A 460,224-nucleotide genomic window follows, 5' to 3' on the forward strand; every position below is an offset into this window, starting at 1 on the left:
ACGGCACGGTCTCCTTCGACGGCGAACGCGTCCGCCTGGAGTGGAACTGGATCACCGACGACGGGAAGGCGTCCGGCGGCCCGCGCGAGATCCCGCTGTCCGACATCCGCGGCGTGGAGTGGCTGCCGGGCATCGGCCTGGAGAACGGCTATCTGCGCTTCGCCGTCCAGGGCTCGCCCCACCGGACCCCGGCCGAGCACGACCCCAACGCCGTCAAACTCTTCGGCTTCAAGAAGGACGGGCTGATGGCCCTGGTGGGCGCCGCGGTGGTGGCCCGCCTCCCGCACCCGTCCGCCCAGCAGCCGCTGCCGGCCCTCCTCCCCGCGCCGGAGCCGTCGCCCGCCCGGGAGCCGGACCTCGTCAAGCGGCCGGCCCCGGCCGACGACGACCACGACACCCTGCTGCGCCGGCTGCGCGAGCTGGGTGAGCTGCACCACTCCGGAGTCCTCACCGATGAGGAGTTCGCCACCGCGAAGCAGGCGATTCTCCAGCGTTTCTGACCAAATCCCCTCCTCCTTCCCTCAAGGCTTGCCCGAATTCGGGCAGGATTCTTGCGGAAGACGGCTTCCACCCCTCAGTATCGACGGGTGCTCGAACGCCGTACGTCTCATGACGACCTGGTTGACCACCTGGTGCGCAGCACGCCGCTCCAGCGCGGCGAGGCCGCCCGGGTGGTCCTGGACGTCCTGGCGTACTTCGACGAGACGGCCGAGGAGTTCGTCCGCCGCCGCCACCGCGAACTGCAGGCGGGCGGCCTGACCAACGCCGAGATCTTCGCCAGGATCTCGGCCGAGCTGCCGCACCGCGCGGTGGCACCGCCCGAACTCTCCCTGCGCCAGCTCCGCCGCATCGTCTACGGCTGAGCGGGCCGGCCGCGCCGGGACCACGGCGCAAGGGCGGCTCCTGCCGCCACCGGGCATCCATGAACTTTCTGTACGGGAGGCACATCACCATGTGTGGAATCGTCGGTTACATCGGCAAGCGCGATGTCGCCCCGCTGCTGCTGGAAGGGCTCCAGCGCCTGGAGTACCGCGGTTACGACTCCGCCGGCATCGCCCTGCACGCGAGCGGCAAGACCGGCGGTCTGAAGACCGCGAAGGCCAAGGGCCGCGTCCGCGAGCTGGAGTCCCGCCTCCCCAAGCGCTTCAACGGCACCACCGGCATCGCCCACACCCGCTGGGCCACCCACGGCGCGCCCAACGACATCAACGCGCACCCGCACATGGACGGCGCCGAGACCGTCGCGGTCGTCCACAACGGCATCATCGACAACGCCTCCGAGCTGCGCGCCCGGCTGACGGCCGAGGGCATCGCCTTCGTCTCCGACACCGACACCGAGGTCCTCGCCCACCTCATCGGCCGCTCCCAGGCCGCCACCCTGGAGGAGAAGGTCCGCGAGGCCCTCCGGCACATCGAGGGCACCTACGGCATCGCCGTACTGCACGCCGACTTCCCGGACCGCATCGTCGTCGCCCGCAACGGCTCCCCGGTCGTGCTGGGCATCGGTGAGAAGGAGATGTTCGTCTCCTCCGACGTCGCCGCCCTGGTCAGCCACACCCGCCAGGTCGTGACCCTGGACGACGGCGAGATGGCCACGCTGAAGGCCGACGACTACCGCACGTACACCACCGAGGGCTCCTCCACCTCGTCCCAGCCGACCACCGTGGAGTGGGAGGCCGAGTCGTACGACATGGGCGGCCACGACACGTACATGCACAAGGAGATCCACGAGCAGGCCGACGCCGTGGACCGCGCCCTGCGCGGCCGCATCGACGACCGCTTCTCCACCGTGCACCTGGGCGGCCTCAACCTGGACGCCCGTGACGCCCGCGCGGTGCGCCGGGTGAAGATCCTGGGCTGCGGCACCTCGTACCACGCCGGCCAGATCGGCGCCCAGATGATCGAGGAGCTGGCCCGGATCCCCGCCGACGCCGAGCCCGCCTCCGAGTTCCGCTACCGCAACCCGGTCGTGGACCCCGACACCCTCTACATCGCGGTGTCGCAGTCCGGCGAGACCTACGACGTGCTGGCCGCCGTCCAGGAGCTCAAGCGCAAGGGCGCCCGCGTCCTGGGCCTGGTGAACGTGGTCGGCTCCGCGATCGCCCGGGAGACCGACGGCGGCATCTACGTCCACGCCGGCCCCGAGGTCTGTGTCGTCTCCACCAAGTGCTTCACCAACATGGTGGTCTCCTTCGGCCTGCTCGCCCTGCACCTCGGCCGCACCCGGGACCTGTCGGTCGCCGACGGCAAGCGGATCATCGAGGGCCTGCGCAAGCTGCCCGCGCAGATCGAGGAGATCCTCGCGGGCGAGGAGCAGATCGAGAAGCTGTCCAAGGAGTACGCGGACGCCAAGTCGATGATGTTCATCGGCCGCGTCCGGGGCTACCCGGTGGCCCGCGAGGCCTCGCTGAAGCTCAAGGAGGTCTCGTACATCCACGCCGAGGCCTACCCGGCCTCCGAGCTCAAGCACGGCCCCCTGGCGCTGATCGAGCCCGCGATGCCGACCGTGGCGATCGTCCCGGACGACGACCTGCTGGAGAAGAACCGCGCCGCGCTCGAGGAGATCAAGGCCCGCAGCGGCCGCATCCTCGCCGTCGCGCACCAGGAGCAGGAGAAGGCCGACCACACCATCGTCGTGCCGAAGAACGAGGACGAGCTGGACCCGATCCTGATGGGCATCCCGCTCCAGCTGTTCGCCTACTACACCGCCAAGGCGATGGGCCGCGACATCGACAAGCCGCGCAACCTCGCGAAGTCCGTGACGGTCGAGTAGTCCTCGGCTCCCCGACCCGCCGCGAGCCCTCGGCCCGACCTGTCCTCGGGCCGAGTCCGAAGGGACGGATCTCCCCGCGCGTGCCACCGAACGCGCGGGGAGACCGCCTCTCCGGTGCCGGCGTCACCCTCACGCCGGCGGTGATGCCACCGGTCACGGGAACCGTCACCTCCCGCCCGGCAGCAGGGTCTGCCGGTGTAGTACCCGGGGGAGAGGCGCCATGCACTCCTACGCATGAGTAGATTGCACGGGGCATCGGCCCCGGACCGCCGCACCGCCCTTACGGGCGGCGGCAGTTGATACCGCGTGGGAAACGTCCCTGCTACGGGATGACGACGACGGGCCGCTGCGCCCGGCGCGCCAGCCGCCCCGCGACCGAGCCGAAGATCCGGCCGACGATGCCATGGGTGGAGCCGACCACGATCGCGTCGGCCGCGTACTCGCGCCCGACCTCTTCCAGTTCGTGGCAGATGTCGCCACCGCGCTCGACGAGGATCCAGGGCACCTCGGAGAGGTGGTCGGCACAGGCCAGCTCCAGCCCCAGCACCTCGGTGCGGTGGTCCGGGACGTCCACGAAGACCGGCGGCTCACAGCCCGCCCAGACGGTCGTCGGCAGCCGGTTGGCCACATGAACGATGATCAGCCCCGAGCCGGAGCGCCGGGCCATGCCGATTGCATACGCAAGCGCTCGCTCGCTCGACGTGGAGCCGTCGAAGCCCACCACGACACCGTGCTGGAACGCCGGATCGCAGGAATGACGTGTTTCTTCCGCCGCTTCGGGAAGCGCCGTCTGATCGGCGATCCGCTTGCGGTCCGCGGGTTCGGAGAATTCGTGACCGGCCATCGGTGTCTCGGCGAAGGGAGTCCTCGTACGGAGGGGCGATCGGTGGGCTGGCTTGCGGGTCGCGCCGTGTGCCGCACCGGGGCGGGTGGCGTCAGAACGGCGACAAAAATCCGTCCGGGATTCATCTTTTCAAGGACTTACCCCCCAGGGTAAGGCCCGGCACGACGGGCGCCCAGGGTCCGGTCGTCCCCGGCGGCCGGAAGGAGCCGGCCGACGCCGGACGGCCCCCGGACCCGGCGGATCCCCGGCGGACGGTGCTCGGCACTCGGTGTCCCCCTCGACGGGCGTGACGGCTGACGGGTGAGCGTTCCCCGGAGCATGCACGAGGGCCGCCCGGAGCGCAATGCCCCCTTGGCCCCTACCCCTGCCCACTCCCCCAGTGACCCACACGCCCGGCCGGCGTTGTACTACCGCCAGCAGCCGCCGCCAGGGAGCCGCTCCGTGCCCGGAACCCGTGATGACGCCCACGACGACGACACCGAGAGGGAATCGCCCGATCCGGTGAGCGACGTGGTCCGCTGGGCGGCGTTCAGCTGCGCCCTGGTGCCCGTTGTGCTGCTGATGTGCGGTCAGTCCCTCGGCGGCGCCGCGGGCAGCGCGGCCGGCCTGGTGGCGGTCACCTGCGCCTGCCGGGCCCTGCTGCGCCGGTCCGAGCGCGCGGCCGGGCGCGCCGTCCGCACCGGACGGCTCGCGGGCGGGCCCGCCGAACAGTCCGTCCCGCACCGGGGCCGGCACGGCCGTACGGGGAGCGGTACGCACCGCGGCTCCCGGCACGCGGGCACCAGTACGCCCCTCGACTGATTTTTTGTACGACGACACCCGTATGTTTTCGGCCAACTTCAGGCCGAAGGCCCTCGCTTGGCCTGACCAGCCCCCAACAGCCGGGCGACCAGCAAGGAAAGGACCGCTGAGGGCGGTTGCACCCTACGGGGATTGGGCAGTGGCGAGAGGCGTACTTTTCACCGGGGCCTGCAAGTGCAACGCTTCGTGATCGAACGCTTCGCGCCAAGTTGTCATGTCGACATAGAGCCGGGTGGTGAACTGGTCACCGCGACTACATCCGACACAGTAGATTCGATCTTGGCCATGACCGGCGGGGGAACCGTTCAGGACCGAGGGGAAACGTGCAGGACCGAGAGGACTCGACCGCCGAGGGGGGCTTAGCGCCATGAGCCAGGACTCCACGACCGTACCGGAGACCGTGCGCAAGCTCTCCGGACGCCGCCGCCGGGAGATCGTTGCCGTATTGCTGTTCAGCGGCGGCCCGATCTTCGAAAGCTCCATTCCGCTCTCCGTATTCGGGATCGACCGGCAGGACGCCGGAGTTCCCCGCTACCGCCTGCTGGTCTGCGCAGGCGAAGATGTGCCATTGCGAACAACCGGCGGTCTGGAACTGACCGCCCCGTACGGCCTGGAGGCCCTCTCCAGGGCCGGCACCGTCGTCGTACCGGCCTGGCGGTCCATCACCCAGCCACCGCCACCGGCCGCCCTCGACGCACTGCGCCGGGCCCACGAGGAGGGAGCCCGCATCGTCGGGCTGTGCACCGGTGCCTTCGTACTGGCAGCCGCGGGACTGCTCGACGGCAGACCCGCCACGACCCATTGGATGTACGCGCCGACGCTCGCCAAGCGCTACCCCTCGGTCCATGTGGACCCCAGGGAGCTCTTCGTGGACGACGGTGACGTCCTGACCTCGGCGGGCACCGCCGCGGGCATCGACCTGTGCCTGCACATCGTCCGCACCGACCACGGCGCCGACGCGGCGGGGGCCCTGGCCCGCCGGCTCGTCGTGCCCCCGCGCCGCAGCGGCGGGCAGGAGCGCTACCTCGACCGTTCTTTACCCGAGGAGATCGGCGCCGACCCGCTCGCCGAGGTCGTCGCCTGGGCACTGGAGCACCTCCACGAGCAGTTCGACGTGGAGACCCTGGCCGCCCGCGCCTATATGAGCCGGCGCACCTTCGACCGCAGATTCCGCTCGCTCACCGGCAGCGCACCGCTCCAGTGGCTGATCACCCAGCGGGTGCTCCAGGCCCAGCGGCTGCTGGAGACCTCCGACTACTCCGTGGACGAGGTCGCCGGGCGCTGCGGTTTCCGTTCGCCCGTCGCCCTGCGCGGCCACTTCCGCCGGCAACTGGGGTCCTCCCCGGCCGCCTACCGGGCGGCCTACCGGGCACGGCGGCCGCAGGGCGGGCCCGACGGCCGGCCGGACCGGCCCGAGCGGGCGGACCGTACGGAGCGGGGCGAGCGCTTCCCGGGGGCGGAGCCGGTCGAGCCCCGGTCCGGGGAGGCAGCGGTCATGGGCATGAGACGGAGCGCCCTGGCCGCCGCGCACGCCGTCACCGGCGCACCGCTCGGCGGTGACCGGCACCACGGGCACGGTGGACACACCGGGCACGGGGTACCGGTCGGCCACGGCATCGGCCACGGGCCGAGCGCCGTGGAACCGGGCAAACCGGAATCCGATCTCTACAGCCCTCACCTGCCCGGCCAGCGGGAACGCCCCGTAGGGTGAGTTCCATGAACGATCGCATGGTGTGGATCGACTGCGAGATGACCGGGCTCTCGCTGTCGTCCGACGCGCTCATCGAGGTGGCCGCCCTGGTCACCGACTCGGAGCTGAACATCCTCGGCGACGGTGTGGACATCGTCGTCCGCCCGCCCGCCGAGGCCCTCACCACCATGCCCGAGGTGGTGCGCCAGATGCACACGGCCTCCGGGCTGCTCGCCGAGCTGGACGGCGGGACGACGCTCGAGGAAGCGGAGCGGCAGGTCCTGGCGTACATCCGCGAGTACGTCCCGGAGCCGGGCAAGGCCCCGCTGTGCGGAAACTCGGTCAGCACCGACCGCGGTTTCCTCCTGCGGGACATGCCGGAGCTGGAGGCGCACATGCACTACCGCATCGTCGACGTCTCGTCGGTGAAGGAGCTGTCCCGCCGCTGGTACCCGAGGGCGTACTTCGCCAGCCCGAAGAAGAGCGGCAACCACCGGGCGCTCGCCGACATCCGTGAGTCGATCGCCGAGCTCCGCTACTACCGGGAGGCGATCTTCGTCCCGCAGCCCGGCCCGGACTCCGACACGGCGAAGGGGATCGCGGCGAAGCACGTCCTGCCTGTTCAGGGTTAGTGACGTAGCTCGCTCCCGGTTCGGCGAAAGCCGGGAGCGAGCACCCCTCCGGACCCTGTACACTTTTTCTCGGCCGGTGGGAAACACGGAAACAAACGCCGGACGTGGTGGGTATAGCTCAGCTGGTAGAGCACCTGGTTGTGGTCCAGGATGTCGCGGGTTCGAGTCCCGTTACTCACCCTGATCGACCCGAGGGCCCGGTCTGCGGAAGCAGACCGGGCCCTCGGCGTTGTGCCCGCCCTCTCCCCCTCCGCGCACCCCGACGCTCCGGGCCGCGCCTCCGGGCGCCCCGCCGCCGTCACGCAGTGCGTCCTTGACACTCCGCCAGGTTCCGGCAGAGTTTCCCGCACAGATCCGGAACGGCCCGCGCCGCACCCCCTCATGCCCGGCTCCGCCCGGTATGCAACCCAACGCCACATATGTGACGGGCGATTGGCCGGAGCGATGTGCCCGGGCACCTGGAGGACGCCATGCACAGCAGCGCGCACGGCCGGCGGCCGCGCCGGAGGGCGGCGGCCCGCGCCGCTGCCGCCGTGCTCGCCGCCGTACTCACCGTCGCGCTCGCCGCCGGGGCGCTCACCGGCTGCTCCGCTGAGGGGGACGACGGGCGGACCACGCTCTCGGTGGGCACCTTCGGGGTCTTCGGCTTCAAACAGGCCGGGCTCTACGCCGAGTACGAGCGGCTGCACCCGGACATCCGGATCAGGGAAAGCGTGATCGAGCGCAACGACACCTACTACCCCCAGTTCCTCACCCACCTGGTGACCGGCGGCGGACTGGCCGACGTCCAGGCCGTCGAGGTCGGCAACGTCCACGACCTGGCGCGGGACCTGGGCGACCGGCTCACCGACCTGTCCCGCGCGCCCGGCGTGCGCGCGGGCACCTGGCTCCCGTGGAAGTGGGCCCAGGCCACCGCCCCCGACGGCAGGACCGTCGGACTCGGCACGGACATCGGGCCGATCGCTGTCTGCTACCGCAAGGACCTCTTCCGGCGCGCCGGGCTGCCCACCGAACGGGCGGCCGTCGGCCGGCTCTGGGCCGGCGACTGGCGGAAGTACCTCGCCGTCGGCCGGGCCTACCGGGACCACGCCCCCGAGGGCACCGTCTTCACCGACTCGGCCGCCGGGATCTACAACGCCGCCATCCACGGCTACCCCGAGCGCTACTACGACCGCGCCGGACGGCCGCTGTACACCGGCGGACCGGCCGTCCGCGCCGCCTGGGACCTCGCCGTGCAGGCGGCCCGCGAGGGGCTGACCGCGCGGCTCAAGCAGTTCGAGAAGCCCTGGGACCAGGCGTACGCCAATGGGCGCTTCGCCGCCGTCGCCTGCCCGCCGTGGATGCTCGGCTACATCAAGGAGAAGGCCGGCGACGCGGGCCGCGGCCTCTGGGACGTGGCCGCCGCGCCCCGGCCCGCCAGCTGGGGCGGCTCCTTCCTCACCGTGCCCAGGGCGGCCCGGCACCGGGCCGCCGCCGTGGCCCTCGCCGCCTGGCTGACCGCGCCCGAGCAGCAGGCCCGGCTCTTCGAGCGGCAGGCCAGCTTCCCCTCCACCCCCGCCTCGTACGCCATGCCGCAGCTCCGGGGCGCCCGCAACGCCTACTTCGGCGACGCCCCCGTCGCGGAGATCTTCGCCGCGGCGGCCCGGCGGGCCCCCACCCTGGTGACCGGGGACCGGGAGCAGCAGATCGGGACCGCGTTCACCGACGTCGGCATCCCCCAGGTCGAACAGCAGGGCCGGGCGCCGGCGGCGGCCTGGGCGGCGACGCAGCAGGAGATCGAGAACGCGGTGGACGAATGACGGCCGCGCCCGCGACGACGGAACTCCCGCCCGGCCCCGCGGACCCCGGACCCGGGGAGCGCCCCGGCACGGCGGACCGGCGCACCGCCCGGCGCAGCCGCCGCTACCGCTGGGACGTGCGCTACAGCCCCTACGCCTTCGTGGCCCCGTTCTTCCTCTTCTTCGCGGCATTCGGGATCTTCCCCCTCCTGTGGACCGGCTGGGCCTCGCTGCACCGGATGGAGCTCACCGCCCCCGGCCGGGCCCGATGGGCCGGACTGCACAACTATCTGCGGCTGCTGGACGACGCGTTCTTCTGGAACGCCCTGGGCAACACCGCGGTCATCGGCGCCCTGTCGACCGTGCCCCAGCTGCTGATGGCCCTGGGGCTGGCGCACCTGCTGCACCACCGGCTGCGCGCCGCGACCTTCTGGCGGGTCGCGCTGCTCGCCCCCTACGCCACCTCGATCGCCGCGGCCACGCTGGTCTTCGTCCTCCTCTACGGGCGGGACTACGGCATGGTCAACTGGGCGCTGGGGCTGGCCGGGGCCGGGCCGGTGGACTGGCAGAACGGCACCTGGGCGGCGCGGGCCGCCGTCTCGTCGATCGTGATCTGGCGGTGGACGGGCTACAACGCGCTGATCTACCTGGCCGCCATGCAGGCGGTGCCGGATGAGCTGTACGAGTCGGCGGCGCTGGACGGGGCGTCGCGCCTCGCGCAGTTCCGGCATGTGACCGTGCCGGCGCTGCGGCCGACGATCCTCTTCACCGTCGTCGTCTCCACGATCGGGGCGACCCAGCTCTTCGGCGAACCGCTGCTGTTCGGCGGGGCGGGCGGGCAGAAGGGCGGGGCCTCGCACCAGTTCCAGACCCTGGGGCTGTATCTGTACGAACAGGGCTGGTTCAGCTTCCACTTGGGGCGCGCCTCGGCGGTGGCCTGGACCATGTTCGTGATCCTGCTGCTGGTCGCCGGGGCCGGCGGGCTCGTCGCCCGCCGGCTGCGCGAGGACGGGTGAGGAGCCGCCATGGGCACACGAGGAGGCGTGCGGAAAGGCAGGCGGGGACGGGCGGCCGGACGGCAGCTGCACGCCGGGCCCGCCACCTACGCGGTACTGGGGCTCTTCACCGCGGGCTCGCTGCTGCCCCTGCTGTGGACGGCCGTCGCCGCCTCGCGCGACAACACCCGGCTGGCGCACACCCCGCCGCCCCTCTGGTTCGGCCCGCACCTCGTCCGCAATCTGGGCATCGCCTGGGGCGAGGCCCGGCTGGGGCTCGCGGTGCTGAACACCGTGCTGGTGGCCGGGAGCGTCGCACTGGGCACCGTGCTCTTCTGCACCGTCGCCGGCTTCGCCTTCGCCAAGCTGCGCTTCCGGTTCAGGAACGTCCTGCTGGCGGCGGTGATCGGCACGATGATGGTGCCCCCGCAGCTCTCCGTCGTCCCCCTCTTCATGACCATGGCCCGGCTGGGGTGGACCGACCGGCTGCAGACCGTCGTCCTGCCCACGCTGGTCAGCGCGTTCGGCGTCTTCTTCATGCGGCAGTACCTGGCGGAGGCGCTGCCCACCGAGCTGATCGAGGCCGCCCGGACGGACGGGGCGAGCAGCCTGCGGATCGTGCGGCACGTGGTGCTGCCGGTGGCCCGGCCGGCGATGGCCGTGCTGGGGATGCTCTCCTTCGTCCAGGCGTGGAACGACTTCTTCTGGCCGGTGATCGCGCTGACCCAGGACAACCCCACCGTGCAGGTCGCGCTCACCGGGCTCGGGCGCGGCTACGTGCCCGACCAGGCCGTCGTCATGGCGGGGGCGCTGCTGGGGACGCTGCCCCTGCTGCTCGTGCTCGCCCTCTTCGGCCGCCACATCGTGGGCGGCATCATGCGCGGCGCGGTCAAGGGCTGACCGCCGTGCCTCTCCTGTCACTCGGCCCTCCCCTCGTCCATGGAGTGCTCCCATGCCCCTGACCTCCTTCCCGCCCGGCTTCGTCTGGGGCGCCGCCACCGCCGCCTACCAGGTGGAGGGAGCGGCGCACGTCGGCGACCGCACCCCTTCCATCTGGGACACCTTCTGCCGGACCCCCGGCAAGGTGCAGGGCGGCGACACCGGTGAGATCGCGACCGACCACTACCACCGGTTCCGCGAGGACGTCCGGCTGATGTCCGGACTCGGCCTCGGCGCCTACCGCTTCTCCGTCTCCTGGCCGCGCGTCCAGCCGACCGGGCGGGGCCCCGCATCGCAGCGCGGCCTCGACTTCTACCGGCGGCTCGTCGACGACCTCCTCGCCCACGGCATCCGGCCCGTACTGACCCTCTACCACTGGGACCTCCCCCAGGAGCTGGAGTCGGCCGGCGGCTGGCCCGGGCGCGGGACGGCGCAGCGCTTCGCCGACTACGCGCACCTGGTCGGGGAGGCGCTGGGCGACCGCGTCGGCTCCTGGACCACCCTCAACGAGCCCTGGTGCAGCGCCTTCCTGGGCTACGCGGCCGGGGTGCACGCCCCCGGGCGCACCGACGACGCGGACGCCCTGCGCGCGGCCCACCACCTCAATCTGGCGCACGGGCTGGGGGCACAGGCGCTGCGGGCCGTCCTGCCCCGGTCGGCGCGTATCTCCGTCGTCCTCAACCCCAACGACGTGCGGGCGCTGACTCCTTCGGCGGCCGACGCGGACGCGCGGCGGCGCATCGACGCGCTGTCCACCCGTATCTTCACGGGGCCCATGCTGCGCGGCGCGTACCCCGACGACCTGCTCACGGACACGGCCGGGATCACCGACTGGTCGTTCGTGCGCGACGGCGATCTGGACGTCATCAAGCACCCCCTCGACTGGCTGGGCATCAACTACTACACGCCGTCAGTGGTATCAGCCGCCACTGACAACCGCCCCTCACCTGGGCCTTCCGCCTATCCGGGGGCGCAGGGCGTCGCGTTCCACCAACCGCCGGGCGCCCGGACGGCGATGGACTGGACCGTCGATCCGTCCGGTCTGTACGAGCTGTTGATGCGCTTCGCGCGCGAGGCGCCCGGGCTGCCGCTCGCCGTGTCGGAGAACGGGGCGGCGTACGACGACAGGCCGGACGGGCAGGGAGCGGTGCACGACCCCGAGCGCGTCGCCTATCTGCGCGGCCATCTGGACGCGGTGCTGCGGGCGTTGGGGGACGGGGCGGATGTGTGGGGGTATTTCGTGTGGTCGCTGCTGGACAACTTCGAGTGGGCGTACGGGTACAGCAAGCGGTTCGGGATCGTGTACGTGGACTACGGGACGCTGGCGCGTACACCGAAGTCGAGTGCGCGGTGGTACCGGGATGTGGTGCGGACGGGGCGGCTGCCGATGGCGGGGCCGGGGCGGGGGCCGTCCGTCAGTGGAACACCGACGGCGGCGGCTCCGGTGAAGGGCGCGCGTCCGCGTCCGTCACCACAGCCGCCCCGCCCGTGAAGTCGTCCAGTTCGCGGCCGTGTTGGACGCGTCCCTGGTGCGGGTCCGTCGCGCAGCGGCGGGTCAGTTCGGCGACCGGCAGCGGGCGGTCCGCGGCGAGGAGCACCGCATTGCCGAACCGCTTCCCCCGCAGCACCGCCGGGTCGGCCGTCAGGCAGAGCTCCGGGAAGACCGTCCGCACGGTGGCGATCTGGGCCTTCACATGGGCGAGCGGGGGGCCGTCCGCGAGATTGGCCGCGTAGAAGCCGCCGGGCCGGAGCACCCGCCGCACCTCGCCGGCGAATTCGACGCTGGTCAGATGGGCCGGCGTCCGGGCGCCGGAGAAGACGTCGGCGATGATCAGGTCCGCCCAGTCGTCGGGCGTCCTGGCCAGGACCGCCCGGGCGTCCCCGCCGCGCACCCTGATCCGCCAGGCGGGATCGAGCGGCAGCTCACGGCGTACGAACTCGACGAGCGGCGCGTCGATCTCGACGACCTGCTGGACCGACCGCGGCCGGGTGGCGCCGACATAGCGGGCCAGGGTAAACGCGCCCCCGCCGAGATGGAGCACCTGGACCGGCTTCCCGGGCGGAGCGACCAGGTCCGCGATGTGGCCGAGCCGGCGCTGGTAGGAGAACTCCAGGTGGGTCGGGTCGTCGAGGTCGACATGGGACTGGGGCGCCCGGTCGATCAGCAGCGTCCGGCCGCGCGGCCGGTCGGGGTCCGGCTCCAGCTCCGCCACCCCGCCCGCCACCTGCGCGGTGACCGGCTCCGCGGCGCGCCCGCGCCCTGACCTCTGCTTTCCTCGTGCCACACGGAAATTATCGCCGCACAGAAATCATCGGCGCACGGAGCGCCGCCTCAGCGGCAGCGGTCGACGGCCTCGATCGTGCGGGCCGCCTCGCCGAGCGCCGCCCGGAGCACGACCGGATCGGTGGCCTCGGAGAAGGCGGCCTCCGGGGCGACCAGCCAGCCCGTGCCCGTGACAGGGGTCTCGTGCCGGCCGGCGCGGGCGCCCCGGCCGTACGCCTGGGTGCAGGCGCTGCCGGGCAGGTCCCAGGCCGCGGCGGTGCCGGCCGGGACGAGGAAGCCGAGGGTGTGGCAGTCCCCGTCGTGCAGCACGGGACCGACGCCGTCGCGCAGCCGGAGGATGTCCACCGCCTCCAGGCCCTGCCGGGCGGGCACGGTCACCAGGTCGCAGGGGGTGCTCTCGCCCGACGCCGCCCGGGACGGGCGCGGGACGGGGCCGTGTCCGTGCCGCGGCTGGTCGGGACGCGGCTGGTGAAGGGCCGCCACCGGCCGTGGGCCGACGATGTTCACTCCGGCTTCCGCCAAGGGAAACGCCTCCTCCGCACGTTTCGCTGCACCTGTCGCCGCCGCATCGTCCCCCGTCGGCGAGCGCTCGCTCATACGGTTCAACTCCCCTGCCCCGTCAACGGCTACGGCGCCACGCCGTCACAAAGGATGGCAGTTCATGGCGGATGGCGAGTGGGATATCCGTTTTGTAGGCAAACCGGACGTACTGGATTCCCCATAGCCGGTACGGTCGTCTCCGCCGCACGGCAGCACCACCGTCCGCCCCGGCACCCGGCGGGGCGGCAGTCGCCAGGAGAGGGCCAGGCCATGGCGTCGCCCCACGCGTCCCCGTCACCTCGTCCACCCCGACCCAACACGGCCTTCCGCACGCTGCGCGGGCAGCGTTCACCCGGGGAGTTCGCGGCCCTGGTACGCCGGGCGGCACGGGAGATCGGCGAGCAGGTCTCCTGCGACGCGCGCTACATCGGGCGCGTCGAGTCCGGCGAGATCCGCTGCCCCAACTACGCCTACGAGCGAGTCTTCCGGCATATGTTCCCCGGCCGGGAACCCGCGGACATGGGCTTCCTGCCCAGGGCGGCCGTACGGGGACGGGGGGCGCACAAGAGAGACGGTGCGCCGTCTGCACACATCGAGAGCCCCGCCGACGGCCGCACCTCCGGCGCCGACGGCACCAGCGACGAGGAGAGCGACGTGTTGCGTCGCGCGTTCATGACGGGCGGCACGGCCGCGGTGGCCGCCGTGTCCCTGGCGGGCGTCGCCGACGCCCGGCCCCGGCGGCACGCCGGCGAGGCGGAGGCCGCCGCGGTGGAGCAGGCCGTCCGGCGCATCCGGCTGCTCGACGACCGGCACGGCGCCGACGCGCTCTACCGGCGCGCGGCCCGGCCCCTGCGGGCGGCCTACGACCTGCTCGACGCGGAGACGCGGCGGCGGTCGGTCGCCGACCGGCTGCACACCGGCGCGGGCGAACTGGCGATCTCGGTCGGCTGGCTGGCGCACGACTCGGGGCGGTTCTCGGACGCGCGCTCGCACTACGCGGAGGCGCTCGCGACGGCGCGGCTCGCGGGGGATCCGGCGCTGGAGGCACACGCGTTCTGCAACACCGCGTTCCTGGCGCGGGACGCGGGGCGGCCGCGGGAGGCCGTACGGGCCGCGCAGGCCGCCCAGCAGGCGGGCCGCCGACTCGGCTCGGCACGGCTGATGTCCCTGCTGTCCCTCCGCGAGGCCGGCGGCTGGTCCCGGCTCGACGACCGCGCGGCGTGCGAGGCGGCGCTGCTGCGGGCGCGGTCGCTCTTCGACCGGGGCGTGAGCGACGCGGATCCCGAGTGGATGACGTTCTTCGGCGAGGCGGAGCTGGAGGGGCTGGAGGCACAGTGCTGGTCCGCGCTCGGCGACCGGGCGCGGGCGGTGGCGCACGGGGAGCGGGCCGTGGCGCTGGCGGATCCGCACTTCGCGCGGAACATCGCGCTGTACACGGCGCAGTTGGCGGACGACCTGGCGCAGGGCGGGGCGCCGGAGGCGGCTGCCGCCGCCGGGGGGCGGGTTCTGGAGTTGCTGGGGCAGGTGCAGTCGACTCGGATTCGGGGGATGCTCGGGTCTACTGTGCGGAGCCTTCGTCCGCATGGGGGGGATTCTTTTGTTGCGTCGTTTCTGACGCGGCATCAGCGGCTGCGGGCGTCGGCGTAGGGGGGGTCTGCCCCCGGCCCGCCCTTTCACCGTTTCTTCCGGGGGCTCCGCCCCCTCGGCCCGGCACCGCGCTGCCGCGCGGTGGGCGGGGCTGCGCCCCCTGCCCCCTGCTTCCGGGGCTCCGCCCCGGACCCCGTTTGTCGCGGCTCCGCCGCTCGTCCTCAAACGCCGGACAGGCTGGATGGCGCGCCCCCGCCTGAAATCTCACGCTTGAAATCCGGCCCGGGCGCGGAAATCAGCCCGGGCGCACACTTCAGCCCGTCCGGCGCTTGAGGACTGGGGGTGCCCCCTCTGGGGGAGCCCGCAGGGCGCTTCGGGGGGGCCAGGGGCGCAGCCCCGGTCAGGGCCCAACGGGCGCAACCCGAGCGGGGTCCAGGGGGCGTAGCCCCCGGTGGGGCGCAGGGGCGAAGCCCCGCCCACCCGCGCGAAGCGCGGGCCCGGCCTCCGCGCGCGGCAGCGCGCCAGCGGGGTCCCGCAGGGGCGCAGCCCCCTGCGAAAACGGATTAGGGCGGGGCGGGGAGCAACCCCCTACCCCAAATGCCCCGTATCGTTCCACCGCTCGATCGCCGGCTCCCCATACGCCCACCCCAGCACCGAAAGCGACGTCGGCTCCAGACGGACGCGCGCCGCGAAGGCGACGTCGTAGCCGAGCCAGCGGGCGGCGATCACGCGCAGGATGTGGCCGTGGGCGAAGACCAGGACGTCGCGGTCGGCCGAGCGGGCCCAGGTGACGACCTCGTCGGCCCGTGCCCCGACCTGGGCCAGGGTCTCGCCGCCGGGGACGCCGTCGCGCCAGATCAGCCAGCCGGGGCGCTGTGCCTTGATCTCGGCGGGGGTCATGCCCTCGTAGTCGCCGTAGTCGAACTCCATCAGCGCGTCCCAGTCGGCCGCCCGCTCGCCGAAGCCGGCGAGTTCGCAGGTCTCCTTGGCGCGGACGAGGGGGCTGGTGCGGACCTCGACGCCGGGCAGCGCGTCCCAGGGGGCGCGGTGCAGCCGCTCGCCGAGGAGCTTCGCGCCGCGCCGGCCCTCGTCGAGGAGCGGGATGTCCGTGCGGCCGGTGTGCTTGCCGGACAGTGACCACTCGGTCTGTCCGTGCCGGGCCAGCAGGATGCGCGGTGCCATGGGGAGGTCCCCTTCGGAAATCTCGGTGACTTCTGCCACAAATGCGGAGCGATGACTGGATCCATCATCACTCACTCGCGCCACAAGCATCCCGGCCCTCCCGGGCAACCCAGGCCCTCGGACAGGCGTCTTTGTGCCCATGCCCCTCGCACGCGAGGCGAACCGGGAGCGACCCGGACGTTTCCGTGAAGCCACGGGGCGGTGTGCGCCGCATGTGGCGTACACCGTACGGTTGCATGCGCGCTTGTTGGCCGCCTGAACACATGGAGAGCGTCCGGATGTACCGCACCGCACCACTCGGTAAGCGGCCGCGCTGGTGGACCGAACTGCCGCTGATCGCCGTCGTCTACGCGGTGTACTCGGCGGGTCGTCTGCTCGTGCGGGGGGACGTGTCAACGGCGGTCGATCACGGTCTGTCCATACTCGACCTCGAAAAGCGATTTCGAATAAATTTCGAGCACCCGCTCAACCGGCTGTTCACGGACCACGCCATCCTCGGCGTCCCCGCCGACTTCGCGTACGCGTCCCTGCACTACGTCCTCACCCCGGCCGTCCTGATCTGGATCTTCCGGCGCCGCTCCGAGCACTACCGCAAGGTCCGGACCTGGCTGATGATCTCGACCCTCATCGGCCTCATCGGCTTCACCCTGCTGCCCACCTGTCCGCCCCGGCTGCTGGACGACGTGTACGGCTTCACCGACACGATGCGGCAGTACTCCTCGTACGGCTGGTGGGGCGGCGACGCGAGCGCCCCGCGCGGGCTCGGCGGGCTCACCAACCAGTACGCGGCCATGCCCAGCCTGCACGTCGGCTGGGCCCTGTGGTGCGGCGCCGTCCTCTGGCGGTACGGCCGCAGCGCCTGGACCAAGGTCGCCGGCGTCGCGTACCCGCTCGCGATCACCCTGGTGGTGATGGGCACCGCCAACCACTACTTCCTGGACGCCGTCGCCGGCACCGCCGTCATGGGCGCCGGCCTGCTGCTCACCAAGCCCGCGCTGCGGCTCGCCGGGCGGATCCGCGCCCGGTTCGCCCGGACCGCCGAGGACCGGGCCGCCACAGGCCGGCCCGCCACGGACCGGATCCCCGACGGCGCGGCAGCGGGAGAAACCCCCGGGGCCCCCGCGAATGTCGGTGGCGGATGCGAGACTTCGGCACGTACTGCGCTGTCGCGCACGGCAGCGTCGGAGACACAGCCCGAGGCGGACGCCCGTGACCTCTTCGCTCCGGAAAACCCGGCCGACATCCCCCGGCAGACCGCCCGGGGCACCGACGGCGCTGCGGCAGCGGCTCGCTGAGCTGCGCGGCCCCGGCGTCGCGCCGCGGCCGCTCGACGCCCGCGCCCTGGCGGCCCTGGCCGCCAACCCCGGCTGCCGCCGCCGGGCCCTGCTGGACGGCGCCGGGGTCGACAAGGGCGCGCTGGCCGAGGCGCTCGGCGCCCCCGCCGCCTTCGGCCGGTCCCAGTTCGCCTTCGCCCGCGGCAACGCCTTCGAGGCCCGGGTCAAGGCCGACGGCGGCGCGGAGCTGGTCCGGCTGCTCCACCGGGAGCTGGGCGAGGGGCCGCCGCCCGAGCCGGGCTCCGTCGACGCCCCCGACCTGACCGCCACCGGCCCCGAGGGCCGTACGGCACGCACCGCGCTGGCCCTGCGCGAGGCCTCCGCCGCCGGCCGCTGGGCGGTGCTCGACCACCCCATGCTGGCGCTGACCGTCGCCGGCGCCCCCGCCCACCTGGAGCCGGACGCGGTCGTCGTCCACCCCGACGGCAGCTGGACCGTGGTGGAGATCAAGTCCTTCGCCCTGATCGACGGCGCGGCGGACGCCGCCAAGACCGGGGCCGCCGCCCGGCAGGCCGCCGTCTATCTGCTCGCCCTGGAGGCCCTGGCCGGGCGGCTGCCCGACCCCCCGCCCGGCGGCCGGGTGCGCCACCGGGCCCTGCTCGTCTGTCCCGAGAACTTCTCCAACCTCCCCGCCGCCGCCCTCCTCGACCTGCGCAAGCAGCGCGCCACCACCCGCCGCCAGCTGGACCGGCTCACCCGGATCGAGGAGATCGCCGCCACCCTCCCGGCCGGGGCCTGCTTCGACCCGGCGCGGCCGGCGGACGGGCTGGCCGCCGCCGTCGAGGCGGTCGGCGCCGCCTACGCGCCGGAGTGCCTGGCCTCCTGCGAGCTGGCCTTCCACTGCCGGGCCCGGGCCCGCGAGGCCGGTGACGTGCGGCATCTGGGCCGCGCCGTCCGCTCCGGGCTGGGCGGGCTGTCCACGGTGGACGGGGCACTGGCCGCGAGCCGGGGCACCGCGGAGACCGACGACCCCGCCGTCACCGCCCTGCGCCGTGCCGCCGCCCTGCGCGCCGAGGCCCTGGTGGCGCCATGTCGCTGATCGACACCCTCGCCCGGCTGGAGGCCGTCCGCACCGGCCGCGCCCAGCCCGTCGCCACCGTCCGCCACCGCCATCTGTCCGCCCGGCCCCTGGTCCTCGTCCCGCTGACCACCGCCGGCGAGACCGGCGCCCCGCTCGGCGCCCTCGTCGGCACCGACCGGGCGGCGCCCCGGCTGCTGACGGTGGCCCAGCCGCGCGACCGCGCCCTGCGGTTCGCGTTCCTGGCGGAGCTCGCCGAGGTCGTCCTCCCGTACATCGAGGAGTACGCCGACGACACCGTCCCCGAGGAGCGCAAGGAGACCGACCCCGAGACCGGCCGGCGCACGACCGTCGAGGCCGAGCTGTGCGCCGACGCCCCTCAGCTGCTGGTGCCGAGCCCGGCCGGCGTCGAGTACGTCCGGCTGCTCGGCCGGTCCATGCGCTTCCGGCGCACCGCCGAGCAGGACCCGGAGGCCGCCTGGCCCGCCCCGCCGCGCGTCCCGCTGCTCGGCCGCTGGCTCACGCACTACGGGGAGCGCGCCCGCGTCCCCGGCGCGGCCCTGCTGCTGTCCATGACGGAGCTGCTCGGCCGGCACTGGGCCACCGGCCAGAGCCGGCTGGAGGACCAGCACCTGGGCGCCCTCCTCTCCTGGATCGACCCGCCGGCCGGGACGGACGGGGCCGCCGCGGCCCTGGCCGCCGAGCTGACGCGCGACGCCGAGGGCCTGCTCGTCCACCCGCCCGCCGGCCCCGCCACGGACCCCGCCTTCGACAACAGGCGGCTGGCCCCGGCCGTCGCCCGCTACGACGCCGCGCGGGCCGCCGTCCTCGCTGCGGCCGGTTTCCAGGAGGGCAGCCGCGGCCACGACGCCCTCCGCCGCGCCGACGCGGAGCTCCGCTCGCTCCTGGCGTCCCAGCTGCGCCCCACCTGGGACGCGATGTGGCGGGGCGTCGACCTGCTGCGGGAGCTCCCGGAGGCGGCCGGGGCCGCCGAGCGCTGGAAGCGCGACCGCTGGTCGTACACCGGCCACCGCGACCGGGTGCGCGCCGGCGAGCCCCCGCAGCCCCGGCGGGACGACGCGGTCGCCGCCGCCCGCAAGCTGGCGGCGCGCGAGACGGCGCAGGCCCGGCTGGACGCGCGGGAGGCGCTGGACGACCCGCTGGTGATGGCCGGACGGCGGCTGTCCGGCGAGGCGTTCGCCGGCGAGGTCGCCGACGTGGTCATGGAGTTCTCGGAGGCGAAGGTCCCCCGGCCGCGGCCGCTGGTCACGGTCCGGACGGAGGACGTGCCGCTGCTGGAGGAGGGCGCGCGGGTGCACCGGGCGCTGGCGGACGGCCGGACGCAGTCGGCCGAGTTCGTGGCCCCCGGTCCGGACGGTCCGGTCCTCCGGCTGGTGACGGGCATGGGCCGCGGCAAGGTCCCCGACCCGGGGTCGGTGCCCGGGCCCGGCGACCGCGTCTGCTGGACCCTGTTCGACCACACGCCCCGGGGCGGCCCCGAGCTGCCCGACCCCGAGCGGACGCCGTGGACCCACGGCGGTCCGCCGGGCTCCCCGGCCGACGAGCCCGACCCGGTGACCCCGGAGGACCTGCTGTGAAAGCCGTGCACCACGAGGCGGCGGTGCCCGCGCCGCGTTCCGACGCCTTCGACCCGTCCGCCGCGGCCGCCGCCGCGACGGAGGCCATCCTGCGCGACACCCTCGGCGGGGAGCACCGGGGCGTCGTCGTCGACTCGCCGCCCGGCGCCGGCAAGTCGACGCTGGTCGTGCGCGCCGCCCGGGAGCTGGCCCGGGCCGGCCGGCCGCTGATGGTCGTCGCCCAGACCAACGCCCAGGTGGACGACCTGGTGCTGCGGCTGGCCGCGGCCGACGGCGAGCTGCCCGTCGGCCGGCTGCACAGCAGCGACCCGCAGCCGTACGACCCGGCGCTGGACGCCCTGGACCAGGTGGTGACCTCGACGAAGGCCGACGGGCTGGCCGGGCTGCCCGTCGTCGTCTCCACCGCCGCCAAGTGGGCGCACACCAGGGTGGACGCGCCGTGGGGGCACGCGATCGTCGACGAGGCGTACCAGATGCGGTCGGACGCGCTGCTGGCCGTGGCGGGGCTCTTCGAGCGGGCGCTGTTCGTGGGCGACCCCGGGCAGCTGGACCCCTTCAGCGTCGTGGGCGCCGACGGGGCGGCGCAGTGGGCGGGCCTGTCGTACGACCCGTCGGCCAGCGCCGTCAGCACGCTCCTCGCCCACAACCCCGGGCTCCCGCAGCACCGGCTGCCCGTCTCCTGGCGGCTCCCGGCCTCCGCGGCGCGGCTGGTCTCCGACGCGTTCTACCCCTATACGCGCTTCCGCAGCGGCACCGGCCCCGGCGACCGGCTGCTGGCCTTCGGCGTCCGTCCGGACGGCTCGGCGGTGGACCGGGTGCTGGACGAGGCGGCCGCGTCCGGATGGGGCCTGCTGGAGCTGCCCGAGCGCCTCACGCCGCGGACGGATCCGGAGGCGGTGGCGGCGGTGGCGCTGGTCGTGCGCCGGATGCTCGACCGGGGCGGGGCCGTCACCAGCTTCCCGGAGGAGCCGGTGCCGCTGACCGCCGGCCGGATCGCCGTCGGCACCGCCCACCGCGACCAGGCCGCGGCCGTCCGCGCGGCGCTCGCCGGGCAGGGCGTCTCCGGGGTCACGGTGGACACGGCGAACCGGCTGCAGGGCCGGGAGTTCGACGTCACGGTGGTGCTCCACCCGCTGTCCGGCCGCCCGGACGCGACCGCCTTCCACCTGGAGACGGGCCGCCTCTGCGTCCTGGCCTCCCGGCACCGGCACGCGTGCGTGGTGGTGTGCCGGGCGGGGGTGGACCGCCTGCTGGACGAGCATCCGTCGACGGAGCCGGTGCGGTTGGGGGTGGCGGTGCGGTTTCCGGACGGGTGGGAGGCGAATCATGCGGTGCTGGCGCATTTGGCGGAGCATCGGGTGCGTTGGCGCTCGTGAGGGGGTTTGCCCCCGACCCTCCCCCAGAGGAGGCACCCCCATTTCGCCGTTTCCCGCAGGGGCTGCGCCCCTGCGTCACCCCGCCGCGCTCCGCGCGGTGGCGGGGCTTCGCCCCCGCACCCCACCGGGGGCTCCGCCCCCTGGCCCCCCCGAAGCGCCCTCCGGGCTCCCCCGGAGAGGCACCCCCGTCCTCAAACGCCGGACGGGCTGAACAGCCCCCGGCCCCCTTGCGCCCGGCGCGACAATGGAGGGCGGTGCAGACGATCCTGGAGGTATGTACATGTGCGAGTGCGAGCCGAAACAGGCTCCCGGCCCCGGCGGCAGCGACGGTGGTGCCCCCGCCCCGCGCCGTCTGAAGCCCGCGCCGCTGCTCTTCGAGCCGCCGGAGTCCGTCGCGGAGGCCGAGCACTTCTTCGACCTCGAATCGATCGAGGACCCGCGCGAACTGCTGGCCCGCTCGACCGAGCTGGCGCTCGCCTTCCGCGCCGCGGCCGACCGCGCGGTCGAGTTCCAGGCCGTGGCCGCGGCCCAGCTCGCCGACCCCCGGCGGTTCGACCGGCTGCCCACGGCCGCCATCGCCGAGCAGGCCGAGTGGAGCGAGGACTACACCAGGAAGATGGTGGAATTCGGCCGGGAGCTGCTGCGCGGCAGCAGAGCGGGGAGCTGACGGCCCCGTCGCCCCGGTCCCGTACGGCCCATGACTCGACTCATGGGCCGTTGGCATATGCGGGCTCAACCTAGCGCACCCCTCCCCGCCCTGTCCCGAATTCCCGCAACTGCCGCCACCCGCCGCCACGTTGGTGCGGATCATGGGACATGGACACCAGGCCGTACGCCCCGCGCCCCACCCGCGCCCCGCACCCCGCCGTCCGGGTCTCCCCCGCAGGCTCCGACTGGCTCGCCTCCGCGAGCCCGTTCCCCCGCAGCGTGCTGGCCCTATGGACGGACAACCCCCGCGCCCCGCTGGTCCTCCCGTGCGGCACGGCCTTCGACGTGATCGGCGTCCCCTCGCTGTTCGGCCGCCGGATGCTCGACCGGCTGTGGTCGCAGGGCCCCGGCTCCGGGCCGGTGGCCGCGCAGCACGGCCGGCTGCTGCTGTTCGCCGCCCCGGGCACGGCCCAGCGGCTGCCCGCGCTGCTGGGCTGGGAGGAGTGGGGCGACGCGGTCCCACCGCTGCTGTGCCTGGGGACGGGCGACGCCGTGACCGTCCCGGCGCCCCTGCCGCCCGACGGGACCGAGCCGGTCCTGCCGTCCTCCCGCTGGGTGGTCGCCCCCGACGTGCGCCGTCCCTGGCTGCCGGGGCCCGACATCCTGCTCTGGTCCTGCGTCCGTACCGCCCGTTCCGGTCTCAAACATGCGGATTTTCTTTCCACCGGATCAGGGTGCTAGAGTCTTCTCTGTCAGCAGGCGCCGCTAGCTCAGTTGGTTAGAGCAGCTGACTCTTAATCAGCGGGTCCGGGGTTCGAGTCCCTGGCGGCGCACAGACAGAGAAGGTCCTCTCACTTCGGTGGGAGGACCTTCTTGTTTCCCCTCCTTCACTCCTTGCTCATCCGCACCGTCCACGCCCCGCCCGGCGCCCGCCCCTGGACCGTCACCCGCACCCCGTCCGGCTCCACGGTCAGGGACTCGCCCACGCCCAGCGGGGCGTCCGCGAGCGGCGGGTAGACGGCCTCGCCCGGGCACGCCTGGGTGCCGGGATGCCCGTCCAGCACCTGTACGGGCCCGCCGCCGGACGGCGTCTCGCTGTTCACCCGGTAGACGAGCACCCCTTCCGCGCAGGTGGCGGCGTCGTTGCCGGACGCGACGCGCACCTCGGCGACGATCGCGCTGGCCCGCCCGGTGCGGGCCACCAGCAGCCGGGCCCGCTGTTCCTGCCCCGCCCGCATCGGCGCCTCCAGCGGCAGCAGGGCGTGCAGGCCGCTGCCCCGGGAGGTGACGCAGTCCACCTGCCGGGCGTCGAGCCAGCCCAGCTTCCACTTGTGCCAGCCGAAGGGGTCGGAGGCGAGCCCGAACTGGCTGCCCATGAGGTCCCAGTCGCCGACGTGGGTGTCCCAGTCGCCCTTGCCCTCGGAGGGCCGGTGGTAAAGGTCGGGCAGGTCCAGCACATGGCCGGTCTCGTGGGCGAGGACGTTGCGGTCCGGCGGGTGGTGCTCGAAGACGGTGACGACGCGGCGCAGCTCGGCTCCGTCCACCTCCAGCGGCCGGTCGAGGTTGACGACCTTGGTCGCGTCGGAGTCCACCCCGGGGGCGTCGGGGTCGGCGACGAGGTAGACGAGGCCGTAGCGGCCGAAGTCCACGCCGCCATGCGCCGCGGCGATGGCGTCGCGCAGATAGGAGGTGCGCAGTTCGCCGTCCCAGTCGCGCTGTATCCGGTAGGCGGTGGAGGGCCGGGGCATCCGGAACCAGCGGTTCACCGGATGGGCGCGGACGGTGAACCGCCCGTAGGAAGCCCGCTCGAAGAACCGCGCGGTGCCGGGGAAGTGGTCGGCCGCCAACTGGGCGGGGGTGGTGACCGGCCGGGAGTCCGGGAAGGAGAGGAAGACCATGACCGCGTCCAGCCGGCCGAGGGCGCGCGGGTAGGAGGAGTTCCAGCTGTCGATCCCCTCGGAGTGGTGGGCCTCGCTGCGCGGGAGCGCGCAGGGCCCGCCGGGGCCGGCCGCCTGGGCGGGGCCCGCCACCAGCGTCGCGGCGATGGCGCACAGCGAGGTCAGCACCGCGCCCAGGCGGCGCAGACGCGGCCGTTCCACCCCTGTGGGTGTCTGCGGACGCACCACGTCGACCTCCCGGGACGGAATCGGGACACCGCATTCAGCCTCGGGTGGTTTATATGCTTATGCCCTGTTCCGATCCTCCGGTCGAGTGACGGGGCCGACTTCTGGGTACATCACCCTCAGTCACGGACGGTCAATCGAGATGCCATCACGGAGCACGCCCATACGGCCCGGGCCACCGGCGGCCACGGGCGTGCAGAAACGGTCGAGCAGCGGCCGGATCCGAGGTCACGGCCCCGGGCCGGGTCCGGCCGCCGGAGCGGCCCCCGCACGAGCCCTGCCGGCGCCATCATGCGCGGTACGGGATGCCCCGACAGGCGGCCAAATGCCGTCATTTCGAGCACGCCTACGGAACTGCAGCGGTACTGCACCGGAACGGAACGCCGCACGGACAGTGCGGAACGATTGCCACGCGGGAGCGAGCGGTGAGCGGAACCCTCGACGGCCAGGGCGGCGCGCCGGGTGCGACGGTGCCCGTCGTCACAGAACGCAACGTCACGCAACGTAACGTCAACGCAGACGATTTCCGTGCTGCCTTCCGGGCCGCGCACCTCGGCATGGCCGTCGTCGGCCCCGACGGTCTGGTGCGCGTCGCCAACGACGCCCTCGGCGCCCTGCTGGGCACCGACCCGGCCCGGCTCCAGGACTGTCCCGCGGCCGAGTTCACCGGGCTGCGCGAGGACTCCCGGACCTGGAACGCCTACCGGGACGTGCTGCTCGGCCGCCGGGCGCGCCTCAACTGCACGCGCCGGCTGCGCCGTCCGGACGGGCGCTCGATCTGGGCCGAGGTGACCATGACCCCGCTGCCCGGCGGCCGCGACGCCCTGCTGTCGGTGGCGGACATCAGCGAACGGCGCGACCTACGGGCCAGATTGCGGCATCTGCGGATGCACGACCCCGTGACCCGGCTGCCCAACCGCAGCCTGTTCTTCGAACGGCTGGCGGCGGCGCTCGCCGCCGCGGACGGCCGCGGCCGGATCGGGCTGTGCTATCTGGACCTCGACGGCTTCAAGGCCGTCAACGACACCCTCGGCCACCGGGCCGGGGACCGGCTGCTGTGCGCGGTGGCGCGCCGGCTGCGGGAGTGCGCGGCCGCGGGCGGCCATCTGGTGGCCCGGCTCGGCGGCGACGAATTCGCCCTGCTCGTCGAGGAGTCGGCCGGCACCGAGCAGCTCGTCGCGCTCGCGGCCGCCGTCCAGGCCGCGGTCCAGCGGCCGTTCGAGGTGGACGGCCAGCGGCTGTCCGTCTCGGCCAGCATCGGCGTCGTCGAACGCCCGGCGGCCGGTACGCACGCGACCGAGCTGATGCAAGCCGCGGACACCACGCTGTACTGGGCCAAGGCGGACGGGAAGGCGCGCTGGGCGCTCTTCGACCCGGAGCGCAACGCGCACCGGATGACCCGGCAGGCGCTCTCCAGCACCCTGCGCCCGGCCGTCGAGCGCGGCGAGTTCGTCCTGCAGTACCAGCCGCTGGTGGGGCTGGTCGACGGGGTCGTGCGCGGGGTCGAGGCGCTGGTCCGCTGGCGCCACCCGCAGTTCGGGACGCTGGCGCCGAATCGGTTCATCGGGCTGGCCGAGGAGACGGGCGCGATCGTGCCGCTGGGCCGCTGGGTCCTGGAGACGGCCTGCCGCCAGGCGCGCCGCTGGCAGCTGGACCGGCCGGACGAACCGCTCGTGGTGAGCGTGAACGTCGCGGTCCGCCAGGTCTGGGACTCCGACCTGGTCGCGGACGTGGCCGCGATCCTCGACGGGACGGGGCTGCCGGCGCGGCTCCTGCAACTGGAGCTCACGGAGTCGGCGGTGATGGGATCGGCGGGGCGTCCCCTCCAACAACTGCGCCGGCTCAACGACATGGGCGTCGCGATCGCCATCGACGACTTCGGGACCGGCTATTCGAACCTGGCCTACCTGAGCAGACTCCCCGTCTCCACGCTGAAGTTGGACGGATCCTTCGTCCACGGCTTCCGTACGGACGTCCACCCGAACCCGGCCGACGAGACGATCGTCGAGGCACTGGTGCAACTCGCCCACCGGCTGGGGCTGACGGTCACGGCGGAGTGCGTGGAGAGCGCGGAACAGGCGGAACGGCTGGGGCGGATCGGGTGCGACACGGGGCAGGGGTGGTTCTACTCGCGACCGGTGGGGGCGGAGCGGATCTCCGCACTGCTGGGAGTGGGGGCGGGGGTGTAAGGGGCGCGTCCCGGAGCTCTGCCCACCGCGCCGCGCACGGTGGGCAGGGAGCGCCCCTCCTACATCCCGTACGCGTCCGCCTACATCCCGTACGCGTCCGCGATCAGCTCGAAGCTCCGCACCTTCGCCTCCGCCCCGTGCGCATTCGCCGTGATCATCAGCTCGTCCACCCCCGTCCGCGCGACCAGCGCGTCCAGCCCCGCCCGGACCTCGTCCGCCGTCCCGTGCACCACGTTCCCCAGCCAGTCCTGCACGAACTCCCGCTCGTATGCGCTCCATTCGTACGCCTCCGCCTCCTCCGGCGTCGGGACCAGCCCCGGGCGGCCGGCGCGCAGGCGGAGCATGGACAGGGCGCCGGTCATCACCTGGCGCCGCGCCTGCGCCGCGTCGTCCGCCGCCAGCGCCTGGACGCCGATCTTCGCGTAGGGGCGGTCGAGCACCGCGGAGGGCCGGAAGGAGGAGCGGTAGAGCTCCAGGGCCGGCAGGGTGTTCACCGCCGAGAAGTGGTGGGCGAAGGAGAACGGCAGGCCGAGGGCCCCGGCCAACTGGGCGCTGAAGCCGGACGAGCCGAGCAGCCAGACCGCCGGCCGGTCGGCGCGCTGCACGCCGCCCGGCACCCGCCCCTGGACCGGGCCGGGGACGGCGTGGATCCGGGCGTAGGGATGGCCGTCGGGGAAGTCGTCGTCCAGGAAGCGGGTCAGCTCGGCGAGTTGCCGCGGGAAGTCGTCCGCCCCCTCCCCCGGCCGGTCGGTGCGGCGCAGCGCGGCCGCGGTCGCGCCGTCGGTGCCGGGCGCGCGCCCGAGGCCGAGGTCGATGCGCCCGGGGGCCAGCGCCTCCAGCGTGCCGAACTGCTCGGCGATCACCAGTGGCGCGTGGTTGGGCAGCATCACCCCGCCCGAGCCGAGCCGGATGCGGTCGGTGTGCGCGGCGAGGTGGGCGAGGATCACGGCCGGCGAGGAACTGGCGACGCCGGGCATGGAGTGGTGCTCGGCGACCCAGAAGCGGCGGTAGCCGCGCCGGTCGGCGAGGCGGGCCAGTTCGACGGTGGTGGCCAGCGCCTGCCCGGCGGTCCGGCCGCTGCCGACGGTGGCCAGGTCCAGCACGGACAGCGGCACCGGGGCCTGTCCATGGGTCGTCGTTCCGTACTGCGCTTCGGCCACGGTGGCCCGCCTCCCTGCTCGCCTGTCGCACACGCTTGTCCCGACGTCTGTCGCAACACCCGTCGCAGCGCCTGTCGACGGAGGCAAACCGGAGACACTCTCCGCTTTATTCCCGCACACCTCCCGCCGGGCCCCCGGACGCCCGGGACGCCACCCCATGCGGTCGGCATATGCCCCTGACCAGCGCCACAGAACAGAGCCACCCACTCCGCGCCGATTCTCGCCAACAGCCTCTCCGGAGGGCCCCCTTCGCCCCTATCGTGAGAAGCGGAACACCCGCGCAACCAGCCAAGGGGAGACCGTGGCGCTCAAGCCCGAGCCGATCACACCGTTCCACTCGGTACAGCAGGCCCTGCGCGTCCTGGAGGCGGTCACCAGGCACGTCGGCGGAGTCAGCGAGGCCCAGCTCGCCCGCGAGACCGCCCTGCCCGCCGGCCGACTGGCACCGCTGCTGTCGATGCTCCACCGCGAGCACTACGTGACCCGCGTGGGCGACGGCGCGTACGCCGCGGGTCCCGGGCTCGACCTGCTGATCTCCGGTGCCGGGCGCGAGACCGCGCTGACGCACCGGCTCCAGGACTCGCTCTCCCGGCTGCGCGACACCATCGGCGCCGCGGTCTATCTGAGCAGCTATGTCGACGGCGAGGTCCGGATCACCCAGTACGCGGACGGGCCGTGCACGCCCCGGGTCCACGAATGGGTCGACTTCCGCACCGCCGCGCACGCCAGCGCGGTCGGCAAGTGCCTGCTCACCCAGCTCGCCCACGACGACCGGCGCGACCACCTCTCGCGCCACCGGACCGCCCGCTTCACCTCGAAGACGATCACCGACGAGCGGACACTGCTGACCCGGCTCGCCGCCCAGCCCGTCACCGTGCCCGTCCTCGACCTCCAGGAGTACGCGGTGGGCACGGTCTGCGCCGCCGTCCCGATCACCGCCGGGAAACGCGTGGGCTCGCTCGCCCTCTCCCTCCCGCTCGCCCATGCCCACCGGCTGCGCCGGGCGGCGGAGGAGCTGAACCGGCACGCGGCCCCGATGCTGCTCTCGCTGGCCCTCCACTGAGAGAGGGCGGAGGAAGGGCGGGAAAGGCCCGGAATTCCGGGGCCGGAGGGGCCTCCGGGGCGGGTGGTGCGGAGCACCCCTCAGGACCGGGTAGTATTTACTCCGTCAGCAGGCGCCGCTAGCTCAGTTGGTTAGAGCAGCTGACTCTTAATCAGCGGGTCCGGGGTTCGAGTCCCTGGCGGCGCACAGACAAGAAGAAGGCCCCTCACCTCGGTGAGGGGCCTTCTTCGTCACACGGATCAAGCGCAGATCAAGCACGGATCGCACAGGGAGGAGCAGCCGGTGTCCCAGCGCCGCCGCACAACGGCAGTCTGCCTGCTGCTGCTCCTCATGGCCGTCTTCGCCCCGGGCCTCGCGGCCACCGTGACCTCCTCGTCCGTCTCCCCCGCCCCCGCGGCGAAGCCCCTGGGGGACCACCGCCCGGTCAGCACGTACGCCGTGCCGCATGCCGACGCCCGCGACAGCGGCGGCGGCAGCTGCCGGCCGCTCGACGTCCCCCTCAAGGGCGCCGACGCGGTCGTCGTGCACGGCGGCCACATCGACCCGCTCACCGCGGCCGGCACCGCCCGCTCACCGCTGCCCCGGGCGCCCCACCAGCGACTCGGCGTCCCCCGGGCCCCGCCCGCGACCGTCGCAGGCGCCGCCGAGCTCCTCCCCGTCCTGCGGATCTAGACCCGCCCCGCACGGCCCGCGCCGGGCCGCGCTTCGGCATGTCCGGATTCCGTACGACCCAGGAGCCTCGCCTCTCATGTCCAGCAGCAAGTCCCCCAATTCCCCCGCGTCCCCCACCACGAAGAAGCCCGCCGCGCAGAAGCTCGCCGCACAGCGGGCCGCCGCGAAGAAGGCCGCCGAGAAGAAGGCCAAGGCCGCCCGCTCCCGCCGGGTCGCCGCGGCCGGCGCCGTCGTCGCCCTGATCGTGGCGGTCGTCGCCGTCGGCATCGCCGTCGCCAAGGGCTCCGGCGGCGGCAGCCACAAGCCGTCCGCGTCCTCCTCCGCGGATCCGCAGCAGGCCCTCTACGACCAGGTCGAGCGGACCACCAGCCGCCGCGCCAAGGACGACCCGATGGCCGTCGGCAAGCCGGACGCCCCGGTCGTGCTGGTGGAGTACGCCGACTACCAGTGCTCGTTCTGCGGCAAGTTCACGCGCGAGAGCCAGCCGGAACTGATCAAGAAGTATGTCGACGAGGGCGTCCTGAGGATCGAGTTCCGCAACTTCCCGATCTTCGGCGAGCCCTCGGTGCGCGCCGCCCGCGCCTCCTGGGCGGCCGGACAGCAGGGCCGCTTCTGGCAGTTCCACGACGAGCTCTACGCCAAGACCCGCAAGGGCGACGCCCTCGCCGAGGACAAGCTGGTGGACATGGCCCGCACGGCAGGCGTCCGCGACCTCGACCGCTTCCGCTCCGACCTGAACGGCTCCGCCGCCGCCGACGCCGTCAAGAAGGACCAGGAGGAGGGCTACAAGATCGGTGTGTCCAGCACCCCGTCCTTCCTCGTCGGCGGCCGGCCCGTCGCGGGCGCCCAGCCGATGAAGGAGTTCGAGGCCGCCATCGCGCAGGCGAAGGCCGCCGCCGAGGCCGCGAAGGCCGGCAAGTGACCGACATCGGCTACCTCGCCGCCTTCCTCGGCGGCGTCCTCGCCCTGGTCAGCCCGTGCAGCGCGCTGCTGCTCCCGGCGTTCTTCGCGTACTCGCTGGCGAGCCCCGGCCGGCTGCTGGCCCGCACCGGCGTCTTCTACCTGGGGCTCGCGACCACGCTCGTCCCGCTGGGCGCGGCCTCCACGGCCGCCAGCCGGCTCTTCAACGGCCACCGCGACGCGCTGGTCACCGCGGGCGGCTGGATCGTCATCGTCCTGGGCGCCGCCCAGATCCTCGGGCTCGGCTTCGCCTCGAAGAAGGCCCAGGCCGCGGCCGGGCGGATCACCCCGACCACGGCCGCGTCCACCTTCCTGCTGGGCTGTGTGTACGGACTGGCCGGCTTCTGCGCGGGGCCCATCCTCGGCTCGGTGCTGGCGATGACCGCGATGCGGGGCGAGGTGGCGAGCGGGGCCGCGATGCTCGCCGTCTACGCGCTGGGCATGGCGCTGCCGCTGTTCGTCCTCGCCCTGTTCTGGGACCGCTTCGGGCTCGGCCGCCGGCGCTGGCTGCGGGGCCGCGAACTGCGCGTCGGACGGCTGAGGCTGCACACCACCTCCCTGGTCTCCGGGCTGTTCTTCATCGGGATCGGCGTCCTGTTCCTGCTCTACGACGGCACGACCGGGCTGCCCGGCCTGCTGGACGCGGACCAGGAGGCGGGCCTGGAGGAGACCGCCTCCCGGCTGGGCAACGCCGTGCCCGACTACGTCCTGCTGGCCGTCGCCGCCCTCGCGGTGGCCGGCGTGCTGGCGCGCATCGCGCTGCGCCGACCGCCGGCCGAGGACGCGGACGAGGACGCCGCTCAGGAGGAGGAGAGCCGCACGTCCGAGCAGGCGTAGAACGCGTTCCCGGTGTCGGCGATCGTCCAGACCGCCAGGATCAGCCGCCTGCCGGTCCGGTCGGCGGGGACCGTGCCCTGGTGGGTGACCGTGGCGTCCGGGGTCCGGCCGTCGTAGGGCACGGTCAGGAACGGCTGCGGATCCAGGTCGGCCCGGGTGAGCGGGCGGGTGGGGTCGTAGTGGTCGTTGGTGAGGTAGTAGCTGAAGTCGGTGGTCGCATGCCGGGCCGTCAGCCGCCAGCGGAAGGTGGTGGACCGGCCCGCCGTGAGGTCCGTGGCGGGCCACTGGCCGCCGCGCGGGTCGTCGAGCTCGGCGAAGCGGCCGTTGCCGCCCGCACAGAGGGTGCCGTCGGCGGGCCCGCCGCCGGGGAAGCCCTTCGGGCCCTCGACGCTCTGCGGCTCCCACTGGATCTCGCCGCAGTCCCGCACTGTGCCGTTCGCGCAGAACTGCTGGCGGCTGGTGGGGGCGTCGGTGTAGCCGTGCGCCCCTGCGCTGCCGGTGGAGAGCAGGGAGACGCAGGCGACACCGAGGCCGACGATCACCGCACCGGTCCTTCCGCGCATGCTTCGCTTCTTCCTGGGCATGCCTCGCTCCTGAACGTGGGGGGTTCGGTGAGCTGGTGGTGGGGGGAGCCGGTACGACGGGCCACCGCGTGCGGGACCCGCCGCATACCGGGCCATGCGGTCCAGACCAATACGGAGGCTAGTACCGGCAAATAGTCATGTCCAGGCCAAAGTTGACGACGGTTCGGCCGCCGTTCACCGGGACGCCGCACCGTCGGAACCGGCCACGATCCCGAACTCCGGCCCGCCGTCCGGCGCGCGCCGCACCGCACGCCCGCCCGGCAGCCGCACCCGCCCGTACAGGTTCGGGCTGTACCGCGAGAACGTCGAGATCCGCACCTTCGTCCCCGGCCGCGCCGCCTCCAGGTACCGGCCGCCGCCCAGATAGATCGCCACGTGGTGCACCCCGGAGGCCCGCCCGTCGGACGACCAGAAGACCAGATCGCCCCGGCGCAGGGCGCTGCGCGGTATCCGCGCGGTCGCCCGGTACTGATCGGCGGCGATGCGCGGCAGCCGCGCGCCCGCGCGGCGGTACGCCTCCTGTACGAGCCCGGAGCAGTCCCAGCGGTGCGGCCCGTGCCCCCCGAGCGCGTATGGATCACCGATGTGCGCCACGGCGTACGCGACGGCGGCCTCCAGCCCCCCGCGCCCCCCGGCCCCCTCGGCGTCCCCTTCCCCGAGGGCCTCGGGAAGCCCCTCCTCCGGACCGGACGCCGCTTCCGCCTCCGCGTCCGTTTCCGGGAGGGCCGTCTCCCCGGCCGGGGCGGGCGCGCCTTCCTCCGGGGCCGCCACGGGATCCGGATAGCCCTCCGGCGACGGGTCCGACGGGCCCGGCAAACCCGATGGATCCGACGGATCCGGCGACCCCTGGGCCGCCGGGACCGCCACGACGGGATCCTGCGGGTCCCCGGCCCAGGCGCCCGCCGGACCGGATCCGGCGATGACGGCCGCGCCCACCGCCGCGACGAGGGCCCCGCGCACGGCACCCCGGCGGGCGCCCCCCTCATCCCCCTTGTCGTCACTCTCCGCAGACCCCCCGGGCCGCGCGCGGCCGCCGGATATCGCGTCGCTCACCGGTGTCCGCTCCCTTCCACCGCCGTCCGCACCGGCCCGCGCACACTCCGGCGGGCGCCCTCGGTCGTCCGCGGCACCGCTCGGCACAGCGTCTCAGCGGTACGCGCGCCCCGCACTCCGCCGCCCGCCCCGATCGGCCCCGCCCGCCCCGACCAGCAGGGAAAGAGGCCGGGCCGGGGTGTACTCCGCCAGGGTGGTCGGAAGCACCCCCAGGAGTGAGGTAGAGTTTTCTCTGTCAGCAGGCGCCGCTAGCTCAGTTGGTTAGAGCAGCTGACTCTTAATCAGCGGGTCCGGGGTTCGAGTCCCTGGCGGCGCACGACAACCGAGAGGCTCCTCACGCACAGTGAGGGGCCTCTCGGCGTTGACCAAGGCTTTCATGTGCTGGCCAAGCGGATGCCGGCAGGGCATGGTCTCCCAATGGCCAGTGACCTCCTGGAGCGGATCAAGCAGATCGTCATCGACCGTCGGCTGCCGCCGGGGGCACCCCTGCCCACCGAGCGGGAACTGACGGAACTGCTGGGGACGGGGCGCACCTGTGTACGCGAGGCGCTCAAGGCGCTCCAGGCGCTGGGCGTCGTCGAGATCCGGCACGGCTTCGGCACCTATGTGGGCCCGATGACCCTGGCCCCGGTCACCGAGGGCCTCGTCTTCCGCACCGTGGCCGGCCACCGGCGCGGCGAGGACAGCCTGCTCCAGCTGCTGGAGCTGCGGGAGGCGGTGGAGACCGGGCTGGCGTGGCGGCTGGCCGGGCGGATGGCGGAGCCGGACCTGGCAGAGCTCGACGCGATCGTCGCCCGGATGGAGGACGAGGCGCTGACCGGCCCCGTCCGGGCGGAGACCGACCGCGCCTTCCACGCCGCCTTCTGTCGGGGGCTGGACAATCCGCTGATCGGCGCGGTGCCCGAGGCGTTCTGGAACGCCTTCCACCGGCTGCGCGACGGGGTGCGGGACGGGGCCGGGGCACCCCCGGACCCCCGGACGGTCTGCGCCCGGCACCGGGCCATCGTCGCGGCCGTACGGGCGGGTGACGCGGTACGAACAGAAGAGGCCATCCGCGATCACTTCTGCGACATTCGTACGCGTCTCCGAAAGGCGTACCGCTTTGCCCGGTAAACAGCTTGTTTCGGCCTTGCGATCATGACACGGGGTCCGAGATCCTGATCCCACAGCTGTCTTCCAACCCCACCGCCGTCGCGGGGAGTTGGCGGCGCCGGAGGGAGCCGGCGCCGGGACGGCCGCACGTCCGGACCAGGGGCTTCGGCCGAGGGGGCCGCCGGGCCCGCGCACCAGCACACCACGCGGCCGCGCCGCGTGCGGGGGGAATGACCATGCGGGGGGAATGACTCATGACGTCCACGCCTGCCGACGCCCGGCGGACGACTCCTTACGATCCCGCGGTGGGCGACCCCGCGGTCACCACCCGGCTGCGCATCCCGGCCCCGCCGGCGCCGGAGGACGCACGGCGCAGACCCGCGCCGCGCCCCGCCCCGGCGGAGAGACCGCCCCGGACCGCACACCAGCGCTACGACTACGAGCACTACAGCCGGCTGGCCGGCCCGCTCACCCAGCCGGGCCCCGGCCCGTACCGGGTGCGCTACCGCAGCCTGCTGGCCGACGAGCCGCACCGCGTCCAGGCCGCCCTGCTGCTGGGCCTGGCCCCCGTCGTCTCCGTCGTCCTCCTGGTCTGGCTGCTCCAGCCGGCCCACTGGACGCACCGGGACCACGCGACGACGCTGATGCGGATCCTCGACGCGATCATGCTGGCGTCCATCGCCCTGATCGAGATCTTCCGCACGCTGAACGTCGTCTCCAACGCGCACGCCACCCTGGTCGCCCGCGACCCGATACCGGTCGTTCCGGAGACCGGCACCCGGGTCGCCTTCCTCACCTCGTTCGTCCCCGGCAAGGAGCCGATCGGGATGGTCACCCGCACCCTGGAGGCGGCGGTCCGGGTGCGCCACCGCGGCCCGGTGCACGTCTGGCTCCTCGACGAGGGCGACGACCCCGAGGTCAAGGAGGTCTGCCGCCGTCTGGGCGTGCACCACTTCTCCCGCAAGGGCGTCGAGAAGTGGAACAGGCCGAAGGGCCCGCACCGCGCGAGGACCAAGCACGGCAACTACAACGCCTGGCTCGACGCCCACGGCGACGACTACGACTTCTTCGCCTCCGTGGACACCGACCATGTGCCGCTTCCCAACTTCCTGGAGCGCATGCTCGGTTACTTCCGTGACCCGGATGTCTCCTTCGTCGTTGGACCTCAGGTGTACGGGAACTACGACGCGGCCGTGACCAAGGCCGCAGAGAGCCAGCAGTTCCTCTTCCATGCCCTCATCCAGCGCGCCGGCAACCGCTACGGCTCGCCCATGTTCGTCGGCACCAACAACGCCGTGCGCATCAGCGCCCTCAAGGGCATCGGCGGGCTCTACGACTCCATCACGGAGGACATGGCCACCGGCTTCGAGCTGCACCGCCACCGCAACCCGGCCACGGGCCGCAAGTGGCGCTCCGTCTACACACCCGACGTCCTCGCGGTCGGAGAGGGCCCGAACGCATGGACGGACTTCTTCACCCAACAGCTGCGCTGGTCCCGCGGCACCTACGAGACGATCATCAAGCAGTACTGGAAGGGCCCCTTCACCCTGCGGCCCGGCCCCTTCCTCAACTACACCCTGATGGTCGTCTACTACCCGATCACCGCGGTCAACTGGATGCTCGGAGCCGTGAGTTGCGCCCTCTTCCTGGGGCTCGGCGCGGCCGGCATCACGATCGACTCCCAGGTGTGGATGATGCTCTACAGCGACGCCGCGGCCCTCCAGATCGGCCTCTACATCTGGAACCGCCGGCACAACGTCTCCCCCCACGAGCCCGAGGGCTCCGGCGGGGTGGCCGGGATGGCGATGTCCGCGCTCTCCGCGCCGATCTACGCCCGCTCGCTGTTGGACGCCGTACTGCGCCGCAAGAGCCGGTTCGTGGTGACCCCCAAGGGCGACTCGGCCAGCCCGGACACCCTGTTCGGCACCTTCCGCATCCACCTCTTCTTCCTGCTGATCTTCGGCGGTTCGCTGGTGGCCTCGTTCTTCCTCGGCCACGCCCACGCCGCGATGCGCACCTGGGCGGCGCTGGCCGTCGTGATCACGGTCGCGCCCATCGTCGCCTGGTGGTGGACCGTGCGCCACGGCAAACGGCCCGAGGGAGCCCAGACATGAGACTCCGGACCACAGGACTCCGGAACCGCCTGCTCACCCGCCGCACCCGCCGCACCGCGGTGGGTGCGGCGGTCGTGCTCGTTCTGGCGGGCATGAACGGGCCGGCGATCTGGGGCTACGCCTCCGGCCAGTACCACGACTACAAGATCAACCAGCCGGGGTACAAGGCGAAGAACGGCCACTGGGACGTCGTCGACGTCCCCGACGAGTACCGGATCAACACGATCCACGCCGCCCTCCTGCACACCGGCAAGGTGCTCCTGGTCGCCGGCTCCGGGAACAACGCGGCCAACTTCAAGGCGAAGTCCTTCCGCACGGTCCTGTGGGACCCGAAGGAGAACACCTTCAAGAACGTCCCCACCCCCAAGGACCTCTTCTGCGCCGGCCACTCCCAGCTGCCGGACGGCAGGCTCCTGGTCGCCGGCGGCACCCAGCGGTACGAGAAGCTGGGGGGCGACGTCACCAAGGCCGGCGGCCTGATGGTCGTCCACAACGAGAACCCCGACAAGCCGATGACCTTCCCCTCCGGCACGGTCTTCACCGGCAGGGCGACCGGCAAGTCCTTCGAGTCCAAGGACGCCGTGCTCGTCCCGCGCGCCAAGAAGGACCAGGACAAGGACGGCAAGGTCAAAGTCACCGTCAGCACGGCCCGGGTCTACGTCGAGGCCCTGGAGAAGGGCGAGAAGTACGCCACCGGCCTCACCGACAACTACCGCATCGACGGCCTCAAGGGCGACGACTCCCGGAACTTCTATGGCATCGCCAACAAGCTGTCCTTCGACAAGAAGGACTTCCAAGGGATCAAGGACTCCTTCGAGTTCGACCCGGTCGCCGAGCGCTACGTCACCGTCGACCCGATGAACGAGGCCCGGTGGTACCCGACGCTCACCACCCTCCAGGACGGCAAGGTCCTCTCCGTCTCCGGCCTCGACGAGATCGGCCAGGTCGTCCCCGGCAAGAACGAGATCTACGACCCGAAGACCAAGAAGTGGAGCTACCTCCCGAAGGAGCGCTTCTTCCCCACCTACCCCGCCCTCTTCCTCACCGACAAGGGCAAGATCTTCTACACCGGCTCCAACGCGGGGTACGGGCCCGCCGACAAGGGCCGCGACCCCGGCGTCTGGGACCTGGGGAACAACTCCTTCATCCCCGTCCCCGGCATCAGCGACCCGGACATCCTGGAGACCTCGATGTCCGTGCTGCTGCCCCCCGCCCAGGACCAGCGGTACATGGTCCTCGGCGGCGGCGGGGTCGGCGAGGACAAGAAGTCCACCGCCCGGACCCGGATCGTGGACCTGCACATGGACCGCCCGCGCTTCAAGGACGGCCCCGACCTGTACGCCAAGGCCCGCTACCCCAGCAGCGTCATCCTCCCCGACGACACGGTCCTCACCACCAACGGATCCGGCGACTACCGGGGGCGCAGCAACTCCAACATCCTCAAGGCCGAGGTCTACGACCCGCGCACCAACTCCTCGCACGCGGTGGCCGATCCGCTGGTCGGCCGCAACTACCACTCGGGGGCGCTGCTGCTGCCGGACGGCCGGGTGATGACCTTCGGCTCCGACTCCCTCTTCCGGGACAAGGACAACACCATGCCCGGCGTCTTCCAGCAGCAGATCGACCTCTACACCCCGCCGTACCTCTTCCGCGACGGCCGCCCCGAGATCAAGGGCACGGAGCCGCAGGTGGTCAAGCTGGGCGGCAAGGCGACGTACCGGGTCGCGTCCGCGCGGCCGGTCGCGAAGGCGCGGCTGATCCGGCCGGGGTCGTTCACCCATGTGACCAACATCGAACAGCGGTCGATCGCACTGGAGATGACGCGGAACGGGAGCTCTTCGGTGACGGTCACCCTGCCGAAGGATCCCTCGCTGGTGCCGCCGGGTTGGTACATGCTGACCGTCGTGGACGATCAGGACACGCCGGCGGAGGCGGTGTGGGTGAAGGTGCCGGTGGTGGAGAAGTAGGGGGTTTTGCCCCCGGCCCGCCCTTTCGCCGTTTCCCGCAGGGGCTGCGCCCCTGCGCCACCCTGCTCGCGCTGCCGCGCGGTGGGCGGGGCTCCGCCCCTGCGCCCCAGCGGGGGCTGCGCCCCCTGGCCCCCGAAGCGCCCTCCGGGCGCTGTCCTCAAGCGCCGGACGGGCTGAATTGCGCGCTCGCGCGGAATACCGGCCCGGGCGCGCAATTCAGCCCGTCCGGCGCTTGAGGACGAGCGGCGGAGCCGCGACAAACGGGGTCCGGGGCGGAGCCCCGGAAGCAGGGGTGCAGGGGGCGCAGCCCCCGCCGGGGCGCAGGGGCGGAGCCCCGCCCACCGCGCGAAGCGCGGTACCGGGCCCGGGGCTTGCCCCGGAAGAAACGGTGAAAGGGCGGGACCGGGGCAACCTCAAGACCGCGCGTTCCGCGCCAGCTCCAGCGCGTACGTCTCCCACCACTCCCCCGCATCGGGCCCCCCCTTGCACGCCCCGTCCGACTCCCCCGGCCGCTTGATCCACAGGTAGGCGTCGGCCAGCCGGTCACCGGTGTGGGTGGTGGGGGGATCACCCAGCGCCCGGCCGGCCGGGTTGCACCATGCCTTCTCGTGGTCGCCGCCGGAGCCGGAGGACAGCGGCCCGTTCCCGTTCCGGCTGGTGTCGATGACGAAGTGCTTGTCGCCGACGAGGGCGGACAGCGCCCGCCCGTACTCCTTGCTGTCCTGCGTCGTCTGGAAGTTGGAGACGTTGAGGGCGAAGCCGTCGGCCCGGTCGATGCCGGCCCGCCGCAGCGGCTCGGCCATCCGGGCCGCGGGGGTGATCCAGTTGGGGTTCCCGGCGTCGAGGTAGACCTTCGTCCGCGGCAGCGCCTTCAGCTTGCGGACGGCCTCCTTCAGCAGCGCGTACCGCTCCTCGTGGAACTGCTGTGGCGTACAGCCGTCCTCCATGTGCGGCAGCGCGTCCGGCTCCAGGATCACGGTGGCGCTGCGGTCGCCGATGCCGGCGGCGGCGCGGTCGAGCCAGGCGCGGTAGGAGTCCCCGTCGGAGGCGCCGCCCTGCGAGTACTGGCCGCAGTCGCGGTGCGGGATGTTGTAGAGGACGAGCAGCGCGTCGCGGTCGGCCCGGGCGGCGGCCTCGGTGAAGCCGCGGGTCTGGCTCTCCGGGTCGTCCACGCCGATCCACTCGGCGACGGGCTGCTGGGCGATTCTCCCGATGAGGGCGGCGTCCTGCTCCTTGCCTGCCTTGCGCAGCTCGGTGACCTGCCGGGCGGCGGTCCCGTCCGGGTTCACCCAGTACGGGGACTGGGTCCGGGGGAGCTGGGAGGGGGAGGCGACGGCGGGCCGCGGGGATCCGGCGGAGGACGCCGGGGAATCGTCGGAGGAGGAGCAGCCGGCCAGGAGCACCAGGGCCCCTGCGGTGACCGCCCGGACGAGGGCCGCGCGGGCCCGACGGGCGTGGCCGGTGTGACTGCCGTACATCCACTCCCCCTTGGGGTGTACCTCCGGGGGCGTCTTCGGCCCCTCGGGACAACGACCGGTCGCCCCCATGCTGGCACAGCCGGGTCCGCGGCCGGGGCCGGTCATCTCATGACACGACATCGGATCGCTCTGAAGGAGCACCACAGGCGCAGTGCGCGGGGTCTTCACGCCGGTCCCGTTCCGGTCAGGTAGGCCGAGACGACCACGTTGGCGTTGTACTGGCGGCGGGCCCGGTCGTAGTCGCCGCCGCAGGTGATCAGGCGGAGTTCGGCCCGGCCCGCGGTGTGCGGCCCGTAGACCCGGCCGGCGTCGAAGTGGTCCTTGCCGAAGACGGTGACGTCGTCGACGGTGAACTCGGCGGTGGAGCCGTCGGCCCGGGCGACGCTGACGGTCTCGCCGGGTCTGAGGCTGCCGAGCTCGTAGAAGACCGCCGGTGCGCGGTCGGTGTCCACGTGGCCGACGAGGACGGCCGCGCCGGGGCTGCCGGGCTGCGGGCCGCCCCGGTACCAGGCGACGGTTCCGGGACGGTCGTACGGCGGTGGTTCCACCGCGCCCTCGCGGGTCAGGCCGCGGCCCTCGATCGGGGCCCTGAGGCCCATGGCCCGGATGGCCAGGCGCTGCGGCGGCGCCCCGGGCAGCGGGGCGAGCGGCGGCGGCAGCGCGCGGACGGGCGGGCGGCCCGCGGCGGCGATGTCGCCGGTGGCGGGCCAGGAGCCGGGGGACACCTCGGTGACCTCGCGTCCCCACAGCCACAGGGCGCACAGCAGGGCCGCCCAGGCCACGCCCGTCAGCAGGCGGCCGCGGCCGCTGGCGCGTACGTCGTCGGACACGGGACGCCGCTCACCGGCGTCCGGGCTCGGTGCGGCGGCGGTACCAGATCAGGGCGCCGGCGATCACGACACCGGCGCCGCCGAGGACGAGCCCGGGGGTGCCGGGCGTACTCGCGACGGCGGACGGCGCGGTGCCGCCGCCGCCCGCCGGTACGGGGGCGACGGGCAGGCCGTGCTCGTGGTCGTGTTCCTGGCCGTGCTCGTGGTCGTGCTCGTGTTCCCGCCCGGTGAGGGCGGCGTGGCCGTCCCGGCCGTCGGGCACCGCGTCGGGCACGACGGTCAGCACGCCCTCGGCGACCGACTCGCGGCCGTCGCAGTTGACGCGGACGGGGTATGTGCCGGCGGACGTCGTGGAGCGGACAGTGGCCTCGGCGAAGTGGCCGGTGGTGTCGCGGGCGAGCCGGGCATCGGTCACGAACGCCTCCGAGACGGCCGTGGCGCGATCGCCGGTACAGCCGGAGACGCGCACCTGCACGTCGGCTCCGGGCCTGCTGGTGACGGGAACGAGCTCCACCGTCCGGGCCGTCGGGGGATCGTCGAGGGCATGGACAGGGGCGGCACCGACGGCGACCGCCGTCAGCGCACCGCAGAGTGCGGAGCGGACTGAAACCATGGTGAACCTCCTGACACCTCAGAGGTTCACCCGGCGGGGACGTGCGGCGCATCCGCTCCGTCCGCCCGTTACTCCAATCGGTGACGGACCGGATGCGCGTGCCGTCCGTACGGGTCACACCAGGTCGACGAGGTCCGCGATGGAGTCGACGACCCTGGACGGGCGGAAGGGGAAGCGGTCGATCTCGTCGGGCCGGGTCAGCCCGGTGAGCACCAGGAAGGTCTCCATGCCCGCCTCCAGCCCGGCGAGGACGTCGGTGTCCATCCGGTCGCCGATCATGGCGCTGGTCTCCGAGTGGGCGCCGATCATGTTGAGTCCGGAGCGCATCATCAGCGGGTTCGGCTTGCCGACGAAGTAGGGCTCGCGTCCGGTCGCCTTGGTGATCAGGGCGGCGACCGAGCCGGTGGCGGGCAGGGCGCCCTCGGCGGACGGGCCGGTCTCGTCGGGGTTGGTGGCGATGAACCGGGCGCCGTTGTTGATCAGCCGGATGGCCTTGGTGAGCGCCTCGAAGGAGTAGGTCCGCGTCTCGCCCAGGACGACGTAGTCGGGGTCGGCGTCGGTGAGGACGTAGCCGACGTCGTGCAGCGCGGTGGTGAGCCCGGCCTCGCCGATGACGTACGCGGTGCCGCCGGGGCGCTGGTCGTCCAGGAACTGGGCGGTGGCCAGGGCCGAGGTCCAGATGTTGGCGGCGGGGACGTCCAGGCCGATCCGCTGCAGGCGGGCGTGCAGGTCGCGCGCGGTGTAGATGGAGTTGTTGGTCAGCACGAGGAAGGGCCGGCCGGACTCGCGGAGCTTCTTGACGAAGGCGTCCGCCCCGGGCACCGGAATGCCTTCGTGCATCAGCACACCGTCCATGTCGGTGAGCCAGGATTCGATGGGCTTGCGCTCTGCCACGTGCGGAACTCCTGCCGTGCTGTGCCCCGGACGGTGTCTTCGGGGACCGGGGACATCGAAATGAACCGGGACGGCAGGGCTCGCCCGCCGCCCCGGCACCTCACAGCCTAGTCAGCTTCCGGTGGCGCTCTTCCAGGCGTCGACGTACGAGGTGAGGTTGCGGTCGATGTCCGCCCAGTCCGGGTGGAACACCTCGGTCCCCTGCATGATGTCCGTGAGGGCCTTCGCGTTCTTGTCGGTCGCCCTCACGTCCGTACGGACCGTGAAGCCGCCGGCCACCGAGGAGACCTGCTGCTGTACCTCGGCGGAGAGCAAGTGGTCGAGGAGTCTGCGGGCGTTGTCGGCGTGCGGCGCGCTCTTGACCAGCCCGGCCGCGTAGGGCAGGGCGAACGTGCTGGGCTTCCTGCCGTCGGCCGCGGGGAAGAAGATCCCCTGGTTCGGCATGGACGCCATGTCGGCGAAGTTCATCTGGACGTCGCCGTTGGCCACCAGGAGTTCGCCCTTGTCGGTGCGCGGGGCGAGCTGGCCGGTGGAGGAGGACGGGCCGACGTTGTTCTTCTGGAGCTTCTTCAGATACTCCATCGCGGCGTCCTTGCCGCCGAAGTCCTGCATCGCCTTGATCAGGACGGCCGTTCCGTCGCCCGCGACGCCGGGGGTGGAGTACTGGAGCCTGCCCTTGAAGCGGTCGTCCAGCAGGTCGTTCCAGGTCTTCGGCGGGGACTTCAGCTCCTTCGTGTTGTAGATGAAGCAGAAGTAGTTGTTGACGACGGAGGTCCACTTGCCGTGCGGGTCCTTGTCGCCGGAGGCGACCTTGTCCCAGTCCTTGGGCCGGTACTCCGCCAACAGGCCTTTCCCGTCGGCCTGCTGGATGAACGGCGGCAGGGTGACGACCACGTCCGCCTTGGTGTTGCTCCGCTCCCGGGCCAGGCGCTGCACCACCTCGCCGGAGCCGCCCTCGACGTACTTGACCTTGATGCCGGTCCTCTTCTCGAAGTCGCGGAAGACGCGGTCGTAGAAGCCGGACCCGTTCTCGGACTTGAGGCCGTCGGCGCTGTAGACGGTGACCTCCTTCGCATCGGATCCGCCGGTGGTGCCGCAGGCGGTGAGCGGGGCGAGGAGAGCGGCGGCGAGCAGCGCGACGCCTCCGGTGCGGATGCGGGACATGACGGGGGGAACTCCTCGGTGAAAGCGGCGGACTTCAGCGGGCGGACTTCAGCGGTACGAGGCGCGGGTGCGCACCCGGGAGACGGCGAGCAGCACCAGCAGCGTCGCGGTCATCAGGACGACGGCGAGGGCCGCGCCCGCGAAGAGGGCGCCGCGGTCGGTGGCGCCGAAGATCTTGACCGGCAGCGGCAGCCAGTCGGGCGGGTAGAGCATCATCGTGGCGCTCAACTCGCCCATGGACAGGGCGAAGCAGAGCCCGCCCGCGGCGCCGAGGGAGGGCAGCAGCAGCGGGAGGCGCACCCGCCGCAGCACGTACGCGGGGGACGCGCCCAGGCTCGCGGCGGCCTGTTCGTACGCGGGGTCGAGGCGGGCCAGCGCGGCCGTGACCGACTGGTGGGCGAAGGCCGTCACCAGGACGGCGTGGGCGACGACCACGATCTGCGGCGTGCCGTTGAGCGGCAGGGGCGGCCGGGAGAAGGCGACGAGCAGGGACAGCCCGACGACGACCGACGGGACGGCCACGGGCAGCATGAACAGGCCGTCCACCAGCCGTCGTCCGCGCGGGCCGAGCCGGGCGGCGGCCAGCGCGGACCACGTCCCCGCGACGAGGGCGAGGACGCTCGCGGCGAGGGCGGTGAGCAGGCTCGTGGCCAGGGCCTCCGGGGCGTCGCCGTGGACGACGTCGCGGTAGTGGGCGAGCGTCGCACCGGAGGGGAAGGCTCCGCTCCAGGAGGTGGCGAACGAGGCCGCGACGATCACCAGGAACGGGAGCGCGAACACGGGCAGGAAGAGGACGAGGAACGCGGCGTGGACCAGGCGGCGGGCGGTGCGGCTATGCACGAGCACGGCGGAGTCCTCCTCTGGTCAGGACGGTTCTGTAGAGGGCGTAGAGTCCGCCCGACAGCGCGATGTTGACCACCGCGACGACACAGGCGGCGATCCAGTCGCCGTCGAGGATCGCCCTGCTGTAGATCAGCACCGGCAGCGTGGTGACGTCCTTCGCGCCGGTGAACAGCACGATCCCGAACTCGTTCAGGCACATCACCAGCACCAGCGACCCGCCCGCGGCGAGCACGGGCAGCGCCTCGGGCAGGATCACCCGCCGCACGATCCGCGGCGCCTTCGCCCCGAGCGACGCGGCCACCTCCAACTGGGCCGTCTCCAGCTGCGAGAACGCGGCGAGCAGCGGCCGCATCACGAACGGCGTGAAGTAGGTGACCTCGGCGAGCAGGACGCCCCACCGGGTGTGCAGGAAGTCGAACGGGCCGGACGCGTCGCCGGTGACGTCCGTCCAGAGGCCGTTGGCCATGCCGGCCCGGCCGTAGACGAAGAGCAGCGCGAGCGTGATGAGGAAGGAGGGGAAGGAGAGGAAGACGTCGACGAACCGCCCGACCGCCCGGCCTCCCGGGAAGGGCACGAACGCGATCACGAGCGCGAGCACGAAGCCGAGGACCAGGGCCCCGGCGGTGGCGCCGACGGCGATGAGGACGGTGTTGCCGAGGGCGTCCCGGAAGGCGTCCTGCGCGAAGACCTGCCCGTACGCGGCGGTGGTCGTCCCTCCGTCGCCGCCGAGGGACTCCCGGACGACGAGGCCGAGCGGATAGAGGAAGAACAGTCCGAGGACGGCGACCGGGGGCAGGGCCAGGGCCCAGGGCACAAGGGACCCCGCCCCACGACGGCTACGCATGGCCCGCCCCCGCCGGCAGCAGCACCGCGTCCTCCGGCGCGAAGTGCAGCGTCACCGGCGCACCGGGCGCCGGCGGCTCGCGCAGTTCGAGCACGTCCGCGCACACGCGGTGGCCGGACACCTCCGCGTACACCCGGTGCGTCGCGCCCCGCCACTGCACCTCGGACACCGTGCCGCGCAGCGCGTTCGGTCCGTCGCCGAGACCGACCATGTGCGGGCGGACGCACAGCGTCGCCGCTCCGCCGGGAAGGCCGCCCGGTACGCCGGGTACGCCTGGTACACCCGGTACGGACAGGGGCGTGCCCGCGAAGGAGACGCCGCCCCCGTCGGCCACCGTCACCGGCAGCAGGTTCGCGCTGCCCACGAACGACGCCGTGAACTCCGTGCGCGGACTGCGGTAGAGCTCCCGCGGCGTGCCGCAGTCGCGCAGCCGCGCGCGGTCCATGACCGCGATGCGGTCGGCCAGTGTCAGGGCCTCGGCCTGGTCGTGGGTGACGTACAGCATGGAGACGGCGGGCAGTTCGCGGTGCAGCCGGGCGAGTTCGGCGAGCATGTCGGAGCGCAGGCGCGCGTCCAGCGCGGAGAGCGGCTCGTCCAGGAGCAGCACCCCCGGCCGGATCGCCAGCGCCCGCGCGATCGCGACGCGCTGCTGCTGCCCGCCCGACAGCTCGCGCGGGTAGCGCCGGGCGTAGGCGGACATGCCGGTCATCTCCAGCGCCTCGGCGACCCGTTCGGCGACCGTCGCCCGCGGGGTGCGGCGGGCCTTCAGCCCGAACGCCACGTTGGCGTCGACCCGCAGGTGGGGGAAGAGCGCGTACTGCTGGACGACCATCCCCACGCCCCGCCGGTGCGGCGCGAGCCCGGTGACGTCGCGGCCGTCGATGAACACCCGCCCGGAGGACGGCCGGACGAAGCCGGCGACGGCCCGCAGGGCGGTGGTCTTGCCGGAGCCGGAGGGTCCGAGGAGGGCGACGACCTCGCCGGGTTCGACGGTGAGGTCGAGGGAGTCGAGGACGGTGGTGCCGTCGTAGGCGACGGAGACGGAGTCGAAGCGTATGCCGGTCACGGTCCGGCCTCGTACGCGGCGATGGCGTCCGGGAGTTGGGCGACGGAGTCCAGCACCACCGTCGCGCCCGCCGCGCGCAGCGCCTCCGCGCCGTGCGCCCCGGTCAGGACACCGGCCACGACCGGGGCCCCGGACCGCCGCCCGCTGACCATGTCGTACGACGTGTCGCCCACGACCGCGATGCCGCCGACGCCGTCCGCGGCGTGCGTGCGCAGCAGGGCGGTGAGGGCCATGTCGGGGTACGGCCGCCCGCGGCCGCCCGCGTCGGCGGGGCACAGGGCGAGGTCGACGAGGCCGTCGTCCCAGCCGAGGGCGGCGAGGATCGCGTCCTGGGTGACACGGGCGAAACCGGTGGTGAGGGCCACGGTCCGGCCCTCGCCGCGCAGCCGCTCGATCGCCTCCCGCGCGCCGGGCAGGGGGGCGCAGTGACCGGCGTCGACCAGCCGTGCGTAGGCCGCCTCGAAGGCGGCGTTGGCGCGCCGGGCCAGGGCCTCGTCGCCGCCGCTCAGATGGCGGAAGACGGAGATCTTGGATTCGCCCATCGTGGCGCGGACGTAGGCGAGTTGCTCCTCGTACGCCGCCGTGCCCAGCGTTTCTGCCGCCGCCTCGGCGAAGGCCCGCTCGACGAGTCCGTCGTCGGCGACGGTCGTCCCGGCCATGTCGAGGACGACCAGCTTGATGCTCTCCATGCGTCGCCTCACCATCCCAGCGCGTCGGCGGTCGCCTCGGCGATGGCCGGGGAACAGGTCATGCCGCGCCCGCCGGGCCCGGTCACCAGCCAGACGCCCTCGCGCACCCGCTCGCGGTGCACGACCTTCCCGGCCTCCAGGCACTGCGCGTACACCCCGGCCCAGCGGCGCCGGACGGGCGGCAGCCGGCGGCCGAGGATCGACTCGGCGACGGTCGTCAGATGGGCGTACGGGTCCTCGTCCACGTCGAAGGCGAACGGGATCCCGTACTCGTGGGTGTCGCCGATCGTCAGCCCGCCGTCGGCCCGTTGGACCATCAGCAGCTGCATCCTGTGCTCGGCGGCGACGGGCGGCTGCGGCCGGGCGGCGGCGAGGGCGTCCAGCTCCGGGGAGCGGTAGGCGGGGTAGTAGCGGAAGCTGTCGGCGTCCGCTACGGAGGTCGGCAGCGGCTCGTCCAGTGGCGCTGTCTGCATCATCTGCAACCGGACGCGCCGTATGGGGAGTTGCGGCGCCAGCTCGCGGACGAGGCCGCCGAGCCAGGCGCCGGTGCACAGGACGACGGCGTCGCCGGTGTGGACGTCGCCGTGGTCGTCGCGGACGGCGTGCTCGCCGACGACGTCACGGACCTCGCGTCCGCCGAGGAAGGTGTAGCGGCCGGAGGCGGCCAGCGCCTCGCGCAACGCCCGCTGGGCGACGCGGGGTTCGACGGCGGCGTCGCGGCCGCACCACAGGGCGCCGAGGAGCTCGCCGCGCAGCGCGGGGTTGCGGCGGCGGGTCTCCTCGGCGTCGAGGAGCTCGTAGCCGCGCGCGGCCGCGTCCGGGCGGGCGGCCGCGGCGCGGGCGACGGCCAGCTCGGCCTCGTCGGTGACGACCGTCAGCGATCCGTTGGCACGGAACCCGAGGCCCGGGACGCGGGCGCCGATCCCCTCCCACAGCTCTCTGGCCCGGAGGGCGGTTTCCAGCTCCTCCCCGGCGGCCCGGCCGCCGACCCAGACGAGGCCGAAGTTGCGCACGGAGGCGCCCCGCGCCTCGGCCTCGCGCTCGATGTGCACGACCTCGTGGCCGCGTTGGACTGCGTGCCAGGCGTGCAGGGTTCCCAGCACGCCGGCTCCGACGACGATGACTCGCATGTCCGGAACGCTCCTCGGGGCAGATGACGGCGCGGGGGACGGCCGACTACCACGTGGTGAACCGCCCCCCAAACTTGGACTAGACCCGTTACGTTTCCGTTACCTACCCCCGGAGGTGTGCGGTAAACGAGAACCGGTCCCCGCGGTAGAGCGAGCGCACCCGCTCCAGCGGCCTGCCGTCCGTGTCCCGCGACACCCGGTGGATCAGCAGCATCGGCAGCGCCGGGGGCGTCCCGACGAGCAGCGCCTCGCGCGGCGTGGCGAGCACGGTCTCCAGCCGCTCGTCCGCGTCGCCGAACTGGACGCCGAGCCGCTCGCGGAGATAGCCGTAGAAGGACGAGTCGGGCTCGAACTCCTCGTCCAGCCGCGGTACTCGGGCCACCGCGACGTAGGTGCTCTCCAGCCCGACCCGCTCGTCGTCCGCGAGCAGCACCCGCTCCATGTGCCAGACGGGCTCCCCGGCCCGCGCCCCCACGTCGGGCGCGAGCGCCTCCGGACACGGGAAGCGGTCGAGCCCGATCAGCGAACGGCCCGGCCGGCGGCCCTGACGGCGCACGCCCTCGGTGTAACTGGCCAGCGCCAGCGGCTGCTCCAGCTTGGGCCCGGCGACAACGGTCCCCCGCCCCATCCGTTGCAGCCGCCCCTCCAGCAGCAGTTCGCGCAGGGCCTGACGGACGGTCTCGCGCGCGACGCCGAAGCGGACGGCGAGATCCCGCTCGGTGGGCAGGAGCCCGCCCTGGCCGAGCTCGTCGAGGAGGGCGGTGATGTGCGTCTTGACCGCGTAGTACTTGGGCACCCGGCCGTGCTCGGGAACGCCGTCGCGGTGGGGGGCGCCGGGGGTGCTGTACGAGTGATCCACGGGGCGATCCTCGCAGGGGCGGTGCGGGTCGGTGGGGGTCGGGGGCGGGGCGGGACGGGGTCTTCCGGGGCTGCATTATTTACGGCCGTGCGGGCCCTACGAATGGGTGCCGTTGTCCATGGCCGCAAATAACGCGTCACGCCCTCTCCAGACCCCGTCCCGCCCCGCCCCCTTCGGCCGTCCGCCAAATCAGCCCGTCTGGGGGTTGCCCCCTCCGGGGAGTTTGAGGACAGCACCCGAAGGGTGCTTCGGGGTCAGGGGCGCAGCCCCAAACCAGCCCGTCCGGCGTTTGAGGACACCCGCGCGGAGCGCAAAGAAACGGTGAAAGGGCGGGCCAGGGGCAAATCCCCCTCCCACCTCAACGCCGCATCCGCCGCGCCCACAACACCAGCCCCACCCCACCCCCCACACACCCGAGGGCAAGCAGGACGACCAGCACGGGATCCACGGCCCGCGAACCGGCCCCCGTGTCGGCGAGAACCGGCGGACCGGGCTGCTGCCCGTCCGGCAGGCTCGCCCGCGGAGTCGGCCCCGGGGTGGCGGGCGGCACCGCCGCCGACCCGACGGTGAACGTGTAGTCCTCCGACTCCCCCACCCACGCCCCATCCGCCCCCCGCCGCTGCACCGCCGCCACATTGGCGGTGACGGGCCCCTCGGGCGCCCCGTCGGCGAACCCCAGGCGCACCGGCACGACAACCGTCCGGTGCGCGGGAACATCGAAACCACGGAACTCCGGCGAAGGCGAACGCCCTTCAAAAACACCGACGTTCTCCGCCTCCTCCGTCCGCTCGAAGCGCACCGGCCGCCAGCGCGCGCCCTCACGGTCGTAGAACTCCATCCGGACATCCTGCGGCCGGAGCGCGCGGGCCTGGTCGGACAGGACAACGACGGGGTGCACGGCCCGGCACCCGGTGCCGGTGTCGTTGCGCAGGTCCAGCTCCCAGGCGGGGGCGTCGGCGCCGCGCTCGTAGACGGCCGGGCCGCCGCTCAGCCGTGAGACGACCGGGAAGTCCCGGCTGCCCGGGTCGCCGCACCCCGGCCGGTCACCGGCGGAGGCGGAGGCAGGACCGAACCCGACGGCACAGACGGCGAACGCACCGACGACGGTGATCCGCAGCGCACGGGACAGCAGCATCGTGGAACCTTTGCGGGTCGGGACACCGGCCGGGACACCGGTTCGCGGAAATCCGCTTCGCCGGGAACATCCCCGTCCCGCCGCCGGAGCGCGGCGGACACGACGGGAAGTCCCCCGGCCGGCCGCCGGATTCCGCCCATTGGGCGGAACCCCGGCTCAGGCGCACAGGGCGTAAAGGGTGACCGTGCGTCCTCCCTGGGTCCCGGGGAGCGGAGCGGTGGTCACCGCCCACCCCTTCCGGTCCGCCGTCGGGTGCGTGCTCCGCATGTAGTACTTGCCGGGCGGGCTGATCTGCGCCCCGCCGCTGTGCACATGCTCACGGCCCGGGCAGTAGATCGTGTGGGTGGCGGTCCGGGCCGTGGGAACCGTGAACGTCCGGCTGATGCCGTGCTGGACGGCGTCGGCCGGGGAGGGGGTGAGGAGGACGAGCAGCACGGCGGCGGGCACGGCGACCAGAGCGGATCTCATGGCGGTTCTTCTTCGCGAAAGGTGCATCACGCCAGGAACAACGCGTTTTCCCGGCAACAGTGCGGAATGGCGCAATCCGTTCCCTCGGACGAGTGAGAGCCCGCCCGGACTCCCCGGCTCCGTTACGCCTCCCCCGGTGTGCCAGAGTGGCAGTCATGGACGGCACCCCAGGCACCCCAGGCACCCCAGGCCCCCCTGGCACTTCCGGCACTCCCCTCCGCGTGGGCCTCATCGGCTACGGCACCGCGGGCTCGTTCTTCCACGCCCCGCTGATCGCCGCCACCGCGGACCTCGCCCTCGACACGGTCGTCACCGCCAACCCCGACCGGCAGCACCAGGTCCGCACCGAGCACCCGGGGGCCCGGACCGCCGCCACCGCGGACGAGCTCTTCGCCCGCGCCGACGCCGGTGAACTCGACCTGGTCGTCGTCGCCTCCCCCAACCGCACGCACGTCCCGCTCGCCCGCCGCGCGCTGGAGTCCGGACTGCCGGTCGTCGTCGACAAGCCGCTCGCGGCGACCGCTGCCGAGGCGGAGGAGCTGGCCGCGCTCGCCGACGAACGCGGGCTGCTGCTGAGCCCGTTCCAGAACCGCCGCTGGGACGGCGACTTCCGCACCGTCCGGAAGCTGGCCGAGGACGGGACCCTCGGCCGCGTCCTGCGCTTCGAGTCCCGCTTCGAGCGCTGGCGTCCGCACCTCAAGGGCGGCTGGCGCGAGTCCGGCGACCCCGCCGAGGTCGGCGGGATCCTCTACGACCTGGGCAGCCACCTGGTCGACCAGGCCCTCGCCCTCTTCGGCCCCGCCGAGACCGTCTACGCCGAGGCGGACGCGCGCCGCCCGGGCGCCGAGGCGGACGACGACACCTTCATCGCCCTCGGGCACGCGAACGGCGTCCGCTCCCATCTCTGGATGAGCGCCGTCACCTCCCAACTCGGCCCGCGCTTCCGGGTGCTGGGCAGCGACGCGGGCTACGTCAAATACGGCCTCGACCCCCAGGAGGCCGCCCTCCGCGAGGGCCTGCGCCCGGGAGAGGGCCCCTGGGGCACCGAACCGCAGCCCGCCTGGGGCCGCCTCGGCGCGGGCGAGTCCCCGCTGACCGGCGGCGGCGAACCGGTGCCCACGCTGCCCGGCGACTACCCCGCGTACTACGCGGCCATCGCCCGCGCCCTGCGTGACGGCGGGCAGCCGCCGGTCACGGCGGCGGAGGCGGCGGCGACCTTGCGGGTGCTGGAGGCTGCGAAGCGGTCGGCGGCGGAGGGACGGACCATAGTTCTGTGAGCGGCGCGGTCGTCACCGTCGAGACGATGGACGGCGCCGGTGCCACGGCGGCCGAGGACGCCTTCCGGCTCGTCTACGCCGAGGCGTTCGCCGAGCCGCCGTACGGGGAGGGCGAAGCCGAAGTCGCCCTGACCTTCCGCCGGTTCAGGACGGAGGCCCGCCGCCCCGGCTTCCGCGCCGCGCTCGCACGGACCGCCTCCGGCGAACCGGTCGGGATGGCCCTGGGCCGCCCTCTCGACGCGGAGATCCTCTGGTACGGCCTGCTGCCGGCGGGCGCCGTACCGCTGCCGGGCACGTTCGCCCTGCTGGAGCTCGCGGTCCGCGCGCCCTGGCGCGGGCGCGGCATCGCCCGTCGGCTGCACGACGCGCTCCTCGCCGGCTCCGGAGCGGAGCGCTGTGTGCTCACCGTCGACCGCGAGGCGGCGCCCGCACGAGCGGCGTACCGCTCGTGGGGCTACCGCGAACTCGCCGAGGGGGAGCGGGATCTCGCGATGCTGCTCGGGATCAGGCGAACGGATTGCACACCGGGACGCCCGCCCAGGTGACGTAGACGTACAGCTCGCCCTTGCGCGTGGTGCAGAAGGAGACGACCTTCGAGCCCAGGTCCGTCAGCGCGGCGACGAGCATGGTGGCCGGGAGCAGGCTGCCCAGGGACGCGAGGGTGACCACGCTCGTCACGACCTGGACGAGGTCCTTGGTGATGTCCACCCCGGCCTGGACCTTGCCGGTGACGAACGGATCCAGGTGGATCAGCAGCCCGAACCAGGTCACCTTGACGCTGATGCCCTGCGTCAGCTGGGTCTCCGCGCTGCGCGGAGCGATCGCCGTGGCGGCATCGACGACCACGCCCTCGCTGTCCTTGCTGACGGCGAGGCCCTTGCCGACGAGCGCGTCGAGACGTTCGGTGGCGGTCCTGACCGCGTCGATGGCCTTCTGGCCGATGCCCGCGGCCTGGGCGCCCTTGGCGTCGAGGCTGTAGCTGCCGTTGGCGTAACTCACGAAGGGCGCAAGAGCCTTGCGCTCGGCGTCGGTCAGCCAGCCGACGCTCGCCGTGTCCTTGGAGCCCTTGGAGTCCTTGGATATCTGCACTACCTGCGGCGTGGCGGCCGGTGCGTCGCTCGCGGCGTAGGCCGGCAGGACGGTCGCGGACAGGATGGCTATGGCCGTGCTCAGGCCGAGGCCGGTTCTCAGGAGGGTGGACGGACGCATGGCGGCACTCCTGGGGTGGGGGGGTAGCGGCCCCAAGACTTCGTCTTGCGACCCTTATCCGGAAGCTATGGCTCCGGATTGACATACGGCAACGTGATGCGGCTCACAGTTCGACGACGACTCGGCGCAGGACCTGCCGGGCCTCGCCCACCAGACGTTCGAGGGTGACCGGGGAACCGCTGTAGGACAGCAGCCGCAGGGCGTCGATCCGCACCCGGTCGGCACCGCCGACATCCGCCGGCACGCCGGCGAAGAGCTCATACGTCTGACATGAACCGAGCGCCCGCTCGGCCTCCACGAGCAGTGCCCGGCCGCCGTGCGGCTGTTGCTGCCGGACTGCAAGCACGATCAGGATGCGGACGAGGGCATCCCCCGTCACCGGAGGAATCCCCCAAGTCCCGTACCGGGCCGACCGTTCACGGAAGTAGCGCCCGTCGGCGAGACCCCGTTCCCGGCCGATGACGACGTCGGCGATCCTGACGCACTCGCCCCAACCGTCGTCCTTCGCATCCATGCCCGCTATTCTGCCGGGTCAGGCAGCCGTCCAGCCGAACTCGGCATCGCTGCGCCCCCAGCGACTGATGTGCCGCACGGTCCGCGAGATCACGATCGCGGCGGCGCGGTCGGCGCGGATGCGGTCGTGCAGCGGACGTTTCACGACCGGCGGCAACTCCCTCGGCCGCAGGGCGCCGTAGTCCGTGAAGCGGCGGGTCCCGCATGTGCGGCAGCGGTTCTCGCCCCGGTCCGAGTCCCAACCGTCCATGTGGCGGCACTGGTTCATCATGACGTCCCCTTGTCCTTGCGCAGACAGTGCTCCATCACCCAGTGGGTGAGGGCTTCGGCAGTGGCGTTCCTGGATACGCGAAGGTCGTCGCCGGATGCGGCGAGGCGCCGCGCGGCTTCGAGCTCGGCGCACCGCTCGCACCCGGTCTGATACGGGCGGAGCCCGGCCTCGTTGCGCTCCTCGCGCGAGGCCAACCGCAGGACGTCCGGCGGCACTTCCCATTCGAGCCCGCCGCCGGGTCTGCGTACCTGCACGCGGTCACCGGTGTTTCCGATGACCTGTACGAGCCGGTTCTCCCGTACATCGACCACGAACACCCCGCTTCTGTACATGCCTTCACAATGGACCATCCCGGAAAGGGATTTCAAACTCCAATGCGCAGAGCTGCATTTTGCAGGTCTACGGGTTCAGGTGGCGCCCGGCACGGAAGTCCGGAAAGATCGGCGCACAGTCCGGGAACAGGGGGCCTTGTGGGCACGCAGGCACAACGCACCGCGCGGCGACGCAGGTTGGGTGCGGCACTCCGCGCCGCGCGGGAGGCGGCCGGCGTCACGATGACGGGGGCGGCGAGCGCCGTCCACTGCGACAACACCAAGATCAGCAGGATCGAGACGGGTCGGCACCGCATCACACGGCTGGAGCTGAACACTCTGTTCGACCTGTACCGGATCGATGACTCCGCCCTGCGGAAGCAACTGGTGGCCCTGGCGTCGGAGGGAAACCAACGGAGTTGGTGGCGTCGGCACAGCGCGATGATTTCGCCCGGCCTCTCCGAAGTGCTCGTCCTGGAGTCGGACGCGGCCCGGATCACGGCCTTCCACACGCAAGTGGTTCCCGGGCTCCTGCAAACCCGCGACTACGCCAGAGTTCTCATCGACGGACTCACCGCACAATTGGCGCACGAAGAAGTCGAATTCTATGTGGACCTCCGGATGGAACGGCAGAGGATCTTCGCGTGCGGCGATCCGCCCCTGCAATATCTGGCCCTCATCCCGGAAGCGGTGCTGCACCAGCGATACGGTGGCGCCGAGGTACTGGCCTCACAACTGCGGCACTTGGCAGCGGTGAACAGGCCACCGCACATGACAATCCGGGTGATCCCCTTCACCCAGACTGCCTTCACCGACACCTGCGGATCCTTCACTCTCTTTTCCTATCCCGACCCTCTGGACCTCGATGTCGTACTGGTCGAATCCCTGGACGGCTCCTTGTGCTTGCAGGAGGATGACTCCGTCGCCAAGTACATGAAGGCGATCGACGGTCTCCGGGCATCGGCGCTCTCGACGCAGCAATCCGTCGAGCTGATCACATCCATGGCTGATGAACTCGAGCGTGGGTAGGGAAGGGCACTCACCGTGTCACAGTGGCGCAAGTCCTCGTACAGCAATGACACGGGAGGCGCCTGTGTCGAAACACTCCACACGGCCGACGGCCGAATAGCCATACGGGACAGCAAATCCCGTGCCAGAGGCGCCTGCCTCGTCCCCCCGTCCGCCTGGACGGCCTTCACCACCGCCCTGGCGGGTTACGAAGGGGTGCAGCCCCTGCGGAATCGGTGAAGCGCGAACCACCGCCGCCCCGGCGGCGGGTACACCGTCCGGGGCGGCGAGCTCGGAGCTCCGGCCTACTCGCCGAGCCCCACAACGCGCCCGTCCTTGGGCCTGCCGTTCTCGAAGGCGGACGGATCGTGCTTGGGCGTGCGGAGATCGAGCTTGTCCAGGACCTTGGCGGCGTCCTTGCTCGGGAACATCTTCGATTTCGCGAAGAAGTCCCGCAGGTCCTCACCCGCGATGACGCTGGTCATCAGGATGAGGTTGTCCTGGGCGCCTCGCGGGTGCTTGGGCTTGTCCCTGCCGGCCAGATCATTGACCTTGGGCCAGAAGTCCGGGCCGTAGGCGAGCCTGAGCTGGTCGAACATGACGGCCCGCTGCACGTCCACCGAGGACGGGTCCGCCTTGCGGAGGCCGGCCAGCGTCCGGCTGAGCTTCGAAGTGATGCCGGCGGTGAACCCTCCGCCGAGGCTGAAGTGCCGCTCGACGGCGGTGGCATAGAGGCTCGCGGTGGCCTCGCCGAGCCCGTCGCCGCCCAGGGGCGCGAGCTGACGGTGACGGCCCAACTCCTTCCAGACCTCCCAAGTCCGCTTGTCGTGCGACGAGCTGATCGGGCCAAGGCGTTGGGCAAGCTTGCCCGGGGAGAGGAGGACGTCGGCGTAGGCGGGATCGAAGGCCACCTGTCCGTCCGTGGCCCCCGTCTTCTGGCTGTCCAGGGTGATGTGCTGGACCAGCGGGCTGGGCCGGGTCTTCCCGTCCCCGACGTTGTTGACGGCGTCCTGGACGCGGGTGATCGTCTCGTAGGACTCCATCAGCCGCTTCTGGTCCTGGTCGCGGTACTTCAGCGCCGTGGCCCGGTCCACCGTCAGGACGGTCCGCTCGCTGACGTACTCGACCCACGGGACGTTGGTGGGCCTGTCGAGCATCTTGCGGAACTCCTCGTTGCTCGTCCTGCCGAGCACGAAGCGCGGGGCCTCCGCTATTCCGAGGGTTTCCAAGGTGATCGAGGCGGACGAGCCTCCCTCGACGGAGAGGTAGAGCATGCCGCCGGGCCCGTCGCGAAGGATGTTGCTGCCCGGCTCCAGGGTGATGACGCGCTGCTCGCCCCCGTCCCCCTTGGCGCCCGGGACGCCGATGTGCAGCTTCACCTTTCCGGCCCGGCTCTCCGGAGTGTCGTCGATGATGACGGCCGACCGCTTCTGCGGCGGCAGGTACAGGCCGGTGCTCTGCGCACTGCTCAGTTTCAGCGTGGACTTCAGCCGCTGCTGCTCCGCGCCCGGTGACGGCTTGGCGGGCAGCTTCGCCGTCAGGCCTATGGGGGTGAAGAAGGCGCCGGGCTTGAGCTGCCGTGCGCCACGGCGCTGCTCGGCGGCCGCGCCGGCGGGGTCGCCGTCCTGGGCGGTCACCGGCGCGGCCACGGCCTCCGCCGTAGTGGCCGCCGTCGTGCCCACCACGGCCGCGAGGACCGTGGCCGCGATGAACGCGGTCCTTCTGCCGACGGTCGTCCGGCGCCGGTGCTTGGGCGAATTATCACGCGTCACGTGGAAGTTTCCCTTCCCTGCCTCGCGATGGCGAGGTCTGCGAATCTCTTGTCGCGGCAGCGTTCTCCGGCGGCCCTGGGGAGCGAACCGCTCCGTCATTTCCGGCGAAAACCGCCTCAATCGATTCCAACACGCTGCCAGGGAAGGGTTTGTGGACCGGAGCACTCCTTACGTAGACCTTTGTGCTGCTTCCCCGAAGCGGGGGTTACCCCTCCACCCGCGACCGGTACAGCACCCCCAGCGCCAGCCCCGACCCCAGCAGCACCAGCCCCCCGCCCACGGCCATGTTCCCGTCCATCGGCGGACCGCTGTGCCGCGGGACGCCGTCGTCGGACGAGCGGACCGCCGTCAGCGGCGCGACGGTGATCGGGTAGCGGGCGCGGGCCGACGGGTCCGTCGGGAGGGCCGTGGGGGCGGCAGCCGCCCAATCGGTGTCGGAGCCGGCCGGGGCGCCGCCGACGCACGCCCCCGGCGCACCCGCCGCGCATCGCGCCGCGGCGGCGCGGTCGTCGGGCGAGCCGGAGGCGGTGAAGGCGCAGAGCAGCAGCGCGCCGCTGACCGCCGTCACCAGGACCGTCGCGGTCGCGGCCAGGGTCGCCCTGGCCGTGGGGCGGGCCCTGAGCCGGGCCCGGCGAATACTGTGCCGCATGTCCGAAAATAAGCACACGGGAACCGACCCCCTCGGGCAGCACACGCGCCCGTTCCCCCGAACGCACCGGATCACCGTCGTGCGGGCTCCCGGCTACCCGTCCTTGAACTGCTGACGCTGGCCGCCCAGACCGTCGATCTCGAGTTCGACGACGTCGCCGGGGCGGAGGTAGGGCTTGGGCTCGGGTCTGCCGAGGGCCACACCCGCCGGGGTGCCGGTGTTGATGACATCTCCAGGGTAGAGCGTCATGAACTGGCTGATATAGCGCACGAGATGAGCGACGGGAAAGATCTGGTCGGCGGTGCTCGCGTGCTGCACCGTCTCGCCGTTGACCCGGGTGCGGATGGCGAGCGCCTGGGGGTCGGGGATCTCGTCGGCGGTGACGAGCCAGGGGCCGAGGGGGTTGAACGTCTCGCAGTTCTTGCCCTTGTCCCACTGGCCACCGCGTTCGAGCTGGTACGCGCGTTCGGACACATCGTTGCTGATGGTGTAGCCGGCGACGCAGGCGAGGGCCTCCTCGTCGGTCTCCAGCCGACGCGCGGTGCGGCCGAGGACGACGGCGAGCTCGGCCTCCCAGTCGGTCTTGCGACTGCCGGGCGGGATGAGCACGGTGTCCTCGGGGCCGACGACCGTGTCCGGGGCCTTGAGGAAGAGGGCGGGTTCGGCGGGGGTGCGGGCGCCCAGTTCCGCCACGTGGCCGTGGTAGTTGAGGCCCACGCAGACGATCTTGCCGATGCGGGCGACCGGCGGGCCGGTGCGCAGGCCCGCCGGGTCGAGCCGGGGCAGGATGCGCGCACCGACGGCGGCCCGGACGCGGTCGAGGACGGACGCGTCGCCGAAGAGGGCGCCGTCCACGTCGGGGACAAGGGAGGAGAGGTCGCGCAGGACGCCCTCCTCGTCCAGCAGTGCCGGGCGTTCCGCCCCCGCCGGGCCGACTCGGAGCAGCTTCATCGGTACAACCACCCTCCGGAAAGTCGGCGCAACTGATTGATCGTCCAAGAACCCGGGGGTGATCGGCAAGAGCCGTTTCGGTCTATGGACGGCGTCCGGCCGGTGCCCGGAACGGTCAGGACAGGGCCGAAACCCGCTCGCCTTCCCGGAGTTCGGCCGGAGTGCGGTGGAGGTACGCGCGTTCCACCGCCGACCACAGGGTCGTCGTCACCACGTACAGCCCTGCCGCGAGCGGCACGACCGCGACCGTGATCAGCGTGGCGAAGGACATCAACGGGGCGATCCGGGCCACCGCCGCCAGGCCCGGCAGCTGCTGCCCGCCGTCCGCGGGCGGCGCGGCGGCCGCCGCCTTGCGGGTGCGCCGGTACGTCCAGGTGGCGACCGCCGCGACGATCGCGAACAGACCGAGGTAGACGAGGCCGTGGGCACCCAGCGGGCCGCCGGATCCGAGCGCATCGGCCCAGCGGCCGCCGAGCGGGGCGCCGAGCAGGGTGTGGTCGAGCAGGTCGCCGCCGGATCCGGTGGAGAACAGGTGGTACATCACATAGAAGACGGGCAGTTGGGCGAGCGTGGGCAGACAGCCCGCCACGGGGGACACCCCCGCCTTCTTGTAGAGCTCGGCCGTCGCGCGCTGCAGCTTCTCGGGGTTCTTCCCGTGCTTGCGCCGCAGTTCGGCCATCTGCGGCGCAAGGGCGGACCTGGCCCGCTCGCCCCGGGCGGCGGACCGGGCGAGGGGATGCAGGGCGAGGCGTACGCACAGGGTGAGGACCACGATCGCGGCAGCCGTCGCCGAGGCGCCGAAGACGGGGTCGAGTGCGTCGGCCAGGTAGGAGAGAAGTGCGCCAAGGGGTGCGAAAAGGGACATGGTTGAGCCCTCCACGGGGTCTCGTCGTGCCGGAATCCGGAATGCGGTATCGGCGTGACGAGCCGCGAGGCAGCTCGATGGGGAGAAGGAGAGCGCCTACGCGGCCGTCGGGAGGGGGCGGCCGGGCGCCCGGGGCCGACGGCGGCCCCGCCCGTCGGGATCGCGCTGGGCGAGGAAGGCGGTGCGCAGCTCCCGGTCGCGTATCGCGGTGCGTATGCGCGTCGGGGGGAGCGGGCCCGTGCGGACGGCGGTGGAGAGCGCGGCGCACAGCGTCAGCGCCGCTCCCATGGCCGCCGTCGAGGCGACGGCGACCGCGCCGGCGAGCAGGCTCGGCATGCCGCTCTGGACGAGCAGCAGTTCGGTGAGGACGGCGAGGAGCACGGCGATGTGCGTCCGCAGGACGTTGTTGACCATGCTCCCCTCCCCACACTCGTTCGTTCAGTCGTTCCCGATACTAGACGGCACCACTGACAGCCGTCTCCTCCGGGTGCGGATCATTGGCCAACACCTCGGCGTCCGGCCGGTCGTCCACCGGCTTCGGGCCCAGCAGGGACACCGCGAGCGCGACCACGAGGTTCACTCCGAGGGCCAGCGCGCCCGCGTTCACGCCCCACACCGGGTCGTGCTCGGTGAAGACCAGTGCGCAGACGAGTGCGCCGCCGACGACGAGACCGCTCAACGCGCCCCATAGCGTCAACTTCCGCCACACCAGGCCCAGAAGGATCATGGGGACGAGCTGGGCCATGCCCTCGTAGGAGATGAGGGAGAGCCGGACGAGCGTGTTGGGGGCGGCGTACGTCAGGGCGAGGGCCAGGGCGCCCGCCGCCACGACCACGGTCTGCGCGGCGAACCGCTGCCGCCGGGGACGGCCGTCCAGCGCGGGGACGAGGCCGAGCACGCTCTTGCCCCACATCGTGCCGATGACCAGCATGAACACGGCCATGGGGACGATGGACGAGAGCGCCGCCGCCACGCCCACGAGGCCGACCAGCCACGCCGGGAGCGAGTCCACGACCAGCTTGAACAGGGCCAGGTTGGAGCCCGCGCCGGTCAGCCCGGGGACGACGAAGAGCGCGGCCAGGCCCAGCAGCATGGGCACGAACAGCAGCACGTTGTAGACCGGCAGCAGCACCGCGTTGCGCCGCAGGGCGTCGGCGCTGCGCGCGCCGAGGTAACCGGCCACGGTGGTCGGGAAGATGACGACGGTGAGCGAGTTGAGGAAGCTCGTGGTCGCGAACCAAGTGCCGCCCAGGCCGCTGCCGCCGTGTCCGCTGAGGGTGAGCCACTGCGGCTTCTCGGCCACCAGCCGGTCGAGGAAGGGGCCGTAGCCGTCGAAGTAGTGCGCGGGGATGTAGATCGCGAGGAACGCGAGCGTGCCGATGACGAGCACGTCCTTGAGGACCGAGACCCAGGCGCTGCCGCGCAGCCCGCTGACCACGACGAAGGCCGTGGTGACCGCGAAGGCGATGAAATAGGCCCAGTTGAGGCTGATCGCGCCGTAGGAGATGGTCGAGACGACGACCCCCATGCCGGTGATCTGGAGCTGGATGTAGGGCAGCAGGCAGACCGTGGCGAGGACCGCGACGAGGGCGCCGAGCCAGGGGCGGTTGTAGCGGTGGGCGACCATGTCGGTGATCGAGACGAGGCCGTGCTCGCGGGCGTACGACCAGAGGGTCGGGCCGACGACGTAGCCGATCGCATAGCCGCAGGAGAGGTAGGCGATGACGTAGAGGACGGGGGCGCCGAAGTTGTAGCCCCAGCCGGCCGCGCCGAGGTAGCTGAAGCTGGTGTAGCCCTCGCCGGCCATCAGCACCCAGATCATCACCGTGCCGAGGCTGCGTCCGCCCACCGACCACTCGGTGATGCCGCCGCCGGCGCCCCGGCCCCGGACGGCGAGGAGGCCGAGGGCGACGGTCAGGAGCATGAATGCGGCGAAGACGGCGGTCGCGACGGTGGAGTTCGCGCTCATGCGCGGCCTCGCTTGCGGTCCGCCCGGCGGGTCATCAGGACGGCCACGGGGGTGAGGAGGGTGGCCAGCAGGAACCAGAAGAAGAGGAAGGGGAGGCCGAGGACGGTCGGGTGGACGCGGTCCGTCAGGGGGAGGGCTCCGAGGTAGAGCACGTAGGGGGCCAGGAGCCAGAGGAGGGCGGGACGTTTCAGCACGGGGGCAACCATAGGTTGCCGGGGTTGGGGGTTTGTCTCTCCCCGCCCCGCCCTTTCACCGTTTCTTCCGGGGCTCCGCCCCGGGGCCTGCTGTCCTCAAGCGCCGGACAGGCCGGTTTGCCTCATGCCCCCACCAAGCGCGACGCCGTGTAGATCAGCAACCCCGCCAACGCGCCCACCACCGTGCCGTTGATCCGGATGAACTGCAGGTCCCGGCCGATGTGGGCCTCGATCTTCCGCGACGTCTGCTCCGCGTCCCAGCCCGCCACCGTCTCGGTGATCAGGGACGTGATCTCGTCCCGGTACGTCGTCACCACGTGCACGGCCGCGTCCTCCAGCCAGCCGTCCACCTTCGCCCGCAGCTTCTCGTCCGAGGACATCCGGGCACCCAGCGAGAGGATCGCGGCCCGGGCGCGGATGCGCAGTTCGCTGCGTTCGTCCTCGGCGGCGGCCACCACCATCGCGCGGACGGAGGCCCAGGCCGAGGCGATCAGGTCCTGGACCTCGCCACGGCCCAGGACCTCCGACTTCAGGTGTTCCACGCGGGCGCGGGTGTCGGGGTCGGACTGGAGGTCGCGGGCGAAGTCCACGAGGAAACGGTCCACCGCGCCGCGCGCCGGGTGGTCGGGCATGTCGCGCATCTCGGTGACGAAGCGCAGCAGCTCCTTGTAGACGCGCTCGCCGACCTTGCGGTCCACGAAGCGCGGGGTCCAGCCGGGGGCGCCGCCGGAGACCGCCTGCATCACCGAGTCCCCGTGCGTGATCAGCCAGTCGTGGGCCCGGACGCACACCAGGTCCACCACCTTGCGGTGGCCGCCGTCGGTGACGATCCGGTCCAGCATCCGGCCCAGGCCCGGCGCGACCTCCTGTGCGTCCGCGCGACGGGTGATCGCCTCGCCGACCACGGCCTGGACGTCCGCGTCGCGCAGCACCCGCAGGGCGCCGCGCAGCGCGGTCGCCAGCTCGGCCGTCACCCGGTCGGCGTGCTCGGGCTCCGCCAGCCAGGCGCCGAGGCGGGAACCGATGCCGACGGTGCGCAGCCGGCGCCGTACGACATCGCCGGAGAGGAAGTTCTCCCCGACGAACTCGCCGAGGCTCTGGCCCAGCTGGTCCTTCTTGGTCGGGATGATCGCCGTGTGCGGGATGGGCAGGCCCATCGGCCGGCGGAAGAGCGCGGTGACCGCGAACCAGTCGGCGAGCGCGCCGACCATGCCCGCCTCGGCGGCGGCCGCCACATAGCCCGCCCAGGCGCCCGCGCCGGCCGACTGCGCCCATTTGGCGAGGGCGTAGACGAGGGCGACGGCGAGGAGGAGCCCGGTGGCGATGGCCTTCATCCGGCGTACGCCGCGGCGCTTGAGCTCGTCCGCCTCGCTGTAGGTGAAGCCGGTCGCGGCGTCGTTCTGGGGCTGCCTCATCCGTACCACCCGTCCACGCTGTCCCCTCTCCTCGGGAAAGCCCATTGTCTCCGCGGGTCCCTCACGGACGACTCGGGGAACGTCCCTGAGGTTCCCCCCGTCTTGCCCGGTGCCCCCTCCGGGGCCCCCGGCCGCCCGGACCTTCCCGGGCGCCTCGTGGGATCATGAAACCCGGTGATCGTTCCGCGCCTTCCGTCCCAGGAGACTTCCGCGATGACCCGTACCCCGTCGTCCCGCGCCACCGCGCTCGCCGTGGTCGCCGCGCTGGTCGCCGTCGTGACGCTGGTCTCCGCCGCGATCTTCCTCGGGGCGGCGGGCGGGCGCGGCGGGCGCGGCGGGGAGGACGGGACGCCCGCGGCCGTCCGGACGGAGGCGGCGACGCCGGCCGCCACCGGCACCTGGACCGGCACCTGGGCCGCCGCGCCGGCCGCGGCCGAGCCGCACACCGCGGGGGCCGGGCTGGCCGGTACATCCATCCGCAACGTCGTCCACACCAGCGTCGGCGGCACCGGGGCCCGCGTCCAGCTCTCCAACCTCTTCGGCAACCGGCCGCTGCACCTCGGGCACGCCTCGATCGCCGTCTCGGCCGGGCCGCGCACGGCCGCCGCGGTACCCGGCTCCATGCGCCGGCTGACCTTCGGCGGACGGGCCTCCGCGGTCGTGCCCGCCGGGCAGGCCGTCGTCAGCGATCCGGTGCCGCTGCCCGTCGCCCCCGCGTCCGACCTGCTGGTCACGGTGTACTCGGCCGTTCCGTCCGGTCCGGTGACGCTGCACCCGCACGCCCGGCAGTTGTCCTGGCTCGCCCGGGGGGACCGGACCGAGGACGCCGGCGGGGCTCCGTACACCACCCGGACCGCGTACTGGCGGTACGTCACCGCCGTCGACGTCTGGGGCACCCGGGCGGCCGGCTCGGTCGTCGCGATCGGCGACTCCATCACGGACGGGGTCACCTCGACCGTCGGCGCCGACCAGCGGTGGACCGACCACCTCGCGGCCCGCCTGCGCACGGAGCACGGCGCCCCGCGCTACGGGGTCCTCAACGAGGGCATCAGCGGCAACCGCATCCTCCTGAGCAACCGGGGCCGGGCCCCGGCCAACAACCCCAGCGCGCTGGACCGCTTCGACCGCGACGTGCTGGGCCGCACGGGCGTACGGGCCGTCGTGATCGAGCTCGGCGTCAACGACATCCTGCGGCGGCCGCAGCAGCTCGACCCGCGGCGGATCGTCGCCGGGCTGCAGCAGCTGGTGGCCCGGGCGCACGAGCGCGGCCTGGTCGCCGTCGGCTCCACGCTGACGCCGTTCGGCGGGCACCTCGGGGCCGTGCCCCGGCAGGAGACGGTGCGGCTGGCGGTGAACGCGGAGATCCGGGCCGGGCGGGTGTTCGACTCGGTCGTGGACTTCGACCGGGTGCTGCGCGATCCGGCGGATCCGCAGCGGCTGCTGCCGGCGTACGACAGCGGGGACCGGCTGCATCCGAACGATGCGGGGTATCGGCGGATGGCGGGGGCGGTGGATGTGGGGGTACTGGGGCGTGGGGGCGCGGCGTCCGGCTTGTGAGTTCGCCCCCGGCCCGCCCTTTCACCGTTTCCCGCCGCGCTCCGCGCGGGGGCAACGCGGCTGCGCCGCATTGCGGGGCCGAGGGGCGAAGCCCCGGGAGAAACGGTGAAAGGGCGGGGTGGGGGAACTAACCCTCGCCTTCACCACCGGCCCGGCGGACCACCTCCACCCCGCCCCAGAACGCCAGCCCCGTCACCCGTACCCGTACCGCCGGCGCATCCGGCGCCCCCGCCCCCGCCCCCTTCGAGTCGAAGCCGCCCATGATCCCGACGCCGTCCACCCGGACGTCCAGGCCGGGCGGCACGACGACCTGGATGCCGCCCATGATCGCGACGCAGCGGATCGTCACCTCGCCGTCCTCGAACGACGCCTCGCGCAGATCGATCTGCCCGCCGCCCCAGAACGCGAAGCCCGTGAAGCGGCGCGGCACCGTCCACCGGCCGTGGCGCCGGAAGCCGCCCATGACGGCCACTCCGAGGGAGGAGGTCGGGCGGCCGCCGACACGGGCGTCGACGGCCGGGGCGGGGGCGGGGGCCGACGGCGTCGGCAGGTCCCGGACCAGCGGCTCCAGTTCGCCGCGCGTCCGCGCCTTGTACGCCGCGTCCAGCCGCTCCCCGAACTCCTCCAGGTCCAGGCGGCCGTCGGCGACGGCCGTGCGCAGCACCTCGGCGACGCGTTCGCGCTCCGCGTCCGACACCCGCATCTCGGGAAGTTCACTCGACATGGTCATCAGAGTAGAGCCCCTATATCCCTGAACGGCCCTCGTACAGCCGGGCGATGACCTGCTCGATGTCCGGCTCCCGCACCGAGAGGTCCACCAGCGGGTACCGTTCGGCGACGGCCGCCACCACCGGCGCCGCCGACCGTGCGGCGGGGAAGGCCAGCCACTGCCTCGGCCCCTCCACGCGCACCACCCGCGCCCCGGGCACATCCGTTATCGGTGGCGACTCCCGTTCCAGGTCCACCACGAGCATCCGTTCGCTCTCCCCCACCGTGTGCAGCCCGTCCAACGCGCCGTCGTAGACGAGCCGTCCGTGGTCGATGACCATCACCCGGCGGCACAGTTGCTCGATGTCCGTCAGGTCGTGCGTGGTGAGGAGCACGGTCGTGCCCCGCTCGGCGTTGACGTCGCGCAGGAAGCCGCGCACCTTCGCCTTGCTCACCACGTCCAGGCCGATCGTCGGTTCGTCGAGGTAGAGGACCTCGGGGTCATGGAGCAGGGCCGCCGCGATGTCGCCGCGCATGCGCTGCCCGAGCGAGAGCTGGCGGACGGGGACGTCCAACAGCTTTTCCAGGTCCAGGAGTTCGATGCAGCGGTCGAGGTTGGCGCGGTAACGGGCCTCGGGGATCCGGTACATGCGGCGCACCAGGCCGTACGAGTCGCGCAGCGGCAGGTCCCACCACAGGGTCGTGCGCTGGCCGAAGACGACGCCGATGCGCCGGGCGAGGCGCGTGCGGTCGCGGGACGGGTCGATGCCGGCGACGCGCAGCCGGCCCCGGCTGGGGACCAGGATGCCGGTGAGCATCTTGATCGTCGTGGACTTGCCCGCGCCGTTGGGGCCGATGTAACCGACCATCTCACCGCGCGGCACCCGGAAGCTGATGCCGTCGACGGCGCGCACCTCGCGCCGCTCCCGGCGCAGCAGCCCCGCCCGCCGCCGCACCTCGAACACCTTCTCCACATCGGTGAGTTCGATCAGCTCCATGTCATCGTCCGCCTCAACTTCCCGTGCTCCGATAGCTCCTGAGTCCCGCCCGCCACGCCAGCCCCGAGAGCCCGAGCAGCAGCAGGGCGACCACCGGTCCGCAGAACGCCACCCACCCGGGCAGGTGCAGCGGGTCGTCGCGGCCCAGCAGCCACAGCGCGGGCAGCCAGTTGACGAAGGCGAGGGGGACGACGAAGGTGGCCCCGCGCACCAGTTCCTTCGCGAACACCGTCGGCGGGTACTGCAGCAGCGTGCAGCCGCCGAACGTGAAGGAGTTCGCCACCTCGGACGCGTCGGCCGCCCAGAACTGGAAGGCCGCGCCCGCCAGAAAGACCGCCGCGAAGATCGCCGCCCCCGTCACCACCATCACCACCGCGAACACCACCCGCCACGGCGTCCACACCACGTCCACCCCCGCCACGCCCCACCCCAGCACCACCGCGCCCTGGCAGATCCGCCCGATCCGGCGCAGCGCGAAGCGGTCCGCCGCCACCTGGACGAGCACCGGCACCGGACGGACGAGGAACTGGTCGAACGTGCCGTCGCGCACCCGCCGCCCGACCCGGTCCGCGTTGCCCAGCAGCAGATCGGCCAGGCCGAAGGAGGTGCAGGTCGTCCCGTACAGCAGCGCGACCTCCGGGAGGGTGAACCCGCCCAGCGCGTCGATGTGCGAGAACATCAGCAGGATGGCGACGAAGTCCAGGGCGCTCACGGCGAAGTTGCCCAGCGCCGTCAGGGCGAAGGAGAGCCGGTACGCCATCGTCGAGCGCACCCACATCCCGGCGATCAGACCGTACGAACGAAGGGCGTGCGCCCACCGCTCAGCCACCCTGGACCACCACCTTCCGCGTCGCCCTCGCCTGCATCAGCCGCCCCAGGGCCAGCAGCAGCACCGCCCACCCCGCCTGGAAGGCCAGCGCGCCCGCCGCTCCCCACCCGGCGTGCCGGCCGAGCAGCACGTCCACCGGCACCTGGAGCATCGCCGCCCACGGCAGCGCCCGGGCCACCGCGCCGAAGAGCCCGGGAAAGACGTTCAGCGGCAGCAGCGAGCCGGAGAAGAACAGGCACAGCAGCTGGCTGACCATGGCCACGCCCGCCCCGTCCAGCAGCCAGAACGCGCACAGCCCCACCAGGTAGTGCACCGCGAAGCCGACGACGACCGCCAGCAGCACCGCGCACAGGAACAGCAGCCAGCGCAAGGGATCGGCGGGCAGCGCGAGTTCGAAGCAGAGCGCGCCCGCGAGCAGCGGCACCACTCCCCTGCCCAGCAGTTGGAAGCCCGCCCGGCCCAGGTCCGCCGCCAGCCACCACAGCTGGAGGTCGGCCGGGCGGTAGAGGTCGACGGCGATGTCCCCGTTGCGGACGCGCTCCTGCAACTCCTCCTGGAAACCGCCCCCGAGCAGCGAGACCGTCGCCAGCAGCGCCTGGCTGACCCAGACGAACGTCAGGGCCTGCGCCCGGTCGTAGCCGCCCAGGTGCGGGCGTTCGTGCCACAACGCGATGAACGTATAGGCGAGGACGAAGCCGAAGACCGTATTGGTGAAGACGCCGGCGGCGGTCGCGATCCGGTACGTCGCGTACCGGCGGAAACCGCTCACCGCGACCGCGGCGTACAGCCGCATCCCGTCCCCCTTCGGCTCGTTGAACCTGGTTAGTCCGCCGCCCGGCCGGGCCGTCACCCGAAACGCAGGAGCGTAGCCGTACGTCCCAGCCCGGAGCCACGCATTTGTCACCCCCCGGTGTGGTCGGCCTCATCCGAACGGCCCCACCGCACCGCACGGGGTGCGCTGGACCCCTCCGGCCGGGACACGTGATGCGACAGTGCTTACGGGGCGCGCACGGCAGCACTGCTTTGGCAGCACTGCCCCGGGCACACGGACCGCCTGACACGACACGACACCGCTGCGCCGCGGCCAACCCCGGCAACGGGCCGAGGAGTTCCAGGAAAGATGAGCGACGAGCACTCACAACAACGGCCCCGTGACCGGGCTGCCGGCCCGCCGCCGGCCTGGGCGCCCAGAGGCGAGGCCGCCCGTCCCCGCAAGCGCACCGGCTGGCGCCGGCTGCTGCCCACCTGGCGCATGGTGCTCGGGGCGTTCGTCCTGGTCGTGCTCCTCGTCGCGGGCGGCCTCATCGCGGGGTACACCCTCGTCAACATCCCGGCGGCCAACAAGGCCGCGACCGCGGAGAGCAATGTCTTCCTCTACGCGGACGGGAGCCAGCTGGCCCGCGACGGCGAGGTCAACCGGGAGAGCGTCCCCCTCAGCCGCATCCCCAGGAACGTCCAGCACGCGGTGCTCGCCGCCGAGGACCGGGACTTCTACTCGGAATCGGCCGTCAACCCCGAGGCGATGGTCCGCGCGGCGTGGAACACCGTCACCGGCAAGGGCAAGCAGTCCGGCTCCACGATCACCCAGCAGTATGTGAAGAACTACTACCTCGGCCAGGAACAGACCATCAGCCGCAAGGTGAAGGAGTTCTTCATCGCCATCAAGCTGGACCGCGAGTCCAGCAAGGACGACATCCTCGAGGGCTACCTCAACACCAGCTACTTCGGCCGCAACGCCTATGGGATCCAGGCCGCGTCCCAGGCGTACTACGGCAAGGACTCCGACAAGATCGACACCGCGCAGGGCGCGTACCTGGCGACCCTGCTGAACGCGCCGAGCGCGTACGACGTCGGGGCGCACCCCGAGAACAAGCCGCGGGCCATGGCCCGCTGGAACTACGTCCTCGACGGCATGGTCAAGAAGGGCTGGCTCGGCGCCGCCGAGCGCGCCTCGCTCAAGTTCCCCGCGCCCGGCAAGTCCAGGCCGCGGCTGGGCATGTCGGGCCAGCGCGGCTACCTCGTCGAGGCGGTCAAGGACTACCTCACCAACAACAAGATCATCGACGAGCAGACGCTGGCCGCCGGCGGCTACCGGATCACCACCACCATCGACCGCAAGAAGCAGGACGCCTTCGTCCAGGCCGTGAAGTCCGAGCTGATGGACGAGCTCAGCGACTCCCGGAAGGTCGACTCCTACGTCCGGGCCGGCGGCGCCTCCGTCGAACCCCGGACGGGGAAGGTCGTCGCCCTCTACGGCGGCATCGACTACACCAAGCAGTACGTCAACAACGCCACCCGCCGCGACTACCAGGTCGGCTCGACCTTCAAGCCGTTCGTCTTCACCTCGGCGGTGCAGCACGGCTCCACGACGCAGTCGGGCCGCCCGATCACCCCCAACACGATCTACGACGGCACCGACAAGCGGCAGGTCATCGGGCCCGACGGGCCCGTCGGCTACAACCCGTCCAACGAGGACGACCGCAGCTACGGTCCGATCACCGTCACCAAGGCGACGGACCTGTCGGTCAACGCCGTGTACGCGCAGATGGCCCAGGACGTCGGGCCCGCCAAGGTCAAGGCCACGGCCGTCTCCCTCGGCGTCCCCGAGAAGACCCCCGACCTGACCGCCTCCCCGTCCATCGCGCTCGGCCCCGCCACCGCCAGCGTCCTGGACATGGCCCAGGCGTACGCCACGCTCGCCAACCACGGCCGGCACGGGCCCTACACGCTCGTCGAGAAGGCCAGCAAGGGCGGCGAGAGCCTCCAGCTGCCGAACCTCGACGAGAAGAAGCAGGCCGTGCCCCGGGACGCGGCGGACACCACCACATCCATCCTGCAGAGCGTCGTCGACAGCCCCGGCGGGACGGGCGCCGCCGCCCGCAACTCCGGGCGGCCGTCGGCCGGCAAGACGGGCACGGCGGAGGAGGACAAGGCCGCGTGGTTCGCCGGCTACACCCCCGATCTGGCGACCGTGGTGGCCGTCATGGGGCAGGACTCCGACAGCGGCGAGCAGAAGTCGCTCTACGGGGCGACGGGGCTGCCGCGCATCAACGGCGGCGGCTATCCGGCGCGGATCTGGGCCGAGTACACGGCGGGCGCGCTGCGGGGGGCGCCGGCGCGGGACTTCGACCTGGAGCTGGAGCAGGGGGCCGGGAGTCCGCCGCCGGAGGTGCCCTCGTCGTCGGCGCCGCCGCCGGTCACGTCCGCGCCGCCGACGACGTCCGCGCCGCCGCGGCGCCCCCCGACGTCGTCGTTCGCCCCGCCGCCCGGGCCGCCGACGGGCCCCCCGGCCCCGCCGACCGGCCCGCCCACGGGCCCACCATCGCTCCCGATCATCACCCTCGGGCCGAATCCCGGGGGGCGGGACGGGCGGGGCGGGGAGCATCACGATCTGCTCGGGTACGACTACTAGGGCCGTGGGCCGGGGGTTTCCTGCCCCCGGCCCGCCCTTTCACCGTTTCTTCCGGGGCTCCGCCCCGGGGCCCGGCACCGCGGCTTCGCCGCGGTGGGCGGGGCTCCGCCCCTGCGCCCCGGCGGGGGCTGCGCCCCCTGCACCCCTGCTTCCGGGGCTCCGCCCCTGGCCCCGTTACCTTTTTCGTGGCCCCGCAACGGGGTTCCCGGCCTCTGGTCCCGGCATGACTTGCAGCCCCTGTCGATCATGATCGAAAAGGTGGTGTCACCGGGTACCGGAGGCATTGGCAGACCGCTGATTAGGGGCACGAGCGCCGATCCTGTTCCGGGTGAGGCAGTCTCTTCGTAACGTGGATGCCGGCACGCTGATGCCGCAGGTGAGGCCGGGGAGGGCGCGACCGCTGTGGAGAGTGCACGTGATCGACACGGGTGACATCGACGTCTACCTGGGCCTGGACGTGGGCAAGGGCGAGCACCATGCCACCGCCCTGACTCCGGTGGGCAAGCGGGTCTTCGACAAGCGGCTGCCCAACACCGAGCCGAAACTGCGTGAGGTGTTCGCCAAGCTCCAGGCCAAGCACGGCACTGTGCTGGTGGTGGTCGACCAGCCGGCTTCGATCGGAGCTCTGCCGCTGGCGGTGGCCCGTGACATGGGCTGCAGCGTCGCCTACTTGCCCGGCCTGACGATGCGACGGATCGCCGATCTGTACGCCGGTGAGGCCAAGACCGATGCCCGGGACGCGGCGATCATCGCCGATGCCGCGCGGACGATGCCGCACACGCTGCGAAACCTGGCGCCGTCCGACGAGACCATTGCCGAGCTGGAGATGATCGTCGGCTTCGACGACGACCTGGCTACCGAGTCCACGCGGATCAAGAACCGTCTGCGTGGCCTGCTCACCCAGATCCACCCGTCGTTGGAGCGGGTCCTCGGTCCCAGGCTGGATCATCCCGCCGTCCTGACACTCCTCGAACGTCACGGATCCCCGGCCCAGTTGAGGAAAGCCGGGCGACGCCGACTGGTGACCCTGCTCAGACCCAAGGCCCCGCGGCTGGCCGAGCGCCTGGTCGAGGACGTCTTCGACGCCCTCGACGAGCAGAGCGTCGTCGTGCCCGGCACCGACGCAGCCTCGCTGATCGTCCCCAGCCTCGCCGGCTCACTCACCTCCGTGCTCGACCAGCGCAAACTCCTCGCCGCCCGCATCGAGGAACTGCTGGAGGCCCACCCTCTTTCCCCGGTCCTGACCTCCATGCCCGGCATCGGGGTCAGGACCGGAGCCCGCATCCTCATCGACGTCGGCGACGCCAGCGCTTTCCCCACGGCCGGCCACCTGGCCGCCTACGCCGGACTGGCACCCGTGACCAGGAGCTCCGGCTCCTCCATACGCGGCGAGCATCCCTCCCGACGAGGCAACAAACAGCTCAAACGAGCCTTCTACCTCGCTGCGTTCGCATCGCTGTCCCAGCCCGAATCACGCACCTACTACGACAAGAAGCGACGGCAGGGAAAGCACCACGTCGCCGCCCTCGTCTGCCTCGCCCGGCGGCGCATCGACGTGCTCTTCGCCATGCTCCGCGACGGCACCTTCTACGCGCCCCCTACCGCCATCGCCGCTTGACGAAAACCATAGGGGCACCTTTTCGGGCTCCGCCCCGGACCCCGTTGTCGCGGCTCCGCCGCTCGTCCTCAAGCGCCGGACGGGCTGAATTCAGCCCGTCCGGCGCTTGAGGACTCCGCCCGAAGGGCGGACGGGGTCCGGGGTCTCCCCGGAAGAAACGGTGAAAGGGCGGGACCGGGGCACACACCAGCCCATCCGGCACCTGAGGACAGCGCCCGCAGGGCGGCGATCGGGGGTCCAGGGGGCGAAGCCCCGCCCACCCACGCGAAGCGCGGGCCCGGCCCTCGCGCGCGGCAGCGCGCACGCGGGTTACGAAGGGGCGCAGCCCCTGCGTGGGGGCACCCCCTCTGAGGGAGGCGAAAGGGCGGGGCGGGGAGCAAACCCCCTAATGCCCCGACGTCGCCTTCAGGCCCACCACCGCCACCAGCAACAACACCACAAAAAAGATCCGCGCCGCCGTCGCCGGCTCACCCAGCACGCACATGCCCAGCACCGCCGCCCCGGCAGCCCCGATGCCGACCCACACGCCGTACGCCGTACCGATCGGCAGCGACCGGGCCGCCTGCGACAGCAGGATCATGCTGGCCACGATGCCCGCGACCGTGAACACGCTCGGCCACAGCCGTGTGAAGCCCTCGGTGTATTTCATCCCGATCGACCAGCCGACCTCGAGCAGACCGGCGACGATCAACAGAACCCATGCCATGACGGAAGGCACCTCCGGAAGTGATTCGCTTCAGGGGTGCGTCGTCTTGTCATGACCCGGTACGGCGCGTCTCGTCGGGATGGATCCAGGCTACAGGTACAGGACTACGGGTACAGGGCTACAGGTACAGGCCCGTCGAGTCCTCCGCGCCCTCCAGCCGCTCCGCGGCCACCGCGTGCAGGTCGCGCTCGCGCATCAGCACGTAGGCCACGCCCCGCACCTCCACCTCGGCGCGGTCCTCCGGGTCGTAGAGGACCCGGTCGCCGGGCTCGACGGTGCGCACGCTCTGCCCGACCGCCACGACCTCGGCCCAGGCGAGCCGGCGGCCCACCGCCGCCGTCGCCGGAATGACGATGCCGCCGGTGGAGCGGCGCTCGCCCTCGGGAATGTCGGTCCGCACCAGCACCCGGTCGTGGAGCATCCGGATGGGCAGCTTGTCGTGGGTCGTGTTCGTACTCACGCCACGACGTTACCCGGCCGGGCGGGTCCGTGGCGCCGCAGGTGCCGGGACGGGGCCCGGCGGGCCCGCTACGCCTTGTTGCGCTTGGAGGAGACCGTCAGCAGACCCAGCACGCCCACGGCCACCATCGCCGCGGGAACGATCCGCTCCAGCCGGGGCACGCCCTCGTCCGTCACGAACTGCGACCGCACATCGGCGATCATCCGATTCGCGAACGCACAGGCCCGGCCCGCGGTGTGGTCCACCTTCGAGGCCACTTTCGCCTTCGCGTCACCGATGATCGTGCTCGGATGCATCCGCACCCCGATCTCGTCCAGCGTCGTGGCGAGCTCGCTGCGCCTGCGGGCGATGTCCGCCTCGATCTGCGCAGGGGTCCTGGCTTCCGGCACCGCGCTGCCTCCGTCGTCTCATCAGAGTGATTTACGAGTGATGACAACAGTCTGTCAGCTCCCCCGGCCGGACGCCCCACGGCACCCCCGCCCGACGCCCCGGCCAGGCCCTGTCGTCGGACTCCCGCCCGCCCTCCGGGCGGACAACGGGGGTCCGACGACAGGGCCTAGGCTCGGGCCCGGCACCACGCGCACCAGCGACCACCCTGAGGAGAGCCATGAGCACGCGTCTGTCGCCCGGCGACACCGCCCCCGACTTCACCCTCCCCGACGCCGACGGCCGGCCGGTCTCCCTCGCCGGCCACAAGGGCCGCAAGGTCATCGTCTACTTCTACCCCGCCGCCCTGACCCCCGGCTGCACCAAGCAGGCCTGCGACTTCACCGACAACCTCGACTTCCTCGCCGGGCACGGCTACGACGTGATCGGCGTCTCCCCGGACAAGCCCGAGAAGCTCGCGAAGTTCCGCGAGAAGGAGGAGCTGAAGGTCACCCTCGTCGGCGACCCCGAGAAGAAGGTCCTGGAGGCGTACGGCGCCTTCGGCGAGAAGAAGCTCTACGGCAAGACCGTCACCGGCGTCATCCGCTCCACGGTGATCGTCGACGAGGAGGGCAAGGTCGAGCGCGCCCTCTACAACGTCAAGGCCACCGGGCACGTCGCGAAGATCATCAAGGACCTGGGGCTCTGACGGCCCGCGGCTGTGCGCCGTCCCCGGCCGCCGGCCCGTCCTCGGCCTCCGGCAGGTCGAGGACGGCCTGCGCGCCGCCGCCCTCGGCGGAGCCGAACTCCAGCCGCGCGCCCAGCACCGCCGCCTGGCCCACCGCGATCGTCAGCCCCAGCCCGTGGCCCGTGCCGCGCTCCGGCGCGGCCGTGCGGAACCGCCGCGGGCCCTGGCTCACCAGCTCCGGCGGATAGCCCGAGCCGTGGTCGCGGACCACGATCCGGGTGCCCTCCACCCGCACCTCGATCGGCGGCTTCCCGTGCTTGGCCGCGTTCGCCAGGACGTTCACCAGGATCCGTTCCACCCGGCGGGCGTCCGTCGTCACGATCCGGCCCTCGCCGACGACCTCCACGGCAACGTCCTGCACCCCGCGCTGGCCGCGCGCCCGCTTGACGATCCCGCGCACCAGCGACGGCAGTTCCACCGCGTCCAGTTGCGCGCTCTCCACCCCGGCGTCCAGCCGGGACACCTCCAGCAGGTCCTCCACCAGCGCCCGCAGCGTCTGCGCCCGCTCCTGCACCATCTCCACCGCCCGCGGGTGCGGCAGCAGCTCCGCCGACGCCACCAGGCCCGCCACCGGCGTCCGCAGCTCGTGCGCCACGTCCGCGGTGAACTCGCGCTCCGCCTCCACCCGGGCCGCCAGCGCCGTCGCCATCGCCCGCACCGAGTGCTCCAGCTCCGCCACTTCGTCCCGGCCGCGGCCCGGACCCGGCGCGGAACCGCCCGGAACCGGCGTCTCCCCCGCCGCGATCCGCCGCGCCTCGGCCGCGCTGTGCCGCAGCCGCCGCGACAGCCCCTGCGCCACGAACCACCCCACGACCGCCATCAGTCCTACCGTCGCCGCGCCCGCCACCAGCAGCGCCCAGTCCAGCGCCCGCTGCAGCGGGTCGCGCTTGGGGTACGGCGCCTGGATCGACAGCACCTTGCCGGCGCCGACCCCCGTCGCCGCCCACACCCGCGGGTCGCTGCCCCCGCTGATGTACGTCCCCGAACGCCCCTGGCCGACCGCCTTCGCCAGCGGCGCCGGCAGCTTGGCGTCGTCCAGCTGTGCGCCCAGCGACAGCTGGCCCTCCCGCTGGTACAGCTGCAGCGCCGAACTCAGCTGGCCGTCCTGCTGCGCCCGGGCCTGCTGTTCCCGTTCCAGGCCGGAGATGTGGTGGACGGCCAGTCCCAGCACCACGACGGCCAGCGCGGTGACGGAGGAGATCGCGAGCGCGATCCGGCCGCGGATACCCATGCCCATCACGCGATCGAGTACGTCTCCGTCGTCTTCCCGGCCGGGGTCAGGCCGGTGTACGCCACCTCCAGGGAGGTGAACGCCGTCATCCCGTCCACGGTCCGCGGCGCGGAGAGCGTCAGCCGGGCCGGGAACGAGGTGCGCGCCGAGCCGTTGGCCCCGCTCGACACCTGCACGACGCCGTACCCCTCGGCACGGTCCGTGGAGTATTCGTCCCACTCGATGTCGCTGGCGACCGTGGCACCGGTGGCACAGGTCAGCGTGATGATCTTCGGCTGCTGCAGCGGCTCGCCGTATCCGCAGTCGCGCACGCCCGGCAGCTCGCTCGGCCCGCTCTCCCCGCCGAACGCCGCGGCCGCCGACCGGTCGCCCTGCTCCGTCCGGTCCTTCTGCGCCTTCGCCGTCTTCGGGGCGTCGGACACCGCGCTCGCCCGGTCCATCCCGCGCCCCACCCACACACCCGCGAGCGTCAGCACCGCCACCCCTGTGAAGATCACCAGAAGGGTGCGCACGCTGGCCCGCCGACGACGGGGTACGGCACGGTCGGTCATCGGGCTCTCTTCCTCGGGGTCGCGGCGCGTTGTCCTCCGCTGTGAGGGACGGGTAAACGAGCGGGCGCGTTCCATCAAGCGGACACGCGGTTGGCGAGCGGGGTCCCCGTGTGACACGTCGCACACGTCAGGAGCCGTGCTCCGCTCATGAGTTCACCCGCTGCCCGGTACGGGGGCGGCCCGCCGGCGGACGGCCGATCGCCCGGCGGATGCGGCGCCGGTCCGTACAACTCCTCCCGGAAACCTCCCACTTCGCCCGGGCACCCACCGGCCGGCCGCCCCGGGTGTCACGGCCGTCGCCCGCCCGCTACGATGGCGACCACCGGGCGGCCGTGCCGGAATTGGCCAGACGGGCTGGGTTTAGGTCCCAGTGGGCTTCTGCCCGTGTGGGTTCGAGTCCCACCGGCCGTACGATCCGAAGGCCCGCTTCCTGGTCGCCAGGAGCGGGCCTTCGTCGTGCCGGTGCCTCGGGGAGTGTCCCGGGGCGCTCAGCCCAGCAACTCCCGCACCACCGGCACCAATCCCCGGAACGCTTCCCCCCTGTGGCTGATCGCGTTCTTCTCCTCCGCCGTCAGCTCCGCGCAGGTGCGCTCCTCGCCCAGCGGCTGGAGGACCGGGTCGTAGCCGAAGCCGCCGGTGCCGGCGGGGGCGCGGCGGAGGGTGCCGCGGAGGCGGCCCTCGACGACGCGCTCCGTGCCGTCGGGGAGGGCCAGGGCCGCGGCGCAGAAGAAGTGGGCCCCGCGGTGCTCGTCCGCGATGTCGGAGAGCTGGGCCAGCAGCAGCTCCAGGTTGGCGCGGTCGTCGCCGTGCCGGCCGGACCAGCGGGCCGAGAAGATGCCGGGCGCACCGCCCAGGACGTCCACGCACAGGCCGGAGTCGTCGGCGACGGCCGGCAGGCCGGTGGCCCGGGCGAGGGCGTGGGCCTTGAGGAGCGCGTTCTCGGCGAAGGTGACGCCGGTCTCCTTGACGTCCGGGATCTCGGGGTAGGCGTCGGTGCCGACGAGCTCGATGTCGAGCGCGGCGTCCGTGAGGATCTGCCGCAGCTCGACGATCTTTCCGGGGTTGCGGGTGGCGAGGATCAGGCGGTTCATGGGACCCGATTATTCACGGGCGGCTCAACGGGCCGCCGTGCACGCCTCGGTCAGGGAACCGGCCGCCTTGGTGAGGGCGCTCACGTCGGGGCGTTCGCCGTCGCCGATGCTGTCCTGGATGTCGTCCACGGCGGCGGTGAGTTCGCCGGTCGCGTCCTTGACGTCGGAACCGCCCTGGTCGTCGGTCTGCTTCGTGACCTTGCCCAGGTCCCGGTTGATCCTGTCGATGAACTCCTGGGCCGCCTGGGGGTCCTTGGAGTCGTCGCGGAGCGCGCCGCGGAGGTCCTCGACGTCGCCACTGAGGTCCTTGGCGAGGGAGGCGCAGTCCACCGCCTTCTTCGCCTGGGAACAGCCGGACACTGCGGGTATCGCGAGGACGGCGGCGAGTGCCGCGGCGGCGGCGGTGCGGTGGCGGCGCGAGGCCATGGGACGGTTCCCCTCCGGTGGGCTTCGTTGCCCCTGTGGTTCATGGGGTACGGGCTGCCTGCCGTACCCCATGAATGGTAGCTACAGCGTCCGCTCCAGGGCGTCGCGCTGGGCCTCGGTCAGCCCGGCGCAGCCCTTGACGGCGAGGTCGAGGAGGGAGTCGAGCTCGGCGCGGTCGAAGGGCTGGGCCTCGGCGGTGCCCTGGACCTCGACGAAGCGGCCGTCGCCGGTGCAGACGACGTTCATGTCGGTCTCGGCGCGGACGTCCTCCTCGTAGCAGAGGTCGAGGAGGGGGACGCCGTCGACGATGCCGACGCTGACGGCGGCGACGGTGCCGGTGAGCGGGTGGCGGCCGTGCTTGACGAGCTTCTTCCCCTGGGCCCAGGCGACGGCGTCGGCGAGGGCCACATAGGCGCCGGTGATGGCGGCGGTGCGGGTGCCGCCGTCGGCCTGGAGGACGTCGCAGTCGAGGACGATGGTGTTCTCGCCGAGGGCCTTGTAGTCGATGACGGCGCGCAGGGAGCGGCCGATCAGGCGGGAGATCTCATGGGTGCGGCCGCCGATCTTGCCGCGGACGGACTCGCGGTCGCCACGGGTGTTGGTGGCGCGCGGCAGCATCGAATACTCGGCGGTGACCCAGCCCTCGCCGGTGCCCTTGCGCCAGCGGGGCACGCCCTCGGTGACGCTGGCGGTGCAGAAGACCTTGGTGTCGCCGAAGGAGACGAGGACGGAGCCCTCGGCGTGCTTGCTCCAGCCGCGCTGGATGGTCACGGGGCGGAGCTGGTCGGGCGTGCGGCCGTCGATGCGAGACATGCCACTGAGCCTATAGGCAAGCCGAAGGGCCCCGTTCCGGTCAGCGGGAGGCTTCCGGCGCGGGGCCCTTCGGCAGGAGCTCAGTGGCTCACATCATGTCCTCGATCTCGGCGGCGATCGGGTCGGCGTCGGTGCCGATGACGACCTGGATCGCGGTGCCCATCTTCACGACACCGTGGGCGCCGGCGGCCTTGAGCGCGGCCTCGTCGACCAGGTCGGGGTCGGCGACCTCGGTGCGGAGACGGGTGATGCAGCCCTCGATCTCCTCGATGTTGTCGAGTCCGCCGAGGCCGGCGACGATCTTCTCAGCCTTGCTGGCCATGTGCACTCCTGTTGTCTCGGCCCTCGGCGGTCCCGCCGACCGGCTTTCACACGGTAAACCACGTTCAGAGCAATTACGTGGGCGTATGTCCGTCATCTGGCGAATGATGGCGGCCACCGGGCCCTGTGCTCCGGGAGGAGCGCATCGCACCCCTAAGTGGTCTACACCAGTATGCCAGCCGGGAGGACGGACATGAGCGCGGAGGCCGCGGCGGGACGGCAGCGCAAGCCATGGCAGGGGCTCCTGCAGGGCCTGCAGAAGATGGGCCGCAGCCTCCAGCTGCCGATCGCGGTCCTCCCGGCCGCCGGGATCCTCAACCGGCTGGGGCAGCCGGACGTCTTCGGCAAGGACGGCCTGGGCTGGACGGACGTGGCGAAGGTCTTCGCCGGTGCGGGCGGCGCGCTGCTGGACTCCTCGCTCGGGCTGCCGCTGCTGTTCTGCGTGGGCGTGGCCATCGGCATGGCGAAGAAGGCGGACGGCTCGACGGCGCTCGCCGCGGTGGTGGCCTTCCTCGTCTACTTCTCCGTCCTCCACCAGTTCCCCGAGGACTGCCCGCACACGGCGAAGTTCTCCGGCGCCGGGCTGTGGAGCGGGGTGTGCGTGACCGGGACGGGCGCGGCGTCGCTCGCGACCTTCCAGAACCCCGGCGTCTTCGGCGGCATCGTGATCGGCCTGCTGACCGCCTGGTTCTGGGTGCGCTTCCACCGGGTGCGGCTGGTGGACTGGCTGGGCTTCTTCAACGGCCGCCGGCTCGTCCCGATCATGATGTCGTTCGTGGCGCTGGTCTTCGCCGTGGCCTGCCTCTTCGTCTGGCCGCCGGTCGGCGACGGGCTGACGAGCTTCAGCCGGTGGCTGACCGACCTGGGGCCGACGGGCTCGGGCATCTTCGGCGTGGCCAACCGGGGGCTGCTGGTGGTGGGCCTGCACCAGTTCCTGAACACCTTCATGTGGTTCCAGTTCGGCTCGTTCACCATGCCGGACGGGACGGTGGTGCACGGCGACATCAACCGCTTCCTGGCGGGCGACCCGACGGCCGGGCAGTTCACCTCGGGCTTCTTCCCCATCATGATGTTCGCCCTGCCCGCGGCGGCGCTGGCGATCGCGCACACGGCCCGGCCGGAGAACCGGCGGATGGTCGGGGGAATGATGCTGTCGGTGGCCCTGACGTCCTTCGTGACGGGTGTGACCGAGCCCATCGAGTACTCCTTCCTCTTCATCGCCCCCGTGCTGTACGCGCTGCACGCGCTGCTGACCGGGGTGTCGATGGCGGTGACATGGGGGCTCGGCGTGCACGACGGATTCAGCTTCTCCGCGGGACTGATCGACTACGTGATCAACTGGGGCCTGGCGACCCGTCCCTGGCTGATCATTCCCATCGGCTTCGCGTTCGCGATCGTTTATTACGCGGTGTTCCGCTTCGCGATCGCCAAGTTCGACCTTCCGACACCCGGACGTGAACCGGAGGACGTCGCACGGGAGATGGAGCGCGAGAAGATCGAGTAGCCGGCCGGGCGATCGGCCGTGAGTCGCCCCACAGTCCTCGTAGGTCGCTCGTGTGTCACAGGCCACCGCCGTTGACGGATTCCTTTATGCCCGCTTCATCTGCTACAACAGGTCTAAACCACTAGTGGTGTAGACCAAATTAGCGGGCCATCTCCCCCTCGATCCCCCGATCTCCGAGTGCCCGCCTCACCTGGAGGAATCCGATGAGTACGGCTAGCGAAGCCGGGGCGAAAAAGGGCTTCGGCAAAAGCGCGATGGCAGTGGCCCAGCGTATCGGCCGCAGCCTCATGCTGCCGGTCGCGGTGCTCCCCGCCGCCGCGCTGATGGTCCGCCTCGGCCAGGACGACATGCTGGGCAAGCAGTCGTTCCCGCATTTCCTTAACAAGATCGCCCAGTTCATGTCGGCCGGTGGCGGCGCCATCCTCGACAACATGGCCCTGCTGTTCGCCGTGGGTGTGGCGATCGGCTTCGCCAAGAAGTCGGACGGCTCCACCGCGCTCGCGGCCGTGGCCGGTTACCTGGTCTTCCAGAAGGTGCTCGGCACCTTCACCGACAGCAGCCTCCCGAAGAAGGAGGCGGTGGTCGACCACAAGGTCGCCATGGTGGAACAGGCGGTCGACGCCAAGGTCCTCGGCGGCATCGTGATCGGCCTCGTGGTCGCGCTGCTCTACCAGCGCTTCTACCGCACCAAGCTGCCCGACTGGGCGGGCTTCTTCGGCGGCCGCCGCCTGGTGCCGATCCTGTCCTCCTTCGCCGGTCTGCTCATCGGCGTCGTCTTCGGCTACATCTGGCCGGTGCTCGGCTCGGGTCTGCACAACTTCGGCGAGTGGCTGGTCGGCTCCGGCGCCGTCGGCGCGGGCATCTTCGGTGTCGCCAACCGCGGTCTGATCCCGATCGGCATGCACCACCTGCTGAACTCGTTCCCGTGGTTCCAGGCCGGTTCGTACGACGGCCCCAAGGGCACCGTCAACGGCGACATCGCCCGCTTCCTCGCCGGCGACCCGAACGCCGGCCAGTTCATGACCGGCTTCTTCCCGATCATGATGTTCGCGCTGCCGGCCGCGTGCCTGGCGATCGTGCACTGCGCCCGTCCGGAGAACCGCAAGGTCGTCGGCGGCATGATGTTCTCGCTCGCGCTCACCGCGTTCGTCACGGGTGTGACCGAGCCGATCGAGTTCACGTTCATGTTCGTCGCGCCGGTGCTGTACGCGATCCACGCGGTGCTGACCGGTGTCTCGATGGCCCTGACCTGGGCGCTGGGCATGAAGGACGGCTTCGGCTTCTCCGCCGGTGCGATCGACTTCTTCCTGAACCTGGGCATCGCGAGCAAGCCGTGGCTGCTGGTGCTGGTGGGTCTGTGCTTTGCCGCGGTCTACTACGTGGTCTTCCGCTTCGCGATCACCAAGTTCAACCTGATGACGCCCGGCCGGGAGGTGGACCCGGAGTTCGCGGAGGCGGCCAAGCAGGTCGCCGCGACGGAGAAGAAGGCCGCGGCCTCCTCCTCGTCCTCCTCGGCCGCGCCGAAGGACAAGGCGCCCGCGCAGCGCAAGGGTGGTGGGGGCGGCAAGGACAAGTCCGCCTCCGCGAAGGCGAAGGCCTGATCCTTTCGCGCTCATGCGCACCGAACCCCCGGGGCCGTTGGCCGGTCCCGGAGGTTTGTCTTTGCCCCTCCCGGCGGCCGGGGCGCGGCAACGCGGCTGCGCCGCGTTCGTCCTCAGGCGCCGGACAGGCTGGTTGTGCCCCTCCCCGCCCTTTCACCGTTTCTTCCGGGGCTCCGCCCCTCGGCCCCGCAATGCGGCTGCGCCGCATTGTCCTCAAGCGCCGGACGGGCTGGATTCGCGCCCGGGCCGGAATCCAAAGCCCGGGCGCGCACTTCAGCCCGTCCGGGGGTTGCCCCCTCCGGGGAGCTTGAGGACTGGGGGTGCCCCCTCTGGGGGAGCCCGCAGGGCGCTTCGGGGGGCCAGAGGCGCAGCCCCGGTCAGGGCCCGACGGGCACAACCGAGCAGGGGCCCCGCGGGCACAACCCGAGCAGGGGCTCCGCGGGCACAACCGAGCAGGGGCCCAGCAGGCGCAACCGAGCAGGGGCTCCGCGGGCGCAACCCGAGCGGGGGCCAGGGGGCGCAGCCCCCGGTGGGGCGCAGCCCCCGGTGGGGCGCAGGGGCGAAGCCCCGCCACCCGCGCGACAGCGCGGAACCGCCCCCACCGCGCGAAGCGCGGCCCCCGCGCGCGGCAGCGCGCCAGCGGGGTGACGCAGGGGCGGCAGCCCCTGCGAAAACGGATTAGGGCGGGACCGGGGCACAAACCCCCTACACCTCGTACACCGCACCCGCATGCGCCAACTCCGCCGGCCCGTCATACACCGACCGCGCATCGCGCAGGTTCGTCAACGGGTCCGTCCACGGCGGGATATGGGTCAGGACCAGCCGGCCGGCCCGTGCCCCCGCCGCGATCTGGCCGGCCTCCAGGCCGTTCAGGTGCAGATCGGGAATGTCTTCCTTCCCGTATGTGAAGGACGCCTCGCACAGCAGCAGGTCCGCGTCCTTGGACAGCGCGTTGATCGCCTCGCAGGGGCCCGTGTCGCCGGAGTAGACGACCGCCGAACCGCCGTGCTCCACCCGGAAGGCGAACGCCTCGACGGGGTGGTTGACGCGGTCGGTGAAGACCGTGAACGGGCCGAGGGAGAAGGAGCCGGGTTCCAGCGTGCGGAAGTCGAAGACCTCGCTCATGCACGCCTCGTGCGGTACGTCCCCGTACGCGGTGAGGAGGCGCTCCTCCGTGCCCACGGGCCCGTACACGGGGATCGCGCCGGCCCGGCCGCCCTCGTGCCGGTAGTAACGGGCGACGAAGTAGCCGCACATGTCGATGCAGTGGTCGGGGTGCAGATGCGACAGCAGTACGGCGTCGAGGTCGTAGAGCCCGATGTGGCGCTGCAGCTCGCCGAGGGCCCCGTTGCCCATGTCGAGCAGCAGCCGGTAGCCGTCGGCCTCCACGAGGTAGCTCGAGCAGGCCGATTCCGTGGACGGGAACGACCCCGCGCATCCGACGACGGTGAGCTTCATACGGGCCTGAACCTCCGTGGGCCGGTGCGGGGCCCGCTGCGGGGCCGTGCGGTGCGTCCGAGGGTAAGGCGGGAAGCGAGCGCCCGCTCCTCGGTGGGGTGGGTGTGTGGCTGGAATCACCAGGACAATCACCGGGACAGCGGACGGAAGCGCGCAGGGCCCCGCCCGCGCCCCGTGAGGGGGCGGGCGGGGCCCTGCGCGCAGAGACCGCCGCGGCCGCTACAGCGGCCGGTGCTTCTCGGCGCGGTCGAGGGTGTCCATGAAGCGCCGGAAGCGCTCCGCGGACTCCTCGCTGCCGGCCGTCACCGTGAACTCCTCGGGCGACATGAAGGCCGCCAGCCGTTCACGCGTCTCAGGGGCGAGCGCATCCCATGCAGCCCGATCCAGCCGTGACTGCGCCGCAGCTTCCGCACTGCCAGTTTCCATTGTTGAGTTGCCTCATGTCCGAAGATCCACATGCTGGACAGTTCATGTGCGTCTCCCACGGGATGATGTCAGCCGGCCGCCAACATCGGTAGAGGCGGCCTCCGAAGGCCTCACAACGGCTCTCCCGGCGCCTTCAGGCCCAGAGCTGGCCGTGCAGGGCCTCGACGGCCGCCTCGGTGGTCGGCGCGGTGTACACGCCGGTGGACAGGTACTTCCAGCCGCCGTCGGCGACGACGAAGGCGATGTCGGCGCGCTCCCCGGCCCGTACCGCCTTGCGGGCGACGCCGAGGGCCGCGTGCAGGACGGCGCCGGTGGAGACGCCCGCGAAGATGCCCTCCTCGGTGAGGAGTTCACGGGTGCGGCGGACGGCGTCCTCGGAGCCGACGGAGAAGCGGGTGGTGAGGACCTTCTCGTCGTAGAGCTCGGGGACGAAGCCCTCGTCGAGGTTGCGCAGGCCGTAGACGAGGTCGTCGTAGCGGGGCTCGGCGGCGACGATCCGGACGTCCGGCACGTGCTCGCGCAGATAGCGGCCGACGCCCATCAGGGTGCCGGTGGTGCCGAGTCCGGCGACGAAGTGGGTGATCTCCGGGAGGTCGGCGAGGATCTCGGGGCCGGTGGTGGCGTAGTGGGCACCGGCGTTGTCGGGGTTGCCGTACTGGTAGAGCATCACCCAGTCGGGATGCTCCGCGGCCAGCTCCTTGGCCACGCGCACGGCCGTGTTGGAGCCCCCGGCGGCGGGCGAGGAGATGATCTCCGCGCCCCACATGGCGAGCAGCTGCCGCCGCTCCTCGCTGGTGTTCTCCGGCATGACGCAGACGATGCGGTAGCCCTTGAGGCGGGCGGCCATGGCCAGGGAGATACCGGTGTTGCCCGAGGTCGGTTCCAGGATGGTGCAGCCCGGGGTCAGCCGGCCGTCCCGCTCGGCCTGTTCGATCATGTGCAGGGCGGGACGGTCCTTGACGGAGCCGGTCGGGTTGCGGTCCTCCAGCTTGGCCCAGATCCGGACCTCCGGGGAGGGGGACAGCCGGGGCAGGCGTACCAGCGGGGTGTTGCCGACCGCGGCCAGGGGGCTGTCGTAACGCATCCGGGCTCAGGCCTCCCGCCCGTCGCCCGCCGCCACCCCGAGCGGACGGGGCTCCGCCCCGGCAGCACCCCCGGCGACGGCGGGGAGGATGGTGACGCTGTCGCCGTCGCCCAGCTCGGTGCCGATGCCGGAGAGGAAGCGGACGTCCTCGTCGTTCAGGTAGACGTTGACGAAGCGGCGCAGCTCGCCCTTCTCGTCCACGAGCCGCTCGCGGATGCCCGTGTGCCGGGTCTCCAGGTCCTTGAAGAGCTCGTCGAGCGTGGCGCCACCGCCCTCGACGGCCTTCTGCCCGTCGGTGTACGTGCGCAGGATGGTCGGGATGCGGACCTCGATGGCCATGGGTCGGGCTCCTCGTGAAAGGGGTTCTCTGCGGGACAACCTCGGGCGCATGCTATCGATTCCCTGTACAGCACCCGTAAGTTCGTCTCGGACGCCGGTCAGTACGCCTCCACGATCCGGACCTCCTCCTCGGTGATCTCGCCGTCCACGATCCGGAAGGACCGGAACTGGAACGGCCCCGCGCCGTCCGCGTCCGCCGTCGAGACCAGGACGTAGTGGGCGCCGGGCTCGTTGGCGTAGGAGACGTCGGTGCGCGAGGGGTACGCCTCGGTGGCGGTGTGCGAGTGGTAGATGACGACCGGTTCCTCGTCGCGGTCGTCCATCTCGCGGTAGAGCTTCAGCAGGTCGGTGGAGTCGAACTCGTAGAACGTGGGCGACCGGGCCGCGTTGAGCATCGGGATGAAGCGCTCCGGCCGGTCGCTGCCCGCGGGGCCGGCGACCACCCCGCACGCCTCGTCGGGGTGGTCGGCGCGGGCGTGCGCGACGATCCGGTCGTGGAGGTCCTGGGTGAGCGTCAGCATGCGGTCAGCTTAATTCCGGGCACTGACAGCGGGGTTGGGCGGGTGCCGGACGGAAGCCGGAAAAGAGGCCGGGAAAAGGGCGGGCCCGCCGCGCACCGGGGGGGGAGGTGCGGGCGGGCCCTGGGGTCCGGCGACTGCCGGGGTCAGGCGGCCTGTTCGACCTTCTCGGTGGTCACGGCCGAGTAGTCCTTGCGCGCGAAGGCCTGCGGGTTGCGGGACTTGAGCACGAAGTACGAGACGACCATGACCGCCGCCCAGGCCGGCGCGCAGTACAGCGAGACGCGCGAGTCCTTGTCGATGCCCATCAGCACGATGACCATGCCGATGAAGGCGAGGGCGAAGAGGCTGGTCCAGGGCGCTCCGGGCGCCTTGAACTCGGACTGCGGCAGCTCGCCCCGGTCGGCCTTGCGGCGGTAGCGGAGCTGGGCGAGGAGGATCATGATCCAGGCCCACATGCCGGAGATGGTGGCGAAGGAGACGACGTACTCGAACGCCTTGCCCGGCCACTGGTAGTTGATCCAGACGCCGACGAGCATGAACGCGGCCGAGACCGTGGTGCCGCGCAGCGGCAGGCCGCGGGCGGACAGGACGCCGAAGAACTTCGGGCCCTGGCCGTTGAGCGCCAGGTCGCGGAGCATGCGGCCGGTGGAGTACATGCCGGAGTTGCAGGAGGACAGCGCCGCGGTGAGCACCACGAAGTTGACGATGCCGGCGCCGGCCGGCAGGCCGATCTTGGCGAACGCCTCGACGAACGGGCTGACGCCCGGCTCGAAGACGGTCCAGCTGACCACGGACAGGATGATGATGAGCGCGCCCAGGTAGAAGACGGCGATGCGCCACGGCACGGTGTTGATGGCCTTGGGCAGGGTCTTCTTGGGGTCGGTCGCCTCGCCCGCGGTGACGCCGACGAGTTCGACGGCGAGGAAGGCGAACATGACGATCTGCAGCGTCATCAGGGTGCCGCCGATGCCCTTGGGGAAGAATCCGCCGTCGGACCAGAGCAGCGAGAAGGAGGCGGTGTCACCGGCGTCGGAGAAGCCGAGGGTGATCACGCCGATGCCGATCAGGATCATGCCGATGATGGCGGTGACCTTGACCATGGAGAACCAGAACTCCAGCTCGCCGAAGAGCTTTACGGAGATCAGGTTGGCGAGGTAGAGGACGGCGGTGAAGGCCAGTGCGGAGACCCATTGCGGAATCGACTTGTCCCAGTACTGCACGTACTTGGCCGCCGCGGTGACCTCGGTGATTCCGGTGACGACCCAGAAGAGCCAGTACGTCCAGCCGGTCACATAGCCCCAGAAGGGACCGAGGAATTCACGTGCGTAATCGGAGAACGAGCCCGAGACCGGGCGGTACATGAGGAGCTCGCCGAGCGCCCGCATGATGAAAAAGATGACGAGACCGGCTATCGCATAGGCCAGGATGAGGCTCGGTCCGGCCTTGGATATCGCCGTTCCCGCACCGAGGAAGAGCCCGGTGCCGATGGCGCCACCAATGGCGATCATCTGAATCTGCCGGTTACCCAGTCCCCGCTGGTAACCCTCGGAAGCTTCCTGATCGCTTCCCTTGTTGTCCCGCTCCCCGGCTTCGCCGGCGACGCGGTCCGCGACCTGCTCAGAGGTCATGGTGGAACGCCTTTCTCCATACCGATCCGGATTGTTCCGGACCGGGTTCCGATCCCCCCGGATGGAGTCCTGCACGTGCCGACGGTCGGTCGGCCATAGCGCTCCCGCTCCACGACATGGGTGGCGTCGATGGATGCAGGTCGTGAAGATTTATCACGAGTAACACGTAGATCGCCAGTTCGAATGTGCCCCAGGACACACGGAAAGCACCGCCAAAGCGGGACAAACCTAATAACCAAGGGCCAGGGCCGCCACTCGGTAATGCGATCGTTATCCGGACGCGAGCGTTCGCACAGCGGACTACAGGCAGTGGACTACCAGCAGCGGACTACAACCGGAAGTAAGAATTCCGGATCAGCGCGGCCCAAGGGTCTCGATCAAGGTCTCCTGGAGACCGCCGAGCCAGAGGTAGGCCATCACCATCGGCTTGCGCGGATCGTCGTCCGGCAGCCGGAAGAGGGCCTCGCTCCCGTCCTCGTCCTCGATCTCCAGCCGGGCGCCGATCGTCAGCCGCAGGTCGTTGAGCGTGCCCAGCCACTGCCGGGAGCCCTCGGGGCCGAGCCGGAGCACAGCGCCGCGGTCCCCGGCCGGGGTCAGCCCGTCCAGCGAGCGGACGACGGCGATCCCGTCCTCGCGCTTGCGGGCGCGCAGGTCGTTCTCGGTGAAGCGGCGGAACTCGGACGCGTAGGCCCGCGCCTGCTCGTCCTGCTCCTCGCCCGGCACACCGTAGGCGTCCGGGAAGAGCCGGGCCAGGGCCGGGTCGGACGGCGGCTCGCTGGGGCCCTCGGCGAACAGCCGCGCCAGCGGGTCGTCCCCCGCGGGCCCGTCCTCCGGACCGATCAGCTCCAGGAGCTGCACGGCGAGGCTGCGCAGGATGGAGATCTCCAGCTCGTCCAGGGCGATGGCGGCCCCGCCGCCGGGCAGCGGCTCGAAGTGCCCGGCCATCAGCGGTCCTGCGAGAGGGTCGCCCAGAGCCCGTACCCGTGCATCGCCTGCACGTCGCGCTCCATCTCCTCGCGCGTGCCGCTGGAGACGGTGGCGCGGCCCTTGTGGTGGACGTCGAGCATCAGCTTGCGGGCCTTGTCCTTGGAGTAGCCGAAGTACGCCTGGAAGACGTAGGTGACATAGCTCATCAGATTCACGGGGTCGTTGTGCACGAGGGTGACCCAGGGGACGTCGGGCTCGGTCACGGCGAAGGGGGACCCGCCCGTCTCCGGACGCTCGATCTCGACAGGTGCCACACTCACGCCGGCTCCACACCTCGCTTCTCCGCCGCCCCGCGGCGGACCGCCCACTGCCTCCCATGCTGCCACCTCGCCGGTCCGCACGCACAAACGGCCCCCGGAAATCGTCACTCTGACGAGTATTGGCGGTAGCATCCGGGGGTACCCAGAACGGAAATGCGAGGTAGGGCCAAGTGAACGCTGCGGACCTGGGACTGCCGGTGGCTGTGCCGTCGACGGCCCTCTTCACCGACCGGTACGAACTCACCATGGTGCAGGCCGCCCTCCGCTCCGGGACCGCCGACCGGCGCTCGGTCTTCGAGGTCTTCACCCGCCGGCTCCCCGAGGGGCGGCGCTACGGCGTGGTCGGCGGCATCGGCCGCGTCCTGGACGCCGTGGAGAACTTCCGCTTCGACCCGGCCGTGCTCCAGTTCCTCGGCCGGTACGGGATCGTGGACGAACCCACCCTCGCCTGGCTCGCCGACTACCGCTTCCGCGGCGACATCTGGGGCTACCCCGAGGGCGAGGTCTACTTCCCCGGATCGCCCATCATGCGGGTCGAGGGCACCTTCGCCGAGGCGGTGCTGCTGGAGACGGTGATCCTCTCGATCCTCAACCACGACTCCGCCGTCGCGGCCGCGGCCTCCCGGATGGCGGTCGCGGCCGGCGACCGGCCGCTGATCGAGATGGGCGCCCGCCGCACCCACGAGCTGGCGGCCGTCGCCGCGGCCCGCGCCGCCTACGTCGGCGGCTTCGCCTCCACCTCCGACCTCGCCGCCGGCTTCCGCTACAACATCCCGACCGTCGGCACCAGTGCGCACGCCTTCACGCTGTTGCACGACAGCGAACGCGACGCCTTCCGCGCCCAGGTCGCCTCACTGGGCGGCGGGACGACGCTGCTCGTCGACACCTACGACGTGCAGGAGGCCGTGAAGATGGCGGTGGAGGTCGCCGGGCCGGAGCTCGGCGCCGTCCGCATCGACTCCGGCGACCTGCTGCTGCTCGCCCACCGGGTGCGCCAGCAGCTCGACGACCTGGGCGCACGGGACACGAAGATCGTGGTCACCAGCGACCTGGACGAGTACGCGATCGCCTCGCTGGCCGCCGCGCCCGTGGACGCCTACGGGGTGGGCACCCAGCTGGTGACCGGCAGCGGCCACCCCACCTGCTCGATGGTCTACAAGCTGGTCGCGCGGGCCGACGGGGACGGCGCGGACGCGCCGCTGCGGCCCGTCGCCAAGAAGTCGATGGGCGGCAAGATGTCGATAGGCGGCCGCAAGTGGGCCGCGCGGCGGCCGGACGCCGACGGCGTAGCCGAGGCCGAGGTCGTCGGCACCGGCGAGGTGCCGGCGGAGCTCGCGGACCGGCAGCTGCTGGTCGAGCTGGTCCGGGGCGGCAGGGTCGTCGGCCGCGAGCCGCTCGACGCGGCGCGCGAGAGGCATATCGCGGCCCGCTCGGTCCTGCCGCTCTCCGCGACGCAGCTCTCCAGGGGGGAGCCTGTACTGCCCACGGAGTACCTCTGACCGCCCCCTGTGCTCCTCCTCCCAACGCCCCAGGGGACTCACTACCCTCGGTCACAGAGAGCCGATTCCGACTGTTCGGCACCGTCGGCCGAGAGCCCTTTCGCAAAGGATCGAGCGCCATGAACCGTGCACTGATCATCGTCGACGTGCAGAACGACTTCTGCGAGGGCGGCGCCCTCGCCGTGACCGGCGGCGCCGACGTGGCGGCGGCCATAACCGACCTGGTCGGCGAGGCCACGGCCGGGTACGCGCACATCGTCGCCTCCCGCGACATGCACATCGACCCCGGCGACCACTTCTCCGACCGCCCCGACTACGTGGACTCCTGGCCGGTGCACTGCGTCGCCGGCACGGAGGGCAGCGGCTTCCACCCCAACCTCGCCCCCGCCCTCGCCTCCGGCGCGATCGGCGCCGTCTTCGACAAGGGCGCCTACGCGGCGGGCTACAGCGCCTTCCAGGGCTCCGACGAGAACGGGACGTCCCTGGAGGACTGGCTCCACGCGCGCGACGTCGACGAGGTGGACGTCGTCGGCATCGCCACCGACCACTGCGTCCGGGCGACGGCCGTGGACGCGCGCCGCCTCGGCTTCACGACGACGGTCCTGCTGGACCTGACGGCCGGGGTGGCGCGGGAGACGGTGGAGGCGGCGCTGGAGGAGATGCGGCGGGCGGGCGTGAAGCTGGCGGGCTCACCGGTGGTCGCGGCGGCCTAGCCGCCGGAGCCCGGCGCCGGGGCGAAAGGGCGGGGAGCGATCCCTACGCCGCCCTCCCGCCCCGCCGCAGCAGACTCGCTATCGGATGCCACGACTCCGTCTCGTCCTCCGGCCTCGCCCGCCACACCAGCCCCTCCGGGTGGTACAGCGCCGCACTGACCTCGTCCGGCGACGGCGGCTCGCTGTTCCCGCGCAGGTACACCGCCCGGAGCCCCAGGTTCCGGACGCGCGTCAGCGCCCGCGCCCGGTTGGCCGCGTGCACCAGGACCCGTACCCGCCCCCCGGGCCGCGCCGCTCCGTCGCCGGGCGGACTCGGAAGGGACAGCGCGACGACCACGCTGCCGTCCGGGAGCTTGACGAAACCACCGCCTGCCATCGGCTACCACCCTCCGCCGGAGTACTCGGTGTCAATAAGAGGACACCACGGGACGCATCCAACCGCGATCCCCGGCCCCTCGCCAGGGGATTCCAGAAAAAGGCAGATGACCTGCGGAAACACGGAACGGTGAGCGGATGATCGACATCCGGTCGCACCCCCGGAGGCCCCCCGGGCCGAGCCGCCCCGCATCCCCGTGTCAATAGCGCGGGCGCACCCGTCCACGCCCCGCGACCCCCGTGCGACCTCACCGCCCGTCAAGGGTGCGCTTATCAGCGGTTCCCCTCGGGCAGACAGGACCGTAGAGTCTTTTTGCGGTACGTACGTGTCGGCTCTCCACCCCACCATCCCCCCGAGGACGGATCCCGTCATGCCGCGTCCGACGTCAGCACAGATCGCCTACGGCTCGGCCACCGTTGTCCTGTCGACCCTCGTCATGCTCCTGTTGACGGGGACGAGTTCGGTCACCGGGGTCGCCGTCATCGCCCTGGGCGCCCTCGCGCTCGGGCTCGTCGCCGCGGCCGCCGTGCCCGTCTCCCGCAGGAGTCCGCGGACGGTGGCCGGAAGCCCCCGCCTCCCGCGGCAGCGCGCGGGGTCCGCGCCCGCCCGGGTGGGCGAGCACTCACTGCACGGCTGAGACCACGACCGTCTTCGCCGCCTTGTCGTGGATGCACTGCTGGTACGGCTTGTCCCAGGTGCACCAGAGCACATTGATCAGCCAGAAGATGAAGCCGCAGCAGGGCACGATCCACGGCAGGCAGTAGACCGCGGCCCGCACCCAGCCGGGCCCGTTCTGCGGCACGGCGCCGTTCTCCAGCATGCCGACGCGGATCTGCAGGGCCATCTTGCCGACGGTCTGGCCGCGGGACGACAGCATCAGCCCCTCGTAGACGAAGTAGACGATCGCGACGAGGACGGTGAGGCCGGTGTTCTTGGTGTTGTCCCGGTAGGGGTCCCAGTGGTTCCAGGTGAAGGCCGAGTAGACCAGGCCGACCGGGATCGAGACGAGCAGGAAGTCGATGACCCGGGCGACGAGCCGTCGGAAGCGGTTGGCGAGCGGCGGCATGCCCGCCAGCGGGTCCGTCGCCCCGCCCGGACCGCCGTAGGGGCTGCCGGGTCCGCCGGGCGGCGGAGGGCCCCCGGTGTCGTACGGGCCGCCGGGGCCGGGACCGCCGCCGTACGCCCCGCCGGGATAGGGCCCGCCGGCCGGCGGGCCGTTGCCGGGGGCGTGTCCGTACGGCGGGAGGTCGCCCGGCGGCTTCTGGCGGAACGGGTCGTCGTCCTGCGGCTGGTCCGTGCTCATGGCCCGAGTAGAACCCGGCGGCCGGGGCGCCGCATCCGCCCGTATGCCGTTCGAGTTGCCCGCGCCCGCGCCCGCGGTCGGGCCCCGGCCCGCGGTCAGGCCTTGCCGGAGGCGACGAACGTCCGCGCCGCCTTGTCATGCCAGCACTGCCGCCAGGGACGGTCGAACAGACACCACAGCACGCCCAGCAGCCCCACCGCGAGGAGCCCGGGCAGGCTGTACACCAGCCAGCGGCGCAGGACGGCGCCGAACGACGCGGTGTCGTGCGACTCGATGTCCAGGACGCGCACCCCGCACAGCTTCTTGCCCAGCGTGCGGCCCCACTTGGCGGTCGGCAGCACCTCGTAGAGCACCCCGGCGACCAGCAGCGCCGCCACCACGATCGCGAGATACGTGCCGGTGGTGCCGTCGAGGAGCCAGACGGTCACGGTCTCGCCGGAGCGCTTGGCGCGGTCGACCTTCTCGTCGATGTGCTCGACGGAGCTGTTCCACAGCGGCACGGCGAGGGCGGCGAGGGCGCCGCCGAGGACGGCCGTGTCGACCAGCCGCGCGGCCAGCCGCCGGCCCAGGCCCGCGGGGCGGCCCTCCCGGCGCGCGGCCCGGAGGAAGGGGTCCTCCGTCGGCGGCTTCCAGGGCGCGGGCACCCCGGGCTCGCGGACGGCGGGCGGTGCGGGCGCGGTCTGCTGCACGGGCGTTGTCTGCTGCACGGGCAGGGGATGCGCCGCCGGCCGCGGCTGGAGCTGCCCCTGGGGCTGCATCCGGGGCTGGGCCTGGGGCTGCTGCTGGACCGGCAGCTGCGGCGGGGACCAGGCGGCCGGCGGCCCGTGCTGCTGCGCGGGGACCGGCTGCCGGGTCTCCTCCGGCCAGGGGCGCGGCGGTTGGGCCGAGGAGAGCGCCGACGGCCCGTGATGGACCTGCGGCGCGGCGGAGCCCGGTACGGACCTGCGGCCGCCGAGGTCCATCGTGCCCTCGCGGACGGGCGCGACGGGGGCGGCGGGGGCCGCGGGCTCCGCCGCGCGGGGGTCGGGCCACGCCGTGGGCTCGCGGCGCGCGGGCAGCTGCTCCTCGTCGAAGAACACCGGCCCCGTCTCGTCCCGCCCCTGACCGGCCGTCGGGCCGCCTCCGGCGGGACCCGGGGACGGCGGCACGGGTGCGGCGAGGGCGGGCAGCGGCGCGGCGGGCAGGCCGGGCGGCGGCCCCGGCATCGGCTCGCCCTCGGCGGGGGCGGGCCGGCTGGTGCCGGGGACCCAGGCCGTGCCGCTCCAGTAGCGGATATAGCCGGGGATGGACGGGTCCGGGTAGAAGCCTCGGCTGGGGCTGCCGTCGGCGGATCCCGGGATGGGTGCGCTCATGGTCTCCGGTGTCCCGTATCTGTTCGGCCGTGCTGGGATGTCAGGCAGTCTGCCGCACTGGCGTGGTGTCCTGTGTACCGCTCCGGGTCCGGTGCTCGCGACTGCGGGCGCACGTCCATGTGACCTCTATGCGCAAAAGACAACCTGGGGCGGGGTCAACAGGTCTACCAGACGGCCTCCCTCGCGTGGACGTTTACACCGACGGGACCACTCACACGTGCGACCGGGAGGCGCCGCGGTGCGAAGTCGCGTCATGACGCCGGGCCGGTGCGCTCTGTCCGGGTGCGGGCCCGGTCGCGAGGTCCGCGCAGCGGGCAGAGGAACGAAAGGCGCACTTCATGCATGCCGTGGTGGAACGAGACCTGGAGATGGACCTGGTGCTGGAGCCGGGGCGCAGCATTCCGGTGCCGGCGCGGCTGAGCTACCGGGCCGACGACCCGTATGCGGTGCGGATCGCCTTCCATGTGACGTCGGAGGCGCCGGTCAACTGGACGTTCGCGCGCGAGCTGTTGACCGAGGGGGTGCACCGGGCCTGCGGCGCCGGGGACGTACGGGTGTGGCCCGGCTCGTCCGGCGGGCGGACGGTGGTGTGCGTGGCGCTGTCGTCGCCGGACGGCGAGGCGCTGCTGGAGGCACCGGCCCGGGCGGTGCGCGCGTGGCTGGAGAGCACGCTGAGGCTGGTGGAGCGGGGTGCGGAGGGGAGGTGGCTGGCGCTGGACGAGGCGCTGCGGGAGTTGCTGGGGGCGTGATTCCGCGGTGCCGCGCGTGGGGCCGCCGCCCCGGCCCGGGACGACGGCCCCGCCCTCACAGCACCTTGCCGGGGTTCAGCAGCCCCAGGGGGTCGAAGACCGCCTTGACCCCCCGCTGCATCTCCATCGCCACCGGCCCCGCCTCCCTCGCCAGCCAGTCCTTCTTCAGCAGCCCCACCCCGTGCTCCCCGGTGATCGTCCCGCCGAGCTCCAGTCCCAGGGCCATGATCTCGTCGAAGGACTCCCGGGCCCGGCGCGCCTCGTCCTCGTCGGCGGGGTCGAAGCAGACGACGGGATGGGTGTTGCCGTCGCCCGCGTGGGCGCAGACGCCGATGGTCAGGCCGTGCTTGTCGGCGATGGCGGCGGTGCCGTCGAGCATCTCGGCGAGGCGGGAGCGGGGCACGCACACGTCGTCGATCATCGTGGCGGGGCGCAGGGCCTCCAGCGCGGGCAGCGACATCCGCCGTGCGTGCAGCAGGAGTTCGGACTCGGCCGGGGAGTCGGCCGGGACGACCTCGGTGGCCCCCGCCGCGGTGCACAGCTCGCCGACGGCGGCCAGGTGCGGGGCGGGGTCGGGGGTGTCGAAGGCCGCCAGGAGCAGCGCCTCCGTCGACTCCGGAAGCCCCATGCCCGTCAGGGCGTTGACGGCGCGCAGCGTCGTGCGGTCCATCAGCTCCAGGAGCGACGGGGCATGGCCGCCCGCCATGATCCGGCGGACCGCCTCGCAGGCCGCCGCCGCGGACGGGAACTCGGCCGCCAGGGCCAGCTGTTGGGGCGGGGCGGGCTTCAGCGCGAGGACGGCCCGCACGACGACGCCGAGACTGCCCTCCGAGCCGACGAACAGCCGCGTCAGGTCGTAGCCCGCCACGCCCTTGGCGGTACGGCGGCCGGTCGTCAGCAGCCGGCCGTCGGCGAGGACGACGTCCAGGCCGAGGACGTACTCGGCCGTCACACCGTACTTGACGCAGCACAGGCCACCGGAGGCGGTGCCGATGTTGCCGCCGATGGTGCACTGCTCCCAACTGGACGGATCCGGCGGGTAGTAGAGGCCCTGCTCGGCGACGGCGCGGGAGAGGACCGCGTTGACCACGCCGGGTTCGACGACGGCGATGCGCTCGGCCGGGTCGATCTCCAGGATCCGGTCCATCTTGACCAGGGAGAGGACGATGCACCCGTCCGTGGCGTTGGCCGCCCCCGAGAGCCCGGTACGGGCGCCCTGCGGCACGACCGGGACGCGCAGCGCGGTGGCGGTGCGCATGACGTGCTGGACCTGCTCCGTCGTCCGGGGCAGGACGACGACGGCGGGCGCGCCGGCTGCGCAGAAGCTCGCCATGTCGTTGGCGTAGGAGGCGGTGATGTCCGGGTCGGTGAGGATCGCGGTGGCGGGGAGTCCTTCGTGGAGGAGCTGGATCAAGTCGCCCATGTGTTCACGATGCCACTGGGGTCTGTCCGGGGGGTAGATCGCCCCCGGCCCGCCCTTTCACCGTTTCTTCCGGGGGCTCCGCCCCCTCGGCCCGGCACCGCGCTGCCGCGCGGTGGGCGGGGCTCCGCCCCCGCGCCCCGGCGGGGGCTGCGCCCCCTGCGCCCCCGCTTCCGGGGCTCCGCCCCTGGCCCCCTTTTGTCGCGGCTCCGCCGCTCGTCCTCAAACGCCGGACGGGCTGGAGTGCGCGCCCCCGCCTGAAACCTCACGCCGGAAATCCTTACGTGGGAAATCCGGCCCGGGCGCACACTTCAGCCCGTCCGGCGCTTGAGGACTCCGCCCGAAGGGCGGACGGGGTCCGGGGTCTCCCCGGAAGAAACGGCGAAAGGGCGGGGCGGGGAGCAACCCCCTTACAAATTCCCCCGCTTCTCCTGCTCCCTCTCAATCGCCTCGAACAGCGCCTTGAAATTCCCCTTCCCGAACCCCATCGACCCATGCCGCTCGATCATCTCGAAGAAGACCGTCGGCCGGTCCTGCACCGGCTTCGTGAAGATCTGGAGCAGATAGCCGTCCTCGTCCCGGTCCACCAGGATCTTGAGTTCCCGCAGCGTCTCCACGGGCACGCGCGTCTCGCCCGCCCATTCGCCGAGGGTGTCGTAGTAGGAGTCGGGCGTGTCCAGGAACTGGACGCCCGCCGCCTTCATCTGACGCACCGTCGCGACGATGTCGTTCGTCGCCAGCGCGATGTGCTGCAGGCCCGGCCCGCCGTAGAACTCCAGGTATTCGTCGATCTGCGACTTCTTCTTCGCGATGGCCGGCTCGTTGAGCGGGAACTTCACCTTTCGCGTGCCGTCCGCGACGACCTTCGACATCAGTGCGGAGTATTCGGTGGCGATGTCGTCGCCCACGAACTCCTTCATGTTGGTGAAGCCCATGACCTTGTTGTAGAAGCCCACCCACTCGTCCATCTTGCCGAGTTCGACGTTGCCCACACAGTGGTCGATGGCCTGGAAGTTCCGCTGGGCGAGCGGGGCGACGAGCGGTTCGGCGGCGACGAAACCGGGCAGGTACGGGCCGCTGTAGGCGGAGCGTTCGACGAGCGTGTGCCGGGTCTTGCCGTATGTGGCGATGGAGGCGAGGACGACGGTGCCGTGCTCGTCCTTCAGCTCGTACGGCTCCTCGAGACCCCGCGCGCCGTGCTCCACCGCGTAGGCGTACGCGGCCCGCGCGTCCGGCACCTCGATCGCCAGGTCCACGGCGCCGTCGCCGTGTTCGGCCACGTGCTCCGCCAGGAAGCGGCCGCGCTCGCTGGTGGCCTTGATGACGGTGGTGAGGACGAACCGGGCGCCGCCGGACTCCAGGACGTAACTCGCCGTCTCCCGGCTGCCGTTCTCCGGTCCGGAGTAGGCGACCAGCTTCATGCCGAAGGCGGTCGAGTAGTAGTGCGCCGCCTGCTTGGCGTTGCCCACGGCGAAGACCACCGCGTCCATCCCCTTGACCGGGAAGGGGTCGGCCTGCCGAGCGGTGTCAAAGGTGTGATCTGTGGTCTGCGTCATGCGCGCAGCGTCTCGCCGATCCACAAGGTGCGCAATAGTTTGCGTATTGGATGGGCAATCTGCACAGCAGACAGCCGGTAACGCCGGGCGATCTGTACAGGATGACCACGAGGGGATGATCATGGCGATCGATCGTTTGGACGGCCGGCTCATCGAACTGCTCGCGCGGGAGCCGCGCATCGGCGTCCTGGAGGCCTCCCGCCGCCTCGGCGTGGCCCGCGGCACGGCGCAGGCGCGGCTGGACCGGCTCCAGTCGGAGGGCGTCATCCGCGGCTTCGGCCCGGACGTCGACCCCGCGGCGCTGGGCTACCCGGTGACCGCCTTCGCCACCCTGGAGATCCGGCAGGGGCAGGGCGCGGACGTCCGCACCCATCTGGCGGGCGTCCCGGAGGTGCTGGAGCTGCACACGATCACCGGGCACGGGGACATGCTGTGCCGGCTGGTGGCCCGCTCCAACGCGGATCTCCAGCGGGTGATCGACAAGGTGGTGGGGATCGAGGGGATCGTGCGGGCGTCGACGGCGATCGTGATGGAGAACGCGGTGCCGTTGCGGATCATCCCGCTGGTGCGGGAGGCGGCGGGCGGGGAGGAGTGAGCCTCGGCCCCGTCGCCGCCCCGCGCGTCAGCAGCCCCGCGCGTCAGCAGCCCGGCACGTCAGCAGCTCGGCACCCGCCCGCCGGACGACAGCGCCTTCAGCGACTCGACCGCGTCCCGCAGATCCGTCACCGGAACCAGCCGCATCCCCTTCGGCAGCTCCGCCTCCGCCTCCGCGCACTGCTTCTTCGGCACGAGGAAGACGCCCGCCCCGTCCCGGCCCTCCGCCTGCACCTTCAGCGGGACGCCGCCGACCGGGCCCACCGACCCGTCCGGCTCGATCGTGCCCGTGCCGCCGATCGTCCGGCCACCGGTCAGGTCACCGCCCCGCCCGTCGCCGTCGATCTTGTCCACGATGCCGAGGGCGAACATCAGGCCCGCGCTCGGGCCGCCGATGTCGGCGAGCCGCAGCGTGACCTTGACGTCCTTCGGCGAGCGGTGGAGGTAGTCCAGGGCGGCCCGCGTCGCGGACTCCTGCGACTTGGTCATCTCCGCCACGTTGCGCTCCTCCGTCTCCTTGTCGGACTTGCCCGGCGGGAAGACGGAGTCGCGCGGCATCACCGCCCGGTCCGTACGGAACCAGTCGCCCGCCACGTCGGCCAGGCCGACCTCCGCCCGCGGCCCGGTCGCGATGATCGAGGACATCCGCAGCTGCCCGCTCGTGCGACGGCTCTCCACCCCGCTCACCGAGATCACCGGTTTGCCCTGGTGATCGCCGAGCACATTGACCGTGGACCCGGGCCGGGCGATGGAGAACGGCAGGGGCGCGAAGGCCGCCGTGCCGAGCAGGGCCAGGACGGGCACGGCGCAGACGGCGGCGATCCGGGTCCGGGGGGACCAGGCGGACGGGGGGAGGAAACGCATGGTGCGAATCTAGTTCACCGCCCGTCCCCCGGCCCGGCCGCCCTCGCCCCAGCGCGTCACCCCCGCGCAACCCCCCGCACGGGATCCCGCACGGACCCCGCCGCGTCACCTGAGCGCGTCCGCCACCTCCTTGGCCGCCTCGACGACCCGCGGGCCGACCCGGTGCGGAACGGCGTCGGTGAGCATCACCACGCCCACGCTGCCCTCGATCCCGCTCACCCCGAGCAGCGGGGCCGCGGCCCCGCTCGCCCCGGCCTCCAGTTCGCCATGGGTGAGCGAGTAGCCCGGATTGTCGACGTCGCCCGCGCGGGCGGCGAGTATGGCGCGGCCGGCCGCGCCCCGGTCCAGCGGGTGCCGGAACCCGGCGCGGTAGGCCACGTGGTAGTCCGTCCAGGTCGGTTCGACGACGGCGACGGCGAGGGCCTCCGCCCCGTCGACGAGCGTCAGATGGGCGGTGGCCCCCACGTCCTCGGCCAGCGCCCGCAGCGCGGGCAGGGCGGCCTCCCGCACCAGCGGGTGCACCTGCCGGCCGAGCCGCAGCACCCCCAGGCCCACCCGGGCCCGGCCGCCGATGTCCCGCCGGACGAGCGCGTGCTGCTCCAGCGTGGCGAGCAGCCGGTAGACCACGGTCCGGTTGACGCCGAGCCGGGCGGCCAGCTCGGTGACGGTCAGTCCGTGGTCGGTGTCGGCCAGCAGTTTCAGGACACGCAGTCCTCTGTCGAGCGTCTGCGAAGTCTCCGCGGTCACGACGCCCCCTCCTCCGATGAAAGGCGGGCTCTCGTCGTGGTGGGGTCGCGCCTCCGGTCCCGTCCGGCAGCGCGTGAGGAGAGGCCGCCGGGTCGCTTGACGCATTGCGCACTCGGGGCGCAGGCGTTCGCTGGACGCACGCGCCCTCGGACGCGTACAACCGGCCGCGCTCCGCGGCGGCGCTGCCACGGGGCGTGTGCGTGACCGGCACGCTAGCGAGCCGGTCCGCTCAGCGGAAGAGTCTGCCCACAATCCGGGCATCCCGCAGGGGAATCGGGGAATACCTGATCAACTCCCTTGCGGGCGTCGCCATACGCGATCGTCACTGCACGCGGGCATCACTGCATGCGCGTGGCCCACTCCCGCAGCTTCTTGATCCGTTCGCTCAGCTGCCCGGCCGTCGCCTCCGCGCTCGGCGGGCCGCCGCAGGTGCGCCGCAGCTCGGTGTGGATCACGCCGTGCGGCTTGCCGCTCTGGTGCGCGTACGCGCCGACCAGCGTGTTGAGCTCCTTGCGCAGCTGCAGCAGCTCCTTGTGCGTCACCACCGGCCGCCGCTCGGCCGGGATCTCCAGCAGGTCCGCCTCGTCGTCCGGCTTCCGCCGGCTGTGCGCGATCTGCCGCGCCTGGCGCTTCTGCAGCAGCAGTTGGACCTGCTCGGGCTCCAACAGGCCGGGGATACCGAGGTAGTCCTGCTCCTCCTCGCTGCCCGGGTGGGCCTGCATGCCGAACTCGGCGCCGTTGTACATGACCCGGTCGAAGACCGCGTCGGACTCCAGCGCCTCGAACGGCAGCATGTCCTGCTCGCCGGTGTCCTCGTCCTGCTGCTTGTTGGCCTCGTCCATCTCCTTCTCGGACTCGGCGTAGGGGTCCTCCTCCCCCTCCTTCTTCGGCCGGTCGAGGACGTGGTCGCGCTCGACCTCCATCTCGTTGGCGAAGGTCAGCAGCGTCGGGATGGTCGGCACGAAGACGGACGCCGTCTCGCCGCGGCGCCGCGACCGCACAAAGCGGCCGACGGCCTGGGCGAAGAACAGCGGCGTGGAGATCGTCGTCGCGTAGACCCCGACCGCGAGCCGGGGCACGTCCACGCCCTCGGACACCATGCGGACGGCGACCATCCAGCGCGAGTCGCCGTGCGAGAACTCGTCGATGCGGTCGGACGCGCCCGAGTCGTCGGAGAGGACGACGGTGGGGCCCTCGCCGGTGATCTCCCGGATCAGCTTGGCGTAGGCGCGCGCGGAGTCCTGGTCGGAGGCGATGACGAGCGCGCCGGCGTCCGGGATGGACTTGCGCACCTCGGTCAGCCGCTGGTCGGCGGCGCGCAGCACATTGGGCATCCAGTCGCCGCGCGGGTCCAGCGCGGTGCGCCAGGCCTGGCTGACCGCGTCCTTGGTCATCGGCTCGCCGAGCCGGGCCTCCAGCTCGTCGCCCGCCTTGGTGCGCCAGCGCATGTTGCCGCTGTAGGAGAGGAATATCACCGGGCGGACGACGCCGTCGGCGAGCGCGTTGCCGTAGCCGTAGGTGTAGTCGGCGGAGGACTTCCGGATCCCGTCGTTCCCCTCCTCGTAGGTGACGAACGGGATGGGGTTGGTGTCCGAGCGGAACGGCGTACCGGTCAGACAGAGGCGGCGGGTGGCCGGCTCGAACGCCTCCATGCAGGCCTCGCCCCAGGAGCGGGAGTCGCCGGCGTGGTGGATCTCGTCCAGGATGACGAGCGTCTTGCGCTGCTCGCAGCGGTTGCGGTGCAGCATCGGGCGGACGCCGACACCGGCGTAGGTGACGGCGACGCCGTGGTACTCGCGGCCCAGCGGGCCCGCGCTGTACTCCGGGTCGAGCTTGATCCCGACGCGGGCGGCGGCCTCGGCCCACTGCTTCTTCAGGTGCTCGGTCGGCGCGACCACGGTCACCTGCTGGACGACGTGGTGGTGCAGCAGCCAGGACGCGAGGGTGAGCGCGAACGTGGTCTTCCCGGCGCCGGGGGTGGCGACGGCGAGGAAGTCACGGGGCTGGGTCTGGACGTACCGGTCCATGGCGCCCTGCTGCCAGGCGCGCAGCTTGTTGGCGGTACCCCAGGGGGCCCGGCCGGGGAAGGCGGGCGAGAGGTGATGGTTGGCTGTGGTGGTAGTCACGGTCTCCGTCGGGGTGGTCGGGGGCCTTGAGGAAACACAACCGCGACAGCCTACCCAAGGTGCGGGCGGAGGGAGTCCGGCCCCGCTGCGGAAGGGGCGAAAGGGGCGGGTGACGGGACCGGAGTCCCGTCACCCGCCCTGTCGGTATCGGTATCGGTATCGGTGGACGTACGGCCCGTCCGGGGAGGACAGCGCGAGCCGCAGTCGTCGGGTTCGGGAGACGGGATCATGCCGGGCGCACCCGGTCCTTCGTCCCGCGCTCCTTCGTCCCCCGCTCCTTCGGCCGCAGCCGGGTCGCGACCGCCGCGCCCGCCACGGCCACCGCCGCCATCGCGACGTAGACGGCCGCGAACGCGGAGTGCGGAGCCGCGGCGTCCGACGCCCCGTGGGCCCCCTCGCCGGCGGTCCCGCCGCCGAACGCGCCGAAGAGCACGCCCGCGACGCCGACCAGCACGATGTTGCCGAGGGCCTCGGACACCTGGAGGGCGGCCGAGCTGACGCCCTCCTCCCCCGCCGGGGAGAGCTCCAGCGCGAGCACGGTGCTGCTGGAGACGTTCAGCCCGATCCCGTAGCCGGCGACGACCCACGAGGCGGCGACCAGCCACACCGGCGCCCCGTCGAGCAGCACCAGCGGCACCACCGCGATGGAGACGGCCATCAGCACCAGGCCGAGGCACATCAGCCGCTGCCGGTATGGCTCCAGCCGGGACCGGCTCTGGGTGTAGGCGCCGAGGCTCCAGGTGAGGCCGCCGCCGGTGAGGGAGAGCCCGGCGGTCGTCGCGGACATGCCGCGCTCGCTCACCAGCATCAGCGGGATGAAGCTCTCGGAGGCGAGGAAGGCGCCCACCGTGATGCCCCGCAGCAGCACCACGGACGGCAGTCCGCGCAGGGCGCGGAACGTCCCCCTCGGCAGCAGCCGGACGATGGACGGGGCGAGCAGCGCGAGACCCGCGACCGCCGGCACCAGGGCGAGCCACTCGCGGCCCTGGCCCGCGTACTGGAGCAGCCCGGCGCCGACGGCGACGGCCAGCGCGAGCGCCGCCCGACGGCGGTCGGGGGCGCCCCCGGCCTCCGGACGCGGCAGCTTCCGCAGCGCGGGCAGCATGACCGCGAGCGGCAGCAGGATCAGGACCGGGATCGCCAGGAACACCCAGCGCCAGCCGAGCTGTTCGGCCACGGATCCGGCGATCACGGGACCGACCAGGACGGGCACCACCCAGGCGGCCGAGAACGCCGCCAGGATCTTGGCCCGCAGGCGCTCGGGGTAGGCGCGCCCCACGACGACGTAGAGCGACACCACGACGAACCCGCCGCCCAGGCCCTGCACCGCCCGGGACGCCACGAGCATCCACATCTGCTGGGCGGAGCCGGCGAGCACCAGACCGGCGCCGAAGGTGGCGATGCCGGTGAAGAGCGGGCCCAGCGGCCCGGAGCGGTCGCTCCACTGCCCGGCGACGGACATGGAGAACAGACTGGCCGTGAAGTAGGCGGAGAAGGCGAAGGCGTACAGCCCGACGCCGCCCAGGGCGCGGGCCGCGAAGGGCATGGCGGTCGTGATCGCGCTCGCCTCGAACGCGATCAGCGAGACGACGGAGATGATGCCGAGGGTCAGGGCGCGGTAGCGGCTCCCGAGGACGCCACCGGCCTCCCCCGGTGGCGTGGTGGCGGCCCCTGGGGCCGCGGATATGGAGTCAGTACTGGTCATGGTGGCGAGCCTAGAAAGAGGGCGTTTCCGGCGCTTCTGTCCAGAGAAGGGACCGTCCTCGTCCGTTCGCCCTACCTCCGAAGTCACAGCCCACCGGCCACACCAGTCACAACAGACACACCGTCCGTCACGCCGCCCATCTCGCCGTCCGTCACGCCGTCGTCACCAGCACCCCCGCGTACGACACCCCCGCGATCACCGCCCACGCCCCCAGCCCGAGCGCCGCGACCCGGCCGCCCGTGCGGACCAGCGAGGGCAGGTGGACCGCGCTCCCCAGCCCGAACAGCGCGGCCGCGAGCAGCAGTTCCTGGACGCGCTGCGCCCCGTCCAGCACGGTACCGGGCAGCGCTCCGGTGCTGCGCAGGGCCACCATGGCCAGGAAGCCGACGACGAACAGCGGCACGACCGGCGGCCGTTTCGCCCCCCGCCCGGTGCCCGCCGTCCGCCGACGCCGTATCGCCACCGCCACCCCCGCCACCAGCGGCGCCAGTAGCGCCACCCGCATCAGCTTCACCAGGACCGCCTCGCCGAGCGCCGTCGGCCCGGCCGTCTGCGCGGCCGCCACGACCTGGCCGACGTCGTGCACGCCCGCCCCCACCCAGCGGCCGAACTGCGAGTCGTCCAGCCCGAGCGGGTGGTGCAGCAGCGGCAGGACGGCGATCGCCAGCGTGCCGCAGAGCGTCACCAGCGCCACGGACGTCGCCGTGTCCTCCTCGTCGCTGCCGGAGACCTCGCCGACCGCCCCGATCGCGGACGCCCCGCAGATCGCGTAGCCGGTCGCGATCAGCAGCGGCTGGTCGCCGCGCAGCCCGAGCCGGCGGCCGAGCCAGAGCGTCCCGGAGAAGGTCGCGGCGACGGTCACCAGCACCATCGCCACAGTCGCCCAGCCGATCCCGAGCACGTCGCCCAGGCTCAGCCGCAGCCCCAGCAGCACCACGCCGAGGCGCATCAGCCGCTTCCCGGCGAGGGTGAGCCCCGCGCGTCCGGCACCGCGCACCAGCTCCCGGACGCCGGGCAGATGCGCCGCGCCGATGCCGAGCACGACCGCCGCGGTGAGCAGCGGGACGGCGGGGACGAGCCCGTGGACCGCCCAGGCCAGGGCGACCCCGGCGGCCACCATGGCCAGGCCGGGGAGCCGGCCGGGCGGCGCGGCCCCCGGGGTCGCGCGGGCCCGGTCCTCGACCAGCACCACCGCCGTCTCCCCCCTCACAGCTCGTCGGCCGGCAGCCGGTAGACGCGCCGCACGCTGGTGCCGAGCCGCGAGACGTCGGCGCCGTAGACGTGGATCGAGACCGCCGCGGACGAGGACGCGTTGCGCACCCGGTGGATGTCGCCGGGCGGCGCGAAGCCGCAGACCTCGCCCTGCCGGTTGGCCACGTCCTCGACGGCCACCAGCCGGGCGCTCGGCCCGTCGGGGACCAGCCGGTAGCGGCGCTCGCTCTCCGTCCCCTCGTGCACACCCGTCACGCACCACGCCACGTGGTCGTGGATCGGCGTCCCCTGCCCCGGCAGCCAGACCAGCGCCACGACCGAGAAGCCGCCGTCCGGTTCCGCGTGCAGGACGTGCTGGCGGTAGTGGTCCGGGTCGCCGGCGCGCTGCTCGTCGGTGAGGAGGTCGGGCGCGCCGAGGTGGCCGGCGAGCAGCTCGCCGACGAGGTAGGCGGTCGTGTCGGGCGGCAGGCCGCGGTCCACCGCCTCCCTGATGCCGTCGACGAGGGCGCGGAGCCGGGCGGTGACCGGGGGCGCGGCGGGGGCTGTCGTGGGCGTCGTCATAGGGGCAGCGTCGAGCCGGGGAACGATCACGTCCAACGACAGTTCGTTGGCCGGTCGCCAACTGCCGCTTATGGTTTGTTCGAACAGCCGCCGGTACGCCGCCTCGCCGCCGCCTTGAGCTCGTCCAGCACGAGGGCGGTGGCCGGTACGCGGAGGTGGTCGCGGAGCACGTACGCCGAGACCTGGCGGCTGGACGCCGGGTCGAGCGGGCGGCCGGTGATCCGGTCGTGGCGCAGGAACGACAGCACCAGCCCCGGCATCATCGCCACCCCCAGCCCCTCCGCGACGAGCGACTGCACGACCAGGATGTCGTCCGTGGTGAACGCTATGTCGGGCGCGAAACCGACCTGGGTGCACTCGTGCAGGAAGTTGGTGCGGCAGCGCAGACAGCCCGCGATCCAGCGCTCCTCGGCGAGGTCGGCCAGGGCCACGGCACGGCGGCGGGCCAGCGGGTGCCCGGCCGGCATCAGCACCGTCAGCTGGTCCTCCAGCAGCGGTATCTCCACCAATTCGTCCGGCACTTCGTCGTGCAGCCCGGGGTAGGTGAAGGCGAGCGCGATGTCGAACTCGCCGCGCTCCAGCCTGCGCAGCGACTCCGGGGGCTCCCCCTCCAGCAGTTCGACCCGCACCCCCGGGTGGTCGGCCGCGAGCCGGGCCAGCGCCTCGGGGACGAGGGTGGCGCCCGCGCTGGGGAACGCGCACATCCGCACCCGGCCGGAGCGCAGCCGCGTCAGCGAACTCATCTGCTGCTGGGCCACGCTGAGCGTGTCGAGGATCGTCTCGGCGTGCCGGGCGAGCGCCTCCCCCGCCTCGGTCAGCCGCATCCGCCGCCCCACCCGCGTGAACAGCGGTGTCCCGACGGCCCGTTCGAGGGCCTTCATCTGCTGGGTGATCGCGGGCTGGGTGTATCCGAGCGCCCGGGCGGCCGCGGAGTACGAACCGGCCGCCACCACCGCGTGGAACGTCTTGATGTGCCGCGAGTCGAACACACCGGAATCATAAGCGGATTTTGGGGCAGGCGGGAGTTCCTTGATGGGTTGCTTCTGGATCATCCACCACTTAAGGCATGGTTGACATATGCCACATAACGCACCACCCGCCCCCTTGCGCTACCCCTCCTACGACGGCGCGGAGCTGGCCTACCGCGTCCTGGAGGCACGCGAGCCCGACGTCGGCCGCCCACCCGTGATCTGCCTCGCCGGCGGCCCCGGACGCGACGCCGCCTACCTCGGCGACCTGGGCGGCCTCGACGCCCGCCACACCCTCGTCGTCCCCGACTCCCGTGGCACCGGCGCCTCCCCGCCCGCCCCCGACCCCTCCGGCTACGCCTTCCCCGCCCTGGCCGAGGACGTCGAATCCCTCCGCGCCCACCTCGGCCTCGACCGCTTCGCGCTCCTCGCCCACGACGCCGCCTGCGCCACGGCCCAGGCGTACGCCGCGCTCTACCCGCACCGCCTCGCGCACCTCGTCCTCGTCACCCCGGGCTCCCGCCTCCAGGGCGAACTCCCCGGCGACGCCGAGGAGATCTTCGAGTCCCGCGCGGACGAGGAGTGGTGGGTGGACGCGTACGTCGCCGCCCACTCCCTCCCCGACACCCGCGACTTCGCCGAGGCCCGCGCCCTCCTCCGCCGCGCGGCCCCCCTCGCGTACGCCCGCTGGGACGCCCCGCAGCAGGCCCACGCCGCCGCCCAGGACCACCAGCTCCACCCCGTCCCCCGCATCGCCTTCTGGCAGGGCGTCGACGACGCCGCCCGCACCGCCGTCCTCGACCGCCTCCGCGCCGTGACCTGCCCCGTCCTCGTCGTCACGGGCGACCGCGACGCGGTCACCGGCATGCGCGCCGGCGAACTCGTCGCGGCCTCCTTCCCCCGGGCCGCGCTCCGGCCGCTGTACGGGGTCGGCCACTACCCATGGGTGGACGAGCCGGAGATGTTCCGCCCGGTGGTGGAGGAGTTCCTGGCGTCCCGGTCCTCATGAGCCCCATGAACGGGGCATGTCGGTCATGTGGCGGCACCCCGCGCCCTGTTGATCGAGGTCGGGGCCCCGCCCTAATGTCTTGAGGGACAGCACAACTTGGCCGTGTGCCCGAGTGGTTGAGGGGCTCGCCTGCAAAGCGAGTTACGCCGGTTCGATTCCGGTCACGGCCTCTGCGTCTGAGTACCCGTACTCAGCTCCGGACGCGTAGGCGCGCGGATGCCCCGCTTCGCACCCGCCGCCTAGCGTGACGATCATGACAGCAGCCCGCTACGACAACGCCGCCGCCAACTGCCTCAAGGCCATCGGCGGCCTGGTGCTCTGGCTCTTCGCCGGGGCGACGTTCCTCTTCGCGCCGTTGGCGGTGATGGCGAGCGACCCCTGCGGCCAGGGCGACACCCAGCTCATCTGCACCACGACCGGGCAGCAGCTGGTGGCGTACGTCCCCCTCGGCACGGCCCTGCTGGCCGCACCGCTGGGCACCTGGGGGCTCGCCTCACGGCGGGAACTGGCCCGGTACGCATGGGTACTGGCGATGGTCATGCTGATGGCCGCGTGGATGGTGGTCGACGCGATCGCGGGCTCGCACCCCTAGCCGGTCGGTCGGCCGATGGCCCTACGAGGACGGCGTGGGCAACCAGCCCGGGATGTGCACGACCGGCGCACCGTGCTCCAAGGCTGCGGTCAGCACCTGCCGGTAGGCGATCAACTGCGGGTGCCTGCGCCGCTGTTGGGTCACCGCCCCCGAGAGGAGCAGAACGGGGATCGAGACCACCAGCAGCACGGCGGCCCCGGCCAGCATCAGAGCCCCTCCCCCGTCAGCGGCCGGGAGCAGCAGCACGAGTCCGCCCAGGAACCCCACCAGAGACAGCCACGTCGACGGTCCGTAGCGCACCCGGTGCGCGCCCAGCACACCCCGCACCACATCGTCGTCGAAATAGTCGACGCCGCTCCGCCGCCCGATGTCCTCGACGGCCGCCGCCAGCCGGGGATCGGCCGCCAGGGCGGCCCCGTTCACCGGCAGCACTCCTCCGTACCCGGCCAAGCCGCCCCCTTTCCTCACACCCGCGTACAGGGTGTGATCACTCGGACCATCAGTCGCCGCTGCCCGGCCACGATCGTCACGCCCGCCCGGTACCCCTCGGCATTGCGCGCCGCCGACAGCAGACTCGCGTCCGCGACGTCCTCGAACGACACCCAGCCGCCGGCCTCGAACCACGCCCCCAGCCGCATCAGCGCCTCCGGCAGCGCCGTGTCCCGCACCCGGTCGACGTACCACTGATGCCCCACGGCACAGGGCGTCTCCGTGAACCCCCACGGCACGCACTCCGGACACACCACGGACACGACGTCGTCCGTCCGCCCCACCCTCCGCCGGAGCGCCAGCGCGTCGAGGATCCGGCTGGAGTGGGCGTACAGCTCGCGGACCAGGGCGGCATCGGGAGCCACCTGCGGTACGGCGACGACGTCCAGACACCCGGACGCCGAACGATCCGCTTCCGAGGCATCGACGAAGCCCACCGTCATCCCGCCCTCACGCGCTCACATAGAAACATCCAATCGATGCACAGGTTAGCGAATGAGGAACAATCAGAACCCCTCGGCCGGATTGCCCATAAAGGGGTGACCAGGTTCCGGATAGCCCTGGCCCCCGTCCCCGAGCTGAGCATCCGGACGAGGCATCAGATGAGTAGCCGGACTCATGCCTGCCGTGCTGCGGCTGACGGACGATTCCGTACGTGACCGGACGAACAAAAATCCTCGCCCTCATCTTCTCGACCACAGCGGTGGTCGGCGCCGCCGCCCTGATAGCGGGTGTCGCGGTGTTCGCCCGGTGGGCCAAGTCGATGTGGGAGGGCGACCCCTACCCGGTGGCCCGTCCGGCAGCCACCGCCGAGCGGCTGGACGGACACACGCAGTCCGTCTACGACGCCCTCGGTCTGCCGCGGGCCCGGCTGGACGACGACCGGCCCGGCCGCGGCATGGAAGCCGGAGGCTCCGCATGCCCACGCCAGGGCCTGCGCCACCTGCCCGAGAACCTGCGCGACACCCCGCCGGCCGAGCCCGGCGTCGTGGACGTACGCGAGGAGTGGGCCCTCAAGGGCGTCCCCCGCGCCGAGGCGGAACCGGCGCTCGAGCGAGTGCGACACCATCTGACGCGGCAGGGCTGGAAGGTCATGAGGTTCGACGACTCGACGCCCGGCCACGAACTCTGGCTCCACCTCAAGCACCCGCGCACCGGCGACACCATCAGGGTCGCGACGAACTCGGAGGACCGCCTGTCGGTCTCCGCCTACGCCGAGTGCGCGAGATACCCCTCGGACACGGAGCGGGACTACTACGGCGCCCTACGCCTGCCACCCCAGCAGGCCCCCGCCCAGCTCCGTCGCACTCACAGCCCGGCATAACACCGCGCCGCCTCCCGCGAGAACACGACCCACATCCTGTTCCCGGCCAACGGCCCCCGCGCGTTCTCCAGCCCGCAGATCCCCCTGCACGCCGCCACGACCTCGTCCAGCGTCGTCAACGCCAGGCGCCGAAGCCCGAGGCAGACCCGGCCGTGGCCGCCGGCATGCGCCGGATGCTTGTCGAAGACGGTCAGCCGGAGCACCCCGTACCGCCACCTCAGAGATACGTCCGTCTCCCGGTTGACGTTGAACAGATGGCAGTTCCCGAGGAGTTCGGCCACCGCGAAGGTCCCGAGCTCCGCCATGTCGGACAGCCCGTGCTCGTCGAGCAGTTGACGCACGAGGCGACGGGCGAGGGAGAGCGCATACGGACTCCCGGGAAGCCCGAAGGAGTAGTTGAGGTCGGCCAGGGTCGGCGCACCCGGCACCGCCGGCGGCCCGCCCGGGAGGCAGGCGGATACGGCGTCACTGAGCATGCGTGATCACTCCAAGCACGTGGGGGGGATTGGGGTCATCGCACGCAACCGCCGGTGGCTCGCCTCCCTGGACGCGGGCACACCCCTCCCAGGGAGGACGGGCATGCTCACGCGGTGCTCTTCCGACTCGCTGTGCGTGAGTGAAGCGGCACCGAAGGTAGCGCACACCGGGTGGACGGTTCTACCGAACAGGAGAACCGTTCTACGCGATGGATCTCATGCAGCTACAGCGGCAGACTGTCCGCGGCTACGAGGAGAGGTGACATGCCACCACGCAACGCCCCCACGGTCCGTCAGCGGCGCCTCGGCACCGAGCTGCGCAAGATTCGAGAGGCCGCTGGTATCTCCACCCAGCAAGCTGCCGCGCTCATCGGCGTCAATCGGACTCGGATCCCCAACATCGAGTCCGGCAGCTTCGCGATCAGTCCAGAGCGGGTGCGCACCCTTGCCCAGCACTACGGCTGTGGTGACGGGAAGTTGATCGACGCCCTCGCCGACATGGCCCGGGATCGAGACAGCCGCTGGTGGGAGTCGTATCGCAACAACCTGCCGACTGGCTTCCTCGACGTCACCGAACTCGAGTACCACGCCACGGCGTTCCGAATGTTCCTCATGGTGCACCTGCCGGGCCTTCTTCAGACGGCCGAGCACGCGCAGGCGGTCTTCGAGGCATCTCTCGCCTCTCTCCCCAAGAAGGAGGTCGAACTCCGCGCCGGACACCGCATGCGACGGCAGGAGATCCTCACTCTCCGGGACGACCCACCCCCGTTCACCGCGATCATCCACGAGGCAGCCCTACACATGCAGTTCGGCGGACCGAACGTCGCCAGGGCTCAGTTGAACCACTTGCTCCGCATGAGCGAGCGGAGCAATATCAGCATCCGGGCCATCCCCTTCGACACTCAGGGCTTCGCCGGCTCCGGCCAGTCCATCTGTTACGCGTACGGGCCGGTCCGCCAGCTCGACACGGTCCAGTTGGACAGCTTTCACGGCCCCGTCTTCGTCGACTCGGAAACGGAGTTGAGGAGGTACCGCGACTTGCTCGACAACGCGGAAGCCCGGTCCCTCACACCGGAGCAGACTCGCACACTCATCGAAACGATTGCCCACCAACTACGAACGGACACCCATGCCTGAGACGCAGTGGCAGGAACCTATTTGCGGCGGGGACGGAGGCAACTCCTGCCTTCAAATAGGCCAAGCGCCGGATGGAACGCCTATCCTCCGCGAAACAGACCGCCCTCACGAGGTAGTCACCACGACTCGTGAAGGCTTACGGAACTTGGTCGAGGCCGCCAAGAGAGGTGAACTTGACCATTTGATCTGATCACTTGACGCCCGGCCTCACAGGCTACGCACGAGCTTGGCTGCCTCGGCGACCGGGAGCAACGGATACCTCTTCTTCAGTTCGTGGACAGCTTCGGCGACCCCCTCACAGTCGCGGATTCGCCTCAAGGGCAGCACATCCACAGACTGCCTCAGCTCGTCAAACGACGTGAAGGTTCGCACATACCAATCACGCTGCTTCCGACGCGCTGCATAGAGCTCACCGAACGCGGGGCACAGGACAACCAACACAAGAAGCAGGAAGATCAAAACCTGATCGAACGAGCCTGTCCCGTTCATGGTCAAAATCAAACCGAACGCTCCGATGGCTACACCCCAGAGCGCAACCCGCAGACCGTACATAAAGAACCGACCCTCTCTCCATGAGCCGCAGGAATCACCTCTGATGAGGTAAGTGTCCGGACAGCGGCCGCCGGCGCAAAGGCTCCTCCCCCGGCTCCTGGCCATGAGAGATCATTGTTTCTCCTGCTTCACCCCGCCCGGGATCAGGCATGGCGAATCTATTCCGATACCCATCTCGCCAAACCCCTTCCCGGACGCCGCAGACTCCACCGAGATAAAGAAACCCTCCTTCTTCGGTCGCGCCTCCACAATCATGCTGACGTTGGGCGACTCGTAACGTCGAAACGTCGTGACGTCGTACCCGTCGCGCTCAAACATCTTCCGAACTTTTTCACCGGCCTCGTTGTGCCTTTCCTGGGGCAAGTCCACCCAGGCCGTGTAGAGAAGTTTGTACCTCGAATCTGTTGCAGACTCGCCGTCTCTCCCAATACACCCGACGTATCTGACATCTGGATTTCTAGAGTTGACACGGACTCCCATAACATCGGCAACATGCTCAGTGAAGCGCCGGGCCCAGTCTTTCGCCTCCGATCTGTCCATTCTGGGCAACGGATCGTTCTTCCCCTTTTCCTTCGAATCAGACACACAACCCCCCAGGAGGCCGACGACTACAGACAACGTCACGAAGCGCAACGTGAAACTTCTCAAAGGCCCGTGGACAGGCGCGACAGTTCCGGGCCTCACTTGACTCCTTGGGGTACATGAGGGAACGGCATGTCATAGCCAGGCCGGCCAAACGGAGCGGGCTCATATCCTGTAGTCGTAGGCGCCTGGCTCCCAGTGATGATCCTCCCCTGATTGACCAGGGATTCACTAGGAGTTTTCGAATCGGCCCAATCCCAGTACCCACTGTGCCCACTTGTGTCCACTCGAATCCGCTGAGCTCCAAAGGTGCTTGTCGCAGGATCGATACCCAGCGTCTTGTCAGCAGCCCTCTTGATTCCGTCATCATCCGCGGTACCGATGTATACGTGCCTGGGGTCCACGTGCAAATCCCGAGCATGCTCGACAGTCAGCCCCGGGCTCCCGAGAGCGATAATGTTGTCAGCCTCCAGCCCGCGACCCCCGGCAGCCCCTGCACCCATGGTTGTTGAGCCGTAACTGTGACCGATCACTGTCAGGCGACCGTGTCGCTCCCCCTGAGCCGCACGAGTTCCAGCTGTGAACTCGCGCAGCGCTTCTCCACCATCCTCGGCTCTCGAAGTCCCGGCCACGCCGAGGTCTACTCGGGAGTCGGACACCTTGACCTGCGGCGCCTCGTAGTCGAGCCATGAAATGACGGCTGTGCTGTCGTTTGGTCTCAGCTTCATTGCCACACGCTGCAACCCGCTAATGCGATCCACCTGGCCAGGAATGCTTTCCAAGTTCGTGTTGGTTCCAGGAACAAGCACGGCTGTGTTGGCCGCCGTGTCTGGATTTCCCATGGCGATGATGGCTCGTCCGTCGCCTCGCGGGTCAACCTTAAGCAAGTAGAGCCTCTGCTCTGCTGGGACACCGTCAGCCGAATCCAACTTGCTCTTCAAGGCCTGAAGTCCTGCCTGTTGCTTGTTGAACTCGTCGGGGTTGATGGCATGGTCGGGCCGCGCCGGATTCAGCATCTGGTCGAGCAGCAGCCTGTTCGCACTGTCACGCACCGCACTCGGTAGACCGTTCATGGCGCCCACCTTCTCGGGGTACATCGCGATGAACAGCTGCTGCTGATCCTGGTCGAGCCCCTTCCACCAGGCAGCGTTCTCCTTGACGTCATGACCCCTAGGCCAGCCGAAGGGGCCCACACCGAGATCCTTGGCGATGCCCTTCGCCGCCTTCGCAGACTGCCCGAGCGCGTCTTCCTTGTGCAAGCCTTGGGGGTCGAACTCCGTGATCGCCTTGCGTCCCTCTTCGCTCGCCTGCTCCGCGTCCTTGAGCGCCTGGTTGATGCTGTCCTGGTACTTCTGCATACCCACCGCGTATTTCGCGAACAAGGCCGGCTGATCCGGATCGTGCTGCGCGTCGAGCAGCCAGGTCGGCATCTTGACCTGACCGGTCCCGTCATCGACCACGTAGTGCTCCTGCTCAGCGCTACGAACGGCATTACGCAGATCGGTCTGCGCCTGCGTCATCCGGATGCGGACGGTTTCCAGAACCTTCGCGATGAGGAGCGCGTCCACATGCGCCGCTTCCATCTGGCCTTGCAGGATGCCCAGGACCTCCTTGCCCGCTTTCGCCGCTTCCCCCTCCCACCCGCTCTCAAGTGGACCGGTCACCTGCTGGCGGTGGAACGTGTGAGCAGAGGCCAGCTTGTCGCCCAGGGTCCTCCAAGAGGACGCCGCGGATTCCAGAGGGGCGGTGTTCAGGTTGAACAGGCGCTGGAACAAGCTACTCATCTCTCGTACCCCTTCAGGAACGAGTCGTAGATCCTGCTGTCCGTCCACTGCTGGCCGTTCGCCGTGTCTGTGAGGAGTTCCCCGCTCCTGCCGATGCGTGTCCGCATCCCTTCGAGCGCGGTGTCCCACTCGCTGGCGGCATACTCCAGCGCGGTCCCGAACGACCAGTCGCGAAGGCCCTCGGCGGCATCCTTCATGCCCTTTACGGCCTTGGACACATGAGGCGCCAGGTCGCGTCCGACCTGCCCGGATGCCCCACCACTCGCCCGTAACTCCTTGAACGGCACGGCTAGTTTGTCCGACAACAGTTACCACCTATCGCGAACTCGTATCAGACGGGGCCAGAAGCTGCCCCGCTTGCCCACCCACTTGTATATCGCGATCACCGATGTCGCGCATGAGTACGCGTACTTATGCACGATCCCGAGCATATCGGCCCGTACGCAGGATAGTTCGAATGATCATCCATGCGCGTCAGGACAGTGCGGCGAAGGCCCTATCTCCCCCCTGACAGTGCAGCCACCGAAGTGCGATATCGGGTAGTTTGACCCTGCAGGAAGATATGCCCAACCGGTCCCCCGGCCAAAGCACCCGCAACTCAAGCCAAGCTACGCTGCACTTGCCTGGTGGCGGATGCGGAACGCTTGCATGGACGACGAAGCGACACAGTCCTCGTCGTACCTACCGCGCCACGGGGACAACATCAGTCAGCTGCTGGCAACGAGCATCACAGCTTGAAGACCACTCCATGCCAGACCCACCCTGCCTCAAGGGCCGTGCCCCGCATGGGCTTCTTCATCGCCCGTGAATCGAAGGCGAACGTCTCACCCGTTGCGGACACATGAGGCTGTGCAAGCGTAGCCATGAGGTCAACGAGAGTCCGAGTTGTACGAACCGTACGGGGGCGGAGGCGGGCCGAAGGCCGTTGCACGGTTACGTCGGCGACGAGCGACGGTGAAGGGAATAGTGATGGCTGCTGCTAGTACGGCGAAAGCACCGACGGCAGCGCCGATCCAGGCGGACGGGGTGTTGTCCTCACTCGCCTTCTCCGGGGCGGCTTCCGGCTTTTGGCCAGCCTGTTTTTGGGCCTCGGGCCGCTTACTCTCCGAAGACTTCGGGAGCGAGGTGCCGAGAAGGGGGTTCACCTCGGCAGGCCCGGGATCACCCGGGCTCTTGAGGGCGATGCGAGGCCGGACGACGCCGTAGCCGAGGGTGTCATTCCGCTTCTCGCCGCTCTTGGGGCCGCCGGCCGTGTTGATGAGGACGCGGAGGACCTGGTTTGCGGTCCAGTTGGGGTGGGCGGACCAGAGGAGGGCGGCGGAGGCGGAGGCGAGGGCGGAGGCGTCGCTGGTGCCGTGGCTGCGGCGGATGCCGGTGCCTTGCCTGGTCGTGGTGTACATGTCGTCGCCCGGCGCGGCCAGGACCACCTGCCTTCCGCGCTGGGATTCGGCGGTCACCCTCGCGTTCCTGTCGATCGCCCCTACGCCTACTACTCCCTTATGGGCGGCCGGATATTCGGCCGGGTTGCCCTTCTGCCCCTCGTTGCCAGCGCTCGCGAAGACCAACTTGCCCTTGGCAGCCGCGTAGTCGAGTGCCTGCGCTTGTTCCTTGCTCTCAAACGCATACCCAATTGACACGTTGATGATCTTGGCATTGGAGTCCGCTGCGAATCGGATGGCACGAACCAGGCTACGGTCCGAGCCGATCGGATCATCGACTCGTACGGGAAGAATCTTGGCACCTGGAGCGAGCCCCTTCGCCCCGGTACCACCAAGTCCCTTGCCAGTACCGGCGATCAACACCGCCATGGCGGTTCCATGCCCGGGAACGTCCTCCGGAGCAGCGGACTCGGAGAAGTCCTTTTCCGGAAGTACCTGTCCCTGGAGATCCGGGAGATCGGCATCCACCCTGGAATCGAGCACGGCCACAGTGACGCCGGCGCCGTCGCTTGTCCGCCACATTTCTTCGGCATGCATCCCCTCGAGATGCCACTGCCGTTCCCTGACCGTGTCGGCATGAGCGGACGTCGCGGTGGATGCCAGAAGGAAGAGGGCCGCGGCGCAGTGCAGCGCAACCGATCGTGCGTTACGTGCAAGGTGGGTACCTCTGCGCATGAACTGCCCTCTTCCTTCCAGGAGTCAGCCGATGACGGGGGGCACGTTTCGCTGCCCGTCATGGGACGACCATGACTCTTCGTCCTCGACCAGGTAGTCGGGGCGCTTGCCTCGGGAGGCGTCCCGCTTCCGGTCTCCCGGGTTGCGGACCAGGCCCGTGCCACCCTGTGTAAAGGCACGGCCGCCATTCGGTGTGCTGCCACCGACGACACCGCCGGCCTCTGAGGCCAGGCGGCGACCGCCGGCTCCGACGCCGCGCCCGCCACCAGCGGACGAGCCTGGCATGCCGCCAAAGCCTGGTCCGGCCATGCCGGGGCGTCCTTGGGTTCCTTGGGCCGGTTCGGCTCCGATGACCGTACCCCGAGGCGTCTGGAGCGGCGCCGGGCTCGTCCCACGTACAGTCGGCTGACCACCGATGACGTCGCTTGTCGGGATCCGAGGAACGCCGGTCGAGGGCAGCCCCACACGTCCTGTGCCCGGGCCGTTCCCCGGGACCCCGGGAACACGCCGAGTGCCAGTAGAGCCCGGCCCGGTCGGGCCGGTTCCGACAGGGCCGCTTCTTCCCTCCGGCTTGGGCGACGGCGGCACTCGGCCCGGCCCCTGAGGGGTCACCGGGGGGACCCTGGGAATGTGCGGGGCAGGCACATGCGGGCGGCCGACCGGTGGCGGCACGGACGGGCCACTCGGCGACGGGGTGGTCGGCGGCCCGCCGTTCGGTGTAGCAGGAACGTTCGGTATCGACGGCACAGTTTTCACGCCACCGTCCGACCTGGTCGACGAGTCGGTCGAAGGTTCGGAGCGATCACCGTGGGGCGGGGAGACCACGCCGGTGGACGTGTCGCCGCCACCGGACGACCCGGTGCCGTTGCCATGAGTCCCCTGCACACCAGAGTTGCCCGTCCCGCCGTCGCCACCTCCGGCTGCACCGGTCGATCCGTAGCCCCCTCCGCCACCTGCCGATCCTCCCGAACCCGAACCGCCGGGGAGCGACACGTACTCGAAGCCGTCCTTCGACTGCTTCGGCAACATTGCCGTCGGCATCGGCGGGAAATTCGGCCGCGCAGCCTTCGTCAGATCCGTCCCATGCGCGTTGTACGACGACTCCAGCGCCCCCATCGCCCGCGCCGCCGCGTCATGGGCCTCCTTCAGCTGCTTGGCCGCCAGATTGGCCTGCAACGGGGTCGGGCCGGCGTTGAGCATGGGGCCACTGCTCGGCTGGAGGCTGAAGTTGGGGGTGGGGTCAGCACCGGCGCTCGGCTTCAGGGTGCTGAGGTCGGGGATGCCCGAGGCGCTCGGCTTCGGGTTGCTCGCGTTGAACGAGTCCAGCGTCGCCTTCGCCCCCGCCGGATACTTCGGCATCGTCGTCTTCGCCTGCTGGAGCGCGACCGACGCCTCGTGCAGCGCTGCGCCCGCCGCCTGGCTGTAGTCGCCCAGCCGCGTCGTCGCGTTGGCCATGTCCGCGCCCCAGGTGTGGAAGGCGTCGGCGCCCTGGCCCTCCCACTCCAGGCCGGCCATGTGGTCCTTGAGGTCCCCGCCGATCTTCTTGATCGTCCCGGCGGCCTTCTTCAGTTTGTCGGCGACCGCGTCGACCTTCTCCGGACTGGCCTGCTCGATCATCTTCAGGAGCTGCTGGTGCGGGAACTGATGGAAGTCCGTGCACTGCGAGGCGAATTGGCCGCGCGGGTCGGCGGCCGGGCCGTGGCCCTGTGTCGAATCGGTCATGACCAGTGGTGTCCCTTCCCGTCCGGATTTCCTGCCCTGCGTCGCCGCTTCACCATCACATCTCCCCCTCGCCATGCGTTCCGCCCGACTTCTCGGGGGCGGGGTTCACCTGGTCGCGCCCCGCGCTCTTCGCGTTCGGGTCCTGCTTGGGGTCGTAGTACTTGGCGAGTTCGCGCTGGACCGCCCACATCTTGTCGCGGTGGTCCAGGTCCGTCCCCTGGTAGTCGTTGTGCGCGCCCTGCACCGCGAGGCTCAGCGCCTCGATCTGGTCGGACAGCAGTTTCGACAGATTCGCCAGGTCCTCGTGCACCGCGTTGTACATGCCGTACAGCGCCCCGGCCGCCACGAAGTCCTGCCCGAAATGACCCTTGTCGATCTTTTCGGCAGCCAGATTCGCGTGTGCGGCCTCGGAGCCCCCGAGTTCCGTCAGCGCTTCGTCGACGCGGTTCTTGAAGCCCTTGAGCGCTTCCACCTCGACGCGCATTTTGTCCGCAGCGGATTGCCCAGCCACGTACAAACTCACCCCCCACTCAACCCCGTGAGCCCTGCAATGAACCTCCTTAGCCTACCGACAGGTATTCAGTGGTGCATCGCGCATTAACTCAACTCACATGAGTATCAGGATGGATGGCGCTACAGCCCCGCCCCCACCGCCGCCTGCGGCCGGATCGGCAGGCGGTTGACCGGGCGGCCCGTCGCCGCCCGTACCGCCGAGGCCACCGCCGCCGGGGACGTGACGACCGGGACCGCGCTGATCGCCTTCGCGCCGAAGGGGGCGACCACGTCCCGCTCCTCCACCAGCTTGACGATGCGGATGTCGGGGGCGTCCAGCGACGTGGGGAGGGCGTAGCCCGCGAAGTCGGGGCGGCGGACGTGGCCGGCGTTGGTGCGGAGGTTCTCCGTCAGGGCCGCGCCCACGCCCTGGGTGATGCCGGCCTCGATGCGGGCGTGCGCCTGGGCGGGGTTGAGGACGCGGCCGACGTCCTGGGCGACGGCCATTTCGACGACGCGGACGGAGCCCAGTTCGACGTCCACGTCGACGACGGCCCGTACCGCGCAGAAGGCCATGCCGACGAAGGCGTCGCCCTGGCCGGTCTCGTCGAGGGGCTCGGTCGGGTGGGGGCGGCACTGGGCCGTGGCCCAGAGCTCCTTGCCGTCGAGGGCCTCGGCGACCGTGGTGCTGAGGACGCCGTCGTAGGAGGTGATGCGGCCGTCGGCGATCGTCAGGAGCTCCGTGGACATGCCGAACTGGGCGGCCAGGGGCTGGAGCAGCTGCGTACGGACCATGCGCGCGGCGCGCTCGACCGCTCCGCCCGAGACCCAGGTGTGGCGGCCGTGGGCCGCGGGGCCGCAGGGCGGCTGGTCGGTGTCGATGGGGGCGACGTGGACGTCGGTGATGCCCAGGACCTCCTGGACGATCTGCCGGGCGAGGGTCGAGAAGCCCTGGCCCGTCTCGACGGCCGCACAGATGACCGTGGCGACGGAGCCGCTCACCTTGACCGTGGCGGTGGAGACCTCGTCGGCGCCCTCGGCGCCCAGCATGTGGACCATGCCGACGCCGTAGCCGACGCCGCGGCGGACGGCGGACGGTTCGCCGGCGCCTTCGGGGCCGCCGGGGAGCCAGTCCTCCTCCTCGGGCGACGAGGACGGCAGCGGGAAGTCGCGGACGGCGGCGAGGAGTTCGGCCACCGGGGCCGGGCAGGTGACCGTCTGGCCGGTGGGGAGGATGTCCCCCGTCGCCATGATGTTGCGCATACGGAGGTCGGCCGGGTCGAGGCCGAGCCTGGCCGCGAGCTTGTCCATCTGGCCCTCGTAGGCGGCGCAGACCTGCATCGCGCCCTCGCCGCGGACGTGACCGGAGGGCGGGTTGTTGGTGCGTACGGCCCAGCCCTCGACGAAGGCGTGCGGGACGACGTACGGGCCGCAGGCGAAGGCGACGGCGGCGGCGAGCGCGTCCCCCGAGGAGTCGGCGTAGGCGCCCGCGTCCATCAGGATCTGGGCCTCGACCTTCACCAACTTGCCCTCCGCGTCCGCGTGGTGGCGGTAGCGCAGCAACGTCGGGTGGCGGTGGGCGTGGCTGAGGAAGGACTCCTCGCGGGTGGCCGCGAGCTTGACCGGGTGGCCGGTGCGCAGGGCCAGCAGGCCGAGCGGGAGCTGGACGCCGGAGTCCTCGCGGTCGCCCATGGCGCCGGGCACACCGGTGACGACGATCTTGACGCGCTCGGGTTCGAGGGCGAACGCGGCGGCGGCCAGGTCGCGGTCGGCGTGCGGGTCCGTGGAGGCGGTGTAGATCTCGACGCCGCCGTCGGGGCGGGGCACGGCGAGGGCGGCCTCGGCGCCGATGGGCGCGGGGTCCTGGCGGCCGATGCGGTAGAGGCCCTCGACGACGACCTCGCCGGTGATCCCGGGGTCGCCGAAGCTCAGCGGGATGTGCCGGATGAGGTTGCCGTCGGGGTGCAACGGCTCGGCGGAGAAGGCCTGTTCGGGGTCGGTGACGGGCTCCAGCACCTCGTACTCGACGGCGATGGCGGCGGCGGCGAGGCGGGCCGTGTCGGGGTGGTCGGCGGCGACCGCGGCGATGGGCTCGCCGTGGTGGCGGACGACGTCGGAGGCGAAGACCGGCCGGTCGGCGACGCGGCGGCCGTGGGCGGCGTCGCCGGGGACGTCGGTGTGGGTGACGACGGCGTGGACGCCGGGCATCGCGGCGGCCGTGCGGGTGTCGATGGAGAGGATGCGGGCGTGCGGGTGCGGGGAGCGCAGCACCGCGGCCCACAGCAGGCCCTCGGCCCACAGGTCCGCGGCGTACGGGAAGGTGCCCTGCGTCTTGGCGTCCGCGTCGGCCGCGGGCACGGAGGCGCCGATGCCCTGCGGGGGTCCGTCGGGCGCCGCGGGGGGCGCGGCGACGGAGGAGACGGCCAGCGAGCCGAGCACGCCGGTCACGTCGTCCGGTCCGCCGGATCCGGCCGTCCCGGCGCTGCCGCCCATGCCGCCCGTCATGCCGTCGCCTTTCCGCCGCCGCCGTGCTGCGGGCCCGCCTGGTGCGGGATGCGTCCCGTCGCCGCGTCCGGTCCGTCGCCGGAGCCGGACTGCTGTGCCTGTGCTTCCTCCAGGGCCGCGGCGGCCTCGGCGCGCTCGTCGGCGACCTTGCGGACGGCGTCGAGCACGCCGCGGTAGCCGGAGCAGCGGCAGAGGTTGCCGCAGATGGCCTGGCGGGTCTCCCGTTCGGTGGGGGCGTGGTTGCCCTCCAGGAGGTCGTGGACCGTCATCGCGAGGCCGGGCACGCAGAAGCCGCACTGCACCGCGCCGCACTCGGCGAGGGCGCGCTGGACGTCCGAGGGCCGGCCGCCCGCGGCGAGCCCTTCGACCGTGCGGATCTCGGAGCCGGCCGTGGTGGCGGCCGGGACGAGGCAGGAGGCGACGAGCCGGCCGTCCACCTGGACGGAGCAGGCGCCGCACTCGCCCTGCGAGCAGCCGTCCTTGGCGCCCGCGAGGCCGAGGCGCTCGCGCAGGACGTAGAGCAGGGACTCGCCGATCCAGGCGTCGCTGACGGGCCGGTCGGCGCCGTTGACGCGCAGGACGTACGAGGCGCAGGGGTGCTCGGTGGCCGGGGCCGGGGGCGGGAACTCCTCCTCGGGGAGGGGCAGGCCCTCGTCGGCGGAGGGCTCGTCCGAGGGGCGTCCGGCCTCGGGGTCCTCGGGGGCGAGGTCGGGGTCGGAGTCGGGGTCCGCGGAGGGCTCGGGGGCGTCGGCCTCGGCCGCCGCGGGGGCCGGAACGGACGGCTCCGGGGCGGACGGGGGCGGCGCGGGGGCCGCGGCGGGCGGCGCCACCGGGTCCTGGGCGTACGGGAGTTGGGGGTGCGGGAGTTGGGGGTGCGGGGCCGGGGTGTGCGACCCGTCCGGGGTCTGCGCGGGCGGCTCGTGCGCAGCCTGCGCGGGCGGCTCCGGACGTACCGGTTCCGGGGCGGACGGGGCCTCGGCCGCCGCGGGCACGGACGCCTCGGCCGACGGTTCGTCCACCGCGTGCCGGACGGCGGCCCCGGCGTGCGGCGTTGCCCCGGGGGCGCCCGGAGCGCCGCTCACGACCTCCCATGCGCCACCGGCCGGGGTGTCGCCCGTACCGGTGACGCCCACGGTGGACGGCTGCGTCAACCCGCCGACCGCGTACGCGTTCGCCGTGTACTCCTCCGGTCCCTCGGGCGTGTCGCCCTGAACGGGCGGGACCGAGGGGACGGGCGATGCCGGAGGGCCGGATGGGGCGTGCGGGACGGAAGGTGCGGCGGCCTCCGGTGCCGGGGACGGCATGTCCCACTGGCCTGTCCGCACCGCCGGCCCGTCGTCCACGGGACGGTGCCAGACACCGGCGCCGGTGTCCCCGAGTGCCGGGGCCGGCCACGGTGCCGTGGAGTGCGGGTCGGGATCCTGGCCGACGGGCGCGGGAGCGGACGCGGGCATGGCCGCGGGCGCGGCCGCGGCGGCGCGCTCGTGCAGCGCGTACTCGCCGGAGTCCTCCACCGGGTCGTCCCCGGCGGCCGGGACGGACCACTGGCCGGTGGAGGTGTCGCCCAGGGCATCCGGGAACGGCACCGGCCATTCCGCGGTGTCGTTCAACTGCCCGGCGTGACCGGACTGTCCGGCGTGACCCGACTGAGCGGCGTGACCGGACTGATCAGCGTGACCGGCGTGACCGGCATGCCCCGTGTGGCCGACGTGACCGGCCTGCTGTCCCGCGGCCGGAGGCGCGTACGCGTCGGCCGTCATGGCCCATTCCCCGGAGTTGCCCGAGACGTACGGGCCGGTCGGCCAGTCGTCGACCGGGGCCTCGGCCCGGCCGTCCGCCGGCCCGGCGGACTGCTGCGGGACGGGCGCCGGGGCCTGCGGCGGAACGGCCTGATGGCGGGGCGGCGCGGACTGCTGCGGGACGGAGTGCTGGTGAACGGACTGCGGGGGAACGGACTGCTGCGGGGCGGCCGGTGCCGCCGGGTACGGGGGCACCGCGTCCCAGGACCCGGCCGTGGGCGGCGCGTAGCCCGTGCCGGGGGCGGCCAGCGGCGCCCAGCCGTTGCCGCCGCCCGCGTTCGGGTGCGCCAGCAGCTCGGGCGGGAGCTGCACGAACGACGTGCCCTCGGGGTCGATGTCCACGCCGCGGGGCATGGGCTGCCAGCCGCCCTCGCCGGGCGTCCGGGCGTGTCGCTTCTGATCGTCACTCACGCGAGTGCCCTCCCCAGTGCTCGGCGGGCCAGAGTCGCCACGGTACGCCGCAGATGCAGCACGGCCGGCGGCAGGGTACCGGGCTCACCGCTCTCCGGGGCGGGCACGGGATCGGGGATGCACGCGGCGGCGACGTAGTCGCCGAAGGCGGTGAGCGCCTCGGGGGCCAGCGTGCGCTCGCCGTCCCAGTCGATGAGCGAGGCGACCCAGTGCTCGGCGTCGTAGGGGCGCAGCGGCATCGGCGCGACGGCGCCGACGGCGCAGCGCACCATGCGCCGGGCCGGGTCGAGGACGACGGCCACCGAGGCGGTGGCCCGGCCGGGGCCGGTGCGGCCGGTGGCCTTGAGGAAGGTCTGCGGGGCGTGCAGCAGGGGTACGCGGACGTAGCCGATGAGCTCGCCGGGGTGCAGCAGCTCGATCCCGGCGAGCAGCCGGCCGACCGGGATCTCGCGCCGCCCGCCGCCGGGTCCGGCGATGACGAGGGAGGCTTCCAGGGCGGCGAGGACCGGCAGCGCGTCGCCGGTCGGCGCGGCCGAGGCGATGTTGCCGCCGAGGGTGCCGGCGTTGCGGATCTGCGGCGGGCCGGCGGCGCGGGCGGCCGCGGCGAGGGCCGGGATGAGGGCGGCGAAGTCCGGCCGGCCCATCCGGGCGTGGGTGAGTCCGGCGCCGAGCAGGGCGTGGCCGTCCTGGTACTGCCAGCCGCGGATCTCGCTGATGCGGCCGAGGCCGACGAGCGCGGCGGGCCGCAGCAGTCCCGAGTTGACCGCTGCCATCAGATCGGTGCCGCCCGCGACGGGCACGGCCGCGGGCATGGCGGCCAGCGCCGCCACGGCCTCGTCGAGCGAGCCCGGCAACGTCACCGTGTGCGTTGCTTGCGGTGCGTGCGTGGTCAACCCAGCTGCCCCTTCCCCGGTCGTCCCGGCTGTCCCGGCCGTCCTCCCGCTTGCGTTCCGCCGTACGGTACGTGCTGACGGCCCGGACGTGGCAACTCTGGCACATCTTCCGAGTCCGCCGTCGCGAGGGTCCGCGAACAGCTCTCCGTCCCCGGCAGTCACGGACGTCCCGTCCGGCCCGGGTTCCTCGGGGGCATGGGCGCCGCCTCCGCGTCCCGGGCGCGGCGGGGGCGCCCGCCCGCTTCCCCACTTCGGGGCGTATGGCCATCTTTGGGCGTTCCTTGTACGACTTACGGCGGTGTGTGAAGGTCCACCGTGCCAGGGGCGGGGGGCACGGACCGTCACCTTCCGTCGTGCCTCACACGATCGGGGAAGAGCCCTCGATCGGGCGTCCGAGCACGCCGGGCCGGCGCTGCCAGGGGCGGGGGCCGCCGGGCGGGCGATAGTCCACGCCCAGGGCGTCGAGCCGGGCGTAGTGGGCCCGCATGCGCTGTTCGAAGTGAGCGAAATCGCGCGCTCCGGGTGCGGGGAGCGACGACCAGACGGTCTCGGCGAAGGCGGCAAGGCGCGGGAACGCCTGGTATTCGCGGCGCTGCTGGTCCTCCGTCACCTCGGTCCACAGATTGGCCTGGGCGCCGAGGACGTGCGCGGCCGCGTCGCCGGTGAGCTCCGGGGGGACGGGTTCGAAGCGGTAGACGTCCTCCAGGGTGCGGACGGAGCCGATGGGCACGGGCTCGTCGTCGCCCGGGGCCTGCCGGTGGTCGAGGTAGACATGCTGCTCGGGGCACATGACGACGTCGTGGCCGGCGCGCGCGGCGGCGACCCCGCCCTCGTAGCCGCGCCAGGAGGAGACGACGGCGCCCTCGGCCAGGCTTCCTCCCGGCCGCAGGCCTTCCAGGATCTCGTCCCACCCGACGAGCCGCCGCCCCCGCTCCGCGAGCCACCGGTCGAAGTGCCGGACGAACCAGCTCTGCAGCGCGTCCTCGTCGGCCAGCCCCTCGGCCTTCATCCGCGCCTGCGCCGTGGGGGACGCCCGCCACTGGTCCTTGGGGCACTCGTCGCCGCCGATGTGGATCCAGGGCGAGGGGAAGAGGTCGAGGACTTCGGCGAGCACGTCCTCGTAGAACGCCAGGGTGTTGTCAGTGGGGGCGAGTACGTTCCGACTGACCCCCCAGGTGTCCCAGACGGTCAGGGAGGTGGTGTCGACGACGTCCGTGTTGCCCAGCTCCGGGTAGGCGGCGATGGCGGCCTGCGAGTGCCCGGGCATGTCGATCTCGGGGACGACGGTGATGTGGCGCTCGGCTGCGTAAGCGACGATCTCGCGGATGTCGTCCCGGGTGTAGAAGCCGCCGTGCGGGCGGGGGTCCCAGAGCGGGGAGGCCCGGTGCCCGAGCTTGGTCCGCGCGCGCCAGGCGCCGGTTTCGGTGAGCCGGGGGTGGAGACGGATCTCGACGCGCCAGCCCTGGTCGTCGGTGAGGTGGAGGTGGAGCACGTTGAGCTTGTGCGCCGCCAGCAGGTCGAGCCAGCGCAGGACGCCCTCCTTGGGCGTGAAGTGCCGCGCCACGTCGAGGAGTAGACCGCGCCAGCGGAAGCGGGGGCCGTCCTCGATCGCGACGGCGGGGAGACGCCAGGAGCGTCCGGGGGCGACGGGGGCCCTGCGGAACGCCCCGGGGCCGAGGAGTTGGCGGAGGGTCTGCGCGCCGTGGAGGACGCCGGCCGGGCCGCCGCCGTCGATGCGTACGCCACCGCCGTCGGCGCGGAGCCGGTAGCCCTCGGGGCCGAACTCCCGCTCCACGCCGGGGTCGACGCGCAGGACGAGGCCGTTCCCGCCGGGGGCGTCGGGCAGGGGCAGTCCGGTGGCCGCGCCGAGGGTGGCGCGCAGCAGGCGGCCCGCGCCCCCGGTGCCGGGGCCGGCGTCGATCGTGCTGCGTTCGTCGAGTACGGGGCCGGGGCCGGGGAGCCGTACGAGCCGGCGGGGCGCGGGAACAAGTCCGGTGTCGGTGTCCGTCATGGGGTCAGTCCTTCACCGCGCCGCCCGGTCCGGAGACCAGGCGCCGCTGTACGAGTACGAAGAAGACGAGGACGGGAACGGTCATCAGGGTGGACGCCGCCATGATGCCGCCCCAGTCGTTGCCCTCGTCCTTGAAGAAGACCAGGAGGGCCATCGGCAGCGTCGAGTTCTCGGTGGCGCTGATGAGGAACGACTTCGCGAACAGGAAGTCGTTCCAGGTGGAGATGGAGGAGAAGACGCTCGTCGCGACGAGGCCGGGGAGGACGAGGGGAAAGAGGATCCGCCGGAGGAAGCGGGCGCGGCTCGCGCCGTCGAGATACGCGGCCTCCTCCAGGGCCTCGGGCACGGCCTTGACGAAGCCGCGCAGCATCCAGATCGCGAAGGGGAGGGAGAAGGCGAGGTGCGGGAGGATCAGCGAGCCCAGGGTGTTGAGCCCGATGCCGGGCACGGTGTCGCCGATGTCGCGCAGCAGGAAGAACAGCGGGATGGCCAGCGCCTCGACGGGCACCGTCTGCGCCACGAGGACCATGACCAGGAGCGTGGTGCGCAGCCGGAACCGGACGAGCAGCATCACCACGCCGATCGCCGAGCCGAGGCTGTACTGCGAGGAGGCGAACGCCTTCTGGTGGGCGTAGACGTTGAGCGTGAGGTTCTGCCCGGCGATGCCGCCGCCGTTGGTCATGACGTAGATCTGGGTGAAGACCTTGGAAGTCCCAGATGACGGACTGGAGGGTGACGACGGTCAGGACCGGCCGCAGCATGGGCGCCATGACGTGGCGCCAGGTCCGCCAGGGCGAGGCGCCGTCGAGCGCCGCCGCCTCCAGCACCTCGCCGGGGATGGCCGGGATGCCCGCGTAGACGGTGACCATCACGAACGGGAAGGAGCACCAGACCACTTCGAGGAGGACGAGCGCGAAGGCGCTCCAGCGGTCGTAGGTCCAGGAGTGGCCGTCGAAGCCGGTGAGGCCGAGTCCGGTCAACACCCGGTCCACCGGCCCGGAGTCGGGGTCGAAGAGGAACAGCCACACGGTCGAGCCGGTGACCGCGGGCGTCGCCCACGCGCCGAGCGCGGCGAGCATCAGCGCCAGGCGCGGCAGGGCGCGGACGCGGGTGAGGAGCACGGCGGCGGCGCAGCCGGTGGCGAGGGTGGCGAGGACGCAGGCGGCGGCGAAGGCCAGGGGCACGACGAGCACCTGGCGGAACTGCGGGTCGCCGAACACCTCGCGGTAGTTGGCCAGGCCCCGGAAGGACGTCGGTTCGCCGCCGCTGACCTGGGCCTGGGTGTATTCGAGTACGGAGATCAGGCCGAGCTGGTAGACGCGGTAGAGCAGCAGCCCGCCGAGGAGGGCGAGGGCGGGGGCGAGGTGGAGCCAGGGGGTCCAGGGCCCGGTCGCGCGGGCGGCCGTCATCGGCGGAACGCCTCGTTCATGCGCCGGGCCGCGGCGGCGGTGGCCGCGTCCACGTCCTTCCGCCCGCTGACGATCTCCTGGAACATCGTCGGCAGCACCTGCCCGGCGTCGACGGCCGCCCAGCCCGGCGTGGCGGGGACGGGGACGGTGCCCGCGTCGAGGGTGCGCACGAACGGCTCGGCGAACGGCTCGCGGCGCTCGGCCGCGCGCCGCGCCCCGGCGGAGGCGGGCAGGTAGCCCATGGCGTCGAAGAGCCGGCCCTGGGTGCGCCGGGAGGTCAGGGACCTCATCAGGCCGACGGCGAGGGTGCGGTGCGAACTGCTCCTGAGGACACCGATGTTGTTCCCGCCCGCGAACGCCGGGGCGATGCGCCCCGGTTGGAGGCCGGGCAGCGGCACCACCGCGTACCGCCCCTTCACCGGGCCGCTGTCGACGGCCTTCCGGTTGAAGTCGCCGGCGATGGCCATGGCCGCGCGGCCGGAGGCGAAGGCCTGGACCGTGTCGTTGCCGCCCATCGCGGCGCAGCGGCTCGCGGGGCAGTTGTCGTCGCCGAAGAGAGCGGCCCAGGCCCGTACGCCGGCGCGGGACTTCGCGTCGTCGACGGCCGCGTGCCAGGTGCGCCCCGTGCGCCGGGTGATGTCACCGCCGTGGGCCCAGACGAAGGGCAGGGCGCCGTAGGTGTAGGCGCCGCCGACGGCCGGCCCGTACAGCCGGGGGCGTTCGCGGTGGATCCGCCGTGCGGTGGCGGCGAGTTCGCCGGGGGTGCGGGGCGGGGCGAGGCCCAGGTCGCGGAAGACGTCGGTGCGGTAGTAGAGGGCGCGGACGCCGACGAACAGCGGGGAGCCGTAGAGCTTTCCGTCCACGGTCACGGAGGAGACGGAGGCGTCGTCGGCGCCGGGGCGGCCGGCGAGTTCGGCGGTGACGTCGGCCAGCCCGCCGCCCTTGACGTGGCCGGCGGTATCGGTGTTGCCGTACTCGACGAGGTCGGGGGCGCTCTTCGGGTCGTTGAAGGCAGCCTTGGTCTTCTGGGCGCGGGTATCGACGGGGATGTAGGAGGCGAGGGCGACCAGTGCGACGAGCGTGGCGACGGCGGTTCCCCGGGCGGACGGCGGCATGAGTGATCCCCTCCCGATCGGTGCGCACTCCACCGTTGCGACATGCGCAACACACGTTTCCCTGTGCGCAATTGGGAGGAGGCTAAGCGCGTCCGCCCGGCCTCACAAGGGTTCGCGTCCGGACCGTGACCGGACGAAGCGCTCCGTGCAACGCGGACGGCTCCCCGGGCACGTCACGCGTGCCCGGGGAGCCGTGGAAATCCGGAGGAGGAGCCGAGAGGGGAGGGCCCGAGGGGGGAGGGCTACTTCTTGCCGTCGCCGCCCTTACCGCCCTTGCCGCCCTTGTCGTCGCCGGCGCCCATGCCGTCGAAGATCTCTTTGCACATGGGACAGACCGGGTACTTCTTCGGGTCGCGCCCGGGCACCCAGACCTTGCCGCACAGGGCGACGACCGGGGATCCGGAGAGCGCGCTCTCCATGATCTTGTCCTTCTGGACGTAGTGGGCGTAGCGCTCATGGTCGCCGTCGCCGTGCGACACCTGCGGCGTCGGCTCTACGAGGGTGCCTGTACCTGCCCCGCGCTCGGGCTCAAGAGTGCTCATGGTCCCCAAGGGTACTGGGGAGCGCCACGGTCGGCCGAGGCCCGTCGGCCCGCGCGGCCCGGCCTGTCGCGAGCGCGTGCCCTGCCAGGCCGAGCGCGGCCACCGCGGCGGCGGCCCAGGGCAGCGTGCGGGGCGCCAGTCCGGCGGAGAGGGCCACGCCGCCGACCGCGGACCCGACGGCGCTGCCCAGGTAGAGCGCCGAACCGTTGAGGGCCAGGACCACCGGTCCCCGGTCGGGGCGCAGTTCCAGCAGCCGGTGCTGCTGGGGCACCTGGAGGGCCCAGCCGCCGGCGCCCCAGACCAGCAGGGCCAGGCCCGCCGCGACCGGGTGCGGTGCGAGGACGGGCAGCAGTGCCTCGGCGCCGGCGACGAGCACAAGGACGGTGGTGATCAGGGCGGCCACCCGTCCCGCCCGGTCCATCAGCGGGCCGATCGCCGCGCTCCCCAGAACGCCTCCGAGGCCCCAGGCCCACAGGTAAGGGGTGACGCCGTGGACACCGCCCGTCGCCTCCAGCACGGGTGCGAGATAGGTGTAGAGGCCGAGGCTGGCGACGGCGGCGAGGAAGGAGACGCCGACGACCGGGGCGACGCGGCGGTCCACGACGGCCGCGAGGCGGTCGCGGACGGGCACCTGGGGCTCCGGGGGCATGGGCGGCAGCAGGACGAGCAGCCCGGCCAGGGCGGCCGCGCCCAGGGCCGTGAGCAGCCAGAGCGTCGCCCGCCAGCCGGTGTGCTCGGCCAGCAGGACCCCCAGCGGGACGCCGAGCACCGTACCGGTGCTCATACCGCCCATGACCAGCGCGAGCGCCCGGCCGCGCCGGGCGGCGGGGACCATCGTGGAGGCGGCGGCCGTGGACAGCGCGGCGTAGAGCCCCGCCCCCGCCCCGGCGGCCACCCGGGCCGCGAGGAGGAGCGCGAAGCCGGGAGCGAGCGCGGTGAGTCCGTTCGCCACCGTGAACACCGTGAGGGATCCGATGAGCGCGGCCCGCGGCCTGCGCCCGCCGAGCAGGCTCGCGAAGAGCGGTGCCGAGACGGCGTAGGCGAGGGTGAAGGCGGTCACCAGCTGTCCGGCGAGCGCCACCGTCGTCCCGGTGTCGTCGGCGATGGCGGGCAGCAGCCCGGCCATCACATAAGCGTCCAGCCCCAGGGCGAAGGAGCCCAGGGCCAGCAGCAGAACCTTGCGCACGGCGGTATCCCCCTATGTCCGTGATCCGGCGCCCTTTGCGGGGCCGGTGGCGGGGAGACTAGGCAGCCCGAACGCGCGTCCGGAAATGCCTCGGTGCGGCTATTTATGCTTGGTGCGCATGACCGACCTCAGCGGTGTCGAGCTCCGTCAACTGCGCTGGTTCCTGGCCGTGGTCGAGGAGCGCAGCTTCACCTACGCCGCCGCCCGGCTGGGCATCGGCCAGCCCGCCCTGACCCGCGCGGTCCAGTCGCTGGAGACGGCCCTCGGCGCCCGGCTGCTGGAGCGCACGACCCGCAGGGTCGCGCCCACACCTGCCGGACAGCGCCTCCACGAGGAGCTGACGGTGACCCTCGCCCGCCTCGACGACGCGCTGCGCGCCCCCGGCCGGGACGCCTTGCTGCGGCTGGGCTTCGCCTGGCTGCTGCCGGACCGGGCGGCGTCCCTGGTCGAGGAGTTCAAACGGGCCACCGGCGCGGGCGTCCGGCTGGTGCGGCGGGACGCCGCGCTCGCGGGCCTGGACACCGGCGGGGCGGACGCCGCCGTGCTGCGCGGCGAGGTTCCGGCCGGGATGCGCGGGGTGGTCCTGTGCCGGGAGGAACGGGTGGCCGCCGTCCCCCGCTCGTCACCGCTCGCCCGCCGCCGCGTCCTGGACTGGACGGAGCTGGCGGCGCTGCCGCTGGTCGTCAACACGGTCAGCGGGACGACCGCGCCGGACCTCTGGCCGGAGGGCGCCCGGCCGCGCATGGCCTGCACGGCCGGGAACATCGACGAGTGGGTGGAGTCCGTGGCCGCCGGACACGGCGTCGGCGTCGCCCCGCAGCCGGCCGCCGAGCGCCTGAAGCACCCGGCCGTGCGCTACGTCCGGCTGAAGAACGCCCCGGCCGTGACCGTACGGCTCGTCGTCCCCGCGCGCGGCGCGCACCCGCTGGCCGACCGGTGCGCCGAACTGGCCGGCGTCAGTTGAGGCTGGGGTCGTCCGGGTAGGTGGCGACCATGGCCAGCTCGTTGCGCTGGCGGCGCAGGACCGACCGCCAGAGCCGGGACGGGTCCGGGGACGACACGTCCCCCGGCTCCGACTCCACGACGTACCAGGCGCCCTCGACGAGCTCCTCCTCCAGCTGGCCGGGGCCCCAGCCCGAGTACCCCGCGAAGATCCGCAGCGAGCCGACGGCCGGCCCCAGCAGCTCCGGCGGGGCCTCCAGGTCGACGAGCCCGATGGCGCCGTGCACCCGGCGCCAGCCGATGGGGCCGTCGACGACGGCGGGGACGTCCCCGGCGCGCGCGTGCGGGTCCCCCGGGACGACGGCCACGCCCAGCGCCGAGTCCAGCGAGACCGGCCCGCCCTGGAAGACCACACCCGGCTCGCCGGCCAGGAAGGCCCAGGACGCGAGGATGTCGGCGACGCCGACCGGGGTCGGCCGGTTGAGCACCACACCGAGGGAGCCCTCCTCGTCGTGGTCGAGGAGCAGCACCACCGCGCGGTCGAAGTTCGGGTCGGACAGCGCCGGCGTCGCGACGAGCAGTCGTCCTGTGAGCGAGGACACCTCGGGCATGGCGACATGATCCCGCATTTCCGGGGTCCGCGGGGAGTGGAAGGGCGCACCGGACCGGACGGATCCGTACGCGCCCGCGGAACAGCTAACCGGTAGCGACCACTCCGCATACGGAGCGTGTTGTTGCAAACCCATGACGTACCCGGAGGCCCGGGATGGCGCCGACCGCCCCCTCCGGTCGCATTACCCTTTCTTCTTGCCCACCTGCCCAACTCCAGGAACGCGAGATCCATGACCGGCCCTGACGATGTCCTGCTTGTCCATGGCGGTACCCCGCTCGAGGGCGAGATCCGTGTCCGCGGTGCGAAGAACCTCGTGCCGAAGGCCATGGTCGCCGCGCTGCTCGGCAGCGGCCCCAGCAGGCTGCGCAACGTCCCCGACATCCGGGACGTCCGGGTCGTCCGCGGACTCCTCCAGCTGCACGGCGTGACCGTGCGCCCCGGCGACGAGCCCGGCGAGCTGGTCCTCGACCCCTCGCACGTGGAGAGCGCCAACGTCGCCGACATCGACGCGCACGCCGGCTCCTCGCGCATCCCGATCCTCTTCTGCGGCCCGCTGCTGCACCGCCTCGGCCACGCCTTCATCCCGGGCCTGGGCGGCTGCGACATCGGCGGCCGGCCGATCGACTTCCACTTCGAGGTGCTGCGCCAGTTCGGCGCCACGATCGAGAAGCGGGAGGGCGGCCAGTACCTGGAGGCCCCGCAGCGGCTGCGCGGCACCAAGATCCAGCTGCCGTACCCGTCGGTCGGCGCGACCGAGCAGGTGCTGCTGACGGCCGTGCTGGCCGAGGGCGTCACGGTGCTGTCCAACGCGGCCGTGGAGCCGGAGATCGAGGACCTCATCTGCGTGCTGCAGAAGATGGGCGCGATCATCTCCATGGACACCGACCGGACCATCCGCATCACCGGTGTGGACTCGCTCGGCGGCTACAACCACCGCGCCCTGCCGGACCGCCTGGAGTCCGCCTCCTGGGCCAGCGCGGCGCTCGCCACCAAGGGCAACATCTACGTCCGCGGCGCCAGCCAGCGCGAGATGATGACCTTCCTCAACACCTACCGCAAGGTCGGCGGCGCCTTCGAGATCGACGACCACGGCATCCGCTTCTGGCACCCCGGCGGCGAGCTCAACGCCATAGCGCTGGAGACCGACGTCCACCCCGGCTTCCAGACGGACTGGCAGCAGCCGCTGGTCGTGGCCCTGACCCAGGCGTCGGGCCTGTCCATCGTCCACGAGACGGTCTACGAGTCCCGGCTGGGCTTCACCTCCGCCCTCAACCAGATGGGCGCGCACATCCAGCTCTACCGCGAGTGCCTCGGCGGCTCCGCGTGCCGCTTCGGCCAGCGGAACTTCCTGCACTCGGCGGTCGTCTCCGGCCCGACGAAGCTCCAGGGCGCGGATCTGGTCATCCCCGACCTGCGGGGCGGCTTCTCGTACCTGATCGCCGCGCTGGCGGCGGAGGGCACGTCGCGGGTGCACGGCATCGAGCTGATCAACCGCGGCTACGAGAACTTCATGCAGAAGCTGCGGGACCTGGGCGCGAATGTGGAGCTGCCGCAGGGCGCGTGACGCGCTGCGCTCCGCGGGGAGGGCGGGTTCCGGGGTTTTTCGCCCCGGACCCGCCCTTTCACCGTTTCTCCCGGGACTCCGCCCCTGGCCCCCGTTTGTTGCGGCTCCGCCGCTCGTCCTCAAGCGCCGGACGGGCTGATTTCAGCCCGTCCGGCGCTTGAGGACTCCGCCCGAAGGGCGGACGGGGTCCGGGGTCTCCCCGGAAGAAACGGTGAAAGGGCGGGACCGGGGCACACACCCAGCCCGGCGCGCCAGAGGCATCCTCCGGCCACACCGAGACGAAACGCCTGAGGGCGGCCACCCCCTCCCGGGGGCGGCCGCCCTCAGAGCGGGACCTGCTTACTTGCCCTTGGCGGCTTCCTTGAGCTTGGAGCCCGCGGAGACCTTCACGCTGTAACCGGCAGCGATCTGGATCGGCTCGCCCGTCTGCGGGTTACGGGCAGTGCGAGCGGCACGGTGGGTGCGCTCGAAGGTCAGGAAGCCGGGGATGGTCACCTTCTCGTCACCCTTGGCGACGACCTCACCGACGGTCTCGGCGAGGGCGGCCAGAACGGCGTCGGCGTCCTTGCGGGTCACCTCGGCGCGGTCGGCCAGAGCGGCCACCAGCTCACTGCGGTTCATGTTGTACTCCCGTGTTCTTCTTGCCAATGAGGCGTGAGATCGAAGCCGATGCTGCCAGGGCCCTCGGACAGTCCCCGGACCCGGGTCCGCCACTAGATCCCTCGCGCCCTAGGGGGATGCCCCCCGGACGGAGTCCTCGGGGGAGCATCCTGCCCCCACCAGTGGCGGGAAAGCCAATCCGGCACCCTGGAGAGTCACACGGAAAGCGCCACAGCCTCGGGTGGGGCCGCGTTTCCGCGGCCCGTTCACTGCCCGACACCCTATGGGGGCCGCACGAGCGCCGCGCCACGCGACGCGCCGTCGTCAGGCCGTCGTGGCAGCCGTCACAGCCGCTCCGGCGGCCTTGGCGGCCTCCCGGACCGCGCCGGCGACCGCACCGGCGACCTTCTCGTTGAAGACGCTGGGGATGATGTAGTTCGCGTTGAGCTCGTCCTCGGTGACGACGTCCGCGAGCGCCTCGGCCGCCGCCAGCATCATCTCCGTGTTCACCGTCCGCGACTGCGCGTCCAGCAACCCCCGGAACACCCCCGGGAACACCAGCACATTGTTGATCTGGTTCGGGAAGTCCGAACGCCCCGTCGCCACCACCGACGCCGTCTGACGCGCGATCGCCGGATCCACCTCCGGATCCGGGTTGGCCAGCGCGAACACGATCGCACCCTCCGCCATCGCCGCCACATCCTCGGCACCCAGCACATTCGGCGCCGAAACACCGATGAACACATCGGCCCCCCGCACCGCCTCCTTCAAGGAGCCCGTGATGCCCTCGGGGTTGGTGTTGTCGGCGATCCACCGCAGCGCGGACTGCGGATCGGCCGAGACCAGGTCCTCACGGCCTGCGTGGACGACACCGTGGATGTCGGCGACGACGGCGTGCTTGACACCGGCGGCCAGCAGGAGCTTGAGGATCGCCGTACCGGCCGCGCCCGCACCGGACATGACGACCCGTACGTCACCGATGCCCTTGCCCACCACACGCAGCGCGTTCGTCAGCGCCGCCAGCACCACGATCGCCGTACCGTGCTGGTCGTCGTGGAAGACCGGAATGTCCAGCGCCTCCCGCAGGCGTGCCTCGATCTCGAAGCAGCGCGGGGCGGAGATGTCCTCCAGGTTGATGCCCGCGAACCCCGGCGCGATGGCCTTGACGATCTCCACGATCGCGTCCGCGTCCTGCGTGTCCAGACAGATCGGCCACGCGTCGATGCCCGCGAACCGCTTGAAGAGGGCCGCCTTGCCCTCCATCACCGGCAGCGCCGCCTTCGGCCCGATGTTCCCCAGCCCCAGCACCGCCGAACCATCCGTGACCACCGCCACCGAATTCCGCTTGATCGTCAGACGGCGGGCGTCCTCCGGATTCTCCGCGATCGCCATGCACACACGCGCCACACCAGGGGTGTAGATCATCGACAGATCGTCACGGTTGCGGATCGGATGCTTCGACGCCATCTCGATCTTGCCGCCCAGGTGCATCAGGAACGTACGGTCCGACACCTTCCCGACCGTCACACCCTCGATGCCGCGCAGCTTGTCCACGATCTCGTCGGCGTGCGCCGTCGAGGTCGCGGCGACGGTGACGTCGATCCGCAGCTTCTCGTGACCGGAAGCGGTGACGTCCAGGCCGGTCACGGAACCACCGGACGACTCCACGGCCGTCGTCAGCTGGCTGACCGCGGTACCACCGGCGGGCACCTCCAGTCGGACCGTCATCGAGTACGAGACGCTAGGCGCCGTTGCCATGGCCGCTTCCCTGCTTTCCCTGATCACGATGTGCTGCGCGCGCAACGTCCGCGCGACGTTCGATCGTCCCACCTACCCATCGGTAGACGGTAACCGGCCCAGGGATTGCGGAAGTCCGGTTTCGCGATATGAGAGCCCACCTGGGCAAACGCCCCGCGCAAACACGATGGGCGCCCCTCGTGTCGAGGGGCGCCCATCGGAAAGCCAGCGGCACCGACCCGCCATGCTCGCCTCGCGGCAAGTGGTCGCTCGTAGCGACAAAGGTTGGGCCCGGGGGCTTGGATCGAGCCGGTGCCGTACTCAGGCTAACAAACGCCCCCGGAAAGTCATTCCCGGTAGCGCCCGTTCCGGTCGAACCCGTGGGAGCGCGGCGGCCCGTCAGTCGCGCAGCAGGTCCGGCACGCCGTCCGCGTCCGGCTCGTCCCGCTCCCCCGCCAGCACGGTCAGCCGCTGCGTGGCGCGGGTCAGCGCCACGTAGAGCACCCGCAGGCCGGCCGGGGACTCGTCCGCGATCTCGGCGGGCGTGACCACGATCGTCGCGTCGTACTCCAGGCCCTTGGCCTCCAGGCTGCCCAGCACGACCACGCGGTCGCCCAGCCCGGCCAGCCAGCCGCGCGCCTCGGCACGCCGGCCCATCGGCACGACGACGCCGACCGTGCCCTCCACGTCGTCCAGCAGATGCTCCGCCTCGGCGCGGACCGAGGCGGGCAGGTCGGGGCCGGCGACGGCGAAGCGCGGCTCGACGCCGGTCGAGCGGACCGCGGACGGCGACTCCATCCCGGGCATCGCCAGGGCCAGCACCTTCGAGGCCAGTTCGGCGATCTCGGCCGGGTTGCGGTAGTTGACCGTCAGCCGGAAACGGCGGCGCGGACGGGTGCCCAGCGCCTCGTCCCGGGCGAGGGCCGCCTCGTCGGGGTCGGACCAGGAGGACTGGGCCGGGTCGCCGACCACCGTCCAGGTCGCGTGCCGGCCGCGGCGGCCGACCATGCGCCACTGCATCGGCGTCAGGTCCTGCGCCTCGTCCACGATGACGTGCGCGTAGTCCCGCCGCTCCTGCGCCAGCCGCTCCGCCCGCTCGCGGCGCGACTCGCCGCGCTCGGGCATCAGCTCCTCCAGGCCGGTGAGCTGGTCGAGCGGGTCCGCCTCGCGGGGCTTCCGGGGCTGTGCCGGGGCACCGAGCAGCATCTCCAGCTCGTCGAGCAGCGCCACGTCGTGGACCGACAGCGGGCCCTTGCCCGCGGCGTCGAGACGGCCCAGGGAGCGGGCCAGCAGCCGCGTCTCGCGCGGATTGAGGACCCGGCGCGTCCAGCGCGCCAGCCGGCGCTCGTCGGCCAGCAGCGCCAGCACCTGACGGGGCGTCAACTCCGGCCACCAGGCGGCCAGGAAGGCCAGGAAGTCGTCCTCGGTGGTGATGTCCTCGTCGAACGCGGCACGCGCCTCCGCGGCCAGCTCCGGGTCCGTGTAGCGCCGGGCGCCGCCGGCCTTGGCCCACAGGGCGTCGAGGATCAGCCGGCGGGCGCGCGGGCGCAGCAGGTTGACCGGCGCCGTCCCGCCGAGGGCCGTCTGCCGGATGCGGTGGAGCTCCTCGGCGCCGAGCTCGATCCGGCCGCCGAAGGCGACGACGCGCAGCCGGTCCGGGACGGAGCCGCCGCCGCGCGGGACGTCCAGCGCGCCGCGGACCGCCTTGCGCAGCACCTTGAGCATCCGGGACGAGCCCTTGATCCGGGCCACGGCCGGTTCGTCGTACGTGTCCGCCTCCGCGCCGTCCACCAGCGAGCCCAGCGCCCGGATGGCGACCTGGCCCTCCTCGCCGAGCGACGGCAGCACGCCCTCGGTGTAGGCGACGAGCAGCGGGGTCGGCGAGACGACGAGGATGCCGCCGGCGTAGCGGCGGCGGTCCTGGTAGAGCAGGTACGCGGCGCGGTGCAGCGCGACGGCGGTCTTGCCGGTGCCCGGGCCGCCCTCGACCTCGGTCACCGAGGCGGCGGGGGCGCGGATCACCAGGTCCTGCTCGGCCTGGATCGAAGAAACGATGTCCCTCATGGTGTGACTGCGGGCCTGGCCGAGCGCGGCCATCAGCGCGCCGTCGCCGACCACCGGCAGCGCGGTGCCGTCCAGGGTGGTGCGCAGCTCCGGGCGGAGCAGGTCGTCCTCGACGCCGAGCACCCGGCGGCCCTTGGAGCGGATGACCCGGCGGCGGACGACCCGGCCCGGGGCCACGGGTGTCGCCCGGTAGAAGGGGGCCGCCGCGGGGGCCCGCCAGTCGATCACCAGCGGGGAGTAGTCGGCGTCGAGGACGCCGATACGGCCGATGTGCAGGGTCTCGGCGATCTCGGCCCGCTCGTCGCGCACGGCGTCGTCGGCGGGCTCCACGGAGGTGTACGCACCGTCCGGGCCCCTCTTGCCGTCCTTGCCGAGGAGCAGGTCGATCCGGCCGAACAGGAAGTCCTCGAACTCGCTGTTGAGCCGGTTGAGATGGATCCCGGCGCGGAAGACCTGGGCGTCGCGCTCGGCGAGCGCCCCCGGTGTGCCGACCTGGCCGCGCTTGGCGGCATCGTCCATGAGGAACTCCGCCTCGTGGATCTTCTCCTCGAGGCGCCGGTACACCCGGTCCAGATGGTGCTGTTCGGCACCGATCTCACGGTCGCGGATCCCGTCCGCGGCCTTCTCAGGTTCCGTCGCCACCTGCGCGCTTGTGGCGTTCTGCGCGGCCACCCAGGCCCCCTTCTGTGTGCGTAGGGCAGCCTTCAACCGTACGCGAACAGGGGGACCCCGCGCACCTGTCAGGACATGGGAGGTTTGACACCTTCCTGCCGGTCCTCGCCCCTTGCGTCCTTCCCGCCGAGCGCCCTGCGGCGGTGACGGGCGACGCGCTCGCGATTGCCGCAGACCTCGCTGGAGCACCAACGGCGGCGCCGGCCCCGGGAGGTGTCGAGATAGAGGAGCGTGCAGCTCTCGCCCTCGCACTGGCGCAGCAGGCCGCGCGCGGCCGGGTCGGTGAGCAGCTCGACGGCGTCGCGGGCGACCAGGGCCGCCAGCGCCGCGCAGTCCGGCGGCCCGGCGACGGTGCGGACCAGTCCGCCGTCGCCGTTGCGCACGGCGCGCGGGGCCGGGGGCGCGACGGCGGCGAGGGCGTTGACGCGTTCGAGGTCGGCGTCGGCGGCGCGGCTCTCCGGACCGCCCGCGACCTCCGCGTGCACCACGCGGTGCAACAGGCCGCGGAGCGCCTGGAAGTGGCGCAGCCAGCCGGAGTCCACGCCGTCCAGCGGGGTGCCGGGCGGGACGACGCGGGCGCCCAGCAGCCAGGCGCGCAACCGCTCCGGGGTGGCCAGGCGCTCGTACGGCTCCTCGCCGGGCCGCCCGGCCGCGGCGAACGTGGCCACGAGGTCCAGACAGAGCCGCCCGGAGTCGAAGCGCAGGTCGTGAGGGGCCGCAGCCATGTGCGTGTCACCTTTTCCCTGTGGGATCCCTGTGGGGCTGTGCGCCTCCCCACAGGGTGCCCGGCCGGGCCCTCGGCCGGAAGCCCCGTGACGGTCCAGCCGCGTTTCAGCCGCGCAGGAAGCCGTCCCCGTGCACGGCGATGTGCGCCTCCAGGGCGTTGAGCGCGTCCTGGGTGGCCTGCCCCGTGCCGCTGCCGCGCTGCTCCGCGTAGTACGCGGCGCCGAGCTTTCTCAGGAGCTCACCGCCGGCGCGCTGGGCCTGCACCTCCTCGACCTTCTCCTTGCCCTGCTGCAGCGCCTGCTGGGCCTGCTCCTTGGCCCGGTCCAGAAATCCCGCCATGTCGGCCTCCGTGGGACGGATGGTGCGAGGGGTTCTTTCACCTGGTGGATCAATTGTTGAGCGGGGGGTGGGGCGGCGGCAAGCGGCTCGGGTGTCCTGTGGGTTTGCCCCGGTCCCGCCCTTTCGCCGTTTCCCGGGGCGGGGCCCCGGACCCGAACCGCGCTCCGCGCGGTGGCGGGGCTTCGCCCCCGCGCCCCACCGGGGGCTCCGCCCCTTGGCCCCCGAAGCGCCCTGCGGGCTCCCCCAGAGGGGGCACCCCCAGTCCTCAAACGCCGGACGGGCTGGTTTGGCCCCCGGGCAGGTTCAGTCCTCGGGCCGGATTCCAGGCGGGGGCGCACCATTCCAGCCCGTCCGGCGCTTGAGGACGAGCGGCGGAGCCGCGACAAACGGGGTCCGGGGCGGAGCCCCGGAAGCAGAGGTGCAGGGGCGCAGCCCCCGCCCTACCGCGGCGAAGCCGCGGTGCCGGGCCCGGGGCTTGCCCCGGGGGAAACGGTGAAAGGGCGGGACCGGGGCACACCTCACCGCCCCGCACCCCCCACCCGCCGCCTCCGCCGCACCCACAGCAGCACACCCCCCGCCAGCACCCCGGCGGCCCCCAGCCCCCCCGCCGCAGCCGCGACCACCGTCCCCGCCCCCGATCCGTCCCCGCCGGAAGCGGACACCCCAAGGCCGGAGGAACCGGGGCCGGACGAACCGAGGGCGGACGCGCCAGGAACGGACGGCCCCAGAGCCCCCACAGCCCCCGTCACCACCAAACTCCCCGTCCTCCGCACCCGCCCGTGATGGCTGACCACCGTCACGGGGTACTCCCCCGCCCCCAGCGCCCGCCGGATCCGTGCCGGGCCGAAGTAGCGCGGGTCGTCCCCGTCCCCGGCCCGGCTCTCGTCCCGGCGGAGCGGGACGGGGTGTTCGAAGGCAGGGGACGTGGCGGTGAGCCGGTCTTCCTCGCCGGGGTCGGGCGAGGCGTCGTGCCACAGGACGTTGACCGTGCCGCCGGCCGCCGCGGGCCCGTCCGTACGGGCCCGGCCCGCCCCGCCGGGGCCGGTGAAGAACGCGGGGCCGCGCGTGCGGCCCAGATAGTCGCCGTCCCCGGGACGCGCCGCCCGGACGGCCACCGTCCGCTCCCCCCGCGCGCGCCCGTCCGGACCGGTCAGGACGATCTTGTAGGTGCCCTCCTTGGCGCCCGGCGGCAGCGTCACGGTGCCGGTGAACATCCGGGGGTTGTTCCAGTGGCTGCCCCGGGGGTCGTGGACCAGCCGCACGGGCCCGGGCAGGACCGGCGAGCGGGCCGTGAAGGAGGAGCCCGTCTCACCGGGCCAGAGGTCGTCGAACCACAGGGCGAACCGCTCGCCCGGGCGCAGCACCCCGTCCTCGTCCGACAGCCGGAACGACGGCGGCTTCTGGGGCCGTACCCGGACCAGGTCCCGGGCCACGGTCCGGCCGCCGACCCGGACGGCGAGCGGATACGCGCCGGGACGGGCCGTCATCGCGACGGCGGGACGGCCGTGGTGGCCCTGGGCGCGGCGGTCGTGGTCGTAGGGGGCGAGCGGGACGGGACGGGAGCCGAAGACCGGCGAGTGGACGGTCACCGGCGCACCGGGGCGCACGCCCTGCACGTCCACGTCGACCAGTTCACCGGGACGGTTCTCGAACGCCCCGTTCAGCACCACGTGCACGGCGCTGTCCGCGGACGCGCCCGGTGCCGACGCACCGCCCGTGAGCAGCACCGCACCGGTGAGCGTCACCACTGTGGCGGCCGCACGGATCCCCTTCATGGCGCCACCCCCCTTTGTCCAGTGAAGAGGGCCTTCCCCGGCCCCCGGTTGCCCATGTTTCGGCCAGGAACAGCAAACAGGACAGCTGACAGGAACGGCCGTGGAACGGCGAAGGCCCCACCGCCGGGGGCGGTGGGGCCTTGCCTCACATGGGATGAGTGGAGATGGCGGGAATCGAACCCGCGTCCAACGGTGCGGAATCAGGGCTTCTCCGAGCGCAGTCCGCTGCGATTTTCTCGGCCCCGGAGATCACACGGACAAGTCTCCGACGGGCTCAGTCACTGTTTGATTTCCCACCAGGTCCCGTGACCGGACCTAGTGGTTTAGTCCCCTAGCTGATGCCAGGATCCGGGTCGGGAACAGCCCCGGGCTGACACTTCGCAAGTCGCTACTTAGGCAGCGAGGGCGAAGGAATCGCGCTTGGTGTTGGCGATTATTGGTTGCGACATATGGTTTACGAGATCATTGCCGCTTCCTCGGCTCGCTTCCCCTGCTTCGACATCCGCTGTCGAAACCGATCATCCCCATGTTGATTTTTCAAAGTGCAGCCCCGGGGGGGGCGTGCTACGGACCATGGTACGTGACCCACGGCGGGCGGTGCCAGCGAATTACGACGGCGCCCCCGGCGGGGTCACCGGGCCGCGCGCTCCCGCTGGCGCCGGCGCGCCGCCGCGATCGCGCGGTCCGACTCACGGCGGTCCGTCTTCTCCCGCAGGGTCTGCCGCTTGTCGTACTCCTTCTTGCCCTTGGCGAGCGCGATCTCGACCTTGGCCCGGCCGTCCTTGAAGTACAGCGCGAGCGGCACGATGGTGTGCCCCGTCTCGCCCGACTTGGACTCCAGCTTGTCGATCTCGGCGCGGTGCATCAGCAGCTTGCGCTTGCGGCGCGCGCTGTGGTTCGTCCACGTGCCCTGGGCGTACTCGGGGATGTGCACGTTGTGCAGCCACACCTCGCCGCCGTCGATCTGCACGAAGCCGTCCACCAGCGAGGAACGGCCCTGCCGCAGCGACTTGACCTCGGTGCCGGTCAGCACCATGCCGCACTCGTAGGTCGTCAGGAGGTGGTAGTCGTGCCGTGCCTTCTTGTTCTGGGCGACGAGCTTGCGCCCCGGCTCTTTCTCTTTCTGCTGCTTTCCCATGGTGCGGTCATTCTCGCACTACGACCCCGGTCCCAGGCCACTCAATACTGCCCGGGCCCGGGGCTCGGGATCGCCGTGGACGACCAGGTCGGGGGTGAGGCCGTCGCCCTCGACGGTGCGGCCGGCGGGGGTGCGCCAGTGGCCTACGGTCTGCTCGGCGACCGAGCCGTCGGGCAGCGGGCGGGGCATCTGCACGGAGCCCTTGCCGAAGGTCCGGGAGCCGACGAGGACGGCCCGGCCCCGGTCCTGCAGGGCGCCGGCCAGCAGTTCGCCGGCGCTCATGGTGCCGCCGTCGACCAGGACGACCAGGGGCCGCCGGGTGTCGCCGCCGGAGCGGGCGGACAGGGCCCGCTGGCGGCCGTGGACGTCGTAGGTGGCGACGAGGCCGCCGTCGAGGAAGGCGGACGCGGTGGTGACGGCCTCGGTGACCAGGCCGCCGGCGTTGCCGCGCAGGTCGAGCAGGACGCCCTCGCCCGGCCCGGCCGCCCGTACCGCCTCGCGCACCGCGCGGCCCGTGCCCCGGGTGAAGGAGGCGACCTTGATCCGGGTGCCGGCGGCCGCGCCGTCGCGGAACCGGTCGGAGACGACGCTCCTGGTGCGCAGATGCTCGCGGCGGAGCGTGCGTTCCTGCACCGCGCCCTCCCCGGCCGCCGCGCGCCCCGCGGGGGCCAGGCCCAGCCGCACGGGGGTGCCCGTACCGGACGGACCGCCGCGCAGCCGGGCGACGACGTCGGTGACCGGACGGCCGGTCACCTCCACCCCGTCCACGGTGCGCAGCCGTTCGCCGGGGGCGATCCCCGCCCGGGCCGCGGGTCCGCCCTGTTCGACGCCCTCGACCTCCATCGCCCCGTCGGCGAGGCGGCGTACGGAGAGGCCGACCCCGACGTACTCGCCGTGCAGGGCCCGCTCGAAGCCCTGGTACTCCCGGGCGCTGTAGACGCCGCCCCAGCGGTCGGGGGCGGACACCGCGCCCCGGGGGCGGGCGGCGGACGCGGCGGGCCGCTTGGCGTCCCCCGCCCCGGCGGCGCGCGGCGCGCGGGACGCGGCCGGGAGCCCGTGCCGGGCGTCCGCGCCCCACGATCCGGTGGCGGCCCCGGTGGCCAGCGCCGCGGCGAAGACCAGCGTCAGCACCGCGCCGCGGCGGAGGCGGCGCTGCGGCGCGAACATCGGCGGGCCGGGCATGCGCGAGAGTCTAGGCCACCACCGGCCGCCGTACGGGGAGTTGGCGGGACGGCGGCAGCGGCGCACCGCCCGTACCACCGGTCTCCCGCCGCATCTCCGCTATACCTTCAGGTACTTCCACAGCGCGGCGAAGGCGGCCAGCGCGGGCATCAGCAGCCCGGTCGCGAGGACCAGCGGCAGCTTGGTCAGCACCGCGTCCCAGCCGATGAACTGGATGACGTCGATGTGGGTGGCCAGCAGGTTGTTGACCAGGAACTGCTGTCCGCACACCAGCAGGACGCAGGCAAGGATCCCGCCCAGCAGCCCGGCGACGGCCGCCTCCATGATGAACGGCACCTGGATGTAGAAGCTCGACGCACCCACCAGCCGCATGATCCCGGTCTCCCGGCGCCGGCTGAAGGCCGAGACCCGTACCGTGTTGACGATCAGCAGCAGGGCCACGACGAGCATCAGGAACATCACGCCCAGCGCGCCCCAGTTCATGTACCGGAGGAGGTTGAAGAGGCTCTTGAGGGTGTCCTTCTGGTCCTCGACGGTCTGCACGCCCGGGCGTTTCTGGAACGCGCTGGAGATGACCTCGTACTTGGTGGGGTCCTTGAGCTTGATGCGGAAGGACTCCTGCATCTGGTCGGCCGTCACCACCGTGGCCAGCGGCTGGCTGCCGAACTCCTCCTTGTAGTGCTTGTACGCCTCGTCCGACGTCTCGAAGTGGATGCTCTGGACCAGCGGCATCTTCTCCAGGTCGGCCTTGATCTGCTTCTTCTGCTCGTCGGTGACCGCACCCTTGGCGCAGGAGGAGAAGTTCGCCTTGTCGGTCTTGTTGCAGAGGTAGATCGAGACGTTGGCCTTGTCGTACCAGTAGCCCTTCATCGAGTTGACCTGCTCGTTCATCAGCAGCGAACCGCCGAAGAGGGCCAGCGACAGGGCGACCGACACGATCACCGCGAAGGTCATCGTGAGATTGCGGCGGAGACCGACGCCGATCTCCGACAGAACGAACTGGGCGCGCATGGCGTCCTTTCACTGCCTTTCAGTGCAGGCTTTCAGTGCTGGTAGCCGTAGACGCCGCGCGACTGGTCGCGCACGAGACGGCCCTGGTCGAGCTCGATGACGCGCTTGCGCATCTGGTCCACGATCTGCTGATCGTGAGTGGCCATGATGACGGTCGTGCCGGTCCGGTTGATCCGGTCGAGCAGCTTCATGATGCCGACGGAGGTCTGCGGGTCGAGGTTGCCGGTCGGCTCGTCGGCGATCAGCAGCATCGGGCGGTTGACGAACGCCCGGGCGATGGCCACCCGCTGCTGCTCACCACCGGAGAGCTCCCCGGGCATCCGGCCCTCCTTGCCGCCCAGCCCGACCAGCTCCAGGACCTGGGGGACGGCCTTGCGGATCTCGCCGCGCGGCTTGCCGATGACCTCCAGGGCGAAGGCCACGTTCTCGGCGACCGTCTTGCTGGGCAGCAGCCGGAAGTCCTGGAAGACGGTGCCCAACTGGCGGCGCATCTGCGGCACTTTCCAGTTGGAGAGGCGGGCGAGGTCCTTGCCCAGCACATGCACCTGCCCGTGGCTGGCCCGCTCCTCGCGCAGCAGGAGTCTCAGGAAGGTGGACTTGCCGGAACCGGACGAACCCACCAGGAAGACGAACTCGCCCTTCTCGATCTCGAGCGAGACGTCCCGGAGCGCCGGGCGGTTCTGCTTCGGGTAGGACTTGGAGACGTTGTCGAATCGAATCACGAGTGCACCACGTGCGACCTGGAGAGCGGCACGGAACGCCACGGTCGCGGCGCCCGTCGGTGTGCGTGACCATACGCGAACGACGCGTGTACGCGCAGTCGGCGTCCTGTGTTGACGGGTTTATTACCGCCACCTACGGGGACAAATCGAGGACAATCGGATCCTGGGCGGGGCACCGCGGAATCGATCGGGTCGGCTCCCGGGTACCGGCCGCGCCGAAGGGCGGGAAAGCTGGCACAGTGGTAGGGGGAACCGCTCGGCTCTCTCTCGCGTTGGACGTACCGGAGGAGGAATTCGCATGACATGCGACCGACTGGTGTGCGCCAACTGTGCAGCCCCGGTCAGCGAGGGACGGTGCCCGGTGTGCCGGGCCAGCCGGGAGCGGCTCCAGCAGCAGGAGGGCGTGTTCGCCGGTCTGACACCGGGCGCGCTGGTCGCGCTGCTGGTGGCGCTGGTCGCGGTGGCGGTGCTCGCCCGCGGCTTCGCCGGCTGAACAGCCGCCGAGCGGCGGTCCCGCACGAGACGCGGAAGGCCCGGGGTGCATGGCACCCCGGGCCTTCGTCATGGGCGGACGGTCACCCTGCGCGTGCGACCGCTCACGCCCCACCGCCCTTGATCAGGCAGGGGTGTTGCGGTTGATCACCCGGGGCAGCAGCCGGAAGCCGATGCCGCCCGCGATCATCGTCGCGGCGCCGGCCACGAGGAACTCGGTCTGACCGGCACCGGTCTGGGCCAGCTCCTCCTTCGGCTTGGCCTGCTGCACCGGCTTGACGCCCGCGCCGTCGGCGGTCGTGTTGCAGTTGCCGCTGCCGGTGTCCACCGGGCAGGTGGTGGCGTCGTCCTTGCCGCCGGTGGTGGTGCCGGGGGCGGTGGTGCGGTCGTCGCCGGGGGTGGGCCTGCCGGTCGACGGGGAGGTCGGGTCGGACGTCGGGTTCCCCGTGGGCTCGGACGTGGGGTCCGACGTGGGGTTCCCCGTGGGCTCGTGCGTCGGCTCCTTGGTCGGCTCGCGCGTCGGCTCGTGCGTCGGCTCCTTGGTGGGCTCCTGCGTGGGCTCGTGCGTCGGCGGGACCGTCGGCTCCTGCGTCGGCTCCTTGGTGGGCTCCTGGGTCGGCGGGACCGTCGGCTCCTGCGTCGGCGGCGTGGGCTTCTCCGTCGGCTGCGGAATGCTCGTGGGCTCCTGCGTGGGACCCGTCGTCGGCCCGTCCGGGGCGGCCACGCCTCCGCTCCCATGGACCTTCGCCGTCTTCGACAGCCCGCCCAGCGGGACGTCCACACCGGCGGCCGAGGCCGCACCCGCGGCCGTCAGCGAGGCGCCGGCGGCTATCACCGCACCCGCGGTGATACGCGCCATACGCAGCCGCGTCTTGTTCGTCATATGCCTGCTACCCCCAGTAGCTGGATTCGTCGTTGGGGCAGCCGTGCACCGGGTGGTGGTCCTGGGAGGGTCCGCGAAACGTCAGCGGCGGCCGTACGGCCTGGTGTCGCCCCCCGCCACACGCATCCCAGTGATACGCATGCCGCTCGTCACCCTTGCGAGTTTTCGGGCACACGTCAAGGCGGATCCGGGCCGTACGCCCGGATCCGCCCTGATCCGTCCTACTTTTCCCGCGTCCTACTTTTCCCGCGTCCTACTTTTCCTGCTGCTTGCGCCAGCGGATGCCGGCCTCCAGGAAGCCGTCGATGTCGCCGTCGAGGACCGACTGCGGGTTGCCGACCTCGAACTCCGTGCGCAGGTCCTTGACCATCTGGTACGGGTGCAGGACGTACGAGCGCATCTGGTTGCCCCAGGAGCCGCCGCTGTCGCCCTTGAGCGCGTCCATCTTGGCCTGCTCCTCCTGGCGGCGGCGCTCGAGGAGCTTGGCCTGGAGGACGTTCATCGCGGTCGCCTTGTTCTGGATCTGCGAGCGCTCGTTCTGGCAGGAGACGACGATGCCGGTCGGGAGGTGCGTCAGACGGACCGCCGAGTCGGTGGTGTTGACGCCCTGGCCGCCGGGGCCGGAGGAACGGTAGACGTCCACGCGCAGCTCGGACTCGTCGATCTCGACGTGATCGGTCTGCTCGACGACCGGCAGCACCTCGACGCCCGCGAAGGAGGTCTGGCGGCGGCCCTGGTTGTCGAAGGGCGAGATGCGCACCAGGCGGTGGGTGCCCTGCTCGACGGAGAGGGTGCCGTAGGCGTACGGGACCTGGACGGCGAAGGTGGTCGACTTGATGCCGGCCTCTTCGGCGTACGAGGTCTCGTAGATCTCGGTCTTGTAGCCGTGGCGCTCGGCCCAGCGCAGATACATCCGCTGGAGCCGCTCGGCGAAGTCGGAGGCGTCCACGCCGCCGGCCTCGGCGCGGATGTTGACCAGCGCCTCGCGGGAGTCGTACTCGCCGGACAGGAGGGTGCGGACCTCCATCTCGTCGAGCGCCTTGCGCACGGCGGTGAGCTCGGACTCCGCCTCGGCGAGGGCGTCGGCGTCGTCCTCGGCCTCGGCGAGCTCGAAGAGCACCCCGAGGTCGTCGATGCGGCTGCGCAGCGTCTCGGTCTTGCGCAACTCGGCCTGGAGGTGCGACAGCTGGCTGGTGATCTTCTGCGCCGCTTCGGGGTCGTCCCACAGGGACGGGGCGGCCGCCTGCTCCTCGAGCACGGCGATGTCGGCCCTCATCCTGTCGAGGTCCAGGACGGCCTCGATCGACCCCATGGTCGAGGAGAGGGACTTGAGCTCTTCGGATACATCAACGACTGCCACGCACCCAGCCTAACCGCTGTGCGGGGCGGGACGCCCCGGTCCGGCGTTCACGGGAGCTGCCCCTGGGGCGCGTCCGTGCGGTGGACACCGGGCTTCGCGTCCCCGGATTCATGGCCGGCCGTGGCGTACCAGCCGCCCACGCCCGCCGCCGCGGCCAGTGCCACCGCGGCCGCGCCCAGCTTGATCCGGCGGCGTCTGCGCTCCTCCGCGGTGCGGTGCCGGGCCGAGCCGGCCCGGCGCTCGCCCGCCGCGCGGGGCGCCCGCGCGGTGCCGTGCGCGCCGCCCGCGAGCTCCTCCGGCCCCGGGACGCGCATGCTGGTGTGGGTGTCGCGGCTGGAGTCGAAGGCGGGCGCCGGGACGAGCGGGACCGCGCCGCGGCGGGGCGGCCCGGAGGCCACGGAGGGCGGGGCGGCGTACAGCGCGCCGGGCGCCCGCTCGCCGCCGTCCGCCGGGTCCTCCTCCGCGTCCGGCTCGTCGATGTCGAGCGGCGGCAGCCCGGCCAGCGCGGGCAACAGTTCGCGCAGCCGCGCGCCCAGCTCCGGGGCGCGCAGCCGGGAGGCGGGCGCCTTGGCCAGGCACTGGAGGATCAGCTGCCACAGCTCGTCGGGGATGCCCGGCAGCGGGGCGACGGTCTCGGTGACGTGCCGGCGCAGGACCGCTCCGGGGTGGCCGCCGCCGAACGGGGTGAATCCGGCGAGCAGTTCGTAGAGCACGGTGGCCAGGGCGTAGACATCGACGGACGCCCGGGGCGGCAGGCCCTCGACGATCTCGGGGGCCACGTAGTCGGGGGTGCCGATGACGCTGCGCGGGGCCCCGGCGCGGGCGCGGTCGCGGGCGGGGCGCGGGGAGTCCACGAGGCGGGCGATGCCGAAGTCCGTGAGCAGCGCGGGGTGGGCGCCGCCGGGGCCGAGCGGGCCCTCCATGTCGAGCAGGACGTTCTCCGGCTTCACGTCGCGGTGGACGACGCCGGCGCGGTGCGCGGCGGCCAGGCCGTCGGCGACGTCCGCGACGATGGCGACGGCGGCCTCGGGGGCCAGCCGGCGCTCGTGGTCGAGCCGGGTCCGCAGGTCGGTGCCCCGGACGAGGTCCATGACCAGCGCGAGGTCCGCGCCGTCCACGACCAGGTCGCGGACGCCGACCACCCGGGGGTGGTCGAGGCCGAGGAGGGCCGCCCGCTCCTGGACGAAACGGCCGACGAGCTCCTGGTCGGACGCCAGGTCCTCGCGCAGGAGCTTGATGGCGACCGGGCCCTCGGGCCCCTCGCCCAGCCATACCGTGCCGGCGCTGCCCCGGCCGAGGACCTGGTGGGCGGTGTACCGGCTGCCGATCTTCCGTGCCAAGACTGTTCCCCGACTCCTCAGACATCCCGACAGGTCAGACATCCCGACAGGCGCGTCGCACCGACCCCCGCGCGACCAACCTGCGCGGCTGCCAACCTACGCGGCTGAGGGGATGCTAGGGGCACCGGCCGGTGCCCATCCTCACTTCCGCGGGACAAGCCGCCCGATCCGGTGGGCCGGGGAGCGGCTGCCCGAAGCCCGTGGGCTAGTTGCCCGAACTGTGGCCCGCGATCCAGTCCTTGGCGTTGGTGACCCAGTCCCAGGCGGCGTCCCAGAAGCTCTTGCCGTCGGCGACCCAGTCCTTGAGCGGGGTGAACTCCCACACGGCCCAGGAGCCGATGACCAGGATCACGATCAGGAACAGACAGCCCTTGAGGCAGCCGAGGCCCGGGATGCGCATGGGGTTGGCGCTCCGCTGGCGCGGCGGACGGGGTTCGCGCCGGGGGGCGGGTTCGGGCGTGGGCGGGGCGTACGGCTGCGGCCGGGGCGCCTGCGGCGGCTGCTGGTAGCGCGGCTCCGGCCGGCGCCGGCGCGGGCTCTGCGGCGTGTACGACTGCTGGGGCTGCGGTACGTACTGCTGCTGCTGTGGCGGCTGCTGTTGCGGCGGCTGCGGCGCATAGGGCTGCTGCGACTGCTGCTGGCGGTACGGCTGCTGCTGCGGTGCCTGCGGCGACGCGTACGGCGACTGGGGCTGCTGCGGCTGCTGGGAGTAGCCCTGCTGGGGTGCCGGGCGGCGCGTGGGGCGCCGGCGCAGCGGGTCCTCGCTCGGGTCCAGGTACTGGACCTGCGTCTGGTCGTTGCGGTCGCGGGCCGCGCGCAGCTGGGTCTGCCAGGGGTGCGGGCCGTCGGCCTGCGGCTGCCCGGGGTCCACCGGCGGCATGGCGCGGGTGGGGTCCGCCCCGCCGTAGGAGCCCGCGGGGAGCACCTGGGTCGGGCCGGCACCCTGGCCCGGACCGGCCGGAAGCACCTGGGTGGGGCCCGCGTCGGGGGCCGTGGCGGGCAGGACGCTGGTCGCCGCGTTCGGGTCGTACCCGCCCGGTGCGCCGGCCGTCGGCGGCAGCACCTGGGTGGGGTCCGCGTCACCGAAGCCGCCGGCCGGGGAGCCCTCGCCCGTGCCGGGCACCACGGCCGGCTGCGGGTCCGGGGCGAGCAGCGCGGCGACGCCGAGCGCGGCCTCGGCCTGGGCCGCGCTGGCGTGCACGCCGACGCCGGCGGCGACGACGCGCAGGGCGCGGGCCAGGTTCTCGGCGCTCGGGCGCTCCTCGGGGCGCTTGCTCAGGCAGCGCTCGATGACCGTCCACAGGGGCTCGGGAACGGTGGTGGGGCGGCGCGGGTCGGCGGTGAGGTGCTGGTGCAGCACCTCCAGGGCGGTCGCCCCGGCGAACGGGGGCCGGCCGGTGACCAGCTCGTACAGCAGGATGCCCGCGCCGTAGATGTCCACGGCGGAGGTCTGCGGGCGGCCCTCGGCCGACTCGGGGGCGACATAGGCCGGGGTGCCGACGAACTCGTGGGTGCGGGTGAGGCCCGGGGAGTCGGCGAGGCGCGCGATGCCGAAGTCCGTCAGCATCGGGTGCATCCGCCCGCTGTCGTCCTTGAGCAGGACGTTGGCCGGCTTGAGGTCGCGGTGCACGATGCCGTCCGCGTGGCTGGCCGCCAGCGCGTCGGCGATCTGGGCCGTGAGCAGGGCGGCCGCCACCGGGGTGAACGGGCCGTTCTCGCGCAGGTAGCGGTGCAGGTCCGGGCCGTCGATCAGGTCCATGACCAGGGCGAGCAGGTCGCCCTCGACCACGAGGTCGCGGGTGCGGACGATGTTGGGGTGGGTGAGGCGCAGCAGGACGGAGCGCTCGCGCAGGAAGCGCATCACCACGTCCGCGTCGTTGGCCAGCTCCTCCTTGAGCACCTTGATCGCGACGGTCTCGCCCGGCTGCCCGGTCACGGCGGCCTCGGCTCCCGCCGCCTCCCGCTGGCTCGCCCGCCAGACGGTGCCCGTGGCCCCGCGTCCGAGCGGCTCCTCGAGCAGGTACTTGCTGCCTACCGGCCGCACGTCATGCGCTCCCTGGTGGTGATCCGGACCGTGCTCCCGGTCCCGGTGTCGAATTCTGTGTGACGGCCTCTCCCCGAGCTCGGCCCTCCGCCCACTGTAGTGCTGTCCCGCGAGCCGTCGCCTTGACGCATACGTGGGACTCGGGGGGAAGACGCGTGTTCCGGACGGTTGGTTGCCGCCGGTTGCTGCGGGGATGTCCTGGGGTGATCGACGACCGGGCAGAAAGAGGCCGGGACCGGTCGTCGATGGTCACCCGCCGTACGGGCCCGAAGGGGAAATCCCTCACGATCCGGTCGCCGATCGTTCGCCCCCGGGCGTTTTCGTCTCCTCTTCGACTCCCGTTCGAGCAGGGGGCCGGTCGTTCATGATCACGAATCGGCTCTCGCCGGGCGCGCTGTCGGCGGCAGGTGCGAGGATGCTCGCAACACGGAGCGGTGGGGGCTGCGCGGAGGCCCCGCGCTCCGTGGTGACCTGTACGTGCCGAAGTGCCCGTGCGCGCCGGGGGGCGGTCCTTCTTCCCTCCGGACCAGGGCAGGAAGGGACTGTGGACGCCGATGCAGATCCGGCTGACCGTCCTCGGGCCACCGCTCGGCGGGCACGCCGCGCACGCCTGCGACGTTCTGGTGACCGCTCCCGCGGGCACCGCCCTCGCCGGGGTGGCGAGCGGCCTCGCCGCCGCCCTCGCGGCGGCCGGCGCCGACCTGGGGAGCGGGGCGGTCGTCGTCCACGCCGGGCAGGAGCGGCTGGACGCGCAGCGCTGCGCCCTGGGCGAGCCGCCGCTGATCGACGGCGCGGTGCTCTCGCTGGGCGCCCCCGCCGACCCCGAGCGGCACGCGGGTCCGCCCCTGGCGGGCATCCCCCGGCTGCACGTCGTCTCCGGTCCCGACGCGGGCGGGGTGCACCTGCTGCACGGCGGCGAGGTCCGCGTCGGCCGCTCCTCCTCCGCGGACATCCCGGTCGACGACCCCGACGTCTCCCGCCTCCACTGCGCGGTCACCCTCTCCGACGACGGCCGCGTCACCCTCCACGACCTCGGCTCCACCAACGGCACCACGCTGGACACGACCCCGGTGGACGACCGCCCGGTCCCGTTCCGCCCGGGGTCACTGCTGCGGGCGGGCGAGTCCACGCTGGTCCTGCACGGCCCGGACACCGCGGGCGCGGCCGGGGAGGGCCCGCACCTCCTGCCGACGTCGCCGGACGGGGAGGGCCGCCTGCGGGTGACCCCGCGGGCCGGGGCGGACGGGGATCCTCGGGCGCGATGGGGCGCGGACGGCGGTGGGACCGCCGGGGCGCCCGGTCCGTACGGGGGCGCGGCCCCGAGCGGGCGCACCGGTGCGCCCGGGGGCGCGCCCGGAGACGGATCCGCCGACGGGGGCGGGTCGTCCCCGGCGGCGGCCGGAGGCGTGCCGGACGGCGTCGCTCCCCGGTACGCGACGGGTCACGGCCCGGAGCACTGGGCGCCCGGCGCCCCGGCCGCGGCGGCGGAGCAGCCGCCCTCGGGCGGGGCCGCGGCGCACCACGGCGGGCCTGTCTTCGTCCCGGACGAACCGACCTCCCCCCGGGGCACCCGTGCCCGCGCCGGGGTGCCGGAGGAGGATCCGCGCGGCGTCCCGTCCCGCACCGCCGGACAGGACGGCGCGCCCGCACGCGTGCCCGGGGCGCGGGCCGCCGCACGGCCCCATGCCGGGGATGCCCGTGTCCCCGACGGGCCGGGCGGCCGCCCGGCCGCCCACGGCTCCGTCGTCCCCCCGCGCGACCCCGCGGCCGCCGTGCCCCGCCCCTCCGGCCCGGAGGAACGGACGCCCCCGCGCGGCGTCTCCACCACCGCGCGGCACCCGGGAGCCGACGGCGCCTTCGGCGCGCCCGCCGGCGAGGGGCCCGCGTGGGGCGCCCGGACACCGGTGTACGGGACCGGGGCCGGGGCGGCGGGACCGTACGCGGCGCCGGACGGCCCGGGCGGCGTGGCGACCGCCGGCCCCGGCGGCGCCCCCCAGCGCGCCCCCCAGCAGCGCACCGCGGAGCCGTCGTGGACCGCGGCCCCGGCCCCGGCGGACGTCCCGCACCCGGCGGACACCTCGACCGCCCTGGGCACGGCCCGCATCCACCCCGGCCCCGGCACCCCGGAGGCCCCCCCGGCCGCCGACGGCAAGCGCGCGCGGGGCCGCGGCATAGCGGCCTGGGCGCGCCGCCTCGCCGGCGGCCGCGGCGGGCAGCAGCCGCGGCCCGAGGACGACGGCGGGCAGGGCGTCGTCCCGTCCCCGAGGGAGCCGGCCCCGGTGGAGACCGCCGCGGGGCTGCGCGAGCGCTGGCCCGACCCGGCGGCGGTGCTGCTGACCGTCCTCGGACCGGGGCCGCGGCTGTGGGAGCGGGGCCCGGACCATCCGGACCTGCTCACCGTCCGCCTCGGCACGGCCGACCGCTATGTGCCCGGCCCGCACGGCGGCGAGGGCGCGCTGCTGCCCGCCGTGCCGGTCACCGTCGGCCTGCGGCAGGCGGGTTCGCTGGGCCTGGCCGGTCCGCGGGTCCGGCTGGCCGGCCTGGCCCGTTCCGTCCTGGCCCAACTGGCCGCGCTCCACTCGCCGTCGGTGCTGGAGTATGTGCTGATCGCCGCGGATCCGCTGCGCACCGCGGCGGAGCGGCAGGCGGAGTGGGCGTGGCTGGGCTGGCTCCCCCAGCTGCGTCCGGCCCACGGCCAGGACTGCCGGCTGCTGGTCGCCTACGACCGCGAGCAGGCGGCGGCGCGCACCGCGGAGCTGGTGCGGAGGCTGGACGACGGCCCCCTGGGCCCGAGTTGGCCGACCGCGCCCGAGGAGAAGGTCGCGGCCCTGGCCGAGGCCCACCGCGGGCCGCGCACGGTGGTCGTCGTGGACGGCGACCCGGGCACTCCGGCGCTGCGGGAGTCCCTGGCCCGGCTGGCGGCGCGCGGCGGCGCGGCCGGGATCCATCTGGTCTGCCTCGCGGACGCCCCGTCGACGACGGCGAGTTCACCGGTGTCGGCGGCCCTGGAGACCGCGCGGGCGGCGTCGCCCGCGTTCCCGTACTGCGGGGCGGCGGCCCTGATCGGCGGGGACGTGGCCACGGTTGTCCAGGTCATCGGGAGCGCGCCGCGCGGCGGTGCGGACGCGCCGCCGGGCAGCACGGTCGTCGCGGCCCTCGACGCGGTGTCGGGGGCGTGGGCGGAGCGCTTCGCGCGGGCGCTGGCGCCGCTGCGGGTGGCGGACTCGGCCGAGGGCGACGCCCGTTCGGCGCGGGTCGCGGCGCTGCCCCGTACCGCGCGCCTGCTGGACGAGCTGGGCCTGGCCCGGGCCACCCCGGCCTCGCTGACGGCCCGCTGGGCCTCGGCCACGGATCCGGGCAGCCGCCCGGGCGGCCGGGCCGTCGCCGTCCTGGGCGCGGGCCCGCACGGCCCGCTGTCGGTGGACCTGGCCGCCGACGGGCCGCATCTGCTGGTGGAGGGCGGGGCGGGCAGCGGGAAGACCGAGCTGCTGCGCTCGCTCGCCGCGTCGCTCGCGGCCGCGGACCGCCCGGACCGGCTCTCGCTCGTCCTGGTGGACGGCGCGGCGGCCGAGCGCGGCGAGGGCCTGCGGATGTGCACCGACCTGCCGCACGTCTCGACGTACCTGGCGGCCGCGGACCCGCTGCGGATGCGGGAGTTCGCGCAGGCGCTGGGTTCGGAGCTCAAACGGCGCGCCGAGCTGCTGGGCACGCTGGACTTCACCGCGTGGCACGAGCGGCACTCCCCGCCCCCGGCGCAGGCGGCACCCCCGCGCCGACCGGACGGGACCGGCGCCTCCGGCGACCTGGAGGCGCCCGCCACCGGCACGCTCCAGCTGCGCGCGGCCCGGTCCGGCGCCCCCGCGCACACCGCGGAGAACGCGCTGCCCCGGCTCGTCGTGCTCGTCGACGACCTGGACGCGCTGGTCGCCCCGGCCCTGGGCAGCACCGGCCGGCCGGCGGCCGGTTCGGTGGTGCGGGCCCTGGAGGCCGTCGCCCGGGAGGGCGAGCGGCTGGGCGTCCACCTGGTCGCCGCGTCGGGCCGCCCGGACCGCACGGCGGACACGGCGGTGGCCGAACGGGCCGTGCTGCGCGCCGCGTTGGAGATCGCCCCGCCTGCGGACGACGGCGGGGCCGCGGCCGGTCCCGCGCCGGGGCGCGGCCGGCTGCACCGGGCGGGGGGCGCCGGCCCGGCGACCCCGTTCCAGGCGGGCCGGGTCACCGGCCGGATCCCGCGGACCGCGACGCAGCGTCCGACGGTGGTGCCGCTGGACTGGCAGCGGATGGGCGATCCGCCGACGCGGCGGCCGCTGCGGGAGCTGGGCAACGGCCCGACGGATCTGGCACTGCTCGCGAGCGCGCTGCAGCGGGCGGCCCAGTCGGCGGGCACGGTGGCGGCGCCGCCGTTGCTGTAGGGGGACGCCGGACGGGCTGTTCGGCCCGTCCGGCGCTCCGGGGTGAGCAGCACCCCACCGCACACCCCCACCCCTCCCGTCCCCTCCCCCATCACATCCCGGTCACGATCGCCGAGTTGACATCGACGGCGGTATTGCGAGCGCCACCGCCCCGGCGTAGGACTGTCGCACGGAAGTGCGGTCGTACGGGGGCCGGAGCACGGGGCGAGGCCCCCGCGGCGACCGGGCACGGAAGGGACGGCGATGCGTACGACACCGACGAGGAGCCGCACGGCACGCGGTGCGCTGGCCGCGCTGGCGGCAGGGGCCCTGGCCCTGTCCGCGGCAGCCTGCGGCGGCGACGGCGGCACGAAGGACGGCAAGGGCGACGGCACCCCGGGCGCGTCCGCGCCCACCGGCACCTCCGACGTCATACGCCACACCGTCGCGCTCCCCAAGCTCGGCGGCCAGAAGATCAAGGTGACCGCGGTCTGGACCGGCGCCGAGCAGCGCAGCTTCACCAAGGTCCTCGACGAGTTCTCCAAACGCACCGGCGCGAAGGTGGACTTCGTGCCCAGCGGGGACGACATGTCGGCGTTCGTCGGATCGAAGGTGGCCGGCGGCGACCCGCCGGACGTGGCGCTGCTCCAGCAGCCGGGCGTGTTACGGGAGTTCGCCGGGAAGGGCTGGCTCAAGCCGCTCTCCCCCGAGGCGACGGCCGAGCTGGGCAAGAACTTCTCCAAGGGCTGGCAGCGGCTCGGTTCGGCGGACGGCAAGCAGTACGGCGTCTACTTCAAGGCCAGCAACAAGTCGCTGGTCTGGTACAACACCAAGGTCTTCGACGCGGCCGGGGTCAAGGAGCCCGCGTCCTGGGACGAGTTCCTGCGCACGGCGCAGGCGATCGCCGACTACGGCGTACCGCCGGTCTCGGTCGGCGGCGCGGACGGCTGGACGCTGACCGACTGGTTCGAGAACGTCTACCTCTCGCAGGCCGGCCCGGAGAAGTACGACCGGTTGACCACCCACCAGCTCAAGTGGACGGATCCGTCGGTCAAGGACGCCCTGACCACGCTGGGCAGGCTGTTCGGGAAGAAGGAGCTGCTGGCGGGCGGCAACGACGGCGCGCTGCAGACCCAGTTCCCCACCTCCGTCACCCAGACCTTCGCCGGCGGCGACAAGGCCAAGGCCGCCATGGTCTACGAGGGCGACTTCGCCGCCGCCAACATCACCGCGGCGAAGGCGGGCATCGGCACGGACGCCAAGGTCTTCCCGTTCCCGAAGGTCGGTGCGAAGGCCCCGGTGGTGACGGGCGGCGACGTGGGCGTGGCGCTCAAGGACGGCACGGCGGCGCAGGCCCTGCTGACCTTCCTGGCCTCGCCGGACGCGGCCTCGGTCTGGGCGCACGAGGGCGGCTTCCTCTCCGCCAACCGCAACCTGGACCCGGCCGCGTACCCGGACGACGTCCAGCGCTCCATCGCCAAGGCCCTGGTGGCGGCCGGGGACGACTTCCGCTTCGACATGTCCGACCAGGCGCCCGCGGCGTTCGGCGGCAAGCCGGGCCAGGGCGAGTGGAAGGACCTCCAGGACTTCCTGCGGAACCCGGCGGACGTGGCGGGCACCCAGCGGAAGCTGGAGGCCGACGCGGCCAAGGCGTTCGGCGACTGACGGGCGCGGTCCCATGGCCACCGCGACACCGCAGGCCGCCCGTCCACGGCGCGCCAGGTCCCTGTCGGCCACCCACCCCTGGGTGGCCGCCGCCTTCCTGCTGCCGGCCCTGGCGCTGCTGGGCGCGCTCGTCGTCTACCCGATCGGGTACTCGGTCCACCGCAGCTTCTTCGACGCGTCCGGCCACGGCTTCGTGGGGTTCGACAACTACCACGAGGTGTTCTCCGACGACCGGATCCGCACGGCTCTGAAGAACAACGTCATCTGGGTCGTCGTGGCCCCCGCCCTCGCCACCGTCCTCGGCCTGATCTTCGCCGTGCTGACCGAACGGGTGCGCTGGGGAACGGCGTTCAAGCTGGTCGTCTTCATGCCGATGGCCATCTCGATGCTGGCGGCGGGCATCGTCTTCCGGCTGGTGTACGAGCAGGACCCGGACCGGGGCGTCGCCAACGCCGTGTGGGTGGGCGTCCACGACGCCTTCGCGGCGTCCGCCCCGTACCCGGGTGCGCATCCGCGGCCGGGCGGCGACCTGGCGGCGGACGCGAACGGCGCGTTCACCGCGAGGTCCGTGCTGCGGGCCGGCACCCCGGCGCTGGTGCCCCTGGTGGCGGTGAAGCCCCAGGACGCCGAGGGCGAGCGGGACGCCGTACCGGCGCGGGCCGAGCCGGGGAAGGTCACGGGAACGGTCTGGCTCGACTTCGTGCGCGGCGGCGGGGGCACGCCGGGCCGCGTCGACAAGGGCGAGAAGGCGCTGCCGGGCGTGACGGTCGAGGCGGTGCGCGACGGCCGGACCGTCGCGTCGGCGACGACCGGCCCCGACGGGACGTTCGCCCTGCCGGCCGCGGCCGACGGCGCCCATGTGCGGCTGCCCGCCTCCAACTTCGCCGAGCGGTACCGCGGCGCCGAGTGGCTCGGCCCGACGCTGGTCACCCCGTCCATCATCGGCGCCTACATCTGGATGTGGGCGGGCTTCGCGCTGGTGCTCATCGCGGCGGGCCTGGCGGGCGTGCCGCGCGAACTGCTGGAGGCGGCCCGGGTGGACGGTGCGAGCGAGTGGCAGGTCTTCCGCCGGGTCACGGTGCCGCTGCTGGCCCCGGTGCTCGGGGTCGTGGTCATCACGCTGACGATCAATGTGCTGAAGATCTTCGACCTCGTCTACATCATCGCCCCGGGCTCCAGCCTGCCGGACGCCAACGTCCTGGCGCTCCAGCTGTACCAGTCGTCCTTCGGCACGGCCGTCAACCAGGGGCTGGGCAGCGCCATCGCCGTGCTCCTGCTGCTGCTGGTCCTGCCGGTGGTGATCGTGAACATCCGGCGCATGCGCAAGGAGGGGCGGCGATGACCCCGGTGGACACGATGCCCGCCCCGGAAGGCACGCGGCCGGGCCGGCGGCCGTGGCCCGCCCGGCTGGCGGCCCGGCTGGGCGGCGGGGCGGTACGCCTCTTCCTCGTCGCGGTCGGGCTGTTCTGGCTGATGCCGACGGTCGGACTGCTGCTGTCCTCCCTGCGGGACCGGTCCGACATCGCCTCGTCGGGGTGGTGGCAGGTCTTCGCCCACCCCGGGCAGCTGACGGGATCGAGCTACGACACGCTCTTCCACAACGACAAGGTGATGCACTCGCTGCTCACCACCACCCTGATCACCGTGCCCGCGACGGCGCTGGTGATCCTCGTCGGGGCGTTCGCGGGGTACGCCTTCGCCTGGCTCGAATTCCCGGGCAGGGACTGGTGGTTCATGGGCGTGGTGGGGCTGCTGGTCGTCCCCGTCCAGGTCGCCCTGATCCCGGTGGCGAAGCTGTTCAACACCCTGGGCATCTTCGAGACGACGCCGGGCGTGGTGCTCTTCCACACCGCGTTCGGGCTGCCGTTCGCCATCTTCCTGCTGCGGAACTTCTTCGCGGAGATCCCCCGCGAGCTGCTGGAGGCGGCCCGGCTGGACGGCGCGGGCGAACTGAGGCTGTTCCTGCGGGTGATCCTGCCGCTGGGCGGCCCGGCGATCGCCTCGCTGGGGATCTTCCAGTTCCTGTGGGTGTGGAACGACATGCTGGTCGGGCTGATCTTCGCGGACAGCGGCAACCCGCCGATCACGGTGGCCCTCCAGCAGCAGGTGCGGCAGTTCGGCGACAACGTGGACATCCTCGCGTCGGGCGCCTTCCTCTCCATGATCGTTCCGCTCGCGGTGTTCTTCGCCTTCCAGCGGCAGTTCGTCAGCGGTGTGATGGCGGGGGCGGTGAAGTAGCGGGCGGTGAAGCAGCGGGCGTCGCCGGTGGAGCAGTGGGCACCGGCGCCCGGGTGCGGCACGCGTACCGCGAGACCGCGCCGCCGCGCACGTACACCGACGACTCCTCGCGGCACAGCTCGCCGAGCACGCGCGACTTGGCGTACTCGGCACGCTGGGCCCGGAACCAGCGGCCGCCGACGGTGGTCGTGTCCCACACCACCCAGACCCGGGTGCCCGGGGCCAACCTGCCTATACGGCGGCGCAGTTCGGCCGCGTCGACGTCCTCGCCGTAGAGGGTGCCGGAGGCGGCGGCGGACCGCCGGAGCGTCAGATCGCGCAGGCCGGCGAAAGCGCTCGGGTAGATGAGGGCTATGCGGCGCTCGTGGTGCGGGAGGAACAGCACCGCGTCGCCGGGCCGCGCCGGCCGGCCGACGGCGGCGGCCACCCGGGCGGGCTCGTCGCCCCGGCTCGCGGGGAGCCGCTCGCGCTGCTGGACGGGGAGCTGCCACAGGAAGGACGCCACGACCGCCGCGACCCCGGCCGCCACGGCGACGCCGCGCCAGGGCAGGAACCCCAGCAGCCGCTCCGCCCCGGCGGCGGCGAGCAACGGCACGCCCGCGAGGCTGAAGAGCAAGTAGCGGTCGAGGAACACCGGTGTGCTCTGCGAGGCGGCGTACAGCAGGACGGGCGGGACGAGGGCCAGCGGCAGGGCAACGGCGTGGAGCGGAAGCCGGGGGGCCTCCGGCGGGCCGGTGCGGGGCAGGGGGGCGAGCAGGGCGACGGCGGCCAGCGCCAGGGTGCCGGCCAGGACGGCGCCGCTCGGGCCCGCGAACGCGAGGACCAGCCCCCGGGCCTCCGCGGGACCGGGCGTCCTGATCCAGGAGACCTGCCCGCTCTGCCCCCGGGAGAAGACCGCCAGCGGCGCGACCGCCGCGCAGGCGGCCAGGGCCGCGCACCCCCAGCCGCGCCACGTCCGCCACGGCACGCGCGAGGCCAGCAGCGTCAGGGCGTGCGCGGGCAGCAGCAGGACGGCGAACTCGTGCAGCAGCGCGCCGGCCGCGACCGCCGCCCCGTAACCGGCCCAGCGGGCGGCGGAGCCGTGCTCGGCCGCCCGGACCAGCAGCAGCGTCGCCAGCGCCGCGACCGCCGCGACCAGCGCGTACGACCGGCCCTCCTGCGCGTAGTGGCCGACGAAGGGGTTGACCGCATAGAGCAGGCCCGCCCACAGGCCCACGCGGGGCCGGGCGAGCCGGCTCCCCAGCACCCCGACGAGGGCGGCGGTGCCGGCCGTCGCGGCCACCGAGGGCAGCCGCAGCGCCACCTCGTCGGCCCGTACGGCGAGGACGGCGTGCATCAGCAGGTAGTAGAGGCCGTGCACGACGTCGACGGAACCGAGCAGCCGGAGGATCTCGGGCACCGAGCGGCGGGCCACCTGGAACGTGGCGCCCTCGTCGCGCCACATCGAACCGCGGTCCAGCCCCCACAGCCCCAGGGCCGCCGCCACGGCCGCCGGGACCAGCACGGCCGCCCGCGCCACCGCCCGGCCGCGGCCGCCCGCCGGCGCCGCACCGGCCGCCGGCACCCGCTCCGTCAACGGGACCCGTACAGACGTCCGCCCCATCGCCGCCCCCTCCCGTTCCTCGGCACACCGGGCCCCAGAATGGCCATTTTTGTCGTACTTGCCGGATAAAAATGTGTTCCGTGACAGTGAACGGGAGCGGAACCGTCAGCGTGATCGTCATCGGCTACGACGACGCCGCGCACATCGCGGACGCCGTCCGCTCCGCCCTCGCCCAGGGCCCCGCCGTCGCCGAGGTCGTCGCCGTGGACGACGCCTCCACGGACGGCACGGGCGCCGTCCTCGACCGGCTGGCCGCGCGCCACCCCCGGCTGCGCGTCATCCACCGCCGCGTCAACAGCGGGGGCTGCGGCACGCCCCGCAACGAGGGGCTGCGCGCGGCCCGTTCGCCGTATGTGATGTTCCTCGACAGCGACGACGTGCTCCCCGAGGGCGCCGTGGACGTGCTGCTCGGCGCCGCCCTGCGGCACGGCGTCCCCGTGGCCGCCGGCCTGTGCGTCCGCCGCGAACTCCCCCAGCGGCTCGACACGCACTGGCAGCCCGGCCTCTACCGCGCCGCCGCCCTGCACCCCTCCCCCGAACACCGTCCGGCGCTCCTCCACGACACCCTGTGCGTCAACAAGCTCTACGCGCGCGCCTTCCTCACCGAGCACGCCGTCGCCTTCCCCGAAGGCCGCTATCCCTACGAGGACTTCGTCTTCAGCGCCCGGCTCCTCGCGGCCGGACCGGCCGTCGCGACCGTCCCCGACACCGTCTACGTCTGGCACGTGCGGCGCCGCGCCGCCCGGCCGTCGATCTCGCTCGACCGCGACCGGATCGCCAACTGGCACGCCCGGGTGCGCGCCCACCAGCGCGGCGTGGAGATCTACCGCGCGGCCGGCCGGGACCGGCTGGCCCTCGCGGCCCGCGTCAAGTTCCTCGACCACGACCTGCGCATATACGTCCGCGAACTGCCCCGGCGCGACGCCGTCTACCGGCACGCGTGGTGGCGCGCCGCCCGGGCCTGCCTGGCCGGCTACGGCGAGGCCGAACTCACCGCCGCCCGGGCACCCGCCCGGTGGATCGCCCGGGTGCTGCTCGCCGCACCGGCCCCGCGCGACCTGGACCGGCTCGCCCAGCTCGCCGCGCGGCCCGCGCGGCTGCTGCCGCCCTACGCCGTGGCGTCCGGCGGGCCGGTGTGGGCCGAGGACCTGCCCGCCGCCGTCCTCGACGGCCTGGCCTCGGCGCCCGCCCGGCGCCTGCCCGTCACCGTCGACGCGACGCTGCGCCTGCGGCTCCGGGCCGATCTCACCCTGCACGTCCACGACCTCTACGGCCTCCTCGCCACGGCCCGGCCGCATACGGCCGAGCTCGAACTCCGCCCCCGCGGCGGCACCTCGGCGCTGGTGCTCCGCGCGCCCCTCCACCCCGAGGGCTCCGGCTGGACCGCCCGGCTGCGCTTCGGCCCGGGGCCGCTGGCGTCGCACGGGACCCGGACCTGGGAGGTACGGGTGGGACTGCACTGCGCGCACGGGGGCGTGCTCCGCACGGCCGCGCGACCCGCCGACGCCCTGCCACGCCGCCGCATCCCCGTGCCGAGCCTGCGGCACGGGGTGCTGCTCCTGCGTCCCTATGCGACGGGGGGCGGGGCACTGGCGGTGCGGGTGGTGGTGGGGGTGGGGGGTGTGCTGGTGGCGGTGGCGAGACGGTTGCGGTGGCGTTGTTAGAGAGTGGACGCCCCTGGCCCGCCCTTTCACCGTTTCTTCCGGGGCTGCGCCCCTCGGCCCCGCAATGCGGCTGCGCCGCATTGTCCTCAAGCGCCGGACGGGCTGATTCAGCCCGTCCGGCGCTTGAGGACTGGGGGTACCCCCTCTGGGGAGCCCGCAGGGCGCTTCGGGGGTCCAGGGGGCGGAGCCCCCGGTGGGGTGCAGGGGCGAAGCCCCGCCCACCCGCGCGCGGCAGCGCGTCAACGGGGTGGCGCAGGGGCGCAGCCCCTGCGGGAAACGGCGAAAGGGCGGGACCGGGGCGAATTCCCTGCTCACCGATCCACCTCCTCGAACAGCGCCTCCCAGCGATCCAGCACCACCGGCAACGCCAACGGCGCCACCCGCCCCCGCGCAGCCCGCCCATACCGCCCCCGCACCCCCGCATCCGCCATCAGCCCGCCCAACGCCCGTGCGAACGCCCCCACATCCCCCGGCGGCACCAGCACACCCGTCTCCCCGTCCGCCACCAACTCCCGCACCCCGCCCGACAGATCGAAGGACACGCACGGCACCCCGCAAGCCGACGCCTCGGCGAGGGCCATCGGACGGCCCTCGTACTCACTCGTGAGCGCGAGCAGGGACAGCTCGCGGTAGGCCGCGGCCACGTCCCTCACCGTCCCGCGGAAGCGCACCCGGTGGGCGACGCCGAGCCGCGCCGCCCGCTCGCGCAGCCCCGGCTCCTCCGGCCCGTCGCCGAAGAAGTGCAGCTCCCAGTCGGGGAATTGGGCGCTCGCCACGGCGAACGCGTCGACGAGCCGGTCGAGTCGCTTGACCGGGTCGAGCCGGCCGACGGCCCCGATCCGCCGGGTGTCCAGCGGCGCCGGCGGACCGGCGGCGAACGGCAGGGGGTTGGGCACCACCGCCACATTCGGCAGGCGCAGCCGCCGGAACTCCGCCGCGTCCGGCTCGCTGAGGAAGACGGCCTTCTCCAGCGAGGCGTAATGCCGCAGGATCAGCCGGAGGTTGGCCGAGCAGGCGGCCTGCGCGAAGGACTCGTGGTACTGCCCGACACACTTCAGGTGCGCCCGCTCCACGCCCGTCAGCCAGTCCGCCGCCCAGGGCGAGCCGATCACCACGTATCCGTCGCGCACCGCCGCGAACCGCCGGGCGAGCCGGGCGCGGGCCCGCTCGCCGTCCCGCCGCCCGGCGCGGAGGGCGCGCAGCCGGGCGGGGTGCAGCAGCCCGCCGAGGGAGGGGGCGGCGGCTTCCCGCTCGGGGGCGGCCGGCGAGCGGTGCAGTGTGGCGCGCCGGTAGGCGGGGCGGGCGTGGAAGGCGTGCGGCTCGGGGCTGGGCCGGATGCCGATCAGTTCCACCCGGTGGCCGCGCTCCGCGAAGCCCTGGGCGAGGGTGTGCAGCACGCGCTGGGAACCGCCCACCGAGTCCACGTCGACGCCGACCAGGAAGAGGTTGCGCCGGGTCACCGGGCACCTCCCGCAGAGGACCCCGCGAAGAACAGGTCGACCACGGCCTTGCTGGACGCCCCGGTCTCGTACGGGTTGAACCGGGCCCGGAACCTCTCGTACGGCTCCGCCCACTCCTCCCGCACGGCACCCAGGTCCCGCAGCGCGGCGGCGAGTTCATCTGCGGAGGCGACCAGCGGTCCGGGGGCGATGGCGGGCAGGTCGTAGTAGGTGCCGCGCAGCGAGGAGCGGTAGCGGTCGTAGTCGTCGGCGTGGAACAGGACGGGCCGGCCCAGGTTGACGTAGTCGAACATCACGGACGAGTAGTCGGTGAGCAGCGCGTCCGAGGCGAGGAGCAGGTCGTTGAGGTCGGCGAACTCCCGTCCGTCGCGCACCGCGTGGCCGAGCTCGCGGGGGACGGTGTAGCGCTCGTAGTAGTGCGGGCGGACCACGACCGTCCATGCCCCGCCGGTGCGGCGGACGAGTTCCGCGAGGTCCGCCCGGACCGATGCGCCGCTGCCGCGCGCCCCGTCGCGGAAGGTGGGCGCGTAGAGCAGCACCCGCGTCCCGTCGGGGATCTGGAGCCGCTCGCGGGCGGCGGCGGCGCGCTCGCGCTGGGCGGGCTCGTCCCGGCGGACGAGGACGTCGTTGCGCGGCAGTCCGGTGCGCAGCAGGGCTCCGGTGTACTCGTTGGCGCGGACGAAGGTGCGCTCGAACTCCTCGCTGGGGGCCACGAGCGCGTCCCAGCGGCCGATCAGGGCGCGGTGTCTGCGGCGCCGCCCCGGCCCGGCGAGCCGGAGCTCGGGGACGTCGAAGCCCATGTGCTTGAGCGCCTGGCCGTGCCAGGTCTGGAGGTAACGGGTGCCGGGGCGCTTGGCGAGGTGCGCGGGGAAGCCGTGCGAGTCCACCCAGTAGCGGGCGCGGGCGACGGCGCGGAGGTGCTCCCAGCTGCCGCGCCTGACCAGGGGGACGCCCTCGGGGTAGCCGGCACGGCTGCCGGTGTAGGACCAGACGGCGCGCAACGGGAGGCCGCGGCGCAGGAGTTCCTCGTGGATGTAGCGGGGGCTGTCGGCGTAGCCGCGGCCCTCCAGGGCCTCGAAGACGACCAGGGCGTCGTCGACGGGCAGCCGGTGGAGCTCGTGGCAGGCGAGGGCCTGGGCACCGGGGCCGGTGGCGCGGCGGGCCAGCCGGCGGACGGCGGCCAGATGCGGTGCGAGGGCCTCGGCGCGGGCGCGGGGACCCGTCCGCTCCCACCGGATCTCCAGGCGGCCCGCGCCGCGGTCCTCGCAGCCGACACGGATGTCGTGACCGTCGATCCGGGCGCGGAAACCGGGCGCGCCCGGGGTGGCGAGGAGGGGGTCGGCGCGGTGCAGGCCCAGGCGTTCGAGGACGACGACGGGGTGGCGCCGGCCGCGGAAACCCTGGAGGCCGAGCCGGGTGCGGCCGAGGTCGAGGACGAGGTCGGCGGTGCGCACGGTCGCGTCGTCGGGGGCCGGGTCGTAGCCGAAGGGCACCGTGAGAGGGGCGGTCCGGGCGGTGAGGCGCAGCTCGGCGGCGACGGGTCCGGCGAGCAGCCGTGCCGGGTCGTGGGTGCGCAGGGTGATCCGCAGCCGGGTGCCGTGGGGGGTGACGCGGGTGACCTCGTGCCGCAGCGCGGCGGTGGCGAACGGCTGGTCCGCCATGTGCCAGTCGGTGATGTCCAGTTCGGCGGCGGCGCGGGCGTCCGGGGGCGGGATGGCGCCCCAGTAGGTGCGGCCGGCGTCGCGGACGGTGTGGAGCGGTGCGAGGAGCGGGCGGTCGAGCGTGCGGGCGCAGTCGGCCGCCTCGGCGTGCCGGCCCGCACCCAGCAGGTACTGGCAGATCCGCTGTTCGCGCGGGAGGGCCTCGACGGCGGTCGGGGCGAGGCCGTCCAGGTAGGGCGTGACGGCGGCGGCGAACGCGGCGGCCCAGCCGGGGCCTTGGAAGGGCAGGTCGCCGAGGTGGAGACGCAGGTCGTGGCGGAGGAACGCCGCGTCCTTGGCGGGCCTGAGGGCCGCGTGGCCGTTCTCCTCCAGGAAGGCGTCGGTCAGCCGGGCGACGGCGACGCGGTCCACGACGCTGCGGATGCGGTGGCGGCCCGCGGTGATGGAGCCGGCCCGGGGGTCGAGCCGCCAGGTGTAGACGGGCCAGGGGACGACGGCGAAGCGCTCGGCCAGCGTGTAGGCGCGGGCGCTGAAGTGCTGGTCCTCGTAGTGGAGCCCCTCGGGGAAGCGCAGCCGGTGCCGGGCGAGGAAGGCGGTGCGGTAGAGCTTGTTGGTGGAGAGGTGGTCGAGGAAGTACTCGGGGGCCTCGGCGATGCCCGCCAACACCTTGGATTCCTCGAAGAGATGGGGGTACCACAGGCCGGTGGCGCCGGTGTCCTCGAAGAGCCGGGTGACCGCACCGGCCACCAGGTCGGCACCGGTACGTTCGGCGGTGAGCAGCAGCGATTTGCAGGCGTGGTACGGGAGTTCGTCGTCGCTGTCGAGGAACATCACGTACGGCGCCCGGGCGGCGTCGATGCCCGCGTTGCGCGGGGTGCCGCAGCCGCCGCTGTTGACCGGCAGCCGTAGCGGGCGCACCCGGGGGTCGGCGGCGGCCAGCCGGCGGACGGCGTCCGGGGTGGCGTCGGTGGAGCCGTCGTCCACGATGAGGACTTCGAGGCTGCGCAGCGACTGGTCCAGGACGGACCGCACGGCGCGCGGTAGCCGTTCCGCGTCGTTGTGGACGATCACGACGACACCGACGTCGGGAAGGGGGCGCGCGGCAGGCATGGGTCACCTCGTCTCCGATGCGTTCCGGGGGTCCGGATCACTACTCAGAGAGTAGGGGGCACCACTGACAGTCACCTTCGGGGCGGCCGCCGCCCGCCTCCGCCACACGGCCAGCGCGAGGACGGCGGCGGCACCGGTGAACATCACGATGTCCTTGAAGGCGTGCCGCCGCGACCCACCGAGCTCCGGCCAGGGCACCCCGGCGACCTGCGGGACCAGCGGCATCCAGAACCACACCTGGCGCGCGGCGGCCCCGCGCACCACCACCGACGCGACGAGCGCCGGCAGGATCACCAGGGCGTAGTGCACGAACGACGGCCGGGACACCAGGAACGCCGCGAGCATCAGCAGCGATCCGCACTCCACCAGCCGCAGCGCCTCGTCGCCCCCGGTGCGCCAGCGCGCCCGGGCGAAGCCGAGCACGGCGACGGCGGCGCACGCCCCCAGGACAAACGCCAGATGGTGCGGCACGCCGAGCCGGGGCAGGACGGCGGTCCACGAGGCGTCGTACGGCGCGGCGTAGTCGTCCTGCCCGTGCAGCAGGAACGGCAGCGTCTTGGTGAGGAACAGCTGCGGCCGGGGCATCGCGAGCGCCGCCGCCAGGGAGACCAGCGCGGGCAGGCCCACCGCCCACGCCAGCGCCCGCCACCGGCGGGCGAGCACGAAGAGCAGCAGCAGGGGCACGAGCATCGGCTTGAGGGCGACCGCCGCGCCGACGACCACCCCGGCGGCGCTCCAGCGGCCGCGCAGCGCCAGCAGCAGGGCGGCCGGGAACGCGACGACCGAGGCCGCCGTCCAGTTGCCCAGGTGCACGATGGCCTGGAAGGGCAGGAAGAGCGCGAGGGAGGCGGTGACGGCCGCCGCGAGCCGGCTGTCCGCCCGGACGTCGAAGATCCGCAGGGCGAGCACCACGCCGGCGAGCACGAGCGCGGCGGTGACGAAGGGCACCGCGCGGGTCAGCGTCCGGTCGGCGAACGGCGCCTGGGGCAGCGCCGCGAAGACCGCGCCCGGCAGATAGAGGAAGCGCTTGTCGGCGTAGGGGGAACCGCCGTCGAGCAGGGTGCGGGCGGCCCGGACGACGACCGCGTTGTCCATGCCCGTACGGCGGACGCCCAGCATCCGCCCCGCGCTCAGCAGGTACACCAGCAGCGCGGCGGTGAGCACCGGCCACGGGGCACGGCCGCGCGCCCAGCGCGCGAGCCCGTCCCCCGGCGCCCCGTCCGGCGTCCGCGCTCTGCCGCCCGCCCTCCACACCTTCCTCAACGCTTCTCCACCTCCAGCAGCGCGAACCCCCCGGGTCCGCGGACCGTCCGCCGCAGCGCCGGATCGTCCGGCCGCAGGCCGGGGGCGCCGTCCTTCTGCAGTACCCAGCGCGCCCCGTACCGCCCCAGCAGGCCGAGGCGTTCGGCCCGGGAGGCGGAGGGCGCGAAGTAGCGCCGGGTCGCCTCGCGGCGCGCCCGCTCGTCCGGCAGGAAGACGTCGGGCCAGGCCGGGGCGACGGTGTACGGCCCGTAGGCGGGCAGCATCCGCAGCGCGAAGTAGTCGTTCGTCATCACCGTGGCGCCTCCCGGCAGTTGACGTGCCGCCCAGCCGAACGACGGCCACGGAGCCACGGCCGGGACGTACTGCCGCACGGCCCGGGCAGCGCGCACCGGCAGCGCGTACGCCACCACGCCCGCCTGGGCGCACGCGCCGGTCAGCAGCGCCGCGCCCGTGACCGCGGCGAGGGCCCGGCGGGCCCGGCCGGCGGCCTCCGCCGTGGCGACGGCGAGCGCGAGCTGGGCGGGCAGGAGGACGGCGGGCAGGACGCGGCCCCACGCCCAGTGCCCGCTCCAGCCGCCCGCCGCGAAGACGGCGAGGCCCCCCGCGAAGAGCAGGGCGAGCGGATCGCGCCGGTCGTGGCGCCACCGGGCGACGAGCGCGACGACCCCCGGTGCGAGCAGCCAGAACTTCCCCAGCAGATGGGTGTAGAGCGGCCGGTGGATCGCGTCGAGGCCGTCCGCCCCGGAGAGCGCGAAGAAGGGGTAGTAGGGCCAGGCCCACAGCACCCCGAGCGCCAGGCCGCCCGCCGCCGCCACCTTGGGCCACACCTCGCGACCGCCCCGCGCCAGCACCGCCGCCGCCCCCAACACTGCGACCGCACCTGTGAATTGGTGCACCAGCAGCACCACGGCGAGCAGCAGCCCCAGCGCAAGGAAGGCCACGAATCCCCAGGCGCCCGCGACCGCCCGGCGCAGCAGCGCCCACAGGTGCAGAGCGAGGCCGAGCGCGAGGGTGCTCGGGTAGGCGAGGGTCAGGGCGAGCGAGGTCAGCCCGGGCACCCCGCTCCAGGCGAACAGCCGCGTCCCGTGCAGCAGCAGCACGCACAGCAGGGCGAGCGGCACGGCGGCCGGGCGGCCGGTCAGGGTACGGACGAAGGCCGCGACACCGGTGACGAACAGGACGAGCCCGGCGAGCGCGGCCGGGTGCAGCACCCCGAGCCCGCCGAGGCCCGAGACCCGCGCGGTCAGCGCGAGCAGGACGGTCCACGGCGAGTAGTAGGGGCTGGGGGCGTCGGCCGCCACCAGCGGATGGCCGGGATGCCACAGGTCGGCGCGCAGCCGCTCCACGACCGCGGCGTGCATCCCCAGGTCACCGGCCCAGGGCAGCCGCACGGCCATCGCCAGCAGCAGGGCCGCCGGGAGCAGGGCCGCACCCCACAGCGCCGGGTGCGCGCGGACGGCGCGGGCAATCATGCGTCAGCGGGCCCGGCCGCCGCCCGCGCGCAGGGTTCTGACCCGCAGCCGCCAGGGCACGGCGACCGACTCCAGCTGCACGGCCAGATTCATCTTCGACTCCCCCACGGTGCGGTCCTCGAAGTGGATGGGCACCTCCACGACCGTGAGCCCGGCCCGCAGCGCCCGGTACTTGGTCTCGACCTGGAAGCTGTAGCCCGCGCTGTCGACGGTGTCGAGGTCCAGGGCACGCAGGGCGGCCGCGCTCCAGAGGTTGAAGCCCCCGGTGATGTCGCGCAGCCGGGTGCCGAGGATGGTGCCGGCGTAGGTGTTGGCCCAGCGCGAGAGCAGCCGGCGGTGGGTGCCCCAGGCGGCGGAGAGCGTCCCGCCCGGTACATAGCGGCTGCCGACGACGACGTCCGCGCCGGTGGCCAGGGCGACGCCGAGCAACTCGGCGATCTTGTCGGCCGGGTGGCTGCCGTCGGCGTCCATCTGCAGCACGTACGCCGCGCCGTCCTCGACGGCCCGCGCCATGCCGGCCGCGTAGGCCCGGCCCAGGCCCTCCTTGGCGGTCCGGTGCAGGACGGCCATGCGGGACCGGCCCGGCTCGTTGTACTTCTCGGCCAGCTGCTCGGCGACCCGGCCGGTGCCGTCGGGACTGCCGTCGTCCACGACGAGCAGCCGCAGCCCCTCCAGCGGCAGGGCCATCAGCGCCTCCGCCATCATCGGGAGGTTCTCCGCCTCGTTGTATGTGGGCATCACCACGGTCGTCGCGGTGCGGCCCCACTCGGCGGGCAGGGGGGTCATGACGGTGTGCGGAACGCTCATGGGGCTGTCCTCGTCGCGTAGGGATCGCTCGTCGCGTAGGGGGTCGGCTCGCATGGGGTCGCGGCTCAGGCCGCGGAGAAGCGGATGGCCGCGTCGGGGATCGCGCTGCCGCACCAGACGCGGGCGCCGTCGCGCAGCTCGTTGTCCGCGCCGATGTCGGCCCGGTCCCCGATGACGGCACCGTCGAGCACGGTACGGGGGCCGACCCGCGCCCCGGCGCCGACCATGGACGCGCGCACCCGGGCCCCCTCCTCGATCCGGGCCCCGTCCAGCACGACGCTCCCCTCGACCTCGGCACCGGCCCCGACGCGGGCCCCGGCGCCGACGACCGTGCCGCCGCCGAGCCGCGCCCCGGGCTCGACGTGGGCGCCGGGCAGCACCAGGTGTTCGCCGGGCTCGCCGGGCACGGCCGGGGAGCGGACGATGCCGCGCACCAGGTCGGCGGAGGCCTGGACGAAGGAGGCCGGCCGGCCCAGGTCCAGCCAGTACGAGGCGTCCACCACGCCGTGCAGCAGCGCTCCGGCGGCCAGCAGGCCGGGGAAGGTCTCGCGCTCCACCGAGACCGGCCGGCCGGCCGGGATGGTGTCGATGACCTCGCGGCGGAAGACATAGCAGCCGGCGTTGATCTGGTCCGTGACGATCTCCTCCGGGCGCCGGGGCTTCTCGGTGAAGGCCAGGACGCGGCCGGCGGGATCGGTGGGCACCAGCCCGAACGCCCGGGGGTCGGCGACCCGGGTGAGGTGCAGCGTCACGTCCGCCCGCGCCCGCTCGTGCCGGCGGAGCAGACCGCGGATGTCGAGGCCGGTGAGGATGTCGCCGTTGAAGACCAGCACGCCGTCGCCCGGCCGGGCGTCCAGCGCGTCGGCCGCGCCGCGGATCGCCCCGCCGGTGCCGAGCGGCTCGCGCTCGGTGACGTAGGTCAGCCGCAGGCCGTGGGCCGATCCGTCGCCGAAGTACGGCTCGAAGACCTCCGCGAGGTAGGAGGTCGCCAGGACGACGTGCTCGACACCGGCGGCCCGGGCGCGGGCCAGCTGGTGGGCGAGGAAGGGCACTCCGGCGGCCGGGACCATGGGCTTGGGGGTGTGCAGGGTGAGGGGCCGGAGCCGTGTGCCCTTGCCGCCGACGAGCAGTACCGCCTCTGTCATGCCACCGTCCTCGCGCCTTGTCGTCGCATCGTCGCACTGCGTTAGTTTTCGCGGGAAATTACACTACAATCGGCTGTCTGCGTGCAATGTCCGCTATGCGTGGCGAACGTATCGGGAGATGCCCTTGCGACAGGTGAAGGCAAGAGGAAGTCGTCCGCACAGCCCGTCGGGACTGCTGGCACTCGGCCGGGAATTCGCGAAGTTCGGCACGGTCGGCGGCATCGGGATCTTCGTCAACTTCGGCGTCTTCAACCTCTGCCGGGGGATCACCCGCCTCCCGGTCGTCCGGTGCAGCGTGATCGCCACCGTCGTCGCCATCGCCTTCAACTATCTGGGCCTGCGGTACTTCACCTACCGGGACCGCCGGCGCGGCGCCCCCGGCCGGGAGGTCGCCCTCTTCGCCGCCTTCAGCGCCGCCGGCCTGGTCATCGAGAACGGGGTGCTCTACGTCGCCACCTACGCCTTCGACTGGAACACCCCGTTCCAGAACAACGCCTTCAAGTTCCTGGGCATCGGCACGGCGACCCTGTTCCGCTTCTGGGCCTACCGGGCCTGGGTGTTCCGGACCGGCCCCGGCCGCGGACCACGGCCCGCCCCGTGTCACGACGCACCCGCCGGCCACCCCGGCGACCCCGCCGCATACCGACCCGAGACCACCGCACCTCCACCGTAGGAACCACCGGACCCAGGGCAGCAGGCCCGGGCGGCCGGACCGCCAACACCAGCGGAACCGGCAGGAACCAGAACGTGAAAAAGGGGACGGAAAAAGGGGCGGCCCCGGGGTGTTCACCCCGGGGCCGCCCCTTGTCACCGCTGTCAGGTGTGCGTGCGCAGCAGCGTCCGCATCGTCCGCATGGCCACCGACAGGTTGGCCAGGTCGAACGAGTCCGAGCCGCGGATCTCGTCGAGCGTGGTGCGCGCCCGGGTGAGGATCGGCGCGTTCCTCTCCTCCCACGCCGTGAAGCGCTGCTCCGGCGTCGAGGAGCCGTTGCCCACCGAGAGGATGTCGGCGGTCAGCGCTGCGTGGCAGGCGTACAGGTCCTCGCGGATGGAGGCGCGGGCCATCGACTGCCAGCGGTCGGCGCGCGGCAGCTCGATGATCCGGTCCATCAGCTGGCTGATGTGCAGCCGGTCGCCCAGGTCGTAGTAGACCTCCGCGACGAACAGCGGCTCCTTGCCCGTGCGCTCCGCGATGGCCACGATGTCCAGCGCCGGGAAGACCGACGAGAAGCCGGCCACCCGGACCGCCAGCTCGTCCGGGACCCCGGCGGCGGCCAGCTCGTCGTGGATGGACTTCCACCACTCGAGGTCGTCGCCGCGCAGCAGCTTGGGCAGCTCGGCCCAGACCGTGGCCACGCCGTCGCGGAAGAACCCGATGGTCTCCGCGAGTTCGAGCGGCTGCGGCCGGTTGTTGAGCAGCCAGCGGGTGCCGCGCTCGACCAGGCGCCGCGAGTGCAGCCGCACCTGCGTCTGGATGTCGGCGGCCGTCGTGTTGTCCAGCGCCTCGACCGCGTCCCACACGGCGTTGAGGCCGAAGATCTCGCGGGCGGCCGTGTGCGCCCGGACGATCTCCTCCAGCGACGCCCCGGTCTCCTCCCGCAGACGGTGCAGGAAGGTCGAACCACCGGAGTTGACCGTGTCGTTGACGAGGACGGTCGTCACGATCTCGCGGCGCAGCGCGTGGTGGTCGATCTGCTCGCCGAACGACTGCCGCAGCGCGGTCGGGAAGTAGGCGTAGAGCAGGCGCTGCAGGTACGGGTCGTCCGGCAGCCCGGTGGTGAGCAGCTCCTCGGCCGTGGTGATCTTGATGTAGGCGAGGAGGACCGCGAGCTCCGGCTGGGACAGCCCGCGCCCGGCGGAGAGCCGCTCGCGGATCTGCCGGTCGGTGGGCAGGAACTCCAGCCCGCGGTCCAGGTGGCCCTCGCGGCTGAGGCGGCGCATGATCCGGTGGTGGGCGTGGAGCAGGCTGGGTGCCTGGGCCACGGCGTTGGCCAGGGCGACGTTCTGCGCGTAGTTGTTGCGCAGGACCAGCTCGCCGACCTCGTCGGTCATCTGGGCGAGCAGCTTGTTGCGCTGCTTGACGGTCATGTCGCCGTCGGTCACCAGGGCGTTGAGCAGAATCTTGATGTTCACCTCGTGGTCGGAGGTGTCCACACCGGCGCTGTTGTCGATCGCGTCGGTGTTGATCCTGCCGCCCGACAGGGCGAACTCGATGCGGCCGAGCTGGGTCAGGCCCAGGTTGCCGCCCTCGCCGACGACCTTGACGCGCAGGTCCTGGCCGTCCACCCGGATGGGGTCGTTGGCCTTGTCGCCGACGTCCGCGTGGGACTCGGCGGAGGACTTGACGTAGGTGCCGATGCCGCCGTTCCACAGGAGGTCGACCGGGGCACGCAGGATGGTCTTCATCAGCTCGGCCGGGGTCATCTTGGTGACGCCCGCCTCGATGCCGAGGGCCTCGCGGACGTGCGCGTTGACCGGGATCGACTTGGCCGTGCGCGGGTGGATCCCGCCGCCCTTGGACAGCAGGGTCTTGTCGTAGTCGGCCCACGACGAGCGGGGCAGCTCGAACAGGCGCCGGCGCTCCGCGTAGGAGGTGGCGGCGTCCGGGTTCGGGTCGATGAAGATGTGCCGGTGGTCGAAGGCGGCCACCAGGCGGATGTGCTCGGAGAGCAGCATGCCGTTGCCGAAGACGTCGCCGGACATGTCGCCGACGCCGACGACGGTGAAGTCCTCGGTCTGGGTGTTGTGGCCCAGCTCGCGGAAGTGGCGCTTGACCGACTCCCAGGCGCCGCGGGCGGTGATGCCCATGCCCTTGTGGTCGTAGCCCGCCGAGCCGCCGGAGGCGAACGCGTCGCCCAGCCAGAAGCCGTAGGACTCCGCGACCTCGTTGGCGATGTCGGAGAAGGTCGCGGTGCCCTTGTCGGCGGCGACGACGAGGTAGGTGTCGTCCTCGTCGTGGCGCACGACGTCCTTGGGCGGGACGACCTCGCCGCCGACCATGTTGTCGGTGATGTCGAGCAGACCGGAGATGAAGGTCTTGTACGAGGCGATGCCCTCGGCCAGCCAGGCGTCGCGGTCCACCGACGGGTCCGGCAGCCGCTTGCCCACGAAACCGCCCTTGGCGCCGACGGGCACGATGACGGTGTTCTTCACCATCTGCGCCTTGACCAGGCCCAGGATCTCGGTGCGGAAGTCCTCGCGCCGGTCGGACCAGCGCAGACCGCCGCGGGCGACCTTGCCGAAGCGCAGGTGCACGCCCTCGACGCGCGGGGAGTAGACCCAGATCTCGAAGGCCGGGCGGGGCGCCGGCAGGTCCGGGATGGCCTGCGGGTCCAGCTTGATCGAGAGGTAGTCGTGCGACCGGCCCTCCGCGTCCCGCTGGAAGTGGTTGGTGCGCAGGGTGGCCTTGATGACGGTGAGGAAGGCCCGCAGGATGCGGTCCTCGTCCAGGCTCGCCACCTGGTCCAGGGCGCCGTCCAGCTCCTCCAGCATCCCGTCGATCAGCTCGTTGCCCGCGCGCTGGAGCGTCGGGGACATCCGGGCCTCGAAGAGGTTGACCAGGAGGCGGGTGGTGTGGACGTTGTTGCTGAGGGTGTCCTCCATGTACGACTGGCTGAAGGTCACCCCCGCCTGCCGCAGGTACTTGGCGTAGGCCCGCAGCACCATGGCCTGGCGCCAGTCGAGACCGGCGCGCAGCACCAGCTTGTTGAAGTTGTCGTTCTCCGCGGCGCCGGTCCAGACGGCGGCGAACGCCTCCTGGAAGCGGCCGCGCGCGTCGTCGCCCTCGACGTGCTCGGGCATCCGCAGGCCGAAGTCGTAGACCCAGGCGGTGGTCCGGTCCGAGCAGCGCAGCTCGTACGGGCGCTCGTCGATGACCTCGACGCCCAGGCGGTTGAGCACCGGCAGGACGGCGGAGAGCGAGACGGGGGCGCCCGTGCGGTAGATCTTGAAACGGCGCTCGCCGGGGCCCGCGCCGACCGGCTCGTAGAGGCTGAACTCGAAGTCGCGGTCACCGCCGCCCGTGGTCAGCTTCTCCAGGTGGCCCAGGTCGTTGACGGCGGCGCGGGGGCTGTGGTCGGCCTTGTAGCCCTCGGGGAAGGCGTGCGCGTAGCGGCGCAGCAGCTCGGCGGCGCGCTCCTCGCCGACCTCGGCGGTGAGCGTCTCGGCGAAGCCGTCGGCCCAGGAGCGGGCGGCCTCCACCAGCCGGGCCTCGATGCGCTCCTCGTCGGCCTCGGTGAGGTCGGGCAGGGTGGAGCCGGGCTCGACGCGGACGACGAAGTGCAGCCGGGAGAGGACCGATTCGGTGTTCCAGGCCGTGAAGTCGACGCCGGCGCCGTTCAGCTCCTCCTTGAGGATGTCGATCAGCCGGAGCCGGACGCCGGTGGTGTAGCGGTCGCGCGGCAGGTAGACCAGGGCCGAGTAGTAGCGGCCGTACTCGTCGCGGCGCAGGTACAGCCGCAGCCGGCGGCGCTCCTGGAGGTAGAGCACGCTGGTGGCGATGGCCCGCAGCTGGTCGGCCGGGGTCTGGAAGAGCTCGTCGCGCGGGTAGGTCTCCAGGATCTGGAGCAGGTCGCGCCCGTCGTGGCTGTCGGGCGAGAAGCCGGCGTCGGCCAGGACCTGGGCGACCTTGCGGCGGATGACCGGGACGCGGCGCACCGACTCGGTGTACGCGGCCGAGGAGAACAGGCCCAGGAAGCGGCGCTCGCCGGTCACATTGCCGTCGGCGTCGAACTTCTTGACGCCCACGTAGTCCAGGTAGGACGGGCGGTGCACGGTGGCGCGGCTGTTGGCCTTGGTGAGGACGAGCTGCTTGTGCTCACGGGCCTTGGCACGGGCGTCCGCCGGGAGCCTGCTGAAGGAGGCCGACGCCGGGCGGGCCAGCGGGGCGTGGTTGCCCTCGTGGTGGCCGTGGGCGGTGTGGGCCGGGTCGGAGCGGAGGATGCCCAGTCCGGTGCCGGGGACGGCGGTGAGCGCGTCCTCCTCGCCGCCGTCGGCGGCGGGCACCTTGGTCAGCTCGTACTCGCGGTACCCCAGGAAGGTGAAGTGGTCGGCGGACAGCCAGCGCAGCAGCTCGCGAGCCTCGTCCACCTCGGTGACGGGGAGGTCGGCGGGGGCCGGCTCGTCCGGCAGGCCGTCGGCCAGACGGAGCGCGGCGTCGCGCATCTTCTCCCAGTCCTCGACGGCCTCGCGGACGTCGGACAGGACGCGCAGCAGGTCGGCGGTGATCTGCTTGAGGTCGCCGCGGTCGGTCTCGCGGTCGGTCTCGACGTGGATCCAGGACTCGACGAGGGCGTCGTGCGGCAGGACCGCGTCCTTGCCGGCGCCGTGCGCGTCGCAGTTGGAGCCGAGGACCTCCAGCAGGCGGCCGGTCACGTCGCGGCGGACGACCATCTGCGGGTGGATGACGACGTGGATGCCGCGGTTCTGCCGGGACAGCTCGTTGGTGACGGAGTCCACGAGGAAGGGCATGTCGTCGGTGACGACCTCGACGACGGAGTGGCTGCACGTCCACCCGTTCTCCTCGACCGTGGGGGTGTGCACCCGCACATTGGCGGTGCCCTGCGGCCGGTTCTCAGCGAGACGGTAGTGCGACAGCGCGGCGCCGAAGACGTCGACGGGGTCGCGGCCCGTCAGGTCCTCGGGGGCGGTGTGCAGGTAGTAGCGCTGGAGGTAGGCGGCCAGGGCGTCCCCGGCGAGCCCGCTCTCACCCTCCGCACCGGTCGGTGGCGGTCCCCCGGCCGGGCTGTTCTCGGCGACGCGGGCCGCCCGCACGAGCAACTCGGCCTTGGCTTCGTCCAGCTTGGTCTGCATGTCCTCTGGCTCCTGTCGCGCGCCGTTGCGTGACATCGGTGGTGAAGGCATCACGCCGCGACGCGGAATCTCCGGTCGTCTTCGACGGTATGCCGGGATGAGGGGTGGCCGGAACGTCCTGCGGCAACTGTGGCAGACCTGTGAAGAGAGCCGCCGGTGCCGGACGGGGCCGGTTCCTGATGACAGCGCAGGCCCGGGCGTCGTGGCGTTCCGGGCGCGGCACAGCGGCGTCGTCGCCTCTGGCGGATATCGCGCTGATCACCCGGTAAGGCTATCGCTCTTCCGGGGGAGCTCGTCATGAGGCGATTGTGGCAAAACCCGGCGCGCGACTTTGACGGTCCGGACAGTGCCCGGACCCGTCCGTCCTGCCCGGGCCCTTCCCCGGCCCCTCAGCCCACCAGCCGGTCCGCCGTCTCGACCGCCTCCGCCAGCGTGTCGGCCACCGGCACGCCCGCCGAGGCGAGACTGGCCCGGCTGTGCGACCCGCCGCTGTAGAGCACCGCCTTCGCCCCGGCGTGGGCGGCGGCCAGGGCGTCGTCCAGCGCGTCCCCCACGACCACGATCCGCTCCGGGGATATGCCCTCCAGGGCCGCCAGGTGCCGGACCATCTGCCGGGCCTTGCCCTGGTCGCTCCGGCCGGTGCGGCCGTCCACCCGGACGAAGTGCCGGTCTATGCCATAGGTCCGGACCAGGGGTATCAACTGCTCGTGCGGCGCCAGGGAGCACAACGACTGGGTCCGCCCGGCGGCCAGCCGCTCCTCCAGCAGCTGCCGGGCTCCCTCGGCCAGCGCGGCGTCCACCGCGTGGGCCGCGTAGTGCCGGTGGAACGCCTCGTCCATGGCCAGCCACTCCTCGTCGGAGGGGAGCCGGCCCATGAGGCGTTCGTAGAACCTGGGGACGGGCACGCAGTACAGGTCCCGGTAGCGGTCAAGGGTGATCGGCGGCAGGCCGACCTCCGCGAAGGAACCGTTCGTGGCCGCGAGGACGGCATCGACGTCGTGGAGCAGCGTGCCGTTCCAGTCCCAGACGATGTGGGCGCCGTGCTGAGTCATGCAACGACGGTACCGGGGGCCACCGACAACGCCCGGCCCCGGCTGCCGGACCGGCCCCGGCCTCGCCCTTTCCGCCCGGGCCGGCTAGATCAGGTTGGGGATCTCCTGCACCCCGAACCACATCAGCTCGTGGTCCTCGGCCCCGTCCACCGTGAACCGGGCGTCCTCGTCGCCCTGGTCCGCCGCGCCCAGCGCCGCCGCGGCGGCGGCGACGTCCGCCTCGGCGTCGTCCGCGTCCACGTGCACGGCGGCCGCCTTGGACAGACGCACCGGCCGGGCCAGCCGCACCTCGCCGACCGCGTCCCGGTCCAGGCCCCGGTCCGGGTCCACGGCCACCTCGGCGTCCGGCACGTCGACCGCCACGACCACCCGGCGGCGCGCCGCGGACGGATCGACGGCGAGCCGGCGCAGCGAGCCCAGCGCGGCCCGGCCGAGCGCGGCGTACTCCAGCTCCTCCATGTCGTCGGAGGTGTACCACTCGCGCAGCGCCGGGGTGACGGCGTAGGCGTCGACGGGGGCGGGGCCGAGCTCGCCCGTCCTGTGCGCCTCGGCGAGACCGGGGAGGGTCAGGGGGACGTAGACGCGCATGACCGCCGCTTTCCGGAGTACCTACGGTTGTGCTGCCAGCATACGGGGGCGAGTCCCCCTTCGAAGTGCCGGGAGCACCCGGCCCGGTCGCCGCCCGCTCCCCTGCGCACCGCCATGACCAGCGCCGATCCCGGAGCGACCGCCCTGATAGGTGAACTGCCGGGGGCCGCGGGGAGCCCTTGTCCGGCCGGGCGGCACGCCGGTAGAAGATCCCCCGACCGAAGGGGGCGACGAGCTTGAACAGGACCACCGGACCGGGCCGGAATGCGGGCCACCGGAGCGCACCACCACGGCGGACGGACTCCCGCCGCCCGGGCGGCGGCCCGGCGACCGCCCGGCGGACACGGGCGGGCATCCCGCGCTACTGGTTCGCCGAGCAGCTGCTGCTCACCCTCAGCGGGCAGCGCCCGGTCCACCGCATGATCGGGCACACCCTGCCCGCCGCCTACGACCTGCTCGCCGAACTGGCGCCCCGTGCGCCCCTGCGCCCGGCGGCCCCGGGCGGCCGGACGCCCGTCGTCCACCGCTGCGACGAGTTCCAGCCGCGGCCCGGGGTGATCGAGGCGTACGCGCGGATCGTCTCCGGGGACCGGCTGCAGGCGCTGGCCTTCCGGCTGGAGCAGGGCACCGACCGGCGCTGGCGGTGCTCGGCGGTGGAGCTGGACTGCGCCCGGGCCTGAGCCGTGCCCATCCGGAGCCGTGCCCATCCGGAAAGCGGCCGGGGGCGGGACACCCGATGGTGTCCCGCCCCCGGTTCCCGCGGACTACTTCTTGCGGCGGCGGCCGCCGTTCTTCTGGGCCTTGCGGCGCTCGGCCCGGGTCAGGCCGTCCGCCGACGAGCGGGTGACGGAGTCGTCCTCGAAGTCGCCCTCGATGACACCGCCTTCGCCGTCCACCGTCGGGGCGGAGAAGTGCAGCCGGTCAGGCCGCTGCGGGGCGTCCAGGCCCTTGGCGCGGATCTCCGGACGGGCCGCGGCGGGCACGGCGTCCTCGATCTTCTCCAGGGACGGACCCTCGGCGCCGGGCTGCACCGGCACCTCCTCCAGCTGCTGGTCGACCTGGACCTCCAGGTTGAACAGGTAGCCGACGGACTCCTCCTTGATGCCCTCCATCATCGCGGTGAACATGTCGAAGCCCTCGCGCTGGTACTCGACCAGCGGGTCCTTCTGGGCCATGGCGCGCAGGCCGATGCCCTCCTGGAGGTAGTCCATCTCGTAGAGGTGCTCACGCCACTTGCGGTCCAGCACCGACAGCACCACGCGGCGCTCCAGCTCGCGCATGATGTCGGAGCCCAGCTGCTCCTCGCGCGCCGCGTACTGCTCGAGGATGTCGTCCTTGACGGACTCGGCGATGAACTCGGCGGTCAGGCCCGCACGGTCGCCCGCGGCCTCCTCCAGCTCCTCGATGGTGACCCGCACCGGGTAGAGCTGCTTGAAGGCGCCCCACAGCCGCTCCAGGTCCCACTCCTCCGCGAAGCCCTCGACGGTCTCCGCCTGGATGTAGGCGTCGATGGTGTCGTCCATGAAGTGCTGGATCTGCTCGTGCAGGTCCTCGCCCTCCAGGACGCGCCGGCGCTCGCCGTAGATGACCTCGCGCTGGCGGTTGAGGACCTCGTCGTACTTCAGGACGTTCTTGCGGGTCTCGAAGTTCTGCTGCTCGACCTGCGACTGGGCGGAGGCGATGGCCCGCGTGACCATCTTGTTCTCGATCGGCACGTCGTCGGGGACGTTGGCCATGGCCATCACGCGCTCGACCATCTGCGCCTTGAACAGCCGCATCAGGTCGTCGCCCAGCGACAGGTAGAAGCGGGACTCGCCCGGGTCGCCCTGACGGCCGGAGCGGCCGCGCAGCTGGTTGTCGATACGGCGCGACTCGTGCCGCTCGGTGCCCAGCACATAGAGCCCGCCGAGCGACTTGACCTCCTCGAACTCGGCCTTGACCGCGGCCTCGGCCTTCTCGAGGGCGGCGGGCAGCGCGGCCGCCCACTCGTCGATGTGCTCCTCCGGGTCGAGGCCGCGCTGGCGCAGCTCCGCCTCGGCGAGGTCGTCGGGGTTGCCGCCGAGCTTGATGTCCGTACCGCGGCCGGCCATGTTGGTGGCCACGGTGACGGCGCCCTTGCGGCCGGCCTGGGCGACGATCTGCGCCTCGCGCTCGTGGTGCTTGGCGTTGAGCACCTCGTGCGGGATGCCGCGCTTGGCCAACTGCTGCGAGAGGTACTCGGACTTCTCGACGGAGGTGGTGCCGACCAGGATCGGCTGGCCCTTCTCGTGCTTCTCGGCGATGTCCTCGACGACGGCGTCGAACTTCGCGACCTCGGTGCGGTAGATCAGGTCCGACTGGTCCATGCGCTGCATCGGACGGTTGGTCGGGATCGGCACCACGCCGAGCTTGTAGATCTGGTGGAACTCGGCGGCCTCGGTCATGGCCGTACCGGTCATTCCGGAGAGCTTGTTGTAGAGGCGGAAGAAGTTCTGCAGGGTGATCGTGGCGAGGGTCTGGTTCTCGTCCTTGATGTCCACCCCTTCCTTCGCCTCGATCGCCTGGTGCATGCCCTCGTTGTAGCGGCGGCCGGCGAGGATACGGCCGGTGTGCTCGTCGACAATCATGACTTCGCCGTCCATGACGACGTAGTCCTTGTCCTTCTTGAACAGTTCCTTCGCCTTGATGGCGTTGTTGAGGTAACCGACGAGCGGGGTGTTGACCGACTCGTAGAGGTTGTCGATGCCCAGCCAGTCCTCGACCTTGCCCACACCGGACTCGTGGATGCCGACCGTGCGCTTCTTCTCGTCGACCTCGTAGTCGCCGGTCTCCTCGATGCCCTTCTGCGGGTTGGCCGGCTCGCCCCGCTTGAGCCGCGTGACCAGCTTGGCGAAGTCGCCGTACCACTTGGTGGCCTGGTCCGCCGGGCCCGAGATGATCAGCGGCGTACGGGCCTCGTCGACGAGGATCGAGTCGACCTCGTCCACGACCGCGAAGTTGTGGCCGCGCTGCACCAGCTCGTCCTTCGACCACGCCATGTTGTCGCGCAGGTAGTCGAAGCCGAATTCGTTGTTGGTGCCGTAGGTGATGTCGCAGCCGTACTGCTCGCGGCGCTGGGCCGGAGTCATGTTGGCCAGAATGCAGCCGACCGACAGGCCGAGGAACTTGTGGACCCGGCCCATCATTTCCGAGTCGCGTTCGGCGAGATAGTCGTTGACCGTGATGAGGTGCACGCCGTCGCCGGAGAGCGCGTTCAGGTAAGCGGGGAGGGTGCCCACGAGGGTCTTTCCCTCACCGGTCTTCATCTCCGCCACGTAGCCCAGGTGCAGCGCGGCGCCGCCCATGAGCTGGACGTCGTAGTGGCGCTGGCCGAGCACGCGCTTGGCGGCCTCGCGGACGGTCGCGAACGCCTCCGGGAGCAGGTCGTCGAGGCTCTCGCCGTCGGCGTAGCGCTGCTTGTACTCCTCGGTCAGGGCGCGGAGCTCGGCGTCGGAGAGGTTGACGAAGTCCTCTTCGATGGAATTGACCTGGTCCGCGATGCGGTGCAGCTTGCGCAGGATCTTGCCTTCTCCTGCACGCATGATCTTGCCGAAGACGGACACGTAGGCTGACTCCTTGCCGGTCGGGCCTGGCACTGGCTGTCCCCCGCCACCGGCGGGGAGAGGGTGCGCGGGCACGACGGGGCAGTCCCCGCCGCAACGGCCATCGTAAGCGAGGACCCCACCGCGCCGGGAGGTCCGTCATCCCCGAGGTCGGCTCTCACCCGCACGATGAACGAACGGGGCGCCCGCGGAGTGCCCGCCGGGGGTAACCGGAGGGCGCGGCGTTGCCGCGGACGTGCACCCGGCCGTCGTCCGGGTTGTGACATTCTCTGCGCGCATGGAAGCGATATCCCTCACGACCGGACGTCTGGTGCTGCGTCCCTTACTGCCGTCCGACGCCCCGGCCGTGCACGCCGCGTGCCAGGATCCGGAGATTCCGCGCTACACCCCGGTGCCCTCGCCGTACACGGCCGAACACGCCCGCGCCTTCGTGGAGGACAGCTGTCCGGCGGGCTGGCGGGACGACACCGCGTACACCTTCGGCGTGTTCACCCGGGACGAAGGACGGCTGACCGGGGTGATGGCCCTGATGCGGCTCGCCCTCGACGACCCCGCCCGGCAGGCGGAGATCGGCTACTGGACGGCCAAGGAGCAGCGCGGGCGCGGCTACACCGCCGAGGCGGCCCGTGAGGTCGTCCGGTGGGCCTTCGAGGACCTGGGCGCGGAACGGCTCGAGTGGATCGCCGAGGCGGGGAACAAGGGCTCGCGCGCGGTCGCCCTCGCGTGCGGGTTCCGGATGCAGGGCACCGTGCGCGGCCTGATCGTGCACAACGGGACGCGGCGCGACGCCTGGACGGCGACACTGCTCCCCTCGGACCTGGGCCTGCCCTCGCCGACGCCGTACCTGCCCTGGCCGGGACGCGACTGACCGGGCGTTGTCAGTGGCCGGTCCTAGGGTGGCCGCATGACAACTGCCGCTGCCGCCAAGGGCCCTGGGGCCGCCGTCCACCTCACCGCCGACGAGGCGCGCCGCATGGCGCTGCGCGCCCAGGGCCTGCTCGGGGCCCCCGACCGGCGGGCGGGGGTGCGCGGAGTGCTGCGCCGGCTGGGGGCGGTCCAGCTGGACACGATCTCGGTGCTGGCCCGTTCGCACGAACTGGTGCCGTACGCCCGGCTGGGCGCGGTCGGCCGCACGACGGTGGAGGAGGCGTACTGGGCCGCCGGTCCGCAGCCGGCGCACAGTTTCGAGTACTGGTCGCACGCGGCGTGTGTGCTGCCCATCGAGGAGTGGCCGCTGTTCGCCTTCCGGAGGCGGGCCTTCCGGGCGCGGGGCCACCGCTGGCACGTGATGGCGGAGCCGGAGCGCTCGTGCGCGGCGGTGCGCGAGCGGCTCCGGTCCGACGGGCCGCTGACGGCAACCGAGTTGGGCGGGGCGAAGAACGGCGGTCCGTGGTGGGACTGGTCCGAGACGAAGATCGCCGTCGAGTGGCTGCTGGACACCGGCGAGGTCGTCTGCACCGAACGCCGGGGCTGGAAGCGGGTGTACGACCTGGCGGAGCGCGCGGTGCCCGGCGCCCTCCTCCACGACGACCTGGACGACGCCGCGTGCATACGGCGCCTCGTCGCGCAGGCCGGGGCGGCACTGGGCGTGGCCACCCGGGCGGACCTGGCGGACTACCACCGGCTCAAGGGCGAGCAGGTCGACGCGGTCCTGGCGGAGACGGATCTGGTGCCGGTCGAGGTGGCGGGCTGGTCACGGCCGGCGTGGGCCGACCCTCAGGCGCTGGCCGAGGAATCCACGGCGAAGGGCCGGCGGCACCGCACGGCGCTGCTGTCCCCCTTCGACTCGCTGATCTGGGACCGGCCGCGCACGGAGCGGATCTTCGGCTTCACGCACCGCCTGGAGGCATACGCGCCCAAGGCCAAGCGCGTCCACGGGTACTTCGCGATGCCGCTGCTGGCCGGCGGCCGGCTGGTGGGCCGGGTGGACCCGGCCCGCGAGGGGCGGACGCTGGTGGCCCGGCAGGTCTCGCTCGACGGCGCCGCCGCGGTGCCGCCGATGGCCCGGGCGCTGCGGGAGGCGGCGGAGTGGGTGGGCTGCGACGCGGTGCGCATCGAGCGGTGCGACGACGCGGGCCTGGCGAAGGCGCTGACCAAGGCCGTGGCCTGACCCCTGGGCACCCAGCCGCAGCCCCCGACGGCACCCCACCCTCAGCGGATCTCCAGAATCTTCTCGCGCATCGCATACACGACTGCCTCCATCCTGGAGTGCAACTGCAACTTCTCCAGGATGTTGCGCACATGGTTCTTCACCGTGTTCTCACTGATGAACAACTCCTTGGCGATGTCACGGTTGTTCATGCCCGTGGCGACGAGCTTGAGCACCTCCAGCTCCCGGTCCGTGAGGCGGGGGGCCGGGACCAGCCGCCGCTCGTCGGTGCGCTGGATCATCGACTTGAACTCGGTCAGGAGCTTGGACGCCATGGAGGGGCTGATCTGCGACTGGCCGTCGGCGACCGCCCGGATCGCGGTCGCCACCTCGTCGGTGGAGATCTCCTTGAGGAGGTAACCGGTGGCCCCGGCCTTGATCGCGTCGTAGAGGTCGGCCTCCTCGTCGCTGATCGTCAGCATGATGATCTTGGCGCTGGGGGCCACCTCCTTGATGGAGGTGCAGGCCTCGATGCCACCGCGCCGGGGCATGCGCACATCCATCAGCACGATGTCCGGCAGCAGGTCGGCGGCCTTGTCCACGGCCTCCGCCCCGTCCCCGGCCTCGCCGACGACGAGGATGTCCTCCTCGTGGGCCAGCACGATCTCCAGCCCGCGGCGGAAGAGCGCGTGGTCGTCCACGACCAGCACCCGGATCGGCTCGCCCCGGGAGCCCTCCGCGGCCCGCTCCGCGCAGGCGCCCGCGGCGCTGTCCTCACCCGGCCCGGAGACGGGTCCGAACCTGTCCGCCATCGTTCCTCCCCCTGAAGGCCGTGGCCTCGCGGTTGCACTGTTGCCGGAGCCCCAACCGGTCCCGGCGGACCGGCCGTTGCCGCCCGCCCATGATTCCATGCCGGACGGCGGCCCGGCGCTCCCGCTTGCCGCGTGACGGTGTCCCGGAGACCCGAGGGCCTCCGGGACACCGTCACGGGCGACTTCTCCGCGACCGCGCGCCACCGCGGCGTCCCGCGGTCAACCGCCGCGCCGCGGGCCCGGCTCAGCCGCCGAGCGCGCCTCCCGCGCCGCCGGGCGTCTCCTCGGCGAACGCATCGGTGTTGAGGTGGATGACGCCGTAGTCGTAGGCGTGCCGCCGGTAGACGACACTCGGCGTCTTGTTCTCCGCGTCGACGAACAGGTAGAAGTCGTGACCGACCAACTCCATTTCGTAGAGCGCCTGGTCGAGCGACATCGGGGCGGCGGTGTGGGTCTTCTCGCGGACCACGACGGGGCCCTCGCCCCGGATCTCCAGCGAGCCCATGCGGGTCACCGGCACCTCTCCGGCCGTCTCCTCGGTGACGAGCCGGCCGCTCGCGTCGAGCTCGGCGGCGCCGACGGCGGCCGGAACCTCGCTCGCCGGGATGCGTCCGTTGCCCCGGCGGCTGAGCCGCTTGTCGTGCTGCTTGCGCAGCCGCGCCTCCAGCTTGGCCGTGGCCAGGTCGAGCGCGGCGTAGGGATCTGTCGCGGCGGCTTCCGCCCGGATCACCGGTCCGCGTCCGCGCACGGTGATCTCCACTCGGTCCGAGCGGTCGGCCTGCCTGGGGTTGGGCTCCTTGGACACCTCCACGTCGAGGCTGATCACCTTGCCGTCGAGCTTCTGGATCCTGTCCAGCTTCAGCTTCTCGGCCACGTGCTTGCGAAAGCGCTCGGGCACCTCTGTCTTGCGGCCCTTGACGACGATGTCCACGCAGAACTCCGTTCCCGGATCACTCCGCCGACGATGCGGAGCGCATCCCTCTTGCATCAGACCCCGGGGATACCCGGAGCCACCGACACGGCGGTTTCACCTCCTCCTCCCCCTGCTGCAAGATCTACATCCCACCCGTCTCCAGCTTCTTCGACGGCGCACAAAACACGCCAATCCGGAGATACGAGGCATAGCTCCTGCGATTCCTCACAACCGAACATATCTCGCCCGGAAGCCCGTCGGTACCCCCAACCTCGGCGTACCTCCATTCAGGTGTTCTCCGGCCGTTTCCCTGAAGAACGACGGGCGTTACCGGCGAGTTCCACTTGACATCGGCTTGCCGTCGTCCACCCACGGCGCCCCCGGCCATGCCCTCCCGCCGGCTCCCGGGGCGGCACCGCGACCACCGCCGCACCCACGACCCGGCCGCCCGCCTCCCCCACCGCACGGGCCGCCTCGACCAGGGAGGCACCCGTCGTCATCAGGTCGTCCACGAGGACCACCGGAGCATCCCCGTACCGCCACCGGGCCGCCCCGCCGGCCACCGCCATGGCCCCCGCGACATTGGCGCACCGCCCCGGGGCGTCCAGCCCCACCTGGTCGGCGACGACCCGGCGCTGCCGCAGCACCGCTCCCACGCACACCTCCTCCCCGGCACGCCGCAGCGCCCCGGCCGCCACCACCGCCAGCCGCCGCACCGGATCGTGCCCCCTCCGGACCACCGCCGACCGCGCGGAAGGCACCGGCACGAGCACCAGGGGCCCACTCCCGCCCCTGCCGTCCCGCACCCGGCCCACCGCACCGGACCGCCGTACCGCACCCGCCAGCGCGCCGCCCAGCGCCTCCGCCAGCACCAGGGCACCGCGCTCCTTGTGCGCGAGCAGCACCGACCGCACCGCGTCCGCGTACCACGCCGCCGCGTACACCGGGGGAAGCCCGCCGGGCACCGGATCCGGCCATGCCCTCCGGGGCCGCCCCGTCACCTCCTCGCGGCACTCCTCGCACAGCACGCACCGGTCCTCACCGCACCCCGCGCACTCGGCCGGCAGCACCAGGCCGGCGATCTCCCGCCACCACCCCCGCATGCGGCCACTCTGCCGCCGCGGCAGGCCCGCCGCCACCCCTGTGGATAACTCCGGGTGACCTCTGGCCACAGATCGCGACGGCCGTCCACAGGTCCGCTCCGGGAGGACCGGCCGGACCGGGTCTACCCCGGGTAGACCGGCGCGGAGCCCTTCGCCACAGGCTTCCAGTTGGTGTCCGGCAACAGCCTCACGATGCCGCCGTCCCGCTCGGCGAGCAGCGCCTGCGCCTTGCCCGCCCCCTCCGGCGCCGCCACGCCCCCGACGCCCGTGATGCCCGGCAGCGCCGAAGTGTTGGACAGCGAACCGTCCGTGTCTATGAATTCCACCTGCTGGAGCCCGCCCTGCTCGCTCCCCGCCACCAGCAGCCGGCTCCCGCCGGCCCACGAGACGGCGTCGACGTCTGCCAGCTTCGGCGCGACCGACCTCAGCTCCCGCACCGACAGCCCCGTCCGTCCCCCACTGCCCTGCCGCTCCACCCGACCCAGCCGCAGGACCGACCGGTCGCCATCGGCGACCAGCAGCGCGATCCGCACCCCGTCGGCGGCGACCCGCACCCCGGTGATCCGCTGCCCCTTGGGCCCGTCCACCGGAACCTCCTCGGGAGTCCCCGTTCCCCCGCGCAGCCGCAGCAGCCTCGGACGGTCCGGATCCTGGTCCGCCACCCACAGGTTGCCCGAACCGTCCCAGCTCGGCGTGGTCAGGCCGCCCTTCGGGCCGCCGCGCGCGGTCAGCCGGGCCTCGCCCACCGACGCCCCCGTCTCCAGGTCCACGACGTGCAGTGTCTGTCCGTTCAGGGACACGCCCGCCGCACGGCGCTCCGCCCGGTCCACCGCCACGGACCGCAGCTGCGGCCCGCCGTCCGCGCCGAACGGTCCGGGCACCCGCCGCGGCTCGTCCTCCCCGTCCGCCAGACCGGCCAGCCGGTGCTGCTCGTCGAGGAAGTACTGCCGGTCGGGGCGCCCCGCGGTCTGGTCCGGCCCGTAACCGCGGGCTTCGCCACGATTGAGCGAGCACAGCGTCTCGCCCCCGCTCTGCAGCGTCACCCGGTCGACCCGCGCCGACTCCTGCGCCGTGTAGAAGAGCTGGGCCGCCATCCGCAGGCACTGGTCCTGCCCGGCCCCCTCCGCCTGCTTGCTGAGGCGGACCTTGAGGCTGTTGGAGTCGTCGAGCGACAGCCGCTCGTCCTCCAGCTGCGTCCCCGCCGGGAAGGCCGACGCGGTGACCGGCTCCAGCCAGGTCGTGGGACCGTCGAGCAGCGCCCGCACCGCGGAGGTCACGGTGTCTATGCGCTTGCGCAGGTAGACGGGGTCGGCGACGAGCACGGGCGCGGGACGCGCCTTCCCGCCCACGCCCGGCGCCGGCTCCGTGAAGTAGAACTTGTTGACCGACCGGTAGATGCGCTGGAAGTCCGAGAGACCCACCACCAGACCGGCCGGCAGCGCGTCGATGCGCCACTCGCCGCCCTCGCGCGTGAGGTGGATGCGCTGCCGGTAGGCGCGGGCGTCCGGCCGGTAGGCGTGCTTGGCGTCCACCTGCGCCACCTGCTTGCCGGTCAGCGTGACCGTCAGCTCCGTGTCCCGCTCCCCGCCGCCGGTCTCCACCTGCACCTGCGGGATCGGCTCCGCCAGCACCGTCGTGGAGGCGGTCGGCCGCCACTGCCGCTCGGCCTTCTTCGCCAGATACATCCGGGCGGTGGCGTAGTCCGGGTCGTCGCTCGTCGTCGCCTCCAGGAAGCCCTTGACGAGCTCCAGGGGCTGCTCGTTCTTGCGCGGCGGCACGCCGTAGACCCGCACCTGGGCATCGGCGTCAGCGCGCTGCGCGGAGTCGACGGACTCCACCTCACCGCTGTCCGGCATCGACGCGCAGCCCGCCAGCAGGCCGCCGCACACCGCAGCCGCCAGCAGCGCGACGCCCGGCCGCCGGCGTCGTACGCCGCCGTTCATGCCCTTCACACCCGCCTCCGGTCCTGGCCGCCCGCACTCCTGTCCACCGGCGCGCCGCCCGGCCGGGCCACCACGCGCGCGCCGTTGCCCGGCAGCGCCGCCGGGTCCACGGCCGGCGGGGCCTGCCGCGTCTGCGGAGGTACGGACGCACCGCGACGCGTCGTCGTCAGCGGCACCCCGGCCTCGTTCAGCCCCAGGTTGCGCCGCGAGTCCGCAGGCTCCAGCGGGATCGGCGAACCGCGCAGCGCGTCGCCCGCCGCGCACGGCAGCGTCAGCCGGAACTGGGAACCACCGCCCGGCTCGCCCCACGCCTGCAGCCAGCCGCCGTGCAGCCGCGCGTCCTCCACCGCGATGGAAAGCCCCAGACCGGTGCCACCGGTCGTCCGCGCACGCGCCGGATCGGCCCGCCAGAAGCGGTTGAACACCCGTGTCGCCTCACCCGGTTTGAGCCCCACACCGTAGTCGCGGACGGCCACCGCGACCGCGCCGCCGGCCATCGCCAGCCGCACGACCACGTCCCGCCCGTCCCCGTGCTCCACGGCGTTGACGACGAGGTTGCGCAGCACCCGCTCCACGCGCCGGGAATCCGCCTCCGCGACCACCGGCTCCTCCGCGCCCTCCACGAGCAGCCGGCTGCCCTTGCGCTCCGCCAGTGGCAGCGCGCCCTCGATCACCCGGTTCACCACATCCCGCAGGTCGACCGGCTCCGCCTCCAGCGCGGCCGCGCCCGCGTCGAACCGGCTGATCTCCAGCAGGTCGGCCAGCAGCGACTCGAAACGGTCCAACTGCCCGCACAGCAGCTCCGCCGAGCGCGCCGTGACCGGGTCGAAGCCGTCCCGCGCCTCGTGAATGACCTCCGCCGCCATCCGTACGGTGGTCAGCGGCGTCCGCAGCTCGTGCGACACGTCGGAGACGAACCGCCGCTGCATCCGCGACAGCTCCTCCAACTGCTGGATCTTCACCTGGAGGTTCTGCGCCATCTTGTTGAACGCCTCGCCGAGCCGGGCGATGTCGTCCTCGCCGCTGACCTTCATCCGCTCCTGGAGCACCCCCGCGGCGAGCCGCTCGGAGATGCTGGCGGCCATCCGCACGGGCGTGACGATCTGCCGCACGACCAGCCAGGCGATGGCCCCGAGCAGTACGACGAGGAACACCCCCGCCGTCGCGAGCGTGCCCTTGACCAGGCTCAGCGACTTCTCCTCCTGGGTGAACGGGAAGAGGTAGTAGAGCTGGTACGACCTGCCGTTGACGTCGTAGAGCCGCTTGCCGACGACCAGCGCGGGCTCCCCCTCGTCGGAGCCGTTGCGCTTGATCGAGGTCGGCTCCTCGTAGGCCCCGGACTGGGTCTCCAGCTTGCGGCGCAGATCCTGCGGAATGCTGCGCTCGGGATCGATGTCCCCCGAGGCGCGCGGGCCGCGGGTGCCCACGTGCGACGGGTCCGTTCCCCCCTCGCTGAGCGCCACCACGTGGTAGACGCCCTGGCCGCCGCTGGCGAGTTGCTGGACGAGCCCGGTCAGCCAGGCACCGGGATCCGGATTCCGCCCGCCCGTCTGGGAAGCGTCCTGGCCCCGGCCGTCGGCGCCGATGCCGGCCGCGTCGGCCGCGTCCCGGGCCGCCTTGAACCCGCCCTCCGCCTGGCTCTGCGCGGCGTTGCGCTTGGCCTCCAGCAGGCCGTTGCGCACCTGGCCGATGACAACGAGCCCCAGCAGCAGCACCACGCCCAGCGACATCAGCAGCGTCGTGACGACCACCCGCAGCTGCATATTGCGCCGCCACAGGCGCATCGCGGGCAGCAGCGGACGCCGCACCCAGCGCGCGTACAGCCGCAGCACCGGATGGACCGGCGCGGCGGCGGCACCGTCGGGCAGCAGCCGGCCGGCGCGCCACAGCCGGCGGAAGAGCGATATGCCACCCTCCGCCACGGGCGTCCCCCCTCCGGGGGAGGGACGCCCCGCGCTCCGCCCCGGAGCGGCACCGCGCTCGGTCACGTCAGCTCGGCCCGGCCTTGTAGCCGACGCCGCGCACCGTCACCACGATCTCGGGACGCTCGGGGTCCTTCTCCACCTTCGAGCGCAGCCGCTGCACATGCACATTGACCAGCCGCGTGTCCGCCGCGTGCCGGTAGCCCCACACCTGCTCCAGGAGCACCTCACGGGTGAACACCTGCCAGGGCTTACGGGCCAGGGCCACCAGCAGATCGAACTCCAGCGGCGTCAGGGCGATCGCCTGGCCGTCCCGTTTGACGGAGTGGCCCGCCACGTCGATGACCAGGTCACCGATCGTCAACTGCTCCGGCGCCGGCTCCTCCGACCTGCGCAGACGGGCCCGGATCCGGGCCACCAGCTCCTTCGGCTTGAACGGCTTGACGATGTAGTCGTCCGCACCCGACTCCAGACCGACCACCACGTCGACCGTGTCGCTCTTGGCCGTCAGCATCACGATCGGCACGCCGGATTCGGCACGGATCAGCCGGCACACCTCGATTCCGTCCCGGCCGGGCAGCATCAGATCGAGCAATACAAGATCCGGTTTGGCCTCGCGAAATGCGGCGAGTGCCTTGTCGCCGTCGGCTACAAACGACGGCTCGAAACCTTCACCACGCAGCACGATTCCGAGCATCTCGGCCAGTGCGGTGTCGTCGTCGACGACAAGGACGCGTCCCTTCATATCGACATCATCCCATTACCCGATCGTGACCTGTCACACAGCTCCGCCAGACCACCCTTCGTCACGGGGGAAACAACCCCGTTTTCCGTGACAATCGCGGTCACCAGCTCGGGCGGTGTGATGTCGAACGCAGGGTTGTACGCCTGCACACCGGGCGGCGCCACGGCCACACTCGCAACAGGCGCGCCCCCGGCCTCGGGTGCCGCGGGGAGAGGCCCGGGGAACTCCGTCACCTCGTGCCCGGGCCGCTGCTCCACCTCGATGCCCGTCGCGTCCTCCGTCCCGGGGTCCACGGTCGTGCACGGCGCCACGACGACGAACGGCACGTGGTGGTAGCGGGCCAGCACGGCGAGCGGATAACTGCCCACCTTGTTGGCCACCGCGCCGTCGGCCGCGATCCGGTCGGCCCCGATGAGCACCGCGTCCACCTCGCCCGACGCGAACAGCGAACCCGCCGCGTTGTCGGTCAGCACGGTGTACGCCATCCCGGCGCGCGCCGCCTCGTACGCGGTCAGCCTGGCGCCCTGCAGCAGCGGCCGCGTCTCGTCCACCCACAGGCGCCGCAGCCGCCCCGCCTCGTGGACGGCCCGGGCCACGCCGAACGCCGTGCCCCCCCCGCCGGAGACGAGGGAGCCCGTATTGCAGTGCGTGAGGATCTGATAGGCCCCGCCGGGCAGCAACTCGTCGAGCAGATCGAAGCCATGGCGGGCCATCAGGGAGCTGGCCCGTGCGTCCTCCCGGTGGACCGCGCGCGCCGCGGCGAGGGCCGCCTCCCCCGCCCGCCGGGCATCGGCGCCTGCCTTCAGCGCCGCCCGGTACTCCTCCACGGCCCGGTCGACCCCGAGGGCGAGGTTGACGGCGGTGGGGCGGGCGTGGGCCAGCATCGCGGCGGATTCCTCGACATCGAAGCCCCGCACGGCCGCGAGCGCCACACCGTACGCACCCGCCACACCGAGCAGCGGGGCACCGCGCACCGCCAGCGTCCGTATCGCCTCGACCAGGGCCGGCACATCCGTACAGACCAGCTCGGCCTCCTCGGCGGGCAGCCGGCGCTGGTCCAGCAGGACGATCACAGGGCCTTCGGGTGGCTCCTCCCAGCGCAGAGCGGCGGAGACGGGATAACCGGTGGCGTCCGTGCGGAGCGCGTGCTGATCGGCCATTCACCCAGTCTGCCCCTGGCGGGCCGACTCTTGAAGGCCACCCCGCGCCCTCTCCCTCTTACGAGCCCACGGCGTGCGACGGGCACCGTGACACGATGTTTGTGTAACGGGTTTGCGTCATGGCCCGACGGCCGGAACGGCACGCGGGCCCAGAAGGAGCGACAGAACATGAACGACTCTCCGGGCCCCGGCTCGCCCGGACCCTCCCCCTCCGGCCAGCAGCCTCCCGGCTGGCAGCAGGCCGGCTGGGGCTGGGGCCACCAGCCCTGGGCTCCCCCGCCCCGTGCGCCCCAGCCGGGCGTCATCCCGCTGCGTCCCCTCGGCGTCGGCGAGATCCTCCAGGGCTCGCTCAACACCATGCTCAAGCACTGGCGGACCGTCCTCCCCGTCTCCCTCGGGGTCTCCATCGGCACCCAGGCCGTGGCCACCGTGGTCACCGGCCTGTGGCGCCAGGACAGCGAGGCGCTGGAGAGCATCAGGGACAACGCCAGCCCCCGACGGGTGCTGGAGGCCATGGGCGACAGCATGGGCACCATGGGCGTCACCATGGTGATCGGGCTCATCGGCTCGATCATCGCGGCGACGATGCTGACCGTCGTGGTCAGCCGTGCGGTCCTGGGGCAGTCCGTCACCGCCGGCGAGGCCTGGCGGAGCTCCCGGCCGCAGTTGGCGCGCATGGCGGGCCTGCTCTGCCTCATCCCGCTGCTGATGGTGGGCGTCCTGGCCCTGGGCATGGCCCCTGGCCTGCTGCTCTACGCGGCCGGGGCGGAGCCGGTCGGGGCGGCGCTCGCACTCTTCGGTGTCCTGGCCGGGATGGTGGGCACCATGTGGCTCTGGATTCGCTACTGCCTCGCGGCGCCGGCCCTGGTGCTGGAAAAGCAGGGCGTGATCGCGTCCATGCGACGGAGTGCGAAGTTGGTACGGGGCGCTTGGTGGCGGATATTCGGGATCCAGATCCTGGCGTTGCTGCTTCTTTTTGCGGTAGCCATGATCGTGGAGATACCTGTGGGCATCATTCAATTGATTGCCGCTGGCGATCTTGAATCCGCCGCTTCGTTCAGCTGGACTTCCGCGATCATTACGGGCGTTGGAGCCGTTGTCAGTTCCACTCTCACACTGCCTTTCACGGCCGGTGTGACGGCGCTGATTTACATGGACCAGCGCATTCGCCGGGAGTCCCTGGATGTGGAGCTCATTCGCGCAGCCGGCGAGGCACCGGTCGCCTGAACCGTTCTGCCCGCTCCTTCGGGGGCGGGCAGAAGTCTTCGGGGATCCGGAGCACTTGGGAACCTGTCTTGAAACGCAGAAAAGCCGTAGGTCCCGGATCGTTTCCACGATCCGGGACCTACGGCTTTATCAAATTTAGTTCGGCGGCGTCCTACTCTCCCACACGGTCCCCCATGCAGTACCATCGGCGCTGAAAGGCTTAGCTTCCGGGTTCGGAATGTAACCGGGCGTTTCCCTAACGCTATGACCACCGAAACACTACGAAACATATCAACAACCGGCAATGGTTGTTCGTGGTTTCAGAACCAACACAGTGGACGCGAGCAACTGAGGACAAGCCCTCGGCCTATTAGTACCAGTCAACTCCACCGGTTACCCGGCTTCCATATCTGGCCTATCAACCCAGTCGTCTACTGGGAGCCTTACCCCATCAAGTGGGTGGGAGTCCTCATCTCGAAGCAGGCTTCCCGCTTAGATGCTTTCAGCGGTTATCCCTCCCGAACGTAGCCAACCAGCCATGCCCTTGGCAGAACAACTGGCACACCAGAGGTTCGTCCGTCCCGGTCCTCTCGTACTAGGGACAGCCCTTCTCAAGACTCCTACGCGCACAGCGGATAGGGACCGAACTGTCTCACGACGTTCTAAACCCAGCTCGCGTACCGCTTTAATGGGCGAACAGCCCAACCCTTGGGACCGACTCCAGCCCCAGGATGCGACGAGCCGACATCGAGGTGCCAAACCATCCCGTCGATATGGACTCTTGGGGAAGATCAGCCTGTTATCCCCGGGGTACCTTTTATCCGTTGAGCGACGGCGCTTCCACAAGCCACCGCCGGATCACTAGTCCCGACTTTCGTCCCTGCTCGACCCGTCGGTCTCACAGTCAAGCTCCCTTGTGCACTTACACTCAACACCTGATTGCCAACCAGGCTGAGGGAACCTTTGGGCGCCTCCGTTACCCTTTAGGAGGCAACCGCCCCAGTTAAACTACCCACCAGACACTGTCCCTGATCCGGATCACGGACCCAGGTTAGACATCCAGCACGACCAGAGTGGTATTTCAACGACGACTCCACACACACTGGCGTGCATGCTTCACAGTCTCCCACCTATCCTACACAAGCCGAACCGAACACCAATATCAAGCTATAGTAAAGGTCCCGGGGTCTTTCCGTCCTGCTGCGCGAAACGAGCATCTTTACTCGTAGTGCAATTTCACCGGGCCTATGGTTGAGACAGTCGAGAAGTCGTTACGCCATTCGTGCAGGTCGGAACTTACCCGACAAGGAATTTCGCTACCTTAGGATGGTTATAGTTACCACCGCCGTTTACTGGCGCTTAAGTTCTCAGCTTCGCCCCACCGAAATGGAGCTAACCGGTCCCCTTAACGTTCCAGCACCGGGCAGGCGTCAGTCCGTATACATCGCCTTACGGCTTCGCACGGACCTGTGTTTTTAGTAAACAGTCGCTTCTCGCTGGTCTCTGCGGCCACACCCAGCTCAGAGTGCAAGACTCATCACCGGACATGGCCCCCCTTCTCCCGAAGTTACGGGGGCATTTTGCCGAGTTCCTTAACCATAGTTCACCCGAACGCCTCGGTATTCTCTACCTGACCACCTGAGTCGGTTTAGGGTACGGGCCGCCATGAAACTCGCTAGAGGCTTTTCTCGACAGCATAGGATCATCCACTTCACCACAATCGGCTCGGCATCAGGTCTCAGCCTTAACGTGTGACGGATTTGCCTACCACACGGCCTACACCCTTACCCCGGGACAACCACCGCCCGGGCTGGACTACCTTCCTGCGTCACCCCATCGCTTACCTACTACAAGTCTGGTCCGTCGGCTCCACCACTTCCCTTCACCCGAAGGATCCAGGACGGCTTCACGGACTTAGCATCGCCTGATTCGATATTGGGCGTTTCAAAGCGGGTACCGGAATATCAACCGGTTGTCCATCGACTACGCCTGTCGGCCTCGCCTTAGGTCCCGACTTACCCTGGGCAGATCAGCTTGACCCAGGAACCCTTAGTCAATCGGCGCACACGTTTCCCACGTGTGTATCGCTACTCATGCCTGCATTCTCACTCGTGAACCGTCCACAACTCGCTTCCGCGGCTGCTTCACCCGGCACACGACGCTCCCCTACCCATCCACACACCCGTTAGGGCTGTTGTATGAATGACACGACTTCGGCGGTACGCTTGAGCCCCGCTACATTGTCGGCGCGGAATCACTTGACCAGTGAGCTATTACGCACTCTTTCAAGGGTGGCTGCTTCTAAGCCAACCTCCTGGTTGTCTCTGCGACTCCACATCCTTTCCCACTTAGCGTACGCTTAGGGGCCTTAGTCGATGCTCTGGGCTGTTTCCCTCTCGACCATGGAGCTTATCCCCCACAGTCTCACTGCCGCGCTCTCACTTACCGGCATTCGGAGTTTGGCTAAGGTCAGTAACCCGGTAGGGCCCATCGCCTATCCAGTGCTCTACCTCCGGCAAGAAACACACGACGCTGCACCTAAATGCATTTCGGGGAGAACCAGCTATCACGGAGTTTGATTGGCCTTTCACCCCTAACCACAGGTCATCCCCCAGGTTTTCAACCCTGGTGGGTTCGGTCCTCCACGAAGTCTTACCTCCGCTTCAACCTGCCCATGGCTAGATCACTCCGCTTCGGGTCTTGGGCGCGCTACTGGGTCGCCCTATTCGGACTCGCTTTCGCTACGGCTTCCCCACACGGGTTAACCTCGCAACACACCGCAAACTCGCAGGCTCATTCTTCAAAAGGCACGCAGTCACGACACCGAGTGCAAGCACTCGATGCGACGCTCCCACGGCTTGTAGGCACACGGTTTCAGGTACTATTTCACTCCGCTCCCGCGGTACTTTTCACCATTCCCTCACGGTACTATCCGCTATCGGTCACCAGGGAATATTTAGGCTTAACGGGTGGTCCCGCCAGATTCACACGGGATTTCTCGGGCCCCGTGCTACTTGGGTGTCTCTCAAACGAGCCGCTAATGTTTCAGCTACGGGGGTCTTACCCTCTACGCCGGACCTTTCGCATGTCCTTCGCCTACATCAACGGTTTCTGACTCGTCCAACAGCCGGCAGACTGTTGAAGAGAGATCCCACAACCCCCACGACGCAACCCCTGCCGGGTATCACACGTCGTAGGTTTGGCCTCATCCAGTTTCGCTCGCCACTACTCCCGGAATCACGGTTGTTTTCTCTTCCTGCGGGTACTGAGATGTTTCACTTCCCCGCGTTCCCTCCACACTGCCTATGTGTTCAGCAGCGGGTGACAGCCCATGACGACTGCCGGGTTTCCCCATTCGGACACCCCCGGATCACAGCTCGGTTGACAGCTCCCCGGGGCCTATCGCGGCCTCCCACGTCCTTCATCGGTTCCTGGTGCCAAGGCATCCACCGTGCGCCCTTAAAAACTTGGCCACAGATGCTCGCGTCCACTGTGCAGTTCTCAAACAACGACCAGCCACCCACCACCCCGACACCGAAGCATCGAGTTCACTGGGGCCGGCAGAAGGCAACAAGCTCACGCTCGTACCCTCAGACACCCAACAGCGTGCCCGACACCCTCCACCCAGGACTCACGTTCCACGCCGAAGCAGTACTAATGATCCCTTCCGGAAAGTGCCGAATAGTCAACGTTCCACCCATGAGCAACCGTGCAGAACGTTTGTCTGCAGTCGGCTATGTGCTCCTTAGAAAGGAGGTGATCCAGCCGCACCTTCCGGTACGGCTACCTTGTTACGACTTCGTCCCAATCGCCAGTCCCACCTTCGACGGCTCCCTCCACAAGGGTTGGGCCACCGGCTTCGGGTGTTACCGACTTTCGTGACGTGACGGGCGGTGTGTACAAGGCCCGGGAACGTATTCACCGCAGCAATGCTGATCTGCGATTACTAGCAACTCCAACTTCATGGGGTCGAGTTGCAGACCCCAATCCGAACTGAGACCGGCTTTTTGAGATTCGCTCCACCTCACGGCATCGCAGCTCATTGTACCGGCCATTGTAGCACGTGTGCAGCCCAAGACATAAGGGGCATGATGACTTGACGTCGTCCCCACCTTCCTCCGAGTTGACCCCGGCAGTCTCCTGTGAGTCCCCATCACCCCGAAAGGCATGCTGGCAACACAGAACAAGGGTTGCGCTCGTTGCGGGACTTAACCCAACATCTCACGACACGAGCTGACGACAGCCATGCACCACCTGTACACCGACCACAAGGGGGCGACCATCTCTGGCCGTTTCCGGTGTATGTCAAGCCTTGGTAAGGTTCTTCGCGTTGCGTCGAATTAAGCCACATGCTCCGCTGCTTGTGCGGGCCCCCGTCAATTCCTTTGAGTTTTAGCCTTGCGGCCGTACTCCCCAGGCGGGGCACTTAATGCGTTAGCTGCGGCACGGACGACGTGGAATGTCGCCCACACCTAGTGCCCAACGTTTACGGCGTGGACTACCAGGGTATCTAATCCTGTTCGCTCCCCACGCTTTCGCTCCTCAGCGTCAGTATCGGCCCAGAGATCCGCCTTCGCCACCGGTGTTCCTCCTGATATCTGCGCATTTCACCGCTACACCAGGAATTCCGATCTCCCCTACCGAACTCTAGCCTGCCCGTATCGAATGCAGACCCGGGGTTAAGCCCCGGGCTTTCACATCCGACGCGACAAGCCGCCTACGAGCTCTTTACGCCCAATAATTCCGGACAACGCTTGCGCCCTACGTATTACCGCGGCTGCTGGCACGTAGTTAGCCGGCGCTTCTTCTGCAGGTACCGTCACTTTCGCTTCTTCCCTGCTGAAAGAGGTTTACAACCCGAAGGCCGTCATCCCTCACGCGGCGTCGCTGCATCAGGCTTTCGCCCATTGTGCAATATTCCCCACTGCTGCCTCCCGTAGGAGTCTGGGCCGTGTCTCAGTCCCAGTGTGGCCGGTCGCCCTCTCAGGCCGGCTACCCGTCGTCGCCTTGGTAGGCCATCACCCCACCAACAAGCTGATAGGCCGCGGGCTCATCCTGCACCGCCGGAGCTTTCCACCACCAACCATGCGGTCAGCGGTCGTATCCGGTATTAGACCCCGTTTCCAGGGCTTGTCCCAGAGTGCAGGGCAGATTGCCCACGTGTTACTCACCCGTTCGCCACTAATCCACCACCGAAGCGGCTTCATCGTTCGACTTGCATGTGTTAAGCACGCCGCCAGCGTTCGTCCTGAGCCAGGATCAAACTCTCCGTGAATGTTTACCGGTAATCCGGTGCACACATCACGAGAGCGGAACAGCCAGGCGGAATAAGCCCGGCCGTTCACAGCGTCCTCGCTGTGTTTTTCAAAGGAACCTCATCCCAACCGGCAAAACCAGCCGGGACGGGGTTGTTTTATAGTCTGGCGTTGACTTTTGGCACGCTGTTGAGTTCTCAAGGAACGGACGCTTCCTTCGTACTCACCGAGACTCAGTCTCGGCTTTCCTCCGGGCGCTTCCCTTCGGTGTTTCCAACCTTACCAGATCCGATTTCTCGTTTCCGGCCCCCTGTTGGAGCGGGGTTCGCCTTCTCGCTTTCGCTGTCCGGCGATTTCGACTTTATCAGATTTCGAGCGAACCGATTCACACCGGCTTTTCGATTCCGATAAGGAGTCAAGGTGCTTCGATGTGGAGCAACCGATCGGTCACTGCGCGAAGCCTTGTAGATACTAGCTGCTGATGGCGACTTGGTCCAGTCGTCTCAACCGTTTGAATCTACCTCCCCGGTCGAACCGTGTCAACGATTTTCTCGGGGCGAAGGGAACCCTACCAGGCTCCGCGCCCCCGGCGCACACCCCGCCCCTCAGTCGAAGACCGTCGGCGGGCTCTCCAGGTCCTCCAGCTCGATGCCAGGGGCGGACAGGACCACGTCGCCGGCGAGGTGGACGGTGTGCCGCTCACCCGTGTCGAGGGCGCTGACCTGGTACTCGTCCACGTTCAGCACCCCGTTGTCAGTGGGGTGTGGTGTCCTTCCGACCAAGGCCCAGGACTGGTCGACGGTGAGGGGGGCGAGGACGGGGGCGGTGAAGGCGACCAGGCGGATGCGGGTCGAGGGGCCGCCGGGGGTGAGGCGGAGCAGACGGGCCAGGGCCACGTAGAAGGCGGGGGAAGCGCCGGTGAAACCGTGGGCGGCGACGTTGCCTTCCGTGGCGTGCTCGCCCGACGGGTCCGTGCGGACCCAGGTCACGCCGTCGAGCAGGGCTGCCCGCACCTGCCAGTCGGCGGAGTGGAGCTGGAGGCGGATGGGCCGGCCGAGGGCATCGATCGAGAGATCGGCGGAGGCGGTCCGCTCGCCGGACGGAGCGGTGGTCGTGGAGACGTAGCGCCAGCCGGAGGGGCCGGCGGCGCACTGGAAGTGTTCGTCACCGAGGGGGGTGCGATCGTGCGGATCGTGGAGCGAGTAACGGCCGCGGGGCATGGTGGGTTCCTTGACGCGAACGGGCCAGGCCCCCGCCGCGGGGGCAGGGGCCTGGCCGGCCGGTGGGCTCACCGGCTGCTGACGTTGCTCGTGCCGGTCCTGCCGGCACGGATGCGATCGTCAGTAACGGTAGTGGTCGGGCTTGTACGGGCCCTCGACCTTGACGCCGATGTACGCCGCCTGCTCCGGGCGCAGCGTCGTGAGCTTCACGCCGAGCGCGTCGAGGTGGAGGCGGGCGACCTTCTCGTCCAGGTGCTTCGGCAGCACGTAGACGTCGGTCGGGTAGGACTCGGGCTTCGTGAAGAGCTCGATCTGCGCCAGCGTCTGGTCGGCGAAGGAGTTCGACATCACGAAGGACGGGTGGCCGGTGGCGTTGCCCAGGTTCAGCAGGCGGCCCTCGGAGAGCACGATGAGGACCTTGCCGTCGGGGTAGGTCCAGGTGTGGACCTGCGGCTTGACCTCGTCCTTCACGATGCCGGGGGTCTTCGCGAGGCCGGCCATGTCGATCTCGTTGTCGAAGTGGCCGATGTTGCCGACGATGGCCTGGTGCTTCATCTTGGCCATGTCGGTGGCCATGATGATGTCCTTGTTGCCGGTCGTCGTGATGAAGATGTCGGCGATCTCGACGACGTCGTCCAGGGTGGCGACCTGGTAGCCGTCCATCGCGGCCTGCAGGGCGCAGATGGGGTCGATCTCGGTGACGATCACACGGGCACCCTGGCCGCGGAGCGACTCCGCGCAGCCCTTGCCGACGTCGCCGTAGCCGCAGACGACCGCGACCTTGCCGCCGATCAGGACGTCGGTGGCGCGGTTGATGCCGTCGACGAGCGAGTGGCGGCAGCCGTACTTGTTGTCGAACTTCGACTTGGTCACGGCGTCGTTGACGTTGATCGCCGGGAAGAGCAGCGTGCCGTTGGCCTGCATCTCGTAGAGACGGTGGACACCGGTCGTGGTCTCCTCGGTGACACCGCGGATCTCCGACGCCAGCTGGGTCCACTTCTGCGGGTTCTCACCCAGCGTGCGGTTCAGCAGCGTGAGGATCTGCGCGTACTCCTCGCTGTCCGCCGTGGACGGGTCCGGCGCGGCACCGGCCTTCTCGAACTCGACGCCCTTGTGCACCAGGAGGGTGGCGTCACCGCCGTCGTCCAGGATCATGTTCGGGCCGCCGGTCGGGGAGTCGGACCAGGTCAGGGCCTGCTCCGTGCACCACCAGTACTCCTCCAGCGTCTCGCCCTTCCAGGCGAAGACGGGCACGCCCTGAGGGTTCTCCGGCGTACCGTTCGGGCCCACCGCGATGGCGGCGGCGGCGTGGTCCTGGGTGGAGAAGATGTTGCAGGACGCCCAGCGCACCTTGGCGCCCAGCGCCACCAGCGTCTCGATCAGCACCGCCGTCTGCACCGTCATGTGCAGCGAGCCGGTGATGCGGGCGCCCGCCAGCGGCTGCGTCTCCGCGTACTCCTTGCGGATCGCCATCAGACCGGGCATCTCGTGCTCGGCGAGGGTGATTTCCTTACGGCCGAATGCCGCCAGGGAAAGGTCCGCGACCTTGAAGTCCTGGCCGGTGGAGGTGGTGGTCATACGGGCTGCTCCTCCTGAAGGGCGAGCGAGGGATGGGTACGGCCGTGCGACGGACAGGTCGCGTGCGCGACGGTCTCCATGAGGCTTCCGCTCCCTGAGATTCCCGCGCGTCACACCTGGCCGCAGCGCAGTCCGTCGGAGGCCCTCTCTCCCTCGGCCGGTCCGACGTACGAACCGCCCGACCGCCATCAGCAGCGACGTCTGGCACCGGATCCGAATCTACACCGCACCGTGCGCCGAGCCCCAGCCCCTTCCGGGGCCCGATCCGCGGAGCGAATGGTTCCGGACTGCGCCTGCCGCGCCGACCGGAGCGGGCATCGTCACGCTGCGAGCGTGATACGTAACACAATGCGACTACGGGTGCACCGTCCGGAGGGATCCGGCGGGCGAGGGGGAACGAAGGAGAGGAGGACCCGCGTGACCAGTCCGGCCGTTCCCCCCGAGGGCGCGGGGCCCGATGGGGGTGAAGGTACGAGGGATAACGCCCGGGCCGACGGGCAACGGCTCAAACTGCTCGCCGTCACCGCCTGTCCCACCGGCATCGCCCACACCTATATGGCGGCGGAGAGGCTGACCCAGGCCGCCCGGGCGCTGGGGCATGAGATCAGAGTGGAGACCCAGGGGGCCGTCGGGGCCGAGAACGTCCTCACGGCCCGCGACATCGAGGAGGCCGACGGGATCGTCGTGGCGGCCGACAAGGATGTGGACCTCGGCCGGTTCGACGGCAAGCGGGTGCTGGTCACCGGCGTGACCGAGGGCATCGACCACCCCGAGCGGCTGATCGAGCGGGTGCGTGACGCCCCCGTCCACCGGGCGGGGCGGCCGGGGGGCAGGAGGCGTGGGGGTGCGGTGGTCTACCGGGCGCTGATGACGGGCGTGTCACACATGATCCCGTTCGTCGTCGTCGGCGGACTGCTGATCGCGGTGTCGCTGGCCCTGGGCGGGAGTCCGGGACCGAGCGGTCTGGTGCTGCCCGAGGAATCGGTCTGGAAGCACCTGCACGACATCGGTGCCATCGGTTTCGCGCTGATGCTGCCCGTGCTCTCCGGTTACCTCGCCTACGCCGTGGCCGACAGGTCCGCGCTCGTGCCGGGGATGGTGGGCGGTTGGATCGCCGACCACGGTGCGCTGTACGACTCGCGGTCGGGCGCGGGCTTCATCGGGGCCATCGTCACCGGCTTCCTCGCCGGCTGGCTGGTGCTGGGGATCCGGCGGATCAGGGTTCCGGGGTTCGTCCGGCCGATCATGCCGATCATCGTCATCCCGGTGGCGGCCACCTCGGCGCTGGGGCTGTTCTTCGTCTACGTCCTGGGGCGTCCCGTCTCCTGGATCTTCGAGCATCTGACCGACTGGCTCGGCGGACTGGCCGGAGCGAGCGTGGCGGTGCTCGGGGTGCTCGTGGGGCTGATGATCACGTTCGACATGGGCGGGCCCGTCAACAAGACGGCCTTCCTCTTCGCGGCCGGGCTCATCCCACGGAACCCGGAGGTCATGGGGATGTGCGCGGTCGCGATCCCGGTGCCGCCGCTCGGGCAGGGCCTGGCGACACTGCTGCGGCGCGGGCTGTTCCGGGCGCAGGAGCGGGAGGCGGGGCTGGCGGCGCTGTTCATGGGGTTGTTCGGTCTCACCGAGGGGGCGATCCCCTTCGCCGCGGCGCGGCCCACCCGGGTGATCCCGGCGAACATGCTGGGCGGCGGGGTGGCCGGCGCGATCGCGGGCCTCGGGACGGTGACGGACGGGGTGCCGCACGGAGGGCCGGTGGTGGCGGCGCTGGGGGTGGTGGGCGGTGTGCCGATGTTCCTGATCGCGGTCTCGGTGGGGACGGTGGTGACCGGGCTGACGACCGTCACGTTGATGTCCCTCGGGCGGGAGGCTCCGCGCGCACCCGCCGTCGCGCGCGGGCGGGATCGTCCCTCCACCGCGGTGTCGACGGAGCCGGCCCCGCCGGCAGGACCGGCCGCGGTGTTGTCGGGCCGGCTCAGCGAGCGGACCGTGCGGCCGTGGCTGGCCGCGCGCGACAAGGAGGGGGCGATCCGGGAGCTGGCGGAGCTGCTCGCCGCGGGGGGCGGCGTCACGGACGTCGACGTCCTCGTCTCCGATGTGCTGCGGAGGGAGGAGCGGGGCACTACCGGCTTCGGGGAGGGGGTGGCGATTCCGCACGCCCGGTCCGCCGCGGTGACGGCGCCGGTCGTCGCGTTCGCGCGGTCGGAGGCGGGGGTGGCCTGGGGTTCCCCGGACGACGCGGCGGCACGGTTGCTCTTCCTCATCGCCGTGCCGCGGGGGGCGGCGGCGGACGAGCATCTGCGGATCCTGGCGGCTCTGGCGCGGCGGTTGATGGATCCGGGGTTCCGGCGGCGGTTGACGGGGGCGGTGGGGGTGGGCGCGATCCTGGGGGTGCTGGCGGAGATCGGGTGACGGGCTGTGGGCAGGGTGAGTTTCCCCAACCCCGCCCTTTCACCGTTTCTCAAACGCCGGACGGGCTGGTCTGCGGCCCCGGCCCGCCCGGGGTCGCCGCCGGGTCCGGGCCCGCGGCCGCTGCCGCCTCGCTGTAGACGTCGGGCTCCAGGTAGATGGCCCGGGCGATGGGCACCGCCTCGCGGATGCGGGACTCGGCCGCGTCGATGGCGCGGGCCACCTGGGCCGCCGTGTCGTCGTGGCGCACCGCGATCTTCGCCGCGACGAGCAGTTCCTCAGGGCCCAGATGCAGCGTGCGCATGTGGATGACGCCGGTCACCGTCTCGCCGTCGACGGCCGCCGCCCGGATCCGGGCGACCTGTTCGGGGCCGGCCGCCTCGCCCAGGAGCAGCGACTTCGTCTCGGCGGCCAGGACCAGGGCGATCAGGACGAGGAGGGCGCCGATGCACAGGGTGCCGATGCCGTCCCAGACCCCGTCGCCGGTCGCGATGGTGAGGGTGACGCCGAGCAGCGCGAGGACGAGGCCGACCAGCGCGCCGAAGTCCTCCAGCAGGACCACGGGGAGCTCGGGCGCCTTGGCCGTGCGGATGAACTGGCCCCACGACTGCCGGCCCCGCAGCTCGTTCGACTCCTTGACCGCCGTGCGGAAGGAGAAGCCCTCCGCGACGACGGCGAAGACGAGCACGCCGACCGGCCAGTACCAGTTGTCCAGCTCGTGCGGTTCGCGGATCTTCTCGTAGCCCTCATAGAGCGCGAAGACACCGCCGATGGTGAACAGGACGATGGAGACGAGGAAGCCGTAGATGTAGCGCTCGCGGCCGTAGCCGAAGGGGTGCTCCTCGCTCGCCGCCCGCCGGGCCTTCTTCCCGCCGAGCAGCAGCAGCGCCTGGTTGCCGGAGTCGGCGACCGAGTGCACGCCTTCGGCGAGCATCGACGACGACCCGCTGAACACGAAGGCGACGAACTTCGCCACGGCGATGGCCAGATTGGCCCCCAGCGCGGCGACGATGGCCTTGGTCCCGCCTTGAGCACTCATACGCAGTCGTTGTCCTTTGCTGTTTCTTTGCCGCTTTCGGCGGGCCATTCTCGCAGCAGGGGCAGCGCAAACAAGGGCAGCAAGGACGCGTGAGCGGCGGTCAGACCGCCACGGTGGCGCGGAAGAGGGTGCACGCGCCGTCGAGCACGACGCGCTCCCCGGCCCGGACGAAGGCGGACTCCCCCTGGGCGAGGGAGAGTTCACCACCGTCGTCGCCGCGGAGGAGGGCCGTGCCGTGGGTGCACAGGAGGACCTGCGGAGCACGGGCGTCCAGCGGGTGCGGCGGGGCGCCGACGGGCCGTACGTACCGGGAGAGGCGGAACTCGCCCACCGGCGCCGCGTAGACCTCCTCGCCGTCGGGCCCCGCCTCCGGGCGCAGCACCCCGGGGACGCTCGGCTCGAAGCGGACGACGCGCAGCAGTTCGGGGACGTCGATGTGCTTGGGCGTCAGGCCGCAGCGCAGCACGTTGTCGGAGTTGGCCATGATCTCGACGCCGAGTCCGTCGAGGTAGGCGTGCGGCACCCCGGCGCCGAGGTAGAGCGCCTCGCCGGGCTGGAGCCGTACGTGGTTGAGGAGCATGGCCGCGACGACGCCCGGGTCCCCGGGGTAGTGCCGGGCGACGAAGGCGTAGGCGGCGTAGTCGTCCCGGTGCGGGCCCTCCTGACCGGCCAGCCGCTCGGCGGCGGCGCCGGCCGCGGCGGCGGTCTCCGCCATGGCCTCGCGGTCGGCGGTGAGGACGGCGGTGAGGACCTCGCGCAGGGCGTCGGTCTCCGGGTGGGCGCGCAGCAGGTCGACGTACGGCTTGAGCGAGTCGACGTCGAGGGCGGCGAGCAGGTCCGCGGTGGCGGCCGGGTCGCGGAAGCCGCACAGGCCGTCGAAGGGGGTGAGGGCGCAGAGGAGTTCGGGCTTGTGGTGGGTGTCCTTGTAGTTCCGGTGGGGGGCGTCGAGGGGGATGCCGCGGGCCTCCTCGGCGGCGAACCCGGCGGCGGCGCCGGTCCGGTCGGGGTGCACCTGGAGCGAGAGCGGGGCGGCCGCGGCCAGCAGCTTGAGCAGGAACGGCAGGGTGGGGCCGAACTCGCGGACGGACGCGGCGCCGAGCTCGCCCTGCGGGTCGGCGGCGATGACCTCGGAGAGGGGCCGGGGCCCGTCCCCCCGGTCGACGCGGGACGGGGCGCCGGGGTGGGCGCCGAGCCAGAGCTCGGCCTGCGGCTCACCGGTCACCGGCGTGCCGAGGAGCCCGGGGATCGCGGTGGTGGAGCCCCAGGCGTAGGGGCGCACGGTGTTGGCGAGGCGGTCCATGAGGCGGTTCCTGACGTGTTCGTACGGGTCCGGCCGGCTCGCGCGCCCCGCTAGGGGGTGCCGGCGAGGGCCAGGTAGACGGCGGCGAAGTCGGTGACGGCCAGCAGCTCGGCGGCGGTCTCCAGCGGTGTCCCGTCCTCGGTCGCCTCCAGTTCGCTGATGGGCGTGCCGCGGTGGAGGGCGAGGTCACGGGCGCCGGGGGCCGGTGAGGTGATGGCCGGGGCGCGTTCGCGGAGGAGGACGACCCGGGCGTGCAGCGCCTCCGGTTCGTCCACCCGGTCGCGGAAGAAGTCCTCCGGGTCCGCTCCGGCGGCGAACGCGCCGGAGAGCAGGGTGCCGTGGGCGGTGAGCGCCTCGGGCAGCTCGGCGGCGAGCGCGGGCCGGCCGGCGAGCGCGGCCAGGACGGTGGCGAAGCGCCGGCCCGCCGCGGCGGCGAGGTCGCCCTCGGTCCAGATGAGCGGCAGGGTGTCGGCGAGCTCGGCGGCCAGTGTCTTGGCCGGGTTGCTGTACGTGGCGATCGCCGGGCCGCAGCGCTCGGCCAGCTCGTCGAGCCGGTCGGCGAGCGCGTCGAGCGCACCGGCCGGGGCCTCGAACAGACCGATGCGGTCGGCCAGCACGAGCAGCGGGGTGAGCAGCGACCAGAGGGTGCCGGGGCCGGTCGGCAGGACGTTCTCGCCGTGCTCCGGAACGTCGTCGCCGGCCATCGTGGCCTCGTACGGCGTGCTGGTCAGCGGGATGGCCAGGCCGCGGGCCTGGGCGGCGGCCTCGGCCAGTGGCGAGCCGGCCGGGGTGACGCAGACGACCGAGCAGCCGCGGCGGTAGGCGGCCTCCAGCAGCAGGGCCAGCCCCGGCTCGGTGCCGTCGGGGCTGACGACGAGCAGCAGGTCGAGCGGGCCGGTCCAGCCGGGGAGCGTCCAGCGCAGGGCGCCGGGGGCCGGGGCCACACCGGCCGGGCGGACGGTCGTGACCGGGCAGCTGCCGCCGCACAGGGCGGCCAGCAGGTCGGCGGTGGAACCGGCCGCCGGGCCGGGGCCTGCCACGAGGACGGCGCGCGGGCGGCCGTCCGGCCGCAGGGCTCCGATACCGGCCTCGTCGGCGTTGCGGGCGGCCGTGCGCACGCGGGCGCCGGATTCGGCCGCCCCGCGCAGGAGGCCGTGGACGTCCGCGCGGGACAGGGCGTCGGGGTCGTCCAGCAGTGACTCGTCGAACACCGTTGATCAGTCTCCGATCGCCGTCGGGTACGCGCGGTGGGTCAGGCGGGGCGCCGGGCCTCGTCCACCAGCAGGACGGGGATGCCGTCGCGGACGGGGTACGCCAGGGCGCAGCCGTCGCTCGTGCACACCAGCTCGGCGGTCTCGTCGGAGGCGCCCGCTTCTTCGCGGAGGGGGGCGTGGCACGCCGGGCAGGCGAGGATCTCCAGGAGGCCGGCTTCGAGCGGCATGGGGGTTCCCTTCGGGAGGTGTGCGTCTTCGTGCGGTCGGGCTGTGCGGTCAGCGTACCGCCGGGCCGTGGGGCCACGCGCCGCGTGACCCCACGGGGGTGACGGGCGTCAGGCCCTGACGACGGCCAGCACCTCGTCGCGGACGCGGGCGACCGTCCCGGCGTCGCGGGCCTCCACGTTGAGCCGCAGGAGGGGCTCGGTGTTGGACGCGCGGAGGTTGAACCACCAGTCCGGGGTGGTGACGGTGAGGCCGTCGAGCTCGTCGACGGTGACGTTTTCCCCGCCGGCATAGGCGGCCTTGACCGCGGCCATCCGGCCGGGCTGGTCGGCGACGGTGCTGTTGATCTCGCCGGAGGCCGCGTAGCGGTCGTAGGAGGCGACGAGCTCGGAGAGCGGGCCGGGCTGCTCGCCGAGGGCGGCGAGGACGTGGAGCGCGGCGAGCATGCCGGTGTCGGCGTTCCAGAAGTCGCGGAAGTAGTAGTGGGCGGAGTGCTCGCCGCCGAAGATGGCGCCGGTGCGGGCCATCTCCTGCTTGATGAAGGAGTGCCCCACACGGGTGCGGACGGGCTCGCCGCCGTGCTCGCGGACGACCTCGGGCACCGAGTGGGAGGTGATGAGGTTGTGGATGACGGTGCCGCCGGGGTGCTTGGCGAGCTCGCGGGCGGCGACGAGGGCGGTGATGGCGGACGGGGAGACCGGCTCGCCCCGCTCGTCGACGACGAAGCAGCGGTCCGCGTCGCCGTCGAAGGCCAGGCCGATGTCGGCACCGGTCTCGCGGACCTTGGCCTGGAGGTCGACCAGGTTCTTCGGGTCGAGGGGGTTGGCCTCGTGGTTGGGGAAGGTGCCGTCGAGCTCGAAGTAGAGCGCGACCACGTCGATCGGCAGGCCCTCGAGGACCGTGGGGACGGTGTGCCCGCCCATGCCGTTGCCCGCGTCGACCACGGCCTTCAGCCGGCGGATGCCGGTGAGGTCCACGAGGGAGCGCAGGTGGGCGGCGTAGTCCGCGAGGGTGTCGCGCTGTGTGATCGTGCCCGGCCGGGCGACGGATTCGGGCGCCCCGCCCTCCGTCCAGCCCTCGACGAGGGTGCGGATCTCGTCGAGACCGGTGTCCTGGCCGACGGGCGCGGCGCCGGCGCGGCACATCTTGATGCCGTTGTACTGGGCGGGGTTGTGGCTGGCGGTGAACATGGCGCCCGGCAGGCCCAGGTGACCGCTGGCGAAGTACAGCTGGTCGGTGGAGCAGAGGCCGATCTCGGTGACGTCGGCCCCGCGGGCGGCCGCGCCCCGGGCGAAGGCTCGCGTCAGGCCGGGCGAGGAGGACCGCATGTCGTGCCCGACCACGATCGCGGCGGCGCCCGTCACCTCGACGAAGGCGGCACCGAAGAGCTGGGCGAGCTTCTCGTCCCACTGGTCGGGGACCACACCACGCACGTCGTAGGCCTTCACGAGCTGCGACAGATCGGCCACGGTCAACCCCTCCTGGAGTCCTGGAACAGGGACCCCAACCTACCTGGCGGGACCGACAATCCGGACGGCGGACGGCCGACCCGGCCCGGAACCGGAAGTGGACGGCGTGCGAACAGCGGACGACGGAGCGTCAGGCGGCCGGACGCGCGGCCCACGGGGCGTCAGGAGTCGGGCGAGCGCAGCACCCTGAGATGGCCCCGGCGGGCGACCTCCATCGGGTTGACCTCGCGGGTGCTCGGACCGACGGGCCCGGGGCCCGGGCCCGCGGCGCGCTCCTGCGGATGCGGACGGGCCGCCTCCCGCACGGCGTTGGCCAGTGCTTCGAGGTCGTCACTGCTGGGGCGGGCGGGGCCGGTGTCCACGGCGAGGCGGACGACGTCCCAGCCGCGCGGGGCGGTCAGGCGCTCGGAGTGCTCGGCGCACAGGTCGTAGCAGTGGGGCTCGGCATAGGTGGCGAGCGGACCGAGAACGGCGGTCGAATCGGCGTAGACGTACGTCAGCGTCGCCACGGCCGGGCGGCCGCACGCGGTGCGCGAACAGCGACGTACAGGGCTCACGACGTTGGACGGTACCGCACTCTTGAACGGGCCGCGACGACTCACTCCTGGCTCACCCCTCCTTGTCGTGCCGGAGCGTCCCGTGGACACCGGCCCCGAACCGCCTGGCTGACCTGCACGGGGAGCGATCGGGGCGGGAAGCGCGGCCCTGGGACTCAGTCATCACCTGGCTACCATAGTGTCATTCGGCATGCGGTCACCGGTCTCGTGGGTGGCTTTATCCGATCGCAAGGATGGCCGGAACGCTCATCGGGCGACATCCGATGAGATGCGCGGCTACGGCGCGTGCACGGCCGGGCGGCGGATACCCTCGGGGTGATGGACAGCCCCGTACCGCCACCGGCCGCCGCCGGCGGCGAACCCAGCCCGGCGGGCCCGCGCCCGCGCCACCGCGACCGGCACGGCCGCGGCATGCGCGGCCCGATCGCTCCGCCGCAGGTGCCGCTGTCGGTGAGCCGTGCGGAGGCGTTCGTCGATCTGGTCCACGACTCGGCGGAGCGGCTGGAGCGCCGCTGGCCGCAGCTGGCGTCGGTGGACTTCGCGGTGCGCGAGGTGCCCGTCCCGGGCGAGGACGGCGAGCCCCCCGTGGAGTTCCTCGACAGCGAGTCCGTGCCGCTCGGCCGGTACGTCGCGGCCCACGGCGACCGGCCCGACCGGATCGTGGTCTACCGCCGTCCCGTGGAGATCCGTACCAAGAGCCGCGACGAGCGGGCCCTGCTGGTGCACGAGGTCGTGGTCGAGCAGGTCGCCGAACTGCTGGGGCTGGCCCCCGAGTCGGTCGACCCGCGTTACGGCCAGGACTGAGGCCGCCCGTCAGCGGGTGACGGCCGACAGGTCCTGACGGACCGTCGGGACCTCCACGGTGGAGCGGTCGTCGGGCAGCGGCTGGACGGTGAACGCGGGGACGCCGTCCTTGGGCAGGGTCAGCATCCGGGAGGCGTGCACGGGCCCGCCGGACACCTTCTCCACACCGACCGCCCAGACGCCCTTGCCGCCCTCGGGCTTCGGCGGCTCGACCGTCAGCGTGGTGCCGCCCTTGACGGTGTACGTGCGGGAGGCCGGCGCCCCGCCCTCGCTGCCCGCCGAGGAGACCACCTTGACCTGCGCGTCCTTCTCCGGAGCCGTGAGCGAGAGCGTCGTCCCCTTCTCCCGGGCGTCGGCCACGGTGCCGCGGGTCGTGATCGGCCGGACCGCCGGGATGAACGCGGTCTCCTGTTTGTCCCCCTTGCCCCGGGTCACCCGCAGCCCGGCCGTGAACGGGACGCCGTCCTCGGACGTCAGCAGCAGCGACCCCGGTTCGCCCTTGGTGACGGCACCCAGCTCGGCCGAGGCGGTCATCCCGCTCTTGACGTGCAGCGCCTCATGACCGGCCGGCCGGATGGAGCCGCTGGGCCCGGCCAGCTTCAGCGACAGATCGGCGTCGTCCGAGCCGGGCGCGAAGGCGACGAGCCGTACGGACGTGGCGTCGGCGGGGATGCCCGGGAGCACCGCGCCCGCCCCGGCGTCGGAGGCGGACAGCCAGTCGCCGCCCTGCTTGTCGTCGTTGGACTGGACGGCGGCGCCCACCCGGCCGGACCGGGCGGCCACATGGAGGGTGAGGTCGCCCTCGGTGCCGTCGGACGACTCGGGGAGCGTGGTCAGCAGCACGGGCACGGTGGAGCGCGGCGGGACGGTGACGCCCTCGCCGGTGGGGGCGGCGACGCGGCCGTCCTTGCCGTAGAGCTCCAGGTCGACGACGGCGGCCGTGGTGGCGTCGGGATTGGTCAGATGGACGTAGTCCTGGCGGCCCTTGGCCGTGGCCACGCCCGGGAACCAGAACGAGGTGTCCGGCGCCGTGCAGGTCAGCCCCTGCAGCCCGCGCCCGCTGCCGGCGGCGATCGTGGTGGTCTGCTGCACCGTCCAGCCGGGGGCCAGCGCCCCGTCGGCGGAGCCGATCAGGGCGGGGGCGTCGGAGCGGTCGGTGGTGGCGGTCACCGGCTTGCCGGGCGCCTTCAGGGAGAGGACCGGCTTGGCGCCCTTGTCCCCCTTCTTGGCGTCCGCGGCGGGCAGCAGGTCGGCCGGCTTCGTCTCCCCCCGGCCGCCCCCGGGCGCGTAGGCGGTGTACGTCGTCTCGCCGACCTCCGAGGAGGTGGGCGCCGGGCAGAGCGCGGAGGTGTGCTGGACGGGCATCCGGGCGGTGCCCGTCCGGGGCGCGGCCGTGCCGTCCTGCGACGGCCCGGCGACCACGGCGACGCCGGTGACGGCGGCGAGCGCCGCGGCCGTCGCGAGCAGGGAGAGGGTCGTGCGCTTCACTGCTGCTCGCTCCCGTCGCGGCGGGCCCCGTCGGCCCCGCCGTGCGTCGTGTCGTACGTCGTGTCGTAGGGCTGCGTGCCGTAGCCGTACGGGTCGTACGCACCGCCCGCGTAGGGGTCGGCGGCCTGGTACGAACCGTCGGGGTAGTACGCCTGCTGCGCGTAGCCGTTGTCGTACGCGCCTTCCTGGTACGGCTGTTGCTGCCCGTAGTACGCCTCCCAGCCCTCGGCGGCGGGCGTCTGAGCGTAGGGCTGCTGCGGCACGGCGGCGTACGGATCGGCCGACGGCTGTGCGTAGGGGTCCTCCGGCACCGGGACCGGCTCCGGCGCGGCCTCCGGCACGGCGGCGGGCGCGGCCTCCGCGGCGGCGCGCAGCCGGCGGGCCCGGCGGCCCTCCCCCGCCACCGCCTGCGCGGGCACGGCCGCGGCCGGTGCCGCGGCCTCGGGCAGGTCGTCGTCGACGTGCCGGCGGCGGCCCGGCAGGGCGAGGACGACGAGGACGACGCCGAGCAGCGCCTGGGTCCACACCCAGGCGGTGCGGGTGAACGGGGTCTCGTAGGAGAGCGTCAGCTTCCCCCCGTTCGCCGGGAGTCGGAAGCCCTGGGCCCAGCCGTCGACGGTGGTGCGCTTGAGCTCCTTGCCGTCGAGGGTGGCGTGCCAGCCGGGTGCCGCCTTGTCGGCGAGGCGCAGGACCCGGCCGCCGGACCCCGCGGGCAGGGTGGCGCGGGCCCCGACGGGGCCGGAGGCGACGGGCAGCGGCGCGGCCCCGTCGGCGACGACGGCGACCCGGGAGACCTGGCGGTCCACCCGCCACAGCGCGGTGCGGCCCTCCTGGCTGAGCCGGGTCAGGCCGGGCGTGGCGTCCAGGGAGGCGCCGATCTCCTTGGCCGTGTCGTCGCGGACGAGGACGAAGCCGACGGCGTACCCGCTCAGCCGGGCGGCCTGGTCGGCGCCGGAGCCGGAGGCGAGGTCGGCGACGACGCCGTCGAGCCGGCGGTCGCGGCCGCCGCCCAGGGCCTCGTCGCCCATGCGCACTCCGGAGCCGCGCACCAGCGCGTAGGTGAGGCTGCCGGGCGTACCGCCGAGCACCAGCGTGCGGGCCTGGTCGCGGGTGGTGGCGGCCTCGGCGACGAACGCCGGGACCTGGACCGGGTCCCGCCGCTCCAGCGGGCCGCCCGCGCCGCCGGCCGCCCAGGCGACGGCGGCGACGAGCGGGCCCGCGGCGGCGGCGAGCACGACGAGTCCGGCGACCGGCTGCCGCCAGCCGAAGCTGCGCGCGGCGACCCGCTCGCGGGCGCCCTCGGCCCCGACCGCGGCGGCCGCGAGCAGCGCCAGTCCCTGGACGAGGGTGGCGGGCCCGGCCCAGGCGGAGTGGTTGGCGAGCGCCGCGGCCAGCATCCCGGTGAGGGCCACGGCCCAGGCGGTCAGGACGACGGGCCGCCGGTCGGCGCGGAGCAGCGCGCCGAGCGCGGCCAGCAGGACACCGGCCAGCGCCAGCCCGCCGAAGGTCTTCGCCCCGCCGGGATCGCCCAGGAGCAGCTGCCACGACGCGGTCGTGCCGCCCCCGTACACCGTCCCGGCCTGGTCGAGGAACCGCCCCGGGTGCGCGAACAGCCCGAACGACCAAGGGGCGAGCACCAGTACGGGGGTCAGGGCGAGGGCGAGGAATGCCAGGCCGTGGGCCTTGAGCTGCCTGCCGCGGACGCGCAGGGCCAGGACGCCCAGGCCCAGGGCGACGGCGATCGGCCACACCAGGGGCGTGAAGGCGGTGGTGACGGTGAGCAGGAGGGCGTACGCCCAGACCGCGCGCCAGGTGGGCCGGGCGCCCGCCGAGCGGAAGCCGCCGGCGGAGACGGCCGCGCGCGCCATCAGCGGCAGCAGGACCGCGAGGACCGCCGTGCCCAGCCGGCCCGTCGCGAGCGCTCCGGTGGTGGCGGGCAGGAAGGCGTAGGCGACGCTGCCCCAGGCGCGCAGCAGCCGGGACCCGACGAGCGGCCGGGAGGCGAAGTAGGCGGTCAGCCCGGCCAGCGGGACCGAGCAGACGAGCAGCAGCGTGAGCGTCAGGTTCACCGAGCCGAGCAGCAGCACCGACAGGGCCGCGAGGACGGCGAGGTGGGGCGGGCCGCCGGCGGTGTCGCCGGTGCCGACGGGGTGCCAGCCGTCCGCGAAGCGCGACCACAGCCCCCCGATGCCGTCGGGCGCGGGCAGCAGGGCGCCGCCGGACAGCGCGCCGCCGCCGTAGAGGCCGCGGCAGGCGATCGCGGAGACGAGCAGCAGGAGCGCGAAGAGCACCGGCGCGGGCTTGCGGGCGAGCCGCTTGAGCCGGGCGAACTGCTCGATCTCCAGGTAGTCCGCGTCGTCGCCGCCGGGCCCGGACTCGACGGCGCCGTGCCGGCCTGCCGACGACGAGGCGCTGTCCGGCCGCCCGCCGAACGCGGCCGTCAGCTGCTCGAATGCCGCGCGCAGGCTCGCACCGGGCGGCGGGAAGAGGGGACGCAGCTCCTTGGCGGGGACCTGCGCCCCGGCCCTCCGCTTGCGGGCGGCGAGGACGCGGCCGGGCTTCAGCAGGACGGAGCCGAGGCCGGTGAGTTCGTCGAGGGCGGAGCCCGGCGCCTTGCCGACGAGGTAGCCGAGGACCCTCAGCAGGGTGCCGAGGACGATCCGGAACACGGCGTACGGCAGGGCCGCGCCGCGGGTGTTGGCGAGCAGCGTGTGGACGGCGCCGGCCTTGTCCACCCGGTGCGGCGAGAGCGGCTTGCGGCCCGCGCAGTCCACCGGCCGGCGCTCGCGGGAGGCCGCCTCGGCGTGCCGGAGCACGGCGTCGGGCGCGACGAGGACGCGGTGGCCGGCGGCGTGCGCGCGCCAGCAGAAGTCGACGTCGTCGCGCATCAGCGGCAGCCGGGCGTCGAACCCGCCCAGCGCCTCCCACACGTCGCGGCGCACCAGCATGCCGGCGCTGGAGACGGAGAGCACGGAGCGCACCTGGTCGTGCTGGCCCTGGTCCTGTTCGCGGCGGTCGAGGCCGGTCCAGCGGCGGCCGCCGCGGGCGATGGCGGCGCCGACCTCCAGCAGCTGCCGGCGGTCGTACCAGCTGCGCAGCTTGGGGCCGACGACGGCGGCGTCCTCGGCGTCGGCGACCCTCAGCAGTTCGTGGAGGGCGGCCGGTTCGGGCGCGCAGTCGTCGTGCAGCAGCCACAGCCACTGCACGGGCTCGCCGGTGGCGCCCCGGCCGTCGAAGTCGGAAGGGTCCTCGGCCCAGGTGCGGCTGACGGGGTCCCAGCCGCTGGAGCCGGCGAGGTAGGGCAGGTCGTCGGCGGTGGGCGCCGGGGTGGCGCGCACCGCTTCCTCGACCGCGGTGCCGAAGCCGGCCCGGCGGGCGAGGCGCAGGACGCGGTCGTCGCCGAGCGCGTCGGCGAGCAGCCGGGCCGAGTCGTCGTCGCTGCCGGTGTCGGCGGCGACCGCCCGCTGGACGGGCCGGTCCTGGCCGAGCAGTCCGGCGAGCGCGTCCGGCAGCCAGCGGGCGCCGTCGTGGGCGACGAGCACGGCGGTGACGACGTGCCGGGGGAACGCCGGGGGGTGGGTGAGGTCGAACGCGTGGGTGCTGTGCGCGGACATCGGGGTACGGGCCCTCCGGCCGGTCGGACGGGAGCGGGCTCCCGGCGGGACCGCGGTGTTGGACTGCGGTGGACGGGTGCGGCCCCGGGAGGGGCCGGTGCGTCACGGACGGCATCCCAGACTAGTGGCTGACAACACGGCGGCCCGCCTCCTGAGTGCGGGGCGCGGGAGGCGGACCGTGCGGTACGGACGGGTCTTGGGTGCGGTGCGGGCCGGAAGGGGTCCTGCCCGGTTCACGCCACCGGGTCACGGCGGACCGGTGCGCGGCGCCCGGCCGGACGACGTCGGGTCCGTCCCGGACGGGGATGGTGCGGGAGTGGTGCTCAAGCGCTGTGGGATGGGCGCGCAGCCGGTGCGGGCGGCTGACGCTGCCTCAGAGGCCTTGGGAGGGGCCTCAGACCGCGGCCTTCTTCAGGCGGCGGCGCTCACGCTCGGACAACCCGCCCCAGATGCCGAAGCGTTCGTCGTTGGCGAGAGCGTATTCGAGGCACTCGGAGCGGACTTCGCAGGCGAGGCAGACCTTCTTCGCCTCGCGCGTGGAACCGCCCTTCTCGGGAAAGAAGGACTCGGGATCGGTCTGGGCGCAGAGTGCGCGCTCCTGCCAGCCGAGCTCCTCGTCCGCCTCCTCGACCAGCAGTTGCTGAAACAGCTCGGTCATGTGCGCCCCTCGTCTGTCATTGCGTCCCCGTGATGCTGCCGTGATCAGGTACGGCAGAACGACACGAGTGAAATTACAAGTGCGCCGATCCGGGCCAGTCAAGCCGAGATCTGCTATTGGGCCCCTTATTCACTCTGCGGAACCAAGGCCGAGCGGAAAGTTGCCAAATCGCCACAAGAGTGGACACATCTCCCGCCCGCCACAAGCGTCCCGAGAGTCCCTCGCCATGGAGAGGGACGTCATCCGCGGCGATCCAGTTGCATCGCGGGGGGCGGAGGATGTTTGAGGACCAGGATGCCGGGCGATTGTCCCGCCGCGCGCCCACACAAACCCTTCACCGCACTCCGATACCGGATGAGGTGAAAGATTGGCATCAAAACGGACATCCGGTTGACACCACACGGGTCATGCCGGTCTCCTTGTCTGCATGCTCGCGACCGCACCCGCCCCGTCCGGCCTGACCCGTGCCTACGGGTCGCGCTGTGCCGCGCAGGCGCGCTGTCGCTGTTCCAGCTGTTGATGCCGCAGAGCTCCGGCTGACCCCCTCCCCTTTTTTCTTTCCCCTTCGCCTGCCCGTGTCCGGGCAGGTCGTGGCACCGCCTTCCCGTCTGCCTGCCGCACCGCCGAGGAACCCTCTTTCATGAACAGCGACGTCCAGATCGCCGGCGACCCGCTCGCCCTCCCGCACCTCATGCCCCCGCCGCCCGCGCACCCCTCCACCGTGGCCGGGTTCGCCGGTCTCGCCCGCGCCGTCGCCGCCGACCGCGCCGCCTGGTCCCGCCTCGTCCGCTACGACGCCACCAGCCGCTGGTACCGCCGGCTGCGCACCGGCCCCGGCTACGAGGTGTGGCTGCTCAGCTGGGTGCCCGGCCAGGGCAGCGGGCTGCACGACCACGGCCGCTCCTCCGGGGTGCTCACCGTCCTGCACGGCGAGCTCACGGAGACGCACCGGACGCCGGGGGGCGCGGTCCGGCGCCGCCTCGTCGCCGGCGACCAGCGGGTCTTCGCCCCCGGCCACACCCACGAGGTCGTCAACGACTCCCTGGAGCCGGCCGTCAGCCTGCACGTCTACTTCCCCGGTCTGACGGAGATGCCGTTCCACGACCGGCGCGACGAGGTCTCCCTGCGCAACTCCCCGGCGCCCGCCCGCCAGTACGCGCCCCGGGACTGACATCCCGCCCGCCACCCGACCACCACCCCTCAAGGGCAGCCCTGCGGGCTGACAGACTGATCCGCATGCGCATTGTGGTTCTGGCCGGCGGGATCGGGGGCGCCCGCTTCCTCCGCGGCCTCAAGTCAGCAGTCCCTGAAGCGGACATCACCGTCATCGGGAACACCGGCGACGACATCCACCTCTTCGGGCTCAAGGTCTGCCCCGACCTCGACACGGTGATGTACACGCTCGGCGGCGGCATCCACGAGGAACAGGGGTGGGGCCGGGCCGGTGAAACCTTCGCGGTGAAGGAGGAGTTGGCCGCCTACGGCGTCGGGCCCGAGTGGTTCGGGCTCGGCGACCGGGACTTCGCCACCCATATCGTCCGCACCCAGATGATCTCCGCCGGCTATCCGCTCAGCGCCGTCACCGAGGCGCTGTGCGAACGCTGGCGGCCCGGTGTGCGACTGCTTCCCATGAGCGACGACCGCATCGAGACCCATGTCCTGATCGACGACCCGGACGCCGACGGCGGGCGGAAGGCCGTCCACTTCCAGGAGTACTGGGTGCGGCTGCGCGCCCAGGTGCCGGCCCATGCCGTCGTCCCGGTCGGCGCCGAGCAGGCCAAGCCCGCGCCCGGGGTGCTGGAGGCGATCGCCGACGCCGACGTCATCCTCTTCCCGCCGTCCAACCCGGTCGTCAGCGTGGGCACCGTCCTCGCGGTGCCGGGCATCCGCGAGGCGGTCGCCGGCGCGGCGGCACCGGTCGTCGGCCTCTCGCCGATCGTCGGCGCCGCACCGGTGCGCGGCATGGCCGACAAGGTCCTGGCGGCCGTCGGCGTGGAGTCCACGGCCGGGGCCGTGGCCCGGCACTACGGTGCCGACCTGCTGGACGGCTGGCTGGTGGACACCGTGGACGCGGACGAGACCGCCGGCGTGGAGGCCGCGGGCATACGCTGCCGCGCCGTCCCGCTGATGATGACCGACATCGAGGCGACGGCGCGGATGGCCGCGGAGGCGCTCGCCCTGGCCGAGGAGGTACGCGCGTGATTCCCGCCTACCGGGTGTGGGCCCTGCCCGGCATCCCCGAGGTCCGTCCCGGCGACGACCTCGTCAAGCTCGTCGTGGCGGCCGCCACGGCCGAGGGCACGCCCGGCCTGGCCGACGGCGACGTCCTGGTCGTCACCTCGAAGATCGTCAGCAAGGCGGAGGGACGCGTCGTCGAGGCGGACGACCGCGAGGCCGCGATCGACGCCGAGACCGTCCGGGTGGTGGCCCGGCGCGGCACGCTGCGCATCGTCGAGAACCGGCTCGGCCTCGTCATGGCCGCGGCCGGCGTCGACGCCTCCAACACCCCGGCCGGCACCGTCCTGCTCCTGCCCGAGGACCCCGACGCCTCCGCCCGCGCCCTGCGCGCCGGGCTCCGCGAGGCGCTCGGCGTGGACGTCGGCGTCGTGATCACCGACACGGCCGGCCGGCCCTGGCGCAGCGGTCTGACGGACATGGCGATCGGCGCGGCCGGCGTCCGCGTCCTCGACGACCTGCGCGGCGGGACGGACGCCCACGGCAACCCGCTGAACGCGACGGTCGTCGCGACCGCCGACGAACTGGCCGCCGCCGGCGACCTGGTGAAGGGCAAGGCGGGCGGGCTGCCGGTGGCGGTGGTGCGCGGGCTGCCGCACGTGGTGGACGAGGCGGCGGAGGGCGCCCGGACGCTGGTGCGGGGCGCCGAGTCCGACATGTTCCGGCTGGGGACGTCGGAGGCCGTGCGCGAGGCGTTGTCGCTGCGGCGCACGGTGCGGGAGTTCACGGACGACCCGGTTGACCCGGGTGCGGTGCGGCGCGCGGTCGCCGCCGCGCTGACGGCACCGGCGCCGCACCACACGACGCCGTGGCGGTTCGTCCTGCTGGAGTCCGCGGAGTCCCGGACCCGGCTGCTGGACGCGATGCGGGACGCCTGGATCGCGGACCTGCGCCGGGACGGACGCTCCGAGGCGAGCATCGAACGCCGTGTCCGGCGCGGGGACGTCCTGCGCAACGCGCCGTACCTGGCCGTGCCGTGCCTGGTGATGGACGGCTCCCACGACTACCCGGACGAGCGGCGGGCCGCGGCGGAGCGGGAGATGTTCGTGGTGGCGACGGGGGCCGGGGTGCAGAACTTCCTGGTGGCACTGGCGGGTGAGCGGCTGGGGTCGGCGTGGGTGTCGTCGACGATGTTCTGCCGGGATGTCGTGCGGGAGGTGCTGTCGCTGCCGGAGGACTGGGATCCGATGGGGGCCGTCGCCATCGGGCGGGCTGCTGCGGCGCCGCGGGAGCGGGGGGCGCGGAGCGCGGAGGCGTTCGTGGAGGTGCGGTAGGGGGTTGTTGCCCCGGACCCGCCCTTTCACCGTTTCTTCCGGGGAGACCCCGGGCCCCATTCGCCCTTCGGGCGAAGTCCTCAAGCGCCGGACGGGCTGAAATCAGCCCGTCTGGGGGTTGCCCCCTCCGGGGAGCTTGAGGACACCCGCGCGGAGCGCAAAGAAACGGTGAAAGGGCGGGGCGGGGGCAACAACCCCTACCAACCACGGATGTCGTTGACCGACAACCGCGGCGCCCGCCTCGGCTGCCCCCTGCTCATCAGCAGAATCAACCGGCACGCCCGATGCCGCTGCCCCTCATAGGGGGCGAGCAGCGACAGCATCCCCGCATCGTCCACGCCCCGCGTCTCCGCCAGCGCCCACCCCACCGTCCTCGGCAGGTGCAGGTCGCCGACCGTCACCGCGTCCGCCGCGCCATGGCTGCGCTGCACCGTCTCCGCGGCCGTCCAGGGGCCGATGCCGGGCACGGCGCACAGCAGGGACGCGGCACGCGAGGGGTCCAGTGCGGACGCGGACTCCACACGGGCCGCCAGCCGCGCCGCGCGCACGATCGTCGCCGAGCGCTTGCCGTCGACGCCCGCCCGGTGCCACTCCCAGGAGGGGATCAGGGCCCAGGTCCGCGCGTCGGGCATGACCCGCATGCGCGGCATGCCGACGGGGCCGGGGGCCGGGTCGCCGTGGCGCCGCAGGAGCAGCCGCCACGCGCGGTACGCCTCGTCGGCGGTGACCTTCTGTTCCAGGACGGCGGGGATCAGCGATTCCAGGACCAGGCCGGTGCGGGCCAGCCGCAGGCCCGGGTGGCGGCGGTGCGCCTCGTGCAGCAGCCGGTGCCGGGGGACGAACGCGGTGGGGTCGTCGCCGGCGCCCAGCAGCGCGGGCAGGGTCTCCAGGAGCCAGTCGCCGCCGGGACCCCAGGCCTCGGCGCACACCCGGCCGTCCCGCACCGCGATCCGCACCGTGCCGGGCCCCTGCGGGGTGCGGCCGGCCCGCCAGACCGCCCCGTCGGGGGCGACCTGGTACGCGGGGTCGCCGGGGCCGCGCGCCAGGACGCCGAGGGTGCGCCCCAGGTCGTACGGGCCCGGCGGGGCCCAGGTGCGGGTGGCCATCCGGCCAGGGTAACTCCGGCCGCCGACGGCCCTGCTGGTTCGGACCTGCTGGTTCGGACCTACTGGTCGGACGAGAAGCGCACGGACCCCGCCGGGAGCTCCGCCCCGCACCACACCCGGGCCCCGGCCCGCAGCTCGTTGTCCGCGCCGACGACCGCGCCGTCGCCGACGACCGCGCCGTCCAGTACCGTGCGCGCCCCGATGCGCGCCCCCGCGCCCACCAGCGAGTCGCGGATCCGCGCGCCCGGCTCGACGACGGCCCCGTCGAGGACGGTGCTGCCGTCGATCCGCGCGCCCGCCCCGACCCGGGCGCCCGCGCCGATCACGGTGCCGCCCATGAGCTTGGCGTCGGCGGCGACCTCGGCGGAGTCGAGGACGAGGCGCTCGCCGTGGCGGCCGGGCACCGCCGGCGACGGGGCGCGGCCCAGGACCAGGTCGGCCGAGCCGCGGACGAAGGCCTGCGGGGTGCCGAGGTCGAGCCAGTAGGTGGAGTCGACCATGCCGTGCAGGTGCGCCCCGTCGGCCAGCAGCCCGGGGAAGGTCTCGCGCTCGACGGAGACGGGCCGGCCGGCCGGGATGGTGTCGATGACGGACCGGTTGAAGACGTAGGCACCCGCGTTGATCTGGTCGGTGACGATCTCCTCGGGGGTCTGCGGCTTCTCCAGGAAGGCCGTGACCCGCCCGTCCGGGTCGGTGGGCACCAGCCCGTACGCCCGCGGGTCCTCGACCCGCGTCAGGTGCAGGGAGACGTCCGCGCCCGCCGCCCCGTGGGCGGTGATCAGCCCGCGGATGTCCAGTCCGGTGAGGATGTCCCCGTTGAAGATCAGCACCGGGTCGTCGGGGCCGGAGTGCAGCCGGTGGGCGACGTTGCGGATGGCGCCGCCGGTGCCGAGCGGCTCGACCTCGGTGACGTACTCCAGGTGCAGGCCCAGCGCGGACCCGTCGCCGAAGTACGGCTCGAAGACCTCGGCCAGGTAGGACGTGGCGAGCACGATGTGCTCGATCCCGGCCGCCCGGGCCCTGGCCAGCTGGTGGGTCAGGAAGGGGACCCCGGCCGCCGGGACCATGGGCTTGGGGGTGTTCACCGTGAGCGGGCGCAGCCGGGTCCCCTTGCCGCCGACCAGGAGGATCGCTTCGCGCGACGGGGACGGCTGGTGCGGTTCAGTCAACGGTTCGTCTCTGCTTCCTGGTGGGGCCGGGCCGTGAACGGCGGCCAGTGTATGCAGAACGTACGGTTCCGGCCGCGCCCGGTCAGCGGCCGCGCGTCATCGGCCCTGTGCGCGGGCCGCCTTGGTGCGGACGGTGCCGAGCTTGCCGTAGAGGCGGTCGCCGGGGCACTCGGTGGAGTAGCCGTCCCGGTGGCCGGAGATGACCTTGAGTTTGACCTTCGCCCCCTTCTTGAAGAGGTTCCCGCCGGCGGAGACCAGGGTGGCGGTCCCGCGCGGGTTGGCGTTGTAGAGGCCGAGCTTCCAGGCGGTGAGGGCGGCGATGGCGTTCACCGCGGCGGTGGGCGGGTTGGTCTTGCCGAAGGTGCCGAGGACGGCGATGCCCATGCTGTTGGTGTTGAAACCGAGCGTGTGGGCGCCCTTGACGGGTTTGGCCACGCCGCCCGCCCGGCCCTCGTAGACCGTTCCGCACTTGTCGACGAGGAAGTTGTAGCCGATGTCCCGCCAGCCGCTGCTGACGACGTGATAGCGGTAGATACCGCGGATGACGGAGGCCGACTGCGCGCAGGTGTAGGTGTTGCCGGAGGCCGTGTGGTGGATGAAGGCGGCCTTCACCTTCTTGGTATAGACGAATCCCCGCTCACGGAGCGACTCGTCCGCGCCCCAGCCGGCCCGGGTGACGATGCGCGGGCGGGGCCCGGCGTAGCCGGCGTAGGCGCCGTTGTCGTTGTCCTCGTCCGCGGCGACGTCGTCGTCGAAGACGCTCTCGTCGCCCCGCTGGGGCCCGTCGGCCGGGCGGTCGGGACGATCGGGGCGGTCGGGGCGGTCGGGCCGGTCCTGGCGGTCCGGACCGTAGGGGCGGTCGGGGTGGTCGGGACGGTCAGGTCTGTCGGGACGGTCGTGGCCGTACGGGCGATCGGGACGGTCGGGGCGGTCAGGGCGGTACGGCCAGCCGGGACGGTCCGGGCGGCTGGGACGGCCGGGGCGGTGGGGCCGGTCGGGGTCCGTGTTCCCGGACACCCCGGCGGGGCCGTCATGGGCCTTCCCCTCCCCCGACGCGCTCTCGTCGTCCGCACCCGGCCGGTCCCGGTCGTGATCACGGTCGCGGTCGCGGTCACGACCGCCGGTGCCGCCACCGCTGGTGCCGGGCAGGGCACCGTGGTGCGCGGGGCCCGACGAGCTCACCGTCGCGCCGGGGTCGACGGCCGTGATGGCCTCCACCTCCGCCGTGCTGGGGCGCTTGCCCGAGGCGGGGATCTCGGTGGCGCCCAGCGGGGCCAGCGGGGCGTTGACGGCGGAGCTGTTGCGCTCCTCGTCGTCGGGGGACGGCATGGCCCGGGTGCGGGGCCGGCGGGCGGGGTCGGCGCCCGGGTCGACGAGCTCGATGCGCATGCCCTTGGGGAGCACGGCGGCGGCCGGCTTGCGCCCGCCCGCCGCGACGGGGCGCACCCGCACCTCGACGGCGTCGGAGGCGCCGACCCACAGCGGGGCGGTGGACCCGCGGCGCCCGGCGCGGGCCTCGGCGGTGTCGAGGTCGGGGCGGTCGTGGTCCTGGGCCTGGACGTCCTGCCAGCCGGACCAGGCGCCGCTGTTCATGTTCCGGGTACGGACCTGGGCACGGCCGCGCAGTTCGGCGCCGGCGTTGTCCCAGACGATGCCGACCAGCGAGAACGGCTTGACCTTCTGGGCCCGCAGCCCCTGCGCGGGGGCCGCCTCGGGGCCCCGGGCGGCGCCGGACTGGTCGCTGTCCGCCGACAGGGGCACCAGGGGCAGCGAGTATGTCGCGCCCGGCAGGTCGGGCAGGGCGGGCAGGGCGGCCGGGGCGGGACCCCGCGCGCCCGGGGCCGTGGCCCCATGGGCGGAGGCACCCGGGGCGGCGAGGGAGGGCAGCGCCAGGGTGGTGGCTGCACAGGCGGTGACGGCCGAGGTGACGAGGATTCCACGCATGACAAAGATCCTGGGCATATCACCACAAATCTGTCCATTCGCAAGATGACGGTGCGTCGGCCGGAACAGCCCGTCGGACGCGTCCGTCCGACTGACCGTCACCGGCCCCGCGGCGTACCCTGGCCGCGATGAACGCCACCGACCGCACCCCCGCCGACCTGCTGCGTTCCGCCCTCGCCGCGGACCCGGCCCGCCCTCTCGTGACCTTCTACGACGACGCCACGGGCGAGCGCGTGGAACTGTCCGTGGCCACCTTCGCCAATTGGGTGGCCAAGACCGCCAATCTGCTCCAGGACGACCTCGCCGCCGAGCCCGGCGACCGCCTCGCGCTGCTCCTCCCCGCCCACTGGCAGACCGCCGTCTGGCTGCTCGCCTGCTCCTCCGTCGGCGTCGTCGCCGAGGTGGACGGCGACCCGGGCACGGCCGGTCTCGTCGTCGCCGGTCCGGACCGGCTGGACGAGGCGCGCGCCTGCTCCGGGGAGCGCGTCGCGCTCGCCCTGCGCCCGCTGGGCGGCCGCTTCCCGCAGCCGCCGGAGGGCTTCGCCGACTACGCCGTCGAGGTGCCCGGCCAGGGCGACCGCTTCGCCCCGTACGCCCCGGTGGACCCGGCGGCCCCGGCGCTCTCCGTGGGCGGGCTGGAGCTGACGGGCGCACAGCTCGTGGAGCGGGCCCGCGCGGACGCCGCCGGGCGCGGCCTCGGACCCGGGTCGCGCCTGCTGTCCGGGCTGTCGTACGGCACCTGGGAGGGGCTGTCCGCCGGACTCTTCGCCCCGCTGGCCGCGGGCGCCTCGGTGGTCCTGTGCCGCAACGCCGACCGGCTGTCCGCGGCGGACCTCGACGCCCGGCGGGAGAGCGAGCGCGTCACCGTGACGGCCCTCTGACGCTGCCGGACCGCCGCACCGGGGCGATGATCGACGGGTACGCACCGCCGGAACCGCCCCGGAGGGAGGTCGCGCAGCCGTGGTCCGCTCCTCCCGCACGGGCACGAGACGCCGCAGGCGCCGCTGGCTGCGCGGGATCGCCATCGCCCTGGCCGTGCTCACCGTGGCCGCCGGGGTCACCACCTGGGTGCTGTACGAACGCCTCGACGGGAACATCACCACCGACACCCGCACGGCGGAGGAGCTGGCGCGGTACGAGCGCGAGCGGCCCTCGGCCCTGGTCGCCGGGGCCCAGAACATCCTGATCATCGGCTCCGACACCCGCGGCGGCGCCGGGAACGGCGCGTACGGCACGGACAGCGGCACCCAGCGCTCGGACACCACGATCCTGCTGCACGTGGCCGCCGACCGCCGGAGCGCGACCGCCGTCAGCATGCCCCGCGACCTGATGGCGCACATCCCCAAGTGCCGCAGGCCCGACGGCACGTTCACCAACGAGCGCTTCGCCCAGTTCAACTGGGCCTACGAGTTCGCCGGCGCCGCCTGCACCATCCGCACCCTGGAGAACATCACCCACGTCCGGGTGGACCACCACATCATCGTGGACTTCGCCGGCTTCAAACGGCTGGTGGACGCGGCCGAGGGCGTCGAGGTCTGCCTCCGCAGGCCCGTCGACGACCGCGAGGCGCACCTGCGGCTGCCCGCGGGCCGTCAGATCCTGCACGGCGAGCAGGCCCTGGGCTTCGTCCGGGCCCGCTACGGCATCGGCGACGGCAGCGACACCGAGCGGATGGGACGTCAGCAGGACTTCCTGGGCGCCCTCTTCCAGGAGATGCACAGCGACGGCGTCCTGCTCAACCCCACGCGCCTCTACCCGGTGCTCGACGCGGCGACCAGGTCGCTGACCACCGACGCCGGGCTGGACTCGCTGCGCAAGATGTACGACCTGGTGCGCACCGTGCGCAACATCCCCACCGAGCACGTGCAGTTCCTCACCGTGCCCCGCCACCCCTACCCGTACAACGCGGACCGCGACGAGCTCGTACAGCCGGACGCGGACCAGCTCTTCGAGCTGCTGCGGCACGACCGGCCGGTGTCGGTGACCGCGCGCATCCGCCCGGCGGCGGACGGCAAGTCGGGCCCGGACGGACCGGACGACCCCGACGGCCCGTACAACAGCCCGTACGGTCCGGAGAGCACGCCTCCGTCCAACACCCCCTCACCCACCGCTCCCCCCACCTACGAAGGCACCACCGCCGCCCGCGGCATCTGCGACTGAGCGGCACGGGGGTACGATCTGACTTTTCGTCCCCGCACCTCCCGGGCGAGCGCCATGGTGAAGAGATGGGACGGATTGCCCGGTTGTAAGGGAAGTGCGATTTGTCACCGGCGTCGCGCACCGCTGAACTGGGCGGATAGTGTGAGCGGTCCGGTGCGCACGGCCGGGTGACCGCGCACTGCAAGACGACATGGACCGAGCGCCTCGGGATACAGGCGCCGCGTGGCACCGACGGAGGATTCGAGCGACCGTGGACGCGCAAGGCCGTGGGCAGGCGGACGGTATCGACCCCGCCGACCAGTGGGTCTTCGACCCCAAGACCGGCAGCTATGAGCTGCGCCTGGACCCCTCCGGGCCGTCGGGCCCCTCCTCCGGCTCCCCGTCGGGGCATCCCTCCCCCGGTCCGGGCCGGTCCAATCCCCCCGTCGGCACTTCCGCGGCGCCGAAGGTGCCCGGGCCCGCCGGGCCGGCGCCGTCCCGCGGCAAGGGCAAGTCCCTGCCCGAGCAGCGCGGCGGCGGGCGGCGCGGGGCCAAGGCGGCGGCCGCGGCCACCGCCACGACCGGCCGGCGCAAACCCAAGCCGAAGAAGAGCGCGAAGAAGAAGGTCCTGCTGTGGACCGGCGGCACGCTCGCCTTCCTGCTCGTGGGCGGCTCGATCACGGCGTACATGATCTACGACCACTTCAACAACAACATCGACAAGGTCGACGTGGGCGTCTCCAACGAGGCGGTGCCGGACGGCCCGATGAACATCCTGGTCATCGGCACGGACAAGCGCTCCGGCAAGGGCAACACGGGCTACGGCGACAAGGACAGCGTCGGCCACGCCGACACGACCCTGCTCTTCCACGTCTCCGAGGACCGCAGCAACGCGACGGTGATCTCCATCCCGCGGGACATGATCACCAACATCCCGCAGTGCACCGCCAAGAACGACGACACGACCAAGACCATCCCCGGTTCGAAGGGCGTCCGCTTCAACGAGAGCCTGGGCCAGGAGGACCGCGACCCCGGCTGCACCTGGCGGACCGTCGAGCAGATCACCGGGCTGAAGGTCAGTCACTTCATGATGGCCGACTTCAACGCGGTCAAGGAGATGTCCTCGGCGGTCGGCGGCGTCGAGGTGTGCCTGGGCAAGGACATCAACGACAAGGACTCCCACCTCAAGCTGCCCAAGGGGCGGCACCGGGTCGAGGGCGAGCAGGCCCTGGCGTTCGTCCGCACCCGGCACTCGGTCGGCTTCGGCGGCGACCTCAGCCGGATCGAGCTCCAGCAGCAGTTCCTCAGCTCGATGATCCGGGAGATGAAGTCCTCGGACACGCTGTCCGATCCGGGGAAGCTCTACCACCTGGCCGACGCGGCGACGAAATCGCTCACCGTCGACACCGGCATAGGCTCCATCTCCAAGCTCACCGCGCTGGCGAAGGAACTCAGCAAGGTCAACCTGAAGAACATCACCTTCACCACCCTCCCCGTCCTCGACAACCCGGCCGACGGAAAGATCAAGAAGACCGTCATCCTCGACAAGGCGAAGGCCGATCAGCTGCTCGCCATGGTCCGCGACGACGTCTCCCTCACCGAGGTCAAGCAGAAAGAGCAGGAGGCGAAGGACAAGGAGGACGCGGCGAAGAAGGCGCAGGACGCCAAGCAGGCGGCGCTCCTCAAGGGTCCCAAGGCCGAGCCGGCCAAGGTGCGCGTCAAGGTCTTCAACGGCAGCGGCAAGGTGGGCGCCGCCCAGGAGACCGTCACCTGGATGCAGAACTCCCAGGCCATGGCCCACAGCGCCAACGGAGGCAACGCGCCCGGCAACAAGAAGGCCGCCAAGACCACGCTGGAGTTCGCCCCCAACCAGGCCGACCAGGCACGCCGCCTCGCGGAGGCCATGGGCCTGCCGGCCGACGCGCTCAGGCAGACCGACAAGGACGCGGCCCCGCTCGCGGAGATGACCCTGGTCCTCGGCGCCGACTTCAAGGGCGCGGGCGTCCCCGTCACCGCTCCGAAGGCCCCGAAGAAGGCGCCCGAGGGAATCCAGAAAATCGAGGCCGACGACAAGAACATCTGCGCGAAGTGAATCCGGCGAACGTTCTTGCGCATCTCTCTAACTGGTAACAGAGTCACCGGATACGCGCATCTGCCCATCGGGCCGGACGCACCACTTAAGGGGAGGGCCCGTTGGGGATCGGCAGTGCGCGGGGGGAAGAGAAGACGAAGGCGAAACCCCCCGCCGACGAGGGCGGGACGCGGCCCCGGCGGCGCCGCGGCGTACGAATAGCCCGCTGGACCGCCCTCTGTCTGGCGGTCCTCGTCCTGGCGGTGTCCGCGACGGGCTGGTTCTACTACCGGCATCTCAACCACAACATCCGCAAGAGCAGCCTCAACCTCGGTGACAAGCAGCTCGACCGCAGCGTCCCCAACGCCGCCGGCCAACGCCCCCTCAACATCCTGCTCCTGGGCTCCGACAGCCGCAGCGGCAAGGAGAACCAGGACCTCGGCGGCGCCCGCGAGGACGCCGACCGCCCGGGGCTGGCCGACGTCCAGATGCTGGTCCACGTCTCCGCCGACCGCTCCAACATGTCGGTCGTCAGCGTTCCCCGCGACACCCGGGTGACCATCCCCAAGTGCACCGACCCGGCCGACGGCGGCAAGGTCTACAAGGAGACCAGCAGCCAGATCATCAACACCAGCCTCCAGAACGGCGGTCCGGGCTGCACGGTCGCCACCTGGGAGGAGCTCACCGGCATCCCCGTCGACCACTTCATGATGATCGACTTCGCCGGGGTGGTGAGCATGGCCGACGCCGTGGGCGGCGTCCCGGTCTGCGTCAAGGACAACATCCGCGACACCAAGTCCGGCCTGGAGCTCACCAAGGGCTCGCACACCATCAAGGGCGAGCAGGCCCTGCAGTGGCTGCGCACCCGGCACGGCTTCGAGGACGGCAGCGACATCGGCCGCACCCACGCCCAGCACCTCTATATGAACGCGATGGTCCGTCAGCTCAAGAGCGGCAGCAAGCTCAGCGACCCGGGCCAGCTCACCGACCTCGCCGAGTCGGCCACCAAGGCGCTCACCGTCGACAAGGACCTCGGTTCGGTCAAGAAGCTCTACGACCTCGCCAACGACGTCAAGCGCGTGCCGTCCGGCCGGATCACCATGACCACCATGCCCTGGGCCCAGGACCCCCAGGACCCCGACGCCCATGTGATCCCCAAGCCCGGCGACGCCGACAAGCTCTTCTCGCTCATCCGCAACGACATCGCGCTGGACGGCAAGGACAAGAAGAAGCCCGAGAAGCCGGTCCCCTCCGGCTCGCCCGTGGCCAGGAACAACGTGGCCGTCACCGTCTTCAACGGCACCGGCACCACCGTCCTGCCGCCCGTCGGCGCCCGTGGCTCCGACATCGCCGCGCACCTGGTCAAGCAGGGCTTCGCCAAGGCGACTTCGGACTCCGCCCCCCGGATGCAGGCGGACACCACGATCACCTTCCCGAAGGCGGCGCAGCGGGCGGACGCCCTGGCCGTCGCCAAGGCCATCGGCCTGCCGGAGAGCGCCGTGCGCCTGACGCCGGAGGCGGACGGCATCACGCTGGTGATCGGCGGCGACTGGCGCGCGGGCACGTCCTATCCGAAGGCGGCGGACGCGGCGGAGAAGGACGACGATGCCAAGGACGGGAAGAAGAAGCAGAAGCGCGAGGAGAAGTCCGAGGGGAAGCCCGGGGAGAAGTCGGGGGACAAGCCCGAGGACAACAAGGCCCCGGAGAGCTCCAACCCCCTCAACGGCGACGACAAGTCGGCCTGCATGGAGGTCAATCCGCTCAACAAGTTCTGAACGGAGCGGGCCGCCCCGGCACATGGGGCGGCCCGCCTTGAAGTATTACGCCCTGACGTATTACGCCTTGACGGCGGGCCGGCGGCTGGCGATGACGCGCTTCGCCAGCGAGCGCGGGCTGGTGAGGAAGCCGAAGCCCCACGACATGTGCATCGTCGCCAGCGCCACGGGGATCTGCGCGCGCGCCTTCAGCGGCAGCCCCTTGCCCGCGGGGACCGAACCGGCGACGATCGCCGCCAGATAGCCGCCCGGCACGACCAGCGCCCACGGCGTCACCGCGGCACCCACGACCAGGCCGGCCGCGATGGCGACCACCGCGGTCGGCGGGGCCAGGTAGCGCAGGTTGATCGACCCCTTGTGGAAGCGGGCGACGACGTGCCGCCAACGGCCGTAGTCCTTGTACTGCTTGGCGAGCGCCCGCACGCTCGGCCGGGGCCGGTAGGAGACCTTCAGCTCCGGCGAGAACCAGATCAGCCCGCCCGCCTCACGGATGCGGAAGTTGAGCTCCCAGTCCTGGGCCCTGATGAACTCCTCGTTGTAGCCGCCCTGCTGCTCCAGCGCCTGCCGCCGGAAGACGCCCAGGTAGACGGTCTCGGCCGGGCCCGCCTCGCCACCGGTGTGGAACGCCGCGTTGCCCACGCCGATCTTCGAGGTCATGGCGGCGGCGACGGCGTGCTCCCAGTCGTTCTCGCCCTCGGCGTGCATGATGCCGCCGACGTTCTGCGCCCCGGTCTCGTCCAGCAGCCGCACGGCCGTCTGGATGTAGTCGGGCGAGAGCATGCCGTGACCGTCCACCCGCACCACGACCGGGTGCCGCGACGCCTTGATCGCCGCGTTGAGGGCGGCGGGGGTGCGACCGGTGGGGTTCGGCACAGTGTGCACGCGCGGGTCCTCGCGGACGAGCTCGGCGGCGATCTCGTCCGTGCGGTCCTTGGACGGGCCGAGGGCGATCACCACCTCGAGCTCACCGGCGTAGTCCTGCTCCAGGATGTGCCGCACGGCGGTGCGCAGATGGCGCTCCTCGTTGAGCACCGGCATGATCACGGAAACGGCGGGCGGCTGCTGCTCTGGCATGGTTCCTCGGGGGTACGGGGGTCGGGGTGCACCCCGTGGCGGTCTGCGGGATCGTCGGCCACGTTACCGCGAACGGGGGATGCCCGGCCGCGCCGCCCGGGTGGCGGGCCCCGGACCGACGGCGCGGTGACGCGGACCGTTGATCGTATGGGCCTACGGTGACCGGATCCCCGCCCCCGTGCGTCACGGAGGTCTCCCCGTGTCCGTACCGCCCCGCTCCCCCCGAGCCCGCCACGGCGCCCCGCGCCGGCCCCGCTGGGGACTGCGCCTGGCCACGGCGGTGGCCGTCCTGGTGCTGGTGGTCAGCGGCGCGGGACACACGGTGGTGCACGGCATCGAACGGCGCCTCGGCCGCACCGACCCCTTCGCCGGGCTGCGGGACCGGCCTCGGGCCGGCCTGGGCACCACCCTCCTGGTCGTCGGCACCGACGGCCGCGACGCGATCACCGAGGAGGAGCGTGTCCGCTACCGGCTGGGCGGCGCGCCCTGCCACTGCACCGACACCGTGATGCTGGTGCACCTCTCCGAGGCCCGCGACCGGGTGACCGTGGTCGGCCTCCCCCGCGACTCCTACGCGGTGCTCCCCGAGCACAAGGACCCCTCCGGCGCCGTCCGCCCCGCCCATCCGCAGAAGCTCAACGCCGCCTACGCGGAGGGCGGCCCCCGGCTGACCGTGCGCACCGTCGAGGCGCTGACCGGGGTGCACGTCGACCACTACCTGGAGGTCGACTTCACCGGCTTCATGCGGACCGTGGACCTCCTCGGCGGGGTGCGGGTCTGCACGGCGCAGCCGCTCAGGGACGCCTGGAGCGGGCTCGACCTGCCGGCCGGCACCAGCACGCTGAACGGCGGGCGGGCCCTGCAGTACGTGCGCTCCCGGCACCTGGGCTCCGGCTCCGACCTGGAGCGGATGCAGCGGCAGCAGCGGTTCGTCGCCGCCCTGCTGCAGCGGGTGACGGACAGCGGGGTGCTGCTGGACCCGCCGCTCTTCCACGAACTGGCCGTGACCGTGCTCGGCTCGGTCCGCGCCGACCGCGACCTCGACGGGGGGCAGCTGGTGGAGCTGGGCGGAGCGGCGCGGAACCTGACCCCCGCCACGTCCGAGTTCACCTCGGTCCCGGTCTCCGTCGCCGACTTCCCCGTCCCGGGCGTCGGCTCGACGGTGCGCTGGGACGGGCCCGGTGCCGAGCGGATCTTCCGGGCGCTGCGGGCGGACCGGCCGCTGGCCGTCCGCCCCCAGCGGGCCTCCCACGACGGGAAGGCCGGGCCCCCTCAGCCGCCTCAGCCACCCGGCTTCGTCGAGGTGCCGCCCGGGCGGATCCGCGTCCAGGTCCTCGACGGCAGCGGCCGTGCCGGCCTCGGCGGCACGGCGGGCGCGGCGCTGCGGGCCACCGGTTTCTCCCTCACGGGCGCGCCCGCCGCGGCCCCCGCGCCCCTGCCGCGCACGGAGGTCGCCTTCGATCCGCGCTGGGACCGCTCGGCGCGGACGCTGGCGGCGGCGCTGCCGGGGGCGGTGCTGCGGCCGGTGACCGGGCAGGGGCCGGTGATGCGGGTGACGCTGGGGGCGGACTTCGGCGGGGTCCGGCCGGTACGGGCGGTAACGCCGCGGCCGGCGGACGGCCCGGCCGGGGTGCTCACCGGGGACCGGGCGGTCTGCCCGGGCAGCTAGGTTTGCCCCGGTCCCGCCCTTTCACCGTTTCCTCCGGGGAGACCCCGGACCCCATTCGCCCTTCGGGCGAAGTCCTCAAACGCCGGACGGGCTGAATCAGTCCTCGTAGCCCTCGGCAGCCCGGTTCTGCCGCAGCTCCATGATCGCCCGCCGCCGCGCCAGCCGGTGTGTGCGCCGGATCTGTGCCTCCTGGTAGCGCCGCCGGTCGCGGTCCGTCTCCGGGAGCACCGGGGGCACCGTGCGCGGCTTGCCGTTCTCGTCGACGGCCGCGAAGACGAGATAGGCGCTGCCGACCTGGGTCGCCGGCCGCGACTCGTTCCACCGCTCGGCGAGCACCCGCACGCCGATCTCCATGGAGGACCGGCCGGTCCAGTTCACCTGGGCCTTCACATGGACGAGGTCGCCGACCCGGACGGGCTCCAGGAAGGCCATCTCGTCCATGGACGCCGTCACGGCCGGGCCGCCGGAGTGCCGTCCGGCGACCGCGCCGGCCACGTCGTCCACCAGTTTCATGATCACGCCACCGTGCACGGTGCCCAGCAGATTGGTCTCGTTGCTGGTCATGATGTGGGACAGCGTGGTGCGGGACGCCGAGTTCGGCTTGCCGGGTATCGCGTCCTCACCGGACTCGGCGGTCCGGTCGTGAGTGGTCATGCCCACCACTGTAGGTGGCGGCCGCGGCCGGGGCCGCATGTGTCAGGTCTGCAACAGCCCTGCCCCGGTCTCGTAGCACCCGGCGGGGCACCGGGCGCGGCCGGGCACACTTGCCCTCATGAACCAGTGGCCCGAAGCGCGGAACAACGACCCCCGGAACCCGTACGGGAGCCCCGGCGCCCCCATACGCCCCGCGGGCTCGCCCGCCGCACGGCCGCAGGACGGCTACAACACGGGCCAGGTCTACGGGCGCGGAAGCGGCACCCCGGGGCACGGCACCCCGGGGCCGCGGCCGAAGCGGCCGAACTGGCGCAAGCGGATCACCATAGGCCTGCTCGCCTTCGTCGCGGTGCTGCTCGTGGTCTCCGTCAGCACCTACTTCTGGGCCGACTCCAAGCTGCGGCGCGAGGTGGACCTCGGCAAGGTCGCCGACCGGCCGCCGGCCGGCAAGGGCACCAACTACCTGATCGTCGGCTCCGACAGCCGTGAGGGCCTGTCCGACAAGGACAAGGAGGAGCTGCACACCGGCTCCGCCGACGGCAAGCGCACCGACTCGATGATGATCCTGCACACGGGCGACAACGGCACCACGATGCTCAGCCTGCCCCGTGACTCCTTCGTCACCATCCCCGCGTTCAAGGGCGAGAAGTCCGGCAAGCAGTTCCCCGCCTCGACGCACAAGCTCAACGTCGCGTACGCGGACGGCGGCGCCGAACTGCTCATCCGCACCGTGGAGTTCAACACCGGTCTGCGCATCGACCACTACGCGGAGATCGGCTTCGGCGGGTTCCGCAGCCTGGTCGACTCGCTGGGCGGCGTGGACATGTGCATCGACAAGCCGATCAAGGACCGTGACTCCGGCGCCGACTTCAAGGCCGGCTGCCAGACGCTGGACGGCAAGCAGTCGCTGGCGTTCGTCCGCCAGCGCCACCAGGAGGCCGACCAGGACCTCGGCCGGATGCGCAACCAGCAGAAGTTCCTCAACACCCTGGCCAAGCAGGCCGCTTCGCCCTCCACGATCCTCAACCCGTTCCGGCTCTACCCGGTGATCGGCTCCGGTCTCGACACGCTCATCGTCGACAAGGACATGGAGCTGTGGGACCTGACGTCGATGTTCTGGGCGATGAAGGGCGTCACCGGCGGCGACGGCAAGCAGATGACCGTGCCGATCGGCAACGCCAACCTGCCGACGCGCGGCGACGGCGTGGCCGTCAAGTGGGACCCGGTGAAGTCCAAGCAGCTCTTCGCGCAGCTGAAGAACGACGAGAAGGTCACGGCCCCGTAGCTCAGGCCGCTTCCGGCCCGGCCTCCTCGAAGACCGCGAAGACGCCGCCCTGCGGATCGGAGACGACCGCGATCCGGCCCATCACCATGTCGAAGGGCGGCTGCAGGACCGATCCTCCGGCCCGGACAAGCGCGTCCACCGTGGTGTCGGCGCCGTCCACGGCGAAGTACGTCAGCCAGTGCGGCGGCGTCCCGGGCGGGAGCCGGTCGAGCCCCTGCACCCCGCCCACGGGCTGTCCGCCGACCTTGAGGACGACGTAGCCGGGCACCTCCGGGGAGGGCTCGGCCTCGATGCCGAACGCCGCCGAGTAGAAGGCCGTGGCACCCCCGACATCCGTCGTCGCGAGCTCGTTCCAGGTCAGCGCGCCGGGCTCGTTGACCACCTCGCAGCCGAAGAAGTCGCGCGGCTCCCAGAGGCCGAGGACCGCGTCCGAGGGGTCGGCGACGATGGCCATCCGCCCGAAGGTCAGCACGTCCATCGCGGGCATGACGACCTTGCCCCGGTGGGCGGCCACGGCACCGGCCGCCGCCTCGGCGTCGGCGACGGAGAGGTACGTCGTCCACACCGTGGGCGGCGGGGGCTGCCCGTCCTGCGCCATGGCGGGCCCGATCCCGGCCACCGCCTTGCCGTTGAGGGTGCAGACCGCGTAACCACCGGTCTCCGGCGGCCCTGGCTCGCCCTGCCAGCCGAAGAGGTCCCGGTAGAAGTCGAGCGCCGCCCGCTGGTCGGGCGCCATGAGGTCGACCCAGCAGGGGGTGCCGGGCGCGTAACCGCTGCGTACCTCGGACATGCCTCCAGCCTGGGCCCGGGGGCGGACGCCCGCCACTCGGCGGGACGGGGGCTACGCCTGCGGCCGGCCCATCGCGCGGTATGTCCAGCCCGCCGCCCGCCACGCGGCCGCGTCCAGCGCGTTGCGGCCGTCCAGCAGGTGCGGCTCCGCGACGACCTCCCGGAGCGCGACGGGGTCCAGCGAGCGGAACTCGGCCCACTCGGTCAGGTGCAGAACGACCTGCGCCCCCCGGCACGCCTCCGGCGCGCTGTCCGCGTACGCCAGCGTCGGGAAGACCCGCCGCGCGTTCTCCATCCCCTTGGGGTCGTAGACCGTGACCTGCCCGCCCTGGAGGTGGATCTGACCGGCGACGTTGAGCGCCGGCGAGTCCCGGACGTCGTCCGAGTCCGGCTTGAAGGTCGCGCCCAGCACGGCCACCCGCTGCCCCAGGAAGCTGCCGCCCACCGTCTCCCGCGCCAGCTCCACCATGTGGCCGCGGCGGCGCATGTTGATGGAGTCGACCTCGCGGAGGAAGGTGAGCGCCTGGTCGGCGCCGAGCTCGCCCGCCCGCGCCATGAAGGCGCGGATGTCCTTGGGCAGACAGCCGCCGCCGAAGCCGATCCCGGCGCGCAGGAACTTCTTCCCGATCCGCTCGTCGTGCCCGATGGCCTCCGCCAGCTTGGCCACGTCGCCGTCCGCCGCCTCGCAGACCTCGGCCATGGCGTTGATGAAGGAGATCTTCGTGGCGAGGAAGGAGTTCGCGGCGGTCTTGACCAGCTCGGCGGTCGGGTAGTCGGTGACGACGAACGGCGAGCCCTCGCCGACCGGTGTGGCGTACACCTCGCGCAGCACCTTCTCCGCGCGCTCGCCCCGGACGCCGACGACGATCCGGTCGGGGTGGAGGGTGTCCTCGACGGCGAAGCCCTCGCGCAGGAACTCCGGGTTCCAGGCGAGCTCCACCTCCGCACCGGCCGGGGCGAGTTCGGCGATCATGCGCGCCAGCCGGGCCGCGGAGCCCACCGGCACGGTGGACTTGCCGACGACCAGCGCGGGACGGCGCAGCAGCGGCGCGAGCGAGGCGACGGCGGCGTCGACGTACGACATGTCGCAGGCGTACTCGCCGTGCTTCTGCGGGGTGTTGACGCAGACGAAGTGGACGTCGCCGAACTCGGCGACCTCCTCCCAGGAGGTGGTGAAGCGCAGCCGCCCGCTGGAGCCCTCCAGCCCGGCGACATGCCTGGCCAGCAGCTCCTCCAGCCCCGGCTCGTACATCGGGACCTCGGCGCGGGAGAGCATCTCGATCTTCTCGGGGACCACGTCGAGGCCCAGCACCTCGAAACCGAGCTCGGCCATGGCCGCGGCATGGGTCGCGCCGAGATAGCCGGTGCCGATCACGGTGATCTTGGGGGCCATGCGTGCTCCAGGGACGTACGGAGGTGCCGATTGCGTGGCCCGAGCATAGTCGGGGCCCCGGTTGGGGAGATTCCGGGTGATCGCGTGCTGTCGGCAAGCTCACGTATCCCGGCCCGGAGCGGCGCCCCTACAATCGCGGTTACTAAACGGTAATTAACATGCGCACTTGGGGAGTTTCGCCGTGGCGGGAAACAAGGACTTCGACCTGTACAAGGTGTCCGAGGAGCACGACGAGCTCCGCAAGGTCGTGCGCTCGCTGGCCGAGGCGAAGATCGCGCCGTTCGCCACCGAGGTGGACGAGGAGGGCCGCTTCCCGCAGGAGGCCCTCGACGCGCTGGTCGCCGCCGACCTGCACGCCGTGCACGTCCCGGAGGAGTTCGGCGGCGCCGGCGCCGACGCGCTGGCCACGGTCATCGTGATCGAGGAGGTCGCCCGCGTCTGCGCCTCGTCCTCCCTGATCCCGGCCGTCAACAAGCTCGGCTCGCTGCCCGTCGCCCTCTCCGGCTCGGACGAGCTCAAGAAGCGCTACCTGGGCCCGCTCGCCAAGGGCGACGCGATGTTCTCGTACTGCCTGAGCGAGCCCGACGCCGGCTCGGACGCGGCCGGCATGAAGACCCGCGCCGTGCGCGACGGCGACTTCTACGTGCTCAACGGCGTCAAGCGCTGGATCACCAACGCCGGCGTCAGCGAGTACTACACGGTGATGGCCGTGACCGACCCGGAGAAGCGCTCGAAGGGCATCTCCGCCTTCGTCGTCGAGAAGTCCGACGAGGGCGTCACCTTCGGCGCCCCGGAGAAGAAGCTCGGCATCAAGGGCTCCCCGACCCGCGAGGTCTACCTCGACAACGTCCGCATCCCCGCCGACCGCATGATCGGCGCGGAGGGCACGGGCTTCGCCACCGCGATGAAGACCCTGGACCACACCCGCGTCACCATCGCGGCCCAGGCCGTCGGCATCGCCCAGGGCGCCCTCGACTACGCCAAGCAGTACATCAAGGAGCGCAAGCAGTTCGGCAAGGCGATCGCCGACTTCCAGGGCATCCAGTTCATGATCGCCGACTTGGCGATGAAGCTGGAGGCGGCCCGGCAGCTGACCTACGCGGCGGCCGCGAAGTCCGAGCGCCAGGACGGCGATCTCACCTTCTTCGGCGCGGCGGCCAAGTGCTACGCCTCCGACGCCGCCATGGAGATCACCACCGACGCGGTCCAGCTGCTCGGCGGCTACGGCTACACGCGCGACTACCCGCTGGAGCGGATGATGCGCGACGCGAAGATCACGCAGATTTATGAAGGTACGAACCAGGTCCAGCGCATCGTCATGGCGAGGAACCTGCCGTAGTCCGTTCTTCCCGGAGGTCCGGAACGGCCGCGAGAGAGGCGGCCGTTCCGGACCTCCGGCGTACTACGCCTGCGGGCGGACGAGGGCGAGCAGCCTGAGCACGTGCCCGGCCTCGGCGAGTTGGCCGTCCCGGTCGGGCGCGGGGAGCAGCCAGAACGCCCCCGGGCCTTCCCGCCGCTCCGGGTGGGGCGCGCGGAGGTACCGGATGTGATCGCGTGCCCCCACTGACGTGGTGCCGGATACATGCCACGCCCGGGCCGTACCCGGCCGCACGAGAACGGTGTAGAGGTCCCGGCGGCGGGAGACCACGACGCCGTGACCGATACCGACGCGGCGGAACGCCTCCTCGACCGCGTCGTCGGTTTTGATCCCATTGATGGCGGCCTCGACGACGGTGTCCGGCAGGTGGATGGCGTCGAAGCGCTGCCCGATCTCGATGGCCGGTGTTTGACCAAGCGACCATGCCTCATGGATGAGCCGAGGGTGTACGACGCGGGAGACGAGCCACAGGGCGCCGGGGTGGCGCTGGGTGGGGTGGACGGGGAGCGTCACGGGCGTGCCTCGGGATCCCGGGTGGTGACGGTGCGGTGGGTGGGACGGAACCGTTTGCGGTTCCAGTGGTCGAGCGGGATGCCGCCTCCGACGGAGAACTTCTGACAGATGGCGCAACGCGATCCGGTACAGCGGCTCGCGCCGCATGCCGTCACCGGCGTTCCGGCGGAACAGCCACACCCCTTCACAGGGTTTCACCGGGGCCTCCCGACATGGGGATGCTGCCGTAGCTCGACGTTGCAGTCCGTAGCCTGCGAGAAGTTGCCGGTCTGCCAAGCCTCGGCGCGCTGTCGGACCAGCGCTCCGCAGACATCACATCCGGCTGTGGGCCCGGGATCGTCCATCGCCATCACGGTCGCGAGAAGGTGGACGGGGACGGGCTCGCGAGCGAGAGTCATCCGGCGACCTCCGACACTGCTGCCGCATACCGGATAGCGCCCAGCATTCGGCGGCATCCCGCAAGGTGCGCAACGGCCCCTCGGGGTACGTGTTGACGGGTATTTTGGAGCACTGTCATCAACCTCCATGTGGTTGGTGGCCATGCCCCCGGACGGCTCGCATCCGCCGCGGGGGTCTTCTCCTGAGCCTGACTCTACCGCAACTTAGTACGTCCTGGGACGTCCTATCTCGTACTTGCGCGACCTATGCTGACCAGACCTGGCCTTTTACGCTGCTAGCCATGATCGAGATCGATCGGGAGAGCATCACCCCGATGTACGTGCAGCTGGCGTCCGTCCTACGCGAGCGCATCCGGCGCGGGGAGATCCCGGTTGGCCGCCGCATCCCCTCGCAACACGAGCTGGAGCTGGAGACCGGCGGCGCGGTCAGCCGCCGCACGATCAAGTCCGCCATCGGCGCGCTCGAAGCCGAGGGGATCGTTCGGGGCGTCCAGGGTAAGGGCGTGTTCGTCATCGCGAAGCCTGACGCGGCGGCTCCGTCCGAAGGCGGCATGACTGCCGGCTGAACTGGCAGCGTGGCTTTCAGCCGGCGAATCATGGATCGCGGCGAGCCGCCATACGTAACGGTCGTCCACCTGGATGCCTGTTGACCCAACGCCCACGTGGATTCACCCACGCGCCCCGAACGGACGCGTCCCTTGCCATCCGCAGACGTACGTTCCCGTACGACTACGTACAGGGCTTGACAGCGCAGGAAGCCGTCCAGCCTCGGGCTACGCGACATCGACATCTTCGCGCAGCCCAACCTGCGCATCGCTTGCGGGGCGCAGGTTGGGCCTGAACAGATCCAACACTCCCGTCTGGTCGACAACTTTGAGACTGCCGCCCGCTCACCACTTGTCTGACCACAGAGTCAGCCTGGGATTTGGCAGGCGGGCCACTTCCGTGGAACTCGGTGAGTCTCTCCACCCTGCGGGTGCCGACCCCGGGACCCGCTCAGCGCGGCAGCGGCGTTCGGGCAGCCAGGACGGAGAAGCGCTACCCATGTCCATCTTGGGGATGGCAGTTTGTCCATGTCGACCCAGGCGTCCCGCTCACGGGCCGGTAGTCGTTGCGGGACTTGACGCACCCTTCGCCTGCCTGCCCATACAGGGCCTCACAGAGAACACACAGCGATCAGCTGGTGCCTGTACTTCCGTGAGGGCCCTCGCCTACCCCCTGAACAGGGCGCGACCGTACTCCACTTCACTGTAGGCAGCCAGCCACAGGGAGACCACCACCCGTCAGGACCAGGCGCCAAGACTGTTGAGCACCAGCAGCAATAACGTCAAGGTTGTCCCGAAAACGGCACCACTCCGCGCAACACACGCCGGAAGACCGTCACCGTCGAGCCGCCCCAAGAGTCCGGCCACCATGCCGACGGTGCCCGACATCAGCGCCGCCGTCAAGACAAGCAGCAGCTTCACACTGAACGACAGCTCCACCATGAACCTCCGCGAACCGTAGACGAGTTGAGCAGGTACAGCGTCCGCGCCGGTCGGGAGGTTCGACTAGGATTCCGGACTATCTCAAACTTCTCAGGACTATGCAGGACTACGGGGGCGACATGGGCCGACTCCCGAAGGCACTGGATCCCCGGGACCCGCTTCAGGCCTTCGCCATCGAGCTCAGAGCGTTGAGAGATGCCGCAGGCGCAGCCGGGGGGCAAGCCGCCACCTGTGAGGCCGTGGGCATTAACCGTTCAACGTACTATGCATGGCTGAGTGGAGCGCAACTCCCCACCAGCGACTTACTGGAACTGGTTGTTAGAGCATGGGGTGGCGACAGGGCCCATTGGGCGGAGCGACGACGCCAGACCGAGAGGGCCTTGGCGCAGGACAGGCCTGATTGCGAGTTACCGACACGTGAGACCTCGAATGAAACCGACAGCCCATTAAGCGAAATTGAACGGCTTGAGTTTTCCATACCCTGGACCGAGGCAATAGAATCAGCATGGATGGTTTTGGGCCCCTGCACTTCCGGCCAAAAATTAGAGAGCAGACTAGCGTGCCACATATTCCTTTCCTGCCTTGGGTTACATGGGGAGGAAAAGTGGACGACGCCCATGGGCGCGAAGGTACAGCTTTCTAGAATTCGCGCCGATGTCAAGCGTACTGCGATTGAAGCTGGCTTCTCCGCAACACCTCCAAGCGTCTTAGAGATTACAGATTCCATCTTGGAAGGGTTGATCAGGAACCATTTGATCGGGGTGTCTGGATACGATGTGGCGGCGAACGGAAAGTTAGATCCCATCTTCCAAATCGAGTCATGGCTACTCAAGGCCACTAAGTGGTTACCGGACTCTCCAGAGAGATGCCTGGACCTCATCAGAGAGGCCCGCCTATCCTGACTGGAGGATCATTGGATGCGTAGCCTCGGAGCCTCCTGGCTTTATTGGACGCGCCGGACACACAAATTACGAGAGAAGTATCTCTTGCGAGAGCGCCCAGCCCGGCTCAATTGCGCATCTTCGGTACAGCAATTAGCTGAACCAGAGGACCTCTGCCAGTCAACCCCAGAGCTCCCTTGTCAGCCCTGATAGGCGGGACCGATCCGTTCATCTCACGCCTCGGCCCGCACGACCAATGTCCCTTCGTGCTTGCCGTCCGGCGGATCGATGACGTCTGCCGTGATGTTCGTGAAGCGGGCCGATGCCAACAAGGACGTCCACTCGCGGGGGGAATGGTCCCAACGCGATACTGCACGCGCTTCTCGGAGAGGTTCCCCCGGTTGCGGATCAGGCTGCGGTGGCTTGTGCGAGAAGACGAACACCCCGCCATCGGTCAGGCTCTGTCGCACCAGTGGAAGGAGCGTCGTCGGGTCTGTGAACCAGACAGGGCCGAAGATCGACAGAACGACGTCGAAGCTGTCGGGATGGGTGGCCAGAAACTCCGTTGCCTCTGCCGTCCGGAAGGAGAGGTTGGGGAGGTGGCCCCACCGGCTTACCGCCTTCTCGCGTTGCGTAGGAGCTATGTCGATGCCCACACATTGGGCACCGAGCGTCGAGAGGTGGGCAAGGTTGCAGCCGGTACCGCACCCGAGTTCCAGCACGCGACGCCCCTGAACCTTGCCGATCAGCGACTCGTTGGGGCCGTGGTCGGCGTACTGAGTCCAGTTCAACCACGTGTTGGCTCCAGCGGCGTTGTGGGTCCTGCGTGGCGTTCGGCCAGCCGCGTAGCGTTCCCACGCTGCGGTGACTGCTTCCATGCCGTTCCTTTCACGCGTGATGGCTCCCCCAAGTCGGGGGAGCCATCCGTCTAACAAACCTTGCTGTTACTTCCCGCCGACCGGGCTGTCAGTGCACCCGGCGTGGCACTGGGAGCAGTCAGCCTCATCGGTGTTCCACAGGTCGTGGTCGATGCCGAACCCGGCTGCCTTGATCGCTTGGACGGTCTCCCGCAGTGAAGGAGCCTCACCGCTGTTCTGCTGGGGGAGGTGCGGGACGTGGTGGATGTAGTGTCCGGCGACCGTGTTGCAGAAGGCCGTGTAGTTGATGCTGTCGAGCACGAACGAGTGAACGCCGAAGTCCACGCGCGGGGCCGGGCCCATGTGGACGTCAGGCCGTTCGACGGACGTGACCAGGTAGGCGATCGTCTGGCCGAAGGTGCGTTCCGCCGTCTCATGGTCCATGCCATGGTCACGCATGATCAGCTGTACTTCACGCTCCCAGACCTCGGAGGTGACGCAGGTGCGAGGGTCCCTGAGCTGTACGGCTGTTGCCACCGTGTTCCCTTTCTCTCGATGGAGTGGACAGCCTTGGCTGTCCTCGGGGGTGGTGCGTTGGAACCCGCCCGGCCGGCGGTCGTCAAGCAGATGACCGGGCGGCAGTGCAGGAGGGGCGGGCAGCGGTACCCCGTGGGGTGTTCCTAGGGCTGGCGCCGCTTCGCCGACTCCGCGTGGACCAGGGCATCGATCAGCTTGCGGGCAGTGGGCAGCGGCACGGTCCCCAGGTACAGCGACGGCTCACCGGAGAGGGAGGCGCGGCCCATCATCTGGGGCCACGAGTCCCGCTCTCCGACTTTGATGCCCATCTCCGCCAGCACCCGCGTGAGCATGAACGCGGTGTCGTCGGCCTTCCTCTTGCCCGCCATGAAGGCATCGGCTTGCTGCGCGGCTGCTTCGGTTTCCGTGGTCATGGTGAGGATTGCTCCCACTCTGCTGTCTGTCTGGCCGTGTCACTCAGTCAACGCCCGTATATATGGGGGAACTTGCACAGAGTTTGCACAACGGGTGTGCGGGTCGGCGCGCAGCCTGTGAGCATGGGCGACAGGACCTGTATCCGCGAGGAAGACATGAGCCCATGAGCACTGATCTGGCCCCCGGCGCGAACCTGGCGGTACTCCGGAAGGCACGCGGCCTGTCGCAGGCGCGGCTGGCCGGGAAGGCAAACGTCTCTGTCTCCCTGCTGTCCAAGATCGAGGTGGGGGACCGGGCGCTCACACCTGCGACTGCCGCCGCCCTGGCCGAAGCCTTGGGGCTGTCCATGGCCGAAGTGCAGGGCAAGGTCACCGTGGAGCACGACTCGGAAGCGCATCTGTCGGCGCTGCGGTCGGCCATCAGGGATTACGACCTTCCCGGAAGGCAGAAGGTCAGGGAAGGGGAGATCAGCTCCGCCCTGGAGGCCGCCGGGCAACTCCGGGACGACGTAGAGGTGACCCGTCTTCTGGCCATGCTGCCGAAGCTGCTCAGGGACGCCACGGCGTTCGCGTACACCGCGAACACGGCGGAAGCCTGGGCGGCGCTCACGGACGCCTATGGCACCGCCTATTGGCTGGCTGCACGGCACAGGTGGATGGACATGGCAGAGCTGGCCGTGACACGTCAGCGGTGGGCTGTCGAGCAGCGAAGCAACCCACTGGGTGAGGCCATCGCGGCGCGCGACAGGGCCGGGGCGTACCTGAACGGCGGAGACTTCGAAGGCGGGCTGACCATCGTTGACCGCGCCATCGGCGCCGCTCAGAGGAGCCTGTCAGGGCAGGAACGCGCCTTCGCGGTCGGCCTGCTCAACCTCCGGGGCATGACCTTGGCCGGTCGGCTCAAGGACAAGGAGGAAGGCAAGCGGCAGGCAGAGCGGCACATCACGTCTGCTGCCGAAGCCGCTGAATGGTTCAGCCAGGACTGGAACCGTCATCACATGATCTTTGGCCCCCAGAACATGGCCACGCACGTGCTCGCCACTCGGCTGGACTTGGGCAAGCCCCGTGAGGCACTGAGTGCGGCAGAGGACATTGACGCTGTGCTGGACGGGCTACCGCCCACCCGCATCGCCCCAACGCGGATCAACATGGCACGGGCCCAGCTCGACATCGGCGACCGGGATGGGGCCCTGGAGAACCTGACTACCGCTTGGGACGTGGCACCGCACATGGCGCGCATCCATCCGATGGGGCGGGAGGTCTTCCGAGTGCTGTCGTCCCTTCACCGCCGGAGCAACCCTCAGCTTCTCAGGCTGTCGAAGCTGTCAGGAATCGCGGTCTGACGAGGGCCGACGAATCCCCACCCTGGGGGAATGCTGGGGAGCCCCCCGCTGAAGAGGGCATCCGTGCAGGTCAGAGCCTTACTGCCCGTGAAGCACGCAGATCTACGAGGGCACGAACCAGGTGCAGCGCATCGTGATGGCGCGCAACCTGCCGTAGTTCCTCACTCGGGTCCGGAACGGCCGCTTGCCGCACGGCCGTTCCGGGCCTCGGCGGTGGTGCGTTCTTCGAGGGTGATGTCCACGCCGCGGACGCTGTGACGGTAGACCGGGGAGAAGCCCGCGCGGGCGAGGGCCTGTTCCTGGGACGCGGCGGTGCGGGCAGCGGCCTCGCGGGCGCCGCCGGAGAGATGGTTGCAGTCGATGCGCCAGACCCGGGGCGTGTGGGCCAGGCGCTGTTGCAGGAGGGCCGGGTCGGCGGGCAGGTCGTCCAGGGCGCCGAGCTCGGCGGCCGTCCGGGCCCTGCCCAGGTCGGGGCGGCCCGTGAAGGACTCCTTGAAGGCGGTGGCGATCAGGCCGCACCGGGCACCGCTGAAGAGAACGGCGTCCCCGGGGGCGTCGTGGATGCGCAGGGTCGTGCGCACGGCGCCGGTATCCCACGGGCGGCTGTCCTCCCGGCGTATGGCCAGGTGGGACGAGGCGAGGGGAACGGCCGTCAGGAGCACGAACAGCAGTTGCGCCCGCAGGGGGACGACGGTGAGGGCCGTCGCGAGCAGCAGGGCCAGGGCCGGCAGACAGAAGAGCAGGTAGCGGTAGGCGAACAAGGGGTGGTCGAGCGAGACGACCGCCAGGAGCAGCGGGGGGACGATCGCCCAGGGCACGCCGACGGCGAGGGCCAGGGGCGGGGCCTTGCGGCGGCGCACCACGAGGAGGGTCAGGGCGGCGAGGGCGGTGAGGGTGAGCAGGAGTTTCAGCGGGGTGGGGAGCGTGCCCTGGCCGGGGGTGAGGAGCCAGGTGAAGTAGGCGAACGGGGTTCCGGCGGTGACCGGTGCGGCGTCGCCGACGGCGGAGCTCTGGGCGGAGGCGAGGATCAGCAGCGGGACGACGGCGGCGACGCCCGCGGCCTGGGCCAGGAAGAGGCGCACGACGACGCGGCGGCCGGGGCGCAGGAGAGCCACGGTGACCGCGTGGGCGGCCGGCAGCAGCATTCCCAGCAGGTTGAACCAGCCCAGCAGGGCGATCAGCACGGCGTAGCAGACCAGCCACCGGCCCCGGGCGCGGCCGGCCAGGATCTTCACCAGGGCGCCGGTGGCCAGCACCGCCACCGCCATGACGAAGGCGAACGAGCGGGCCTCCTGCGCGTACCGCGACGCGGTCGGCAGGACGGCCAGAAGCAGCCCCGCGCACAGCCCGAGGCGCGGACCGCCGAGCAGACGCCCCAGCCACGCGAGGCCGCCCGCCGCGACGGCCACCGCCGCCGCGGAGGCCACCCGCGGCCAGAACTCGGTGAGCCCGCCGCATACCTGCCCGACCAGCCACATCAGTACGTAGTGCAGGCCGTGCACCGCGTCGACCTGCCCCAGCAACTCCATCAGCTGCGGCCAGGACCGCCGTGCCACGTCGATGGTGACGATCTCGTCCGTCCATGCGGAGGGGGCCGTGTTCCCCCACACCCCGAGGACGAACGCGACGGCGGGCGGCACCCACCCGGCCACGCGCATCCAGCGGGTACGACCGGCGGACGCACCGGATATGGCAGGCACGGCGGGAGGGGGCGAGGTGGCTGTCACGGTGATGCTTTCGTCGCTGGCGCTCCCGCACCGGGCCGGTGCGGGACGGGCGGCGAACAGCATCGCGTGTGACGCCGAGCAGGATGCGCCCCCACGTTCGTACCAGTATGTCCCATACGGGCTTGGTGCCTGCCCGGACGGTGCTCAGCCGTCCAGCGCGCCGATCGTCGCCACCGACGGCCCCCGCCGGGACCGGACGTCCCGGGAGACGGACTCCGCGTCCCGCAGCACCCGCACCGCGTTCTGCCACGTCAGCTTCGCCAGATCGGTCTCCGACCAGCCCCGGCGCAGCAGTTCCGCGATCAGGTTCGGGTAGCCGGCCACGTCCGCCAGGTCCGCCGGGGTGAACGCCGTCCCGTCGAAGTCGCCGCCGATGCCGATGTGGTCGACGCCCGCCACCTCCCGCATGTGGTCCAGGTGGTCCGCGACGGTCGCCGCCGTCGCGACCGGGCGCGGGCGGGACGCCTCGAAGGCGTGGTGGACGGCCATCGCCTCGGCGGTGGTGTCCAGGTGGTGGAAGCCGTGGGCGCGCAAGTTCTCGTCCGCCGCCAGCGTCCACTCCACCGCCGCCGGCAGGATGAACTTGGGGACGAACGTGGCCATGGCCACGCCCCCGTTGGCGGCCAGCGAGGCCAGCACGTCGTCGGGCACGTTGCGCGGATGGTCGCAGACCGCCCGCGCCGACGAGTGCGAGAAGATCACCGGCGCCTCGCTCACCCGGACCGCGTCCCGCATCGTGTCGGCGGAGACGTGCGAGAGGTCGACGAGCATGCCGAGGCGGTTCATCTCGCGGACGACCTCCTCGCCGAACCGGGTCAGGCCCCCGGCCCGCCGCTCATCGGTCGCGGAGTCCGCCCACGGGATGTTGTCGTTGTGGGTGAGGGTCATATAGCGCACGCCGAGCGCGTACAGCGAACGCAGCGTGGCGAGCGAGCAGTTGATGCTGTGGCCGCCCTCGGCGCCCATCAGGGAGGCGATGCGGCCCTCGGAGCGCGCCGCCTCCATGTCGTCCGCGGTCAGCGCGAGCCGCAGGTCGTCCGTGTAGCGGTCGGTCAACTGCCGGACGATGTCGATCTGTTCCAGCGTGGCGCTGACCGCGTCGTCGCCGGCCATGTCGCTGCGCACGTAGACGGACCAGAACTGGCCGCCCACGCCGCCGGCGCGCATCCGCGGCAGGTCGGTGTGGAGGCCGGCGCCGCTCTGGTCGGTGGCGATGTCGCGCCGGTCCAGGTCGTAGGCGACCTGCTGGCGCAGGGCCCAGGGCAGGTCGTTGTGGCCGTCGACGACGGGGTGCGCGGCGAGGAGTTCGCGGGCGCGGGTCAGCTCGTCCATCGTCACTTCCCGAATCCGAAGCCGGTGGCGCCCTCGACCTTGGCGCGCAGCCGTCGGCCCTTCTCCGTGGCCTGCTCGTTGAGCTCGTCCTGGAAGCGTCGCATCCGGTCGCGGAGTCCGTCGTCGTGGGCGGCGAGCATCCGTACGGCGAGCAGTCCGGCGTTGCGGGCGCCGCCGACGGAGACGGTGGCGACCGGCACCCCGGCGGGCATCTGCACGATGGAGAGCAGGGAGTCCATGCCGTCCAGGTACTTCAGCGGGACCGGTACGCCGATCACCGGCAGGGTGGTGACGGAGGCCAGCATGCCGGGGAGATGGGCGGCGCCGCCCGCCCCCGCGATGATCGCCTTGAGGCCGCGGTCCGCCGCGTCCTCCCCGTAGGCGACCATCTCGCGGGGCATGCGGTGCGCGGAGACGACGTCCACCTCGTACGGGACGTCGAACTCGGCCAGCGCCTGGGCGGCGGCCTCCATGACGGGCCAGTCGGAATCGGAGCCCATCACGATGCCGACAACGGGGGAACTGCTCATTCGGTGATCGTTCCTCGCAGATATCCGGCGGCATGGGCGGCGCGCTCGCGCACCTCCGCCAGGTCGTCGCCGTAGGTGTTGACGTGCCCGACCTTGCGGCCGGGCTTGACGTCCTTGCCGTACATATGGATCTTCAACCCGGGGTCGCGCGCCATGCAATGGAGGTACGCGGAGTACATGTCCGGATAGTCGCCGCCCAACACATTGGCCATCACGGTCCACTTGGCGCGCGGGCGGGGGTCGCCGAGCGGGAGGTCGAGCACGGCCCGGACGTGGTTGGCGAACTGCGAGGTGATCGCGCCGTCCTGGGTCCAGTGCCCGGAGTTGTGCGGGCGCATCGCGAGCTCGTTGACGAGCACCCGTCCGTCGCGGGTCTCGAAGAGTTCGACGGCGAGGTGGCCGACGACCCCGAGCTCCTTGGCGATCCGCAGGGCGAGCTCCTGCGCGTGCGCGGCCAGTTCGCCGGGGAGGTCCGGGGCGGGGGCGATGACCGTGTCGCAGACGCCGTCCACCTGGACGGACTCGACGACCGGGTAGGCGACGGCCTGCCCGTGCGGGGAGCGGACCACATTGGCGGCGAGCTCGCGGGCGAAGTCCACCTTCTCCTCGGCGAGGACGGGCACTCCGGCACGGAAGGGCTCGGCCGCCCCGCGCTCGTCGCGCACGATCCAGACGCCCTTGCCGTCGTAGCCGCCGCGGACGGTCTTGAGGACGACCGGGAAGCCTCCCCCAGCTACCGCTGGGGGTGCCCCCAACTCCTCCGCGAAGCGCCGCACGTCGGCCGGGTCCTCGACGATGCGGTGGCGCGGGCACGGGACGCCGATGGCGTCGAGCTTCGCGCGCATCACGCCCTTGTCCTGGGCGTGCACCAAAGCGTCGGGCCCCGGGCGGACGGGGATCCCGTCGGCCTCCAGGGCCCTGAGGTGTTCGGTCGGAACGTGCTCGTGGTCGAAGGTGATGACATCGCAGCCTTGTGCGAAAGCACGAAGGGTGTCGAGGTCGCGGTAGTCACCGATGACCACCTCACCCGCGACCTGCGCCGCAGAGTCCTGCGGGGTGTCGCTGAGCAGCTTGAACTGGATGCCGAGGGGGATGCCCGCCTCGTGGGTCATGCGCGCGAGCTGGCCGCCGCCGACCATGCCGACTACCGGGAACGTCACGCCCCCAGGGTATCCGTACGCACGACCGGCCCCGGCGGCCCCTTGGACGATCCTCCAGGGGCGGGCCGCGCCGGGGGTTCGCCGGGCGTTCATCCACACCCCGGGCCGCACCGGAACCCGCTCGCTAGCATGGAGCCTTGTCCACCGCCCTGCCCCACGCCCCGACCGCCCATCCATACGGACCCTACGGAGCCTGACGAACTCATGAGTCATCGCCTGAGTCATCGGCGCACAGTGCGTTCCCGGCTGGAGCGGGTGGCCCGCGAAATCGCCAAGTTCGGCGCGGTCGGCGCCATGGGATTCGTGGTCAACCTCATCGTCTTCAACATCTGCCGGCACGGCCTGGACCTCGCGGTGGTCCGCTCCGGCGTGATCGCCACGGCCGTCGCGATCGGCACCAACTATGTGGGCAACCGCTACTGGACCTACCGGCACCGCGACAGGAACCGGCGCAGCCGGGAGATGACGCTGTTCCTGCTCTTCAGCGGCGCGGGCCTGGTCATCGAGAACGGCATCCTGGCGCTGTCCCACTACGGCCTCGGGCTCACCTCGTCGCTCGCGGACAACATCGCGAAGAACGTGGTCGGGCTGGGGATCGGGACGGTGTTCCGCTTCTGGTCGTACCGGACGTGGGTGTTCCGGCGGACGCTGCCGGTGCGGACTGCCGAATCGTTCCTGGCGGACACGGACGCCCCGGCCGAGGTCCCGCGGCAGCGAACGAAGGCGCCTTCGCACTCCCGCTAGGCGCCACCGGCCTCAGTCCTGCTCCCCCTCCATGCTGAGGAACAGGGCGAAGACGGGCGGGCTCTGCTGGAGCAGCTCCAGCCGCCCGCCGTCCGCCTCGGCCAGGTCCCGGGCCACGGCGAGGCCGAGCCCGGTGGAGTTCCGCCCGCTGACCGTGCGCTCGAAGACCCGCGCGCCCAGGTCGGTGGGCACCCCCGGCCCCTCGTCGGAGACCTCGACGACGGCCTGGTTGCCGGTGACGCGGGTGCGCAGGGCGACCGCGCCGTCCCCGTGCGTCAGGGAGTTCTCGATCAGCGTCGCGATCACCTGGGAGACCGCGCCCGGCGTCCCCACCGCGCGCAGGCCCTGCTTGCCGGAGCGGGCCAGGGCCCGGCCGCCGGCCCGGATCGCGGGCCGCCACTCGTCGAGCTGCTGCTGGATGACCTCGTCGAGGTCGAAGGTGACGGCCGAACCGGTCTTCGGGTCACGGGAGTTGGTCAGCAGCCGCTGGACGACGTCGGTGAGCCGCTCGACCTGGGTGAGGGCGATCGTCGCCTCCTCCTTGACCGTGTCCGGGTCGTCGGTGAGCGTGATCTCCTCCAGCCGCATGGACAGCGCGGTCAGCGGGGTGCGCAGCTGGTGCGAGGCGTCGGCCGCCAGCCGGCGCTCGGCGGTGAGCATCCGGGCGATGCGCTCGGCGCTGGCGTCCAGGACGTCCGCGACCCGGTCGAGCTCGGGGACGCCGTAGCGGCGGTGCCGGGGGCGGGGGTCGCCGGAGCCCAGCCGCTCGGCCGTCTCGGCGAGGTCGGTGAGCGGGGCGGTGAGCCGGTTGGCCTGCCGTACGGCCAGGAAGACCGCGGCGATCACGGCCAGCAGCGCCACGGTGAGGATCACCAGCAGCGTCCGCCCGACCTCCTTGCTGACCGTCGCCCGGGACTCCTCGACCCGGACGGTCTCGCCGTGCTCGCCGGTCTCGGTGGAGGAGATCAGACCGCCCTCGGGGCGGCTGCCGATCTCGATGGGCGCCCGGCCGGGGATCTCGACCCGGGCGTACCGGTCGGTGGTGACCTGCTGGCGCAGCACCCCCGACTCCACCCGCTCGCCCCCGGCCAGCCGGCCCTCGACGATGCTCACCAGGCGCACGGCCTCGGACTGCACACTCTCGCGCGCGCTGTTCTCGATCGTGCGGGTCTCGACGATGACGAGCGAGATGCCGAAGACGGCGATCACGACGAGCACGACGGCCAGGGTGGAGTTGATCAGTCGGCGGCGCACGGCGTGCTTCGGTCCCGATTCTCTGGACGGCCAGTTCTTTTCGAGTCGGTTCTTTCCGGGTCAGTTCTTCTCGAACCGGAAGCCGACGCCCCGGACGGTGGCGATGTAGCGCGGGTTGGCCGCGTCGTCGCCGAGCTTCTTGCGCAGCCAGGAGATGTGCATGTCGAGGGTCTTGGTGGACGACCACCAGGTGGTGTCCCAGACCTCGCGCATCAGCTGGTCGCGGGTGACGACCCGGCCGGCGTCCCGGACGAGCACCCGGAGCAGGTCGAACTCCTTCGCCGTCAGCTGGAGTTCCTCCTCGCCCATCCAGGCGCGGTGGGACTCGACGTCGATGCGGACGCCATGGGTGGCGGTGGCCTGCTGGGGGGACTCGGCGGCGCCGCGCCGGAGCAGGGCCCGGACGCGGGCGAGCAGCTCGGCCAGGCGGAAGGGCTTGGTCACATAGTCGTCGGCGCCGGCGTCCAGCCCGACGACGGTGTCCACCTCGTCGGCGCGGGCGGTGAGGACGAGGACGGGGAAGCCATGACCCTCGGTACGCAGCCGGCGGCAGACCTCCAAGCCGTCCATGCCGGGCAACCCGAGATCGAGGACGAGCAGATCGACGTCCCCCTTGATCCCGGCGGCGAGCGCGGCCGGACCGTCCTCACGCACCTCCACCTCGTACCCCTCGCGGCGCAGGGCGCGCGCGAGCGGCTCCGAGATGGACGCGTCATCCTCGGCGAGCAGTACTCGGGTCATGGGGGTGATGGTAGTCCGCTCGGGCGCACGTCAGAGCGCACTCCGGAGCACGGGGGGCAACGGATTGCCGAACCTTCTACCACTCCCGGACCGGGACGAATGGTTCCGCCCGCGACTGTGATCCACGTCTCAACCCCCTCCAAATCGGGGCGTGGTGTGACGTATGGTTACCGGAAGTCTTGGCACCAATGGGGGATCTTCGGCACGACAGCACCGCCGAAGGTCCCCGTTGTGCACGGGCCCGGAACCCGACCGGCGAACCCCCGGTCCCGTTCCTCAGTGAATGACCTGTCGGCCGGGTCCGCCGCGCGAAGGTGCGCGGGGGCGTGGATCCCGGAGAACGGCCGCTCTGCCGGCTCCCCATCGAGGGAGGCGAACCCCAAAGGGCGTGGGGGCGAGCGGTGCCGCGACCGGTGCCGGCCAACCCCCATACGGGCGCGCAGCAGCTCCACGCGCGTCCTCGGAACCCAAGGATCGACCACATGGCGTCCAGCCTGACGAAGGAGTCAACCGCCCGGGACAACACCCCCGTCGCCGGCGGCAAGACCCTCTTCGGCCACCCCATCGGCCTGGCCCCCCTCTTCCTGACCGAGATGTGGGAGCGCTTCTCCTATTACGGAATGCGCGCCCTGCTCGTGCTCTACCTGATCTCCGGTGGCCCGGACGCCAAGTCCGGTAGCCAGGGCGGCGGTCTGGCCATGCCCGAGTCCACGTCGCTGGCCATCTACTCGGTGTACGTGGCGATGGTGTACCTGCTGGCCATGCCCGGCGGCTGGTTCGGCGACCGGGTGTGGGGCCCGCGCAAGACGGTGGCCATCGCGGCCAGCGTGATCATGTGCGGCCACCTGCTGCTCGCGCTGCCCGGCAAGCCCACCTTCTTCGCCGGTCTAGCGCTGGTGGCGATCGGCTCGGGTCTGCTGAAGTCCAACATCTCGACGATGGTCGGCCACCTCTACAACGGCCCGAAGGACCCTCGCCGCGACGGTGGCTTCACGCTCTTCTACATCGGCATCAACCTCGGTGGCCTCGGCGCCCCGCTGGTGATCGGCACCGTCGGCCAGAAGGTCAGCTGGCACCTGGGCTTCACCCTCGCCGCGGTCGGCATGGGCCTGGGCCTGGTGGCGTTCCTCATCGGCACCCGCTGGCTGGACCCCAAGAGCGCCCAGGTCCCGATGCCGCTGACCAAGGAGGAGCGGAACTCCTGGCTGCTGAAGGGCCTGATCTGGCTGGTCATCGCCGCGATCTTCTACGGCGTCGTGGTCGGCACCGGCACCTTCACGATCAACTGGGCCCTGGTCCCGATCGCCCTCATCGGCCTGATCGTCCCGATCTTCGTCCTGGCCCGCATCAAGCGGGACAAGGAGCTGACGTCGGAGGAGCAGACCAAGGTCAGCGGCTACATCTGGTTCTTCGTCGCCGCCGCCGTGTTCTGGGGCATCTTCGACCAGGCCGGTTCGACCATGTCGACCTTCGCCGAGAAGAAGACCACCGACAACGTCTTCGGCATCCACTTCCCGTCCACCTGGTTCCAGTCGATCAACTCCGCCTGGGTCCTGGTCCTCGCCCCGATCTTCGCGGCGATGTGGGTGGCGATGGCGCGCCGCAAGCGCGAGCCCAGCTCCACGGTGAAGTTCTCCGCGGCGATGCTGCTGGCCGGTGCCTCCTTCGTGCTGTTCGCCATCCCCATGGCGATGGCGACGGACGGCAAGACGGTCAGCCCCATGTGGCTGATCACGATCTACATGCTGCAGACCCTCGGTGAACTGTGTCTGTCTCCTGTGGGTCTGTCGCTCACCACGAAGATGGCGCCCCAGAAGTACGCCAGCCAGATGATGGGCGTCTGGTTCCTCGCGGTCACCGCGGGCGACTGCGTGATGACCCTGATGGCGACGGCGGGCATCGACCTCAACAGCTTCGGCGTCATCCTCGGCGAGGCGGCGGTCGCGGCCCTGGCGGGTGTCGCGGTCTGGTCGTCCCGCAAGAAGATCGAGGCCCTGATGGGCGACGTGCGCTGACGCACACGGACGAGAGGGCCCCCGGCGCAATGGCGCGCCGGGGGCCCTCCGGCGCTCTCCGCCGCTTCTGCCGCCCTTGTGGACCGCTCGGGTCCGTTTCCCTCTCCGGGCTACCCCGGGGCCGCCAGCTCCGCCCAGACGGTCTTGCCGACGCCCCCCTCGCGGCGCACGACCCCCCAGTCGAGACAGAGCCGCTGGACGATGAACATCCCATGGCCCCCGGGACGGCCCGCGCGGTGCGGGGTCCGGGGAGCGGGCTCGCCGGCGCCGAGGTCGGAGACCTCCAGGCGCAGCACCTTGGCCCCCCGGGTCACGAGCAGTTCCTCCGGCCCCCCGGCGTGCAGACAGGCGTTGGTGACGAGCTCGGAGACCACGAGCAGGACGTCCTCCGCGGCGGCGCGGTGGTCGGCGGTGAGTGCCGGCAGCCAGCCCCAGTCGACGAGCGCCTGGCGGGTGAAGTCGCGCGACATGGGGACCGCGCCGCCGACGCCGACGAGGTGCAGCCTGCGGGACGGCCCGTCCTGCCCGGAGGGGACGGCCGCCGCGGAACCGTGCGCCTCCGGGCCGGGCTCGCCCGGCGCCGGCCGGGACGGCCGGGTGGTGCTCATCAGCGCTTCACCTCACCGATTGACCGATAGAGAAGTTTGTGGAGAAGGGTCGGCCCGCCCGTGCGGGCGGATCCAGCGGGGCTCCTGCCCGGCCGCGCGCCGCGGACACCTGTGACGCGGCTCGCGTACCCCGGCCGGTGCGGCGGGTTGCTACTCGGCCAGTGCGGCGTCGAGCGTGCCGTGGACCACGAAGACCGCGCCGGCGCCGGTGATCTCGAAGACCCGGGCCACCACGGGGCGCATCGCCGCCAGGTGCACGGCCCCGCCCGCGGCCTCGGCCTTCAGCCGGGCGCCGAGCAGGACGTTGAGTCCGGTGGAGTCGCAGAACTCGAGCTGTGAGCAGTCGACCACGACGCGTGCGTTGGTCTCGGCTGCGCAACTTTCCAGAGGTTCGCGGAGCAGTTCGGCCGTATGGTGATCGAGCTCACCCCGCGGCGTCACGACGGCGCTGGCGCCGTGCCGGCGGACCTCCACCCGTAGTCGGGTCCCGCTCACGACGCCGACACCTTTTCCCTGGTATCTCCGCTTTTCATCGCGTATCCCTCCGTGGTGTGCCCGTGCCGTGCCATGCCCGCTGAGGACAGCGGAAACCCTACGCGTTCCATACGGGCGCCGAAAGTCCAACTTCCGGCATTTACTGCCGAACTTGGACATTTCAGACTTGCCAAGCCGAGGTAAAGGCCGATAGGGCTAGAGGAAGTACATCGACCACCACGGACGGCCCGGAGGCGCCGCACACCGCAGCACGAGCCCATGGCACCGGCGGCCCTACGCCGAGAACGATGGAGGAGACCATGTCACCCCGGCTCGACGAACCGCGTTCCCCCCTGATGTGCAGGACCGCCTCTCCGGAGGCCCCGGAGAGCGCCTCGTCGGCACCCGCACCGCTCCCGCCGCTCCCCGAGATCCCCCCGTACGACGAGGTGGAACCGGTCGACGCGCGGGCCCTGTCCAAGACCCTCTTCGCGCGCCTGGAATCGCTCGAGGAAGGGACGCACGAGTACCAGTACGTGCGCAACACCCTCGTCGAACTCAACCTGGCCCTGGTCAAGTTCGCCGCCTCCCGGTTCCGCACCCGCAGCGAACCGATGGAGGACATCATCCAGGTCGGCACGATCGGCCTCATCAAGGCCATCGACCGGTTCGAGCTCAGCCGCGGCGTCGAGTTCCCGACCTTCGCGATGCCGACCATCATCGGCGAGATCAAGCGCTTCTTCCGCGACACCAGCTGGTCGGTGCGCGTCCCGCGCCGCCTCCAGGAGCTCCGCCTCGCCCTCGCCAAGTCCGGCGACGAGCTCGCCCAGCGCCTGGACCGCTCCCCCACCGTCGGTGAACTCGCCGCCCACCTCGGCATCACCGAGGACGAGGTCGTCGAGGGCATGAGCGCCAGCAACGCGTACACGGCCAGCTCCCTGGACGCGCCCGCCGAGGCGGACGACAGCAGCGGCGACGGCGCCCTCGCCGAGCGCATCGGCTACGAGGACCACGACCTCGAAGGCGTCGAGTACGTCGAATCGTTGAAGCCGCTGATTGCCGAACTCCCGGCGCGCGACCGGAAGATCCTCTCGCTGCGGTTCGTCGCCAACATGACCCAGTCGGAGATCGGCGAGGAGCTCGGCATCTCGCAGATGCATGTGTCCCGTCTGCTGTCGCGGACGCTGGTGCGGCTGCGGCGGGGGCTGCTCGGCGACGAGTGACCCGTAGGGGAGTCCCTCTTCCGATCCCGTCGCCCCGCCGGGCGGCGGGGCCCGGGGGGCGGGGCGGGGCGCGCCCCCGTCCGTCGAACGATGCAGCACCCCCTCCTCCGACGGGCCGACGCAACGCCCCTTCCCCCTTCCTAGGCTGGCGTCACCGCAGCATTCCGGAAGGGGAAACCGTGATGAGCCGTGCCTCGGGGCAACTCGCCGAAGGAGTCGTCACCTTCGCCGTCGGAGCGGCGCTCAAGCTGTACGCCGCCGACGTCGACATCCCGGTCGTCGAACCCGCCAAGGTCGGCGTGGTGCTGATGGTCCTCGGCGGCGCGCTGTTCCTCATGGGAGCCGTGGGCCTGGGGCGGCGGGGACGGGCGGACTGACGCCGCCTCGGCCCTCCTACGCCAGCGCCCACTCCACCGCCGCCTCGGCGTGCAGCCGCGCGGTGGGGAAGACCGGCACCGGGCTGTCCCCCTCGTCCACGAGGAGCTCGATCTCCGTGCAGCCCAGTACGACGCCCTCCGCACCGGCGGCGACGAGACCGCGGATGATCTCCCGGTACGCGGCGCGCGACTCCTCGCGGACGACGCCCGCGCACAACTCCTCGTAGATGACCCGGTGGACGGTCCGCCGGCCCTCCTCGTCCGGGACGAGGACCTCCAGGCCACCCGCCGCGAGGCGGTCCTTGTAGAAGGCCTGCTCCATCGTGAACGCGGTGCCCAGCAGGGCGGCCTTGCGCACCCCCGCCGCGCGGACCGCGGCGGCGGTCGCGTCCGCGAGGTGCAGCAGCGGGACGGAGGCCGCCGCAGTGACCTGGTCCGCGACCTTGTGCATGGTGTTGGTGCAGAGGAGCAGCAGCTCCGCCCCCGCCGCCTCCAGCGCCTTCGCGGCACCGGCGAGGACCTCCCCCGCCTCCTCCCAGCGCCCGGCGGCCTGGAGCCGCTCGATCTCCGCGAAGTCCACGGAGTACAGCACGCACTTGGCGGAGTGGAGGCCGCCGAGCCGCTCGCGGGTCAGCGTGTTCAGCAGGCGGTAGTACTCGGCGGTGGACTCCCAGCTCATGCCGCCCAGCAATCCGATCGTCTTCATCCGCTCACCTTCGCCGCCGCGACGGCCCGGCGCAACGGACTTACGCCTGGTCACACCGCACGCACGCCCCACTTCCAGACCGCCGACACCAGCGGTACACCCGGCCGGTAGGCGAGATGGACGTGCGAGGGCGCGTCGAGGAGCACGAGATCGGCACGGGCACCGGGAGCGATCCGGCCGACGTCGGTGCGCCGCAGCGCCGCCGCACCGCCCGCCGTCGCGGACCAGACGGCCTCGTCCGGCGTCATCCCCATGTCCCGTACGGCCAGCGCGATGCAGAACGGCACGGAACTGGTGAAGGACGAACCGGGGTTGCAGTCCGTGGAGAGCGCGACGGTGACGCCCGCGTCGAGCAGACGGCGCGCGTCGGGCCACGGGGCGCGGGTGGAGAACTCCGCGCCGGGCAGCAGCGTCGCGACGGTGGAGCCCTGGGCGAGGGCGTCGACGTCCGCGTCGGTCAGGTGGGTGCAGTGGTCGGCGGAGGCGGCGCCGAGCTCCACGGCGAGCCGGACGCCGGGCCCGTGGCCGAGCTGGTTGGCGTGGACGCGGGCCTGGAGCCCCTTGGCGAGGCCCGCTTCCAGGACGGCGCGGGACTGGTCGCCGTCGAAGGCGCCCTTCTCGCAGAAGACGTCCACCCAACGGGCGTGCGGGGCACAGGCGTCGAGCATCTCGCCGGTGACGAGGGCGACGTAGCCGTCCGGGTCGTCCGCGTACTCGGGGGCCACGACGTGGGCGCCGAGGTAGGTGACCTCGTCGGTGTGGGCGGCGGCGATGCGCAGGGCGCGGGCCTCGTCGTGGGTGCTCAGCCCGTAGCCGGACTTGGTCTCCAGGGTGGTGGTGCCCTGGCGCAGCGCCTCGTCCAGGTAACGGCGGAGGCCCGCCTCCAGCTCCGCGTCGCTCGCGGCGCGGGTGGCGGCGACGGTGGTGCGGATGCCGCCCGCGCTGTAGCTCCGGCCGGACATACGGGCGTTGAACTCGGCGGTGCGGTCGCCGGCGAAGACCAGGTGGGAGTGGGAGTCGACGAAGCCGGGCAGGACCGCGCGGCCGCCGGCGTCGACGGCGTTGTCAGTGGCGGGTGCTTTGCTGGTCTCGCCGACCCAGACGACGCGGTCGCCGTCGATGACGACGGCCGCGTCCTGGAGCAGGCCGAGGGGACCCGTGCCGAGGGAGGTGTCATTGGTGACGAGACTGCCGATGTGGGTGATGGCCGTCGTGGTCATAGGGGTGTGGTCGTCCTTCACGGGATGGATGGCCTTCTGTTCCTACGGCGTCGGCTCCTGCGGCGTCAGCCGTGGAGGGCGGCGATCGACTCGGCGAGGGCCCGGGGCACGTCCGGTACGAGCAGGTGCCGCCCGTCGCGGACGATCTGCCGCCCGCCGGTCACGACATGCCGTACGTCCGCGGCCGTGGCCGCGAATACGGCCGTCTCGGCGGCCAGTTCGGGCCCTGGCCCCGCGGTGCGGACGGAGTCCAGCGCCACGGTGGTGAGGTCGGCGAGCGCTCCCGCCTCGATACGGCCGGCCTCGTGCCAGCCGAGGGCGGCGTGGCCGTCGGCGGTGGCGGCGCGCAGCAGTCGGGCGGCCGTCCAGTTGCCACGGCGGTGGGTGCGCAGCCGCTCGTCCAGCTCCATGGCGCGGGCCTCCTCCAGGAGGTCGATCACCGCGTGGCTGTCGCTGCCGAGGGAGAGCGGCGAGCCGGCGTCCTGGAGGGCGCGGGCGGGGCCGATGCCGTCGGCGAGGTCGCGCTCGGTGGTGGGGCACATGCACACCCCGGTGGCGGAGCCGCCGAGCAGCCGGACATCGCCGGGGGTGAGGTGGGTGGCGTGGACGGCCGTGGTGCGCGGGCCCAGTACGCCGTGGTCCGACAGCAGCGCGGTGGGCGTGAAGCCGTACGCCTCGACGCAGGCGTCGTTCTCGGCGGTCTGCTCGGAGAGGTGGACGTGCAGCGGGGCCTCGCGCTCCTCGGCCCAGGCGGCGACGGTCGCCAACTGCGCGGCGGGGACGGCGCGGACGGAGTGGACGGCGGCGCCGATCCTGGCGTGGCCCGCGGGCTTGAGCTCGGCGGCCCGCTCGGCCCAGGCGTCGGCGGTGCCGTCGGAGAAGCGGCGCTGGTGCCGGTTGGGCGGTTCGCCGAATCCGGAGGAGAGGTAGGCGGTGTCGAGGAGGGTGATGCGGATGCCGGCTTCCGCGGCGGCGGCGATCAGGGCCTCGCCCATGGCGTTGGGCCCGTCGTAGGGCGTGCCGCCCGGGGCGTGGTGGAGGTAGTGGAACTCGCCGACGCAGGTGATGCCGGCGAGCGCCATCTCGGCGTAGGCGGCGCGGGCGAGGGCGAAGTAGCTCTCGGGGGTGAGCCGGTCGGCGACGCCGTACATGACGTCGCGCCAGGTCCAGAACGTGCCCTCGCCGGCCTGCACGGTGCCGCGCAGGGCGCGGTGGAAGGCGTGGGAGTGGGCATTGGCCAGGCCCGGCAGGGTCAGCCCCCGCAGGGTCTCCGCTCCCGGCGGGGGCGTGGCGGTCCCCGTGCGGACGGCGGTGATCCGGCCGCCGTCCGGGTCCACGTCGATGGCCACGCCCGGCTCGACGCGGTCGCCGAGCCAGGCGTGCTCCGCCCAGTAGGTGGTGGTCACCGGCACGCGAGGCCCTCCAGTACGTCGGCGAGTGCGGTCACCCCGGCGAGGCAGTCGTCCTCGGCGGCCGTCTCGGCCGGCGAGTGGGAGACGCCGGTGGGGTTGCGTACGAACAGCATGGCGGTCGGGACGCTCGCGGAGAGGATTCCGGCGTCGTGTCCGGCCCCGGTCGGCAGGACGGGGACGCCGCCGAGCAGTCCGGCGAGCCGGTCGCGCAGGTCGTGGGCGAACTCGACGACGGGGGTGAACGACTCTCGGGTGACGCGCACCTCGACGCCGTCGCGCCGGCCGCGCTCGACGGCGGCGCGCTCGATCTCGCCGACGACCTCGGCGAGGGTCGCCTCGTCGGCGGCGCGGGAGTCCAGCCAGGCGCGGACCAGGGAGGCGATGGCGTTGACGCCGTTGGGCTCGACACCGACCTTGCCGAAGGTGGCGAGAGCACCGGCCAGCCGGGCCTTCTTGCGGGCGGCCAGCACGGTGTTGGCGTAGGTGAGCATCGGGTCGTGGCGGTCCTCGATGCGGGTGGTGCCCGCGTGGTTGGCCTCGCCGTGGAAGTCGAACCGCCAGCGTCCGTGCGGCCAGATCGCGGAGGCGACGCCGACGGGGTGGGGCGTCTCCGCCAGGGCGCGGCCCTGCTCGACATGGAGCTCCACGAACGCGCCGATGCGCGCGAGGCGTTCGGGGTCGGCCCCGATGGCCTCGGGGTCGTACCCGGCGCGCTCCATGGCCTGCGGCAGCGAGACGCCGTCGCCGTCGCGGAGCTTGTGGGCCGCCTCCACGGTGAGCTGCCCTGCGGTCAGCCGGGAGCCGACGCAGGCGAGCCCGAAGCGGGCGCCCTCCTCGTCGCCGAAGTTGACGACGGCGAGGGGCCGGGCGGGCCGGGCTCCGCGGGCGCGGAGCTCGTCGAGGGCGGCGAAGGAGGAGACGACGCCGAGCGGGCCGTCGAAGGCGCCGCCGTCCGGGACGGAGTCCAGGTGGGAGCCGGTGACGACGGCGTCCCCGGCGGCCGGGTCCCCCAGCCAGGCCCACTGGTTGCCGTTGCGGTCCACCTCGTAGTCGAGCCCGCGGGCCTTGGTCTGCGCCCGGAACCACTCGCGGCAGTCGGCGTCGGCCCCGGTCCAGGCGAAGCGGCGGTATCCGCCGCTCTCGGCGGCGCGCCCGATGGGCTGCAGGTCGGCCCACATCTCGTGGAACGAGGGCCCGCCGTTGGTGGGCGGCCGTTCACCGCCGTTGGTGGGCAGTCGTTCCGCATGGGCGGAACGGGTGGGCACCAACGGCGGTGCGGACGGCGACGGTGCTCCGCCCTCCGCGGCGGGCGCCGTGGCGCCCACGGCATCGTCGCCGGGTGCGGCCCGGTGGTCGCGGTGTGCCCACCCGTTCCGCCCTGCGGAACGACTGCCCACACCGCGAGGAGACTCGGTCACGAGTCGTCACCCTCCCGCATCGGAACGCGCACACCCCGGTCGGTCGCGACCGACTCCGCGATGTCATAGCCCGCGTCCACGTGCCGGATGACCCCCATCCCGGGGTCGTTCGTCAGCACCCGCCGGATCTTCTCGCCCGCCAGCGGCGTCCCGTCGGCGACCGTGACCTGGCCCGCGTGGATGGACCGGCCCATGCCGACACCACCCCCGTGGTGAATGGACACCCACGACGCCCCGGACGCCACATTGACCATCGCGTTCAGCAGCGGCCAGTCCGCGATCGCGTCCGACCCGTCGAGCATCGCCTCCGTCTCGCGGTACGGCGAGGCCACCGAGCCGCAGTCGAGGTGGTCGCGCCCGATGACGACCGGTGCGGACAGCTCGCCGCTCGCCACCATGTCGTTGAAGCGCTCGCCGGCGCGGTCCCGCTCGCCGTAGCCGAGCCAGCAGATGCGCGCGGGCAGGCCCTGGAAGTGGACGCGCTCGCCGGCCATCTTGATCCAGCGGGCGAGCGACTCGTTCTCGGGGAAGAGGTCGAGGATGGCCCGGTCGGTGGCGGCGATGTCCTTGGGGTCGCCGGAGAGCGCGGCCCAGCGGAAGGGGCCCTTGCCCTCGCAGAACAGCGGCCGGATGTAGGCGGGGACGAAGCCGGGGAAGTCGAAGGCCCGCTTGTAGCCCGCCAGTTGGGCCTCGCCGCGGATGGAGTTGCCGTAGTCGAAGACCTCGGCGCCCGCGTCCTGGAAGCCGACCATCGCCTCCACGTGCCGGGCCATCGACTCCCGCGCGCGGCGCGTGAAGTCGGCCGGATTCTCGGCCGCGTACGAGGCCATGTCGGCGAAGTCGACGCCGAGCGGCAGGTAGGCCAGCGGGTCGTGGGCGGACGTCTGGTCGGTGACGATGTCGATGGGCGCGTTCATCGCCAGCAGCTGCGGGAGGAGTTCGGCCGCGTTGCCGAGGACGCCGATGGACAGCGGACGCCGTGCGTCACGCGCCTCGACCGCCAACCGGAGGGCGTGGTCGAGGGAGTCGGCCTTCACGTCCAGGTAGCGGTGCTCGATGCGGCGCTCGATGGCGCGCGGGTCGCAGTCGATGCAGATCGCGACGCCGTCGTTCATGGTGACGGCGAGCGGCTGGGCGCCGCCCATGCCGCCGAGACCGGCGGTGAGGGTGATCGTCCCGGCCAGCGTCCCGTTGAACTTCTTGGCGGCGACCGCGGCGAACGTCTCGTACGTGCCCTGGAGGATGCCCTGGGTGCCGATGTAGATCCAGGAACCGGCGGTCATCTGGCCGTACATGGTGAGGCCGAGGTGCTCCAGGCGGCGGAACTCCTCCCAGTTGGCCCAGTCGCCGACGAGATTGGAGTTGGCGAGCAGGACGCGCGGGGCCCACTCGTGCGTCTGCATCACGCCGACCGGGCGGCCGGACTGCACGAGCATGGTCTCGTCCTGCTTGAGCGTCCGCAGGGTGCGGACCATCGCGTCGAAGGACCGCCAGTCACGGGCCGCCTTGCCCGTGCCGCCGTAGACGACGAGCTTGTCGGGGTGCTCGGCGACCTCGGGGTCGAGGTTGTTCTGCAGCATCCGCAGGGCGGCCTCCTGCTGCCATCCCAGGGCGCTGAGCCCGGTTCCTCGCGGCGCTCGCACGGGTCGCGGTCCTGACATGGGATGCCTCCCTGACACGGGATGAATAGAACACTGCACATATTGCGGTCGGTGAATAGCTCTAGTCAACAGCTCCGTGCGCCCCGTTCCGCACCCATGGCATACCCGTCCCGACGGTGGTGAAGTAGGCCCATGAGCCTCGTGGACGACGACCCGGACGGAACGGACCGGGCCGCGCGGCGGGACGCCGCCGTGCGGGCGGCGGTGGCGCAGGGCCTGGTGGACGAGCGGGAACCGGTCGTCGGCCTGCTGGACGTGGCCGGCATCCGCGCCTCGGCGGCCGCGCTGCGGGAGGCGTTCGCGGAAGTGCTCCCGGGGCACCCCGGCTCCGGCGGCGTGCTGCACGCCTTCGCCGTCAAGGCCGCCTCCCTCGTCCCCGTGCTGCGGCTGCTCGCCGACGAAGGGCTGGGCTGCGAGGTCGCCAGCCCCGGGGAGCTGGCCCTGGCGCGCGCGGCCGGGGTCCCCGCCGGGCGGATCGTGCTCGACTCCCCGGCCAAGACGGCCGCCGAGCTGCGCGAGGCGCTGGCGCTGGGCGTCGCGGTGAACGTGGACAGCCGCGCGGAGCTGGAGCGGCTGGACGCACTGGCCGGACCCGCGGGCCCGGCCACCGCGTCCGCGCTGGGGCTGCGCATCAACCCGCAGGTGGGCGGCGGCGCCATCGACGCGATGAGCACGGCCACGGAGACCTCGAAGTTCGGGGTGGCGCTGCGCGACCCCGGCGCCCGCGCCTGGCTGCTGGACGCGCACGTACGACGGCCGTGGCTGACCCGGCTGCACGCCCACGTCGGCTCGCAGGGCTGCCCGCTGGAGCTGATGGCCGAGGGCGTGCGGATCGTCTACGAACTGGCCGAGGAGATCAACGAGGTCGCCGGGCGCCGGCAGATCGACACCCTGGACATCGGCGGCGGGCTGCCCGTCAACTTCGCCTCCGACGAGACCGTCCCCGGCCACCGGGAGTACGCCCGCCTCCTCGCCGCCACGGTGCCGGGCCTCTTCGACGGGCGCTACGGCCTGGTCACCGAGTTCGGCCGGTCGCTGACGGCGAAGAACGGCATGGTGGTGGCCCGCGTCGAGTACGCCAAATCGGCCGGGGGACGCAGGATCGCGGTGACGCACGCGGGCGCGCAGGTGGCCGCGCGCACCGTCTTCGCGCCCGGGACCTGGCCACTGCGGGTGGCCGCGTACGACGCGCACGGGCTGCCGAAGGCGGGCGGGCCGGTGCCGCAGGACGTCGCGGGGCCGTGCTGCTTCGCGGGCGACCTGGTCGCCGTGGACCGGGAGCTGCCGCCACTGGCGGCGGGCGACCACATCGCGCTGCTGGACACGGGCGCGTACTGCTTCTCCACCCACTTCGCCTACAACACCCTGCCGCGGCCCGGGATCCACGGCTGGCTGGAGGCGCCCGACGGGCGGGTGCGCTTCGTCCCCGTGCGGGCCCCGCAGACCCTCGGCGAGCTCGTCGCGGAGAGCGGCGGGGCGCACGCGGACGGGCTCAGCGCGCTGCGCTGACCCCCGCGCGGGCCGCCGTGCGGCGGGCCCCGCCCGGGGCGGCGTCGCCCGCCGCGAGCCCCGTCGTCAGATACCCGCGCACGCCCTTGGCCGCGGGGCTGCCCTTCGCCCACTCGGTGCGCACCCACAGCAGGCCGCCGGCCTTCCGCTCCAGGCCGCCCAGCCAGTGGGCCTTGGCCCACAGGCCCGCGCCCAGCCCGGCGAGCAGCATGCCGCCGGCGGCCGGGAGGACGAACGAGGAGGCCACGGCCACGGGGAAGGCGAGCGCCAGCCGGCCGCGGCGGGCGCGGCGCCAGAGGCGGGCGGTCACGGCGCGGTCCTGGAGGAAGACGGACCGGCCGGCCCGGGAGGCGCCGCGGACGAGGTCCGCGTAGCGCCGGCGGCGGGCGGCGAACGCGACGGCCGCCGCCGCCAGGAACAGCACCGCCCCGGCCAGGACGCCGATCCGGCGCCCCGTCAGCCCCGGGACCGCCGCCCCGATCCCCGCCGCCAGGACCCCCGGCCACCACAGCCAGCGGACCGGAGCCCGCACGATCACCGTCACCCGCGCCACCGCGTGGCCTCCACGCCCTCCGCACCCCATGCCGAAACCTCCTCACACCGGCTGATTCCAGGCGCAGGGTAGCGAGCGAATCTGAGGAGGTCCTGAGAACGGCGTGAGTGCTACCTCGGTATGAGGCCGGCCTTGGCTCCCCCGTACGACGTGCGCGCCACGCACGGCGGGCTACGTTTCGCCCCGTCGGGTCGAGCGGGAGGGTGGTACGGGGATGCCGGTGGACGGGCGGGCGTTGCGACGGCGGGCGCTGGTGGCGGTGGTGGCGCTGGCGTTGACGGGGGTGCTGAGCGCGTTCGGCGGGACGCCGGAGGCGGGGGCGGCGGGGCCGCGGCCGACGACGGCGGTGCGGTGCGGCTGACGGGGAGGGTCACTCCACGAACAACCCCCGCGCCACCGCCCTCGCGTCGAACTCCTCCAGCCGCGCCTGCGCATCCGGCAACGCATCGCACATCGCCTCCAGCAGCACCCGTCCCAACAGCATCGGCGCACAGGCCGTGTCGAAGGCCAGCCCCGTCCCGACGGCGGCGGGCAGCAGCAGATCGCTGTGGCGGGCCACGGGCGCGAACGTGGAGTCCGCGACCGTGACGACCGTCAGGCCCGCCCCCCGCGCGTACTCCAACGCCTCGACGACCTCCCGCGGATGCCGCGGCAGCGCGAAGCACAGCAGGGCGCTCGCCCCGGCCCGTACCGCCCCGTCGACGCGGTCGACGAGCAGCGAGCCGCCCTCGTCGAGGAGCCGCACGTCGGGGTGGACCTTGCGGGCGAAGTAGGCGAAGCCGCCCGCCTGGGCGGTCGCGGCGCGCAGGCCGAGGACCGGCAGCGGGCGGGACGCGGCGAGCAGCCGCCCGGCCCGCACCACCGGCGCGGGATCGGCGAGCACGGACGCGAGGTGCCGCAGGTTGTCGATCTCGGCGTGGACCGCCTGCTGGTACTCGTTGTACGCACCGGACTCCGCCACCGGCCCGCCCGGCACCGCCTCGCGCAGATGGCGACGGAGCGCCGGGTAGCCGTCGAAGCCGAGGGCGACCGCGAAGCGGGTCACCGACGGCTGGCTGACGCCGGCGAGCTCCGCCAGTTCCACGCTGGAGAGGAAGGGCGCGTCGGCGGCCCGGCGCACCATGCAGTGGGCGATGCGCCGCTGGGTGGGCGTCAGCCGGTGGCCCTCGAAGAGCTTCTGCAGCCGCGCCGTGGCCTCCGGCGCCCCACCGGTTTCCGTCATCGGCTCTCCATTCATCGACCGCCGTTCCTGCATGAAATTATGCAGCCGATGAAGCGGTCGCTCACACCGGCGGCAGCAGCTTCTTCTGCGGCTTGCCCATCGCGTTGCGCGGCAACGCCTCCAGGAAGCGCACCCGCCGGGGCCGCTTGTGGACGGACAGCCGCCCGGCGACGAAGTCGATCAGCGCCTGCTCGCCGACCCCGTCGGCCACCACATAGGCGACGATCTCCTGCCCGAGGTCGTCGTGCGGCACGCCCACGACGGCGGCCTCGGCGACGGCCGGGTGGTCGAGCAGCGCGTTCTCCACCTCGCCCGCCCCGATCCGGTAGCCGCCGGACTTGATGAGGTCGGTGGAGGCGCGGCCGACGATGCGGTGCGTCCCGTCGTCCTCGATGGCGGCGATGTCGCCGGTGCGGAACCAGCCGTCGGCGGTGAGCGCCTCGGCGGTGGCCTCCGGCCGGTTCAGGTAACCGGCGAAGAGCGTCGGCCCGGACACCTCCAACTCCCCGATTCCGCCGCCCTCTTCGACGGCGGCCAGCCGCGTCCGGGTGCCCGGCAGTGGTACGCCGACACAGCCCGGCCGGCGCTCGCCGTCGGCCCGGGCGGCGACCGTGATCAGCGTCTCGGTCATGCCGTACCGCTCGACGGGGCGCTGCCCGGTGAGCGCCTCCAGGTCGCGGAAGACCGGCGCGGGCAGCGCGGCGCTCCCGGACACCAGCAGCCGGGCCCCGGCGAGGGCACGCGCGGAGGCGGGGTCGCGGACGACACGGGACCACACGGTCGGCACGCCGAAGTACAGGCTGCCGCCCGCGGCGGCGTACGCCTCGGGGGTGGGCCGCCCGGTGTGCACCAGCCGGCAGCCGGTGCGCAGCGCGCCCAGCACGCCGAGGACCAGGCCGTGCACATGGAACAGCGGCAGCCCGTGGACGAGCGTGTCCTCGGCGGTCCACTGCCAGGCCTCGGCGAGGCCGTCGAGACCGGCCGCGACGGCGCCGCGCGGTATCAGCACGCCCTTGGGGGCGCCGGTCGTGCCGGAGGTGTAGAGGACGAACGCCGTTGTCCCCGGCTCCGGTTCGGCTCCGGACCAGGCGGCCCGCTCCCGGAGATCGACCGGCAGGCCGACGCCCTCGTCCCCGGCGGCGCCGAGGACGAGCTCGGCGCCGGAGTCCCCGATGATGTGGTCCCGTTCCACCGGCCCCGCGTCCGGCGGCAGCGGCACCACGGGCACACCGGCGAGCAGCCCGCCGACCACGGCGGCCACCGTCTCGGCCGTCGCCGTGGCCCGTACGGCGACGGAGGACGCCCCGGCGATCCGGGCCGCGACGGCGCCGGCGGCACCGAGCAGCTCCTCGCGGGAGAGGGACCGGCCCGCGACGGACAGGGCGTCCGGCCGGTCGGTCCCGGTGAACGGCAGCAGTGGTTGCGGTGCGGTCACGGACGTCTCCTTCCACGGGGCCCGCGGGAGGGGCGGCCCCACTGCGGATACGGGTGCTGGCCCCACTGACGCGGGGCCCGCAGCGACCGTACCGTTACCGCCATGACCGGCCATGACCCAGACCTCGAGAAGGAACTCGACGCGACCCTGCAGACCCGTAAGGAGCTGGGGTCGGAGTACGAGGCGGAGCTCGTCGACTCCTTCCTGGAGAAGGTGGAGCGGAAAGTCGACAACACCGTGGACCAGCGGATGCGGCGGCTGGCGGCGGAGCAGCAGATGGCGGCGGCGCGGGGCGATTCCCCGGCGCGGGCCGGGGAGTTCGGCACCTTCGGCGAACGCTTCGGGTTCGCGATCGTGTCGCTGGTGCTGGCGATACCGCTGACCGCGATAGCGGTGGCGCAGGCGGGGCTGCTGGGGCTGGTGGTGGCGTGGGCGGGGATCGTGGGGGTGAACGTGGTGCAGGTGTCGCGCGGGTTCCCCTGGCAGCGGCAGTGAAACGCCGGACGGGCCGCACCGGTCTGTCCGGCATCTGAAGACAAACCCCCGCGCAGAGGCCGCCGCACCCCGGCCGACCGGCCGGGGTCGGGACGGCGGCGACCCCCACGGACGGACGCGGAACGAACCCGCGTCCGGACGGCCAGGGAGTCCGGGAGCCGCTCCGGAGATCCACGCCGTCGCACCGAGGCACCGCACCGGACGCTCTCCGTCCGCGCGGCACCCCTTCACTATGCGGGGCCCGTGTTAAGTCCGTGCTGCCATCACGTGACGCATACGTACCTTTTACGGGTCACGGGCCCCCTCGCACCGCACGCGTCACTTCGCGCCGTTGCTGCCCTCCGCCAGGAACGCCAGCAGGTCCTGACGGCTCACCACACCGGTCGGCTTGCCCTCGACCAGGACGATCGCGGCGTCCGCCTCGCCGAGCACGGCCATCAGGTCGCCGACCGGCTCGCCCGAGCCGACCTGCGGCAGCGGGGCGCACATGTGCTTCTCCAGCGGGTCGGAGAGCGAGGCCCGCTTGGTGAACAGCGCGTCCAGCAGCTCGCGTTCGACGACCGAGCCGATGACCTCGGCGGCCATCACGTCCGGGTGACCGGCGCCCGGCTTGACGATCGGCATCTGGGAGACGCCGTACTCGCGGAGCACCTCGATGGCCTCGCCGACCGTCTCCTCGGGGTGCATGTGCACCAGGGACGGCAGTTCGCCGTCCTTGCGGCGCAGCACGTCGGCGACGCGGGCCTCGTCGCTGGCCTCCTCCAGGAAGCCGTAGTCCGCCATCCACTCGTCGTTGAAGATCTTGCTCAGGTAGCCGCGGCCGCTGTCCGGGAGCAGCACGACCACCACGTCGTCCTCGGTCAGCCGCTCGGCCAGGCGCAGTGCGCTGACGACCGCCATACCGCAGGAGCCGCCGACGAGCAGGCCCTCCTCGCGGGCGAGGCGGCGGGTCATCTGGAAGGCGTCCTTGTCGGAGACGGCGATGATCTCGTCGGTCACCGTGCCGTCGTAGGCGGTCGGCCAGAAGTCCTCGCCGACGCCCTCGATCAGGTACGGACGGCCGGAGCCGCCGCTGTAGACGGAGCCCTCCGGGTCCGAGCCGACGACCTTGACGCGGCCGTCGCTGACCTCCTTCAGGTAGCGGCCGGTGCCGCTGATGGTGCCGCCGGTGCCGACGCCCGCGACGAAGTGGGTGATCTTCCCCTCCGTCTGCTCCCAGACCTCCGGACCGGTGGAGTAGTAGTGCGACAGCGGGTTGTTCTGGTTGCTGTACTGGTCCGGCTTCCAGGCGTTCGGGATCTCATGGACGAGGCGGTCGGAGACGTTGTAGTAGGAGTCCGGGTGCTCCGGGTCGACGGCGGTCGGGCAGACCACGACCTCCGCGCCGTACGCCCGCAGCACGTTGATCTTGTCCTGGGACACCTTGTCGGGGCACACGAAGACGCACTTGTACCCCTTCTGCTGGGCCACCATCGCCAGGCCGACACCGGTGTTGCCGGAGGTGGGCTCGACGATCGTGCCGCCCGGCTTGAGTTCGCCGGACTTCTCCGCGGCCTCGATCATCCGCACGGCGATGCGGTCCTTCACCGAACCGCCGGGGTTGAAGTACTCGACCTTGGCCAACACGGTGGCCTTTATGCCTTCGGTCACGCTGTTGAGCTTCACCAGCGGCGTGTTGCCAATGAGCTCGATCATCGAATCGTGATACTGCACGGTGATCTCCGCGGTCGGGGGCACTAGCGGTTCGTCGCGTGCCCGTACGACCAGCCTATTCGGCCGAATGGCGGTCCGGCGGCCCTCGCCGCGCGTTGCGGCCGCCCCCGCTCGGGGCACGTACGTATCAGCACGGTCGGGCACAGGGTGCGGCACACGGTGCACCGCGCTCGCGGAGCGGGAGGAGACCCGCCTTATGTCCATGTCGAGGGCGAGGGCCGCCCGGCGCATCGCCGCCGCGGCGGCATACGGAGGCGGCGGCATCGGTCTGCTGGGGGGCGCGGCACTGGGGCTGCTGCTCACCGAGGTGGCGCTGGCCAGGAGGGTTGTCGGCGGCAACCACGACACGCCGCCGCAGGCGGACGGGCGGTACGGCTCCTCGTTCGTGCACGGGCCCGGCCGCGAGCCGCTGGTGCTCGGCATGCTGGGCGACTCCACGGCCGCCGGCAAGGGGGTGCACCGGCCCCGGCAGACGCCGGGGGCACTGCTCGCCACGGGGCTGGCGGCGGTGGCGGAGCGGCCGGTGGACCTGCGCAACGTGGCGCTCTCCGGGGCGCAGTCCTACGACCTGGAGCGGCAGGTCACGCTTCTTCTGTCAGGTCCGGGGCAGTCCCCCGACGTCTGCGTGATCATGATCGGGGCCAATGACGTCACCCACCGGGTGCCGGCCGCCCAGTCGGTGCGGCTGCTGTCGGAGGCGGTCCGCAGACTGCGGGACGCGGGGTGCGAGGTCGTCGTGGGCACCTGCCCCGACCTCGGCACGATCGAGCCGGTCTACCAGCCGCTGCGCTGGCTGGCCCGGCGGCTGAGCCGGCAGCTGGCGGCGGCGCAGACGATAGGGGTGCTGGAGGCGGGGGGCCGCACGGTGTCGCTGGGCGACCTGCTCGGCCCGGAGTTCGCCTCGAACCCGCGGGAGCTGTTCGGCCCGGACAACTACCACCCCTCGGCGGAGGGCTACGCCACGGCCGCGATGGCCGTGCTGCCCACGCTGTGCGCGGCGCTCGGCCTGTGGCCGGAGGACGAGGAACGGCCGGACGCGACGCGCCGCGAGGGGATCCTGCCGGTGGCCCACGCGGCGGCGCGGGCCGCGGCGGAGGGCGGCGCGGAGGTGTCCGTGGCGCGGGGCCGGTGGGCGCTGCTCAAGTACCGCCGACGGCGGCAGCTGCCGGCCCCCGAGGGACCGGAGGGCGGCCCGGAGGGCCCGGAGGACGGGGGGCCGGCGCGGCATGGGGCGTGGAACCGGGTGGGGCGCTGACCTCCGGTGGGCACCGGGGTTTGTTGCCCCTGGCCCGCCCTTTCACCGTTTCTTCCGGGGAGACCCCGGACCCCATTCGCCCTTCGGGCGAAGTCCTCAAGCGCCGGACGGGCTGTTCAGCCCGTCCGGCGCTTGAGGACACCCGCGCGGAGCGCAAGGAAACGGTGAAAGGGCGGGCCAGGGCAACACCCCCCACCGCCACCCCCACGCGCGACACTGGAAGCCACCCCGCAAAAAGGCCCCCGCCGCATGAGGCCCGCATCACAGGCCCACCCCCGTGACCCGGCACCTTACGTGCGGGTAACTTCACCGGAGCCGAGCCAGCCAAGCCAAGCCGCAGCGCCAGGAGCCGTGATGCCCGAAGCCGTGATCGTCTCTACCGCCCGCTCCCCCATCGGCCGGGCCTTCAAGGGTTCGCTGAAGGACCTGCGTCCCGACGACCTCACCGCCACGATCATCCGGGCCGCGCTCGACAAGGTCCCGGGCCTCGACCCGCGCGACATCGACGACCTGATGCTCGGCTGCGGCATGCCCGGCGGCGAGCAGGGCCACAACCTGGCGCGGATCGTCGCCGTGCAGATGGGCATGGACCACCTGCCCGCCACCACGATCACCCGGTACTGCGCCTCCTCCCTCCAGACCTCGCGCATGGCCTTCCACGCGATCAAGGCGGGCGAGGGCGACGTGTTCCTCTCGGCGGGCGTCGAGATGGTCTCGCGGACCGTCAACGGCTCCTCGGACGGCATGCCCGGCACCCACAACCCGGTCTTCGCCGAGGCGGAGGCCCGTACCGCCGCCCGCGCCGAGCAGGGCGGCGAGGGCTGGCACGACCCGCGCGAGGACGGCCTCGTCCCGGACGCGTACATCGCGATGGGGCAGACCGCGGAGAACCTCGCCCGGCTCAAGGGCGTCACCCGCCAGGAGATGGACGAGTTCGGCGTCCGCTCGCAGAACCTCGCCGAGGAGGCCATCCGCAAGGGCTTCTGGGAGCGCGAGATCACCCCGGTGACCACCCCGGACGGCACGGTCGTCAGCAAGGACGACGGCCCGCGCGCCGGTGTGACGCTGGAGGGGGTCCAGGGCCTCAAGCCCGCGTTCCGCCCCGACGGCCTGATCACGGCGGGCAACTGCTGCCCGCTCAACGACGGCGCGGCCGCGGTCGTGATCATGTCGGACACCAAGGCCCGGGAGCTCGGCCTGACCCCGCTCGCCCGGATCGTCTCCACCGGTGTCTCGGCGCTCTCGCCCGAGATCATGGGCTACGGGCCGGTCGAGGCGAGCCGGCAGGCGCTGAAGCGGGCCGGGATGACCATCGGCGACATCGACCTGGTCGAGATCAACGAGGCGTTCGCGGCCCAGGTGATCCCGTCCTACCGGGACCTCGGCATCGACCTCGACAGGCTCAACGTCAACGGCGGGGCCATCGCCGTGGGCCACCCCTTCGGCATGACCGGCGCGCGGCTCACCGGCACGCTCGTCAACTCGCTCCAGTTCCACGACAAGCAGTTCGCGCTGGAGACGATGTGCGTGGGCGGCGGCCAGGGCATGGCGATGGTGCTGGAGCGGCTGAGCTGAGCGGCTGAGCCGAGCGCCCGGGCGGCGGGCCTCAGGTGAACCCGCCGAACCCCTGTTCCCGTTCGTGACCCAATCTCCCCCAGGATGTGACCAACGTCCCGGGGGAGATTCGTTTCCCCAGGTCAGATATGTTGAAGCAACAACCTCCGGGCCCTAAGTCCCGCCGGTTTCATGACGTTTTGCACTGGGGGCAGGGGAAGACGCGCGCGAAGCTGAGGTAGGAATTCGGGGGATCCATAGCAACCGGGAGTACGTCAGTGAGCGCCATGTCTCTTGCCCTGCTGCTGGCCGCTGCCACCGCCACGGCCGCGGGCGCCGCCGCGCTGTACGCCACCCGCGGACTGCGCCGGCAGATCACCGCCCTGCGCGTCGACCTCGCGACCGCCACCGCGGCCGCCACCGAGGAGCGCGCGGAGCGGGCCGAGGTGCCCGCAGCCCGGACCGCCCCCGCGGCAGAGCTCTCGGAGGCCGGGGTCTCCGAGATACGTGCCGCCGTCGCCGACGCCCTCGCCGAGGAGCGCGAGCGCGAACTGGCCGAGGCCCGCGCCTTCTGGGCCGCGCAGGAGGCCCTCGACCTGGGCGCCGCCCCGGGCGCCGACGCCCCGCTGCTGTCCGGCCTCACCGGCCCCGGCGCCGACGAGACGGCCGCCGACGGCGGTCCGTACGGCCTGTACATCCCCCGCCAGCCCGACCTGGCCGGCCTCGAACTGCCCCTGGCGGACGAGGCGGACGCCGCCGAGTCCCCGGAGCTGGCCGCCGCCCGCCGCCGGCACCCCTCGCACCCCGACTTCTCGCCGGTCGCCCCGGTGACCGACCACGAGCGCACCGTCGAGCGGCTCACCGAGCTCGCCGACGCCGGCGTCCCGCTGGCCGACGTGCGCCCGGGCCCGCTCGGCACCCTCGACGTCTACGTCTTCGCCGACGGCACCACCGTCTGTCTGACGCCCGGCCACCGGGAGACCGCCGAGAACCTCGCCCACGCGCTGCGCACCGGCGACGCCCCCGTCCTGCTGGGCGGCTCGGGCGTGGCGGGCGCCTACGCCCTGACGTTCGGCTGCGCCTCCGGCAACGTCTATGTGCTGGCGGACCGCGTCATCGCCTCGCAGTAACAGCCCGGCGTCACAGTCACAGCCCGCAGCGCCGGGCCGCCTCCTCGATGAGCCCGACGGCCTCGGCCACCTGCACCCCCCTCGCCCCGCCGCCCCCGGCGGCGAGGGCCTCGGCCAAGTCATGGCCCGCGACGGCCACTTGGTCCGCCACCGCGAACATCCCCGCCTCGGGCATCTGCCGCGGCTCGCCCTGTCCCGGTTCCTCGATCCGCTGTGCCCGGGCGGCCAGCTCGCGGGCGAGGGCCAGCGCTTCCGCCGCCGCGCCCCGGCTCAGTCGGGACTGCGGCAGGGCGCGCAGGCGGTCGGCGAAGGCGTCCACGGCGGCCAGGAGAGGCGTCACATCATCCACGCCCCGAGACTATGCGGCGGCTGCCGACTGTTGCCAATGGCTGAACACTCAGGCACGGTGACATGAAGGACCATCATCCGAAGCGTCCGGAGGCGCCGATGTCCCACGTCATCTCCGACGAGACCCACCGGAACCTGCTCTCCCGAATCCCCCACTGCACCGGCCGTGACATAGCGGAATGGCTGCGTACGGTCGACGAAGGCCCCGCATTGTCCAGGTTCGAGGAGAAGGTGAGCTGGCTGCGCGGAGAGCACGGCCTCGCCTACGGCCACGCCAAGGCGATCGTGCACGAGTACGACCTCCGGCGGGCCGCGCGCAGGCTCCTGTAGCGCCGCGGTCCCCCGCAAACGGGGGACGGGGCCCGGGAAGGCATCGCCTTCCCGGGCCCCGTCCATGGGGTGCCGGACCCGCCCGCGCTAGTCCTGGTTGAGGATCGCGATCAGGCGGAGCAGCTCGGTGTAGATCCACACCAGCGACAGCGTGAGGCCGAACGCGGCCAGCCACGACTCCTCGCGCGGCGCCCCGTACTTCACGCCGTCCTCGACCTGCTTGAAGTCCAGCGCCAGGAAGCAGGCGCCGAGCACCACGCCGACGATGCCGAAGACGATGCCCAGGCCGCCGGTGCGGAAGCCGAGGCCGTCGCCGCCGCCGAACACGGCGAACAGCAGGTTGACGGTCATCAGCAGCAGGAAGCCGATCGCGGCGCCGGCCACGAAGCGGGTGAAGCGGCGGTCGACGCGGATGAGCCGCGTCTTGTACGCCACCAGGACACCGGCGAAGACGGCCGTGGTGCCCAGCACCGCCTGCATCGGGGCGCCCTGGGCGATCGTGTTGTACGCCTGGCTGAGGACGCCGAGGAAGAGGCCCTCGAAGACCGCGTAGGCCAGGATGATCGCCGGGGACGGCTTGGCCTTGAACGCCTGGACCAGACCGAGCACCATCGCGACCAGACCGGCGCCGAAGCCGACCGGGGCGGGCAGTCGCAGCGCCCAGGCCGCACCGGCCGCGAGGATCACCGCGGCCAGCGTGATGCCGGTGCGCAGGACGACGTCGTCGATCGTCATCGCGCCGGACCGCGCCGGGGCCTGCGGCCCGCCGTACTGGACGTCGGCGGCGCCCTGGGCGTACGGGTTGTTCGCGTAAGGATTGGTCGGCTGCGCGTACGGGTTGTTCCCGTACGGATTTCCCTGCGTCGCGGACCCGGACTGCGGTGCCGCGTTGAAGTTCGCGTAGCCGCCTCCGGAGGTGAACCCCCGTCGCGAGAAGACCGGGTTCCTGCTCCTCATTTCACTCCTCCATGGCCACCCTGCGCGGCCTTGCCGTCAAGGGTAATGGGTAGGCAAAGGAATGGCTCTCGTACTGTGGGACGATCTTTTGGCGTATCCCTCTCCTACCAGACAACGCCATCGCGCGACAGCCGGTTCCGTCCGGGGGACGGCGAAAGGCCGGACGGCGATGCCGTCCGGCCATGTCACCACATCGGCGCTCAGCCCGCCATGGCATTGACGCGCACGGCCATGTTCCCCGACGGGTGCTTGTTCTCGTACATCAGCTGGTGCGCCTTGCCGGTGTCCGCGAAATCGCCCACCCAGGAAAGACACGGGTCGAGCTTCTTGCTCCCGGCGAGTTCGATGACCCGGCGGCACTGCTGGAGATTCGCGAAGTGCGAACCCTGGAGGCGCTTCTGCCGCATCCACAGGAATCGCAGGTCGACGTCGCCGTTGTATCCGGTCGTGCCGCCGCAGATGACCACCATGCCGGCGGTGTCGCACAGATACATCGACGTGGGAATGGTGTTCTGGCCGCTGTGCTCAAGAATGATCTTGGGGTTCCGGCGCTCGCCCAGGATCTCCCAGAACTTGGCGCCGAAGGCCCGCGCGCCCTTCATCCACTTCGCCATCGCGGCGTTGTCGTCGGTGTCGGGGAGCCGTCCCCAGTGGTCGAACTCGTTGCGGTTGATGTAGCCCTCCGCGCCGAGCTCCATGCAGAACTTGCCGCGCTCGTCGTCGGAGACCACCGCGATGGGGATGCCGCCCCGGATGCGGGTGATCTGGATCGCCATCGAGCCCAGGCCGCCCGCGCCGCCCCAGACGAGCACCGGGTCGCCGGGCTCGACGGTGTGCGGGGCCCAGCCGGTCAGCTGGCGGTAGGCGGTCGCGCCGGTGAGCAGGAAGCAGGCCGCCTCCTCCCAGGACAGGCTCTTCGGCTTGGGGTGGCACTGGAAGTCCTTGACCAGCGCGTACTGGGCGAAGGTGCCGTAGTTGGTCTCGTAGCCCCAGGCCTTCTGGGTGACCGAGGTCATCGGGTCGCCGCCCAGCCGGACGTCCTGGGCGGTCTCGTCCCAGGTGCAGCCGGAGAGCAGGATCTCGTCACCGACCTTGACGTTGGTGACGCCCTCGCCGACGGCCCAGACGATGCCCGAGCCCTCGGAGCCGCCGATGTGGAAGCCCTCCGGCTCGCCCGCCTTCTGCCGGCCCCGCACCACGTCGTAGGGGTAGCCCAGCGAGGCCCAGACGTTGTTGTAGTTGATCCCCGCCGCCATGACGTAGACGAGGACCTGGCCGCGGCCGGCCTTCGGCACGTCCACGACCTCCATGGCGAAGCCCTGCTCCGGCGGACCGTAGCGCTCCGGGCGGATGACCGACGCGTGCATGCGCGCCGGCACCTCGCCCAGGGGCGGCATCTGACCGATGTCGTACAGGTCCTTGGTCAACTCTTCCTCCACGTCGGGTGACTGGCGTCACATGCGTGTTGCGGTACTGCTGGGCCGGGGGTCACGCGCCGGTCTCCGCCTCCAGTTCCCGGGCGAGGGACGCGGTCGTGACGCCCTTGGCCAGCCGGGCCACGGGGAGGGAGACGCCCAGCTCCCCCTCCAGCCGCTTGCGCAGCTCGGCGGCCATCAGGGAGTCCATCCCGAGCCGGTTGAACGGCTTGTTGACGTCGAGCCGGGACACCCGCATCCCGAGCACCTCGGCGACGTGCCCGGCCACGCGGTCGGCGACCGGCCGGTCGTCGGCGGGGGCGGCGCGCTCGGTCGCCGGAGCGGGAGCGGGAGCAGCGGCCGCGACCGGCGCCGGGGCGGCGGACACGGGCGCGGGAGCAGCGGCCGCAGCCGTGCCGACCGGACCGGCGGGGGCCGCGGCGACAGCGCCGTACGCGGGGGTGGAAGCCACCGGGACGGCGGCGGCCGTTCCCGGGACGCCCGCCCCCGAGATGCGCAGACTGCCGCGCAGTTCGATCACGAAGCCGCTCGCCGGGTCGGTGAGCCGCAGTTCACCGGTCAGCTCGACGCCTTGGCCGGCGGCGGCCGGGAGGGCCCGCGCCGCGGGCTCCTCCGCCCTCGTGTGCTCCACCGGCTCCGTCGCGTTCACCGTGTTCTCCCCGTTCCGGTTCTCTTCCTCCCCGCCGGCCGGGCGGCCGACGGGCATGCCCTTGGCCTCGGCGACGAGCCGCTGCCCGTCGTCGAAGAGGGCCACGTCCAGGGCGAGTTCGCCGCCCGCGTCCTCGCTGATCCGGCAGACGGACCACAGTTCCTCGGTCGCCGGGCCCGACACCACGAACTCGGTCAGCCGCGGGGTGAGGAGCGAGGGGTCCGGCACCAGCGCCAGCGCCGGCTGGTAGGCCGAGCGGACCAGCTCCGGGTGGACCGGGTGGCCCGGCCTCGGCTCCGTCCCGGCGGGGCGGCGCAGCCGGGCGACGGCCTCGCCGGTGCCCAGCCGGACCTCCTCCAGGACGGGCCGGAGCGCCCCGGCCGCCGCGGTGCGGCGGTAGAAGGCGCCGGCGTCCAGGGTCTCCGGGCAGCGGGCGAGCACCCCGGCGGGCGGCTCGTACGCGGCCGCCGCGGAGGACGCGGCGACGGCGCCGGAGGCACGCGGCGTCCACGCGCCCGCGCCGGTGCGGCTCTCGACCGCGAAGGACCAACTGCCCTCCGCCGCGCCGGGGGTGAGGACGACCCGCAGCACGGGGGCCTCGCCGGGGCGCACCAGCAGCGCCTCGCCGATGTCCGCGCCTGTGACGCGCACCCCGTCCGTGCCCGCCGCCTTCGCCGCGGCCGCCCGGGCCGCCTCCACGAACTCGGGCCCGTGGACGACGGCCGGGCCGCCGTCCGGGGCCGGCAGGAGGAAGGGCGTGTCCGGCGCGTCCAGCCGGAACTCGTACGTCCGCGGCAGCGCGTCCAGGTCCTCCACCCAGTAGCTCTCCCGCTGCCAGGGGTAGCGCGGCAGCGGGACGCAGCGCCCGGCGCCGTGCAGCTTCTCCCAGTCGACGGGCGCGCCCGCCTCGTAGACCTTGCCCAGGTGGGTCAGCAGGGTCTCGCGCTCGGGCCGTTCGCGCAGCAGCGAGCCGACGACGGTGCCGGGCAGACCGGCGTCGGCGAGGGTCTCCTCCACCGCCCGGGACAGCACGGGGTGCGGGCTGATCTCGACGAAGACGGTCTCGCCCGCCTCGGCGACGGCGAGCACGGCCTCGTGGAAGTGGACGCGGCCGCGGATGTTGCGCGTCCAGTACGACGCGTCGAGGCCGGAGCCGTCCTCCAGCTCGCGGGTGACGGTGGAGCGCATCGGGACCCGGCCGGCGCGCGGGGCGATCTCCCGGAGTTCCGCGGCGAGTTCGCCGAGCAGCGGCTCCATCTTGGCGCAGTGCGAGGCGGCTTCCGCAGCCATGACGCGGCAGAACACGTCGCGGGCGTCCAGCTCGGCCTTGATCTTCTCGATGCCCTCGACCTCGCCGGCGAGGACGGTGGTGCGCGGGCCGTTGCTGGCCGCGACGGCGACGTCCACCGCGAGTTCGGCGATCAGGGTCTCCGCCTCGCCCGCGGTCAGGGCGGCCACCGACATCGTCCCCTGGCCCCGGACGCGGTCGCGGATGAGCCGGGCGCGGCGACAGACGACGGCCGCGGCGTCGGCGACGCTCAGCGCCCCGGAGACGCAGGCGGCGGCGGACTCGCCCATGCTGTGCCCGAGGACCACGTCCGGCTCGACGCCCCAGGCCCGCCAGGTCTCGGCGAGGGAGACCTGGACGGCCCACAGGACGGGGTGGACGATCGCGACGGTCTCGTTCACCAGGTCGGTGCCGTCGCTCAGGCGGTCGATGACTGACCAGCCGGTCTCGGCGCGCACGGCCTCGTCGCAGCGCATCAGCGCGGCGCTGAACGCCGGGGAGACGTCCATGAGTTCGCGGGCCATGCCGATCCACTGGGAGCCGTGGCCGGAGAAGACGAAGGCGACGCGCGGACGGCCCGCCCAGCCGGCCCCGGCCGCCTCCTCGGCGGCCTCGCGCAGCCGTTCGGCGAGGGTCTCGTGGCTGTCGGCGACGACGGAGGTCCGCACGTCGTGGTGGGCGCGGCGGACGGCGGCGGTGTGGCAGAGGTCGGCCAGGTCCGCGTCCCTCCCGGCGCCTTCGAGGTGGTCGGCCAGGTCGAGGACGCGCTGCCGCAGGGCCTCGGGGGAGGCGGCGGAGACGGGGAGGAGGTGGTCGGCGCCGCGCTCGGTGACCTCGGCGTGCCGGACGGGGGCGACGGCGGGGTCGGCCTCGGTCAGCACGATGTGGACGTTGGTGCCCGAGACGCCGAAGGCGCTCACGCCGGCGGTCAGCGGCCGGCCCTCGGCCGCGAGCGGCACGGCGGCGGCGTGCGGGATGTCCAGACCGGCGCCGTCCCAGTCGACGGCGGTGGTGCGCTCGGTGACGTGCAGGCTGCGGGGGACGGTGCGGTGCTGGAGGGCCAGCACGGTCTTGATCAGGCCGAGGACGCCGGCGGCGGAGCCGGTGTGGCCGATGTTGCTCTTCACGGAGCCGACGAGCAGCGGCCGCTCGCGGGGGGCGCCCATCTCGGCCGCGATGGCGCCGAGTTCGACGGGGTCGCCGGCGCGGGTGCCGGTGCCGTGCGCCTCGATGCAGTCGACGTCGGTGACCGGGATCCCGGCGTCCGCGTAGGCCAGGCGGAGCATCTCCCGCTGGCCGCTCACCGCCGGGTTGATCATCGTGTCGCTGCCGGCGCCGTCGTTGTTCATGCCCCAGCCACGGATGACGGCCCGGACCGGGTCGCCGTCGGCGAGCGCGCGGTCCAGCGGTTTGAGGATCACCGCGCCGACGCCCTCGCTGAAGACGAAGCCGCTGGCGTCGGCGGAGCCGAAGCGGCAGTTCTCGCCGAAGACGGCGGCGTCGACGAAGCCATGGTTCTCGGTGTTGGTCAGCAGCAGCTGGGAGCCGCCCGCGATGGCGACCGTCGACTCGCCCGCGCGCAGACTCTGGCAGGCCAGGGCGATGGCGGTCAGCGAGGAGGAGCAGGCGGTGTCGACGGACAGGCCGGGGCCGTTCAGGTCCAGGGCGAAGGAGACGCGTCCGGTGGCGGTGGAGCGGGAGCCGGCGCCGAGCGAGGCGTGGATGTCGGGGTGGCCGACGGACTGCTGGAGCTCCCAGTAGTGGACGGCGGTGGTGCCGACGTAGACCCCGGTGCGGGTGCCGGCCAGTTTGCCGGTGTCCTGCCCGCCGTCCTCCAGCGCCTCCCAGACGGCCTCCATGAAGAGCCGCTGCTGCGGGTCCATGCCCGCCGCCTCGCGCGGGGAGATCCCGAAGTACCCGGCGTCGAACCGGTCCACGTCCTCCAGCAGCCCGGAGCGGACGCGGGCGCCCGGCACCTCGTACTGCCTCCCGAAGCGGGTGGCCGGTACGTCCTCCACCGTGCAGACCTCGTCGGTCAGCAGGCGCCAGAAGGCGTCCGGGCCGTCGGCGCCGGGAACCCTGCAGCCGATTCCCACGATCGCTATCGGAGCGGGACGCACCGGGTCGTTTTCGCCCATGGGTACGTGACTTCCTTAAGTCCGGGGGGTGTTCGCGCGGCGGAGTGGGCTGCGCGGCTTTCGGACTCCGACTCTGGGATACGGCGCGCGGAATGTTCAACGGCCCGGTCAGGAAACTGCCGGGCCGGCACCGGGTTGTCCGGAAGTCCCGGGCGGCCGTGGCAGGTTCCTGCCGCCGTGTGACGCGCCCGACACAAAGAATTGTCTAAGCCCGTAACAGACCTGCGTTCGAGGCATGTACACCCGCCTGGAACCGGGAACGGGCGCCGAGCAGCCGCATGATGTCCGCGACGCGGCGGCGATAGGTGCGGACGGAAATGTCGAGTTCACGGGCGGCCACCTCGTCGGTGTATCCCTCGCCGAGCATGCGCAGGATGCGCGCCCCGGAATCCCGGCGCAGGCATTCCTGGAGCCGCTGGTAGCCCGCCAGCGGGGCGGCCCGGTACCAGGCCGTCATCATGATGTCGTAGAGCGCCCGGACCACGGCGGGGGCGCGGACGACGGAGGCCTCGGCACCGAAGACGGTGGCCTCGCCGGGGCGGATCAGCGCGACCCGCTGGTCGACGACCGCGGCGGCGTGCCGCACGCCCGCGGCCAGGCGGATCTCCACCCCGTCGAGCAGGGTGGCGAGCCGGGCCAGCCGCTCGTCGCCGGCCATCTCGGGCGGGGCGAGGATCTGCACCCGGGCGTCCCGCGGGCCGCGGGCGGCCAGGGCGCCGAGGGCGGCGGCCACCAGGCGCGGGGCGTCCCTGGTCGGGGGGACGAGCAGCGTCACCGACAACTTCGCCTCGCCCACGAGGCTGTTGAGCGCACGGATCGCGGCCGTCCGGTCGTCGATGACCGCGAGCGCCGAATCCTCCAGCGCGCGAATTTGCGTGCTGTTCACCGCGGATTCGATCAACGGCCGCATCCGCGCGAGCACCTGGTCGATGTCGCCGGACTCCGCCCCGTCACCTCCGGGGGGTATTTCCCCGGCGGCCCGGTCGCCCGGTTCGGGGACCATGTAGAGGGAATTGGGAATACGCATGCACGCCCCAGTGAGTTCGTTGCACCCCGTCCGGTCGGCGGGGCCGTGAACTCAACTGCGGGGAAATGCCGTGGAATCCACGGACGGCGGTACGGAATCAGCGGAACGCACGTCTCCGTACACCTCGCCTCCCCCACGGATCACAACCCTACCGATCGGTAACGCTACAATCCGTAGCGTAAGTCCGTCAACGCGCCACCGCTGCGCGAGGGTTGACATCCGGCCAAACGGCCGGGGCCGCGCCGCACGGCGGGACCGCCCGGACGGGCCCGCGGCCAGCGCCGTCACCGCCCGCCGTACCGCCGGTAGTTGGCTCTTTCTGCGCGGTCCGCAATTTTGCGTGCCACGCACTTTCTGTACTGTGCGCCGCATGGGCACAGCAGCGCGCAAGGAGCCGGCCGGGCAGGGCCTGCGGGAGCGCAAGAAGAAGGCGACCCGGACGGCACTCGGCCTGGCGGCCCTGCGGCTGGCCGCCGAACGCGGCTGGGCGGCCGTGCGGGTCGAGGACATCGCGGCCGAGGCCGGGGTCTCCCCCCGCACGTTCAACAACTACTTCTCCAGCAAGGAGGAGGCCGTCATGGCCTCCGGGGCCGACCGGGCCGAACGCGTCCGGGAGGAACTGGCCGCGCGCCCGCCCCAGGAACCGCTGTGGGAGGCGCTCACCCACGCCTTCGTCGCCGCCCTGGCCGAGCCCTCCTTCGACCCGGCCACCGTCCTGCGCGCCCGGCTGGCCCTGACCCACTCCCAGCTCGCCGCCGAACAGGTCCGGTTCGAGGCCGGGATGGCCGCCATCCTGGCCACCGAGATCGCCCGGCGCACCGGCACCGACGCCGAGCGGGACCTCTATCCGCGCCTCGCGGCCACGCTCGCGTTCACGACCTTCCGCGTCACCTTCGAGCACTGGGTGCGCAGTGGCGGGGACACACCCGTCGCCGACGCCGTGCGCCGGGCGATGCGGCGCGTGCGCGTCGACCCGTGACCGCCCCTCACAGAGAGACGTCCGCCATGCCCCCGACAGCCCCTCCCGAATCCGCCTCCCCCGGATCAGGAGCCCCCGGACCCGCCTCCCCCGCCGCGGCGGGCTGGCGCAAGGTCCCCGTCCTCGTCGTCGGCCTCACCCTCCTCCTCGTGGCCATGCTCACGGCGTTCGCCCTGCCCGCGATCAACTCCGGCCCGCACAAGGTGCCGATCGCCGTCGCCGGACCCGGCCCTGCCGCCGACAGGATCGCCGACCGGCTGGCGGAGGCGAAGCCGGGCGCCTTCCGGATCGAGAAGGTGGCCGACGCGGACGCCGCGCGCGAGCGGATCGACGACCGCGACGCGTACGGGGCCGTCGTCCTCGGCACGAAGCCCGGCGCGAAGCCGAAGGTGCTGATCGCGACCACGGCCGGGCCGTCGGTCGCCGCGACCCTGCGCGCGCTGGCCCTCACGCTCGACCCCGCCGCGGCGGGAGTCGGCGCCACCGTCCACGACCTGTACCCGCCGACGTCCGACGACCCCAACGCGGTCGGGCTCTCGGCCGGGGCCCTGCCCCTGGTCCTCGGCGGCTACCTGGCCGCCGCGGCCATCGTCCTGCTCCTGCGCTCCCCCGCCCAACGGGCCGTCACCGCCCTCGGCTTCGCCCTGCTCGGCGGCTTCTCGCTCACCGCGCTCCTCCAGTACGGCTTCGGGATCACCGACGGGAACTACCTGCTGATCTCGCTGGCCGTCGCGTTCAGCACCGCCGCGACCTCCGTGACGATCATGGGCCTGCACGCGGTGCTGGGCGGCCGGGGCCTGGGCCTGGGCGCCGCCATGATGATCTTCCTCGGCAACCCGCTGTCGGGTCTGGCCTCCGGCCCCGAGTGGCTGCCGTCCGGCTGGGGCACCTTCGGCCAGTTCCTGCCGCCCGGGGCCGGAGGGACGCTGCTGCGGTCGACGGCGTTCTTCGACGGGGCCGGGTGCGGGCGTGCGCTGATCGTGCTGGGGTGCTGGCTGGTGGGCGGGCTGGCGCTGTTCACGCTGGGGGCGCGGGTCGCCTCGAAGCGGGCGGCTGTGGGGGCTGGAGCCCCCGCGCCGCAGGAGGAACGGGCCGCGGTGCCGGCCCGGTAGGGATTTGCCGCCCCTCCCCGGGCCTGCGCCCCGAAGCGCCCTGCGGGCTCCCCCGGAGGGGGCACCCCCAGTCCTCAAGCGCCGGACGGGCTGAAATAGCCCGTCCGGCGCTTGAGGACGAGCGGCGGAGCCGCGACAAACGGGGTCCGGGGCGGAGCCCCGAAGCAGGGGCGCAGGGGGCGCAGCCCCCGCCCACCGCGCGGAGCGCGGTACCGGGCCGGGGGGCGGAGCCCCGGAATGGGGGCACCCCCTCTGGGGGAGGTGAAAGGGCGGGCCGGGGGCAAAACCCCGTAGAACCCGCCCCGCCCGCTCACCCCTCCACGAACGCCACCGCCCGCGCCGGCGCCGCACTCGTCCCCGTGAGCTTCAGCGGGAAGAAGCCCACCATGAAGCCCGTCAGCGGCAACGCCCCCAGATTGACGAGCTGTTGCACGATCAGCGCCTCCTTGTCACGGATCGCGTAGTGCCCGTCCCAGATGTGCCGGGAGTCCCCCGTCTCGTGGAACGCCCGGCGCATCGCGGGAATCGGCCGGTCCCACCCGATCGCGTCCGTGCCCAGCACCGTCGCCCCGAGCCCGGTGAGGTACCGCGTACCGGCCCCGGACATCCCGGGGTACGCGAAGTACTCGGGATCGCGCAGCGTGTACCGCTCCTGCCCGGTGCGGATGAGCACGGCGTCCCCCGGCTCCACGTCCCGCCCCGTCGCGGCGATGGCCTGCTTGAGCGCCTCGACCGGGATCGCCTCCCCCGGCCTGGCCCATTCCCGGACGTCCAGCACCATCCCCGGCCGGTACAGCTCCTCCAGCCCGATGTCACTGATGGTGCGCGAGGGGCGCCCCTCGCAGGTCGCCCCGCTGTGCAGGGGGGCGTCCACGTGCGTCCCGCAGTGTGTGCTGATCTCGTGCATGACCTCCCCGGCCGGCCCCGCTCGGCCGGGTACGTCCTCGGGGTCGCACCCGAAGGAGGCGACCATGAAGTCCAGACCCCAGTCCTCGTGCGTGAGGTAGTCCATCCGCGGCGCCACCACGAGCGCCAGCTCGGGCTGGTTGTCGGGGATGAGGTCGAGGTCGCGGGAGTCGATGGGGGATGTCAGGTCGACGATGCGGCTCATTTCAGATCGTCCCAACTCTCTGTGTCGGTCTCAGATCTCGTGTCTCGGGTCTCAGCGGTGGTCTTCCGGGATCCGGCCGATCAGCCCCCGGAGCTCGGTCTTGAGCACCTTTCCGTAGGAGTTCTTGGGCAGTTCGGCCACGAAGAGGAACCGGCGCGGCCGCTTGTAGCGCGCCATCTCGGCGAGACAGTGCCTCTCCAGGGCGGCCGCAAGGGCGTCCCCACCGTCCCCGCTGTCCCTGCCGTCCCCGCCGTCCCCGCCGTCCCCGCCCGAGGGCACGACGAAGGCCACCGGCAGCTCGCCCCACTCCGCGTCCGCCCCGCCGACGACGGCCGCCTCGGCGACCGACGGGTGGCGCAGGAGCACCTCCTCCACCTCACGGGGGTAGATGTTGGAACCCCCGGCGATGATCAGGTCCTTGGCCCGGTCGACCAGCGTGAGGAAGCCGTCCGCGTCGAGGCGCCCCAGGTCCCCGGTGTGCAGCCAGCCGTCGCGCAGCGCCCGGGCGGTGGCCTCGGGGGAGTTCCAGTACCCCGCCATCACGGTGGCGCCCCGGACGAGGACCTCGCCGGTCTCCCCGGGCGGCAGGGCCCGCCCGTCGTCGTCCGCCACCCGCACCTCGACGCCGGTGCGGGCCCGGCCGACGCTCTCCAGCCGGGCGGCGGGCCCGGCATGGTCCTCGGGCCGCAGGTGGGTGATCGTGCCCGGGGACTCGCCCTGCCCGTAGCCCTGCCACAGGCGCCCGGCGCCGAAGCGGGCGACGGCCTTCTCCAGGTCCGCCCGGTACATCGGGGCTCCGCCGTAAAGGATCCGGTGCACGAGCGGCACCAACTCCCCGTCCAGCAGCCCCGGGTCGAGCAGCCGGCGCAGGACGGTCGGGACCGCGAAGAGGCTGACGGGCCCGAAGGCCCGCAGCGCCTCCCCGAGGGTGTCCGCGTTCACCGCGCTGCCGCGCGGGAAGACCTGGGCCCGGGCCCGGGCGACATGGGCCAGGCCGAAGAGCCCGCCCGCGTGCGACATCGGCGCGATGTGCAGCATCGCGGCGTCGACACCCGTCCCGATGTCGGCGAGTGCGCTGCGGGTGGCCGCGGCCAGGTTGCCGTGGGTGAGCACGGCGCCCTTGGAACGCCCGGTGGTGCCACTGGTGTAGAAGAGCCACGCCGGGTCGTCGTCGCCCGCGGTGGACGGCGCCCGGGCGACACCGCGCCCGGCGCCGGCCACCAGCTCGTCCGCCGCCACGAGCGCGGTCGCGCCGAGGCCCTGCGCCCGCAGCGGACCGGCCAGTTCGTCCGTGGCGACGCAGAGCCCCGCCCCGCAGTCCTCGGCGAGCTGTGCGAACTCCTTGGGATGGAGGCGGGCGTTGAGCGGGACGGCCACCAGACCGGCCCACCAGACCCCGAACAGCACCTCCGGGTAGAGGGGCGTGTTGCGCATGGCCAGTGCGACCCGGTCGCCGGGGCGCAGCCCGTGCTCCCGGACCAGCGCGTCGCCGATCGCCTGTGCCCGGTCGGCGAGTTGACGGTGGTCCCGCAGGACGTCGGCCCCCTCGCAGACGGCGGGGGCGTAAGGGTTCGCCGCGGCGGCGCGCCGCAGCAGCTCCGCGATGTTCATGACCGCCTCCCCGCCTCCGGCGCCTCCAGCACCAGAACCGCCGCGGCGGCCTCCTCGAAGCCCAGGAAGCCGCCACCGTTCTCCGCGAGCCCGATGCGGGCCCCGGGCACCTGCCGGGCGCCCGCCTCGCCCCGCAGCTGGGTGACCAGTTCGTGGATCTGACCGATGCCGGTGGCCCCGACCGGGTGGCCGTTGGACTCCAGCCCGCCGGAGGTGTTGACCGGCAGCCGGCCGCCGAGGGCCGTCTCGCCGCGGGCGGCGGCCGGGCCTCCCTCGCCGGGCGGGACCAGGCCGAGCGCCTCGGCCTGGAGCACCTCGCCGACCGCGGTGGCGTCGTGGACCTCGGCGAGCGAGACGTCGTCGGGGCCCAGTCCGGCCCGCTCGTAGGCGAGCGCAGCGGCGCGCCGGGTGATCGCGCGCTCCGGCTCGTCGAGCGTGCGCCCGGTGCCCGAGACGACCACGGAGGCCCGCAGCCGGACCGCCCGGCGGGCACCCAGCCGGCGGACGACGGCGGGCGAGCAGACCAGGGCGGCCGCGGCGCCGTCGCCGATGGGCGCGCACATCGGGACGGTGAGCGGGGCCGCGACCTCCCGCGCGGCCAGCACCTCGTCGGCGGTGAGCTCCTCGCGGCGGGCGGCGAGCGGGTTGAGCGCGCCGTGCCGCCGGTTCTTGGCGGTGACGGCGGCCAACTCGCGCGGTGTACAGGAAGGATGGCGGCGTCGGTGGTCGGCGGCGAGCGCCGCGTAGATGTCCATGAAGACCGAGCGCCGGCCCGGCGGCACCTCGTCCGCCCCGGCGGCCTCGCGCAGTGCCTTGAGCCCCTCCTGCCACCGCGCGACGTCCAGGCCGCCATGGAAGGCCGCGGTCAGCCGCTCCTCGTCGGCCCCGTACATCTTCTCCGCGCCGATCGCGAGCGCGACGTCCATCTCGCCGGCCCGCACCGCGGTGGCCGCGAGGTGCAGCGCGGTGGCCCCGCTCGCGCAGGCGTTCTCGACGTTGACCACCGGGACGCCCTCGACCCCGGCGTCCCGCAGGGCGGCCTGCCCGCGGACCAGATGCTGCCCCTCCAGGGCGCCCTGAGTGGCGTTGGCGAAGAACACCCCGTCCACAGCGGAGAGTTCGCACCCGGAGTCGGCGAGGCAGCGCGCGAGGGCCTCCCCCGCGAGGGCGCCGACGGTCAGGTCCGGGAACCTGCCGTAGGCGGTGCGGCCCACGCCGAGCACGTACACCTCGTTCATCAGGGGACCCTGACGGTGTTGCGCAGGACGCCGATCCGCTCGACCTCCAGCTCGACCACGTCCCCGTCCGCGAGCCGCCGTCCGAGGTCGAGCGCCGTACCGGACGGGACAGTTCCGGATCCGATGACCTCCCCCGCGTGCACCGCCCGGTCCCGGCTCAGGTGCACGATCGCGTCCTCGAAGCTGTGCTCCATGCCGTCGGTGGTGCCGCGCGACCACTCCTCGCCGTTGACCCGGGCGGTCATGGTGAGGGCGTACGGGTCGGTCAGCTCGTCGCGGGTGACGATGCAGGGGCCGAGGGTGTTGGAGCCGGCGAAGTCCTTGCCCTCGCAGGGCCCGACGCCGGCCCGCATCAGGACGGCCTGGAGGTCGCGCGCGCTCCAGTCGTTGAAGACCGTGTAGCCGAAGATGTACGCGTGGGCCTCGTCCGGCTTCACCTCCCGGCCGGTGCGGCCCACCACCGCCGCGAACTCCAGCTCGAAATCCAGCTCCTTGGAGCCGGAGGGCGCCACGATCTCGTCATCGGGCCCGCTGACGGCGAGGTGGTCGGCGGTGTAGTACATGACGCGCTCCCGGAAGAGCGGGCTCAGGTCGAACTTCCCGCCGGCCATCAGCCGGTCGAACTCGGCGGCGGGGTCCGCGGCGCCGGCGGCCTGCCGCCGGGCCAGCTCCCGCAGCCCCACCTCCAGATGGGCGATGAACAGCCCGCAGTCGCGCAGCCGGGCCGGGCGCGGCAGCGGCGCCAGCAGCCGGACGTTGTCCCGGGCGAGCAGGGCCGCCCCGGGCCGCCGCGCGACGAGCTCCCGCACCCGGTCCAGGCCGGGCTCCCCGGACTCGATCAGGGCCTGGAGCGAGCCGAGCGCGGCATCGCCGGGCGCGGCGGCGGACAGGTCGAGGACGACGGCGTCGCCGTCCAGCAGCACCCCGGCGCGGGGCCGGTCCGGCTGGCTCTGCCTCTCGAAGGTGATCAGGCGCATGGGGCAACTCCGATCGTGCGGTCGGCGATCGTGCGTCGGCAGTCGTGCGGTCGGTGGTCGTGCGGTCGGCAATCGTGCGGTCGGTGGTCCGGAACACCGGAATACGGACGCAGCGCGGGCGAAACCGGACGGCAGGGAACAGAGGCCACCGCTTCCGCAGGGCAGGACGCGCCGACGCCAGGACTTCCAAGGTCCAAGGCTCGGCTTACCGGCGATAACTGGACGGTGGTCCAATCGTTGAACGCCCGGCACAGGCCGTCAAGTGGTATGCACCTACTGATGTTTGGGGCTTCCGCTTCCTGCCGCGGCCTTCGCCCGCCCGACGGCCCCGTGGAACAATCGCGCCATGGCCGGACGTCGCGAGGAATCAGCACGGGAGAGCCGCCGGCGGCTGCTGGACGCGGCGACGGAGCTGGTCGCCGAGGGCGGCCCGCGGGCCGCGTCCGTCCAGGCCGTGGCCGGCCGGGCGGGCATCAGCCGCGGCTCGGTCGCCTGGCACTTCGGCTCCAAGGAGGGCCTGATCGCCGAGGTGATCGGCAACGCCTTCGGTACCGCCGAGCGGATGTACCGCGAGCGGCTGCCGGAGACCGGCCCGCTCGCCTTCGGCACCCTGGTCGACGCGCACCTGGCAGTGGTGGACGCGCCCTGCGGGCGGGTGTTCGCCACGGTCCTGCCGGAGGTGATGGGCGCCCCGGGCCCACTGCGGGACGCCTATGTGCATGGCTACGAGCACACCCGCCGGGTCTGGATCGGCTACCTGGAGCGGATCACCGCCCACGCCCCCGGGCTGCCCGACGCGAAGAGCCTGGCGACGATCGTCTTCGGCAGCGGCGTCGGGGTGAACACCCTGCACAGCCTCGACGGCCTGGTGGACCGGGCGGAGGCGTTCGCCGCCCTGAAAACCCTCTTCGAACTGGCCGGCGGGCCGGGCCCCCGGCAGGGCTAGTCCGGCGGGGCCAGGGGGTCCGTACCCGTCCGTACGGCCCGGAGCCCGTCCGGCGGTGAAGCGGACGCCCGCCCGCAGGCGAACCCCGCGGACGAACGACGAACGTGCATGTGTGCCCGGAGCCGGACTCGAACCGGCACGGCCCGAAGGGCCAGCGAGGTTTAAGCTCGCCGTGTCTGCATTCCACCATCCGGGCGGGCCCTCGGGCCGCACGCACAGAGGGGACGCGCGCGCGGGTTCCCTTGAGGAGAACGGGATGAGCCTATCCGGGTAGCGCCCCCCAAACAGCGGAACACTGACCAGAGGTTGTCTTATTTTATGGGCAACTTAGCGCTCATCAGTGCGGAACAGGTCCCTTCGGCACATGCCAGAGGCCGATCCGCCCTCCTCGCAGCCTCTCCCGGCCCCCTCCCGGGAATTGTCGCAATCTCGCCTCCCACGGCGGCCGCCGGGGTCATACCCGAGGATGACGGCGCCCCCGGGCCGTACCTCTGGAGTCTGTCCCGAGAACGGGAACCAGGGCTGATCCGGGAGGCGCGCAGGGACAGGACGATGGAAGCACCTTCCCGGTTCCACCTCCCGGTTCCGTCGCCCGGTTCCGTCGCCCCGATCAAGGAGTACGTCCGTGACCACCAGCCCCTACGGCGCCCCGACCGCCGTCCGCACCGCGGTTCCCGCGGCCGTCGCGACGGACCTGACCAAGGTCTACGGCCAGGGCGAGACCCAGGTGGTCGCCCTGGACGCCGTCTCCGTGGAGTTCCGCCGCGCGGAGTTCACCGCGATCATGGGCCCCTCCGGCTCGGGCAAGTCCACGCTGATGCACTGCATGGCCGGCCTCGACACCGTCTCCGGCGGCTCGGCCCGGATAGGCGACGTGGAGCTGACGGCGCTCAACGACAAGAAGCTCACCCAGCTCCGCCGGGACAAGATCGGTTTCATCTTCCAGGCGTTCAACCTGCTGCCGACGCTCAACGCCCTGGAGAACATCACGCTCCCCATGGACATCGCCGGCCGCAAGCCCGACCGGCAGTGGCTGAACCAGGTCGTGGAGACCGTCGGCCTCTCCGGCCGCCTCAAGCACCGCCCCAACCAGCTCTCCGGCGGCCAGCAGCAGCGCGTCGCCGTGGCCCGCGCCCTCGCCGGCCGCCCCGAGATCATGTTCGCCGACGAGCCCACCGGCAACCTCGACTCCCGCTCCGGCGCCGAGGTCCTCGGCTTCCTGCGCAACTCGGTGCGCGAGCTCGGCCAGACCGTCGTCATGGTCACCCACGACCCGGTGGCCGCCTCCTACGCGGGCCGCGTGGTCTTCCTCGCCGACGGCCGCATCGTCGACGAGATGTACGAGCCGACCGCCGACGCCGTCCTCGACCGCATGAAGGCGTTCGACGCCAAGGGCCGCACGAGCTGACCACGACCGTTCACGACACCCAGGACACCTGACTGATGTTCCGCACCGCCTTGCGCAACGTTCTCGCGCACAAGGCCCGGCTGCTGATGACCGTCCTCGCCGTGATGCTCGGCGTGGCCTTCGTCTCCGGCACCCTGGTCTTCACCAACACCTTCTCCGAGGCCCAGAAGAACAGCTCCCAGAAGGGCTTCACCCACGTCGACGTCGCCGTCCAGCCCCACACGGCGGACCGCGACAACGGTGCGCCCGGTGGGGCACCCCTGCTGACCCAGCGCCTGCTCGACAAGGCCGCCGAGGTCCCCGGCGCCGCCTACGCCACCGGCTCGGTGGACGGCCAGGCCTTCCTCGCCGGCAAGGACGGCGAGCTGGTCGGCCAGGGCTTCTCCCGGGCCGGCTCCAACTACTTCCCCGGCCCCGACGGCAAGGACGCCCGCTACCCGCTGACCTCCGGCCGCGCCCCGCAGCGCGCCGGCGAGATCGCGGTGGACGCCAAGACCGCCGACCGCGCGGGCTTCAAGGTCGGCGACACCGTCCGGATGTCGGTCAGCGGCCCGGTGCTGCCCCAGAAGATCACCGGCATCTTCACCACCGACAGCGGCAGCGTGACCGCCGGCGGCAGCCTGACCCTCTTCGACACCGCCACCGCGCAGAAGCTCTTCACCAAGCCCGGCCGCTTCACCGAGATCGACGTCAAGGCCGCGCCCGGCACCTCCCAGACCGCGCTCAAGGCCGGGATCGACAAGATCCTGCCGCGCGACGCCGAGGCCGTCACCGGCCAGAAGCTCGCCGACGACGAGACCAGGATGATCGAGGAGAACTCCTCGGCCTCGAAGACCATCCTGCTGATCTTCGCCGGTATCTCGCTCTTCGTCGGCATCTTCATCATCGCCAACACCTTCACCATGCTGGTCGCCCAGCGCACCAAGGAGCTCGCGCTGATGCGCGCGGTCGGCGCCAGCCGCCGCCAGGTCACGCGCTCGGTGCTCATCGAGGCGTTCGTGGTGGGCGCCGTCGCGGCCGTCGCCGGTCTGCTCGCGGGCATCGGCATCGGCGCCGGGATGCGCTCGGCCATCGGCGCCGACATGCCCGACGGCCCGCTCGTCATCACCCCGGGCACGGTCGTCACCGCGCTGGCCGTCGGCATCGTCGTCACCATGCTCGCCGCCTGGCTGCCCGGCCGCCGCGCCGCGAAGATCCCCCCGGTCGCCGCCATGAACAGCGTGCACGCGGTGGCCACCACGAAGTCGCTGGTCGTCCGCAACACCATCGGCGCCGTCGTCGCCGCCGCGGGCGCCGGGCTGAGCCTGGTCGCCACCGACGAGTCCGGCCTCGGACTCGGCGCCGGCCTGCTGGTCATCGGCGTCTTCATCCTGACCCCGCTGCTGGCCAAGCCGCTGATCGAGGCAGCCGGTCCGCTGCTGCGCCTGTTCGGCATGTCCGGCAAGCTGGCCGGGCAGAACGCGGTCCGCAATCCGCGCCGCACCGCCGCGACCGCCTCCGCCCTGATGATCGGCCTCACCCTGATCACCGGCCTGACCGTCATCGCCGGCAGCATGCAGAAGGCCATCGACAAGATGGCCACCGACGCCCTCAAGGCCGACTACGTCGTCGTGATGGCCAACACCTACCCCCTCTCCCCCGACGTGGCGAAGAAGCTGGAGCGGCAGCCCGACATCACCGCCGTCAGCGCGCTGCGCGAGTCCCCGGCCCGCATCGGCGGCGAGCACGAGTCCCTGGCGGGCGTCGACGGGAAGTCCGTCGACAAGCTCGTGAAGCTCGACTTCACGTCCGGCTCCTTCGCCGGGCTGTCCGGCGACAAGGCCGTCGTCGACGCCGACACGGCCAAGAACCGCGGCTGGAAGCTCGGTTCGTCCTTCACCGTCACCTATGAGGACGGCAAGAAGGGCAAGCTGACCGTCGGGGGCATCTACAAGGGCAACGAGATGCTCAAGGGCATCATGCTCGACAACGCCACCCTGACCCCGCACATGACCGAGGTCAACGACAAGCAGGTGATGGTCAAGACCGCCTCCGGCACGAGCGACTCCGCGAAGAAGTCGATCCAGAAGGCACTCGGCGACAACCCGGCGATCCAGGTCCAGGACAAGGACGACATCTCCAACGAGATCGCCAAGGCGATCAACATGCTGCTGAACGTCCTCTACGGACTGCTCGCCATGGCCGTGATCGTCGCGGTCCTCGGCGTCGTCAACACCCTGGCGATGTCCGTCTTCGAGCGCCAGCAGGAGATCGGCATGCTGCGGGCCATCGGCCTGGACCGCTCCGGCATCAAGCGGATGGTCCGCCTGGAGTCGCTGGTCATCTCGCTCTTCGGCGGCATCCTCGGCATCGGCCTCGGCGTCTTCTTCGGCTGGGCCGCCGGCCAGCAGATAGCCGAGAAGATCGCGACCTACGAACTGGTCATGCCCTGGGGCCGGATGGGCGTCTTCCTGCTGCTGGCCGCCGCGGTCGGCGTGCTGGCCGCGCTCTGGCCCGCCCGCCGGGCGGCCCGGATGAACATGCTCAACGCCATCAAGGCCGACTGACGGCCGTACGACGACGAAGGGCCCGGCAACCGCCGGGCCCTTCGTGCATCCTCAGGAGTGCCACTCCCGGGTGCGCAACGGCAGCCCCGGATCACCGGATCCGGGCGTACGGACCGCGAGCACCTGGTTGACGCCGATGCGGTTGCGCTCGAAGGACAGCGCCGAGGCCGCCATGTACAGCCGCCACACCCGCGCCCGGCCCGGCGAGGTCAGCCGCACACACGCGTCCCAGTGCTCCTCCAGGTTGGCCACCCAGCGGCGCAGGGTCAGCGCGTAGTGCTCGCGCAGCGCCTCCACGTCGCGGACCTCGAACCCGGCCTCCTCCAGCTGCGCCACCGTCCGTCCCACGGGGGCCAGTTCGCCGTCGGGGAAGACATAGCGGTCGATGAACTCGTCGACCTGGTACCCCTCTTCGTCCTTCAGCGGCCGCCGGGCGATCTGGTGGTTGAGCAGCCGCCCGCCGGGCTTGAGCAACGCGTGCAGGGCGGCGGCGTATTCGGCGTAGCGGGCGCGGCCGACGTGCTCGGCCATGCCGATGGAGGAGACCGCGTCGAAGGGTCCGTCGGAGATCTCGCGGTAGTCCTGGACCCGGATCTCCACCCGGTCCGTCAGCCCCGCCTCGGCGATGCGCTTGCGGGCGTAGGCCGCCTGCTCCTCGGAGAGCGTGATGCCGACGGCGTTCACCCCGTACTCGCGGGCGGCGTGCAGCACCATGGAGCCCCAGCCGCAGCCGACGTCCAGCAGCCGCATCCCGGGGGCGAGGCCGAGCTTGCGGCAGACCAGATCGAGCTTGGCGCTCTGGGCGTCCTCCAGGGTGGCCCCGGGCTCCCAGTAGGCGCAGGAGTAGACCATGGACGGGCCGAGGACCTTCTCGTAGAAGGCGTTGCCCACGTCGTAGTGGTGGCTGATCGCCTGCCTGTCGCGGCGCAGGGTGTGCAGCGGGCCGGTCGTGCGGCGGGCCTCCTCGACGGGCGGGGAGGGCGGCACCCAGGGCCCGGTGAGCTTCAGCAGCTCCTTGCCCGCGGCGCGCAGGTGCGGGTCGCGCAGCGCGGCGAGGGCGGCCAGGGGGGCGGAGCGGCGCGAAGTGTCCTCGTCGCGCTCCCAGATGGACTCCGCGAGCAGGTCCAGGGCCCGGTAGAGGTCGCCCTCGACATCGAGGTCCCCGGCCACCCAGGCGCGGGCCAGGCCGAGTTCGCCCGGTTTCCACAGCAGCCGGCGCAGGGCGCGGCGGTTGCGGACGACGAGTACGGGGGCGCCGGGCGGACCTGCCTCGCTGCGGTCCCACGCGCGCAGCCGGACCGGGAGCGGTGCCCCCAGTACCTGTTCGGCGAGAGCGGCGAGCCGTCGGGCGGCCTGGGCCATGTCGCACACCTCCGTGAAGAAGGATCAGGAGATAGGTTCACCTACCACCTAAACACCTGTGGGGCGTGCTTTAGTCCTTCCCGGCCCGAGTTGGTCACCTCCGTGCGGACGACGGGAATTCGCCGCGTCGGCGGATCCGCGCGCGGACACGCCGGAGGGCGCCCACCCCACGGATTGGTGGACGCCCTTGTACGCCGGCGGAAGTGCCGACGGTATGTCAGCTGGCCTTGGCCTTCTGGGCCGGAGCGGCGTCGCGCGGCGCCGGCTTGGCGGCCTCGTAGAACTCCTCGCGGGGGTTCTCCATGGCACCGAGCGAGACGACCTCGCGCTTGAGGAACATGCCCAGCGTCCAGTCGGCGAAGACGCGGATCTTGCGGTTCCAGGTCGGCATGGCCATGCCGTGGTAGCCACGGTGCATGTACCAGGCGAGACGGCCCTTGAGCTTGATCTTCATCTTGCCCAGGACGATCATCGCGACGCCCTTGTGCAGGCCGAGACCGGCGACCGCGCCCTTGTTGGCGTGGCTGTACTCCTTCTGCGGGAAGCCCCGCATGCCGGAGACCACGTTGTCGCCGAGGACCTTGGCCTGGCGCAGCGCGTGCTGGGCGTTCGGCGGGCACCAGGCGTTCTCGTTGCCGGCGCGGCGGCCGACCATGTCCGGAACCTGGGCGTTGTCGCCCGCGGCCCAGATGTAGTCGGTGCCCTGCACCTGGAGGGTCGCCTGGGTGTCCACGTGGCCGCGCGGGCCGAGCGGCAGGCCGAAGCGGGCCAGCGCCGGGTTGGGCTTGACGCCCGCGGTCCACACGATCGTGTTGGAGTCGACCTCGAGGCCGTTCTTGAGCACGACGTGGCCGTCGACGCAGGAGTCCATCGACGTCTCGAGGTGGATCTCGATGCCGCGGCTCGCGAGGTGCTCCTTGCCGTACTGGCCGAGCTTCTCACCGACCTCGGGGAGGATGCGCGGGGCGGCGTCGACCAGGATGAAGCGCATGTCCTCGCGCTTCACGTTGCGGTAGTGCTTGGCCGCGTCGCGGGCCATGTCCTCGACCTCGCCGATCGTCTCGGCGCCGGCGAAGCCGCCGCCGACGAAGACGAAGGTGAGCGCCTTGCGGCGGATCTCCTCATCGGTGGTCGAGTCGGCCTTGTCGAGCTGCTCCAGCACATGGTTGCGCAGGCCGATGGACTCCTCGATGCCCTTCATGCCGATGCCGTTCTCGGCGAGGCCGGGGATCGGGAAGGTACGGGAGACCGCGCCCATCGCGATGACCAGGTAGTCGAAGGGCAGCTCGTACGCCTCGCCCACCAGCGGGGCGATCGTGGCGACCTTGCGGTCCTGGTCGATGGTGGTGACGCGGCCGGTGAGGACCTCCGCCCTGGGGAGCACACGTCGCAGCGGCACCACGACGTGCCGCGGCGAGATGCTGCCGGCGGCTGCTTCGGGGAGGAAGGGCTGGTACGTCATGTACGAGCGCGGGTCGACGACCGTGACGGTCGCCTCGCCGTACCGCATCTTCTTCAGGATGCGGCGGGCCGCATACATGCCGACGTACCCACCGCCTACTACGAGGATCCGTGGACGCTCCGTGGTGCTCATGATTCGAGTATCCAGCACACCCCGAAGGGGTGCTCGTGCGCCCCTTCACAAGGCGCGGTGGGGTGTCTGCTACACTTCGCCGCCCACGTGACCGACGCCATAGCCCCGACGGGGAACCACTTCATCCCCAAATGCGTTGGGCACCCCCGCTGAGCTGGACTTGCGACCCCGGACACGACTGGACCACCGGGGCCGATCCGGCGCGTGAACGTTCCTTCAACCCCTTGGGAACAAGGACGTTCGCGCTCATCCGGGCCGTCCGGTCCCCGAATGGGAGGCCGGAACCCATCAGTCCGTGGTCCTAGGACCAATTTTTCATGTGAAGGATTTCACGAACTTTTTCGGCGCCTGTGCCCCCTGCGGCCCTTTCAGACCGCGCTCCACGCGATTCCGTCCAAGATGTCGTGCTCGCTCACCACGACCTCCTGCGCCCCCGTCCGCTCCATCACGCACTGGAGCACCAGCGCCCCGGCCGCGATGACGTCCACCCGGCCCGGATGGATCACGGGGATCGCGGCGCGCTCCGCGTGCGTCGAGGAGAGCAGCCGGGCCGTGATCTCCCGGACCTTCTCCAGCGGGATCCGCGCGTGGTGGATCGCGGCCGAGTCGTACGCGTCCAGCCCGAGCGCGACGGCGGCCACCGTGGTCACCGAGCCGGCCAGACCCACCAGGGTGCGCGCCTCGCCCAGCGGCACGGTCCGCTCCGCCAGGTCCAGGGCGGCCTCGACGTCGGCCCTTATCGCGGCCACCCGCTCCGGCGCCGGCGGGTCGGACACCTCGCCGTCCACGACGAGATGACGCTCCGTCATCCGCACACAGCCGACGTCGACGCTGCGCGCCGCCCGGACGTGCTCCTCCCCGACGACGAACTCCGTGGAACCGCCGCCGATGTCCACCACGAGGAAGGGCCGCGCGAGGTCGGTGCGGCCGGTGAGCTCCTTGGTGGCACCGGTGAAGGAGAACTCCGCCTCCTGGTCACCGGTGATCACCTCGGGCTCGACGCCCAGGATGTCCACGACCCCGCGCACGAAGTCCTCGCGGTTGTCCACGTCCCGGGAGGCCGAGGTGGCCACGAACCGCACGCGCTCCGCGCGGTGTTCCGCGATCACCGCGGCGTACTCCCGGCACGCCGCGAAGGTCCGCTCCAGCGCCTCCGGCGCGAACCGCCCGGTGCGGTCCACCCCCTGCCCCAGCCGGACGATCGTCATCCGCCGGTCGAGCTCCTTGAACTCGCCGGTGGCGGGGTCGAGATCGGCCACCAGCAGGCGGATCGAGTTCGTACCGCAGTCGATCGCGGCAACGCGGGTCATGCACACTCCAGCAAGGTCGTGGGACGGTCGGCGGATCCGCCGAACCTACTCCTGGGTGCCGCAGGGCGTCACGCACGGCCCCTTGCGCCACCACTCCGGCAGCATCGCGATCGCCTCGTCACCGAGCGGGTTGACGCCCGGGCCCGCGGCCAGCGAGTGACCGACCAGCACGTGCAGGCACTTGACCCGGTCCGGCATGCCGCCGGCGCTCGGGAAGCCCTCCAGCACCTCGATCGCGTCGCGCCGGCAGATGTAGTCCTCGTGCGCCGCGCGGTAGGCGGCCGCCAGCTCCGGGTCGCTCTCCAGCCGGGCGCTCATCTCCTTCATGACGCCCTCGGCCTCCAGCGTGCCGATGGCCGAGGCCGCGCGCGGGCACGTCAGGTAGTAGAGCGTCGGGAAGGGCGTGCCGTCCTCCAGCCGCGGCGCGGTCTCCACCACGTCGGGGTTGCCGCAGGGGCAGCGGTGGGCGATGGCGCGCAGGCCGCGCGGCGGGCGGCCCAGCTGCTCCTTGAAGGCGGCGATGTCCGCCTCGGTGGGCTCGGTGGGCTCGGTCTGGGGAGGAGGCGTGTCCATGTGCTCGCTCGTGCTCGGAGGATCGGAAGGGAGGGTGGGCCGGGGTCAGCGGTGGCCGTCCGAAGTGTCCACCCCGTCCCAGAGGTTGCTGTACCAGGGCCGGTCGCCGGCGCCCTGGTCCCGGCGGGGCTTGGCGCGTCCGCTGCCGTCGACGACGGTGAAGCCGGTCTCCCCGGGCCGTACGTAGTGCAGGTGCTCGCGCGCCTGCTGCTCCACGTACGCCGGGTCCTCCAGCCGCGCCTTCTCCTCGCGCAGCAGCTTCACCTGCTCGCGGGCGCGCTCGGAGCGGTGCCGCTGGTCGTCGATGTCGGAGCGCTGGGTGACCCACTGCCGCATGGGGTAGGCCAGGGCGACGACCAGGGAGCAGACGACCAGCGCCAGCAGCGCCGCACGGCCGGTGAGCCGGCTCCGGCGGGGCGGCCGCGTGCGCCGGCCCCGGGCGTCCGGCCCCTGGACGAGCGCCGTGCCGATCGCCTTGAGCCTGGTCGCGGTGGAAAACCGTTCCGCCGCCACGTCGCCTCCCCGCTGGTCACTGCACCGAAGCCAAACCGTCCCCGGCCACGGTACGGGACCGTGGCCGGGGACGTGGTGAGGCTTGAGGCTTTGTCAGCCCCGGGCGTCGGCCCTGGAGGGGATCAGCCCTTGAAGCGCGGGAAGGCGGAACGGCCCGCGTACACCGCGGCGTCGTCGAGGATCTCCTCGATGCGCAGCAGCTGGTTGTACTTGGCCACGCGCTCGGAGCGGGCCGGGGCGCCGGTCTTGATCTGGCCGCAGTTGGTGGCGACGGCCAGGTCGGCGATGGTGACGTCCTCGGTCTCGCCGGAGCGGTGGGACATCATGCACTTGAAGCCGTTGCGCTGGGCCAGCTCGACGGCGTCGAGGGTCTCGGTCAGCGAGCCGATCTGGTTGACCTTGACCAGCAGGGCGTTGGCGGCGCCCTCCTCGATGCCGCGGCCGAGGCGCTCGGGGTTGGTGACGAACAGGTCGTCGCCGACGAGCTGGACCTGGTCGCCGAGGCGCTCGGTGATGGTCTTCCAGCCGTCCCAGTCGTCCTCGAACAGCGGGTCCTCGATGGAGACCAGCGGGTACGCGGCGACGAGCTCGGCGTAGTAGTCGGTCATCTCGGCCGCGGTGCGGTCCTGGCCCTCGAAGGTGTAGACGCCGTCCTTGTAGAACTCGGAGGCGGCGACGTCCAGCGCCAGCGCGATGTCCTGGCCGGGGGTGTAGCCGGCCTGCTTGATGGCCTCGAGGATGAGGTCGAGGGCCTCGCGGTTGGAGCCGAGGTTCGGGGCGAAGCCGCCCTCGTCGCCCAGACCGGTGGACAGGCCCTTGGCCTTCAGCACGGCCTTGAGGGTGTGGTAGACCTCGGTGCCCCAGCGCAGCGCCTCGGAGAACGACTCGGCGCCGATCGGCGCGATCATGAACTCCTGGATGTCCACGTTGGAGTCGGCGTGCGAGCCGCCGTTGAGGATGTTCATCATCGGAACGGGCAGCAGGTGCGCGTTCGGGCCGCCGAGGTAGCGGAAGAGCGGCAGGTCGGACGCCTCGGAGGCGGCGTGCGCGACGGCCAGGGAGACGCCCAGGATGGCGTTGGCGCCCAGCGAGCCCTTGTTGTCGGTGGCGTCCAGGTCGAACATCGCCTGGTCGATCAGGCGCTGCTCGGTGGCGTCGTAGCCGACGAGCTCCGGGCCGATCTGCTCGATGACGGCCAGCACGGCCTTCTCGACGCCCTTGCCCAGGTAACGGTTCTTGTCCCCGTCACGGAGCTCGATGGCCTCGAAGGCGCCGGTGGAGGCGCCGGACGGCACGGCGGCACGGCCGGTGGAGCCGTCGTCGAGGCCGACCTCGACCTCGACCGTGGGGTTGCCTCGCGAGTCGAGGATCTCGCGAGCTACGACGACGTCGATGGACGGCACGAGGGTCTCCTTCGTGTGTGTCTGAAGTTCTGCAGCACGAGCCTAACGGGCCCCGGAGGGTCCGCCCGCCCTCGGACCGCCGCCCGGCCGGAAAAATGGCACAAACGCCGAGATCACGGGATGAATGGGCTGGATGTTCGCCCAGCGGTGAACGGCTCGGGGAACCACTGGGGGAACCGCCCGGTGATTCTCCCGCGGGAACGGCGGAGCCCCGCTCCGATGCGGCTCGGGGGGAGCGGGCGCATCGGAGCGGGGCGGTTCGCCAGGGAAGGCTGCGTCAGCTGAGGTGCAGCTTCTGGCCGGGGAAGATGAGGTCGGCGCTCTCGACGATGTCCTTGTTGCGGTCGTAGAGCTTCTCCCAGCCGCCCTTGACCTTCTTGGCCTCGGCGATCTTGGCGAGGGTGTCGCCCTCCTTGACCTGGTACTCGCCGTCGCCCATCTTGACCGTCTTCGGGGCGGCGTGGCGGGGGGCGGCCGGCTTGGCGGCCGGGGCCTCCTCGTCGCTCTGCTGCGGAGCGGCGTGCTTCGGCGCGGACTGGCGCTCGCTGCGGTCGGCGTGCGTCTTGGTGGAGACGCTGCGCTCGCCGGTCGACTTCTGGGTCTTGGTGGACGAACCGGAGGTGTCCACGTCGGCCTTGGCGCCGCCGGAGGACAGCGGACCGGCGCTGGCGCAGCCCCAGGCACCGGGGCCCTGCATGGCGAGGAGCTTCTCGGCGACGGCGATCTGCTGGCCCTTGGTGGCGAGGTCGGCGCGCGGGGCGTAGGCGGTACCGCCCGCGGCGGCCCAGGAGGACTGCGAGAACTGCAGGCCGCCGTAGTAGCCGTTGCCGGTGTTGATCGACCAGTTGCCGCTGGACTCGCACTGGGCGACGCGCTCCCAGGTGTCGACGGAGGCGGCGTGGGCGGAGGTCGCGGCCATCAGCGGGGCGGCGACTGCGGCGCCGGTGACACCCGCGAGCGTGGCGATGCGGACGGCCTTGTTCGGACGACGGTGCTTGCCCTTGGACATGACTCGGTTTCCTCACCGGCGCCTACGAGGTGAGCTGTCGGGTTCGGACGTGAGTTGCCCGGCCCGGTGGCTTGCGCGCACCAGGCTTCACCCCTAGCCGCTGCGGCACCCCGGTCACTGACCGGCGGACCGTCGCGGCGACTTACCTTGGTTCCCCCGCTCCTGCCTACGGCGCTTGCGCGACGACTCCCCCGGCCGCCGGCAGGATTCGGCGTGACGACCGTGGTGCTCGCGGTGGCGAGCGGTGACGACGTTAAGCACAGGCGGCCTACGGGTTCAAACCCCCCTTTTCGGCCACCGGCTGGATCCAACCCCCTGAGAAACTCGGTGTTTCCGCAGGTGAGAGCCGCTTCCCCGGCTCCTGACGGGCCGTATCCGAGACGCTGTCAACGAGACCCATGTCTCACTTTCGCTCGGAACGGACATTCGACCCGAACTGCCCTCCTACTTCTTCAGTTCGAGCTGCTGGCCTGGGTGAATGAGATCCGGATCGGAACCGACGACCTTTTTGTTGTCGTGGTAGATCCGGTGCCAACCGCCGGGCACGGAGTGCTCCTGCGCGATGGCTGACAGGTTGTCACCGGGGCGCACGGTGTAGTCCTCGGCACGCGACCCTTGTCCATGTGCTTCCGCACCACCGCGCGAGGAGCGCTCCGCGCCCGAACGCGGCTGCTGCGCGCGGTGCTTGCCGGTACCCGCTCCGGCGTCCGCGCCGGTGGCCGTGTCCGCTTCCGCACCACGGTCCGCGCCCTGGTCGCCGCTCGCGCCGGACGTGCTGCCGGGCGCCGGCGAGTGCGGCGCGCGGGACGGTCCGTCGGGCCGGTCGGCGGAGCGGGAGGGCGCGGGGCCGGACTTCGGCGCCTCCGGGGCCGTGGACCTGCCGGAGCCCTTCCCGGGCGCCTTCGCGTCCGTCGTGCCCTCCGCGGCGTCCTCGGTGTCCCGGGTGCCCTCGGCCGGCTTGCGGTGCTTGCCCTTGGCGTCCTCGCCGGAACTTCCGCTTCCGGACGGGGTGTCCGACGGGGTGTCCGACGGAGTGCCCACGGTCCCGGACTTCCCCGGCGACCGGTCGTGCTCCCGCGCCCCGGACGGCGGCCTGTGCTCCGGCGCCGGGGTGGAGGCGTCGGCCCGCCCCGGGTCCACGTCCGGCGCCGGGCCCTCCTTGGCCAGGTCCGACTTCACGGCACAGGCGGGCCAGGCGTACGGGCCCTGCTGCTTGAGGATCCGCTCGGCGACGGCGATCTGCTGGGCACGGCTGGCCTGGTCGGGCCGCGGCGCGAACTCCCGGCCGCCGCTCTCCTCCCACATGTCCTGCGTCATCTGGAGCCCGCCCAGATACCCGTTGCCGGTGTCGGCGCTCCACAGCCCGCCGCTCTCGCACTGGGCGACGCGGTCCCAGGTGGGGGCGTCCGCCGCGTCGGCGGTGGTGGCCCCGAGCAGCGGCATGGCGATTCCCGCGCCCGTCACGCCCGCCGCGAGCACGGCGGCGGGAATCTGACGGGGGCGTCGATGTCGACCTTTCCCGGAGAGCATGCGGTCACCTCTCATGTGGCGGCTGAATATGACCGTCGAACATAGCGACGGCCCCCAGCGGTCACAAGCAGGCGCGAGTGCGGTCGGGTGACGGTCAAAGAGAGTTGACCTATAGTCATGTGCCCGTGTGCCCGGGCTCCGGGGAGAAGGAGACGGGCAGGGTGCGCAGGCCCCGCATGATGAGCCCGCCACGCCACCGCAGTTCCTCGGGATCCACGGAAAGCCGCAGGTCGGGAAGGCGGCGCAGCAGCGTCGCGAGTGCCGCCCGGCCCTCCAGCCGCGCCAGCGGCGCACCGAGGCAGTAATGGATGCCGTGCCCGTATCCGAGGTGCTGATTGTCACTGCGGGCCAGGTCGAGCGTGTCGGGGTCGGCGAACCGCTCCGGGTCGCGGTCGGCGGCCGCCAGAACGACGAGCACGGGGTCCCCCTCGGCGATGCGCTGCCCGCCGATCGTCAGGTCCCGCGTGGCGAACCGCCAGGTCGCCAGCTCCACCGGGCCGTCGTAGCGCAGCAGTTCCTCCACCCCGGTGGCGAGCAGTTCCTCGTCCCCCTCGGCCAGGGCGTCCTGGAGCCGCGCGCGCTGCCCGGGGTTGCGCAGCAGGGCGTACGTGCCGTTGCCGATGAGGTTGACGGTCGTCTCGAACCCGGCGAAGAGGAGGATGAAGGCCATCGCGGCCGCCTCGTTCTCGGTGAGGTGCTCGCCGTGGTCGCTGGCCCTGATCAGCCCGGAGATGAGGTCGTCCCCGAGATCCTCGCGCTTGCGGTGGATCAGCTCCGCCAGGTACGTCCGCATCCGCTTCACCGAGCGGGCCACCCCGCCGCGCGGCCCGCCGCCGTGCCGGATCATCATCCCCGCCCAGTCCCGGAAGTCGTCCTGGTCCTCCGGCGGGACCCCGAGCAGGTCGCAGATGGCGTAGATGGGCAGCGGGAAGGCGAACTCGTGGATGAGGTCCGCCTCGCCCCGGCCCGCGAAGCCGTCGATGAGCCGGTCGGTCAGCTCCTGGACCCGCGGCGCGAACTCCGCGACCCGGCGGGGGGTGAACGCCTTGGAGACCAGGCGGCGCAGGCGGGTGTGGTCCGGCGGGTCGATGTTGAGCAGATGCGTCATCAGGTTGGCGCTCCGCTCGCCCGGAATGCCTACCTTGCCCTTGCCGTGGGCGGACTCGGAGTGGTGCACGGGGTTCTTCGACAGCCGCTGGTCGGCGAGCGCCTGCCGGGCATCGGCGTACCGGGTGACCAGCCATGCCTCGACACCGCTGGGCAGCGTGGTGCGGTGCACGGGGGCGTGCTCGCGCAGCCAGGCGTAGGCGGGATAGGGATCGCTCGCGAATTCCCAGGTGAAGAGGGGCGGCATGGAGGAGGGGCTGTTGTCGTGCACGCCCCGACGCTACCGGGCCCCTCCGAGCGCTCAGTGATGCCCGCCCCCGCCGCTGCCGAACGAGCCGCTCCCCCCGGGGTTCCACTTCTTGCGCTCCTCGGAGAGCTCCTCCGGATGGCTCCCGGGGTTCCGGATCTCGTGCGGGAGCACCCGCTCCCCGGGGCCCTCCGTCCGCAGCCGGTCCGCCTCGCGGTGCTCGGTGACATAGCCGACGACGTCCTCGTCGTCGTCGTGGCCCGGCCCGTGGTCGGGCGAGGTGGGGCCCCGGTCGTGCTCCTGCCGGGTCTGCCACGCCCCCTGCCGCCGCTGCGGCTGGCTCGGCGGCGGCGGCTCCTTGTCCCGCCACCGCTGTCCGAACACGAAGGCCAGGATCAGCAGGGCCCCGACGCACAGGCCCACGATGAAGGGGGCGATGCCGCCGGCCCAGGCGGGCAGGGCGTAAGTCATGTGGTCGCGCATGGAATGCGGGTACCCGAAGGGGACCCCGACCAGACCGCCGCTGAGCCGAACGGGTGTCCACGCGCTCCCGGACCGCGCCGGCTACGCCCCGGCGCCGCCCGCCCGCTCCGCCCGCCCGGCCCGCCCGGCCTGCTCCGCCGCAAGGATCGCGTCCCGGTAGGTACGGGCCGCGGCGCGCAGGGCGGTCTCCGGCTCGACGCCCTCCGCCTCGGCGCGGACCGCCATGGCCAGCAGCGCGTAGCCGACGCCCTCCCCCGCGGGGACGGCCACGTCGAGGCCCCCGGCGCGGGCCCGGGAGGCCAGCTTCGCGGCGAGCGCGAGGGCCGGCTGGCCCAGCGGCACGCCCTCGGTGACGGACTCGCGCCCCTTCTCGGCCGCCTTGGTCCGGTTCCAGTGCTCCTTGACGTCCTCGGGCGTCAGCGCCGACTCGTCGCCGAAGACGTGCGGGTGCCGGTGGACGAGCTTGTCGACGATGGCGCCGGCCACGTCGTCGATGGCGAACGGCTCGTCCGGGTCGTCCTGGGCGATGCGGGCGTGGAAGACGACCTGGAGCAGCACGTCGCCGAGCTCCTCGCGCAGGGCCTCGCGGTCGCCGGTCTCGATCGCCTCCAGGAGCTCGTACATCTCCTCCAGGCCGTACTTCGCCAGGTCCTCGTGGGTACGGATGCCGGTCCACGGGCAGGAACGGCGAATCCGGTCCATGACCTGCACCAGGTCCAGGAGCCGGGCACCGGGCAGGTCGTAGGAGCCGGGCAGCAGCTCCAGGGCGGGCATCGTCTCCCGGCCCGAACCCGCGAGCCGGGCCAGCCCGTCGGTCAGGGCGGACTCCCCCGCCGCCGAGGTGATCACCACCGTGGTGCGGCCCCCGGCCAGGCAGTGGTCGACGAGCTCCCGGGCGCCGGGCACCGCGGTCCCGGTCCCGATCCCGGCCTCCCGGAGATAGGGGAGCAGCGGGTGGCCGGGGTCGGCGCACAGCACCCGGTCGGCGGCGTGCAACGTCTGCCACGCCGGCCAGGACAGCAGTCCGGGGGCGACGCGGTGGCTGGTGGTGAGCAGGACGATACGGCCGGGCGCGGAGTCGTTCACCCTGCCGAGCGTAGGGGACGGGCGGGAGCGGAGGACCGCGCGGGTGGCGCCCGCGCCGAGCCCTACACCGGGCTCTCGGGGTCGGGGGCGGCGGCGGGCCGCAGCCAGGGCTCCTGCACCGGGCGGGCGGTGCCGCGCTTGGCGTCCCAGGTGCCGTAGCGCGGGTTGATGTCGACGCGCAGCGCCTCGGAGGTCTGCATCAGGACCTGGTTGGTGCGCACGGGGCCCAGCTTGCCGTCGAGCTTGGTCCGCATGAGATCCATGGACAGCGCCTGGTCGATCTGGCCGGGGGCGATGCCGAGGGCCAGGAAGCGGGCCCGTACGGCGTCGGCGCCGCCGTTGGCCCGCTCGACCTGCTGCCGCTCGTCCTGGAGCTCGCGGCGGCTGACGTCGACCCCGTTGTCGCGGCCGGCCTTCTCGATGATCCGGTACTGGACGAGGCGGATGAGCGTGTCCTGGCCGAGCCGGGCGCTGTTCGCCATCAGCTGCTCGCCCTGCGGGGACGCCTCCTGGGCGTCGCGGACGTCCGCCACCTGGCGCTGGAGCTGGGCGACGGTGATCCGGTCCTTGCCCACGACCGCCGCCGCACCCGGGTGCGGGGTCGACCCGCAGGCGGTGAGCAGGGGGGTCGCGGCCAGCAGGCCGGCGGCCGCGGCGGCGGAGAGCGCGGTCCTCCGGCGGACGCGAGGGGTTCGGCGGAAGCGGCGGATCGGGCTGGTCATAAAGCCTCCCGGCGGCAGTGATCGTGCGGCGGTGCGTCGATCGACCTGGCGTTGATCGATGGTAGGGAGTCCGTGTGGCCGGGGCCACTGATTCGACCGACGATTCGTCGATGAACGGGACGCACGGGGCTCCCGTTGCTCATGAGGCGTCAGGGACCCCACCGCCCCGGGTCGTTCAGGCCCTGACCTCGCCGAGCCGGCGGAGGGTCCGGCGTATCTCCGTGGGGAGCGGGTGGTGCGGACCGTGCAGCCGCTCCGCGTCGAGGAGGAGGGCGACGAGGGTGTCGTGGGCCGCCCGGCTGTCGCCGAGGGAGAGCAGCAGATGGCCCGTGCGCCGGCGGATCTCGAACGGGGTGGCCGGGTCCTCCGGGTCGTTCTCGAAGCGCGGCAGCAGGTCGCGGTACTCGTTGAGCGCGCCGACCGCCTCGCCCAGCTGCTCCAGGCACTGCGCGGCGTCGTAGCGGAGCCGGAGCACCTGGCGGGCCACGTGGGGGCCGGTCTCGGCGGCGTACTCGTCGACGAGACGGCGCAGTTCGGGCAGGGCCCTGCGGTACTGGCCGTCGTCCATGAGCGTGGCCGCGTACTGCTTGCGCAGGCTGCGGACGATCCCGGAACGCTCGCCGTGCTCGGCCGCGGCGGCCGGGAGGATGGCGCCGAGGAGATCGACGGCCTGGGTGACACCGCCCTGGTCGAGCAGGCGCTTGACCTCTTCCACGGCCCCGGCGACATCGGGCCCGGAGGAGGGGGCCCGCGGGGGTGCCGGCGACGGTACGGGCACCGGCACGGGGGCGGGCCCCCACCCCGGGGCGGGGCCGGTCGCCGATCTGTCGGGCCAGGGGGCGTGCGGCGACAGGAAGGGCCGCGTCGGATTCATGGGGCCGACGGGCCCGGGGCCGGAGGCCGGTCCGGGGGCCGCCCGGCCGGGGGCGGGCAGCAACGGAGCGAGCGCCTCGTAGACCTCCTGGGCGTCGGCGGGCCGCTCCTGCGGATCCTTGGCCAGCAGGCGCAGCACGATCTCCTCGAGCGCGGGAGGCACTTCGGGGCGGACCCGGCGCACCGGGAGGGGCGGCTCGTAGAGGTGACGATGCAGCACCCCGAGCGCCGTCGAACCCGCGAACGGCACGTCCCCGCTGAGCAGTTCGTGCAGCACGACGCCGAGGGCGTACAGGTCGGTGAACGGGCCGACGGCTCCGCCCATGGCCTGCTCGGGCGCCATATAGGCGGGGCTGCCGATGGGCGAACCGGTCCGGGTGAGCCGGGTGGTGTCGGCGTCCAGGACGGAGGCCACGCCGAGGTCGAGGACGAGCACGGAGCCGTCGGGGCGCACCATCACGTTCCGCGGCTTGAGGTCGCGGTGGATGATCGGCACGGCGTGCACCGCGGCGAGCACCGAACACAGCTGGGCGGCGACGGAGACCGCCCAGGGCCAGGGGTAGGGGTCGTGCTCGGCCAGGTGGTCGGCGAGGTCGGCGCCCTCGACGTACTGCATCACCAGATAGAGGTCGTCCCCGTCGCTGCCCGCGTCATGGACGGTGACCAGGCCTCGGTGGTCGACCTGGGCGGTGACGCGGCACTCGCGGACGAAGCGGCGGCGCAGCTCGTCGGCGGCGTCCTCGGTGCCCGCCATGCGGTCGGGGCGCAGCAACTTCACGGCGACCCGGCGGTCCAGCCGCTGGTCGTAGCCCGTCCATACCTGGCCCATGCCGCCCTGCCCGATGACGGTGGCCAGCTCGTAACGGCCGGCGATGATGCGCCCGTTCACCGTCCCCCCTCCCCCTTCTCCCCGGCGTCCTTGCGCAGGAGATCACTCAATTCGTCGAGCTCCGCACGCACCTGACGGATCCTCTCCGGGGACCGGTGCGCGACGGTCTGCCGTCCCGGCTCGTCCGGCGGCGGGGATATATAGGGCGGCTCGGGCCGAGCCATGGCTGGCGGGGTGGCGACCGGCGGGGGCGGGGCGAACCGGGTCGCCTCCGGCGGGTTCATATAGGGATTCGGCTGCGCGGCGGCGATGACCGTACCGCCGCCGTACGGCTGCTGGGCGTGGGGCGGCGGGTAGGCCCCGGCGGCCGGCGCCGGAGGGTAACCATGGCCGGGGGCGGCAAAGGCGGGCCCCACAGGGAACCGCCGGGCGTCCAGCTCCTTCTGGTGCCGGATGTCGGCCATCAGATAGGCGGTGACGGTCAGTGTCCCCAGGATCAGCAGCGCGCCGACGGCGACGTTCGACCAGGCGCTGTCCTTCGGCGCCGTGCCGGCCCAGGCGAAGAGGCCGAACGAGCCGAACAGCGTCCCCCAGAACAGCCCCCAGTCCTGCGCCCTGCGCCGGACGATCGCGATCCTCAGCATCGGCACCCAGCTGAGGATGCAGAGCGAGCACACGGTGACGGCGACGACGATCACCCGGATGGTGACGACCATCGCCCTGCCAGGGCGGTGCGGCTGCGGCTGTCCGGGTTCGAAGCCGGGGCCATACATGACTGCTCCTCGGATGCGGGGTGTGATCAGAGCCTAACTACCGACCTCCGAAAGATCGCGAGGGTTGTACGCACCGGGCCGCCGACGCGGGATGTCACATCCGCCCGCGCCGTGGCAACCGTCGCGGACCCGCCCTCACTCCGGGCGGACGCTCCCGTCCGTGAGCCCGTCGTACAACCCCTGTATCAGCCCTGCCCCCAGACGCTCCGTCAGCCGCAGCGCCTCCTCGAACTCGGCCAGCGACCGGAAACGGGCGCCGTAACGGCGCTGGTCCGCCAGCGGCAGCCGGGGCACCTGGAGCCTGCGCACATCGAGCCGGGTCGCGGTGGACGCATAGCTGCTGGCCTGACGCTGGTTGGCGGTGCCGCGCAGGAACCCGGCGAGGAACCAGGGGTCGATCGCCGCCGGATCCGGCCGCAGCAGGAACAGCCCCCGGCCCAGCGCCGCCCCGGCGGTGGACTCGTCGACCACACGGGCCACGGTGACGTCACCGAGCACCGGCACCACGACGTCGCCGGCCTCGACGAGCACCGGCTCCTCCGCCGGGCCCTCGGGCAGCGCCCCGGAGGGGGCGAGGCCCGCCTTGACGTCGTAGTCCGTGAGCACGAGCGGCGCGTCCGGCCCGGCCGTGGCACCGGGGCCGCCCGCGCGCATGACCAGGGCTCCGGCGCGGGCGAGCTCGCCGACGGTGGTGGCCGGCCAGCGCGCGCCGTCGGCGGGCCCCTCCGGCACGGCGGGGGTGAGCTCCGCGGCCCGCCCCAGGGCCACGGTGAGCCGGTCGTGGACCGCGGCCAGATCGGCGGCGCCGCCGGAGGAGGCCGGCGGCGGGAGGTGCCGGGCGGGGGCCAGGTCGACGTCGTCGTCGAGCAGGTCGATGACCGGCAGCGAGCGGTGCTGCCCCGGCTTCTCCTCGACCGTGCCGGACCGGTCGAACTCCTGCCACGCCTCCAGGACGGCGGAACTGACGGCCTGCCAGGGGAGCTTGTCCCGGCCGGCGGGGGCGAGGTCGGCGGTGTCGACGAGCAGGAGGTGCGGCGCGGGGGACGTCTGGGCACCCGGGCGGCGCAGGACCCACAGGTGCAGCGGGATGCCGTACGGCGGGGCGGCGCCGGCCGGCAGGGCGACGACGGCCCGCAGCGCGCCGCGCCGCAGCAGGTCGGCGCGGATGCGGCGGCCCGAGCGGCGGGAGGCCGCGGCGGGCGGCATCAGCAGGACGGCGGTGCCGCCCTCGCGCAGCCGGGCCAGGGCGTGCTGGACCCAGGCGAGCTCCGATTCGGTGCGGGCCGGGAAGCCGTACTCCCACCGCGGGTCGTACGCGAGCTCCTCGTGGCCCCAGTTGCGCTCGTTGAAGGGCGGGTGGCACAGGACGGTGTCGGCGGCCAGGCCGGCGAAGGCGTCGCCGCGCAGGCTGTCGCCGGCGCGCACGCGCACCCGCGCGTCGGAGTGCAGGGCGAGGCGCAGGGCGGTGAGCGCGGCCAGGTCGGCGTCCGCCTCCTGGCCGAGGACCGACAGCCCGCCCACGGAGCCGGACGGGCCGGCCGCGCTGAGGAGGCTCCCGGTGCCGCACGCGGGGTCGAGGACCGTGCGCGGCCGCCGGGCCTCGGCGGTGCCCCGGCCGAGCGCGGCCATGAGCTCGGCCGCGCCGGGCGGGGTGAGGGAGTACTGCCGGGGGTTGGCGTCGAGGTGACGGCCGAGGAGGAACTCGTAGGCCTGCGCCGCGCCGCGCACCGAGGCCAGCTCGGCGGAACCGCGCACGAGCGCGGAGGAGACGGCGAGCTCGGCGGGCGTGGGCACGGGGATGGCATGGTCCTCCCCGAGGCGGGCCGTCAGCACCGCTTCGAGGGCCGCGGGGAGGGCCTCGGCGAGCTCGAGGTCGGAGAGCTCCGCGAGCTCCAGCCAGGCCGTCGACCGGTCGCGGACCAGGAGGAGCACGGAACCGGCGTAGCGCAGGGCGGTCACGGCGCCGGCCGGGTGCCCGGCGAGGTGCTGCCAGACGCGCTCGCGGAGCGGCACCTCCGCGATCTTGCCCTGGTGCCGCAGCCACTGCTCGACGTCGCCGAGGTAGAAGGTCGGGCTCGTCTCGGTGCCCCCGACGGGCTGGGGGAAGTCGGCGTGCCGCCGGCGCCAGTTGCTGACCGCCGCACGGCCCACTCCGGCCAGCCGGGCGATTCCCGCCGCGGTCACCTCCGCCGCGCTGTCCGTCACCTGGCTCCCCTCCTCCTGCGTCGCGTACCGCGCCTCCGATGTGGGGACGAGCATACCCCCGCACCTCCGACCAACCCCTTCACAGCCGAGTACTCACACTTTCTTGTGAACATGGTTGACCCGGTTAACAGACTCTGCTGTCATTGACTCATCGGTTCACGGAACTCGCAGCGAGGGGTGTCCCATGTATCAGCAGGACCGGCAGCAGGACCGGCGGACGCAGCGGAGCCGGTTCGCGCGGCACAAAGTCCTCACCGGCGCGGGAGCGGTCGTCCTCGTCGTGGGCATCGGCGCCGCCGTCGCGCCCGGCGGGAGCGACGGGGACGGCGGCAGCAAGGCCTCCGACCGGGTCGTGAGCTCCGGCGCGGAAGGAGCTGGAAAGGACGGAAAGGACGCGGGCGGCGCACAGGGGAAGCCCGGGAAGGGCCGGAAGGCCGGGTTCTCCGGCAACGGCACCTTCCGCGTCGGCTCCGACATCGCGCCCGGCACCTACCGCAGCCTGGGCAACAAGAAGGGCGGCAACTGCTACTGGGAGCGCGCCAAGGACTCCAAGGGCGACGCGGACTCGATCATCGCCAACGACAACGTCGTCGGATCCAGCTATGTGACGGTCGCCACCGGCGACAAGGTGTTCAAGACCCACGGCTGCAAGAGCTGGGAGCGCGTCCCGGAGGAGAAGAGCGGCACTCCCAAAACCTCCGCCCCGGGCGACGGGATGTACCGCGTGGGGGTCGACATAGCCCCCGGCACCTACGCCTCCCCGGACAACGAGGCGGACGGCAACTGCTACTGGGAGCGCGCCAAGGACGCCCTGCACGGGATCGACTCCGTCGAGGCCAACGAGAACGTCACCGGAAACGGCCTGGTGACGATCACCCCGCAGGACGCCTACTTCAAGACCAGCGGCTGCACCGCCTGGAAGAAGACGGGCTGAGCCGCCCCGCGGCGACCGCCCCCACGGGCAACGGCGTCACCCCCCTCCGGTGGTTCCGCGTATCTTTTCGACAGTCGCCCACAGACCAGAAGAAGCAGCCGGAGGAAAGGACCACCCCATGGACTCGGCCGCAGCCGCAGTCTCGGCCCAGGGCCCGAGCGCGGCCGGCACCCCGGTCGGGAGCCGCACCTGGAAGGAGACCCTGCGGGCACCACGGCTCGATCCCTACTGGCTGGCCGGGACGCTGTTCGTCCTCTATACCGCCCTGTCGGTCACCCGGCACCTGCGGATGCTGACGATCTCCTGGGACCTGGGCATCTTCGAGCAGGCCGTCCGGACCTACGCACACCTCCAGACACCCGTCGCCGACCTCAAGGGGCCCGGCGCCAACATCCTCGGCGACCACTTCAGCCCCATCACCGCGCTCCTCGCCCCCTTCTACCGGCTCTTCCCCAGCCCCATCACCCTGCTCGTCGCCCAGGCCGCGCTGTTCGCGCTGTCCGCCGTGCCGGTCACCCGGCTCGCCGCCGGGAAGCTGGGCCGGGCCCGGGGTCTGGCGATAGGCATCGCCTACGGATTCTCCTGGGGCATCCAGCGCGCCGTGGACTTCGACTTCCACGAGATAGCGTTCGCGATGCCGCTCCTGGCCTTCTCCCTGGAGGCCGTGGTCAACCGGCGTTGGCGGGCCGCCGCCTGGTGGGCGCTGCCCCTCGTCCTGGTCAAGGAGGACCTGGGGGTCACCGTCGCCGCGATCGGTGTGGCGATCCTGGTCTCCGTGCGCCGCACCGGGCACGATCCCCGCGCGACACGCCTGGCCTGCGGGCTCGTCGTCCTCGGCCTCGTCGCCGCCGCACTGGCCCTGACCGTGGCCATCCCGGCGTTCAACAACACCGGCTCCTACGACTACTGGAAGAAGCTCGACGGCGAGGGCCCCGCCCCCACCATCCCGCTGCTGACGGCGCTGCGCACCCTGCTGTGGATACTGCTGCCGACCACCGGCCTGCTGGCCCTGCGCTCACCGGTGCTGATCGCCGCCGTGCCGACCATCGCCTGGCGCTTCGTCTCCCACGACGACCACTACTGGGGAACGGACTGGCACTACAACGCCGTTCTGATGCCGATCGTCTTCGTGGCACTGACCGACGCGCTCGCCCGGGCTCACGGCAGCCCCCGCGCCTGGCTGCGCCGGTACGCCCGCCAGCTGCCGGCCGCCGTGGCCGGGGCGGCGCTCGCGTTCAGCGCGTCCCTGCCGTTGTACAGCCTGACCGAGCCCGCCACCTATCGAATACCGGAGAGCGTCCGGGCTACCGAGCGACTGCTGCAGCTCATACCCGACGGCGCGACCGTCGAGGCGTCGGACGTGGCGTCCATAAGCCGGCTCGCCGGCCGCTGCCGGGTCTTCTGGATCGGCGACACCCGGGGCATCGAGCCCGAGTACATGGTCGAGCGCGTCGGTGACGGCAGGGCCGCCAAGGATCTGGTGGCGGACGCCGAGCGGATGCATCCGCACACCCGTTACCAGGTGTTCGGCGTCGAGGGCGCCACCGTGGTGCTCAAGCGGGCCGCCCCCGCGTGAGCCCCGCGGGCGCGCCCAGGACGAGCCGGGCGCGGCGGGTCGAACGGCGGGGCAGCACCGCGACAGGGCACGACGGGGCGGGGCGCGACGGGGCGGGGCGCGACGGGGCGGGTCAGCCGCCGAGGATCGTCGTGAGGAACTCGCCCGTCCACGCCAGGAGTTCCCGGCCGACCAGCGGCTTGCCGCCGATGGGCCGGGTCGCCGGGCGGGGCACCAGGATCTGGTGCGTGGCCGGCTTCATGACCGTCCGCGGGTAGAGCCGCTTGAGCCTCAGCTCCTGCGACTCGCGCAGTTCCACCGGACCGAAGCGGACGTTGGAGCCCTGGAGGGTGATGTCGGTGACCCCGCAGGCGCGGGCGAGCATCCGCAGTCCCGCGACCAGCAGCAGGTTCTCCACCGGCTCGGGGAGCTTGCCGTAGCGGTCGGTCAGCTCCTCGCGGACGGCCTTGATGTCCTCCTCGCTGTTGGCGGAGGCGATGGCGCGGTAGGCCTGGAGGCGCAGCCGCTCGCCCGGCGCGTAGTCGTGCGGGACGTGGGCGTCCACCGGGAGTTCGATCTTGACCTCGAGCGGCGGGGGCTCCTCCGCTCCCCCGGCCTCCAGCGAGGCCCGGTAGTCGGCCACGGCCTCGCCGACCATGCGGATGTAGAGGTCGAAGCCGACGCCGGCGATGTGTCCGGACTGCTCGCCGCCCAGGAGGTTGCCCGCCCCACGGATCTCCAGGTCCTTCATCGCCACATACATGCCCGCGCCCATCTCCGTGTGCTGGGCGATGGTGGCCAGGCGCTCGTGCGCGGTCTCGGTGAGCGGTTTCTCCGGCGGGTAGAGGAAGTAGGCGTAGCCGCGCTCGCGACTGCGGCCCACCCGGCCGCGCAGCTGGTGCAGCTGCGACAGACCGAAGTTGTCACCGCGCTCGACGATGAGGGTGTTGGCGTTGGAGATGTCGATGCCCGACTCCACGATCGTCGTCGAGACCAGCACGTCGAACTTCTTCTCCCAGAAGTCGACCACGACCTGTTCCAGGGCCGACTCCGACATCTGGCCGTGTGCCGTGGCGATCCGGGCCTCGGGCACGATCTCCCGCAGCCGGGCCGCCGCCCGGTCGATCGACTCGACGCGGTTGTGGATGTAGAAGACCTGGCCCTCGCGGAGCAGTTCGCGCCGGATCGCGGCACCGATCTGTTTCTGGTCGTACGGGCCGACGAAGGTCAGCACCGGGTGGCGCTCCTCCGGCGGGGTGGTGATCGTCGACATCTCGCGGATGCCCGTGACCGCCATCTCCAGCGTCCGGGGAATCGGGGTGGCCGACATGGTGAGCACATCCACGTTGGCCCGCAGCTTCTTCAGCTGCTCCTTGTGCTCGACGCCGAAGCGCTGCTCCTCGTCGACGATGACCAGGCCCAGGTCCTTGAACTTGGTCTCCGAGGAGAAGAGGCGGTGGGTGCCGATGACGATGTCGACCGAGCCCTCGCGCAGCCCCTCCAGCACGGCCTTGGCCTCGGTGTCGGTCTGGAAGCGGGAGAGCGCCTTGACCACGACGGGGAACTGCGCGTACCGCTCGGAGAAAGTGCCGAAGTGCTGCTGCACCAGCAGCGTGGTGGGCACCAGCACGGCGACCTGCTTGCCGTCCTGCACCGCCTTGAAGGCCGCGCGGACCGCGATCTCCGTCTTGCCGTAGCCGACATCGCCGCAGACCAGACGGTCCATGGGGACGGACTTCTCCATGTCCTCCTTGACCTCGGCGATGGTGGTGAGCTGGTCGGGCGTCTCCGCGTAGGGGAACGCGTCCTCCAGCTCCCGCTGCCAGGGCGTGTCCGGACCGAAGGAGTGGCCCGGGGCGGCCATCCGCGCCGAGTAGAGCTTGATCAGGTCGGCGGCGATCTCCTTGACGGCCTTCTTGGCGCGCGCCTTGGTCTTCGTCCAGTCCGCGCCGCCGAGCCGGTGCAGCGTGGGGGCCTCGCCGCCCACGTACTTGGTGACCTGCTCCAGCTGGTCGGTGGGGATGTAGAGGCGGTCGCCGGGCTGGCCGCGCTTGGCAGGCGCGTATTCGACGAGCAGGTATTCGCGGGTGGCGCCCTGGACGGTGCGCTGGACCATCTCGATGTAGCGGCCCACGCCGTGCTGTTCGTGCACGATGTAGTCGCCGGCCTGGAGGGTCAGCGGGTCGATGGACTTGCGGCGGCGGGCCGGCATCCGGCCCATGTCCTTGCTCGCGGACTTCTGTCCGGAGAGGTCCGTCTCCGTCAGGACGGCGATCTTCAGCCCCGGGTGGACGAAGCCGTTGTCCAGGCTCGCGCAGGAGACGTGCACCAGGGACGGGGAGAAGGCGTCCAGACCGGCGTCGAGCCGGGCGGCGATCCCCTCGCCGCCGAGCACCTCGACGGTGCGGGCGGCCGGCCCGTGCCCCTCGGTGAGGAACAGCGTCCGCCAGCCGTCGGCCAGCCATCCCTTGGTGTCGGCGAGGGCGCGGGCGGTGTCGCCGCGGTAGCTCTCGGGGGCGTGCATGCCGAGCATCAGGGTGTCCGAGTCGCCCTCCTCGTCCGCGGCACTGAGTCCGATGTCGCCAGAGGCGAACGGCGTGACGGACCACCACATCATGCCCAGCTCACGGGCCCGGTCGCGGACGTCGGCGATGCTCCACAGCGAGGCGGCGTCCACGTCGATGGGCGCCTCGCCGCCGCCGGCGGTGGCCGCCCACGACGCCTGGAGGAACTCCTGCGAGGTGGCCACCAGGTCGGCCGCGCGGGTGCGCACCCGCTCCGGGTCGCAGACCACGGCCATGCTGCCGACGGGCAGGACGTCGAGCAGCAGCTCCATGTCGTCCACCAGGACGGGCGCCAGGGACTCCATGCCCTCGACGGCGATGCCCTCGGCGATCTTCCCCAGCAGCTCGCCGAGCTCCGGGTGGTCCTCGGCGAGGGCCGCCGCGCGCTCCCGCACCGCGTCGGTCAGCAGCAGCTCACGGCAGGGCGGGGCCCACAGACCGTGCTCGGCGACCTCCAGGGAGCGCTGGTCGGCGACCTTGAAGTAGCGGATCTCCTCGACGTCGTCGCCCCAGAACTCCACCCGCAGCGGGTGCTCCTCGGTGGGCGGGAAGACGTCGAGGATGCCGCCGCGCACGGCGAACTCACCGCGCTTCTCGACCAGCTCGACCCGGGCGTACGCGGCGGCGGCCAGCGCCTCGGTGACGTCGCCGAGGTCGGCGCTCTGCCCGCTGCGCAGACTGACCGGTTCCAGGTCGCCGAGCCCCTTGACCTGCGGCTGCAGGACGGAGCGGATGGGTGCGACGACCACGCTGACCGGTCCGGCCGCCGGGTCGTCCTGGCTGGGGTGGGCCAGCCGGCGCAGCACGGCGAGGCGGCGGCCGACCGTGTCCGAGCGCGGGGAGAGCCGCTCGTGGGGCAGGGTCTCCCAGGACGGGTACTCCACGACCCCGTCCGGCGGCAGCAGATCGCGCAGGGCCGCGGCCAGGTCCTCGGCCTCGCGGCCGGTGGCGGTGACGGCGAGCACGGGCCGGCCGGTGCGTCCGGCGAGGGCCGCGACGGCGAAGGGACGGGCGGCGGGCGGGCCGACGAGGTCGATGTGCGGCCGGTTGCCGTCGGCCGCGGCCTTCACCGCTTCGGCGAGCGCCGGATCGTTGACGACGGCGTCGAGCAGACCGTGCAGGCTCATGGAGGGCTTCCCGTCCAGGGTTGGGCGCAAGTGGACAACGCGAAGGGCCCGACACGTGGGGTTTCTGTGTACGGGTCGGGTGTCCCCCAGCGTACGACGGTCCGGGGACGGGTGCAGGGGCGTTGGGGAGGGAGGGGCAGCCCCCGGACGGGCTGTGCGCGAAGGCCCGGACGCACACCCCCGTGGCGCGTCCGGGCCCCCGTTTCCCTCCCCTGCCGGATCAGTCCGTCGCGATCGCGTTCAGGACGTTCATCCGGCCCGCCCGGAAGGCCGGGACCAGGGCGGCGAGCAGGCCCACCAGGGCGGAGCCGAGGAAGACCGTGCCGATCGTGGGCCAGGGGATGTCCAGCACCCCGAGGCCCTGCAGGGCCAGGAGCTTCTGGGCGGTCGCGCCCCAGGCCATGCCGAGGCCCAGGCCCAGCAGGGCGCCGAAGAGGGCGATCACCACCGACTCCAGGCGGATCATGCGGCGCAGCTGGCGCCGGGAGAGGCCGATGGCGCGCATCAGCCCGATCTCCCGGGTGCGCTCGACGACCGAGAGGGCCAGGGTGTTCACGACGCCCAGGACCGCCACGACGATCGCCAGGGCCAGCAGGCCGTAGATCATGTTGAGCAGCTGCCCGACCTGGTCCTTGATCAGCTTCTTGTAGTCGGCCTGGTCGCGGACCTTGAGCTGCGGGTAGTCCTTGAGCGCCGCCTTGAGCGCGGCGGCGGCCTCGTCGGCCTGCCCGTCCTTGGCCTTGGCCAGCATCATCAGCGGCGGCGGCATCCTGTCGGCCGGGAGGTACTGCCGGGCGGTGGCGATGTTCGTGTACATCGCTCCCTTGTCGATGCTGGTGTCGTCCGAGGTGATCGCACCGACCTTCAGCTCGGCCGTCCGGCCGTCCACCATGGCGACCTTCAGCCGGTCGCCGACCTTGACGCCGTGGTCCTTGGCGTAACCCTCGGGCACGGACATGGCGTCCTTGCCGTAGGCGGCGGTGAGCTCGCCCGCGACCGTCCCGGCGCGCACGTCGTCGGCGTAGGTCGGGGAGGCGGCGGTGAGCCGCTGGTCGCCCGTCTTCCCGTCGGGCGTGGTGATCCTGGCCTGGACGACGGCGTACTCGGTGACGTGCTCGACGTGGCCCGCGGACTTCACGGCCCTGATCATCGCCGGGGTGAGCGGCCCGTTGTTGCCGTCGACGATGAAGTCCGCGCCGACGGACCGGTCGAGCTGCTCGGTGGCCGAGGCGATCATCGAGGAGCCGACCACCGACAGGGCGGCGACCAGGGCGAGGCCGATCATCAGGGCCGAGGCCGTGGCGCCCGTACGCCGGGGGTTGCGCAGCGCGTTGCGCTCGGCGAGGCGGCCGACCGGGCCGAAGACCCGCAGCACGACCGCGCTGATGACGCGGACGACGAGCCCGGCGAGCAGCGGGCCGACCACGACGAAGCCGACCAGGGTGAGCAGGACGCCCAGGGCCAGCAGGCCGGAGCCGCCGGCCGCGTCGTCCGCGTTGCCCGCGGCCACCAGGGCGGCCGCGCCGGCGCCGGTGAGGACCAGGCCGATGGCCGTCCGGATCTTGCCGGCCTTGGCGTCGGCGGGGTTGCCCGCGTCGCGCAGGGCCGCCATCGGGGAGATCTTCCCGGCCCGGCGGGCGGGCAGATAGGCGGCGAGGACGGTGACCACCACGCCGACCGCGAGGCCGACGAGCGGGGTGGCGGGCTTGACGGTCAGTTCGCCGAGGTCGAGCTTCATGCCCAGCGACCCCATGAGCTCCATGAGTCCCACGGCCAGCGCGATGCCGCCGCCGATGCCCAGGACCGAGCCGACGACGCCGAGCAGCAGCGCCTCGGTCAGGACGGACCGGTTGACCTGACGGCGGCTCGAACCGATGGCCCGCATCAGACCGATCTCCCGGGTGCGCTGGGCGACCAGCATGGAGAAGGTGTTGACGATCAGGAAGATGCCGACCAGGACGGCGATGCCGGCGAAGCCGAGCAGGGCGTACTTCAGGACGTCGAGGACGGACCCGAAGTCCTTCTCGTTCTCCTTCTTGGTCTCGGCGGCGGTGCGGACGGTGTAGTCGGTGCCGATGGCCGAGGTGACGTTCTTCTTGAGCTGGTCGTGCGTGATGCCGGAGGCGGCGGTCAGCCCGAAGCCGGTGCAGGCGCCCGTGGTGCCGAGCAGCTTCGCCTGCGCGGTCGGGGTGTCGAGGTAGACGACGGCCGCGCCCGGGTTGGTCGTCCGGTACGTGGCGATGCCGACGACCCGTACGGAGAAGTCGCCCGGGGCGGTGGTCACCCGGAGGGTGTCGCCCATCTTCACGTGGTGCTTGTCGGCGGTGTCCTTGTCGAGGACGGCCTCGCCGGCGCCGTGCGGCTCGTGACCGCTGGTGATCTCGACGGACTTCTTCTGGCCCTCGTGCCAGTTGACGCCCACGGTGGGCGCGCCGGAGGAGGGGCTCAGGCTCTCGTTGTCCGCGTCGGTGAGGGTGAGCCGCTGGCTGCTGACGAGGGGCTGGACCTTGGCGGCGCCCCGCACCTTCGCCAGCCGGCCGGCCAGCGACGCGGGGAGCGTCTGCGGCCTGCCGGTGTCCTGGGCATGGTCGTTCTTCTGCGGGACGACGGCGACGTCGGAGGCGGTGGCGCCGAAGAGCTTGTCGAAGGTAGCGGTCATGGTGTCGGTGAACACCAGGGTTCCGCAGACGAACGCCACCGAGAGCAGGACGGCGACGGCGGACAGCGCCATGCGGCCCTTGTGCGCGAGGAAGTTGCGCAGGGAGGTCTTGAGGACGGTCACGACACCCGTCCACGGGCGTCGAAGTGCTTCATCCGCTCGAGCACCATGTCGGCGGTCGGCTGGTGCATCTCGTCCACGATCCGGCCGTCGGCCAGGTAGAGGACGCGGTCGGCGTACGAGGCGGCGACGGCGTCGTGGGTGACCATCACGATGGTCTGGCCGAGCTCGTCCACCGAGCGGCGCAGGAAGCCGAGGACCTCGGCGCCGGCCCGGGAGTCCAGATTGCCGGTCGGCTCGTCACCGAAGATGATCTCCGGCCGGGCGGCGAGGGCGCGGGCCACGGCGACGCGCTGCTGCTGGCCGCCGGAGAGCTGGTTGGGGCGGTGCTTCAGCCGCCCGGCCAGACCGACGGTCTCCACGACCTGGTCCAGCCACTGCCGGTCGGGCTTGCGGCCGGCGATGTCCATGGGGAGCGTGATGTTCTCCAGGGCGTTGAGCGTCGGCAGCAGGTTGAACGCCTGGAAGATAAAGCCGATCCGGTCGCGGCGGAGCTGGGTGAGCTTCTTGTCCTTGAGCCCGGATATCTCGGTCTCGTCGATCCAGATCTGACCCGAGGTCACGGTGTCGAGACCGGCCAGGCAGTGCATGAGGGTCGACTTGCCGGAGCCCGAGGGGCCCATGATCGCCGTGAAGCGGCCGCGGGCGATGTCCACGTCCACATGGTCCAGGGCGGTGACGCGGGTCTCGCCCGAGCCGTACGCCTTGACCACCTGGCGGGCCCTCGCCGCGACGGCGGTCCGTCCCCCGCTGCCCCCGGTCCTGGGAATCGATACGGCCGTCGTCACGTGAGGTCTCCTGAAGGTGATGCGATGCGCTGAACTGCGCCTTCCAGCCTGCTCGCCGGGCGGGCCCGGCGCGATGGGGCCCAGTGGTGTCCTCGGGGTGGGGCCAGCCCCACCCCCGTCCTCCGGCTGCCCTCAACGAGCCTAGGAAGCGGTGGCCCCCGTCCCCTCCTGCTGGGGGACGAACCGCGGCACCGGGAACGTACGGGCCGCCCCCTAGGGGAAAAGGAGGCACCGTTCGTCTTCGTGTCAGGGTCAGCGACCGCTGTCCATGGTGCCGTTGATGCGCCCGAAAACAGCGGGAAAGAAGGGAAATGGCCGAACCGTGCTCCCCTGCGGGGGAACGCCTGGCGAAGAAACCGTGAAGCCCGTCCCGGGGCAAGACAATTGGGGCTTGAGGGAATTAGTGTTCGGGGTTATGGCCGAGGGGGGCGTCCAGAAGACCTCCTGCGCACGGCCGCCGGTCTCCCGAGGAAGCAGCCCAGTGAAGATACTTCGTACGCGCGCTGCCAGCGTCTCCCGACAGGGACTGTGCACGGCTCTGCTCGTCGCCAGCCTGACGGCCGCGGTCGGCGCCGCCGGCCCCCCGCACCCCACGGCGAGCTCCGAGGATCCCGCGCCGGGGCCCGGCAACCCGCAGAGCCTGCCCCACGGCTCCCCCAACCTGGCCCTGCCCGACCTCGTCCCGCCGCCCGGCACCGGCAAGCCCGGCCCCGGCGGTCCCGGGAGCAAGGAGGAGGTCAAGGGCATCCCCGCCACCGCCCTGGCCGCCTACAAGAACGCGGAGAGATACGCGAAGGACCGGTGGCCGGACTGCCACGTTCCCTGGGAACTCATCGCCGCCATCGGCAAGGTGGAGTCCGAGCACGGCGCCATGGGCGGCGGCCTGCGCCCCGACGGCTCCACCGAGAAGCCCATCATCGGGCCCCGGCTGACGGGCGAGAAGTTCGCGCTCGTCCGGGACACGGACGGCGGCCGGTGGGACGGCGACACCCAGTACGACCACGCCGTCGGACCCATGCAGTTCATCCCGTCCACCTGGGCCGCCTACAGCGCGGACGGCCGCAACGCCGGCCAGAACGACCCCAACAACATCTTCGACGCGGCGGCCGGCACGGCGCGCTATCTGTGCGCGGGCGGCCTGGACCTGAGCAAGCAGGCCGATCTGGAGAAGGCGGTCCTGCGCTACAACGCCTCGCGCGACTATCTCAACAGCGTGGTCGCGTGGATGCGCGCGTACCAGAACGGCGAGGGCGGGGCGATCCCCGATACGTCGGGTCCGTCGAGCGGCTCGTCGCCGTACCCGGGGACGACGCCCCGGCCGACGCGGCCGGTGCCGACGGGACCGGGGACGACGTCGCCCTCGACGCCGACGCCGCAGCGGCCGAGCACCCCGACGAAGCCGAAGGACCCGGACAAGTCCCGGGACCGGGACCGGGGCAGGCCCGGGGACAAGGACAAGCCGACGCCCAAGCCGACGCCGTCTGCGCCGCGGGCCGCGCGGCTCGACCGGGCCGGCGCCGGGGAGCTGACCGCGACGGCCGGCGGAACCTTCAAACCGAGCCCGAGCGTGCGGGCCTTCACCGCCGACGGCAAAGCCGTCCCCAAGGGCACCCGCATCCGCTTCGAGATCAGTGGTAAGACCGAGGCCCACTTCCCGGACGGCACCCGCACAGCCTCCGTTGTCACCGGCCAGGGCGGCCTCGCCACGGCGAAGAAGATCAGCGCGGGCGACAAGCCGGGTGACTTCTCCATCCGCGCCTCCGTCGAAGGACTCGACCTGAAGCCCGTCTACTTCGATGCGACTGTCGAGGCGCCGCATGCCGCGGGCTTCGAGCGGGTGGGCGCCGACACGATGGAGGTCACCGCAGGCAAGTCCGCCCCGCGCAGGGCCATCGCCAAGGCGTCCGACGCCAAGGGCAGCCCTGTGGCCGGGGTAAAGGTCACCATCACGGTGAAGAAGGACGGGCACCCGGTCGAGACCGGCCCGTACTTCAAGGACGACAAGGGCAAGCCGGTCCGCACGGCGACGTTCACGACCGGCCAGGACGGACTGGTCTTCCTGGAGGGACTGGTCGCCGGTGACCAGGCGGACACCTTCAGTCTGGAGCTGACCACCGAGGGCGAAAAGCCCGCCGCCCCCTTCCTCTTCAAGGTCGCCGTGAAGGCGGCCGAGAAAGCAGACGACAAGGGCAGGCCCACCGCCCCCGGCAAGACCGACGACAAGAAGACCAAGCCCACGCCCAAGCCCACCCGCTGACACCGGAACGCCGTCCCGTCCGCCCCGCCGCGGGCGGGACGGCCCGTACGCGGCGGGGCGTCAGTCGCCCAGCGCCGGATCCTCCGCCACCGGCTTGCCCGTCAACGCGGCCAGGCTGTGCCGCACATGGGCCATGTGCGATCGCAACTCCTCGCGGCGCTCCTCGTGTTCGCGCAGCACCCGCTCGGTCTCCCGGACGATCCGCTCCTCGCGCACCCGCGCCTGGGCGATCAGCGAGGCCGCCTGCGCCTCGGCGTCCTCCTGGCCGTGCCGCGCCGCCTCCTCGGCGTCCGCGTACCGGCGCTGGGCCTCGCTCAGCGTGGAGCGGGCGTACTCCTCCATCGCCGCCACCCGGGCGTCCAGCGCGGCCTCGCGCTCGGCGGCCTCGCGGCCGGCCACATCCCAGCGCTCGGCCTGCTCCTTCTCCTGGTCGGCGAGCATCGCCGCGGTCCGCTCGCGCATCTCCTGAAGCATCTGCACCGAGTCCGCGCGCCGCTGTTTGGCCTCCTGACGGGCCGTCGCCCGCAGGTCGTCCGCCACCGACTGGGCCGCCAACTGCGCCTGCCGGGCCCACTCCTCCGCCTCGGCGCGGACCTCCACCTGGTACTCGTGCGCCGCGTCGCGCACCTTGCGGGCGTGGCCACCCGCCGCGTCGTGCATCTCGGCGGCCTCGGCCTCGGCCCGTTCGCGCAGGCCGAGCGCCTCCGCCTCCGCCGTCGTCACCAGCCCCTGGGCGCGCGCGCCCAGCGTCTCGTACGTCTGCGGGGGCAACTGCGTCACCACCTGCGCCAGGCGCTGGACCTCGTCCTCCATCTCGCGCTGGAGGACCGTCAGCCGCGCGGCACGCTCCCACGCCGAGTCGCGCTGCCGCGCGAACTCGGCGAGGGCCCGGTCCACCTGGTCAGGCCGGTAGCCGCGGCCTCGTACGACAGTGAAACCGTCAGGAGACACCGATGCACTCATGCTTGTAGCCCCTTATTCCGGAAACCCGGTATGCGACGCGGTCAGGCGCACATCATTCCCGCACGGGGGAAGTGCCCGAAACGCGACACTCCGCCCGTCTCTTCTGTCAAGGATGCGCCAACCGGCAGCGCGGGGCGCTAGAAGAGACCGTCCCACATCTGCTCCAGCAGCACCGCCCACCAGTTCTCGGGCGAGGCCAGGGCCGCCGGGTCGAGCGCCGCGAGCTGGTCCTGGAAATCCACGGTCCAGCGCCCGGCCTGCTCCGGAGTCAGACCGTAGCGCCAGCGCCACATGCGGCCGAGCAACGCCAAAGAGCGTACAAACTGAGGAAGGCTCGTGTTGACGAACTGCGGTGCCACGGACCGTCCGTCCGGGCCCGCCTCCAGCGGTACGGCCACGATGTGCGCCGTACCGTACTGCACGCACAGCTGGCGGCCGAAGTCGCTGCCCATCACCAGATACGAACCGGCGTCCGGCGCCGGCTGCACCCCGCGCTCCAGGGCCAGCTCCGCCAGCGTCGGCACCGGGCGGCCCGGCTGGGCCTGCGCCCAGAAGAACGGGCCGAAGTCGCCGGGCAGTCCCGCCCACACCAGGGTCTGCGCCACCACGTCCGGCACGCCCTGGCGCGAGACCGCGCGCTGGTCGAAGCGGAAGACGCCCTGCGGACCGAAGGACTCCTGCAGCTCCCGGCCGATGGCGTCCGGGGCGACCGGCGGGGCCGGCTGCACCTGGTGCGGCTGGGGCGGCGGCACCCGGTTCGGCGCCGGCCGGGCCGGGCCGCCCGCGACCTGGTGCAACTCGCCCTGGTGCTCCACCAGGTGCCGCACGCCCTGCTGGCGGGTGGCGTGGTCGCGGCCGTACGGGGCGGTGTGGCTGACGCGCACCTGCGGCCAGGTCTCGCGCACCATCCGGGCGCAGTAACCGCCCGGCACGTCGCACGACTCCAGCTCCGTGTGCAGCTCCAGCACCTGCTGCGGCGGCACGTTGAGCGAGCGCAGCTCGTGCAGGATCTGCCACTCCGGGTGCGGGGTGCCCAGCGCGCTGCGGCGGATGATCTGCTGCTCCGAACCGTCCTGGGCGCGGTAGCGCAGGACGGCCATGTAGCCGGGGCCCACGGTCGGCACGCCGGCCGGGGGCTGCGGGTAGCCGTAGCCCCCGGGCGCCTGCGGGGTGCCCGGGCCCGGCGGGGTGCCGGGGCCCGGCGGGGTGCCGGGGCCCGGCGGGGTGCCGGGGCCCGCGAGCATCGTGGCCGCCGCGTGCACACCGGCGCCCGGGGTGCCGGGCGTGGCGGGGGCGCCCGGACCGGCGGACGGCGCACCGGGTGCGGCGGGGGGGTGCGGGGCGGGTGCGCCGGGGCCGCCGACGGCGCCCGGAACACCCGGCGCGCCGGGGGCGGCGGGCGGTTGCACACCGGGGCGGCCGGGGATGCCGGGGGGCGCGGGCGCGGCAGACGCGCCGGGGGCGTCCGGGTTCGCGAGCATGGTCGCGGCGTGGTGGACCCCGCCGCCGGGGGTGCCCGGCGCGGCGGGAGGAGCGGCCGGGGGCTGTGCGGGGGCCGCGGGCACTCCGGCGGGGGGCGTGCCGGGTGCGGGGGGCGTGCCAGGCGCGGCGGGCGGGCCCTGGACGGGGGGACGGCCCAGCGCGTCCGGCGTCGCCAGAACCGTCGCCGCGTACCCGGGCGATGCCTGCTCCGGTCCCGAAGTGCCGCCGGGAACAGGGGCGTTGGGGGCGCCCGGCCCCGCCGGGGGCGCCGCCGGGGCGGCCGGCGGCACGGCGTGCTCCGGATCCTCGACGGCCGGCGCTATCGCCGTTCGCGGCAGTGAACTGCCGCCGGGCATCAGCTCCGTACGCGCTTCGGCCGAGGCGCGGGGCGCGGGCGCGTCGTCGGCGTCGGAGCCGGAGAGCGCGGGCGCGAGGACGGTCGCGGGCAGGCCGACGGAGGCGTCCTCGCCACCGTCGGCGTCGGAGAGGTCCGCACCGGGCCAGGCGGGTGCGCCGTCCGTCTGCGCGGGCACACCGGGCATACCAGGCATATCGGATGCGCCGGACGCGCCGGGCAGGCCCGAACCCCCCGAAGAGGCCGAGGAGTCGACGGATGCCCCGGACGTCGCGGACGCCGCCGGGAAGCCCGGCGGGGGCGGGGGCGGCGGAGCGGCACCTTCCGGTGCGCCGGAGGGCGTCCCGCCCTCCTCCTTCTTCCGGTCCGGTATCCCCATCGCGTCCGCCGCCTCCTGGAGCCACTGCGGCGGGCTCAGCAGGAAGGACGTCGCCTCCAGGTCCAGTCGTCGGGGCGGGGTCCCCGCCGCCGGTGCCGGTTCTTCCACCGCTCCGTACTCCTCCTCGTACCGCCGGATCACCTCGCCCACCGGCAGCCCCGGCCACAGCGTGGTCTCCCCGCTGTCCCGGGCGATCACCAGCCGGGTGCGCGCGCCGTCCGCCGCGACACCGTCGCGGTCCTCGGCCCAGGCCACGAAGCCCAGGTCGAACTCCCGCACCTGCACCTCGCGGTGCAGATACGCCGGCACGTCTCCGTTGACCCAGCGCTCCGCGCGCTCCTGAGCCTGCGCGAACGTCACCACCGCGCTCACCCCTCCACCGGGACGGCGTACGCGAATCCGCCGTCGACCATCAGGTTCGCCACCGTCTCCAGCTCGGGCGGACCGCCCGCGAGCCGGGTCAGGAAGGCGTCGAAGTCCTCGCCGCAGGGCAGCATCAGCCGCTCCACCCGCTCCTGCACCGTCCAGCCGTCCCGGTCCCGGAAGTCGTCGTAGGGGCAGAACCACACCGAACCGAGCGCCTCGCCCCGGACCTTGACCGCGAGGACGCCGCCCTGGGCGAAGGCCACGCCCAGGTAGTCCTTGGTGAAGTGGTCGCGCAGGCACTTGTTGACATACACGAGGTCGTTGACGGCCGGCTCCTCGCGCACCGTGAAGAACGGCTGGTCCAGCAGCAGCCCCAGCTCGGCGTCGAGCGCCGCCCCGACGGGCGCGCACCCGCCCGCCGCCTTGAGGAAGGCCCGGTAGGCGCCGGGCAGCCGGTAGCCGAGGTCCTCCTCGACGCCGCGCACCTGCTCCTCCGTCACCGCCAGGTCCCGCTGCGGCAGCGCGAAGTGCACCGGCCGGGTCTCCTGGAGCGGCCGGGTGCCGCGCTTGCCCTGGTCCACGGCGGCCGTGGCCAGCCCGCCGTGGTGCCGCAGCAGCGCCTTGACCTCGGCGGGGACCAGCTCCAGCCGGCGGGTGTGCGGCACGTGGTGCCAGGTCCAGCCGTGCGGGGTGGCCACCGGGGGCAGGCTGGCCCACAGCTCGTGGCCCTCCGCGTGCAGCGCGGCGTTGGCCGAGACGTAGTCCGTCAGCCGCAGCTCGTCCACCCCGAAGCCCTCCGGCGGCTCCGCGATCTCGGCGGCCGCCCGGGCATAGGGCGAGAAGTCCGGATAACCGTCCTCGTCCACCCGCACGCCCTTGGGGTGACGGCCGCGCCGCACCGGGTCCGGGAAGTGCACGACCTGCCCGGCGTAGGCCGCATTCGGTGGCGCGGCCTGCTGCGCGGCCCGACCTGTCGTCATTGGCGGATGCCCCCTGCTGGCTGACTTGCTGCGGTGTCTCCCGGCGTTCCCTGGCCCCCGGCGGGACGGGGAGCGGGCCCCTCGGACCCCCTCCGGGCCACCTGGGGCCCTCGGCCGGGAACGGCCTCATGACGGACAGCCTAAGCGCTGCCGCAAGACGGACTCCCCGCCCTCCGGAAAGCCCGGCGGCGCAGGAGGGGAGAGCCCCGGCGCACGGCCGCGGGACGAAATCCCCCGCCTTCCGGCAAACTCCGGCACACCCACCGATTCACCCTCGTGCCACGACTGGGGCACCTCTCACCTATCCCGGCACACCATGCACACGCAACACCGCCCTGCCTTCCGCTCCCACCACCGCGTTTGGCAGGCTGATCCCCGCAACAGGGGGATTGCAGGGAGGGAAGAAGAACCACCATGCACACGACGCAGGACCACCAACCCCTGACCGGGGGCGCCGTCGGCGACGCCCCCGGCGACCCCCGGCTCACCTGGAGCGCGGCCGAGGACACCGAACGTCCGCCGGCCCTGCTCCACCGCCGCGACGGCATCCTGCCCGCCGTCGCCGCCGCGCTCTCCGTCCGCGGCACCACGCTGACCTGCACCGCCGCCAAGGCGGAGCAGCCGCCCGCCCTGCACCCCCTGGTCCAGGACTTCCTGGACACCCTCGCCGGCGACAAGCGCGAGCGCTTCACCGGCCGCTGCCCCGAGGCCGTCCTCCTCACCCGCTTCCTCACCCAGCACGAGGCGGGCCGCAGCAAACGCGCCTCCCGCAAAGCGCTGACCCACGGCGAGGCCCGGCGCGCCCTCAAGCAGTCGAAGATCACCGCCCGGCACATCCGCGAGGACGGCGACCCGCGCCACGGCGCCTACGCCGCCCCCTGCCGCTCCTGCACCGCGCTCCTCGCCCACTTCGGCGTCCGCGCGATCGACCCCACTCCCACGGAACGAGGCAGGCCCTGACCTCCATGCGCGCATTCGACCGCACCGCCGCCACCCGCTTCCCCGTCGCCGTCGACGCGGCCCTGCGCGAGGCCGGCTGGCAGCCGGGCCGGTGGGACATCAAGGCCGCCGAGAAGTGGGCCGACGCGCTGCGCGCGCATGTGTCGCCCGCCGGTCACCGGCACACCGTCTTCCCCGCGGCCGTCGAGGCCTGGGCCGAGTTCGGCGGTCTGCGCATCGCCGCCTCCGGGCCCGGCAAGCACATCGCGACCACGCCGTTCCACATCGACCCGCTGCACGGACTGCACCTCGCCCGCACCGTCGCCGATCTCGGCCGGGCCCTCGGTACCGAGGTCTGCCCGCTGGGGCAGGAGCTGGACGGCCAGGCGCTGCTGACCATCGACGCCCACGGCCGGGTCTACAGCCTCGACCACACCGGCGACTGGTACCTCGGCTCCGACATCGACCACGCCATAGGGACCCTGGTCACCGGCGCCCGCCCGGCCCGGCTCTCGGCCGAGGGCGCCCCCCGGCGGACCGGCGCCTGACGGCGGCCGGCCGCCGGGGAGGACGCCCGGCTACGCCGCGTCGGCGCGCCCCTGCGCCACGTCGGGTATCACCGCGGACACCCGGAAACCGCCCCGGTCCGTCGGCCCGGACACGAACACGCCGCCGAGCGCGGTCACCCGCTCCCGCATCCCGACCAGCCCGTTGCCCCCGCTGGGCAGGCCCGCGTCCGTACCGCCCGCGGGCGGTCCGTTCTCCACCTGGAGCGCCACCTCGCGCTCCCGGTGCGCCAGCCGCACCCGGGCGTCGGCACCGGGGGCGTGCTTGTGGACGTTGGTGAGCGCCTCCTGCACGACGCGGTACGCCGTGCGCTCCACCCGCGGCGCGTACGACCGGCGCTCCCCCTCGACCAGCAGCTCCACCGCCATCCCGGCCTCCCGGGACTGGCCCACCAGGGCCGCCAGCTCCGCCAGGCACGGCCCGTCGGCCGCCTCCGCCGCCCGCGCGCCGGCCGTCCTGCGCACCCGGGCCGACGCCTCGGCCGCCACCGCGGCCAGCCGCTCCGGCTCCTGTGCCGCCGCCGGGGCCGCCGGGGCGCCGTCCGGGGTCGTGCGCAGGACGCCGAGCATCTCCCGCAGCTCGGTCAGCGCCTGCCGGCCCATGTCCCCGACGAGCGCCGCGTTCCGCGAGGCCTTCTCCGGGTCCTTGAGGGCCACCGCCTGGAGGGCGGCGGCGTGCACCACCATCAGCGACACCCGGTGCGCCACCACGTCGTGCATCTCGCGCGCGATACGGGTGCGCTCCTCGCTGCGGGCCCACTCGGCGCGCTCCTCGGCGCGCTCGGCCAGCAGCGACAGCTCCCGCTCCAGCCCGTCGGCCCGCTCCCGCAGGCTCTCGACCAGCCGTCGTCTCGCCCCCACGTACAGGCCCAGCAGCAGCGGCGGGGCGGTCAGCCCGAGCGCCATCACGGACGAGAAGAGCAGCACCAGCCCCAGGCCCGGCCGGTAGTCGGCCTGGGCCATGTCCTGGTGGAACCTGGCCGCGGAGACGATCAGCGTCCCGGCCAGCGAGGCGACCGCGAGCACGACGATGATCCGCCGCGGGACCTCCGAGGCGGCCAGGGTGTACAGGCCGACGATCCCCAGCAGGAACCCCATCTCGGCCGGGGTCACCGCGATCGACACCAGGACGACGGCGACCGGCCACCGCCGCCGCACCAGCAGCAGGCCGCCGACCGGCAGCCCCGTCAGACCCCCAGGACCCCCGGCAGCCCGACCTCGTGGGCAAAGGCGATCCCTTCCAGCACGCATTCGAACGCCGACACCACGGCCAGCACGACATCCAGCACCAGGCTTCGTCGCCTGGCCCACCACCACGGCCCCGCGGGCGCTCCCCGAGCGCCCGCGTCCGTGATTGCCCCCGTTGTGGTCATACCGACCAGACTACGGGTGGGTGCCAACGGTTTTCGAAAAACTGACAGTGGCACGCAATCGGCAGCCGCAGAAGGGAAGTTCGCGCTACCCGGGCCAACACCGTCGCATCGGGGCCATGCCGTACGGCATAGTGTTGTCTGCGCGCGTTGCCGATCAAGCGAATCGGGCGCGGCGGGCGAACCATCCCGGGTCGTCTAATGGCAGGACAAATGATTTTGGTTCATTGAATGAGGGTTCGATTCCTTCCCCGGGAGCTGTGCACCGCGTCACGCATCGGGTCCTGACCGTCCAGGTCAGGACCCTTCGGCGTTCCGGGCCCCGTACGCACCGGTATCCTGCGGGTGTCACCCCCTCGAACCCTCGAAGCCGAAGGGCCCACCCGTGAGCGCCAACCGCCCGGCAGCCGTCGTCGTTCTCGCAGCGGGTGAGGGCACCCGCATGAAGTCGGCCACTCCCAAGGTCCTGCACTCGATCTGCGGCCGGTCCCTCGTCGGGCACGTCGTCGCCGCCGCACGCGAACTGGCGCCCGAGCAGCTCGTCGTGATCGTCGGGCACGCCCGCGAGCAGGTCGCCGCACACCTGACCGAGATCGACCCGGCCGTCCGCACGGCCGTCCAGCACGAGCAGAACGGCACCGGCCACGCCGTGCGCATGGGCCTGGAGGAGCTGGCCCGCGAGGGCGTCCGCCCCGAAGGCACCGTGATCGTCGTCTGCGGCGACACCCCGCTGCTCACCGGCGCGACGCTGGCCCGCCTCGCGGACGTCCACGCCGCCGACGGCAACGCGGTGACCGTGCTCTCCGCCGAGGTGCCCGACTCCACCGGCTACGGGCGGATCGTGCGCGACCCCGCCACCGGCGCGGTGACCGAGATCGTCGAGCACAAGGACGCGACCGAGGCCCAGCGGGCGATCCACGAGATCAACTCCGGGGTGTTCGCCTTCGACGGCGAGCTGCTGGCGGACGCGCTGGGCAAGGTCCGCACGGACAACAGCCAGGGCGAGGAGTACCTGACGGACGTCCTCGGCATCCTGCGCGAGGCCGGCCACCGGGTCGGCGCGGCGGTCGCCCCCGACCACCGGGAGATCCTGGGCATCAACAACCGCGTCCAGCTCGCCGAGGCCCGCCGGCTGCTCAACGAGCGGCTGCTGCACGAGGCGATGATGAGCGGTGTGACCGTGGTGGACCCGGCGACGACCTGGGTGGACGTCACGGTGACCTTCGAGCCGGACGCGCTGGTGCACCCCGGCACCCAGCTGCTGGGCGCCACCCACATCGCCACCGGCGCCGAGGTCGGCCCGAACTGCCGCCTGACGGACACCGCCGTGGGCGCGGGCGCCCGGGTGGACAACACCGTCGCGGACTCCGCGCTGATCGGCGAGCGGGCCGCCGTCGGCCCCTTCGCCTATCTGCGGCCGGGGACGAAGCTCGGTGCCAAGTCGAAGGCCGGCGCCTACGTCGAGATGAAGAACGCCGAGGTCGGCGAGGGCACCAAGGTGCCTCACCTGTCCTATGTGGGCGACGCCACCATCGGCGAGTACACCAACATCGGCGCCGCGAGCGTCTTCGTGAACTACGACGGTGTGAACAAGCACCACACCACGATCGGCTCGCACTGCCGCACCGGATCGGACAACATGTTTGTGGCTCCGGTCACGATCGGGGACGGCGCGTACACCGCCGCCGGCTCGGTCATCACCAAGGATGTGCCCCCGGGTTCGCTGGCCGTCGCACGAGGACAGCAGCGGAATATCGAGGGCTGGGTGGCTCGAAAGCGCCCCGGAAGCGCGGCCGCGCAGGCCGCTTCCTCCGCTCTCCAGGAGCACGACGGGGAGCAGTGACCGTCACACGGTCCCGCCGATCGGGGCGTACCGTGATAAGCGCACACAAAGCGACATCCAAGGAGACTGTGCTGTGACCGGGATCAAGACGACCGGCGAGAAGAAGCTGATGCTCTTCTCCGGCCGCGCCCACCCCGAGCTTGCCGAGGAGGTCGCGCACCAGCTGGGCGTCGGCCTGGTCCCGACCAAGGCGTTCGACTTCGCGAACGGTGAGATCTACGTCCGCTTCCAGGAGTCCGCGCGCGGCGCCGACTGCTTCCTGATGCAGAGCCACACGGCTCCCATCAACAAGTGGGTCATGGAGCAGCTCATCATGGTCGACGCTCTGAAGCGGGCCTCGGCCCGGAGCATCACCGTGATCGTGCCGTTCTACGGCTACGCCCGTCAGGACAAGAAGCACCGCGGCCGCGAGCCGATCTCGGCCCGCCTGATCGCCGACCTGTTCAAGACGGCCGGTGCCGACCGCATCCTGACGGTCGACCTGCACACCGACCAGATCCAGGGCTTCTTCGACGGCCCGGTGGACCACCTGTTCGCGCTGCCGCTCCTGGCGGACTACGTGGGCGCCAAGGTGGACCGCGACAAGCTCACCGTCGTCTCCCCGGACGCCGGCCGCGTGCGCGTCGCCGACCGCTGGTGCGACCGTCTGGGCGCCCCGCTCGCCATCGTCCACAAGCGCCGTGACAAGGATGTCGCCAACCAGGTCACCGTGCACGAGGTCGTCGGCGACGTGAAGGATCGTGTCTGCGTACTGGTGGACGACATGATCGACACCGGTGGCACCATCTGCGCCGCCGCGGACGCCCTGTTCGCGCACGGTGCCGCGGACGTCATCGTCACCGCCACGCACGGCGTGCTCTCCGGCCCGGCCGCGGACCGGCTGAAGAACTCCAAGGTCAGCGAGTTCGTCTTCACCAACACGCTGCCGACGCCGAACGAGCTGGAGCTCGACAAGATCACGGTGCTGTCGATCGCTCCGACGATCGCCCGCGCGGTGCGCGAGGTGTTCGAGGACGGCTCGGTCACCAGCCTCTTCGACGAGCAGGCGTGACGATCGCGTAGATCGATTTAGAGTGCGGCCTCCCCGCCGGGTAGACTCCTCGAGTTGCTCGGCGAGGGAGGCCGTATCCATGTGATGCGGCGGTCCGTTATCGACGCGCTCTTCGTAGCAGGCCGTTCGTGGCCGGGTGACCCTGTCCACCGACACGACCTCCGAGGAGTGCACCATGGCCGAGATCAAGCTCGCCGCCGCCGTCCGCACCGAGTTCGGCAAGGGCTCCGCCCGCCGCATCCGCCGCGCCCACCAGGTTCCGGCCGTCGTCTACGGCCACGGCTCCGAGCCGGTCCACGTGTCCCTCCCGGGCCACGACCTGATGATGGCGCTCAAGACCCCGAACGTCCTCCTCTCCCTGGACATCGAGGGCCGCGACGAGCTCGTCATCCCCAAGCAGGTCCAGCGTGACCCGCTGAAGGGCTTCCTGGAGCACGTCGACCTGCTCGTCGTCAAGCGCGGCGAGAAGGTCACCGTCGAGGTTCCGGTCCAGACCGAGGGCGACCTGGCCGCGGGCGGCAACCTGCTCGAGCACACCCTGACCGCCCTGCCGGTCCAGGCCGAGGCCACCCACATCCCCGAGGCCGTCACCGTCTCCATCGCGGGCCTGGAGGCCGGTGCCTCCGTCCTCGCCAAGGACGTCGTCCTGCCGGCCGGTGTCGAGCTGGCCGTGGACGCCGACACGGTCGTCCTGCACGTCGTCGCCGGCCAGACCGCCGCCGCGGACGAGGCCGCCGAGGGCGCCGAGGCCTGAGCCTCGTTTTTTCTTCCGGCCGCCGTCCCGCTCCTTCGCCGGAGCGGGGCGGCGGTTGGCGTATGAAGGAGACATGCGGATGACGGACGACACGAGCGCGAGCCCCTGGCTGATCGTGGGCCTGGGCAACCCCGGCCCGGAGTACGCGGGCAACCGCCACAACGTGGGCTTCATGGTCGCGGACCTGCTCGCGGAGCGGATCGGGGCGAAGTTCAAGGCGCACAAGGCGGGGCGGGCGCAGGTCGTCGAGGGACGCCTGGGCGCGCCGGGCCCGTCGAGCCGGCGGGTGGTGATCGCCAAGCCGATGTCGTTCATGAACCTGTCGGGCGGTCCGACGACGGCGCTGCGCGACTTCTACAAGGTGCCGGTGGAGCGGATCGTGGCCGTCCACGACGAGCTGGACATCGACTACGGGCAGCTGCGGCTGAAGCTGGGCGGCGGCGACAACGGCCACAACGGGCTGAAGTCGATCACGAAGGCGCTGGGGGCGGACTACTGCCGGGTGCGGTTCGGGATCGGGCGGCCGCCGGGGCGGATGCAGGTGGCGGACTTCGTGCTGAAGGACTTCTCGTCGGCCGAGCGCAAGGAGCTTGCGTACGAGGTGGATCGGGCGGCGGATGCGGTCGAGTGTCTGATCGTGGACGGTCTTGAGCGGGCGCAGGGCACGTACAACTCGTAGGGCCCGGAGGGGGTTTTGCCCCTGACCCGCCCTTTCACCTCCCCCAGAGGGGGTGCCCCCATTCCGGGGAGACCCCGGACCCCATTCGCCCTTCGGGCGAAGTCCTCAAACGCCGGACGGGCTGTTCAGCCCGTCCGGCGTTTGAGGACGAACGCGGCGAAGCCGCGTTGCCCCGGGCCTCAGCCCGTGTTGCGCAGGCCCGCCGCCACACCGTTCACCGTGAGAAGCAGAGCCCGCCCCAGCAGCGGATCCGGCGCCTCGCCCCGCTCCGCCGCCTCCCGCTGCCGGTGCAGCAGCGTCACCTGCAGATACGAGATCGGGTCGAGGTAGGCGTCGCGGATGTGGAAGGTCTGGCGCAACACCGGGCTCGCGTCGAGCAGTTCGCGCTCCCCGGTAATCTGCAGGACCTCCTGCACGGTCAGCTCGTGCTCGGCCCGGATCGCCTCGAAGACGTGCTTGAGGTCGTCGGGGACGAGCGTGTCGACGTAGTGCTGGGCGATGCGCAGGTCCGTCTTCGCCAGCGTCATCTCCACGTTGGAGAGGAAGTTGCCGAAGAAGTGCCACTGCGCATGCATCTCCTCCAGGACCGTGTCCAGCCCCGCCTCGCGCGCGGCCCTCAGCCCGGAGCCGACGCCGAACCAGCCGGGGACGATCTGCCGGGACTGGGTCCAGCCGAACACCCAGGGGATGGCCCGGAGTCCGTCGAGGCCCGCGCCCGAGTCGGGGCGGCGTGACGGGCGGGAGCCCAGGTGCAGCTCGGCGAGCTGGTCCACGGGCGTGGAGGCGAAGAAGTACGCGGGCAGGTCCGGGTCCTCCACCAGCCGCCGGTACGCGGCGTGCGCGGCGTCGGAGACGGTGTCCATGGCCGCGTCCCAGCGGGCGAGCGCCTCGTCGGACTGGCGCGGGGAGGTGTGCAGGGCGGACGCCTGGAGCGTGGCGGCCACGGTCAGCTCCAGGTTCTCCCGGGCGAGCGCCGGGATGAGGTACTTGTCGGAGATGACCTCGCCCTGCTCGGTCACCTTGATCTCGCCGTCCAGCGTGCCCCACGGCTGGGCGAGGATCGCGTCGTGGGTGGGGCCGCCGCCCCGGCCGACCGTGCCGCCGCGGCCGTGGAAGAGGCGCAGCCGCACCCCGTAGCGGTGCGCGACGTCGCGCAGCCGGCGCTGGGCACGGTGGATCTCCCACTGCGAGGTGGTGATGCCGCCGAACTTGGAGGAGTCCGAGTAGCCGAGCATGACCTCCTGGACGTCCCCGCGCAGCGCGACCAGGCGCCGGTAGGAGGGGTCGGCGAGCATCGCGTCGAGGATGACGTCGGCCGCGCGCAGCTCGTCGGTGGTCTCCAGCAGCGGGACGATGCCGATCTTCGCCCAGCCCGCGTGCAGGTCGAGCAGCCCGGCCTCGCGGGCGAGGACGGCGGCGGCGAAGACGTCGTCGGCGCCCTGGCACATGGAGATGATGTAGGACTCGATCACCTCGGGGCCGAAGCGCTCCAGCGCCTCCCGGATGGTGCCGAAGACCCCGAGGGTCCTGGCGCCGGCCGCGTCCAGCGGCGCGGGGCTGGGGGCCAGCGGACGGCGGGAGCGCAGCTCCTTCGCGAGGAGCTTGCCGCGGTACTCGCGCGGCATGTCGGCGTACCGCCAGGACTCCTCGCCGAGCCGGTCGAAGAGCTGGCCGAGCGCGTGGTGGTGGGCGTCGGCGTGCTCGCGGACGTCCATGGTGGCCAGGTGGAGGCCGAACGCGGCGAGGGTGCGCAGGGCGCGCTCCACGCGGCCGTCGGCGATGAGCCCGCCGCGGTGGGAGCGCAGCGAGTCCTGGATCAGCTGGAGGTCGGCGAGCAGGTCGGCGGTGCCGAGGTAGTCGCGGCCCTCCACGTGCGGGGTGTCGCGGGCCAGCCGCTCACGGGTGTTGAGGAGCTTCTGGCGGACGCAGGTGGCCTTGAGCCGGTAGGGCTCCTCGGCGTTGAGCCGCTTGTAGCGCGGGCTGATCTCGGGGAGCAGCTCGAGGTCGCGCTGGAGCGAGGTGAGCAGCTCCTCGCCGGCGCCGCTGTTGCGGATGGAGTTGGAGAGGGCCACGCGCAGCTCGTCGACCAGCTCGACGGCGTCGGTGATGCCGTGCTCGTGCTGGAGGATCAGGACGTCCCAGGTGACCTGGGGGGTCACATTGGGGTTGCCGTCGCGGTCGCCGCCGATCCAGCTGCCGAAGGTCAGCGGGCGGGTGGTGACGGGCAGCGGGACGCCGACCCGGTCGAGCTCGGCCGCGAGGTCCTCCAGGACGTCGCCGACGGCGCCGGTGTGCAGCTCGTCCAGGTAGTAGATGGCGTTGCGCGCCTCGTCGGTGGGCTCGGGGCGGGCCACGCGCAGTTCGTCGGTCTGCCAGAGCAGGTCGATGTTCTCGGCGAGGCGCAGGTCGAGGCGGCGCTTGTCGCCCTCGCCGGTGGCCGGCCGGTCCAGCAGCTCGGCGATGCGCAGGAGCTTGTTGAGGACGCTGCGACGGGCGGCCTCGGTGGGGTGGGCGGTGAAAACCGGCCGGACGCCCAGGTGCTCGACGGTCTGCCGCAGGTGCTCGGGATCGGCGTCCTTCAGCTTGTCCGCGGTGCGGGCCAGGATCGAGCCCTCGGCGTCCCGCTTGGCGCCCAGCTCCCGGGCGCGGTGCACCTGTTCGGTGACGTTGGCCAGATGGAAGTAGGTGGAGAAGGCGCGCACCAGCTTGGCGGCGGTCTGCGGGTCGGTGGAGCCGAGCAGCCGGGCGGCGGCCTCGCCGTCGGTGCGGGTCAGGGCGCGGACCTGTTCGACGAGGGCGAGGAGCTCGTCGCCCTCCTGGCGGACCAGGGTCTCGCCGAGGAGGTCCCCGAGGCGGCGGATGTCGGCACGCAGGGCGGCGCTGCGCCGTGCTTCGGTGCTGGTGGGGTCGGCACTGCTCACAGGTGCGGCTCCTTGCGGTGATTCCGAGCACGTCTGGAGGGGTGGCGGACCGCGCTGTCCGACGCCCCAAGCATAGGTCGCCGCCCGACGCGCGGTGGCCGAGAGCCCTCTTGCCCCCTCCCGGGGCCCTGCCATACTTACGTTGCCGTAGGTTACGGAACCGTAGCCAGCCCCCGACCCCCACGAGGGAACCCCATGACTGCAAGCCCCGACGTGCTCGAAGACGTGCCGAAGGTCCAACAGGGCCCGCTCCCTTCCGCCACGCTGGGTGGTGACAGCAAGCGCTCGATCGAACAGATCACCCTGCTGCTGTTCATCACCGTCCCCTTCGTCGCGCTCGTCGCCGCGGTACCGCTCGCCTGGGGCTGGGGGGTGAGCTGGCTGGATCTGGGGCTGATGACGGCGATGTACTTCATTGGCTGCCACGGCATCACGATCGGCTATCACCGTTACTTCACCCACGGCTCGTTCAAGGCCAAGCGACCGCTGCGGATCGCCCTGGCGGTGATGGGGTCGCTGGCGGTCGAGGGGCCCGTGGTGCGCTGGGTGGCGGACCACCGCAGGCACCACAAGTTCTCGGACGCCGAGGGCGATCCGCATTCGCCGTGGCGGTTCGGCGAAACGATCCCGGCGCTGATGAAGGGCCTGTGGTGGGCCCACGTCGGCTGGATGTTCGACGAGGAGCAGACTCCGCAGCACAAATACGCCCCGGACCTGATCAAGGATCCGGCGATCCGGGCGGTCTCCCGCCAGTTCGTGCTGTGGACCACGGTCTCGCTGCTGCTCCCCCCGCTGGTGGGCGGCCTGGCGACCTGGTCCTGGCAGGGGGCGGTGACGGCGTTCTTCTGGGGTTCGCTGGTCCGGGTGGCCCTGCTGCACCATGTGACGTGGTCCATCAACTCGATCTGCCACGCGGTGGGCAAGCGGCCCTTCAAGTCGCGCGACCGCTCGGGGAACGTGTGGTGGCTGGCGATCCTGTCCTGCGGCGAGTCCTGGCACAACCTGCACCACGCCGACCCGACGTCGGCCCGGCACGGGGTGCTGCGGGGGCAGATCGACTCCAGCGCCCGTATCATCCGCTGGTTCGAAAAGGCCGGATGGGCGTACGACGTGCGCTGGCCCAAGGCTGACCGCCTCGCGGCCAAGCGCAAGGAGAACAGGGAGAAGGAGGGTGCCGCGCACGCGGCATGATTGACGGCGTGGCGATCGACAGCAAGACCACCGGTAAGAAGGACCAGAACCCCGCGTCCGGGACCAGACGCACCCGCCGGGTGCGGATGACCGGCGCGGAGCGCCGCGAGCAGTTGCTGGACGTCGGTCGCACACTCTTCGCCGAGCGCGGCTTCGAGGGCACGTCGGTCGAGGAGATCGCGGCGAAGGCCGGGGTCTCCAAGCCGGTGGTCTACGAGCACTTCGGGGGCAAGGAAGGGCTCTACGCGGTCGTCGTGGACCGCGAGATGCGGCAGCTGCTGGACATGGTCACGGGGGCACTGACGGCGGGCCACCCGCGGGAGCTGCTGGAGCAGGCGGCGTTCGCGCTGCTCGACTACATCGACTCCTATACGGACGGCTTCCGGATCCTGGTCCGCGATTCGCCGGTGGCGCAGTCGACGGGCACGTTCGCCTCGCTGATCAGCGACATCGCGACGCAGGTCGAGGACATCCTGGGCCTGGAGTTCAAGGCCCGTGGCTTCGACCCGAAGCTGGCGCCGCTGTATGCGCAGGCGCTGGTGGGGATGGTGGCGCTGACGGGCCAGTGGTGGCTGGATGTGCGCCGGCCGAAGAAGGCGGAGGTGGCGGCGCACTTGGTGAATCTTGCGTGGCATGGGCTGGACGGGCTGGAGCCGAAGCCTCGGCTGGTGGGGCATCGGCGTTCTTAGCGCCGGGGCGCCGTCGGCCCCGGGGGGTTTTGGTTTTGCCCCTGGCCCGCCCTTTCACCGTTTCCCCGGGGGAGACCCCCGGACCCCCATTCACCCTTCGGGCGAAGTCCTCAAACGCCGGACGGGCTGGTTTCCGCGCGGAGCGCGGCGAGAAACGGTGAAAGGGCGGGACAGGGGCAAGCTCACTCCTTGACCGCCACCGCGAAGATGCGGCGGAACGGGAAGACCGTCCCGTGCGGCCCCGCCGGATACGCCTCGCGCAGCAGAGCCGCGTAAGCCGCCACGAACTCCTCCCGCTCGGCGGGAGAGTCGGCCAGCGCCGTCAGAACGGGGCGCAGACCCGTCCCCTTGAGCCAGTCGAGGACCGGGTCCTCGCCCGACAGCAGATGGCAGTACGTCGTCTCCCACGCGTCGACGGCCAGGCCGAGGGATGCCAGGCGCTCCAGATAGCCGGCCGGGTCCAGGACGCGGAGCGGGCCACGGAGGACGCCGTCCAGGCGGTCCCGCCAGCGGGGCGACGCGCACAGGTCGTGGAGCAGCACGTGCGAGGGCGAGTCGTGGTTGCCGGGGACCTGGAAGGCGAGGACCCCGCCCGGGGAGAGCGCCGCGGTCCAGGCGGCGAAGGAGTCCGCGTGACCGGGCACCCACTGGAGCGCCGCGTTGGAGACGATCAGGTCGAGCGGGCCGATCGGGGCCCAGTCCCCGGCGTCCGCCCCGGCGAAGGTGATCCGGCCGCCGCCGCTGGTGCGGCCCGCGTGCGCCTGGGCGTCCCGCAGCATCTCGGGCGAGTTGTCCAGCCCGGTGATCAGGGCGTCCGGCCAGCGGTCGGCGAGCAGGGCCGTGACGTTGCCGGCGCCGCAGCCGAGGTCGACGATGCGGGCGGGGCCGCCGGCCGGGAGGTCGGGGACGCGGGCCAGCAGGTCGAGGAAGGGGCGGGTGCGGTGACCCGCGTGACGCAGATACTGCGCGGGGTCCCAGGTGGTGGTGTGCGGCATGGTGGTCCTCCCGTGGAGCGGCGGGCGTGCTGCCGGCCCTCCCGCCAGCATCCCTCTCCATATATCTTGACGTCAAGAGACTCCATGTCGACAGACCCACTACACTGATCCCATGGAGGACGAGGTCGATCGGCTGGTCGCAGCGTGGCGCCGGGAGCGCCCTGACCTCGACGTGGAGCCGCTGGAGGTGCTCAGCCGGGTCAGCCGGCTCGCCCGCCACCTCGACCGCGCCCGTCGACTGGCCTTCGCCGAGCACCAGTTGGAGCCCTGGGAGTTCGACGTACTGACGTCGCTGCGCCGGGCCGGGGCGCCCTACCAGCTCTCCCCCGGGCAGCTACTCACCCAGACCCTGGTCACCTCGGGCACCATGACCAACCGCATCGACCGGCTCGCCAAGAAGGGCCTCGTCCGGCGCGAGCCCGACCCCAACGACCGGCGCGGCGTGCTGGTGCGGCTCACCGAGGAGGGGCAGGACCGGGCGGACGAGGCGCTCGCCGGGCTGCTCGCCCAGGAGCGCGCGATCCTCGCCGAGCTCTCCACCGCCCAGCGCCATGAACTCGCCGGACTGCTACGCCAGTTGACCGCCCCGTTCGACAACGTCCCCGGCTAGGTCCACCGGGCCGACCCCGGCGCGGCGGGCCAGCGCCACCGCGGCGAGCGTGGAGTGGACCCCGAGCTTGCCCAGCACGTTCTGCATATGGGTGCGGACCGTGTGCGGGGAGAGGTAGAGCCGCTCCGCGACGGCCTTGCGGCCCAGCCCGGCCACCATGCAGCGGAGCACCTCGCGCTCGCGCGGGGTCAGCGACTCCACCAGCCGCTCGCTCTCCGTGCGGTGCTTGCGCGCGGCCGTGAGCTCCCGCAGCACGCCGGTGAGCAGCGCGGGCGGCAGATGCGTCTCGTCCCTCAGCACCCCGCGTATCACCGCGAGCAGGCGCGAGAGCGAACAGTCCTTGGCGACCCAGCCGCCGGCGCCCGCCTGCAGCGCGGCAGCCGCCCGCCGCGGGTCGTCGCGCTCGGCGAGGACCACCGTCCGCACCCCGGGGTGGCCCGAGCGCACCCCGGCCACCAGCGAAATGCCGTCCACCGCACCGCCGCCGTCCGGCCCCGGGCCCTGCCGGCCGGGAGGCCGCCGCTGCTCCGGGACCCGGGCGGCCTCCACGGCCACCGTGCCCAGATCGGCGTCGATCAGCAGGACGTCGAAGCGACGTCCTTCCACCGCCGCGCGCTCCAGCGCGCGCAGCGCAGCCGGCCCGCTGCCGGCCGCCGAGACGTCCACGTCCTGCTCCGCCGCGAGCGCGGCGGCGAGGGACTCGGCGAAGATGCGGTGGTCGTCGACGACCAATACCCGAATGCGTGCCACAACCACCCCCAAATCCGGGGAGGCGCGCAGTGCGGGTACGGCGCCCGGTACGGGCGTCGTCCCGGCGCACGGCCGCCGCCGCACTCCGACAACTACCCCGCCCCGGGCGTCGTACCTGCCTGTCTCGCCCCCTGATCGGCGCCGGCCCCCACCGACGCTCTGCTCAGCGTACGGCCGGGGTACGACAACGGAAGCCGATTCGCAAAACTGCTTGACCCGGATGTTTATGGTGAGCTTTCTGTTCAGTATTGAGGCGGCGAACGACGCGGAACGACGCGATGTGACGCACGGATGGCCCAAGCGGCATGACGGCGCAGGTCAGTTGGGAAGCCCTCGGTTCACAGGTCGCGCCGCGCCCCGTCCCCCGGGGTCACGGCGAACACCCGCGGCGGCCGGCGCCCCCCGGCCGCGAAGGCCGCTTCCACCTCCCGCGCCACCCCCGCCGCGGCCGCCTCCTCCGTCAGCACCACCGCGGAGCCGCCGAAGCCGCCGCCGGTCATCCGGGCGCCGAGCGCCCCGGCCCGGCACGCCGCCGACACCGCCAGGTCCAGCTCGGCGCAGGAGACGGCGAAGTCGTCGCGGAGCGAGGCGTGTCCGGCCGTGAGCAGCTCCCCCACGGACCGCGGGTCACCGGCCTCCAGGCGGGACACCACCCGGCCGACGCGCATCTCCTCCGTCACGACGTGCCGCACCAGCGGCCGCAGCGACGGCTCCAACTCTCCGAGCGCACCGTCGAGTTGCGAGGGGGCGAGATCGGCCAGCAGCCGCAGTCCGAGCGCCCGCGCGCCCGCCTCGCAACCGGCGCGCCGCGCCGCGTACGCGCCGTCCCGCAGCGCATGGACGGCCCGGGTGTCCACGACCAGGAGCCGCAGCCCATGCGCCACGGGGTCGAACGGGACCTGCCGCAGGGCGAGATCGCGGGTACGGAGGTGCAGCACGTGGCCCGTGGTGCAGCAGGCGGCGGCCGTCTGGTCCATGATCCCGCAGGGCACCCCGGGGAAGGCGTGCTCGGCGTCCCGTGCCAGCAGGGCCAGTTGGCGGCGGTCCGCCTCCTGCCCGGCGAGCCCGGTCAGGGCCAGCGCCACGGCCAGCTCCAGGGCCGCCGAGGAGGACAGCCCGGCGCCCAGCGGCACATCCGTCTCCACGTGCACGTCCGCCCCGCCCGGCCCGTACCCGGCCCGGCGCAGCGCCCAGGCGACGCCCGCCGGGTAGGCGGCCCAGCCGCGCACGGAGCCCGGCACCAGCCGGGCGACGGCCAGTTCGGCGGGCCCGCCCGGGGCGTCCGCGGAGTGCAGCCGCAGCAGCCCGTCGGCGCGGGGCGCGGCGGCCGCCCAGGTACGCCGCGGCAGGGCGAGGGGCAGGACGGAGCCGCCGTTGTAGTCGGTGTGCTCACCGATGAGGTTGACGCGTCCGGGCGCGGACCAGACGCCCGCGCACGCGGTGCCGAACACCGCGCGGAAGGCGTCCGCGACGCGCCCGGCGCGGTTCAGCGGACCTCGCCCTCCCCCGGCCGGCGCGCGAAGTCCCAGGCGTCCGCGATGATTCCGGCCAGGTCCGGGCGGCGCGGCCGCCAGCCGAGGACCTCCCGGGCCCGCTCGGCGGAGGCCACCAGCACGGCGGGATCGCCCGCCCGGCGGGGGCCGGTGCGCCGGGGGATCGGGTGCCCGGTGACCCTGCGCGCGGTCTCGACGACCTCGTGGACGGAGAAGCCGTTGCCGTTGCCGAGGTTGCACACCAGGTGCTCGCCGGGCCGGGCGGCGGCCAGGGCCAGCAGATGCGCCTCGGCCAGGTCGGCGACGTGCAGGTAGTCGCGGACGCAGGTGCCGTCCGGGGTCGGGTAGTCGTCCCCGTGGACGGCGATCTCCGGCCGCTCGCCGAGGGCGACCCGCAGGACGAGCGGGACCAGGTGCGACTCGGGCTCGTGCCGCTCGCCCCAACGGCCGTGCGCCCCGGCCACGTTGAAGTACCGCAGTGAGACGCCGGCCAGCCCGTGGGCCGCGCACTCGGCGGCGATCATATGGTCCACGGCCAGCTTGCTGGCACCGTACGGGTTGGTGGGGACGGCGGGCGCGTTCTCGGTGACCGGCACGGTCACGGGCTCGCCGTAGGTGGCGGCGGTGGAGGAGAAGACCAGGGTGCGCACGCCCGCCGCGCGCATCGCGTCGAGCAGGTCGAGCGTCCCGCCGACGTTGTTGCGCCAGTACTTCTCGGGGTGCGCGACGGACTCGCCGACCTGGGAGCAGGCCGCGAAGTGCAGCACCGCGTCGTACGAGCCGTCCAGATGGCGCGCCACGTCCTGGATGCGCCCCTCGATGAAGCACGCGCCCTCCGGAACGGCGTCGCGGTGGCCGGTGGAGAGGTCGTCGAGCACGGTCACGGTGTGCCCGGCCGCCAGCAGATGGGCCGCGACGACGCTGCCGACATAGCCCGCACCACCCGTGACCAGGCACTTGCTCGTGTTCATTCGCTTGCTGCCTCTCGCAGTCGCTCGGCCGCGGCCTCCGGCGGCACATCGTTGATGAACACGTTCATGCCGGATTCGGAACCGGCGAGGAACTTGAGCTTGCCGGGAGTGCGGCGGACGGTGAAGACCTCGAGGTGAAGGCCGTACTCCGCGCGCAGCGGGTGGCGCACGGGGGCCTGGTGCCAGCCGCTGACGTACGGGGTGGGCGGCGCCCCCGGCCCGAAGAGCCGGTCGAAGCGGCGCAGCAGCTCGCGCTGGAGGCCCGGCAGCTCGGCACGGGCGGCCGCGCCGAGGGCGGTCAGGTCGGGCACCCGCCGCCGGGGGTGGAGGTGGACCTCGTACGGCCAGCGGGCCGCGTACGGCACGAACGCCGTCCAGTGCTCCCCGGAGAGCACCATGCGCCGCCCGTCGGCCTCCTCGGCGGCCACGACGTCGTCGAAGAGGTTGCGGCCGGTGCGCCGGCGGTGGGCGACGGCGGAGGCGAGGACGCGCTCCGTGCGCGGGGGGACGAACGGGTACGCGTAGATCTGCCCGTGCGGATGGGCGAGGGTCACGCCGATCTCCGCGCCCCGGTTCTCGAAGCAGTAGACCTGCCCGATGCCGGGGAGGGCGGACAGCTCCGCCGTGCGGTCCGTCCACGCGGCGAGGACGAGGGCGGCCCGCTCGTCGTCCAGGGCGGCGAAGGAGCCGTCGTGGTCGGCGGTGAAGCAGACGACCTCGCAGCGGCCGGGCCCCGCGAAGGCGGGGAAGCGGTTCTCCAGGACGACGACCTCGTAGTCCGCGGCCGGGATCTCGGTGGGCCGGCCGTCGCGGGAGGGGCACAGCGGGCAGAGGCCGGTCGGCGGATGGTAGGTGCGGTCCTGGCGGTGGGAGGCGATGGCCACCGTGTCGCCCAGCAGCGGATCGGTGCGCAGCTCGGTGCCGCGGCCGGCCGGGGCGAGGGGGCGCGGGTCCGCGGCGTCGCGGGCGGCGCCGTCCCGGGTGTCGTAGTAGAGCAGCTCGCGGCCGTCCGCGAGCCGGATCGCGGTCTTCCTCACGCCCTCGGCTCTCCTCACCGGTGCCTTCCCACCCCGCGCTTCACACGGAACCATGGGGCAACAACTCGGTCAACCGTGAACGAGGGGTCTCCATGGGCGACTTGCACGACCCGCACGACCCGCACGGCACCCACGGCCTGGCCGAGGGGCTCCGGCTCCCCGTCGACGGCCTCGACTACGCCATCCTGGCCCTCTACTTCGCCGTCGTCCTGGGCGTCGGCTGGGCCGCCCGCCGCTCGGTGCGCACCAGTCTGGACTTCTTCCTGGCGGGCCGTTCCCTGCCCGCCTGGGTCACCGGTCTCGCCTTCGTCGCCGCCAACCTCGGCGCCACCGAGATCCTGGGCATGGCCGCCAACGGCGCCCAGTACGGGGTCTACACGGTCCACTGGTACTGGATCGGCGCGATACCCGCCATGGTCTTCCTGGGCCTGGTGATGATGCCGTTCTACTACGGCTCCGAGGTGCGCTCCGTGCCGGAGTTCCTGCTGCGCCGCTTCGGACCGTCCTCGCACCTGCTGTCGTCGGTCATCTTCGCCGTCTCCTCGGTGCTCATCGCGGGCGTCAACCTCTACGCGATGGCGATCGTGCTCCAGGCGCTCCTCGGGTGGCCGCAGTGGGTGGCCGTCGTCGTGGCCGGTTTCTTCGTCCTCGCCTACATCACCCTGGGCGGCCTGTCCTCGGCCGTCTACAACGAGGTTCTGCAGTTCTTCGTCATCCTGGCCGCGCTGATCCCATTGACGGTCGTCGGCCTCGAACGGGTGGGCGGCTGGGGCGGGTTGAGCGACCGGGTGACCGAGCGGCGCGGCGGGGACTTCCTCACCGCCTGGGGCGGCACGGGCATCGGCCACGCCAACCCGCTGGGCGCGAACTGGCTCACCATCGTCCTGGGCCTCGGCTTCGTGCTGAGCTTCGGCTACTGGACGACCAACTTCGCCGAGGTGCAGCGGGCCCTGTCCGCGAAGGACCTCGGGGCGGCCCGGCGCACCCCGCTGATCGCCGCGTTCCCGAAGCTGCTCATTCCGCTGGCGGTCGTGGTGCCGGGCCTGATCGCCCTCGCGGTGGAACCGGCGCTGGGCGCGCCCGGCAGCGGGCTCAGCTACAACGACGCGATCCCGGTCCTGATGCGCGACCTGCTGCCCAACGGGGTGCTGGGGCTGGCCGTGACCGGGCTGCTCGCGGCCTTCATGGCCGGGATGGCGGCCAACGTCTCGTCCTTCAACACGGTGTTCACCGGCGACATCTGGGCCGCGTACGTACGGCCCGGCCGCGACGACGCGTACTACCTGGCTGCCGGGCGGGTGATGACCGTGCTCGGGGTGCTCGCGGGCATGGGGACGGCGTTCCTCGCCGCGTCCTTCTCCAACATCATGAACTACCTGCAGACGCTGTTCTCCTTCTTCAACGTCCCGCTGTTCTGCGTCTTCGTCATCGGGATGTTCTGGCGGCGGACCACCGCGGCGGGCGGCTTCTGGGGGCTGCTGTCCGGGACCGTGGCGGCGATGGTCCACTACTTCGTCCTCTACCGGCAGGGCATCGTGTCCATCCCCTCCGACCAGGGCGCCAACTTCGTCTCCGCTATCGCGGCGTTCGCGGTCGGCGCGCTGGTGACGGTCTCGGTCTCGCTGTTCACCGAGCCCCGGCCGGCGGCCTCGCTGGCCGGGCTGGTCCACGGCATGCGCCCGGCGGACGGCCCGGCGGACGACGGCGCCTGGTACCGCCGGCCGGCCGTGCTGGGCTGGGGCGCCGTGGCCCTCGCCGCCCTCTGCTACGTGCCCTTCTCCTTCTGACCGGCGAACCCACCGGGGAGCGTCATGAACGACCGCAAGGGGCCCGCGCGGCCCTTCGACATCCGCCTCGTCATCGGCGGGCTGTTCACCGTCTACGGCGTCGTCGTCACCGTCGCCGGGATCACCGCCTCGGACGAGGACCTGGCCAAGGCCCAGGGCATCAACATCAACCTCTGGACCGGCCTGGGCATGCTCGCCCTCGGCGTCCTCTTCCTGGCCTGGCTCAGGCTCCGCCCTGCCGCCCCACCACGCCGCGGGGAGGAGCCGGACGGGAAGTGACCGGAACGCCGCCCGCGGCCCGGTCCAGCAGCCCCGTACGGGCCGCGAGGGCCGCGGCCTCCAGCCGGGAGCCGACCCCGAGCTTCATCAGGACGCGCTGGACATGGGTGCGTGCCGTGCTGGGTGCTATCCCCATGCCGGCGGCGATCAGCCGGGTGTCCTCGCCCTCGGCCACCCGCACCAGCACCTCGACCTCGCGCGGGGTCAGCAGCTGGAGCAGCCGGGCGCCCTCGTCGTCCGGCTGGGCCGCCGGGTTGAGCAGCTCGGTGAACGCGCCCTGGAGCAGCTGGGGTTCGACCGCCGCCTCGCCCGCGCGGGCCTTGAGCATGGCCCGCTCGACGCCCTCGATGCGCTCGTTGTGCCGGACGTAGCCGGAGGCGCCGGCGGCGAAGGCGGCCGCGATGCCCAGCGGGCTCGGCACCGGGCCGAGCACCACGACGGCGACCTGCGGACGCTCCCGTTTGATCCGGACGACGGGCTCGAACGCGCCCGGCTCGGCCGGGGCCGCCGTGCCCAGCAGGCACACTTCGGGCGCCCGGCTCACCACCAGATCGGCCGCGCCCGCACTCGGCGCGGCCGCCGCCAGGACCCTGTGCCCGCGCAACTTCAGCGCCGAGGCGAGGGCCTCGGCCAGCAGTCGGTGGTCGTCGACCACCATGAGCCGCACGCCCATAGCGCTGCCCCCCTGTCGCCCGCGTACGTCTCTGTGTCGTCGACGCAGTCACGCTTCGAAGTCACGCTTCTCACGTCGCTACGTCTCTTTGTCGCCTGTTGCCTCCGGAAGCTACACGCTTGTTCGACGTTCCGCTCCCCCTACTCGTGAGAAGTCCCCCGGAATGCCGAAATCCCTGCCAATCACGTGTACTTCGCGTCTGAAACGGATCGTTCAGGCATGTACGCGCGATGGACAGGGATACGGCGCCGAGCGTTCGCCAAATGATCAGCGGTGCGTCAACCGGTCGTCAACCACGATCACCCGGCCGGGCGGAGGCCCGGTCAGCCGGTGCCCCAGATCATGGCGATGTACTCCTTGCCGTCCGCGAACGGACTCGGCTTGTGGACGTAGTTGCGGCCCAGATAGAGCCGGTCCTGCGCCCAGATGGCCTGCTCGAACTGCGGCGAGATCTGGCTCTCGGTCTTCTGCGTGGCGAGCGGGTTCTTCAACAGCTCCTGCGCGGCGAAGGAGTTGGGGTCGATCCGGACGACCGAACCGCCCGCGCGCCAGTTCGCCGTCCGGTACACGATGGCCGCGCCGTCCTTGTCCGTGCCGATCGGCACCATCGTGGAGCTCACCCGGCCGTCGGCCTTGCCCTTCGACCGGCCGTTGGACAGGTCGAACGCCACGATCTCGTTGACCCGGCCGACCTCACCGGACTTGCCGGTCTGGTGGTCGTCCGACGGCAGGTAGAGGGTGTCCTTGGAGACGACGAGCTTGGAGCAGCCCTCCACACCGGTCGAGGGGCAGCGCGGGACGAACTTGCCGTTCTCCGTGGCGATCTTGCTGCGCAGCTTGCCGTCCTTGCCGCTGTCGTCGATCGCCATGAAGTCGGAGACGCCGTTGCCCGTGTGGTCACCCGCGTTGACGCCGATGACCAGCGGGTCGGTCGACGCCACGTGCACATAGTCCAGCCCGCTGGGCACCTTGAAGGTGGACTTGGGCAGGCCCGTCGCCGGGTCCAGCGTCTGGACCTTCATCTGCGGGTGCTCGTAGTCGCCGCAGCGCTGCACCGCGACGAGCTTGTTCCCGCCGCCGTAGCCGTCGTCCCGGCAGGAGTCGTCGGCCTTGGGCTTCCACAGCTCCTTGCCGTCCAGCGACCAGGCCGCGCCGCCGCCGAGACCGCCCGCGGCGACGGTGCCGCCGCCGACGGTGACCTCGGCGAACGTGACGTCCTTGTCGCCGAGTCTGACCGACTTCTGCCACAGCTTCTTACCGTTGTTCAGGTCGAGCGCGACGACCTGGTTGCACGGCCCGCCGTACGGCTTGCTGTCGCTCGGCGGGAACTGCGAGACCAGCACGGCCGTCTTGCCGTCGGCGGTGACGTGCTTGGGCGCCCAGCAGATGTCGCCGTCCAGCGGGATCTCCCACTGCTTGCCGCCGGCCGGGCCGTAGCCGACGACCTTGTCGAGGTCGCCCTTGGCGAAGACCTTGTCGGTGACCCACATGCCGGCGGCCGGCCGGCTGCTGTCCTTGATCTGCGGCTGCTCGGCGCCGAAGAGGAACTTGCCCTCCTTGGCCTTGCCGGGGTCGTCGGCGCCCTTGCCCTTGTCCCCCTTGTCGCCGTTGCCGCCCTTGGTATCGGTCGCGGTCCTGGCCTTGTCGTCCTTGCCGTCGTCACCGCCCTGGACGGCGTACCAGAGGCCGCCGCCGACGAGGAGCGCGAAGGCGGTGACGGCGCCGATGACGACGGCCGTGCGCTTCTTGTTCTTCGCCGGGGGCGGGGGCGTCTGCGGGCCCTGCGGGTACGCGCCTTGCGGGTACCCGCCCTGCGGATAACCGCCCTGCGGATATCCGGCCGGGTAGCCGTAGCCGCCGGGGGGCGGCGGGGGCGCCTGCGGATAGCCGTACGCGGGGCCCGCCGGGCCGCCCATGGGGGGAGCGGCCGGGGGCGCCGGCGGGGCGGGTGGCGCTGCCGGAGGCGCCGGCGGCACCGGCGGGGCCGGGGGCGCCTGCGGCGGCTTGCCCGGTGGCCGGGGCTGGGGCGGCATGGCGGGAGGAGCCCCGAAACCGGGGGGCTGGTCCTGGGGAGCGCCGAAGCCTTGGGGGGGCTGGGGCGGCTGTGACATCAGCTTTCCTCATTTACGCGCGGAACCCACAGGCCCGGGCGGCCTCCCCCGCGATCCCGGTGACGCCACGGCGCCGGCCGGCGCACGGCACCCTCCCGGGAAGGAGCGCATCGGGTGCGGATCCCGCCGGTGAGCGGCACGTGAGCGGGTGTTCTTTGTATCACCCGCCGATACGGCGGGACGGGTCGCTCGTGGGTGCCCGGGGGAGCCGATACCGGGCTGTGACGAGACTGTTGTGAGGGGGTTGTGCCGCGTGCAGGTGTACGGGGGTTGATGCTCCCCGGAGGGAGCGCCCCCGCGCCGTCGCCCTACACCTCCTCCGCCAGCTCCAGCCAGCGCAGCTCCAGTTCCTCCCGCTCCCCCGCCAACTCCCGCAGCTCCGCGTCCAGCTTGGCCACCGCCGCGAAGTCCGTCGCCTGCGCGGCGATCCGCTCGTGGAGCCTGGCCTCCAGCTCGCTCACCTTGTCGAGCCGGCGCTCGATCTTCTGCAGCTCCTTCTTCGCGGCCCGCGCGTCCCCGGCGGACTTCGCGGGCTTGGCGGCGGCGGGCGCCGGCGCGGGGGCGGCGGCGCTCAGCACGGCCTCGCGCCGCTCCAGGTACTCGTCCAGCCCGCGCGGCAGCATCCGCAGGAAGCGGTCGCCGAGCAGGGCGAACACCCGGTCCGTCGTGCGCTCCACGAAGTACCGGTCGTGGCTGATGACGACCATCGAGCCGGGCCACCCGTCGAGCAGGTCCTCCAGCTGCGTCAGCGTCTCGATGTCGAGGTCGTTGGTCGGCTCGTCGAGGAAGAGCACGTTCGGCTCGTCCATCAGCAGCCGCAGCAGCTGGAGCCGGCGGCGCTCACCGCCGGAGAGGTCCCCGACCGGCGTCCACTGCTTCTCCTTCGTGAAGCCGAACTTCTCGCACAGCTGCCCGGCCGTCATCTCCCGGCCCTTGCCGAGGTCGACGCGGTCGCGCACCTGCTGGACGGCCTCCAGCACCCGCATGGCCGGGGGGAGTTCGGCCACCTCCTGGGAGAGGTAGGCCAGCTTCACGGTCTTTCCGACGACCACCTTGCCCGCCGCGGGCTGCTTCTCGCCCTCCGAGCGGGCCGCCTCGGCGAGCGTGCGCAGCAGCGAGGTCTTGCCGGCGCCGTTGACGCCGACGAGACCGATCCGGTCGCCCGGGCCCAGCTGCCAGGTCAGGTGCTCGATCAGCACCTTCGGGCCCGCCTGGACGGTGACGTTCTCCAGCTCGAAGACCGTCTTGCCCAGCCGGGAACTGGCGAACTTCATCAGCTCGGCGTTGTCGCGCGGCGGCGGCACGTCGGCGATCAGCTCGTTGGCCGCCTCGATGCGGAAGCGCGGCTTGCTGGTGCGCGCCGGGGCGCCGCGCCGCAGCCAGGCGAGCTCCTTGCGCATCAGGTTCTGCCGCTTGGCCTCCTCGGTCGCGGCGATCCGCTCCCGCTCGGCGCGGGCGAAGACGTAGTCGCTGTAGCCGCCCTCGTACTCGTGGACCGCGCCGCGCTGGACGTCCCACATCCGGGTGCAGACCTGGTCGAGGAACCAGCGGTCGTGCGTGACGCAGACGAGCGCCGAGCGGCGCGCCCGCAGATGGCCGGCGAGCCAGGAGATGCCCTCGACGTCCAGGTGGTTGGTGGGCTCGTCGAGGACGATGAGGTCCGGCTCGCCGATCAGCAGCTTCGCCAGGGCGATGCGGCGGCGCTCGCCGCCGGAGAGCGGGCCGATGACGGTGTCCAGGCCCTGCGGGAAGCCGGGCAGGTCGAGCCCGCCGAACAGCCCGGTGAGCACGTCGCGGATCTTGGCGTTGCCCGCCCACTCGTGGTCGGCGAGGTCGCCGATCACCTCGTGCCGGATGGTGGCGGAGGCGTCCAGCGAGTCGTGCTGGGTGAGGACGCCGAGCCGCACATGGCCCGCGTGGGTGACGCGGCCCTTGTCGGCCTCCTCCAGCTTGGCGAGGACGCGGATGAGGGTGGTCTTGCCGTCACCGTTGCGGCCGACCACGCCGATCCGGTCCCCCTCGTTGACGCCGAGGGAGACGCCGTCGAGCAGCGCACGGGTGCCGTACACCTTGTCGACGGCTTCCAGATTGACCAGGTTGGCTGCCATGGGGACAGGACTCCTCGCATCGGATACCCCTCCAGGATCCCACGGCTTCAGAACCCCCCGGACTGGCCCCCGGCCGCCTCCACCGGCCGGACGCGCAGCACGGCCCACGCGGGCAGCAGCGTCGCGGCGAGGGTGACGGCCACGGCGCCGGCGACGACGCCGAGGTAGACCGTGACCGGTCCGTAGGGCAGGACCCGGTCCGAGGCGGAGAGGGAGAACGGGACGAGCGCGGCGGCCGCCGCCAGCGTGCCCAGGACGACCCCGGCCAGGGCGGTCAGGCTCCCCTCGACCGCCATCATGCGCAGCAGCTGCCCCTTGGTGGCCCCTGTGAGCCGCTGGAGCGCGAACTCCTTGCGGCGGTTGCCGACGGCGACGGCCGTCGAGTTGACGACCGAGAGGCCGGTGTAGACGACGAGCATGCCGACGACGAGGTAGTTGACCCAGGCCTGGGTACGGGTGTCCGCGGCGTGCCCGGCGGCCAGCGCGTCCCGGTCCTGGACGGCCAGCCCCGGGTGACGTCCGGCGAAGCGGGTGAGCGCGGCCATGAGCGCGTCCCGGCCGGTGCCGTCGGCGGCGCGGACCATGATCTGCGCGGGGACGCCCCGGGTGGTGTGCGGGGCGAGCAGTTCGACGCTGGTCAGAGCCTGCTCGTAGCCCTCGCGGGCGGCGACGAGGGCGACCACCCGGACGTCCACGGCGGCGCCGTCGCCCAGCCGCAGCCGCAGGGTGTCCCCCACGCCGCGGTGGATCCGGCGGGCGAGCGGCTCGGGCAGGGCGATCGTGTCGCCGCGCAGCGCGGCCAGGCTGCCGGCGGTGACCTTCGCGCCGACGGTCCGTTCCGCGCCGTCCGCGCCGACGCCCCGCAGGGGCAGTCCACGCTTGCTCTCGGCGCCGTCGTGCGGGCTCTCGGTGTAACCGGTGCTCGTGACGTACGCGCTCGCGGCGCCGACCTCGGGCAGCCGGCGCACGGCCGCCGCCAGGGCCGGGTCCACGCCGGCGGGGGAGGTCAGCACGGCGTCGGCGCGCAGGCCGTCGGTGAACGCCTTCCCGGTGAGGGCGGCGGTGCCGGTCTGGAGGTAGATCATGCCGGTGGCGAGGGCGGTCACGAGCATCACCGGGGTGGCGACAGCGGCCGTACGGACCGGCGTGGCCCGGCAGTTGAGGACCGCGAGCCGGCCGGACGCGCCGGTGAGCAGGCGCACCGGCCAGTGCAGCAGCGCCGTCACGGCCCTGGTGAACCACGGGCCGAGCAGGGCGAGGCCGACGGCCGCGCACATCACGGTGGGCCCGGCGGTGCTCGCCGCTACCGGGCCGTGCAGGACCAGCGCGGTGACGATGCCCAGCGCGGCCGTCCCCGCCAGGAACAGCAGCCCCAGCAGCAGCCGTACGGGCGTGAACCACCGTTCCTGGACGGCGGCTTCGCCCAGCGCCTCGACGGGGCGGGCCGCCACGGCGCCCCGGGCGCCCAGGAGACCGCCGCCGACCGCGGTCAGCAGGAGCGCCCCGAAGGCGGGCATCGCCGGGATCCAGCCCTGCCGGAACTCCAGGGTCTCCGCGGCCATTCCGCTGTCCACCAGCGCCTCGAAGAGCCGACGGCCCGCGACGGGCCCGGCGAACCAGGCGGCGGCCGCCGCGAGGACGGCGACCAGCAGCGTCTCCCCGACGATCATCCGGCGCAGCATCCCCTTGCCGGCGCCGACCGCCCGCAGCAGGGCGAGCTCGCGACGGCGCTGCCGCGCGCACAGGCCGACGGTGCCGGCGACGACGAACACCGAGACGGCGACGGCGAGTCCGCCGAAGACGCCGGAGAGGGCGATCAGGTCCCCGGAGCCACGGACGGCCTCCGGATGCTCGACGGTGCCGCGGTCGTCGCCCGTGAGCACGGTCAGCCCCGGCAGGGCCTCCCGCACCCGCTCGCGCACGGCGGCGCGGTCCGCGCCCGGTCCGGTGACGATCGCGGTGTCGGCGACCGTGCCCGGGTGGGGGTCGAGGCGCTCGGCGTCGGCAGTGGCGAAGAACAGCGTGGGGCGCGGGACTTGACCGCTGCGGGCGATGCCGCTGAGGCGGTACGCGGCCGTCGCGCCCCCGCCGCGGGCGGCGATCCGTACGGTGTCGCCGACGCGCTTTCCGGTGCGGGCGGCGAGGCCCGTGTCCAGCACGACCTCGCCCGGGCGGGGGGCCGCGCCGTCGAGTCCGTACGGGGTGAGGGCGGCGGACTCCCAGCCGTGGGCCTCGGCCTTGCCCCCCGTCCCCGCCAGGACGACGTCGAAGGTGCGCTCGCCGACGGCCCGGCGGACGCCGGGCAGTCGGCCCGCCCTCTCGACCGACTCGGCCGGTATCCCGGCCCGTTCGGGGAGCACGGCCGCGTGCTTCTCCCCCGGCTGCCGGTATGTGCGCTCGCCCGTGACAAGGATCTGGGCACCCGCGAGGCGCTGCGGCGGCACGTTGTTGCGGATCCCCGTCTCCATGAGGCCGCCACAGGCCATGACGATGGTCGCGCCGAGGGCGAGGGCGAGGAAGGTGGCGAGGAATCCACCGGTGCGGTGGCGGAGCGAACGCCGGGCGAGCTTGCCGATCATAGGGTCGACGGTAGGGGCGGGGAGGGGGCTCGGCCCATGGGAGCAGCGGGTGTTGTGGGGGTGGGGGTAGCCCTACCCGTGGGGCGGGGTGATTTCAGCCCGTCCGGCGTTTGAGGACGAACGCGGCGCAGCCGCGTTGCCCCGCGCAGCAGCGCAAGAAACGGTGAAAGGGCGGGGCGGGGAGAAAAACCCCTAACCCGCCACCACCGTCGCCCCCTCCACCGGCCCCGCCGCCACCCGTACCGCCCGGCACGTCCCGGACGCCGACAGCGCCGCCGCCACCCGCTCCCCGTCCTCCCGGGACTTGGCCAGGAAGGCCGTCGTCGGGCCCGAGCCCGAGACCAGCGCGGCCAGGGCGCCCGCCTCGACGCCCGCCGAGAGCGTCGACGCCAGCGACGGCCGCAGCGAAAGCGCCGCCGATTGGAGGTCGTTGGAGACGGCCGCCGCCAGCGCCACCGCGTCGCCCGCGCGCAGCGCGGCGAGGAGGGCGGGGGAGGCGGACGGCTGGTCCGGCCCCGGGTCGGTGCCCGCGGCCGCCCGCAGCCGGTCGCACTCCCCGTAGACGGCCGGCGTCGACAGGCCCCCGTCCGCGACGGCGAAGACCCAGTGGAAGGTGCCGCCCGCCTCCAGCGGGGTGAGCACCTCTCCCCGTCCTTCTCCCAGCGCGACCCCGCCGATCAGGCTGAAGGGCACATCGCTGCCCAATTCTGCACAGATCTCCAGGAGTTCGGAGCGCGAGGCACCCGTGCCCCAGAGCGCGTCGCACGCCACCAGCGCGCCCGCCCCGTCCGCGCTCCCGCCGGCCATGCCCCCGGCGACGGGGATGTCCTTGTCGATGTGGATATGGACGTCCGCCTCGCGCCCGTACCGCCCGGCGAGGGCGAGGGCGGCCCGCGCGGCCAGGTTCGAGGCGTCCAGCGGCACCTGCGCCGCGTCCGGCCCGGAGCAGGTCACCCGCAGCCCGTCCGAGGGTGCGACGGTGACGCGGTCGTACAACGAGACGGCGAGGAAGACGTTGGCCAGCGCGTGGAAGCCGTCGGACCGCGGCCCGGCGACGGCCAGCTGGACGTTGACCTTGGCGGGCACGCGGACGGTGACGGACGAGGGCGACGACGCGGTCACGGGGAGCAGCTCCTCAAAAAGCAGTGCGGGATCAGTCCTGCTTGTTCTCGACGATCTCGTTCTCGACGATCTTGTTCTCGGCGATGGCCACGAACTCGTCGACCGTCAGCGACTCCCCGCGGGCCTGCGGCGAGACCCCGGCCGCGACCAGCGCGGCCTCGGCCTTCGCCGCGGAGCCCGCCCAGCCGGCGAGCGCGGCCCGCAGCGTCTTGCGGCGCTGGGCGAACGCGGCGTCCACGACGGCGAAGACCTCCGCCTTGGTGGCCGTGGTCTCGATGGGCTTCGCGCGCCGCACGAGCGACACGAGGCCGGAGTCGACATTCGGCGCGGGCCAGAAGACGTTGCGGCCGATGGCCCCGGCCCGCTTCACCTCGGCGTACCAGGCGGCCTTCACCGAGGGCACGCCGTAGACCTTGGAGCCGGGCGGGGCGGCCAGCCGGTCGGCCACCTCGGCCTGCACCATGACCAGGGTCCGCTCGATGCTGGGGAAGCGGTCGAGCATGTGCAGCAGCACCGGGACGGCGACGTTGTACGGCAGGTTGGCGACCAGCGCGGTCGGCGCCGGGCCGGGCAGCTCCTGGACCTGCATGGCGTCGCTGTGGACGAGGGAGAAGCGGTCGGCGCGGCCGGGCAGCCGGGCGGCGACGGTCGAGGGCAGGGCCGCCGCGAGCACGTCGTCGATCTCGACGGCGACGACCCGGTCGGCCGCCTCCAGCAGGGCGAGGGTGAGCGAGCCGAGCCCGGGGCCGACCTCGACGACGACGTCGTCGGGCCGTACCTCGGCGGTCCGGACGATGCGCCGGACCGTGTTGGCGTCGATCACGAAGTTCTGGCCGCGCTGCTTGGTCGGCCGCACCCCGAGGGCGGCGGCCAGTTCGCGGATGTCGGCGGGGCCGAGCAGGGCGCCGTTCTCGTCAGTGCTGGGGGAGCTCACCCGTGAAGTTTACGGCCGCACACGGGCCAGGGGCTCGCCCCCCGGCGTACGTAGAGCTTCTTGGCCCGGTGGGTCTGCTCCTCGGCCGGGGCGTCCTGCGGGCGGCCGTTGCCGCCGAGGGACTGCCAGGTGCGGACGTCGAACTGGTAGAGCCCGCCGTAGGTGCCGGACGGATCCACCGCGTCGGGCCGCCCGCCCGCCTCGCACTGGGCGAGGCCGTGCCAGTTGAGTCCCTCGGCGCCCTGGACGGTGGTGGGCACCGCCTTGGTGCCGACCTTGACGATCTGGGCACGGGGCTTGCGCACGATCTCCGAGGAGATCTTCTTGGGCTTCTGCTTGACGCCGTTGACCATGCGCAGCGCGTAGGTGATGCGTTCGAGGCCCGGCTCGCCGCGCTGGGCGACGACCTCGGTGCCCTTGGTGAGCGTGGGGTCGTCGTGGCGTTCGCTGGTGAAGTCGATCGGGACCTCGCGGACCTCCTGGCCGCCGGTGATCCTCATGATCGAGATCGTCTGGCCGTCGCGCGGGAAGCTCTCGGGGTCCACGGAGGCGGTGTCCTGCCCGTGGAGGACGATGCCGGCCTGCTGGATGGCCTCGCGGACGGTGGCGGCGTTGGTGCGCAGGGTGTGCTCGTGCCCGTCGGCCACGAAGGTGACCGTGCGCTCGGTGCGGACGTCCAGGTCCAGGCCGCGGCGGGAGATCGGCGCGGAGCGGGAGGCGGAGAGGTGGGCTCCCTCGGCGCGGACGCCGAGCTGGCGCAGGGCGCCGTCCACGGTCCGGGCGGTGGTCCACACCCGGCGCCGCTCCCCGTCGAGGGTGAGGGTGACCGGACGGCCGTAGCGGACGACGACGCGGTCGCCGGCGGCCAGGTCGTGGTGGCGGCCGGGGGCGACGATGTCGTGCTCGCCGACGGCCATGCCCTCGTCGGCCAGCAGTTCCTCGACGTCGTCGGCGAAGGTGTGCAGGGTGCGCGGCGTGCCGTCGACGCTGAGCTGGACGGCCTTGTCACTGGCGATGAAGGCGGAGGTGCCGCCGGCCAGGAAAGCGACGACCAGGGCCTGCGGCAGCAGGCGGCGCAGCGGGTCGGGGACGCTCCCGGCCCGCTTGCGGCGCGTCGCGCGGCGGCTGCCGGCGCGGCCGGGCCCGGCGGGCTCGCCGTAGAGGTCGACCGGCTGCTCCTCGTCGTAGCCGCCGAAGGGACCCGCCGGGAGGCGGTCCCCGGCGGGGGCCTCGAAGGAGGGCTCCGCGTAGGCGGCGGGGTCGTACGGGGAGTGGACGACGCCGGTCAGGACGTCCCCCGTCAGGACGTCGCCCGCGGGAACGCCGCCCGTCAGGACGTCCGCGGTGCCCATGGGCGACCCCGAGGACTGCCGGGGCACGTACGCCTCGTGGATCTCGGGGGCGCCATGGACCCCGTAGGACTCCTGGGGTCCGTACGCATCATGCTGCGGCGGTGCATACGGGAGGTACGACGGCGGCTCCGCCGCACCGAGGCGCGCAGCGTGGGGGCTGCCCTGCGGATGGCTCACGACACTCCACTGGGTCCGGGCTGACGGGCCAGGACTGTAGCGAAGCTTTGGTGACTCTCCAAAGTCCGATAGTCACACTGTGTCGTGATCCAGGAGTTAGTAGCGGAACGCCCGTGCGGTATTCGCGCCGACCGCCGTGGCCAGGGCGTCCTCGTCGACGCCCTTCACCGCCGCCATCGCCCGCAAAGTGACCGGAATGAGGTACGGCGCGTTGGGCCGTCCCCGGTAGGGCGCGGGGGTCAGGAAGGGGGCGTCGGTCTCGACGAGGATCCGGTCGAGCGGGGCGACGGCCAGGGCGTCGCGCAGCGGCTGGGCGTTCTTGAAGGTGATGTTGCCGGCGAAGGAGAGGTAGTAGCCCGCCTCGGCACAGACCTCGGCCATCGCCGCGTCGCCGGAGAAGCAGTGGAAGACCACCGTCTCCGGCGCGCCCTCCTCCGCGAGCACCCGCAGCACGTCGTCGTGGGCGTCCCGGTCGTGGATGACCAGGGCCTTGCCGTGCCGCTTGGCGATGTCGATGTGCCGGCGGAAGGAGTACTCCTGGGCGGCCACGCCCTCCGGCCCGGTGCGGAAGAAGTCGAGGCCGGTCTCGCCCACGCCGCGCACCGCCTCCAGCGCGGCCAGGGCGTCGATCTCCGCGAGCGCCTCGTCGAGGGCGGCCGTGCCGCCGGGTTCACGGACCCCCTGGCGCGACCAGCCGTCGGGGTCCCCGAGGACGATCCGCGGCGCCTCGTTGGGGTGCAGGGCCACCGCGGCCCAGACGTTCCCGTGCTCGGCGGCGGTCTTCGCGGCCCAGCGGGAGCCGGCCAGGTCGCACCCCACCTGGATCACCGTGGTCACCCCGACGGCGGCGGCCGCGGCCAGGGCCTCCTCGACGCTCGTGCCCTGCATGTCCAGATGGGTGTGCGAGTCGGCCACGGGCACGGCCAGCGGGGCCGGCGGCGGTGGAGGGACGTCCTTGAGGTCTTTCTTCTTCCGCTCGCCGTCCGCCGAGCCGCTGTTCCGTGCTGTCGCCGCCATGGTCGGGATTCTAGAGACCGGCCCCGGACCCGCCCCGGCCGGGCTACTTCCGGTGGAAGGGGTGCAACAGGTCGGAGAGGTGCCAGTGGTGGTGCTTCTCCTCGGCCTGTTCCGGCCGGCTGTCGACCGGGATGCTGCCGCTGTTGAACGGCCCGGTGGGCGAGACCGGCGGGACGACCGTGCGCGAGGCGAGATGGAGGGCGTCGGCCACCTGTGCCACCTGACCCGAGCGCATGATGCGGACGACGTGCGCGCCGCAGTTCACGCACGTGGGGCGGGTCAGCGGCGACGGCACCCGGGTGTTGTCGGCGTAGTACGTCACGAAGGGCTTGCCCTCGGCGTCCACGTGGTGCTCTATCGCGTACGACTGCTCCCAGCAGTGCCCGCACCGCATGCAGGCGAAGGCGTACGACTCGTGCGCGGTCTCCCGCCCCGGCCGGGCGGGCGGCGCCGTGCGCGTCGCGGTCGTGGGCTCGACGCCACTCGAGGTTCCTGCGGTCTCGCTCATGGCAGCTCCTCTTGTCCGCCGGACATATTCCGTCCAGCCGGACGCTGTTCCGGGATCGGACGTCCCACAACCAGGGAACGCCCATTCCCGCGCCGGCGCAGCAGCCCGATCGCCGAATTGGGGCAAACTTAACCGCTCATTGCCCGAAGGGCCCGGGAACAAGGTCAGAACGAGGTCTGACCTTTGCTTTTCACGCCGGCCCTTTACTTTACGGCGAGACCTGTCACCCGGCATTTTTTGGCGTGTTCACTGCCGCCCCATCCGCTACTGCGCGGATTTGGCGGCGGTTTTCGCGGCGACGACCGCGTCGAACACCTCGCGCTTCGGAATTCCGGCCTCCGCGGCCACCGCGGCGATGGCCTCCTTGCGGCGCTCCCCGGCCTCCTCGCGCACCCGCACCCGGCGGACCAGCTCGTCCGCGTCGGTCTCCTTCGGCCCCGGGACGGCGCCCTGGACGACGATCGTGATCTCGCCGCGGACGTCCCCGGCCGCCCACTCGGCCAGCTCCGCCAGCGGGCCGCGGCGGACCTCCTCGTAGGTCTTGGTCAGCTCCCGGCAGACGGCCGCCCGCCGGTCGGCGCCGAACACCTCGGCCATGGCCTTCAGGGTGTCCTCCAGCCGGTGCGGGGACTCGAAGTAGACGAGGGTGCGGCGCTCGCCCGCCTCCTCGCGCAGCCGCCCCAGCCGCTCCCCCGCCTTGCGCGGCAGGAAGCCCTCGAAGCAGAACCGGTCGACCGGCAGCCCGGACACCGCGAGCGCGGTGAGCACCGCGGACGGACCGGGGACGGCGGTCACCTTCACCCCGCGCTCGACGGCCGCGGCGACCAGGCGGTAGCCGGGGTCGGAGACCGACGGCATCCCCGCGTCCGTGACCAGCAGCACCCGCGCCCCGCCGGCCAGCGCCTCGACGAGCTCGGGTGTCCGCGCCGACTCGTTGCCCTCGAAGTAGGAGACGACCCGGCCGGTGGTGTGCACCCCCAGCGCCTGGGTGAGGCGGCGCAGCCGCCGGGTGTCCTCCGCGGCGATCACCTCGGCGGCGGCCAGCTCCGCGGCCAGCCGCGGCGGCGCGTCGGCCACGTCGCCGATGGGGGTTCCTGCGAGTACGAGCGTTCCAGTCACCTCCCCATCCTCGCAGGCCCCCCGGCGCGCGCCCGACGGCCGGCCCGCCGCCGCGCGCTCCCCGCTCCCCCGCCCCGGCACAGGCCCGTTCCCTACGATGGCGCGGTGACCAGTGACACCGCGACGCACGACCGGCGTGAGAGCACGGCCGCCGGCCAGCCGCCCCCGTGGCAGCTCCGGCTGCGCCGCTTCGGCTACGTGGCCCCCCGGCGCGGGGGCGACGCGCGCGAGCGGCTCGTACCGCCCTTCCCCGAGCCGGGCACCCGGCTGTGGACGGTGCTGGGCATGCGGCCGGGGCCGGCACGGCTGCTGGCGCGGTCCCTGGGCTGGCTCGGTCCGCTGCTGGTGGCACTGGTCGCGGGGCTCACGCGCTTCCACAACCTGCGCAGCCCCAACGCCGTGATATTCGACGAGACGTACTACGCCAAGGACGCCTGGGCGCTGTGGAAGTACGGCTACGAGGCCAAGTGGCCCGACGACATCAACGGCCGGATCGTCCAGGGCTACGACCACGTCGCCGACGCCCCCACGTTCGTCGTGCACCCGCCGGTCGGCAAGTGGGTCATCGGCATCGGCGAGCAGCTCTTCGGGCTGACGCCGTTCGGCTGGCGCTTCATGGTCGCGCTGCTGGGCACGCTGTCGGTGCTGATGCTCTGCCGGATCGGGCGGCGGCTCTTCCGCTCCACCTTCCTCGGCTGTGTCGCCGGCGCCCTGATGGCCATGGACGGCATGCACTTCGTGATGAGCCGCACCTCGCTCCTCGACCTGGTGCTGATGTTCTTCGTGCTCGCGGCCTTCGGCTGCGTGCTGGTGGACCGCGACAAGTCCCGCGCCCGGCTGGCCGCCGCGCTGCCGGAGACCGACGAGGGCGTCGCCCGGCCGGACGCCGGGGTCGGCGGCACCCTGCGGCTGGGATGGCGGCCGTGGCGGATCGCGGCCGGGGTGTTCCTGGGGCTCGCCGCCGCCACGAAGTGGAACGGCGCGGTCTATCTGGCGGCGTTCGGGCTGCTGATCGTGGTCTGGGACGTCGGCTCGCGCCGCCTGGCGGGCGCCCGCCGGCCCTGGCGCGCGATGCTGCGGCGGGACGCGCCCTGGGCGTTCCTGGCCACCGTGCCGGTGGCGCTCGCGGTCTACCTGGCCTCCTGGACCGGCTGGTTCGCCAACAGCGGTACGTACAGCGAGACCCAGGGCTGGCAGCACAGCGGCTACTACCGGCACTGGGCCGAGACGGAGGGCGGCTACAGCTCCGACGGCTTCCTGGCCGGCGTCCTCAACCCGCTGCGCAGCCTGTGGCATTACGAGGAGGAGGTGTGGAAGTTCAACACCACCCTCCACTCCCCGCACACCTACCAGTCCAATCCGTGGAGCTGGCTGGTCCAGGGCCGTCCCGTCTCCTACTTCTACGAGTCCCCGGCCGCCGGGCACGACGGCTGCCCCACGGACACCGCCGGCAAGTGCGCGCGCGAAGTCCTCGCGCTGGGCACGCCGATGCTGTGGTGGGCCGCCTGCTTCGCCCTGGTCTACCTGCTCTACCGCTGGTTCTTCCGCCGCGACTGGCGCTCCGGCGCGATCCTGTGCGGCGTGGCGGCCGGACTGCTGCCGTGGTTCAAGTGGCAGGACCGGACGATCTTCGACTTCTACACCGTGGTGTTCGTGCCGTTCCTGTGCCTGGCGGTGGCGATGCTGATCGGGGCGGTCGTGGGCCCGCGGGAGGCGACGGAACGACGGCGGGTGGCCGGGATCGTGGGCGCGGGAACGCTGATCCTGCTGATCGCCTGGAACTTCATCTACTTCTTCCCCATCTACACCGGCCAGGCGATCCCGTTGGACGCGTGGCGGAACCGGATGTGGTTCGACACCTGGATCTGACGCGCCGGGATCCGGCACGTTGGGACACGTTGTCCGGGGGGCTGACGGTGTTGTCCATGTGACGTGGACGACGACCGTCCGTCACACCGCGTGCATTGTCAGTGCCCTCCCGTAGTGTGCTGCGCCGTAGGACAGTTCCGCGGCGCAGGGTGTGCCGCGGGTGGGGAGGGGCTGACGATGCGCACGGGAGCGAAGGTCACGGTGGGGGTGGTCACCGCGGCGCTGTTCGGCGGCGCCGGTTTCGGGGCGTGGCGCCTGGTGGACGCCGTGGGGAGCGGCGCGGACAACGCGCACCGGCAGGCGGCACCGGAGCGGACGGGCCCGCCGACGGCGGACGAAGTGGAGGGCGCCGCGCGCGACTTCCTGGCCGCGTGGGCGAAGGGCGACGCGGAGGGGGCCGCGGCGCTGACGGACAACGCCCAGGCGGCATCGGCCGCGTTGGGCGCGTACCGCAAGGACGCGGGCATAGAGAAGGTGACGTTCCGGCAGGGCGCCGCGGCGGGGGCGAAGGTCCCCTTCACCGTCACTGCCGAAGTCGCCTTCAAGGACCGGCACTCGACGTGGACGTACGAGTCGTCGCTCGGCGTCGTGCGCGGCCGGACGACCGGACGCGCCGTCGTGGACTGGCAGCCGGCCGTGCTGCACCCCGGGCTGGCGCGCGGCGAGACGCTGCGGACGGGGCCGGGCAAGGGGTCGGACATCAAGGCCGTGGACCGCTCCGGCCGGGAGCTCGACGCCAAGGAGTTCCCCTCGCTCGCGGCCGTCCTGCCCGAGCTGCGCAAGCGGTTCGGGCAGAAGGCGGGCGGCCGGGAGGCGGTCGAGGTCCGCGCCGAGCGGGCCGACGGCACGGGCCCCGGCCGCACGCTGCACACGGTCGACAAGGGCGAGGCCGCCACGCTGCGCACCACGCTGGACGCCCGCGCCCAGCGGGCCGCGGAGGACGCGGTGGCCCGGCGCGACGAGGCCTCGGTGGTGGCCGTGCGCCCGAGCACCGGGGAGATCCTGGCCGTCGCCGACACTGGCGCCCGGCGCGCCGGGTTCAACGCGGCGCTGCTGGGCCGCACGGCGCCCGGGTCGACGATGAAGGTGGTCACGGCCGCGCTGCTGCTGGAGAAGGGCGCGGCCCGGACGGACCAGCCGCTGGCCTGCCCGCAATACGCCACCTACGGCAAGCAGTTCCACAACGTGGAGAAGAGCGAGATCGCGGGCGCCACGTTCGCCCAGGACTTCGCCGCCTCCTGCAATACCGCCTTCGTCTCGCTGGCCGGCAAGGTCGCGGACGGGGACCTCGGCGCCGAGGCGCGGGAGGTCTTCGGCCTGGGCATGGACAACTGGCAGACGGGGGTGACCACGTTCGACGGACGGATACCGGACGACAGCGGCGCGGAGAAGGCGGCCGCGATGATAGGCCAGGGCCGGGTGCAGATGAATCCGCTCACCATGGCGTCGGTCGCCGCCACTGTGAAGGACGGCACCTTCCGCCAGCCGCACCTGGTGGACCCGGAGGCCGCCGGTCTGGAACTGGCCCGCGCCGCCCGCCCGTTGCCGCGGCCCGTCGCGGACGGGCTGCGCCGCATGATGCGCCTCACGGCCGTCGGCGGCACGGGCCGGACGGCGATGGCCGGGCTGGACGGGGACGTCGGCGCCAAGACCGGCTCGGCGGAAGTGGACGGCCAGGACCGGCCCAACGGCTGGTTCACCGCCTACCGGGGCGACATGGCGGCCGCGGCGGTCGTCCCCCGGGGCGGCCACGGCGGTGACTCGGCGGGCCCGGTGGTGGCGGCGGTGCTGCACACGGGGTGAGCCGTCACTCGCCCCGGAGCGCCTTCCGCAGGCCGACGTTGCCGATCAGGATCCCGCCGTCGACGGGGAGCGTCACGCCCGTGATCCACGCGGCGTCCCGCGAGGCGAGGAAGGCGACGGCCGCCGCGATGTCCTCGGGGCGGCCGACCCGGCCGAGCGGATAGTGCGGCGCCGCCCTGCCCAACGCCTCCTCGCGGCCGTCCCAGTTGGGGGTGTGGACCGTGCCCGGCGCGACGAGGTTGACCCGTACGCCGCGGGGCGCGGCCTGGCCGGCCAGGGTGCGGGTCAGGCTCGCGAGACCGGCCTTGGCGGCGCTGTAGGCGTGGTTGCCGAAGTCCTGCTCGCCGTTGACGGACCCGATGTTGACCACGGCCCCGCGGCCGCCGGCGGCGGCCAGGTGCGGCATCGCGGCCCGCGCGCAGCGGAACGCCCCGCCGAGGGTGATGTCGAGGTCCCGCTGCCAGAGTTCGTCCGGGTACTCCTCGAAGAGGGCCGGGTCGGGGCCGCAGGACAGGGCGTTGTTGACGAGGACGTCGAGCCGGCCGGACGTCGCGACGGCATGGGCGACGGCCCGCTCGACGGCCTGCCGGTCGGCGACGTCGCAGGGGAGGGCCTCGGCGGTGCCGCCTTCCGCGCGGATGCCGGCGGCGGCGTGCCCGGCGCGGTCGCCGTCCACGTCCGTGACGAGGACGTGGGCGCCTTCACGGGCGAAGCGGCGGGCGGTGGCGGCACCGATGCCGCGGCCCGCTCCGGTGACGAGGACGGACCAGCGGTCGAATCGGGGTTCCTGCACGGGCGGCTCCACCGGGGCTCCCTACCCCTCCAGCGACCGCGCAACCGCCCGTACCAGCGCCTGTGCCCGCGCGTCCGCCGTCACGTTCTTCTGCATGCCGTTCGTCACGTACCCGAACGAGATCCCGCTCTCCGGATCCGCGAAGGCCAGGCACCCGCCCCGCCCCGGGTGACCGAACGACCCCGGCCCCAGCAGCGGCGACGCCGGGCCGTGCAGCATGTAGCCCAGTCCGAAGCGGGTGTTCGCGAGGAGGACCCGGTCCGGGCCGGCGGACTCCTCCGTGCGGGCCAGGGTCAGCGTCGCGGGCGCGAACAGCCGGCGGCCGCCGCCCTCGACGTCCCCGATGAGCGCCGCGTAGAAGCGGGAGAGCGCCTCGGCGGTGGCGATGCCCGCCGAGGCGGGGAGTTCGGCCGCCCGGTAGGCGGGGTCGTTCTCGTCCGGGAGCGGATCGATCGCGGCGAAGGCGCGCCGTGTGAGGGAGGACGGGTCCGCGTACGCGTCGGCGACGGCCCGCTTGGGCCGGATCCGCAGGCCGGACGCGCCACCGGCCGGCTCCGGCGGCGCGACGTCGCCGATCCGCCCGGCGCGGTGCCGCTCGGCCTCGGGCAGCCCGATCCACAGGTCGAGGCCGAGCGGCCGGGATATCTCCTCGGCGGTCCACTCGCCGATCGTCCGGCCGGTGATGCGCAGCACCAGTTCGCCGAGGAGCCAGCTGTAGGTCTGGGCGTGGTAGCCGTGGTCGGTCCCCGGCTCCCAGGCCGGGGCCTGGGCGGCGACGGCGCGCGGGCCGCTCACGCCGTCGACGGCCTCGGCGGGCGTGAGCGGGGTGTCGAGGACGGGCACCCCGGCCCGGTGCGCGAGCAGGTGCCGGACCAGGACGCGTTCCTTGCCGGCGGCCTTGAACTCGGGCCAGTACGTGCCGACGGGCGCGTCGAGGTCGACCTGGCCGCGCTGGTGGAGCAGGAGGAGGACGGCGGCGGCGACGCCCTTGGTGGCGGAGCGGACGATCTGGGCGGTGCGGCCGGTCCAGGGGGCGGTGCCGTCCACGTCCGCGGTGCCGGCGTGGAGGTCGACGACCTTGCGGCCGTGGCGGTGGACGACGACGGCGGCACCGCGTTCGCCCCTGCGCGCGAAGTTGTCGGCGAAGGCGTCCCGGACCGGTTCGAAACCGGTCGCTGTCGTGCCATGGACGTCCGTCACTTTTGTCCGCTCCCACCGCGTTGTCGTTGCACGTGCCCCTCCATGGTGCACGGGCGCAATCGACGCGCGTGGACCGGGTCCGGGCGGGGTGGGGCGGAACCCCTCACAGAGCCGCCCGGCTCCCCGTGCTCACCCGCTCCTTCGCCGTGGCCCCCCGCTGCGCGTCCGCCGCCACCTGCTCCGCCGTCAGCACGTAGCCCGTCTCCGCGTTCGCCGTCGAGCGGGCGAAGACCACGCCGTACACCCGGCCCGAGGGGCTCAGCAGCGGGCCCCCGGAGTTCCCCGGCCGGACCAGCGAGCGCACCGAGTAGACGGACCGGGTCGCGACGCCGTCCCCGTAGATGTCCTGGCCCTTGGCGCGGACCTGGTTCGCGACGGTCGCGGCGCGCAGGTCGAGGCCACCGTTCTCGGGGAAGCCGGCGACGACCGCCGCGTCGCCGCGCTTGGCGCTCTTGTCGAAGGGGAGGACGGGCGCGTCCAGGCCGGGGACGTCGAGGACGGCGACGTCCGTGGCGGGGTCGAAGAGGACGACCCTGGCCGGGCGCGGCCAGCCCGTGCCGCCGACCCGCACGGTCGGGTCGTTGACGCCGGCGACGACGTGCGCGTTGGTCATCACATGACCGGGCGCGTAGACGAAGCCGCTGCCCTCCTGCCCGCGCCGCCCGCCGCCGACGTCCGCGACGCCCTCGACCTTGACGACGCTGGCCCGGGCCGCCCGTACGGCGTCGCCGGTGACGGCGTCGCCCGACGGCCGGGCCACGCTCGTGGCCGGCTCGTGCTCGAAGGGGTTGAAGACCTGGGGGAAGCCCGCCCCGGTGAGCGCGTCCGTGGTCCGGCTGAACCAGGTCGGCGCCTGCTCGGGCATCGCGTCCTGCACCGCGCCGAGCAGCCGCGAGTCGCGGATCTCGCGGGTGAGGAAGGCCGAGTTCGTCGAGACGACGACGGTGGCCGCGACCCAGGCGACGAGCAGGACGGTCAGCGAGTTGACGACCGCGCCGCCGATGCCGTCCACCCCGCGCACCGGCGCCCAGGTCAGCCGCCTGCGCAGGCTCCACGCGAGCCGTCCGGCCAGCGCGTGCCCGAGGGCGGCGGGGACGAGGACGACCAGGACGGCCACGATCGCGGCGGCCGAGCTCCCGGCCTCGAAGTGTCCGACGATCGAGGGCAGGGCCCAGACGCCGAGCACCGCCCCGCCGAGGAAGCCGGCGAGCAGCACGGCGCTCGCCACGAGGCCGCGCCGGTAGCCGGTGACGGCATAGGCGACGACGACCAGGAGCAGAAGCACATCGAGCAGGTTCACTTGGAGCCCTTTCCGTACGCCCGCGCCCCCGACCGCGGCCACGGGCGACATGCCCCGTGGACTAGGGAAAACGCGCGTTCCCGGGCTCGCGGTTCCCGGGCGTGGTCTTCACCACGTCCGGGAGGCGGGGCCGCGGGCCCGGGAACGGTACGGCGGGTCAGACCCCGGCGGGTTCGGGGTCCCGGTCCTTCTCCGCCGGCTGCGGCGCCAGCCGCTTCCGCAGCCCCTCGCCCTCGACGTCCACGTTGGGCAGGGCCCTGTCCAGCCGGCGCGGCAGCCACCAGGCCGCCTTGCCCAGCAGGGCGAGCACCGCCGGGACGATGGCCATGCGGACGATGAAGGCGTCGAAGAAGACCGCGACGGCCAGGCCGAAGCCGATCATCTTGATCATGGGTTCCGAGGAGCCGATGAAGCCGGCGAAGACGCTGATCATGATGACCGCGGCGGCGGTCACGACCCGGGCGCCGTGCCGGAAGCCGGTCACGACCGCCTCGCCGGGCCGCTCGCCGTGGACGAACGCCTCCCGCATCCGGGTCACGAGGAAGACCTCGTAGTCCATCGCGAGGCCGAAGACGACGCCCACCATGAAGATCGGCATCATGCTCATGATCGGGCCGGTCTCCTCGACGCCGAAGAGCGAGCCGAGCCAGCCCCACTGGAAGACGGCCACGACGGCGCCGAGCGCGGCGACCACCGAGAGCAGGAAGCCGAGCGCCGCCTTGAGCGGGACGAGCACGGACCGGAAGACGACGATCAGCAGCAGGAAGGCGAGGCCGACGACGAGCGCCAGGTAGGGCAGCAGCGCGTCGTTCAGCTTCTGCGAGACGTCGATGTTCATCGCCGTCGTGCCGGTGACGAGGACGGTCGCACCGGTCTCCGCCTTCAGGGAGCTGCCCTTGTCACGGATCGCGTGGACCAGGTCCTCGGTCTGCCCGCTGCTCGGCTTCGACTTGGGCACGACGTTGAACAGGGCCGTGTCACCGGTCTTGTTGGGCATCGGAGGTGTGACCGCGGCCACGTCGCCCATGCCGCCGACCGCCTTGGCGACGGTCTGCGCCGCCTTCTTCGGGTCCTTGGCGTCCTTCCCGTCCACGACGACCATCAGCGGGCCGTTGAAGCCGGGGCCGAAGCCCTCGGCGATCAGGTCGTACGCCTTGCGCTGCGTGGTCTTCACCGGCTGCGAGCTGTCGTCGGGCAGGCCGAGCTGGAGGGAGGCGGCGGGGGCGGCGAGCGCGCCGAGGCCGATCACACCGGCCAGCAGCACCACGACGGGGCGGCGCAGCACGAAGCGGGCCCAGCGGGTGCCCATGTTGGGCTTGTCCTCGCGCTCGACGCCCTTGCGGTCCTTGCGGGCCAGCACCTTGTTCCCCGCGAAGCCGAGCAGCGCCGGGATGAGGGTGAGGGCGATGAGCACCGCGATGACGACGGTGCCGGCGGCGGCCATGCCCATCTTGGTGAGCATCGGGATGTTGACGACGGCGAGGCCCGCCAGCGCGATCACGACGGTGAGGCCGGCGAAGACGACGGCCGATCCGGCGGTGCCGACCGCGCGGCCCGCGGCCTCCTCGCGCTCCCGGCCCTCGGCCAGTTCGGCGCGGTAGCGGGAGACGATGAACAGCGCGTAGTCGATGCCGACGGCGAGGCCGATCATCATCGCCAGCGTCGAGGTGTTGCCGGACAGGCCCAGCGTGGAGGCGAGCGCGGTGATCGAGGAGATGCCGACGCCCACGCCGATGATCGCGGTGAGCAGCGGCAGTCCGGCCGCGACCAGCGAGCCGAAGGTGATCACCAGGACGAGCGCGGAGATGACGATGCCGATGATCTCGGTGTTGCCGGCCTCGGGCATCTTCTGCAGGGCGCTGCCGCCCATCTCGACGCTCAGCCCGGTGTCCTGCCCGTGCTTCTGCGCCTCGTCGAGCCCGTCGCGCGAGGCGTCCGTCAGCTCGTTGGACTTCACCTTGTAGGTGACGGTGGTGTAGGCCGTGGTGCCGTCCTTGCTGACCGTCTTGGCCGCGAAGGGGCTGGGGGCCATGGCCACCTGGGGCCCGGCCAGCTCGCGGACCGTCTTCTCGACGGCCGCCTTGTTCTTCGGGTCGGTGATCTTCTGCCCGTCCGGCGCCCGGAAGACCATGCGCGCGGACGCGGCGTCGGCCTTCTGGCCGGGGTAGCGCTCCGCGAGCACGTCGAAGGCGTGCTGCGCCTCGGTGCCCGGGATGGAGAAGTCGTCGTTGGTGGACTTGGAGGCGGTGGCCGCGCCGGCACCGGCGAGGCCCAGCAGCAGCACCCATATCAGGGCGACGTACCAGCGGCGCCGGAAGGCGAGCCGGCCGATCTTGTAGAGGAAGGTGGCCACGAGGCGTTCTGCTCCCGTCGGTTGGGAAAACGAGCAACTGGCAGTGGGGAACCAGCCCGACGTCTGGAGCGGTGCGTCAGGTGGAACTGCTGGTATTGGGTGGGGGGTTACGGGGGGTGCGGAGGGTTCACATGCCGAGCGCGGGGAGCAGCACGGCGTTGATGAAGCGGGTGAGGTAGTCCGGGTCCGCGGGCCGGTCCTCGATCAGCGGCCGGGTGACGACGGCGCCGATCATCATGTGCGCGACGAACTCCAGGGCGGGGGTGGCGGGGTCGAGTTCCCCCCGGTCCACGGCCCGCTGGAGCAGCCTTCGCATCTCGGCCATCTCGGGTTCGATCAGCTCTTCGCGCAACGCCCGGTTGAGGTCGGGGTTGCAGGCGACGGCGTGCCCCAGCCCCCGCATGAGGGCCATGTCCTGCTCCAGCCGCGCGGGGTCCGCGACGGCGGAGAGCGCCAGCAGGTCGCCGCGCAGGGTCCCGGTGTCGATGTCCGCGACCTTGATCGGCTTGTGGTGCCGCAGCGCGCTCGCGACCAGCTGGGGCTTGCCCTTCCACTGGCGGTAGAGGGTGGCCTTGCTGGACCGGGTGCGGGCCGCGACGGCGTCCATCGTCAGGCTCTCGTAGCCGACCTCGCACAGCAGGTCGATGACGGCTTCGTAGAGCTCGGCCGCGCGCTCGGGGGTGAGCCGGGTGCGGCGGGGCGACGGTGAGTCCGCCGGTGAGGAGTCCGGCGAGGATTCCGCAGTCATGAGGTATGCCCATCGAACGAAACGGTTTCGTACAGTTCGAGCGTAAGCGGACACGAGAGCGAAACGGGACCGTTTCGATGTGGCATCGGTCACGGCCCGGGTTGCCGGGACATACCGCACTCGAAACCATGAAACGGTGAGCGATGCCTATCTCCGGTACCCGCATGTGCACGGCGATCAGCTCTGCTTCGTCGCCGAGGACGACCTGTGGCTCTCCCCCCTCCCCGGCCCCGGCGGCGCGGAGGGCCGCGCCTGGCGGCTGACCGTCGACCGGACGCGGGCCGGGCACCCCCGCTTCTCCCCGGACGGCCGGGAGATCGCCTTCACCAACTGGCGCAGCCTCGACCCCGAGGTGCACCTCGTCCCGGTGGACGGCGGCCCCGCCCGCCGGCTGACCTACTGGGGCAGCAGCGACGCACGGGTCTGCGGCTGGACGCCGCCGGACCACGAGGGCCGGAGCGACATCCTGGCCGTCTCCTCGCACGGCCAGCCCTTCTCCTACTTCTCCTGGGCCTACCGGCTGCCCACCGACGGCTCCCCCGGCGGCCGGCTGCCCTGGGGCCCGGTCTCCGACATCGCGATGCGCGGCACGGGCGACGCCCCGGGCGAGACGCTGATGCTGGCCGGCAAGCCACCGCACGAGCCCGCCTCGTGGAAGCGCTACCGGGGCGGGGCCACCGGCCGGCTGTGGCTCCAGGGCGGCACCCGGCTGGTCCCCGACCTGCGCGGACACCTGGACTCGGTGATGTTCGCCGGCGGCCGGATCGTCTTCCTCTCCGACCACGAGGGCGTCGGCAACCTCTACTCCTGCCTCCCCGACAGCTCGGACCTGCGCCGCCACACCGACCACGCGGACTTCTACGCCCGGCACGCCTCGACCGACGGCACCCGGGTCGTCTACCAGTGCGCGGGCGAGATCTGGCTGGTGGACGACTTCGCCCCGGGCGCCTCCCCGCGCCGCCTCGACGTCCGCCTCGGCGGACCGCGCGCCGGCCGGCGGCGCTACCAGGTGCAGGCCGCCGCGCACGTCGGCGGCCTGGCCGTGGACACCACGGGCCGGGCCAGCGCCGTCCAGGTGCGCGGCAGCCTCTACTGGCTGACCCACCGCGACGGCCCGGCCCGGGCCATCGCCGACACCCCGGGGGTGCGGGTGCGGCTGCCGGAGATGCTGGGCTCCACGGGCCGGGTCGCCTACATCACGGACGCGGAGGGCGAGGACGCGGTCGAGATCGCCCAGCTGCCGCGCGCGGCGGACGCCGGGGAGCCGAGACGGCTCGCGGCGGGCCGGCTCGGCCGGGTGCAGGAGACGCTCTCGTCACCGGACGGGAACCTGCTGGCGGTCGCCGCGCACGACGGGCGGCTGCTGCTCGTCGATGTCTCCCCGGAGGGCGACGGGGCATCGGGCACAGCAGCGCGAAGCGCTTCCACCCGGGGCGGTGGCGGGCGACGGGTGGGCGAACTGGTCCGCTCCGCCAACGGACCGGTGCGCGACCTGGCGTTCTCCCCCGATTCGGCGTGGCTGACCTGGTCCCACCCGGGCGTCGGCCGCTCCCTGCGGAAGATCAGGGTCGCCCGGCTCGCGGACCGGCACGTCGTGGACGTCACCGACGGCCGCTTCGAGGACGAGCAGCCGGTCTTCACCCGCGACGGCCGCTACCTCGCCTTCCTGTCCTGGCGCGGCTTCGACCCGGTCTACGACGTGCACACCGGCGACCTGTCGTTCCCGCTCGGCTGCCGCCCCTACCTCGTCCCGCTGTCCTCCGCGACCCCCTCGCCGTTCGCCCTGACCGCCGAGGGCCGCCCGGCCGGCGGCGGGCTCGACCTGGACGCGGCCGACGGGGAGGGCCCGGTGACCGTGGAGACCGAGGGCCTGGAGAGCCGGGTCACGCCCTTCCCCGTCGCCGCCTCCAAGTACTCCCACCTGTACCCGGTGCACGGCGGCGGCCTGGTGTGGCTGCGCTGGCCGATCTCCGGAGCGCTCGGCGAGACCTTCGCCAACCCCGCCGACACCTCGGGCAAGCCCACGCTGGAACACTTCGACCTGGTCAAGGGCCGGCGCACCGAACTCACCTCCTCCCTCGACACGTTCGCGGTCAGCGGTGACGCCACCCGGCTGGTCCTCAACGACGACGGCGCGCTACGGGCCGTGCCCGCCACCGAGCCGGCCGACCTCGACACGACCGTCCACATCGACATGCGCCGCATCCTGCACGAGGTGGACCCGGCCGCCGAGTGGCGCCAGGCGTACGCGGAGGCCGGCCGCATCGTGCGCGCCTACTTCTGGGAGCCGGGCATGGGCGGCGTCGACTGGGACGCGGTGCTGGAGCAGTACCGGCCGCTGGTCGAACGCGTCGCCTCCCCCGACGACTTCGCCGATCTGCTGCGCGAGATCCTCGGCGAGCTCGGCACCTCCCACGCCTATGTCGTCCCGGCCCGCCGCAACGAGGGCCCGCCGCACTACCAGCGCGCCATCGGCCTGCTCGGCGCCAACCTCACCCACCGCAAGGACGGCGGCTGGGCGGTCCGCCGCATCCTCCCCGGCGACTCGTCCGACTCCAAGGCCCGCTCCCCGCTGGCCGGTTCGGGCGTCCGCGAGGGCGCCGTGCTCACCCATGTCGACGGGCGGCCGGTGGACCCGGTCGCCGGCCCGTACCCGCTGCTGGCCGCCGCCGGCGGCACCACCGTCGAACTCACCTTCCGCTCGGAGGAGGACGGGGGACACGCCCGCCGGGTCGCCGTGGTGCCGCTCGTCGACGAACGGCCGCTGCGCTACCAGGACTGGGTGGCCAAGCGCCGCGCGGTCGTCCGCGAGCTCAGCGACGGCAGATGCGGCTATCTGCACATCCCCGACATGGGCGGCTCGGGCTGGGCCCAGTTCAACCGGGACCTGCGGATGGAGATGTCACGGCCCGCGCTCATCGTCGACGTGCGCGGCAACGCCGGCGGCAACATCAGCGAGCTCGTGGTGGAGAAGCTCACCCGGACCATCATCGGCTGGGACCTCACCCGGGACGCGGAGCCGGTGAGCTACGCCTCCAACGCGCCGCGCGGACCCGTCGTCGCCATCGCCGACGAGATGACCTCCTCCGACGGCGACATGATCACCGCCGCCTTCCGGCTCCAGGGCATCGGCCCCGTCGTCGGCCTGCGCACCTGGGGCGGCGTCATCGGGATGACCGGCCGGCACCGGCTCGGCGACGGCACCGCGATCACCGTCCCCATGAACGCCGCCTGGTTCGACGTCTACGGCTGGTCCGTCGAGAACCACGGCGTCGAGCCCGACATCGAGGTCGACCGCACCCCGCTCGACTGGGCGGAGGGCCGGCACAGGCAACTCGACGACGCGGTACGGCTCGCGCTCGACCTGCTGGAGCGGCACGGCTCCCGGACCCCGCCCGACTACTCCGGCGTACCGGACCGCAGCCGTCCCGAACTGCCGCCGCGCGCACAGCAGTAGAACAGCAGGAGAGGGGCGCGCCAGGAGATACGGCGCGCCCCTCACAGCAGATCGGCTACTCGTCGATGTCCTGGATGTCGTCCAGCGACTGCTGCCGGCCCTGCTGTTGCTGCTGGCGCTCCTGTTGCTGCTGACGCAGCTTGTCCTGCGTCTGCTGGCCCTTCTGCTGCGCCTGCTGCTTGGCCTGCTGGGCCTTCTCCTTGGCCTGCTGGGCCTTGCCCTGCATCTCGTCCTTGATGCCCATGCTGGTTCAACTCCCGTGGGTGAGGTGAGGGGCCCGGGAGTTCGCTGCCCGGGCCGCGACCAGCCTCACACGAGGGGACATTCCGCGCATTTCGATCAGTAACGCTGCGTATCACTAACGCTGCGCACGCGCCTTCTCGTCCGCCGCTCCCCCGGCCCCCACCAGCCCCCGCCCGCCCAGCGCCGCCAGCCGGTCCCCGAAGTGCCGCATCTCGCGCCGCGCGCCCAGCGCCAGCAGCCCCGGCAGCAGCCCGCGCACCGGCTGCGTCCCGCGGAGCCACCCCTGGGCGTACACATGCGCCGAGCGGCGCTCGATGCCCACGACGAGCCGCTCGACCGCCGGACCCAGCGGATAGGTGCGGTTGACCGGCCACGGCAGCCGCTGCCGCATCTCCCGCATCAGCCCGACCTCATCGGTGCCGCGCACCATGTCCGTGTCGGTCCAGCTCAGATAGCCCACCCCGACGCCCACGCCCCGGTGCCCGACCTCGGCCCGCAGCGTGTGCGCGTACGCCTCGACGCCCGACTTGGACGCGCAGTACGCCGACATCAGCGGCGCCGGCAGGATGGCCGCCAGGGACGCGATCTGGAGCAGATAGCCCCGGCTCGCGACCAGGTCCGGCAGGAAGGCCCGGCCGGTGGCCGCGGAGCCCACCAGGTTGACCTCCACCACCCGCCGCCACACGTCGAAGTCGCAGCCCTCCAGCGGGCCGCCGGCCGCGACCCCGGCGTTGGAGACGACGACGTCCACCCGGCCGAACCGGTCCCGGACCTCCCCGGCCACGCGCTCCATCGCCTCCGCGTCCGTCACGTCCGCGTGCCAGTGGGCGGCCTCGGTCCCCAGCGAGCCCGCGACCCGCCGCAGTTCGTCGGGCTCCAGCCCGACCAGCGCCAGCCGGGCGCCGCGCGCGGACAGCTTGCGGGCGAGACGTTCGCCCACCCCCCGCGCCGCACCGGTGACGACCGCCACCCGTCCTCGAAGTACCGTGCTCATCGCACCGCTCCCGCCGTCGTCTCCGTCGCCGTCTCCGGAACCCGTACTTTCCTGAGCAATTGGTACTCCTGGAGGTCCACCCTCCGGGTCGCTTTCCGGAACTCGGACGTCGTCCCCGGCCAGACGGTCGTGTTGCGCCCCTCCGCGTCCAGGTACCAGCTGTCGCAGCCGCCCGTGTTCCACACCGTGCGCTCCATGCGCCGCTGGAGCATCCGGTTCCAGGCGTTCGCCGCCGACGGCCGGGCGTCGAGCGCGGACCGGCCGCCCAGCACGTCCAACTGGCGCATGAAGTCCGCCAGATAGTTCAGCTGCGACTCGATCATCAGGATCATCGAGCTGTTCCCGAGCCCGGTGTTGGGGCCGATGATGAAGAGGAGGTTGGGGAAGCCCGGCGCGCTGGTCCCGCGCAGGGCCGCCATGCCGCCCTTCCACGTCTCGGCCAGCGTCCGGCCCTCGGCGCCCGTGACCCGGTGGGCGATCGGCATGTCCGTGACCCGGAAGCCGGTGCCGAAGACGAGGACGTCCGCCTCCGCCGTCGTGCCGTCGGCCGCGACCAGCGTCCGGCCGCGCACCTCGGCGAGGCCCGAGGTCACCACGTCCACATTGGGCCGGGACAGGGCCGGGTAGTAGTCGTTGGACAGCAGGATCCGCTTGCAGCCAATCCGGTAGCCGGGCGTCAGCCTGGCCCGCAGCCCCGGGTCCGGGACGCCCCGGCGCAGATGGGCCCGGGCGATCGCCTCGACGAAGCCGAGCCGGTCCGGCCTCCTGGTGAACGCCCCCGTCTGCAACTCCCGGATGCCCCACAGCAGTCCACGGCGCAGGGCGCGCGTCGGCGGCACCTTGGAGTGCAGCCAGCGCTCGGGCGCCGTGATGCGCCGGTCGGCGCGCGGCACCACCCAGGGCGGGGTTCGCTGGAAGAGCGTCAGCCGCTCCACCTCCGGCTGGATGCCCGGGACGATCTGGATGGCCGAGGCGCCGGTGCCGACCACCGCCACGCGCTTTCCCCGGAGTTGGACATCGTGGTCCCACCGGGAGGAGTGGAAGACCGGCCCGGGGAAGGAACCCAGACCGGGGATGTCCGGCAGCTTCGCGTCCGACAGCGGGCCGGTCGCGGAGACGACGACGTCGGCGAGGTACGTCCCCGACGCCGTCTCCAGCTCCCAGCGCAGCTCGTCCGCGTCCCAACGGGCGCTCAGCACCTCCGAGTCGAGCCGCAGGTGCGGCCGCAGCCCGTAGGTGTCCGCCACCCGCTCCAGGTACGCCCGGATGTGCGGCTGCCCGGAGAAGTTGCGCGGCCACTCCGGATTCGGCGCGAACGAGAACGAGTAAAGGTGCGAGGGGACGTCGCACGCGCAGCCCGGATAGGTGTTGTCCCGCCAGGTGCCGCCCACCGCACCAGCGCGCTCCAGGACGACGAAGTCCGTCACCCCCTCGCGCCGGAGCCGCACCGCGGCGCCCAGCCCGCCGAATCCGGACCCGATCACCGCCACCCGAACCTGAACGGCCATGCGCCATCGCCTCCCGGATCGCCCCGCGGTTCACCCCGCGGACTGTGCCAGTGATTGCTGGCACGGTGCGAGGGTAGGGCAGCGCGCTACCCGGCGGTAGGGGTTCTGCGCAAGGAAGTTACCGCGAGTCGCACGCGTCCGGGCGGCCTACGCTTCCCGGGTGAGCACCGACGAGAAGACCCCGCCGCGCGAGTACCGGATGACCGAGCTGGCCGAGGCGGCCGGCATCACCGTCCGCACCCTGCGCTACTACCGCGAACGCAGGCTCATACCCCCGCCCCGCCGCGCGGGGCGCATCGCCTGGTACGACGACCACCACCTCGCACGGCTGCGCACGATCGCGGCGCTGCTGGAGCGCGGGCACACCCTCGGCGGCATCGCCGAGCTGATCGCCGCCTTCGAGGGCGGGCGCGGCGTCGCCGAACTCCTCGGCCTGGGCGACCCGTTCGCGGCCCCGTGGTCCCGCGAGACCCTGGTCCGGCTGTCGCCGGAGGAGCTCCTCGACCACTTCTCGGGCGAGGCCACGGCGGAGAACCTGGCCGCTTCCCTGGACATCGGCTATCTCGCCGTGGACGGCGAGGAGTTGGTGCACGTCAGCCGGCGGCTGCTGGACGTGTCCAGGAAGCTCGTCCGCGAGGGCGTCCCCCTGCCCGTGATGCTGGCCGCCGGCCGCGAGATCCGCGCCCACGCGGACGCGCTGGCCGCCACGTTCGCCGCCCTGTTCCGGGAACACGTGCTGACGGACATCCCGGCGGGGGCGGCGGAGGGCGAACCCCCGTCGTCCGAGGACGTCGACCGGATGGCCCGCACCCTGGACCGGCTCCGCCCGGTGGCCCACACGGTGGTGGAGGCGGAGGTCGCCCTGGCGATGGACCGCCGCATACGGGCGGAACTGCGCGCCTGGCTGGGTGACTAGGAGACGGTCAGGATTTCCAGGACGTGCCCGTCCGGACTCCTGAAGTACGTGCCGCGGCCGCCGTTGTGGTGGTTGACGGCACCGGGGTCGTCGAGACGGGGCCCGGAGTAGTGGGTCACCCCCGCCTCCTCTATGCGCCGGAGGATCGCGTCGAACTCCGCCTCCGGGACGAGGAAGGCGTAGTGCTGCTCGGCTATGGCCGGATGCGGGCTGGTCATGAAGTCGAGCGTGACGCCGTTGGCCAGGCGCAGGGCGACGAACGGCCCCACCTCCGGGCCGGTTTCGAGTCCGAGGAGACCCGCGACGAACGCGGCGGCGGCGTGCTTGTCGCGGGAGTGGACGATGGTGTGGTTCAGCTCGATGGGCATCCTTGATCGTGGCACGGCGGAGGACCCGGGTCGAGGACCGATTCCGGCCGGACGGTGAAGGGGGGCGTCCCGGACGGCAGTTGGAAACGCCCCCGGCGGCGTCAGCGCTCGAAGACGACCGTCACCGGCGCGTGGTCGCTCCACCGCTCCGCGTGCGACGCCGCCCGCTCGACGACCGCCTTCCGCGCCCGCTCCGCCAGCCCGGGCGAGCAGACGACATAGTCGATGCGCCAGCCGGAGTCGTTGTCGAAGGCGCGGCCGCGGTAGGACCACCACGAGTACGGGCCGGCGACGTCGGGGTGGAGGGCGCGGACGACGTCCACGTACTCCTCGAAGACCTTCGTCAGCCAGGCCCGCTCCTCGGGGAGGAAGCCCGCGCTCTTGCGGTTGGCCTTCCAGTTCTTGAGGTCGGCCTCCTGGTGGGCGATGTTCCAGTCGCCGCAGACCGCGACCTCGCGGCCCTCCGCCGCCGCCCGCGCCTTCAGGGCGACCAGGTACGGGAGGAACTCGGCCATGAAGCGTTCCTTCTCGTCCTGGCGCTCCGTGCCGACCTCGCCGGAGGGGAGGTAGAGGCTGGCGACCGTGACGCCGGGCAGGTCGATCTCGACGTAGCGGCCGCTGCCGTCGAACTCGGCCGAGCCGAAGCCGATGCGGACGGCGTCCGGCCCGCGGCGGGAGTAGACGGAGACGCCCGCCCGGCCCTTGGCCGCCGCCGGGGCGTGCACCACGTGCCACCCCTCGGGCTCGCGGACCTCGTCGGGGAGCTGGTGGGGCTCGGCGCGGACCTCCTGGAGGCAGACCACGTCGGCCCCGGTGGCCGCCAGCCACTCCACGAAACCCTTCTTGGCCGCGGCGCGCAGGCCGTTCACATTCACGGACGTCACAGTGAGCATTCCGGCACGATACCGACTTCCGGAACGGCCCTGTCGCGCCCGGTCCGGCCGCCCTTACGATCCCGGGATGCGGATACTGCCCGTCGCCTTCGACCACCCGGACGCCGTGAAACTCAACGACGAGGTGCAGGAGGAGTACCGCCGCCGCTACGACGACGACGGCGATCTCACCCCGCTGGAACCGGCCCACTTCGCCCCGCCGCGTGGCCTTTATCTCATCGCCTACGAGGACGGCGGCGCACCCGTGGCCACGGGCGGCTGGCGCGCCTGGGAGGACGCGGAGGAGGGGTACGCCGAGGGCGACGCCGAGATCAAGCGCATGTATGTGATCCCGCGGGCGCGCGGCCTGGGGCTGGCCCGGCGGATCCTCGCCGGGCTGGAGGAGGACGCGCGGGCGGCGGGGCGGACGCGGATGGTGCTGGAGACGGGGTCCGCGCAGCCGGAGGCGATCGCACTCTACACCTCGTCCGGCTACGCGCCGACGGCCAAGTTCGGGATCTACCGGTTCCACGCCGGCTGCCGCTGCTACGCGAAGCCGCTGCTGCCGATCTAGTCCGGCACCGGGCCGCGGACGGCGTCCCGCAGGTCCAGGACCGCCTGCGCGCCGCCGCCCTCCGGGTTCTCGAAGGTCAGCCGGGCGCCCAGGACCCGGGCCTGGCCGACCGCTATCGTCAGGCCGAGCCCCAGCCCGGAGCCGGAGTCCGTGCGGAAGCGCTGCGGGCCGTGGGCCAGGAGCTGGTGCGGAAAACCGGGGCCCCGGTCGCGGACGCGGACGACGCCGTCGTCCACCTCGGCGACGACCGGCCCGGCGCCGTGCCGGAACGCGTTGGTGACCAGGTTGGTCAGTATCCGCTCGACGCGCCGCGGGTCGGTCTCGACGAGGCCGTCGCACACCACCCGGACCTCGGCCGGGGTCCGGCCGGGCCCGCCCGCGGCGGTGACCGCGGCGGTGACCGCGGCGACGGCCCGGCGGGCCAGGTCGCCCAGCGCCCGTACCTCGGTGTCGGCCCGCTCGGCGTCCGCGTCCAGCCGGGCCACCTCCAGGACATCCTCGACCAGGGTCCGTACGCGCCGGGCCCGTTCCTGGACCATCTCGGCGGGGCGGCCGGACGGCAGCAGGGCGGCGGCGGCGACCAACCCGGCGACGGGGGTGCGCAGTTCGTGCGCGATGTTGGCGGTCACCTCGCGCTCGGCCTGGAGGCGGGCGGCGAGCGCGTCGGCCATGCGGTTGACGGCGACGGTGAGCCGGGCGATCTCGTCCTTGCCGCCGCGCGGGCGCAGCCGTGCCGTCAGGTCGCCCTCGGCGATGCGCTCGGCGGTGCGGGCGGAGGCGTCGATGCGGCGCCCGGCGAAGGCGGCGAGGCTGACGCCGACGATCCCGGAGAAGGCGGTGCCCAGCGCGCCGGCCGTCCACAGGACGTCGTCGAGGTCCTGGATGTTGCGGGTCTCGCGGGTGTAGGGGCGCCGCAGGGCGATGACGTCGTCGCCGAGGCGGGTGGCCGCCCACAGGACGGGTTCGGAGCCGCCGCGGTCCAGATAGGTGGCCGTCTTGCGGTCCTCGGCGGCGCGGCGCAGGGGTTCGGGCAGACCGTCGGGGTTGACGAGGGTGTGCGCGCGGTCGAAGCCGGCGGCGTGGTCCTCGACGGCGGAGGCGAGCCGGGAGGTGATCATCTCGCGGGCGGTGGCGAGCTGGTTGACGGCCGTGCGGTGGTGCACCACGAACCCGATGAGGACGGCGACCAGCGCGGCGGTGACGGTGATCGCCGCACCGATCTTCGTTCTCAGTCCCATGGGTCAAGGCTCCTCGACGGCTGTCACGCACGGCTATCGCTTCGGCACGAAGAGCCGCAGATCACTCAGTCCGGCCCGGTGCCGGGCCGGGACCCCGTCGGCCGTGACGGAGGCCCGGCTGTAGTACGCCCGGTGATCCTGCCCCACGAGCCCGCCGAGCCTCACCCGGGCCCGGAGCGGCTCCCCGCGGCAGCCGGGCGCGCACCAGGCGCCGGACACCTGCCCGACCGCCTCGGCCACCGGCCCGCCCCAGGACTCCCAGCGCAGCCGGGTCAGCCGGACGGCACCATCGATCTCCAGGACCGCGGGGCGGCGCAGCAGGGGGCGGCCGGGCCCCTCGCTGATCCCGACGGGAAGTTCGCCGGTCGCCGCCGGGGTCGGCGCGGGTCCGCTCACCTCGATCCCGCCGGGCTCGGCGCAGCCGCCGAGGAGCAGGGCGGCGAGGAGGGCCACGAGGACACCGGCGGCGGTTCGTGGCACGGGGTTCCTCGGGGGCGGGGCGGTCCGAACGGGCGACGGCATGCGACCCCGTACAGGGCCATTCGCGTCAAATGTTACCGGTGGGGCGGATTCGCCTCCTGCGGTCTTGACGTTCGTGAGTCGTCGGCTCATAGGATCTCGGCGCTCCAGTGGTCCGTGCCCGTAGCCGACGCCGCTCCGGAGGTCACCCATGCACATCGCCCGCCGCACGATCCTCGGCGCCCTCGCGGGCTCCGCGGCCCTCGGGGCCACGGGCACCGTCCCGGCCGCGGCCGGGACGCCGTCGGGGGGTGCCGCCGTCGAGGCCCTGGCCCGGCTGCTGCCCCGCCACCACCAGCAGGTCACCTTCAGGACCGTGCCCCGCCGGGGCGGCGCGGACGCCTTCCGGGTCTCGGGGGCGGCGGGCCGGATCCTCGTCGAGGGCACCACTCCGGCCGTCCAGCTCACCGGCTTCCACCGCTATCTGCGGGAGCGGGCCCACGCGCACTTCTCCTGGGCCGGCGAGCGGACCGACCTGCCGGCCGCCCTCCCGGCCGCCGGCCGCGCCCTCGCCGCGACCGCCAACGTCCGCCACCGCTTCGCGCTCAACGACACCAACGACGGCTACACCGGCCCCTACCGCGACTGGGACTACTGGGAACGCGAGATCGACGTCCTGGCCCTGCACGGCTTCAACGAAGTGCTCGTCTACGCGGGGGCCGACGCGGTCTACCGGCGAACGTTCGTCGAACACGGTTACTCGGACGCGGAAGTGCGCGCCTGGGTTCCGGGTCCGGCCCATCAGCCCTGGTGGCTGATGCAGAACATGAGCGCCTTCGGCGGCCCGGTGTCGCAGGCCCTCCTCGACCGCCGGGCCGCCCTCGCCCGGCGCATCGTCCGCCGGCTGCGCGAGCTGGGCATGACCCCGGTGCTCCCCGGCTACTACGGCACCGTGCCGCCCGGCTTCGCCGACCGCCACGACGGCGCCCGGACCGTCCCCCAGGGCGACTGGGCCGGCTTCCCGAGACCCGACTGGCTCGACCCGCGCACCCCGCACTTCACCCGCGTCGCCCGCACCTTCTACCGCGTGCAGCGGGAGCTCCTCGGCGCGACGTCCATGTACAAGATGGACCTCCTGCACGAGGGCGGCACCCCCGGCCCCGTCCCCGTCGGCGCCGCGGCCCGCGCCGTGGAGAAAGCGCTGCGCACCGCGCACCCGGACGCCGTATGGGCGGTCCTGGGCTGGCAGAACAACCCCCGCCGCGAGATCCTCGACGCCGCCGACCGGTCGAGGATGCTCATCCTGGACGGCATCCCCGACCACTACCCGCACGTGACCGACCGCGAGAAGGACTGGGCCGGCACCCCGTACGCCTTCGGCACCATCTGGAACTTCGGCGGGCACACGGCGCTCGGCGCCAACACCCGCGACTGGGCCTCCCTCTACCACCGCTGGCGCACCAAGCGGGGCAGCGCCCTGAGCGGCATCGCGCTGATGCCGGAGTCCGCGGACAACAACCCGGCGGGACTCGCGCTCTTCTCCGACCTCGCGTGGACGGACGGGCCGGTGGACCTGGAGGACTGGTTCGCCCGCTGGCCGGTGCAGCGCTACGGCGCCGCCGACCGCTCGGCGTCCCGGGCGTGGGACGTGCTGCGGCGGACGGCGTACGGGACGACGCGCGCGGACGGGTGGAGCGAGGCGGCGGACGGGCTGTTCGGGGCGCGGCCGGACCTGGCCGTCAACCGGGGCGGCGCGTGGTCGCCGCGCAAACTCCGCTACGACGCCGAGGAGTTCGAGGAGGCGCTGCCGGCGCTCTTGGCGGTCGCCCCGGCGCTGCGGCGCAGTTCGGCGTACCGGTACGACCTGCTGGACGTGGCGCGGCAGTGCCTGGCGAACCGGAGCCGGGTGACACTGCCGCGGATCAAGGCGGCGTACGAGGCGGAGGACGCCCCCCGCTTCCGCGAACTGACGCGGTCGTGGCTCGACTTGATGGACCTCATGGAGGAACTCGTCGCCACGGACGAACGCCATCTGCTCGGACGGTGGGTCGCCGAGGCGCGGGCCTGGGGCGCCACCCCGGCGGAACGCGACCGGCTGGAGCACGACGCGGTCTCGCTCCTGACCGTCTGGGGACCGCGCCCGTCGGCGGACGGCGGCAAGCTGCACGACTACGCGAACCGGGAGTGGTCGGGCCTGGTCGGCGGTCTGTACCGGCTGCGCTGGACCACGTACTTCGCGGAGCTGGAGGCGGCGTTGGGAGCGGGCCGCAAGCCGAAGCCGGTCGACTGGTTCGCGCTGGAGGACGGCTGGACGCGCCGCCGCCCCGCGTACCCGGCGAAGCCGCGGGGGGACGTGGTGGAGGTGGCGCGCCGGGTGGCCGAACGGCTGTGAGGCCATCGCCGGACGGGCCGGTCCGTGCCGACCCGTCCGGCGCCCGCGGCCCTACGCCCGCGAACCCGCCAGCTTCCACTCCCGGTGCAGCCCCGGCAGCGGCATCCGCCGCTCGAATATCGGGGTCCCGAAGATCTTCAGCTGCAACTGCAGCGCACCGTTCAGGTCGACGCCCCCGAACGCCCCCCACTTCCCCTTCAGCGACTTCTTCCCGTCGCTGGAGATGTCGCCCTTCACCTCGCCCTCGGCCCGCAGATACGGCGACAGATTCCCCGTCACGCCCACGGTCCCGTACAGCCCGACCGCCGCCTCCGCACCCAGCGCGGCCTTGACCTTGCCACCCGCCGAGGCGGACGCCTTGACCGGCGAACCCTTCAGATCCGCCTGGCTCACCGGCTCCCAGCCCTTCGCCCGGCTGTAGGAACCGCCGACCTTGAAGCCGCCCTTGACGTCCTGCTTCACATCGACGGTGATCTTCCCGTCGCCGTCGACCTGGAGGTAGCAGGTCAGGTCCGCGTTGACGACGACCGGCACCGGGCCGACCTGGATGACCGGCGTCGCGTGCAGCTTCGCGAACGGCAGCCGCAGCGGCTTGCCGTCCTCGGTCGACGCGGCGGCCTGCCCCTTCAGCTCCCACGCCGCCTTCCAGTCGCCGGCCAGCGACAGTGACGCCGTACCGGGCGCGCGCCCGTCCGTCCCGCGCCCGTCGTACCCGAAGTCGACCTCCGGCGCCAGCTGCACGAAGCCGTTCACGGACGCCTTCGCGGACGCCGGGGCGCCCTTCGCCGTCGCGATGGCCGTCCCCACGTCCACCCGCAGGCTGCCCAGCGGCAGCTTCGCGCCCTGCGGCCCGAAGTGCAGGTCGCCCCGCTTCGCCCAGGACACCTTCACTCCGGGGACCAGCGGCTTGACCGCGACCGCCGACGGGTCGACGGCGACCTTGCCGCCCGCCTTCGCGTCGCCGAGCAGCGCGGGGAGCGTCGCCGGCTCGGTACGGACCTTCGTGCCCTTGGCGGTCCGGCCCTCGACCTTGGTGACCTTGGCGAGGACGCCGTTCGGGGCACCGGGCGCGGGCGCACTGGCGAAGACGTCACCCACGGCCACGGACTTGGCGGGGGCGGCGGACGGCGTGCTCCCGCCGCCCGGCTTCTTCGTGTCAGCAGCCGTCGCCAGCACGGCCGTTCCGCTCTTCCGGTCGTACGAGGCGACCCTCAGCGCCGACTTGTGCGCCTGCTGCCGGTGCGGCGCGGCGGACGACGGGCTCGCCACCGCGCTGGGCACGGCACTCCCGTCGGCGGGCGCGGCGGCGACGCCCATCGGCGCGGCCGCGACGGCCATCTCCTGGGGCGCCTCGGAGGAGGCGGCGGCGGACGGCGCGGAGGCCGGCTCCGCGTCCTTCGCCCGGTCCGATCCGGACGCCGAACACCCGGTGACGGCCAGGGATATGGCCGTCAGGGCAGGGAAGAGCACTCTCGTGTAAGGCTTGCGCAAGATGAATCCTCGGGGGCGGACTGCGGGTTACTTGCAGGTAAAGATCCGCATGATCCTGTCATGCACGCCACGACCCAAAGATCCATCCGATGACCCGGACGGAATGATCTGCGTCACAGGGCCCGATGAACGGAGATCACACACGAGACCGTGGTCCGGACCGGCAGCTCCAGCGCCCCGATGCGCTCCCGGAGTTCCTCCACCGAAATGTGCCGCGCACTCGGCCCCATGAGCACGAGCTGCTCCACGTCCCCGGCCGTGAGCTCGACGGTGTACTCCTGCGCAGACCGCCCCTCGGCCCGGAAGCGCCCGCCGAGCGTGCGCTCCAGCCGGTCCTCCTTGGCGGAGTCCACCCCCAGCAGGCCGAGCGGACCGCGGAGTTCAACCAGGTGCGCCGGGGTCGGCGTGACGACGACGAGCGCCCCGCGGCCAGGACGCAGCACCCGATGAAACTCCTCCCCATTACGAGGCGCAAAAACATTGAGCACGACATCCACCGACCCACTCCGCACCGGCAACCGCCGCCAGACGTCCCACGTCGCGGCCCAGGCCCTCGGATGACACCGGGCCGCCTGCCGCAGCGCGAACTTGGACGCGTCCAGCCCCAGCCCGACGGCGCCGGGCAGCGCGTCGAGAACGGCGGCCAGGTAGTGCCCGGTACCGGCACCGGCGTCGAGCACGGTCCCGTCACCGACGCCGAGCCCTTCGACGACCCGGGCCAGCTCCCGCGCGAGCGGATCGTAGTGCCCGCCCCCGAGGAACGCGGTCCTGGCCCGCACCATGTCGGCGGAATCCGCCGTACCGGCCTTCATGTTGCCGGTCAGCAGCCCGACGTACCCCTGACGCGCGATGTCGAACGAGTGCCGCGCGGGGCAGCGGAGCGCCCCGCCGTCCAGGGAGAGCCGCTCTCCGCAGAGGGGGCACGTCAGGACATCGAGGAGCCGGGTGACGGGCATGGGCTGGAGTCCTCCGCGCAAACGGTTTCGGGACCGGGTCCCGGCTTCAGCGGTGAGAGACATGAGGACAGCCGGCAAATACGGTGCTCCCGAGGCTAACACGGGCCGATGGGACGGCTGGTGAGCCGAGGGTTCCTCTCCCCGGCCCGCCCTTTCACCGTTTCCCGGGGAGACGCCGGACGGGCTGAAATAGCCCGTCCGGCGCTTGAGGACGAGCGGCGGAGCCGCGACAACGGGGGCCAGGGGCGAAGCCCCGAAAGCAGGGGTGCAGGGGGCGCAGCCCCCGCCCACCGCGCGGCAGCGCGGTGGGCGGGCCGAGGGGGCGGAGCCCCCGGAAGAAACGGTGAAAGGGCGGGGCGGGGAGAAAACCCCCTCCCCCCCCTCACCGCTCCGGCGAAGACCCCGGCGGCACCACTCCCCGCATGTCGAACGTCAACCCCGAAAACCTCTCCCCCTGAATCACCGGCCCGTACTGCGTCCCGCCAGTGACACTGTTGTGCACCCGCGGCGCACTCTCCCCCCGACCCCCCGGATCCAGCTCGGCAAGCAACTGCCGCAGCTCGTCCGCGGCCCCCGGATCCGCGCGGAGCGCCACCCGCAACCGCTCCCGCCACCGCTCCTCGATCACAGCCACGGCCGCGTCCGCGGAGGGACCGTCCTCCCCCGCCCCGGCGGCCAGTTCCTCCGCATCGCGCCGGAGCTCGCCGTCCACCACCGTCACGTCGTCACCGCCGTCGCCGCCGTCGCCGCCACCGTCCGCGCCACGGGCGAAGAACCGCGCCACCCGCCCCCGGGCCTGCGACCAGGCGTCCGTGACCATCAGTCCCACCAGTGTCGTCGCACCCGACGCCGCCAGCGCCGTCAACTCGGCCTCCACAGGGCCTCCTTGCGATTGCCGCCCCGGAATTCCCATCCCACGGCCCCCACGGTAGAGAGCGGCGAACCGCTTGGGTAGCCCGCCGCCCCTCACCACCCCCGGAAGGGCGCCTCCCGCTGCCACCAGGGCGCCCCGATCAACTGGCCGGGATGAACCGACGTCCTGGGGCGATCGGATTCCCACGAGCCGGTCCACTCCGCGGTGAGGGCCCGGAAACTGGTGGGGGTGCAGCCGGCCAGCATCCGGAAGTCGCGGTTGAAGTGCGGCTGGTCGGCGTAGCCGGACGCGGTCGCGGCCTCGGCCCAGGAGGAAAGCCCCGTGCCGCACATGAGGAACATGGCCCTCTGCAGCCGGGCGATACGGGCCACGGTCTTGGGGGACAGCCCGATCTCCTGCCGGAACCGGGCGTTCAAGTGCTGCCGCGACCAGCCCACTTCCTCCGCGAGCGCGCCGATGCGCACATCGCCCGAGAGGGCCGTCAGCCGCTGCCAGGCCCGCCGGACCGGCACGGGCAGCTCCGGCCCGGCACCGATGCGGGCGATCAGAAACTCGTCCAACAACCGGAACCGTGCCGTCCAGTCGGGGGCGTCGGCAAGCCGCTCGGCCAACCGCCGCGCACAGGCCCCCAGCAGATCGGTGAGACCGACACACGCATGGGCGATCTCGCCCAGCGGCAGGCCGAACAACGCCCGGGCCCCCGGCGCCGTCAGCCGCACCGTCAGGCCGTACATCCGCCCGACCTGCTCGATCGCCATCGGCCGGTCCCTCGGCCCGGTCACCGGCGAGCCCACCGAACACCACTCCGGAGCCCGGGAGTCGGCACCCACCCTGCGGACGTGCGGCTCGAAGTCGATGACGCAGAGCACGGTCTCCAGTGCCATGACCCGCCGCACCAACGGCCGCGCGAGCGTCCAGTCCTGGCCCGTGTACTCGAGGACGAGGCCCGCCAGCCGGGGATGCGGGGCGCAGAAGGCGAGTTCACCGGAACCGGCCTTCCGGACGCTGCTCACGGACACCTGGCCGTCCACACCGCTCCCCCCGGTCGCACGGAACACCGGACCCGACCACGGATCCTACGGGAACGCAGAAATCCCGCCCGATCGAAACGATCGGACGGGATTCCCGCGTTGGTTGTGGACCTGAGGGGATTCGAACCCCTGACCCCCTCGATGCGAACGAGGTGCGCTACCGGACTGCGCCACAGGCCCTTGCAACGAGTGAAACTCTAGCACCCCGACCGGCCTACGAGAAAATCCCCTCCTGCCGCCCCCTCGCTGGTCAGCGCGGGGGGGGCGGCGGAGGCGTCAGCCGTTGGCCGCGCGCGGACGGTCCTCGTCGGCGTACTGGTCGAAGAGCGGGGTGCGGCCGCGCTCGCGCGGGCGGCGGCGCGACCGGGCCCCGCGGCGGTCCTCGGCGGGCTTGCGGTCGAGGGCCGGCTCGGCGGTGCTGGAACGGGCGGCGCTCCACGTGTCCGGAGCACCGAGGTCGGCCGAGTCGCCGGCGCGCGGGGCGACGGGCGCGGTGACATACGTCGGCAGCGGGACCGGCACCGGCTCCCAGCCCTCCTCGCCCTCCGTGCCGCGGTCGCGCTGCTGGTCCACCCACTCGGCGTGGTCGGTCTGCTCGACGAGCGCACGACGGCCCGCGCTGCGGGACGGGGGCATCGGGGGCTCAGCGGCGGGGGCCGCCTGCAGGACGGTGTCGGAGGCGGCGGCGGTCACGGGGTCCGCCGCCTGCTGAGGGCGGGGACGGCCCTCGCGCAGCCGCTGGGCGGCCAGCTCGGCGCGCCGCTGGTCCATGACGAAGGCGAACCGCCGCCGCTCCTGGATCCGCAGGTAGCAGATGTACGCGCTGAGGAGCAGCGCCGGGAGGGCGGGGGCCCACAGGAACGCCACCCCGCCCACGCCCGCGACGACCGCGCCCAGGGTGAAGGCGAGGAAGAGGACGACGGTGGTGCGGCGCCGGCGGGCGAGCACCTTCGAACGGCGCGCGCGCTCGGCGGAGGCGGCGGACGCGGCCGCCTGGGACGCCCGGTCGGGCGCGGGCGCGCCGGAGGACCGCACGGCGACCGTGTCGGTCGCGGCGTCCGGTGCGGGGGCCGCCGGGGGTTCCGCCTCCGCCTCGGGGCCCGGGGCGGACGTGTCGGCGGAGCCGGACACGGCGCGCCCCTCGAGCTCCTTGGCGTAACGGCGCTCCATGCCCGCCCGTCCGGACAGCAGCCGGATGGCCGTGCTGAAGCGTTCCGTCGGACGGGCTTCGTTGAGCTCGTCCTGCCTACGGAGCCACATCGGCACCAAGTAGGCGGCCCAGGCCCCGACGATGACTGCGTAGATCAGGCCGCTGCTGCTCACACTGCACACGGTAGAGGGGCTCGCTCAGCTGATTCCGCCAATTGGCGCGGTGTGTCGCACGAATCGGCTCATACCTCGAACTTTTTTTGTGATTGTTCGGTTCGGTGTCGCTCGGAGGCGGCCATTCGACGGGAAAGTTCGAATATTTGTTTTATTTCTTCATGTCCTGGGTCCCATGGCTGCCCTGGGTCCCATGGCCGTCCCGCGACCGGTGCCAGCGGGACAGCAGCCCGTCCCGCGCCTCGTCGGCGGTGAGCGCGTAGACGAGGTGGTCGCGCCAGTCCCCGTCGATGTGCAGATAGCGCGGGCGCAGGCCCTCCTCCCGGAAGCCCAGCTTCTCCACCACGCGCCGGCTGGGCGCGTTCTCGGGACGGATGCAGACCTCGACGCGGTGCAGGCCCAGACCGTGGAAGCAGTGGTCCACGGCGAGCGCGAGGGCGGTCGGCATGACGCCCCGGCCGGCCACCGCCTCGTCCACCCAGTAGCCGATGTGCGCCGAGCACATCGAGCCCCAGGTGATCCCGGCGACGGTGAGCTGGCCGGCCAGCTCGTCGCGGTACTCGATGACGAAGGGCAGCATGCGCCCGGCGTGGGCCTCGGCGCGCAGGTGGCGGACCATCTGCCGGTAGGTGGGCCGGCGGGCGGGCCGGGCACCGGGCGGGGGCGGCGGGACGGTCGCCTCCCAGGGGCGCAGCCAGTCGCGGTTGCGCCGGTTGACCTCGCGCCAGGCGCTCTGGTCGCGCAGGCGGATGGGCCGCAGGACCACGTCGCCGTCCGCGAGGGCGACCGGCCAGGTGCTCATCGCGGGGTCCGGGGATCCGGCCCGGGGTGGTCACCGCCGCGCAGCTGGTCCACCGCGTGCGGCAGCAGACGGGTCAGGACGGCGAGGCCGTCGCGCACCCCGCCCGTCGAGCCGGGCAGGTTGACGATCAGGGTGCGGCCCGCCACCCCGGCCAGTCCGCGGGAGAGCGCGGCCGTGGGGACCTTGGCGAGCCCCTCGGCCCGGATGGCCTCGGCGATGCCCGGGACCTCGTAGTCCAGGACGGCCCGGGTGGCCTCGGGGGTGCGGTCGGTGGGCGAGATGCCGGTGCCGCCGGTGGTGAGCACCACGTCGTACGCGTCGGCGACGGCGGCGCGCAGGGCCGCCTCCACCGGGTCGCCGTCGGGCACCACACGGACGTCCGCGACCTCGAAGCCCAGCGCGGCCAGTCCCTCGGCGAGCAGGGGGCCGCCGCGGTCGGGGTAGACGCCGGCCGCGGCGCGGTTGGAGGCGGTGATCACCAGGGCTCTCACGGTCGCCGCCAGTCGCCGGACTTGCCGCCCGTCTTCTCCTCGACCCGGATGCCGGTGATCACGGCCGCCTTGTCGACCGCCTTGATCATGTCGACCACCGTGAGCGCGGCCGTGGAGACGGCGGTCATGGCCTCCATCTCCACACCGGTGCGGCCCGTGGTGCGCACGGTGGCGGTGATCTCGATCGCGTCGTCGGCGACCGCCAGGTCGACCACGACGCCCGTGAGGGGCAGCGGGTGGCAGAGGGGGATGATCTCGGGGGTGCGCTTGGCGCCCATGATCCCCGCGATCCGGGCGGTGGCGAGGACGTCCCCCTTGGGCAGGCCCTCGCCGCGCAGCAGCTCCACCACGCGCGGCGAGACGAGCACCCGCCCGCTCGCCCGGGCCGTACGGGCGGTGACGTCCTTGGCCGAGACGTCGACCATGCGCGCCGCTCCCGCGTCGTCGAGGTGCGTCAGCCTGGCGGGTGGGTGCTGGGCGCTGCTCATCGTTCTCCCGGTCCGGGTCGGTTGGTTGGGATGGGCAGTCACCGTACCCGGAGCGGGGAGCCGTCGGTCCGGAAGGCCGCTAGTCGAGAAGGATGGCGTCGAGTTCCGTCCCCGCGGGGACGGAGGTGGTGTCCTCGGGGACGACGATCAGGGCGTTGGCGTGGGCGAGGGCGGCGACCAGGTGGGAGCTCGCGCCGCCGACGGGGGTCACCCGGCCGTCCTCGTACCGTCCCCGCAGGTACTGGCGGCGGCCCCGGGGCGAACCGGCGACCGCCGCGGTGCACTCGGCCCGCACCACGGACCGGTCGTGCGGCGGGAGGCCCATCAGGGCGCGGACGGCGGGGCGGACGAAGAGCTCGAAGGAGACGTAGGAGCTCACGGGGTTGCCGGGCAGCGCGAAGAGGGGGACGCGGTCCGGGCCGAGCCGGCCGAAGCCCTGGGGCTTGCCGGGCTGCATCGCCAGCGCACGGAAGTCGACGCTGCCCTCGTCGCCCGTGAGCCCGGAGAGGGCCTCCTTGACGACGTCGTAGGCGCCGACGCTCACGCCGCCGCTGGTGACGACGGCGTCGGCCCGGATGAGCTGGTCCTCCAGGGTGGCGCGCAGGGTCCCGGCGTCGTCGTCGACCGCGCCGACGCGGTAGGCGAGGGCGCCGGCGGAGCGGGCGCAGGCGGCGAGGAGGTAGCTGTTGGAGTCGTGGATGCGGCCGGGGGCGAGGGGTTCGCCGGGCGGGACGAGCTCGCTGCCGGTGGACAGGACGACGATCCGGGGACGCGGGCGGACGGTCACGGTGGCGCGGCCGATCGCGGCGAGGAGGCCGAGCTGGGCGGGGCCGAGGACGGTGCCCGCGGCGAGCGCGAGGTCTCCGGCGGCGACGTCGCTGCCTCGGGCGCGGACGTGGGCGCGGGCGGCGGCGGGGCGGTGGATCCGGACCTCGCCCAGACCGCCCCCGGGGACCGGACGGCGGGCGGACATCGTGGTGGCCGGGCCGCCGCCGAGGCCGCCGTCGGTCCACTCCACGGGGACGACCGCCTCGGCGCCGGGCGGCAGCGGTGCCCCGGTCATGATCCGGGCGGCCTCGCCGGGGCCGACGGCGGGCAGCTCCGCGCCGCCCGCCGGGACGTCGCCAACGACCCTGAGCACCGCCGGGAACTCCTCGCTCGCGCCCTCGACATCGGCGGTGCGGACCGCGTAGCCGTCCATGGAGCTGTTGTCGAAGGGCGGCAGGGCCGCGGGGACGGTGACGTCCTCGACGAGCACGCAGCCCTGGGCGTCCAGGAGTTGGAGCTCGATGGGCTCCAACGGGCGGATCCTGCCCAGGATGTCGGCGAGGTGCTCGTCCACGGACCAGAGGCGGTCCGCGGCGGGGGCCGGGGCTGTATCGGTCAAAGCGCTACATCTCCTCGGTGACGTACCTGCGGAGCCAGGCCCGGAAGTCCGGCCCCAGATCCTCGCGTTCGCATGCCAGTCTGACAATGGCACGCAGATAGTCACCACGGTCACCGGTGTCATAACGGCGTCCCTTGAACACCACGCCGTGCACCGGCCCGCCGAGCCCCGGCTCGGCGGCGAGGGCCTGGAGCGCGTCGGTGAGCTGGATCTCGCCGCCGCGCCCGGGCGGGGTCTCGCGCAGCACGTCGAAGATGGCCGGATCGAGCACATAGCGGCCGATCACCGCGTAGTTGCTCGGCGCCTCGGCCGGATCCGGCTTCTCCACCAGGCCGGTGACCTCGACGACGTCCTCGGCGTCGGTGGGCTTGACCGCGGCGCAGCCGTAGAGGTGGATCTGCGAAGGGTCCACCTCCAGCAGGGCGATCACGCTGCCGCCGCTGTGGCGCTGGATGTCCACCATCCGCGAGAGCAAGGGGTCCCGGGCGTCGATCAGGTCGTCGCCCAGCAGCACGGCGAACGGCTCGTCCCCCACGTGCGGCGCGGCGCACAGCACCGCGTGGCCGAGGCCCTTGGGGTCGCCCTGGCGCACGTAGTGCATCGTCCCGAGGTTGCTGGATTCCTGCACGCGGGCCAGCCGGGAGGCGTCGCCCTTGCGCCGCAGGGCCTCCTCCAGCTCGTAGTTCCGGTCGAAGTGATCTTCCAGCGGGCGCTTGTTGCGACCGGTGATCATGAGGACGTCGGTCAGTCCGGCCTGGACCGCCTCCTCCACCACGTACTGGATCGCCGGCTTGTCGACGACCGGCAGCATTTCCTTGGGCGTGGCCTTGGTGGCCGGAAGGAAGCGGGTACCGAGACCGGCGGCAGGAATGACAGCCTTGCTGATCCGACGACGCGCGTGAGTCATGGGGCGAACACTATCCGTTGCGTATGAGTGGAAGATGCGGCTCCACCGAGTATGAACCGAGAAAAGGAGTTTGTACGAACAATGGGCAAGTCCGATGTCGACAAGGCCGACTTGCGGCGAACGCTGCTCGACCGGCGAGCGGCCCTGAGCGCCGAAGCCGTCCAGGGGGCGCAGGAAGCGCTGGGGAGGCGCGCGCTCGATCTTCCGGAGCTCGCGGACGCCGGAACCGTGGCCGCATACGTCTCGGTGGGCCGCGAACCGGGCACCCGGGCACTGCTGGAGGCCCTGCGGGAACGGGGAACGCGGGTGCTGCTGCCGGTGCTGCTGCCGGACAACGACCTGGACTGGGCGGCCTACCGGGGACCTGATCATCTCGTCCGCGCCGGACGGGGGCTGCTGGAACCCGACGGGGAGCGGCTGGGGCCCTCCGCCGTGACGGAGGCGGAGGCCGTGCTGCTGCCGGGGCTGGCCGTGGACGGCCGGGGGCTGCGGCTGGGGCGCGGGGGCGGGTCGTACGACCGGGCGCTGGCGCGGCTGGAAGGGGCTTCGGTGGCCCGGGTCGTCCTGCTCTACGACCACGAGGTGGTCGGGCGGGTGCCGGCGGAGGCGCATGATCAGCCAGTGGACGCGGTGGTGACGCCGGGCGGGGTGCGGAGGTTCCGCTGACGCGGGGGAATGTGCCCCGGACCCGCCCTTTCACCGTTTCTTCCGGGCTCCGCCCGGACCCGCAACGCGGCTGCGCCGCGTTAGTCCTCAAGCGCCGGACGGGCTGAATCAGCCCGTCCGGCGCTTGAGGACACCCGCGCGGAGCGCAAGGAAACGGTGAAAGGGCGGGACAGGGGCAAGAATCCCCCGCCGCGGCCCTACGGCCGCAGCGTCAGCGAATCCTCCGTCGCCTTCTTCACCGCACCCGCCGTGTACGCCCACGGCAGCAGCTCACCACGGGCCCACTTGTCCGTCTGGTCGTAGTAGTGCGCGTTGTACGCGTGACCCGACGCACCCGTCAGGTTGATCCAGCGGGACTTGTCGAAGTCGTCCAGGTTCACGACCATCCGCATGGACGGCACCCAGAGCACCTCGTACCCCCCGGCCGCGTTCCAGCCCGCCGCGTTGACCGCGGCCTCGCCGCCCGCCAGGTTCCACGGGCCGCGGTTGAGCAGCCACTTCACGATGGACGGGCCTTCCTTGCCCAGCGTCTGGTTCTTCAGGTTCAGCTGGTGCAGGCGGCCCCAGCTCCAGGACGAGACGTCCTTGCCGAGCTTGGAGGTCAGCTCCCAGCGCGCGTCCTTCATGGCGCGGGCCAGCAGCTCGTCACGGTTCTTGGAGCCCGGGTTGGCGCGGGTGCCGTTGGTCTTCCACCAGGCGTCGTCCGGCTTGTCGATGATCGTGCGGACGACCTCGAACCAGCGGTCGCCGCCGTCCGGCTGGGCCTCGTCCGGCTCGCGCTCGCCGCACTCCGTGACCAGGCGGGTGTTGCCGTCGAGGTCCTCCTTGGGACCCGCGTCGTTGGTCGGGCGCACCCGCAGGCACTGGCCCTTGACGCGCAGCTCCTTGGGGAGCTTGTTGCCGAAGGCGAGCTTGAGGGTGTTGCGCCAGACCGCGTTGAAGTACGCGGCGGCGGCCGAGTCGGCGTCCTGGTGGTAGTCCCAGTCCTTCAGCAGCTCCTGGGCTTCCTTGAGGTATTTGGTCTCGCGCTCGTTGGGGCCCTTGAGCTTGATCTTGAGCAGGTAGGGCGTCAGCAGCTTGGCGACCTCGCTGCTGTTGTCCATCTGCATCTTCTGCATGTCCTCGGTCGAGATCTTCCCGCCGTCCTTGATCTTCGACTGGATCAGCTCGTTGATGCGCTGGCTGCGGACGCCGTAGCCCCAGTCGGAGGTCAGCGGGAGCGGGTACTTCTTGTCGACGACGGCCTGGTTGGCGGTCACGATGTAGCCGCGCTTGGGGTCGTAGTCCCAGGGCAGCGCGGACTGCGGGACGTAGCCCTTCCAGCTGTAGGCGGGGTCCCAGCCGGGGGCGGGCAGCCGGCCGTCGTGCTTCGGGCCGCGCACCGGGATCTGGCCGGGGGCCTGGTAGCCGATGTGGCCCTTGGTGTCCGCGTAGATCAGGTTCTGCGAAGGGACCGCGAAGTCGGCGGCCGCCTTGCGGAACTCGGTGAAGTCCGAGGCCCGGTCCAGGGCGAAGACCGCGTCCATGGTCCTGCCCGCGTTGAGCGCGGTCCAGCGCAGCGAGACCGCGTACCCCTCGGCGCGGTCCGGCGCCGAACCCTTGACCGGGGCGTCCTGGCCGACCTTCGACAGCTCGTCGTTGCGGTCGGAGACGATCGGGCCGTTGTTGGTCGAGCGGATGGTGAACTCGCGGTCCTTGCCGCCCGCGACCTTGATGATCTCCTTGCGGGTGGCGAGCGGCTTCTGCTGTCCGCCGAACTGGTACGTGCCGTCCGAGGAGACCTTCTCCAGGTAGAGGTCGGCGACGTCGGCGCCGAGGTTGGTCATGCCCCAGGCGATGTCCTGGTTGTGGCCGATGACGACGCCGGGCATGCCCGCGAAGGTGTAACCGGCCACGTCGTACGGGCACTCGGCGCTGGTCTTCGTGCAGTGCAGGCCCATCTGGTACCAGAGCGAGGGCATCTGCGGCGCGAGGTGCGGGTCGTTGGCGAGCAGCGGCTTGCCGGTGGTCGTGTACTTGCCGCCGACGACCCAGGAGTTGGAGCCGATGCCGTTGCCGTTGGGGCCCAGCAGCGCCGGCATCTGGCCGAGCGTCTTCGACAGGGCGGACAGGCCGCTGCGCAGCCCGCCGGTGGCGGAGGCGCCGCCGGGGGTGGTCCTGTTGGTGCTGCCGGAGGGCGTACCGCCGTTGCCGGACGTCCCGTTGCTGCCGGGCGTCCCGCCGGTGGCGGACGCCCCGTTGCCGGGAACGCCGTTGACCGTGCCCTGCTGCGCCCCGGAGGACGCGGACGACGGCGCGGCCTTCGGATCGAACTCCTTCGCCAGGGCGTCGTAACCGCCGCCCTCGACGATCGGCTTGTTGCGGTCGTACGGATACGACGGGTACAGCTGCTCGATCTGCTTCGCGTCCAGCCGGGTCGAGGCGAGCGAGCGGTCGATCTCGTCCCGCAGGTTGGCGCGCAGGTCCCAGGCCATCGCCTTGAGCCAGGCGACCGAGTCGACCGGGGTCCACTTCTCGGGCTTGTAGTCGTTCTCGAACTCCAGGGCCGCGTACTCCACGGACAGCGACTTGCCCTGGTGGTCCTTGAGGTAGGCGTTGACGCCGTCGGAGTACGCCTGGAGGTACTTCTTGGTCTCCGCGGAGAGCTTGGTGTCGTACTCCTCCTGCGCCACCTTCCGCCAGCCCATGGTGCGGACGAAGGCGTCGGTCTCCACCTGTCCGGAGCCGAACATCTCCGAGAGGCGGCCGGCCGTCAGGTGCCGGCGGACGTCCATCTCCCAGAACCGGTCCTGCGCCTGGACGAAGCCCTGCGCGCGGAAGAGGTCCTCGGCGGAGTCCGCGTAGACCTGGGGGATCCCGTTCCCGTCCCGCTCGACCCGCACCTGACCCTTGAGGCCCTTGAGCTGGATCGTGCCGGTGGTCTCCGGGAACGAGGCGCGGACGGTGTCGACGCCCCAGTACGCCCCGTAGCCCGTGCCTCCCATGAGCAGCAGCACGAGGCTGATCCCGAGCAGGCGGGCGCGGCGTCCCTTCTTTTTCTTGCCGGAAGGGCCGGTGTTGTTGGAGGGCATCGCTGTCCTTCGCGGGGCCGGGTGGTCCTGGAGTGCTGGAAGCAACCATAGGCGCAGGGCACCCGGCGGCCGGACGCGGAGTCGTCACCGCCGCTGCGGGCGGACGACGGCCGGGCCACCGAAAGGCGTTAAGAACCCGTAAAATGTTAGGAGAGGAAACGAAATTCCGGCCGTCCACAGGAACGTTTCGCTGTGCCGCGGCCGGAGTTCTAGTGAAGGGAGCGGCCCCTGACTGTCCACCACCTCAACGAACTCCTGCTCGTCTGCTCGCTCGTGCTGCTGGTAGCGGTGGCGGCGGTACGGGTCTCCTCCCGCAGTGGGCTCCCCGGCCTGCTCATCTATCTGGGCATCGGCATCGCGATAGGCCAGGACGGCATAGGCGTCGGCTTCGACGACGTCGGTCTGACCCAGGTCATGGGTTACGCCGCGCTGGTCGTGATCCTCGCCGAGGGCGGTCTCGGCACCAAGTGGCACGAGATCAAACCCGCCCTGCCCGCCGCCGCGGTCCTGTCCACCTTCGGCGTCGCCGTGAGCGTCGGCGTCACGGCCGCCGCCGCCCACTACCTGGCCGGCGTGGAGTGGCGGCAGGCGCTGATCGTCGGCGCGGTCGTCTCCTCGACCGATGCCGCCGCCGTCTTCTCCGTCCTGCGCAACGTTCCCCTCCCGTCCCGGCTGACCGGTGCCCTGGAGGCCGAGTCGGGCTTCAACGACGCCCCCGTCGTCATCCTCGTCGTCGCCTTCTCGGCCGCCGGACCGGTCGAGCACTGGTACCTGCTGCTCGGCAAGATCGCCCTGGAACTGGCCATCGGCGCGGCCGTGGGCCTGGCCATCGGCTTCCTCGGCGCGTACGGACTGCGGCACATCGCCCTGCCCGCCTCCGGCCTCTATCCGATCGCCGTCATGGCCATCGCGACGATCGCCTACGCGGGCGGCGCGCTCGCCCACGGCTCCGGCTTCCTCGCGGTCTACCTCGCCGCGCTGATCCTGGGCAACGCCAAACTGCCGCACCAGCCGGCCACCCGGGGGTTCGCCGAGGGGCTCGGCTGGATTGCCCAGATCGGGATGTTCGTCCTGCTCGGTCTGCTGGTCACCCCGCACGAGCTGGGGGACGACATCGTGCCCGCGCTCGCGGTCGGCCTGGTGCTGACGGTGGTGGCCCGGCCGCTGTCGGTCTTCCTGAGCACCGCCCCGTTCCGGCTCCCCTGGCAGGAGAAGGTGCTGCTCTCCTGGGCCGGGCTGCGCGGCGCCGTGCCCATCGTGCTGGCCACCATCCCCATGGTGGCGGGCGTGCCCGAGGCCCGGCGGATGTTCAACATCGTCTTCGTCCTGGTGATCGTCTACACCCTGGTCCAGGGCCCGACGCTGCCCTGGCTGGCCCGCCGTCTCAAGCTGGGGAAGACCGAGGCCGAGGACCTGGGCATCGAGTCGGCCCCGCTGGAGCGGCTGCGCGGGCACCTGCTGTCGGTGGCGGTCCCCGAGGGCTCGAAGATGCACGGCGTCGAGGTGGCGGAGCTGCGGCTGCCGGCCGGGGCGTCCGTCACCCTGGTCGTCCGCGACGGGACGAGCTTCGTCCCGGGGCCGACGACCGTCCTGCGGCACGGGGACGAACTGCTGGTGGTGGCCACCGACCCGGTCCGGGACGCGGCCGAGAAACGGCTGCTGGCAGTCTCCGAAGGCGGCAAGCTGGCCGGCTGGCTGGGCACCGGGGGCACCAGCAATGGGACGCCGGTTGCCATTCCAGGGAAAACGGGCCGGAAACAAGCGCCAGGTATGGTAGGGAAGAACTAAGTTCATCCTGCTCAATACATCGAACCAACTCTGCCTGATGCAGGGCTGGCGCGACCGCACGGCGGCCGCGGCCGCGACAAGGCGGCCGGCGCGGTATCTACCACGGTCCTGCGCGAGAGGACAGCTCTCGGCGCGCTCCGTGCGGCGATCCCGTCCGGGGCGTGCTACCAGGCGGCGGAAAGGCCGGACCGTGGCAGGCACGGTCAACGAATCCGCCGGGACACGCCCCGGGTACGGTCAGCTGCTGCGCACGCGCGGCGCCTGGACGTTCCTGCTCCCCGGCTTCCTGGCACGGCAGCCGTTCGCGATGCTCACCATCGGCATCCTGCTGCTCGTCCAGAACACCACCGGCTCCTACACGACGGCGGGCGCCGTCTCGGCGACCGCCGGTGTGGCCATGGCGCTGTTCGCCCCGCAGGGCGGCAAGCTCGCGGACCGCTTCGGACAGGCCGCCGTGCTGCTGCCCGGCGTGGTCGTGCACGCGGCCGCGATCTCGCTGCTGATCACGCTGGCGCTGTCGCACGCACCGCTGTGGGCGCTGTTCGCCGCGGCGGTGCCCGCCGGTGCGTCCACCCCCCAGATAGGCCCGATGGTGCGGGCCCGCTGGGCGGCCAAGCTGACGGGCTCGCCGCTGATGGCGACCTCGGCCGCCTTCGAGTCCGTCACCGACGAGTTCACCTTTGTGATCGGCCCGGTGCTGGCCACCGCGCTGTGCACCGGCGTGCACCCGTCGGCGGGCCTGGTCGCCGAGGCGGTGCTGACCGTCGTCGGCGGTCTGCTCTTCGCCACGCAGCGGCGCACCCAGCCGCTTCCCAGCCGCGCGGCGGGCGGGCACCGGCAGGAGAAGGGCGCCTCAGCGCTGTCGGTGACGGGCGTGCGCGTCCTCGCCGTCATGTTCCTCGGCATCGGCTCGGTCTTCGGCGGCATGCAGATGTCGATGACCGCCTTCACCAAGGCGATCGGCGAGCCGGGGCTCAACGGCCTGCTCTACGGATGCTTCGCGGCCGGAAACATGATCGCGGGCATCGTCGTCGGCACCGTCGCCTGGCGCAGCGCGCCCCAGCGCCGGCTGCTGATCGCCTATCCGCTGCTGACCCTGGCCACCACGCCGCTGTGGGCCGCGCACTCCGCGCCGCTGCTGGGCGGGCTCGGCCTGCTCGTCGGCATGTGCATCGCCCCGGCGCTGATCACCGGCTTCACCCTGGTCGAGAAGCTGGTCCCGGCCGAGACCCGGACCGAGGCGTTCACCTGGCTGACCGGCTCGGTGGGCCTGGGGCAGGCGGCCGGGTCCCTGGCGGCCGGCAAGCTGGTCGACCGGTTCAGCGCGCACGCGGGCTTCCTGGTGCCGCTGTGCGGTACCGCGCTGGCGCTGCTGGTCCTGCTGGCACTGCGCCGCAGCCTCACTCCCCCGGACGCGGCGTCGCACGTCGCGGCACGTGGGGTGGGTCACCGTGAGCCCGTAGCGGTGGACTGACGCGCGGGAATACTGCACTATGGAGCGTCGTTAGCACTCATCGAGTGAGAGTGCCAGGAGGAGCAAGTGCCGACTTACCAGTACCAGTGCACCGAGTGCGGCGAGGGCCTCGAGGCGGTGCAGAAGTTCACCGATGACGCCTTGACCGTGTGCCCGAGCTGCGACGGACGCCTGAAGAAGGTGTTCTCCGCGGTCGGCATCGTCTTCAAGGGCTCCGGCTTCTACCGCAACGACAGCCGTGGCACCTCGTCGAGCAGCAGCCCGGCGAAGCCGGCGGCGGCCACGACGTCGTCGTCCTCCACGGCTCCCGCTTCGAGCGCGGCCTCGTCGAGCTCCTCCACGAGCACGAGCAGCAGCTCGTCGGCCGCCTGACGCACTCACTCCGCAGGGTCCTTCGACGGAGCCCGCCGCCTCTTCGCGAGGTGGCGGGCTCCGTCGCGTTCCGGGGCTCGACCGGGCTCCGGGGGCGTGGGCCAGGGCCTGTGCCGGCCCCTCGGACACGCCCTAGGGTGACGGCATGGTCAACACGAGCACGGCCGATGCTCTCGGCCGACAGACGGGTCCCCGGGCGGAGATAGGCGTCATCGGGGGCTCGGGGTTCTACGCGTTCCTCGACGACGTGACCGAGGTCACGGTGGAGACGCCCTATGGACCGCCGAGCGACTCCCTGTTCCTCGGCGAGGTGGCGGGGCGCGAGGTCGCCTTCCTCCCCCGCCACGGCCGCGGCCACCACCTGCCGCCGCACCGCATCAACTACCGGGCCAACCTGTGGGCCCTGCGCTCCGTGGGCGTGCGCCAGGTGCTGGGCCCGTGCGCGGTGGGCGGGCTGCGGGAGGAGTACGGGCCGGGGACGCTCCTGGTGCCCGACCAGCTGGTGGACCGGACGAAGGCACGGGCCCAGACCTTCTACGACGGCGAGCGGCTGCCCGACGGCAGCGTGCCGGAAGTCGTCCACCTCCCCTTCGCCGACCCCTACTGCCCCGTCGGGCGCGCGGCCGCGCTGGCCGCGGCGCGCGGGCGCGACTGGGAGCCGGTGGACGGCGGGACGATGGTGGTGGTCGAGGGGCCGCGCTTCTCGACCCGCGCGGAGTCGCGCTGGCACGCGGCGCAGGGCTGGTCGGTGGTCGGCATGACCGGGCACCCGGAGGCCGCGCTCGCCCGTGAACTGGGCCTCTGCTACACCTCGATGGCGCTGGTCACGGACCTGGACGCCGGTGCCGTGACGGGGGACGGCGTCACGCACCACGACGTGCTGCGGGTCTTCGAGCAGAACGTGGAGCGGCTGCGCGGGGTGCTCTTCGACGTGGTGGGCGCCCTGCCGGGGAACGGGGACCGGGACTGCCTGTGCACGCACGCGCTCGACGGCTGGGACCTGGGGATCAAACTGCCCTGACCGCCCGGATCCGGCCGGCCTGCACACCCCATGGGGTGACGGAGTTTTCCACAGTCCTCGGTCTGTCCACAGGCCTCAGCGGGATCCGGGAAAAGACGGGATCGTGGGGAGCGTCCTTCCGGGCTCCTCGGAGCCTTCCGGAACTCCCCCACGACGGGCGGTGGTTGCCGTGTCCCCTTTTCCCTCCTCCTCTCCCCTGTCCTCCTCCTCTCCCGCGCCCTCCGCGTCCTCCCACGCGTCCGGGCCGTCCTCCCTCGGCTCGCGTCCCTCCTGGGTGCCGCCCCCGGCGTGTGCGGTCCCGCACTTCGCGCCGGTGCGCGTCGGGCGCCGGCGTGGTGCGGCGACGGGTTGGGTAGCGGTCGTGGCCGGGGTGGTGATCCCGTGCTCGGCACTGCTGGCCTGCTGGGGTCTCCGCTGATCGTGTTCATGGATTGGACACACCGGCCGGATGGTCTCGTATGGTGTTCAATCCGCCATTCCGGAACATCCGGGGCAGACGAGTACGGAGAGAGGCTGTTCGGTGAGCGAGAAGAGGACGGGGATCCTCGGGGGCTTCAAGGCATTCCTGATGCGGGGCAACGTGATCGACCTGGCGGTCGCCGTTGTCATCGGCGCGGCGTTCACCAACATCGTGAACTCCGTGGTCAAGGGCGTGATCAACCCCATCGTGGGCGCCTTCGGCACCACGGACCTGGACAGTTACGCCGCCTGTCTCAAGGGGCCGTGCGAGAAGAACGCGGCCGGGGTGGTGACCAAGGGCGTCTTCATCCAGTGGGGCTCGGTGGTGAGCGCCTCGCTCACCTTCCTGATCACCGCGGCGGTGGTCTACTTCCTGATGCTGCTCCCCATGAAGCGCTGGCAGGACCGCCAGGCGGCCCGCCGCCCCGCGGAGAACGAGCCGGCCCAGCCCACGGAGATCGAGCTGCTGGCGCAGATCCGGGACACGCTGATCGAGCAGCGGCGCGGCCCGGGGACGGACTCGGTGCCCGCACCGCGCTAGCGCGCACTCTCCGGGCCCTGTGGCTCAGAGGTGGTGCGGCGGCTTCTCGTCCAGGAAGCGGGCCAGGTCGGCGGCGGCATCGGCCGCCGGCCGCTCGCCCCAGCCCCGGTCCGTGTCGTCCTGGGACGGACGGTCCAGCGGATCGTCGAAGACGAGGGCGGGCCTGGGTTCGGGGGCGGTGCTCATGGTTCCAGGGTACGGGCCGCCCCGGTCGCGACGGACCGCACGGGCGGCGACAATCGCCGCATGAGCGATACGCCCCCGCGGCCGCTCCCGCGCCACCCCGGCGTGCTGCGCCGGATGACCACGCGCGGCCGCGAGGAGGAGCACCGCACGGCCACCCCGCTGGAGCTCTTCTTCGACCTGTGCTTCGTGGTCGCGGTCGCCCAGGCGGGCCGGCAGCTGGTGCACGCGCTCGCGGAGGGCCACCCGGGGCACGGCATCCAGGGCTACGCGATGGTCTTCTTCGCGGTCTGGTGGGCCTGGATGAACTTCACCTGGTTCTCCTCCGCCTACGACACGGACGACGTCCTGTACCGCGTGGTGACGCTGGTCCAGATCGCCGGGGTGCTGGTCCTCGCCGCGGGCATCCCCCGCGCGTTCGACGCCGGCGACTACCGGGCCGTCTGGTTCGGCTACCTGGTGATGCGGCTGGCGATGGTCAGCCAGTGGCTGCGCGCGGCGTTCTCCGCGCGGGGCGCGGAGCGGCGCACCGCGCTGCGGTACGCGCTGGGGGTGTTCCTGTGCCAAGTCGGCTGGCTGGGCCTGCTGTTCCTGCCGGCCCACGCCAAGGCGTGGCTGTTCCTGGGGATGGCGGTCTGCGAGATGGCCGTCCCCGTCTGGGCCGAGCACGGGCAGCCGACCGGCTGGCATCCGCACCACATCGCCGAGCGGTACGGGCTGTTCACCATCATCGTGCTCGGCGAGACCGTCTCGGCGGCCACGGTCGCGGTCCAGTCGGCGGTGGACGAGCACCGGGGGCTGGGCACGCTGCTGCCCATCGCGGCCGGCGGACTCCTGATCATCTTCGCCGCCTACTGGATCTACTTCGCGGTCCCCATCCATCTGCGCCTGATCTCCAACCAGCAGGCTTTTCTCTGGGGTTACGGGCACTACCTGGTCTTCGGCTCGGCCGCCGCCATCGGCGCGGGCATCGAGGTGGCGATCGAGGAGGCCACCGGGAAGGCGCACATCGCGACGTTCCCGGCGTCGGCCTGCGTCACCGAGGCCGCGGCGCTGTTCATGCTCACGGTGTGGCTGATCCACTCGCGGCACCAGAAGCGCGGCCCGGTGCAGCAGTCGGTGCTGCCGGTCTCGGCGGCGCTCGTCCTGGCCTGCACGTTCGCGGGGCGCCTGGCGGTGCTCGCGGCCGGGTGCGTGGCGGCCGTCACGGTCGTGGTGGGGGTCACGCTGACGGCACGTCGGAATGCCGCGGACCGCCGGGAGACCGCTTCCGGCCGGGAGACCGCTTCCGGGTCGTGAGACGCGTGATACGCATGGCGGCATGACTGATGCCAGCACCGCCCGGAACGCGACGGGCCCCCGGGACGCCCTCACCGACGTGACCGGCCTGCGGGTCGGACACGCCCAACTGACCGGAGAACGTGCGCTGTCCGGGACGACGGTGATCCTCACCGAGCCCGGCGGGGCGGTGGCCGCCGTGGACGTCCGCGGCGGCGGGCCGGGGACGAAGGAGACCGACGCGCTCGACCCGCGCAACCTCGTCCAGCGCGTCGAGGCCGTGGTGCTCACCGGCGGCAGCGCCTTCGGGCTGGACTCGGCGTCGGGGGTGATGGCCTGGCTGGAGGAGGCCGGCCGCGGGGTGCGGGTCGGCCCCGACCCGTCGCAGGTGGTCCCCGTCGTCCCGGCCGCGGCCGTGTTCGACCTCGGCCGCGGCGGCGACTGGCGGGCCCGTCCGGACGCGGCGCTCGGCCGCCTGGCCGCCGAGGCGGCGGCCCGGACGGAGGCAGGCGCGCCCGTCGCGCAGGGCAACGTCGGCGCGGGCACGGGCGCGGTGGCCGGTGGGCTGAAGGGCGGGGTCGGCACGGCGAGCACCGTCCTGCCCTCGGGGGTGACGGTGGCGGCGCTCGCGGTGGTCAACGCGGCAGGTTCGGTGGTCGATCCGGACACGGGCGTGCTGTACGGGGCGGACCGCCGGGCGTCCCTGCCGCCGGAGGAGCGGCACCGCGCGGCGGTCTCCGCGCTCGCGGAGGCGCGCGAGGAGTCCGGGCGGCGGGCGGCCTCGTCCGCGCGGCCGCCGCTCAACACGACGATCGCGGTGGTCGCCACGGGCGCGGCGCTCACCCGCGCCCAGGCTCAGAAGCTCGCGGGCACGGCCCACGACGGTCTCGCCCGGGCGGTCCGGCCGGTGCACCTGCTGACGGACGGCGACACGGTCTTCGTCCTGGCGACCGGGACGCGCCCGCTGCCCGCGGAGGACGGCCTGCCGGCCGGGGTGGACTACGCGCTCGGGGCGGTGAACGGCATCCTGGCGGCGGGCGCGGACGTACTGCAACGGGCAGTGGTCAAGGGGGTGTTGGCGGCGGAAGGGGTGGACGGCCCCGGGGGCGTCTTCCCGTCGTACCGCGAGCTGTACGGGGACGTTTCCGGCGACCCCGTCGGTCCTGAAGGCCCCGTCGGCCCCGAAGGCCCCGGCGGTCCTGGAGATTCCGGCGTTTCCGCGGAAGCGAGGTGAGCGAGCAGGAGGTCTTCCAGAGGGAGGGTTTCGGTGATCCATGGACCGTCGAGCACACCGGAATGCCGGACAACAGCGGTGAATTGACGGCCCGTAACGACTGACCGCACGACGGCGCTCCGGTCCAGCGCGGCCGGCAGCCCGTCCGCGGTCCGCGGGTCGGTGCGGCCGGTGATCCTCCGGTGCTCCCCGACCAGCCGCCGCGCGTCGCCCACGAGCCGTACGCCGCCGTCCCGCAGGAGCAGCACATGGTCGCAGGCGCCCTCCAGCCCGGACGGGACCGGTGAGGACAGGACGACGGAGAGGCCGCGCCCGGCCGCCTCGGCCAGGACCAGGTCTACGATCTCCTGGCGCGCCGGCGGGTCGAGGCCGGCCAGCGGCTCGTCCAGCAGCAGCAGTTCGGGGCGTTCGCCGAGGGCCAGCGCGAGGGCGATCCGGACGCACTGGCCGCGGGAGAGCGTGCCGACCTGGGCGTCGAGGGGTATGCCGCCGGACCGCACGATGCGCTCGGCGGCGGCCCGGTCGAAGTCCCGGTCCGACCCGTGCCCGAAGCGGAGCGTGTCGGCGGCCGTGAAGCGGGGGTAGAGCGGTTTGTCCTGGGCGAGGAACGCGACGCGCCCGCGGACGGCGGGTCCGCCGGGCTCGGCACCGAGCACGCGCAGTGCGCCACGGGTCGGCCGGAGCAGCCCCGTCGCCAGGTGGAACAGCGTGCTCTTGCCGGCCCCGCCCGGCCCGACGAGGGCGGTGACGCGGCCGGCCGGCAGGGCGAAGTCGCCGTCGCGCAGCGCCCAACCGCCGCGGAACCGGTGCCCGAGCCCCGACGCCACCAGGGCCTCTGGATCCGTCACGTGCCGCCCTCCCCGCCTCCACCTGCTTTCACTAACCCCTTAGTGGAATGATGCGGACAGCGGTCGCACACCGTCAAATCCGGGTGCTCAACCGGCCTTCGCCGCAAGCGGCGCGCGCCGCTCCTTGAGCAGGACGACCAGTCCCGCGGCGACGAGCACCCCCGCCGCGACCGCGCCCAGGTACGGCAGCGCCCGGCCGATCAGCGGGACGACGAAGACGCCCCCGTGCGGGGCGCGCAGCGTGCAGCCGAACGCCATGGACAGGGCGCCGGTGACCGCGCCCCCGGCCATCGCCGGCGGGATCACGCGCAGCGGGTCCGCCGCCGCGAACGGGATCGCCCCCTCGGTGATGAACGACGCGCCCAGCACCCAGGCCGCCTTGCCGTTCTCCCGCTCGGCCCGGGTGAACAGCCGTCCGCGCACGGCCGTCGCCAGCGCCAGCGCGAGCGGCGGCACCATCCCGGCCGCCATGACCGCGGCCATCACCTTCAGACTGCCGTCGTTCGGGTCGGCGAGCCCGCCGACGGCGAAGGCATAGGCGACCTTGTTGAGGGGGCCGCCGAGGTCGAAGCACATCATCAGGCCCAACAGGGCGCCCAGGAGCACGGCGTTGGTGCCGGACAGACCGCCCAGCCAGCCGGTCAGCGCGGACTGGAGGGACGCGAGGGGCTTCCCGATCACCAGGAACATCAGGAACCCGACGACCGCCGAGGACAGCAGCGGGATCACCACCACCGGCATGATCCCGCGCAGGACCGCCGGCACGTCGACCCGCCGGATCGCCGTCACCACCGCGCCCGCGACCAGACCGGCGATCAGGCCGCCCAGGAAGCCGGCCCCGATCGTCACGGCGATCGCGCCGCCGACGAACCCCGGGACGAGGCCCGGCCGGTCGGCCATCCCGTACGCGATGAACCCGGCCAGCACCGCCACCAGGAAGCCGAACGCCGCACCGCCCGTCTGGAAGAACAGCGCCGCCCAGCTCATGGACTCGGTCCAGACGAAGTGCTTCGCCACCGAGGGCGCCTTGTCGACCTCATAGCCGCCGATCGCGAAGGCCAGCGCGATGAGGAGGCCACCGGCGGCGACGAACGGGACCATGTAACTGACGCCCGTCATCAGCCACTTGCGCAGCCTGGTGACGAACCCGTCGCCCTCCTCCGCCCCGCCGTCCATCGGCACGGTGGCGGGCCGGGGCCCCGCCGCCGCCTTCTCCCGTACTTCGGCGACGAGTTCGGCGGCCCGGTTCACCCCGGCCTTCACCCCGACGTCGACGACGGGCTTGCCCGCGAAGCGGTCCCGGTCGCGGACCTCGACGTCATGGGCGAGGATCACCCCGTCCGCGGCGGCGATCACGCCCGGGTCGAGCCGGGTGAACCCGGCCGACCCCTGTGTCTCGACGGCGATCCCGACCCCCGCGTCCTTCGCTGCCCGCTCCAGGGCCTCGGCGGCCAGATAGGTGTGGGCGATGCCGGTGGGGCAGGAGGTGACGGCGACGATCCGGAACGGCCGGTCCGCCGGGGCGTCCGCCGCGGCGGCCGGCGCCGTCCCGTCCCCCCTGATCAGCGCCGCCGCCCCCGCCTCGTCCGTCGCCGCGCGCAGCGCCCCCGTGAACTCCTCGTCCATCAACTGCCGGGCCAGGGACGACAGGATCGTCAGATGGTCGTCGTCCGCGCCCGACGGGGCGGCTATGAGGAAGACCAGGTCCGCGGGGCCGTCCGGGGCGCCGAAGTCGATCCCGGGCGCGGAACGGCCGAAGGCCAGGGTCGGTTCGGTGACGTGGGCGCTGCGGCAGTGCGGAATGCCGATGCCGCCGTCCAGGCCCGTCGGCATCTGCGCCTCGCGCGCGGCCACGTCGGCGAGGAAGCCGTCGAGGTCGGTGACGCGGCCGAGAGCCCGCATACGTACGGCGAGCGACCGGGCGGCCGCTTCCTTCGTGTCGGCGGACAGGTCGAGGTCGACCAGTTCCGCGGTGATCAGTTCACTCATCGCGGGCTCCTTCGGGGGACGAGCGGCGGCTACGAGGCGGAGGACGGGCGGGTCACGGCACGGGCTCGGTCAGGGCGCGGTCCCGCGGGACGTCCGTGGTGACGGTCACCGCGGACGGGTCGAGGTCGGCCGGGGACGGCATCGCGCTGCCGGGCAGCCGCACGGCCGCCGCCCCGTGGGCCAGCGCGGCGGCGAGCGCCCGGGGGCCCGAGCCCCCCGCCGCGAGGAACCCGGCCAGGGAGGCGTCGCCCGCGCCGACGTTGCTGCGGACGCGGGCGACCGGGGCCGTCCCGAAGTACGTACCGGACGCGTCGGCCAGCAGCTGTCCGTCGGCGCCGAGGCTGGCCAGTACGGCCCGCGCGCCCCGGGCGCGCAGTTCGCCGGCGGCCGCCGCCACGTCCCCGACGGTGGCCAGCGGCCGGCCGGCCGCCTCCGCCAGTTCCTCCGCGTTGGGCTTGACGACATCCGGCCGTTCCCGCAGGGCGGCGGTCAGGGCCGGGCCGGACGTGTCGAGCGCGATCCGGGCGCCGGTGGCGTGCGCCCGGGCCGCCAGCCGCCCGTACCACTCGGGCGCGAGGCCGCGCGGCAGGCTGCCGCAGCAGGCGACCCAGTCGGCCGCGGCCGACCGCTCCCCCACGGCGGAGAGCAGCAACGCGGCCTCTTCTGCGGTCAGTTCGGGACCGGCCGCGTTCACCTTGGTGAGCGTGCCGTCCGGTTCGGCGACGGCGACGTTGACCCGGGTCGCGCCGGCCACGGGGACGCCCGCGACCTCGATGCCCTGCGCGGCGAGCAACCGTTCCAGCAGCGCGCCCTCCGCGCCGCCGAGCGGCAGGACGGCGACGGTGCGGTGCCCGGCGGCGGCCACCGCGCGCGAGACGTTGACGCCCTTGCCGCCGGGGTCGACCCGGTCGGCGGCGGCCCGCAGCACGGCGCCGCGGCGCAGCCCGGGGACCTCGTAGGTGCGGTCGAGGCTGGGATTGGGGGTGACGGTGAGGATCATGCGGCGGCCCGCACCACGGCCGTGCCGGCCCGTTCGACGGCGCGGACGGCGTCGTCGTCCAGCCCGGCGTCGGTGACGAGGAGATCGACGTCGGACAGGTCGCCGAAGCGGGCGAAGTGCTGCTTCCCGTACTTGGCCGAGTCCGCGAGCAGGACGACCCGGCGCGCCGACGCGACCGCCGCCCGCTTGACGGCGGCCTCGGCGAGGTCGGGCGTGGTGAGCCCGCCGTCCGGCGAGAAGCCGTTGGTCGCGACGAACGCGACATCGGCCTTGATCTCCCCGTAGGCGCGCAGGGCCCAGGCGTCGACGGCCGCGCGGGTGCGGTGCCGGACGCGCCCGCCGATGAGGTGCAGCGCGATCCCGGGGTGGTCGGCGAGGCGGGCGGCGACGGGGAGGGCGTGGGTGACGACGGTGAGGCCGGTCTCCAGGGGGAGGCGGGCGGCGAGGCGGGCGACGGTGGAGCCCGCGTCGAGGATCACGCTCCCGTCGGTGCCGGGCAGTTCGGCGAGGGCGGCGCGGGCGATGGCGTCCTTCTCGTTCGCGGCCGTCGCCTCGCGTTCGGCGAGGTCCGGTTCGAAGTCCAGACGGCCGGCGGGGATGGCACCGCCGTGCACGCGCCGGAGCAGACCGGCCCGGTCGAGCGCCTTGAGGTCGCGGCGGACGGTCTCGGCGGTGACCTGGAAGGCGTCGGCGAGGGAGAGGACGTCGACGCGGCCGCCGGCGCGGGCGAGGCGGAGGATTTCCTGCTGGCGCTCCGGTGCGTACATGTTGGTTTGAGTCCGTTCTCTGCCCGGGTGTGCTTGCTTGGCGGGCAGCTTACACAGGGGCGGACGCGGGCGGGCAAGGCTTCGCCGCCACATCCCACCGAGGGCTCCACCCCCTGACCCCGTAAACCGCAACGCCCTCAATTGCCCTAGGACAAACGCCCCTTGCCCCTAATACGAAACCCCACTACCGTCCCGCGCATGATCACCGCCACCCTCCCCACCCGCACCACCACCCTCCCCGGCCGTCACATCCGCCTCGAACCCCTCGCCCCCTCCCACACCCCCGACCTCTTCGCGGCCGCCGGTGGTGACGAGGACGTCTGGCGGTGGACGAGGCAGCGCACCCCGCGCACCGAGGAGGAGATGGGCGCGATCGTCGCGCACCACCTCGCCGAGAGCGCGCTCGTGCCGTTCGCGGTCGTCCACCGGGACACCGGCCGGGCCGTCGGCGTCAGTTGCTACGCCGACGCCTCCGTCGAAGGCGAGCAGCTGGAGATCGGCGGCACCTGGTACGGCCGCGCCCACTGGGGCACCGCCGTCAATCCCGAGTGCAAACTCCTGCTGCTCGCCCACGCCTTCGAGGACCTCGGCATGGGCCGCGTCGTCTGGAAGACGGACCACCGGAACGAGCGCTCCCGGCGCGCCGTGCGCCGCCTCGGCGCCGTCGAGGAGGGCACGTTCCGCCGCCACGTCCGCCGCCCGGACGGCAGCTGGAGGGACAGCGTCTGGTTCTCGATGCTCCGCGACGAGTGGCCCGCGGCCAAGTCCCGTCTGCAGGAGCGGATATGAAAGCGGATACGACAACGGATACGGCAGCGGATACGACAACGGCGCGGCCCCGCCCGGAAGGATCCGGACGGGGCCGCGCCGTACCGCCGGCTCAGGCCGCCATCGGCTCGCCCGCCGACTCCACGGCCACCGCCTCGCTCTCGGCGGGGGCCTCCTTCGAGCGCCGCGGCAGCGCGAACATCAGGGCCAGGACGACGCCGAGCAGCCCGGCGACCCACCACATCGCGTGCCGGTACGCGTCCGCGAAGGCGGTCGCCGCCCGTCCCTCCGCCACCGCGCCCTCGTCGAGCACACCGAAGAAGACCACGGACACCAGGCCGAGGCCGACCGCGTTGCCCAGCTGCTGAGTGGTGTTGATCAGTCCGGACGCGGAGCCCGAGTGCTCGCGGGGCACCTCGGCGATGACCGCCTCGGTGAGCGGCGCCACGATGAGCCCCATGCCGGCGCCCATGACGACCAGCGGCAGCGCCATCTGCCAGGGCTGGATGTCCGCACCGAAGTGGCCGACCTCCCAGATGTAGGTCAGGACGCCGGCCGCCATGACGAGGGCACCGGTCTGGAGGACCTTCCGGCCGAAGCGCGGGACGAGCTTCTGCACGGACATGCCGGCGGCCACCGAGACCGCGAGCGAGAACGGGATGCCGGTCAGACCGGCCCGCAGCGGGCTCCAGCCCAGGCCGAGCTGCATGTACAGCGTCCAGCACAGGAAGAAGATGCCGCAGACGATGCCGAAGGCGAGCTGCACCCCGATGCCGCCCGCGAAGCTCTTCACGGAGAACAGCGAGAGCTCGACCAGCGGCGAGCCGTCCTTCGCCTTCTTGTGCCGCTCGTAACGGACGAACAGGGCGAGCACCACCGCGCTGCCGGCCATCGACAGCCAGCCCCACAGCGGCCAGCCGAGCTCGCGGCCCTGGGTGAGCGGGTAGAGGAACATCACGATGCCGAGCGTGGCCAGGACGACGCCGACCAGGTCCAGCTTGAGCGCGTCGGCGCTGCGGGACTCGGAGATGAAGCGGCGGCCGAGGATCAGTCCGGCGATGCCGACGGGCAGGTTGACCAGGAAGATCGGCCGCCATTCGAGGCCGAAGAGGTTCCACTCGGTCAGGAGCGCACCGAGGATCGGGCCGGAGACCGCGCCCAGGCCGACGATCGCGCCGAACATGCCGAAGACCTTGCCGCGCTCGTGGGCGGGGAAGGTGGAGTGCACGATGGCCAGCACCTGCGGCACCATCAGCGCGGCCGTGCCGCCCTGCAGGATCCGGGAGGCGACCAGCAGGTGCGGGTCGGCCGCGACACCGCAGAGCATCGAGGCCACGGTGAAGCCGGACATGCCCAGGAGGAAGATCTTCCGGCGTCCGAATATGTCGCCCAGCCGGCCACCGGTGATCAGCCCGGCGGCGAAGGCCAGCGCGTACCCCTCGGTGATCCACTGAAGGACGCTGAACGAGGCGCCCAGGTCCTTGCTGATGCTGGGCATGGCGATGTTGACGATCGTCACGTCGACGAGGTCCATGAAGGACGCGGTCAGCACGACGGCCAGCGCAATCCAGCGGCGACGGTCGAGGGGCGGATCGGTGCTCACGGAGCTCACGGTGCAGGGCCTTCCACTTCGTTTTCCAGGCGTGTCCCCACGTTAACCAGCCACTAGGTCAAACCGTGTCCTAGTTCCCTGGCAGGCTGTGTGGCATGACCGACACGCCCGTACGGCTGCTGAATCTGCTCTCCCTCCTCCAGACCCCCCGCGAGTGGCCGGGCAGCGAGCTCGCGGAGCGGCTCGGCGTGAGCCCCCGGACGATCCGGCGGGACATCGAACGGCTCCGGGACCTCGGCTATCCCGTACAGGCAACGATGGGGGCGGTCGGTGGGTACCGGCTGGCCGCCGGGGCGGCGATGCCGCCGCTGGTCCTCGACGACGAGGAGGCGGTCGCCATCGCGGTCGGCCTGCGGGCGGGCGCGGGCCACGCCGTCGAGGGCATCGAGGAGGCGTCCGTCCGCGCCCTCGCCAAGCTCGAACAGGTCCTGCCGTCCCGGCTGCGCCACCGCGTCACCGCCCTCCAGGCCGCGACCGTGCCGCTGACCTCGGGCGACGGGGCGACCGTCGATCCGCGCACGCTGACCACGATGGCCTCCGCCGTCACCGGCCACGAGCGGCTGCGGTTCGCCTACCGCACCGGGGACGGCACGGAGAGCAGACGGCTCGTGGAGCCGCACAGCCTGGTGAGCACGGGACGCCGGTGGTACCTGGTGGCGTTCGACAACGACCGCGACGACTGGCGGACGTTCCGGGTGGACCGGGTGAGCGAGCCGTTCCCCACAGGGGCGCGCTTCGAGCCGCGCGAGCTCCCCGCCGAGAACGCGGCGGCGTTCATACGGGGCTCCCTGGCGCGGGACCGGCCGACGTACCGGCTGGTGGTGACGGTGCACGCCCCCGCCGAGTCGGTCGCGGCCCGGCTGCCGGGCACGATGGGCACGCCCGAGGCGGTGGACGGGACCACCTGCCGGCTGGACGCGGACGTCTCCGACCCGCTGGAGTGGCTGGCCTTCCGGCTGGCCATGCTGGACTGCGAGTTCACGGTGCACCGGCCGCCGGAGCTGGTCGCGCACATCCGCGCGCTGGGGGCGCGGATCAGCCGGGCGGCCGGAGAGCCGTGACCTGAAGAAGGCCCCCGGGGTGCCGGGGGCCTTCGGTGCGCGTCACGCCGCCGCGTCGAAGCCCGTGTCGTGGGCCATCTTCTTCAGCTCCAGCAGCGCGTGCTTCTCGATCTGCCGGATCCGCTCACGGGTGAGCCCGTGCTGCTTGCCGACCTCGGTGAGGGTGCGCTCCCGCCCGTCCTCGATGCCGTACCGCGCCTTGATGATCGACGCCGTGCGGTGGTCGAGACGGCCGATGAGCCCCTCCAGCTCCTCGCTGCGCAGCAGGGCGATCACCGACTGCTCCGGCGAGATCGCGGAGGTGTCCTCCAGCAGGTCGCCGAACTGGGTCTCGCCCTCGTCGTCCACGGACATGTTGAGGCTGACCGGGTCGCGCGCCCAGTCCAGCACGTCGCCGACGCGCTCGGGGGTGGTGCCCAGCTCCTCGGCGATCTCCGTGTGCTCGGGGTCGCGGCCGTTCTCCCGGTTGAACTCGCGCTGCACCCGGCGGATGCGGCCGAGCTCCTCGACCAGGTGGACGGGGAGCCGGATCGTGCGCGACTGGTCGGCGATCGAGCGGGTGATCGCCTGACGGATCCACCAGGTCGCGTACGTGGAGAACTTGAAGCCCTTGGTGTAGTCGAACTTCTCGACCGCGCGCACCAGACCGGCGTTGCCCTCCTGGATCAGGTCCAGCAGGGGCAGACCGCTGCGCGGGTAGCGGCGGGCGACGGCGACCACGAGGCGCAGGTTCGACTTGATGAAGACGTCCTTCGCGCGGGTGCCCTCGGCGGCTATCGCCTCCAGCTCCTCGCGCGAGGCGTCCCCGGGGCCGCCCGACTCCAGGCCGTCCAGGAGCTGCCGGGCGTAGACGCCGGCCTCGACGGCCTGCGACAGCTCGACCTCCTGGGCGGCGTCGAGCAGAGGTGTACGCGCTATCTCGTCCAGGTACATGCCGACCAGGTCGCGATCGGCGATCTCCCCGCCCGAGGCGCGAACACTGCTTGCCCGGTCTGAGCCCCTGGTTGCGGACTGACGACGGGCGACGGCACGGGTTGCCATGCGTACTCCCTTGCGATGAGACGGTCGCGGGATGGTGGGGGCTCGCTCCAGCGAACCCGTCCGAAGGAAAGAACGACCGGAATCCGGACAGAATTCCCCTGGGACGTCTTCATTTTTACGATCATGCAGTACCCTGTCCGGCCGCGAGCGGGGTCACAGGGCGGTGGAGACCGGCGGACGCCCTGGTCAGGCGGGATGCGCGGCGCGGTGCGCAGCCCGCGCGGGGCGGGTGACCGCCACGTCCGACGAGACGGCCGTCACCTTCGAGCGGCCGGGTTCCTGTCTGATAGACGCCGTTCCCCGGTGTCCGGTTGCGCGACACGCGCATGTCCTCCCGGTTCCGGCTCCGGCCGCGCTGATCGATTTGCCGGGGTACGGGCGCGGGTGTGCGCTGGTATCCACGGGGGGCGAACGACCCGGGGGGTGGCGAACGAGAGGAGCCCCGCCATGCCGGCGCACTCGATCCTGCCGCACCACGTCCACGACGCCCCCGGACCCGTTCCCCGCGGCGCGCACCTGCCGGCCCGGCGGACGGAGGCCGGTCCCGTACCGGACCGCAGCCGCGCCGCCTGGGCGGTGCCGGCCTGCGTGGGAGCGGTCCTCTTCCTCTACACCGTCTTCCTCTCCCACGACAACGGCTTCTCCCAGGCCGGCGGCTGGCTGCTCGGCCTGGCCGTCGCCGTGATCGCCACCGGCATCGGCTACGTCCTGGTGCGCGAGCGCAACGCGATGATCCCCGAGGCCCGGGCGCTCTCCTACGGCGTGCTCGCCGGCGTCACCATCGGCTTCCTGCACAGCGTCTCCGGCGGGACCTGGCTGCGCTCGCTGGGCATCGGGCTGGCCTGCGGCGTCCTGGTGGGACTGCTGTCCTACGACGTCTTCCACTGGAACGAGCGGCACGAGCATCACTGACCCTGCCGACGAACGGGGGCCGGTGGACGGGGATCGACGGACGGGGGACGTACGACCGCAGACCGTTCCGGCCGCACCACGAACCGGCCTAACGTGGCACGGTGATCAGCCGAACTGCACCGACCGCTTGGCCAGTCCCATCCAGAAGCCGTCAATGACGCTGCGCTGGCTGCCGAGTTCGTCCTCGGCAGCACCCAACGTGACGAAGAGGGGGGCGAAGTGCTCGGTGCGCGGATGCGCGAGAGCGGCGGCGGGGGATTTACGGGCGAAGTCCAGCAGCGCGTCGACGTCCTGGGCTTCGAGCGCCTCGCGCCCCCAGTGGTCGAACTCCGCGGACCAGCCCGGCGTCCCGCCCCCGTGCCGCAGCGCGGCCAGGTTGTGGGTGAAGAACCCGCTGCCGACGATCAGGACGCCCTCGTCGCGCAGCGGCGCGAGGCGACGGCCGATCTCCATCAGCCGTCCGGGGTCGAGCGTGGGCATCGAGATCTGGAGCACCGGGACGTCGGCGCCGGGGTACATCTCGACCAGCGGGACGTACGCGCCGTGGTCGAGCCCCCGGCCGGGGACGTCGTGGACGGGCGTGCCCGGGCCGCGCAGCGCCTTGCGCACCCGCTCGGCAAGGCCCGGCGCCCCCGGGGCCGGGTAGCGGACGCGGTAGTAGTGCTCGGGGAAGCCCCAGAAGTCGTAGGTGAGCGGCACGGTCTCCGTGGCGCCCAGGGCGAGCGGGGCCTCCTCCCAGTGCGCCGAGACGATCAGGACGGCGCCGGGCCGGGGCAGTTCGGCGGACCAGGCGGCGAGCTGGCCGGGCCACAGGGCGTCGTCCGCGAGCGGCGGGGCGCCGTGGGAGAGGTAGAGGGCGGGCATGCGCCCGGCGGGGGTCTCGGTGGTGGACTGCACGGTCGGCTCCGGTCGGCCTCGATAATGCTTGAACTTTCAAGCTCTTCGACGCTTCGACTTTAGACCGGTTTTATTTAGACTTCAAGAACTGAGCGGCAGGCGATCAGTGAGTGGAACAGTGGATGTCATGACGAACCAATCCGCACCGGACCCGGCGCCCGACCCGGCGGAGCCCCGCTGGCTCAGCGCCGACGAGCAGGCCGCGTGGCAGGCCTACCTCCACGCCACCACGCTGCTGGAGGACCACCTCGACCGCCAGCTCCAGCGCGACGCGGGGATGCCGCACATCTACTACGCGCTGCTGGTCCAGCTCTCCGAGGCGCCCCGGCGGCGGATGCGGATGACCGAACTCGCCCAGCAGACCAAGATCACCCGTTCCCGGCTCTCGCACGCCGTCGCACGGCTGGAGAAGAACGGCTGGGTGCGCCGCGAGGACTGCCCCTCCGACAAGCGGGGCCAGCTGGCCGTCCTGACGGACGAGGGCTTCGAGATGCTGGCGCGGTCGGCCCCCGGCCATGTCGCGGCCGTCCGGGCGGCGATCTTCGACCGGCTCACCCCCGAGCAGGTCACGGAGCTGGGCGAGATCTGCGGGACGATCGCGGCCGGCCTCCAGCCGGCCGGTGCCGATCTGCCCTGGCTGCGCTGAGCGGCGTCGCCTGCCGCGGGCTTCCCCGGGGATGCGCGAGGCCCTGCCGGGCCGTGTCCGGGGGATCTTCGTCATGCAGCGGCACGACGACGGCCCGTCAGGGGCGCGGGGAACTGCGCGGCCAGCCACGACGCGCCCGCAGACGAGGTCCCGGCCTCCGGGGGCAGTACGTCGACCGCGGGCCGGCGGTGGCTGGTCGCGCAGTTCCCCGCGCCCCCGACGGGCGCAGCCGTCCCGCAGTGAAGAACCGCCGGCTCAGGCCCTACCGGCCGGGCCCCCGGTCCTCCGGGCCTGGTGGACCGGAGGACCGGAGGCCCCGAACACCCTCAGTGGGCCATGACCGGAATCGCGTCCTCCGCGCCCTCCGCCTTCGCCCCCTGCGCACCCGCGCCCGCGCCCCCGCCCGGGCGGCCGGCATTGACGAAGACCAGCGAGACGAGGGAGGCCAGGGTCAGGATGCCGACGGCCCAGGCGATGCCCGTCTGGAAGCTGTGCACGGTCGCGTTCAGCCCGACCAGCTTCGCGGCCTGCGGCGACGTCGCCTCCGACGCGTGGGACTTCAGGTAGTCGGTGACGGCGCTGGCGGCGATGGTGTTGAGCAGGGCGGTGCCGATCGCGCCGCCGACCTGCTGCGAGGTGTTGACCATCGCCGAGGCGACACCGGCGTCCCGGGCCTGCACCCCGTGGGTGGCCAGGCTCATGGCCGGCATGAAGGCCGTGCCCATGCCCAGGCCCATCAGCAGCAGGCCGGGCAGGATGCCCGTCGTGTACGGGGTGTCCACGTCGATCCGGGTCAGCAGCAGCTGGCCGACCGCGGCCAGCAGGAAGCCCGGGAACATCAGCCAGCGGGCCGGGACCCGCATCATCAGCCGGGCGCCGATCTGGGTGGAGCCCGTGATCATCGCGGCCATCATCGGCAGGAACGCCAGGCCGTTGGAGACCGGGCTGTAGTGCTTGACCCCCTGCAGGTAGAACACGAGGAAGAGGAACAGGCCGAACATGCCGATCGAGGCGAGGCCCAGCGCCGCGTAGACGCCGCCGCGGTTGCGGTCGGCGACGACGCGCAGCGGCAGCAGCGGCGAGGCCACCTTGCTCTCGACGACCACGAAGGCCACCAGCAGCACCGCGGCCGCGACGAACAGGCCCAGCGTCAGCCCGGCGGTCCAGCCGTCGGACTCGGCGCGGGTGAAGCCGTAGACCAGCGAGACCAGGCCCAGGGTGGCCAGGATCACGCCGGGGACGTCGAGCTTCGCCGGGTTGCGGCCGCCCGCGGGCTCGCGGACCACCGCGGTGGCGCCGACGACGGCGATCACGGCGATCGGGATGTTCACGAAGAACGTCCAGCGCCAGTTGAGGTACTCGGTGAACACGCCGCCGAGCAGCAGACCGACGGCGCCGCCGCCACCGGCGATGGCACCGAAGATGCCGAACGCCTTGGCGCGCTCCTTGGCCTCGGAGAACGTCACGGCGAGCAGCGACAGCGCGGCGGGCGCGAGCAGCGCGCCGAAGACGCCCTGGAGGGCGCGGGCGGACAGCAGCATGACCGTGTTGACCGCGATGCCGCCGAACGCGGAGGCGACGGCGAAGCCGATCAGGCCGGTGATGAACGCCCGCTTGCGGCCCCACAGGTCGGCGATGCGGCCGCCGAAGAGCAGCAGACCGCCGAAGGCGAGGGCGTAGGCGGTGATGACCCACTGCCGGTTGCCGTCCGATATGCCGAGGTCGGCCTGGGCGGAGGGCAGGGCGATGTTCACGATGGTCGCGTCGAGGACGACCATCAGCTGGGCCAGCGCGATGAAGACCAGCGCTTTCCAGCGCCGGGGATCGGGGAGGGGGGTGGTTTCTGGCATGGAGGGGCCTACCTCATGGTGCGAAAAAGCCGGAACAGGCGGAGCTGGTGGGGGAGTACGAGAAGCGGGGGAAGCGGAAGTACGGGCGTCGTCGGAGGTATGACGAACTATGACAGGGGGGTGTGACAACCGGCCGACGCCTGCCGCCGGTTGCGGCGGAGGTCGTCGAAGGTCACCGCGTTGCCGGGCAGTTCCGAGCGGGGCGGGTTCATCAGGCCGTCCAGGAAGAGCTGAAGGTGCCGCTGGACGAACCGGTCGAACTCCGGGCAGCCCTTGCCGGGCAGCGGTCTGGTCAACTGGGTGATCGCCACCATCAGGTCGCCCAGGGCGATGTCCGGGCGCAGCTGGCCGGACGCGTGGGCCGCGTCCATCAGACCCTGCACCCCGGCCTCCAGCCGCTCACGCGCGGCGACGAGGTCCGGATGATCGTGGTCCACATAGCCCTCCAGCAACGGGCACAGCGCGCCCACCCGTTCGGCGGCGGCCGCGTGGACGAAACGCCTCAGCGCGCGGAAAGCATCGGGCTCCTCGGCTCGTGCAGCCTCGGCCTGTTCCGCGATGCGGCCCATGACCGAGAGGGTGACGTGGTGGATCAGCTCGCGACGGTCCGCGAAGTGCCGGTACAGCGTGGCATTGCCGACGCCGACACGTCGAGCGATTTTGTCGAAGGAGAAGTCGCCCCCGTCCTCGACGAGCACCTCCCGGGCGGCCGCGATGATCCGCTCCCGGTTGCGCTGGGCGTCGGCGCGCAGGCGCGGCTGGGTGGCTGTCACGGACCGTACTCCTTCATAAGCGGGGAATGGTTCCCCGTTTACGCGGGGACGTGAGGTCAAACGGGGAGAAGGTCCCCGGATATTTCCCGCTCCTTCTGTGGCATGCGTCACGCGGCACGCGGTCTCGCCACAGGATCACGCTCCGCAGCGGGCCGTCACCCGATTGCCGTACCCCCGAAGGCGTACGGGCGTGCGACGACCCAGGGTGTTAGTCAGCCAGCAGGAGGCCAGCAGGAGGTGACCGGCATGAGAACCCTGGCCATCCCCGTGGTGGCGGCCGCCTTGTTCGCCCTCACGGCACCGGTGTCCATGGCGGGCGCCCACGCGCCGACGGCGCTCCCGGCACTGCCCGACCCCACCGGACGGCGCCCCACCGGACCCTGCGCCCTGCGCTCCGCGGGCCGCACCGTCTCGGAGAGCGCCCGCACCCCCGGCGGCTACGCCCGCTCCAGCGGGACGGTCCGCGCCGTCACCCTCCTCATCGACTTCCCCGACGCCCCCGGCCGGATCAGCCCCCGGCAGCGGTACGCCGAGTTCTTCCCGGCCGTCGCGGACTTCTACCGGACGAGCTCGTACGGGCGGCTCGACTACCGCTCCACGCCGCTGCTGCGCTGGATCCGCATGTCGCGCCCGTACTCCGCGTACGGCATCCGGCGCGGCACGCCCTTCGACACCCGCAGCGACACGGGCTACCACGCGCTCGCCCGGGAGATCCTCGCCGCCGTCGACGGCTCCGTGGACCTGCGCCGCTACGACCTGGTCAACGTCCTGGCCAGCCCGGACGCCGGGCCGCCGGCCACCGAGGACGTCCGCTCGGTGACCTTCGCGGGCGCCCCCACGGGTCTGCGGACACGGCACGGCGCCGCTCTGAAGAACGTCTCCTTCATCTGGAGCCGGCAGACCGGCGACAGCCCCTACCGCGTCCTCGTCCACGAGAACGGCCACAGCTTCGGCCTCCCCGACCTCTACGCCACCGGCCGCGGCGACCGCTCCGTCTCCCCCGTCGGCCACTGGGACCCCATGGACGAGGACTGGGGGCCCTCCAACGACTTCCTCGCCTGGCACAAGTGGAAGCTCGGCTGGCTGGCACCCCGGCAGGTGCAGTGCGTCACCGTCGCCGGCAGCCGTACCTTCACCCTCAGCCCGACCTCGGTGCACGGCGGCACCAAGCTGGTCGTCGTCCCGCTCTCGCGGCGCCGCGCGGTGACCCTGGAGGCCCGCGCCCCCGGCCCCCTCGACCACACCGTCTGCCGCCCCGGCGTCCTGATCACCACGGTCGCCACCGACCGCCCCTCCGGCTCCGGCCCGATCCGCGCCGTGGACTCCACCCCGCAGGGACGCGGCTGCTACACCTCCGACCCCAACGTCACGGCGGGCCTGAGCGACGCCCCGTTCACCGTCGGCCGGCGCGCCGCCGTCGAGGGCGTCACCGTCGACGTGCTCGGGCGGGACGCGCAGGGGGGCTGGCGGATCAAGGTGACGCGGGGCCGCCGCTGACGACCGCGGATCAACTCCCGTCACCTCCCCGCCTCCGGACCAGTAACGTTCGGAGGTGAGGGCGGGGAGGTACGGACGTGACGGGCGGCATCCAGGGCGACGTACAGGGCGGCATACGGACGCGGCTGCGGGTCCCGGTCGGCGAGGACGCCGGACGGTGGGTGACGCGACGGGCCGACCGGTACGCGCTGTTCGTCGTGCACAACGTCACCTCGGCCACCCGTCTGCTGGACGTCCTGCCGCTGATCACCGAGGATCTGCGCGTCCAGTCCCTGGTGACCTGCACCGGCTCGTCCCCGTTCCAGGCGGGCGTGCCGGAACTGCTGGCGGCGACCGGGCTGCCGGTGGTGCCGTGGGAACAGGCACGGCGGCTGCCGGTCGACCTGGCGGTCTCCGCCAGCTACGGCGGCGAACTGGAGTCGTTCACAGGGAAGTTGGCCGTCCTCTCGCACGGGATTGGCTACAATAAAAGGCTCGCAACACCGGACACCGGACACCGGACACCGGACACCGGACACCGGACACCGGACACCGGACGACCGCGTCCGCGCCCATGCCCGCCCCGGCTCCCGTCTTCGGGATGTCCCCCGAGTGGCTCCTCCACGACGGCCGCCCCCTCGCCGCCGCGACCGTCCTCTCCCACCCCGAGCAGCTGGAACGGCTCCGCGCGGGCTGCCCCCAGGCCGCCCCGACCGCCGTCCTCGCGGGCGACCCCTGCTACGACCGCATCCTCGACGCGCTCCCGCACCGCGGCCGTTTCCGCCGCGCCCTCGGCGTCGGCCCGGGCCAACGGCTCGTCCTGCTCGACTCGACCTGGTCGACCGGCTCATTGTTCGGGGACGACGACGATGTCCTGCCCTGGCTGCTCCCCCGACTGACCGCCGAACTCCCCGCGGACGAGTACCGCGTGGCCGCCGTCCTCCACCCCAACATCTGGCACGGACACGGCTCCGGGCAGGTCCGCGCCTGGCTGGCCCGGGCCCGCCGGGCGGGGCTCGCCCTCGTCGACCCGCTGGGCGGCTGGCGGCAGGCCCTCGTCGCGGCGGACTGCGTCCTGGGCGACCACGGCAGCGTCGCGTACTACGCGGCGGCGGCCGGCAGACCGGTCCTCCTCGGCGCGTTCCCCGCCGCCGACCTCGACCCCCGCTCCCCCGTGGCCGAACTCGGCCGCATGGCACCCCGGTTGCGCCCGGGCGACGGCCTGCGCGCCCAGATCGACCGGGCCGTCGACACCCACGACCCGCACCAGTACGCGGAACTGGCCGCCCAGACGACCTCCGCGCCGGGCCGGTCGGCGGAACTGCTGCGCAGCACCTTCTACCGGCTCATGGACCTGCCCGAACCCCCGCACACCCCCGCCCTGTTGGACCCGCTCCCCCTCCCGGCCTACGAACCCGCCGAACGCACCGCACCGATACGGGTCCTGACCCGGCTGCACCCCGCCGCCCCTCCCGAGGTCACGGTCGCCCGCTACGCGGACACCCCGTACGAACCCGAGGACCCCTGGGCCGAGGCCGCGCACACCGCCATACCCGAGGACACCCGTGACAGCGGGCTGCTCACCCTGGCCGACGTGATCGTCCGCACCGCCCCCGAGGACGATCCCCGGCTCGGCCCGCCCGCCGCCTGGACCGCCGAGGTGCTCGCCCGCCACCCCCACTGCGGACTCGCCGCGTATGTCACCGGCCCCGGCCGGTGCACCGTCCGCACCCGCGCCGGCGACCTGCTGCGGCTGACCGCCGCGCCCGGCCCGGACGGCAGGCCCGACCTCTGCGACCCGGCGGCGTACGCGTCGGCGGTGTACGCGTGGACGGGCGGCGGCGGGAAGGCGCTCGGGGAGGGGGACGGGGAACTGGTGGTGCTGACGGGCCGGACACGGCACCGGGTCGCGGTGGAGCGGCTCGCGGGCTAACCGCACTCCGCCAGGCGCTCCCGCACCCGGGCCACGCCCACCTCGTCCCCGCCCTTCGCGTACAGCTCCTCCGCCCTCCGCAGGAACGACGCCCGCTCCTGCGCGTCCTCCGCGCACCGCGCGCGCAGTTCGGCCGCGTCCGCGTGCTGGAGCTCCGCGCCCTCCCGGTCCATCACCTCCAGGGCGTCGTCGAGACAGACCCGGGCCGCCGCCGCGTCCCCCGCGCCCAAGTGCGTCTCGCCCAGGCTCATATAGACCCGGCCCTCGTTGTACAGGTCCGGTACGGGCAGTGCGCGGAACATCGCCAGGGCCGCGTTCAGCCGGGCCGCGGCCTCGGCGAAGCGGCCCCGGCCGCGCAGGGCGCGCCCGATGTGGTCCTCCAGCAGCGCCAGGCCGCGCGGCACGTCGTCCGCCCCGTCCTCGTCCGGTCCGATCTCCCGCCAGAACCCCTGTGCGGCGCGGAAGCACTCCTCCGCCTCCCGCCACCTCCACTCGCGCAGCCGCAGCAGCCCCCGCGCCTCGGCGGCAGTGGCCAGGCCCCTCCGGTGCCCGGCCGCCGCCTCCGCCGCCACCGCCTCGTCCAGCGCGGCCCCGGCCTCGTCCCACGCGCCCCGGCCCATGTGCCCGAAGGCCGACTGGACGAGCATCCGGCCCAGGAAGCGGGGATCGCCCGACCCCTCCTCCACCAGGCGGCGGGCCGCCTCGATGCCCAGCCGGTGGCCGTCGATCCACTGGTCGTGGAAGCCCAGCCGCAGGTGCAGCGCCCAACTCGCCTGGCAGAGCCGGCACACCAGCTCGTCGGCCCCGACGGACTCGGCGGCGCGGACGGCCGCCGAGACGCCCTCCCGCTCGCGCCGCAGGGCGGCGAGCGCGTCCCGCGCGTCGTGCCGGTCGCGGACCGCCGGCAGCGCAAGCCCCTCGTAGTCCCGGCCGAGCCGCCAACGCCCGGGCATCACCCGGAAGTCGGCGGCCACGGCGAACTCCAGGTACCAGCCGGCCGCCCGGCGCACGGCGCGGTTCCGGTCCGCCGGGCTCTCCACCTCCCGGGCCCACCGCTCGGCGTGCTCGCGCACCAGGTCGTGGAAGCGGTAGCGCTCCTCCCCCACCTCCTCCAGGAGGTGCACCCCGGCGAGCTCCTCCAGCAGCACCCGCGCCGCGCCCTCGGTCGTCCCGGCCGCCCGGGCCGCCGCGCCCGGACCGATGCCGGGCCAGGGCCAGCCGGCCAACAGCCGGTAGAGCCGGGCCGCTTCGGGGCTCAGCTCGCGGTACGAAAGGTCATGGCTGCGCCGGACGCCGTCGTCCGCCCCCAGGTCGTGTCGCACCCCCTCGTCGTTCCCCGACAAGCGGCTCCCGACCGTCTCCCAGCTGAGGTGCCGGCGCGCGCCGAGGAGCGAACCGGCGCCGCAGAGCGCCAGCGGCACACCTGCGCAACCCCGCGCCACGGCCACCGCACCCGCCGCGTCCCGTGCCACGGGCCGCCGGCCGGCCGCCGCCACCACCCGTTCGAGGAGCAGGACGGCGTCCTCCTCGGCCAGGGGGTCCAGCACGAAGAACCGCGCCCCCGGGTCACCGGCCAGCCCGCTCAGCCGGTGCCGGCTGGTCACCAGGACCAGGGACCCGGCAGCCGCCGGGACCAGCGCCCTGACCTGCGCCTCGGACCGCGCGTCGTCGAGCAGGACGAGCAGCCGCCGGTCGGCGGTCAGTTCGCGGTAGCGGCCGCGCTGCCGCGTCAGGTCGGAGGGGATCGCGGCGGCGGGCTCCCCGAGCTGGGCCAGCAGCTCGGCCAGCACGTCGGACGGGGTCGCCCCGCCGCCGAGCCGTACGTACAACTGCCCGTCCGGGAACCGCTCCACGAGCCGGTGCCCGCAGTGCACGGCGGTGGCCGACTTGCCGATCCCGCCCGGCCCGCAGACCACGGCGACGGTCGCACCGCCCGTCCGCCGCTCCTCCAGCAGCTCCACGAGGCCGGCCAGGACGTCGTCCCGGTCGGTGAACACGCCCTTGTCCGCCGGCAGCATCCGCGGCACCGGCGCGTCCCCCGGCGCCGCGCGCAGCAGTTCCACCTCCCGCATCCATCGGAGCAGGGCGTCCGCGTACTCGGGACGGTCCAGGGCGCGTGCCCGCAGTTCCTCGGCGACCCGGGCCTGGTCATCGGCGGTGACCGGCAGCGCATCCGCGCCCTCGGCCCCCTCCCGTCTCAGCAGTCCGACGAGCCCCTCGACAGCCCTACGCCCCATCTCTCCGGCCGCCCCGCTCAACGCGGCCGACACCGCCGTCTCCACAGCCGTGCGCACGGCCTCCCAGCCGATCGCCCCGAGCCCCACAAGCCCCTCCCCAACTCGACCGGCCGCCCACGCTATCGGGGGACTTCTCCGAACGTCACCAACCTGCCCGACATGCAGTCATGGACGGCTCCGCCCAGCCGGGCAGGGAGCGCAGCACGGCGGCGCGCTGCCGCACGAGCGCGATCTGCTGCCCCCCCCGGCGAAATCGTCGCGCCGCGCGGACAGTTGCCCGGGGTGCTTGCGGTAGCGCAGCGTGGGCGCGTCCACGAGCACGCCCTCGGCCGTCGCGGAGGCCGCCATCAGCAGACCGGTGTCTTCCATGCCGTGCAGTGCGGACCATCCGCCGAGCGCCAGCAGCAGACCGCGCCGCCACATGACCCCCGCCGGGTGCACGGGCAGCTGGTATCCCTCCTGCCCCGTGGACCAGGCGTCGAGAAGAGCACCGCGCGGCAACGTCCCGGCGTGCACGGGAAGTTCGTACCGACGCAGACCACCGCCCGGCAGCAGGTCCCTGGCATGTCCTACGGCAAAACCGGCGCGAGGCCGCTCGCCCAGGGCTCCGGCCAGGAGAGCGAGAGCATCCGGCTCCAACTCGTCGTCCGCGTCGGCATTCTGGACGAACTCGGCCTCCGCTCGTCCGAGGGCCACGTTGCGCGTGACGGCCGGGCCCTCGCCGGTGCCGTTGGCCGCGACGTCCACCCGGCCGTCCCGGGCCGCGCCGCACTCCGCGAGTGCCCGCAGCACGGCGTCCTGCGGACCGTCTATCTGCACGAGCCAGCCCCAGTCGCCATGGCTCTGCCGCCGCAGCGACTCCCAGGCGGCGGGGAGGAACGCGGCGTGGGGCGCGTGGACGGCCGTCACCACGTTCACCAGCATGATCCGCATGATATGGCCCCGGGATCGACGTGAACATGATAGGCAGAGGCGGATGCGACAACCCTGGGGGGAACCATGGATTCCGCGTCGGTCACGGCACGGTTGGACGCGGTCTCCGCGTCCGACTCACGCCAACTGGACCGCGTCTGCGAGGAGGTGGCCGCGGCCCTCGTCCGCGACGCCGTCGAACCGCCCTTCGACGTCGACTCCGCCGACTTCGCCACCGACCCGTACCTGATCTGCGCCGACCGCTACTGGCGGCTGCGCTTCCTGGCCCTGCCCGGCATCCGCACCGCCGCCGAGTGCGCCGTCTGGCTCGGCGCGCACGTCACGGCCGCGCACCGCACCGAGGTGCGCGAGAAATGGAGCCTGGGCTACGCCTTCATCACCAAGGACACCGTCGAGTCGCCCCGCGAACTGGCCGAGGCGGCCGAGCCGATCGTGGCCCGGGACTCGCCGTCCGGCGACATCGCGTACTTCGCCACCCTCTACCACGCGGGCAAGCTCCGCTCGAACTTCGCCGCCGGAGAACTCCACCAGTTCCTCGACTCCTCCCTCCTCGCCCTCGCCGCCGGGCGGCACCGGCAGGACCCCCTCTTCACCGCCCTGCGCGCGTTCGCGGCCTTCGCCGACGCGGCCATCACCACCGAGTACGCGACCACACTGCTGGACGAGGCGTGGAACACCCCGCGCCGCACCCGCCACGTCGTCGACATCTGCCTCAACGGAATCCAGATGGCGGCCCCCTTCGAAGGCCAGGGCACCCTGCTCCGCGACCGCGCCGAGGAAGCCGTACGGGCCTTCCCCCACGACCACATGTTCCACTTCCGCCTGGCCTGCGGGGAGCACGAGACCGGCCACCACGACGCGGCCCTGACCCGTATCGACCAGGCCCTGCGCCTCCTCCCCGCCATCGGCACCCGCGGCAGCCACGAGCTGCTCCAGGGCCAGTATCTGCGCAAGCGCGACGACATCCTGGCGGCCAGGTCCCGCGCCCTGCTCGACGCGGAACACGCCCGCCGGCTCGCCGAACGCGAGGCCGAGCACCAGCGCCGCTGGGAACGCCTGGAGGCGGACCTCCGCGAACGCGAGGAGCGCCAGTCCCGTTCCCACCAGGCCCTCCAGGAAACCGCCCGCGCCAACGCCGTCCGCGCCGTCGAACTGGTCGCCGTCTTCACCGCCGCCATCGCCTTCGCCGTCGGCTCCCTCCAGATCACCCTCAACGGCACCCTCTCCCTCCACGACCGCCTCTGGCTCATCGCCGAGCTCTGCGCCGGCCTCGCCCTCTTCTCCCTCCTGGTGATCGGCGGCACCTGGCTGATCACCCGCCCCCGCCCCTGACCCACCCCTGTGGCCCGGACCACCCGATCTCCCCGCCACCCCCGGAACCCGGTAGGCTGACCCCGGATCCCGTCCACGGACCGGGTCCTTGCCTCCGTAGCTCAGGGGATAGAGCACCGCTCTCCTAAAGCGGGTGTCGGCAGTTCGAATCTGCCCGGGGGCACGCGGCGAAGGGCCGGTTCAAGGGTTTGATCCCCTCGAACCGGCCCTTCTGCATGATCACGGCCGTGCCGCGCACGTGTCGTACCGAGGGCACCTTGAGATGCCTCCTCGCGACCGGGGCGCAGGCGGTGAGCCGGCTCAGGGTTTCAGCCAGATGCGGCGGTACCGGGCGGCGGAGAAGACCTGTCCGACCTGCTCCGGAGTGAGGGTGCCGGTGAGAGAGCCAAGGGCCGCCACTTCTCGTTCCCGGTAGATCCGCACGGTGTGCTGCGTGGCAGCGCGCTCCAGGGACGCGACGCCCACGAAGACGAGAACCGGTTCAACGGGGACGGCGAAACCGCAATGCCGCTGCAGTACACCTTGGACATAGGCCGCCTCCGCCCTGCTCGCGGCAGCGTACGGGGCCGGCTTCCCTCCATTGACCTTGGCCATGGCGTCGCCGACCCAGACCGAGGCGCCCCGATGCGTCTTGGTATTGATGCTGAACACCCCACCGGGGCCGATCAGTAAGTGATCGATATCGCCACCGTTGTTCTTCGGCACGCCGTGCAGGACGCGCCATCGTTTCGGAGCCAGCCGTTCCAGCTCACGGCCCACCTGTCGTTCACCGTCGAGGCCGGTGTACCAGCTGTCCCACTCCGACGGGCGGCGCAGGGCCTTCGCCCAAAATCGCCGGGCCGGGGAAGGGCCTCGCTCGGCGATGAGCCCGAGCAGACCCGCACCGGGGCGGTTCCTGGCCAGGTCCTCGCTGGGAGGAGGGGCGGAGAGTCCTGTCGGGGGCGCTTGGGGAGGCGGGTTGCTCGGCGTACTCGGGCGCCTGTCGGGCCGGGCCACAGACGGCAAGGGCGCGGAGTCGAACCCGATCTCGTCACCGAGGTGTTGGCGCAGCAGGGCCAACGCTTCGTTCCGGTACTTCTGGACCTTGATCGTGACCTCTTTCGTCGGCCGGTCCGCCCATGCGACGGCGGTCCCGTCCGGGAGGTTCACATAGAGCCGGTCCATACCGTGCCGCTTCCACGGTTTCACTGTCAGATCGCTCATGGCCCGCCCCCCGGCCCGCCAAATGTGCCTTCCCCATGCATATGGCAGCAGTAAGTCATCAAACCGACAAGAGCACCCGGCCAACATGGCCTGTTAAGGGTTTCGCGCTCTACCTGTGGCGGCATGCGCCGAACGGCCGCGTTCCCCTCCCCGTCGATTACCGCCGGGAGTCCCCTTTCGCGCAGGATGGCCGTATGACCGAGATCCACACCCCCCGCCTCCTCCTCCGGCGCTGGCACGACGACGACATCGCCTTCATGGCGGAGATCAACGCGGACCCCCGGGTCATGCGCCGGGTCGACGACGGCTCGACGCGCGACCTGGACGCCACCGCCGAGGACATCGAGCGGTGGGAGGAGGAGTGGGACGAGGAGGGCTTCGGGCTCTTCGCCGTGGAGTTGCTGGGCTCGGGCGAGCTGATCGGGTTCACGGGGCTGTCCGTGCCGGAGTTCCTGCCGGAGGTGCTGCCCGCCGTGGCGATCAGCTGGCGGCTGGGGTCGCAGTTCTGGGGGCAGGGGTACGCGTCCGAGGCGGCCCACGCCACGCTGGAGTTCGCCCTCCAGGACCGTGGGCTCGACCGTGTCATCAGCATCAGCAGGCTGGGCGACACGGCCTCCGCGAACATCGCCGACAAGCTCGGCATGGAGCCGGAACGGGAGACGGTGCACCCGGTGCACGGCTTCCCGCTGGTCGTGCACAGCATCGACCTCACCGAGTTCGAGGCCTGAGCGGAAAGGGCGCGGCCGGTCAGCGCATCCAGGCCGGTGAGTCGATTCCCCAGAACTCGTTGAGGCCGAGGCAGGTTGACATCGGCTTCCCCTTCAGTACGTCCTGCCACTCTAGTTCAAGGCGCCCCGCGCAGGATCCGCGCCGCCCTCATCTCCAGTTCCGCCCTGAACTCCGCCGTGCGCTGTGCCTGTTCCAGGCGGAGGCCGTGGTCGAGGCGGGACATGCGGGCGGCGGCGGTGCGGGTGGCCTCGTGGAGGTCCGCCTCGTGGAGGACGGCGGTGGAGGCGTGGTGGAGGTGGAGGTCGGCGGTGTGGAGGCGGCGGGTGGCGTCCAGTTGGGCGGTGAGGAGGCGGTCGTAGGCGGTGGACGGGCTCATCAGTTTCACCAGGACGGGGAGGGCGTCCACCGCCAGGAGGAGAAGGTGGAGGACTACGGCCACGAAGCCCGCGTACCAGTCGGACCAGGCCACTTCGCCGAGGGCGTTGGCGCGGGTGAGGAGGCCGGAGTCGTCGAGGTGCGCGGCATGGTCCCGGGTCTTGGCGGCGATGGCCCGGTCCAGGGCCGGGCGGTAGGTCGCACCGGCCGATGCCTCCTTCGCCGTGAGGGTGCGGGACTGTTCGGTGAGGGTGGCGAGTTCGGACTCGTAGGTGCTGATGTTGCTGGTTCTGCGGTAGTCGTCCGCGTCCGCGCGGGCGCGCAGACAGGTGTCGCCCACGTCGTGGCGGCCGTTGGCGCCGTAGATCCACTTCGCCGGGTCGTCGCACTCGCGGCGCTCCGCGTCCTGCTTGGCACTCAGGGTCTTGTGGAGGGACTGGAGCTGGGCCTGGAGGGCTGTGGCGCGGGCGGTGGTGTCCTGGATCTGACGGTGCACGGAGGCGGGGGAACCGGGGACGTTCAGCTGGTAACCGCCGCACCCCGCGCGGGTGGTGGTGTCCGCGCCGTCCGGCGGGTTGCAGGAGACGAGCATGCCGCGGTACGCGTCGGCGTCCCGGGTGTTCCCCGCGGCCGTCTGCTGGTGGATCTCCTTGTCGAAGATCTGGAGGAGCAGCGGTTCGGCGATGGTGAGGCCGACGAGCAGCGAGAGGGCCAGGCGGGGCAGCAGGGACTTCAGGCGGCCCCGGGACAGGACGCCATGGGTGCCCGAGACCAGCCAGGCGTCCAGGGCGAGAACCACCCAGAACCAGACGACCCCGACCGAGACCACGACAGGCACCGGGAGTTCGTCGCGGACGGTGGCGAATGCCAGGGCCATCGAGGCGCCGCCCAGCAGCGCCGTGTTGAGGACGATGGCGCCGTACCAGGTGTAGCGGGCGCGTTCCTGCGGCACCCGCTCCAGGAGTTCCTCGTCGACGCCGATCAGGCGGCGGAGGGGGCTCAGGAGCATGCCCGGGCGTACGCGGCGGACGGGGCGGTGCACGGCGGGCAGTACCGCCGGGCGGGCGGGGGCGTCAGCCGACATGTTCCTCCCTCCCCGCGTCGCCGAGGTCGTCGTCGGAGGGGACGGCGGTGCTGTCCGCGCGTTCCACGCTGTGGACCTCGCCGCCCTGCAGGGCGTACGCCGTCTGCTGTGTCTCGCCGACGTCGTTGATCAGGGCTCCCACGTCGACATGGGCGTCGTCGCCGTGGCCGCGGTCGATGACCCGCTTGGTCAGGTCGTACCGGGCCTGGAGCATCCGCTCCCGCCACTCGCGCTGCTCCTTGCGGCGCTCCAGCGCGTCCGCGCGCTCCTCGTCGCGCAGCCGCCGGGCGTCCTCCCGCTCCACCTCCCAGCGGCGCGCGTCCTCCTCGCGCTCCTCCTGCCGGAGGGTCGCGGTGTCCTCCCGTTCCTGCTGCCGGCGGCGCAGCGCCTCCTGCCGGCCGGCTGCCGCGTCCTCCCGGGCGTCCTTGCGGGTCAGTTCGCGGGCGCGGTCCTCGCGGTCGAGGCGGTAGCGGGTGTCGTCGCGTTCGACGTCGAGGCGGTGGCGGAGCTCCTCGCGGGCGAGGGCCTCCTTGCGCTCCAGCCGGGCCCAGTCGCGTTCGGTCAGCCGGTCCTCGCGGCCGAGTCGCGTGTCCTCGGCGGCGCGCAGCCGTCCGGCGAGCTCGTCGGCGGTGATCTCGCCGCGCTGGAAGGCGTGGATGTCGGCGGCGACCGGGTCGCGGCCGAAGCTGCGGAGGTCCTCGGCGGTCTCCTCCCGGACGTACGCGTTGTGCTTCCGTCTCAGCCCGAGCTCATGGTCCTGGCGCTCGGAACCGGCCGCCTGCTCGTACGTGGCACGCAGGTCCTCGTACTGCTGGCGGTGGCGTTCCTCCAGCAACTCCCGTTCGCGGCGCCGGATCTCCTCGGCCTCGGCCTCCTTGAGGCGGCGGGCCGCCGTGGCCCGCTCGCGCTCGCGCCGCCGGTCCTCCTCCGCCTCGGCGCGCTCGCGGGCGTAGCGCGCGGCCGCCTCGTCCCGCTCGCGCTTGAGGCTCTCGATGTGCTGCTGGAGGGCGAGTTCGGATTCGGCCCGCTCCTTCTCGACCTCGCGCCGGAGCTGCTCCTTCTGCTGCCCCAGCCGGGCCTCCTCCACCTCCCGCAGGTGGGCGGCGAACTGCTCGGGGGTGAACACCTCGACGGTGACCGGGACCGCCCTCAGCCCGGAGACCAGCGGCGGGGTCAGCTCCCGGTACGCCTCCAGATACGCGCCGATCTTCAGGCGCGCCCGGTCCACGGCCATCACCGGGAAGTCCAGGGCCTGTTCGGAGAGCCCGGGTATGCCGCGGAGGTAGCCGAGCAGCAGGGCCTCGATGTCGGTGACCCCGTCGCGGACGACGGCGGGGGCGTCGGTGACGGTGCAGTGGAAGGTCACGCGGAGGGTGAAGTCGCCCGGGTCGGCGGACGGTACGGGCATCTCGACGCGGACGGGCACGCCGGCCCTCCGGTTGACCACGGTGACGGAGCTCGCCATGACGACGACCTCGTCGGCGGGGCCGAGCAGTCCGTGGTCCTCGACGTACTCCTCGCCGCGCCGCCAGACCAGCACATGGTGCGCGGCCAGGCGCGGGACGTCGCTTTCGTCCCTGCTCAGGTGCTTGCGGAGCCAGTTGCCGCGTTCGAGCGGCCGGCCGAACTCGCGCTGTTCGACGATGGGATAGCTCTCGGGCATGTCATTCCTTATGTGCTCGACGTGCTCGGCGTGCTCAGTACGGGGGTGCCGGCCGGTGCGCCGCCTCGTAAGGCCGTGAGGAACCCGGTGAGGACGGCGGGATCGACCGGGCGCCGGGAGCCCTCGTTCCGCCCGAGCGCCGTGGCCAGCAGCGTCCGTTCCTCCGGGGGCAGGGCCGCGGCCAGCGCCCCGCCCAGGCGCCCGGCGGTGGCCCCGGGCTCCCGGCCGACGGCGGGCAGCGCGTGCAGGGTGTCGCGGAGGGCCGCCAACGCGGCCTGCCGCACGGGCCTGTTGCGCAGCACTCCCGCCCACAGCTCGGCGATCCGGGCCGTCGTCCCGGGCTGCCGTTCGACCAGTGCCGCGACGGCGGGACGGCCGGTGCCGGGCCCGTCCACCGAGAGGACCGCCAGCACCGTGTCGAAGGTCATGACCTTGATCCGGGTGGCGACGGGGGCCGCGCACTGCTTGCGCAGCCGGTGCACGAGGGCGTCGAGGACCACTCCGGCGTCCTCCTGCCCGTCCGCCAGCAGCGCGAAGAGGTGGGCCATGCCGACGACGGCCGGCCTGCCCTGTCCCTGATGGATCAGATGCCACAGCCGTTTCACCGCGTCGGTGGGGAACCGGACGCCCAGCTGTCCACTGAAGGCCCGCGCCGCGGCGGACCTCAGCCCGGGGTCACCGGAGTGCGCCCAGCCGCGCACCAGGGTCAGCGCGGCCGGGGCGAGCGTCTCGTCCAGACAGATCCACCCCAGCACATGGTCGGCCATGAACTCGCCCTCCGGGCCCGCCCCGCCCCGCGCCCAGGGGCGCAGATAGCAGTCGGCGACCTCGTCGAAGGCCGTACGGGCCAGCAGCGCCAGGCCGGAGGCGACCGAACGGTGGAGTTCGCCGTCCGGGCGCCCGGCGACGAGCGCGGTCAGCCAGTCCCGCACCCCGTCCCAGAAGGCACTGGAGTGGTTGGCCCACAGCTCCTCCAGCACCCACTGGCGGTAGTGCGGGGCGGCGAAGACCCAGACGGTACGGCCCGGGGCGCCGTGCGCGCGCTCCTCCGTGGCGACGAGCGCGTTGCGGGCGAGGGAGCGGCGGCGGTCGCCGGGGGCGGCGGGGACCGGCTCGGCCTCTCCTTCGGCGGGAGCCGGCGCGGGCGTGACGTCCGCCAACGTCCCCGCGAGGCACCCCTCCAGGGACGCCTGCAGCGCCTCGAAGTCCCGGCGGCCGGTCCCCATGGCGAACGCCAGCGTGGCCACCTCGGCGATCTCCCGCGGCGAGCGCTCCGCCGCGAACCAGTCCCGCACGGGCTGCGCCGCGCTGCTGCCGTACTCCCGCCACACCGCGCGCGGCTCCTCGCCGCGGGCGATCCGTCCGGCCGCCGCGGCGACCTCCGCGACCAGGCAGCCGCCGGGCATCAGCCCGGCCGCCTCCTCGGCGGCCCGCCCGGCGCACCCGTCCTCGCGCAGCCGCTCCCGCAGCACCTCCCCCAGGTCCGGGGCCCGCCAGGGGACGTGCCGCACGGCCTCGGGCGGGGTGCCGCCCGGCTCGTGGACGGTGGTGACCACCAGGTGCGCGCCCTGCCCGCGCACCCGGTCCCGCACCCGCCGCCAGTCGAAGTCCGCCGTCCTCGCGCCGCCGGTCCCGCCGCCCGCCGCGTCCTCGTTCATACGGTCGAGCAGGACGTAGCCGACGCCCCGGTCGAAGGCGCGCTCGGCCAGCTGCTCCAGGTCGATGTCCGGGGAGAGGACGACGTACACCGAACTGTCGGCGACCTTCTTGAGGAGGGCGACGGCCCCCGAGCGCTTGCCCGTGCCCGGGGGGCCGACCAGGACGACCACGGTGTCCGCGGCGAGCGCGGCGGCCGCCTCGGCGAAGGGGGGCGGCTCGACGTAGGCGTACAGGACGGCGTCGATCTCCTCGGTGTCGAGCCGGCCCGTGGCCCGCCGGGTGCCGGACGCGGGGGCGGAGGCGGAGGCGGGGGCGCCGACGCCGAAGTGGGCCTGGGGGGCGTGGAGCGGGCCGTGGAAGACCTGGTTGACATAGGTGTGGTGGTGGCCGTGGCCGGTGGCGTCGTCGTCCGGGGCCTGCGGTTGCGGGCGGTCCGCCGGGCCGTTCACGAGGATGCGCCGAACACGGCGCCGGTGGCGTTGACGGTGCCGTGGAAGTGCTGGACGACTTGGGGGGACCGGGGGGCGGGGCCGGGGCCGGGGCCGGAACGGTCTCCGGCGGCTCCCCGTACGTCGCCCCCCGGGACCCAGATCCAGGCGCGGCCCGTGAACTCCTTGTTCTCGACCACGACTTCGGTGAACTCACCGGCGCGGAAGGTCGTGTACGCCTCCTCGCGCACCACGTCGTCGAAGACCGTGGACGACACCGCGACGGCCAGGCAGACGTCCGGGTTCGCGGCCAGGGCGGAGCGCAGCACCGCGCTGTCGAGGATGCGGCCGGTCACGACCGGGGCCGGGCCGAGGAATCCGTTGGGGCCGGGCGACACCGGGCCGAAGTGCACGGCCGCCCGCAGCCGGAGGCGGCCCTCGGGCACCCGGTCGTGGTTGTAGGCCCGCAGGCCCGCGTCCAGGGTGCGCATGAACGCGTCGACGAGGGCGGGTTCGGAGGCCCCCTCGGGCAGGACGGCGAGCTCCGAGTCCCCGCCCTGCTGCACCTGCCACCGCCCGCGGTCCAGTCCGGCCGCGCGGGCGGCGTCGCCGAGCAGCTGCGGTATGGCCTCCTGGAAGCGGCTCTGCCGCAGGACGTCGGCCTGCCCGTACCCCTTCGCGTCGACGGCCAGCAGGAGTCTCCGGCCGAACGAGCCGTTCACCACCACAGCACCTCCATGTGCGCTCTTGCGGGAGAGAAAGGATGCCGCACGGCTCAACTCCCCGTCTGTTCCTCGGTGTTACAACTCCCCCACAGAAGCGTCGCGATCCGGTACCCGCGGGCGCACCGGCGCCCGGTCCCCCCGGGCCGGGCGCCGGTCACCACCAGTCGTACGCCGGTGGGCGCGGGGACACCCCGTGGAAGTACGGGATGCGGGAATCCGTACAAGTGGCTGGTCGGGGCGTGGAGTTGCGGGGTTACTGGGCTGAGCGCGCGGCAGCGGCCGCCGTCACGGAAGGGAAGCCCGATGACCCCGATGACATCGACGCCGACACCGCCGGGCGAGTCCGGCCCGTACATGCTGGCTTCACTGCAGAGCGCCCACCAGCACGCCGACACCAAGGCCGGGATCCTGGCCGCGGCCCAGGCGGCACTGACCGGCACGGCGGGGTCGTGGACCTGGCACGCCGCCGAGCTCTGGCGGCGGGGCGGCGGGACGGGGGTACTGGCCGGGGCGCTGCTCGTGCTGTTCGCCTGCGGGCTGTCCGGCGGGGTGGGGTGCCTGGCGGCGGCGCTGCGGCCGCGGGTGTGGCGGCCGTCCGCCGCCAACCGCTACAGCTACGTCCACTTCGCGTCGGGCGGCGGCCTGCCCGGGGTGGACGGGGCGGACGGCGCGGACGGGGCGGACGGCGCGGACGGGACCGCAGCGGAAAGGGCCGAACTCGCCCCGGCGCTGCGCTTCCTGGCCCGCGTCGCGGTGGTCAAGTACCGCTGCGTCACGGGGGCGGTGGTGTGCACGGCGGTGATGGGCGCGAGCGCGGGGCTGTGCCTGGCGCTGCGGCCGCTGCTCGGCTGATCCCGCCACCGGGCAGCTCCGCGACCCGCCGCAGCCGGGCGAGGTCGCGGATGGTGGTGGAGCGGTAGCCGGTCTCCAGCAGGCCCTCCTCGCGGAGTTCGCGCAGCCCCTTGTGGACGGTGGTCTCGGCGGCGCCGGTGAGCGCGGCCAGCTCCGGCTGGGTCAGCCCGCAGCCCATCACGACGCCGCCGCCGTGCTCGGGCTGCCCGTAGGCCGCGGCGAACTCCACCAGGAGCCGGGCGAGACGCACCTTGACCGGATACCCCCGGAACTCCATCCGGCGGCGGTTCGCCCAGCGCAGCCGGTCGGAGACGATCCGGGTGAGGGCCATGCCCACCTCGGGGCGGCGCATCAGCAGTTCGCGCAGGGCGGCGGGCTGGAGGACGCGGGCGGCCATGGGCCCGCACGCGGTCACGGTCGCCGAACGCGGCACGCCGTCGTCCCCGTCCACGCCGTCCACGCCGTCGACGGCCGCCATCTCCCCGACCGTCTCGCCGCCGACGCGGACGGCGAGCAGCGACACCTGCCCGTTCTCCAGCGTGGCGGTCACCTTGGCGAAGCCGGAGAGCAGCAGGAGGACGTGGCGGTCGTGCGCGCCCTCGCTCAGCAGGACGTCGCCGGCGTCGAAGCGGACCTCGGTCCCCAGCCCGAGGAGTTCCTGCCGGGCCGGTTCCGGCAGCATGCCCAGCAGGCTCCGGGCGGGCCAGTGGGTGGGCGGTGCGTTCATCTTTGTCCCCCTGCTTCATCCGCCTGCTTCGTCCACCTGCCGAGGTGTCGTCGGCGCGGCGCCGGGGCCTCGGTGGCCAGCACGGTAGTGGGAGAGGGGTGGGGTGGGCGGGTGATCGGCGGGATTGGGGGCGGGGGGTGCGCGCTTCGCGCGGGGGTTTTGCCCCTGCCCCGCCCTTTCACCGTTTCTTGCGCTCCCGCTCGGGGGCAACGCGGCTGCGCCGCATTGTCCTCAAACTCCCCGGAGGGGGCAACCCCCAGACGGGCTGATTTGTCCCCCCACCGGAAGCCCGTAGAAATCTGCCTGCTTGAGCAGCGGCATCACAGGATCCCCCGCCCTGGCACGCCCGTTAGGCGCCCGCAGGCGCAGCAGCCGTACGCCCAGCTCCCGTTCCCGCCGCACCAGCCTGCGGACCTGGACGAGGCGGCCCGAACCCATGCCCGCCAGCACGGCGCCGCCCGCCGACAAACCCGTGAAATACGCGAGACCCACCACACCGGCCACGAGGACGACGAAACAGAGCGCCATCATCCGGAACTCCTCCCGAAGCGTCTCCCCCGGCCCCATCACACGCGCACCGGGCGGCACCGGCCCGACCGCGTCCAGCCGTTCGCCGCACCACGCGCGGCTCCGGCGGGCGGTCCACCAGAGGGCGGCCGCCGCGACGACGGCCATCACCGCCCAGCTCCGGCCCGACCCCCTGCCCTCCGCCGCCGCGAACGCCCCGGCGGTCATCCCCACCAGGCCGACCCCCAGCGCGAACACCGCCTCCCTGCGCATCACGTCGACCACTCCCACCAGAACGGGCGGCGTATCCACCTGTTCCCCGCGTTCCACGCGTTCCCCCTCGGTTATGTCCCTGTCTGACACGGTGAGGTTATCCCCCACGCTTCGCACTCCCTCCCGAACGCCGCGAAAGCGACCAACCACCAAGACACACCCACGACTTCCGCCACCTCCGCCCCGCGCCGTACTCTGACGGCCTTGTTCCAGTTGAAGATCGCCCCGGGGAACCGCCTGATGATGCCGATACCAGAGGCCGTGTCCCTGGGTGTGGCCGTGGGCACGGCCGTCGCCGCCGTGATCGCCGGCCCGTTGCTGGTGCGCTCCCGGCGCGCGGCGGCGCGGCTGCGGGACGAGAGGGACGCGGCCGTCGGGGAGAACCGGGCGCTGACCGCGCGTCAGCGGTCCTGGGAGGACGAGCTGGAGCACCTGGCGGCCGAGCGGCTCCCGGCGGTGCTCGACGGGAAGCCGGAGGTGCCGGGGCTGCGCCACGGGGAGCTGGCGGGCAGCGTGTTCGGGACCTGGCAGCGGGCGCTGCTGGAGCGGACCACCGCCGCCGTCACGGCCGTACGGACGCGCGAGGACTCCGCGCGGGCCGCGTTCCTCGTCATGGCCGACCGCATCCAGGTGATGGCGCTCGCCCAGCAGCAGGGCCTGGACGTCCTCGAACAGACCGCGGAGAACCCCGTCCTCATGGCCGGGCTGATGCGCGCCGACCACGCGGCCGCACAACTCGCCCGGCAGGCCCAGACGATGAAGGTGCTGTGCGGCGCCTGGCCGGGACGGCAGTGGCCGGACGCCGTGTCGCTGCTGGACGTGGTGCGCGGCGCGCAGTCGCGGATCCTGGAGTACCAGCGCGTACGGGTCCAGGGCGCGCGGGACGCCGCCGTCCGGCCGCGGGCCGTGGAGGCGCTCATCCACGCCGTCGCCGAACTGCTCGACAACGCCACCCGCTACTCGCCCCCGACCGTCTCCGTGCTCGTGGCGATCCGGCCGGTGCACAGCGGGGCCGTGATCGAGATCGACGACGGCGGGCTCGGCATGACCGAACAGGCCCTCGCCGAGGCGGAGCTGCGCCTGGCCGGCAGCGAGGCGGCCCGGCGCCGGGGCTGGGGCCCCAACCCGCAGCTGGGGCTGTCGGCCGTGGGGCTGCTGGCGCGGCGGTACGGGTTCTCGGTGAAGCTCTCCCCGTCGGCGTACGGCGGCGTACGGGCCGTCGTCCTCGTCCCGTCCGCGCTGCTGACGGCGACCGGCGCGGCCGGGGCCCCGGCGGTGCCGCAGGCGCCGGGGGTTCCGCAGGCGCCGGGGGTTCCGCAGGCGCCGGGGGTTCCGGACGCGTGGGCCCCGCGGGCGGACACCGCCCCGGTCCCGGCTCCGTCCGTCACGCCGCCGGGACCGGAGGGCCCGCGCCCCGCCGCCGCCCCCGCCGTCCCCGGCGGCCTCCCCCGCCGCCGCAGCCGCCGCGCCGCGGCCGCCGTCCCCGGCGGTACCGCCCCACCGGCGGCGGGCACCCCCTCGATCTCCCCGGCGGACCGGCCGCCCCGCTCCGCCCGGCAGGCCGCCGACTTCATGAGCAGCCTCCAGGCCGGGACCCGGATCGGCCGGGAAGAGGCCGCCGCGAAAGCCTCCATGGAGACCGCCGCGCGCGACGGGCGCGAGGGGCACGACGGGGAGCGCAACGACACCGAAAGGGAACAGAGTTGAGTACGAACGGGAATCTGGAGTGGCTGCTGGCCGATGTCCTGCGGGTGCCCGCGGTGCGGCACGCGCTCGTCGTCTCCCGCGACGGCCTGCAGCTCGCCGCTTCCCCCGGGATATCCACCGACGAGGCCGACCGGCTGGCCGCGATCTGCTCCGGGCTGCTCTCGCTCGGCCACGAGGCCGCCGCCCAGCTGGCGGGCGCGGACAGCGCGCCGCGGCAGGTGATGGTGGAGTTCGACGGCGGTTTCCTGTTCCTGGTGGCCGCGGGCCCCGGCGCCTCGCTGGCCGTCGCCACGGCCGCGGAGGTGGACGCCGGGCTGGTGGCCCGGGAGATGCAGCACCTGGTGGTGCGGATCGGCACGCACCTCAGCAGCCCGCCCCGCACCGGCACCACCACGTCGTGAGCGGCCCCGTACGCCCCTATGTGATCACCGGCGGCCGGACGGCGCCGTCCCGCGACTCCCTCGCGCTGGAGACGCTGGTGGTGGCCGCCGGCGCGGCCACGGCGGCGGAGCATCCCGGCCTGCACCCCGGGACCGTCCTGCCCCCCGAAACCGCCTTGTCCCCCGAGACCGTCCTGTCCCCCGAGACCGGCGAAATCCTGGACCTCTGCGTCCAGTTGCTGTCCGTCGCGGAGGTCGCCGCCCACCTCCGCCAGCCCGTCGCCGTGATCAAGGTGCTCCTCGGCGACCTGCTCGACGCCGGCCTCGTCCTGGTCCGCCCCCCGATCACCGCGGCCGAACGGCACGACCCCTCGCTCCTGAAAGAGGTACTCGATGGACTCCGTCAGCTCTGACGGCGGCCCTGACGGCTCCCGCTACCTGCCCTCCACCGTCCGCACCTCCGTCAAAATAGTCGTCGCGGGACCGCTGGGCGTCGGCAAGACCACCTTCATCGGCTCGCTCAGCGAGATCCCGCCGCTGCGCACCGAGGAGACGATGACGCAGGCGGGGCAGGGCGTGGACGACGTGCTGCCCGGCAAGTCCACGACCACCGTGGCGATGGACTTCGGACGGATCACCCTCAACCGGCGCCGCGTCCTGTATCTGTTCGGCACCCCGGGCCAGCCCCGCTTCTTCCCGATGTGGCGGCACCTGACGCACGGGGCGCTCGGCGCGCTCGCGCTCGTCGACACCCGGCGGCTGGAGGCGAGCTTCGACGTGCTGGGGCACCTGGAGGAGCTGGGCGTGCCGTTCGCCGTCGCCGCCAACGCGTTCCCGGACGCCCCCGTGCACCCCGAGGACGAACTGCGCGAGGCGCTCGACCTGTTGCCCGGCACCCCGGTGATGCTCTGCGACGCCCGCGACCGCTCGTCCTGCGCGTCCTCCCTGATCACCCTCGTCGACCACCTCCTCACGGCGGCCGCCACCCCGGAGGCACCCGCATCATGACGCCGACCGCTCTCCATGGAGAGGCCCTCACCGGCGACACCGAGGCCCTCTACGAGCGTCTGCGCGCCGAGCACGGCCCGGTCGCCCCCGTCGAGCTCGAACCCGGCGTCCCCGCCTGGCTGGTGCTCGGCTACCGCGAGCTGCTGGAGGTCACCCGCAACGAGGAGTGCTTCTCGCACGACTCGCGCCGCTGGCGGGCGTTGCGCGAGGGGCTGGTGCGCCCGGACTCGCCCCTGCTGCCCATGATGGGCTACCGGCCGACCGTCCTCTTCGCCGACGGTCCCGAACACCGCCGCCTCTACCGGGCGGTGAGCGACGGCTTCGCCCGCCTCGACCAGCACGCGCTGCGCCGCAGCACCGTCCAGCTCTCCGGCATGCTGCTGGACGCCGTCGCCCCGCTCGGCCGCGCCGACCTGCTGGCCGACTACGCCCAGCAGCTCCCGCTCTGGGCCGCCTCGCGCATGATCGGCCTGCCGGACGGCACCGCGCCCGAACTCGTCGGCGCCGTAAGGGCGATGGTGGACAGCGGGCCGGACGCGCCCGCCGGGAACGCCACGCTGCAGCGGATCCTCGGCGACCTGGTGCGGCACAAGCGGACGGAGCCCGGCGAGGACCTCACCTCCTGGCTGCTGGCCCACCCCGAGGGGCTGTCGCCGGAGGAGGTGCTGCACCACCTCGCCGTCATCGTCGTCGCGGGCAACGGCCCCGCCGCGAACTGGACGGCCGCGACGATCCGGCTGCTGCTCACCGACGCCCGCTTCCGCAGCCATGTCACCGGCGGGCGGCTGACCGTGGACGCGGCCCTGGACGAGGTGCTGTGGCGGGACGCGCCCGTGCAGAACTTCCCCGGCCGCTACGCCACCCGCGACCTGCGCTTCGGCGGGCAGCACATCCGCGAGGGCGACGCGCTGCTGCTGGGGCTGGCGGCGGCCAACCGCGACCCGGCCGTCCGCCCGCCCGACGGGCACATCGTCCCCGGCAACCGCTCCCACCTGGCCTTCGGCGCCGGGCCGCACACCTGCCCGGCCCGGGACCCGGGCCGGCTGATCGCGCACACGGCCGTCGACACCCTCCTCCACCGGCTGCCCGACCTGCGGCTCGCCGTGCCCGTCGAGGAGTTGGCGTACCGGCCCTCGCCGTGGGCTCGCGCGCTGACGGCGCTGCCCGTACGGTTCACCCCGCATCCGACCGCGACCGCGTAGCTGGAGGACACCATGGACGCCTTCCGCGAGACCTTCCGTCTGGACGTGAACGCCCCCGATCTCCACGGCGAGATACGCGCGTTGCGCGCCCGCGGCCCGGTCGTCCGCGTCGAGCTCCCCGGCGGCGTACCGGCCTGGGCGGTCACCCGGTACGGGCTGCTGCGCGAGCTGCTCACCGACCCGCGCGTCGCCAAGGACCCTGCGAACTGGCCCCTGTTGACGTCCGGGGCCGTCCCCGAGGGCTGGCCGCTCGTCAACTTCGTCGCGCCCGCGGGGATGGTCACCGCCGACGGGGACGACCACCGCCGGCTGCGGGCCCTGGTCTCCCAGGCGTTCACCCCCCGGCGCATCGCCGGGATGCGCCCGCGCACGGAGGCGACCGTACGCTCCCTCCTCGACGCCCTGGATACCCTGAACGGCAGCCCCGTCGACCTGCGCCTGCACTACGCCTACCCGCTCGCCATGCGCACCATCGGCAACCTGCTGGGCGTACCGCCCGAGCGCTACGACGAGTTCCGCGCCCTGTCCGCGAGCCTGACCAGCAGCGCCACCGCCCCGGCCGAGGTCCTCGCCACCCGGCGCCGGCTCCTCGCGCTGCTCGCCGCCCTCGTCGCCGAGAAGCGGGCGCGGCCCGGCGAGGACATCACCAGCGACCTGATCGCCGCGCGCGAGGACGGGGACCGGCTCTCCGAGGACGAACTCATCGGCACCCTCCTCCTCATGCTCGTCGCGGGCCACGGCACGACCCTCAACCTCATCACCAACGCGGTGCTCGCCCTGCTCACCCACCCCGGGCAACTGGCCCTGGCGGTCACCGGGGAACGCCCCTGGACGGCCGTCACCGAGGAGGTCCTGCGCCGGGACTCCCCCGTCGGCCACTTCCCGATGCGGTACGCGACGGAGGACATCCCGCTGGCCGGCGAGGTGATCCGGCGCGGCGACGCGATCCTCGCCTCGTACGCGGCGGCGGGCCGGGACCCGTCCCACTACGGCCCGGCGGCCGACGACTTCGACCTGGACCGCGGTCCGGTACGCCATCTGTCCTTCGGCCACGGCGCGCACTTCTGCGTGGGCGCGGCGCTGGCGCGCCAGGAGGCGGAGGTGGCCCTCCCGTCCCTCTTCGCCCGCTTCCCGGAGCTGTCGCTGGCCGTCCCCCCGGAGACCCTGACCCCGCTCCCCTCCTTCATCAGCAACAGCGTCCGCACCCTGCCGGTGCTTCTGAGGGCATGACATTTGTCCCGGCGGACCCCCCACACCCGTCTCTGCCGGGGACCGGGCCCGCCGGGCGAAGCTGTTCCCGTACCGAGAACCACAGGAACAGTCCCCAGGAGCAGAGCACATGTCGCAGGTCGCCGCCCCCGCCGCCGCACCGGACCGGCCCCACCCCCTGGCGGCCTTCAAGCCCCTCCTCCTCGACCTGGCCATCCCCCTCGGCTCCTACTACCTCCTGCACTCGGCCCTCGGCCTGGACCTCCTCCTCTCCCTGGCCCTCAGCAGCGTGGTCCCCGCGGCCCACTCCCTCGCGGACGCCCTCCGCAAGCGGACCTTCAACGCCCTCGCCACGGTGATGGTCGTCGTCAACGTCCTTTCCATGGCCCTCAGTTTCACCAGCGGCGACGCCCGGCTGATGATGGCCAAGGACTCCGTGCTCAGCAGCTTCGTCGGCCTCTCCATCCTCTGGTCCGTGGCCCGCGGCCGCCCGATGATGACCGCCGGCCTCAAGCCGCTCCTCATCAAGACCAGCGCCGCCAAGTCCGCCGCGTGGGACCGCCTGTCGGCCACCGACACCCGCTTCCGCCGCCACGAGCGCACGTTCAGCCTGGTCTGGGGCGCGGCCCTGCTGACGGAGTGCGTGGCCCGCGTCATCGGCGCGTACACCCTGCCGGTGGAGACGATGGCGTCCTGGGGCTCGACGGCGATGCTGCTGGGCGCGATAGCCCTGGGGATCGTGGCGGGCGGCGCCCTGGCGGTGGCGCCGATGGAGAAGCTGCTGGAGGAGGCGACGGCGGAGACGGCGTGACCGACGGCGGCGTGACCGGAGCGGCGGACTCGCGTTAAGGGAAACGTACTTCCCGGAACCGTACTTCCCCAAGTGCGAGGTGGCGCTGTGCCCCGGAACCCCTCAGGTCTGTCGAAGCCCGGCGACATGTTCGACCGCGACTGGGAGTGGAGCGAGCTGACCGCCTTCGCGGCCGACACGGTACGGAACGCGACCATGGGCGTCGTCTCCGGCCGCCGCCGCCAGGGCAAGTCGTTCCTGCTCGACTCACTCGCCAGGGCCTCCGGCGGCTTCTACTTCTGCGCGTACGAGGCGACCGAGGCGGAGTCCCTGCACCGCTTCGGGGAAGAACTCGGCCAGTACACGGGGGCCGTCGCCCCCATGCGCTTCGACCGCTGGGAACAGGCGGTGGACGCTCTGCTCGCCCTCGGCCGCGAGCGGCCCCTGGTGGCGGTCCTCGACGAATTCCCCTACCTCGCCCGCGCGACCCCGTCCCTGCCGTCCATCGTCCAGGTCGCCTACGGCCCGCGCCGCCCGGAGCGTCTGGAATCGCTTACCCGCCTGCTCCTCTGCGGCAGTTCGCTGGCCTTTATGGGGAAACTGCTCGCGGGCACCTCACCCCTACGGGGCCGGGCCAGCCTCGAACTGGTCGTGCACCCCCTCGACTACCGTCAGGCGGCGGCCTTCTGGAACATCAGGGACCCACGCCTCGCCCTCCTCGTCCACAGCGTCGTAGGCGGAACCCCGGCCTACCGCAAGGAGTTCGTCGGCGACGACGTGCCCGCCGGCATGACCGACTTCGACGCCTGGGTCTGCCGCACGGCGCTCTCCCCCAGTTCGCCGCTCTACCGCGAGGCGCGCTACCTCCTGGCCGACGAGTCGGACCTCAGGGACCGCGCCCTGTACCACTCCGTCCTGGCGGCCCTCGCCACCGGCAACGCGACCGCCGGACGCATCGCCAGTTGCCTGGAACGCCCCATCAGCGACATCACCCACCCGCTCACGGTGCTCCAGGACTGCGGTCTGGTACGGCGCGAGGAGGACGCGTTCCGCCGCAACCGCAGCACCTACCGGGTCGCCGAACCCCTCATCGCCTTCGACCATGCCATCTCCCGTCCGAAGCGGCCCCTGCTCGACCGGAGATTGGCCCGGCAGGTGTGGACGGCGGCCCGTCCCCGCTTCCTCTCGGCCGTGGTCGGCCCGCACTTCGAACAGGTCTGCCGGGACTGGGTCGCCACCTTCGCCTCCCCGGAAACCTTCGGCGGCATGCCGATCGACGTGACGTACGGGACCGTGGCCGACCCCGCCGCCCGCATGGGCATCGAGCTCGACGTGGTCGTCCGCGGCGCAGTGGGCCAGGACAACGGCGTCCTCCTCTCCATCGGCGAGGCCAAGTGGGACCGGACCATGGGCACTTCCCACCTCGACCGCCTCCGCCACGCCCTGACCCTCCTCGCCGCCCGCGGCATCGACACGGCCGCCGCCCGGCCGGCGTGCTACAGCGGGGCCGGCTTCACACCGGACCTGCGGGCTGCGGAGGCGCGGGGGGAGGTGGTCCTGGTGGATCTGCGGCGGTTGTACGAGGGGGAGTAGCCCGTTGAGGCCCGGCCCAGCGTGCCGTTCCGACGTGGTTCACCCGACCGTGACCGAGGAACGACGTGTGAAACGGCCCCCGAGCACCTGCGGCGTCCGGGTACGGGGATAGAGGCAGGCATACAGCCCGTACTCGGCACGCAGGGCGTCCCGTCCCCGCGGGCTGAGCAGATGGACATCCTGGTCGCCACGCACTGCCTTGACGGCGAACTCCCGGGCGCGGAGGGCCTCCCAGGCCTCCGGCCCGGCCTCGGCGTGGTCGATGAGCCCGTCCGGTCCGGCATCCGCGAGGGCGACCACGATGCGCCATTGCCGCGCATTCACGGCTTGCGCGAGGAAGCCGCTCAACACGCGCGCGGAGTGCACGGGCGCCGCATCGATCAGCTGGGTGAACTTGTCGTGCCGCTCCCCGGCCCGCCGGGCTACACGCTCGCTCTGCGCGTACGCGGCGTCGACTCCCGCCAGTGCCCGGTCGTGCAGTAGCCGGCGGAACCGGTCGAGTTCATGGTTGCCCAAGCGGGCTGCCACAGTCGGTGCACGCTGGACCAGCACGGCGACGGCAAGCGACCCGGGCTCGTCGCGCTCGACCACCGCGGGGACGTGGACGATGCGGGCGCGCTCGAACAGCCCGGCCAGCAACTCGGCGAGGAGCTCCCGGCGTTCGACGGCCTGCGGGTGGTGGTGCAACGCACGGTTGACCCGGCCGGGGGAGACGCCCAGGGCGAACGCCAGCCGATGGTGCAGGGTGCCGTCGACGCGCAACGCGCCCCACCCGGGACCTCCGTGTCCGCAAACGATCGCATCTGCGAATCCCAGGCCTGCTCGACGACCCGTCAGGCCCTCCCGCACCGAACCTGGAGCGCCCGTCGGGCAATGCCCACGCCCCGACTAAAGTTGACGAGTCACCGCTGGTCATGGAGCCAGTACGTATCGCAGTCCGGGAGGTCGTCGTCCCGGGGGGAGGGCTGATTCCGCCATGACTCGTCGCTCCAACGGGCTGATAGGCATCTGGGCCGAGGCCCAGCGGGACCGGCACCGGCAGCAGGAGCTCAGGCAACGGGCGCTGGTGCAGGAGGAGCGGGAGAGGGAGCGGCAGCAGCGGGCCGCCGAGCGGGAGGCCGCGCGGCTGGACCGGGAGCAGCGGGCCGCCTACCGGCAGGCGCGGGAGGCCGGGGCGCGGCGGCGGACGGAGGAGCTGGAGGCGCGGGTCGCGGCGCTGGAGGGGCTGCTCGCGGCGGGGTGCGCGGCGCCGGGGTTCACGACGGCGCGGCTGACGGAGCCGGAGGCGCTGGAGCCGTTCAACCCGGGGCACCTGGCGCAGCCGACGCTGATGCCGGACCCGGGCCGGTACGGCATCGGCAGGCGGGCGCAGTACGAGGCGGACCTGCGCGCGGCGCAGGACGCCGAGGCGCAGCGGCAGCACCAACTGGCCGCGTACCGGCGGCAGTACGACCAGTGGGCGGCCACCCGGCTGGCGCAGGTGCGGCAGCACAACGCGGGCGTCGCGGAGCTCGTCGCGGCGCTGCGCGGCGGTGATCCGGACGCGGTCGTCGAGTACTTCTCGGCCGCGCTGTACGCCTCGACGGCGTGGCCCGACGAGTTCCCGCACCAGATCGCGGCCGCCTACGACCCGGGCGCCCGCCAGCTGGTGCTGGAGTGGGAGCTGCCGGGCATCGACGTGGTGCCGGAGGTGAAGGCGGTGCGGTACATGCCGACCGCCGACCAGGAGAAGGAGACGGCCCGCCCGGCGACCCAGCGCCGGGCGCTGTACCGGGACGTCCTCGCCCAGTGCGTCCTGCTGGCCGTGCGCGAGCTGTTCGCGGCGGACGAGTTCGGGGCGCTGGAGTCCGTCGTGCTCAACGGCTTCGTGGACGACCACGACCCGGCGACCGGGCGGCGGGCCCGGCTCGTCCTGGCGGCGGTGGGCGTGGACCGGGCGGCGTTCGGGCGGCTGCACCTGGAGCAGGTGAGCGCGCCCGAGTGTCTGACGGACGCGCTGGGCGGACGGCTGTCGGCCCGCCCGGACCAGCGCATGGCCGTCCGGCCGGAGCGCACGCCGGACGAGGTCGGCCGGGGCGTCGTCTCGCACGGCGGCGGGGAGGACGGCGGCCCGGACCTGTTCGAGATGGACCCCATCGCCTTCGAGGCGCTGGTCGCGGAGCTGTTCCGGGCCCGCGGCATGCAGGCGGTGATGACGACCCGGTCCAACGACGGCGGGGTGGACGTCGAGGCCCTCGACCCGGACCCGATCAGCGGCGGCCGGATCATCGTGCAGGTCAAGCGGTACCGCAAGACCGTCCCGCCGACGGCGGTGCGCGATCTGTTCGGGACGGTGCAGGGGGCCGGGGCGAACAAGGGCGTGCTGGTGACGACCTCGGGCTTCGGCCCCGGCTCGTACGCCTTCGCCAACGGCAAGCCGCTGACCCTGGTGTCCGGCGAGGAGCTGGTGGGGCTGCTGTCGCAGCACGGGCTGCGGGGGCGGCTGGGGCCGTCACCTCGTACCCGTACCCCCCAGACGGAGCCCCCCGCCGAGCACAACGTCCTCGGCATGTCCTGGTCCGGCCGCGTCGCCCTGGACGTGTGCGCGCTGGTGTGCCGGGGCACGCAGGTGCTCAGCGACGACCACTTCGTCTTCTACAACAACCCGCGCACCCCCGACGGCACCGTCCGCGCCGCCGAGCCGCTGCCCGGGGCCGGGGACCGGGCCGCCCTGCGGGTGGCCTTCGACGCGCTGCCGGCGGCCGCGGACCGGCTGGTGCTGGCGGCGGCCATCGACCCGGAGGTCAACCCGGAGGCCGATCTCTCCCTCTTCACGGACGCCCGGATCCGGCTGTCGGACGCGGCGGGGGCCGAGCTGGGGCAGCTGGAGGTGTCCGACGGGCGGCCGGGCGAGACGGCCCTGGTGCTGGGCTCGTTCCGGAAGCGGTCCGGCGGGAACTGGGACTTCGTCGTGGGGGGCAAGGGGTACGCGGGGGGCCTGGAGGCGCTGGTGCAGGAGTACGGAATAGAGGTGGCCTGAGATATCCCCAGGCACTGGGTTTTCCACAGGCCCCGACCGGCGTCGGCCGTTCCTCGTACACTTCCCGAATGGCCGACCCCACTGAGAACAGCGAGCCCGGCGTGCTGAGCGAGGCGCTGGGCGTCCTGCGCCGCGTCTTCGGTTACGACGCGTTCCGCGGGGAGCAGGAAGAGATCATCGAGCATGTCGTCGCAGGCGGCGACGCGCTCGTCCTGATGCCCACGGGCGGCGGCAAGTCGCTGTGCTACCAGATCCCGGCCCTGGTCAGACCGGGTGTCGGCGTGGTCGTCTCGCCACTGATCGCCCTTATGCAGGACCAGGTGGACGCGCTGCGCGCCCTCGGCGTCCGGGCCGGCTTCCTGAACTCGACGCAGGACCTCGACGAGCGCCGCATGGTGGAGGCCGAGTTCCTCGCGGGCGAGCTGGACCTCCTCTATCTGGCCCCCGAGCGGCTGCGCCTCGACTCGACGATGGGCCTGCTCGACCGCGGCAAGGTCTCCGTCTTCGCCATCGACGAGGCGCACTGCGTCGCCCAGTGGGGCCACGACTTCCGCCCGGACTACCTGGCGCTCTCCGCCCTGCACGAGCGCTGGCCCGACGTCCCCCGCATCGCCCTGACCGCGACGGCGACGGAGGCCACCCGCCGGGAGATCGCCGCCCGGCTGCAGCTGGGTGACGCCCGCCACTTCGTCGCCAGCTTCGACCGGCCGAACATCCAGTACCGGATCGCCCCGAAGAACGACCCGAAGAAGCAGCTCCTGGAGCTGATCCACGGCGAGCACCCGGGCGACGCGGGCGTCGTCTACTGCCTGTCCCGCAAGAGCGTCGAGGACACCGCCGACTTCCTGGTGGCCCACGGCGTCGAGGCCCTGCCGTACCACGCGGGCCTGGACGCGGGCGTCCGCGCCGCCAACCAGTCGCGCTTCCTGCGCGAGGACGGCGTGGTGATGGTCGCCACGATCGCCTTCGGCATGGGCATCGACAAGCCGGACGTCCGCTTCGTCGCCCACCTCGACCTGCCCAAATCCGTCGAGGGCTACTACCAGGAGACCGGCCGCGCCGGGCGCGACGGCCAGCCGTCCACGGCCTGGCTGGCCTACGGCCTCCAGGACGTCGTCCAGCAGCGCAAGATGATCGACGGCTCGGAGGGCGACGACGCGCACCGCCGCCGGCTGGCCACCCACCTCGACGCGATGCTCGCGCTCTGCGAGACGGTCGAGTGCCGGCGCGTCCGCCTGCTGGACTACTTCGGCCAGCGGGCCGAAGGGCCCTGCGGCAACTGCGACACCTGCCTGACCCCGCCCGTCACCTGGGACGGCACCATCGCCGCCCAGAAGTTCCTCTCCGCCGTCCTCCGCCTCGCCCGCGAGCGGCGGCAGAAGTTCGGCGCGGGCCAGATCATCGACATCCTCCTCGGCAAGAAGACCGCCAAGGTCATCCAGCACGACCACGACCAGCTGACCGTCTTCGGCATCGGCACCGACCTCAGCTCCGCCGAATGGCGCGCCGTCGTACGGCAGTTGCTGGCACTGGGCCTGCTGGCGGTGGAGGGCGAGTACGGCACGCTGGTCCTGACCGAGGCCAGCGGCGACGTCCTGGGCCGGCGCCGCGACGTCCTGATGCGCCGCGAGCCGGAGAAGCCCTCCCGCGCCCGCTCGGCCCCCGGCAAGTCCCGCGCCGCGGCCCCCGCGGACCTCCCCGAGGCGGCCCTGCCGGTCTTCGAGGCCCTCCGCGCCTGGCGTGCTTCCCAGGCGAAGGAGCAGGGCGTCCCCGCCTACGTCATCTTCCACGACGCGACGCTCCGCGAGATCGCGACGCTGCGGCCGGACTCCCTGGACACCCTGGGCGGCGTGAGCGGCGTCGGCGAGAACAAGCTGGCGAAGTACGGGGAGCAGATCCTGGAGGTCCTGGGCGAGTTGGAGGAGCCGGGAGGGGCGGAGGGGGCGGAGAAGTCGGAGGCGCACGCCTAGCGGGACGGGCGGGCCCCGGGCCCGCCCCGTTCACCGACCGGGCGCCGCCTTGGGCGACTTGGCCCCCTTGGGGGACTTGGCCCCCTTGGGGGACTTGACCGCCCCGGGGGACCTGGCCGCCCCGGAAGGCTTGGCCGCCCCAGCGGGCTTGACCGCCCCGGGGGACTCGACCACCTCGGAAGTCCTGGGCGCACCAGGTGACTTGGCCGCCCCGGAAGGCTTCGGCGTCCTCGGCGCTCCCCGCGCCGGGGCCGCCTCCCCGTCCACCCTCGCCAGGTGCGCGTACACCACCACGTTCCCCATATACACGTGCTCCTCCTCCGAGAAGCCGCCCCCGCAGGTGATCACCCTCAACTCGGGCCGCCCGGAGGCGCCGTAGACCTTCCGCGACGGGAAGTCGTCCCGCCCGTACACCTCGATCGCGTCGATCGTGAAGACGGCGGTGCGGCGGTCGACGCGCAGGACCTCCACCGAGTTGCCCTTCTTCAGGGCGCCGAGGTTGTAGAAGACGGCCGGTCCGTCGGGGGTGTCGACGTGGCCCGCCACCACCGCCGTGCCGATCGCGCCCGGCTTCGTGCCCGCCTCGTACCAGCCGGCGATGTTGCGGTCCTTGACCGGCGGGGTCGCCAACGAGCCGTCCGGGAGCAGCCGGAGGCCGAGCAGCGGGGCGTCGACACGTATCTCGGGTATGCGCAGCCGGACCGGGGTCGCGGGCGGCAGGGGCCGGACCAGGGACTCCCGGTGGCGGGGGGTGAGCGCGCCGTGGGAGGCGAACGCCTCCGAGGGCGACGGCTGCGGCGGGGGCGCGGGGGCCCGGGCACCGGTGTCCATGAGCCAGGTGCCGGTGAACGCGCCGGCGGCCAGGATCAGGGCCGCCGCGGTGTCACGCGTGGAAGGCATCGGAGTCCTCCGCGGAGCCCGGTTCCCGGCCGCCGGGGACGGCCGGGAACCGGAACCGCTCAGGCCCGGCCGCCGCCCGAGCGACGGCGCAGGAACAGCGTCCCGCCGACCGCCGCGGTGGCCAGGACCGCCGCCCCGGCGATGATCTCGGACGTGCCCGAGCCCTCGCTGGTGCCGCCGGCGCCGGTCTTCATCGGCCCCGCGGGGGGACTGGCCGGTTTGGCGGGTTTGCTGGGCGCGGGGGTCGACCAGGAGCCGTGGGCCGTGCCGCCCGTGCCGCCGCCGACGACCACGTCACCCGTGGCCTCCTTGCCGTTCTTGCACTTGACCCCGATCCCGTACGTACCGGCCTTCGCCGCCTCGGGGACCTTGAACTCGCCGACCACCACTTCCTTGTGGGCGCTCGACTTGAGCTCGAACGCGGAGGGTCCTCCCACGGCGCTGGCGTCACCCGTGCCGACACCCTGCTTTCCGCAGGCGAGGGTGCTCACCGTGACCGTCGCGCCGGCTGTCGTGGCACCTGGTTCGATCTCCAGCTTCTCGAAGTCCCCGGCGAACGCGGGGACGCAGGGCAGCCCGGCCACGGCTATGGTCAGGACGGCGCCGGCCAGCACTCGTGCAGTACGCATGCTCGTTCCTCCGTGCGCGGACGCGGCACACCGATGTGCCGCAGCAGGTGGGAGGTTCCGCGCAGTTACGAGCGAACCCGTGTTCCGCGCGCGACGCATTCCGTACGAGGACGAACGGGTGACGGGATCCCGGGCCGCGCATCCGACGGAACGCGCATCCGGCGGAGCGCTCAGCGCGCCAGGTCGTCCGGGCAGCCCGTGCCGCGCGGCAGCTTGTACGGCGCGCCGATCCGGTACGTGCCGGCGTGCGGCGCGTGGAGGACCGTCCAGTCGTCCTCGGGCCGGTCGTCCCCGGCCGCCTGGTCGATCCGCTTCGTCAGGCAGCCGCGCTCGTTGACCGGCGGCTCGCCGTTCGGCCCGGCCTTCGGCGGCTCGACGGGCTTGCCGGTCTCGTCCACCAGGCCCAGCCAGGGCGTGTACGGGATGCGGATGAGCACCGGGCCGGCGGACTTCACGCTGATCGTCAGCTCGTCCGCGTCGGCCCTCAGCACCTCGGCGGGGGCCGCGGCGAGCGGCGTGGGGTTCTTGACCGCGTAGAGCCGCCAGTTGGCGTCGGACCAGACCTGCTGCAGGTACGGCTGGCCCTTGGCGACGAGCTCGGCCTCCTTGACGGCGGCGTTGTCGGGCTCGTCGGTCGGCAGGACGACGTAGTGGACCGCCCAGCGGTCGAGCCACTCGCGGTAGCTGTCGGCGGTGAGCAGACCCTCCTTGTAGAAGATCGGGTTCCGCTTCATGTCGGCCTGCCGGTTCCAGCCCCGGGCCAGATTGACGTACGGGGCGAGGGCGGAGGCCTCGCGGTGGCTGCGGGCGGGCACGACCTCGACCCGGCCGCGTCCGGCGTCCGCCTTCTGGAGCCGGTCCATGAGCGGGGCGAGCTCGCGGGCCCAGGACGCGGCGGGGGTGGTGTGGATGATGTCGGAGATGGAGTTGGCGCTCTGCCAGATCGTGATCGTGGCGATGGCCAGGACGGACGCGGTCCACTTGCGGCCGGTGCGCAGCCACTCCGCACGGGGCGGGGCCTTCCGCCCCTGGAGCGCGGCGAGCAGGACCACGCCGCCGAAGACCATCCCGAGGCGGGAGATGTTGGTGCCGATCTGCGAGGGGATCAGCCAGACCAGCAGCACGCCGACCACATACAGACCGGCCGCTATCCGGACGATCCGCCACTCCTTCGGGGTGAAGGCCAGCGCGAAGACCCCGGCCAGCAGCGGCAGGATCGTCGAGGCGATCGACATCGGCTGCTGCCCGGAGAAGGGGAAGAGCCAGGCCGAGAGCGCGACCACGGCGACCGGGGTGAGCCCCAGCGCATACGCCGCGGGCCGCCGCCTGCCCAGCCACAGGGCGGCGGCGACGATGCCCACGTACAGGCCCGCGACCGGGCTCGACGCCGTCGCGAGGGCCGCCATCAGGGCCGCCAGGCCCGCCCGGAGCCAGCGGTACTTCCGCTCGGCGCGCCAGCGCGCGGGCCAGGCGAAGACCATGGCGACGGCGGCCAGGCCGAACATCACGCCGAGCGCGAAGGTCACCCGCCCGGAGATCGCGTTGCAGGCCATGGCGAACGCGCCGTAGAGAGCCGGCCACAGCGGCCGTTCCACCGCGCGGCTGCGCACCAGCAGCAGGGCGATCAGCCCGGACGAGGCGGTCCCCGCGATCATCATCGTCGGGCGCACGCCGAGCAGGGCCATCAGGTACGGCGAGATCGCGCTGTACGAGACGGGGTGCATGCCGCCGTACCAGGCGAGGTTGTACGCCGAGGCGGGGTGCTGGAGGGCGAACTCGGCCCAGGCGTCCTGGGCGGCGAGGTCACCGCCGCTGTTGGCGAAGACGAGCCGCCAGACGACATGGAGCACCGCGGCCACGAAGAGGGTGACGGGCACGGTGCCGGTGAGCACGGCGCGGATACCAGGCCATGACGAGGAGGCGCCCGGCACGGTCCGTGCGGCGCCTGCTCCGTCGTGTTCTTCCGATTTGCCGGCCCGCGCCGGGCCCACGGTGGTCACTGCGGTATCTCCCCGTCCTCCCCGAGGTCTTCCCCCATCTTCACGCATGCCCCCGGAACAGGTGCCCCGGGACTTCACACGTGCGCCCGGAACGGCCGCGGGCGAACCCCGCGACGCTAGCACGCGCCGTCCCGCGGCCCGGGCGGCCCGGACCGCGGAGGGCCGCGGGACGGCTCCCGGCCCGTACGAGCCACTCGTACGGGCCAGGAGCCGGCCGTGCCGCCCGGGAGGCGCCGGTCAGCCCAGGCGGGTGAGCTTCGAGCCGAAGGACGGCTCGCTCAGCGCCTTCTGGAGCGCCACCGGGACCTTCACTGCGTCCGGCCCGGAGCCGACGACGAGCTCGCCGACGACGGTGCCGGCCTTGGCCGAGTGCGGCAGGGTCTTGTCCTTGGAGCCCTTGGGAGCCTTGGGCTTCAGGGCGAACTTCGCCTTCATGCCGCCCCAGCCGAAGCCCTTGACGTCCTTGGTGGCCACGACGGGCGTCTTCCCGCCGAGCTGGTCGTCCACATAGCCGACGACCTGGCCCTTCTTGACGACGGTGGCCTCCTGGAGGCCGTTCTGGACGGCGGTCAGCTGCTCGTAGCTGACGTCCTTGGCCATCTTCAGGGACATCAGCGCCTGGACGTCCGGGCCCTTCTTCCAGTGCTGGTCCATGGTGGTGCCGACGATCAGCACCTCCTCGTCGCCGAACCGCTTGCGGGCCGCCCACATCAGGGCGCCGCCGGCCGCGGTGGTCGAGCCGGTCTTGATGCCCAGGACACCGGTGCGCTTGAGCAGCAGGTCGTCGATGTTGCTGTTGATCTGCCCGCCGTCCTTGATCTTGGCGTTGGGCTTGGTGGTGATGGACCGGACGACGGGGTTCGTGATCACCCGCTCGGCCAGCAGCACCTGGTCGGAGGCGGTGCTGACGGTGGTCTTGTCGAAGCCGCTGGGGTCGGTGTAGGTGGTGCGCTTCATCCCCAGCTCCTTGGCCGCGTCGTTCATCTTCTTGACGAACGGGGCCTCGGACCCACCGGAGTCCCAGCGGGCCAGCTGGCGGGCGATGTTGTTGCCGGAGGGGATCAGCAGCATCTGGAGCATGTCGTACTCCGAGTACGTCTGCCCGGCCTTGATCCACTCGATCCGCGACTCGTCGCCGGAGCCGGCCTCCTTCTCCGCCTGGGCGTCGATCTTGATCATCGGTCCCTGCTCCGGGACGTCCTGCCCGCCCTGCTTCTTCATCTTCAGCGGGTGGTCGCGCAGGATGATGTACGCCGTCATGACCTTGGCCATGGACGCCGTCGGCACGGGCTTCTGGTCGCCGAAGGTGCCCAGGTCGCCGACGCCGACCACCTTGGCGGCGGACTGGCCCTCCTCGGGCCACTTCATGGAGAACTTCTCGCCGCCGAAGGTGTAGGCGGCCTGCTTGCCCAGCGACAGCTCCGTGTTCGGCAGCGGCCGGACGGCCTGCACCACACAGAAGACGATCAGCAGCAGAACCGCTATCGGCGTGTAGATCTTCAGCCGCCGGACGGTGCTGCGCACCGGGGTCTCCGGCGGCGGCGGGGTGTTGGTCAGCTGCGCCAGGAGGTCCAGCGGCGCCTGCTTCTCGCCGTCCGGGCCGACCGGCAGGGGCGTCTGCGTCGTCCGCTCGGGACCGTCCGGGCCGGCCGGCTGCTGCGGGCGCGCGGCGGGGGCCGCGGGCGCGGGCGCGGGCGCGGGCGGGGCGACCTTGACGGGCACGGCGGGCCGCGCCGGCTTCGGGGGCGCGGCGGGTGCGTCGTCCGACTTCAGCGGGACGAAGCGGCTCGCGCGCTCGTCACCGGTGGGCGCGCCCTTGGGCGGGGCGGCCGGGGCCTTGATCTTCGGGGTCTCGACCTCCGGCGCCTTGATCAGGGCCGTGGGCTGGTCGGAGGGGTCGGGTCCGGCGGAGTCCGCCTTCGCGGGGGCCGCCGCCTTGGCGGGCTTCTGCGCGTCGGCGACGGGCGCCTTCAGCAACGCGGTCGGCTGGTCGGCCGAGGAGGACCCCGACCCCGCGGCCTTCGGCGCTGCGGACTTCGACTCCACCGGCTTCGACTCCGCCTGCTTCGGCTTCGGCGCCTCGACGACCGGGGCCTTGAGAAGGGCGGTGGGCTGATCGGCGGAGGAGGCCGCCGAGCGGTCCGCGGCGGATGCCGCCGGCCGGTCGTCGGCGGAGGAATCCGCGATCGTCTCCGGACCGTCCTCGTCCGCGCTCGCCACCCACGAGGCGACGGCGGCCTTCAGCCGGTCGTCGCCCGCCGGGGCGGAACCGTTCTTCGGCCGGCCGGCGCCGGACACCTCCGCGGCGGCCCGGGAGGCGCCGTCCTTCGGACGGCTATCCTCCGCTTCCTCCCGCTTAGCGGGCTTTGCATCCGCATCGGTCCCGGTGGCCGCCGGACGCGCCCCGGCCCGCTCCGTGCGGGCGCCGTCGTGCCGCGGCGCCGCCTCGGAGTCCGGTTCCGCCGGCGCCTTCGGCTCCCGGAGCACCCCGAGCCTCGGGTCGTGCTCGCCAGCCGTCTCCCCCGACGGCTTCCCCTGCTCAGACTTGTCGGGGGACTCGCCCGCCACCGATGCCTCCTCGATTCCCGCGCCGTACGCCGAGGCGGGGCGACCAGCGCCCCGCTTCCCGGACATTCTCAACGTCTACCAGTGTCCTCTGCCGTCGGCGTGCCAGCGCGCGACCACCCGTCAAGCGGCCTCCGCTGCTTCACCCATGTGCAAGACGAGACGACATACCTACCGGTTCCCACCCGAAGCCACCACGCACTCTCGACAGACCAATGTGAGAGGGGTCACCCTGTCACTCATCCACGCGGGGAGGCATGGATGGGCAGGAGCCGCAGAACAATTCCGGAGGAGCTTCTGCTGCTCGCCCTGGACCCGACGACCGGGACCACGGCGCAGCCGCAGTCGCTCGACCTCGGTCTCGCCGGAGCCCAGCTAGTGGAGCTGGCTCTGGCCGGACGGATAGCCCCTGACGGGGATCGTATCGCCGTGGTGATGCCACGGCCCACAGGAGATCCGACCCTGGACACCGCGCTCGAACTGCTGCGACGCCGCGGCAGCCCGGTCCGCGCGGTGCACTGGATCGGCGGGCCCCGGCTGGGGCTGCGTCAGACGTACCTCACCCATCTGGAGCGGTGCGGCATGGTGCACGCCGTCGCGGGCCAGATGTGCGGGGTGCTGCCGACCACCCGCTACCAGGCGACGGACACGGCCATCAGCCGGGAGATCAGGGCCCGGCTGGACAGCGCGATCCGCACCGGCGTCCCGCCGGACCCTCGGACGGCCGCGCTGGCCGCGCTGGCGCACGCGGTCGGCCTGGGCAAGCATCTCTACCCGGGCAACGAGGGCCGCTCGTCCCGGTCCCGGCTGCGGGACCTGATCCGGCACGACCCGATGGGCGGGCTCGTGGCGCACGCCGTGCTCGACGTGCAGAACGGGGTGGCCCAGCCGCGCCGGTCCACGGCGGTGGCCGGTGGCGGGAACGGCGGCGCCGGGCGCCGGAAGGCATCCGTCCGGTCCGCGGTGGCCTCTGCTGAAACCGTTCCTCAGGCCATCCCGCCCCACGGCGGGGTGATGGCCCGCGCGGCGGCCTCGTGAGGCCGTGGCGGACGGCGGGAGCGCCTTCCGGTGACGCACGG

General features: G+C 72.7%; 385 protein-coding genes, 10 tRNA genes, 3 rRNA genes, 1 other RNA gene, 3 pseudogenes and 2 riboswitches (1 of these 404 cut by a window edge). Of the genes and pseudogenes, 144 read left to right on the forward strand and 258 right to left on the reverse strand.

The genetic code is table 11. The features are described 5' to 3' along the window. From AB8735_RS15005 to glmS, 3 genes are all read left to right on the forward strand, one after another. On the forward strand, window positions 1-500 hold the 3' portion of the coding sequence (locus AB8735_RS15005; RefSeq protein WP_344030162.1) for a DUF4429 domain-containing protein. It extends 406 nt beyond the left edge of the window; the window shows 500 of its 906 coding nt (coding positions 407-906); the start codon falls outside the window, past its left edge; its stop codon occupies window positions 498-500. 87 nt (window positions 501-587) lie between these two features. Then, window positions 588-863, forward strand: coding sequence for a hypothetical protein (locus AB8735_RS15010; protein WP_344030165.1), 276 nt, complete (start codon window positions 588-590; stop codon window positions 861-863). Between the two features lie 89 nt (window positions 864-952). Then, a complete protein-coding gene (glmS, locus tag AB8735_RS15015) occupies window positions 953-2,773 on the forward strand; it encodes a glutamine--fructose-6-phosphate transaminase (isomerizing) (RefSeq protein ID WP_344030168.1) in 1,821 nt (606 codons plus the stop codon). Window positions 2,774-3,095: 322 nt separating this feature from the next. On the opposite strand, the gene AB8735_RS15020 is transcribed toward glmS, so the two are convergent. Beyond that, window positions 3,096-3,617, reverse strand: a complete 522-nt coding sequence (locus tag AB8735_RS15020) for a universal stress protein (RefSeq protein ID WP_344030171.1) — start codon at window positions 3,615-3,617, stop codon at window positions 3,096-3,098. A 441-nt stretch (window positions 3,618-4,058) separates the two neighbouring features. Between AB8735_RS15020 and AB8735_RS15025 the strand changes: the two genes are divergently transcribed. From AB8735_RS15025 to AB8735_RS15060, 8 genes are all read left to right on the forward strand, one after another. Beyond that, window positions 4,059-4,418 (forward strand): hypothetical protein, encoded by a 360-nt coding sequence (locus AB8735_RS15025; RefSeq protein WP_344030174.1) that lies wholly within the window; start codon window positions 4,059-4,061, stop codon window positions 4,416-4,418. Window positions 4,419-4,785: 367 nt separating this feature from the next. Beyond that, a complete protein-coding gene (locus AB8735_RS15030) occupies window positions 4,786-6,129 on the forward strand; it encodes a GlxA family transcriptional regulator (RefSeq protein ID WP_372407822.1) in 1,344 nt (447 codons plus the stop codon). A gap of 5 nt (window positions 6,130-6,134) precedes the next feature. Next, on the forward strand, window positions 6,135-6,740 hold the full coding sequence (gene orn / locus AB8735_RS15035) for an oligoribonuclease (protein ID WP_344030180.1): 606 nt from the start codon (window positions 6,135-6,137) through the stop codon (window positions 6,738-6,740). 107 nt (window positions 6,741-6,847) lie between these two features. Then, window positions 6,848-6,920, forward strand: a tRNA-His gene (locus AB8735_RS15040). Window positions 6,921-7,210: 290 nt separating this feature from the next. Further along, window positions 7,211-8,539, forward strand: a complete 1,329-nt coding sequence (locus AB8735_RS15045) for an ABC transporter substrate-binding protein (RefSeq protein ID WP_372407824.1) — start codon at window positions 7,211-7,213, stop codon at window positions 8,537-8,539. Then, window positions 8,536-9,534 carry a carbohydrate ABC transporter permease gene (locus AB8735_RS15050; RefSeq protein WP_372407826.1) on the forward strand — a complete coding sequence of 333 codons (999 nt, stop codon included), beginning with the start codon at window positions 8,536-8,538 and terminating at the stop codon, window positions 9,532-9,534. The genes AB8735_RS15045 and AB8735_RS15050 overlap by 4 nt, the downstream gene beginning before the upstream one ends. Before the next feature lie 9 nt (window positions 9,535-9,543). Next, window positions 9,544-10,413, forward strand: a complete 870-nt coding sequence (locus AB8735_RS15055) for a carbohydrate ABC transporter permease (RefSeq protein WP_344030189.1) — start codon at window positions 9,544-9,546, stop codon at window positions 10,411-10,413. A 52-nt stretch (window positions 10,414-10,465) separates the two neighbouring features. Continuing rightward, window positions 10,466-11,944: a GH1 family beta-glucosidase gene (locus AB8735_RS15060; protein ID WP_372407827.1), complete on the forward strand. Its 1,479-nt coding sequence runs from the start codon at window positions 10,466-10,468 to the stop codon at window positions 11,942-11,944. Here the strand turns inward: AB8735_RS15060 and AB8735_RS15065 are convergent. Both AB8735_RS15065 and AB8735_RS15070 read right to left on the reverse strand, forming a co-directional pair. After that, window positions 11,868-12,737 (reverse strand): spermidine synthase, encoded by an 870-nt coding sequence (locus AB8735_RS15065; protein WP_372407829.1) that lies wholly within the window; start codon window positions 12,735-12,737, stop codon window positions 11,868-11,870. The two genes, AB8735_RS15060 and AB8735_RS15065, sit on opposite strands and share 77 nt — an antisense overlap. 47 nt (window positions 12,738-12,784) lie before the next feature. Then, the gene (locus AB8735_RS15070; protein ID WP_344030199.1) at window positions 12,785-13,258 is read right to left on the reverse strand and encodes a hypothetical protein; all 474 of its coding nucleotides are present in this window, start codon (window positions 13,256-13,258) and stop codon (window positions 12,785-12,787) included. A 288-nt stretch (window positions 13,259-13,546) separates the two neighbouring features. On the opposite strand from AB8735_RS15070, the gene AB8735_RS15075 reads away from it, so the two are divergent. Beyond that, window positions 13,547-14,923, forward strand: coding sequence for a tetratricopeptide repeat protein (locus tag AB8735_RS15075; RefSeq protein ID WP_372407831.1), 1,377 nt, complete (start codon window positions 13,547-13,549; stop codon window positions 14,921-14,923). Window positions 14,924-15,451: 528 nt separating this feature from the next. Here the strand turns inward: AB8735_RS15075 and AB8735_RS15080 are convergent. Next, the gene (locus AB8735_RS15080) at window positions 15,452-16,045 is read right to left on the reverse strand and encodes a histidine phosphatase family protein (RefSeq protein ID WP_372407832.1); all 594 of its coding nucleotides are present in this window, start codon (window positions 16,043-16,045) and stop codon (window positions 15,452-15,454) included. A gap of 263 nt (window positions 16,046-16,308) precedes the next feature. Here AB8735_RS15080 and AB8735_RS15085 point away from each other — a divergent pair, with 263 nt between their 5' ends. From AB8735_RS15085 to AB8735_RS15115, 7 genes are all read left to right on the forward strand, one after another. After that, window positions 16,309-17,340: a phosphatase PAP2 family protein gene (locus AB8735_RS15085; protein ID WP_372407835.1), complete on the forward strand. Its 1,032-nt coding sequence runs from the start codon at window positions 16,309-16,311 to the stop codon at window positions 17,338-17,340. Continuing rightward, on the forward strand, window positions 17,255-18,418 hold the full coding sequence (locus AB8735_RS15090; protein WP_372407837.1) for a hypothetical protein: 1,164 nt from the start codon (window positions 17,255-17,257) through the stop codon (window positions 18,416-18,418). The genes AB8735_RS15085 and AB8735_RS15090 overlap by 86 nt, the downstream gene beginning before the upstream one ends. Continuing rightward, window positions 18,409-19,995 carry a hypothetical protein gene (locus AB8735_RS15095; RefSeq protein ID WP_372407838.1) on the forward strand — a complete coding sequence of 529 codons (1,587 nt, stop codon included), beginning with the start codon at window positions 18,409-18,411 and terminating at the stop codon, window positions 19,993-19,995. The genes AB8735_RS15090 and AB8735_RS15095 overlap by 10 nt, the downstream gene beginning before the upstream one ends. Continuing rightward, on the forward strand, window positions 19,992-21,371 hold the full coding sequence (locus AB8735_RS15100; protein ID WP_372407840.1) for an AAA domain-containing protein: 1,380 nt from the start codon (window positions 19,992-19,994) through the stop codon (window positions 21,369-21,371). Before AB8735_RS15095 ends, AB8735_RS15100 begins: the two co-directional genes overlap by 4 nt. A 280-nt stretch (window positions 21,372-21,651) precedes the next feature. Continuing rightward, on the forward strand, window positions 21,652-22,038 hold the full coding sequence (locus tag AB8735_RS15105) for a hypothetical protein (protein WP_372411851.1): 387 nt from the start codon (window positions 21,652-21,654) through the stop codon (window positions 22,036-22,038). Between the two features lie 149 nt (window positions 22,039-22,187). Beyond that, window positions 22,188-22,760: a bifunctional DNA primase/polymerase gene (locus tag AB8735_RS15110; protein ID WP_372407843.1), complete on the forward strand. Its 573-nt coding sequence runs from the start codon at window positions 22,188-22,190 to the stop codon at window positions 22,758-22,760. Window positions 22,761-22,778: 18 nt separating this feature from the next. Beyond that, window positions 22,779-22,852, forward strand: a tRNA-Lys gene (locus AB8735_RS15115). A gap of 54 nt (window positions 22,853-22,906) precedes the next feature. On the opposite strand, the gene AB8735_RS15120 is transcribed toward AB8735_RS15115, so the two are convergent. After that, the gene (locus AB8735_RS15120) at window positions 22,907-24,145 is read right to left on the reverse strand and encodes a M6 family metalloprotease domain-containing protein (protein WP_372407846.1); all 1,239 of its coding nucleotides are present in this window, start codon (window positions 24,143-24,145) and stop codon (window positions 22,907-22,909) included. 422 nt (window positions 24,146-24,567) lie between these two features. Here AB8735_RS15120 and AB8735_RS15125 point away from each other — a divergent pair, with 422 nt between their 5' ends. Next, window positions 24,568-26,331 carry a putative bifunctional diguanylate cyclase/phosphodiesterase gene (locus AB8735_RS15125; protein ID WP_372407848.1) on the forward strand — a complete coding sequence of 588 codons (1,764 nt, stop codon included), beginning with the start codon at window positions 24,568-24,570 and terminating at the stop codon, window positions 26,329-26,331. 80 nt (window positions 26,332-26,411) lie between these two features. On the opposite strand, the gene AB8735_RS15130 is transcribed toward AB8735_RS15125, so the two are convergent. Then, on the reverse strand, window positions 26,412-27,491 hold the full coding sequence (locus AB8735_RS15130; RefSeq protein WP_372407850.1) for an LLM class flavin-dependent oxidoreductase: 1,080 nt from the start codon (window positions 27,489-27,491) through the stop codon (window positions 26,412-26,414). A 301-nt stretch (window positions 27,492-27,792) separates the two neighbouring features. On the opposite strand from AB8735_RS15130, the gene AB8735_RS15135 reads away from it, so the two are divergent. The 5 genes from AB8735_RS15135 (at window position 27,793) to AB8735_RS15155 (ending at window position 31,023) form a co-directional block, all read left to right on the forward strand. Then, the gene (locus tag AB8735_RS15135; RefSeq protein ID WP_344030233.1) at window positions 27,793-28,554 is read left to right on the forward strand and encodes an IclR family transcriptional regulator C-terminal domain-containing protein; all 762 of its coding nucleotides are present in this window, start codon (window positions 27,793-27,795) and stop codon (window positions 28,552-28,554) included. Window positions 28,555-28,666: 112 nt separating this feature from the next. Further along, window positions 28,667-28,740: transfer RNA gene (locus AB8735_RS15140), tRNA-Lys, on the forward strand. A gap of 96 nt (window positions 28,741-28,836) precedes the next feature. Continuing rightward, a complete protein-coding gene (locus tag AB8735_RS15145) occupies window positions 28,837-29,226 on the forward strand; it encodes a hypothetical protein (protein WP_372407852.1) in 390 nt (129 codons plus the stop codon). A gap of 76 nt (window positions 29,227-29,302) precedes the next feature. After that, window positions 29,303-30,148: a DsbA family protein gene (locus AB8735_RS15150; protein ID WP_372407855.1), complete on the forward strand. Its 846-nt coding sequence runs from the start codon at window positions 29,303-29,305 to the stop codon at window positions 30,146-30,148. Then, entirely contained in the window at window positions 30,145-31,023 is an 879-nt protein-coding gene (locus AB8735_RS15155) for a cytochrome c biogenesis CcdA family protein (protein WP_372407857.1), read from the forward strand. The genes AB8735_RS15150 and AB8735_RS15155 overlap by 4 nt, the downstream gene beginning before the upstream one ends. Here AB8735_RS15155 and AB8735_RS15160 read toward each other — a convergent pair. Continuing rightward, on the reverse strand, window positions 30,987-31,586 hold the full coding sequence (locus tag AB8735_RS15160; RefSeq protein WP_372407859.1) for a lytic polysaccharide monooxygenase: 600 nt from the start codon (window positions 31,584-31,586) through the stop codon (window positions 30,987-30,989). The genes AB8735_RS15155 and AB8735_RS15160 overlap by 37 nt on opposite strands. A 195-nt stretch (window positions 31,587-31,781) precedes the next feature. After that, window positions 31,782-32,660 (reverse strand): NlpC/P60 family protein, encoded by an 879-nt coding sequence (locus AB8735_RS15165; protein WP_372407861.1) that lies wholly within the window; start codon window positions 32,658-32,660, stop codon window positions 31,782-31,784. Window positions 32,661-32,902: 242 nt separating this feature from the next. On the opposite strand from AB8735_RS15165, the gene AB8735_RS15170 reads away from it, so the two are divergent. The 4 genes from AB8735_RS15170 to AB8735_RS15185 all read left to right on the forward strand — a co-directional run bounded on the left by AB8735_RS15170 (window position 32,903) and on the right by AB8735_RS15185 (window position 37,833). Continuing rightward, a tRNA-Lys gene (locus tag AB8735_RS15170) sits at window positions 32,903-32,976 on the forward strand. Between the two features lie 101 nt (window positions 32,977-33,077). Beyond that, on the forward strand, window positions 33,078-33,773 hold the full coding sequence (locus AB8735_RS15175) for a FadR/GntR family transcriptional regulator (RefSeq protein ID WP_344030251.1): 696 nt from the start codon (window positions 33,078-33,080) through the stop codon (window positions 33,771-33,773). Window positions 33,774-34,006: 233 nt separating this feature from the next. Next, entirely contained in the window at window positions 34,007-35,866 is a 1,860-nt protein-coding gene (locus AB8735_RS15180; protein WP_344030254.1) for a cellulose synthase catalytic subunit, read from the forward strand. After that, window positions 35,863-37,833 carry a kelch motif-containing protein gene (locus tag AB8735_RS15185; RefSeq protein WP_344030257.1) on the forward strand — a complete coding sequence of 657 codons (1,971 nt, stop codon included), beginning with the start codon at window positions 35,863-35,865 and terminating at the stop codon, window positions 37,831-37,833. The genes AB8735_RS15180 and AB8735_RS15185 overlap by 4 nt, the downstream gene beginning before the upstream one ends. 413 nt (window positions 37,834-38,246) lie before the next feature. Here AB8735_RS15185 and AB8735_RS15190 read toward each other — a convergent pair whose 3' ends face one another. The 13 genes from AB8735_RS15190 to AB8735_RS15250 form a co-directional block, all read right to left on the reverse strand. After that, window positions 38,247-39,311 (reverse strand): glycoside hydrolase family 6 protein, encoded by a 1,065-nt coding sequence (locus tag AB8735_RS15190; protein WP_372407864.1) that lies wholly within the window; start codon window positions 39,309-39,311, stop codon window positions 38,247-38,249. Window positions 39,312-39,475: 164 nt separating this feature from the next. Beyond that, a complete protein-coding gene (locus AB8735_RS15195; RefSeq protein ID WP_372407866.1) occupies window positions 39,476-40,141 on the reverse strand; it encodes a class F sortase in 666 nt (221 codons plus the stop codon). Between the two features lie 10 nt (window positions 40,142-40,151). After that, complete coding sequence (locus tag AB8735_RS15200) at window positions 40,152-40,754, reverse strand: hypothetical protein (RefSeq protein ID WP_344030267.1); 603 nt, start codon at window positions 40,752-40,754, stop codon at window positions 40,152-40,154. Between the two features lie 114 nt (window positions 40,755-40,868). Beyond that, window positions 40,869-41,648 (reverse strand): HAD-IIA family hydrolase, encoded by a 780-nt coding sequence (locus tag AB8735_RS15205; protein WP_344030270.1) that lies wholly within the window; start codon window positions 41,646-41,648, stop codon window positions 40,869-40,871. A gap of 111 nt (window positions 41,649-41,759) precedes the next feature. Further along, window positions 41,760-42,812 carry a 2-aminoethylphosphonate ABC transporter substrate-binding protein gene (locus AB8735_RS15210; protein ID WP_372407869.1) on the reverse strand — a complete coding sequence of 351 codons (1,053 nt, stop codon included), beginning with the start codon at window positions 42,810-42,812 and terminating at the stop codon, window positions 41,760-41,762. 48 nt (window positions 42,813-42,860) lie between these two features. Then, window positions 42,861-43,658 carry an ABC transporter permease gene (locus AB8735_RS15215; protein WP_372407871.1) on the reverse strand — a complete coding sequence of 266 codons (798 nt, stop codon included), beginning with the start codon at window positions 43,656-43,658 and terminating at the stop codon, window positions 42,861-42,863. Next, entirely contained in the window at window positions 43,645-44,499 is an 855-nt protein-coding gene (locus AB8735_RS15220) for a 2-aminoethylphosphonate ABC transporter permease subunit (RefSeq protein WP_372407872.1), read from the reverse strand. The genes AB8735_RS15215 and AB8735_RS15220 overlap by 14 nt, the downstream gene beginning before the upstream one ends. Next, window positions 44,492-45,565 carry an ABC transporter ATP-binding protein gene (locus tag AB8735_RS15225; RefSeq protein WP_372407874.1) on the reverse strand — a complete coding sequence of 358 codons (1,074 nt, stop codon included), beginning with the start codon at window positions 45,563-45,565 and terminating at the stop codon, window positions 44,492-44,494. Before AB8735_RS15225 ends, AB8735_RS15220 begins: the two co-directional genes overlap by 8 nt. Beyond that, the gene (locus AB8735_RS15230) at window positions 45,562-46,254 is read right to left on the reverse strand and encodes a phosphonatase-like hydrolase (protein WP_372407876.1); all 693 of its coding nucleotides are present in this window, start codon (window positions 46,252-46,254) and stop codon (window positions 45,562-45,564) included. The genes AB8735_RS15225 and AB8735_RS15230 overlap by 4 nt, the downstream gene beginning before the upstream one ends. An 8-nt stretch (window positions 46,255-46,262) precedes the next feature. After that, window positions 46,263-47,384 (reverse strand): TIGR03364 family FAD-dependent oxidoreductase, encoded by a 1,122-nt coding sequence (locus tag AB8735_RS15235; RefSeq protein WP_372407878.1) that lies wholly within the window; start codon window positions 47,382-47,384, stop codon window positions 46,263-46,265. Between the two features lie 103 nt (window positions 47,385-47,487). Beyond that, window positions 47,488-48,243, reverse strand: coding sequence for a GntR family transcriptional regulator (locus tag AB8735_RS15240; protein ID WP_372407880.1), 756 nt, complete (start codon window positions 48,241-48,243; stop codon window positions 47,488-47,490). Window positions 48,244-48,601: 358 nt separating this feature from the next. Continuing rightward, window positions 48,602-49,378: a hypothetical protein gene (locus tag AB8735_RS15245; protein ID WP_372407881.1), complete on the reverse strand. Its 777-nt coding sequence runs from the start codon at window positions 49,376-49,378 to the stop codon at window positions 48,602-48,604. 156 nt (window positions 49,379-49,534) lie between these two features. After that, window positions 49,535-49,846, reverse strand: coding sequence for a hypothetical protein (locus tag AB8735_RS15250; RefSeq protein ID WP_344030300.1), 312 nt, complete (start codon window positions 49,844-49,846; stop codon window positions 49,535-49,537). A gap of 155 nt (window positions 49,847-50,001) precedes the next feature. On the opposite strand from AB8735_RS15250, the gene AB8735_RS15255 reads away from it, so the two are divergent. After that, window positions 50,002-51,123 carry a Gfo/Idh/MocA family oxidoreductase gene (locus AB8735_RS15255; protein WP_372407883.1) on the forward strand — a complete coding sequence of 374 codons (1,122 nt, stop codon included), beginning with the start codon at window positions 50,002-50,004 and terminating at the stop codon, window positions 51,121-51,123. Beyond that, complete coding sequence (locus AB8735_RS15260; RefSeq protein WP_372407884.1) at window positions 51,120-51,668, forward strand: GNAT family N-acetyltransferase; 549 nt, start codon at window positions 51,120-51,122, stop codon at window positions 51,666-51,668. The genes AB8735_RS15255 and AB8735_RS15260 overlap by 4 nt, the downstream gene beginning before the upstream one ends. Here the strand turns inward: AB8735_RS15260 and AB8735_RS15265 are convergent. From AB8735_RS15265 to AB8735_RS15280, 4 genes are all read right to left on the reverse strand, one after another. Further along, window positions 51,628-52,332 carry a hypothetical protein gene (locus AB8735_RS15265; RefSeq protein ID WP_372407886.1) on the reverse strand — a complete coding sequence of 235 codons (705 nt, stop codon included), beginning with the start codon at window positions 52,330-52,332 and terminating at the stop codon, window positions 51,628-51,630. The two genes, AB8735_RS15260 and AB8735_RS15265, sit on opposite strands and share 41 nt — an antisense overlap. 103 nt (window positions 52,333-52,435) lie before the next feature. Beyond that, a complete protein-coding gene (locus tag AB8735_RS15270) occupies window positions 52,436-52,846 on the reverse strand; it encodes a hypothetical protein (protein ID WP_372407887.1) in 411 nt (136 codons plus the stop codon). A gap of 18 nt (window positions 52,847-52,864) precedes the next feature. Next, window positions 52,865-53,116 carry a DUF6255 family natural product biosynthesis protein gene (locus AB8735_RS15275; protein WP_372407890.1) on the reverse strand — a complete coding sequence of 84 codons (252 nt, stop codon included), beginning with the start codon at window positions 53,114-53,116 and terminating at the stop codon, window positions 52,865-52,867. Beyond that, entirely contained in the window at window positions 53,113-53,448 is a 336-nt protein-coding gene (locus AB8735_RS15280; protein WP_344030333.1) for a hypothetical protein, read from the reverse strand. The genes AB8735_RS15275 and AB8735_RS15280 overlap by 4 nt, the downstream gene beginning before the upstream one ends. Window positions 53,449-53,586: 138 nt before the next feature. Here AB8735_RS15280 and AB8735_RS15285 point away from each other — a divergent pair, with 138 nt between their 5' ends. After that, entirely contained in the window at window positions 53,587-54,456 is an 870-nt protein-coding gene (locus AB8735_RS15285) for a DUF5753 domain-containing protein (protein WP_344030336.1), read from the forward strand. 15 nt (window positions 54,457-54,471) lie between these two features. Beyond that, entirely contained in the window at window positions 54,472-54,675 is a 204-nt protein-coding gene (locus AB8735_RS15290; RefSeq protein ID WP_344030339.1) for a DUF397 domain-containing protein, read from the forward strand. Window positions 54,676-54,740: 65 nt separating this feature from the next. On the opposite strand, the gene AB8735_RS15295 is transcribed toward AB8735_RS15290, so the two are convergent. The 8 genes from AB8735_RS15295 to AB8735_RS15330 form a co-directional block, all read right to left on the reverse strand. Next, complete coding sequence (locus AB8735_RS15295) at window positions 54,741-56,207, reverse strand: M60 family metallopeptidase (protein WP_372407891.1); 1,467 nt, start codon at window positions 56,205-56,207, stop codon at window positions 54,741-54,743. A gap of 205 nt (window positions 56,208-56,412) precedes the next feature. Next, on the reverse strand, window positions 56,413-56,856 hold the full coding sequence (locus tag AB8735_RS15300; protein WP_344030344.1) for a hypothetical protein: 444 nt from the start codon (window positions 56,854-56,856) through the stop codon (window positions 56,413-56,415). Between the two features lie 93 nt (window positions 56,857-56,949). After that, entirely contained in the window at window positions 56,950-57,807 is an 858-nt protein-coding gene (locus tag AB8735_RS15305; RefSeq protein WP_372407894.1) for a fumarylacetoacetate hydrolase family protein, read from the reverse strand. Window positions 57,808-57,922: 115 nt separating this feature from the next. Then, a complete protein-coding gene (locus tag AB8735_RS15310) occupies window positions 57,923-58,672 on the reverse strand; it encodes a YidC/Oxa1 family membrane protein insertase (protein ID WP_344030350.1) in 750 nt (249 codons plus the stop codon). A 96-nt stretch (window positions 58,673-58,768) separates the two neighbouring features. Continuing rightward, window positions 58,769-59,086, reverse strand: coding sequence for a DUF6412 domain-containing protein (locus AB8735_RS15315; RefSeq protein WP_344030353.1), 318 nt, complete (start codon window positions 59,084-59,086; stop codon window positions 58,769-58,771). A 40-nt stretch (window positions 59,087-59,126) separates the two neighbouring features. Next, entirely contained in the window at window positions 59,127-60,641 is a 1,515-nt protein-coding gene (locus AB8735_RS15320) for a sodium:solute symporter (protein WP_372407896.1), read from the reverse strand. Further along, on the reverse strand, window positions 60,638-60,847 hold the full coding sequence (locus AB8735_RS15325; RefSeq protein WP_344030358.1) for a DUF3311 domain-containing protein: 210 nt from the start codon (window positions 60,845-60,847) through the stop codon (window positions 60,638-60,640). The genes AB8735_RS15320 and AB8735_RS15325 overlap by 4 nt, the downstream gene beginning before the upstream one ends. A 110-nt stretch (window positions 60,848-60,957) precedes the next feature. Next, on the reverse strand, window positions 60,958-62,250 hold the full coding sequence (locus tag AB8735_RS15330; protein WP_372407898.1) for a DUF445 domain-containing protein: 1,293 nt from the start codon (window positions 62,248-62,250) through the stop codon (window positions 60,958-60,960). A 213-nt stretch (window positions 62,251-62,463) separates the two neighbouring features. Between AB8735_RS15330 and AB8735_RS15335 the strand changes: the two genes are divergently transcribed. Continuing rightward, window positions 62,464-63,807, forward strand: a complete 1,344-nt coding sequence (locus AB8735_RS15335) for an SGNH/GDSL hydrolase family protein (RefSeq protein WP_372407899.1) — start codon at window positions 62,464-62,466, stop codon at window positions 63,805-63,807. 127 nt (window positions 63,808-63,934) lie between these two features. Here the strand turns inward: AB8735_RS15335 and AB8735_RS15340 are convergent, their stop codons facing one another. The 4 genes from AB8735_RS15340 to AB8735_RS15355 are packed head-to-tail and all read right to left on the reverse strand — an operon-like array spanning window position 63,935 to window position 67,135. Then, complete coding sequence (locus AB8735_RS15340) at window positions 63,935-64,531, reverse strand: DUF1707 domain-containing protein (RefSeq protein ID WP_372407900.1); 597 nt, start codon at window positions 64,529-64,531, stop codon at window positions 63,935-63,937. A 19-nt stretch (window positions 64,532-64,550) separates the two neighbouring features. Then, a complete protein-coding gene (locus AB8735_RS15345) occupies window positions 64,551-65,513 on the reverse strand; it encodes an ATP-binding cassette domain-containing protein (RefSeq protein ID WP_344030369.1) in 963 nt (320 codons plus the stop codon). Window positions 65,514-65,526: 13 nt separating this feature from the next. Continuing rightward, window positions 65,527-66,291 (reverse strand): ABC transporter permease, encoded by a 765-nt coding sequence (locus AB8735_RS15350; protein ID WP_344030416.1) that lies wholly within the window; start codon window positions 66,289-66,291, stop codon window positions 65,527-65,529. 43 nt (window positions 66,292-66,334) lie between these two features. Beyond that, the gene (locus tag AB8735_RS15355; protein ID WP_344030371.1) at window positions 66,335-67,135 is read right to left on the reverse strand and encodes an ABC-2 family transporter protein; all 801 of its coding nucleotides are present in this window, start codon (window positions 67,133-67,135) and stop codon (window positions 66,335-66,337) included. Between the two features lie 327 nt (window positions 67,136-67,462). Here AB8735_RS15355 and AB8735_RS15360 point away from each other — a divergent pair, with 327 nt between their 5' ends. Together AB8735_RS15360 and AB8735_RS15365 are read left to right on the forward strand one after the other, a co-directional pair. Next, window positions 67,463-69,754, forward strand: a complete 2,292-nt coding sequence (locus tag AB8735_RS15360; RefSeq protein ID WP_372407902.1) for a transglycosylase domain-containing protein — start codon at window positions 67,463-67,465, stop codon at window positions 69,752-69,754. A 367-nt stretch (window positions 69,755-70,121) separates the two neighbouring features. After that, window positions 70,122-71,372: an IS110 family transposase gene (locus tag AB8735_RS15365; protein ID WP_372411747.1), complete on the forward strand. Its 1,251-nt coding sequence runs from the start codon at window positions 70,122-70,124 to the stop codon at window positions 71,370-71,372. 385 nt (window positions 71,373-71,757) lie between these two features. Here AB8735_RS15365 and AB8735_RS15370 read toward each other — a convergent pair whose 3' ends face one another. From AB8735_RS15370 to AB8735_RS15380, 3 genes are all read right to left on the reverse strand, one after another. Then, window positions 71,758-72,078, reverse strand: a complete 321-nt coding sequence (locus tag AB8735_RS15370) for a multidrug efflux SMR transporter (RefSeq protein WP_199890111.1) — start codon at window positions 72,076-72,078, stop codon at window positions 71,758-71,760. 35 nt (window positions 72,079-72,113) lie between these two features. Then, a riboswitch (guanidine-III (ykkC-III) riboswitch) is annotated at window positions 72,114-72,181 on the reverse strand. Between the two features lie 15 nt (window positions 72,182-72,196). Continuing rightward, window positions 72,197-72,499, reverse strand: coding sequence for a co-chaperone GroES (locus tag AB8735_RS15375; protein WP_049719557.1), 303 nt, complete (start codon window positions 72,497-72,499; stop codon window positions 72,197-72,199). Between the two features lie 107 nt (window positions 72,500-72,606). After that, a complete protein-coding gene (locus tag AB8735_RS15380) occupies window positions 72,607-72,927 on the reverse strand; it encodes a DUF3618 domain-containing protein (protein ID WP_372407904.1) in 321 nt (106 codons plus the stop codon). 218 nt (window positions 72,928-73,145) lie between these two features. Between AB8735_RS15380 and bcp the strand changes: the two genes are divergently transcribed. Beyond that, on the forward strand, window positions 73,146-73,613 hold the full coding sequence (gene bcp, locus AB8735_RS15385) for a thioredoxin-dependent thiol peroxidase (protein ID WP_372407905.1): 468 nt from the start codon (window positions 73,146-73,148) through the stop codon (window positions 73,611-73,613). On the opposite strand, the gene AB8735_RS15390 is transcribed toward bcp, so the two are convergent. After that, window positions 73,594-74,883: an ATP-binding protein gene (locus tag AB8735_RS15390; protein ID WP_372411852.1), complete on the reverse strand. Its 1,290-nt coding sequence runs from the start codon at window positions 74,881-74,883 to the stop codon at window positions 73,594-73,596. The two genes, bcp and AB8735_RS15390, sit on opposite strands and share 20 nt — an antisense overlap. A gap of 5 nt (window positions 74,884-74,888) precedes the next feature. Continuing rightward, window positions 74,889-75,434 (reverse strand): hypothetical protein, encoded by a 546-nt coding sequence (locus tag AB8735_RS15395; RefSeq protein ID WP_344030381.1) that lies wholly within the window; start codon window positions 75,432-75,434, stop codon window positions 74,889-74,891. A gap of 326 nt (window positions 75,435-75,760) precedes the next feature. Here AB8735_RS15395 and AB8735_RS15400 point away from each other — a divergent pair. Continuing rightward, window positions 75,761-75,845: transfer RNA gene (locus tag AB8735_RS15400), tRNA-Leu, on the forward strand. Between the two features lie 77 nt (window positions 75,846-75,922). On the opposite strand, the gene rdgB is transcribed toward AB8735_RS15400, so the two are convergent. The 4 genes from rdgB to AB8735_RS15420 all read right to left on the reverse strand — a co-directional run bounded on the left by rdgB (window position 75,923) and on the right by AB8735_RS15420 (window position 78,182). After that, the gene (gene rdgB / locus AB8735_RS15405; protein ID WP_372407907.1) at window positions 75,923-76,525 is read right to left on the reverse strand and encodes an RdgB/HAM1 family non-canonical purine NTP pyrophosphatase; all 603 of its coding nucleotides are present in this window, start codon (window positions 76,523-76,525) and stop codon (window positions 75,923-75,925) included. Window positions 76,526-76,549: 24 nt separating this feature from the next. Then, the gene (locus AB8735_RS15410) at window positions 76,550-76,951 is read right to left on the reverse strand and encodes a hypothetical protein (RefSeq protein WP_372407909.1); all 402 of its coding nucleotides are present in this window, start codon (window positions 76,949-76,951) and stop codon (window positions 76,550-76,552) included. A gap of 81 nt (window positions 76,952-77,032) precedes the next feature. After that, window positions 77,033-77,764, reverse strand: coding sequence for a ribonuclease PH (gene rph / locus AB8735_RS15415; protein ID WP_344030388.1), 732 nt, complete (start codon window positions 77,762-77,764; stop codon window positions 77,033-77,035). An 88-nt stretch (window positions 77,765-77,852) separates the two neighbouring features. Next, entirely contained in the window at window positions 77,853-78,182 is a 330-nt protein-coding gene (locus tag AB8735_RS15420) for a PTS glucose/sucrose transporter subunit IIB (RefSeq protein WP_344030390.1), read from the reverse strand. A gap of 96 nt (window positions 78,183-78,278) precedes the next feature. Here AB8735_RS15420 and AB8735_RS15425 point away from each other — a divergent pair, with 96 nt between their 5' ends. Beyond that, on the forward strand, window positions 78,279-79,589 hold the full coding sequence (locus AB8735_RS15425) for a PTS transporter subunit EIIC (protein WP_372407910.1): 1,311 nt from the start codon (window positions 78,279-78,281) through the stop codon (window positions 79,587-79,589). A 203-nt stretch (window positions 79,590-79,792) separates the two neighbouring features. Next, window positions 79,793-81,190, forward strand: a complete 1,398-nt coding sequence (locus tag AB8735_RS15430) for a PTS transporter subunit EIIC (RefSeq protein WP_372407913.1) — start codon at window positions 79,793-79,795, stop codon at window positions 81,188-81,190. Window positions 81,191-81,895: 705 nt separating this feature from the next. On the opposite strand, the gene AB8735_RS15435 is transcribed toward AB8735_RS15430, so the two are convergent. From AB8735_RS15435 to clpS, 8 genes are all read right to left on the reverse strand, one after another. Then, complete coding sequence (locus AB8735_RS15435) at window positions 81,896-82,648, reverse strand: MBL fold metallo-hydrolase (RefSeq protein ID WP_372407914.1); 753 nt, start codon at window positions 82,646-82,648, stop codon at window positions 81,896-81,898. Between the two features lie 352 nt (window positions 82,649-83,000). After that, window positions 83,001-83,120, reverse strand: a complete 120-nt coding sequence (locus AB8735_RS15440; RefSeq protein ID WP_372407916.1) for a hypothetical protein — start codon at window positions 83,118-83,120, stop codon at window positions 83,001-83,003. Between the two features lie 87 nt (window positions 83,121-83,207). Then, window positions 83,208-84,158, reverse strand: coding sequence for a cysteine synthase (locus AB8735_RS15445; RefSeq protein WP_344031365.1), 951 nt, complete (start codon window positions 84,156-84,158; stop codon window positions 83,208-83,210). 6 nt (window positions 84,159-84,164) lie between these two features. Beyond that, window positions 84,165-84,497: a MoaD/ThiS family protein gene (locus AB8735_RS15450; protein WP_344031367.1), complete on the reverse strand. Its 333-nt coding sequence runs from the start codon at window positions 84,495-84,497 to the stop codon at window positions 84,165-84,167. Between the two features lie 98 nt (window positions 84,498-84,595). Further along, window positions 84,596-85,018 carry a M67 family metallopeptidase gene (locus AB8735_RS15455; RefSeq protein WP_344031369.1) on the reverse strand — a complete coding sequence of 141 codons (423 nt, stop codon included), beginning with the start codon at window positions 85,016-85,018 and terminating at the stop codon, window positions 84,596-84,598. Window positions 85,019-85,161: 143 nt separating this feature from the next. After that, a complete protein-coding gene (locus tag AB8735_RS15460; RefSeq protein WP_344031371.1) occupies window positions 85,162-86,646 on the reverse strand; it encodes an amino acid permease in 1,485 nt (494 codons plus the stop codon). A gap of 354 nt (window positions 86,647-87,000) precedes the next feature. Next, window positions 87,001-87,591: a DUF2017 domain-containing protein gene (locus tag AB8735_RS15465; protein ID WP_372407919.1), complete on the reverse strand. Its 591-nt coding sequence runs from the start codon at window positions 87,589-87,591 to the stop codon at window positions 87,001-87,003. Beyond that, complete coding sequence (clpS, locus tag AB8735_RS15470; protein WP_344031375.1) at window positions 87,591-87,893, reverse strand: ATP-dependent Clp protease adapter ClpS; 303 nt, start codon at window positions 87,891-87,893, stop codon at window positions 87,591-87,593. The genes AB8735_RS15465 and clpS overlap by 1 nt, the downstream gene beginning before the upstream one ends. 170 nt (window positions 87,894-88,063) lie before the next feature. Between clpS and AB8735_RS15475 the strand changes: the two genes are divergently transcribed. Together AB8735_RS15475 and AB8735_RS15480 are read left to right on the forward strand one after the other, a co-directional pair. Continuing rightward, on the forward strand, window positions 88,064-89,392 hold the full coding sequence (locus AB8735_RS15475; protein WP_344031377.1) for a nicotinate phosphoribosyltransferase: 1,329 nt from the start codon (window positions 88,064-88,066) through the stop codon (window positions 89,390-89,392). A gap of 119 nt (window positions 89,393-89,511) precedes the next feature. Then, entirely contained in the window at window positions 89,512-90,105 is a 594-nt protein-coding gene (locus AB8735_RS15480) for an isochorismatase family protein (protein ID WP_344031379.1), read from the forward strand. 43 nt (window positions 90,106-90,148) lie between these two features. On the opposite strand, the gene AB8735_RS15485 is transcribed toward AB8735_RS15480, so the two are convergent. After that, the gene (locus AB8735_RS15485; RefSeq protein ID WP_344031381.1) at window positions 90,149-90,481 is read right to left on the reverse strand and encodes a hypothetical protein; all 333 of its coding nucleotides are present in this window, start codon (window positions 90,479-90,481) and stop codon (window positions 90,149-90,151) included. 370 nt (window positions 90,482-90,851) lie between these two features. On the opposite strand from AB8735_RS15485, the gene AB8735_RS15490 reads away from it, so the two are divergent. After that, a complete protein-coding gene (locus tag AB8735_RS15490) occupies window positions 90,852-91,118 on the forward strand; it encodes a hypothetical protein (RefSeq protein ID WP_372407921.1) in 267 nt (88 codons plus the stop codon). Here the strand turns inward: AB8735_RS15490 and AB8735_RS15495 are convergent. Both AB8735_RS15495 and AB8735_RS15500 read right to left on the reverse strand, forming a co-directional pair. After that, entirely contained in the window at window positions 91,104-91,784 is a 681-nt protein-coding gene (locus AB8735_RS15495) for an RDD family protein (protein ID WP_372407922.1), read from the reverse strand. The genes AB8735_RS15490 and AB8735_RS15495 overlap by 15 nt on opposite strands. 95 nt (window positions 91,785-91,879) lie before the next feature. Beyond that, the gene (locus AB8735_RS15500) at window positions 91,880-93,136 is read right to left on the reverse strand and encodes an RDD family protein (protein WP_372407925.1); all 1,257 of its coding nucleotides are present in this window, start codon (window positions 93,134-93,136) and stop codon (window positions 91,880-91,882) included. Window positions 93,137-93,474: 338 nt separating this feature from the next. Between AB8735_RS15500 and AB8735_RS15505 the strand changes: the two genes are divergently transcribed. After that, entirely contained in the window at window positions 93,475-93,885 is a 411-nt protein-coding gene (locus AB8735_RS15505) for an SsgA family sporulation/cell division regulator (protein WP_344031389.1), read from the forward strand. Between the two features lie 55 nt (window positions 93,886-93,940). Here AB8735_RS15505 and AB8735_RS15510 read toward each other — a convergent pair whose 3' ends face one another. Beyond that, window positions 93,941-95,308 carry an FAD-linked oxidase C-terminal domain-containing protein gene (locus AB8735_RS15510; protein ID WP_344031390.1) on the reverse strand — a complete coding sequence of 456 codons (1,368 nt, stop codon included), beginning with the start codon at window positions 95,306-95,308 and terminating at the stop codon, window positions 93,941-93,943. Between the two features lie 407 nt (window positions 95,309-95,715). Beyond that, complete coding sequence (hppD, locus tag AB8735_RS15515) at window positions 95,716-96,861, reverse strand: 4-hydroxyphenylpyruvate dioxygenase (RefSeq protein WP_344031392.1); 1,146 nt, start codon at window positions 96,859-96,861, stop codon at window positions 95,716-95,718. A gap of 121 nt (window positions 96,862-96,982) precedes the next feature. Between hppD and AB8735_RS15520 the strand changes: the two genes are divergently transcribed. Then, the gene (locus AB8735_RS15520) at window positions 96,983-97,456 is read left to right on the forward strand and encodes an Lrp/AsnC family transcriptional regulator (RefSeq protein ID WP_372407928.1); all 474 of its coding nucleotides are present in this window, start codon (window positions 96,983-96,985) and stop codon (window positions 97,454-97,456) included. Window positions 97,457-97,515: 59 nt separating this feature from the next. Here AB8735_RS15520 and AB8735_RS15525 read toward each other — a convergent pair whose 3' ends face one another. From AB8735_RS15525 to AB8735_RS15555, 7 genes are all read right to left on the reverse strand, one after another. Continuing rightward, window positions 97,516-98,319: a hypothetical protein gene (locus AB8735_RS15525; RefSeq protein ID WP_372407930.1), complete on the reverse strand. Its 804-nt coding sequence runs from the start codon at window positions 98,317-98,319 to the stop codon at window positions 97,516-97,518. A 105-nt stretch (window positions 98,320-98,424) separates the two neighbouring features. Continuing rightward, on the reverse strand, window positions 98,425-99,066 hold the full coding sequence (locus tag AB8735_RS15530; RefSeq protein WP_344031397.1) for a helix-turn-helix domain-containing protein: 642 nt from the start codon (window positions 99,064-99,066) through the stop codon (window positions 98,425-98,427). A 338-nt stretch (window positions 99,067-99,404) separates the two neighbouring features. After that, on the reverse strand, window positions 99,405-101,192 hold the full coding sequence (locus AB8735_RS15535; RefSeq protein WP_344031399.1) for a DEAD/DEAH box helicase: 1,788 nt from the start codon (window positions 101,190-101,192) through the stop codon (window positions 99,405-99,407). A 226-nt stretch (window positions 101,193-101,418) separates the two neighbouring features. Continuing rightward, entirely contained in the window at window positions 101,419-102,897 is a 1,479-nt protein-coding gene (locus AB8735_RS15540) for an MFS transporter (RefSeq protein ID WP_372407931.1), read from the reverse strand. A gap of 151 nt (window positions 102,898-103,048) precedes the next feature. Beyond that, complete coding sequence (locus AB8735_RS15545) at window positions 103,049-104,089, reverse strand: YeiH family protein (RefSeq protein ID WP_372407933.1); 1,041 nt, start codon at window positions 104,087-104,089, stop codon at window positions 103,049-103,051. A gap of 14 nt (window positions 104,090-104,103) precedes the next feature. Then, entirely contained in the window at window positions 104,104-104,670 is a 567-nt protein-coding gene (locus AB8735_RS15550; protein ID WP_344031405.1) for a cysteine dioxygenase family protein, read from the reverse strand. Between the two features lie 68 nt (window positions 104,671-104,738). Further along, on the reverse strand, window positions 104,739-105,659 hold the full coding sequence (locus AB8735_RS15555; RefSeq protein WP_344031407.1) for a LysR family transcriptional regulator: 921 nt from the start codon (window positions 105,657-105,659) through the stop codon (window positions 104,739-104,741). Between the two features lie 88 nt (window positions 105,660-105,747). On the opposite strand from AB8735_RS15555, the gene AB8735_RS15560 reads away from it, so the two are divergent. The 3 genes from AB8735_RS15560 (at window position 105,748) to AB8735_RS15570 (ending at window position 107,239) form a co-directional block, all read left to right on the forward strand. After that, window positions 105,748-106,647: an alpha/beta fold hydrolase gene (locus tag AB8735_RS15560; protein ID WP_372407934.1), complete on the forward strand. Its 900-nt coding sequence runs from the start codon at window positions 105,748-105,750 to the stop codon at window positions 106,645-106,647. A gap of 98 nt (window positions 106,648-106,745) precedes the next feature. Beyond that, a tRNA-Cys gene (locus tag AB8735_RS15565) sits at window positions 106,746-106,817 on the forward strand. Between the two features lie 83 nt (window positions 106,818-106,900). After that, window positions 106,901-107,239 (forward strand): hypothetical protein, encoded by a 339-nt coding sequence (locus AB8735_RS15570; protein WP_372407935.1) that lies wholly within the window; start codon window positions 106,901-106,903, stop codon window positions 107,237-107,239. A 21-nt stretch (window positions 107,240-107,260) separates the two neighbouring features. Here AB8735_RS15570 and AB8735_RS15575 read toward each other — a convergent pair whose 3' ends face one another. Continuing rightward, a complete protein-coding gene (locus tag AB8735_RS15575) occupies window positions 107,261-107,662 on the reverse strand; it encodes a hypothetical protein (protein ID WP_372407937.1) in 402 nt (133 codons plus the stop codon). A 41-nt stretch (window positions 107,663-107,703) separates the two neighbouring features. After that, window positions 107,704-108,171 carry a hypothetical protein gene (locus tag AB8735_RS15580; RefSeq protein ID WP_344031417.1) on the reverse strand — a complete coding sequence of 156 codons (468 nt, stop codon included), beginning with the start codon at window positions 108,169-108,171 and terminating at the stop codon, window positions 107,704-107,706. Between the two features lie 212 nt (window positions 108,172-108,383). Between AB8735_RS15580 and AB8735_RS15585 the strand changes: the two genes are divergently transcribed. Next, window positions 108,384-109,052: a hypothetical protein gene (locus tag AB8735_RS15585; protein ID WP_372407939.1), complete on the forward strand. Its 669-nt coding sequence runs from the start codon at window positions 108,384-108,386 to the stop codon at window positions 109,050-109,052. On the opposite strand, the gene AB8735_RS15590 is transcribed toward AB8735_RS15585, so the two are convergent. Then, window positions 109,037-109,528 (reverse strand): hypothetical protein, encoded by a 492-nt coding sequence (locus AB8735_RS15590; RefSeq protein ID WP_372407940.1) that lies wholly within the window; start codon window positions 109,526-109,528, stop codon window positions 109,037-109,039. The genes AB8735_RS15585 and AB8735_RS15590 overlap by 16 nt on opposite strands. A 264-nt stretch (window positions 109,529-109,792) precedes the next feature. Between AB8735_RS15590 and AB8735_RS15595 the strand changes: the two genes are divergently transcribed. Next, window positions 109,793-110,665: a Scr1 family TA system antitoxin-like transcriptional regulator gene (locus AB8735_RS15595; protein WP_372407943.1), complete on the forward strand. Its 873-nt coding sequence runs from the start codon at window positions 109,793-109,795 to the stop codon at window positions 110,663-110,665. 207 nt (window positions 110,666-110,872) lie between these two features. Here AB8735_RS15595 and AB8735_RS15600 read toward each other — a convergent pair whose 3' ends face one another. The 16 genes and pseudogenes from AB8735_RS15600 to AB8735_RS15675 form a co-directional block, all read right to left on the reverse strand. Beyond that, on the reverse strand, window positions 110,873-111,322 hold the full coding sequence (locus tag AB8735_RS15600) for a hypothetical protein (protein WP_372407945.1): 450 nt from the start codon (window positions 111,320-111,322) through the stop codon (window positions 110,873-110,875). Window positions 111,323-111,328: 6 nt separating this feature from the next. Then, the gene (locus AB8735_RS15605; protein WP_372407948.1) at window positions 111,329-111,841 is read right to left on the reverse strand and encodes a hypothetical protein; all 513 of its coding nucleotides are present in this window, start codon (window positions 111,839-111,841) and stop codon (window positions 111,329-111,331) included. Window positions 111,842-111,897: 56 nt separating this feature from the next. Continuing rightward, window positions 111,898-113,583: an alpha/beta hydrolase gene (locus AB8735_RS15610; RefSeq protein WP_372407950.1), complete on the reverse strand. Its 1,686-nt coding sequence runs from the start codon at window positions 113,581-113,583 to the stop codon at window positions 111,898-111,900. Beyond that, on the reverse strand, window positions 113,580-113,870 hold the full coding sequence (locus AB8735_RS15615) for a hypothetical protein (protein ID WP_372407952.1): 291 nt from the start codon (window positions 113,868-113,870) through the stop codon (window positions 113,580-113,582). Before AB8735_RS15615 ends, AB8735_RS15610 begins: the two co-directional genes overlap by 4 nt. Window positions 113,871-114,452: 582 nt before the next feature. After that, entirely contained in the window at window positions 114,453-115,697 is a 1,245-nt protein-coding gene (locus AB8735_RS15620) for a S8 family serine peptidase (protein WP_372407953.1), read from the reverse strand. 24 nt (window positions 115,698-115,721) lie between these two features. Continuing rightward, entirely contained in the window at window positions 115,722-117,419 is a 1,698-nt protein-coding gene (locus AB8735_RS15625) for a hypothetical protein (RefSeq protein ID WP_372407954.1), read from the reverse strand. A 55-nt stretch (window positions 117,420-117,474) separates the two neighbouring features. Beyond that, window positions 117,475-117,930, reverse strand: a complete 456-nt coding sequence (locus tag AB8735_RS15630; RefSeq protein WP_344031439.1) for a hypothetical protein — start codon at window positions 117,928-117,930, stop codon at window positions 117,475-117,477. A gap of 122 nt (window positions 117,931-118,052) precedes the next feature. Next, the gene (locus tag AB8735_RS15635) at window positions 118,053-120,416 is read right to left on the reverse strand and encodes a molybdopterin cofactor-binding domain-containing protein (RefSeq protein ID WP_344031441.1); all 2,364 of its coding nucleotides are present in this window, start codon (window positions 120,414-120,416) and stop codon (window positions 118,053-118,055) included. Further along, entirely contained in the window at window positions 120,413-122,626 is a 2,214-nt protein-coding gene (locus AB8735_RS15640; protein ID WP_372407956.1) for a 2Fe-2S iron-sulfur cluster-binding protein, read from the reverse strand. Before AB8735_RS15640 ends, AB8735_RS15635 begins: the two co-directional genes overlap by 4 nt. After that, window positions 122,623-123,519 (reverse strand): FAD binding domain-containing protein, encoded by an 897-nt coding sequence (locus AB8735_RS15645; protein ID WP_344031446.1) that lies wholly within the window; start codon window positions 123,517-123,519, stop codon window positions 122,623-122,625. Before AB8735_RS15645 ends, AB8735_RS15640 begins: the two co-directional genes overlap by 4 nt. A gap of 358 nt (window positions 123,520-123,877) precedes the next feature. After that, window positions 123,878-125,530 (reverse strand): beta-N-acetylhexosaminidase, encoded by a 1,653-nt coding sequence (locus tag AB8735_RS15650; protein WP_372407959.1) that lies wholly within the window; start codon window positions 125,528-125,530, stop codon window positions 123,878-123,880. A 4-nt stretch (window positions 125,531-125,534) separates the two neighbouring features. Further along, on the reverse strand, window positions 125,535-126,212 hold the full coding sequence (locus AB8735_RS15655) for an ABC transporter permease subunit (RefSeq protein WP_372407960.1): 678 nt from the start codon (window positions 126,210-126,212) through the stop codon (window positions 125,535-125,537). A 94-nt stretch (window positions 126,213-126,306) separates the two neighbouring features. Continuing rightward, window positions 126,307-126,939, reverse strand: a pseudogene (locus AB8735_RS15660) (carbohydrate ABC transporter permease); the annotation flags it as partial. Next, on the reverse strand, window positions 126,936-128,054 hold the full coding sequence (locus tag AB8735_RS15665) for an extracellular solute-binding protein (protein WP_372407963.1): 1,119 nt from the start codon (window positions 128,052-128,054) through the stop codon (window positions 126,936-126,938). The pseudogene AB8735_RS15660 and the gene AB8735_RS15665, both read right to left, overlap by 4 nt. Window positions 128,055-128,296: 242 nt before the next feature. Beyond that, complete coding sequence (locus AB8735_RS15670) at window positions 128,297-128,596, reverse strand: DUF3039 domain-containing protein (protein WP_344031452.1); 300 nt, start codon at window positions 128,594-128,596, stop codon at window positions 128,297-128,299. After that, window positions 128,583-129,782, reverse strand: coding sequence for an MFS transporter (locus AB8735_RS15675; RefSeq protein ID WP_372407965.1), 1,200 nt, complete (start codon window positions 129,780-129,782; stop codon window positions 128,583-128,585). The genes AB8735_RS15670 and AB8735_RS15675 overlap by 14 nt, the downstream gene beginning before the upstream one ends. A gap of 118 nt (window positions 129,783-129,900) precedes the next feature. Here AB8735_RS15675 and AB8735_RS15680 point away from each other — a divergent pair, with 118 nt between their 5' ends. Further along, entirely contained in the window at window positions 129,901-130,746 is an 846-nt protein-coding gene (locus AB8735_RS15680) for a LysR family transcriptional regulator (protein ID WP_344031454.1), read from the forward strand. Here AB8735_RS15680 and AB8735_RS15685 read toward each other — a convergent pair. After that, a complete protein-coding gene (locus tag AB8735_RS15685) occupies window positions 130,739-131,335 on the reverse strand; it encodes a YqgE/AlgH family protein (RefSeq protein ID WP_344031456.1) in 597 nt (198 codons plus the stop codon). The genes AB8735_RS15680 and AB8735_RS15685 overlap by 8 nt on opposite strands. A 231-nt stretch (window positions 131,336-131,566) precedes the next feature. Between AB8735_RS15685 and murA the strand changes: the two genes are divergently transcribed. Then, window positions 131,567-132,901 carry a UDP-N-acetylglucosamine 1-carboxyvinyltransferase gene (gene murA / locus AB8735_RS15690; RefSeq protein WP_344031458.1) on the forward strand — a complete coding sequence of 445 codons (1,335 nt, stop codon included), beginning with the start codon at window positions 131,567-131,569 and terminating at the stop codon, window positions 132,899-132,901. A 339-nt stretch (window positions 132,902-133,240) separates the two neighbouring features. Here murA and AB8735_RS15695 read toward each other — a convergent pair whose 3' ends face one another. From AB8735_RS15695 to ftsE, 11 genes are all read right to left on the reverse strand, one after another. After that, a complete protein-coding gene (locus AB8735_RS15695) occupies window positions 133,241-133,522 on the reverse strand; it encodes an HU family DNA-binding protein (RefSeq protein ID WP_004951951.1) in 282 nt (93 codons plus the stop codon). 303 nt (window positions 133,523-133,825) lie between these two features. Then, window positions 133,826-135,259 carry an NAD-dependent malic enzyme gene (locus AB8735_RS15700; protein WP_372407969.1) on the reverse strand — a complete coding sequence of 478 codons (1,434 nt, stop codon included), beginning with the start codon at window positions 135,257-135,259 and terminating at the stop codon, window positions 133,826-133,828. A gap of 378 nt (window positions 135,260-135,637) precedes the next feature. Further along, window positions 135,638-137,974: a UvrD-helicase domain-containing protein gene (locus AB8735_RS15705; RefSeq protein ID WP_372407970.1), complete on the reverse strand. Its 2,337-nt coding sequence runs from the start codon at window positions 137,972-137,974 to the stop codon at window positions 135,638-135,640. A 68-nt stretch (window positions 137,975-138,042) separates the two neighbouring features. Then, the gene (locus AB8735_RS15710; RefSeq protein ID WP_372407971.1) at window positions 138,043-138,699 is read right to left on the reverse strand and encodes an ABATE domain-containing protein; all 657 of its coding nucleotides are present in this window, start codon (window positions 138,697-138,699) and stop codon (window positions 138,043-138,045) included. 106 nt (window positions 138,700-138,805) lie between these two features. Continuing rightward, window positions 138,806-139,039: a hypothetical protein gene (locus AB8735_RS15715; RefSeq protein WP_344023718.1), complete on the reverse strand. Its 234-nt coding sequence runs from the start codon at window positions 139,037-139,039 to the stop codon at window positions 138,806-138,808. A 518-nt stretch (window positions 139,040-139,557) separates the two neighbouring features. Further along, window positions 139,558-140,814, reverse strand: coding sequence for a hypothetical protein (locus AB8735_RS15720; RefSeq protein ID WP_372407972.1), 1,257 nt, complete (start codon window positions 140,812-140,814; stop codon window positions 139,558-139,560). Between the two features lie 156 nt (window positions 140,815-140,970). After that, window positions 140,971-141,340, reverse strand: a transfer-messenger RNA (tmRNA) gene (gene ssrA / locus AB8735_RS15725). Window positions 141,341-141,445: 105 nt separating this feature from the next. Further along, window positions 141,446-141,952 carry an SsrA-binding protein SmpB gene (gene smpB, locus AB8735_RS15730; protein WP_344023714.1) on the reverse strand — a complete coding sequence of 169 codons (507 nt, stop codon included), beginning with the start codon at window positions 141,950-141,952 and terminating at the stop codon, window positions 141,446-141,448. 18 nt (window positions 141,953-141,970) lie between these two features. Next, the gene (locus AB8735_RS15735; protein ID WP_372407973.1) at window positions 141,971-143,134 is read right to left on the reverse strand and encodes a S41 family peptidase; all 1,164 of its coding nucleotides are present in this window, start codon (window positions 143,132-143,134) and stop codon (window positions 141,971-141,973) included. Window positions 143,135-143,233: 99 nt separating this feature from the next. Next, entirely contained in the window at window positions 143,234-144,145 is a 912-nt protein-coding gene (ftsX, locus tag AB8735_RS15740) for a permease-like cell division protein FtsX (RefSeq protein ID WP_344023710.1), read from the reverse strand. Window positions 144,146-144,177: 32 nt separating this feature from the next. Further along, window positions 144,178-144,867 (reverse strand): cell division ATP-binding protein FtsE, encoded by a 690-nt coding sequence (gene ftsE / locus AB8735_RS15745; protein WP_171170425.1) that lies wholly within the window; start codon window positions 144,865-144,867, stop codon window positions 144,178-144,180. A gap of 298 nt (window positions 144,868-145,165) precedes the next feature. On the opposite strand from ftsE, the gene AB8735_RS15750 reads away from it, so the two are divergent. Beyond that, entirely contained in the window at window positions 145,166-145,360 is a 195-nt protein-coding gene (locus AB8735_RS15750; protein ID WP_344023705.1) for a hypothetical protein, read from the forward strand. 123 nt (window positions 145,361-145,483) lie between these two features. Here AB8735_RS15750 and AB8735_RS15755 read toward each other — a convergent pair whose 3' ends face one another. The 4 genes from AB8735_RS15755 to AB8735_RS15770 form a co-directional block, all read right to left on the reverse strand. Beyond that, window positions 145,484-146,242 (reverse strand): hypothetical protein, encoded by a 759-nt coding sequence (locus AB8735_RS15755; RefSeq protein WP_372407976.1) that lies wholly within the window; start codon window positions 146,240-146,242, stop codon window positions 145,484-145,486. 253 nt (window positions 146,243-146,495) lie between these two features. Next, window positions 146,496-147,602 (reverse strand): peptide chain release factor 2, encoded by a 1,107-nt coding sequence (gene prfB / locus AB8735_RS15760; protein ID WP_344023700.1) that lies wholly within the window; start codon window positions 147,600-147,602, stop codon window positions 146,496-146,498. Window positions 147,603-147,649: 47 nt separating this feature from the next. After that, a complete protein-coding gene (locus tag AB8735_RS15765) occupies window positions 147,650-148,942 on the reverse strand; it encodes a serine/threonine-protein kinase (RefSeq protein ID WP_372407980.1) in 1,293 nt (430 codons plus the stop codon). A 205-nt stretch (window positions 148,943-149,147) separates the two neighbouring features. Continuing rightward, window positions 149,148-150,986, reverse strand: a complete 1,839-nt coding sequence (locus AB8735_RS15770; protein WP_372407982.1) for a protein kinase — start codon at window positions 150,984-150,986, stop codon at window positions 149,148-149,150. Between the two features lie 554 nt (window positions 150,987-151,540). Here AB8735_RS15770 and AB8735_RS15775 point away from each other — a divergent pair. The 4 genes from AB8735_RS15775 (at window position 151,541) to AB8735_RS15790 (ending at window position 159,280) form a co-directional block, all read left to right on the forward strand. Continuing rightward, a complete protein-coding gene (locus AB8735_RS15775) occupies window positions 151,541-155,398 on the forward strand; it encodes an FtsK/SpoIIIE domain-containing protein (protein WP_372407984.1) in 3,858 nt (1,285 codons plus the stop codon). A gap of 243 nt (window positions 155,399-155,641) precedes the next feature. Continuing rightward, a complete protein-coding gene (locus tag AB8735_RS15780; protein WP_372407986.1) occupies window positions 155,642-157,042 on the forward strand; it encodes an ABC transporter substrate-binding protein in 1,401 nt (466 codons plus the stop codon). A 13-nt stretch (window positions 157,043-157,055) separates the two neighbouring features. Then, complete coding sequence (locus tag AB8735_RS15785; RefSeq protein ID WP_372407987.1) at window positions 157,056-158,384, forward strand: ABC transporter permease subunit; 1,329 nt, start codon at window positions 157,056-157,058, stop codon at window positions 158,382-158,384. Then, the gene (locus AB8735_RS15790; RefSeq protein WP_372407989.1) at window positions 158,381-159,280 is read left to right on the forward strand and encodes a carbohydrate ABC transporter permease; all 900 of its coding nucleotides are present in this window, start codon (window positions 158,381-158,383) and stop codon (window positions 159,278-159,280) included. Before AB8735_RS15785 ends, AB8735_RS15790 begins: the two co-directional genes overlap by 4 nt. Here AB8735_RS15790 and AB8735_RS15795 read toward each other — a convergent pair. Continuing rightward, the gene (locus AB8735_RS15795) at window positions 159,249-160,883 is read right to left on the reverse strand and encodes a glycosyltransferase family 39 protein (protein ID WP_372407992.1); all 1,635 of its coding nucleotides are present in this window, start codon (window positions 160,881-160,883) and stop codon (window positions 159,249-159,251) included. The two genes, AB8735_RS15790 and AB8735_RS15795, sit on opposite strands and share 32 nt — an antisense overlap. A gap of 80 nt (window positions 160,884-160,963) precedes the next feature. Between AB8735_RS15795 and AB8735_RS15800 the strand changes: the two genes are divergently transcribed. Then, on the forward strand, window positions 160,964-162,547 hold the full coding sequence (locus AB8735_RS15800; RefSeq protein WP_372407993.1) for a glycosyltransferase: 1,584 nt from the start codon (window positions 160,964-160,966) through the stop codon (window positions 162,545-162,547). Window positions 162,548-162,858: 311 nt separating this feature from the next. On the opposite strand, the gene AB8735_RS15805 is transcribed toward AB8735_RS15800, so the two are convergent. The 6 genes from AB8735_RS15805 to AB8735_RS15830 all read right to left on the reverse strand — a co-directional run bounded on the left by AB8735_RS15805 (window position 162,859) and on the right by AB8735_RS15830 (window position 171,465). Beyond that, a complete protein-coding gene (locus AB8735_RS15805; RefSeq protein ID WP_372407994.1) occupies window positions 162,859-164,007 on the reverse strand; it encodes a glycosyltransferase in 1,149 nt (382 codons plus the stop codon). Further along, window positions 164,004-166,778: a CDP-glycerol glycerophosphotransferase family protein gene (locus tag AB8735_RS15810; RefSeq protein WP_372407995.1), complete on the reverse strand. Its 2,775-nt coding sequence runs from the start codon at window positions 166,776-166,778 to the stop codon at window positions 164,004-164,006. The genes AB8735_RS15805 and AB8735_RS15810 overlap by 4 nt, the downstream gene beginning before the upstream one ends. Window positions 166,779-166,781: 3 nt before the next feature. Continuing rightward, window positions 166,782-168,032 carry a glycosyltransferase 87 family protein gene (locus AB8735_RS15815; protein ID WP_372411853.1) on the reverse strand — a complete coding sequence of 417 codons (1,251 nt, stop codon included), beginning with the start codon at window positions 168,030-168,032 and terminating at the stop codon, window positions 166,782-166,784. 5 nt (window positions 168,033-168,037) lie between these two features. After that, complete coding sequence (locus AB8735_RS15820; RefSeq protein WP_372407996.1) at window positions 168,038-169,513, reverse strand: hypothetical protein; 1,476 nt, start codon at window positions 169,511-169,513, stop codon at window positions 168,038-168,040. Window positions 169,514-169,516: 3 nt separating this feature from the next. Next, window positions 169,517-170,320, reverse strand: a complete 804-nt coding sequence (locus AB8735_RS15825; RefSeq protein ID WP_372407997.1) for a polyprenol monophosphomannose synthase — start codon at window positions 170,318-170,320, stop codon at window positions 169,517-169,519. Window positions 170,321-170,385: 65 nt separating this feature from the next. Further along, a complete protein-coding gene (locus AB8735_RS15830) occupies window positions 170,386-171,465 on the reverse strand; it encodes a sugar phosphate nucleotidyltransferase (protein ID WP_372407998.1) in 1,080 nt (359 codons plus the stop codon). Between the two features lie 118 nt (window positions 171,466-171,583). Between AB8735_RS15830 and AB8735_RS15835 the strand changes: the two genes are divergently transcribed. Beyond that, entirely contained in the window at window positions 171,584-172,138 is a 555-nt protein-coding gene (locus AB8735_RS15835) for a GtrA family protein (RefSeq protein WP_372408000.1), read from the forward strand. Window positions 172,139-172,281: 143 nt separating this feature from the next. On the opposite strand, the gene AB8735_RS15840 is transcribed toward AB8735_RS15835, so the two are convergent. The 3 genes from AB8735_RS15840 to AB8735_RS15850 all read right to left on the reverse strand — a co-directional run bounded on the left by AB8735_RS15840 (window position 172,282) and on the right by AB8735_RS15850 (window position 178,916). Further along, complete coding sequence (locus AB8735_RS15840) at window positions 172,282-177,276, reverse strand: NAD-glutamate dehydrogenase (RefSeq protein WP_372408001.1); 4,995 nt, start codon at window positions 177,274-177,276, stop codon at window positions 172,282-172,284. A 389-nt stretch (window positions 177,277-177,665) separates the two neighbouring features. Further along, window positions 177,666-178,328: an HAD family hydrolase gene (locus tag AB8735_RS15845; RefSeq protein WP_372408003.1), complete on the reverse strand. Its 663-nt coding sequence runs from the start codon at window positions 178,326-178,328 to the stop codon at window positions 177,666-177,668. Window positions 178,329-178,412: 84 nt separating this feature from the next. Next, the gene (locus tag AB8735_RS15850; RefSeq protein WP_372408005.1) at window positions 178,413-178,916 is read right to left on the reverse strand and encodes a hypothetical protein; all 504 of its coding nucleotides are present in this window, start codon (window positions 178,914-178,916) and stop codon (window positions 178,413-178,415) included. Between the two features lie 236 nt (window positions 178,917-179,152). Between AB8735_RS15850 and AB8735_RS15855 the strand changes: the two genes are divergently transcribed. Beyond that, the gene (locus AB8735_RS15855; protein ID WP_344032058.1) at window positions 179,153-179,596 is read left to right on the forward strand and encodes an Rv3235 family protein; all 444 of its coding nucleotides are present in this window, start codon (window positions 179,153-179,155) and stop codon (window positions 179,594-179,596) included. Window positions 179,597-179,680: 84 nt separating this feature from the next. Here the strand turns inward: AB8735_RS15855 and secA are convergent, their stop codons facing one another. Continuing rightward, window positions 179,681-182,497, reverse strand: coding sequence for a preprotein translocase subunit SecA (secA, locus tag AB8735_RS15860; protein WP_344032056.1), 2,817 nt, complete (start codon window positions 182,495-182,497; stop codon window positions 179,681-179,683). Window positions 182,498-182,774: 277 nt separating this feature from the next. On the opposite strand from secA, the gene AB8735_RS15865 reads away from it, so the two are divergent. Together AB8735_RS15865 and AB8735_RS15870 are read left to right on the forward strand one after the other, a co-directional pair. Continuing rightward, on the forward strand, window positions 182,775-183,365 hold the full coding sequence (locus AB8735_RS15865) for a GNAT family N-acetyltransferase (protein ID WP_372408007.1): 591 nt from the start codon (window positions 182,775-182,777) through the stop codon (window positions 183,363-183,365). A 36-nt stretch (window positions 183,366-183,401) separates the two neighbouring features. Continuing rightward, complete coding sequence (locus AB8735_RS15870; protein WP_372408009.1) at window positions 183,402-184,607, forward strand: winged helix-turn-helix domain-containing protein; 1,206 nt, start codon at window positions 183,402-183,404, stop codon at window positions 184,605-184,607. 41 nt (window positions 184,608-184,648) lie between these two features. Here the strand turns inward: AB8735_RS15870 and AB8735_RS15875 are convergent, their stop codons facing one another. The 7 genes from AB8735_RS15875 to mtnA form a co-directional block, all read right to left on the reverse strand. Then, window positions 184,649-185,398 carry a response regulator gene (locus AB8735_RS15875; RefSeq protein ID WP_372408011.1) on the reverse strand — a complete coding sequence of 250 codons (750 nt, stop codon included), beginning with the start codon at window positions 185,396-185,398 and terminating at the stop codon, window positions 184,649-184,651. 244 nt (window positions 185,399-185,642) lie between these two features. Further along, the gene (gene hpf / locus AB8735_RS15880; RefSeq protein WP_372408013.1) at window positions 185,643-186,329 is read right to left on the reverse strand and encodes a ribosome hibernation-promoting factor, HPF/YfiA family; all 687 of its coding nucleotides are present in this window, start codon (window positions 186,327-186,329) and stop codon (window positions 185,643-185,645) included. A 269-nt stretch (window positions 186,330-186,598) separates the two neighbouring features. Further along, window positions 186,599-187,414: a ComF family protein gene (locus tag AB8735_RS15885; RefSeq protein WP_372408014.1), complete on the reverse strand. Its 816-nt coding sequence runs from the start codon at window positions 187,412-187,414 to the stop codon at window positions 186,599-186,601. Between the two features lie 122 nt (window positions 187,415-187,536). Then, window positions 187,537-189,357 carry an LpqB family beta-propeller domain-containing protein gene (locus tag AB8735_RS15890; protein WP_344032081.1) on the reverse strand — a complete coding sequence of 607 codons (1,821 nt, stop codon included), beginning with the start codon at window positions 189,355-189,357 and terminating at the stop codon, window positions 187,537-187,539. Window positions 189,358-189,362: 5 nt separating this feature from the next. After that, a complete protein-coding gene (gene mtrB / locus AB8735_RS15895) occupies window positions 189,363-191,345 on the reverse strand; it encodes an MtrAB system histidine kinase MtrB (protein ID WP_372408015.1) in 1,983 nt (660 codons plus the stop codon). Window position 191,346: 1 nt separating this feature from the next. Beyond that, a complete protein-coding gene (gene mtrA, locus AB8735_RS15900) occupies window positions 191,347-192,024 on the reverse strand; it encodes a two-component system response regulator MtrA (protein ID WP_004946863.1) in 678 nt (225 codons plus the stop codon). Further along, entirely contained in the window at window positions 192,021-193,184 is a 1,164-nt protein-coding gene (gene mtnA, locus AB8735_RS15905) for an S-methyl-5-thioribose-1-phosphate isomerase (RefSeq protein WP_372408017.1), read from the reverse strand. Before mtnA ends, mtrA begins: the two co-directional genes overlap by 4 nt. Window positions 193,185-193,352: 168 nt before the next feature. Between mtnA and AB8735_RS15910 the strand changes: the two genes are divergently transcribed. Further along, window positions 193,353-194,411: a glycerophosphoryl diester phosphodiesterase membrane domain-containing protein gene (locus AB8735_RS15910; protein ID WP_372408019.1), complete on the forward strand. Its 1,059-nt coding sequence runs from the start codon at window positions 193,353-193,355 to the stop codon at window positions 194,409-194,411. Window positions 194,412-194,549: 138 nt separating this feature from the next. Here the strand turns inward: AB8735_RS15910 and rrf are convergent. From rrf to ahcY, 5 genes are all read right to left on the reverse strand, one after another. Further along, window positions 194,550-194,666, reverse strand: a 5S ribosomal RNA gene (rrf, locus tag AB8735_RS15915). 74 nt (window positions 194,667-194,740) lie between these two features. Further along, window positions 194,741-197,863: ribosomal RNA gene (locus AB8735_RS15920) — 23S ribosomal RNA — on the reverse strand. Between the two features lie 276 nt (window positions 197,864-198,139). Then, window positions 198,140-199,665 (reverse strand): 16S ribosomal RNA (locus AB8735_RS15925). Together the 16S, 23S and 5S rRNA genes form the textbook arrangement of a ribosomal RNA operon. A gap of 585 nt (window positions 199,666-200,250) precedes the next feature. Then, window positions 200,251-200,865, reverse strand: coding sequence for a hypothetical protein (locus tag AB8735_RS15930; protein WP_344030477.1), 615 nt, complete (start codon window positions 200,863-200,865; stop codon window positions 200,251-200,253). Between the two features lie 120 nt (window positions 200,866-200,985). Then, window positions 200,986-202,443 (reverse strand): adenosylhomocysteinase, encoded by a 1,458-nt coding sequence (ahcY, locus tag AB8735_RS15935; RefSeq protein WP_344030480.1) that lies wholly within the window; start codon window positions 202,441-202,443, stop codon window positions 200,986-200,988. 417 nt (window positions 202,444-202,860) lie between these two features. On the opposite strand from ahcY, the gene AB8735_RS15940 reads away from it, so the two are divergent. Then, a complete protein-coding gene (locus tag AB8735_RS15940; protein WP_372408021.1) occupies window positions 202,861-204,858 on the forward strand; it encodes a fructose-specific PTS transporter subunit EIIC in 1,998 nt (665 codons plus the stop codon). A gap of 49 nt (window positions 204,859-204,907) precedes the next feature. On the opposite strand, the gene AB8735_RS15945 is transcribed toward AB8735_RS15940, so the two are convergent. The 6 genes from AB8735_RS15945 to AB8735_RS15970 form a co-directional block, all read right to left on the reverse strand. Then, a complete protein-coding gene (locus tag AB8735_RS15945; protein ID WP_344030483.1) occupies window positions 204,908-205,894 on the reverse strand; it encodes a cation diffusion facilitator family transporter in 987 nt (328 codons plus the stop codon). 100 nt (window positions 205,895-205,994) lie between these two features. Beyond that, window positions 205,995-207,194 (reverse strand): mannose-6-phosphate isomerase, class I, encoded by a 1,200-nt coding sequence (manA, locus tag AB8735_RS15950; protein ID WP_372408023.1) that lies wholly within the window; start codon window positions 207,192-207,194, stop codon window positions 205,995-205,997. A gap of 50 nt (window positions 207,195-207,244) precedes the next feature. Continuing rightward, window positions 207,245-208,405 carry an SIS domain-containing protein gene (locus AB8735_RS15955; protein ID WP_372408025.1) on the reverse strand — a complete coding sequence of 387 codons (1,161 nt, stop codon included), beginning with the start codon at window positions 208,403-208,405 and terminating at the stop codon, window positions 207,245-207,247. Between the two features lie 41 nt (window positions 208,406-208,446). Beyond that, entirely contained in the window at window positions 208,447-208,635 is a 189-nt protein-coding gene (locus AB8735_RS15960; protein WP_344030492.1) for a Trm112 family protein, read from the reverse strand. A 108-nt stretch (window positions 208,636-208,743) separates the two neighbouring features. Further along, window positions 208,744-210,102, reverse strand: a complete 1,359-nt coding sequence (locus AB8735_RS15965; RefSeq protein ID WP_372408026.1) for a phosphomannomutase/phosphoglucomutase — start codon at window positions 210,100-210,102, stop codon at window positions 208,744-208,746. Window positions 210,103-210,263: 161 nt separating this feature from the next. Continuing rightward, a complete protein-coding gene (locus tag AB8735_RS15970; protein WP_344030498.1) occupies window positions 210,264-210,704 on the reverse strand; it encodes a DUF3499 domain-containing protein in 441 nt (146 codons plus the stop codon). Window positions 210,705-210,977: 273 nt separating this feature from the next. Between AB8735_RS15970 and AB8735_RS15975 the strand changes: the two genes are divergently transcribed. Beyond that, window positions 210,978-211,463 carry a metallopeptidase family protein gene (locus AB8735_RS15975; protein ID WP_344030501.1) on the forward strand — a complete coding sequence of 162 codons (486 nt, stop codon included), beginning with the start codon at window positions 210,978-210,980 and terminating at the stop codon, window positions 211,461-211,463. A 9-nt stretch (window positions 211,464-211,472) separates the two neighbouring features. Here AB8735_RS15975 and AB8735_RS15980 read toward each other — a convergent pair whose 3' ends face one another. The 3 genes from AB8735_RS15980 to AB8735_RS15990 all read right to left on the reverse strand — a co-directional run bounded on the left by AB8735_RS15980 (window position 211,473) and on the right by AB8735_RS15990 (window position 217,223). Next, window positions 211,473-212,951, reverse strand: a complete 1,479-nt coding sequence (locus AB8735_RS15980) for a DUF5719 family protein (protein WP_344030503.1) — start codon at window positions 212,949-212,951, stop codon at window positions 211,473-211,475. Continuing rightward, the gene (locus tag AB8735_RS15985) at window positions 212,948-216,565 is read right to left on the reverse strand and encodes a glycosyltransferase (RefSeq protein WP_372408027.1); all 3,618 of its coding nucleotides are present in this window, start codon (window positions 216,563-216,565) and stop codon (window positions 212,948-212,950) included. Before AB8735_RS15985 ends, AB8735_RS15980 begins: the two co-directional genes overlap by 4 nt. A gap of 394 nt (window positions 216,566-216,959) precedes the next feature. Next, entirely contained in the window at window positions 216,960-217,223 is a 264-nt protein-coding gene (locus tag AB8735_RS15990; RefSeq protein ID WP_004952403.1) for a WhiB family transcriptional regulator, read from the reverse strand. A gap of 640 nt (window positions 217,224-217,863) precedes the next feature. Here AB8735_RS15990 and AB8735_RS15995 point away from each other — a divergent pair. The 3 genes from AB8735_RS15995 (at window position 217,864) to AB8735_RS16005 (ending at window position 220,732) form a co-directional block, all read left to right on the forward strand. Then, a complete protein-coding gene (locus AB8735_RS15995; RefSeq protein ID WP_372408033.1) occupies window positions 217,864-218,394 on the forward strand; it encodes a cysteine dioxygenase family protein in 531 nt (176 codons plus the stop codon). Window positions 218,395-218,459: 65 nt separating this feature from the next. After that, window positions 218,460-219,425: a 2-phospho-L-lactate transferase gene (gene cofD, locus AB8735_RS16000; protein ID WP_372408034.1), complete on the forward strand. Its 966-nt coding sequence runs from the start codon at window positions 218,460-218,462 to the stop codon at window positions 219,423-219,425. Beyond that, entirely contained in the window at window positions 219,422-220,732 is a 1,311-nt protein-coding gene (locus tag AB8735_RS16005) for a coenzyme F420-0:L-glutamate ligase (protein WP_372408036.1), read from the forward strand. Before cofD ends, AB8735_RS16005 begins: the two co-directional genes overlap by 4 nt. Window positions 220,733-220,929: 197 nt before the next feature. Here the strand turns inward: AB8735_RS16005 and AB8735_RS16010 are convergent, their stop codons facing one another. The 3 genes from AB8735_RS16010 to AB8735_RS16020 form a co-directional block, all read right to left on the reverse strand. Continuing rightward, window positions 220,930-221,838: a DNA-3-methyladenine glycosylase gene (locus tag AB8735_RS16010; RefSeq protein ID WP_372408037.1), complete on the reverse strand. Its 909-nt coding sequence runs from the start codon at window positions 221,836-221,838 to the stop codon at window positions 220,930-220,932. A 59-nt stretch (window positions 221,839-221,897) separates the two neighbouring features. Further along, window positions 221,898-223,007 carry a sugar phosphate nucleotidyltransferase gene (locus AB8735_RS16015; protein ID WP_372408038.1) on the reverse strand — a complete coding sequence of 370 codons (1,110 nt, stop codon included), beginning with the start codon at window positions 223,005-223,007 and terminating at the stop codon, window positions 221,898-221,900. A gap of 96 nt (window positions 223,008-223,103) precedes the next feature. Then, window positions 223,104-224,951, reverse strand: a complete 1,848-nt coding sequence (locus AB8735_RS16020; protein ID WP_372408040.1) for a peptidoglycan recognition protein — start codon at window positions 224,949-224,951, stop codon at window positions 223,104-223,106. 128 nt (window positions 224,952-225,079) lie between these two features. On the opposite strand from AB8735_RS16020, the gene AB8735_RS16025 reads away from it, so the two are divergent. From AB8735_RS16025 to AB8735_RS16040, 4 genes are all read left to right on the forward strand, one after another. Continuing rightward, window positions 225,080-225,832 carry a TIGR03089 family protein gene (locus AB8735_RS16025; RefSeq protein ID WP_344032197.1) on the forward strand — a complete coding sequence of 251 codons (753 nt, stop codon included), beginning with the start codon at window positions 225,080-225,082 and terminating at the stop codon, window positions 225,830-225,832. Window positions 225,833-225,911: 79 nt separating this feature from the next. Next, a complete protein-coding gene (locus AB8735_RS16030; RefSeq protein ID WP_372408043.1) occupies window positions 225,912-227,111 on the forward strand; it encodes an LCP family protein in 1,200 nt (399 codons plus the stop codon). A gap of 250 nt (window positions 227,112-227,361) precedes the next feature. Then, entirely contained in the window at window positions 227,362-229,182 is a 1,821-nt protein-coding gene (locus AB8735_RS16035; protein WP_372408044.1) for an LCP family protein, read from the forward strand. A 101-nt stretch (window positions 229,183-229,283) separates the two neighbouring features. Next, window positions 229,284-230,936: an LCP family protein gene (locus AB8735_RS16040; protein WP_372408046.1), complete on the forward strand. Its 1,653-nt coding sequence runs from the start codon at window positions 229,284-229,286 to the stop codon at window positions 230,934-230,936. A gap of 60 nt (window positions 230,937-230,996) precedes the next feature. Here the strand turns inward: AB8735_RS16040 and AB8735_RS16045 are convergent, their stop codons facing one another. Then, the gene (locus AB8735_RS16045; RefSeq protein ID WP_344032193.1) at window positions 230,997-232,010 is read right to left on the reverse strand and encodes a glycosyltransferase family 2 protein; all 1,014 of its coding nucleotides are present in this window, start codon (window positions 232,008-232,010) and stop codon (window positions 230,997-230,999) included. Window positions 232,011-232,209: 199 nt separating this feature from the next. On the opposite strand from AB8735_RS16045, the gene AB8735_RS16050 reads away from it, so the two are divergent. Beyond that, window positions 232,210-233,679, forward strand: a complete 1,470-nt coding sequence (locus tag AB8735_RS16050; RefSeq protein ID WP_372408047.1) for an LCP family protein — start codon at window positions 232,210-232,212, stop codon at window positions 233,677-233,679. Between the two features lie 96 nt (window positions 233,680-233,775). On the opposite strand, the gene AB8735_RS16055 is transcribed toward AB8735_RS16050, so the two are convergent. After that, the gene (locus AB8735_RS16055; RefSeq protein WP_344032189.1) at window positions 233,776-234,333 is read right to left on the reverse strand and encodes an acyl-CoA thioesterase; all 558 of its coding nucleotides are present in this window, start codon (window positions 234,331-234,333) and stop codon (window positions 233,776-233,778) included. A 118-nt stretch (window positions 234,334-234,451) separates the two neighbouring features. Here AB8735_RS16055 and AB8735_RS16060 point away from each other — a divergent pair, with 118 nt between their 5' ends. Continuing rightward, window positions 234,452-235,618: an LCP family protein gene (locus AB8735_RS16060; RefSeq protein WP_372408048.1), complete on the forward strand. Its 1,167-nt coding sequence runs from the start codon at window positions 234,452-234,454 to the stop codon at window positions 235,616-235,618. Between the two features lies 1 nt (window position 235,619). Here the strand turns inward: AB8735_RS16060 and AB8735_RS16065 are convergent, their stop codons facing one another. Together AB8735_RS16065 and AB8735_RS16070 are read right to left on the reverse strand one after the other, a co-directional pair. After that, on the reverse strand, window positions 235,620-236,408 hold the full coding sequence (locus AB8735_RS16065) for a VOC family protein (protein WP_372408049.1): 789 nt from the start codon (window positions 236,406-236,408) through the stop codon (window positions 235,620-235,622). Window positions 236,409-236,459: 51 nt separating this feature from the next. Next, window positions 236,460-237,800, reverse strand: a complete 1,341-nt coding sequence (locus tag AB8735_RS16070) for a UDP-glucose/GDP-mannose dehydrogenase family protein (protein WP_344032185.1) — start codon at window positions 237,798-237,800, stop codon at window positions 236,460-236,462. 181 nt (window positions 237,801-237,981) lie between these two features. Here AB8735_RS16070 and AB8735_RS16075 point away from each other — a divergent pair, with 181 nt between their 5' ends. Then, window positions 237,982-239,139, forward strand: a complete 1,158-nt coding sequence (locus AB8735_RS16075) for an acyl-CoA dehydrogenase family protein (RefSeq protein ID WP_372408051.1) — start codon at window positions 237,982-237,984, stop codon at window positions 239,137-239,139. 63 nt (window positions 239,140-239,202) lie between these two features. Here AB8735_RS16075 and AB8735_RS16080 read toward each other — a convergent pair whose 3' ends face one another. Next, window positions 239,203-239,691 carry a hypothetical protein gene (locus AB8735_RS16080; RefSeq protein WP_372408053.1) on the reverse strand — a complete coding sequence of 163 codons (489 nt, stop codon included), beginning with the start codon at window positions 239,689-239,691 and terminating at the stop codon, window positions 239,203-239,205. A gap of 679 nt (window positions 239,692-240,370) precedes the next feature. Here AB8735_RS16080 and AB8735_RS16085 point away from each other — a divergent pair. Then, window positions 240,371-240,655 (forward strand): GntR family transcriptional regulator, encoded by a 285-nt coding sequence (locus AB8735_RS16085; RefSeq protein ID WP_344032179.1) that lies wholly within the window; start codon window positions 240,371-240,373, stop codon window positions 240,653-240,655. Between the two features lie 717 nt (window positions 240,656-241,372). Here the strand turns inward: AB8735_RS16085 and AB8735_RS16090 are convergent. Further along, window positions 241,373-241,576 carry a hypothetical protein gene (locus AB8735_RS16090; RefSeq protein ID WP_344032177.1) on the reverse strand — a complete coding sequence of 68 codons (204 nt, stop codon included), beginning with the start codon at window positions 241,574-241,576 and terminating at the stop codon, window positions 241,373-241,375. A gap of 119 nt (window positions 241,577-241,695) precedes the next feature. Here AB8735_RS16090 and AB8735_RS16095 point away from each other — a divergent pair, with 119 nt between their 5' ends. After that, entirely contained in the window at window positions 241,696-242,478 is a 783-nt protein-coding gene (locus AB8735_RS16095) for a helix-turn-helix domain-containing protein (RefSeq protein WP_372411854.1), read from the forward strand. A gap of 212 nt (window positions 242,479-242,690) precedes the next feature. On the opposite strand, the gene AB8735_RS16100 is transcribed toward AB8735_RS16095, so the two are convergent. From AB8735_RS16100 to AB8735_RS16110, 3 genes are all read right to left on the reverse strand, one after another. Next, complete coding sequence (locus AB8735_RS16100) at window positions 242,691-243,335, reverse strand: class I SAM-dependent methyltransferase (RefSeq protein ID WP_372408057.1); 645 nt, start codon at window positions 243,333-243,335, stop codon at window positions 242,691-242,693. A 66-nt stretch (window positions 243,336-243,401) separates the two neighbouring features. Next, entirely contained in the window at window positions 243,402-243,851 is a 450-nt protein-coding gene (locus tag AB8735_RS16105) for a hypothetical protein (RefSeq protein ID WP_372408059.1), read from the reverse strand. A gap of 143 nt (window positions 243,852-243,994) precedes the next feature. Then, on the reverse strand, window positions 243,995-244,264 hold the full coding sequence (locus AB8735_RS16110; protein ID WP_344032170.1) for a hypothetical protein: 270 nt from the start codon (window positions 244,262-244,264) through the stop codon (window positions 243,995-243,997). A 164-nt stretch (window positions 244,265-244,428) separates the two neighbouring features. Here AB8735_RS16110 and AB8735_RS16115 point away from each other — a divergent pair, with 164 nt between their 5' ends. Beyond that, entirely contained in the window at window positions 244,429-245,607 is a 1,179-nt protein-coding gene (locus tag AB8735_RS16115; protein ID WP_372408061.1) for a helix-turn-helix domain-containing protein, read from the forward strand. 161 nt (window positions 245,608-245,768) lie between these two features. On the opposite strand, the gene AB8735_RS16120 is transcribed toward AB8735_RS16115, so the two are convergent. From AB8735_RS16120 to AB8735_RS16135, 4 genes are all read right to left on the reverse strand, one after another. Next, on the reverse strand, window positions 245,769-247,307 hold the full coding sequence (locus AB8735_RS16120) for a hypothetical protein (RefSeq protein WP_372408063.1): 1,539 nt from the start codon (window positions 247,305-247,307) through the stop codon (window positions 245,769-245,771). A 171-nt stretch (window positions 247,308-247,478) separates the two neighbouring features. Beyond that, on the reverse strand, window positions 247,479-248,666 hold the full coding sequence (locus tag AB8735_RS16125; protein ID WP_372408065.1) for a dipeptidase: 1,188 nt from the start codon (window positions 248,664-248,666) through the stop codon (window positions 247,479-247,481). 2 nt (window positions 248,667-248,668) lie between these two features. Continuing rightward, on the reverse strand, window positions 248,669-249,196 hold the full coding sequence (gene purE / locus AB8735_RS16130; RefSeq protein ID WP_344032162.1) for a 5-(carboxyamino)imidazole ribonucleotide mutase: 528 nt from the start codon (window positions 249,194-249,196) through the stop codon (window positions 248,669-248,671). Beyond that, a complete protein-coding gene (locus tag AB8735_RS16135) occupies window positions 249,193-250,356 on the reverse strand; it encodes a 5-(carboxyamino)imidazole ribonucleotide synthase (RefSeq protein ID WP_372408066.1) in 1,164 nt (387 codons plus the stop codon). The genes purE and AB8735_RS16135 overlap by 4 nt, the downstream gene beginning before the upstream one ends. Before the next feature lie 204 nt (window positions 250,357-250,560). Between AB8735_RS16135 and AB8735_RS16140 the strand changes: the two genes are divergently transcribed. After that, on the forward strand, window positions 250,561-251,100 hold the full coding sequence (locus AB8735_RS16140; protein ID WP_344032158.1) for a GtrA family protein: 540 nt from the start codon (window positions 250,561-250,563) through the stop codon (window positions 251,098-251,100). Between the two features lie 12 nt (window positions 251,101-251,112). Here the strand turns inward: AB8735_RS16140 and AB8735_RS16145 are convergent, their stop codons facing one another. After that, entirely contained in the window at window positions 251,113-252,354 is a 1,242-nt protein-coding gene (locus AB8735_RS16145) for an ATP-binding protein (RefSeq protein WP_344033290.1), read from the reverse strand. 60 nt (window positions 252,355-252,414) lie between these two features. Then, on the reverse strand, window positions 252,415-253,095 hold the full coding sequence (locus AB8735_RS16150; protein ID WP_344033289.1) for a response regulator transcription factor: 681 nt from the start codon (window positions 253,093-253,095) through the stop codon (window positions 252,415-252,417). A 482-nt stretch (window positions 253,096-253,577) separates the two neighbouring features. Here AB8735_RS16150 and AB8735_RS16155 point away from each other — a divergent pair, with 482 nt between their 5' ends. Further along, window positions 253,578-255,110 carry an oligopeptide:H+ symporter gene (locus tag AB8735_RS16155; RefSeq protein ID WP_344033288.1) on the forward strand — a complete coding sequence of 511 codons (1,533 nt, stop codon included), beginning with the start codon at window positions 253,578-253,580 and terminating at the stop codon, window positions 255,108-255,110. Window positions 255,111-255,220: 110 nt separating this feature from the next. On the opposite strand, the gene AB8735_RS16160 is transcribed toward AB8735_RS16155, so the two are convergent. Together AB8735_RS16160 and AB8735_RS16165 are read right to left on the reverse strand one after the other, a co-directional pair. Then, window positions 255,221-255,718: an ATP-binding protein gene (locus tag AB8735_RS16160; protein WP_344033287.1), complete on the reverse strand. Its 498-nt coding sequence runs from the start codon at window positions 255,716-255,718 to the stop codon at window positions 255,221-255,223. Window positions 255,719-255,868: 150 nt separating this feature from the next. Continuing rightward, complete coding sequence (locus AB8735_RS16165) at window positions 255,869-256,213, reverse strand: STAS domain-containing protein (RefSeq protein WP_344033285.1); 345 nt, start codon at window positions 256,211-256,213, stop codon at window positions 255,869-255,871. Window positions 256,214-256,548: 335 nt separating this feature from the next. On the opposite strand from AB8735_RS16165, the gene AB8735_RS16170 reads away from it, so the two are divergent. After that, entirely contained in the window at window positions 256,549-257,415 is an 867-nt protein-coding gene (locus AB8735_RS16170; RefSeq protein ID WP_372411855.1) for an RNA polymerase sigma factor SigF, read from the forward strand. A 182-nt stretch (window positions 257,416-257,597) separates the two neighbouring features. Next, entirely contained in the window at window positions 257,598-257,792 is a 195-nt protein-coding gene (locus AB8735_RS16175; protein WP_372408071.1) for a DUF5708 family protein, read from the forward strand. A gap of 16 nt (window positions 257,793-257,808) precedes the next feature. Here AB8735_RS16175 and AB8735_RS16180 read toward each other — a convergent pair whose 3' ends face one another. The 5 genes from AB8735_RS16180 to hutU form a co-directional block, all read right to left on the reverse strand. After that, window positions 257,809-258,498, reverse strand: a complete 690-nt coding sequence (locus tag AB8735_RS16180) for an aspartate/glutamate racemase family protein (RefSeq protein WP_372408074.1) — start codon at window positions 258,496-258,498, stop codon at window positions 257,809-257,811. A 50-nt stretch (window positions 258,499-258,548) separates the two neighbouring features. Further along, window positions 258,549-259,718 (reverse strand): imidazolonepropionase, encoded by a 1,170-nt coding sequence (gene hutI / locus AB8735_RS16185; RefSeq protein ID WP_372408075.1) that lies wholly within the window; start codon window positions 259,716-259,718, stop codon window positions 258,549-258,551. A 65-nt stretch (window positions 259,719-259,783) separates the two neighbouring features. After that, window positions 259,784-261,130, reverse strand: a complete 1,347-nt coding sequence (locus tag AB8735_RS16190; protein ID WP_372408077.1) for a formimidoylglutamate deiminase — start codon at window positions 261,128-261,130, stop codon at window positions 259,784-259,786. After that, a complete protein-coding gene (locus tag AB8735_RS16195; RefSeq protein WP_372411856.1) occupies window positions 261,121-262,308 on the reverse strand; it encodes an allantoate amidohydrolase in 1,188 nt (395 codons plus the stop codon). The genes AB8735_RS16190 and AB8735_RS16195 overlap by 10 nt, the downstream gene beginning before the upstream one ends. A 236-nt stretch (window positions 262,309-262,544) precedes the next feature. Continuing rightward, window positions 262,545-264,209, reverse strand: a complete 1,665-nt coding sequence (gene hutU / locus AB8735_RS16200; RefSeq protein WP_372408079.1) for a urocanate hydratase — start codon at window positions 264,207-264,209, stop codon at window positions 262,545-262,547. 132 nt (window positions 264,210-264,341) lie between these two features. On the opposite strand from hutU, the gene AB8735_RS16205 reads away from it, so the two are divergent. Next, window positions 264,342-265,718 carry a diaminopimelate decarboxylase gene (locus AB8735_RS16205; protein WP_372408080.1) on the forward strand — a complete coding sequence of 459 codons (1,377 nt, stop codon included), beginning with the start codon at window positions 264,342-264,344 and terminating at the stop codon, window positions 265,716-265,718. Here AB8735_RS16205 and AB8735_RS16210 read toward each other — a convergent pair. Continuing rightward, complete coding sequence (locus tag AB8735_RS16210) at window positions 265,702-266,301, reverse strand: hypothetical protein (RefSeq protein WP_372408081.1); 600 nt, start codon at window positions 266,299-266,301, stop codon at window positions 265,702-265,704. The two genes, AB8735_RS16205 and AB8735_RS16210, sit on opposite strands and share 17 nt — an antisense overlap. Window positions 266,302-266,485: 184 nt before the next feature. On the opposite strand from AB8735_RS16210, the gene AB8735_RS16215 reads away from it, so the two are divergent. Then, window positions 266,486-266,632, forward strand: coding sequence for a hypothetical protein (locus tag AB8735_RS16215; protein ID WP_372408082.1), 147 nt, complete (start codon window positions 266,486-266,488; stop codon window positions 266,630-266,632). Between the two features lie 9 nt (window positions 266,633-266,641). Here the strand turns inward: AB8735_RS16215 and AB8735_RS16220 are convergent, their stop codons facing one another. Beyond that, window positions 266,642-267,493 carry a MurR/RpiR family transcriptional regulator gene (locus AB8735_RS16220; protein WP_344033267.1) on the reverse strand — a complete coding sequence of 284 codons (852 nt, stop codon included), beginning with the start codon at window positions 267,491-267,493 and terminating at the stop codon, window positions 266,642-266,644. A 61-nt stretch (window positions 267,494-267,554) separates the two neighbouring features. Continuing rightward, window positions 267,555-268,928 (reverse strand): AMP-binding protein, encoded by a 1,374-nt coding sequence (locus AB8735_RS16225; RefSeq protein WP_344033265.1) that lies wholly within the window; start codon window positions 268,926-268,928, stop codon window positions 267,555-267,557. Between the two features lie 102 nt (window positions 268,929-269,030). On the opposite strand from AB8735_RS16225, the gene AB8735_RS16230 reads away from it, so the two are divergent. Then, window positions 269,031-269,423, forward strand: a complete 393-nt coding sequence (locus tag AB8735_RS16230) for a hypothetical protein (protein WP_344033263.1) — start codon at window positions 269,031-269,033, stop codon at window positions 269,421-269,423. 318 nt (window positions 269,424-269,741) lie between these two features. Here the strand turns inward: AB8735_RS16230 and AB8735_RS16235 are convergent, their stop codons facing one another. Further along, window positions 269,742-271,136, reverse strand: a complete 1,395-nt coding sequence (locus tag AB8735_RS16235; RefSeq protein WP_372408084.1) for a cystathionine beta-synthase — start codon at window positions 271,134-271,136, stop codon at window positions 269,742-269,744. A gap of 196 nt (window positions 271,137-271,332) precedes the next feature. Here AB8735_RS16235 and AB8735_RS16240 point away from each other — a divergent pair, with 196 nt between their 5' ends. From AB8735_RS16240 to AB8735_RS16250, 3 genes are all read left to right on the forward strand, one after another. After that, the gene (locus tag AB8735_RS16240) at window positions 271,333-272,391 is read left to right on the forward strand and encodes an SGNH/GDSL hydrolase family protein (RefSeq protein WP_344033259.1); all 1,059 of its coding nucleotides are present in this window, start codon (window positions 271,333-271,335) and stop codon (window positions 272,389-272,391) included. Window positions 272,392-272,745: 354 nt separating this feature from the next. Beyond that, a complete protein-coding gene (locus AB8735_RS16245; RefSeq protein WP_372408085.1) occupies window positions 272,746-273,966 on the forward strand; it encodes an acetyl-CoA C-acetyltransferase in 1,221 nt (406 codons plus the stop codon). Window positions 273,967-274,232: 266 nt separating this feature from the next. Further along, on the forward strand, window positions 274,233-275,075 hold the full coding sequence (locus tag AB8735_RS16250) for a hypothetical protein (RefSeq protein WP_372411857.1): 843 nt from the start codon (window positions 274,233-274,235) through the stop codon (window positions 275,073-275,075). A 16-nt stretch (window positions 275,076-275,091) separates the two neighbouring features. Here AB8735_RS16250 and AB8735_RS16255 read toward each other — a convergent pair whose 3' ends face one another. Continuing rightward, window positions 275,092-275,424, reverse strand: a complete 333-nt coding sequence (locus AB8735_RS16255) for a hypothetical protein (protein ID WP_344023689.1) — start codon at window positions 275,422-275,424, stop codon at window positions 275,092-275,094. A 98-nt stretch (window positions 275,425-275,522) separates the two neighbouring features. On the opposite strand from AB8735_RS16255, the gene AB8735_RS16260 reads away from it, so the two are divergent. Beyond that, the gene (locus tag AB8735_RS16260; protein WP_344023695.1) at window positions 275,523-275,753 is read left to right on the forward strand and encodes a DUF4287 domain-containing protein; all 231 of its coding nucleotides are present in this window, start codon (window positions 275,523-275,525) and stop codon (window positions 275,751-275,753) included. Between the two features lie 87 nt (window positions 275,754-275,840). Here the strand turns inward: AB8735_RS16260 and AB8735_RS16265 are convergent, their stop codons facing one another. From AB8735_RS16265 to AB8735_RS16280, 4 genes are all read right to left on the reverse strand, one after another. Beyond that, a complete protein-coding gene (locus AB8735_RS16265) occupies window positions 275,841-276,710 on the reverse strand; it encodes a Bax inhibitor-1/YccA family protein (protein ID WP_372408086.1) in 870 nt (289 codons plus the stop codon). Window positions 276,711-276,910: 200 nt separating this feature from the next. After that, a complete protein-coding gene (ccrA, locus tag AB8735_RS16270; RefSeq protein ID WP_344023685.1) occupies window positions 276,911-278,137 on the reverse strand; it encodes a crotonyl-CoA carboxylase/reductase in 1,227 nt (408 codons plus the stop codon). Window positions 278,138-278,198: 61 nt separating this feature from the next. Next, window positions 278,199-282,221 (reverse strand): type I polyketide synthase, encoded by a 4,023-nt coding sequence (locus tag AB8735_RS16275; RefSeq protein WP_372408088.1) that lies wholly within the window; start codon window positions 282,219-282,221, stop codon window positions 278,199-278,201. A gap of 205 nt (window positions 282,222-282,426) precedes the next feature. Then, window positions 282,427-283,248: a helix-turn-helix transcriptional regulator gene (locus tag AB8735_RS16280; protein WP_344023681.1), complete on the reverse strand. Its 822-nt coding sequence runs from the start codon at window positions 283,246-283,248 to the stop codon at window positions 282,427-282,429. A gap of 370 nt (window positions 283,249-283,618) precedes the next feature. On the opposite strand from AB8735_RS16280, the gene AB8735_RS16285 reads away from it, so the two are divergent. After that, a complete protein-coding gene (locus AB8735_RS16285) occupies window positions 283,619-284,227 on the forward strand; it encodes a TetR family transcriptional regulator (protein ID WP_344023677.1) in 609 nt (202 codons plus the stop codon). 26 nt (window positions 284,228-284,253) lie between these two features. Further along, window positions 284,254-285,339 carry a hypothetical protein gene (locus AB8735_RS16290; RefSeq protein WP_372408089.1) on the forward strand — a complete coding sequence of 362 codons (1,086 nt, stop codon included), beginning with the start codon at window positions 284,254-284,256 and terminating at the stop codon, window positions 285,337-285,339. A 310-nt stretch (window positions 285,340-285,649) separates the two neighbouring features. Here AB8735_RS16290 and AB8735_RS16295 read toward each other — a convergent pair whose 3' ends face one another. Genes AB8735_RS16295 through AB8735_RS16310 form a run of 4 tightly spaced genes read right to left on the reverse strand, consistent with a single transcriptional unit; the run spans window position 285,650 to window position 290,276 of the window. Continuing rightward, complete coding sequence (locus AB8735_RS16295) at window positions 285,650-286,450, reverse strand: cyclase family protein (protein WP_372408091.1); 801 nt, start codon at window positions 286,448-286,450, stop codon at window positions 285,650-285,652. 51 nt (window positions 286,451-286,501) lie between these two features. Next, complete coding sequence (locus AB8735_RS16300; RefSeq protein ID WP_372408093.1) at window positions 286,502-288,061, reverse strand: AMP-binding protein; 1,560 nt, start codon at window positions 288,059-288,061, stop codon at window positions 286,502-286,504. After that, the gene (locus AB8735_RS16305) at window positions 288,058-289,299 is read right to left on the reverse strand and encodes a thiolase family protein (protein ID WP_372408094.1); all 1,242 of its coding nucleotides are present in this window, start codon (window positions 289,297-289,299) and stop codon (window positions 288,058-288,060) included. Before AB8735_RS16305 ends, AB8735_RS16300 begins: the two co-directional genes overlap by 4 nt. Continuing rightward, window positions 289,299-290,276: a fumarylacetoacetate hydrolase family protein gene (locus tag AB8735_RS16310; RefSeq protein WP_372408095.1), complete on the reverse strand. Its 978-nt coding sequence runs from the start codon at window positions 290,274-290,276 to the stop codon at window positions 289,299-289,301. Before AB8735_RS16310 ends, AB8735_RS16305 begins: the two co-directional genes overlap by 1 nt. Before the next feature lie 346 nt (window positions 290,277-290,622). On the opposite strand from AB8735_RS16310, the gene AB8735_RS16315 reads away from it, so the two are divergent. After that, on the forward strand, window positions 290,623-291,222 hold the full coding sequence (locus AB8735_RS16315; protein ID WP_372408096.1) for a TetR/AcrR family transcriptional regulator: 600 nt from the start codon (window positions 290,623-290,625) through the stop codon (window positions 291,220-291,222). A 113-nt stretch (window positions 291,223-291,335) separates the two neighbouring features. Here AB8735_RS16315 and AB8735_RS16320 read toward each other — a convergent pair. After that, window positions 291,336-291,418, reverse strand: a tRNA-Leu gene (locus AB8735_RS16320). Window positions 291,419-291,847: 429 nt separating this feature from the next. On the opposite strand from AB8735_RS16320, the gene AB8735_RS16325 reads away from it, so the two are divergent. Next, a complete protein-coding gene (locus tag AB8735_RS16325) occupies window positions 291,848-292,630 on the forward strand; it encodes an ABC transporter ATP-binding protein (protein ID WP_344023663.1) in 783 nt (260 codons plus the stop codon). Window positions 292,631-292,665: 35 nt separating this feature from the next. Further along, window positions 292,666-295,176, forward strand: a complete 2,511-nt coding sequence (locus tag AB8735_RS16330) for an ABC transporter permease (RefSeq protein ID WP_372408097.1) — start codon at window positions 292,666-292,668, stop codon at window positions 295,174-295,176. Between the two features lie 51 nt (window positions 295,177-295,227). On the opposite strand, the gene AB8735_RS16335 is transcribed toward AB8735_RS16330, so the two are convergent. The 15 genes from AB8735_RS16335 to AB8735_RS16405 form a co-directional block, all read right to left on the reverse strand. After that, a complete protein-coding gene (locus tag AB8735_RS16335) occupies window positions 295,228-296,538 on the reverse strand; it encodes a class I SAM-dependent methyltransferase (protein WP_372408099.1) in 1,311 nt (436 codons plus the stop codon). 217 nt (window positions 296,539-296,755) lie between these two features. Next, window positions 296,756-298,132 carry an NAD(P)/FAD-dependent oxidoreductase gene (locus AB8735_RS16340; protein WP_344023657.1) on the reverse strand — a complete coding sequence of 459 codons (1,377 nt, stop codon included), beginning with the start codon at window positions 298,130-298,132 and terminating at the stop codon, window positions 296,756-296,758. Between the two features lie 368 nt (window positions 298,133-298,500). Then, window positions 298,501-299,442 carry a Ppx/GppA phosphatase family protein gene (locus AB8735_RS16345; protein ID WP_344023655.1) on the reverse strand — a complete coding sequence of 314 codons (942 nt, stop codon included), beginning with the start codon at window positions 299,440-299,442 and terminating at the stop codon, window positions 298,501-298,503. Window positions 299,443-299,487: 45 nt separating this feature from the next. Beyond that, the gene (locus tag AB8735_RS16350) at window positions 299,488-300,015 is read right to left on the reverse strand and encodes a DUF501 domain-containing protein (protein WP_372408102.1); all 528 of its coding nucleotides are present in this window, start codon (window positions 300,013-300,015) and stop codon (window positions 299,488-299,490) included. Window positions 300,016-300,060: 45 nt separating this feature from the next. Further along, window positions 300,061-300,528 carry a septum formation initiator family protein gene (locus AB8735_RS16355; RefSeq protein WP_344023651.1) on the reverse strand — a complete coding sequence of 156 codons (468 nt, stop codon included), beginning with the start codon at window positions 300,526-300,528 and terminating at the stop codon, window positions 300,061-300,063. 122 nt (window positions 300,529-300,650) lie between these two features. Continuing rightward, window positions 300,651-301,931 (reverse strand): phosphopyruvate hydratase, encoded by a 1,281-nt coding sequence (gene eno / locus AB8735_RS16360; protein WP_344023649.1) that lies wholly within the window; start codon window positions 301,929-301,931, stop codon window positions 300,651-300,653. Window positions 301,932-302,208: 277 nt separating this feature from the next. Beyond that, the gene (locus AB8735_RS16365) at window positions 302,209-302,940 is read right to left on the reverse strand and encodes a transglycosylase family protein (RefSeq protein WP_344023647.1); all 732 of its coding nucleotides are present in this window, start codon (window positions 302,938-302,940) and stop codon (window positions 302,209-302,211) included. 4 nt (window positions 302,941-302,944) lie between these two features. Further along, a riboswitch (cyclic di-AMP (ydaO/yuaA leader) is annotated at window positions 302,945-303,124 on the reverse strand. 260 nt (window positions 303,125-303,384) lie between these two features. After that, on the reverse strand, window positions 303,385-304,470 hold the full coding sequence (locus AB8735_RS16370) for a transglycosylase family protein (protein WP_372408105.1): 1,086 nt from the start codon (window positions 304,468-304,470) through the stop codon (window positions 303,385-303,387). A 115-nt stretch (window positions 304,471-304,585) separates the two neighbouring features. Then, a complete protein-coding gene (locus AB8735_RS16375; RefSeq protein WP_344023693.1) occupies window positions 304,586-305,824 on the reverse strand; it encodes a cytochrome P450 in 1,239 nt (412 codons plus the stop codon). Window positions 305,825-305,878: 54 nt separating this feature from the next. Continuing rightward, window positions 305,879-306,307, reverse strand: coding sequence for a DUF6479 family protein (locus AB8735_RS16380; protein WP_344023642.1), 429 nt, complete (start codon window positions 306,305-306,307; stop codon window positions 305,879-305,881). Between the two features lie 81 nt (window positions 306,308-306,388). Then, window positions 306,389-307,393 (reverse strand): nucleoside triphosphate pyrophosphohydrolase, encoded by a 1,005-nt coding sequence (locus tag AB8735_RS16385; protein ID WP_372408106.1) that lies wholly within the window; start codon window positions 307,391-307,393, stop codon window positions 306,389-306,391. 62 nt (window positions 307,394-307,455) lie between these two features. Further along, window positions 307,456-308,115: a SurA N-terminal domain-containing protein gene (locus AB8735_RS16390; protein WP_344023638.1), complete on the reverse strand. Its 660-nt coding sequence runs from the start codon at window positions 308,113-308,115 to the stop codon at window positions 307,456-307,458. Window positions 308,116-308,290: 175 nt separating this feature from the next. Next, a complete protein-coding gene (locus AB8735_RS16395; protein ID WP_372408109.1) occupies window positions 308,291-309,877 on the reverse strand; it encodes a protein kinase in 1,587 nt (528 codons plus the stop codon). Continuing rightward, on the reverse strand, window positions 309,874-310,590 hold the full coding sequence (locus tag AB8735_RS16400; protein ID WP_372408111.1) for a hypothetical protein: 717 nt from the start codon (window positions 310,588-310,590) through the stop codon (window positions 309,874-309,876). Before AB8735_RS16400 ends, AB8735_RS16395 begins: the two co-directional genes overlap by 4 nt. A gap of 135 nt (window positions 310,591-310,725) precedes the next feature. Further along, window positions 310,726-312,849, reverse strand: coding sequence for an N-6 DNA methylase (locus tag AB8735_RS16405; RefSeq protein WP_372408114.1), 2,124 nt, complete (start codon window positions 312,847-312,849; stop codon window positions 310,726-310,728). Between the two features lie 130 nt (window positions 312,850-312,979). On the opposite strand from AB8735_RS16405, the gene AB8735_RS16410 reads away from it, so the two are divergent. Together AB8735_RS16410 and AB8735_RS16415 are read left to right on the forward strand one after the other, a co-directional pair. Beyond that, window positions 312,980-313,729, forward strand: a complete 750-nt coding sequence (locus AB8735_RS16410) for a hypothetical protein (protein ID WP_372408115.1) — start codon at window positions 312,980-312,982, stop codon at window positions 313,727-313,729. Between the two features lie 118 nt (window positions 313,730-313,847). After that, complete coding sequence (locus AB8735_RS16415) at window positions 313,848-315,305, forward strand: DUF2079 domain-containing protein (RefSeq protein WP_372408117.1); 1,458 nt, start codon at window positions 313,848-313,850, stop codon at window positions 315,303-315,305. A 112-nt stretch (window positions 315,306-315,417) separates the two neighbouring features. Here the strand turns inward: AB8735_RS16415 and mfd are convergent, their stop codons facing one another. The 3 genes from mfd to AB8735_RS16430 all read right to left on the reverse strand — a co-directional run bounded on the left by mfd (window position 315,418) and on the right by AB8735_RS16430 (window position 322,542). Then, window positions 315,418-318,975 (reverse strand): transcription-repair coupling factor, encoded by a 3,558-nt coding sequence (mfd, locus tag AB8735_RS16420; RefSeq protein WP_372408119.1) that lies wholly within the window; start codon window positions 318,973-318,975, stop codon window positions 315,418-315,420. Between the two features lie 220 nt (window positions 318,976-319,195). Then, on the reverse strand, window positions 319,196-321,757 hold the full coding sequence (locus AB8735_RS16425) for an ABC transporter permease (protein WP_372408122.1): 2,562 nt from the start codon (window positions 321,755-321,757) through the stop codon (window positions 319,196-319,198). Continuing rightward, window positions 321,754-322,542 (reverse strand): ABC transporter ATP-binding protein, encoded by a 789-nt coding sequence (locus AB8735_RS16430; RefSeq protein WP_344023621.1) that lies wholly within the window; start codon window positions 322,540-322,542, stop codon window positions 321,754-321,756. The genes AB8735_RS16425 and AB8735_RS16430 overlap by 4 nt, the downstream gene beginning before the upstream one ends. 481 nt (window positions 322,543-323,023) lie before the next feature. On the opposite strand from AB8735_RS16430, the gene AB8735_RS16435 reads away from it, so the two are divergent. After that, a complete protein-coding gene (locus tag AB8735_RS16435) occupies window positions 323,024-324,799 on the forward strand; it encodes a lytic murein transglycosylase (RefSeq protein ID WP_372408124.1) in 1,776 nt (591 codons plus the stop codon). A gap of 60 nt (window positions 324,800-324,859) precedes the next feature. Here the strand turns inward: AB8735_RS16435 and AB8735_RS16440 are convergent, their stop codons facing one another. From AB8735_RS16440 to AB8735_RS16450, 3 genes are all read right to left on the reverse strand, one after another. Then, window positions 324,860-325,762: a cellulose-binding protein gene (locus AB8735_RS16440; protein ID WP_344023617.1), complete on the reverse strand. Its 903-nt coding sequence runs from the start codon at window positions 325,760-325,762 to the stop codon at window positions 324,860-324,862. 137 nt (window positions 325,763-325,899) lie between these two features. Continuing rightward, window positions 325,900-328,341 (reverse strand): SUKH-4 family immunity protein, encoded by a 2,442-nt coding sequence (locus tag AB8735_RS16445; RefSeq protein WP_372411858.1) that lies wholly within the window; start codon window positions 328,339-328,341, stop codon window positions 325,900-325,902. 5 nt (window positions 328,342-328,346) lie between these two features. Beyond that, window positions 328,347-329,324, reverse strand: a complete 978-nt coding sequence (locus tag AB8735_RS16450) for an SMI1/KNR4 family protein (protein WP_344024861.1) — start codon at window positions 329,322-329,324, stop codon at window positions 328,347-328,349. 414 nt (window positions 329,325-329,738) lie between these two features. Here AB8735_RS16450 and AB8735_RS16455 point away from each other — a divergent pair, with 414 nt between their 5' ends. Beyond that, the gene (locus AB8735_RS16455; protein WP_344024863.1) at window positions 329,739-330,284 is read left to right on the forward strand and encodes a YwqJ-related putative deaminase; all 546 of its coding nucleotides are present in this window, start codon (window positions 329,739-329,741) and stop codon (window positions 330,282-330,284) included. A 5-nt stretch (window positions 330,285-330,289) separates the two neighbouring features. Next, entirely contained in the window at window positions 330,290-330,811 is a 522-nt protein-coding gene (locus AB8735_RS16460; protein WP_344024865.1) for an SUKH-3 domain-containing protein, read from the forward strand. A gap of 30 nt (window positions 330,812-330,841) precedes the next feature. Here the strand turns inward: AB8735_RS16460 and AB8735_RS16465 are convergent. Beyond that, window positions 330,842-332,202, reverse strand: a pseudogene (locus tag AB8735_RS16465) (sensor histidine kinase). Between the two features lie 184 nt (window positions 332,203-332,386). Here AB8735_RS16465 and AB8735_RS16470 point away from each other — a divergent pair. The 5 genes from AB8735_RS16470 (at window position 332,387) to pth (ending at window position 336,526) form a co-directional block, all read left to right on the forward strand. Beyond that, window positions 332,387-332,457: transfer RNA gene (locus AB8735_RS16470), tRNA-Gln, on the forward strand. A 127-nt stretch (window positions 332,458-332,584) separates the two neighbouring features. Continuing rightward, window positions 332,585-334,042, forward strand: coding sequence for a bifunctional UDP-N-acetylglucosamine diphosphorylase/glucosamine-1-phosphate N-acetyltransferase GlmU (glmU, locus tag AB8735_RS16475; RefSeq protein WP_372408127.1), 1,458 nt, complete (start codon window positions 332,585-332,587; stop codon window positions 334,040-334,042). 73 nt (window positions 334,043-334,115) lie between these two features. Further along, the gene (locus AB8735_RS16480) at window positions 334,116-335,093 is read left to right on the forward strand and encodes a ribose-phosphate diphosphokinase (RefSeq protein ID WP_344024871.1); all 978 of its coding nucleotides are present in this window, start codon (window positions 334,116-334,118) and stop codon (window positions 335,091-335,093) included. Between the two features lie 175 nt (window positions 335,094-335,268). Then, a complete protein-coding gene (locus AB8735_RS16485) occupies window positions 335,269-335,847 on the forward strand; it encodes a 50S ribosomal protein L25/general stress protein Ctc (protein WP_344024873.1) in 579 nt (192 codons plus the stop codon). Between the two features lie 79 nt (window positions 335,848-335,926). Beyond that, complete coding sequence (gene pth, locus AB8735_RS16490; RefSeq protein ID WP_344024875.1) at window positions 335,927-336,526, forward strand: aminoacyl-tRNA hydrolase; 600 nt, start codon at window positions 335,927-335,929, stop codon at window positions 336,524-336,526. A 179-nt stretch (window positions 336,527-336,705) separates the two neighbouring features. Here pth and ppc read toward each other — a convergent pair whose 3' ends face one another. Continuing rightward, window positions 336,706-339,447 carry a phosphoenolpyruvate carboxylase gene (gene ppc / locus AB8735_RS16495; RefSeq protein ID WP_372408133.1) on the reverse strand — a complete coding sequence of 914 codons (2,742 nt, stop codon included), beginning with the start codon at window positions 339,445-339,447 and terminating at the stop codon, window positions 336,706-336,708. 195 nt (window positions 339,448-339,642) lie between these two features. Here ppc and AB8735_RS16500 point away from each other — a divergent pair, with 195 nt between their 5' ends. Together AB8735_RS16500 and AB8735_RS16505 are read left to right on the forward strand one after the other, a co-directional pair. Beyond that, entirely contained in the window at window positions 339,643-340,638 is a 996-nt protein-coding gene (locus AB8735_RS16500; RefSeq protein WP_344023309.1) for an acyl-CoA desaturase, read from the forward strand. Further along, a complete protein-coding gene (locus tag AB8735_RS16505) occupies window positions 340,635-341,327 on the forward strand; it encodes a TetR/AcrR family transcriptional regulator (RefSeq protein ID WP_344023307.1) in 693 nt (230 codons plus the stop codon). The genes AB8735_RS16500 and AB8735_RS16505 overlap by 4 nt, the downstream gene beginning before the upstream one ends. A gap of 182 nt (window positions 341,328-341,509) precedes the next feature. Here AB8735_RS16505 and AB8735_RS16510 read toward each other — a convergent pair whose 3' ends face one another. Continuing rightward, window positions 341,510-342,322 (reverse strand): trans-aconitate 2-methyltransferase, encoded by an 813-nt coding sequence (locus AB8735_RS16510; RefSeq protein WP_372408136.1) that lies wholly within the window; start codon window positions 342,320-342,322, stop codon window positions 341,510-341,512. Between the two features lie 112 nt (window positions 342,323-342,434). On the opposite strand from AB8735_RS16510, the gene AB8735_RS16515 reads away from it, so the two are divergent. After that, a complete protein-coding gene (locus tag AB8735_RS16515) occupies window positions 342,435-342,932 on the forward strand; it encodes a MarR family transcriptional regulator (protein ID WP_344962663.1) in 498 nt (165 codons plus the stop codon). Here the strand turns inward: AB8735_RS16515 and AB8735_RS16520 are convergent. The 4 genes from AB8735_RS16520 to galT form a co-directional block, all read right to left on the reverse strand. Then, window positions 342,891-343,682 carry a response regulator transcription factor gene (locus tag AB8735_RS16520; RefSeq protein WP_344023301.1) on the reverse strand — a complete coding sequence of 264 codons (792 nt, stop codon included), beginning with the start codon at window positions 343,680-343,682 and terminating at the stop codon, window positions 342,891-342,893. The genes AB8735_RS16515 and AB8735_RS16520 overlap by 42 nt on opposite strands. A 338-nt stretch (window positions 343,683-344,020) precedes the next feature. Next, window positions 344,021-345,172 carry a galactokinase gene (galK, locus tag AB8735_RS16525; protein WP_372411859.1) on the reverse strand — a complete coding sequence of 384 codons (1,152 nt, stop codon included), beginning with the start codon at window positions 345,170-345,172 and terminating at the stop codon, window positions 344,021-344,023. After that, complete coding sequence (galE, locus tag AB8735_RS16530; RefSeq protein ID WP_372408137.1) at window positions 345,169-346,146, reverse strand: UDP-glucose 4-epimerase GalE; 978 nt, start codon at window positions 346,144-346,146, stop codon at window positions 345,169-345,171. The genes galK and galE overlap by 4 nt, the downstream gene beginning before the upstream one ends. Then, the gene (galT, locus tag AB8735_RS16535) at window positions 346,143-347,183 is read right to left on the reverse strand and encodes a galactose-1-phosphate uridylyltransferase (protein WP_372408140.1); all 1,041 of its coding nucleotides are present in this window, start codon (window positions 347,181-347,183) and stop codon (window positions 346,143-346,145) included. Before galT ends, galE begins: the two co-directional genes overlap by 4 nt. Before the next feature lie 92 nt (window positions 347,184-347,275). Here galT and AB8735_RS16540 point away from each other — a divergent pair, with 92 nt between their 5' ends. After that, window positions 347,276-348,970 (forward strand): sodium:solute symporter family protein, encoded by a 1,695-nt coding sequence (locus AB8735_RS16540; RefSeq protein WP_372408142.1) that lies wholly within the window; start codon window positions 347,276-347,278, stop codon window positions 348,968-348,970. Between the two features lie 24 nt (window positions 348,971-348,994). After that, the gene (locus tag AB8735_RS16545; protein WP_372408144.1) at window positions 348,995-349,249 is read left to right on the forward strand and encodes a hypothetical protein; all 255 of its coding nucleotides are present in this window, start codon (window positions 348,995-348,997) and stop codon (window positions 349,247-349,249) included. Here AB8735_RS16545 and AB8735_RS16550 read toward each other — a convergent pair. The 10 genes from AB8735_RS16550 to rsmI form a co-directional block, all read right to left on the reverse strand. Next, a complete protein-coding gene (locus tag AB8735_RS16550) occupies window positions 349,194-349,922 on the reverse strand; it encodes a LuxR C-terminal-related transcriptional regulator (protein ID WP_344023291.1) in 729 nt (242 codons plus the stop codon). The genes AB8735_RS16545 and AB8735_RS16550 overlap by 56 nt on opposite strands. Before the next feature lie 323 nt (window positions 349,923-350,245). Then, window positions 350,246-351,838, reverse strand: a complete 1,593-nt coding sequence (locus tag AB8735_RS16555; RefSeq protein WP_372408145.1) for a PQQ-binding-like beta-propeller repeat protein — start codon at window positions 351,836-351,838, stop codon at window positions 350,246-350,248. A 503-nt stretch (window positions 351,839-352,341) separates the two neighbouring features. Next, window positions 352,342-354,141, reverse strand: a complete 1,800-nt coding sequence (locus tag AB8735_RS16560; protein ID WP_372408146.1) for an ABC-F family ATP-binding cassette domain-containing protein — start codon at window positions 354,139-354,141, stop codon at window positions 352,342-352,344. Window positions 354,142-354,188: 47 nt separating this feature from the next. Beyond that, window positions 354,189-356,720, reverse strand: coding sequence for an ABC transporter permease (locus tag AB8735_RS16565; protein WP_372408148.1), 2,532 nt, complete (start codon window positions 356,718-356,720; stop codon window positions 354,189-354,191). Window positions 356,721-356,912: 192 nt separating this feature from the next. Next, window positions 356,913-357,842, reverse strand: a complete 930-nt coding sequence (locus AB8735_RS16570) for a 4-(cytidine 5'-diphospho)-2-C-methyl-D-erythritol kinase (RefSeq protein ID WP_372408149.1) — start codon at window positions 357,840-357,842, stop codon at window positions 356,913-356,915. A 31-nt stretch (window positions 357,843-357,873) separates the two neighbouring features. After that, entirely contained in the window at window positions 357,874-358,776 is a 903-nt protein-coding gene (rsmA, locus tag AB8735_RS16575; RefSeq protein ID WP_344023279.1) for a 16S rRNA (adenine(1518)-N(6)/adenine(1519)-N(6))-dimethyltransferase RsmA, read from the reverse strand. Continuing rightward, window positions 358,773-360,305, reverse strand: coding sequence for a ubiquitin-like domain-containing protein (locus tag AB8735_RS16580; RefSeq protein ID WP_372408152.1), 1,533 nt, complete (start codon window positions 360,303-360,305; stop codon window positions 358,773-358,775). The genes rsmA and AB8735_RS16580 overlap by 4 nt, the downstream gene beginning before the upstream one ends. Window positions 360,306-360,401: 96 nt before the next feature. Beyond that, window positions 360,402-361,322, reverse strand: a complete 921-nt coding sequence (locus AB8735_RS16585; protein WP_344023275.1) for a TatD family hydrolase — start codon at window positions 361,320-361,322, stop codon at window positions 360,402-360,404. Window positions 361,323-361,365: 43 nt separating this feature from the next. Further along, entirely contained in the window at window positions 361,366-361,830 is a 465-nt protein-coding gene (locus tag AB8735_RS16590) for a hypothetical protein (RefSeq protein ID WP_344023273.1), read from the reverse strand. A gap of 264 nt (window positions 361,831-362,094) precedes the next feature. Beyond that, window positions 362,095-362,949: a 16S rRNA (cytidine(1402)-2'-O)-methyltransferase gene (gene rsmI / locus AB8735_RS16595; RefSeq protein ID WP_372408154.1), complete on the reverse strand. Its 855-nt coding sequence runs from the start codon at window positions 362,947-362,949 to the stop codon at window positions 362,095-362,097. A gap of 105 nt (window positions 362,950-363,054) precedes the next feature. Between rsmI and AB8735_RS16600 the strand changes: the two genes are divergently transcribed. Both AB8735_RS16600 and AB8735_RS16605 read left to right on the forward strand, forming a co-directional pair. Next, entirely contained in the window at window positions 363,055-364,818 is a 1,764-nt protein-coding gene (locus AB8735_RS16600; protein ID WP_344023269.1) for a phospholipid carrier-dependent glycosyltransferase, read from the forward strand. 177 nt (window positions 364,819-364,995) lie between these two features. Further along, a complete protein-coding gene (locus tag AB8735_RS16605; RefSeq protein WP_372408158.1) occupies window positions 364,996-366,621 on the forward strand; it encodes a penicillin-binding transpeptidase domain-containing protein in 1,626 nt (541 codons plus the stop codon). 4 nt (window positions 366,622-366,625) lie between these two features. Here the strand turns inward: AB8735_RS16605 and AB8735_RS16610 are convergent, their stop codons facing one another. The 5 genes from AB8735_RS16610 to AB8735_RS16630 all read right to left on the reverse strand — a co-directional run bounded on the left by AB8735_RS16610 (window position 366,626) and on the right by AB8735_RS16630 (window position 373,015). Continuing rightward, window positions 366,626-367,414 (reverse strand): SDR family NAD(P)-dependent oxidoreductase, encoded by a 789-nt coding sequence (locus AB8735_RS16610; protein WP_344023263.1) that lies wholly within the window; start codon window positions 367,412-367,414, stop codon window positions 366,626-366,628. Window positions 367,415-367,435: 21 nt separating this feature from the next. After that, complete coding sequence (locus tag AB8735_RS16615) at window positions 367,436-368,614, reverse strand: serine hydrolase domain-containing protein (RefSeq protein ID WP_372408161.1); 1,179 nt, start codon at window positions 368,612-368,614, stop codon at window positions 367,436-367,438. 103 nt (window positions 368,615-368,717) lie between these two features. Then, the gene (locus tag AB8735_RS16620) at window positions 368,718-369,914 is read right to left on the reverse strand and encodes a MarP family serine protease (protein WP_372408163.1); all 1,197 of its coding nucleotides are present in this window, start codon (window positions 369,912-369,914) and stop codon (window positions 368,718-368,720) included. A gap of 157 nt (window positions 369,915-370,071) precedes the next feature. Further along, on the reverse strand, window positions 370,072-372,267 hold the full coding sequence (locus tag AB8735_RS16625) for an MMPL family transporter (protein WP_372408165.1): 2,196 nt from the start codon (window positions 372,265-372,267) through the stop codon (window positions 370,072-370,074). Window positions 372,268-372,394: 127 nt separating this feature from the next. Beyond that, entirely contained in the window at window positions 372,395-373,015 is a 621-nt protein-coding gene (locus AB8735_RS16630) for a TetR/AcrR family transcriptional regulator (protein ID WP_344023255.1), read from the reverse strand. Window positions 373,016-373,151: 136 nt separating this feature from the next. Here AB8735_RS16630 and AB8735_RS16635 point away from each other — a divergent pair, with 136 nt between their 5' ends. Beyond that, window positions 373,152-376,472 (forward strand): S41 family peptidase, encoded by a 3,321-nt coding sequence (locus AB8735_RS16635; RefSeq protein WP_372408167.1) that lies wholly within the window; start codon window positions 373,152-373,154, stop codon window positions 376,470-376,472. Between the two features lie 55 nt (window positions 376,473-376,527). On the opposite strand, the gene AB8735_RS16640 is transcribed toward AB8735_RS16635, so the two are convergent. The 3 genes from AB8735_RS16640 to AB8735_RS16650 form a co-directional block, all read right to left on the reverse strand. Then, window positions 376,528-376,716, reverse strand: a complete 189-nt coding sequence (locus tag AB8735_RS16640; protein WP_344023251.1) for a hypothetical protein — start codon at window positions 376,714-376,716, stop codon at window positions 376,528-376,530. A 114-nt stretch (window positions 376,717-376,830) separates the two neighbouring features. Continuing rightward, window positions 376,831-377,709 (reverse strand): SDR family oxidoreductase, encoded by an 879-nt coding sequence (locus AB8735_RS16645; RefSeq protein WP_372408169.1) that lies wholly within the window; start codon window positions 377,707-377,709, stop codon window positions 376,831-376,833. Continuing rightward, window positions 377,706-379,217 (reverse strand): flavin-containing monooxygenase, encoded by a 1,512-nt coding sequence (locus AB8735_RS16650; RefSeq protein ID WP_372408171.1) that lies wholly within the window; start codon window positions 379,215-379,217, stop codon window positions 377,706-377,708. Before AB8735_RS16650 ends, AB8735_RS16645 begins: the two co-directional genes overlap by 4 nt. Window positions 379,218-379,416: 199 nt before the next feature. On the opposite strand from AB8735_RS16650, the gene AB8735_RS16655 reads away from it, so the two are divergent. Then, on the forward strand, window positions 379,417-380,133 hold the full coding sequence (locus AB8735_RS16655; protein WP_372411860.1) for a MerR family transcriptional regulator: 717 nt from the start codon (window positions 379,417-379,419) through the stop codon (window positions 380,131-380,133). On the opposite strand, the gene AB8735_RS16660 is transcribed toward AB8735_RS16655, so the two are convergent. After that, window positions 380,130-380,501 (reverse strand): VOC family protein, encoded by a 372-nt coding sequence (locus tag AB8735_RS16660; protein WP_372408172.1) that lies wholly within the window; start codon window positions 380,499-380,501, stop codon window positions 380,130-380,132. The two genes, AB8735_RS16655 and AB8735_RS16660, sit on opposite strands and share 4 nt — an antisense overlap. Before the next feature lie 101 nt (window positions 380,502-380,602). Next, window positions 380,603-381,394, reverse strand: coding sequence for an exodeoxyribonuclease III (locus tag AB8735_RS16665; protein WP_372408174.1), 792 nt, complete (start codon window positions 381,392-381,394; stop codon window positions 380,603-380,605). A gap of 67 nt (window positions 381,395-381,461) precedes the next feature. On the opposite strand from AB8735_RS16665, the gene AB8735_RS16670 reads away from it, so the two are divergent. Next, window positions 381,462-381,947, forward strand: a complete 486-nt coding sequence (locus AB8735_RS16670) for a GNAT family N-acetyltransferase (protein ID WP_344023240.1) — start codon at window positions 381,462-381,464, stop codon at window positions 381,945-381,947. On the opposite strand, the gene AB8735_RS16675 is transcribed toward AB8735_RS16670, so the two are convergent. Beyond that, on the reverse strand, window positions 381,944-383,185 hold the full coding sequence (locus AB8735_RS16675) for an ATP-binding protein (RefSeq protein WP_372408176.1): 1,242 nt from the start codon (window positions 383,183-383,185) through the stop codon (window positions 381,944-381,946). The two genes, AB8735_RS16670 and AB8735_RS16675, sit on opposite strands and share 4 nt — an antisense overlap. 33 nt (window positions 383,186-383,218) lie before the next feature. After that, the gene (locus tag AB8735_RS16680; RefSeq protein ID WP_372408177.1) at window positions 383,219-383,665 is read right to left on the reverse strand and encodes a hypothetical protein; all 447 of its coding nucleotides are present in this window, start codon (window positions 383,663-383,665) and stop codon (window positions 383,219-383,221) included. 190 nt (window positions 383,666-383,855) lie between these two features. Here AB8735_RS16680 and AB8735_RS16685 point away from each other — a divergent pair, with 190 nt between their 5' ends. Next, a complete protein-coding gene (locus tag AB8735_RS16685) occupies window positions 383,856-386,036 on the forward strand; it encodes an alpha-N-acetylglucosaminidase (protein WP_372408178.1) in 2,181 nt (726 codons plus the stop codon). A 51-nt stretch (window positions 386,037-386,087) separates the two neighbouring features. On the opposite strand, the gene AB8735_RS16690 is transcribed toward AB8735_RS16685, so the two are convergent. From AB8735_RS16690 to galU, 11 genes are all read right to left on the reverse strand, one after another. Then, entirely contained in the window at window positions 386,088-387,527 is a 1,440-nt protein-coding gene (locus AB8735_RS16690; protein WP_372408179.1) for a hypothetical protein, read from the reverse strand. 113 nt (window positions 387,528-387,640) lie between these two features. Next, window positions 387,641-388,483, reverse strand: coding sequence for a putative RNA methyltransferase (locus tag AB8735_RS16695; RefSeq protein ID WP_372408180.1), 843 nt, complete (start codon window positions 388,481-388,483; stop codon window positions 387,641-387,643). A gap of 382 nt (window positions 388,484-388,865) precedes the next feature. Continuing rightward, window positions 388,866-389,360: a hypothetical protein gene (locus AB8735_RS16700; RefSeq protein WP_372408182.1), complete on the reverse strand. Its 495-nt coding sequence runs from the start codon at window positions 389,358-389,360 to the stop codon at window positions 388,866-388,868. 89 nt (window positions 389,361-389,449) lie between these two features. Continuing rightward, on the reverse strand, window positions 389,450-390,370 hold the full coding sequence (locus AB8735_RS16705) for an AraC family transcriptional regulator (RefSeq protein ID WP_344023225.1): 921 nt from the start codon (window positions 390,368-390,370) through the stop codon (window positions 389,450-389,452). A gap of 124 nt (window positions 390,371-390,494) precedes the next feature. After that, a tRNA-Ala gene (locus tag AB8735_RS16710) sits at window positions 390,495-390,568 on the reverse strand. A 96-nt stretch (window positions 390,569-390,664) separates the two neighbouring features. Beyond that, window positions 390,665-391,711 (reverse strand): hypothetical protein, encoded by a 1,047-nt coding sequence (locus AB8735_RS16715; RefSeq protein ID WP_372408184.1) that lies wholly within the window; start codon window positions 391,709-391,711, stop codon window positions 390,665-390,667. A 151-nt stretch (window positions 391,712-391,862) separates the two neighbouring features. Further along, complete coding sequence (locus tag AB8735_RS16720; RefSeq protein WP_344023221.1) at window positions 391,863-392,513, reverse strand: GNAT family protein; 651 nt, start codon at window positions 392,511-392,513, stop codon at window positions 391,863-391,865. Next, window positions 392,510-393,016 (reverse strand): molybdenum cofactor biosynthesis protein B, encoded by a 507-nt coding sequence (locus AB8735_RS16725; protein ID WP_372411861.1) that lies wholly within the window; start codon window positions 393,014-393,016, stop codon window positions 392,510-392,512. Before AB8735_RS16725 ends, AB8735_RS16720 begins: the two co-directional genes overlap by 4 nt. Beyond that, on the reverse strand, window positions 393,001-393,492 hold the full coding sequence (gene moaC / locus AB8735_RS16730; RefSeq protein ID WP_372408186.1) for a cyclic pyranopterin monophosphate synthase MoaC: 492 nt from the start codon (window positions 393,490-393,492) through the stop codon (window positions 393,001-393,003). Before moaC ends, AB8735_RS16725 begins: the two co-directional genes overlap by 16 nt. Window positions 393,493-393,571: 79 nt before the next feature. Continuing rightward, on the reverse strand, window positions 393,572-394,879 hold the full coding sequence (gene glp / locus AB8735_RS16735; RefSeq protein ID WP_372408188.1) for a gephyrin-like molybdotransferase Glp: 1,308 nt from the start codon (window positions 394,877-394,879) through the stop codon (window positions 393,572-393,574). Window positions 394,880-394,883: 4 nt separating this feature from the next. Beyond that, complete coding sequence (galU, locus tag AB8735_RS16740) at window positions 394,884-395,786, reverse strand: UTP--glucose-1-phosphate uridylyltransferase GalU (RefSeq protein WP_344023214.1); 903 nt, start codon at window positions 395,784-395,786, stop codon at window positions 394,884-394,886. Window positions 395,787-395,867: 81 nt separating this feature from the next. On the opposite strand from galU, the gene AB8735_RS16745 reads away from it, so the two are divergent. Further along, window positions 395,868-396,452, forward strand: a complete 585-nt coding sequence (locus AB8735_RS16745) for a 5-formyltetrahydrofolate cyclo-ligase (RefSeq protein ID WP_344023212.1) — start codon at window positions 395,868-395,870, stop codon at window positions 396,450-396,452. Between the two features lie 197 nt (window positions 396,453-396,649). Here the strand turns inward: AB8735_RS16745 and AB8735_RS16750 are convergent, their stop codons facing one another. Next, the gene (locus AB8735_RS16750; protein WP_372408191.1) at window positions 396,650-399,523 is read right to left on the reverse strand and encodes a penicillin acylase family protein; all 2,874 of its coding nucleotides are present in this window, start codon (window positions 399,521-399,523) and stop codon (window positions 396,650-396,652) included. Between the two features lie 273 nt (window positions 399,524-399,796). Here AB8735_RS16750 and AB8735_RS16755 point away from each other — a divergent pair, with 273 nt between their 5' ends. The 5 genes from AB8735_RS16755 (at window position 399,797) to mscL (ending at window position 405,178) form a co-directional block, all read left to right on the forward strand. Continuing rightward, window positions 399,797-401,311: a potassium/proton antiporter gene (locus tag AB8735_RS16755; RefSeq protein WP_344023208.1), complete on the forward strand. Its 1,515-nt coding sequence runs from the start codon at window positions 399,797-399,799 to the stop codon at window positions 401,309-401,311. Window positions 401,312-401,501: 190 nt separating this feature from the next. After that, window positions 401,502-402,785 (forward strand): MFS transporter, encoded by a 1,284-nt coding sequence (locus AB8735_RS16760; RefSeq protein ID WP_344023206.1) that lies wholly within the window; start codon window positions 401,502-401,504, stop codon window positions 402,783-402,785. Between the two features lie 66 nt (window positions 402,786-402,851). Beyond that, entirely contained in the window at window positions 402,852-403,157 is a 306-nt protein-coding gene (locus AB8735_RS16765; protein ID WP_372408193.1) for an FmdB family zinc ribbon protein, read from the forward strand. 145 nt (window positions 403,158-403,302) lie between these two features. After that, window positions 403,303-404,178 carry an S-methyl-5'-thioadenosine phosphorylase gene (locus AB8735_RS16770; RefSeq protein ID WP_372408194.1) on the forward strand — a complete coding sequence of 292 codons (876 nt, stop codon included), beginning with the start codon at window positions 403,303-403,305 and terminating at the stop codon, window positions 404,176-404,178. 520 nt (window positions 404,179-404,698) lie between these two features. Continuing rightward, a complete protein-coding gene (mscL, locus tag AB8735_RS16775) occupies window positions 404,699-405,178 on the forward strand; it encodes a large conductance mechanosensitive channel protein MscL (RefSeq protein WP_344023199.1) in 480 nt (159 codons plus the stop codon). Window positions 405,179-405,202: 24 nt separating this feature from the next. Here the strand turns inward: mscL and AB8735_RS16780 are convergent, their stop codons facing one another. Next, entirely contained in the window at window positions 405,203-405,364 is a 162-nt protein-coding gene (locus AB8735_RS16780; RefSeq protein WP_344023197.1) for a hypothetical protein, read from the reverse strand. Between the two features lie 60 nt (window positions 405,365-405,424). On the opposite strand from AB8735_RS16780, the gene AB8735_RS16785 reads away from it, so the two are divergent. Then, window positions 405,425-406,660 (forward strand): low temperature requirement protein A, encoded by a 1,236-nt coding sequence (locus AB8735_RS16785; protein ID WP_372408195.1) that lies wholly within the window; start codon window positions 405,425-405,427, stop codon window positions 406,658-406,660. A gap of 22 nt (window positions 406,661-406,682) precedes the next feature. Further along, entirely contained in the window at window positions 406,683-407,873 is a 1,191-nt protein-coding gene (locus AB8735_RS16790; RefSeq protein WP_372408197.1) for a P1 family peptidase, read from the forward strand. 383 nt (window positions 407,874-408,256) lie between these two features. Here the strand turns inward: AB8735_RS16790 and AB8735_RS16795 are convergent. From AB8735_RS16795 to AB8735_RS16810, 4 genes and pseudogenes are all read right to left on the reverse strand, one after another. After that, window positions 408,257-408,721: pseudogene (locus tag AB8735_RS16795) on the reverse strand (ATP-binding cassette domain-containing protein); the annotation flags it as partial. Between the two features lie 87 nt (window positions 408,722-408,808). After that, window positions 408,809-410,710, reverse strand: coding sequence for a fructose-specific PTS transporter subunit EIIC (locus AB8735_RS16800; RefSeq protein ID WP_372408198.1), 1,902 nt, complete (start codon window positions 410,708-410,710; stop codon window positions 408,809-408,811). Between the two features lie 52 nt (window positions 410,711-410,762). Further along, window positions 410,763-411,710: a 1-phosphofructokinase gene (gene pfkB, locus AB8735_RS16805; protein ID WP_344023189.1), complete on the reverse strand. Its 948-nt coding sequence runs from the start codon at window positions 411,708-411,710 to the stop codon at window positions 410,763-410,765. Continuing rightward, on the reverse strand, window positions 411,707-412,477 hold the full coding sequence (locus tag AB8735_RS16810; RefSeq protein ID WP_372408200.1) for a DeoR/GlpR family DNA-binding transcription regulator: 771 nt from the start codon (window positions 412,475-412,477) through the stop codon (window positions 411,707-411,709). Before AB8735_RS16810 ends, pfkB begins: the two co-directional genes overlap by 4 nt. 198 nt (window positions 412,478-412,675) lie before the next feature. Between AB8735_RS16810 and AB8735_RS16815 the strand changes: the two genes are divergently transcribed. Next, window positions 412,676-413,266, forward strand: a complete 591-nt coding sequence (locus AB8735_RS16815; RefSeq protein WP_372408202.1) for a GNAT family N-acetyltransferase — start codon at window positions 412,676-412,678, stop codon at window positions 413,264-413,266. Between the two features lie 91 nt (window positions 413,267-413,357). On the opposite strand, the gene AB8735_RS16820 is transcribed toward AB8735_RS16815, so the two are convergent. After that, window positions 413,358-414,848, reverse strand: a complete 1,491-nt coding sequence (locus AB8735_RS16820; RefSeq protein WP_372408203.1) for an MFS transporter — start codon at window positions 414,846-414,848, stop codon at window positions 413,358-413,360. A 104-nt stretch (window positions 414,849-414,952) separates the two neighbouring features. On the opposite strand from AB8735_RS16820, the gene AB8735_RS16825 reads away from it, so the two are divergent. Then, window positions 414,953-415,918 carry a helix-turn-helix transcriptional regulator gene (locus AB8735_RS16825; protein WP_372408204.1) on the forward strand — a complete coding sequence of 322 codons (966 nt, stop codon included), beginning with the start codon at window positions 414,953-414,955 and terminating at the stop codon, window positions 415,916-415,918. A gap of 42 nt (window positions 415,919-415,960) precedes the next feature. Here the strand turns inward: AB8735_RS16825 and AB8735_RS16830 are convergent, their stop codons facing one another. Further along, a complete protein-coding gene (locus tag AB8735_RS16830; protein WP_372408206.1) occupies window positions 415,961-416,959 on the reverse strand; it encodes an RNA polymerase sigma factor RpoD/SigA in 999 nt (332 codons plus the stop codon). 447 nt (window positions 416,960-417,406) lie between these two features. Here AB8735_RS16830 and AB8735_RS16835 point away from each other — a divergent pair, with 447 nt between their 5' ends. Continuing rightward, window positions 417,407-417,871, forward strand: coding sequence for a hypothetical protein (locus AB8735_RS16835; protein ID WP_344023177.1), 465 nt, complete (start codon window positions 417,407-417,409; stop codon window positions 417,869-417,871). 105 nt (window positions 417,872-417,976) lie between these two features. On the opposite strand, the gene AB8735_RS16840 is transcribed toward AB8735_RS16835, so the two are convergent. After that, window positions 417,977-418,735 carry a dioxygenase gene (locus AB8735_RS16840; protein WP_372411862.1) on the reverse strand — a complete coding sequence of 253 codons (759 nt, stop codon included), beginning with the start codon at window positions 418,733-418,735 and terminating at the stop codon, window positions 417,977-417,979. A 160-nt stretch (window positions 418,736-418,895) separates the two neighbouring features. On the opposite strand from AB8735_RS16840, the gene AB8735_RS16845 reads away from it, so the two are divergent. Continuing rightward, the gene (locus AB8735_RS16845; RefSeq protein ID WP_344023175.1) at window positions 418,896-419,414 is read left to right on the forward strand and encodes a MarR family transcriptional regulator; all 519 of its coding nucleotides are present in this window, start codon (window positions 418,896-418,898) and stop codon (window positions 419,412-419,414) included. A gap of 326 nt (window positions 419,415-419,740) precedes the next feature. Here the strand turns inward: AB8735_RS16845 and AB8735_RS16850 are convergent, their stop codons facing one another. Then, a complete protein-coding gene (locus AB8735_RS16850; RefSeq protein ID WP_344023173.1) occupies window positions 419,741-421,264 on the reverse strand; it encodes an MFS transporter in 1,524 nt (507 codons plus the stop codon). 107 nt (window positions 421,265-421,371) lie between these two features. After that, window positions 421,372-422,037 (reverse strand): TetR/AcrR family transcriptional regulator, encoded by a 666-nt coding sequence (locus AB8735_RS16855; protein ID WP_344023171.1) that lies wholly within the window; start codon window positions 422,035-422,037, stop codon window positions 421,372-421,374. A 246-nt stretch (window positions 422,038-422,283) separates the two neighbouring features. Here AB8735_RS16855 and AB8735_RS16860 point away from each other — a divergent pair, with 246 nt between their 5' ends. Continuing rightward, window positions 422,284-423,534 (forward strand): M6 family metalloprotease domain-containing protein, encoded by a 1,251-nt coding sequence (locus AB8735_RS16860; RefSeq protein ID WP_344023169.1) that lies wholly within the window; start codon window positions 422,284-422,286, stop codon window positions 423,532-423,534. A gap of 580 nt (window positions 423,535-424,114) precedes the next feature. Then, window positions 424,115-425,446, forward strand: coding sequence for a hypothetical protein (locus tag AB8735_RS16865; RefSeq protein WP_372408209.1), 1,332 nt, complete (start codon window positions 424,115-424,117; stop codon window positions 425,444-425,446). Here the strand turns inward: AB8735_RS16865 and AB8735_RS16870 are convergent. Further along, window positions 425,443-427,770: an NB-ARC domain-containing protein gene (locus AB8735_RS16870; RefSeq protein ID WP_372408210.1), complete on the reverse strand. Its 2,328-nt coding sequence runs from the start codon at window positions 427,768-427,770 to the stop codon at window positions 425,443-425,445. The genes AB8735_RS16865 and AB8735_RS16870 overlap by 4 nt on opposite strands. Before the next feature lie 78 nt (window positions 427,771-427,848). After that, complete coding sequence (locus AB8735_RS16875; protein WP_372408211.1) at window positions 427,849-428,607, reverse strand: glycosyltransferase; 759 nt, start codon at window positions 428,605-428,607, stop codon at window positions 427,849-427,851. A 75-nt stretch (window positions 428,608-428,682) separates the two neighbouring features. Between AB8735_RS16875 and AB8735_RS16880 the strand changes: the two genes are divergently transcribed. Next, a complete protein-coding gene (locus tag AB8735_RS16880) occupies window positions 428,683-429,948 on the forward strand; it encodes a hypothetical protein (RefSeq protein WP_372408214.1) in 1,266 nt (421 codons plus the stop codon). Between the two features lie 90 nt (window positions 429,949-430,038). Continuing rightward, window positions 430,039-430,111: transfer RNA gene (locus tag AB8735_RS16885), tRNA-Arg, on the forward strand. Between the two features lie 137 nt (window positions 430,112-430,248). On the opposite strand, the gene AB8735_RS16890 is transcribed toward AB8735_RS16885, so the two are convergent. Then, window positions 430,249-431,097, reverse strand: a complete 849-nt coding sequence (locus tag AB8735_RS16890; protein ID WP_372408217.1) for a nuclease-related domain-containing protein — start codon at window positions 431,095-431,097, stop codon at window positions 430,249-430,251. A gap of 248 nt (window positions 431,098-431,345) precedes the next feature. Between AB8735_RS16890 and AB8735_RS16895 the strand changes: the two genes are divergently transcribed. Next, on the forward strand, window positions 431,346-431,879 hold the full coding sequence (locus AB8735_RS16895; protein WP_372408219.1) for a GNAT family N-acetyltransferase: 534 nt from the start codon (window positions 431,346-431,348) through the stop codon (window positions 431,877-431,879). Between the two features lie 116 nt (window positions 431,880-431,995). Here AB8735_RS16895 and AB8735_RS16900 read toward each other — a convergent pair whose 3' ends face one another. From AB8735_RS16900 to AB8735_RS16915, 4 genes are read right to left on the reverse strand one after another with little or no spacing between them, the layout of a single operon-like run. Beyond that, entirely contained in the window at window positions 431,996-433,339 is a 1,344-nt protein-coding gene (locus AB8735_RS16900) for a DUF4407 domain-containing protein (protein ID WP_372408223.1), read from the reverse strand. Continuing rightward, window positions 433,329-435,002 carry a hypothetical protein gene (locus AB8735_RS16905; protein WP_344023136.1) on the reverse strand — a complete coding sequence of 558 codons (1,674 nt, stop codon included), beginning with the start codon at window positions 435,000-435,002 and terminating at the stop codon, window positions 433,329-433,331. Before AB8735_RS16905 ends, AB8735_RS16900 begins: the two co-directional genes overlap by 11 nt. 8 nt (window positions 435,003-435,010) lie before the next feature. Continuing rightward, the gene (locus AB8735_RS16910) at window positions 435,011-437,110 is read right to left on the reverse strand and encodes a hypothetical protein (RefSeq protein WP_372408224.1); all 2,100 of its coding nucleotides are present in this window, start codon (window positions 437,108-437,110) and stop codon (window positions 435,011-435,013) included. Next, on the reverse strand, window positions 437,107-437,811 hold the full coding sequence (locus tag AB8735_RS16915; protein WP_372408226.1) for a hypothetical protein: 705 nt from the start codon (window positions 437,809-437,811) through the stop codon (window positions 437,107-437,109). Before AB8735_RS16915 ends, AB8735_RS16910 begins: the two co-directional genes overlap by 4 nt. Window positions 437,812-438,117: 306 nt before the next feature. Between AB8735_RS16915 and AB8735_RS16920 the strand changes: the two genes are divergently transcribed. Then, the gene (locus AB8735_RS16920) at window positions 438,118-438,666 is read left to right on the forward strand and encodes a hypothetical protein (protein WP_372408227.1); all 549 of its coding nucleotides are present in this window, start codon (window positions 438,118-438,120) and stop codon (window positions 438,664-438,666) included. Here the strand turns inward: AB8735_RS16920 and AB8735_RS16925 are convergent. After that, window positions 438,587-439,393 carry a Crp/Fnr family transcriptional regulator gene (locus AB8735_RS16925; protein ID WP_372408228.1) on the reverse strand — a complete coding sequence of 269 codons (807 nt, stop codon included), beginning with the start codon at window positions 439,391-439,393 and terminating at the stop codon, window positions 438,587-438,589. The two genes, AB8735_RS16920 and AB8735_RS16925, sit on opposite strands and share 80 nt — an antisense overlap. A 231-nt stretch (window positions 439,394-439,624) precedes the next feature. Continuing rightward, window positions 439,625-440,230 carry a hypothetical protein gene (locus AB8735_RS16930; protein ID WP_372408229.1) on the reverse strand — a complete coding sequence of 202 codons (606 nt, stop codon included), beginning with the start codon at window positions 440,228-440,230 and terminating at the stop codon, window positions 439,625-439,627. A gap of 183 nt (window positions 440,231-440,413) precedes the next feature. Here AB8735_RS16930 and AB8735_RS16935 point away from each other — a divergent pair, with 183 nt between their 5' ends. The 8 genes from AB8735_RS16935 (at window position 440,414) to AB8735_RS16970 (ending at window position 448,062) form a co-directional block, all read left to right on the forward strand. Further along, complete coding sequence (locus AB8735_RS16935) at window positions 440,414-441,880, forward strand: ATP-binding protein (RefSeq protein WP_372408230.1); 1,467 nt, start codon at window positions 440,414-440,416, stop codon at window positions 441,878-441,880. Beyond that, window positions 441,877-442,281 (forward strand): roadblock/LC7 domain-containing protein, encoded by a 405-nt coding sequence (locus AB8735_RS16940; protein WP_344024147.1) that lies wholly within the window; start codon window positions 441,877-441,879, stop codon window positions 442,279-442,281. Before AB8735_RS16935 ends, AB8735_RS16940 begins: the two co-directional genes overlap by 4 nt. Further along, on the forward strand, window positions 442,278-442,673 hold the full coding sequence (locus tag AB8735_RS16945; RefSeq protein ID WP_372408231.1) for a DUF742 domain-containing protein: 396 nt from the start codon (window positions 442,278-442,280) through the stop codon (window positions 442,671-442,673). The genes AB8735_RS16940 and AB8735_RS16945 overlap by 4 nt, the downstream gene beginning before the upstream one ends. Next, window positions 442,654-443,268: an ATP/GTP-binding protein gene (locus AB8735_RS16950; RefSeq protein ID WP_344024143.1), complete on the forward strand. Its 615-nt coding sequence runs from the start codon at window positions 442,654-442,656 to the stop codon at window positions 443,266-443,268. The genes AB8735_RS16945 and AB8735_RS16950 overlap by 20 nt, the downstream gene beginning before the upstream one ends. Beyond that, window positions 443,265-444,470 carry a cytochrome P450 gene (locus AB8735_RS16955; protein WP_372408234.1) on the forward strand — a complete coding sequence of 402 codons (1,206 nt, stop codon included), beginning with the start codon at window positions 443,265-443,267 and terminating at the stop codon, window positions 444,468-444,470. The genes AB8735_RS16950 and AB8735_RS16955 overlap by 4 nt, the downstream gene beginning before the upstream one ends. A 12-nt stretch (window positions 444,471-444,482) precedes the next feature. Beyond that, window positions 444,483-445,700 (forward strand): cytochrome P450, encoded by a 1,218-nt coding sequence (locus tag AB8735_RS16960; RefSeq protein ID WP_372408236.1) that lies wholly within the window; start codon window positions 444,483-444,485, stop codon window positions 445,698-445,700. A 109-nt stretch (window positions 445,701-445,809) separates the two neighbouring features. Further along, window positions 445,810-446,490: a VC0807 family protein gene (locus tag AB8735_RS16965; protein ID WP_372408237.1), complete on the forward strand. Its 681-nt coding sequence runs from the start codon at window positions 445,810-445,812 to the stop codon at window positions 446,488-446,490. Between the two features lie 126 nt (window positions 446,491-446,616). Beyond that, entirely contained in the window at window positions 446,617-448,062 is a 1,446-nt protein-coding gene (locus AB8735_RS16970; protein ID WP_372411863.1) for an ATP-binding protein, read from the forward strand. A 39-nt stretch (window positions 448,063-448,101) separates the two neighbouring features. On the opposite strand, the gene AB8735_RS16975 is transcribed toward AB8735_RS16970, so the two are convergent. Continuing rightward, window positions 448,102-448,824, reverse strand: coding sequence for a hypothetical protein (locus tag AB8735_RS16975; protein WP_372408239.1), 723 nt, complete (start codon window positions 448,822-448,824; stop codon window positions 448,102-448,104). Window positions 448,825-449,038: 214 nt separating this feature from the next. Here AB8735_RS16975 and AB8735_RS16980 point away from each other — a divergent pair, with 214 nt between their 5' ends. Continuing rightward, window positions 449,039-451,081, forward strand: coding sequence for a restriction endonuclease (locus AB8735_RS16980; protein WP_372408240.1), 2,043 nt, complete (start codon window positions 449,039-449,041; stop codon window positions 451,079-451,081). A gap of 68 nt (window positions 451,082-451,149) precedes the next feature. Next, the gene (recQ, locus tag AB8735_RS16985; RefSeq protein WP_372408242.1) at window positions 451,150-453,051 is read left to right on the forward strand and encodes a DNA helicase RecQ; all 1,902 of its coding nucleotides are present in this window, start codon (window positions 451,150-451,152) and stop codon (window positions 453,049-453,051) included. Between the two features lie 30 nt (window positions 453,052-453,081). On the opposite strand, the gene AB8735_RS16990 is transcribed toward recQ, so the two are convergent. From AB8735_RS16990 to AB8735_RS17005, 4 genes are all read right to left on the reverse strand, one after another. Then, window positions 453,082-453,951: a class F sortase gene (locus tag AB8735_RS16990; protein WP_372408243.1), complete on the reverse strand. Its 870-nt coding sequence runs from the start codon at window positions 453,949-453,951 to the stop codon at window positions 453,082-453,084. Between the two features lie 59 nt (window positions 453,952-454,010). Continuing rightward, window positions 454,011-454,580 carry a hypothetical protein gene (locus tag AB8735_RS16995; RefSeq protein ID WP_344024129.1) on the reverse strand — a complete coding sequence of 190 codons (570 nt, stop codon included), beginning with the start codon at window positions 454,578-454,580 and terminating at the stop codon, window positions 454,011-454,013. A 170-nt stretch (window positions 454,581-454,750) separates the two neighbouring features. Next, on the reverse strand, window positions 454,751-456,580 hold the full coding sequence (locus tag AB8735_RS17000) for an MFS transporter (protein ID WP_372408246.1): 1,830 nt from the start codon (window positions 456,578-456,580) through the stop codon (window positions 454,751-454,753). Between the two features lie 237 nt (window positions 456,581-456,817). Continuing rightward, complete coding sequence (locus AB8735_RS17005; protein WP_372408247.1) at window positions 456,818-459,148, reverse strand: D-alanyl-D-alanine carboxypeptidase; 2,331 nt, start codon at window positions 459,146-459,148, stop codon at window positions 456,818-456,820. A 258-nt stretch (window positions 459,149-459,406) separates the two neighbouring features. On the opposite strand from AB8735_RS17005, the gene AB8735_RS17010 reads away from it, so the two are divergent. Then, a complete protein-coding gene (locus AB8735_RS17010; protein ID WP_344024123.1) occupies window positions 459,407-460,183 on the forward strand; it encodes a GPP34 family phosphoprotein in 777 nt (258 codons plus the stop codon). Window positions 460,184-460,224: the final 41 nt, after the last annotated feature.

Source organism: Streptomyces luteireticuli, from assembly GCF_041519305.1.
GTDB lineage: Bacteria > Actinomycetota > Actinomycetes > Streptomycetales > Streptomycetaceae > Streptomyces > Streptomyces luteireticuli.

Bases quoted from the DNA above. Each gene is read 5' to 3' on its own strand.
- AB8735_RS15620 (WP_372407953.1), bottom strand. From the start codon at position 115,697: ATGCGCAGAGGTACCCACCTTGCACGTAACGCACGATCGGTTGCGCTG.
- AB8735_RS16980 (WP_372408240.1), top strand. From the start codon at position 449,039: ATGACTCGTCGCTCCAACGGGCTGATAGGCATCTGGGCCGAGGCCCAG.
- AB8735_RS16415 (WP_372408117.1), top strand. From the start codon at position 313,848: ATGGACTCGGCCGCAGCCGCAGTCTCGGCCCAGGGCCCGAGCGCGGCC.
- AB8735_RS16100 (WP_372408057.1), bottom strand. From the start codon at position 243,335: ATGGAAGCAGTCACCGCAGCGTGGGAACGCTACGCGGCTGGCCGAACG.
- AB8735_RS15480 (WP_344031379.1), top strand. From the start codon at position 89,512: ATGAACCGTGCACTGATCATCGTCGACGTGCAGAACGACTTCTGCGAG.
- AB8735_RS15445 (WP_344031365.1), bottom strand. From the start codon at position 84,158: ATGCGTTACGACAGCCCCCTGGCCGCGGTCGGCAACACCCCGCTGGTA.
- AB8735_RS16505 (WP_344023307.1), top strand. From the start codon at position 340,635: ATGATTGACGGCGTGGCGATCGACAGCAAGACCACCGGTAAGAAGGAC.
- AB8735_RS16645 (WP_372408169.1), bottom strand. From the start codon at position 377,709: ATGAGCACGGTACTTCGAGGACGGGTGGCGGTCGTCACCGGTGCGGCG.
- AB8735_RS15830 (WP_372407998.1), bottom strand. From the start codon at position 171,465: ATGACAGAGGCGGTACTGCTCGTCGGCGGCAAGGGCACACGGCTCCGG.
- AB8735_RS16875 (WP_372408211.1), bottom strand. From the start codon at position 428,607: ATGCTGGTGAACGTGGTGACGGCCGTCCACGCGCCCCACGCCGCGTTC.
- AB8735_RS15020 (WP_344030171.1), bottom strand. From the start codon at position 3,617: ATGGCCGGTCACGAATTCTCCGAACCCGCGGACCGCAAGCGGATCGCC.
- AB8735_RS16845 (WP_344023175.1), top strand. From the start codon at position 418,896: ATGACGAACCAATCCGCACCGGACCCGGCGCCCGACCCGGCGGAGCCC.
- AB8735_RS16125 (WP_372408065.1), bottom strand. From the start codon at position 248,666: ATGGACGAGCTGACCCGCGCCCGCGAACTCCTCGCCGCGCACCCCGTC.
- orn (WP_344030180.1), top strand. From the start codon at position 6,135: ATGAACGATCGCATGGTGTGGATCGACTGCGAGATGACCGGGCTCTCG.
- AB8735_RS16290 (WP_372408089.1), top strand. From the start codon at position 284,254: ATGCCCCCGACAGCCCCTCCCGAATCCGCCTCCCCCGGATCAGGAGCC.
- AB8735_RS16895 (WP_372408219.1), top strand. From the start codon at position 431,346: ATGACCGAGATCCACACCCCCCGCCTCCTCCTCCGGCGCTGGCACGAC.
- AB8735_RS15870 (WP_372408009.1), top strand. From the start codon at position 183,402: ATGACAACTGCCGCTGCCGCCAAGGGCCCTGGGGCCGCCGTCCACCTC.
- AB8735_RS16670 (WP_344023240.1), top strand. From the start codon at position 381,462: ATGCGGATACTGCCCGTCGCCTTCGACCACCCGGACGCCGTGAAACTC.
- AB8735_RS16510 (WP_372408136.1), bottom strand. From the start codon at position 342,322: ATGCCGCACACCACCACCTGGGACCCCGCGCAGTATCTGCGTCACGCG.
- AB8735_RS15995 (WP_372408033.1), top strand. From the start codon at position 217,864: ATGAACAGCGACGTCCAGATCGCCGGCGACCCGCTCGCCCTCCCGCAC.
- AB8735_RS15345 (WP_344030369.1), bottom strand. From the start codon at position 65,513: ATGGAGCTGATCGAACTCACCGATGTGGAGAAGGTGTTCGAGGTGCGG.
- AB8735_RS15985 (WP_372408027.1), bottom strand. From the start codon at position 216,565: ATGTCCGCGCACAGCACCCACGCGTTCGACCTCACCCACCCCCCGGCG.
- AB8735_RS16285 (WP_344023677.1), top strand. From the start codon at position 283,619: ATGGGCACAGCAGCGCGCAAGGAGCCGGCCGGGCAGGGCCTGCGGGAG.
- AB8735_RS15695 (WP_004951951.1), bottom strand. From the start codon at position 133,522: ATGAACCGCAGTGAGCTGGTGGCCGCTCTGGCCGACCGCGCCGAGGTG.
- AB8735_RS16065 (WP_372408049.1), bottom strand. From the start codon at position 236,408: ATGTCCGAGGTACGCAGCGGTTACGCGCCCGGCACCCCCTGCTGGGTC.
- AB8735_RS16275 (WP_372408088.1), bottom strand. From the start codon at position 282,221: ATGGGCGAAAACGACCCGGTGCGTCCCGCTCCGATAGCGATCGTGGGA.
- AB8735_RS15680 (WP_344031454.1), top strand. From the start codon at position 129,901: ATGACCGACCTCAGCGGTGTCGAGCTCCGTCAACTGCGCTGGTTCCTG.
- AB8735_RS16110 (WP_344032170.1), bottom strand. From the start codon at position 244,264: ATGACCACGGAAACCGAAGCAGCCGCGCAGCAAGCCGATGCCTTCATG.
- AB8735_RS16365 (WP_344023647.1), bottom strand. From the start codon at position 302,940: ATGTCCAAGGGCAAGCACCGTCGTCCGAACAAGGCCGTCCGCATCGCC.
- AB8735_RS15875 (WP_372408011.1), bottom strand. From the start codon at position 185,398: ATGGCGGACAGGTTCGGACCCGTCTCCGGGCCGGGTGAGGACAGCGCC.
- AB8735_RS16850 (WP_344023173.1), bottom strand. From the start codon at position 421,264: ATGCCAGAAACCACCCCCCTCCCCGATCCCCGGCGCTGGAAAGCGCTG.
- AB8735_RS16780 (WP_344023197.1), bottom strand. From the start codon at position 405,364: ATGAGCACCGCCCCCGAACCCAGGCCCGCCCTCGTCTTCGACGATCCG.
- mfd (WP_372408119.1), bottom strand. From the start codon at position 318,975: ATGAGCCTGCACGGTCTGCTCGACGCCGTCGTCAACGATCCGGCGCTC.
- recQ (WP_372408242.1), top strand. From the start codon at position 451,150: ATGGCCGACCCCACTGAGAACAGCGAGCCCGGCGTGCTGAGCGAGGCG.
- AB8735_RS16375 (WP_344023693.1), bottom strand. From the start codon at position 305,824: ATGCCGCCCCTCTTCACCTGGGAATTCGCGAGCGATCCCTATCCCGCC.
- AB8735_RS16175 (WP_372408071.1), top strand. From the start codon at position 257,598: ATGAGCCGTGCCTCGGGGCAACTCGCCGAAGGAGTCGTCACCTTCGCC.
- AB8735_RS15245 (WP_372407881.1), bottom strand. From the start codon at position 49,378: ATGCTGCTGTCCCGTGCGCTGCGGATCACCGTCGTCGGTGCGTTCGCC.
- AB8735_RS16215 (WP_372408082.1), top strand. From the start codon at position 266,486: ATGCCGGTGGACGGGCGGGCGTTGCGACGGCGGGCGCTGGTGGCGGTG.
- AB8735_RS16055 (WP_344032189.1), bottom strand. From the start codon at position 234,333: ATGACCACTCACGACCGGACCGCCGAGTCCGGTGAGGACGCGATACCC.
- AB8735_RS15510 (WP_344031390.1), bottom strand. From the start codon at position 95,308: ATGGGCGACTTGATCCAGCTCCTCCACGAAGGACTCCCCGCCACCGCG.
- AB8735_RS15355 (WP_344030371.1), bottom strand. From the start codon at position 67,135: ATGCGGCTGTACGCCGCGGTCGCGGTGAGCGGTTTCCGCCGGTACGCG.
- AB8735_RS16590 (WP_344023273.1), bottom strand. From the start codon at position 361,830: ATGAGCGAGACCGCAGGAACCTCGAGTGGCGTCGAGCCCACGACCGCG.
- AB8735_RS16220 (WP_344033267.1), bottom strand. From the start codon at position 267,493: ATGACGGAAACCGGTGGGGCGCCGGAGGCCACGGCGCGGCTGCAGAAG.
- AB8735_RS16880 (WP_372408214.1), top strand. From the start codon at position 428,683: ATGGATTCCGCGTCGGTCACGGCACGGTTGGACGCGGTCTCCGCGTCC.
- AB8735_RS15785 (WP_372407987.1), top strand. From the start codon at position 157,056: ATGGCCACCGCGACACCGCAGGCCGCCCGTCCACGGCGCGCCAGGTCC.
- AB8735_RS16405 (WP_372408114.1), bottom strand. From the start codon at position 312,849: ATGCTCGTCCCCACATCGGAGGCGCGGTACGCGACGCAGGAGGAGGGG.
- AB8735_RS16905 (WP_344023136.1), bottom strand. From the start codon at position 435,002: ATGCCCGAGAGCTATCCCATCGTCGAACAGCGCGAGTTCGGCCGGCCG.
- AB8735_RS15625 (WP_372407954.1), bottom strand. From the start codon at position 117,419: ATGACCGATTCGACACAGGGCCACGGCCCGGCCGCCGACCCGCGCGGC.
- AB8735_RS15665 (WP_372407963.1), bottom strand. From the start codon at position 128,054: ATGCCGCCGTCCGCCCGGGGAACCGCCGTCGCCACGCTCGTCGCACTG.
- AB8735_RS16160 (WP_344033287.1), bottom strand. From the start codon at position 255,718: ATGAGCACCACCCGGCCGTCCCGGCCGGCGCCGGGCGAGCCCGGCCCG.
- AB8735_RS16865 (WP_372408209.1), top strand. From the start codon at position 424,115: ATGTCCCCCGAGTGGCTCCTCCACGACGGCCGCCCCCTCGCCGCCGCG.
- AB8735_RS15885 (WP_372408014.1), bottom strand. From the start codon at position 187,414: ATGCGGGGGTGGTGGCGGGAGATCGCCGGCCTGGTGCTGCCGGCCGAG.
- AB8735_RS16020 (WP_372408040.1), bottom strand. From the start codon at position 224,951: ATGCGTGGAATCCTCGTCACCTCGGCCGTCACCGCCTGTGCAGCCACC.
- AB8735_RS15250 (WP_344030300.1), bottom strand. From the start codon at position 49,846: ATGAGATCCGCTCTGGTCGCCGTGCCCGCCGCCGTGCTGCTCGTCCTC.
- AB8735_RS15105 (WP_372411851.1), top strand. From the start codon at position 21,652: ATGTGCGAGTGCGAGCCGAAACAGGCTCCCGGCCCCGGCGGCAGCGAC.
- AB8735_RS15845 (WP_372408003.1), bottom strand. From the start codon at position 178,328: ATGACTCAGCACGGCGCCCACATCGTCTGGGACTGGAACGGCACGCTG.
- AB8735_RS16540 (WP_372408142.1), top strand. From the start codon at position 347,276: ATGGGCGACTTGCACGACCCGCACGACCCGCACGGCACCCACGGCCTG.
- AB8735_RS16565 (WP_372408148.1), bottom strand. From the start codon at position 356,720: ATGATCGGCAAGCTCGCCCGGCGTTCGCTCCGCCACCGCACCGGTGGA.
- AB8735_RS15330 (WP_372407898.1), bottom strand. From the start codon at position 62,250: ATGAGGCAGCCCCAGAACGACGCCGCGACCGGCTTCACCTACAGCGAG.
- AB8735_RS15780 (WP_372407986.1), top strand. From the start codon at position 155,642: ATGCGTACGACACCGACGAGGAGCCGCACGGCACGCGGTGCGCTGGCC.
- hutI (WP_372408075.1), bottom strand. From the start codon at position 259,718: ATGACCACGACGGCCATCACCCACATCGGCAGTCTCGTCACCAATGAC.
- AB8735_RS15310 (WP_344030350.1), bottom strand. From the start codon at position 58,672: ATGTCCCTTTTCGCACCCCTTGGCGCACTTCTCTCCTACCTGGCCGAC.
- AB8735_RS16300 (WP_372408093.1), bottom strand. From the start codon at position 288,061: ATGAACATCGCGGAGCTGCTGCGGCGCGCCGCCGCGGCGAACCCTTAC.
- AB8735_RS16070 (WP_344032185.1), bottom strand. From the start codon at position 237,800: ATGGCCCCCAAGATCACCGTGATCGGCACCGGCTATCTCGGCGCGACC.
- moaC (WP_372408186.1), bottom strand. From the start codon at position 393,492: ATGAGCAGCGCCCAGCACCCACCCGCCAGGCTGACGCACCTCGACGAC.
- AB8735_RS15425 (WP_372407910.1), top strand. From the start codon at position 78,279: ATGAGCGCGGAGGCCGCGGCGGGACGGCAGCGCAAGCCATGGCAGGGG.
- AB8735_RS16745 (WP_344023212.1), top strand. From the start codon at position 395,868: ATGGGCAAGTCCGATGTCGACAAGGCCGACTTGCGGCGAACGCTGCTC.
- AB8735_RS16990 (WP_372408243.1), bottom strand. From the start codon at position 453,951: ATGCCTTCCACGCGTGACACCGCGGCGGCCCTGATCCTGGCCGCCGGC.
- AB8735_RS16995 (WP_344024129.1), bottom strand. From the start codon at position 454,580: ATGCGTACTGCACGAGTGCTGGCCGGCGCCGTCCTGACCATAGCCGTG.
- AB8735_RS15435 (WP_372407914.1), bottom strand. From the start codon at position 82,648: ATGAAGCTCACCGTCGTCGGATGCGCGGGGTCGTTCCCGTCCACGGAA.
- AB8735_RS15085 (WP_372407835.1), top strand. From the start codon at position 16,309: ATGGAGAGCGTCCGGATGTACCGCACCGCACCACTCGGTAAGCGGCCG.
- AB8735_RS15655 (WP_372407960.1), bottom strand. From the start codon at position 126,212: ATGACCAACGGCGGCGGCATCGCCGGGCAGAACCTCACGCTCAACGTC.
- AB8735_RS16485 (WP_344024873.1), top strand. From the start codon at position 335,269: ATGGCCGAGATCAAGCTCGCCGCCGCCGTCCGCACCGAGTTCGGCAAG.
- AB8735_RS15850 (WP_372408005.1), bottom strand. From the start codon at position 178,916: ATGCGCGTCTACGTCCCCCTGACCCTCCCCGGTCTCGCCGAGGCGCAC.
- AB8735_RS15825 (WP_372407997.1), bottom strand. From the start codon at position 170,320: ATGAGCGTTCCGCACACCGTCATGACCCCCCTGCCCGCCGAGTGGGGC.
- AB8735_RS16825 (WP_372408204.1), top strand. From the start codon at position 414,953: ATGACCGACACGCCCGTACGGCTGCTGAATCTGCTCTCCCTCCTCCAG.
- AB8735_RS16900 (WP_372408223.1), bottom strand. From the start codon at position 433,339: ATGTCGGCTGACGCCCCCGCCCGCCCGGCGGTACTGCCCGCCGTGCAC.
- AB8735_RS16280 (WP_344023681.1), bottom strand. From the start codon at position 283,248: ATGCGTATTCCCAATTCCCTCTACATGGTCCCCGAACCGGGCGACCGG.
- AB8735_RS15490 (WP_372407921.1), top strand. From the start codon at position 90,852: ATGCCGCGTCCGACGTCAGCACAGATCGCCTACGGCTCGGCCACCGTT.
- smpB (WP_344023714.1), bottom strand. From the start codon at position 141,952: ATGGGAAAGCAGCAGAAAGAGAAAGAGCCGGGGCGCAAGCTCGTCGCC.
- AB8735_RS16720 (WP_344023221.1), bottom strand. From the start codon at position 392,513: ATGAGCACCTGGCCGGTCGCCCTCGCGGACGGCGACGTGGTCCTGCGG.
- AB8735_RS16515 (WP_344962663.1), top strand. From the start codon at position 342,435: ATGGAGGACGAGGTCGATCGGCTGGTCGCAGCGTGGCGCCGGGAGCGC.
- AB8735_RS16265 (WP_372408086.1), bottom strand. From the start codon at position 276,710: ATGAGGAGCAGGAACCCGGTCTTCTCGCGACGGGGGTTCACCTCCGGA.
- AB8735_RS16440 (WP_344023617.1), bottom strand. From the start codon at position 325,762: ATGAGTGCATCGGTGTCTCCTGACGGTTTCACTGTCGTACGAGGCCGC.
- AB8735_RS15610 (WP_372407950.1), bottom strand. From the start codon at position 113,583: ATGAGTAGCTTGTTCCAGCGCCTGTTCAACCTGAACACCGCCCCTCTG.
- AB8735_RS16810 (WP_372408200.1), bottom strand. From the start codon at position 412,477: ATGTACGCACCGGAGCGCCAGCAGGAAATCCTCCGCCTCGCCCGCGCC.
- AB8735_RS16950 (WP_344024143.1), top strand. From the start codon at position 442,654: ATGGACTCCGTCAGCTCTGACGGCGGCCCTGACGGCTCCCGCTACCTG.
- AB8735_RS16295 (WP_372408091.1), bottom strand. From the start codon at position 286,450: ATGAGCCGCATCGTCGACCTGACATCCCCCATCGACTCCCGCGACCTC.
- AB8735_RS16045 (WP_344032193.1), bottom strand. From the start codon at position 232,010: ATGCCAGAGCAGCAGCCGCCCGCCGTTTCCGTGATCATGCCGGTGCTC.
- AB8735_RS15365 (WP_372411747.1), top strand. From the start codon at position 70,122: ATGCCGCAGGTGAGGCCGGGGAGGGCGCGACCGCTGTGGAGAGTGCAC.
- ftsX (WP_344023710.1), bottom strand. From the start codon at position 144,145: ATGCGCGCCCAGTTCGTTCTGTCGGAGATCGGCGTCGGTCTCCGCCGC.
- AB8735_RS15465 (WP_372407919.1), bottom strand. From the start codon at position 87,591: ATGGCCGGGCACTTCGAGCCGCTGCCCGGCGGCGGGGCCGCCATCGCC.
- AB8735_RS16195 (WP_372411856.1), bottom strand. From the start codon at position 262,308: ATGTGGGCCGACCTGCAGCCCATCGGGCGCGCCGCCGAGAGCGGCGGA.
- AB8735_RS16675 (WP_372408176.1), bottom strand. From the start codon at position 383,185: ATGGGACTGAGAACGAAGATCGGTGCGGCGATCACCGTCACCGCCGCG.
- AB8735_RS15095 (WP_372407838.1), top strand. From the start codon at position 18,409: ATGTCGCTGATCGACACCCTCGCCCGGCTGGAGGCCGTCCGCACCGGC.
- AB8735_RS16750 (WP_372408191.1), bottom strand. From the start codon at position 399,523: ATGCCCTCCAACAACACCGGCCCTTCCGGCAAGAAAAAGAAGGGACGC.
- AB8735_RS15650 (WP_372407959.1), bottom strand. From the start codon at position 125,530: ATGACGGACACCGACACCGGACTTGTTCCCGCGCCCCGCCGGCTCGTA.
- AB8735_RS15315 (WP_344030353.1), bottom strand. From the start codon at position 59,086: ATGGTCAACAACGTCCTGCGGACGCACATCGCCGTGCTCCTCGCCGTC.
- galE (WP_372408137.1), bottom strand. From the start codon at position 346,146: ATGAACACGAGCAAGTGCCTGGTCACGGGTGGTGCGGGCTATGTCGGC.
- AB8735_RS16240 (WP_344033259.1), top strand. From the start codon at position 271,333: ATGTCCATGTCGAGGGCGAGGGCCGCCCGGCGCATCGCCGCCGCGGCG.
- AB8735_RS15810 (WP_372407995.1), bottom strand. From the start codon at position 166,778: ATGCCTGCCGCGCGCCCCCTTCCCGACGTCGGTGTCGTCGTGATCGTC.
- AB8735_RS16155 (WP_344033288.1), top strand. From the start codon at position 253,578: ATGGCGTCCAGCCTGACGAAGGAGTCAACCGCCCGGGACAACACCCCC.
- AB8735_RS15235 (WP_372407878.1), bottom strand. From the start codon at position 47,384: ATGCGAGTCATCGTCGTCGGAGCCGGCGTGCTGGGAACCCTGCACGCC.
- AB8735_RS15930 (WP_344030477.1), bottom strand. From the start codon at position 200,865: ATGCCCCGCGGCCGTTACTCGCTCCACGATCCGCACGATCGCACCCCC.
- AB8735_RS15460 (WP_344031371.1), bottom strand. From the start codon at position 86,646: ATGACCTCTGAGCAGGTCGCGGACCGCGTCGCCGGCGAAGCCGGGGAG.
- AB8735_RS16560 (WP_372408146.1), bottom strand. From the start codon at position 354,141: ATGGCAGCCAACCTGGTCAATCTGGAAGCCGTCGACAAGGTGTACGGC.
- AB8735_RS15720 (WP_372407972.1), bottom strand. From the start codon at position 140,814: ATGAAGGGGATCCGTGCGGCCGCCACAGTGGTGACGCTCACCGGTGCG.
- AB8735_RS15420 (WP_344030390.1), bottom strand. From the start codon at position 78,182: ATGACGGACATACGCCCACGTAATTGCTCTGAACGTGGTTTACCGTGT.
- AB8735_RS16305 (WP_372408094.1), bottom strand. From the start codon at position 289,299: ATGAACGAGGTGTACGTGCTCGGCGTGGGCCGCACCGCCTACGGCAGG.
- AB8735_RS15685 (WP_344031456.1), bottom strand. From the start codon at position 131,335: ATGCCCGAGGTGTCCTCGCTCACAGGACGACTGCTCGTCGCGACGCCG.
- AB8735_RS15840 (WP_372408001.1), bottom strand. From the start codon at position 177,276: ATGCAGACCAAGCTGGACGAAGCCAAGGCCGAGTTGCTCGTGCGGGCG.
- AB8735_RS16085 (WP_344032179.1), top strand. From the start codon at position 240,371: ATGATCGAGATCGATCGGGAGAGCATCACCCCGATGTACGTGCAGCTG.
- AB8735_RS15945 (WP_344030483.1), bottom strand. From the start codon at position 205,894: ATGAGTGCTCAAGGCGGGACCAAGGCCATCGTCGCCGCGCTGGGGGCC.
- AB8735_RS16545 (WP_372408144.1), top strand. From the start codon at position 348,995: ATGAACGACCGCAAGGGGCCCGCGCGGCCCTTCGACATCCGCCTCGTC.
- AB8735_RS15350 (WP_344030416.1), bottom strand. From the start codon at position 66,291: ATGTGGGTGCGCTCGACGATGGCGTACCGGCTCTCCTTCGCCCTGACG.
- AB8735_RS15300 (WP_344030344.1), bottom strand. From the start codon at position 56,856: ATGCGGCACAGTATTCGCCGGGCCCGGCTCAGGGCCCGCCCCACGGCC.
- AB8735_RS16170 (WP_372411855.1), top strand. From the start codon at position 256,549: ATGTGCAGGACCGCCTCTCCGGAGGCCCCGGAGAGCGCCTCGTCGGCA.
- mtrA (WP_004946863.1), bottom strand. From the start codon at position 192,024: ATGAAGGGACGCGTCCTTGTCGTCGACGACGACACCGCACTGGCCGAG.
- hppD (WP_344031392.1), bottom strand. From the start codon at position 96,861: ATGACGCAGACCACAGATCACACCTTTGACACCGCTCGGCAGGCCGAC.
- AB8735_RS15790 (WP_372407989.1), top strand. From the start codon at position 158,381: ATGACCCCGGTGGACACGATGCCCGCCCCGGAAGGCACGCGGCCGGGC.
- AB8735_RS16230 (WP_344033263.1), top strand. From the start codon at position 269,031: ATGACCGGCCATGACCCAGACCTCGAGAAGGAACTCGACGCGACCCTG.
- AB8735_RS16210 (WP_372408081.1), bottom strand. From the start codon at position 266,301: ATGGGGTGCGGAGGGCGTGGAGGCCACGCGGTGGCGCGGGTGACGGTG.
- AB8735_RS15280 (WP_344030333.1), bottom strand. From the start codon at position 53,448: ATGTACAGAAGCGGGGTGTTCGTGGTCGATGTACGGGAGAACCGGCTC.
- AB8735_RS16400 (WP_372408111.1), bottom strand. From the start codon at position 310,590: ATGTATGGCCCCGGCTTCGAACCCGGACAGCCGCAGCCGCACCGCCCT.
- AB8735_RS16345 (WP_344023655.1), bottom strand. From the start codon at position 299,442: ATGACCCGCGTTGCCGCGATCGACTGCGGTACGAACTCGATCCGCCTG.
- AB8735_RS15110 (WP_372407843.1), top strand. From the start codon at position 22,188: ATGGACACCAGGCCGTACGCCCCGCGCCCCACCCGCGCCCCGCACCCC.
- AB8735_RS16630 (WP_344023255.1), bottom strand. From the start codon at position 373,015: ATGACTGCGGAATCCTCGCCGGACTCCTCACCGGCGGACTCACCGTCG.
- hutU (WP_372408079.1), bottom strand. From the start codon at position 264,209: ATGTCAGGACCGCGACCCGTGCGAGCGCCGCGAGGAACCGGGCTCAGC.
- AB8735_RS15410 (WP_372407909.1), bottom strand. From the start codon at position 76,951: ATGGCCTCGCGCCGCCACCGCACCGCCGCCGCCGCGGCACTCGCCGCC.
- AB8735_RS16140 (WP_344032158.1), top strand. From the start codon at position 250,561: ATGAGTCATCGCCTGAGTCATCGGCGCACAGTGCGTTCCCGGCTGGAG.
- AB8735_RS16550 (WP_344023291.1), bottom strand. From the start codon at position 349,922: ATGGGCGTGCGGCTCATGGTGGTCGACGACCACCGACTGCTGGCCGAG.
- AB8735_RS16150 (WP_344033289.1), bottom strand. From the start codon at position 253,095: ATGACCCGAGTACTGCTCGCCGAGGATGACGCGTCCATCTCGGAGCCG.
- AB8735_RS16955 (WP_372408234.1), top strand. From the start codon at position 443,265: ATGACGCCGACCGCTCTCCATGGAGAGGCCCTCACCGGCGACACCGAG.
- AB8735_RS16205 (WP_372408080.1), top strand. From the start codon at position 264,342: ATGAGCCTCGTGGACGACGACCCGGACGGAACGGACCGGGCCGCGCGG.
- AB8735_RS15080 (WP_372407832.1), bottom strand. From the start codon at position 16,045: ATGGCACCGCGCATCCTGCTGGCCCGGCACGGACAGACCGAGTGGTCA.
- AB8735_RS16605 (WP_372408158.1), top strand. From the start codon at position 364,996: ATGCGCACGGGAGCGAAGGTCACGGTGGGGGTGGTCACCGCGGCGCTG.
- AB8735_RS15635 (WP_344031441.1), bottom strand. From the start codon at position 120,416: ATGACGGGCGGCATGGGCGGCAGCGCCGGGACGGCCGGATCCGGCGGA.
- AB8735_RS16965 (WP_372408237.1), top strand. From the start codon at position 445,810: ATGTCGCAGGTCGCCGCCCCCGCCGCCGCACCGGACCGGCCCCACCCC.
- AB8735_RS15305 (WP_372407894.1), bottom strand. From the start codon at position 57,807: ATGAAGCTGCTCCGAGTCGGCCCGGCGGGGGCGGAACGCCCGGCACTG.
- AB8735_RS15590 (WP_372407940.1), bottom strand. From the start codon at position 109,528: ATGCTCAGTGACGCCGTATCCGCCTGCCTCCCGGGCGGGCCGCCGGCG.
- AB8735_RS15570 (WP_372407935.1), top strand. From the start codon at position 106,901: ATGACAGCAGCCCGCTACGACAACGCCGCCGCCAACTGCCTCAAGGCC.
- AB8735_RS16380 (WP_344023642.1), bottom strand. From the start codon at position 306,307: ATGCGCGACCACATGACTTACGCCCTGCCCGCCTGGGCCGGCGGCATC.
- AB8735_RS16935 (WP_372408230.1), top strand. From the start codon at position 440,414: ATGATGCCGATACCAGAGGCCGTGTCCCTGGGTGTGGCCGTGGGCACG.
- AB8735_RS16330 (WP_372408097.1), top strand. From the start codon at position 292,666: ATGTTCCGCACCGCCTTGCGCAACGTTCTCGCGCACAAGGCCCGGCTG.
- AB8735_RS15595 (WP_372407943.1), top strand. From the start codon at position 109,793: ATGCCACCACGCAACGCCCCCACGGTCCGTCAGCGGCGCCTCGGCACC.
- AB8735_RS15700 (WP_372407969.1), bottom strand. From the start codon at position 135,259: ATGGCAACGGCGCCTAGCGTCTCGTACTCGATGACGGTCCGACTGGAG.
- AB8735_RS15275 (WP_372407890.1), bottom strand. From the start codon at position 53,116: ATGATGAACCAGTGCCGCCACATGGACGGTTGGGACTCGGACCGGGGC.
- AB8735_RS16010 (WP_372408037.1), bottom strand. From the start codon at position 221,838: ATGGCCACCCGCACCTGGGCCCCGCCGGGCCCGTACGACCTGGGGCGC.
- AB8735_RS15360 (WP_372407902.1), top strand. From the start codon at position 67,463: ATGAGCGACGAGCACTCACAACAACGGCCCCGTGACCGGGCTGCCGGC.
- AB8735_RS15320 (WP_372407896.1), bottom strand. From the start codon at position 60,641: ATGAGCGCGAACTCCACCGTCGCGACCGCCGTCTTCGCCGCATTCATG.
- AB8735_RS15370 (WP_199890111.1), bottom strand. From the start codon at position 72,078: ATGGCATGGGTTCTGTTGATCGTCGCCGGTCTGCTCGAGGTCGGCTGG.
- AB8735_RS15505 (WP_344031389.1), top strand. From the start codon at position 93,475: ATGCATGCCGTGGTGGAACGAGACCTGGAGATGGACCTGGTGCTGGAG.
- AB8735_RS16025 (WP_344032197.1), top strand. From the start codon at position 225,080: ATGAACGCCACCGACCGCACCCCCGCCGACCTGCTGCGTTCCGCCCTC.
- AB8735_RS15820 (WP_372407996.1), bottom strand. From the start codon at position 169,513: ATGATTGCCCGCGCCGTCCGCGCGCACCCGGCGCTGTGGGGTGCGGCC.
- pfkB (WP_344023189.1), bottom strand. From the start codon at position 411,710: ATGATCCTCACCGTCACCCCCAATCCCAGCCTCGACCGCACCTACGAG.
- AB8735_RS16970 (WP_372411863.1), top strand. From the start codon at position 446,617: ATGTTCGACCGCGACTGGGAGTGGAGCGAGCTGACCGCCTTCGCGGCC.
- cofD (WP_372408034.1), top strand. From the start codon at position 218,460: ATGCGCATTGTGGTTCTGGCCGGCGGGATCGGGGGCGCCCGCTTCCTC.
- mtnA (WP_372408017.1), bottom strand. From the start codon at position 193,184: ATGGCCGATCAGCACGCGCTCCGCACGGACGCCACCGGTTATCCCGTC.
- AB8735_RS16835 (WP_344023177.1), top strand. From the start codon at position 417,407: ATGCCGGCGCACTCGATCCTGCCGCACCACGTCCACGACGCCCCCGGA.
- AB8735_RS15180 (WP_344030254.1), top strand. From the start codon at position 34,007: ATGACGTCCACGCCTGCCGACGCCCGGCGGACGACTCCTTACGATCCC.
- AB8735_RS16925 (WP_372408228.1), bottom strand. From the start codon at position 439,393: ATGAACGCACCGCCCACCCACTGGCCCGCCCGGAGCCTGCTGGGCATG.
- AB8735_RS16840 (WP_372411862.1), bottom strand. From the start codon at position 418,735: ATGCCCGCCCTCTACCTCTCCCACGGCGCCCCGCCGCTCGCGGACGAC.
- AB8735_RS15210 (WP_372407869.1), bottom strand. From the start codon at position 42,812: ATGTCCCGCATCCGCACCGGAGGCGTCGCGCTGCTCGCCGCCGCTCTC.
- AB8735_RS16770 (WP_372408194.1), top strand. From the start codon at position 403,303: ATGGTCAACACGAGCACGGCCGATGCTCTCGGCCGACAGACGGGTCCC.
- AB8735_RS16960 (WP_372408236.1), top strand. From the start codon at position 444,483: ATGGACGCCTTCCGCGAGACCTTCCGTCTGGACGTGAACGCCCCCGAT.
- AB8735_RS16785 (WP_372408195.1), top strand. From the start codon at position 405,425: ATGAGCGATACGCCCCCGCGGCCGCTCCCGCGCCACCCCGGCGTGCTG.
- AB8735_RS16260 (WP_344023695.1), top strand. From the start codon at position 275,523: ATGTCCCACGTCATCTCCGACGAGACCCACCGGAACCTGCTCTCCCGA.
- AB8735_RS15190 (WP_372407864.1), bottom strand. From the start codon at position 39,311: ATGTACGGCAGTCACACCGGCCACGCCCGTCGGGCCCGCGCGGCCCTC.
- AB8735_RS15580 (WP_344031417.1), bottom strand. From the start codon at position 108,171: ATGACGGTGGGCTTCGTCGATGCCTCGGAAGCGGATCGTTCGGCGTCC.
- galU (WP_344023214.1), bottom strand. From the start codon at position 395,786: ATGACTCACGCGCGTCGTCGGATCAGCAAGGCTGTCATTCCTGCCGCC.
- AB8735_RS16695 (WP_372408180.1), bottom strand. From the start codon at position 388,483: ATGCCCGTCACCCGGCTCCTCGATGTCCTGACGTGCCCCCTCTGCGGA.
- AB8735_RS15390 (WP_372411852.1), bottom strand. From the start codon at position 74,883: ATGGGTATCCGCGGCCGGATCGCGCTCGCGATCTCCTCCGTCACCGCG.
- murA (WP_344031458.1), top strand. From the start codon at position 131,567: ATGACCGGCCCTGACGATGTCCTGCTTGTCCATGGCGGTACCCCGCTC.
- AB8735_RS15060 (WP_372407827.1), top strand. From the start codon at position 10,466: ATGCCCCTGACCTCCTTCCCGCCCGGCTTCGTCTGGGGCGCCGCCACC.
- AB8735_RS15055 (WP_344030189.1), top strand. From the start codon at position 9,544: ATGGGCACACGAGGAGGCGTGCGGAAAGGCAGGCGGGGACGGGCGGCC.
- AB8735_RS16585 (WP_344023275.1), bottom strand. From the start codon at position 361,322: ATGGCGGCGACAGCACGGAACAGCGGCTCGGCGGACGGCGAGCGGAAG.
- AB8735_RS15200 (WP_344030267.1), bottom strand. From the start codon at position 40,754: ATGGTTTCAGTCCGCTCCGCACTCTGCGGTGCGCTGACGGCGGTCGCC.
- AB8735_RS15715 (WP_344023718.1), bottom strand. From the start codon at position 139,039: ATGGCGGGATTTCTGGACCGGGCCAAGGAGCAGGCCCAGCAGGCGCTG.
- AB8735_RS16410 (WP_372408115.1), top strand. From the start codon at position 312,980: ATGTATCAGCAGGACCGGCAGCAGGACCGGCGGACGCAGCGGAGCCGG.
- AB8735_RS15075 (WP_372407831.1), top strand. From the start codon at position 13,547: ATGGCGTCGCCCCACGCGTCCCCGTCACCTCGTCCACCCCGACCCAAC.
- pth (WP_344024875.1), top strand. From the start codon at position 335,927: ATGACGGACGACACGAGCGCGAGCCCCTGGCTGATCGTGGGCCTGGGC.
- AB8735_RS16650 (WP_372408171.1), bottom strand. From the start codon at position 379,217: ATGGCCGTTCAGGTTCGGGTGGCGGTGATCGGGTCCGGATTCGGCGGG.
- AB8735_RS15525 (WP_372407930.1), bottom strand. From the start codon at position 98,319: ATGCGTTTCCTCCCCCCGTCCGCCTGGTCCCCCCGGACCCGGATCGCC.
- AB8735_RS15030 (WP_372407822.1), top strand. From the start codon at position 4,786: ATGAGCCAGGACTCCACGACCGTACCGGAGACCGTGCGCAAGCTCTCC.
- AB8735_RS16455 (WP_344024863.1), top strand. From the start codon at position 329,739: ATGCACACGACGCAGGACCACCAACCCCTGACCGGGGGCGCCGTCGGC.
- AB8735_RS15325 (WP_344030358.1), bottom strand. From the start codon at position 60,847: ATGGTTGCCCCCGTGCTGAAACGTCCCGCCCTCCTCTGGCTCCTGGCC.
- AB8735_RS15975 (WP_344030501.1), top strand. From the start codon at position 210,978: ATGGACAGCCCCGTACCGCCACCGGCCGCCGCCGGCGGCGAACCCAGC.
- ahcY (WP_344030480.1), bottom strand. From the start codon at position 202,443: ATGACCACCACCTCCACCGGCCAGGACTTCAAGGTCGCGGACCTTTCC.
- AB8735_RS16815 (WP_372408202.1), top strand. From the start codon at position 412,676: ATGATCACCGCCACCCTCCCCACCCGCACCACCACCCTCCCCGGCCGT.
- AB8735_RS15175 (WP_344030251.1), top strand. From the start codon at position 33,078: ATGGCCAGTGACCTCCTGGAGCGGATCAAGCAGATCGTCATCGACCGT.
- AB8735_RS15050 (WP_372407826.1), top strand. From the start codon at position 8,536: ATGACGGCCGCGCCCGCGACGACGGAACTCCCGCCCGGCCCCGCGGAC.
- AB8735_RS15910 (WP_372408019.1), top strand. From the start codon at position 193,353: ATGAACGACTCTCCGGGCCCCGGCTCGCCCGGACCCTCCCCCTCCGGC.
- AB8735_RS15270 (WP_372407887.1), bottom strand. From the start codon at position 52,846: ATGGATGCGAAGGACGACGGTTGGGGCGAGTGCGTCAGGATCGCCGAC.
- AB8735_RS15265 (WP_372407886.1), bottom strand. From the start codon at position 52,332: ATGCGTCCGTCCACCCTCCTGAGAACCGGCCTCGGCCTGAGCACGGCC.
- AB8735_RS16790 (WP_372408197.1), top strand. From the start codon at position 406,683: ATGACTGATGCCAGCACCGCCCGGAACGCGACGGGCCCCCGGGACGCC.
- AB8735_RS15560 (WP_372407934.1), top strand. From the start codon at position 105,748: ATGCCACATAACGCACCACCCGCCCCCTTGCGCTACCCCTCCTACGAC.
- AB8735_RS16800 (WP_372408198.1), bottom strand. From the start codon at position 410,710: ATGAGTGAACTGATCACCGCGGAACTGGTCGACCTCGACCTGTCCGCC.
- AB8735_RS15485 (WP_344031381.1), bottom strand. From the start codon at position 90,481: ATGGCAGGCGGTGGTTTCGTCAAGCTCCCGGACGGCAGCGTGGTCGTC.
- AB8735_RS16350 (WP_372408102.1), bottom strand. From the start codon at position 300,015: ATGGACACGCCTCCTCCCCAGACCGAGCCCACCGAGCCCACCGAGGCG.
- AB8735_RS16500 (WP_344023309.1), top strand. From the start codon at position 339,643: ATGACTGCAAGCCCCGACGTGCTCGAAGACGTGCCGAAGGTCCAACAG.
- AB8735_RS16245 (WP_372408085.1), top strand. From the start codon at position 272,746: ATGCCCGAAGCCGTGATCGTCTCTACCGCCCGCTCCCCCATCGGCCGG.
- AB8735_RS15395 (WP_344030381.1), bottom strand. From the start codon at position 75,434: ATGACCGACCGTGCCGTACCCCGTCGTCGGCGGGCCAGCGTGCGCACC.
- AB8735_RS15500 (WP_372407925.1), bottom strand. From the start codon at position 93,136: ATGAGCGCACCCATCCCGGGATCCGCCGACGGCAGCCCCAGCCGAGGC.
- AB8735_RS16640 (WP_344023251.1), bottom strand. From the start codon at position 376,716: ATGGGCATCAAGGACGAGATGCAGGGCAAGGCCCAGCAGGCCAAGGAG.
- AB8735_RS16115 (WP_372408061.1), top strand. From the start codon at position 244,429: ATGAGCACTGATCTGGCCCCCGGCGCGAACCTGGCGGTACTCCGGAAG.
- AB8735_RS16335 (WP_372408099.1), bottom strand. From the start codon at position 296,538: ATGGCCCAGGCCGCCCGACGGCTCGCCGCTCTCGCCGAACAGGTACTG.
- AB8735_RS15150 (WP_372407855.1), top strand. From the start codon at position 29,303: ATGTCCAGCAGCAAGTCCCCCAATTCCCCCGCGTCCCCCACCACGAAG.
- purE (WP_344032162.1), bottom strand. From the start codon at position 249,196: ATGAGCAGTTCCCCCGTTGTCGGCATCGTGATGGGCTCCGATTCCGAC.
- AB8735_RS15795 (WP_372407992.1), bottom strand. From the start codon at position 160,883: ATGGGGCGGACGTCTGTACGGGTCCCGTTGACGGAGCGGGTGCCGGCG.
- AB8735_RS16660 (WP_372408172.1), bottom strand. From the start codon at position 380,501: ATGCCCATCGAGCTGAACCACACCATCGTCCACTCCCGCGACAAGCAC.
- AB8735_RS16250 (WP_372411857.1), top strand. From the start codon at position 274,233: ATGTCTCTTGCCCTGCTGCTGGCCGCTGCCACCGCCACGGCCGCGGGC.
- AB8735_RS15600 (WP_372407945.1), bottom strand. From the start codon at position 111,322: ATGGCCAGGAGCCGGGGGAGGAGCCTTTGCGCCGGCGGCCGCTGTCCG.
- AB8735_RS17010 (WP_344024123.1), top strand. From the start codon at position 459,407: ATGGGCAGGAGCCGCAGAACAATTCCGGAGGAGCTTCTGCTGCTCGCC.
- AB8735_RS16310 (WP_372408095.1), bottom strand. From the start codon at position 290,276: ATGCGCCTGATCACCTTCGAGAGGCAGAGCCAGCCGGACCGGCCCCGC.
- AB8735_RS15255 (WP_372407883.1), top strand. From the start codon at position 50,002: ATGGACGGCACCCCAGGCACCCCAGGCACCCCAGGCCCCCCTGGCACT.
- AB8735_RS15550 (WP_344031405.1), bottom strand. From the start codon at position 104,670: ATGACGACGCCCACGACAGCCCCCGCCGCGCCCCCGGTCACCGCCCGG.
- AB8735_RS15220 (WP_372407872.1), bottom strand. From the start codon at position 44,499: ATGCGTAGCCGTCGTGGGGCGGGGTCCCTTGTGCCCTGGGCCCTGGCC.
- AB8735_RS15450 (WP_344031367.1), bottom strand. From the start codon at position 84,497: ATGGCCATCGAGGTCCGCATCCCGACCATCCTGCGCACGTACACCGAC.
- AB8735_RS16920 (WP_372408227.1), top strand. From the start codon at position 438,118: ATGACCCCGATGACATCGACGCCGACACCGCCGGGCGAGTCCGGCCCG.
- AB8735_RS15735 (WP_372407973.1), bottom strand. From the start codon at position 143,134: ATGCCCGGCCCGCCGATGTTCGCGCCGCAGCGCCGCCTCCGCCGCGGC.
- AB8735_RS15230 (WP_372407876.1), bottom strand. From the start codon at position 46,254: ATGGAGAGCATCAAGCTGGTCGTCCTCGACATGGCCGGGACGACCGTC.
- AB8735_RS15440 (WP_372407916.1), bottom strand. From the start codon at position 83,120: ATGAACTGTCCAGCATGTGGATCTTCGGACATGAGGCAACTCAACAAT.
- AB8735_RS15990 (WP_004952403.1), bottom strand. From the start codon at position 217,223: ATGACCGAGCTGTTTCAGCAACTGCTGGTCGAGGAGGCGGACGAGGAG.
- AB8735_RS16665 (WP_372408174.1), bottom strand. From the start codon at position 381,394: ATGCTCACTGTGACGTCCGTGAATGTGAACGGCCTGCGCGCCGCGGCC.
- AB8735_RS16180 (WP_372408074.1), bottom strand. From the start codon at position 258,498: ATGAAGACGATCGGATTGCTGGGCGGCATGAGCTGGGAGTCCACCGCC.
- AB8735_RS15495 (WP_372407922.1), bottom strand. From the start codon at position 91,784: ATGAGCACGGACCAGCCGCAGGACGACGACCCGTTCCGCCAGAAGCCG.
- manA (WP_372408023.1), bottom strand. From the start codon at position 207,194: ATGGACCGCCTCGCCAACACCGTGCGCCCCTACGCCTGGGGCTCCACC.
- AB8735_RS16655 (WP_372411860.1), top strand. From the start codon at position 379,417: ATGACCGAGCTGGCCGAGGCGGCCGGCATCACCGTCCGCACCCTGCGC.
- AB8735_RS15335 (WP_372407899.1), top strand. From the start codon at position 62,464: ATGACCCGTACCCCGTCGTCCCGCGCCACCGCGCTCGCCGTGGTCGCC.
- AB8735_RS15430 (WP_372407913.1), top strand. From the start codon at position 79,793: ATGAGTACGGCTAGCGAAGCCGGGGCGAAAAAGGGCTTCGGCAAAAGC.
- AB8735_RS16860 (WP_344023169.1), top strand. From the start codon at position 422,284: ATGAGAACCCTGGCCATCCCCGTGGTGGCGGCCGCCTTGTTCGCCCTC.
- AB8735_RS15540 (WP_372407931.1), bottom strand. From the start codon at position 102,897: ATGACCAGTACTGACTCCATATCCGCGGCCCCAGGGGCCGCCACCACG.
- AB8735_RS15045 (WP_372407824.1), top strand. From the start codon at position 7,211: ATGCACAGCAGCGCGCACGGCCGGCGGCCGCGCCGGAGGGCGGCGGCC.
- AB8735_RS15455 (WP_344031369.1), bottom strand. From the start codon at position 85,018: ATGCTGACGCTCACCCAGGACCTCCACGACCGGATCGTCGCGCACGCC.
- AB8735_RS16830 (WP_372408206.1), bottom strand. From the start codon at position 416,959: ATGGCAACCCGTGCCGTCGCCCGTCGTCAGTCCGCAACCAGGGGCTCA.
- AB8735_RS16340 (WP_344023657.1), bottom strand. From the start codon at position 298,132: ATGAGCACCACGGAGCGTCCACGGATCCTCGTAGTAGGCGGTGGGTAC.
- AB8735_RS15755 (WP_372407976.1), bottom strand. From the start codon at position 146,242: ATGACGAACAAGACGCGGCTGCGTATGGCGCGTATCACCGCGGGTGCG.
- AB8735_RS15835 (WP_372408000.1), top strand. From the start codon at position 171,584: ATGCCCTTGCGACAGGTGAAGGCAAGAGGAAGTCGTCCGCACAGCCCG.
- rdgB (WP_372407907.1), bottom strand. From the start codon at position 76,525: ATGAACCGCCTGATCCTCGCCACCCGCAACCCCGGAAAGATCGTCGAG.
- AB8735_RS15710 (WP_372407971.1), bottom strand. From the start codon at position 138,699: ATGGCTGCGGCCCCTCACGACCTGCGCTTCGACTCCGGGCGGCTCTGT.
- AB8735_RS15775 (WP_372407984.1), top strand. From the start codon at position 151,541: ATGCAGATCCGGCTGACCGTCCTCGGGCCACCGCTCGGCGGGCACGCC.
- AB8735_RS15865 (WP_372408007.1), top strand. From the start codon at position 182,775: ATGGAAGCGATATCCCTCACGACCGGACGTCTGGTGCTGCGTCCCTTA.
- AB8735_RS16090 (WP_344032177.1), bottom strand. From the start codon at position 241,576: ATGGTGGAGCTGTCGTTCAGTGTGAAGCTGCTGCTTGTCTTGACGGCG.
- AB8735_RS16315 (WP_372408096.1), top strand. From the start codon at position 290,623: ATGGCCGGACGTCGCGAGGAATCAGCACGGGAGAGCCGCCGGCGGCTG.
- AB8735_RS16450 (WP_344024861.1), bottom strand. From the start codon at position 329,324: ATGACGACAGGTCGGGCCGCGCAGCAGGCCGCGCCACCGAATGCGGCC.
- AB8735_RS15750 (WP_344023705.1), top strand. From the start codon at position 145,166: ATGACATGCGACCGACTGGTGTGCGCCAACTGTGCAGCCCCGGTCAGC.
- AB8735_RS15340 (WP_372407900.1), bottom strand. From the start codon at position 64,531: ATGTCGAGTGAACTTCCCGAGATGCGGGTGTCGGACGCGGAGCGCGAA.
- AB8735_RS16555 (WP_372408145.1), bottom strand. From the start codon at position 351,838: ATGGGCGGCCCGGCGGGCCCCGCGTACGGCTATCCGCAGGCGCCCCCG.
- AB8735_RS16095 (WP_372411854.1), top strand. From the start codon at position 241,696: ATGGGCCGACTCCCGAAGGCACTGGATCCCCGGGACCCGCTTCAGGCC.
- AB8735_RS16390 (WP_344023638.1), bottom strand. From the start codon at position 308,115: ATGACCAGCCCGATCCGCCGCTTCCGCCGAACCCCTCGCGTCCGCCGG.
- AB8735_RS16370 (WP_372408105.1), bottom strand. From the start codon at position 304,470: ATGCTCTCCGGGAAAGGTCGACATCGACGCCCCCGTCAGATTCCCGCC.
- AB8735_RS15375 (WP_049719557.1), bottom strand. From the start codon at position 72,499: ATGCTCCACGACCGGGTGCTGGTGCGGACCGACATTCCCGAGGGCGAG.
- AB8735_RS15960 (WP_344030492.1), bottom strand. From the start codon at position 208,635: ATGCCGCTCGAAGCCGGCCTCCTGGAGATCCTCGCCTGCCCGGCGTGC.
- AB8735_RS15185 (WP_344030257.1), top strand. From the start codon at position 35,863: ATGAGACTCCGGACCACAGGACTCCGGAACCGCCTGCTCACCCGCCGC.
- AB8735_RS16460 (WP_344024865.1), top strand. From the start codon at position 330,290: ATGCGCGCATTCGACCGCACCGCCGCCACCCGCTTCCCCGTCGCCGTC.
- AB8735_RS16060 (WP_372408048.1), top strand. From the start codon at position 234,452: ATGAACCAGTGGCCCGAAGCGCGGAACAACGACCCCCGGAACCCGTAC.
- glmS (WP_344030168.1), top strand. From the start codon at position 953: ATGTGTGGAATCGTCGGTTACATCGGCAAGCGCGATGTCGCCCCGCTG.
- rph (WP_344030388.1), bottom strand. From the start codon at position 77,764: ATGTCTCGCATCGACGGCCGCACGCCCGACCAGCTCCGCCCCGTGACC.
- AB8735_RS15670 (WP_344031452.1), bottom strand. From the start codon at position 128,596: ATGAGCACTCTTGAGCCCGAGCGCGGGGCAGGTACAGGCACCCTCGTA.
- bcp (WP_372407905.1), top strand. From the start codon at position 73,146: ATGAGCACGCGTCTGTCGCCCGGCGACACCGCCCCCGACTTCACCCTC.
- AB8735_RS15890 (WP_344032081.1), bottom strand. From the start codon at position 189,357: ATGAACGGCGGCGTACGACGCCGGCGGCCGGGCGTCGCGCTGCTGGCG.
- AB8735_RS16685 (WP_372408178.1), top strand. From the start codon at position 383,856: ATGCACATCGCCCGCCGCACGATCCTCGGCGCCCTCGCGGGCTCCGCG.
- AB8735_RS15520 (WP_372407928.1), top strand. From the start codon at position 96,983: ATGGCGATCGATCGTTTGGACGGCCGGCTCATCGAACTGCTCGCGCGG.
- AB8735_RS15160 (WP_372407859.1), bottom strand. From the start codon at position 31,586: ATGCGCGGAAGGACCGGTGCGGTGATCGTCGGCCTCGGTGTCGCCTGC.